At 68.0% G+C, this 372,952-nt stretch carries 357 protein-coding genes (1 of these 357 only partly in view); 169 read left to right on the top strand and 188 right to left on the bottom strand.

Going from position 1 to position 372,952, the window contains the following annotated elements:
* Positions 1 to 664, top strand: partial view of a serine/threonine-protein kinase gene (locus ACIG5A_RS32170; RefSeq protein WP_397247977.1) — the 3' end only. 848 nt of this gene lie to the left of the window's left edge; only the last 664 of its 1,512 coding nucleotides appear in the window; the start codon falls outside the window, past its left edge; the stop codon is at positions 662 to 664.
* 19 nt (positions 665 to 683) lie between these two features.
* Here the strand turns inward: ACIG5A_RS32170 and ACIG5A_RS32175 are convergent, their stop codons facing one another.
* The 3 genes from ACIG5A_RS32175 to ACIG5A_RS32185 are packed head-to-tail and all read right to left on the bottom strand — an operon-like array spanning position 684 to position 2,614.
* Positions 684 to 1,094, bottom strand: a complete 411-nt coding sequence (locus tag ACIG5A_RS32175) for a VOC family protein (protein WP_397246964.1) — start codon at positions 1,092 to 1,094, stop codon at positions 684 to 686.
* Between the two features lie 10 nt (positions 1,095 to 1,104).
* Positions 1,105 to 1,941 (bottom strand): helix-turn-helix domain-containing protein, encoded by an 837-nt coding sequence (locus ACIG5A_RS32180; RefSeq protein WP_397246966.1) that lies wholly within the window; start codon positions 1,939 to 1,941, stop codon positions 1,105 to 1,107.
* 40 nt (positions 1,942 to 1,981) lie between these two features.
* Positions 1,982 to 2,614, bottom strand: a complete 633-nt coding sequence (locus tag ACIG5A_RS32185) for an NAD(P)-dependent oxidoreductase (protein ID WP_397246968.1) — start codon at positions 2,612 to 2,614, stop codon at positions 1,982 to 1,984.
* 81 nt (positions 2,615 to 2,695) lie between these two features.
* On the opposite strand from ACIG5A_RS32185, the gene ACIG5A_RS32190 reads away from it, so the two are divergent.
* The 3 genes from ACIG5A_RS32190 (at position 2,696) to ychF (ending at position 5,553) form a co-directional block, all read left to right on the top strand.
* Positions 2,696 to 3,268: a TetR/AcrR family transcriptional regulator gene (locus ACIG5A_RS32190; protein WP_397246970.1), complete on the top strand. Its 573-nt coding sequence runs from the start codon at positions 2,696 to 2,698 to the stop codon at positions 3,266 to 3,268.
* A 97-nt stretch (positions 3,269 to 3,365) separates the two neighbouring features.
* Entirely contained in the window at positions 3,366 to 4,289 is a 924-nt protein-coding gene (locus ACIG5A_RS32195) for a zinc-binding alcohol dehydrogenase family protein (protein ID WP_397246973.1), read from the top strand.
* A gap of 184 nt (positions 4,290 to 4,473) precedes the next feature.
* Complete coding sequence (ychF, locus tag ACIG5A_RS32200) at positions 4,474 to 5,553, top strand: redox-regulated ATPase YchF (protein ID WP_397246975.1); 1,080 nt, start codon at positions 4,474 to 4,476, stop codon at positions 5,551 to 5,553.
* Here ychF and ACIG5A_RS32205 read toward each other — a convergent pair.
* Complete coding sequence (locus ACIG5A_RS32205; RefSeq protein ID WP_397246977.1) at positions 5,543 to 6,703, bottom strand: FAD-dependent monooxygenase; 1,161 nt, start codon at positions 6,701 to 6,703, stop codon at positions 5,543 to 5,545. The two genes, ychF and ACIG5A_RS32205, sit on opposite strands and share 11 nt — an antisense overlap.
* A gap of 192 nt (positions 6,704 to 6,895) precedes the next feature.
* Between ACIG5A_RS32205 and ACIG5A_RS32210 the strand changes: the two genes are divergently transcribed.
* On the top strand, positions 6,896 to 7,354 hold the full coding sequence (locus ACIG5A_RS32210) for a GNAT family N-acetyltransferase (RefSeq protein WP_397246980.1): 459 nt from the start codon (positions 6,896 to 6,898) through the stop codon (positions 7,352 to 7,354).
* Between the two features lie 2 nt (positions 7,355 to 7,356).
* On the opposite strand, the gene ACIG5A_RS32215 is transcribed toward ACIG5A_RS32210, so the two are convergent.
* The 3 genes from ACIG5A_RS32215 to acpM are packed head-to-tail and all read right to left on the bottom strand — an operon-like array spanning position 7,357 to position 8,531.
* A complete protein-coding gene (locus ACIG5A_RS32215) occupies positions 7,357 to 7,737 on the bottom strand; it encodes a nuclear transport factor 2 family protein (RefSeq protein ID WP_397246983.1) in 381 nt (126 codons plus the stop codon).
* 54 nt (positions 7,738 to 7,791) lie between these two features.
* Positions 7,792 to 8,229, bottom strand: a complete 438-nt coding sequence (locus ACIG5A_RS32220) for an SRPBCC domain-containing protein (protein WP_397246985.1) — start codon at positions 8,227 to 8,229, stop codon at positions 7,792 to 7,794.
* Positions 8,226 to 8,531 (bottom strand): meromycolate extension acyl carrier protein AcpM, encoded by a 306-nt coding sequence (gene acpM / locus ACIG5A_RS32225; protein ID WP_397246987.1) that lies wholly within the window; start codon positions 8,529 to 8,531, stop codon positions 8,226 to 8,228. Before acpM ends, ACIG5A_RS32220 begins: the two co-directional genes overlap by 4 nt.
* A 112-nt stretch (positions 8,532 to 8,643) precedes the next feature.
* Between acpM and ACIG5A_RS32230 the strand changes: the two genes are divergently transcribed.
* A complete protein-coding gene (locus tag ACIG5A_RS32230; protein WP_397246989.1) occupies positions 8,644 to 9,537 on the top strand; it encodes a MerR family transcriptional regulator in 894 nt (297 codons plus the stop codon).
* 61 nt (positions 9,538 to 9,598) lie between these two features.
* Entirely contained in the window at positions 9,599 to 9,877 is a 279-nt protein-coding gene (locus tag ACIG5A_RS32235) for a hypothetical protein (protein WP_397246991.1), read from the top strand.
* Between the two features lie 43 nt (positions 9,878 to 9,920).
* On the opposite strand, the gene ACIG5A_RS32240 is transcribed toward ACIG5A_RS32235, so the two are convergent.
* The 4 genes from ACIG5A_RS32240 to ACIG5A_RS32255 all read right to left on the bottom strand — a co-directional run bounded on the left by ACIG5A_RS32240 (position 9,921) and on the right by ACIG5A_RS32255 (position 12,676).
* Entirely contained in the window at positions 9,921 to 10,337 is a 417-nt protein-coding gene (locus ACIG5A_RS32240; RefSeq protein WP_397246993.1) for a PIN domain nuclease, read from the bottom strand.
* A gap of 92 nt (positions 10,338 to 10,429) precedes the next feature.
* Positions 10,430 to 11,056 (bottom strand): hypothetical protein, encoded by a 627-nt coding sequence (locus tag ACIG5A_RS32245; protein ID WP_397246995.1) that lies wholly within the window; start codon positions 11,054 to 11,056, stop codon positions 10,430 to 10,432.
* Positions 11,057 to 11,227: 171 nt separating this feature from the next.
* The gene (locus ACIG5A_RS32250) at positions 11,228 to 11,539 is read right to left on the bottom strand and encodes a hypothetical protein (protein WP_397246998.1); all 312 of its coding nucleotides are present in this window, start codon (positions 11,537 to 11,539) and stop codon (positions 11,228 to 11,230) included.
* A gap of 285 nt (positions 11,540 to 11,824) precedes the next feature.
* Positions 11,825 to 12,676, bottom strand: a complete 852-nt coding sequence (locus ACIG5A_RS32255; RefSeq protein WP_397247000.1) for a helix-turn-helix transcriptional regulator — start codon at positions 12,674 to 12,676, stop codon at positions 11,825 to 11,827.
* Positions 12,677 to 12,777: 101 nt separating this feature from the next.
* Here ACIG5A_RS32255 and ACIG5A_RS32260 point away from each other — a divergent pair, with 101 nt between their 5' ends.
* Complete coding sequence (locus ACIG5A_RS32260; RefSeq protein WP_397247002.1) at positions 12,778 to 13,497, top strand: SDR family oxidoreductase; 720 nt, start codon at positions 12,778 to 12,780, stop codon at positions 13,495 to 13,497.
* The gene (locus ACIG5A_RS32265; RefSeq protein ID WP_397247004.1) at positions 13,491 to 13,931 is read left to right on the top strand and encodes a hypothetical protein; all 441 of its coding nucleotides are present in this window, start codon (positions 13,491 to 13,493) and stop codon (positions 13,929 to 13,931) included. The genes ACIG5A_RS32260 and ACIG5A_RS32265 overlap by 7 nt, the downstream gene beginning before the upstream one ends.
* Here ACIG5A_RS32265 and ACIG5A_RS32270 read toward each other — a convergent pair.
* The 3 genes from ACIG5A_RS32270 to ACIG5A_RS32280 form a co-directional block, all read right to left on the bottom strand.
* A complete protein-coding gene (locus ACIG5A_RS32270; protein ID WP_397247979.1) occupies positions 13,896 to 15,305 on the bottom strand; it encodes a threonine/serine exporter ThrE family protein in 1,410 nt (469 codons plus the stop codon). The two genes, ACIG5A_RS32265 and ACIG5A_RS32270, sit on opposite strands and share 36 nt — an antisense overlap.
* A 148-nt stretch (positions 15,306 to 15,453) precedes the next feature.
* Complete coding sequence (locus ACIG5A_RS32275) at positions 15,454 to 16,365, bottom strand: serine hydrolase (RefSeq protein WP_397247007.1); 912 nt, start codon at positions 16,363 to 16,365, stop codon at positions 15,454 to 15,456.
* Between the two features lies 1 nt (position 16,366).
* Entirely contained in the window at positions 16,367 to 17,248 is an 882-nt protein-coding gene (locus tag ACIG5A_RS32280) for a LysR family transcriptional regulator (RefSeq protein WP_397247009.1), read from the bottom strand.
* A 116-nt stretch (positions 17,249 to 17,364) separates the two neighbouring features.
* Here ACIG5A_RS32280 and bla point away from each other — a divergent pair, with 116 nt between their 5' ends.
* Entirely contained in the window at positions 17,365 to 18,276 is a 912-nt protein-coding gene (gene bla, locus ACIG5A_RS32285) for a class A beta-lactamase (RefSeq protein WP_397247012.1), read from the top strand.
* Between the two features lie 6 nt (positions 18,277 to 18,282).
* On the opposite strand, the gene ACIG5A_RS32290 is transcribed toward bla, so the two are convergent.
* Positions 18,283 to 19,104, bottom strand: a complete 822-nt coding sequence (locus ACIG5A_RS32290; RefSeq protein ID WP_397247014.1) for an AraC family transcriptional regulator — start codon at positions 19,102 to 19,104, stop codon at positions 18,283 to 18,285.
* Between the two features lie 495 nt (positions 19,105 to 19,599).
* On the opposite strand from ACIG5A_RS32290, the gene ACIG5A_RS32295 reads away from it, so the two are divergent.
* Positions 19,600 to 19,788: a hypothetical protein gene (locus ACIG5A_RS32295; protein WP_397247017.1), complete on the top strand. Its 189-nt coding sequence runs from the start codon at positions 19,600 to 19,602 to the stop codon at positions 19,786 to 19,788.
* A gap of 474 nt (positions 19,789 to 20,262) precedes the next feature.
* Entirely contained in the window at positions 20,263 to 22,128 is a 1,866-nt protein-coding gene (locus ACIG5A_RS32300; protein ID WP_397247019.1) for a serine/threonine-protein kinase, read from the top strand.
* 6 nt (positions 22,129 to 22,134) lie between these two features.
* Here ACIG5A_RS32300 and ACIG5A_RS32305 read toward each other — a convergent pair whose 3' ends face one another.
* Together ACIG5A_RS32305 and ACIG5A_RS32310 are read right to left on the bottom strand one after the other, a co-directional pair.
* Positions 22,135 to 22,743, bottom strand: coding sequence for a hypothetical protein (locus tag ACIG5A_RS32305; protein ID WP_397247021.1), 609 nt, complete (start codon positions 22,741 to 22,743; stop codon positions 22,135 to 22,137).
* Position 22,744: 1 nt separating this feature from the next.
* On the bottom strand, positions 22,745 to 23,626 hold the full coding sequence (locus ACIG5A_RS32310; protein ID WP_397247023.1) for an NAD(P)H-binding protein: 882 nt from the start codon (positions 23,624 to 23,626) through the stop codon (positions 22,745 to 22,747).
* 132 nt (positions 23,627 to 23,758) lie between these two features.
* Between ACIG5A_RS32310 and ACIG5A_RS32315 the strand changes: the two genes are divergently transcribed.
* Positions 23,759 to 24,814, top strand: a complete 1,056-nt coding sequence (locus ACIG5A_RS32315; protein ID WP_397247025.1) for an Lrp/AsnC family transcriptional regulator — start codon at positions 23,759 to 23,761, stop codon at positions 24,812 to 24,814.
* On the opposite strand, the gene ACIG5A_RS32320 is transcribed toward ACIG5A_RS32315, so the two are convergent.
* Entirely contained in the window at positions 24,744 to 25,235 is a 492-nt protein-coding gene (locus ACIG5A_RS32320; protein ID WP_397247028.1) for a MarR family winged helix-turn-helix transcriptional regulator, read from the bottom strand. The two genes, ACIG5A_RS32315 and ACIG5A_RS32320, sit on opposite strands and share 71 nt — an antisense overlap.
* A gap of 75 nt (positions 25,236 to 25,310) precedes the next feature.
* Between ACIG5A_RS32320 and ACIG5A_RS32325 the strand changes: the two genes are divergently transcribed.
* Positions 25,311 to 26,768 carry an MFS transporter gene (locus tag ACIG5A_RS32325; RefSeq protein WP_397247030.1) on the top strand — a complete coding sequence of 486 codons (1,458 nt, stop codon included), beginning with the start codon at positions 25,311 to 25,313 and terminating at the stop codon, positions 26,766 to 26,768.
* Between the two features lie 94 nt (positions 26,769 to 26,862).
* On the opposite strand, the gene ACIG5A_RS32330 is transcribed toward ACIG5A_RS32325, so the two are convergent.
* Both ACIG5A_RS32330 and ACIG5A_RS32335 read right to left on the bottom strand, forming a co-directional pair.
* Positions 26,863 to 27,783, bottom strand: coding sequence for an alpha/beta fold hydrolase (locus ACIG5A_RS32330; RefSeq protein WP_397247033.1), 921 nt, complete (start codon positions 27,781 to 27,783; stop codon positions 26,863 to 26,865).
* A 170-nt stretch (positions 27,784 to 27,953) separates the two neighbouring features.
* Positions 27,954 to 28,970, bottom strand: a complete 1,017-nt coding sequence (locus tag ACIG5A_RS32335) for a helix-turn-helix transcriptional regulator (RefSeq protein WP_397247035.1) — start codon at positions 28,968 to 28,970, stop codon at positions 27,954 to 27,956.
* A gap of 92 nt (positions 28,971 to 29,062) precedes the next feature.
* Between ACIG5A_RS32335 and ACIG5A_RS32340 the strand changes: the two genes are divergently transcribed.
* The 4 genes from ACIG5A_RS32340 to ACIG5A_RS32355 all read left to right on the top strand — a co-directional run bounded on the left by ACIG5A_RS32340 (position 29,063) and on the right by ACIG5A_RS32355 (position 32,877).
* Positions 29,063 to 29,710, top strand: coding sequence for a TIGR03086 family metal-binding protein (locus ACIG5A_RS32340; RefSeq protein WP_397247038.1), 648 nt, complete (start codon positions 29,063 to 29,065; stop codon positions 29,708 to 29,710).
* Positions 29,711 to 29,831: 121 nt separating this feature from the next.
* A complete protein-coding gene (locus ACIG5A_RS32345; RefSeq protein ID WP_397247040.1) occupies positions 29,832 to 30,461 on the top strand; it encodes a CHAP domain-containing protein in 630 nt (209 codons plus the stop codon).
* Positions 30,462 to 30,702: 241 nt separating this feature from the next.
* Positions 30,703 to 31,857, top strand: a complete 1,155-nt coding sequence (locus tag ACIG5A_RS32350; RefSeq protein WP_397247043.1) for a hypothetical protein — start codon at positions 30,703 to 30,705, stop codon at positions 31,855 to 31,857.
* 258 nt (positions 31,858 to 32,115) lie between these two features.
* Positions 32,116 to 32,877, top strand: a complete 762-nt coding sequence (locus ACIG5A_RS32355; protein WP_397247981.1) for a DUF1906 domain-containing protein — start codon at positions 32,116 to 32,118, stop codon at positions 32,875 to 32,877.
* Positions 32,878 to 32,881: 4 nt separating this feature from the next.
* On the opposite strand, the gene ACIG5A_RS32360 is transcribed toward ACIG5A_RS32355, so the two are convergent.
* Together ACIG5A_RS32360 and ACIG5A_RS32365 are read right to left on the bottom strand one after the other, a co-directional pair.
* The gene (locus ACIG5A_RS32360; RefSeq protein ID WP_397247045.1) at positions 32,882 to 33,241 is read right to left on the bottom strand and encodes a hypothetical protein; all 360 of its coding nucleotides are present in this window, start codon (positions 33,239 to 33,241) and stop codon (positions 32,882 to 32,884) included.
* 139 nt (positions 33,242 to 33,380) lie between these two features.
* A complete protein-coding gene (locus tag ACIG5A_RS32365) occupies positions 33,381 to 34,127 on the bottom strand; it encodes a hypothetical protein (RefSeq protein WP_397247983.1) in 747 nt (248 codons plus the stop codon).
* Positions 34,128 to 34,535: 408 nt separating this feature from the next.
* Between ACIG5A_RS32365 and ACIG5A_RS32370 the strand changes: the two genes are divergently transcribed.
* A complete protein-coding gene (locus ACIG5A_RS32370) occupies positions 34,536 to 35,780 on the top strand; it encodes a mannosyltransferase (protein WP_397247047.1) in 1,245 nt (414 codons plus the stop codon).
* A gap of 16 nt (positions 35,781 to 35,796) precedes the next feature.
* Here ACIG5A_RS32370 and ACIG5A_RS32375 read toward each other — a convergent pair whose 3' ends face one another.
* Entirely contained in the window at positions 35,797 to 36,087 is a 291-nt protein-coding gene (locus ACIG5A_RS32375) for a 4a-hydroxytetrahydrobiopterin dehydratase (protein WP_397247049.1), read from the bottom strand.
* Between the two features lie 22 nt (positions 36,088 to 36,109).
* On the bottom strand, positions 36,110 to 36,286 hold the full coding sequence (locus ACIG5A_RS32380; RefSeq protein ID WP_397247051.1) for a hypothetical protein: 177 nt from the start codon (positions 36,284 to 36,286) through the stop codon (positions 36,110 to 36,112).
* A 144-nt stretch (positions 36,287 to 36,430) separates the two neighbouring features.
* On the opposite strand from ACIG5A_RS32380, the gene typA reads away from it, so the two are divergent.
* From typA to ACIG5A_RS32410, 6 genes are all read left to right on the top strand, one after another.
* On the top strand, positions 36,431 to 38,329 hold the full coding sequence (gene typA, locus ACIG5A_RS32385; RefSeq protein ID WP_397247053.1) for a translational GTPase TypA: 1,899 nt from the start codon (positions 36,431 to 36,433) through the stop codon (positions 38,327 to 38,329).
* 151 nt (positions 38,330 to 38,480) lie between these two features.
* Complete coding sequence (locus tag ACIG5A_RS32390; RefSeq protein ID WP_397247055.1) at positions 38,481 to 40,214, top strand: ABC transporter family substrate-binding protein; 1,734 nt, start codon at positions 38,481 to 38,483, stop codon at positions 40,212 to 40,214.
* On the top strand, positions 40,211 to 41,107 hold the full coding sequence (gene mshB / locus ACIG5A_RS32395; RefSeq protein WP_397247057.1) for an N-acetyl-1-D-myo-inositol-2-amino-2-deoxy-alpha-D-glucopyranoside deacetylase: 897 nt from the start codon (positions 40,211 to 40,213) through the stop codon (positions 41,105 to 41,107). Before ACIG5A_RS32390 ends, mshB begins: the two co-directional genes overlap by 4 nt.
* Before the next feature lie 101 nt (positions 41,108 to 41,208).
* Positions 41,209 to 42,678 carry an amino acid permease gene (locus ACIG5A_RS32400; protein WP_397247059.1) on the top strand — a complete coding sequence of 490 codons (1,470 nt, stop codon included), beginning with the start codon at positions 41,209 to 41,211 and terminating at the stop codon, positions 42,676 to 42,678.
* A 44-nt stretch (positions 42,679 to 42,722) separates the two neighbouring features.
* Positions 42,723 to 42,881 carry a hypothetical protein gene (locus tag ACIG5A_RS32405; RefSeq protein WP_397247061.1) on the top strand — a complete coding sequence of 53 codons (159 nt, stop codon included), beginning with the start codon at positions 42,723 to 42,725 and terminating at the stop codon, positions 42,879 to 42,881.
* The gene (locus tag ACIG5A_RS32410; protein ID WP_397247064.1) at positions 42,878 to 43,318 is read left to right on the top strand and encodes a hypothetical protein; all 441 of its coding nucleotides are present in this window, start codon (positions 42,878 to 42,880) and stop codon (positions 43,316 to 43,318) included. The genes ACIG5A_RS32405 and ACIG5A_RS32410 overlap by 4 nt, the downstream gene beginning before the upstream one ends.
* Here the strand turns inward: ACIG5A_RS32410 and ACIG5A_RS32415 are convergent.
* From ACIG5A_RS32415 to ACIG5A_RS32430, 4 genes are all read right to left on the bottom strand, one after another.
* A complete protein-coding gene (locus ACIG5A_RS32415) occupies positions 43,315 to 44,457 on the bottom strand; it encodes a hypothetical protein (protein ID WP_397247066.1) in 1,143 nt (380 codons plus the stop codon). The genes ACIG5A_RS32410 and ACIG5A_RS32415 overlap by 4 nt on opposite strands.
* A gap of 100 nt (positions 44,458 to 44,557) precedes the next feature.
* Positions 44,558 to 46,330, bottom strand: a complete 1,773-nt coding sequence (locus ACIG5A_RS32420; RefSeq protein WP_397247069.1) for an APC family permease — start codon at positions 46,328 to 46,330, stop codon at positions 44,558 to 44,560.
* A 424-nt stretch (positions 46,331 to 46,754) separates the two neighbouring features.
* Positions 46,755 to 48,338: a PH domain-containing protein gene (locus ACIG5A_RS32425; protein WP_397247071.1), complete on the bottom strand. Its 1,584-nt coding sequence runs from the start codon at positions 48,336 to 48,338 to the stop codon at positions 46,755 to 46,757.
* The gene (locus ACIG5A_RS32430) at positions 48,335 to 48,832 is read right to left on the bottom strand and encodes a PH domain-containing protein (protein ID WP_397247073.1); all 498 of its coding nucleotides are present in this window, start codon (positions 48,830 to 48,832) and stop codon (positions 48,335 to 48,337) included. Before ACIG5A_RS32430 ends, ACIG5A_RS32425 begins: the two co-directional genes overlap by 4 nt.
* A 228-nt stretch (positions 48,833 to 49,060) precedes the next feature.
* Here ACIG5A_RS32430 and ACIG5A_RS32435 point away from each other — a divergent pair, with 228 nt between their 5' ends.
* From ACIG5A_RS32435 to ACIG5A_RS32450, 4 genes are all read left to right on the top strand, one after another.
* Positions 49,061 to 51,649, top strand: a complete 2,589-nt coding sequence (locus ACIG5A_RS32435) for a bifunctional FO biosynthesis protein CofGH (protein WP_397247075.1) — start codon at positions 49,061 to 49,063, stop codon at positions 51,647 to 51,649.
* Positions 51,650 to 51,879: 230 nt separating this feature from the next.
* Positions 51,880 to 52,203 (top strand): ferredoxin, encoded by a 324-nt coding sequence (fdxA, locus tag ACIG5A_RS32440; RefSeq protein ID WP_040738574.1) that lies wholly within the window; start codon positions 51,880 to 51,882, stop codon positions 52,201 to 52,203.
* Positions 52,204 to 52,209: 6 nt separating this feature from the next.
* Entirely contained in the window at positions 52,210 to 53,319 is a 1,110-nt protein-coding gene (gene dapC / locus ACIG5A_RS32445; protein WP_397247078.1) for a succinyldiaminopimelate transaminase, read from the top strand.
* 117 nt (positions 53,320 to 53,436) lie between these two features.
* Entirely contained in the window at positions 53,437 to 55,503 is a 2,067-nt protein-coding gene (locus ACIG5A_RS32450) for a protein kinase (protein ID WP_397247081.1), read from the top strand.
* A gap of 77 nt (positions 55,504 to 55,580) precedes the next feature.
* On the opposite strand, the gene ACIG5A_RS32455 is transcribed toward ACIG5A_RS32450, so the two are convergent.
* Together ACIG5A_RS32455 and ACIG5A_RS32460 are read right to left on the bottom strand one after the other, a co-directional pair.
* Complete coding sequence (locus ACIG5A_RS32455) at positions 55,581 to 55,808, bottom strand: hypothetical protein (RefSeq protein WP_397247083.1); 228 nt, start codon at positions 55,806 to 55,808, stop codon at positions 55,581 to 55,583.
* A gap of 9 nt (positions 55,809 to 55,817) precedes the next feature.
* A complete protein-coding gene (locus ACIG5A_RS32460) occupies positions 55,818 to 57,155 on the bottom strand; it encodes a S8 family peptidase (RefSeq protein ID WP_397247085.1) in 1,338 nt (445 codons plus the stop codon).
* Positions 57,156 to 57,358: 203 nt separating this feature from the next.
* Between ACIG5A_RS32460 and pruA the strand changes: the two genes are divergently transcribed.
* The gene (pruA, locus tag ACIG5A_RS32465; RefSeq protein WP_397247088.1) at positions 57,359 to 59,002 is read left to right on the top strand and encodes an L-glutamate gamma-semialdehyde dehydrogenase; all 1,644 of its coding nucleotides are present in this window, start codon (positions 57,359 to 57,361) and stop codon (positions 59,000 to 59,002) included.
* Positions 59,003 to 59,046: 44 nt separating this feature from the next.
* Positions 59,047 to 59,955, top strand: a complete 909-nt coding sequence (locus ACIG5A_RS32470; protein ID WP_397247985.1) for a proline dehydrogenase family protein — start codon at positions 59,047 to 59,049, stop codon at positions 59,953 to 59,955.
* Between the two features lie 3 nt (positions 59,956 to 59,958).
* Here ACIG5A_RS32470 and ACIG5A_RS32475 read toward each other — a convergent pair whose 3' ends face one another.
* Complete coding sequence (locus ACIG5A_RS32475; protein WP_397247090.1) at positions 59,959 to 60,831, bottom strand: oxygenase MpaB family protein; 873 nt, start codon at positions 60,829 to 60,831, stop codon at positions 59,959 to 59,961.
* 172 nt (positions 60,832 to 61,003) lie between these two features.
* On the opposite strand from ACIG5A_RS32475, the gene ACIG5A_RS32480 reads away from it, so the two are divergent.
* On the top strand, positions 61,004 to 61,636 hold the full coding sequence (locus ACIG5A_RS32480) for a TetR/AcrR family transcriptional regulator (RefSeq protein WP_397247093.1): 633 nt from the start codon (positions 61,004 to 61,006) through the stop codon (positions 61,634 to 61,636).
* Positions 61,637 to 61,647: 11 nt separating this feature from the next.
* Here the strand turns inward: ACIG5A_RS32480 and ACIG5A_RS32485 are convergent, their stop codons facing one another.
* Both ACIG5A_RS32485 and ACIG5A_RS32490 read right to left on the bottom strand, forming a co-directional pair.
* Positions 61,648 to 62,376: a hypothetical protein gene (locus ACIG5A_RS32485; protein ID WP_397247095.1), complete on the bottom strand. Its 729-nt coding sequence runs from the start codon at positions 62,374 to 62,376 to the stop codon at positions 61,648 to 61,650.
* A 306-nt stretch (positions 62,377 to 62,682) separates the two neighbouring features.
* Entirely contained in the window at positions 62,683 to 63,537 is an 855-nt protein-coding gene (locus tag ACIG5A_RS32490; protein ID WP_397247097.1) for an oxygenase MpaB family protein, read from the bottom strand.
* A 149-nt stretch (positions 63,538 to 63,686) separates the two neighbouring features.
* Here ACIG5A_RS32490 and ACIG5A_RS32495 point away from each other — a divergent pair, with 149 nt between their 5' ends.
* Both ACIG5A_RS32495 and ACIG5A_RS32500 read left to right on the top strand, forming a co-directional pair.
* Complete coding sequence (locus ACIG5A_RS32495; protein WP_397247099.1) at positions 63,687 to 65,114, top strand: acyl-CoA synthetase; 1,428 nt, start codon at positions 63,687 to 63,689, stop codon at positions 65,112 to 65,114.
* 138 nt (positions 65,115 to 65,252) lie between these two features.
* A complete protein-coding gene (locus ACIG5A_RS32500; RefSeq protein WP_397247101.1) occupies positions 65,253 to 65,636 on the top strand; it encodes a PPOX class F420-dependent oxidoreductase in 384 nt (127 codons plus the stop codon).
* A gap of 128 nt (positions 65,637 to 65,764) precedes the next feature.
* Here ACIG5A_RS32500 and dapD read toward each other — a convergent pair whose 3' ends face one another.
* On the bottom strand, positions 65,765 to 66,712 hold the full coding sequence (gene dapD, locus ACIG5A_RS32505) for a 2,3,4,5-tetrahydropyridine-2,6-dicarboxylate N-succinyltransferase (RefSeq protein ID WP_397247103.1): 948 nt from the start codon (positions 66,710 to 66,712) through the stop codon (positions 65,765 to 65,767).
* Positions 66,713 to 66,796: 84 nt separating this feature from the next.
* Between dapD and dapE the strand changes: the two genes are divergently transcribed.
* The 10 genes from dapE to ACIG5A_RS32555 all read left to right on the top strand — a co-directional run bounded on the left by dapE (position 66,797) and on the right by ACIG5A_RS32555 (position 77,614).
* On the top strand, positions 66,797 to 67,900 hold the full coding sequence (dapE, locus tag ACIG5A_RS32510; RefSeq protein ID WP_397247105.1) for a succinyl-diaminopimelate desuccinylase: 1,104 nt from the start codon (positions 66,797 to 66,799) through the stop codon (positions 67,898 to 67,900).
* Positions 67,901 to 67,921: 21 nt separating this feature from the next.
* The gene (locus tag ACIG5A_RS32515; RefSeq protein WP_397247107.1) at positions 67,922 to 68,731 is read left to right on the top strand and encodes a TIGR00730 family Rossman fold protein; all 810 of its coding nucleotides are present in this window, start codon (positions 67,922 to 67,924) and stop codon (positions 68,729 to 68,731) included.
* A complete protein-coding gene (locus ACIG5A_RS32520; protein ID WP_397247110.1) occupies positions 68,725 to 69,297 on the top strand; it encodes a TIGR00730 family Rossman fold protein in 573 nt (190 codons plus the stop codon). Before ACIG5A_RS32515 ends, ACIG5A_RS32520 begins: the two co-directional genes overlap by 7 nt.
* A gap of 38 nt (positions 69,298 to 69,335) precedes the next feature.
* Entirely contained in the window at positions 69,336 to 71,105 is a 1,770-nt protein-coding gene (locus ACIG5A_RS32525; protein ID WP_397247112.1) for a long-chain-acyl-CoA synthetase, read from the top strand.
* Positions 71,106 to 71,170: 65 nt separating this feature from the next.
* Positions 71,171 to 72,055 (top strand): dihydropteroate synthase, encoded by an 885-nt coding sequence (folP, locus tag ACIG5A_RS32530; protein WP_397247114.1) that lies wholly within the window; start codon positions 71,171 to 71,173, stop codon positions 72,053 to 72,055.
* Positions 72,052 to 72,963: a glucosyl-3-phosphoglycerate synthase gene (locus ACIG5A_RS32535; protein ID WP_397247116.1), complete on the top strand. Its 912-nt coding sequence runs from the start codon at positions 72,052 to 72,054 to the stop codon at positions 72,961 to 72,963. The genes folP and ACIG5A_RS32535 overlap by 4 nt, the downstream gene beginning before the upstream one ends.
* 190 nt (positions 72,964 to 73,153) lie before the next feature.
* Positions 73,154 to 73,687 (top strand): (2Fe-2S)-binding protein, encoded by a 534-nt coding sequence (locus ACIG5A_RS32540; RefSeq protein ID WP_397247118.1) that lies wholly within the window; start codon positions 73,154 to 73,156, stop codon positions 73,685 to 73,687.
* The gene (locus ACIG5A_RS32545; RefSeq protein WP_397247121.1) at positions 73,684 to 74,676 is read left to right on the top strand and encodes an FAD binding domain-containing protein; all 993 of its coding nucleotides are present in this window, start codon (positions 73,684 to 73,686) and stop codon (positions 74,674 to 74,676) included. Before ACIG5A_RS32540 ends, ACIG5A_RS32545 begins: the two co-directional genes overlap by 4 nt.
* Positions 74,673 to 76,907, top strand: coding sequence for a xanthine dehydrogenase family protein molybdopterin-binding subunit (locus ACIG5A_RS32550; protein WP_397247123.1), 2,235 nt, complete (start codon positions 74,673 to 74,675; stop codon positions 76,905 to 76,907). The genes ACIG5A_RS32545 and ACIG5A_RS32550 overlap by 4 nt, the downstream gene beginning before the upstream one ends.
* A gap of 134 nt (positions 76,908 to 77,041) precedes the next feature.
* Positions 77,042 to 77,614: a Uma2 family endonuclease gene (locus tag ACIG5A_RS32555; protein ID WP_397247127.1), complete on the top strand. Its 573-nt coding sequence runs from the start codon at positions 77,042 to 77,044 to the stop codon at positions 77,612 to 77,614.
* 9 nt (positions 77,615 to 77,623) lie between these two features.
* On the opposite strand, the gene ACIG5A_RS32560 is transcribed toward ACIG5A_RS32555, so the two are convergent.
* From ACIG5A_RS32560 to sigE, 10 genes are all read right to left on the bottom strand, one after another.
* A complete protein-coding gene (locus ACIG5A_RS32560; protein ID WP_397247130.1) occupies positions 77,624 to 79,042 on the bottom strand; it encodes an amidohydrolase family protein in 1,419 nt (472 codons plus the stop codon).
* A 21-nt stretch (positions 79,043 to 79,063) separates the two neighbouring features.
* Entirely contained in the window at positions 79,064 to 79,270 is a 207-nt protein-coding gene (locus ACIG5A_RS32565) for a hypothetical protein (protein ID WP_397247132.1), read from the bottom strand.
* A gap of 227 nt (positions 79,271 to 79,497) precedes the next feature.
* Complete coding sequence (locus ACIG5A_RS32570; RefSeq protein WP_397247135.1) at positions 79,498 to 80,574, bottom strand: XdhC family protein; 1,077 nt, start codon at positions 80,572 to 80,574, stop codon at positions 79,498 to 79,500.
* Positions 80,575 to 80,621: 47 nt separating this feature from the next.
* Complete coding sequence (locus ACIG5A_RS32575) at positions 80,622 to 81,335, bottom strand: hypothetical protein (protein WP_397247137.1); 714 nt, start codon at positions 81,333 to 81,335, stop codon at positions 80,622 to 80,624.
* On the bottom strand, positions 81,332 to 81,925 hold the full coding sequence (locus ACIG5A_RS32580; RefSeq protein ID WP_397247140.1) for a hypothetical protein: 594 nt from the start codon (positions 81,923 to 81,925) through the stop codon (positions 81,332 to 81,334). The genes ACIG5A_RS32575 and ACIG5A_RS32580 overlap by 4 nt, the downstream gene beginning before the upstream one ends.
* A gap of 162 nt (positions 81,926 to 82,087) precedes the next feature.
* Positions 82,088 to 82,948: a hypothetical protein gene (locus tag ACIG5A_RS32585; RefSeq protein ID WP_397247142.1), complete on the bottom strand. Its 861-nt coding sequence runs from the start codon at positions 82,946 to 82,948 to the stop codon at positions 82,088 to 82,090.
* 52 nt (positions 82,949 to 83,000) lie between these two features.
* Positions 83,001 to 83,417, bottom strand: coding sequence for a Sec-independent protein translocase protein TatB (gene tatB, locus ACIG5A_RS32590; RefSeq protein WP_397247144.1), 417 nt, complete (start codon positions 83,415 to 83,417; stop codon positions 83,001 to 83,003).
* Positions 83,418 to 83,527: 110 nt separating this feature from the next.
* On the bottom strand, positions 83,528 to 85,087 hold the full coding sequence (locus ACIG5A_RS32595; protein WP_397247146.1) for a trypsin-like peptidase domain-containing protein: 1,560 nt from the start codon (positions 85,085 to 85,087) through the stop codon (positions 83,528 to 83,530).
* Positions 85,088 to 85,097: 10 nt separating this feature from the next.
* Complete coding sequence (locus ACIG5A_RS32600; protein WP_397247148.1) at positions 85,098 to 85,484, bottom strand: hypothetical protein; 387 nt, start codon at positions 85,482 to 85,484, stop codon at positions 85,098 to 85,100.
* A 62-nt stretch (positions 85,485 to 85,546) separates the two neighbouring features.
* A complete protein-coding gene (gene sigE / locus ACIG5A_RS32605) occupies positions 85,547 to 86,218 on the bottom strand; it encodes an RNA polymerase sigma factor SigE (RefSeq protein WP_397247151.1) in 672 nt (223 codons plus the stop codon).
* 318 nt (positions 86,219 to 86,536) lie between these two features.
* Here sigE and ACIG5A_RS32610 point away from each other — a divergent pair, with 318 nt between their 5' ends.
* Positions 86,537 to 87,169 (top strand): O-methyltransferase, encoded by a 633-nt coding sequence (locus ACIG5A_RS32610; RefSeq protein ID WP_397247154.1) that lies wholly within the window; start codon positions 86,537 to 86,539, stop codon positions 87,167 to 87,169.
* Here ACIG5A_RS32610 and ACIG5A_RS32615 read toward each other — a convergent pair.
* From ACIG5A_RS32615 to ACIG5A_RS32635, 5 genes are all read right to left on the bottom strand, one after another.
* Positions 87,166 to 88,335, bottom strand: a complete 1,170-nt coding sequence (locus ACIG5A_RS32615; protein WP_397247156.1) for an MAB_1171c family putative transporter — start codon at positions 88,333 to 88,335, stop codon at positions 87,166 to 87,168. The two genes, ACIG5A_RS32610 and ACIG5A_RS32615, sit on opposite strands and share 4 nt — an antisense overlap.
* A gap of 12 nt (positions 88,336 to 88,347) precedes the next feature.
* Entirely contained in the window at positions 88,348 to 88,662 is a 315-nt protein-coding gene (locus tag ACIG5A_RS32620) for a hypothetical protein (RefSeq protein ID WP_397247158.1), read from the bottom strand.
* Between the two features lie 281 nt (positions 88,663 to 88,943).
* On the bottom strand, positions 88,944 to 89,339 hold the full coding sequence (locus tag ACIG5A_RS32625) for a DUF4189 domain-containing protein (RefSeq protein WP_397247160.1): 396 nt from the start codon (positions 89,337 to 89,339) through the stop codon (positions 88,944 to 88,946).
* 116 nt (positions 89,340 to 89,455) lie between these two features.
* Entirely contained in the window at positions 89,456 to 89,842 is a 387-nt protein-coding gene (locus ACIG5A_RS32630) for a hypothetical protein (RefSeq protein WP_397247162.1), read from the bottom strand.
* Positions 89,832 to 90,503: a hypothetical protein gene (locus ACIG5A_RS32635; protein ID WP_397247164.1), complete on the bottom strand. Its 672-nt coding sequence runs from the start codon at positions 90,501 to 90,503 to the stop codon at positions 89,832 to 89,834. The genes ACIG5A_RS32630 and ACIG5A_RS32635 overlap by 11 nt, the downstream gene beginning before the upstream one ends.
* 343 nt (positions 90,504 to 90,846) lie before the next feature.
* On the opposite strand from ACIG5A_RS32635, the gene ACIG5A_RS32640 reads away from it, so the two are divergent.
* A complete protein-coding gene (locus tag ACIG5A_RS32640; RefSeq protein ID WP_397247166.1) occupies positions 90,847 to 91,092 on the top strand; it encodes a hypothetical protein in 246 nt (81 codons plus the stop codon).
* Here ACIG5A_RS32640 and ACIG5A_RS32645 read toward each other — a convergent pair whose 3' ends face one another.
* Positions 91,093 to 91,302 (bottom strand): hypothetical protein, encoded by a 210-nt coding sequence (locus ACIG5A_RS32645; protein WP_397247168.1) that lies wholly within the window; start codon positions 91,300 to 91,302, stop codon positions 91,093 to 91,095.
* A 117-nt stretch (positions 91,303 to 91,419) separates the two neighbouring features.
* Between ACIG5A_RS32645 and ACIG5A_RS32650 the strand changes: the two genes are divergently transcribed.
* Together ACIG5A_RS32650 and ACIG5A_RS32655 are read left to right on the top strand one after the other, a co-directional pair.
* Positions 91,420 to 91,653, top strand: coding sequence for a hypothetical protein (locus tag ACIG5A_RS32650; protein ID WP_397247170.1), 234 nt, complete (start codon positions 91,420 to 91,422; stop codon positions 91,651 to 91,653).
* Positions 91,654 to 91,665: 12 nt separating this feature from the next.
* Positions 91,666 to 91,818, top strand: a complete 153-nt coding sequence (locus ACIG5A_RS32655; RefSeq protein ID WP_397247172.1) for a hypothetical protein — start codon at positions 91,666 to 91,668, stop codon at positions 91,816 to 91,818.
* A 126-nt stretch (positions 91,819 to 91,944) separates the two neighbouring features.
* On the opposite strand, the gene ACIG5A_RS32660 is transcribed toward ACIG5A_RS32655, so the two are convergent.
* From ACIG5A_RS32660 to ACIG5A_RS32705, 10 genes are all read right to left on the bottom strand, one after another.
* The gene (locus tag ACIG5A_RS32660) at positions 91,945 to 92,622 is read right to left on the bottom strand and encodes a hypothetical protein (protein ID WP_397247174.1); all 678 of its coding nucleotides are present in this window, start codon (positions 92,620 to 92,622) and stop codon (positions 91,945 to 91,947) included.
* Positions 92,623 to 92,625: 3 nt separating this feature from the next.
* Positions 92,626 to 93,387 carry a WXG100 family type VII secretion target gene (locus tag ACIG5A_RS32665; protein WP_397247176.1) on the bottom strand — a complete coding sequence of 254 codons (762 nt, stop codon included), beginning with the start codon at positions 93,385 to 93,387 and terminating at the stop codon, positions 92,626 to 92,628.
* Between the two features lie 2 nt (positions 93,388 to 93,389).
* Positions 93,390 to 93,707 carry a type VII secretion target gene (locus ACIG5A_RS32670; RefSeq protein WP_397247178.1) on the bottom strand — a complete coding sequence of 106 codons (318 nt, stop codon included), beginning with the start codon at positions 93,705 to 93,707 and terminating at the stop codon, positions 93,390 to 93,392.
* Positions 93,704 to 94,018, bottom strand: a complete 315-nt coding sequence (locus ACIG5A_RS32675) for a hypothetical protein (RefSeq protein WP_397247180.1) — start codon at positions 94,016 to 94,018, stop codon at positions 93,704 to 93,706. Before ACIG5A_RS32675 ends, ACIG5A_RS32670 begins: the two co-directional genes overlap by 4 nt.
* Positions 94,019 to 94,050: 32 nt before the next feature.
* Positions 94,051 to 94,437, bottom strand: coding sequence for a hypothetical protein (locus ACIG5A_RS32680; RefSeq protein WP_397247182.1), 387 nt, complete (start codon positions 94,435 to 94,437; stop codon positions 94,051 to 94,053).
* Between the two features lie 79 nt (positions 94,438 to 94,516).
* Positions 94,517 to 95,308: an ESX secretion-associated protein EspG gene (locus ACIG5A_RS32685; protein WP_397247184.1), complete on the bottom strand. Its 792-nt coding sequence runs from the start codon at positions 95,306 to 95,308 to the stop codon at positions 94,517 to 94,519.
* Positions 95,308 to 96,567 carry a hypothetical protein gene (locus tag ACIG5A_RS32690; RefSeq protein WP_397247186.1) on the bottom strand — a complete coding sequence of 420 codons (1,260 nt, stop codon included), beginning with the start codon at positions 96,565 to 96,567 and terminating at the stop codon, positions 95,308 to 95,310. Before ACIG5A_RS32690 ends, ACIG5A_RS32685 begins: the two co-directional genes overlap by 1 nt.
* Positions 96,564 to 96,914: a hypothetical protein gene (locus tag ACIG5A_RS32695; RefSeq protein ID WP_397247188.1), complete on the bottom strand. Its 351-nt coding sequence runs from the start codon at positions 96,912 to 96,914 to the stop codon at positions 96,564 to 96,566. Before ACIG5A_RS32695 ends, ACIG5A_RS32690 begins: the two co-directional genes overlap by 4 nt.
* A 104-nt stretch (positions 96,915 to 97,018) precedes the next feature.
* Positions 97,019 to 97,609, bottom strand: coding sequence for a DUF3558 domain-containing protein (locus tag ACIG5A_RS32700; RefSeq protein ID WP_397247190.1), 591 nt, complete (start codon positions 97,607 to 97,609; stop codon positions 97,019 to 97,021).
* A 214-nt stretch (positions 97,610 to 97,823) separates the two neighbouring features.
* The gene (locus tag ACIG5A_RS32705; RefSeq protein WP_397247192.1) at positions 97,824 to 98,207 is read right to left on the bottom strand and encodes a hypothetical protein; all 384 of its coding nucleotides are present in this window, start codon (positions 98,205 to 98,207) and stop codon (positions 97,824 to 97,826) included.
* Between the two features lie 170 nt (positions 98,208 to 98,377).
* Between ACIG5A_RS32705 and ACIG5A_RS32710 the strand changes: the two genes are divergently transcribed.
* Positions 98,378 to 99,748, top strand: coding sequence for a serine/threonine-protein kinase (locus tag ACIG5A_RS32710; protein ID WP_397247194.1), 1,371 nt, complete (start codon positions 98,378 to 98,380; stop codon positions 99,746 to 99,748).
* A 7-nt stretch (positions 99,749 to 99,755) separates the two neighbouring features.
* On the opposite strand, the gene glgC is transcribed toward ACIG5A_RS32710, so the two are convergent.
* Complete coding sequence (gene glgC, locus ACIG5A_RS32715; protein WP_397247196.1) at positions 99,756 to 100,970, bottom strand: glucose-1-phosphate adenylyltransferase; 1,215 nt, start codon at positions 100,968 to 100,970, stop codon at positions 99,756 to 99,758.
* A 137-nt stretch (positions 100,971 to 101,107) separates the two neighbouring features.
* On the opposite strand from glgC, the gene glgA reads away from it, so the two are divergent.
* Together glgA and ACIG5A_RS32725 are read left to right on the top strand one after the other, a co-directional pair.
* Positions 101,108 to 102,265: a glycogen synthase gene (glgA, locus tag ACIG5A_RS32720; protein ID WP_397247987.1), complete on the top strand. Its 1,158-nt coding sequence runs from the start codon at positions 101,108 to 101,110 to the stop codon at positions 102,263 to 102,265.
* Positions 102,266 to 102,338: 73 nt separating this feature from the next.
* Positions 102,339 to 103,115, top strand: coding sequence for a DUF2071 domain-containing protein (locus tag ACIG5A_RS32725; RefSeq protein WP_397247198.1), 777 nt, complete (start codon positions 102,339 to 102,341; stop codon positions 103,113 to 103,115).
* Between the two features lie 7 nt (positions 103,116 to 103,122).
* Here ACIG5A_RS32725 and ACIG5A_RS32730 read toward each other — a convergent pair whose 3' ends face one another.
* The 5 genes from ACIG5A_RS32730 to ACIG5A_RS32750 form a co-directional block, all read right to left on the bottom strand.
* Positions 103,123 to 103,977: a putative RNA methyltransferase gene (locus ACIG5A_RS32730; RefSeq protein ID WP_397247200.1), complete on the bottom strand. Its 855-nt coding sequence runs from the start codon at positions 103,975 to 103,977 to the stop codon at positions 103,123 to 103,125.
* Positions 103,964 to 104,131: a DUF3117 domain-containing protein gene (locus ACIG5A_RS32735; RefSeq protein WP_011211259.1), complete on the bottom strand. Its 168-nt coding sequence runs from the start codon at positions 104,129 to 104,131 to the stop codon at positions 103,964 to 103,966. Before ACIG5A_RS32735 ends, ACIG5A_RS32730 begins: the two co-directional genes overlap by 14 nt.
* 102 nt (positions 104,132 to 104,233) lie before the next feature.
* Positions 104,234 to 104,875 carry a DNA-3-methyladenine glycosylase I gene (locus ACIG5A_RS32740; protein ID WP_397247202.1) on the bottom strand — a complete coding sequence of 214 codons (642 nt, stop codon included), beginning with the start codon at positions 104,873 to 104,875 and terminating at the stop codon, positions 104,234 to 104,236.
* The gene (locus ACIG5A_RS32745; protein ID WP_397247204.1) at positions 104,872 to 105,192 is read right to left on the bottom strand and encodes a DivIVA domain-containing protein; all 321 of its coding nucleotides are present in this window, start codon (positions 105,190 to 105,192) and stop codon (positions 104,872 to 104,874) included. Before ACIG5A_RS32745 ends, ACIG5A_RS32740 begins: the two co-directional genes overlap by 4 nt.
* Positions 105,193 to 105,246: 54 nt before the next feature.
* Positions 105,247 to 106,656, bottom strand: coding sequence for a PLP-dependent aminotransferase family protein (locus ACIG5A_RS32750; protein ID WP_397247206.1), 1,410 nt, complete (start codon positions 106,654 to 106,656; stop codon positions 105,247 to 105,249).
* 91 nt (positions 106,657 to 106,747) lie between these two features.
* Between ACIG5A_RS32750 and ACIG5A_RS32755 the strand changes: the two genes are divergently transcribed.
* Positions 106,748 to 107,248 carry a hypothetical protein gene (locus ACIG5A_RS32755; protein ID WP_397247208.1) on the top strand — a complete coding sequence of 167 codons (501 nt, stop codon included), beginning with the start codon at positions 106,748 to 106,750 and terminating at the stop codon, positions 107,246 to 107,248.
* Positions 107,249 to 107,300: 52 nt separating this feature from the next.
* On the opposite strand, the gene ACIG5A_RS32760 is transcribed toward ACIG5A_RS32755, so the two are convergent.
* The 5 genes from ACIG5A_RS32760 to ACIG5A_RS32780 all read right to left on the bottom strand — a co-directional run bounded on the left by ACIG5A_RS32760 (position 107,301) and on the right by ACIG5A_RS32780 (position 112,878).
* Complete coding sequence (locus ACIG5A_RS32760; RefSeq protein ID WP_397247210.1) at positions 107,301 to 108,437, bottom strand: Mrp/NBP35 family ATP-binding protein; 1,137 nt, start codon at positions 108,435 to 108,437, stop codon at positions 107,301 to 107,303.
* 19 nt (positions 108,438 to 108,456) lie between these two features.
* Positions 108,457 to 109,320, bottom strand: coding sequence for a lytic transglycosylase domain-containing protein (locus tag ACIG5A_RS32765; RefSeq protein ID WP_397247212.1), 864 nt, complete (start codon positions 109,318 to 109,320; stop codon positions 108,457 to 108,459).
* Between the two features lie 166 nt (positions 109,321 to 109,486).
* Positions 109,487 to 110,890, bottom strand: a complete 1,404-nt coding sequence (locus tag ACIG5A_RS32770; RefSeq protein WP_397247214.1) for a lytic murein transglycosylase — start codon at positions 110,888 to 110,890, stop codon at positions 109,487 to 109,489.
* A 118-nt stretch (positions 110,891 to 111,008) separates the two neighbouring features.
* Positions 111,009 to 111,599, bottom strand: coding sequence for a DUF1003 domain-containing protein (locus ACIG5A_RS32775; protein WP_397247216.1), 591 nt, complete (start codon positions 111,597 to 111,599; stop codon positions 111,009 to 111,011).
* Complete coding sequence (locus ACIG5A_RS32780; protein ID WP_397247218.1) at positions 111,592 to 112,878, bottom strand: magnesium transporter MgtE N-terminal domain-containing protein; 1,287 nt, start codon at positions 112,876 to 112,878, stop codon at positions 111,592 to 111,594. The genes ACIG5A_RS32775 and ACIG5A_RS32780 overlap by 8 nt, the downstream gene beginning before the upstream one ends.
* A 48-nt stretch (positions 112,879 to 112,926) precedes the next feature.
* Here ACIG5A_RS32780 and ACIG5A_RS32785 point away from each other — a divergent pair, with 48 nt between their 5' ends.
* From ACIG5A_RS32785 to ACIG5A_RS32795, 3 genes are read left to right on the top strand one after another with little or no spacing between them, the layout of a single operon-like run.
* On the top strand, positions 112,927 to 113,883 hold the full coding sequence (locus ACIG5A_RS32785) for an HpcH/HpaI aldolase/citrate lyase family protein (protein ID WP_397247220.1): 957 nt from the start codon (positions 112,927 to 112,929) through the stop codon (positions 113,881 to 113,883).
* A 12-nt stretch (positions 113,884 to 113,895) separates the two neighbouring features.
* Positions 113,896 to 114,387 carry a general stress protein gene (locus ACIG5A_RS32790; RefSeq protein WP_397247222.1) on the top strand — a complete coding sequence of 164 codons (492 nt, stop codon included), beginning with the start codon at positions 113,896 to 113,898 and terminating at the stop codon, positions 114,385 to 114,387.
* Positions 114,388 to 114,391: 4 nt separating this feature from the next.
* Complete coding sequence (locus tag ACIG5A_RS32795) at positions 114,392 to 114,973, top strand: suppressor of fused domain protein (protein WP_397247224.1); 582 nt, start codon at positions 114,392 to 114,394, stop codon at positions 114,971 to 114,973.
* Here ACIG5A_RS32795 and ACIG5A_RS32800 read toward each other — a convergent pair.
* Positions 114,970 to 116,046: a magnesium and cobalt transport protein CorA gene (locus ACIG5A_RS32800; RefSeq protein ID WP_397247226.1), complete on the bottom strand. Its 1,077-nt coding sequence runs from the start codon at positions 116,044 to 116,046 to the stop codon at positions 114,970 to 114,972. The two genes, ACIG5A_RS32795 and ACIG5A_RS32800, sit on opposite strands and share 4 nt — an antisense overlap.
* Positions 116,047 to 116,107: 61 nt before the next feature.
* Between ACIG5A_RS32800 and ACIG5A_RS32805 the strand changes: the two genes are divergently transcribed.
* The 4 genes from ACIG5A_RS32805 (at position 116,108) to ACIG5A_RS32820 (ending at position 120,609) form a co-directional block, all read left to right on the top strand.
* Positions 116,108 to 116,962 (top strand): PHP domain-containing protein, encoded by an 855-nt coding sequence (locus ACIG5A_RS32805; RefSeq protein WP_397247228.1) that lies wholly within the window; start codon positions 116,108 to 116,110, stop codon positions 116,960 to 116,962.
* Positions 116,959 to 117,225: a hypothetical protein gene (locus ACIG5A_RS32810; protein ID WP_397247230.1), complete on the top strand. Its 267-nt coding sequence runs from the start codon at positions 116,959 to 116,961 to the stop codon at positions 117,223 to 117,225. The genes ACIG5A_RS32805 and ACIG5A_RS32810 overlap by 4 nt, the downstream gene beginning before the upstream one ends.
* 149 nt (positions 117,226 to 117,374) lie before the next feature.
* Positions 117,375 to 118,988 (top strand): FAD-binding protein, encoded by a 1,614-nt coding sequence (locus ACIG5A_RS32815; RefSeq protein WP_397247232.1) that lies wholly within the window; start codon positions 117,375 to 117,377, stop codon positions 118,986 to 118,988.
* 424 nt (positions 118,989 to 119,412) lie between these two features.
* Entirely contained in the window at positions 119,413 to 120,609 is a 1,197-nt protein-coding gene (locus ACIG5A_RS32820) for an NADP-dependent malic enzyme (RefSeq protein ID WP_397247234.1), read from the top strand.
* Positions 120,610 to 120,754: 145 nt separating this feature from the next.
* Here ACIG5A_RS32820 and ACIG5A_RS32825 read toward each other — a convergent pair whose 3' ends face one another.
* The 6 genes from ACIG5A_RS32825 to ACIG5A_RS32850 all read right to left on the bottom strand — a co-directional run bounded on the left by ACIG5A_RS32825 (position 120,755) and on the right by ACIG5A_RS32850 (position 126,260).
* Entirely contained in the window at positions 120,755 to 121,171 is a 417-nt protein-coding gene (locus ACIG5A_RS32825; RefSeq protein ID WP_397247236.1) for a CBS domain-containing protein, read from the bottom strand.
* Between the two features lie 206 nt (positions 121,172 to 121,377).
* Positions 121,378 to 122,712, bottom strand: a complete 1,335-nt coding sequence (locus ACIG5A_RS32830; protein ID WP_397247238.1) for an MFS transporter — start codon at positions 122,710 to 122,712, stop codon at positions 121,378 to 121,380.
* A 111-nt stretch (positions 122,713 to 122,823) separates the two neighbouring features.
* A complete protein-coding gene (locus ACIG5A_RS32835) occupies positions 122,824 to 123,498 on the bottom strand; it encodes an ABC transporter permease (RefSeq protein WP_397247240.1) in 675 nt (224 codons plus the stop codon).
* Positions 123,495 to 124,184, bottom strand: coding sequence for an ABC transporter permease (locus ACIG5A_RS32840; protein WP_397247242.1), 690 nt, complete (start codon positions 124,182 to 124,184; stop codon positions 123,495 to 123,497). Before ACIG5A_RS32840 ends, ACIG5A_RS32835 begins: the two co-directional genes overlap by 4 nt.
* Complete coding sequence (locus ACIG5A_RS32845; protein ID WP_397247244.1) at positions 124,184 to 125,365, bottom strand: ABC transporter ATP-binding protein; 1,182 nt, start codon at positions 125,363 to 125,365, stop codon at positions 124,184 to 124,186. Before ACIG5A_RS32845 ends, ACIG5A_RS32840 begins: the two co-directional genes overlap by 1 nt.
* A gap of 10 nt (positions 125,366 to 125,375) precedes the next feature.
* Positions 125,376 to 126,260 (bottom strand): ABC transporter substrate-binding protein, encoded by an 885-nt coding sequence (locus ACIG5A_RS32850; protein WP_397247989.1) that lies wholly within the window; start codon positions 126,258 to 126,260, stop codon positions 125,376 to 125,378.
* 263 nt (positions 126,261 to 126,523) lie between these two features.
* Here ACIG5A_RS32850 and ACIG5A_RS32855 point away from each other — a divergent pair, with 263 nt between their 5' ends.
* The 3 genes from ACIG5A_RS32855 (at position 126,524) to ACIG5A_RS32865 (ending at position 129,830) form a co-directional block, all read left to right on the top strand.
* Positions 126,524 to 127,417, top strand: coding sequence for an ABC transporter substrate-binding protein (locus ACIG5A_RS32855; protein ID WP_397247246.1), 894 nt, complete (start codon positions 126,524 to 126,526; stop codon positions 127,415 to 127,417).
* Positions 127,418 to 127,609: 192 nt separating this feature from the next.
* The gene (locus ACIG5A_RS32860; RefSeq protein WP_397247248.1) at positions 127,610 to 128,320 is read left to right on the top strand and encodes a PadR family transcriptional regulator; all 711 of its coding nucleotides are present in this window, start codon (positions 127,610 to 127,612) and stop codon (positions 128,318 to 128,320) included.
* A gap of 31 nt (positions 128,321 to 128,351) precedes the next feature.
* The gene (locus ACIG5A_RS32865; protein WP_397247250.1) at positions 128,352 to 129,830 is read left to right on the top strand and encodes a DHA2 family efflux MFS transporter permease subunit; all 1,479 of its coding nucleotides are present in this window, start codon (positions 128,352 to 128,354) and stop codon (positions 129,828 to 129,830) included.
* Positions 129,831 to 129,880: 50 nt separating this feature from the next.
* Here ACIG5A_RS32865 and ACIG5A_RS32870 read toward each other — a convergent pair whose 3' ends face one another.
* The 7 genes from ACIG5A_RS32870 to ACIG5A_RS32900 form a co-directional block, all read right to left on the bottom strand.
* Entirely contained in the window at positions 129,881 to 130,507 is a 627-nt protein-coding gene (locus tag ACIG5A_RS32870; protein WP_397247252.1) for a Uma2 family endonuclease, read from the bottom strand.
* Positions 130,508 to 130,611: 104 nt separating this feature from the next.
* On the bottom strand, positions 130,612 to 132,306 hold the full coding sequence (locus tag ACIG5A_RS32875) for a molybdopterin-dependent oxidoreductase (protein WP_397247254.1): 1,695 nt from the start codon (positions 132,304 to 132,306) through the stop codon (positions 130,612 to 130,614).
* A 498-nt stretch (positions 132,307 to 132,804) separates the two neighbouring features.
* A complete protein-coding gene (locus ACIG5A_RS32880) occupies positions 132,805 to 133,461 on the bottom strand; it encodes a hypothetical protein (RefSeq protein ID WP_397247256.1) in 657 nt (218 codons plus the stop codon).
* 310 nt (positions 133,462 to 133,771) lie between these two features.
* Positions 133,772 to 135,562, bottom strand: a complete 1,791-nt coding sequence (locus ACIG5A_RS32885) for an AMP-dependent synthetase/ligase (protein WP_397247258.1) — start codon at positions 135,560 to 135,562, stop codon at positions 133,772 to 133,774.
* Positions 135,563 to 135,663: 101 nt separating this feature from the next.
* Positions 135,664 to 136,605, bottom strand: coding sequence for an alpha/beta hydrolase (locus ACIG5A_RS32890; protein WP_397247260.1), 942 nt, complete (start codon positions 136,603 to 136,605; stop codon positions 135,664 to 135,666).
* Between the two features lie 24 nt (positions 136,606 to 136,629).
* Complete coding sequence (locus tag ACIG5A_RS32895) at positions 136,630 to 137,514, bottom strand: SDR family NAD(P)-dependent oxidoreductase (protein WP_397247262.1); 885 nt, start codon at positions 137,512 to 137,514, stop codon at positions 136,630 to 136,632.
* Positions 137,511 to 139,046 (bottom strand): flavin-containing monooxygenase, encoded by a 1,536-nt coding sequence (locus ACIG5A_RS32900; protein ID WP_397247264.1) that lies wholly within the window; start codon positions 139,044 to 139,046, stop codon positions 137,511 to 137,513. Before ACIG5A_RS32900 ends, ACIG5A_RS32895 begins: the two co-directional genes overlap by 4 nt.
* Positions 139,047 to 139,115: 69 nt before the next feature.
* On the opposite strand from ACIG5A_RS32900, the gene ACIG5A_RS32905 reads away from it, so the two are divergent.
* The 3 genes from ACIG5A_RS32905 to ACIG5A_RS32915 all read left to right on the top strand — a co-directional run bounded on the left by ACIG5A_RS32905 (position 139,116) and on the right by ACIG5A_RS32915 (position 140,833).
* Positions 139,116 to 139,751, top strand: coding sequence for a TetR/AcrR family transcriptional regulator (locus ACIG5A_RS32905; protein ID WP_397247266.1), 636 nt, complete (start codon positions 139,116 to 139,118; stop codon positions 139,749 to 139,751).
* 117 nt (positions 139,752 to 139,868) lie between these two features.
* Positions 139,869 to 140,255, top strand: a complete 387-nt coding sequence (locus ACIG5A_RS32910; protein ID WP_397247268.1) for a VOC family protein — start codon at positions 139,869 to 139,871, stop codon at positions 140,253 to 140,255.
* A 17-nt stretch (positions 140,256 to 140,272) separates the two neighbouring features.
* Complete coding sequence (locus ACIG5A_RS32915) at positions 140,273 to 140,833, top strand: PadR family transcriptional regulator (protein WP_397247270.1); 561 nt, start codon at positions 140,273 to 140,275, stop codon at positions 140,831 to 140,833.
* A 20-nt stretch (positions 140,834 to 140,853) separates the two neighbouring features.
* On the opposite strand, the gene ACIG5A_RS32920 is transcribed toward ACIG5A_RS32915, so the two are convergent.
* The 8 genes from ACIG5A_RS32920 to ACIG5A_RS32955 form a co-directional block, all read right to left on the bottom strand.
* Positions 140,854 to 141,396 carry a TerD family protein gene (locus ACIG5A_RS32920; RefSeq protein ID WP_397247273.1) on the bottom strand — a complete coding sequence of 181 codons (543 nt, stop codon included), beginning with the start codon at positions 141,394 to 141,396 and terminating at the stop codon, positions 140,854 to 140,856.
* Between the two features lie 132 nt (positions 141,397 to 141,528).
* Positions 141,529 to 141,972 carry an Ig-like domain repeat protein gene (locus ACIG5A_RS32925; RefSeq protein ID WP_397247275.1) on the bottom strand — a complete coding sequence of 148 codons (444 nt, stop codon included), beginning with the start codon at positions 141,970 to 141,972 and terminating at the stop codon, positions 141,529 to 141,531.
* A 221-nt stretch (positions 141,973 to 142,193) separates the two neighbouring features.
* On the bottom strand, positions 142,194 to 145,958 hold the full coding sequence (locus ACIG5A_RS32930) for a multifunctional oxoglutarate decarboxylase/oxoglutarate dehydrogenase thiamine pyrophosphate-binding subunit/dihydrolipoyllysine-residue succinyltransferase subunit (protein WP_397247277.1): 3,765 nt from the start codon (positions 145,956 to 145,958) through the stop codon (positions 142,194 to 142,196).
* A gap of 105 nt (positions 145,959 to 146,063) precedes the next feature.
* Complete coding sequence (locus tag ACIG5A_RS32935) at positions 146,064 to 149,831, bottom strand: ABC transporter ATP-binding protein (RefSeq protein WP_397247279.1); 3,768 nt, start codon at positions 149,829 to 149,831, stop codon at positions 146,064 to 146,066.
* Positions 149,832 to 150,035: 204 nt separating this feature from the next.
* Positions 150,036 to 150,818 (bottom strand): ABC transporter permease, encoded by a 783-nt coding sequence (locus ACIG5A_RS32940; protein WP_397247281.1) that lies wholly within the window; start codon positions 150,816 to 150,818, stop codon positions 150,036 to 150,038.
* Positions 150,815 to 151,822 carry an ATP-binding cassette domain-containing protein gene (locus ACIG5A_RS32945; RefSeq protein WP_397247283.1) on the bottom strand — a complete coding sequence of 336 codons (1,008 nt, stop codon included), beginning with the start codon at positions 151,820 to 151,822 and terminating at the stop codon, positions 150,815 to 150,817. The genes ACIG5A_RS32940 and ACIG5A_RS32945 overlap by 4 nt, the downstream gene beginning before the upstream one ends.
* Positions 151,819 to 152,535, bottom strand: coding sequence for a hypothetical protein (locus ACIG5A_RS32950; RefSeq protein ID WP_397247285.1), 717 nt, complete (start codon positions 152,533 to 152,535; stop codon positions 151,819 to 151,821). Before ACIG5A_RS32950 ends, ACIG5A_RS32945 begins: the two co-directional genes overlap by 4 nt.
* Before the next feature lie 106 nt (positions 152,536 to 152,641).
* Positions 152,642 to 153,661 (bottom strand): glutathione S-transferase family protein, encoded by a 1,020-nt coding sequence (locus ACIG5A_RS32955; protein WP_397247287.1) that lies wholly within the window; start codon positions 153,659 to 153,661, stop codon positions 152,642 to 152,644.
* A gap of 90 nt (positions 153,662 to 153,751) precedes the next feature.
* Between ACIG5A_RS32955 and ACIG5A_RS32960 the strand changes: the two genes are divergently transcribed.
* Together ACIG5A_RS32960 and ACIG5A_RS32965 are read left to right on the top strand one after the other, a co-directional pair.
* Entirely contained in the window at positions 153,752 to 154,582 is an 831-nt protein-coding gene (locus ACIG5A_RS32960) for an enoyl-CoA hydratase/isomerase family protein (RefSeq protein ID WP_397247289.1), read from the top strand.
* 121 nt (positions 154,583 to 154,703) lie between these two features.
* Positions 154,704 to 155,924, top strand: a complete 1,221-nt coding sequence (locus tag ACIG5A_RS32965; protein WP_397247291.1) for a class I adenylate-forming enzyme family protein — start codon at positions 154,704 to 154,706, stop codon at positions 155,922 to 155,924.
* 16 nt (positions 155,925 to 155,940) lie between these two features.
* On the opposite strand, the gene ACIG5A_RS32970 is transcribed toward ACIG5A_RS32965, so the two are convergent.
* Positions 155,941 to 156,687, bottom strand: coding sequence for a tyrosine-protein phosphatase (locus ACIG5A_RS32970; protein ID WP_397247293.1), 747 nt, complete (start codon positions 156,685 to 156,687; stop codon positions 155,941 to 155,943).
* A gap of 389 nt (positions 156,688 to 157,076) precedes the next feature.
* On the opposite strand from ACIG5A_RS32970, the gene ACIG5A_RS32975 reads away from it, so the two are divergent.
* Together ACIG5A_RS32975 and ACIG5A_RS32980 are read left to right on the top strand one after the other, a co-directional pair.
* Complete coding sequence (locus ACIG5A_RS32975) at positions 157,077 to 157,556, top strand: TetR family transcriptional regulator (protein ID WP_397247295.1); 480 nt, start codon at positions 157,077 to 157,079, stop codon at positions 157,554 to 157,556.
* Positions 157,557 to 157,725: 169 nt separating this feature from the next.
* On the top strand, positions 157,726 to 158,904 hold the full coding sequence (locus ACIG5A_RS32980; RefSeq protein ID WP_397247297.1) for an amino acid deaminase/aldolase: 1,179 nt from the start codon (positions 157,726 to 157,728) through the stop codon (positions 158,902 to 158,904).
* 1 nt (position 158,905) lies between these two features.
* Here ACIG5A_RS32980 and ACIG5A_RS32985 read toward each other — a convergent pair whose 3' ends face one another.
* Positions 158,906 to 162,247, bottom strand: a complete 3,342-nt coding sequence (locus ACIG5A_RS32985) for an AAA domain-containing protein (protein WP_397247299.1) — start codon at positions 162,245 to 162,247, stop codon at positions 158,906 to 158,908.
* Positions 162,248 to 162,406: 159 nt separating this feature from the next.
* Entirely contained in the window at positions 162,407 to 164,191 is a 1,785-nt protein-coding gene (locus ACIG5A_RS32990; RefSeq protein WP_397247301.1) for a DEAD/DEAH box helicase, read from the bottom strand.
* A 62-nt stretch (positions 164,192 to 164,253) separates the two neighbouring features.
* Between ACIG5A_RS32990 and ACIG5A_RS32995 the strand changes: the two genes are divergently transcribed.
* On the top strand, positions 164,254 to 165,102 hold the full coding sequence (locus ACIG5A_RS32995; protein ID WP_397247303.1) for a carbon-nitrogen hydrolase family protein: 849 nt from the start codon (positions 164,254 to 164,256) through the stop codon (positions 165,100 to 165,102).
* Between the two features lie 173 nt (positions 165,103 to 165,275).
* The gene (locus ACIG5A_RS33000) at positions 165,276 to 165,899 is read left to right on the top strand and encodes a phosphoribosyltransferase (RefSeq protein ID WP_397247305.1); all 624 of its coding nucleotides are present in this window, start codon (positions 165,276 to 165,278) and stop codon (positions 165,897 to 165,899) included.
* A 3-nt stretch (positions 165,900 to 165,902) separates the two neighbouring features.
* Here ACIG5A_RS33000 and ACIG5A_RS33005 read toward each other — a convergent pair whose 3' ends face one another.
* The 5 genes from ACIG5A_RS33005 to ACIG5A_RS33025 form a co-directional block, all read right to left on the bottom strand.
* On the bottom strand, positions 165,903 to 166,427 hold the full coding sequence (locus ACIG5A_RS33005) for a gamma carbonic anhydrase family protein (protein ID WP_397247307.1): 525 nt from the start codon (positions 166,425 to 166,427) through the stop codon (positions 165,903 to 165,905).
* Between the two features lie 62 nt (positions 166,428 to 166,489).
* Positions 166,490 to 167,332, bottom strand: a complete 843-nt coding sequence (locus tag ACIG5A_RS33010; RefSeq protein WP_397247309.1) for an ESX secretion-associated protein EspG — start codon at positions 167,330 to 167,332, stop codon at positions 166,490 to 166,492.
* The gene (locus ACIG5A_RS33015) at positions 167,329 to 168,627 is read right to left on the bottom strand and encodes a hypothetical protein (protein ID WP_397247311.1); all 1,299 of its coding nucleotides are present in this window, start codon (positions 168,625 to 168,627) and stop codon (positions 167,329 to 167,331) included. Before ACIG5A_RS33015 ends, ACIG5A_RS33010 begins: the two co-directional genes overlap by 4 nt.
* On the bottom strand, positions 168,620 to 169,021 hold the full coding sequence (locus tag ACIG5A_RS33020) for a hypothetical protein (RefSeq protein WP_397247313.1): 402 nt from the start codon (positions 169,019 to 169,021) through the stop codon (positions 168,620 to 168,622). The genes ACIG5A_RS33015 and ACIG5A_RS33020 overlap by 8 nt, the downstream gene beginning before the upstream one ends.
* 35 nt (positions 169,022 to 169,056) lie before the next feature.
* The gene (locus ACIG5A_RS33025; RefSeq protein ID WP_397247315.1) at positions 169,057 to 169,779 is read right to left on the bottom strand and encodes an alpha/beta hydrolase; all 723 of its coding nucleotides are present in this window, start codon (positions 169,777 to 169,779) and stop codon (positions 169,057 to 169,059) included.
* 124 nt (positions 169,780 to 169,903) lie between these two features.
* On the opposite strand from ACIG5A_RS33025, the gene ACIG5A_RS33030 reads away from it, so the two are divergent.
* Positions 169,904 to 170,824: an SMP-30/gluconolactonase/LRE family protein gene (locus ACIG5A_RS33030; protein ID WP_397247317.1), complete on the top strand. Its 921-nt coding sequence runs from the start codon at positions 169,904 to 169,906 to the stop codon at positions 170,822 to 170,824.
* On the opposite strand, the gene ACIG5A_RS33035 is transcribed toward ACIG5A_RS33030, so the two are convergent.
* Positions 170,813 to 172,351: an MFS transporter gene (locus ACIG5A_RS33035; RefSeq protein WP_397247319.1), complete on the bottom strand. Its 1,539-nt coding sequence runs from the start codon at positions 172,349 to 172,351 to the stop codon at positions 170,813 to 170,815. The genes ACIG5A_RS33030 and ACIG5A_RS33035 overlap by 12 nt on opposite strands.
* Before the next feature lie 5 nt (positions 172,352 to 172,356).
* On the bottom strand, positions 172,357 to 173,142 hold the full coding sequence (locus ACIG5A_RS33040; protein WP_397247321.1) for an MBL fold metallo-hydrolase: 786 nt from the start codon (positions 173,140 to 173,142) through the stop codon (positions 172,357 to 172,359).
* An 88-nt stretch (positions 173,143 to 173,230) separates the two neighbouring features.
* Between ACIG5A_RS33040 and ACIG5A_RS33045 the strand changes: the two genes are divergently transcribed.
* A complete protein-coding gene (locus ACIG5A_RS33045; RefSeq protein ID WP_397247323.1) occupies positions 173,231 to 173,827 on the top strand; it encodes a CGNR zinc finger domain-containing protein in 597 nt (198 codons plus the stop codon).
* 85 nt (positions 173,828 to 173,912) lie between these two features.
* On the opposite strand, the gene ACIG5A_RS33050 is transcribed toward ACIG5A_RS33045, so the two are convergent.
* Positions 173,913 to 174,872 (bottom strand): helix-turn-helix transcriptional regulator, encoded by a 960-nt coding sequence (locus ACIG5A_RS33050; protein ID WP_397247325.1) that lies wholly within the window; start codon positions 174,870 to 174,872, stop codon positions 173,913 to 173,915.
* 63 nt (positions 174,873 to 174,935) lie between these two features.
* On the opposite strand from ACIG5A_RS33050, the gene ACIG5A_RS33055 reads away from it, so the two are divergent.
* Positions 174,936 to 176,081: an epoxide hydrolase family protein gene (locus ACIG5A_RS33055; RefSeq protein ID WP_397247327.1), complete on the top strand. Its 1,146-nt coding sequence runs from the start codon at positions 174,936 to 174,938 to the stop codon at positions 176,079 to 176,081.
* 132 nt (positions 176,082 to 176,213) lie between these two features.
* Here the strand turns inward: ACIG5A_RS33055 and ACIG5A_RS33060 are convergent, their stop codons facing one another.
* The gene (locus ACIG5A_RS33060; RefSeq protein ID WP_397247329.1) at positions 176,214 to 177,050 is read right to left on the bottom strand and encodes a hypothetical protein; all 837 of its coding nucleotides are present in this window, start codon (positions 177,048 to 177,050) and stop codon (positions 176,214 to 176,216) included.
* 279 nt (positions 177,051 to 177,329) lie between these two features.
* Between ACIG5A_RS33060 and ACIG5A_RS33065 the strand changes: the two genes are divergently transcribed.
* A complete protein-coding gene (locus ACIG5A_RS33065) occupies positions 177,330 to 178,502 on the top strand; it encodes an acyl-CoA dehydrogenase family protein (protein ID WP_397247331.1) in 1,173 nt (390 codons plus the stop codon).
* Between the two features lie 9 nt (positions 178,503 to 178,511).
* Complete coding sequence (locus ACIG5A_RS33070) at positions 178,512 to 179,696, top strand: acyl-CoA dehydrogenase family protein (protein ID WP_397247333.1); 1,185 nt, start codon at positions 178,512 to 178,514, stop codon at positions 179,694 to 179,696.
* A 51-nt stretch (positions 179,697 to 179,747) separates the two neighbouring features.
* On the opposite strand, the gene ACIG5A_RS33075 is transcribed toward ACIG5A_RS33070, so the two are convergent.
* Positions 179,748 to 180,155, bottom strand: a complete 408-nt coding sequence (locus ACIG5A_RS33075) for a hypothetical protein (protein ID WP_397247335.1) — start codon at positions 180,153 to 180,155, stop codon at positions 179,748 to 179,750.
* A gap of 277 nt (positions 180,156 to 180,432) precedes the next feature.
* Between ACIG5A_RS33075 and ACIG5A_RS33080 the strand changes: the two genes are divergently transcribed.
* Both ACIG5A_RS33080 and ACIG5A_RS33085 read left to right on the top strand, forming a co-directional pair.
* The gene (locus tag ACIG5A_RS33080; protein WP_397247337.1) at positions 180,433 to 180,726 is read left to right on the top strand and encodes a hypothetical protein; all 294 of its coding nucleotides are present in this window, start codon (positions 180,433 to 180,435) and stop codon (positions 180,724 to 180,726) included.
* Positions 180,727 to 180,802: 76 nt separating this feature from the next.
* On the top strand, positions 180,803 to 181,633 hold the full coding sequence (locus tag ACIG5A_RS33085) for a GNAT family N-acetyltransferase (protein ID WP_397247339.1): 831 nt from the start codon (positions 180,803 to 180,805) through the stop codon (positions 181,631 to 181,633).
* Between the two features lie 26 nt (positions 181,634 to 181,659).
* Here ACIG5A_RS33085 and ACIG5A_RS33090 read toward each other — a convergent pair whose 3' ends face one another.
* Positions 181,660 to 183,564 carry a serine/threonine protein kinase gene (locus ACIG5A_RS33090; RefSeq protein ID WP_397247341.1) on the bottom strand — a complete coding sequence of 635 codons (1,905 nt, stop codon included), beginning with the start codon at positions 183,562 to 183,564 and terminating at the stop codon, positions 181,660 to 181,662.
* Between the two features lie 130 nt (positions 183,565 to 183,694).
* Positions 183,695 to 185,218 carry a protein kinase gene (locus ACIG5A_RS33095; RefSeq protein WP_397247343.1) on the bottom strand — a complete coding sequence of 508 codons (1,524 nt, stop codon included), beginning with the start codon at positions 185,216 to 185,218 and terminating at the stop codon, positions 183,695 to 183,697.
* A 126-nt stretch (positions 185,219 to 185,344) separates the two neighbouring features.
* Here ACIG5A_RS33095 and ACIG5A_RS33100 point away from each other — a divergent pair, with 126 nt between their 5' ends.
* The 6 genes from ACIG5A_RS33100 (at position 185,345) to ACIG5A_RS33125 (ending at position 192,434) form a co-directional block, all read left to right on the top strand.
* A complete protein-coding gene (locus ACIG5A_RS33100) occupies positions 185,345 to 186,115 on the top strand; it encodes a deoxyribonuclease IV (RefSeq protein WP_397247345.1) in 771 nt (256 codons plus the stop codon).
* 401 nt (positions 186,116 to 186,516) lie between these two features.
* On the top strand, positions 186,517 to 187,446 hold the full coding sequence (locus ACIG5A_RS33105) for a TauD/TfdA dioxygenase family protein (protein ID WP_397247347.1): 930 nt from the start codon (positions 186,517 to 186,519) through the stop codon (positions 187,444 to 187,446).
* A 72-nt stretch (positions 187,447 to 187,518) separates the two neighbouring features.
* Positions 187,519 to 188,730 carry a CaiB/BaiF CoA transferase family protein gene (locus tag ACIG5A_RS33110; protein WP_397247349.1) on the top strand — a complete coding sequence of 404 codons (1,212 nt, stop codon included), beginning with the start codon at positions 187,519 to 187,521 and terminating at the stop codon, positions 188,728 to 188,730.
* A 160-nt stretch (positions 188,731 to 188,890) separates the two neighbouring features.
* On the top strand, positions 188,891 to 189,817 hold the full coding sequence (locus tag ACIG5A_RS33115; RefSeq protein WP_397247351.1) for a hydroxymethylglutaryl-CoA lyase: 927 nt from the start codon (positions 188,891 to 188,893) through the stop codon (positions 189,815 to 189,817).
* Positions 189,818 to 189,908: 91 nt separating this feature from the next.
* Positions 189,909 to 191,261, top strand: a complete 1,353-nt coding sequence (locus tag ACIG5A_RS33120) for a cytochrome P450 (RefSeq protein WP_397247353.1) — start codon at positions 189,909 to 189,911, stop codon at positions 191,259 to 191,261.
* A gap of 12 nt (positions 191,262 to 191,273) precedes the next feature.
* A complete protein-coding gene (locus ACIG5A_RS33125; RefSeq protein WP_397247355.1) occupies positions 191,274 to 192,434 on the top strand; it encodes a serine hydrolase domain-containing protein in 1,161 nt (386 codons plus the stop codon).
* 9 nt (positions 192,435 to 192,443) lie between these two features.
* Here the strand turns inward: ACIG5A_RS33125 and ACIG5A_RS33130 are convergent, their stop codons facing one another.
* From ACIG5A_RS33130 to ACIG5A_RS33160, 7 genes are all read right to left on the bottom strand, one after another.
* Positions 192,444 to 192,929, bottom strand: a complete 486-nt coding sequence (locus ACIG5A_RS33130; protein ID WP_397247357.1) for a glutathione peroxidase — start codon at positions 192,927 to 192,929, stop codon at positions 192,444 to 192,446.
* 14 nt (positions 192,930 to 192,943) lie between these two features.
* The gene (locus tag ACIG5A_RS33135) at positions 192,944 to 194,539 is read right to left on the bottom strand and encodes a succinic semialdehyde dehydrogenase (RefSeq protein WP_397247359.1); all 1,596 of its coding nucleotides are present in this window, start codon (positions 194,537 to 194,539) and stop codon (positions 192,944 to 192,946) included.
* Between the two features lie 79 nt (positions 194,540 to 194,618).
* Positions 194,619 to 195,863, bottom strand: coding sequence for a hypothetical protein (locus ACIG5A_RS33140; protein ID WP_397247361.1), 1,245 nt, complete (start codon positions 195,861 to 195,863; stop codon positions 194,619 to 194,621).
* A 5-nt stretch (positions 195,864 to 195,868) separates the two neighbouring features.
* Entirely contained in the window at positions 195,869 to 196,420 is a 552-nt protein-coding gene (locus ACIG5A_RS33145) for a nuclear transport factor 2 family protein (protein ID WP_397247363.1), read from the bottom strand.
* A complete protein-coding gene (locus ACIG5A_RS33150) occupies positions 196,420 to 196,632 on the bottom strand; it encodes a ferredoxin (protein ID WP_397247365.1) in 213 nt (70 codons plus the stop codon). The genes ACIG5A_RS33145 and ACIG5A_RS33150 overlap by 1 nt, the downstream gene beginning before the upstream one ends.
* The gene (locus ACIG5A_RS33155) at positions 196,629 to 197,417 is read right to left on the bottom strand and encodes an SDR family oxidoreductase (RefSeq protein WP_397247367.1); all 789 of its coding nucleotides are present in this window, start codon (positions 197,415 to 197,417) and stop codon (positions 196,629 to 196,631) included. Before ACIG5A_RS33155 ends, ACIG5A_RS33150 begins: the two co-directional genes overlap by 4 nt.
* Positions 197,418 to 198,623 (bottom strand): cytochrome P450, encoded by a 1,206-nt coding sequence (locus tag ACIG5A_RS33160; protein ID WP_397247369.1) that lies wholly within the window; start codon positions 198,621 to 198,623, stop codon positions 197,418 to 197,420.
* 242 nt (positions 198,624 to 198,865) lie between these two features.
* Between ACIG5A_RS33160 and ACIG5A_RS33165 the strand changes: the two genes are divergently transcribed.
* The 7 genes from ACIG5A_RS33165 to ACIG5A_RS33195 all read left to right on the top strand — a co-directional run bounded on the left by ACIG5A_RS33165 (position 198,866) and on the right by ACIG5A_RS33195 (position 205,002).
* Positions 198,866 to 200,338 carry an aldehyde dehydrogenase gene (locus ACIG5A_RS33165; protein WP_397247371.1) on the top strand — a complete coding sequence of 491 codons (1,473 nt, stop codon included), beginning with the start codon at positions 198,866 to 198,868 and terminating at the stop codon, positions 200,336 to 200,338.
* A 13-nt stretch (positions 200,339 to 200,351) separates the two neighbouring features.
* On the top strand, positions 200,352 to 201,104 hold the full coding sequence (locus ACIG5A_RS33170; protein ID WP_397247373.1) for an SDR family oxidoreductase: 753 nt from the start codon (positions 200,352 to 200,354) through the stop codon (positions 201,102 to 201,104).
* A complete protein-coding gene (locus tag ACIG5A_RS33175) occupies positions 201,101 to 201,973 on the top strand; it encodes an NAD(P)-dependent oxidoreductase (RefSeq protein WP_397247375.1) in 873 nt (290 codons plus the stop codon). Before ACIG5A_RS33170 ends, ACIG5A_RS33175 begins: the two co-directional genes overlap by 4 nt.
* Positions 201,970 to 202,410, top strand: coding sequence for a carboxymuconolactone decarboxylase family protein (locus ACIG5A_RS33180; RefSeq protein WP_397247377.1), 441 nt, complete (start codon positions 201,970 to 201,972; stop codon positions 202,408 to 202,410). Before ACIG5A_RS33175 ends, ACIG5A_RS33180 begins: the two co-directional genes overlap by 4 nt.
* A gap of 12 nt (positions 202,411 to 202,422) precedes the next feature.
* Positions 202,423 to 203,892, top strand: a complete 1,470-nt coding sequence (locus ACIG5A_RS33185) for an FAD-dependent oxidoreductase (RefSeq protein ID WP_397247379.1) — start codon at positions 202,423 to 202,425, stop codon at positions 203,890 to 203,892.
* A gap of 14 nt (positions 203,893 to 203,906) precedes the next feature.
* Positions 203,907 to 204,485 carry a TetR/AcrR family transcriptional regulator gene (locus ACIG5A_RS33190; protein ID WP_397247381.1) on the top strand — a complete coding sequence of 193 codons (579 nt, stop codon included), beginning with the start codon at positions 203,907 to 203,909 and terminating at the stop codon, positions 204,483 to 204,485.
* A gap of 271 nt (positions 204,486 to 204,756) precedes the next feature.
* On the top strand, positions 204,757 to 205,002 hold the full coding sequence (locus ACIG5A_RS33195; RefSeq protein ID WP_397247383.1) for a hypothetical protein: 246 nt from the start codon (positions 204,757 to 204,759) through the stop codon (positions 205,000 to 205,002).
* A 93-nt stretch (positions 205,003 to 205,095) separates the two neighbouring features.
* Here ACIG5A_RS33195 and fmdA read toward each other — a convergent pair whose 3' ends face one another.
* The 3 genes from fmdA to ACIG5A_RS33210 form a co-directional block, all read right to left on the bottom strand.
* On the bottom strand, positions 205,096 to 206,349 hold the full coding sequence (gene fmdA, locus ACIG5A_RS33200; protein ID WP_397247385.1) for a formamidase: 1,254 nt from the start codon (positions 206,347 to 206,349) through the stop codon (positions 205,096 to 205,098).
* A gap of 19 nt (positions 206,350 to 206,368) precedes the next feature.
* Positions 206,369 to 206,647 (bottom strand): FmdB family zinc ribbon protein, encoded by a 279-nt coding sequence (locus ACIG5A_RS33205; RefSeq protein WP_397247387.1) that lies wholly within the window; start codon positions 206,645 to 206,647, stop codon positions 206,369 to 206,371.
* A 113-nt stretch (positions 206,648 to 206,760) separates the two neighbouring features.
* On the bottom strand, positions 206,761 to 207,864 hold the full coding sequence (locus ACIG5A_RS33210; protein WP_397247389.1) for a substrate-binding domain-containing protein: 1,104 nt from the start codon (positions 207,862 to 207,864) through the stop codon (positions 206,761 to 206,763).
* A 50-nt stretch (positions 207,865 to 207,914) separates the two neighbouring features.
* On the opposite strand from ACIG5A_RS33210, the gene ACIG5A_RS33215 reads away from it, so the two are divergent.
* From ACIG5A_RS33215 to ACIG5A_RS33235, 5 genes are all read left to right on the top strand, one after another.
* Entirely contained in the window at positions 207,915 to 208,355 is a 441-nt protein-coding gene (locus ACIG5A_RS33215) for a MarR family winged helix-turn-helix transcriptional regulator (protein WP_397247391.1), read from the top strand.
* Positions 208,356 to 208,410: 55 nt separating this feature from the next.
* On the top strand, positions 208,411 to 210,273 hold the full coding sequence (locus ACIG5A_RS33220; RefSeq protein ID WP_397247393.1) for a WD40 repeat domain-containing serine/threonine protein kinase: 1,863 nt from the start codon (positions 208,411 to 208,413) through the stop codon (positions 210,271 to 210,273).
* A gap of 12 nt (positions 210,274 to 210,285) precedes the next feature.
* Entirely contained in the window at positions 210,286 to 212,250 is a 1,965-nt protein-coding gene (locus ACIG5A_RS33225) for a protein kinase (RefSeq protein WP_397247395.1), read from the top strand.
* A gap of 90 nt (positions 212,251 to 212,340) precedes the next feature.
* Positions 212,341 to 213,117 (top strand): ABC transporter ATP-binding protein, encoded by a 777-nt coding sequence (locus tag ACIG5A_RS33230; RefSeq protein WP_397247397.1) that lies wholly within the window; start codon positions 212,341 to 212,343, stop codon positions 213,115 to 213,117.
* On the top strand, positions 213,117 to 215,672 hold the full coding sequence (locus ACIG5A_RS33235; RefSeq protein WP_397247399.1) for an ABC transporter permease: 2,556 nt from the start codon (positions 213,117 to 213,119) through the stop codon (positions 215,670 to 215,672). The genes ACIG5A_RS33230 and ACIG5A_RS33235 overlap by 1 nt, the downstream gene beginning before the upstream one ends.
* Before the next feature lie 47 nt (positions 215,673 to 215,719).
* Here ACIG5A_RS33235 and ACIG5A_RS33240 read toward each other — a convergent pair whose 3' ends face one another.
* Positions 215,720 to 216,007 (bottom strand): hypothetical protein, encoded by a 288-nt coding sequence (locus ACIG5A_RS33240; RefSeq protein ID WP_397247401.1) that lies wholly within the window; start codon positions 216,005 to 216,007, stop codon positions 215,720 to 215,722.
* 506 nt (positions 216,008 to 216,513) lie between these two features.
* Between ACIG5A_RS33240 and ACIG5A_RS33245 the strand changes: the two genes are divergently transcribed.
* The 3 genes from ACIG5A_RS33245 (at position 216,514) to ACIG5A_RS33255 (ending at position 219,062) form a co-directional block, all read left to right on the top strand.
* A complete protein-coding gene (locus ACIG5A_RS33245; RefSeq protein WP_397247403.1) occupies positions 216,514 to 217,299 on the top strand; it encodes a phosphatase PAP2 family protein in 786 nt (261 codons plus the stop codon).
* Positions 217,300 to 217,394: 95 nt separating this feature from the next.
* Complete coding sequence (locus ACIG5A_RS33250; protein ID WP_397247405.1) at positions 217,395 to 217,601, top strand: hypothetical protein; 207 nt, start codon at positions 217,395 to 217,397, stop codon at positions 217,599 to 217,601.
* A gap of 9 nt (positions 217,602 to 217,610) precedes the next feature.
* Positions 217,611 to 219,062 (top strand): flotillin family protein, encoded by a 1,452-nt coding sequence (locus ACIG5A_RS33255; protein ID WP_397247407.1) that lies wholly within the window; start codon positions 217,611 to 217,613, stop codon positions 219,060 to 219,062.
* Here the strand turns inward: ACIG5A_RS33255 and ACIG5A_RS33260 are convergent, their stop codons facing one another.
* The 4 genes from ACIG5A_RS33260 to ACIG5A_RS33275 form a co-directional block, all read right to left on the bottom strand.
* Positions 219,063 to 220,229: a VWA domain-containing protein gene (locus ACIG5A_RS33260; RefSeq protein ID WP_397247991.1), complete on the bottom strand. Its 1,167-nt coding sequence runs from the start codon at positions 220,227 to 220,229 to the stop codon at positions 219,063 to 219,065.
* 73 nt (positions 220,230 to 220,302) lie between these two features.
* Complete coding sequence (locus ACIG5A_RS33265; protein ID WP_397247409.1) at positions 220,303 to 222,561, bottom strand: DUF5682 family protein; 2,259 nt, start codon at positions 222,559 to 222,561, stop codon at positions 220,303 to 220,305.
* Between the two features lie 46 nt (positions 222,562 to 222,607).
* Entirely contained in the window at positions 222,608 to 223,708 is a 1,101-nt protein-coding gene (locus tag ACIG5A_RS33270; protein ID WP_397247993.1) for an AAA family ATPase, read from the bottom strand.
* 2 nt (positions 223,709 to 223,710) lie between these two features.
* On the bottom strand, positions 223,711 to 226,665 hold the full coding sequence (locus ACIG5A_RS33275) for an SWIM zinc finger family protein (RefSeq protein ID WP_397247411.1): 2,955 nt from the start codon (positions 226,663 to 226,665) through the stop codon (positions 223,711 to 223,713).
* Between the two features lie 431 nt (positions 226,666 to 227,096).
* Here ACIG5A_RS33275 and ACIG5A_RS33280 point away from each other — a divergent pair, with 431 nt between their 5' ends.
* The 4 genes from ACIG5A_RS33280 to ACIG5A_RS33295 all read left to right on the top strand — a co-directional run bounded on the left by ACIG5A_RS33280 (position 227,097) and on the right by ACIG5A_RS33295 (position 231,144).
* Entirely contained in the window at positions 227,097 to 229,535 is a 2,439-nt protein-coding gene (locus ACIG5A_RS33280) for an AAA family ATPase (RefSeq protein ID WP_397247413.1), read from the top strand.
* 31 nt (positions 229,536 to 229,566) lie between these two features.
* Complete coding sequence (locus ACIG5A_RS33285; protein WP_397247415.1) at positions 229,567 to 230,130, top strand: hypothetical protein; 564 nt, start codon at positions 229,567 to 229,569, stop codon at positions 230,128 to 230,130.
* Between the two features lie 319 nt (positions 230,131 to 230,449).
* The gene (locus ACIG5A_RS33290; RefSeq protein WP_397247417.1) at positions 230,450 to 230,839 is read left to right on the top strand and encodes a YchJ family protein; all 390 of its coding nucleotides are present in this window, start codon (positions 230,450 to 230,452) and stop codon (positions 230,837 to 230,839) included.
* Between the two features lie 17 nt (positions 230,840 to 230,856).
* Positions 230,857 to 231,144 (top strand): SelT/SelW/SelH family protein, encoded by a 288-nt coding sequence (locus ACIG5A_RS33295; RefSeq protein ID WP_397247419.1) that lies wholly within the window; start codon positions 230,857 to 230,859, stop codon positions 231,142 to 231,144.
* Between the two features lie 38 nt (positions 231,145 to 231,182).
* Here ACIG5A_RS33295 and ACIG5A_RS33300 read toward each other — a convergent pair whose 3' ends face one another.
* A complete protein-coding gene (locus ACIG5A_RS33300; protein WP_397247421.1) occupies positions 231,183 to 231,407 on the bottom strand; it encodes a zinc ribbon domain-containing protein in 225 nt (74 codons plus the stop codon).
* A 151-nt stretch (positions 231,408 to 231,558) separates the two neighbouring features.
* On the opposite strand from ACIG5A_RS33300, the gene ACIG5A_RS33305 reads away from it, so the two are divergent.
* Together ACIG5A_RS33305 and ACIG5A_RS33310 are read left to right on the top strand one after the other, a co-directional pair.
* Entirely contained in the window at positions 231,559 to 233,130 is a 1,572-nt protein-coding gene (locus tag ACIG5A_RS33305; RefSeq protein WP_397247423.1) for a carboxylesterase/lipase family protein, read from the top strand.
* A gap of 149 nt (positions 233,131 to 233,279) precedes the next feature.
* Complete coding sequence (locus ACIG5A_RS33310) at positions 233,280 to 233,612, top strand: hypothetical protein (protein ID WP_397247425.1); 333 nt, start codon at positions 233,280 to 233,282, stop codon at positions 233,610 to 233,612.
* 42 nt (positions 233,613 to 233,654) lie between these two features.
* Here ACIG5A_RS33310 and ACIG5A_RS33315 read toward each other — a convergent pair whose 3' ends face one another.
* The 3 genes from ACIG5A_RS33315 to rfbD all read right to left on the bottom strand — a co-directional run bounded on the left by ACIG5A_RS33315 (position 233,655) and on the right by rfbD (position 236,624).
* On the bottom strand, positions 233,655 to 234,734 hold the full coding sequence (locus ACIG5A_RS33315; protein ID WP_397247427.1) for a sugar phosphate nucleotidyltransferase: 1,080 nt from the start codon (positions 234,732 to 234,734) through the stop codon (positions 233,655 to 233,657).
* Positions 234,735 to 234,843: 109 nt separating this feature from the next.
* Positions 234,844 to 235,734, bottom strand: a complete 891-nt coding sequence (locus ACIG5A_RS33320) for a glycosyltransferase family 2 protein (protein ID WP_397247429.1) — start codon at positions 235,732 to 235,734, stop codon at positions 234,844 to 234,846.
* Between the two features lie 11 nt (positions 235,735 to 235,745).
* Positions 235,746 to 236,624 (bottom strand): dTDP-4-dehydrorhamnose reductase, encoded by an 879-nt coding sequence (rfbD, locus tag ACIG5A_RS33325; RefSeq protein ID WP_397247431.1) that lies wholly within the window; start codon positions 236,622 to 236,624, stop codon positions 235,746 to 235,748.
* Between the two features lie 194 nt (positions 236,625 to 236,818).
* Between rfbD and ACIG5A_RS33330 the strand changes: the two genes are divergently transcribed.
* From ACIG5A_RS33330 to ACIG5A_RS33340, 3 genes are all read left to right on the top strand, one after another.
* Positions 236,819 to 238,291, top strand: coding sequence for an LCP family protein (locus tag ACIG5A_RS33330; protein ID WP_397247433.1), 1,473 nt, complete (start codon positions 236,819 to 236,821; stop codon positions 238,289 to 238,291).
* A gap of 3 nt (positions 238,292 to 238,294) precedes the next feature.
* Positions 238,295 to 239,014, top strand: a complete 720-nt coding sequence (locus ACIG5A_RS33335) for a TIGR03089 family protein (RefSeq protein ID WP_397247435.1) — start codon at positions 238,295 to 238,297, stop codon at positions 239,012 to 239,014.
* Between the two features lie 245 nt (positions 239,015 to 239,259).
* Positions 239,260 to 240,564 carry a cytochrome P450 gene (locus ACIG5A_RS33340; protein ID WP_397247437.1) on the top strand — a complete coding sequence of 435 codons (1,305 nt, stop codon included), beginning with the start codon at positions 239,260 to 239,262 and terminating at the stop codon, positions 240,562 to 240,564.
* 67 nt (positions 240,565 to 240,631) lie between these two features.
* On the opposite strand, the gene ACIG5A_RS33345 is transcribed toward ACIG5A_RS33340, so the two are convergent.
* A complete protein-coding gene (locus ACIG5A_RS33345) occupies positions 240,632 to 241,324 on the bottom strand; it encodes a response regulator (protein WP_397247439.1) in 693 nt (230 codons plus the stop codon).
* A complete protein-coding gene (locus ACIG5A_RS33350; RefSeq protein WP_397247441.1) occupies positions 241,321 to 242,868 on the bottom strand; it encodes an ATP-binding protein in 1,548 nt (515 codons plus the stop codon). Before ACIG5A_RS33350 ends, ACIG5A_RS33345 begins: the two co-directional genes overlap by 4 nt.
* A 123-nt stretch (positions 242,869 to 242,991) precedes the next feature.
* Between ACIG5A_RS33350 and ACIG5A_RS33355 the strand changes: the two genes are divergently transcribed.
* Positions 242,992 to 244,347: a cation:dicarboxylate symporter family transporter gene (locus tag ACIG5A_RS33355; protein ID WP_397247443.1), complete on the top strand. Its 1,356-nt coding sequence runs from the start codon at positions 242,992 to 242,994 to the stop codon at positions 244,345 to 244,347.
* A gap of 216 nt (positions 244,348 to 244,563) precedes the next feature.
* On the opposite strand, the gene ACIG5A_RS33360 is transcribed toward ACIG5A_RS33355, so the two are convergent.
* Positions 244,564 to 244,779, bottom strand: a complete 216-nt coding sequence (locus ACIG5A_RS33360) for a DUF4287 domain-containing protein (protein ID WP_397247445.1) — start codon at positions 244,777 to 244,779, stop codon at positions 244,564 to 244,566.
* A gap of 164 nt (positions 244,780 to 244,943) precedes the next feature.
* Here ACIG5A_RS33360 and ACIG5A_RS33365 point away from each other — a divergent pair, with 164 nt between their 5' ends.
* The gene (locus ACIG5A_RS33365; RefSeq protein WP_397247447.1) at positions 244,944 to 246,413 is read left to right on the top strand and encodes a phytoene desaturase family protein; all 1,470 of its coding nucleotides are present in this window, start codon (positions 244,944 to 244,946) and stop codon (positions 246,411 to 246,413) included.
* Positions 246,414 to 246,598: 185 nt separating this feature from the next.
* Here ACIG5A_RS33365 and ACIG5A_RS33370 read toward each other — a convergent pair whose 3' ends face one another.
* From ACIG5A_RS33370 to ACIG5A_RS33400, 7 genes are all read right to left on the bottom strand, one after another.
* Positions 246,599 to 247,519 (bottom strand): cation diffusion facilitator family transporter, encoded by a 921-nt coding sequence (locus ACIG5A_RS33370; RefSeq protein ID WP_397247449.1) that lies wholly within the window; start codon positions 247,517 to 247,519, stop codon positions 246,599 to 246,601.
* A gap of 105 nt (positions 247,520 to 247,624) precedes the next feature.
* Positions 247,625 to 248,845 carry a mannose-6-phosphate isomerase, class I gene (gene manA, locus ACIG5A_RS33375; RefSeq protein WP_397247451.1) on the bottom strand — a complete coding sequence of 407 codons (1,221 nt, stop codon included), beginning with the start codon at positions 248,843 to 248,845 and terminating at the stop codon, positions 247,625 to 247,627.
* The gene (locus tag ACIG5A_RS33380; RefSeq protein WP_397247453.1) at positions 248,845 to 250,041 is read right to left on the bottom strand and encodes a tobH protein; all 1,197 of its coding nucleotides are present in this window, start codon (positions 250,039 to 250,041) and stop codon (positions 248,845 to 248,847) included. Before ACIG5A_RS33380 ends, manA begins: the two co-directional genes overlap by 1 nt.
* A gap of 112 nt (positions 250,042 to 250,153) precedes the next feature.
* Positions 250,154 to 251,530 carry a phosphomannomutase/phosphoglucomutase gene (locus ACIG5A_RS33385; protein WP_397247455.1) on the bottom strand — a complete coding sequence of 459 codons (1,377 nt, stop codon included), beginning with the start codon at positions 251,528 to 251,530 and terminating at the stop codon, positions 250,154 to 250,156.
* A gap of 254 nt (positions 251,531 to 251,784) precedes the next feature.
* Entirely contained in the window at positions 251,785 to 252,168 is a 384-nt protein-coding gene (locus tag ACIG5A_RS33390; RefSeq protein ID WP_397247995.1) for a DUF3499 domain-containing protein, read from the bottom strand.
* A gap of 67 nt (positions 252,169 to 252,235) precedes the next feature.
* Positions 252,236 to 252,718 carry a metallopeptidase family protein gene (locus ACIG5A_RS33395; protein ID WP_397247457.1) on the bottom strand — a complete coding sequence of 161 codons (483 nt, stop codon included), beginning with the start codon at positions 252,716 to 252,718 and terminating at the stop codon, positions 252,236 to 252,238.
* 132 nt (positions 252,719 to 252,850) lie between these two features.
* Complete coding sequence (locus ACIG5A_RS33400; protein WP_029901515.1) at positions 252,851 to 253,084, bottom strand: WhiB family transcriptional regulator; 234 nt, start codon at positions 253,082 to 253,084, stop codon at positions 252,851 to 252,853.
* 489 nt (positions 253,085 to 253,573) lie between these two features.
* Here ACIG5A_RS33400 and cofD point away from each other — a divergent pair, with 489 nt between their 5' ends.
* From cofD to hpf, 15 genes are all read left to right on the top strand, one after another.
* Complete coding sequence (gene cofD, locus ACIG5A_RS33405; protein WP_397247459.1) at positions 253,574 to 254,572, top strand: 2-phospho-L-lactate transferase; 999 nt, start codon at positions 253,574 to 253,576, stop codon at positions 254,570 to 254,572.
* On the top strand, positions 254,569 to 255,918 hold the full coding sequence (locus tag ACIG5A_RS33410; protein WP_397247461.1) for a coenzyme F420-0:L-glutamate ligase: 1,350 nt from the start codon (positions 254,569 to 254,571) through the stop codon (positions 255,916 to 255,918). The genes cofD and ACIG5A_RS33410 overlap by 4 nt, the downstream gene beginning before the upstream one ends.
* 67 nt (positions 255,919 to 255,985) lie before the next feature.
* Positions 255,986 to 256,504 carry an NUDIX hydrolase gene (locus ACIG5A_RS33415; RefSeq protein ID WP_397247463.1) on the top strand — a complete coding sequence of 173 codons (519 nt, stop codon included), beginning with the start codon at positions 255,986 to 255,988 and terminating at the stop codon, positions 256,502 to 256,504.
* A gap of 170 nt (positions 256,505 to 256,674) precedes the next feature.
* A complete protein-coding gene (locus tag ACIG5A_RS33420) occupies positions 256,675 to 257,916 on the top strand; it encodes an alkane 1-monooxygenase (protein ID WP_397247465.1) in 1,242 nt (413 codons plus the stop codon).
* The gene (locus tag ACIG5A_RS33425; RefSeq protein ID WP_397247467.1) at positions 257,913 to 258,086 is read left to right on the top strand and encodes a rubredoxin; all 174 of its coding nucleotides are present in this window, start codon (positions 257,913 to 257,915) and stop codon (positions 258,084 to 258,086) included. The genes ACIG5A_RS33420 and ACIG5A_RS33425 overlap by 4 nt, the downstream gene beginning before the upstream one ends.
* A complete protein-coding gene (locus ACIG5A_RS33430; protein ID WP_397247469.1) occupies positions 258,083 to 258,274 on the top strand; it encodes a rubredoxin in 192 nt (63 codons plus the stop codon). The genes ACIG5A_RS33425 and ACIG5A_RS33430 overlap by 4 nt, the downstream gene beginning before the upstream one ends.
* 75 nt (positions 258,275 to 258,349) lie before the next feature.
* Positions 258,350 to 258,970 (top strand): TetR/AcrR family transcriptional regulator, encoded by a 621-nt coding sequence (locus ACIG5A_RS33435; protein WP_397247471.1) that lies wholly within the window; start codon positions 258,350 to 258,352, stop codon positions 258,968 to 258,970.
* A gap of 193 nt (positions 258,971 to 259,163) precedes the next feature.
* Complete coding sequence (locus ACIG5A_RS33440; protein WP_397247473.1) at positions 259,164 to 260,321, top strand: alkane 1-monooxygenase; 1,158 nt, start codon at positions 259,164 to 259,166, stop codon at positions 260,319 to 260,321.
* 158 nt (positions 260,322 to 260,479) lie between these two features.
* Positions 260,480 to 261,964, top strand: coding sequence for an adenosylhomocysteinase (gene ahcY, locus ACIG5A_RS33445; RefSeq protein WP_397247475.1), 1,485 nt, complete (start codon positions 260,480 to 260,482; stop codon positions 261,962 to 261,964).
* Between the two features lie 71 nt (positions 261,965 to 262,035).
* On the top strand, positions 262,036 to 262,683 hold the full coding sequence (locus tag ACIG5A_RS33450) for a dTMP kinase (RefSeq protein WP_397247477.1): 648 nt from the start codon (positions 262,036 to 262,038) through the stop codon (positions 262,681 to 262,683).
* A gap of 78 nt (positions 262,684 to 262,761) precedes the next feature.
* Positions 262,762 to 263,439 (top strand): MtrAB system response regulator MtrA, encoded by a 678-nt coding sequence (gene mtrA / locus ACIG5A_RS33455; protein WP_062984230.1) that lies wholly within the window; start codon positions 262,762 to 262,764, stop codon positions 263,437 to 263,439.
* Positions 263,440 to 263,554: 115 nt separating this feature from the next.
* The gene (gene mtrB, locus ACIG5A_RS33460) at positions 263,555 to 265,327 is read left to right on the top strand and encodes an MtrAB system histidine kinase MtrB (RefSeq protein WP_397247997.1); all 1,773 of its coding nucleotides are present in this window, start codon (positions 263,555 to 263,557) and stop codon (positions 265,325 to 265,327) included.
* Positions 265,324 to 267,147, top strand: coding sequence for an MtrAB system accessory lipoprotein LpqB (gene lpqB / locus ACIG5A_RS33465; protein WP_397247479.1), 1,824 nt, complete (start codon positions 265,324 to 265,326; stop codon positions 267,145 to 267,147). Before mtrB ends, lpqB begins: the two co-directional genes overlap by 4 nt.
* Positions 267,148 to 267,278: 131 nt before the next feature.
* Positions 267,279 to 267,923: a ComF family protein gene (locus tag ACIG5A_RS33470; protein ID WP_397247481.1), complete on the top strand. Its 645-nt coding sequence runs from the start codon at positions 267,279 to 267,281 to the stop codon at positions 267,921 to 267,923.
* Positions 267,924 to 268,193: 270 nt separating this feature from the next.
* Positions 268,194 to 268,865: a ribosome hibernation-promoting factor, HPF/YfiA family gene (hpf, locus tag ACIG5A_RS33475; RefSeq protein ID WP_397247483.1), complete on the top strand. Its 672-nt coding sequence runs from the start codon at positions 268,194 to 268,196 to the stop codon at positions 268,863 to 268,865.
* Between the two features lie 69 nt (positions 268,866 to 268,934).
* Here the strand turns inward: hpf and ACIG5A_RS33480 are convergent, their stop codons facing one another.
* Genes ACIG5A_RS33480 through ACIG5A_RS33490 form a run of 3 tightly spaced genes read right to left on the bottom strand, consistent with a single transcriptional unit; the run spans position 268,935 to position 270,730 of the window.
* The gene (locus tag ACIG5A_RS33480; RefSeq protein WP_397247485.1) at positions 268,935 to 269,468 is read right to left on the bottom strand and encodes a hypothetical protein; all 534 of its coding nucleotides are present in this window, start codon (positions 269,466 to 269,468) and stop codon (positions 268,935 to 268,937) included.
* A 43-nt stretch (positions 269,469 to 269,511) separates the two neighbouring features.
* On the bottom strand, positions 269,512 to 269,940 hold the full coding sequence (locus tag ACIG5A_RS33485; protein ID WP_397247487.1) for a hypothetical protein: 429 nt from the start codon (positions 269,938 to 269,940) through the stop codon (positions 269,512 to 269,514).
* A 49-nt stretch (positions 269,941 to 269,989) separates the two neighbouring features.
* A complete protein-coding gene (locus tag ACIG5A_RS33490) occupies positions 269,990 to 270,730 on the bottom strand; it encodes a helix-turn-helix domain-containing protein (protein ID WP_397247489.1) in 741 nt (246 codons plus the stop codon).
* Positions 270,731 to 271,025: 295 nt separating this feature from the next.
* Between ACIG5A_RS33490 and ACIG5A_RS33495 the strand changes: the two genes are divergently transcribed.
* Positions 271,026 to 272,318, top strand: coding sequence for an acetyl-CoA C-acyltransferase (locus ACIG5A_RS33495; RefSeq protein ID WP_397247491.1), 1,293 nt, complete (start codon positions 271,026 to 271,028; stop codon positions 272,316 to 272,318).
* Positions 272,319 to 272,505: 187 nt separating this feature from the next.
* Here the strand turns inward: ACIG5A_RS33495 and bluB are convergent, their stop codons facing one another.
* The 6 genes from bluB to ACIG5A_RS33525 all read right to left on the bottom strand — a co-directional run bounded on the left by bluB (position 272,506) and on the right by ACIG5A_RS33525 (position 279,414).
* Positions 272,506 to 273,129: a 5,6-dimethylbenzimidazole synthase gene (gene bluB / locus ACIG5A_RS33500; RefSeq protein ID WP_397247493.1), complete on the bottom strand. Its 624-nt coding sequence runs from the start codon at positions 273,127 to 273,129 to the stop codon at positions 272,506 to 272,508.
* Positions 273,130 to 273,267: 138 nt separating this feature from the next.
* Positions 273,268 to 274,542: a fatty acid desaturase family protein gene (locus ACIG5A_RS33505; RefSeq protein WP_397247495.1), complete on the bottom strand. Its 1,275-nt coding sequence runs from the start codon at positions 274,540 to 274,542 to the stop codon at positions 273,268 to 273,270.
* Positions 274,543 to 274,637: 95 nt separating this feature from the next.
* Complete coding sequence (locus ACIG5A_RS33510) at positions 274,638 to 276,050, bottom strand: fatty acid desaturase family protein (protein WP_397247497.1); 1,413 nt, start codon at positions 276,048 to 276,050, stop codon at positions 274,638 to 274,640.
* 81 nt (positions 276,051 to 276,131) lie between these two features.
* The gene (locus ACIG5A_RS33515; protein ID WP_397247499.1) at positions 276,132 to 277,316 is read right to left on the bottom strand and encodes a ferredoxin reductase; all 1,185 of its coding nucleotides are present in this window, start codon (positions 277,314 to 277,316) and stop codon (positions 276,132 to 276,134) included.
* 120 nt (positions 277,317 to 277,436) lie between these two features.
* Positions 277,437 to 277,988 (bottom strand): DUF6912 family protein, encoded by a 552-nt coding sequence (locus ACIG5A_RS33520; protein ID WP_397247999.1) that lies wholly within the window; start codon positions 277,986 to 277,988, stop codon positions 277,437 to 277,439.
* 10 nt (positions 277,989 to 277,998) lie between these two features.
* The gene (locus ACIG5A_RS33525) at positions 277,999 to 279,414 is read right to left on the bottom strand and encodes a wax ester/triacylglycerol synthase family O-acyltransferase (protein WP_397247501.1); all 1,416 of its coding nucleotides are present in this window, start codon (positions 279,412 to 279,414) and stop codon (positions 277,999 to 278,001) included.
* 398 nt (positions 279,415 to 279,812) lie between these two features.
* On the opposite strand from ACIG5A_RS33525, the gene secA reads away from it, so the two are divergent.
* Positions 279,813 to 282,659 (top strand): preprotein translocase subunit SecA, encoded by a 2,847-nt coding sequence (gene secA, locus ACIG5A_RS33530; RefSeq protein ID WP_397247503.1) that lies wholly within the window; start codon positions 279,813 to 279,815, stop codon positions 282,657 to 282,659.
* Between the two features lie 188 nt (positions 282,660 to 282,847).
* Here the strand turns inward: secA and ACIG5A_RS33535 are convergent, their stop codons facing one another.
* The 4 genes from ACIG5A_RS33535 to ACIG5A_RS33550 are packed head-to-tail and all read right to left on the bottom strand — an operon-like array spanning position 282,848 to position 285,859.
* A complete protein-coding gene (locus ACIG5A_RS33535) occupies positions 282,848 to 283,627 on the bottom strand; it encodes an ESX secretion-associated protein EspG (protein ID WP_397247505.1) in 780 nt (259 codons plus the stop codon).
* A 4-nt stretch (positions 283,628 to 283,631) separates the two neighbouring features.
* Complete coding sequence (locus ACIG5A_RS33540; protein WP_397247507.1) at positions 283,632 to 284,942, bottom strand: hypothetical protein; 1,311 nt, start codon at positions 284,940 to 284,942, stop codon at positions 283,632 to 283,634.
* Complete coding sequence (locus ACIG5A_RS33545; RefSeq protein WP_397247509.1) at positions 284,939 to 285,319, bottom strand: hypothetical protein; 381 nt, start codon at positions 285,317 to 285,319, stop codon at positions 284,939 to 284,941. Before ACIG5A_RS33545 ends, ACIG5A_RS33540 begins: the two co-directional genes overlap by 4 nt.
* Positions 285,320 to 285,328: 9 nt before the next feature.
* Positions 285,329 to 285,859: a DUF3558 domain-containing protein gene (locus tag ACIG5A_RS33550; protein WP_397247511.1), complete on the bottom strand. Its 531-nt coding sequence runs from the start codon at positions 285,857 to 285,859 to the stop codon at positions 285,329 to 285,331.
* A 1,025-nt stretch (positions 285,860 to 286,884) separates the two neighbouring features.
* On the opposite strand from ACIG5A_RS33550, the gene ACIG5A_RS33555 reads away from it, so the two are divergent.
* From ACIG5A_RS33555 to ACIG5A_RS33565, 3 genes are read left to right on the top strand one after another with little or no spacing between them, the layout of a single operon-like run.
* Positions 286,885 to 287,199, top strand: a complete 315-nt coding sequence (locus ACIG5A_RS33555; protein ID WP_397247513.1) for a hypothetical protein — start codon at positions 286,885 to 286,887, stop codon at positions 287,197 to 287,199.
* Positions 287,199 to 288,056 carry a hypothetical protein gene (locus tag ACIG5A_RS33560; protein ID WP_397247515.1) on the top strand — a complete coding sequence of 286 codons (858 nt, stop codon included), beginning with the start codon at positions 287,199 to 287,201 and terminating at the stop codon, positions 288,054 to 288,056. Before ACIG5A_RS33555 ends, ACIG5A_RS33560 begins: the two co-directional genes overlap by 1 nt.
* Before the next feature lie 5 nt (positions 288,057 to 288,061).
* Entirely contained in the window at positions 288,062 to 288,592 is a 531-nt protein-coding gene (locus ACIG5A_RS33565) for a hypothetical protein (protein ID WP_397247517.1), read from the top strand.
* A gap of 184 nt (positions 288,593 to 288,776) precedes the next feature.
* Here ACIG5A_RS33565 and ACIG5A_RS33570 read toward each other — a convergent pair whose 3' ends face one another.
* On the bottom strand, positions 288,777 to 290,372 hold the full coding sequence (locus tag ACIG5A_RS33570; protein WP_397247519.1) for a serine/threonine protein kinase: 1,596 nt from the start codon (positions 290,370 to 290,372) through the stop codon (positions 288,777 to 288,779).
* A gap of 194 nt (positions 290,373 to 290,566) precedes the next feature.
* On the opposite strand from ACIG5A_RS33570, the gene ACIG5A_RS33575 reads away from it, so the two are divergent.
* Complete coding sequence (locus ACIG5A_RS33575) at positions 290,567 to 290,944, top strand: nuclear transport factor 2 family protein (protein WP_397247521.1); 378 nt, start codon at positions 290,567 to 290,569, stop codon at positions 290,942 to 290,944.
* Between the two features lie 496 nt (positions 290,945 to 291,440).
* Positions 291,441 to 291,770, top strand: a complete 330-nt coding sequence (locus tag ACIG5A_RS33580; RefSeq protein WP_397247523.1) for a transglycosylase family protein — start codon at positions 291,441 to 291,443, stop codon at positions 291,768 to 291,770.
* Between the two features lie 57 nt (positions 291,771 to 291,827).
* On the opposite strand, the gene rsgA is transcribed toward ACIG5A_RS33580, so the two are convergent.
* From rsgA to ACIG5A_RS33595, 3 genes are all read right to left on the bottom strand, one after another.
* Positions 291,828 to 292,829 (bottom strand): ribosome small subunit-dependent GTPase A, encoded by a 1,002-nt coding sequence (rsgA, locus tag ACIG5A_RS33585; protein ID WP_397248001.1) that lies wholly within the window; start codon positions 292,827 to 292,829, stop codon positions 291,828 to 291,830.
* Positions 292,826 to 294,106 (bottom strand): 3-phosphoshikimate 1-carboxyvinyltransferase, encoded by a 1,281-nt coding sequence (aroA, locus tag ACIG5A_RS33590; RefSeq protein WP_397247525.1) that lies wholly within the window; start codon positions 294,104 to 294,106, stop codon positions 292,826 to 292,828. Before aroA ends, rsgA begins: the two co-directional genes overlap by 4 nt.
* Before the next feature lie 150 nt (positions 294,107 to 294,256).
* Positions 294,257 to 295,765 carry an aldehyde dehydrogenase family protein gene (locus ACIG5A_RS33595; RefSeq protein WP_397247527.1) on the bottom strand — a complete coding sequence of 503 codons (1,509 nt, stop codon included), beginning with the start codon at positions 295,763 to 295,765 and terminating at the stop codon, positions 294,257 to 294,259.
* Positions 295,766 to 296,006: 241 nt separating this feature from the next.
* Between ACIG5A_RS33595 and ACIG5A_RS33600 the strand changes: the two genes are divergently transcribed.
* Positions 296,007 to 296,801, top strand: a complete 795-nt coding sequence (locus ACIG5A_RS33600) for an SOS response-associated peptidase (RefSeq protein ID WP_397247529.1) — start codon at positions 296,007 to 296,009, stop codon at positions 296,799 to 296,801.
* Between the two features lie 27 nt (positions 296,802 to 296,828).
* On the opposite strand, the gene ACIG5A_RS33605 is transcribed toward ACIG5A_RS33600, so the two are convergent.
* Together ACIG5A_RS33605 and ybaK are read right to left on the bottom strand one after the other, a co-directional pair.
* The gene (locus ACIG5A_RS33605; protein ID WP_397247531.1) at positions 296,829 to 297,146 is read right to left on the bottom strand and encodes a hypothetical protein; all 318 of its coding nucleotides are present in this window, start codon (positions 297,144 to 297,146) and stop codon (positions 296,829 to 296,831) included.
* A gap of 143 nt (positions 297,147 to 297,289) precedes the next feature.
* Positions 297,290 to 297,784, bottom strand: a complete 495-nt coding sequence (ybaK, locus tag ACIG5A_RS33610) for a Cys-tRNA(Pro) deacylase (protein WP_397247533.1) — start codon at positions 297,782 to 297,784, stop codon at positions 297,290 to 297,292.
* Between the two features lie 444 nt (positions 297,785 to 298,228).
* On the opposite strand from ybaK, the gene ACIG5A_RS33615 reads away from it, so the two are divergent.
* Both ACIG5A_RS33615 and rsrA read left to right on the top strand, forming a co-directional pair.
* Positions 298,229 to 298,867, top strand: coding sequence for a sigma-70 family RNA polymerase sigma factor (locus ACIG5A_RS33615; protein ID WP_397247535.1), 639 nt, complete (start codon positions 298,229 to 298,231; stop codon positions 298,865 to 298,867).
* Positions 298,864 to 299,145 carry a mycothiol system anti-sigma-R factor gene (rsrA, locus tag ACIG5A_RS33620; protein WP_397247537.1) on the top strand — a complete coding sequence of 94 codons (282 nt, stop codon included), beginning with the start codon at positions 298,864 to 298,866 and terminating at the stop codon, positions 299,143 to 299,145. Before ACIG5A_RS33615 ends, rsrA begins: the two co-directional genes overlap by 4 nt.
* A gap of 71 nt (positions 299,146 to 299,216) precedes the next feature.
* On the opposite strand, the gene ACIG5A_RS33625 is transcribed toward rsrA, so the two are convergent.
* Positions 299,217 to 299,291, bottom strand: a complete 75-nt coding sequence (locus ACIG5A_RS33625) for a 50S ribosomal protein bL37 (protein WP_022597109.1) — start codon at positions 299,289 to 299,291, stop codon at positions 299,217 to 299,219.
* Between the two features lie 113 nt (positions 299,292 to 299,404).
* Here ACIG5A_RS33625 and ACIG5A_RS33630 point away from each other — a divergent pair, with 113 nt between their 5' ends.
* Positions 299,405 to 299,620: a biotin/lipoyl-binding carrier protein gene (locus ACIG5A_RS33630; RefSeq protein WP_397247539.1), complete on the top strand. Its 216-nt coding sequence runs from the start codon at positions 299,405 to 299,407 to the stop codon at positions 299,618 to 299,620.
* A 26-nt stretch (positions 299,621 to 299,646) separates the two neighbouring features.
* A complete protein-coding gene (locus ACIG5A_RS33635) occupies positions 299,647 to 301,161 on the top strand; it encodes a sensor histidine kinase (RefSeq protein ID WP_397247541.1) in 1,515 nt (504 codons plus the stop codon).
* 148 nt (positions 301,162 to 301,309) lie between these two features.
* Here the strand turns inward: ACIG5A_RS33635 and ACIG5A_RS33640 are convergent, their stop codons facing one another.
* Together ACIG5A_RS33640 and ACIG5A_RS33645 are read right to left on the bottom strand one after the other, a co-directional pair.
* Positions 301,310 to 301,564, bottom strand: coding sequence for a WhiB family transcriptional regulator (locus tag ACIG5A_RS33640; RefSeq protein WP_011211115.1), 255 nt, complete (start codon positions 301,562 to 301,564; stop codon positions 301,310 to 301,312).
* A gap of 251 nt (positions 301,565 to 301,815) precedes the next feature.
* On the bottom strand, positions 301,816 to 302,760 hold the full coding sequence (locus tag ACIG5A_RS33645) for a diacylglycerol/lipid kinase family protein (RefSeq protein ID WP_397247543.1): 945 nt from the start codon (positions 302,758 to 302,760) through the stop codon (positions 301,816 to 301,818).
* A 40-nt stretch (positions 302,761 to 302,800) separates the two neighbouring features.
* Here ACIG5A_RS33645 and ACIG5A_RS33650 point away from each other — a divergent pair, with 40 nt between their 5' ends.
* Entirely contained in the window at positions 302,801 to 303,247 is a 447-nt protein-coding gene (locus tag ACIG5A_RS33650) for a hypothetical protein (RefSeq protein ID WP_397247545.1), read from the top strand.
* Here the strand turns inward: ACIG5A_RS33650 and ACIG5A_RS33655 are convergent.
* The 5 genes from ACIG5A_RS33655 to ACIG5A_RS33675 form a co-directional block, all read right to left on the bottom strand.
* Positions 303,244 to 303,939 carry an endonuclease V gene (locus tag ACIG5A_RS33655; RefSeq protein WP_397247547.1) on the bottom strand — a complete coding sequence of 232 codons (696 nt, stop codon included), beginning with the start codon at positions 303,937 to 303,939 and terminating at the stop codon, positions 303,244 to 303,246. The two genes, ACIG5A_RS33650 and ACIG5A_RS33655, sit on opposite strands and share 4 nt — an antisense overlap.
* Before the next feature lie 47 nt (positions 303,940 to 303,986).
* Positions 303,987 to 304,478, bottom strand: coding sequence for a GNAT family N-acetyltransferase (locus tag ACIG5A_RS33660; protein WP_397247549.1), 492 nt, complete (start codon positions 304,476 to 304,478; stop codon positions 303,987 to 303,989).
* A complete protein-coding gene (locus tag ACIG5A_RS33665; RefSeq protein ID WP_397247551.1) occupies positions 304,475 to 305,152 on the bottom strand; it encodes an acid phosphatase in 678 nt (225 codons plus the stop codon). Before ACIG5A_RS33665 ends, ACIG5A_RS33660 begins: the two co-directional genes overlap by 4 nt.
* 238 nt (positions 305,153 to 305,390) lie before the next feature.
* Complete coding sequence (locus tag ACIG5A_RS33670; protein ID WP_397247553.1) at positions 305,391 to 306,623, bottom strand: hypothetical protein; 1,233 nt, start codon at positions 306,621 to 306,623, stop codon at positions 305,391 to 305,393.
* Positions 306,624 to 306,651: 28 nt separating this feature from the next.
* A complete protein-coding gene (locus ACIG5A_RS33675; protein ID WP_397247555.1) occupies positions 306,652 to 308,376 on the bottom strand; it encodes a DEAD/DEAH box helicase in 1,725 nt (574 codons plus the stop codon).
* Between the two features lie 379 nt (positions 308,377 to 308,755).
* Between ACIG5A_RS33675 and ACIG5A_RS33680 the strand changes: the two genes are divergently transcribed.
* Genes ACIG5A_RS33680 through ACIG5A_RS33690 form a run of 3 tightly spaced genes read left to right on the top strand, consistent with a single transcriptional unit; the run spans position 308,756 to position 311,485 of the window.
* Positions 308,756 to 309,613 carry a hypothetical protein gene (locus ACIG5A_RS33680; RefSeq protein WP_397247557.1) on the top strand — a complete coding sequence of 286 codons (858 nt, stop codon included), beginning with the start codon at positions 308,756 to 308,758 and terminating at the stop codon, positions 309,611 to 309,613.
* A gap of 55 nt (positions 309,614 to 309,668) precedes the next feature.
* A complete protein-coding gene (locus ACIG5A_RS33685) occupies positions 309,669 to 310,751 on the top strand; it encodes an alpha/beta hydrolase (RefSeq protein ID WP_397247559.1) in 1,083 nt (360 codons plus the stop codon).
* A gap of 56 nt (positions 310,752 to 310,807) precedes the next feature.
* Complete coding sequence (locus ACIG5A_RS33690; protein WP_397247561.1) at positions 310,808 to 311,485, top strand: ferritin-like fold-containing protein; 678 nt, start codon at positions 310,808 to 310,810, stop codon at positions 311,483 to 311,485.
* A 10-nt stretch (positions 311,486 to 311,495) separates the two neighbouring features.
* Here ACIG5A_RS33690 and ACIG5A_RS33695 read toward each other — a convergent pair whose 3' ends face one another.
* Entirely contained in the window at positions 311,496 to 312,335 is an 840-nt protein-coding gene (locus tag ACIG5A_RS33695; RefSeq protein WP_397247563.1) for a helix-turn-helix transcriptional regulator, read from the bottom strand.
* Positions 312,336 to 312,437: 102 nt separating this feature from the next.
* On the opposite strand from ACIG5A_RS33695, the gene ACIG5A_RS33700 reads away from it, so the two are divergent.
* Entirely contained in the window at positions 312,438 to 312,980 is a 543-nt protein-coding gene (locus ACIG5A_RS33700) for a YceI family protein (protein WP_397247565.1), read from the top strand.
* A 125-nt stretch (positions 312,981 to 313,105) separates the two neighbouring features.
* On the top strand, positions 313,106 to 313,333 hold the full coding sequence (locus ACIG5A_RS33705) for a DUF3107 domain-containing protein (protein WP_397247567.1): 228 nt from the start codon (positions 313,106 to 313,108) through the stop codon (positions 313,331 to 313,333).
* Positions 313,334 to 313,431: 98 nt separating this feature from the next.
* Here the strand turns inward: ACIG5A_RS33705 and ACIG5A_RS33710 are convergent, their stop codons facing one another.
* A complete protein-coding gene (locus tag ACIG5A_RS33710; RefSeq protein WP_397247569.1) occupies positions 313,432 to 314,100 on the bottom strand; it encodes a TetR/AcrR family transcriptional regulator in 669 nt (222 codons plus the stop codon).
* 528 nt (positions 314,101 to 314,628) lie between these two features.
* Here ACIG5A_RS33710 and ACIG5A_RS33715 point away from each other — a divergent pair.
* From ACIG5A_RS33715 to ACIG5A_RS33725, 3 genes are all read left to right on the top strand, one after another.
* Complete coding sequence (locus tag ACIG5A_RS33715; RefSeq protein WP_397248003.1) at positions 314,629 to 315,618, top strand: DUF3152 domain-containing protein; 990 nt, start codon at positions 314,629 to 314,631, stop codon at positions 315,616 to 315,618.
* A gap of 124 nt (positions 315,619 to 315,742) precedes the next feature.
* Entirely contained in the window at positions 315,743 to 316,927 is a 1,185-nt protein-coding gene (gene moeZ / locus ACIG5A_RS33720) for an adenylyltransferase/sulfurtransferase MoeZ (protein WP_397247571.1), read from the top strand.
* A gap of 84 nt (positions 316,928 to 317,011) precedes the next feature.
* Positions 317,012 to 317,863, top strand: a complete 852-nt coding sequence (locus tag ACIG5A_RS33725) for a TIGR02569 family protein (RefSeq protein WP_397247573.1) — start codon at positions 317,012 to 317,014, stop codon at positions 317,861 to 317,863.
* Between the two features lie 57 nt (positions 317,864 to 317,920).
* On the opposite strand, the gene ACIG5A_RS33730 is transcribed toward ACIG5A_RS33725, so the two are convergent.
* Both ACIG5A_RS33730 and ACIG5A_RS33735 read right to left on the bottom strand, forming a co-directional pair.
* Positions 317,921 to 319,420: an MFS transporter gene (locus ACIG5A_RS33730; protein ID WP_397247575.1), complete on the bottom strand. Its 1,500-nt coding sequence runs from the start codon at positions 319,418 to 319,420 to the stop codon at positions 317,921 to 317,923.
* A 184-nt stretch (positions 319,421 to 319,604) separates the two neighbouring features.
* Positions 319,605 to 320,279 carry a FadR/GntR family transcriptional regulator gene (locus ACIG5A_RS33735; RefSeq protein ID WP_397247577.1) on the bottom strand — a complete coding sequence of 225 codons (675 nt, stop codon included), beginning with the start codon at positions 320,277 to 320,279 and terminating at the stop codon, positions 319,605 to 319,607.
* Between the two features lie 65 nt (positions 320,280 to 320,344).
* Here ACIG5A_RS33735 and ACIG5A_RS33740 point away from each other — a divergent pair, with 65 nt between their 5' ends.
* From ACIG5A_RS33740 to ACIG5A_RS33770, 7 genes are all read left to right on the top strand, one after another.
* Complete coding sequence (locus tag ACIG5A_RS33740; RefSeq protein WP_397247579.1) at positions 320,345 to 321,613, top strand: MFS transporter; 1,269 nt, start codon at positions 320,345 to 320,347, stop codon at positions 321,611 to 321,613.
* A 361-nt stretch (positions 321,614 to 321,974) separates the two neighbouring features.
* Entirely contained in the window at positions 321,975 to 323,453 is a 1,479-nt protein-coding gene (locus ACIG5A_RS33745) for a nitrate/nitrite transporter (RefSeq protein ID WP_397247581.1), read from the top strand.
* Positions 323,454 to 323,482: 29 nt separating this feature from the next.
* Positions 323,483 to 326,035 (top strand): nitrite reductase large subunit NirB, encoded by a 2,553-nt coding sequence (nirB, locus tag ACIG5A_RS33750; RefSeq protein ID WP_397247583.1) that lies wholly within the window; start codon positions 323,483 to 323,485, stop codon positions 326,033 to 326,035.
* Between the two features lie 64 nt (positions 326,036 to 326,099).
* A complete protein-coding gene (gene nirD, locus ACIG5A_RS33755; RefSeq protein WP_397247585.1) occupies positions 326,100 to 326,510 on the top strand; it encodes a nitrite reductase small subunit NirD in 411 nt (136 codons plus the stop codon).
* The gene (locus ACIG5A_RS33760; protein ID WP_397247587.1) at positions 326,507 to 327,739 is read left to right on the top strand and encodes a uroporphyrinogen-III synthase; all 1,233 of its coding nucleotides are present in this window, start codon (positions 326,507 to 326,509) and stop codon (positions 327,737 to 327,739) included. Before nirD ends, ACIG5A_RS33760 begins: the two co-directional genes overlap by 4 nt.
* Positions 327,736 to 328,500, top strand: a complete 765-nt coding sequence (locus ACIG5A_RS33765; protein ID WP_397247589.1) for a sirohydrochlorin chelatase — start codon at positions 327,736 to 327,738, stop codon at positions 328,498 to 328,500. The genes ACIG5A_RS33760 and ACIG5A_RS33765 overlap by 4 nt, the downstream gene beginning before the upstream one ends.
* Before the next feature lie 233 nt (positions 328,501 to 328,733).
* Complete coding sequence (locus ACIG5A_RS33770) at positions 328,734 to 329,429, top strand: SDR family oxidoreductase (RefSeq protein WP_397247591.1); 696 nt, start codon at positions 328,734 to 328,736, stop codon at positions 329,427 to 329,429.
* Between the two features lie 131 nt (positions 329,430 to 329,560).
* Here ACIG5A_RS33770 and ACIG5A_RS33775 read toward each other — a convergent pair whose 3' ends face one another.
* Positions 329,561 to 330,511 (bottom strand): GlxA family transcriptional regulator, encoded by a 951-nt coding sequence (locus ACIG5A_RS33775; RefSeq protein ID WP_397247593.1) that lies wholly within the window; start codon positions 330,509 to 330,511, stop codon positions 329,561 to 329,563.
* Positions 330,512 to 330,650: 139 nt separating this feature from the next.
* Between ACIG5A_RS33775 and ACIG5A_RS33780 the strand changes: the two genes are divergently transcribed.
* The 8 genes from ACIG5A_RS33780 to ACIG5A_RS33815 all read left to right on the top strand — a co-directional run bounded on the left by ACIG5A_RS33780 (position 330,651) and on the right by ACIG5A_RS33815 (position 338,941).
* A complete protein-coding gene (locus ACIG5A_RS33780) occupies positions 330,651 to 331,556 on the top strand; it encodes an NAD-dependent epimerase (protein ID WP_397247595.1) in 906 nt (301 codons plus the stop codon).
* A gap of 104 nt (positions 331,557 to 331,660) precedes the next feature.
* Positions 331,661 to 335,740: an amino acid adenylation domain-containing protein gene (locus ACIG5A_RS33785; RefSeq protein ID WP_397247597.1), complete on the top strand. Its 4,080-nt coding sequence runs from the start codon at positions 331,661 to 331,663 to the stop codon at positions 335,738 to 335,740.
* A 16-nt stretch (positions 335,741 to 335,756) separates the two neighbouring features.
* Positions 335,757 to 336,464, top strand: coding sequence for a DUF6875 domain-containing protein (locus tag ACIG5A_RS33790; RefSeq protein WP_397247599.1), 708 nt, complete (start codon positions 335,757 to 335,759; stop codon positions 336,462 to 336,464).
* 40 nt (positions 336,465 to 336,504) lie between these two features.
* Positions 336,505 to 337,485: an alpha/beta hydrolase gene (locus tag ACIG5A_RS33795; protein ID WP_397247601.1), complete on the top strand. Its 981-nt coding sequence runs from the start codon at positions 336,505 to 336,507 to the stop codon at positions 337,483 to 337,485.
* A gap of 35 nt (positions 337,486 to 337,520) precedes the next feature.
* Positions 337,521 to 337,856 carry a TfoX/Sxy family protein gene (locus ACIG5A_RS33800; RefSeq protein ID WP_397247603.1) on the top strand — a complete coding sequence of 112 codons (336 nt, stop codon included), beginning with the start codon at positions 337,521 to 337,523 and terminating at the stop codon, positions 337,854 to 337,856.
* Positions 337,857 to 337,925: 69 nt separating this feature from the next.
* Positions 337,926 to 338,153, top strand: a complete 228-nt coding sequence (locus ACIG5A_RS33805) for a hypothetical protein (RefSeq protein ID WP_397247605.1) — start codon at positions 337,926 to 337,928, stop codon at positions 338,151 to 338,153.
* Positions 338,150 to 338,467: a hypothetical protein gene (locus ACIG5A_RS33810; protein WP_397247607.1), complete on the top strand. Its 318-nt coding sequence runs from the start codon at positions 338,150 to 338,152 to the stop codon at positions 338,465 to 338,467. Before ACIG5A_RS33805 ends, ACIG5A_RS33810 begins: the two co-directional genes overlap by 4 nt.
* Positions 338,468 to 338,506: 39 nt before the next feature.
* Positions 338,507 to 338,941, top strand: a complete 435-nt coding sequence (locus ACIG5A_RS33815; protein WP_397247609.1) for a YdeI/OmpD-associated family protein — start codon at positions 338,507 to 338,509, stop codon at positions 338,939 to 338,941.
* A 103-nt stretch (positions 338,942 to 339,044) separates the two neighbouring features.
* Here the strand turns inward: ACIG5A_RS33815 and mtnC are convergent, their stop codons facing one another.
* The 11 genes from mtnC to ACIG5A_RS33870 form a co-directional block, all read right to left on the bottom strand.
* Positions 339,045 to 339,731: an acireductone synthase gene (mtnC, locus tag ACIG5A_RS33820; RefSeq protein ID WP_397247611.1), complete on the bottom strand. Its 687-nt coding sequence runs from the start codon at positions 339,729 to 339,731 to the stop codon at positions 339,045 to 339,047.
* Entirely contained in the window at positions 339,728 to 340,303 is a 576-nt protein-coding gene (locus ACIG5A_RS33825; RefSeq protein WP_397247613.1) for a 1,2-dihydroxy-3-keto-5-methylthiopentene dioxygenase, read from the bottom strand. The genes mtnC and ACIG5A_RS33825 overlap by 4 nt, the downstream gene beginning before the upstream one ends.
* Positions 340,300 to 341,949, bottom strand: coding sequence for an S-methyl-5-thioribose-1-phosphate isomerase (mtnA, locus tag ACIG5A_RS33830; RefSeq protein WP_397247615.1), 1,650 nt, complete (start codon positions 341,947 to 341,949; stop codon positions 340,300 to 340,302). The genes ACIG5A_RS33825 and mtnA overlap by 4 nt, the downstream gene beginning before the upstream one ends.
* 76 nt (positions 341,950 to 342,025) lie before the next feature.
* Entirely contained in the window at positions 342,026 to 342,376 is a 351-nt protein-coding gene (locus ACIG5A_RS33835) for a DUF1330 domain-containing protein (protein ID WP_397247617.1), read from the bottom strand.
* Positions 342,377 to 342,528: 152 nt separating this feature from the next.
* Positions 342,529 to 344,841, bottom strand: coding sequence for an arylsulfatase (locus ACIG5A_RS33840; RefSeq protein WP_397247619.1), 2,313 nt, complete (start codon positions 344,839 to 344,841; stop codon positions 342,529 to 342,531).
* 150 nt (positions 344,842 to 344,991) lie between these two features.
* Positions 344,992 to 345,174 carry a hypothetical protein gene (locus tag ACIG5A_RS33845; RefSeq protein ID WP_397247621.1) on the bottom strand — a complete coding sequence of 61 codons (183 nt, stop codon included), beginning with the start codon at positions 345,172 to 345,174 and terminating at the stop codon, positions 344,992 to 344,994.
* A gap of 130 nt (positions 345,175 to 345,304) precedes the next feature.
* Positions 345,305 to 346,063 (bottom strand): methyltransferase domain-containing protein, encoded by a 759-nt coding sequence (locus tag ACIG5A_RS33850; protein WP_397247623.1) that lies wholly within the window; start codon positions 346,061 to 346,063, stop codon positions 345,305 to 345,307.
* Between the two features lie 55 nt (positions 346,064 to 346,118).
* Positions 346,119 to 347,876, bottom strand: coding sequence for an NTP transferase domain-containing protein (locus ACIG5A_RS33855; protein ID WP_397247625.1), 1,758 nt, complete (start codon positions 347,874 to 347,876; stop codon positions 346,119 to 346,121).
* A 49-nt stretch (positions 347,877 to 347,925) separates the two neighbouring features.
* Positions 347,926 to 348,678: a VOC family protein gene (locus tag ACIG5A_RS33860; RefSeq protein WP_397247627.1), complete on the bottom strand. Its 753-nt coding sequence runs from the start codon at positions 348,676 to 348,678 to the stop codon at positions 347,926 to 347,928.
* 34 nt (positions 348,679 to 348,712) lie between these two features.
* Entirely contained in the window at positions 348,713 to 349,027 is a 315-nt protein-coding gene (locus ACIG5A_RS33865) for an MGMT family protein (RefSeq protein ID WP_397248005.1), read from the bottom strand.
* A 98-nt stretch (positions 349,028 to 349,125) separates the two neighbouring features.
* Positions 349,126 to 349,902 carry an alpha/beta fold hydrolase gene (locus tag ACIG5A_RS33870; protein ID WP_397247629.1) on the bottom strand — a complete coding sequence of 259 codons (777 nt, stop codon included), beginning with the start codon at positions 349,900 to 349,902 and terminating at the stop codon, positions 349,126 to 349,128.
* Between the two features lie 173 nt (positions 349,903 to 350,075).
* Here ACIG5A_RS33870 and ACIG5A_RS33875 point away from each other — a divergent pair, with 173 nt between their 5' ends.
* Entirely contained in the window at positions 350,076 to 353,945 is a 3,870-nt protein-coding gene (locus ACIG5A_RS33875; RefSeq protein ID WP_397248007.1) for a PD-(D/E)XK nuclease family protein, read from the top strand.
* Between the two features lie 85 nt (positions 353,946 to 354,030).
* A complete protein-coding gene (locus tag ACIG5A_RS33880) occupies positions 354,031 to 358,221 on the top strand; it encodes an ATP-dependent helicase (protein WP_397247631.1) in 4,191 nt (1,396 codons plus the stop codon).
* Positions 358,222 to 358,307: 86 nt separating this feature from the next.
* Here ACIG5A_RS33880 and ACIG5A_RS33885 read toward each other — a convergent pair whose 3' ends face one another.
* On the bottom strand, positions 358,308 to 358,697 hold the full coding sequence (locus tag ACIG5A_RS33885; protein WP_397247633.1) for a hypothetical protein: 390 nt from the start codon (positions 358,695 to 358,697) through the stop codon (positions 358,308 to 358,310).
* A 189-nt stretch (positions 358,698 to 358,886) separates the two neighbouring features.
* On the opposite strand from ACIG5A_RS33885, the gene ACIG5A_RS33890 reads away from it, so the two are divergent.
* Together ACIG5A_RS33890 and nudC are read left to right on the top strand one after the other, a co-directional pair.
* The gene (locus tag ACIG5A_RS33890; RefSeq protein WP_397248009.1) at positions 358,887 to 359,942 is read left to right on the top strand and encodes a potassium channel family protein; all 1,056 of its coding nucleotides are present in this window, start codon (positions 358,887 to 358,889) and stop codon (positions 359,940 to 359,942) included.
* A gap of 44 nt (positions 359,943 to 359,986) precedes the next feature.
* Positions 359,987 to 360,886 carry an NAD(+) diphosphatase gene (gene nudC / locus ACIG5A_RS33895; RefSeq protein ID WP_397247635.1) on the top strand — a complete coding sequence of 300 codons (900 nt, stop codon included), beginning with the start codon at positions 359,987 to 359,989 and terminating at the stop codon, positions 360,884 to 360,886.
* Between the two features lie 6 nt (positions 360,887 to 360,892).
* Here the strand turns inward: nudC and ACIG5A_RS33900 are convergent, their stop codons facing one another.
* On the bottom strand, positions 360,893 to 361,123 hold the full coding sequence (locus tag ACIG5A_RS33900; RefSeq protein WP_397248011.1) for a mycoredoxin: 231 nt from the start codon (positions 361,121 to 361,123) through the stop codon (positions 360,893 to 360,895).
* Between the two features lie 110 nt (positions 361,124 to 361,233).
* Between ACIG5A_RS33900 and ACIG5A_RS33905 the strand changes: the two genes are divergently transcribed.
* Complete coding sequence (locus ACIG5A_RS33905) at positions 361,234 to 361,656, top strand: SRPBCC family protein (protein WP_397247637.1); 423 nt, start codon at positions 361,234 to 361,236, stop codon at positions 361,654 to 361,656.
* Complete coding sequence (locus tag ACIG5A_RS33910; RefSeq protein WP_397247639.1) at positions 361,653 to 362,099, top strand: MarR family winged helix-turn-helix transcriptional regulator; 447 nt, start codon at positions 361,653 to 361,655, stop codon at positions 362,097 to 362,099. Before ACIG5A_RS33905 ends, ACIG5A_RS33910 begins: the two co-directional genes overlap by 4 nt.
* Here the strand turns inward: ACIG5A_RS33910 and ACIG5A_RS33915 are convergent, their stop codons facing one another.
* Positions 362,100 to 363,317: a low temperature requirement protein A gene (locus tag ACIG5A_RS33915; RefSeq protein WP_397247641.1), complete on the bottom strand. Its 1,218-nt coding sequence runs from the start codon at positions 363,315 to 363,317 to the stop codon at positions 362,100 to 362,102. It abuts the gene before it with no gap.
* Between the two features lie 257 nt (positions 363,318 to 363,574).
* Here ACIG5A_RS33915 and ACIG5A_RS33920 point away from each other — a divergent pair, with 257 nt between their 5' ends.
* The gene (locus ACIG5A_RS33920) at positions 363,575 to 364,918 is read left to right on the top strand and encodes an ABC1 kinase family protein (RefSeq protein ID WP_397247643.1); all 1,344 of its coding nucleotides are present in this window, start codon (positions 363,575 to 363,577) and stop codon (positions 364,916 to 364,918) included.
* 26 nt (positions 364,919 to 364,944) lie between these two features.
* Here the strand turns inward: ACIG5A_RS33920 and ACIG5A_RS33925 are convergent, their stop codons facing one another.
* The 3 genes from ACIG5A_RS33925 to ACIG5A_RS33935 all read right to left on the bottom strand — a co-directional run bounded on the left by ACIG5A_RS33925 (position 364,945) and on the right by ACIG5A_RS33935 (position 368,732).
* Positions 364,945 to 366,162, bottom strand: coding sequence for an Ig-like domain-containing protein (locus tag ACIG5A_RS33925; RefSeq protein WP_397247645.1), 1,218 nt, complete (start codon positions 366,160 to 366,162; stop codon positions 364,945 to 364,947).
* A 97-nt stretch (positions 366,163 to 366,259) separates the two neighbouring features.
* Positions 366,260 to 367,597: a uracil-xanthine permease family protein gene (locus tag ACIG5A_RS33930; RefSeq protein ID WP_397247647.1), complete on the bottom strand. Its 1,338-nt coding sequence runs from the start codon at positions 367,595 to 367,597 to the stop codon at positions 366,260 to 366,262.
* Positions 367,598 to 367,631: 34 nt separating this feature from the next.
* Positions 367,632 to 368,732, bottom strand: coding sequence for an aryl-sulfate sulfotransferase (locus tag ACIG5A_RS33935; RefSeq protein ID WP_397247649.1), 1,101 nt, complete (start codon positions 368,730 to 368,732; stop codon positions 367,632 to 367,634).
* 119 nt (positions 368,733 to 368,851) lie between these two features.
* Between ACIG5A_RS33935 and ACIG5A_RS33940 the strand changes: the two genes are divergently transcribed.
* Complete coding sequence (locus ACIG5A_RS33940; RefSeq protein WP_397247651.1) at positions 368,852 to 369,460, top strand: helix-turn-helix domain-containing protein; 609 nt, start codon at positions 368,852 to 368,854, stop codon at positions 369,458 to 369,460.
* 215 nt (positions 369,461 to 369,675) lie between these two features.
* Here the strand turns inward: ACIG5A_RS33940 and ACIG5A_RS33945 are convergent, their stop codons facing one another.
* Together ACIG5A_RS33945 and ACIG5A_RS33950 are read right to left on the bottom strand one after the other, a co-directional pair.
* Positions 369,676 to 369,954, bottom strand: coding sequence for a WhiB family transcriptional regulator (locus ACIG5A_RS33945; RefSeq protein ID WP_397248013.1), 279 nt, complete (start codon positions 369,952 to 369,954; stop codon positions 369,676 to 369,678).
* A gap of 688 nt (positions 369,955 to 370,642) precedes the next feature.
* Entirely contained in the window at positions 370,643 to 372,799 is a 2,157-nt protein-coding gene (locus ACIG5A_RS33950) for an ATP-dependent DNA helicase UvrD2 (protein ID WP_397247653.1), read from the bottom strand.
* Positions 372,800 to 372,952: the final 153 nt, after the last annotated feature.

The following is a 372,952-nucleotide window of genomic DNA, read 5'->3' on the forward strand; positions in this document are numbered from 1 at the left end:
CGAGCCGATAGCGCGCACGGCGGTACCGCAACCCGCGATCCGTCCCGTCACGGTAGATCCGCTGGCGCCCAATCGCTCTCGCACGATGCGACGCGTCGTGATCGCGGGCGCGGCGCTGCTCGCGGTGGCGCTCGCGGTGGTGACCGGTGTGCTCATCGCCAGCTCCGATTCGGAACCGGATCGGGTGCAGACCTCGGCGGGTGATCTGGCCGCGATCTCGAAGGCGTTCCCGAAGATGGTGCCCTACAACACCGATGTCAAAAGGGGATACAACGAGTCGTATTGCAACAACGCCGCCAGGGGCGACAATCGGGTCGACGGCGGGCCCGACTTCTTCGGCCTTGCGCTCGGCGAGTGGACAACGGCCTGGGAGTGCGGCGGTGGCGGCGACCACCAGGATCCCACCTTCATCCTCTTCGCCTACAAGTCGTCGACCGACGTCGAAGCGGTGGTCGCACGACTGAATCCGGCATCGAAGTTCACCGCAAGCAACGGCGGACGGTCCTACACCAACTACCGGGTCAAGGGATTCTGGCGTGAGTCGATCGTGACGGTCTTTCTCGGCACCGGGAGCCGGGCGCCCTTCCTCATGTACTCACATCCGCGCTACAGCGATGAGCAGCAGGATCTGATCGGCTGGTGGCAGCAAGCGCCACTCGGATGAGCGCCCGGCCCGGTCGAGGTCAGGCGCCCCAGTAGGTGCCGAAGCTCCAGAGATTGCCCTCGGGATCGCGGACGCTGAATCCGCGCGAGCCGTAGTCCTCGTCGCGCAGGCCGCGCACCACCTCGGCGCCGGCCTTGGTCGCGCGCTCGAACAGCTCGTCGGGCGCGTCGCAGACCAGGTAGACCGAGTCGTTGCCCGGGGTGCGCTGTGAGAACGCGCTGTCGTCCTTGCACGAGGTGCCGTACATGATGCCGCCGCCGAGCGGCCAGCGCAGCTCGGCGTGCTCGACCACCGTCGGGTCGTCCTCGCGGGTGTACATCGCGGACTGCTCGAAACCGAATGCGGTGACGAGGAAATCGGTCATGCCCTTGGCGTCGCGGAAGCTGAGGATCGGCCAGACCGCGGCGGCGGTATTCGTTGGGTTCGTCATGCGTCCAGCGTCACCCGCTGAGGCCACCGCGGTCTTGGACGGATGGAACCTCCTGTGCCAGCCAGGTGGTCGGGCTGCAGCCGGCCAGCTCGGCGAAGTCGCGATTCAGATGGGCTTGGTCGTAGTAGCCGCAGGCCGCGGCGACCTGGGCGATGGTGACGAACGACGGGGTGTTCCCGAGCATCCGGTTGGCCTTCTCGAAGCGGGCGATCCTGGCGGCCAGCTTCGGGCTCAGGCCGAATTCCGCGCTGAATCGCCTGCCGAGATGCTGTCTGCTCCAGCCGATTTCGTCGGCGAGCGCGGTGATGGTCGCCGTGCCGTCGGTCTCGGCCAGAGCGCGCCAGGCCCAGGTCAGTTCGGGGGTGACGATGCGGTCGTGGCAGGCGAGCCCGGTGAGGATCCGGTCGCATGCGGCGAACCGGTCCGGCCATGCGGTCAAGTGCTGCAACTCTTCCCACAGTTGCCGCCCCGTCGGGCCCGCGACCTCGTCGCATTCCACGGTGGTGTTCCACAGCGCGCCCGCCGGTATGCCGAACAGGGTGCGGCAGCCGAGCGGCGTCAGTGAGATCGACACGCCCTGCTGGAACCCGTCGTGCGCGATGGTCGCGGGCGTCGCTTGCAAACCGCCGAGCACGAAGCCGTATTCGCGCGGACTCTGACGCGGATCCGTCTGTGCGACGACGTCGACGGTGTGGCCGATCGCCACGATCAATGTCATATGCCGCGACGGCAGCCCCCGGTGCAGACCGGCCTCGTGCCCGGTCATCCGGTAACCCAGGTAGTGGTCGATGAATCCCGCGAGCCCTGGCGACGGCCGCGCCATCACCACCTCGGTGGTCGGCTCCATGGGGCCAACGCTACGCCGCCCGCAGGTCCGCGCAACCGGGTCAGTTGGCGACGTTGACGTGGTGGTGAATCGTGCGCGGGTCGGTCGTCAGGTCGAGCAGGCAGGTGGCAAGGTCGTCCCTGGTGATCTGGATACCGAAGGTCACGTTGCGTTCGACCGCGGTGCGGTATTTGCCCGTGGCCTTCTTGTCGGTGAGCTGCGGCGCGCGCACGATCGTCCAGTCCAGTGCGCTGTCGCGCACCGCCTGTTCGGCCGCGGCCATGTCATCGAGGCTGTGCCGCAGCAGCGGTCGCAGGATCAGCGGTTTCACCACGAATCGGGTGAGCGGGTCGTCGCCGGGGCCCGCGATCCTGGCGCTGTTGCTGATCATGAGCAGTCGCGTGACGCCTACCACCTCCATCGCCTTGCTGATCGACAGTGCCGCGTCGGTGCAGACCGATGTCGGTCCCTTGTCACGCGACCCGATCGTGTCGATCACCGCGTCGGCGTCGCGGATCGCCTCGGTGATCTCGGCGGGGTGCATCGGATCGGCGGAGACCACGCGCAGTCGCGGATGGTGCGGCATGTCCGCATGGTCCCTGAGTACCGCGGTGACCTGGTGTTGTGCCGCGAGCGCCTGCTGGAGCAGGCGTCCGCCGGTGCGGCCGGTCGCGCCGAAGATGGTGAGTCGCATAGCGGGCCCTATCTGGTTAGTGAGTGTTTACTAACCTAGGATGGGTGAGCACTTACTAACTTGTCAACCGGGAGGGTCTAATTGGGCACGCGCGATCGAATACTGGACGCCGCCGCCGAGATCATGCGCAACCGCGGCGTCGTCCATGCCACCACCAAAGAGATCGCAAGGGCCGCGGGCTTTTCCGAGGCCGCGCTGTACAAGCACTTCAGCGACAAGGAAGACCTCATCCTGAATGTGTTGCGGCACAGGATGCCCGGCCCCGCGGGTGCGTGGCCGGAACCGGGCGCGGCGACCGTGCCCGCGAATCTCACCGCGATCGCGCGCTCGGCGCTGGAGTTCTACCGGCAGTCGCTGCCGCTGCTCGGTGGCCTGCTCGCGCAGCCGCAACGCCTTGCGGCACACCGTGATTCGATGAGCAAGCATGGCGCGGGGCCGGGGCGGGCGATCGCCGGTATCGCCGGATATCTGCGCGCCGAACAGGAACTCGGCCGCGTCGCGGCCGACGCCGATGTGGACGCCGTCGCCGCACTGCTCGACGGCGCCTGCTTCCATCAGGCCTTCCTGCGGTTCTACGAGGCGGGGCCGGATGCTGAGCCCGCGCCCGAGGAACTCGCGGGCGCCTTGGCGGGGGCGCTCGCACGGGGTCTCTAAACCTGCTGGTGAGCAATCCCACTCGGACGCACAGGGGGTTCTGGGAAGCAGTGAGGTAACGCTACGGTTACGCCTTCTAAAGATATGTGGAGGTGTGATGCGGCGGGTTCAATACGAACGCAGCGGCGGTCCCGAGGTTTTGGAGCTCGTGTCGGCCGAGGTTCCGACGCCAGGGCCCGGCGAACTTCTGGTCAAGGTCGACGCGATCGGGGTGACCCTGCCGGTCGTGCGGAAGGTGCGCGAGCAGCGGGAACCGATCGCGCTCGGCGGCGAGGTCGCCGGTGAGGTCGTCGCGGTCGGTGAGGGCGTCGACGGATACGCGGAGGGCTACCGGGTCACCGGTCTGGTGTTCGGGCACGGTTACGCGGAGTACGCGCTGCTGTCCGCGGCGATGGCCTCGCCGATTCCCGACGGCGCCTCCGCGGTGGACGCGGTCGCGCTGGTGCGCAGCGGACTGGTCGCGCTCGGCGCGCTGGACGCGGCGAAGCCGCAGGAGGGCGAGACGGCGTTGATCACCGCCGCGGCCAGCGGTGTCGGGCATCTCGCCGTCCAGCTGGCGCGGGTGCGCGGCGCAGACCGGGTGATCGGCGCGGTCTCGCATTTGGACAAGGCCGAATTCGTCGCCGGGCTCGGCGCGGACGAGGTGCACGCCTACCGGCAGGAATCCTGGGGCGCGCCCGCCGATTACGCACTGGACGCGGTCGGTGGCGAACTGCTCGGGCCCGCGCTCGCCGCGGTCGCACCGGGCGGCAGGCTGGTCGCCTACAGCTCCGGCGGCGGCACCATCGAGGCATACGACCTGCTGGTCGGTGCGAAGTCGGTGATCGGGTTCCAGATGGCGCGCATCTTCAAGGGGCAGCCGGATCTGTACGAGCAGTGGCGCCAGGAACTGTGGCAGTACTTCGCCTCCGGTCAGCTGCGGCCCGCGGTGCACGCCGAGTTCGCGCTCGACGACGCGGCGCAGGCGCATCAGGTGGTCGAGTCACGCGCCAACCTCGGCAAGGTCGTGCTGATTCCCTGACCGCGCAGCCGCACAGTGTGTGCCGCGAGGCGCGCACATGCTGTGCGGCCGGTCCGGGTGACTGCGCCGGTCGGGTGGCCCTGCTCACCGCGTAGACTCCTCTACTCGTGAGCGAGCGAGCGAGCGAACCAATCAACACAGCGTCTGAGACGTACGCGGATGCCGAGCGAAGCGAGGCAGCCGCGTGAGTCTCACCCTCGGAATCGTCGGCCTGCCCAACGTCGGAAAGTCGACGCTGTTCAACGCACTGACCAAGAACGACGTGCTTGCCGCGAACTACCCGTTCGCGACCATCGAGCCGAACGTCGGCGTGGTCCCGCTGCCCGACCCGCGGCTGAATCAGCTGGCCGAGATCTTCGGTTCCGAGCGGATCGTGCCCGCCGTGGTGTCCTTCGTCGATATCGCGGGCATCGTGAAGGGCGCCTCCGAGGGCGCCGGGCTCGGCAACAAGTTCCTCGCGAACATTCGTGAGGCCGACGCCATCTGCCAGGTGGTCCGGGTGTTCGCCGACGACGACGTCATCCACGTCGACGGCAAGGTCGACCCGACCGCCGATATCGAGGTGATCGAGACCGAGCTGATCCTCGCCGACCTGCAGACCCTGGAAAAGGCGGTCCCGCGGTTCGAGAAGGAAGCCAAGATCAAGAAGGACCGCAAGCCGATCGCCGACGCCGCCAAGGCCGCGCAGGAGATCCTGAACGCGGGCACCACCCTGTTCGCGGCGGGCGCCAAGGTGGATACCGAACTGCTGAAAGAGCTTTCGCTGCTCACCACCAAGCCGTTCCTCTACGTCTTCAACGCCGACGAGTCGGTGCTCACCGACGAGGCGAAGGTCGCCGAGCTGAAAGCCGCTGTGGCGCCTGCCGATGCGGTCTTCCTCGACGCCAAGGTGGAGGCCGAACTGCTCGAGCTGGACGACGAGTCCGCACTCGAACTCCTCGAATCCATCGGCCAGACCGAGCCCGGCCTGCACGCACTCGCTCGCGCCGGCTTCCACACCCTCGGCCTGCAGACCTACCTCACCGCGGGCCCGAAAGAGGCCCGCGCCTGGACAATCCACCAGGGCGACACCGCCCCCAAGGCCGCGGGCGTCATCCACACCGACTTCGAACGCGGCTTCATCAAAGCCGAAATCGTCGCCTTCACCGACCTCGTCGACGCCGGCTCCATGTCCGCCGCCAAGGCCGCGGGCAAGGTCCGCATGGAAGGCAAGGATTACGTCATGGCGGACGGCGACGTAGTCGAGTTCCGCTTCAACGTGTAGTGATCGGCCGCTGGGAAGAGTAGATCTTCAGGTTTGGTTCCTTGGGGTTGTCGTTGTTGAACTGGGCGAGGTTGGCGGCGTTGGTGTCCGAGAGTTCCTGAGTCGGGGGTGCGAACAGGAAGCCGATCTGGGTTCGACCGAACTGCTGGTTGTCGGCCACGTAGTCGGCGAGGATCCGCTGAAAGTTGGCGAAAGCATCTGAATGGGTTGCCGCGGTAGCCAATTCGCCGGCGAGCACATAGGCGCCGATCAAGGCTTGTGAGGTGCCGCGACCAGAGGTCGGGGCGGCGCAGTAGGCGGCGTCACCGACCAGCGCGACTCGCCCGGTCGACCAGGACGCCAACTGGATCTGGGTCATCGCGTCGAAGTACAGGGCATCGGTCGTGCCGAGGCGTTCGAGGAGATTCGCTGCCTCCCACCCGACATCGCCCACATGGTCGGCGATGAATCGCTTCTGCTGCTGGATGCTCAGGTGCCGTGGAAGCTGTTCGGCGGCTTTGAAGATCAGGCCCGAGCGCAGCGCATTCTGGTCGTGGACGGTGAAAACGCTGACTCCTGCGCCGATGCCATCGGTACAGGCCATGCCCTCGTGCGAGAGCCCGAGATAGTTGTCGAGCCCGAAGAATGCCAGATAGCAACCCAGATACCGGGCGAACCTCGCCTCGGGGCCGAAGGACAGCGCACGTACCTCGGAGTGCACCCCGTCCGCACCTATCACCAGATCGAACCGCTCGGTCTCGGCGTGTTCGAAGCCGACCTCGACATGGTCGGGGTGCTGAGTGATCGTGGTGATCGAGTCGCCGAACCGGTATCGGACTCCGGCCTGTTCGCCGTGGTCGTGCTCGATCTGGATCAGTTCGTCGATAAGGATCTCGAGTGAGGACGGATCCTCATCGTTGGCCGTCAGGACCTGCCCGTACCGGTCGACCATGCTCATGCGTCGCCTATCGGTGTGGCGGGCCCGGACCGCGTCGAGGGCGCCCATGCGCTCGAGCACCGTCAACGCACCGCCCTGCACGTCGACCGGCTGACCTCCGGTGCGCAGGGAAGGCGATTTCTCCACCACCACTGTGTCGAATCCGTACCGTGCGAGCCAATACGCGGTCATCGATCCCGCGACACCGCCACCGGATACCAAGATCTTGCTCATGACACGCCGCCCTTCGTTGATTCGGTCAACTCGACATCAGGACCACGTGGACCACGTTAGGAGCAGCCTAGGTCAGTTTTGGTCCTAGGGTGCTCGGTGGATGTGCGGCCGTCCTGAGTCGCCTATCACCGCGCGAAGCGGGGGAGTCCGGGTGGGGCTCGTTTGTTGTGGCGTTCGTGATGGGATCGGTCTATGGAGCAGATCAACTTTCGGATTGCGACGATCGATGACCTTGCGGCGGTTGTGGGGATGCTCGCCGATGATGCGCTGGGCAGCGTTCGGGAGTCTCCGGATGATCTGGGGCCCTACCGGGCCGCTTTCGCCGAGATCGAGGGCGATCCGCGGCAGGAGTTGCTGGTCGCTGACTACGAAGGTGCTGTGGTGGGGACGGCGCAGTTGAGTTATCTGCCCGGACTGGCTCATCGAGGGGCGGAGCGGGCGCAGATCGAGTCGGTGCGGGTCGGGCGGGCGGTGCGTGGCACCGGGCTCGGGACTCGGCTGATCGAGGAGTGTGTGCGGCGGGCGCGTGAACGTGGTTGCGGGCTGGTGCAATTGACCTCGGACAAGAGCCGGGTGGACGCGCATCGCTTCTACGACAGGCTCGGATTCGAGGCCACGCATGTGGGTTACAAGCTGAAGCTGACGCCGTAGGGCTACTGGATGACTTCGGACGTCCAGTACTCGCGCAAGCCTGCGATCAGCTGGCCCTCGAATCGCAGGATCGCGACTTCGCGCATCCGCTTCCGGACGCCGTGGACGACGTCCACGAATCGCGCTTCCCATTCGGCGATCGCGACTTCGCCGTCGACATAGAGGCTCAGCAGGTCGCACTCGATATCGCGTTGCCCCTCGACAACTTTGGACTGCCAGTAGGCGCGGATGCCGTCCCTGTCCCGGATCGGGGCGGCGAGCACGCGCTCGTGGTAGGTGGCCGACTCCGTGAAGACGGTGACGATCAGCTCCGGGTCCTGAGTGGTCCACGCCCGAATGTAGGTTTCGACAGTCTCTCGGACGTGTTGCCTGGTCAGCGCCATCGCGCCTCCGTTCGGGTCGAGGGGCATCGCGTGTCGAGTGGAGCGTAGATCAGATCAGTGGTGGATCACCGCGCCGAGCCGGGGCAGGACGCGACGTTTCCAGCTGCGTTCGGTGGCGTTGCGGACCATCTTCTGGCGGCGGTCTTCGATGTCGAAACCGGTTTGTGTCAAGAGGAGCCGGGTGCCGCGGCCCTGGGGGCGCAGGGTCCAGTCGACGATCCATCGATGTTCGGCCGGTGAATAGGTCCAGCTGTAGGTCAGCTGTTCACACGGGTGGGCCGCCAGCACTTCACAGGCGATCCCATCGGTCGGTGCGGCCTGGGCGGTGAATTGGAAGCGGGTGCCCACCGAGGCGGCGAAGCCGGTCGGTCGAAGGAGCCAGCGCTCCAGCAGGTCCGGGTCCGTCAGTGCGTGCCAGACGGTGGCCGGTGGTTGTGGGAAGAAGCTGCCCAGTTCGACCGCGGCGGGATTCAGCTGGGGATCGGCGATCAATTCTCTTGGCCTTCCTTGAACTTCGCCTCCATTTCCGCGGCGAACGTGGGCGTTTCGGATTCCATCTTCTGGACGTAGGCGACCGCGTCGCCGACGGTGCGCAGGCTTGCCAGATCCTCGTCGGGGACCTTCACGCTGTATTTGTCTTCGAGCTGTACGGCGATTTCGACCAGTGAGAGTGAGTCGATGTCGAGATCGTCGACGAAGGACTTCTCGAAGGTCACCTCCGCGATGTCGATGCCGGTCACCTCCTCGATGATCTCCGCGATGCCTGCGACGATTTCTTCCTGCGTGGTAGTCACGAATCACCTTTCCTCGGTACCTCGTTCGATGTCGAGCGGGGCGTGTCAGTACGCTAAAAGCTCCACCGGGGTGGAGGTTCAAGGGTTTGTGACAGACGACACACGCGCGTCGATGAGCATCGGAGAGCTCGCGCGCAGCACCGGACTCGCGGTGCGAACGATCCGGTTCTATTGCGACGAGGGCATTCTGGAGTCGCACCGCAGCGCGGGCGGGCATCGGATGTTCGATGCCGAAAGCGCCACCGAGCGACTGCTGCTGGTCCGGCGATTGCGCGCGCTCGGTCTCGGTCTCGGATCGATCACCGACGTGCTGCACGGACAGTGCACGATCGCCGAGGCCATCGCCATTGAAAGTGCCCGCCTGGATCGCGAATTCAGGTCACTGTCCTGGCGGCGGGCGTCGCTCCGTGCGGTCGGGAGAGCCGAACCGGCGGAGCGGGCCGGGCGGCTCGCGCTGCTGGCCGCGGCACAGGACGGCGGTGCGGTGCACGAGTGCCTCGAACGGTTCTGGCGGCGCGTCCTCGCACCGATAGCCCGCCGCGACGTCGACGGCTGGCTGTCCTGGAATATCCCGGAGCCGCCCGCCGATCCGTCCGTTGATGAGGTCGTCGCCTATGCCGGACTGGCCGCTCTCGTCGCCGACTCCGACATGAACAGCGCTGTGCGACGGCAATTCTGGCGGTCTCGGCCGGAGCTGATCCGTGACGGCCAAGGGCTGTACGCCGACGTGGGCGACGTGATGGCGGATGTGGTGCCACTCGTCGCGAAAGGTGTAAAGCCGCACGGCGGTAGCGAACTCGCTCGATTCGTCGAGGCACACGCCCGCGCGCGAGGAGAACGCGATTCCCCGCGATTCCGCGAGCAGTTGCTGACCGACGCCACCGACGCCGACCCCCGAATACACCGCTACTGGGCGCTGACCGAGCAGCTCTTCGAAGACCGTGTAACCGTAGGCCGAGCGCACAACTGGATATACGACGCCCTGGCCGGTTCCACCGCCACTTGATGCCGAGACCTATGCCGAATCGATCCTTTACCGGTGTTCCCGGTTCGGGTTCACTCGGTAGATGGGGTGGATCTACATCGCTGTCGTCGCAGCATCCGCGATTATCGCGGCTGTCACCGAAAACCGATGGGCAGGACTAGTTTTCATCATTACCGGCGTGGTCGTACCCGTGATCGGCGGTGCCTGGTTCCTGTGGATCTCGCGGACAGGATCCACCGGGCGGTCATGGACGCTCCGATTCCCTTGGCCCGACCATAGCCACAAGCCCGACCACACCGGATACGGCACCATCGGCCACGGCCACAACAGCGGCGATGGCGGTTCCGGAACCAGCAGCTGACAAGGGCGTGCTGGTGAGCCGCACACCCGGTGCCCGAGGTGGATTAGGAGCGGAGTCTTTCAACTGGTTGACCGGTGACTTCCGCGATGAGCTCGAAGTCTTTGTCGGCGTGCAACACTGCGAGTTTTGCCTGCTCTGCGGTCGCTGCGATGAGCAGGTCGGGAATTGATGGTGCGCGGTGATGGCCGTGGTCCGCGAGCAGGCGTAGGACTTGGACCACTCGATCCTCGGACGCCGGTGTCAGGTATTCCACCGGCATGCGCGCCAGTGGCGGGAGGTCGAGGAGTTCGGCGAGGTCTGCTGTGGACCTGGCGGAGTAGCCGACTTCCAGCAAAGTGACCGTGGCGATGCGAACGAGGCCGCGCTCGATCCGCTCGGCCCATTCGTTCGCGTCAGGGGATCGGCCGAGCCGGACCAGGGCTGATTTGTCGATCAACCACGGGCGACCGCTCACGACCATGCTTGCCCCATGACGTCGGGGTTGTTCAGATCCTGTGCGAGTTCCCCGAGGCGGCTGAGATCGCGGGTCGTGACGGCGATGGCGGCGTTGGGCTACTTTGCCGCTGGCGTAGCCGCCGGTGCGGTGGACGTGGTTTCCGATGCCGCCGAGGTGGTGGCTGCCGGGGACGTCGTTGTTGTCGGCGCTGGGCTCGAGGTGGCTGCCGTGGTGGTCGGGGCGGCCGAGGTGGTGGCGGTGGGCTGGATCGGGGGCGGGCACTTGCCGTCGCGTTCGCCGATGATGTTGATCTCGGCGTTCGATCGGGGGTCGCCCGCGTAGTTGATCTGGTCCGTGCATTTGAGTGGGCCGCAGTTTTCGGTGGTGCAGTTGTCGAGTGGGCCAGTCTGGCCGCACCGGCCGGGGCCGCAGTTGTCGGTACCGCCGAGGTTGCCGCAGTTCTCGGTGCTGCAGTTATCTGTTCCGCCCTGCCTGCCCGGTTGCTGGGCGGCGGGACGTCCTGGATCGCCGGTCCATGTCTGTTCGCCCGGATTTCCCTGTGCCGCAGGAGAACTCGTAGGCGTCGCGGTCTTCGTCGCGGAGGCCGACGTCTTGGACACCGTGCTCGATGCCGAAGCGCCGGACCCCGCGTCCTTCGTCGAACATGCCCCCAGCATCAGCACCGCCGCCAGCACCGCCAGCAGCACCCCGAGCACCGTGCGCATCCGGCGCCCCGTCCACATCCTCCGCACCTTCTCCTCCTCCCGGCTGCCACAGCGCAGCTCCCAGAACCTATCCGGAGGTCAGGAGGAATCGTCGACGAGACATTCCACGGCTGGACGCGCCCGCGCCCGCTGTGCTATCGGCGGAATCGACTGAGCCCCACCGGAATTCCACGGGGCTCGGTCGACGCCCTACCGTGGTTGCTCCCACCACCGTGGACCACGGAGATGCTCCATCGCGTAGCGTCCCGCCCCGCCGTCCAGATAGGTATCGATTTCGGTGATATCGGTATCCATGGCGACGAATTCGATGAGCGCCGTCAGCACGTCGTAATTTTGGTCGACCTTGTAGTTCCGCGCGGTTTCGCCGCGCATCCCCGCCAGGATGTAATGACCGGCCCGTACCGGATCGAGGTCGCGCAATTCCGGGTGCCGGGCCTTCATACCGCTGAGGTAGTCGATGACGTCCTCGATCGGCTCGTGACCGGTGAACTTCTTCTCCATGACGCCCAAGAGGAACCCGCGAAACACGCCTTGAAGGGCGTCCGGCCCGGCGATGCTTCTGTCCGTCCGGATATCGCGGGCGGTTCTTCCCCGAAGAATATGGCGAACCATGCTCGGTAAGCCGCATTCATTCTGTTCTCGAGCTGTGGGTCGAGTCGCGGTGGATCGGTTGCCCATTCCGTGCTGGCCTGCAACTTCTGCAAGGGTAGAAACGATGATCTGTTCGAGTAATCCATTGCCCCGCCCAATGATTGGAGTCCGAACTCACCTGGAAGGTGGTGACTCCTATGGTAGGTCGGAAGTGAATTGTTCGAGGCCGGTGACGCGGAGGAGGTCGACGGCTGACGCGGTGGGGGTGCCCGGTGCGGCCGAGTGGACGACGACGGTCTGGTCGGCTTCGGGGACGAGCAGGGCGTCGCAGTCGAAGGTGAGGGTGCCCAAGGCGGGGTGGGCGATGGTCTTGGTCAGGCTGCGGACGCGGCCCGAGTGGCCGGTTCGCCACAGGTCGTCGAAACGGGAGCTGTTGGCGCGTAGTTCGGCGATCAGGCGAGTGAGCTCGGGGTCGTCCGGGTATCTGGACTTGGTCGAGCGCAGGCTGCCGACGCAGGCGGCGGCGTTGGCATCGTCTTCGTCCGCCGTCATGATCACGCGGTGCTGGCCGGTGCCGAGGAATCGCTGCCAGTGGATATTCCGCTGTGCGACCGGATATTCGGAGAAGTCGCCGAGCAGTGCCGCGGCGAGCGGATTCCAGGCCAGCACATCGGATTTGGCGGACAGCACCATGACCGGCAGGTCCGCCATGCGGTCGAGTAGGCGAATCACGCTGGGGCGGATCAGCATCTGGATGCGTCCGGCCTGCGGCGGTTCGGATCCGGCGAGCCGGAAGATCAGATCGCGGTCGGTGTCGGTCAGGCGCAGCGCCCTGGTCAGCGCGTTGAGTACCTGTACGGAGGGTTTGGGGCCGCGGCCCTGTTCCAGCCGGACGATGTAATCGACACTGAGCCCGGCCAATTGGGCGACCTCCTCGCGCCGCAGGCCGGGCACCTGCCTGCGGGATCCGGCGGGTAGACCGACCGCGCCGGGGCTGATGCGTGAGCGCGCGGTGCGCAGCACCGTGGCCAATTCGCTTCTGTCCACTTTTCCATCGTGCCGGATCACCGGCGCCGGGGGCTGGTACCGGCAGTCCCATGCCTCGAAGGCCCTGGAGCGGACGCGGAACGGGGATGAGACTGACGACCATGACGGAAGCGACGATTGCCCTGGTAACCGGGGCGAACAAGGGCCTCGGGCGCGAAACCGCGCGGCGCCTGGCCGGATTGGGCTGGGAGGTGTTCCTCGCGGCCCGCGACGCTGAGCGCGGCGCCGGTGCGGTGGCCGAGCTGGCCGAGGAAGGTGTGCACACGCGGTTCATCGCACTCGATGTGACCTCCGACGAATCCGTGGCCGCGGCGGCCGATGCGGTGAAGTCTCAGTTCGGCCGCCTCGACGTGCTGGTCAACAATGCCGGGATCGGCGGTCCACGCACCGATCCGGCCGATACCCGCCCCGATGATCTTCGAGAAGTATTCGAAACCAACGTCTTCGGCCAGGTGCGGGTGACCCATGCGTTTCTGCCGCTGCTGCGCGCGTCGGACCATCCGCGCATCGTCATGGTCTCCAGCGGCATCGGCTCGATCGCCGTCATCACCGATCCGAAGGTGAGGGATATCGTGCCGGTCGCGCTCGGCTACCCGACCACGAAGGCCGCGCTGAACATGCTGACGACGATGTACGCGGCCGCGCTGCCCGACATCAGGATCAATGCGGTGGATCCCGGCTACACGGCCACGGATATCAACGGACGCAGTGGTTTCCAGACCATCACCGAGGGCACCGATGCGATCGTGCGGATGGCCACCATCGCCCCGGACGGCCCCACCGGCGGATTCTTCGACAGGAATGGAACGATCTCATGGTGAACGGCGAGGCGGAGCAGCGGAATTCGAGCACCCTGCTGTCGATCGGACTGCATCCCAGCGCTCTCGACTACAGCAAGCATCCCGGCCTCGACGAGGCCACGCTCACCATCCGCATCGATGCGGCGGAGGCGACGCTGCGTGCGGCGGGATTCGACTTCGTATCCTGCCGAGTACCCGCCGATCCCGATGCGGCCGAGCGGAAGCTGCGCGAATCCATGGGCGGTGCGACGTTCCAGGTCGCGATGATCGGCGCGGCCGTGCGCATGGTCCCCGAGCACACCCTGCTGTTCGAACGCCTCGTGAACGTGCTCACCGAGCTCGCCCCCGGAATCCGCCTGTGCTTCAACACCTCTCCGGAATCGACGATCGACGCCATGCGCCGCTGGGTCCAGCCCGCGCTACAGGGTCCTGCGGCGGATGGTGGGGCGGCGTAGCGTCCCGAGGCTGCGGAGGATCCGCGGACGGCGGACGGTCCGGTCGAACCATTCACCGAGGGTGACGCCCGCCGCGAGCGCACAGCCGACACCGAAGGCGGCGAGCAGTTGGTTGGCGCCGATCAGGAGTTCGTCGTTGAGCAGTGCGTAGAGCCCCCGGTACACCTTGAGACCGGGTAACAGCGGCGTGATTCCGGCGACCGCGACGACGAGCGGCGGCGTGAGCGCACGGCGGGCGAGCAGACCACCGGCCAGGCCGACCAGGGTGGCCGCGACACCGGAGGACACCACCGGCCCGAATCCGGCCTCCTGCACCAGCAGATAGCAGATGATGCCGGTGGCGCCGCCGAACGCGGCCGCGGCAAGCGCCCGCCGCTCGGCGTAGCAGGCCAGTGCGAAGGTGAGTGCGGTAACGGCGCCCGCCACGACTTGGACCGGCAGATCGATGGCGCCGCGCCCCGAGGTCATTTCGATGGGCGGCACGGTGGCGCCTGCGATTTCGCCGACCCGCAGCGCCAGCGCGATCCCGGCGATGATGCCGCCGGTCATCATCATCACCTCGAGCATGCGCGCCGACGCGGTGATCGGCGCGCCGGTTATCGCGTCCTGCACCGCGCCGACCAGCTGTAATCCACTGAGCAGCACGGTGATTCCCGCGGCGATGATGAGCGTGGGATCGAGCCGGACGCCGAGCTGGTCGGCGAAGGTCGACAGCAGGATCGCCGGTGTCGCGGCGATCGCGCCGCCGACCATGTGCTGGAAGAAGAACGGCAGCCCGTACCGGTTCAGCACGCGATTGGTGCGGTCGATGGCGGCGGTGGCGACGAAGCTGATCGCCCCGATGATCACGCCGCCGCCGAGCAGCGCGGCGACGGCGGCGGCCATCAGTGACCACGCCACGGTCGCGGTCCACCGCGGGTAGGGATGCTCCCTGGTGACGATGGCGTCCAGCGTGGCGCGCGCCTCCTCCGGCGGCACCAGCTCTCTGCGGATGCGCCGGGTGAGGCGGTCGACCGCGGCGAGGCGGGTGAAGTCGAGCGATCGATGGTGGACCACCCGCATGGTGCTGGCGGGCGGCAGCATCTCGCCGCGGTCGGCCCAGATACGGATGGCGTCGTAGGTGACGTCGATATGGCAGCGCGACAGCCCGTAGGTCTCCGCGATGAACCGCACCTGGGTGGTGGTATCGATCACGCTGATCCCGGACGCCAGCACCACTTCGCCGACCCGCACGGCCAGTTCGAGCACCTCGGCGACCCTGGCATCGTCGGCGAGATCGATCGGGCGCACGGGCGCGGGCGCGGTGGTGATGGTGTCGGCGGTGGCCTGCCGGTGACCGGCGAGCAGGGCGACGACCGGACTCAGCAGCGGGATGTGCAGCGCGCGTTTGCGGCGCGGTCCGCGACGCACGTCACTCGCCGGATCCTCGACCAGCCCTCCCGAAAATTCGCCACTCACCATGTGAGTCGAACCTAGTCACTCTCTGCCGCCGCGCGCATCCCGACTGGTCGCGACGCGCAAATCAGTAGGGGGTCGCCCGCAGTTCGTTGTGGAGGATGCGGGCCGCCTTCGCCATGATCGCCTCCGCGCCGGGCTGGACGGCGGCGGCGACGCTCGATTCGGTGAGCGCGGCGACGGCGAGCGCCTGTCCGTCGGCGTGCTCGACCACGCCGACCTCGTGGCGCAGGTTGAGCAGCGTGCCGGTCTTCGACGACCAGCGCGACGCGTCGGAGGCGAAATCGGGGGTGAGGCGCTGGCGGATCACGTTGTCCGCCATCAGTTCCCGTACCCTGGCCGCGGCCGTCGGCTCGATCGTGGTCGGCCGCCACAGGCCGTGCAGCAGATCGATGAGCGCGCGGGCCGAGCCGGTGTTGGCGCGGCTGATGTCGAGCTGGGGCACCGGATGCCCGTTGCCCGCAGTCCCCGCCTCGATCGCGAGTGTGTGCGCCAGATGCGCCTGTGCCCGGTCGAACCGTTCGACCGGCGTCTCGGTGAGGTCGCGCATGAGATGGCGCACCGCGATGTCGTGGTAGCCGAGTCGGCGCAGTTCAGCGGTCACCGCATGGGGCGGGGTGCGGGAGAACAGCGCGTCCGCGGCGATGCTGTCGCTTACCGCGATGCTCAGGTAGAGCAGGTCGTCGAGCGCGACGGTGGCGGGATACCGGAACTTGCTGAGGCCGTTGGGTCCCGGCGTGGTGGTGATGCGGCCGGGTCGCAATGTGATCGGTGTCGCCGGGTCGAGCTCGCCGCGGGCGATCCGCTCCAGCGTCGCCACCGCGAGCGGAACCTTGACCAGTGAGGAGATCGGCCACTCGACATCGGCGTCGATGCCGAGTTCGTCGCCGGTGTCGAGGTCGCGGACCAGGAACGAGCCGCGTAATCCCGCGGCGCGCAGTTCGTCGCGCGCGGCGTTCAATGCCGTCGTCATCCCCATGTCAGCTGCCTTCCGGTGTGCCGAGGCAGCGCGCGATCGCCGCCGATGACAGTGTCCGCACGCGTTCGGCGTCCTCGCGGTGCGCGGCTGCGATGTCGTAGCCGCGGGCGAGCTCCAGCTCGCCGATCGGCCGCCAGTGCATGCCGAGCTCATCGGCCTGCTTCGGCGAACAGAGCAGCAGATCACCAGATTCGAGCACCTCTGCGGCGGCGGTGACCAGGGAAGCGCCGACGAAGACCTGCACCGGTTGCAGGCCGAGTGCGTCGCGCAGTCGCGTGATCCGATCCCGGATGTGCGGCACGTCGTCTTCGGGCTGGAGCGCGATGCGGCGCCTGCGGGTATCGCGCTCGGCGCGGCCCGCACGCAATGTCTCCAGATAGAGCGGTGTGCCGTACGGTCCGCCGGTATCGGCGATGCCCAGTGGAACACGCCAGCTGCCCTGGTCGGGCGGTACCGAGACCAGGGCGGCGTGCACCTCCTGGGTGCGCACCAGTTCCGCGCGCTCGCCAGGTGTGGCCATGCGCAGTTCGAGAGGCACGCCGCGCTGACGGCTGTCCGCGACGAGCCGTGCGCGCAGCAGCGTGCCGCCGGTATCCGGAATCGCGAGGCGGAAGGGGCGCATTTTGGCGTGTGCGGCCGTGCGCTCCATCGTCTCGGCCAGCTCGACCAGACGCCGGGCCGATGGCAGCATCTCGCGCCCGAATGGCGTCAAAGTGGCGCTGCGCGAAGTTCTTTCGAGCAGTCGCGTACCGAATCGCTGCTCCAGCGCCGCGATGCGGCGGCTGGCGACGGACTGGGGGATGCGCGCCACGGCGGCGCCCGCGGTGAAACTGCCGTGGCCACTGACCGCGACGAACGCTTTACATGCGGCAACTAGATCCACAGCGGCGCAGCCTATGCCAATTCGGCATTGATCACCACCTATCTGTCTTGGACGGCATCCATGGACCGATGCGAGGCTCGGTCCCGACGACGGAGCTAACCCACGAGAGGTACGACATGACTCGTTCTGCCGGAATCGACCGGGGGCGTCGCGCGCTGCTGAGCCTCGCCCTGCTTGCCCCGCTGGCGGCCTGTGCGAAGCCTGCCGCGCCGGTGCTCGCGCCGACGCAGCCCGTCCCGACGCCGGAGGCTGCGGCTCGCTTCGCCGAGCTCGAACGCCGATTCGATGCCCGCCTAGGGGTGTTCGCGGTCGCGACCGGATCGGGTGCGATGCTCGCGTATCGCGCGGATGAGCGCTTCGCCTTCTGTTCCACCTTCAAGGCGCTCGCCGCGGCTGCGGTGCTGGCTCGAAACCCGATATCGCACTTGGAAACTCGTGTGTGGTTCACCGATGCGGACATCACCACCTTCGCGCCGGTCACCAAGGAGCGGGTCGGCACGGGGATGACGCTCGGCGAACTGTGCGCGGCCGCGGTCAGTTACAGCGACAGTACGGCGGGCAATCTGCTGCTCGACGATGTCGGCGGGACTGCCGGATTCAACGAATTCCTGCGCGGCCTCGGCGATCAGGTCGGCAGGCTGGACCACTACGAGCCCGAACTCAACACCATGGCCCCCGGCGACGACGCCGACACCACCAGCCCACGGGCGATCGCCACCGACTATCGAGCGCTGGTTCTCGGCACCGCGCTGGCCGAGGACAAGCGGGCGCTGCTGGCCGATCTGCTCGTGCGCAGCGTCACCGGCGCCAAGCGCATCAAGGCCGGTGTGCCGGCGGGGTGGACAGTGGCGGGCAAGACCGGCACCGGAAGCTACGGGCGCGCCAACGACGTCGCGATCGTCACGCCGCCGTCGGGGGCGCCGCTTGTCCTGGCGATCATGTCGGATCGGGCGGGCGGATACGACGCGCAACCCAGCGAGGAGCTGATCGCGGAAGCGGCGAAATACCTTGTCGCCACCCTGCATTGAGCCCGGTCAGCCCGCGGCGCGATAGATGCCGGGGGTGATGCCGTAGCAGCGCCGGAACCAGCGGGTGAGGTGGGCCTGATCGGCGAAGCCCGTTGCGGCGGCGGCCTCGCTGACCGCATGCCCCGCCGCGATCAGCCCGCGTGCGGCCCGCAGGCGCAGCAGCCGCTGGTAATCGCTTGGCGCCAGGCCGAATTCGGCACGGAAGGCGCGGTACAGCGCGAAGCGGCTGCATTCGGTGAGCCGCGACAGGTCGTCCATCGACAGCGGCTCGAGATAGCGGTCGTCGAGTCCGGCGCGCACGCGCTGTGCGACATCGGTTCCCGCGCCGCTCGGCGCGGTGCGGGTCAGCGGCGGCCGGGCGCCGCGGTGCACCATCGCCGAAACCGTCGCGGCCAGCGCCTCGTCCACCGCGAGCGGCGCGGCGGGCCCGGTGAGGGCCGCGTACAACCGGCGCAGCGCCGAGGAGAGCAGCGAATCGGGCAGCACCGGTTCGGTGAACAGCGGCGGTCCGGCCGGCCTGCCCGCCTGATCCGACAGCAGTTCGGTCACCAGCCCGGTGCCGATGTGCACGATCGAATAGGTGAATCCGAGCTCGTCGCAGCTGTGACCGTCGTGCGGCTCGTCGGGATTGAACGCCATCACCATGCCCGCCGCGCTGAGCCGTGACGCGCCCCGGCAGTCGAATTCCTGTGCCCCGAATTCGGTGAACCCGAACGAATACGTCTCATGGCTGTGCGGATGGTAGATGTGCCCCTCGAAGTGGGCTCGCATCACCTCCACCGGATGATCCGGCAGCCTGCGATAGGTCACCCACTCGCGTTGCTTCACCTGTCCATTGTCCGCGCACCGGCGTTCGATGCCCGCGGGCGGGCCGTGCCGAGGTTCTGGCTCGGGTGCCTGCCGCACCGGAGTTGCCCGGTGTGCGCTGGTCCGGGCTCGACGTCGGTGTCTGGCTCGATCGGACCTATCTCGGCGTGCTGCCTACCGCCCTTGCCTACGTCCACCGTTGCCGCGCCGTCGGCCGGGTCGGGCCAGCCGCCGCGGCCTCGGTGATAATTCTGGTACCCGCATTCGAATCGGCTGTGCCTGGGGCCTGCTCGGCGAATCCATCGTCCCTATTCAGGCCGTCGGCGCGGCATCGGCGGTCGCGGGCGCCCGGCCCAGCGGCCGCCGTAATCGCGTTGCTCCCAGCCATTCTGGGCGGGCTGAGCGGCCGACGCGGGGCCGAGCAACGGTTTTCCCTCGTCCCGCCGTTAGCGAACCGCAACCTTCTTCTGGGACACGGACGTAGCAAACCAATCGGTCAGTGGCAAAATAGCTTCCATGACCTCATCGCGAATGCCGATCGCCGCCACCTCGGGCAGAGACGTTGCCGCGCTTGTCGACCTGAGCACGGCACACCACAACACCACGTTCAGCCTGTCGTTCAAGCTTTCCGAGGTGTGTGGCCGCCTCGGGGTCGACGAAGCCGAATTCCGCGCGCGGACTGCCGAACTCACCGCAAACCGGTAAAACCGGTCAGCGTCGCCGTGCCGCGAGGCGCGGTGAAAAGTCCGATCAGACCGGCGATATCACGGTGAGCGCCGTCACCGTCACGGTGGCGCTTCCGGCTTGTCCCCGCGCCATTTTCCGCCCGCGACCTGGCGATCGCTCGACGGTAGCGGGTGGTTCCGGCTTCGCTTCGCGGGCGATTTCGGTGGCGATTTCGGGCGACGCTGGCGGCGAGTCCATCGCGGGTTGTCCGTGGAGTACGAGCGCGCCACCGGGTTGACGAGCAACGTCTGCCGCTGGCGCGGGTTCATCTGGCCCGGCCGCGCAGCAGCGGTGGGCGTGTGCGTCGCAAGGCCGTGGTGCACTCCAGGCCGATCGCGCCCGACGAGTGGGTGTGGATCGGCGACAAAGGGTGTGGAGCTTGTCCGAATCACGGGCGAGCGCGCGCCGGTCCGGGATCTCGCGCCGGTGCGGCGGAGATCATAAAGTGGCGGGGTGAATTCCGGGCGGACAACGGTCGACGGGCGTTTCGAGTTGATCGAACCACTCGGCAGCGGCGGTATGGGGACGGTGTGGCGGGCCTACGACACCGCGCTGCAGCGTGAGGTGGCGCTGAAGGAGGTGCGGGCGGCCGAGCAGGACGGCGGCAGCTCGCCCGAGATACAGCGGGAACGGGTGCTGCGCGAGGCCAGGGCGCTGGCGAGGATCGGGCACCCGAATGTGGTGGCGATCCACCACATCGTGGATACCTCCGATGAGACGCACCCGTGGATCGTGATGGAGTTGGTGCGCGGCCGGACCCTCTCCGACTACCTGGCCGCGGGGCCGATCGCCCCGGCGCAGGCGGCGCGGCTCGGGCTCGGCATCCTCGCCGCGCTGCGCGCCGCGCACGCGGTCGGGATTTTGCACCGCGACGTCAAACCCGCGAATGTGCTGCTGCGCGAGGACGGTTCGCCGGTGCTGACCGACTTCGGCATCGCGGCGATCAGCGGAGCGAACAGCCTCACCTCGACCGGCAGCGTGGTCGGTTCGCTGGAATACGTTGCGCCGGAACGCCTCACCGGGCAGGAGGGACATTCGGCATCGGATCTGTGGTCGCTCGGCCTCGTGCTGTTCGTCGCGGTGGAGGGCTACCAGCCGATGCGCCGCGACACCTCCGTCGCCACCCTGGCCGCCGTCCTGCGCGGCGAAGTCCCGCCGCCACGCCACGCGGGCCCGCTGACACCCACCTTGCAGGCCTTGCTCATTCCCGACCCCAACCGTCGCCCCACCGCCGACCACCTGCAATGGATGCTCACCCAGGCCGCCAATGCGCCGGGTCAATTCGGCGCACCTGCCCCATCGGGTGGAAGCGGCCTCGATATCTCCGGTGGAGGTGGCGCCCCCAGCTTCGATGGGACCACCGCGGCGGGTGGAGTCGCGGCGGGCACACCCGAAGGGGGGAGCGCATTCGGCGCGAATGCCGGGCCCGGTGTGCGCGGCGGCGTCGCGTTCGTGGCACCTTCGATCTCGAGTGGCAGTGGGCCGGATGCACACGGTGGGGGTGGTGCATTCAGCGGAAATGTCGGACCGGGTGCGCATAGTGGAGTTGGTGCGCCCGACCTATCCGGCGGGAGTTTCGCGCCCGGTGGGTTCGGTGGCCCCGGCGGCCTCGGTGACATGGATCGGCCGGGGGCAACAGGTGTGGCCGCGGGTGGTTCAGGCAAGCGGAGGGTGCGCAGGCGGTCGCGCGGGATGGTCGTCGAGATTGCGGCGATCGCAGTCGTCATCGCGGTGGTGGTCGGTGTGGTGGTGTGGCGGTCGAGCGGGAATCAGGCGACCGATCCCGGTGCGGCGGGCCGACCCTCTGGCGCGCAGACCGTTCCGGGAACGGCGGGCAGGCCGCCCGGCACCCCCGCTCCCGCCGCACCGACGGGGGATCTGCTGACACCGGACGGTTTCCGGAAGGCGATCGCGGCACTGGAAAAGGTCTCGGGCGGACAGGAATTCACCGAAGCGACGTTCTATTCGACCTATGTCAACGCCGGAGCTCCGGTTAAAGGGCAGCCGAAGATCTACGACGAGTTCGTCTTCCGCAACGGCGTCGGCAGCCGCAAGGGGCCGGGCGGTCAGGTCACCGGTGCCAAGACGGTGCAGCTGAGCTCGATCAACTGGGACATCCTGCCCGACCTGTTCCGCAAGGCGGATGAGCTGCTCAATATTCCGAAACCGACTCTGCGCTATGTGATCGTCAATCCGGCGTGGCCCTTCAACAGTGACAAGCCGACCCTGCTGGTGTACCTGACCGATGAGTACGGCGGTGCCTATTTGGCCGCCGACACCGACGGTTCCGTGGTGCGGACGTATCCGCGGGAACGCTGACCGCGGTTACTCGATCGGCTCCAGCGCCGCGCCCGCGAAGATGACGAAATCCTGGCCGTCGACGAACAAGTCGGCGGTCTCCTCGCCGATATAGAGATCGATGTGGTGCGGGCCGCCGAGGCCGGGGAGGAATTCGTCACCGATGGTCCACTCGGCGGCCTTGAATCTGTCGCAGGCCTCGGGATTCTGGATGTCGACGATGCCGCAGTCGGCGAGCCGCAGCCTGGTGCCGCGGCCGAGCCCGTCGGCGGCGGCGCTGCGGTAGGGCTGCAGCACCTCGCCCGCGGCGTCGCGCGGCTCGGAGTCGAGCCAGAAGCCGATGTCGTAGGACCAGTTCAGGTATCGGCCCGTGTACTCGCCCTCGGTGATCCGGCCGGTGCCCTCGTCGCGCACCGCATCGACGAAATCATCGGGCAGCACCCCGATTTCGGCGTTGGCGTCGGTGCAGTCGAAATCGGCGCAGCCGCGCACGATTTCCCCCGGCCCGCGGTAGAACGACTGAACCGCCGTGTAATACACGGTGACCGTCCAGTCGTTCCACTCGTTCTCGCCCGCCCCTGGCTCACACGCCACCGCTAGAAACGACGCGGCAAGCAACCCCACACCGAACCTCACGTCATGATCGTACGGTGCCCGCCACCGCGGTGTCGGCACGGAAATCCGACGCGTGCGCGGCCGCCCATTCGGCGAACGTACGTGGCGCCCTACCGGTTACGCGCTCGATTGTCGGGTGGACGACCGAGGTGAACGCCTCGAGCGCGTCCGCGCGCAGCGCCATGATGGCGTCGGCGAGTTCGGCGGGCACGCCGTGCTCGAGTAGCGCATGACGAGCTTGGGCCGGTGTCACTTCGACATAGCGCAGCGGGCGATCGAGTACCTCGGCGAGGATCGCGGTCTGCTCGCCCGGCGTGAGCGGCTGCGGCCCGCTGAGCGTGTAGATCTGCCCCTCGTGTCCCTCGGTGGTGAGCGCGGCGGCCGCGACGGCGGCGATATCGCGCGGGTCGACCACGGCGATGCGGCCCTGGCCGAATGCCGCGTACACGGTGCCCTGCTCGCGGATGGTGCCAGCCCAGTGCAGCGCGTTGGACATGAATCCCAAGGGGCGCACCATCGTCCACGGCACGCCCGCCGCGCGCACCGCCGCTTCACCCGCGCGATGCCAGGCGGGAATGGGGTCGGTGGCGGTGGCGTCACCGGCACGTCCCGAGGACAGCTTGACCACTCGCGCGACGCCCGCATCGGCGGCGGCCTGCGCGAAGGCCGTGTCGTACTCCGGAATTCCCGGGCCGCTCGTCAGCAGGAAGACGCGATCGACGCCGCGCATCGCGTCGGCCGTGCTCGCCGGATCGGTGCGATCCACCCCGACGACATCGACGCCGTGCGGCAGTTGTGCCCTTGCGGGCTCGCGGGTGACGGCCCTGACCCGCTCGCCGGCGACGAGTAGTTGATCGATGAGCAGGCGGCCGACGGTTCCGGTGGCTCCGGTCACGAGAATCATTGCGGTGCTTTCTGTTCGGTATTCGAGGTGAGCCGGTCGGCCCGGACTCAGCTTGTGTCGCCCCTGACGGATGTTCCAGCTACTGGATGGAAATGGTGGATATTTTCCACAGCACGCGGCAATGTGAAGAAAATGACCATGCTCGACGAGGTGGACCGCGGCCTGATCCACGCGCTGCATATCGACGGCCGCGCGCCGTTCGGCCGGATCGCCGCCGTGCTCGGTGTGTCCACCCAAACCGTCGCGCGCCGCTATCGCCGTTTACGCGCGGCGGCGGGGCTGCGGGTGGTCGGCCTCGCCGATGCGTCGCGCGCCGATCGGGCGCAGTGGCTGGTCCGGCTGACCACGACGACCGCTGCCGCACGGAATCTGGCGCAGGCGCTGGCCCGCCGATCCGATACGTCCTGGGTGAAACTCACCTCCGGCGGCACCGAAATCGTGTTCATCGTCGACGTGCCCTTGGGCGCCGACCCGTCCAAATCGCTACTGCTGCACGATATTCCGCGTACCGCCGGGGTAACCGGAGTCTCGGCCCACCTGGTACTGCACCGCTATCGCGGCGGGCCGATGGCGTGGCACGGGCACATCGACGCACTCGACGAGGCGCAGTACCGGGAATTGACCCGGACTCGGTCCGACGCGATCGGGCGCCCGGCAACATCAGCGGGTGATCTCCTTGCCGGGCAACGGCCAGGAGCAACCGCGCGTGCCGACGCCGAGGCGGCGGGGGCGCTGCTGGCGGCGCTCGGCCGGGATGGTCGCGCGACCCTCGCCGACCTCGCCGCGGCGACCGGCTGGTCCCAGGCGACCGTCGCGCGCCGGTTGGCGCAACTGCGCGCGAGCGGCGAACTCTTCTTCGACGTCGAATTCGACGACGCACTGTTCGGCGTGGAAATCCGTGCGCTGCTGTGGATGTCGGTGGCTCCGGCGCGGCTGGACGCCGTCGCTACCGCGCTTGCCGGTCATCGCGAGCTGGCCTTCGTCGTCGCGACCACCGGATCCACCAACCTGGTCGCCCAGGCGATGTGCCCGAATCCGGCCGCGCTGCACCGCTATCTCACCGACCGCCTCGGCGCGCTGACCGGCATTGCCGCGCTGACGACGACGCCGGTGCTCGTCACGGTGAAGGCGGCGGCTCCGGCGGCCGTGGCCACGGGTTCTGTTCCTTCTGCTCGATCGACTCGTTGAAGCGGGCGACGAGCCTGCTCAGCTGTGCGACATCGTCGGGTGACCATTCGGCCACCACGGCGCCGATCCCCTCGTGGCTCTGGGTGCGGTCCGCGGCGACCAGTTCGAGGCCCTTGGCGCTGGCGCGGATCTTGCGTGCCACGCCGCCGTCCGGATCCGCGACGCGTTCCACCAGGCCTTGCTTCAGCATGGCCCCGACTTGGCGGTTGATCGTCGAGATGTCGAGCTGGAACGCCTCGGACAGTTCGCGCAGGCTCAGCGGCGCGTCGATCTCCAGCCGGGTGAGCAGCAGGTAGGCGGACCGGTCGAGCTGAAAGCCGGGGCGGCGTAGCACCGACGCGGGGAAGTGCCGGGAGAGCAGGGTCAACTCGAAGACGAGGCGGGAGAACGCCGCGCTGTCTGGGGGACCGGGTGCTGGCATGGGGGACACTATGTCGCCTTAATCACGGTCATAGCAAATTGTGTACGATACACATGCTGTGTAGCGTGCACATTTGTGACTGTTGCTGCCGACGTGTCTTCTACCGTCTCTGGTACCGACGACCGGCGCAAGACCGCGCCGGCCCTGCTCATCGCGACCCTCGGCATGGTCGGTGTCGTCGTCTCGCTCATGCAGACCCTGGTCATCCCGATCATTCCGACCCTGCCCCACCTGCTGAACACCTCGGCGTCCAACGCCTCGTGGGTGGTCACCGCGACCCTGCTCGCCGGCGCCGTCGCGACGCCGATCAGCGGCCGCCTCGGCGACATGCTCGGCAAGCGCCGGGTGCTGTTCGCCAACCTGCTGCTGCTCGTCGCGGGCTCGGTCGTCGCCGCGAGCTTCTCCTCGCTGGTGCCCGAGATCATCGGCCGCTCGCTGCAGGGCGCCGCCGTCGGCGCGATCCCGCTGGGCATCAGCATCATGCGCGACGAACTGCCCGCCGAGAAGGTGGGCGGGGCGATGGCGATCATGAGCGCGACCCTCGGTGTCGGTGGCGCGCTCGGCCTGCCGCTCGCCGCGGTGATCGCACAGAACGCGGACTGGCACATGCTGTTCTGGACCGCCGCGGGCATGGGCATCGTCTGTGCCGTACTGGTTTTCGTGTTCGTGCCGGAATCGCCGGTGCGCACCCCCGCGAAGTTCGATTTCGGTGGCGCCGTCGGCCTTTCGATCGCGCTGCTCGCCCTGCTCATCCCGATCACCAAGGGCGCGGACTGGGGTTGGGCCAGCGCGAGCACCCTCGGCCTGTTCGGCCTTTCCGTCGTGGTGTTCCTGATCTGGGGCTTCTTCGAGCTGCGCCAGCGTTCGCCGCTGGTCGACCTGCGGGTCTCGGCGCGGCCGCGGGTGCTGTTCACCAACTTCGCCTCGATCGCGGTCGGCTTCGCGCTCTACGGCATGTCGCTGACCTTCCCGCAGCTGCTGATGGCGCCGGAGAAGACCGGATACGGTTTCGGCCTGTCCATGGTCAACGCCGGATTGGCGCTGGCGCCAACCGGTTTCGTGATGATCCTGCTCTCGCCGGTGTCGGCGAAGCTGTCCGCCGCGCGCGGTCCGAAGCTCACCCTCGCGCTCGGTTCCGCGGTCATCGCCGCCGGTTACCTGTGCGCCGTGGTGCTGATGAACAGCGTCTGGGAGATCATGGTCGCGTCGATGATCATCGCGGGCGGCATCGGCCTGGCGTACGCGGCGATGCCCGCGCTGATCATGGGTGCGGTGCCGGTCACCGAGACCGCGGCGGCCAACGGACTGAACTCGCTGATGCGCTCCATCGGCACCTCGACCTCGTCCGCCGTGATGGCCGTGGTTCTGGCGCATATGACCATGCAGCTCGGCCCGTATGTGTTCCCGTCGCGGGACGGCTTCCACACCACCTTCCTCATCGCGACGGCCGCCGCCGTGGTGGCGATCCTGCTGACCGTGTGCATTCCGAAGCACAAGTCGGCCGACGCCGCCGAAACCGGCGGTCACGACTGAACTTCGGGCACTGCCTGATCATCGAGCAACGGCGCTCGAACGGCCTCGGGGCCGACTCTCAACGGCGAGGGTCGGCCCCGATTTCGTTGTGCCTCTAGGAGACTCCGGCGGCAAAGGCGGTGAATCGCTCGGTGATCCTGTCCGGGAATTCGCCGTTGATCGCGTGCGAGGCGTCCGGCCACAGCTCGACCTGAGCGCCGGGAATAGTGCGCGCGGCCGCCGCGGCGCGCTCGGCATTGTGGATGATGCTGCGCCCGGCCACGATCGCGAGCACCGGTACCTTGATGGCCGCGAGCTCGGCCGCGCTCGGCCGGGTCGGCGTCGGCTGTGCCGAGTGGAAGTCCCGCATGGCGGAGGCGATCAGCCGCGCCTCGGGTACCGAATCGTCGGCCTTGGCGCCACCGGAGATCCAGCTGAGCAGCCAGTGCCGTATCGACATCGGGAGACCGGGGATCACACTGCCGAGCGAGATCGCGATCATCTTCCAGGTAATCGGTGCAAGGGTGTTCGCGGGATCCAGCAGCGTCACCGATGCGGCGCGGTCGGGTCGGTGGATGGCCACCTGCGTGGCCAGCCAGCCGCCGATGCTCACGCCGAGCAGATGCGCGCGCTCGAGCCCGAGTCCGTCGAGCGCCTCGGCCACCCACTGTGCCTGATCGCTCGGTGTGACAAGCGGTTTGCGCTGCGTGCTCGCGCCGGGCTCGCCGATGCTGTCGATAGACCACACCCGGTGCCCGGCGATCAGCCCGGGGAGATTCGACGCCCACATCGGCGTCGAAGCCTGCCTGCCGGAGAGCAGTACCACGGGGATCGCGTCCTTGTCGCCGAAGCGATATCCGCGCACCGGCCCGAATGATGTTTGTACGGCGACTGTTTCGGACCGTGGCGGCAGTTGCGCCATCCCGTCGCGGTAGGCGGCGGCGAACTGTTCGAAGCCCGCCCGGTTGGCGAAATACCCCACCTTCTCGGCGGGCTTGCCGATATTCGGTTCGAGGAAGAACTCGTCGTCGGTCATGAGTGCAGGGTATGCGCGAGTCGCCACACCGTGCCGCCCCATGGTTCCGGGGGATTGTGCGACCGCGCCGCCCACCTCTATGCGTGGAGCGCGCGTGTCCAGTGGACAGTGCGTGCGCGGCAATGGAATCGACGCGTGTGGCGACCTGAATCGGCGCGGGGACCCGCGCCCTACTCCGGGGCGTCCGCGACCGCGGCGGTGTAGCGGCGGGCCAGGGTGCGGAGGTGGGCGACGAGTTCCGGCGGTTCGTCGACGCGGAAGTCCATCATCAGCATGCTCAGGTAGATGGCGATGGTTTCCAGTGCGTCCGCGCCGGTCAGCAGGATGCAGGAGTGCGCGTCCACCGCCTCGACCACGCCGACGGCGGGGTTGATGCGGGCGATCACCGTTTCGGCGGGGGCGTGCACGGTGACGCGTGCCCGCACCTTCCATCCCGTGGTGGCGATGTGCCGCATGACGAAGGCGACCAGGTCGTCGTCGGGCAGTGCGCGGGCGGCGAAGCGGCGATCGCCGAGCTCGGCCCGGCGCACCCTGGCGACGGGAATCGCCCGCCACGCATGGGTTTCCAGGTCGTAGGCGACCAGATACCAGCGGCGCTGCCAGTTGATCAGCCGGTACGGCTCGAACGGCGCTGTGCCGGTGAAGGTCTCGTCGGTATCGGTATCGGTATCGGTATCGGTATCGGTGGCGAGCGCGAGTTCGACGGTCGCGCCGTCGCGGATACCGCCGGCCAGCGTGGTCAGCACCGCGGCGGGAACCGGCGCGTCGGGCTCGCGTGACCCGGTGGTGGCCGGGCCGATGGCGGTCGCGTTGCGCAGCGCGGTCACCTTGCGCTGCAACCGTTTCGGCAGGATCTGATCCAGTTTCGCCAGCGCCCGGGTGACGTTCTCGCCGATATCGGCGATGCCGGTGGCGCCGTCCTCGGCCAGCCCCACCGCGACGGCGACGGCCACCGCTTCGTCGTCGTCCAGCAGCAGCGGCGGCATGGTGCTGCCGCGCCCGAGCCGGTAGCCGCCGATCGCACCGCGCTCGGCCTGCACCGGATAACCGAGTTCGCGCAGCCGCTGGATGTCGTTGCGCAACGTGCGATCGGTGATGCCGAGGCGCTGCGCGAGCTCGCGTCCGGTGTGCGCGCGGTCCTGCAGCAGCGCGAGCAAGCGCAGCACCCGCAGTGTGGTCGGCGTCACATTTTCCTCCGAAATTATTAGGAACGAAACCAGCCTAATGCCCGCATAGGCTCATGTCAGAAGCAAGAAAGACCGAAACGAAAGGCTCCATCATGAACGTCACCGCCGCCGCAACCGCGACACTCGCCCCCGTCTGGCGCGATGTGCTCGCCGCCTCCTACCGCGCGCTGGCGGACGTCTCCGCCGAACTCACCACCGAGCAGCTCGAACTGCCCACCCCGTGCTCGGAATGGACTGTGGCGCAGGTGCTTCAGCACGCCGCAGGCGATCAGCTCGCCTTCGCGAAGTTCCTCGGCATCGGCGTCGGCCCCGCGTACAACCCTTTCGAGCCGTCCGGCGCCATCGACGGCACCCCGAAGGTGCTGGTGGACAACGCGATCGAGCAGACCGCCGCCGCTTGGGCCACCGTCGCCGACGGCACCGAAACCGTCCCGGTCCCGCTGCCGCACGGCACCCTTCCGACTCCGGTCGCCGCCGTGATGTGCGCGCTGGACGCGGCGGTACACGCCTGGGATATCGCCGTCGCCACCGGCCGGCCCTCCCCGCTGACCGACGAACTGTCCGCACACCTGCTCACCGCCGCCCGCACCGCGGCACCCGCCCCCGGTACCGGCGTCGAGGCGGAGATCGTCGAGCCGCTGCGCCAGTGGGGCGCCTACGCCCCGATCGTCGCCGCCGAATCCGGCGATACCGCCACCGCCGACCTGCTCCGCTACCTCGGCCGCACCCCGCGCGCCTGACCGCGACGGCTCGTTCACCACGTTCCGGTGAGCGAGCCGTTGTGCGTCGCGGGGGAACCGGCGGGTGTTCCCGTTCGTCTACATTGATCAAGGGATGGGGAGCCGGTAGATCGGGGAGGGTATGTCGCAGCGACAGACGACGTCGGATCGGAGGAACGAGCGCCCGAGGCGCCGGTGGCGCTGGATCGCCGCGGTGCTCGTGGTCGCCGCGCTGGCGGCCGGCGGATTCGCCGGGGTCCGATGGTGGCAGGACAGTCGGCATCCACCCGCGATCGCGGGGGAGCGCAAGACGGAGTTTCCCGCCATCGACCGTTCGGGGCTCGACCAGGCGCAGGCGCGGATCGTCGCGGTGGCGAAGCAGGAATTCGAGCGGCCCGGCGCGGGCACGAAATACTCCGAGGGCATCGACGAACAGTGGTGCGCCGACTTTGTCAGCTGGGTGCTGCGGGAGGCGGGCGTACCGCTGGCCAACCCGAATTCGGGGTCGTGGCGAATTCCGGGCGTCTACACGCTGACCGAGTACTACCAGAGCAAGGATCGGTTCAGCCCGCGCGATTCCGGTTACCGGCCGCGCACCGGCGATGTGCTGCTCTACGACCAGGCAAGCCCGTTCCATCAGCACACGAATATCGTGCTCACCTCGGCGAACGGCGTGGTGACCACGATCGGCGGCAACGAATTCGGCGCCGTCGCAATACATCGCTGGGCGCTGGCCGATGTGCCGGGCATCGTGGGATTCGGGCGACTCTGAAATCCGTTGCGCCCCAGCCGCCGCGCGCCCGGAGTGTGCGCTGTGGGCGAGTCACGGCCGGACCTCTACCATGGAATACGGCGGTGCCCGGCAGTGCCGTCGCTGGTCCCTGTCCTGCCTCCCCCTCATCGGCAGGACGGGGATCCCGGGTTCGCCGCCCGCCAAGTGAGCCACCGTTCCGCAACGTCGGTCGCGTACCGTGTCGGTGTCCGTTCACAAGGTGAGGGTTTCGGAACATCTCATGCAACCGACCGACGAAACGACCAATGCTCCGGCGTGGATCGACTATGCCGATTTCGGGGAGCGCTTCGTCACCCACGCCGTGACGAAGGAGCGCATCGAGGCCGCCGTCGCCGGTATGGCGGGCCGCGGCCTGACCATCGGGCCGTTCAAGATCGGGCCCGCGGGCCTGGCCGGCTTCGTCGCCGAGGGCAAGATCGGCGACCCCCATGTGATCCGCAGCGGCCCGCACGTGACCTTCGAGGTCACCGTCCCGGTCTCGCTGTCGGTGAAGGTGACCCTCGGCGGCAGGAAACTGCGGCTGGAGGCGCGCGTCGAGATCGATATGACCATGCACGCGCGCACCGCCGACCCGCTGCTCATCGTCATCGACATCCCGCCGATCACCGCCCGCGACGTCAGCTTCGTATTGCGCGCCCAGGCGATCGACTCGGCCTGGGAGTGGATCCTCGATCCGATCGCGGGGCTGGTCCAGCGTGAGGTCGCCAGCCGGGTCAACGGCATGCTCGCCGATCCGCAGGTGCGGCGCAGCCGGGTCTTCGATGTCGAGGCCATGGTGGCGGGCGTGAAGTCGGAGCACCGCACCAAAGCGAAGTTCGATTGGATCGGCTACGACGAATTCGGCCGCCGCTTCTTCGAGCGCGTCGTGACCAGGGACCGTGTCTTCCATGTGGTGGAGCGGATGGCGGGCCGCCCGATCGAGGTCGGGCCGCTGCGCACCGGTCCGCGCAAGTCGGCGACGGTGACCGTGCGCGGCGCCGTACGGGTGCCGCAGCTCGCCGACCGGCTCACCGCTGAGCTGCCGCCCGCGGATTCGGACGAGCTACGCGCGTTCGATCTGACACTGCCGGTGAGCCTCGACATCACCGTCGACGTGCTGAAGGCGAACCGGTACAAGGCCGATGTCGAGGTGCCGCTCGTGCTCACCGCGCGGGCCGCCGATCCGCTGCTGCTGGTGATCGATGTGCCACCGCCCGCGCCGGACGACATCAGGATGGAATTCAAGGCGCACGGCATGCGCGCGGCCACCCTCGGCGCGCTGGCAGGCATCAAGAAACAGGTGGTCGCGCAGGTCGCCGGTGTCATCCGCAAGGAGCTCGCCGACAGCTCGGGCCGCACCATCGACGTAGCGGCCCGGATCGACGGATCGGCCTGATCCGACGGCACCGCTCGATCTACCACGCTGTCATATCCGACGGCTCGCGATCGAGCATCGACGGCTGCTGATACCTCCTGTTGCCACTGTGGCGAGCGTGTCTCATGGGTCTAGCGGTTCCTATGTGAATGTGGTGAAATGAGTACACGTTCGAGGCTCCCGGCGCGCAAGTAAAGGTTTGGGGAAGGTGCGCCGGGCACGCTGTCCAAGGTCGGGCTTGCGCGAAGGAGTCTTGTCATGCGTTCTTTCTCTGCCCGAATGGGCGCTGTCGGCTCTGCCGTCCGCAGCCTGCGCACGGCCGGAGCGAAGGCGGAGGTACGCCTATCCCGCCGGGATCTGTTCGGCTATGCCGCCGCCGCTGCGGCCGTCGGGATGACCGCCGCCGCACCCGCCGCGCGCGCCACCGGAACCTTCGGCACGCTCGTCGATTACGCGGGCGGCGTCCCGTCGGCGGGCTCGATCCGCGATGCCGGTCATATCGGCGTGATCCGCTACGTCTCGGACCGGCGCCCCGGCGCGGAATGGATGACGGGCAAACCGCTGCTCGCGCGCGAGGTCGACCAGTTGCACGCCGCGGGCCTGCACATCGTGTCCAACTACCAGTTCGGCAAGGGCCAGACCGCGGACTGGCGCGGCGGGCTGGAGGCGGGCAGGCGGCACGCCGAACGCGGCCTCGCCCTGCACCGCGCCGCGGGCGGGCCGGACGGTGTGCCGATCTACGCCTCCATCGACGACAACCCGAACGCCGCCGACTTCGCCTCGATGATCGCGCCCTATCTGCTCGGCTGGCACGACGTGATGGGTAAAGAGAATGTCGGCATCTACGCGAACTCGCCGACCATCGACTGGGCCATCGCCGCCGGCCTGGGTTCCTGGTATTGGCAACACAATTGGGGCACGCCCAAGGGCTTCGTGCACTCCGCGGCGCACCTGCACCAGTTCGAGATCGACAAGAGCGAGCTGGACGGTATCAGCGTCGACCTCAACAGCGTCCTGCGGCCCGATTTCGGGCAGTGGTGAGTCGCTAGGTCTGGCTGTGGCTGACCGGCGCGATGCGCAGGTCGGGCTCGTCGTCGGGCACCACCCGCAGCGTCGGGCGCGAGTCCGGCGCCTCGTGGTCACCGAGCCAGGACAGCAGCGACCAGCGTGACAGCCCGGAGAAGGCCGAGCCGAGGCTGGCGAAGGAGAACGACGAGATCGCCGAGCCGAACGAACCGACCGAGCCGACCGACAGCACCGAACCGACGCTGCCGATGGACAGGATCGAATACGCCGACCCGATCGACAGGATCGAGCCCTCCGACCGGAAGGAGAGGATCGAGCGGTGCGAGCGCCTACTCCGAATGGAATGCCCGGGCCGCGCCGAACTTTCGATAGTCGCCATGATTAGTGGTCTACCACAGTCGCGACGAAGTATGCGTGCGCACAGCTGTAGGTCTACGGTTCCGTGACAACGGATTTCATGCCGGAAACGCCGAAGGGCGGCAACCCCCGTGTGGAGTTGCCGCCCTTCGCGTGAATTACTAACCCACGGTGAAGAATCCGAGCGTCGGCAGGAACGAGCAGGTCCGCGGTTCCGCGTCGGCGGCCTTGGTGGTCAGCGAACCGGCGACCAGCGCGACGATCCGGCCAGGGCCGGTGTCGACAATGGCCGACAGGGTGGCCGGGCCATCCGGGTTGATCTTGGCCGCGTCGGTCAGCGGCACGATGCCGGTGGCCCTGGTGTCCAGGTTCAGCCACTGCACGGTCATCGGCGGGTTCTGCACCTCGGTGGGCGATTTGGTGCCGAGCGCGGTGAAGACGAAGCCGGCCTGGCCCGCCTTCGGTCCGGGCGGCGGCAGCTGCGCCGGGCCGGGCACGGCGAGCGCGGTGCCGACGGAATCGGCGGTCGGGCCGATGCAGCCCTTGCCGATGGTCGGGTAGAGGAACTGCGCGATGACCGGGCCGTCCTTGGGCGGCAGCTCCGGGCCGCCACCGCCGCTGCCGTCGAGGAAGGTGATGATCTTTTCCAGCGTGGCCTTGATCTGCGGCGGCAGGTTCAGCGTGGCGAGCAGTACGCGCGCCTGGTCGAGGATGGCCGACTGCGGGCCCGCGATCTGATCGGCGGGGCCGGCGATCGAGCCGACGATGGCAGGGGCGAGGGCGGCGATGGCATCGATCGGGACGCCTTCGGGCACCATCGGGACGGTATTGGGGACCGCCGCGGGCGCGGGAGCTGCGGGGGCCGCGAATGCTGTCGTGGGCGCGACGAGCGTGGCGCTCGCCGTCATGGCGAGCACGGACAATGCGATCCGCGATCCTCGGGTGCGAAGCACTGGTCTAGCCGTCCTTACCTTCGGGTACATCTGGGCCAACGGGTGAAAACCCATCGTTTCGGGGTCACTCTAAGGACATCTCTGCCCTGTTGTACAGCTCACCCTCTCGGGTACTGCGTCCGTGGACGATCAGTGTTATCAGAAGGTAGCGCCACGCGGTGTTACAGAAGTGAAAGGTGATGCAAATGTTATCAGTGATTCGCGGGAATGGCGGTAGCTTTCCGCGCTGCGGTTAATCTAGTCAAAGCATTCACCGCCGCGTCGCCGAACCCCGTACTCCACGGGTACCGAGGCCGACGACCCGACTGGAAAGCGCGCGACTTGAACCATCAGAGCACTCGCACGGACGCAGGTCCGGCGGCGGTGCACCTCCGATGGGCGGTGCTGGCGCTCGTGCTGTCGGTGGTGGCCCGGCTGCTGTGGATGCTGTGCTCCAAGAACGGCATGAACCTGGTCGATCTGCATGTCTACGTGGACGGTTCGGCCTCGCTGCTCACCGATCGGCTCTACGACTTCACCTATGCGGAGAAGACCCCCGACTTCCCGCTGCCGTTCACCTATCCGCCGTTCGCGGCGCTGGTCTTCTTCCCGCTGCACTATCTGCCGTTCACGGTGATCGCGATCGGCTGGCTGCTCGCCATCGTCGCGGCGCTCTACGGCATCGTGCGGATCGCGTTCGAGCTCATCCTCGGCGAAGACCTCGCGGGCACGCCGGGCTGGCATGTCGCCTCGGTCGCCTGGACGGCGCTCGGTCTGTGGCTGGAGCCGGTGCGGACCACCATCGATTACGGCCAGGTCAACGTCTTCCTGGTGTTCGGTGCGATGCTCGCGGTGCGCAGCGCGCGGTGGTGGGTGTCCGGTTCGCTGGTCGGCATCATCGCGGGCATCAAACTGACCCCGGCGATCAGCGGCCTGTACTTCGTTGCGCGGCGGCGCTGGCTGACGGTGGTGTGGTCGGCGGTGATGTTCGGCGCGACGGTCGGCGTCAGCTTCCTGCTGCGGCCCGCCGAGGCCCGCCGCTACTTCGGCACGCTGATCGGCGACGCCGATCGAATCGGGCCGGTCGGTTCGGTGTGGAATCAGTCACTGCGTGGCACGCTCAGCCGGATACTCGGCAGCGACGTGCAATCCGGCCCGATCTGGATGGTCGCGGTGCTGATCGCCGCGGTGCTCGTGCTGCTGGCCTGGCGCACGCTCGGTCCCGCCGACCGGATGGGCACGCTGCTCATGGTTCAGCTGTTCGGGCTGCTGGTTTCGCCGATTTCCTGGTCGCACCATTGGGTTTGGCTGCTACCCATGGTGTTGTGGCTGCTTTACGGGCCGATGCGTGACGCGCGCGGCGCCAAGATCATCGCGGGGTACTGGCTGGTGACCACGCTGATCGGCGTGCCGTGGGTGCTGTCGTTCTTCCAGCCGGACATCTGGACCATTCCGCGTCCCGCGGTGCTGGCCTGGCTCGGCGCGGTCGACGTGATCGGCGTGCTCATGCTGCTCGGCTGGCTGATCTGGCAGGGCCGAGCAGTGTTGCGCGCGGACCTGATCGGTCTGCGCGCTCGACTGCGTCTGTTGTTCGGACGGGTGGAAACCGAGGCGAGTTCGCTCAGCTAGTACTGCGCGAGCTCAGCTAGTACTGCGCCAGCTTGTCGATCTGCCGCGCGATGCCGACATCCAGTGCGGTCAGCCCGCCGGAGTCATGCGTGGACAGCGTGAAAGTGATTTTGCGCCAACGGATATCGATATCCGGATGATGATTCGCGGCCTCGGCCGCCTCGGCGACCGCGCGGACCAATTCGATGCCGTCGAGAAAGGTCGGCGCTTGGACGGTGCGGGAGATGGTGTCGCCGGAGCGGGTCCAGGTGGGCAGTTCGGTCAACGCTTCGGCGAGTTCGGATTCGGACAGCAACGGGGCGTTCATACCCCGGTTGTACTCCTGGTGCTCAGGCCGCGCGTGCTTTCTTCAGACCCTTCTTCAGGTCCTTGCCGCAGACGCCCGCGGCTTCCAGGCGTTTCATCCGCATGATCACCACAGGGCACTTCAGGCAGCGCGTCTTCTTGCGACAGCACTTCTTCTTCGGTTTCAGGCTCGAAACCTTTTTCGCCTTGACTTTGCCCATGGTTGGTAAGCATATCCTTACTAGAGCGCTGTCATTACAGGTGGCTGGGTACCGGTAGGGTATAGACGGCCGCAGAGCCCGGTGTGGCTGATTGTCCACCTGTTTGCAGGGCCGCGGTACTTACAAGCACAGGAGGATTGAAGCGTGTCTTCTGCACGCAGTTTTCGTAATGTCGCCATTGTCGCCCATGTCGACCACGGCAAGACGACGCTGGTCGACGCGATGCTGCGCCAGTCCGGCGCGTTTGCCGAGCGCGCCGAACTCGTCGACCGGGTCATGGACTCGGGCGATCTCGAGCGCGAAAAAGGCATCACGATTCTCGCCAAGAACACCGCCGTGCACCGCCATCACGCCGATGGTTCGGTCACTGTGATCAACGTCATCGACACGCCTGGTCACGCCGATTTCGGTGGTGAGGTCGAGCGCGGCCTGTCCATGGTCGACGGTGTCGTGCTGCTGGTCGACGCGTCCGAGGGACCGCTGCCGCAGACCCGCTTCGTGCTGCGCAAGGCGCTTGCCGCCTCGCTGCCGGTGATCCTGGTGGTCAACAAGACCGACCGTCCCGACGCGCGCATCGAAGAGGTCGTCGAGGAGAGCCACGACCTGCTGCTCGACCTGGCCTCCGACCTGGACGACGCCGCCGCCGAGGCCGCCGAGCTAGCGCTGGACCTGCCGGTCCTCTATGCCTCCGGCCGTGAGGGCAAGGCCTCCAAGGAACGCCCGGAGAACGGTCACGCGCCGGATGCCGAGAACCTGGATGCCCTGTTCGACGTGCTGATGGAGAACATCCCGGCGCCCAAGGGTGATCCGACCGCGCCGCTGCAGGCGCACGTCACCAACCTCGACGCCTCGGCCTTCCTCGGCCGCCTCGCGCTGGTCCGCATCCACAACGGTGAACTGCGCAAGGGCCAGAACGTCGCGTGGATGCACGCCGACGGCGTCAAGCAGGTCAAGATCACCGAACTGCTGCAGACCATCGGCGTCGAGCGCCAGCCCGGCGAGGTCGCCGTGGCCGGTGACATCGTCGCGATCGCGGGCATCCCGGAGATCATGATCGGCGATACGCTCGCCGATCCGGACAACCCGGTCGCGCTGCCGCGCATCACCGTCGACGAGCCCGCGATCTCGGTCACCATCGGCACCAACACCTCGCCGCTGGTCGGCCGGGTGCAGGGCCACAAGCTGACCGCGCGCATGGTGAAGTCGCGCCTGGATCAGGAACTGGTCGGCAACGTGTCGCTGCGCGTGCTCGACATCGGCCGTCCCGACGCCTGGGAGGTGCAGGGCCGCGGTGAGCTGGCGCTGGCCATCCTGGTCGAGCAGATGCGCCGCGAGGGCTTCGAGCTGACCGTCGGCAAGCCGCAGGTGGTCACCAAGAACGTCGACGGCAAGGTGCACGAGCCCTTCGAAGAGCTCACCATCGACTGCCCGGACGAGTACCTCGGCGCGATCACGCAGCTGCTCGCCGCGCGCAAGGGCAAGATGGTCCAGATGAACAACCACGCCGCCGGCTGGGTGCGGATGGAGTTCATCGTTCCCTCGCGCGGCCTGATCGGCTTCCGCACCGACTTCCTCACCGAAACCCGCGGCACCGGCATCGCCAACGCCGTCTCGCACGGCTACGCGCCGTGGGCGGGCGAGATCCGTGCCCGCCACACCGGTTCGCTGGTCTCCGACCGCGCGGGCTCGGTGACGCCGTTCGCGATGATCCAGCTGGCCGACCGCGGCCAGTTCTTCGTCGAGCCGGGCGCGGACACCTACGAGGGCATGGTCGTCGGCATCAACCCGCGCGCCGAGGATCTCGACATCAACGTCACCCGCGAGAAGAAGCTGACCAACATGCGCAGCTCGACCGCCGACGTGATGGAGACGCTGGCCAAGCCGCTGCAGCTCGATCTCGAAGCGGCGATGGAGTTCTGCGCCGGTGACGAGTGCGTCGAGGTGACGCCGGAGGTGGTCCGGGTGCGCAAGGTGATCCTCGGCGCGACCGAGCGCGGCCGCGAGCTGTCTCGGCGCAAGGCGCGCGACCGGGCTGCGCTGTAGTCCGAATGCGGCTGCACGGCGCACGCTGTGTTGGATGGCGCATGAGCGGGCCCTGCGTGGTGACGCAAGCTGCCTCCTCCGGGCTTGACCGCTCATGCGCGGTAGGCTTCGCAGCGTGGTGAGCTCGGGGAACCGCGCGAGGTGGCGCGCGATGCTTGTTGTCGTGGCGGCATCGATGTCGGTGCTCGCCGGCTGCACCGCGAATCCGCCGCCGCCGATCGAGAGCACGGACAGCCCGAAGACGACACCGGCCAAGCCGGGAAAGAACACCGTCGTGGTGGCCATCGACGACATCGGGATCGGATTCAATCCGCATCTGCGTTCCGATCAGTCGGCGGCCACCGCCGCGGTGGCGTCGATGGTGCTGCCGAGCCCGTTCCGGCCGGTGCCGAGTCCGACGGTGCCCGGCGCCACCGACTGGGTACCGGATACGGCGCTGATGGTTTCGGCCGATGTCACCGCGCAGGAGCCGTTCACCATCACCTACACGCTGCGCAATCAGGCCAACTGGTCCGACGGCGCGCCGATCGCCGCGGAGGACTTCCGGTTCCTGTGGCAGCAGATGACCACCCAGCCGGGTGTGGTGGATCCCGCTGGGTACCGCCACATTTCGGATGTCGGATCCTCCGGCGGCGGTAAGACGGTCACGGTCACCATGACCGAGCCGTATCCGGCGTGGCGCGAGCTGTTCACGAATCTGCTGCCCTCACACCTGGTGAAGGATTCGCCCGGCGGTTTCGCGCGCGGGCTGATCGAGAAGATCCCGGTGTCCGGCGGCAACTTCGACATCAAATCGGTCGACCGCGGCCGCGACGAGATCCTGCTGGAACGCAACGACCGCTACTGGGGCACCCCGGCCGCACCGGATCAGATCCTGTTGCGCCGCGGCGGAACTCCGGCGCAGCTCGCCGACTCGCTGCGCACCGGTGACACCCAGATGGCGCTGGTACACGGCGGCGTCGCGACCCAGGCGCAGCTGGCGGCGATACCGTCGGTGCGGACAGCGATCATGCCGCAGTCACGCGAGCTGCAATTCGTATTGAACGGGCGCACAGGCGATCTCAGCGATGCGAGGGTGCGCCGCGCGGTGCTCGCGCTGCTCGATCCCGCACTGCTCGCCACCGTCGGCGCGCAGACCGGCGGCTGGGTCGAGCCGGTGCGCGCGCAGGTGCTCGCGCCCTCGGATCCCGGTTACGCACCGACGGCACCGCCGCGTCCGCCCGCCGAGGAGGCGTTCGCACTGCTCGGTGAGGCCGGGTTCGGTCGCGCACCGGAGCCGCCGCCGGTCACCTCGCCGACCTCGCCCGCGCCGCGGCCGCGACCGGTCGCGAAAAACGGTAAGTCCCTTGTCATCCGGATCGGCGCGGTGATCGGTGACAACACCTCGCTCGCCGTCGCCAATACCGCGGCGGACCAATTGCGCAGTGCCGGAATAGATGCCAGCGTGCGCAGCGTCGCCGCGGACGAGCTGTACGGCAAGGAACTCGCCGACGCCGGTATCGATGCGATCGTCGGCTGGGAGGTCGCCGGCTCGGACCCGGCCACCGAGCTGGCCTCTCGCTACGGCTGCCCGCCGGTGGAGACCCCGGTGCGCGACGGGACGACGCAACCGGCCGTGGAGGCGGCAAAACGTGCGCCCAGCAACATCTCTGGCGTGTGCGATCCGACGTTGCAGCCCGCGATCGATGAGGCGCTGCGCGGCATCGAGGTCGGGCGCACGCTCGCCGAGGCGGAGCCGAAGCTGTGGGCACTGGCGACGGTGCTGCCGATCGTGCAGGACAACGTCGTCGCGGCGTCGGGGCCGCGGGTGGACGGCGCCGCGCTGCGGGGAGCCATCCAGGTCGGCATCTTCGGTGACGCGGCCATGTGGCGCAGGATCCCGTGACGGCCGCCTCGGATACGCACGGCATCGTGCTGGTGCACGCCCACCCGGACGACGAATCCATCACCACCGGCGGCACCATCGCGCACTATCGCCGGCTCGGCGTGCCGGTCACCGTGGTCACCTGCACACTCGGTGAAGAGGGCGAGGTGATCGGCGACGAGTGGTCCCGGCTGACCGCCGCGCACGCCGATCAGCTCGGCGGCTACCGCGTGCTGGAGTTGACCAGGGCGCTCGCCGCTTTGGATGCCGCGCCACCGCGCTTCCTCGGCGGCGCGGGCCGCTGGCGCGATTCCGGTATGGCGGGCACACCGTCCGCCGCGAACCCGCGCGCCTTCGTCAACTCCGGTGATACCGCGGTGGACGCACTCGTCGAGGTGCTGTTAGAGCTGCGGCCCCGGGTGGTGATCGGCTACGACCCGCGCGGCGGCTACGGCCATCCCGACCACATCCGTGCGCACGAGGTGGCGACGGCCGCGGTCGAGGCGGCGGCCGAAAGAGGTTGGGACATACCGAAGTTCTATTGGACGGTGACCGACGCCGACATGCTGCGCCTGCACACCGCCGCGCTGGCGCGGCGCACGGTGGACAGCCTGCCCGGTGCACTGCCGCGCGGCTGGCGGCTGCCCGCCGAGGGCGAGCTGGCCAGTGTGCCGAGCCACACGGTGACCACCACCATCGACGTGTCCGACGGGCTGGCCGCCAAGCGGGCGGCGCTGCGGGCACACGCCACACAGGTGACGGTGGCGCCGTCGGGGCGGGAATTCGCGCTGTCCAACAACGTGGCGCAGCCGGTGCTGCCGGAGGAGCACTACGTGCTGGTGCGCGGCGTGCGCGGACCGTCGGGCCCCGATGGCCGCGAGCACGATCTGCTCGCCGGTCTCGCCGGTTCCTGAGCGGCGCATTAGCATTGCCTGAGGGTTGCTGTCGTGTCGATTTTTCGCGACCTGTACCGTGCATTCATCCCAGGACATCGATGTGAAGGGCGTAGCGGTTCATGACGGCGGTCGGCGACAGGTCTCACCTCAGTATTGAGGACCACGGATATCACAAGAGCCTGAAGCCACGTCAATTACAGATGATCGCGATCGGCGGCGCCATCGGCACCGGCCTCTTCCTCGGCGCGGGCGGCCGACTCCATAGCGCAGGACCTGGCCTTTTTCTGGTCTACGCGGTCTGCGGCATCTTCGTCTTCCTGATCCTGCGCGCGCTCGGCGAGCTGGTGCTGCACCGGCCTTCTTCGGGCTCGTTCGTCTCCTACGCCCGTGAGTTCTTCGGTGAGAAGGCCGCTTTCGTCGCTGGCTGGATGTACTTCCTCAACTGGTCGATGACCGGCATCGCCGACACCACGGCTATCGCCCAGTATTTCCACTACTGGGCCGGTTTCTCGCATATCCCGCAGTGGCTGCTCGCGCTGATCGCGCTCATCATCGTGCTCAGCGTGAACCTGGTATCGGTGAAGTGGTTCGGCGAGATGGAATTCTGGGCCGCGCTGGTGAAGGTGACCGCGCTGTGCGCCTTCCTGGTCATCGGCACCGTCTTCCTGCTCGGCCGGTTCACCGTGCAGGGCGCGCAGACCGGGCCCAGCGTCATCACCGATAACGGCGGGCTGTTCCCGACCGGGATCCTGCCGCTGGTTGTCGTCACCTCCGGTGTCGTGTTCGCCTACGCGGCCGTCGAACTGGTCGGCACCGCGGCGGGCGAGACGGAGAATCCGGCCAAGATCATGCCGCGCGCCATCAACTCGGTGATCGCCCGCATCGCGCTGTTCTATGTCGGCTCGCTGGTGCTGCTCGGCCTGCTGCTGCCCTACACCAGCTACAAGTCCGGTGAGAGCCCGTTCGTCACCTTCTTCGGCGCGCTCGGCGTGCCGGGCATCGGCAGCGTCATGAACATCGTCGTGCTCACCGCGGCCTTCTCCAGCCTCAACGCGGGCCTGTACTCGACCGGTCGCATCCTGCGCTCGATGTCGATGAACGGCAGCGCGCCCAAGTTCACCGGTGTCATGGGCAAGAACGGCGTGCCCTACGGCGGCATCCTGCTCACCAGCCTGATCGCGCTCTTCGGTATCGGGCTCAACGGCGTGGTGCCGGAGCGTGCCTTCGAGATCGTGCTGAACATGGCCTCGCTCGGCATCGTCGCCTCATGGGCCACCATCGTGCTGTGCCAGCTGCAGCTGTGGCGCTGGTGGAAGCAGGGCAAGCTGAAGCGCCCCGATTTCCGGATGTTCGGTGCGCCCTACACCGGGCTGCTGACGCTGGTGTTCCTATTCTTCGTGGTCGTCCTCACCGGGTTCGACTATCCGGTCGGCACCTGGACGGTGGCCTCGCTGGTCATCATCATCCCGATGCTGATCGTCGGCTGGTTCGCCGCGCGCAAGCGGGTGTTCGCGATCGCCGAGCAGCGCCTCGGCTACACCGGTGAGTTCCCGGTGGTCGCCAACCTCCCGGTCGACGGGGAGAAGTGATCATGCGCGCCCCGCTGGCCGAATCGGCGGAATAGACTCGATCCGTGTACAACTGGTCGGTCCAAGACGCCATCGTGGCCTTCGTCGAGAGCATGAAGCCCAACTGGCCCGCGCAGCACGACCTGTACATGTCGGTGCTGTACGCGTTCGTCGACATGCAGAGCCACCTGCTGACCCTCCTCGGCTACCCGCCGGTGCCGTGACGGCCGTCGACGATCCGACGGGCAACGCGCCCGCGGCCCTGGCCCGCGACCAATTCCGCGCCGGCGCGTTCGCGGCCCTCGGCCCGATCATCATGGTGCTGCTGGTGGTCGACGCGGTGATCACCCTCGCGCTCGAGGTGCTGTTCCTGCCGCTCTACCTCGGCACGCTGGCCTTCCCGGTCAGCGCGCTGCTCGCGGGCGTGATCAACGTGCTGCTGCTCCTCGGCATGCGCTCGCTGACCGACCGGTTGCCGGTGCTGTTCCTGCCCTTGGGCGTATGGGCTTTCGGCTTCCTGTTCTGCCTCACCACCGGCCCCGGCGGCGACGTCATGCTCGGCAGCGATTGGCGCACACTGCTTCTGCTCGTCTGTGGCCTCCTCGCACCCCTGGCGTTCGTCTACGCGCGGATCAACGCGGCGCCGCGGCGCGGTCGCTAACCGATGGCGAAGGCGTGGACGTTGTTCGCCCATAACGTGATTTCCCGGCTGGTGTGGAAATACAGGTAGAACGGGCCCTGATGGGTCTTGCTCGTCAGCTCGACCGTGTTGCCGGCACGGGTCCGGTCCCGGTCGATGAGATTGGGATCGGGTTCGGGTGACCAGTTCTGGTCGCGGTACTGCCAGCGGGTGGTGCGCTCGACCTGCTGGGTGGTGCCGCCGCCGCGCCATGTGTCGAGGGTGATGGTCAATTCGTCACGCTGCCAACGGATTCGGGTGGGGATGGCGCAGTCGTCGACCTTCGGCGCCGTGGTGCGGTAGGTGCCCGCGGCGAGGTCGAGGAGGGCGGCGGTGGTTCGGACGCACGGGTTGCTGTCGGCGCCGCCGCTGGGGTCGGCGAACACCACGGCCTGGGTGCCGTCCGGGTTGAACATCGCCCGCTGGGTGAAGCCGTTCACCCCGGCCAGGCGGCCATAGTTCCGTGTGCTGCCGTCCTGCTCGATCGTGAACAGGTCGTTGGTCACCGTGCGAGCGGGATAGTCGGCGAAGGTGCGGCTCAACAGGAGCCGGTCACCGCGGCTGGCGAGCAGCCAGACGGTGGTGCGGCCGATACCGCCGGGTGGCCTGCCCGGTCGCATCCCCGGCGGGAGTGTCCGCCACTCCTCGGGACGGCGTTCGGGCGAGAAAAGATCTACTCGGGTAATGGTTTCGGCGTCGGCGCCGTGCCACACCAGCCTGGCGCCCGTGCTCGGCAGGATGGTGCCGCAAGCGCCGCAGGCAATCCTGATCGTCTCGTCGGGCCGGTCCAGCCGCACCGCCGCCAGGGTGGTCGTGCCGTCCGGTTGTGCTTCGCGCCAGTAGACGAATTCGTGATCGGTGGTGAAGCCGAGATCGGAGGCGGCGGTGAATGTGCCCGGCACGGTAACCAGAAGGTGTGCGCCTTCTCGTACCTTCAGTTCGTCGTCGGTGATGTAGGCGTAGAGGTCGGGACGGCGCAGTGGCGGCAGCGGTTCGGGAGCGACCGTGCTCGGTGCCGGGCTCGGCAGTGGGAGCGTCTGCGGCTCCGGCTTACTCGCGCAACCGAGTACGCCGCACAGCGCGGCTGCCATTGCGATCGCGGCGGCGAACCGTCGTTTCATCACTGCCCCCCGAGTAGATACCGATCGGTGTTCAACATCTCGGTATCGCCGAAGTCGTTGCGCGCGAAACGTATTCGGTTCGTTGAGCGAACCGTACCGGTCAGTCCAGCCGAATCGGGAGGGTGGCGACGATGGCGTCGGTGCGTGCGCGCAGCGCCGCCGTGAGCACCGGGCCGCGTGGGTTGTGCAGCGGTCGTTGCCACCAGTGGGCGGCCTCGACATGGGCCAGCAGCACGGTGACGTGGCGGTCCTTGACGGTCTGGGCGCGGACATAGCCGACCAGGGTGGCGACCAGGCTGCGGTGCGGGCACGGCAGTACCTTCAGCCGGACGCCCGGATCCCATTCCTTCCATTGGTCGCTCAGGCGTTTGACCGCGTCCGGATCTATTTCCGCGGCGACGGCGACGATTTCGCCGCGCATCCGCAGCGCCGCCTGCAGGGCACGCGCGGTGACCTCGCTCATCGCGACCACCGGAACCACCACCAGCGCTTGGGTATCCGACAATTGGCGTGGCCGCGGCGGGATCTCGCCGAGACGCAGTTGCTCGGCCACGCCGCGGTAGTACCTCTCGGTGCGCGCGAAATCGACGACCAGTGCCGGGACGATGATCAGCAGTAGCCAGGCGCCCTCGGTGAACTTCTCCGCGAGCAGCACCACACCGGCGACGCAGGTGAGCACCGCGCCGAAACCGTTGAGCGCGGCGCGCGGGAACCATCCGGTGCCGCGTTCGCGATACCAGTGCAGCACAAGGCCGGTTTGGCTGATGGTGAAGCCGATGAAGACGCCGATCGCGAAAACCGGCAGCAGCCGGTGGGTTTCGGCGCCGACGACGGTCAGTACCAGTCCGGCGAGCCCCGCCAGCGCGCCGACGCCGTAGCGGAACACCGGCCGCTCCGAGCGCAGTGCGAACAGTGACGGCACCCTGCGGTCCTTGGCCAGCAGCGAAAGCAATACGGGCAGGCCGCCGAAACTGGTGTTGGCGGCGAGCACGAGCACCAGGGTCACCGCGAGATTGGTGAGATAGAACAGCCACCCGGTGCCGAAGGCCGCGGCCGACAGCTGGGCCAGGATGGTCACATCACCGCGCGGCACCACGTGATGTTCGCGGATCAACCAGGCCAGGCCGAGCAGCATGGCGCCGAGTAGCGCGCCGAGTGCCACCTCGGTGTGCTGTGCGCGGCGCACCGCGGGGGTGCGAAACGCGGGCACCGCGTTGGCGATCGCCTCGACACCGGTCAGCGAGGAGCAACCCGCCGCGAAGGCCTTGAGCAGCAGCACGATTCCGATCGCCTCGATCGGATCGAGCGGCCCGAGGTCGGTGCCGATCTCGGCCAGCGGCGTCGGCCGCAGCAATCCGGTGACGATCACCGCGACGATGACGACGATGAACAGCATCGTCGGCCCCATCAGCACTTTCGCCGATTCCGCCACCCCGATCAGATTGATCACGGTCAGCACCGCAAGCCCGGTCAGCGTGACCGCCAGCAAATGATCAGCCAGCGCCGGAAACGCGCTCGCCACACTGGCCGCCCCGGCCGCGAGGCTCACCGCAACGGTCAGCACATAGTCGACCACCAGACTGGCCGCCGCCACCAGGCTCGCCCACCGCCCGAGATGCCTCTTCGCCACCGCATACGCCCCACCCCCATCCGGATGCACCGCGATCACCTGACGATACGAGAGCACCAGTACCAGCAACAGCGTGGCGATCGCGACCGCGACCGGCAGCGTCCACGAAACCGCCGCGGCACCACCCGCGACGAGCACCAGCACGATCGCCTCGGGTCCATACGCCACGCTCGACAGCGCATCCAGCGACAACGCCGCCAACCCGCCAACGGCGGTCAGCCGGTACTTATCCCCCCGCTGCATCCGCCGCACCCGGCGATCGGCAACCGCCGGTAATCCATCGGGGCCCGAAGCCGCTGTCTCGACCACTCGCCCATTCAACGCCCTTGCTCATTAGCAACCTTTGAGCGACACCCGACGATCCGGTGTCTCCGGTGACCCGTCGCGGTAGTGCGCGCTCAGCCCGGCTGCTCTCCGAACGCGTTCTGCAGTGTTTGCCGCCCTCGAGATCACCTGAGAGTCGAGATCACCTGAGAGTCGGAGCGCCGTGGCCCATGTCGCACAGCACCGTTCTATCCGGTTGTCGGCGCACGCCGAGGCAATGATCGCGCGACGTGCTGCGGGAAATGCCTACTGAGACAACGGATGATCCGGATCGCCGCGAGCGCACCGGCCCACGGCATCCCGACCGTCACGCGGGACGCCGACTACGATCCGAGGCCCGGTGTCAGCGGGCGCCGAGGCGGCCGGGGGTGACGGTCTCTATGAGTGCCCAAGCTTGATCGATCGGGATGTCGATGACGAGGTAACGGCGTTTGCCCGCGGCGGTGGCGGCGACCACGGTGGCGATGCCCGCGCGGCGCTGGAAGAAGGTTTGGCGGACGGTCCAGCCGATGATGCCGGGGGATTCGAGGCAGTCGCGGTCGCGGTCGAGGGAGCCGGATCGGGTGACCAGCCAGGTGGGGTCGGTGGCCGTGGCGGGGAGTACGGCGTGGCCGAGGCCGCGGTAGCGGTCCTCCGCGAGGGCGATGGCGAGGGGGACGAGCAGGGCGGGCAGCAGCAACCACCACGGTGAGAAGTTCACGCCCGCAAGGAGACCGGCGATCAGCAGGATAGCCAGCGCGAATACCGGAACCAGGGTGCGGATGTACCTGCGTCGCCGGGCGACCGGTCCGTGCTGGATGAGCGGAACCACGCCTGGCGCTGCTTGTGCTGTGCCGCTGTGCTTTGCGATGTCGACGCCGGGATTTCGGACCGCGTCGGGGTGCTGGGTTCCGTTGGGCGCCAACAGGTGTGCCAGCGTGTGATCGACGGCGGCGCGCGGCGCCTGGGGCAGGATCTTCACGCGCGGCTTCTCGCCGGTCATGATCGCTTCGAGTTCGGCGGCGCCCGCCAGGCGCAGCAGCAGCGGTTCGTTCACGGTCGCGCCGCGGAAACGCTTGAGGTCCATGGTGATCTGGCGTTTGGTGAACAGGCCGTGGCGCAGGTGCAGTGTTGTGCCGTCGTCGATGACGCGCAGGCCGTAATACGTCGCGAGATAGCGCAGGCACGAGGCCAGGCTGACGATCAGCACCAGCGCGACGAGCAGCGCGCCGATCACGCCGGCGATGAACAGCGCGCTGCCGTTCTCGACGCTGTGCACCGCGTCGGACCGGAAGATCACCTCGCCGAGCCCGAATTGGAAGGCGAGGCCGACGATCGGCGCGAAGATCGCGAAACCGGTCAGCGACAGCGGCGCGTAGCGCACCCACTCCTGTCGCCAATGCCCGATTTCCCGCCCACGCGCCGCGGACGCGTCGGGTGTGGCATTGGAAATCGCCTGTCCGGCAACGCCTTCGGTGACAGCGGTATGTGCGAGCAGCTCCCCGCGTAACTGCGGCACCAGCCGGGCGTCGAGCGCGTCCAGCTTGAACTTGTCGCCCTTGTCCGCCTGCTGCCCGGTACCGATGGCGAGCACGGCGAGCCCGAGCACCCGGTGTAGCAGATCCGCTTCGATATCCACCGAGCGGATCCGCGAGCGCGGCACCGCGAGCCGCTTGCGCTGGATCAGCCCGGTGCGCAGTTCGACATGCGTGGGCCCGACCCGATAGGTGGTGGTGAACCACCTGCTCAGCGCGAACCCCACGATCAGCACCAGCGGGATGAGGCTCCACATCGGATTCTCCGCGCGGGCGCCGACGATGACCGATCCGATCAGCACCGGGATATAGCGCACCACCTCGGTGACCGGATGTACCAACAGCATTCGCGGGTCGAGGCGCAGCCACGGCTGGCCGGTCTCCGGTACGGCGGCGGGATCGGTCTCGGTCATGTCGCGTCACCGCGGTGCCTGGCGGCGATCTCGGTCAGCCGGGTGACGGTCTGCTCGGCGACCGGTAGGTCCAGCGCCGAGATCTGCACCGCGCCCGCCGACGACGCGGTCGTCACGGTCACCGTCGCCAGCCCGAGCAGCCGCTCCAGCGGCCCGCGTTCGGTGTCGACGGTCTGCACCCGCGAGATCGGCGCCACCCTGCTCTCCTGGGTGATCCAGCCGACGCGGGTGTACACCGCCTCGTCGGTGATCTCCCAGCGGTGCACCGCGAAGCGCCACCACGGCACCACCGCGATATTGAGCACGGCGAGCACCAGGGTGACCACGACCACCGCGAGCTGCGCGCCGCGATGGCCGGAGTCGACCACCACCCAGACGATTTCGGCGACGAACGGGACAACCCAGGACAGCGCCGCCTGCAGGGTCCACAACAGTTTCGCCTTGGGGCTTGGACGCCAGGCCGGATCGGCCATGATCGTGCGCGGCTGCGACATGCTGCCATGGTTCCACGAACTCGCGTGATCGGGTGGTGTGCCGTGCGCGGCGACCGATCCGGATCGGAATAGAGTGGCGCGGCCCGCGGTTGTCCCCACTCACAACCACTGGAGGGAGACAGTTCGGGATGGGTAGCGCATGATCGAAGGTGTGAGCGAGCCCAGCGAGGGAATCAAAGACACAGCACTTCCAGTCCCGGCGAAGCCCAACGGCAGCGAGGCGCGGCTGTGACTGAGCTAGCGACCCCCAGTGTTCCGTCGGCACCGCCTTCACCGTCGGCCATGCGCCGGGCGCTGCGGCGTGCTCGCGACGGCGTGACACTGAACGTGGACGAGGCCACGGTGCTGCTGCACGCACGCGGCGACGATCTCGCGGATCTGTGCCACAGCGCCGCCAGGGTGCGCGATGCCGGACTGGAGTCGGCCGGTCGTCCGAAGACGATCACCTATTCGCGCAATGTTTTCATTCCGCTGACCCGGCTGTGCCGGGACAAGTGCCACTACTGCACCTTCGTCACGGTGCCGGGCAAGCTGCGCGCCGAGGGCAAGGGCATGTTCCTGGAGCCCGACGAGGTACTCGACATCGCCCGCCGCGGCGCCGCACTCGGCTGTAAGGAAGCGCTGTTCACCCTCGGTGACCGGCCGGAGGACCGCTGGCCGGAGGCCGCGCAGTGGCTCGACGAACGCGGCTACGACTCCACCATCGACTACCTGCGCGCGGTATCGATCATGGTGCTGGAGGAGACCGGCCTGCTGCCGCACCTGAACCCCGGCGTGATGAGCTGGGAGGAGATCTCCCGCCTCAAGCCGGTGTCGCAGTCCATGGGCATGATGCTGGAGACCACCGCGACCAGGTTGTTCACCGAAAAAGGCAACTGCCACTACGGAAGTCCGGACAAGGACCCCGCCGTGCGGCTGCGCGCCATCACCGACGCGGGCAGGCTTTCGGTGCCCTACACCACCGGCATCCTGGTCGGCATCGGCGAGACGATGGCCGAGCGCGCCGACTCGATCATGGCGATTCGCAAGGTGCACAAGGCATTCGGGCATATCCAGGAAGTGATCATCCAGAACTTCCGTGCCAAGGACGACACCGCCATGCGCGATGTGCCGGACGCGGGCATCGACGAATTCCTGGCCACCGTCGCGGTCACCCGGCTGCTGCTCGGTCCCGACGTGCCGGTGCAGGCGCCGCCGAACCTGGTGTCGCACCAGGACTGCGTCGCGTTGATCGAGGCGGGTATCGATGACTGGGGCGGCGTCTCGCCGGTCACCGTCGATCATGTGAATCCCGAGCGTCCGTGGCCGAACCTGGACACGCTGCGCGAGATCACCGAGGCGGCGGGCTATCAGCTGGTCGAGCGCACTTCCGCGCACCCGAAGTACGTGCGTGCGGGCAATCCGTGGATGGATCCGCGGATCGGCGCGCACGTCGCCGCGCTGTCCGATCCGGCGACCGGCCTGGCGAATCCGGACGCGATCCCGGTCGGGCTGCCGTGGCAGGAACCGGACGTGTCCTGGGAATCCGCCGGGCGCGTCGACCTCAATACCGCGATCGATACCGAGGGCCGTAATACCGAGAGCCGCAGCGATTCGGCGCTCGGTGAGGATGTCGTCGGCGCGTTCGGCGATTGGGACACCATCCGCGAACAGGCGCGCGACCTGGCGACCGCCGCGCCCGAGCGCCTCGACGCCGACGTGCTCGCGGCGCTGCGCGCGGCCGAACGCGATCCGGCCGGGCTGACCGACGCCGAATATTTGGCGCTGGCCACCGCGGACGGCGCGGATCTGGAAGCGGTTGCCGCGCTGGCCGATCAGCTGCGCCGCGACACCGCCGGCGACGACGTCACCTATGTGGTGAACCGGAATATCAACTTCACCAACATCTGCTACACCGGCTGCCGCTTCTGCGCGTTCGCCCAGCGCAAGGGCGATGCGGACGCGTTCACGCTGAGCATGGACGAGGTCGCCGACCGGGCATGGGAGGCGCATGTCGACGGCGCCACCGAGGTATGCATGCAGGGCGGTATCGATCCCGATCTGCCGGTGACCGGCTACGCGGATCTGGTGCGCGCGGTGAAGCAGCGGGTGCCGTCGATGCATGTGCACGCGTTCAGCCCGATGGAGATCGTCAACGGCGCGTCGCGCGGCGGCGAGAGCATCCGCGAGTGGCTGACGGCGCTGAAGGAGGCCGGCCTCGACACCATCCCCGGCACGGCGGCGGAGATCCTCGACGACGAGGTGCGCTGGGTACTCACCAAGGGCAAGCTGCCGAGCTCGGCGTGGATCGAGGTGATCACCACCGCGCATCAGGTCGGCCTGCGATCCAGCTCGACCATGATGTACGGCCACGTGGACAGCCCGAAGCACTGGGTCGGCCACCTGCGGGTGCTGCGCGGAATCCAGGACGAGACAGGCGGTTTCACCGAATTCGTACTGCTGCCGTTCGTGCATCAGAGCGCGCCGCTGTACCTGGCGGGCGCGGCTCGCCCCGGTCCGACCATCCGGGACAACCGCGCCGCGCACGCGCTGGCCCGCATCATGCTGCACGGCCGTATCGACAACATCCAGACCAGCTGGGTGAAGCTGGGCACCACCGGCACCAGGCTGATGCTCAACGGCGGCGCCAACGATCTCGGCGGCACCCTGATGGAGGAGACCATCTCCCGGATGGCGGGCTCGCAGCACGGCTCCGCCAAGACCGTCGCGGAGCTGCGGGATATCGCCGAGGGCATCGGCCGTCCCGCGCGCGAACGCACCACCACCTACGGCGTACCGGCGCACAAGGTTTCGGCGCTGCCGTTGATAGGGGGATAGTCAACGCGGCTTTCCACGCCCGGTCCGCGGCCACTGCCGGCCGCGGACCGGGTCATGCGGGTAATTATCGGCAAGTCACCGAGGATGAGACGTCACCGTCGCGATATGTTTCGGTCATCTGCCACACCGATCGAGTTAGGGCAGGCTGACCGGTAGTAACGTGTGGGGTGCCGGGATACTGTTGCGCGGGCGGAGTAATCCTGAGGTGAGGACAGACTAGGAGAACGGCTGTGCCGTACATCATCGCTGAACCGTGCGTTGACGTGAAGGATAAGGCGTGCATCGAGGAATGCCCCGTGGATTGCATCTACGAGGGTGGCCGCATGCTGTACATCCATCCCGACGAGTGCGTGGACTGTGGTGCGTGTGAGCCGGTCTGTCCGGTGGAGGCGATCTTCTACGAAGACGACACCCCGGATCAGTGGAGCGGTTACGTGAACGCCAACGTCGACTTCTTCAACGAACTCGGTTCCCCGGGTGGCGCGACCAAGGTCGGCCAGGTCGATTACGACCCGCCGTTCATCAAGGAACTGCCGCCCATGGCGAGCGAGTGATCTGACGTGTCATCGCGTGGCCGGGTCAGCTCGCTGCTGCCCGATTTCCCCTGGGACACCATCGCTTCGGCGAAGGCCGAGGCCGCAGCGCATCCGGACGGGATAGTCGACCTCTCGGTCGGCACCCCGGTCGATCCGGTGGACCCGCTGATCCGCACCGCGCTGAACTCGGTCGCGTCGGTGCCCGGCTACCCGGCCACGCACGGCACCCCCGAACTGCGCGCGGCGGTGATCGACGCGCTCGCCCGCAGGTACCGGATCACCGGAATCGCCCCGGCCGCCGTGCTGCCGGTGATCGGTACCAAGGAGTTGATCGCGGGCCTGCCCCGGCTGCTCGGCCTGGGCGCGGACGACCTGGTCGTCATCCCCGAGGTGGCGTACCCGACCTACGAGGTCGGCGCATTGCTCGCGGGCACGAAACTGCTGCGCGCGGACGGGCTCACCCAGCTCGGGCCGCAGTCGCCCGCGCTGATCTTCGTGAACTCGCCGTCGAACCCGACCGGCAAGGTGCTCGGCGTCGAGCATCTGCGCAAGGTGGTGGCGTTCGCGCGGGAACGCGACGCGATCGTGGCATCCGACGAGTGCTACCTGGGGCTGGCCTGGGAAGGTCGGGCGATCTCGATCCTGGATCCCGAGGTGTGCGACGGGGATCACACCAATCTGCTTGCCGTGCACTCGCTGTCCAAGACTTCGAACCTGGCGAGTTACCGCGCCGGGTTCGTCACCGGTGATCCCGGGCTGGTCGCCGAGCTGCTCGAGGTGCGCAAGCATTCCGGCATGATCATGCCGTTCCCGATCCAGGCCGCGATGACCGCCGCGCTCGGCGACGACGCGCACGAGGCGGCACAGCGTGAGCGCTACCGCGCCCGCCGGGAAGTGCTGCGAAAGGCGTTGGTGGGGGCCGGATTCCGGATCGATCACTCCGATGCCGGGCTGTACCTGTGGTCGACCCGCGGCGAACCGTGCCGCACCACCCTGGACTGGCTCGCCGAGCGCGGCATCCTGGCCGCCCCCGGTGACTTCTATGGGCCCGCCGGAGCGGAGCACGTGCGCATCGCGCTCACCGCCACCGACGAGCGTATCGCCGCCGCGGCGGAGCGCCTGAAAGCCCACTGAAGGCGCGACCTGCCGTCGTGCCCGCGGTACCGAGCGACCGATAGACTCGGCTCGGCCGTTCGTCGACCCGACCGATGCCCGCGGCCCCTGCGGTGACGATCGGCGAAAGGTTCAGTGATGGAGGCGGCGCTCGGCGCCGGTGCGATGTTCGCCGGATACCGGATCGAGCGCGTGCTCGGTCAGGGTGGCATGGGGACGGTCTATCTCGCGGCGCATCCGCGGCTGCCGCGCTCGATCGCCCTGAAACTGCTCGGCCGCGAGCTCTACGCCGATGACGAACTGCGGCTGCGATTCGAGCGTGAGGCCGATGTGGCCGCGCGGCTGGACCACCCGAATATCGTCGCGGTGTACGACCGCGGCGTCGAAGATCACCAGTTGTGGATCTCGATGCAGTACGTCGACGGCTCCGACGCGGCCGAATTCCGCGGTGCGTCGATGGATCCGGCGCGTGCGGTGCGCATCGTCGGGCAGACCGCCGACGCGCTGGACTACGCCCACGAACGCGGCGTGCTGCACCGGGATGTGAAGCCCGCCAACATCTTGCTGACACCGGTGCGCGGCGGTGACCGAGTGCTGCTGTCCGACTTCGGCATTGCCCGATTGCGCGACGAGACACACGGCCTCACCAAGACCGGCACCTTTGTCGCGACGCTGGCTTACGCCTCGCCCGAACAACTCTCGGGACACCCGCTCGATCACCGCGCCGACCAGTACGCACTCGGCGCCACCCTGTTCGCGCTACTGACCGGCCAAACCCCCTTCGCGGCAACCAATCCCGGCACGATCGTCACCGCGCACCTCCAGCGTCCGGTCCCGTCCGCGAGCGCGGCCGCACCGGGCCTGCCTGCCGCGATCGATGCGGTGATCGCCAAGGCGATGGCCAAGCGCCCCGACGCCCGCTTCACCAGCTGCGCCGAATTCGCCGACGCCGCCGCGGAAGCGCTGGCCGACCGCAGGACCGCGCCGACACAGCAGGCCGCGCGACCGATGATCGCCGAACACGAGATGCCGCTGAACGCCGACTCGCAGCAGCACGCCACGCGGGGCAGACACCGTGCGCCGAGCGGCCCTGTGCCAGAGAGCAATCCAGCTGCGTCGCCGGGCCAGCAGTTCGCCTCGACCGGCGGGCCGGTGGATCAGTTCCATTCGCCAGGGTCAGGTCGGCCGCACATTCCAGTCGGGCCGTCGGGGCAGCCATTCAGTCCGGCCGGTGTGCACGGACAGCACTTCACGACGGCAGGTTCGCAAGGACAACGGTTCAGTCCAGCCGGGGCCGCTCCGGGTCAGCAGGTTGGTGATGTGGGTGCGCCAGGACAGCAGTTCGTTCCGCAAGGGTCGACGGGGCAGCAGATCGGTGTTGTAGGCGCACCGGGGCAGCAGTTCGTTCCGCAAGGACCGGCGGCGGGTCAGCAGGTTGGTCCGGTGGGCGCGCTGGGCCAGCAGTTTGTTCTGCCGGGGTCGGCATCGGGTCGGCAGCACACGGCAACCGCGGTGCCCGATCGGCAGTATGCCGCGGTCGGGTCCGTATCAGGGCAACAGTTCGCGCCCGGGGCGGCGGGAACGCCTCCGGCGGCGGCGCCGCATTCCGGTCGCCAGCGCTCGCCACGTGAGCGAAAGATCCGGCGGCGCAGGGCCATCGCCGCCGCGATCGCCGTATTCGGCTTCGTCGTGGTCATCGTCGCGGCCAGGGAAGGTGGCACACCGCTCGCTCCGGCCGCCGATCCGGGGCAGCCGTCCCCGCCCGCCCCGGCGGCACCATGGGGTGCGAGTCAATCCATCGCCGACGCCTTCCCGGAGCTGATTCCGGGAAGTCCCGAAGAGACCGGGTGGCGCGGTGCGAGCTGTGGTGAGGTCGCGCCGATCACCGGGCCGACCGATCCACCGCCGACACACCAGCTGGCGTGTACTGACCGCGACGGCGTCCAGGTCAGGTATTCGGAGTTCGCCGCGGCGGGCGATATCGACGGGTATCTCGCGGTCGAGGTGGACGAGCTCGCGGATTCCGGGAGCAGGGCCGTCGAGGGCGGCAGACTACTGGTCTACCAAGCGCCCGACCATGCCACATTCCCGCTACTGACCCGGGTCCGTAACTCGACACGTGGACGGATCTTGATCGAGGTGAGCTGGCCCAGCCACACCTTCGAAGACATCTACCAACAGTGGTGGCACCCCGCCCCCTTCTAACCACTGGCGTGGGTGTCGAGTGTGCAATAACGGCGGCGTCGTTCGAGTAGCACCGGCGCGGTTGCACGCTCGCGGATCTACGGCGTCGGTTCGATGGGTGGGTCGGCGAAGATTTCGACCTGATGGTTCCCGTTGGTCAGGCGGGTCGCCGCCGATTCGGTGACCCGGAGGGCGAACAGTCCCTCGACGGGGTCGACGGCGATCAGGCCGAAGGCGATATCGACGTCACGCTCGGCGAGCCCCAGCGTCCGCAGGGCGACGGCGAGCGTCGCGTTCCGCGGCAGCCGGATGGTGAGCAACGGCATGTCTCCACGCTACGCGCGGTTCGCCGCCCCGCGCAGCCCGTCGAGCAGTGCCGCGGTGTCGATGGTGCCATATCCGTAGTCGTAGTCGAATCCCGCGTCGCCGCGGTCGGTCGCGGTGCGCCGCAACAGGTCTCGCAGCCGGGCCGGTGGCAGTGCGGTCGCCGGCCACTCGGTGCGGACCGCCGCGATCACCCCCGCCGCGACCGGGCAGGCGGCCGAGGTGCCGGTATCCGGTTCGGTGGCGCCGAAGGCCGTCGACCCGAGGAAATGGGTGTAGGCGCAGACATCGGGCTTCTGCGCGGACAGCCGCCCCGGCCCCTGCGAGGAGTAGCCGACCCGCGCACCCGCGGTGTCGACGCCGCCGATGCTCAGCACGCTCGGATGGGAGTTCGCGCCGGTGATGGGACGATCCGGGAATGCGCAGCGCCCGTCCGGGCAGTCGCGCCCGCAATTGCCCGCCGCGAAAACGATGTCGGCGCCCGCGGCTTCGAGCGAACCGACGATGACGTTGAACGGGTGCGACGGATTGTCGGAGTAGTTGCCCGGCTGCCCGACCGGCAGATCCCACTGCGGCGAGAACGAACCCCAGCTGTTGCTGATCACCAGCGCCCGCGACTCGGCGGGCTGATCGGTCAGCACCGTGCGCAGATGGGCGTAGCCGGCGAGCGCGTCGGAGAGCAGCCCCTCCATCACCGTGCCGCCGCGCCGGGTGCTGCGCAGCACCGGAAGATCGAGCAGGGTGGCCTGCGGTGCGGCGATCAGCGTGTCGAACGCGCACATGGTGCCGTGGTCGACGGGAAAGCGGCCGGGTGTTCCGGTGACGCCCGAGGGGTTCCAGCTGCGGTTCCGATCGATGGTCACCGGCGCGCCGCGAACCTGTTCGACGTGCGCGGCATTGATACCGGTGTCGACGATGGCCACCGCGACCGACTTGCCGGTGAGCCCGGCCGCCGCCAGATCCGTGGCGCGCAGCCGCGTTCCCACGTCGTGCCAGTTGCCGACGGCCGCGGTGTCGCCGCAGGTGAGGATGGTTTCGATGATCGGGTCCGCGAAAATGCCGAGTACGGCGGGTGCCGTGGACAGTCGGGGGAGGGCCCGCGCCAGGTGCGCATCGGGAATCTCTCCTCGGATCACCACCGAGGCGTGCGCGGGCGAGGTGGAGTAGCTCATCAGCTCCGGTTCGCCCGGTCTCGGCGCCGGTTTCGGCAGGACAACGGGGGCGTAGGACAGGTCGAGCTCTACATGGGGCAGGTCGTCGACGAGATCTGCCGGTGCGACCGTTGCCGCCGGATCGGCCACTGCGGCAATCAAATCGACAGTCGGGCGAAGCTCAATCAGCACGCGCATGATGGACATATTGCCGGTATCGCGGCCGACGTTCCGGTCGGACGCGCGAAATTCACGGCCGACGCGCAGAACAGGGATGGCGTGTCGGTAGTGGAGGCGACGCCGTGCCCGGTTCGACATAGCGGGCCGATCGCCGGTCCGACACGATGATCAGTGGTGCGCCGGGGTGCGCCCCTGCGGCGCGAACAGCGATAACCTGGGGTATGGACGCTGTCACGGTAGTCCCCATTCCCGCCAATGAGACCGTGCACTCGTACGCACCGGGCAGCAGGGAACGCGAACTGCTCGTCGCGAAGCTCGCCGAAATTTCCGGGCAGTCCGTCGAAGTGCCGCTGGTGGTCGGCGGTAAGCATCGGCCGGGGATCGGCACACGGCACGAGATCGTCGCGCCGCACCGCTATCGGCAGGTGCTCGGAACCTACACCGACACCACGCATTCGGAGGCGCGGAGCGCCATCGATGCCGCGATCGCCGCGGCGCCGGGCTGGCGCGCCATGCCGTTCGACGAGCGGGCCGCGGTCCTGCTGCGCGCGGCCGATCTGCTCGCCGGGCCGTGGCGGGAAACCATCGCCGCCGCAACGATGCTGGGGCAATCCAAGACGGCCTATCAAGCCGAGATCGACGCGCCGTGCGAGCTGGTCGACTTCTGGCGTTTCAATGTGACCTTCGCGCGCGAGATCATGGCCCAGCAGCCGATGTCGAGCGCCGGGGTGTGGAACCGGCTCGAATACCGGCCGCTGGAGGGGTTCGTCTACGCGATCACGCCGTTCAACTTCACCGCGATCGCCGGGAATCTGCCGACGGCGCCCGCGCTGATGGGCAATACCGTGGTCTGGAAACCGTCACCGACACAGACCTTGTCGGCGTTCTACACGATGAAACTGCTGGAGGCGGCGGGCCTGCCGCCCGGGGTGATCAATATGGTGACCGGCGACGGTATCGCGCTGTCGGAGGTGGCGCTCACCGATCCGCGGCTGGCCGGTATCCATTTCACCGGCTCCACCAGCACATTCCAGTATCTGTGGCAGCAGGTCGGCGCGAATATCGGCCGCTACCACGGCTATCCGCGACTGGTGGGGGAGACCGGCGGCAAGGATTTCATCGTCGCGCACCCCTCGGCCGATCCGGATGCGTTGCGCACCGCGCTGATTCGCGGCGCCTACGAATATCAGGGCCAGAAGTGCTCGGCCGCCTCCCGCGCCTATATCCCGCGCTCGGTGTGGCGCGCCATGGGCGACGAGTTCCTCGACCTGACCGCCGGGCTCGCCTACGGCGACGTGGCCGATCTGACGAATTTCGGTGGCGCGCTGATCGATCGGCGCGCCTACGACAAGAACGTCGCCGCCATCGAACGGGCCAGGTCCGCCGGGCTCACCATCCCGGTCGGCGGCACCTACGACGACAGCGAGGGTTGGTTCGTCCGGCCGACCGTGCTGCTCGCGGACGATCCGCACGACGAATCGTTCGCCACCGAGTATTTCGGGCCGATCCTTTCGGTGCACGTCTACGACGACGCGGAACCGGGCGCTTTCGCCGCCGTTCTCGCCGAGGTGGAATCGGCCGCGCCGTACGCGCTGACCGGCGCGGTATTCGCCCAGGACCGCAACGCGGTCGAACAGGCAGGCGCCGCACTGCGATTCGCGGCGGGCAACTTCTACATCAACGACAAGCCGACCGGCGCGGTGGTCGGCCAGCAGCCGTTCGGCGGCGCCCGCGCCTCCGGTACCGACGACAAGGCGGGCTCACCGCTCAACCTGCTGCGCTGGGTGGCGCCGCGCACGATCAAGGAAACCTTCGTTCCGCCAACGGATCACCGCTATCCGCACATGGCGGGAGGGGCGGGGTGAACCCGCTGCGACCGGTCATTCTCGCCGCGGCCGCATCGCCGCGGATGAAACAGGCGCTCACCCGCGTACCCGTCACCGCCGAGATCGTGCGCCGCTTCGTCGCGGGGGAAACCAGGGACGAGCTCGTGCCCGTCGTGCGCGGCCTGCTCGCGAGCGGCCGGATGATCAGCGTCGACTTCCTCGGCGAGAACACCACCGACAGCGCACAGGCCGATGCCACGGTGGCGGAATACCTTTCGCTGATCAACGACCTGTCCGCGCTGGCATCGGAGTTTCCCGAACCGGTAGCGGCTGCGGTGGTCGAGGTGTCGGTGAAGCTGTCCGCGCTCGGGCAGGCCTTGCCGGGGTACGGCCCGGCCGTCGCCACCGAGCATCTGCGCACGCTGTGCACCAAGGCCGCCGAGTCCGGGGTGTGGGTCACCGTCGATATGGAGGACCACACCACCACCGACGCCACCTTGGCGGCGGTGCGCGAGCTGCGCGCCGAATTCCCTTGGCTCGGTGCGGTCGTGCAGTCCTATCTGCATCGCACCGAGGCCGACTGCCGCGCACTGTCCGGTGCGGGATCGCGAATCCGGTTGTGCAAGGGCGCCTATCGAGAACCACATACCGTCGCCTATCAGCGGGCGAGCGAGGTGACCGACTCCTATCTGCGCTGCCTGGAGCTGCTGATGCGCGGCGACGGCTATCCGATGGTGGCCTCGCACGATCCGGTGGCGATCCTGGCCGGTGAGCGTCTCGCCATCGAAACCGGCCGCGGCGCCGACCGTTTCGAACATCAGATGCTCTACGGGATTCGGCCCGCCGAACAGCTGCGGCTGGCCGAATCCGGGTACGCGATGCGCGTCTACATCCCCTACGGCACCCAGTGGTACGGCTACCTGACCCGCCGCCTCGCCGAGCGCCCGGCGAACCTCGGCTTCTTCCTCCGTGCCCTGGTCAGCAAATCCTGACGGTCAGACCAGTGGCTTACCGCGCTTGATCCGCAGGCGCATGTCGAACAGATAGGCATTGAGCGGAAACAACCTGGCCTGCTTGGGGAGTCGGCTGTGCACCGCCGCGATCGCGCGCAGCATCCGGTCGAACCGGCGCTGATCGTCAGCGGTCCAGGTCATGCGCATCTCGTCGCGCATGTGCTGCGGCAGCAGGCCGGTGACCACGAACCGCTGGAATCGGGCGAAGGTGAATCGCACCGGGCGCGGCATCATTTCGAGATCGATGATGCCGTCGAAGTATTCGCGCAGCGCGGGTTCGATCCGGTGTTGCGCCAGCGTCTGCTCCCACCACGGCAACAACTCGGCACGATTGGCAGGCCACATCTCCGCGCGCATCTGCAGTGTGGTGCCGAGCCTGGCGCAGTACTGGTAGAACGCCTCGGCGGTGGCGTCGTCCATCGGCCCGTGCATCCGGGTGTACAGATCCTCCATGCCCCAGTAGATGGTGGCCGCCACCCACAGTTGCAGTTTCGGATCGAAGGCGTTGTATTTCACCGGGCTCGCCGCGGTCGAGCGCACCGGGCGATGCGCGCGGTTGACCGCGTCGCGGTAGACGGCGCGCTCCTCGTCGGAGCCCATCATCGCGACCGCGATGTAGGTGAGCGTGGTGCGCAGGCGTTTGACCGGATGCAGCGTGATCTTGCCGCTGTCCACGGTGCTCTCCAGCACGCCGCGGCCGACCGGGCGCAGGCTGAGCTGCATGATCACGTTCGCGGTGCCGCCGAGGAAGGCCGCGACGCCGTCCATGTACTCCTGGATGGACTCCGGCGTGAAGGGTAAGACCTGAGTGCTCGGGTCCGGCTCGTGCTCGGCGATGCGCAGCGGGGCGGTCATCGTTGACCTCGTCTTTCTGTGGCCGCCAGCTCAGTGATTGAGCGAGCGGATGAGAAGATTTCTCACCAACTCTCTCATCGCCTCGAGGTCGTGTCAATCACTCTCGCCACGCGCTGATGTTATGCGAAGCTGGAAGCGTCATCGTTTCAATCGCGCGGATAGGGTGGGTGTTATGGCGAGGCTGACCCGACTGCTGCAATTGGTGCGCAACACCGAACCGGAGGACCGCAACCAGGCGCCGGTGCTCGACGCCGCGCTGCTCGCGTTCCTCGACTTCGGCATCAAGCGCACCAGCATGGTCGAGGTGGCCCGGCGCTGCGGGCTCTCGCTCGCCACGCTGTATCGCCGCTTCGCGAGCAAGACCGACCTGATCCAGGCGGTCGGGCTGTGGCAGGCGCGCCAGTTCATCGCGAACGTCGACGGTGCGCTGCAGAAACAGATCGATCAGGACGCCAGCGCCGAGGATCAAATCGTCGAGCTGTTCGTCGCCTTCCTGAACGGACTGCGCGGCAACAAACTGCTCGACCGGCTGCTGCAGACCGAACCCGAGATCGTGCTGCCCTATCTCACCGTGCGCGGCGCGCCGGTGATCGAGCTCGGCCGCGACTACCTGGCCGAGTTCATCGCGCGGCTGCAGCGGGAAGGCAAACTGCCCGATTACGATCCGGAGCCGCTGGCCGAGATGATCGCGCGCACCGCGCTGTCGCTGGCGCTCACACCGCAGACAGTGATCCCGCTCGGTGACGACGATGCCGCGCGGCGCTTCGCCCGCGACCACGTGGTGGTGTCGTTCCGGGTTCGCTGATCCGCGCGGCGCTAGTGCGTGCCGAGTAGCTGGTGCGCCATCGCGGGGATGGCGTCGAGCACGTCGGCGGTCTGCTCGGCGGCCGTGCCCCTGGTGTGCGCGGTGACCGCGAAGCCGGGGCCGTAGGAGGCCGAGGCCACCTCCGGCTCGCCGATGTCGGACCAGCCCCACTTGGTGCCGAGGACGGCGGGCAATCGCGCTGTGCCCCAATCCTGTTCGGTGCCGTCCGCGGCGGTCGAGCCCGCCGACGCCATCCATTCGAACAGCGGTGAGCTCGGATCGGTGCGCAGCTTGTTCTCCAGGAAACCTGCCATGTCCGCGGTGCTGGTGGACGCCGAACCCCAATCCGGCCCCGCATGCGTCTCGGTGAGCCGGTATTCGGCGGCGATCTCGTCGATCGCGCGCGGATAGCGCGCCGCCATCAGCGCCGCGGCGGCGTCGTCGGAGTAGCGGATCATCCGCTCGGCCAGTTCGCGATCGGTGCTCGAACTCGCCGCGTCGCCGTGCCGCAGTGCGTAATCGGCCAGGTACAGCTTGGTGAGCGACAGGCCGCTGCGCGGTTCGTGCTCGTTGTCGGTGCCCCAGTGGACGCCGAGGGTCGACCGCAGCGAGATCGCCGTGCGCTCCGGTACCGGCGCGGGCTCGGCAGACTCCGCGCCCGCGGCAGCCGCGAAGATCGTCAAACACGCGCCGACGGTGGCCACTGCCAGCCCCGCCGCCCGGTAGTTGGTCGCAGGCACTGCGCGAGCTGCCGCGGTGTTCGCCCCCTGCCGCGTTGCTCGGTCGCCCGCCGTACTCGACGCTAGGTGTGCTGCTCGATAGCCCATCGTTTCCTCCTGGCTTCGGCCTCCGGTGACCCGGCATCGGCACTGGAGTCGAGATAACCTCGAGGCGACGGGGATCGCTGGGTACGACACGCGGTTGCGGCTGGGTTGCTGTGCTGTCGACGCTCGTGGTTCCGGCGGGCGCTCGGGACAGCCGCACGCGAGGGCGGCGGTTGCGCGCACTTCGGCGGACGCCGGATCCGGTGCCGGGCGTTCGCGTCGCTACACCAGGCGCAGGCCGAGGCGGCGGCGCAGGCGCAGGTCGAGCAGGTAGGCGTTGAACGGGAACATTCTGGCCTGCTTGGGGATTCGTTCGTTCACCGCGCCGAGTGCGCGCAGGATGCGGTCGAGTTTGCGGTCGTCGGCCGGATCCCAGGTCATGCCCATTTCCTCGCGCAGGTGCGGTGGCAGCAGTCCGGTGACGAAGAAGCGGTGCACCGCGCCGAAGGCGAGCTGGGCCGGGCGGGGCAGCATCTTGAGGTCGATGAGGTCGTTGAAGTAGTCGCGGACCGGCGGGTCGATGATGGTCGCGGCCAGGTTCTCGTCCCAATATTTCGCGAAGGCGGCGCGATCCGCCGGCCACTGTTCGGGGCGCATCTGCAGCGTGGTGCCGAGGCGGGAGCCGCTTCGGTAGAAGTAGTCGGCGGTGACCTCGTCCATCGGGCCGTGCATCCGCTCGTACATATCCTGCGCGCCCCAGTACAGGCAGGCGGCCACCCAGAGCTGCAATTTCGGGTCGAAGGCGTTGTATTTCACCGGGCTCGCGGCATTCGACCGCACCGCCTGGTGCGAGGTGTTGACCGCGTCGCGATAGGCGGCGCGTTCGTCCGCGGTGCCGAGCATGGCGACCGAGAGGTAGGTGAGGGTGGTGCGCAGCCGCTTGATCGGGTGCAGCATCACCTTGCCGCTGTCGACGGTGCTCTCCACCACGCCGTAGCCGACCGGCGGCGTGCTCAGCTGCATGATGACATTGGCCGTGCCGCCGAGGAATCCGGCGATACCGTCGATGAACTGCGCGATATCGAACTGCTCCGGCACCTCGGGCTCGGGTACCGGCAGGCGGAGCGGGCTGGTCATCGTCGACCCCATTTCTCGTCGCTGAGAAAGATATGCACCAACTTTCTCACCGCCTCGGTGGGAGTGTCAACCATCACATTCCGGCCGGAATCGGGTCCGCACGCTGGGCGGAGTGGGCGTGTGGGCGGCGTCGAAGTAGCGTGGGCCGGGTGTCCTTCGGTCCGTCATTGCTGCTTCGTTCCCTGAACCCCGCCGCCGTCGCCGCGGGGGCCGATATCCCGAATGCGGTCACCATCGATGGGGTGACGCTGTCGCGCAGTGACCTGCTCGGCGCGGCGACCTCGGTGGCCGAACGCGTCGCCCGCGCCGATCGGGTCGCGATACTCGCCGAGCCGACGGTGACCACGGTGCTCGCGGTCGTCGGCTGCCTGATCGCCGGTGTCACGGCCGTTCCGGTGCCGCCGGATTCGGGAACCGCCGAAATGGCGCACATACTCGGCGATTCCGGTGCGCAGGCCTGGCTGGGGAAGGCGCCCGAAGGCTCCGAGCTGCCGGTGGTTCCGGTGCGCGTGCACGCCCGCTCCTGGCACACCTATCCCGAACCCGACCCGGCCACAACGGCATTCGTGCTCTACACCTCGGGAACTACCGGCCTGCCCAAGGGGGTGGTGCTGAGCCGTGCCGCGGTCGCCGCCGGGTTGGACGCGGTGGCCGACGCCTGGGCTTGGACGCCCAACGACGTACTGGTGCACGGGCTTCCGCTGTTCCACGTGCACGGCCTCGTCCTCGGCGTGCTCGGCGCCCTGCGGGTGGGCAGCCCGCTGATCCACACCGGCAAGCCGACGCCGCAGGCCTACGCCGCGGCCGAGGGCAGCCTCTACTTCGGTGTGCCGACCGTGTGGTCGCGCATCGTCGAAGAACCAGATCTGGCAAAGCAATTGGCCGATGCCAGGCTGCTGATCTCCGGCAGTGCGCCGCTGCCGGTGCCGGTCTTCGAGCGCCTGCGCGAGCTCACCGGCCACGCGCCGATCGAGCGCTACGGGATGAGCGAAACCATGATCACGCTGTCCACCCGGGTCGACGGCGAGCGCCGCCCCGGCTGGGTCGGCACCCCGGTGCTCGGCGTGCGGACCAGGTTGCGCGACGAAGCGGGCGCCGAGGTACCGCACGACGGTGAAAGTGTCGGCGCACTTCAGGTTTGCGGCCCGATGCTGTTCGACGGCTATCTCGACCGCCCCGATGCCACCGCCGCCGAGTGGACCGAGGACGGCTGGTTCAAGACCGGTGACGTCGCCGTCATCGACGCGAGCGGCTTCCACCGCATCGTCGGCCGGGAATCGGTGGACCTCATCAAGTCCGGCGGTTACCGGATCGGCGCGGGGGAGGTCGAGACGGTACTGCTCGGACACCCGATGGTCGCCGAGGTCGCGGTGGTCGGCCTGCCCGACGCGGATCTCGGCCAGCGCATCGTCGCCTTCGTCGTGCCGCGCGGCGCCTATCCCGATTCGATCGAGAAAGACCTGATCGATCATGTGGCCGAACAACTTTCGGTACACAAGCGCCCACGCGAGATCCGCGTTGTCGACGTGCTCCCGCGCAACGCCATGGGCAAGGTGCAGAAAAAACTGCTGAGCTGACGGTATTGACCTCGACCCGGCTTCGGGTCTTAGCGTGATCACGTGCGCCGAACGCGCACCGCGGGGCAGGGGGATCGCTCGATCAGCCCAGAGCGAAACTTGCTGCGCGCGAACGTATTACCAAGATTAGGGTGAGGCATGTCCGTCACTTTGACACCAGCACAGATCGCTTACCTCGACGGCCAGTCGCTCGGTAGGCTCGCGACCGTCCGCCCCGACGGGTCGCCGCAGAACAGCCCGGTGGCCGTCACGTTCAACAAGGAACTCGGCACGATCGATATCGGCGGCTATCGAATGGGCGCCACCCGGAAATTCCACAACGTGCAGACCAACGACCGCGTCGCGCTGGTCGTCGACGACCTCGTCTCGCTCGACCCGTACACCCCGCGCTGCCTCGAAATCCGCGGCACCGCCGAAGCGCTCACCGACGCCGAGCCACCGCGCCCCGGCATGACCCGCGACGTCATCCGTATCCACCCCACTCGCATCATCGCCTTCGGCCTGGACGATGCGACCAGCTGATGTCACGTCACCAATAACGGGTGTGCACACCCCCAATGACAGCTGCACACCCGTTATAGAGGGTGTGTAGCTGGCACAAAGGGTGTGCGGAACTGGCGATTCGGCCGGTGCGCTCGGCGGCGCGAACCTCAGTCGTTGGCGTGCAGCGCCGCGTTCAGCTCGATGCCGGTGCCCTTGCGCGGCACCACCTCGACCGCACCGGTCTGCGAGTTGCGGCGGAACAGCAGGTTGTTCTGTCCGCTCAGTGCCGCCGCCTTCACCACGGTGCCGTCCGGGCCGGTCACCTTGGTGCCCGCGGTCAGGTACAGGCCCGCCTCCAGCACGCAGTCGTCGCCGAGCGGGATACCGAGGCCGGAGTTGGCGCCGAGCAGCGACCGCTCGCCGATCGAGATGATCGTGGTGCCGCCGCCGGAGAGCGTGCCCATGGTCGATGCGCCGCCGCCGATATCGGAGCCGTCGCCGACCAGCACGCCCGCCGAGATCCGGCCCTCGACCATCGACGCGCCGAGGGTGCCCGCGTTGAAGTTCACGAAGCCCTCGTGCATGACGGTGGTGCCGGAGGCCAGGTGCGCGCCGAGGCGGACCCGGTCCGCGTCACCGATGCGCACGCCGGAGGGCACCACGTAGTCGACCATGCGCGGGAACTTGTCGATGCTGTAGACCGTGACCGGTCCGCGGGCGCGCAGCTTGGCGCGGGTCGCCTCGAAACCGTCGACCGCGGCGGGGCCGTGGTTGGTCCACACCACATTGGTGAGCAGGCCGAACTGACCGTCCAGGCTCACCTCGTGCGGCTTGACCAGCCGGTGCGAGAGCAGGTGCAGGCGCAGGTAGACGTCGTGCGCGTCGACCGGCGCCGCGGACAGGTCGGCGATCGTGGTCCGCACCGCGATCACGTCGACGCCGCGCGCCTCGTCGAAGCCGAGCAGAGCGGCGTAATCCGCGGGCGCCTCGTCCAGCCGCTTGGTGCCGGTCTCGCCGAATGCGCCCAGCTCCGGGTTCGGGTACCAGGTGTCGAGGACGGTGCCGTCCGCGGTCACGTTGGCGATACCGATTGCTGCTGCTCCCTGAATGCTCACGTCAACAGAGGTTACCGACCGCTGCCGCCGCGTGGTGAACCCACGTCGCGCGAGGTGACGGCGCGGCGGTCGTAGGCTGAGGTGGTGACGACCATCGACTTGCGTGCCGACCCCGTTGCTCTCACCGCCGCCCTCGTCGACATCGAGAGTGTGTCGCGCGACGAGGAGCGGATCGCCACCCTCGTCGAGCGGGCGCTGCGTGAGCAGACCGTCGGATTCGAGATCCTGCGGCACGGCAATGTGGTGCTGGCCAGAACCCATCACGGGCTGCCGACCCGGGTGATCATGGCCGGGCATCTGGACACCGTGCCGATCGCCGACAACGTGCCGAGCCGCTTCGTTGTCGACGACGCGGGCCTGAAGATGCTCTACGGCTGTGGCTCGGTCGACATGAAATCCGGTGACGCGGTGTTCCTGCACCTGGCCGCGACCGTCGCCGAACCGGTGCACGACCTCACACTGATCTTCTACGACTGCGAGGAAATCGCCTCGGAATTCAACGGACTCGGCCATATCGAGCGCGAGCTGCCGGAGTGGCTCGCCGGAGATCTGGCGATCCTCGGCGAACCGTCCGGCGGCTGGATCGAGGCGGGTTGCCAAGGCACGCTGCGTGTTCGGCTTTCCACCGCGGGCCTGCGCGCGCATTCGGCGCGAGCCTGGCTCGGCGACAACGCGATTCACCGCCTCGCGCCGATTCTGCAGCGCCTGGCCGAGTACAAGGCGCGCGAGGTCGACATCGACGGCTGCGTCTACCGCGAGGGGTTGTCCGCGGTCCGCGTCTCCGGCGGCGTTGCGGGCAACGTGGTGCCCGATGCCGCCGAGGTCGACGTGAACTTCCGCTTCGCCCCCGACCGCACCGTCGACCAGGCCGTCGACCACGTGCGCGCGGTATTCGACGGCCTCGACCTGACCTTCGAGGTGACCGACTCGGCGCCCGGCGCGCTGCCCGGCCTGACCGCGCCCGCCGCGAAGGACCTGATCGCCTCCGTGCACAGCCACGGCGCGGGCGGCGTCCGCGCCAAGTACGGCTGGACCGATGTGTCCCGCTTCGCCGCGCGCGGTATCCCCGCGGTCAATTTCGGGCCCGGCGACCCCAACCTCGCGCACAAGCGCGACGAGCATGTGCCGACCGCACAGATCACCGCCGTCACCGCCATGCTGCGCAGCTACCTCACCGGCGCGGTGTGACAGCCCGGTAGCGTGGGGCCCATGTCGACCGACGCCGCCGAAAACGAGGTCACCAGCGTTCCGAAATCGGACCCCAAGTTCCGCGGACCGATCATGTTCCGCCGCGACCGCAAGGAGGGTCTCGGCACCTCGGATCAGAACCTGCTCGACAAGCACGGTCCGAGCGATTGGGTGCATACCGATCCGTGGCGGGTGCTGCGGATCCAGGCCGAATTCATCGAGGGCTTCGGCGCGCTGGCCGAGTTACCGCGCGCCGTCGCGGTCTTCGGATCCGCGCGCACTCCTGCCGATCACCCGGAGTACCAGGCGGGCATGGCCATCGGCGCCGCGCTGGCCCGCGCGGGTTTCGCGGTGATCACCGGCGGCGGGCCCGGCGCGATGGAGGCGGTCAACCGCGGCGCGTGCGATGCGGGCGGCTACTCGGTCGGCCTCGGTATCGAGCTGCCGTTCGAGCAGAGCCTCAACGAGTGGGTCGATCTCGGGATCAACTTCCGCTACTTCTTCGCGCGCAAGACCATGTTCGTGAAGTACTCGCAGGCATTCATCTGCCTGCCCGGCGGTTTCGGCACCCTCGACGAGCTGTTCGAGGCGCTCACGCTGGTGCAGACCCGCAAGATCACCCGGTTCCCGATCATCCTGTTCGGTTCGAAATACTGGGCGGGGCTTGTGGATTGGCTGCGCGATTCGCTCGGCGGCTCGGGCAAGATCGCGCCGGGCGATCTGGGCTTGCTGCATGTCACCGACAGTGTCGACGAGGTGATCCAGATCGTCTTGGGCGCCGCCGAATCCGGTGGGGCCGAGGATGCGCTGGGTACGGAGGATCAGTGGTGAGTGAGTCCGTGTATTCCGTTTGCGTGTACTGCTCGGCCAGCACGGCCGACCCCGCCTACATTTCGCTCGCCGCGCGCATCGGCACCGAGATCGCCAGGCGCGGTTGGCAACTCGTCTCGGGTGGCGGGCACGTCTCGATGATGGGCGCGGTGGCGACGGCGGCACGCGCCGGTGGCGCGCACACCGTCGGCGTCATCCCGAAGCACCTGGTGCACAAGGAAGTCGCCGACGTCGACGCCGACGAGCTGCTGGTCACCGACACCATGCGCCAGCGCAAGCAGCTCATGGAGGACCGGGCCGACGCGTTCCTCACGCTGCCCGGCGGCATCGGCACTTTGGAAGAATTCTTCGAAAGCTGGACCGGTGGCTATCTGGGACAGCATGATAAGCCCGTGGTGGTGCTGGACCCGGACGGCTTCTACCGCGGCCTGTTCCAGTGGCTGGACGAGCTCCACGACCGAAAGTTCGTGCCTCAGTCGGCGATGGACCGGATCACCGTGGTCTCCGATCTGGCCTCGGCCTTCACCGCGCTGAGGCCCGACGCGGCTTCGGAATCCTCCGCCTAGAAGGGGATCCGCGCCGCAGGTATGAGGAGATTGACGACGTGACCACGGACGTCCGCTCGACGGTGAGCTTGCTCGATCTGGCAAAACGCCTGCCCGCCATGGCATTGGAAGTGCCGGGCATGATGCGCAGCGCGCCGGGCATGCTGGTGCGGCCCGACGACAAATCGTCGGTCGGGCTGTTCTTCCAGCGCAATGCCCACCGTCATCCGGACCGTCCGTTCCTGCGCTTCGAGGGCCGCGCCTACACCTACGGCGAGGCCAACGCCGAGGTGAACCGCTACGCGAGTGTGCTTGCCGCGCACGGTGTCCGGCGCGGCGACGTGGTCGGTGTGCTGATGACCAACCGGCCGGAGACGCTGTTCGTCGCGCTGGCCACCGTGAAACTCGGCGGCACCGTCGGCCTGCTCAACCACAACCAGCGCGACCAGGTGCTCGCGCACAGCTTCGGCCTGCTGAACAGCGTCGTCAACGTGGTCGGCGAGGAATGCGCGGACGCGGTGGCCACGCTGGCCCAACCGCCGTCGAACATCCTCTACACCGGGGAGCTGCTGCGCGCCGCGCTCGGCGCCGATCCGGCGGACCCGCCGATCTGCGCCGAGATCACCGCCGAGGAGCGCGCGTTCCTGATCTTCACCTCCGGTACCACCGGCCTGCCCAAGGCCAGCGTGATGACCCATCTGCGCTGGACCAAGAGCATGGCGGGGCTCGGCGGTCTCGGAATTCGCCTGCGCGGCAACGACACCATGTACAGCTGCCTGCCGCTCTATCACAACAACGCGCTGACCGTCGCGCTGTCGTCGGTGATCTCCGCGGGTGCCACCTTCGCGCTCGGCCGCCAGTTCTCCGCGTCCCGGTTCTGGGACGAGGTGATCCGCGAACAGGCCACCGCGTTCATCTATATCGGCGAGCTGTGCCGATATCTGCTCAACCAGCCCGCCAAGCCGGCCGATCGGCAGCATCGGATCCGCCTCGCCGTCGGCAACGGCCTGCGCCCCGAGATCTGGGACGAGTTCAAGAACCGCTTCGGCATTCGCCGGATCGTCGAGTTCTACGGCGCGAGTGAGGGCAACGTCGCCTTCATCAACGCGTTCAGCGTCGACCGCACCGCGGGCTTCGGGGTGCTGCCGTACGCGATCGTCGAATACGACGACGCGACAGGCAAGGCCAAGCGGGCCGCCGATGGCACACTGCGCCGCGTCCGCGTCGGCGAGATCGGGCTGCTGCTGTCCAAGGTGACGGGTCGTTCGCCGTTCGACGGCTACACCGACAAGGCCGCCACCGAGGCGAAGCTCGTCCGCGACGGCTTCACCAAGGGCGATGTCTGGTTCGATACCGGCGATCTGGTCCGCCACCAGGGCTGGAACCACATCGCGTTCGTCGACCGGCTCGGCGACACCTTCCGCTGGAAGGGGGAGAACGTGGCGACCACCGAGGTCGAGGGCGCGCTGTGCGAGGCCGACGAGATCGATCAGGCCGTCGTGTTCGGCGTCGACATTCCCGGCGCCGACGGCAAGGCGGGCATGGCGGCGGTGACGCTGCACCCCGGCGCCGATTTCGACGGCCAGAAGGTGGCCAAGCTCGTCTACGAACAGCTGCCAGGCTATGCCGTGCCGCTGTTCCTCCGTGTGGTGCGGGAACTGGAGCAGACCTCCACGTTCAAGAGCCGCAAGGTCGACCTGCGCAAGCAGGGCTACGCGCCGGACGGCAACAGCATCCTCTACGTCCTCGCCGGCCGCACCGATGGCTACATCCCCGCATACGACGGATATGCCGCCGAAGTCGCCACAGGCCGGGCCCCGCGCAACTGAGGGCGGGCGTCCGCGCAGCACCCGTCGAGCGACCTGCTGGCACACGTGCCAGTACAGTCGAAGGCATGTTTGGGTCCACCGCAGTGCCGCTTCCCACGTTGTGCGGCAAGCCGGTGGCGACGGATCGGGCGCTGGTGATGGCGATCGTCAACCGCACGCCCGATTCCTTCTACGACCGGGGCGCCACCTTCACCGACGCGGCCGCCATGGAGGCGGTCGCCCGTGCCGTGGACGAGGGCGCCGACCTGGTCGATATCGGCGGGGTCAAGGCGGGACCCGGCGATCTGGTCGACGCGCAGGAGGAGGTCCGCCGGACCGTCCCGTTCGTCGCCGCTATCCGCGCGAAGTACCCGGACCTGCTGATCAGCATCGACACCTGGCGCGCCGATGTGGCCGATGCCGCGGTCGACGCCGGCGCCGATTTGATCAATGACACCTGGGCGGGCGCCGATCCGGATCTGGTCCGTGTCGCCGCCGAGCGCTGCGTCGGGATCGTCTGCAGCCACACCGGTGGCGCGGTGCCGCGCACCCGTCCGCACCGGGTGCGCTACCCGGATGTGGTAGCCGAGGTGACCGCGACGGTGGTCGCGGCGGCCGAGAAAGCCGCGGCGGCCGGGGTGCGGGAGGATTCGATTCTGATCGATCCGACCCATGATTTCGGCAAGAACACTTACCACGGGCTGGAGTTGTTGCGCGGAATCGACGTTCTTGTAAATACCGGATGGCCAGTGCTGATGGCGCTCAGCAACAAGGATTTCATCGGGGAGACTCTAGGTGTCGGTCTTTCCGAGCGGTTGGAGGGCACATTGGCAGCAACAGCATGGTCGGCGGCCGCTGGCGCCCGCATGTTCCGCGTTCACGAGGTCGCCGAGACCCGGCGCATCGTGGACATGATCGCCGCGATCCAGGGCATCCGGCCCCCCGCACGCACCCTGCGAGGTCTGGTATGAAAATCGTCAAGACGTGGGACACCCCTGACTGGACGGTCGACGAGCTCGTCGCCGCCAAGGGCGGGCGCACCGTATCCGTGGTACTGCCGGCGCTCAACGAAGAGGACACCGTCGCCGAGGTGGTGGCCAGCATCCGGCCGCTGCTCGGCACGCTGGTCGACGAGCTGATCGTGCTCGACTCCGGCTCGACCGATGCCACCGCCGAGCGCGCCGCCGCGGCGGGCGCCGAGGTGATCACCCGGGAACAGGCCGTGCCCGAGCTCGATCCGGTGCCTGGTAAGGGCGAGGTGCTGTGGCGCTCGCTGGCCGTGACCACCGGCGATCTGATCGCTTTCGTCGACTCCGATCTCATCGACCCGGATCCGGCCTTCGTGCCGAAGCTGCTCGGGCCGCTGCTGACCGTCGGCGATATGCAGCTGGTCAAGGCGTACTACCGCCGCCCGCTGCGCCAGGCGGGCGCGGTGGACGCGCACGGCGGCGGCCGGGTCACCGAGCTGGTCGCGCGCCCGCTGCTCGCCGCGCTGCGTCCCGAGCTCAGCCGGGTGCTGCAGCCGCTCGGCGGCGAATACGCGGGCACGCGGGAACTGCTCACCTCGGTTCCCTTCGCGCCCGGTTACGGCGTGGAGATCGGGCTGTTGCTCGATACCTACGACCGGCTCGGCCTGCCCGCCATCGGCCAGGTCAACCTGGGCGTACGCACGCACCGCAATCGCCCGCTCGCCGATCTCGGCGTGATGAGCCGCCAGATTCTCGGCACCGTGCTCGGCCGCAGCGGCGTGCAGGATTCGGGGGCGGCGCTCACCCAATTCCCGCTGATCGGCGATGCCTTCACCGCGCACAGCACCGAGGTGTCGCTGGCCGATCGGCCGCCGATGAACACCCTGCGGCCGTCCTGGGCCGCCGCCTGACCTCACGCTGACTTTTCCGTACCGCGAACCCGGATGTCACTGGCATCCGGGTTCGCGGTGTTTGCTGGGATTCGAAAGTTGTGCGGCGAGTTTGCTGTTCGGACGCTAGGATGCTGGCAGGTCTCATTTTCGCTTTTCTGTCCGTAGCGATGCCGCAGCCGCGCACGTTCGAGAGCAGGAGATATCGCGCATGACGATTGGTGAGCTACCCAAGCGGGGCACCAAGCAGCCCGAGTTTGCTGGACCGAACTACACGCTGGCAACGTTGCGGGTCAACGGCCAGGTCTTCCCGGTGGCGCTCGAGCCGAGGGTCAGCCTGCTCGACGCCTTGCGCGAATACCTTCGCCTCACCGGCACCAAGAAGGGCTGCGACCAGGGCGCCTGCGGCGCGTGCACGGTCTGGGTCGACGGCAAACGCGAATTGTCCTGCCTGACATTGGCGTTGAGCGCGGAAGGCCGCGAGATCACCACCATCGAGGGGGTGGCCGATGGCGACGAACTGCATCCGGTGCAGCGGGCGTTCATCAGCCAGGACGGCTTCCAGTGCGGCTATTGCACACCGGGACAGATCATGTCGGCGATCAAATGTATCGAGGAAGGCCACGCGGAAAGCACCGAGGAGATCGCGGAGTGGATGAGCGGCAATATCTGCCGCTGCGCCGCCTACCAGAACATTCGCGCCGCGATCGTCAGCGCGCGCGACGAGATGGGCGGTGCCCGGTGAAGCCCATCGCCTTTGCCCGCGCCGCGACGGTGGACGAGGCGCTCGCCGCCGTCACCGCCCGGCCCAACACCGTATTCCTGGCCGGCGGAACCACTTTGGTGGACATGCTGCGGATCGGCGCGATGGCGCCGGACAACGTCGTCGACATCAACAACTTGCCGCTCACCGATCTCGAGCACACCGCCGACGGCGGCCTGCGCATCGGCGCGCTGGTGCGGATGAGCGAGGTCGCCGCCGATCCCGGTGTGATCCAACGGTTTCCGTTCCTCTCGATCGCGCTGTGGAAAGGGGCGTCCGCGCAGATCCGGAATATGGCCTCGATGGGCGGCAATCTGATGCAGAAGGTGCGCTGCCCCGGCTTCCGCGACGTGGCTTTCGCCTGCAACAAGCGCGAGCCGGGCAGCGGCTGCGGCGTCATGGACGGATTGCACCGCGGCAACGCGATATTGGGCACCAGCGAGCAGTGCTTCGCCATGCACCCCTCCGATGTTGCCATCCCGTTGACCGCGTTGGACGCCGTGGTCACCGTGCAGGGCCCCGGCGGCACCCGGTCCATCCCGTTCGACGACTTCTTCCTGTTGCCCGGCGCCACGCCGCATCGTGAACATCCGATCACCGCGGACGAACTGATCGTGCGCATCGACGTGCCCGCCCTGCCCTACGCCACGCACTCGCACTATCTGAAGGCGCGCGACCGGGAATCCTATGAATTCGCGGGCGCTTCGGCGGCGGTGGCGATGGAGCTGGAGGGCGGATCGGTCAAGAACGTGCGCATCGGGCTCGGTGGCGTCGCCACCAAACCGTGGCGGGCGCGCACGGCCGAATCGGTGCTCGCAGGCAAGTCGGCGACCAAGGAGAACTTCGCCGAGGCAGCGGCGGCCGAACTGGCCGCGGCCGATGACAGCCACCCGATGAACCGCTTCAAAATCGCACTGGCGCAACGAACTATGGTGCGCACCTTGCAGATCGTGGCGGAGGGACAACGATGAGCGCGCCTGCCAAGCTGGTCGGTCAGGGGCTCGACCGGGTCGACGGACATGCGAAGGTGACCGGCGCGGCCAGGTTCACCGCCGAGATCCCGATGCCGAATGCCGCCTACGGCGTCCTTGTCGGCGCCGAAATCGGCAGCGGCACACTGACATCCATCGAGACCGCGGCGGCGCTGCGTGCCGGTGCCGTGGCGGTGTACACGCATGAGAACCTGCCGAAGGTGGCGGCGCAGCCGCCGCTCGTACCGTCCGGATTCGGGCAGGCGGCGCCGGGGCAGACCTTCTTTCCCATGCAGGACACCACGATTCACTACTTCGGTCAGCCGATCGCGGTGGTCATCGCCGATACCTTCGAGGTCGCGCAGCACGCCGCCAGCCTGATCGAGGCCACCTATCAGGCGCAGCCCGCGCTGGTCCGGCTCGACGACGGCCGCGACCAGGCCTTCGTGCCCGACGCGATCTTCGCCGGTTTCGTACCCGCCACCCAGTCGCGCGGCGACTTCGCCACCGCGGCCGCGCAGGCCGCGCACACGGTGGACGCCACCTTCCACTTCGCGGCCAACCACCACAATCCGATCGAATGCTCGGTGACCGCGGCGATGTGGGACGGTGATTCGGTCACCGTCTACGACGCCACCCAGGGCATTGTCGCCAGCCAGCTCACCATCGCCGCGCACCTCGGCATCTCGCCGAGCAAGGTGCGCGTCATCGCCGATTACGTCGGCGGCGGCTTCGGGGCCAAGGCGATGATCTGGCCGCACGTGACGCTGGCGCCCATGCTGGCACGGGAATTGGGCAGGCCGCTGCGGGTGATCCTCAACCGCGAGCAGATGTTCTACGGCACCGGGCTGCGCGAGGAACAGGAACAGCGCGTCACCCTCGTCTGTGACGCCGACGGCCGGTTCACCGGGCTGCGCCACCACAAGCTGTCCATGACATCGCATTTCGACAACTGGGCCGAGCCGTCGCTCGAGGTCGCGAGCAAAGCCTACGGAATCCCGCACTGGGAGGGGCAGTACCGCCTGATCAAGGGCAACACCATGACGCCGACCTTCATGCGCGGGCCGGGCGAGGCATCGGGCATGGTCGCGCTGGAATGCGCGATCGACGAGCTGGCGGGCGAGCTCGGCGCCGACCCGGTGGAACTGCGGCTGCGCAATCACGCCGCGGTCGATCCGGAGAGCGGAAACCCTTGGAGCTCAGACGGTTACGCCGATTGCCTCCAGCTGGCGGCCGAGCGATTCGGCTGGGCCGATCGGCAGCCGATCGGTAAGCACGTCGACGGGAACTGGTTGATCGGCTGGGGCGTCGGCACCGCGGGTTATCCGCACTATGACCCCGGTCAGCCGCAGCGCGCGCACGCCAGGTTGCGGGCGGACGGTTCGCTCGTCGTGCAGGCGGGCACCCAGGAGTTCGGCACCGGCGTCGCCACCGCGATGTCCCAGGTCGCCTGTGACGCAATGGGTATGCCGTTCGACCGGATCCGCTTCGAGATCGGCAGCACCGACTATCCGAATATCGCCGCCACCGTCGGGTCGATGGGTGCGGGCATGGTCAGCGCCGCGGTACACAATGCCTGCGCCGACCTACTGGCCCAACTGGTTTCGATCGCGGTCGACGATGCGAATTCGCCGCTACACGGCCGCAAGCCCGCGGAGATCGAGGGCGTCGCGGGGCAGCTGCGGCTCGTCGCCGACCCGTCAAAGGTCGACAGCTACTCGGATGTCCTCACCCGCAACCACCTTACGGACATCGAGACCATCGGCAGCTGGACGCCGAGCGCCGAAGCCGGCTTCGCCAAGATGAGTTTCGGCGCCCAGTTCGCCGAGGTCGCGGTGGATCCGGAACTCGGCCTGGTCCGCGTGCGCCGTATGGTCGGCGCCTACGCCCCCGGCCGCGTGCTCAACACCAAACTCGCCCGCAGCCAGGTACTCGGCGGCATGAATTGGGGCCTGTCCCAAGCACTCATGGAGGGCACCCTCCCCGACACACGCGACGGCCGCTGGGCCAACCCCTCCCTGCTGGAATACCTGCTCCCGGTCAACGCCGACGCCCCTGAGGTCGACATCTCCTTCGTCGAAGTACCGGATTCGGTCGTCAACCCCCTCGGCGTCAAAGGCATCGGCGAACTGGGCATGATCGGCGCCGCCGCCGCCATCATCAACGCCGTCCACCACGCCACCGGCCGCCACCTCCGCGACATCCCCCTCCGCATCGAACACCTGATCTGAGCACCGCAAACGGGACATTCGGTACGGAAATCGAGAATCGCTCCAGCGCGCAAGCGTGGCGTCATACGCTTTCGCTCTCGGGCGTTTGGCTTGTGGGAGACTGAAGACAGTCTCGATACAAGCGGGGAGGAGGAATGGTGACTGTCGTGCACTGGCCGGATCATCTGCTGACGTTGGAAGACTGGAACGCGCTGCCCGGAGACAACAGCCGTAGCTACGAGCTTGTCGAGGGGGTGCTCGTCGTGTCGCCGAGGCCGGTGGCCAAACACCAACGTGCGTGTTGGCGGCTCGCCGCGCAGTTGGAACCGCAACTGCCGCTCAACTATGCAGCGCTGACCGAATCCGAGGTCGTGATCGAACCCACCTCGCCGTCCACCGTCCGTGTGCCCGACGTGATCGTGATACCCACCGCTGGGGTCGATGACAACGTGCCTCGTTCGGCGGCAGCGGATGTGCTACTGGCTGTCGAGATTCTGTCGGTTGGTACCAAGCGCACCGATCAAGTCACCAAATTCGCCGAGTACGCCGACGTCGGAATCGAGCACTACTGGCTGGTCGACCTCGACGACCCAGTGAGCATGGCGGCCTATCGGCTCATCGAGGGAGAGTACGAGCTGGTCGGCGAGGGCTCCGGGCAGATGGTACTCGACGTGGCCGACACGTCCATCACGGTGGATCTGATGCGATTGCTCTCGCGCAGAGGGTAGTGCGCTCGGCTACTCGTGCTGCCATTCATCGGCGGCGATCGGACGATACTCCTGGCGCGGATACGCGGTGCCGCGTTTGACCGTCATCGTGATCGATCGCAGGTTGGTGACGGTCTCCAGTGGGTTCTGGGTCAGCAGGAGGAAATTGGCGAGTGTGCCGGGGCGGATGTCACCCATGTCGGCCACCGCGCCGAGAGTTCCGGCATTGATCAGGGTTGCGGAACGGAGCACTTCGGCGGGGGACAGACCGGCTTTCTGTTGCAGCATCTCGAGTTCCCGGTACAGACCGGGGTAGTTGTCCTCGCGGTCGGTGGTGAAATCCGTTCCGGCCGCGATATCGATGCCCGCTCGGTGTGCCGCGGCGGTGAGTCGGCCCGCGAGGTCGAGTGGTATCGAATGCGGTGGCCGTCCCTGGCCCGGATTGGCCGTCATCCATCGCTCGATATTGTCGTAGACCCACAATGTCGGCTCGAATACCGTGCCGTGCTGCCGCATTCGTTCGAAGAGCCGACCGAAGACGGGGCCGTCGACCTCCAGCTGTGCGTCGGGAACGGCGTTGTCGCGGTAGGCCGTTGGCAGCGGTGTGGATTCGGTCAGTGGAGACTCGTAAGCGAGTAATCCTGCGTGCGACACGGTATCCACGCCCGCATCCACCACCTCCGACGGCGTGGTGGGAAAGAGCATGGCGTGGCTCCAGACCCGCATGCCCTGGCGGTGCGCCTCCGCCGTAATGCGTTGCGCCAGTTGTCCGGAAAGCTCGGCATACAGCTTGATCCCGGTCGCGCCGGTGCCGCGCGCATCGCTGACCGCCTTGGGAATATCGGTACCGTCGGTCACCGCCCGCATCCACGGCGCCCGACCGGGAACTTCACCCTTCGTCGACGATTTCGTGCGCGGATCATCGAAGAAGCGCGGCCCGGCCATCACCGCGGCATAGAACAGATCCGGCGCCGGAATCTCCTTGGCCCGAGCAGCTTCGGCGAGTTCGGCCAATGCCCGCGTATCGCCCGCCATATCCCGCACCGCCGTGATCCCGCTGTAGAGATCCCGCCGCATGAGTGCCTGCGCGTACCGCTGATTCGGATCCGTGGCCAGATGCACATGCGCATCGATCAGGCCGGGCAGCGCGTACGCGCCTTTCGCATCAACAACTTTGGTACCGGAAGCGGGGATACCCGCATCGCGCAGCGGCAGAACCGACCGAATCCGCTCGCCGTCGACAACGATCGCCATACCACCGCGCACCGTGCCGCCGGTCGGATCGATGACCGAAACATTCGAATAGACCGTGATCCCTGCCGACCGAGTCGTGTTCTCCCCGGCCGGGCTTCCACACCCTGTCGTCAGGCCGAGCACGCCGAGCGCGGCCGCGAGCAGCATCGAGATGGCTCGAACCGCGCGACACCATCCACCACCGACTGTCATCATCGCTCTCCTCGGGGCTGTGCGTCATGCCCACGCGTAGGTAACTGGAACGAACCCGATGCCGTATCGAGGTGCGCTGCGGGCAATGCGCGACGAGAGGTCGACCTCGCGAAACACCTCCCGGCCGCGGTGGCCTGGCCGGGTGTCACCGGTCATGCGCGCGATACCCGCTGCGGCGATGAAGGTTTCGTGCCCGCCCGGCGGTGTCGAATCGGCATCGCGATCATGCACTTCCGAGCATGATCCGCGCGACGCTCTCGCGCATCCGCCGCAGGCACGATGGCGGATCAACCTTCAGCAGTACACGTGGCTGAGTCACTGGCACCGATGCGACGAGTGATGGCCGAAACGGATGGGATCCATCGAGCGCAGCCGAATGGTGGCTGTCTACGGCGTGTCGAACCGCCATTCGACTGCGCTCGGCGAAGGGGGCGGCCCTGACGGCGCTCGAGGTGGCGTCAGTGGTGGATGGGGCCGGTGGTGGTGTCGAGGGGGAGGGCTGAGGCGTTGGTGCGGGTTGCGAGGATTTGGGCGGCGATGGAGATGGCTGTCTCGTCGGGGGTGCGGGCGTTGAGGTCAAGGCCCAGTGGGCTTTTCAGGCGGGCCAGTTCGGCGTCGGTGAGGCCGGTGGCGCGCAGGCGGTGGGTGCGTTCGGTGTGGGTGCGGCGGGAACCGAGGGCGCCGACGAAGGTGAGGTCGGGGATGCGCAGGGCGGTGGCGAGCATGGGGACGTCGAATTTGGTGTCGTGGGTGAGGACGCAGACCACCGTGCGGTCGTCGATGCGGCCCGCGAGATGTTCCCCGATGAGGTAGCGGTGTGGCCAGTCGACGACGACCTCGTGCGCGGACGGGAAACGGGCTGGGGTCGCGAAGGTTTCGCGGGCGTCGACCACGGTGACCCGATAGCCGAGCTGGCGGCCGGTACGGCTGAGCGCGCGGACGAAATCATTGGCGCCCGCCAGGATCATGCGCGCGGGGGCGGCCCACACCTGGACGAAGGTGCGTGGGCGAACCGACTCATCGGTATCGCATTCCTCGGCGCCGACCACGCCGCTGCGCCCGGCCGCGAGCAATGCGCGCGCGTCCCGGTCGATGCCGTGCCATGATTCGGAGTGCCCGGGGTACAGCAGTTTCCAGTCCGCCGCACCCTGCATGGTCGCGGCCAGTGCCACCGGCCTGCCCGCATCGATCGCTTCGCGCAGCGCGACCATCAGCGGCAACCGCGTGACATCCACCCGTTCTACGAAGACCTCGATCTCACCACCACAGGTGAGCCCCACCGCGATTCCGTCACCGTCGGCATAGCCGTACCGATCGGTCACCGGCTGTCCGGTGGCGAGCACCTGCCGCGCCGACTCGACCACGGCGGCTTCCACGCATCCCCCCGACACCGACCCGAACACCTCTCCGCGCCCGGTGACCACCATCGCCGCGCCGAGCTCACGAGGCCCCGCGCCGGTCGTATCCACGATGCGCGCCAACGCCACCGGTCCGTTCGGCACCTGTGTGATCAAGTGGCCCAGCATCGCGCGCACCCCTCAGCCTAACTGTCCGAGACGAGCAAATCTGGTATTGCCGCAGGTCAGGAGGCGAGCCGCGTCATGCCCTCGGCAGTCTGCGCCCGATCGACGGGCCGGGTCAGATACCCGGCTTCGATCAGCGAGCGCTCGGCGGCGGACCTCGGCGCGCAGTCACCGGCCACACAGCCACGATGCCGCCGCAGCTGGTCCTGCGCCTCCTCAACCGTCAGCGCCGCATAGTTGGTCAGCGCCACGTCGTCGTGCGTCACCCGATCGGTGCGGGCCGCGTTACCGATTTGGTCCGCGCTGCCGTTGTCGGTCGCGTATTCGGTGTGCGTCGCACTCACGGTTTGTGCAGCGTTATCAGCGAGCATCGCGTCATCGGCGCGCGCCGCACTTCCGGTTTGCTCTGCATCACCGGTACGCGCCGCAGCGTCGGCTCGCGTCGGGTGATCGCTGTGCGTGGCGCTACAGGTCTGCGTCGCGCCACCGGTCTTCGTCGCGTCGTCGATGTGTGCTGCCTTGTCGGCGTACGCGGCGTGACCGGTCTGCTCCGCATTACCGGTCTGCTCGGCGTCGGTGGTCTGCTCGATGTGGTTCGCACCGTCGGTCTGCTCCGCCGAACTCCCCGCGGAAGTCTCATCGGCCAGGCGCGCCTGGATATCGGCAACCCGTAAGAGCTCCTTGGGTTTGCGGGGCTTCGATGCCGAGCCGATGACGATCGCGAGCACGCCCGAGACCGCGATGACGGCACAGATGATCAACACCAGCGTCATTGCACCGCCCGTTCGCGCAGGTGCAGATCGTCGGGGACCTCGCCGGTGCGGTAGTAGGCGGCGAAGATGTCGGCGGCTTCTTCCGCGGTGAACACCTCATCGGGGTGGACGACCAGTTCGCGCAGGCCGCGCTGGATCGAGATGAGCAGTTCGGCGGCGGCGTCGTAGCTGTTGTCCCGATCGGTGACGGACTTGCGGCCGACAACGGCCTGCCGCGTGTGTCCGTCGACGGTCTCGCGCAGCTCGATGACGAGTGCGTCGGCCGAGCCCATGCAGTGCAGGTAGTCGCTGCCGCGTTCGGCGCTGACCGAGGCCGGGATATCGCGTGCGTGCATCGGCGCGGGCAGGCGCGTCATGCAGACCGAGTAGCGGTCGTGGCCGTCGAGCCTGCGCAGCGGGCGCAGGAAGTTGTGCACGGCTTCGGCCGGGCCGATGAAGACCTTGAGCCGATCGCTGTAGGTCACGCGGTGGGTGCTGATCACTGGCGGCGCCTCGATCTCTTCGGCGACATCCCGTTCGAGGTCGGTCGGCCCGAGGCGAGCCGGTAGTACACGGAACACTTTGTCATCGGTCGTCTGGCATGCGATCAAGACTCCACCTACCTACTTGCAGCAAACATTTAGCTATTTGAGCATCGGCGTAGGAACCGCGATGGTGCAAGACTTGATCACGGGTTGTTATTCGACCGTTATGGTAGTTTCCATCTGGAAGTAACTGGTAACCAGCACGTCACGCGGAGGAAACTTGACGGCTCAACGCCGCGTCCTCGGCACGGCCGATCGCGACTCGGTCAAATCGTGGCGATAGACGGGCGTTAAGAGGTCGGTATCTACGGGTTCGCCAGAGGTGCGGTCGTAGCGGACGGCGATGAGTACGGAGAACAGGTGGTTGCTCGCCCGTTCGTGCAGCGTGGCCAGCCGGGTGGCGAGCAACCGGACCGCGCCGAGCGAGCCGGGCGGATGCAGCCCGTCGATGATCAGCACCGTGCCGCGACCGTCTGGGCGCGGCAGCCTGGCGAGGTAGGCGATGTCGTGTGGATCCGGCCCGCCCGGTCGATACACCCGGCGCGCTGCCCGGTCCTCGATGCCGCGCCGTGCGTCGCCTGCGCGCGCCACCGCACGCCGCAGCCGAGGATCGGCCACGATCAGCTGGCGCAGGCTGGGGGACAGCTCGGGCCCGCCGACCACGATCAGTCCGTCCCGGTTGAGATCGAGCGGTCTGCCGGGCAGGAAATGTTCGACGGTGACCGTGAACCCGAGTTCGCGCAGCAGCTCCACCAGTCGCGGCGCCGCGGTCGGATCCGGCGCGCCGATCATCCGGCCCGCACGCACCTCGGGCGTGATGATGGTGAGCGCGCCGTGTCCGAAGAACAGACCTTCCGGTGCGGGCCCCTGCGTGCTGACCTGATGGATTCTGGCGCGGGAAAGTCCCGCTGCCGCACCGATTCTGGCGAAGGTCCAGCCTTCGGCATGTAGTTCCCGGATGACCGCACGGCGAATCCGGGTGAGTTCGTTGATGGTCTGCTGGGCCGCCGCCACCCCATCGGTGGCCGCCTTCAGTCGCTCGACCTTGTCCTCGATCGCGAAAACCCGCGCCACGTCATCGGCCGACATGTGCGAAGTCTAGACAGCTCGACAGGACTAGGCGTCTAGCCCGCTTGACGGATCAGGTCGCGTCGGGGTCGATCGGCGGGCGTTCGTTGCGCTCCAACGGTTTCTGCGGAGTGGGCATCGGGTAGTCGGACATGCCGCCGCCGGTGCCGAAAAGCTCCTGCTTATCGGGCACGGCCTTCTCCAGATCGCGCAGCAGCGAATCGTCGCCGTTGAGAAGATGTTTGGTCACCATCGAGCGCGGATTCATATTCCGCAGCTCGTTCAAATCGGCCAGCGGCTTACGCAACTCCTCGAACTCGGGCCCGAGCTCCTGCTTCAATTGCGAGGTGGCACCGCTCGCGTAGTCGCGCACCTGACGCAGGCTGCGCGTAGTCCAGCGAACGGCGCCGGGCAGTCGCTCCGGGCCGAGGATGACGAGGGCGGCGACGAGCAAGATGACCATCTCGCTCCAGCCGATGCTGCTGAACACGAGTCCAGGCTACCCGGGCGTGCGCCGCTGGACCGACTGGGCGGCGCTCCCGGGGCCCTTCGTGGTTACGCTCCGCTGCCGCCTCCGGGCCCGACGCTCGCGCCGCGTGTTCAGTCGGATTCGAGCGTCACCGGCACGTCAACCTGCCTGCCATCGCGAATCAACTGCACGTTCACCGTCTGGCCGATCCGGTTGGACTGCACCGCGACCGTCAGCTCGTCCGCGCTCGTCACTTCGCGATCGCCGACCTTCACGATCACATCGCCCTCGACGATGCCCGCGCGCGCCGCCGGGCTGCCCGCCTGCACATCGGCGACCGCGGCGCCGGTCATCGCGGCGTTCTCCACCGCCTTCGTGCGCGCGCTGACACCGATCACCGGGTGATGGATCTGGCCGTCCTTGATGAGCGTCTGGGTGACCTCACGGACCACGTCGATGGGGACGGCGAAGCCGATGCCGATGGAACCGCCGGACTCGGTGCGGATCGCCGTGTTGATCCCGATGAGCTTGCCGTCCATATCGATCAGCGCGCCACCGGAGTTGCCGGAGTTGATGGCGGCGTCGGTCTGCACGGCGTCGATCACGGCCTTGGTGTCGCTGCCCTCGCCCGACAGCGCGACCGGGCGATGCAGGGTGCTGACGATGCCCGCGGTGACCGTCTTGCTCAGGCCGAGCGGCGAACCGATGGCCAGCACCTCGTCACCGACCTGGACATCACCCGACTTGCCGAGGGTGACCACCGTCAGGTTGTTCACGTCGACCTTGATGACCGCCAGGTCGGTTTTCGGGTCGCGCCCGACGAGTTTGGCGGGCACCTTAGTGCCGTCGGAGAAGGTCACCCCGATGGCGGCGCGGTTGGTCTTGTCGTTGGCGGCCAGCGAGATCACGTGATTGTTGGTGACGATGTAGCCCTGGCCGTCGATCACCACGCCGGAGCCGATCACGCCGTTGTCGCCGATGGTGACCCGGATCGACACCACACCGGGCAGTACCGCGTTGGCCACCTTCGCGATCTGGTTGTGCGGCCGGTCGGGATCGCCCGACTGCTGCAGCGACACTTTGCGCGAGGTCAGATTGGCCGAGGCTTCGGCGGTCAGCCTGCCGACGAGGCCGCCGAGCACGCCGATGCCCAACGCGACAATGGCAAGCAGGGTAAGGGCTTTCGGTGCGACCCTGGAACCGAACAGCACCTCGCGTGCGGTGAGCTTACGCGCCTGCGGCAGCGGCTGCGGGCGCGGCGTCGGCACCGCGGGCGCCCCGAGGCGCGCGCCTGCGGCCGGATCGCGCCACGGGTCGGCGGGTGCGGCGACGGCCGTGCCGTGCTCGGCGGCATCGGGATCGCGCTGGAGGAGTTCGGTGGAATCGGCGGGCCGGGCGAACGCCTCGGCGAGCACCGCGTCCGGCGGGCTGTTGTGCAGCTCCAGGCCGCTCTTGGCGACCGCGTCGGTGGTCCGGGAGGCTTGCTCGGCGAAGGAGCCGCTCTGACCGGACGGGCGGCGGAACGCGCGCGCCGTGTGCTTATCGATATGCGGCCGATAAACCGGCCGTGGCCCCAATACGGGCGCGTCCGGCGGCCTCAGGTTCCCCCTGCTGGCCGCCGAATCGGTGGTATCACCGGCGGCCCGCCGCGATTCAGACGCAGGTCCGGAATTCGTCGATTCGGTGGTCACTCGCCAAACTCTACTTGCGCCACCACGAAGTCCACCGGGTCGCGGTGAACGAATCGGTCCTGAACCCGAAAACCGCCTCGTCGCGCTGGTTCTCGAGCGCGGGCCTGCGCGCGGACGCGCTCGCACCGCCGGGCAGTTCGGCCAGTGGAATACGGGTCAGACTGTCGTGCAGCGACGTCGGAATCGACACCTGATCGGCCTGCCGCAGCGCGATCCGCGCCTGCTGCTGCGCGTCGACCTCCGCCGCGCACTCCGGGCAGACGGAAACATGTTGGGCGGCACGCAGATAGGCGTTCATCCGCAATTCGCCGTCGACATAGGCCGCGATCGCCTCGCTGGCCAAATGTTCGGTGGGACGGAATCGCGGACGACCGGACGTGCTGGAGTCGCCACTCATTCGGTGCTCACCCTTCCAACCGACATCATCCGTACCTCGGGTGATGTCAGGTTCCCCGACGATCACCCTATGTTCGCGTCAGCGGCCAACCGCTGCTCAGCTCCATTATGCGCAAGGTAGTCGCGCAGTGCCTGGCGGCCGCGATGGATCCGGCTACGAACCGTACCCAGCTTCACCCCGAGGGTAGCGCCGATCTCCTCGTAAGACAGACCTTCGATGTCACAGAGCACGACGGCGGCACGGAACTCCGGCGCCAGCGAGTCCAATGCGGACTGCAGGTCCGGATCGAGCCTGGCGTCGTGGTACGCCTGCTCCGGGCCCGGCCCCTCGGAGGGCACCCGGTCATAGTCCTCGGGCAGCGCCTCCATCCTGATCCGGTTGCGCCGGCGAACCATGTCCAGGAACAGGTTCGTCGTAATGCGGTGCAACCAGCCCTCGAAGGTGCCCGGCTGATAGTTGGACAGCGAGCGGAACACCCGGATGAACGTCTCCTGGGTCAGATCCTCCGCGTCCTGGGCGTCGCCGGACAGACGGTAGGCGAGCCGGTACACCCGGTCGGCGTGTTCGCGGACCAGTTCGTCCCAGGTCGGCATGACGGAGCGGTCACCCGTGGCATCGAAAGCCGCGGTGCCGGTCAACTCGTCGTCGGCCGGGACGATTTCCGGTGCGAGACCGACCTCGGCGGGCAGGCTCGACTCTGGCAGGTTGGCGTACTCACGCGCCGCATCGACCATGTGGATGGGGCTACCTCCTACTCGGGACCGTCGTTGCGTGGACTTCGGCGCTGATCCGAAAACGTCGGATCGTCGCGTACGGGTACAACCGACGAGATGTATGTCGTTGTTCCCGCGTCCCGCCCGGGGCGGTCAGCTGGTCTTGCGTGGCTATCACTCTTTCCTGTCCCGATATGCCGGGGGTATGGAGATCCTGAGGGACACCTGAGAATCTGAACCGGTTGTTCCCCCGCTGAATAAGTCGCGAGAGCGCCCAGGTTTGTTAGTGGCCGCAGCTTGTACACGGAAAACGCGGGTCGTCGGGCTAGCCTTTTACCCGTGGCATCGAATCTGGAGCGGAACCTCGCCTACGTGGAGGAGTCCGTCGTGGAAGACGAGATCCTCGTGAGCGCGCGCGAGCGGGCCACCGAACTCGGCGCCGCGCCGATCCCGCCATCGGTCGGCGCGCTGCTCAGCATGTATGCCCAGCTGCTCGGCGCGCGCGCCGTCGTCGAGGTCGGCACCGGTGCGGGCGTGAGCGGGCTCTGGCTGCTCGACGGTATGGCCGGGGACGGCACGCTGACCAGCATCGATTCCGAGCCGGAACATCAGCGCGCCGCCAAGGAGGCGTTCCGTGCCGCCGACATACCGCCCGCGCGGACCCGGTTGATCAACGGCCGCGCGCTCGACGTGCTGCCGCGCCTGGCCGACGGCGCCTACGACCTCGTCTTCATCGACGCCGCGCCGCTCGAACATCTGCAGTACGTCCATCAGGCGGTGCGGCTGCTCCGCGACGGCGGCGCCATCCTGCTGCACAACGCCCTGCTCGGCGGGCGCGTACCCGATGCGACACAACGCGATCCGGCCACCATGGCCGTGCGCGCCGCCACCAGGGCCATCGCCGAGGATCCGGGCCTGACCAGTGTGCTGATTCCGGTGGGCGACGGATTGCTCTGCGCCGCCCGGGGTTAGACCGCCGACTCCGGCTTCGCGCCCGGCGCTGCGAGCAAGGCGTTGGCGACGGACCATTGCTGGGCGATCGCGGCGAGCTCATCGGCCTCGTCACGCAGGTTGCTGGTCGCCGGCAACGTGATGGTGCCGGTGCCCGCGGGCTGGTCCCCGCCGGCCCTGGCGGCGCAGGCATCCGCCAGACGCACTGCGACATGCAGTGCGTCGCGATCCGGTCCCGCAGGCGCGGCGCGAGCGATGGCGATGGTGATGGCTCCGTGTGACGTGCGCCCGTACCTGGCCAGAATCAGCGCGCAGTCGCGAATCTCGATCACGGTGCGATGCAACAGATACCGGCTGCCGCCCGGCGATCCCACGGTGTGGTGCACCACCTCGGGGCAGGCGTTGGTCAGCTCGGTCCACAACGGCAGCAACTGCTTTCGACGCCGTGACCAGGTGTCGAGTCCGATCCGGCTCGGCAACGCCGCCAGCACTGGCACCGCCCCGACGCCGACGAACGAGAGCAACTGGATCGTGAAGCCTGTGCTGTCGACGCTGCTGGTCAGCGAATTCGGATGATCCGTCGCACGCAGCAGCGAACCGGCGAACATGATGCCGATTCCGATCGCGGCGGTCCCGATCAGCACGGCGACCATCAGGTGCAGCACACGCTCGCGCCGGTCGGTCAGTCGGCGCCCTTCCCGCAGGCAGACGCTCAGGCCTGCGATGGCCATCCAGTAGTTCATCGGCACAATGCAGGCCCAGTAGCCGAACTGCGCCCAGCCCGTCTGGTCATCGATCGCACGAGGATCGCCGGGATCCGTTGCCGCTGCGCCGATCATCGCGCCGACGGTGCTCGCACTCGCCAAGCCGTACGTCAGCGTCACGGAAAGCCCACGGTAGGTCGCCGTCTGCCACATTCGCAACGCGGCCGCCGCACCGAAGTTGGCGGCCGCCGCGGCGCCGAATTGACACAGCAGTCCTTCCGGGATGCCCCAGCCGGTACTCGCGGCGAGAGCGGCCTGCATCACTGGTATTCGAATGGTCGCAGCAGCCGCCACTGTTCCGAGGCCGATATTGAACCGCCGGTCGAAGGCGGTCGCATGGAATCCATTGAGCCGCACTGCGAGTACCAGCCATGCACCGAGGATGAGGCCGATGGTCGGGGCGCTCGGTGCGGAGGCGAACATCGCCGATCGCGATCAGTCGCGAAACAAAGCGCGGCCGAAGACGGAAACCGAATGGGCCGGATCTGTTGTGGACATGATCAGGGAGGCGAACAGTTCGGCGTGGTGCTCCTGGACATCGTCATAAATGCCCCGCGCCAGCACGCGCAGCACACTGTCGGTATCGAATTCGGGAAAGAGCGCTTGAATGGTTCGCCGCTGCGCATCGGACGAATCACCGTGGCCGAGTAGCAGATGCGCGATTTCGTGCAGCACGATGTGGTCGGCGTGGTAGCCCGTGCTCGCCGCCTCGTATGCGACGACGACGCTGTCGGCGCGCTCGACGACCAACCCGCACGGGAATCCGCTGCCCGTCAGATCGGGTTGCGGGACAAGAACGATCGGCTTGCCCACCACCGCTGACACATTTTCGATGAACGTCGTGAGGTGCCATGGGCGGGGCACCTCGAGCTCGTTTGCCAGGTGACGTATCCGTTCGAGCGCGGGATCGGGCCTGGCGCGTCTGCGCATCCCCCTATTCTCCGGTCGGATTCTCCGGGTTGTCCAGCTCGGTCCACCCGCCGACTGTCGAGAGTCGGTGGGTGGCAAGGGGACTGGGCCGTTCCCCGGGGTCAGTAGGGGCGGGTGGTGCACGCCCACGTGAGGATCGACCCGCCGCCCGCCCTGGCCAGGGCGTTGCGCTCCGCCGCGGCGCGGGTGCTGCCGTGCCCGCCGTAGTACTTTCTGCCGCCGTCCGCGACCGCGCCGCAGCTGTTCGAGAAGCTGACCAGAACCGTGCAGTCGGAGTGTCCGCATCTGCTCCTTGCCCAGGATTCCGCGAGCGAGGACGTCGCGTAGTCGACGGCCCAGCCCCATGCGCCCCGTGACGACACCGCGATGGCGCCGTAGTTGGTGCTGCTGGCCTGCGCGACCGATCCCGTTGCCAAGGGCGCGGCCAGGATCGCGGCGCCGAGTACGAGTCGCGTGATTCGCCGATAGGGATGTGCGGTGGTGGATTTGCCGGTCATGTGTCCCCCTGGAGCGTGATGAGTCCGCGCCCGGGAGATGGATCGACCTGGGTTGCGGACGAGCTGACAGCAGCTCCCCACCCAGTGTAGTTAAATAGCGCTTAAAAAACTATAAACTAGCTCTCCAGAATCCGGTCCAACAGCTCGGTCGGATCGGCCGTCGGCTCCATGTCGCCGCGCAATGCGAGCAGGCGGGTGCCCGCATCCCTGGCCTCGGCGAGGAACCGCAGCTTCCGGTGCAGCACCACAACTTCCGAGTCGGGCGCGAGGAGATAGGCGGCAGGAGCGCCGAAATGCGCGGCCAATGCGGTCAGCAGGGCGGCGTCCCCCGGATCACCTCGGCGCAGGCCGTCGATCACGGTGCGCGACACGCTCGCTCCGGTCGCGGCGCTCACCGCCTTGGCCACCTCGTCGCTGGTCTGCTCCGGTTCGCCCTTGGCGTGAAATACCCGGAACAGCAGGTTGACTCGTGCGGACAGCGGGGTGGGCGGATCAGTGGTCACGACTGTTCACCATTCGTAACTTGTTGTCGAGGCGGGCCTGGAATGCGCGGGTGAGTTCGGCGGTGAGGCCGGATTCCCGCCCGATCAACCAGCGGCGATACAACTTCTCCTCTGATTCTGCTGGCCCGTTCGCTGGGCTGTCCAGCAGGTCGCCGAAGGCGAACATCAGCAAGGGATGCAACTGCCCGGGCTGGTCGTGCACGCGATTGCGTTCGAGCAGATCGGTGACGAACATGCCGACGAGAGCGCTGATTTGCTCGTTGAGCGACCCGCTGATCGCGCGGAGTGCGCCCAAATCGGTGCCGGGTCCGTCGACGAAGTCGCCGAGTCTGCGCTGTGTGGTGAGCAATTCGAGGACGAGTTCCAGCGGGAGTGATACCTCGGCCGCTCCTGGATCCAGCGGCGGACGATCGGATTGGGGCAGGCGCGGCTCGCCCCGGTCCCAGAAGACCCGGGCTGCGCTGCCCGGAACCCATTGCAGCGCTTGGTCGAACTTGGCCAGCGTGCTCGGGCGCGGTTCCTCGAGCTCACCTGCTTCGGCCCGGATCACCGTCGGGCCGGTGGGACCGCCGGCGGCCTTCACGCCGTCCAGCGTGAGGTTCAGTTGCCTGCGCCGCTCGCGTGCCGTGGCGCCGAAATGGTCCGGATGTCCGACCCTCATCTCTGGAGTGTAACAACACTCAACTGGCCATCAATCGGTGTCGGCGCCGGAACCTCTCGCGGGGTTCTTGCTTAAATTTTATTGTTAGTTAACAGTTAATATTGCCTCTGGAGTAGTGGGTTCGTATCCTGAGGAAGTGCTGGAGACGGACTCCGGAGGGGAGGGTCCGTCTCCAGTGGCTGCGTATTCACTTGTGCTGCAACGGGATAGGGGCGCCATCGCACATCGCTGGTTTCGTGGGCCGGTGGCGGGTATCCAGGAAGGAGCCGGCGTCCGCGTCGCCGGGTGGTTGCCATCGTGTGTTCCGCCGGGCAGGTGCGGCGGCACACGAAGGAGGCTCCCGATGTGGGAACGCGGATTAGAGATCGCGCACACCGCGCACTTCACCCATGAGGTCCACAAGCACGGGGTATTCGGCTGGCTGCCGATCGCGGTCGTCGCATTCCTCGGGGTGCTGCTGGTCGGTGTCGTGGTGCTGGTGTTCGTCAGCACAGCCGATTTCGGCGACGACCCGACCCGGACCCCGCAGATCTCCCACGGCCCCTGCGCCCCGTTCTGTACGGCGACGGTCAACCCGCCGCCCCCGTGATCACGGCGTCGGCTGTGGACAGAACGGCTGGCAACTCCCCGGACTGCTCGGCACCGTAGATCTGTCGCCATCCCCGAAATCGGCCGTGCTGACCAGCACCATCACCAGCACGGCCAGCATCAGCACCAGCCCGGCCACGATCGCCACCCGCCCCCAATTGAGCTGCCGCGAGAAAATGATCTCGCTGTCATCATCGTTGTTCCAAACCATCGCCGCACCCTCTCCCGGACACGCGACTCCCCCACGGCGCCGCACCCCCTGAATACCCCATCCGAGCTGGAATAGCGGCTATTTGGAAAGTGGGGTGGGCAGGGCGGCTTCGGGCCCGTGCTCGCTGGCACCGACCCAGCCGACTTCGACGCCGTGGGGTTCACTGTCACCCCGCTGTCTCAGCTCATCGTGCCCGGTCTGGTCGTGGTCGCGAATGCTGCCGCGGGGCCGATCGACCTCGATATCGCCCATGTCGCATGGGAATCCCAGGTCACCGGATATCCGGTACTCACCGACGATCCCGGCCCGTATGCGAATCTGAACATGCCGATCGACCTCGAAATCCTCTGAGCCGAGGTGGTGTTGAAGGACAACGTGAGCGACTACGTCTATCGCGCGGTCCGGCGAATGCTGCTCGCCGAAGAGTTGACCGCTGTTACCACGACCGCCGACGATATCGCCTTCGCCGAGGCAGCCTCGGCATCCGGATTGGAGGCGTGGGCTGCTGATGAGTGAGCCCGCCATGGCCAAGGGGCGAAAGGCAAGATCATCAGGAACTGATGGCGGCAAAGTACGAGAAGCCAGTTACCTCAGTTCCTGATGATCTTGTGAGGTGCTAGGCGGTGGCTGGCTCGGATACGCTCATTTCCTCGGCATTATCGTGGCGATGTTGTCGGCTATCGCGCGGGCGATCGATTCGGCGGCTAATTTAGCTTCCGATACCTGTTGAGCGGAAGGGCTATCGATGGCGATGTCATCTGTTCCTGAGAAATTTGTCGCCGACGCGGTCACTTCGACTATCAAGTTGCTGATCCGAAATGAAGTTTCTGCTTGTACCTCACGGCCTACCTTCTGCTGTTCACTAGTGAACGCCTCATCACCTGCGTTTATGTAGATTTTTTCCCCGCGGCGTTTATCGCGCTGTTTACCGAAGAATTCCTTCGTCGATTCGATTGGATCTTCGGATGAGGTATCTATGGTGAGCCAGATCGAGATAAAACGAAACTGCGGCCTATCTCCTGTCTCGCGCCTCTCTGGTAGAGTTTTGGCGGTGTAGTGCACGCTGCATGGAAATGAGCTTGATTGCAAGACCGGCGGTAGAGGTGAGCGGTCGACAATCTTGAATCGCAGATTCTCGTCGTACAGTGACCCGCCGAATTGCTTCACTGGCGTTGTGGTCGATTTTTCCAACGCCCAGCAATCCGATGGTAGAGATGCGAACTTCGCCTGCTCCGAGGTATTCCTCAGATCTGAGCAGGCCGTGGCTAGTATTAATGTAGCGGCCAATATGCTCAGCGTGACTGCGGCTGTCGATTTCATGTGCTATCCCACCGGCGGCCCGGTTGGCTTGCGCGGCTTCCAGCTGCCGTTGTCCAGAGCAACCGGGGCGATTTCGGGAGGAACGGCGATCTGCGCAGCAAGTGTCCTGATTTCCTCCAATCCTGTCAACAGATTGTCTCGGTACGTGATTACGTCCTTAATGACCGCGGTGGTTTCCGTGATGAAGTCCTTTAATGCTTTGACGATGGCCTTAGTTTGCCCCGCCAAATCGAAATCAAAAGTCAGAGCGCCTTCAACCACCGCTAATGTGTCCCCTGCATATTGGAGAATAATCGTGGCATAATTAGCGATGTGGCCGATTGCTGTTGAATAGTTATTTACAATCTTGGATCGGAAGGCGTCGATCTTGCCGGTAATGTCCGCTAGAATCTTGCGAGTGTCCTCAGTGGTCTTAACTATCCGTTCGACATAACTCACAGCGGCTTCGCGTGCCGGGCCATTCCATCTGCCGGTCAGATTTTCCTTTGCGGTCTGCAAGCCGACACTGTGGTCGCTGCCATCGATCGAGGAGGTTAGCTCCTGGACCGCAGTTCGCCATGCGCTGGTAATCGGCGGCACGTTGTTCGGATTGCCCAGCATGCCGTGAATGATGTCGACGTTCTCGCGGACGCCGGGGACGTTGACCCGCTCGGCCCAGGTGACCAGCGTGCTGGCCGGACCCCACGGAAAAATGAGCTCCTCCGGGAGGTTGTTGGGGTTCTTGTCGGCAGGGATCGGATAACCTTTGATGGTTTTGCTACCCATGTTCAGTACCCCAGCATCTCGTCGATATATCCGAACTCTCGATAGTACTGCGCATCTACATTTTCATAGTTGGTGGCACACGTGCTTATGCCTTCGCCGGCCGACTGGATAGATTTCTTACCCTTGTCGAGCTTGTCGTGCACATTGGTTGCTACATCATTGAATATGCTTGCAACGTCTTTTCCGAAGATGCCGAGGGTGAGAGGTGGCATTCGGTGATCGCCAACATAATTGGCTGCCAAGTTATAGTGGCCAGCCGTGTTTATTATTTCGTTGGCTTGCGTTCGCAAGGCTTGAGGGACCACATGGAAGTCGGTCATCGGTTTCCTTCAGCTGTTCCAGTCGGTCGCGTGGTTCCGAACTCGCCGTTAAGCGTGGTGAGCAGAGCTTCGAGCACGTGGTTTTCGCTTGCTTGGGAAACCTCGTCGGGGTCAAGATTGATGGATTGCAGAACCCCTCGACTATCGATGACAACCCACCCGAAATCGGTTCCATCGAAATTATCGACAATCGGAACAGTGTATTGTTCGGCGGGAGGTAGTGGTTCGCGGTTTCGGATCGCCATCACTGCGCGATTCCAGTCACGATTTATCTCTTGCACAAGCGCGTAGATGCGGTCAAAATCTGTCACAAAGCTCTTCCTTTAATGGGTTGCTGATTTGATCAACGAGCCGGTTGGTTGCCGTCTGGGTTCAGATCTGTGAGCAGATCGTATGCGTCAGGAAACTCCTGACGGAGCTGTTCGATTCCGATCGTGGAAGCGTTGTTTCGAGCCTTGTTTACTGCCTCCACGATCGCCCGGCACGTAGTATCTAAATCCTCGGTTAAGGCCCAGGCTGGGCGTGTGAAATCGCCTAGGCCTTGCGGTAGATTGATATCCAGCACCTGTCTTCCATCGCCAGAAACAACAGCGACCGCTAACCCATCGCTTGACCGCGCACGAACTGGCTGCTCGGCTGCGGACGAAATCACATTATGCACGCGTGCGCTGAAGGCCTCGATCTGCTCCTCGGTCTCGGCCACAAGTCGCTGGTAATCTTCGAGTCTCATCTGTGCCCCTCATTGATAGGTAATCAGTTGCTGTCATTGTCGGGCGTATACCAATTTAGCCAGAAGAGGTAGTGGTGAATCATGCGTCGTAGGGATGCAGGACATTATCGTCCGTCTCCTCCCGTAACTGCTGGACGGCTTTATTGATCCATGTGGTGAATTCCGCCGCTAGGTCTTGGGGGACGGTTGGGCGCACCGTGATGTGCTCGGCGGTGCGCTGTTCGGTGTAGCGGCCGTCGTCGGTAATGTCGTACCAGCGCAATGTGTTTCGAGGGCTTGGTCGATCGTGGATCGGGCCGATCAGGAGACCGGCGTTGCCGCCGCCGTCAACAGGACGATCGAGCAACCCCTTGTACTGCACAAGTGAATCGTTATGGCGCGATGCCCCGAAGTGTGGATCGCGTGGTCGTGCCAGGTCCTGAGCATGGAAGACGGCGGCTCCGGCGCTTCCCGGGTTGCATCCAGGAAGGAAGTTCACGATTCGTGCAGGGAGTGCCTCGGTTGAGCAGGTTCGTAGACGAACCTGTCCATGTTCGCCGTTGGCAGCTGACTGGAACAGCACCACTGCGTGATACAGGTTGCGGGCGCCGAGGAGGCGATACTCGCGTCTGCTGCCGTCGTTTGCGCGGTGTTTCGTTGTGCCGCCAAGGATCTCGATTCGCACGTCCGACGTGGTGAGGGTGTGCAGGGCGAGTTGGATTTCTTCCATCTCGTCGCTGTCGTAGCTTTCGCGGACTTCGGTGCGGTGGGTGTCGAAGTCCTCACGGAATGTGAAGCGACTGCGGTGATGCAAGGGGCGGGGGAAACGGTCATTCGCAGCGCTGAACCACAGTGCGGCGAAATCGTCTGGTTCCCAAGTCCATTCGCCCATCACCTGGCTCCGCTGCGACCGCGGTCGGGTGTCGATTCGCGATTTTGTGAGGGTGGTTCTTGAGCCCGGGGCACCGAAGCGGCTCTAGCGCCTCCTCCGATCACGCCATCGGGGATTACTCGCGGCGCCTCGCCCAGCAGTTCGTCGGTGTTCTCGTGGTTGATGAGGTAGTCGGGCGTTTTGTGTTCGGCATCCCCTTCTTGCTTGCCGCGACCTGCGCCTGGCGCCATCATCCCCGGGAGTCCGGACGCACCGCGGCCCGCGGCAGCAGCCGCGGCTGCTGCCGGAGACGTCGTCGTGCCTGGCGCCATCGGGGCCCCAGGGATGCTTCGACCTGGTGACCCTGGACGTGTGCCAGGACTGCCGGGACCACCGGGACTGCCTGGGCGGGAGGTTCGGGTGGGCGCGTTGCCAGGCGTACCTGGTGTGGTGGTGCTGGCTGGAGTCGTCGGGTTACCGGGGGTGTTCTTGTTCGCGTCTTGCTGTGTTCCCGCTTGGTTCTGGCTGGTTGACGTTGTATTGGACGGATTGGTCTGGTTGGAGCTCTTGTCCGGCGAGGACTGGTCGCCTTGTTTTTCCTGATTGGCGGGATTGCTCGGGTTCTGGCTGCCAGGCTGATCGGTAGTGGACGGCCCGGAGTTGTTGGGGCGACCATTGGTGCTCGGGCCGCCACTGTTGTCTCCGCTGGTGTCGCCGTTGCTGGGAGTCGGGATATCAAGCGGGCGGGTTGGATCGAGCGGCCTGGGTAGGACCGGGATAGAGCCGTCAGTGAGAGCGAACGGCTTGACGTAGCGGTCGCGCATCTTGTCGCGAGCGTCGTCCTCGGCGTCGTTGCGACGACCCTCCAGGACCGACTTGTTCCAGGGATATCCGTCGAGGTCGTACCACGGGGGATCGCCGATCAGATCGGGGATGGCGCTTTTGGTGTCGGTAGCGGAGGTTGCTGCCGCGGTGATCTGTGCGCTTACCGTGTTGAATGTCGAAGTCAGTTGATCGGCGTCGGTGGTGTAGCGCCGGATCGCGTCGATCGACGCCCGCGCTGCTTGGCCTTCCCATGCCGAGGCAATAGACGTCTGCATGCGCTGCCGGAACGCCTCCAGCCCCTGGGCCCACTTCGTCCCGGCCTGCGAGTACTTGGTTGCCGCGCCGTTGGCGGGTTCGGTGGCCACCTTGTCGAAGGTTTCCTTGATTCCCTTGTGCGTCCAGCAAATTGGGTATTCGGTGGTCGGCGGGATCTTCGGTGCTTCGTTTCCGCTCATTTGCCTTGCCCCTGCTGGAGCGAGGTCAGCTGGGCACGGAAACGCGCCGCCCAATCTGCGTCTGTCGCGATGTAGCGGTCGCGCATGACCTCGTGGAGTACGCGGATATCCTCCACGATCTTGTAGTGCTCCTCGAGGACCGTGTGGTAGTCGTCGCTTCCGCCCATGGCCTTCTCGCGAAAGCGTTTCGCCATGGTCGGTGCGGAGGTCAACTGTGATCCGGTGTGATCGCCGATGCCCCACGTTGCGATCTCAGAGATTTCGCGCATGTCTTGCTGGATGTCTTGGATCACCAGCTTGAATTTCTCGCATTCATAGTCGATCTTAGCGAATTCCTCGGGATCCATCCGTAAATCCAGTCGGCCTGCGCGAGCCTCTGTAATCATGTTTGTCAACGGACTTGGCGAATTCGGTTCGGTTGCCATAGGTTTCGTCCCTCCCTAAGAAGCTGTCACGCGCTAGCTGGCACGCTGGGTACGACTTTCTCGGCGAGTGTCCGCGCCAGTTGGCACGATTCGACCTTCCCGGTTTCGCTGCGTGACGGTGGATTGTCGAGATTGAACTCCAAGCTTCCGCCTTTCATCTCGACATTCACAATGCATGCGGCCTTGTCGTCCAGTTGATGGGCCGCGATTGCCGGGCGACCAGCGATGGTGAATTGCTCTGCACCAGCGAAGTTGCGATCGCGGACTGCTTGGACTGTCAGATTGGTGGTCTTAATCGCCACGGCGTAGCCGTTCGGGCGAACCCACCCGCAGCCCCGCCATTTCACCCCACCGGGTGCATCCAAGTCCTTGCGTCCGGAGGCCTTCAGTTTCTCGGACGCCAGCACGTCCGCCGGTATGTCGGTGCAGGGGTCGAATCCTGTCGGCACGTCTTTTGCCAGCCCGGACCCGGATGCGTTCGTGGTGGGTGCGCCTGAAGCTCCTGTCGTGCTCGCGGCTGGCTTATCCCCACCATTGCTCGACGAGTCGCAACCAGCCAGAACAGGCCCGGCGACTATAGCCGCCGTCATCAGCACCACTCCCGCGGACGCGCGCATGCCCACCCCTCTTGTCGATCATCGCTCGGCAATTTCCAGCCGAGCCTAACAACCTCCGCCGTTGCCAGTGGTTGCTCGTCGCGGCTCCAGCCATCAGTCCCACTGCCGTGGTAGCCGGGCATCAGCCGCCTCTCATACGTTGCCTTCAATATTCAGACGCACTGGACCCGGGACCGGTTCCATCGAACTGAAAACAGGCTGACCGGGATAGCCGTCAATCCCGGAAGACCGAGGTCAGCCAGTAGCCGATGGCTCCCGGGAGGGTGGCGGCCGAGCCAACGATGAGGAAGAGCAGGCCGACGCCGAAGTGTGGGGTACCGGGGTAACGGCCTGCGGCGTTCTTGGCCTCGATGACGGACCAGCCGAGGGTGAGGAAGACGAGGGCGGCGATGACCTCGGCGAAGGCGAGAACGACCACTCCCGTCAGGATGGGTGGGGTTCGGAGTTTGCGAGGCAGTAGGCCCCAAGCGGCGATGGCGAGCAAGACCGCGCCTGGGATGAGCCAGAGGGCTGGAAGGTCTACGTCCTTCAGCTTCACCAGGAAGTATTCGTCGGAATACTGGCCGAGCTTGAACAGTGGCGTGAACAACGCGATCAAGAGTGCGCCGACGCCGAGGCCGAATGCGCCGCGTGCGGTGGTGAGCGAATCCTGAAGTGTTGTCTCAAGCCGCTGGTCTCTGCCATTCCAGCTGCATAAGCGGACACGTTGCACGCCTAGCGGTGTGCAGTAGGGTTGTCTCCGGCTAAGAGGGGCGGAGGTAGTCGAGGGTGGGTCACACGCTGGCGCATGGTCAGGTTTTTGCCGGTTACCGCATCGAGCGACTGCTCGGGGTCGGCGGAATGGGGGAGGTGTACCTCGCTCGCGACCGCGACCTGCCTAGGTGGGTGGCGTTGAAGCTGCTCAGTCGGGCCGTCACCAACGACGTCGATATCCGCGCCCGGTTCCTGCGGGAGGCCGATACAGCCGCGCGGCTGTCTCATCCGAATATCGTCATCGTCTATGCCCGGGGTCAGGAGGGCGATCAGCTGTGGATGGCGATGCAGTACGTCGATGGCACCGACGTTGCCGCAGTGCTGCGCAACGGCCCCATTGGTCCTGAGCCGACGATCCAGATCATCACCGAGACCGCGAAAGCGCTTGATCACGCCCATCGTTCAGGAGTGCTGCATCGAGATGTGAAGCCTGCCAACATCTTGCTTTCGAACGACCAGCATGAGGGAATCTTCCTGGCAGACTTCGGAATCGCAAAGGCGCTGGACCAGTCGAACAGCCTCACTCGCACGGGCGAGTTCTACGCTAGTTTGCAGTATGCGGCGCCTGAACAACTCGACATGCAGGTCGACGTCGATCATCGGGCCGACGTCTATGCACTCGGTTGCACGCTGTATCACATGCTGACCGGCGTACTGCCTTATCCGGGGGCGAACAGCAGTCAGCTGATTCACGGCCATCTCAATGCGCCGGTGCCGCTGCCGAGCCAGCAGAATCCAGCACTGCCAAAGGGTTTCGACAACGTCATCGCTACCGCTCTGGCGAAGGACCGCAACTTTCGGTTCAATAGTTGCGGCGAACTCGCTGCCGCCGCGCAGCAGGCGCTGGCAGGGGAAAGCGTTCCGGCACCGCGAACGCCGCCCGTGCCCCAGGCCGGGAAACGCCGATGGAAGTCGATCGCGATCATTGCGGCGGTTGGTGTTCTCACTACTGCGGGCACGGCAGCCGCGTTCATTGTGCGAGAACGTGATCGGACTGCCGACCAGCACTCGCTCGAAGAAGCTCGCGAGACAGCCCGACAGGCTGCGTGCGCATACTTCCGTACCGCGTTCACCTACAGTCCCGAGGGGTTAGAGCGCTACGAACGTGATGTTCTCGATGGGGCAACAGGCGAGTGGAAGTCAGAATTCGAAGGGCAGTTCCCGAAGCTTCGAGATGCGATTGTGTCGGCTCAAGTTCGGAGACGCGTACTGGATGCCCAGTGCACCGTCAAGTCCGCCGATAAGAACGGCGCTGACATCTTCGTGCTGGCCACGACGGCTGATAGCACTAGAGACAATCCAGAGGACCTGAAAAAAACGATCCCAACGACCATGGCGATGGAATACGTCGACGGCCGATGGTTGTGCAGCGACCTGGTCAAATAGACCGCGTCTAAACCCACACACCCTTGCCGACGGTGACGACTCCTCCGTTGCTGATCGCGAACCGTTCCCGGTCCCGGTCGAGGTCGACGCCGATGATCTCGCCTTCGCCGACGACGACGTTCTTGTCGAGGATCGCTCGGCGTACGACGGCTCCGCGTCCGATGCGGACGCCTGGCATGAGGACGCTGCCTTCCACCGTTGCTCCGTCGTCGATCATGACGTTGGAGCTCAGGACGGAGTTGCGGACGGTGGCGGCGGAGAGGATCGAACCCGCGCCGACGATGGACTCCTGGGCTAACCCGCCCTGGGCGAACTTGGCAGGCGGGAGGTTCTCCGCCGCTCCGCGGATGGGCCAGTGTTTGTTGTAGAGGTTGAAGACCGGGTGGACGGAGACGAGGTCCATGTGGGCGTCGTAGAAGGCGTCGATGGTGCCGACGTCGCGCCAGTAGCCGCGGTCGCGGTCGGTGGCGCCGGGGACGTCGTTGTCGGCGAAGTCGTAGACGGCGGCCTCGCCCGCGGCGACCAGGGACGGGATGATGTCGCCGCCCATGTCGTGGTCGGAGTCGGAGTTGTCGGAGTCGGCGCGGATGGAGTCGACGAGGACCTTGGTGGTGAAGACGTAGTTGCCCATGGAGGCGAAGGTGACGTTGGGGTCGTCGGGGGTGCCGGGCGGGTGCGCGGGCTTCTCCAGGAACTGGGTGATGCGGCCGGTGTCGTCGGTGTCGATGCAGCCGAACGCGCTGGCCTCGCTGCGCGGCACCCGGATGCCCGCGACGGTGACGCCCGCGCCGGAATCGATGTGGTGCTGCACCATCTGCTCGGGATCCATCCGGTATACGTGGTCGGCGCCGAACACCACGATGTAGTCGGGATCCTCGTCGTAGATGAGGTTCAGCGACTGCATGATGGCGTCGGCGCTGCCGGTGTACCAGCGCGGGCCGAGGCGCTGCTGCGCGGGCACCGGGGTGATGTACTCGCCCGCGAAACCGGACAGCCGCCAGGTCTGCGAGATATGCCGGTCCAGCGAATGCGACTTGTACTGCGTGAGCACGCACAGTCGCAGATAGCCCGCGTTGACCAGGTTGCTCAGTACGAAGTCGATGAGACGGTAGGCGCCGCCGAAGGGGACCGCTGGCTTGGCGCGGTCCGCGGTGAGTGGAAAGAGTCGCTTGCCCTCGCCACCGGCGAGCACGATCCCGAGTACGTGCGGCTGGCTCCTCACAGTTGCCAAACTACCGTGAACTCGGGTCGCGAGTGGCCTGTGGGAACGGGACCGTTTACTTTGAACCGGTGAGTTTCGGCACGGACGGCGGGGAGTCGGCAACGGGATCCGGTGACCTGGACCGGCTCCGGGTTGCCATGCTGACGCGCGAATATCCGCCCGAGGTGTACGGCGGCGCCGGTGTGCACGTCACTCAGTTGACGTCGCGGCTGCGCCGATTGTGCGATGTGACGGTGCACTGCATGGGCGTGCCGCGCACGGATGCCGTAGTGCACCAGCCTGATCCGTCGCTGTACGCCGCCAACGCCGCGCTGCAGATGATGTCGGCACAGCTACGCATGGCCGATGCCGCGGGTCAGGTGGACGTGGTGCACTCGCACACCTGGTACACCGGACTGGCCGGGCATCTGGCCGCAACGCTGTATGGGATTCCCCACATTCTCACCGCGCACTCGCTGGAGCCGCGCAGGCCGTGGAAGGCCGAGCAGCTAGGCGGTGGCTATCGGCTCTCGTCGTGGTCGGAGCGCAACGCGGTGGAGCACGCCGACGCGATCATCGCGGTGAGCGAGGGCATGCGCCGCGACGTGCTCGACGCCTATCCGTCGATCGATGCCGATCGGGTGCACGTGATCCACAACGGGATCGACGGAGCCATGTGGCATCCGGGACCAGCACTCGCCCATTCGCGGCCGATCCTGGCCGAGCTGGGGGTGCGCACGGATCGTCCGATCGTCGCCTTCGTCGGGCGGATCACCCGGCAGAAGGGCGTCGCGCATCTGCTGGCCGCCGCCCGCGAGTTCGACCCGGAGATCCAGCTGGTGCTGTGCGCGGGCGCGCCCGACACCGAGGAGTTGGCGCTCGAGGTGGCCGCCGCGGTCGAGGAACTGCATCGTGGTCGCGGCAATGTGTTCTGGGTGCGGGAGATGCTGCCCACCGAGCAGATCAGGCAGATCCTTTCGGCCGCAACGGTTTTCGTCTGTCCCTCGGTATACGAGCCGCTGGGCATCGTGAATCTGGAGGCGATGGCGTGCGCGACCGCGGTGGTCGCCTCCGATGTCGGCGGCATCCCCGAGGTGGTCGTCGACGGCGGCACCGGGCGGCTGGTGCACTACGACCCGGCCGCAACCGAGGAGTTCGAGCACGGGCTGGCCGAGGCGATCAACGAGGTCGCCTGCGACCCGGTGCTCGCCGCCGAATTCGGCGCCGCGGGGCGGGCGAGGGCGATTGCGGACTTCGACTGGTCCTCCATCGCGGCGCGCACCGTGCGGCTCTATGATCAAGTGCGCAAACTCTGAGCTGAAGAATCTCTGCCCGGAAGAGCCGACGCCGCGTCGGCGGCTCGACTCTGGAAGAGAGGAACTCGCAACGATGCCCCAACTGATCAGCGTCATCGAACGACAATTCTCCAACGTCATCGAACGACAACTGTCCAGCGTCATCGAGCGCCGGCTTCTGGTGAACTACCGTGTCGACCCGGAGTTCGCGGCTCGTCTCTTACCCTTTCCGCTCCGCCCGCAACTGGTCCGCGATTGGGCGGTCGCCGGTATCTGCCTGCTGCGCCTCGGGCAGCTGCGCCCGGTCGGCATGCCCGCCGCGCTCGGGGTGCGCAGCGAGAACGCCGCGAGCCGCGTCGCCGTCGAATGGGACGGACCGCGCGGCGTCGAAACCGGCGTCTACCTCGCCCGCCGCGATACCGGATCCCCGTTGAACGCACTGCTCGGCGGGCGCTTCTTTCCCGGCGTGCACAACCTCGCGCACTTCGACGTCGACGAGAGCGAAACGAATCTGCACGTGGCGTACGCCAGCCGGGACGGTACGACCAGGGCCGGGGTCGACGCGCATGTGCTGGAGGAGTTCGAGGGCAGCGTACTGTTTCCCGATTTCGCGGCGGCCTCCGATTTCTTCCGGCACGGTTCCACCGGATTCTCCGAAAGCCGCGATGGACACCACCTGAACGGGCTCGAGCTCTACATCCACAAATGGCAGGTGAGCCCGGTCCATGTGGACAGCATCTACTCGACGTTCTTCGGCGACCAGACCCGCTTTCCGCCCGGGACCGCGACCCTGGACTGCGCACTGCTGATGCGCGATCTCACCGCGACCTGGAGCCCGGCGGGGTTTCTGCACGAAACGGCGGTGTGCTGACCTGGTGTCAGCGCTTCGGCCGATAGACGGTCACCCGCACGGCGGCCGTGACATCGACCAGGTCCGGCAGGGCCGCGAGCCGCGGATCCGCCGAGGGGGTCGCGTGATGGGCGGAGGGACCCATCGCCACCACGTTCGCGATATCGGCGCGCGGCAGCCGCATGGGGTATTCGACGACCGTGCGACCGACGGCGTCGAAGTGGCCGGACATCGATGCGGACAGGCGCCGGTCCTTGTCCGGGTCGACCGTCACCATGCCGAGCGGCTCGATGAGCTCGCTCAGGTGACGTTCGGTGGGGGTGGCGACGACGAAGCGGCCGTCGGCGGTCAGCGCCCGGCTGACCTCGGCCGGGTTGCGTGGCGCGAAGACCGAGAGGATCGCGCTCAGCGCGCCGTCCCGGATCGGCAACCCGCGCCAGGCGTCGGCGAGGATCGATGCCGCGCGTGGGTGGGCCCGTGCGCACCGGCGGGCCGCGGGTTTGGCGACGTCCAGCGCGATGCCGACGGCCGAGGGCGCCGCGTCGAGCACGCCGGACAGGTAGTAGCCGGTACCCGCGCCGACCTCCAAGACGGCGCCGGGGGCGTCGCCCGATGCGACGGCCTCGGCGACCGCTTCGGCGATCGGTGCGAAGTGGCCTGCGCCTTGGAATGCGGCGCGGGCGTCCAGCATGGCCGCGGTGTCACCGGTCATCTTGGTCGACGCGCCGGTGAGCAGGCTGACGTAGCCCTGCTTGGCAATGTCGAAGCTGTGCCCCTGCTCGCAGCGCAGGGCACCGGTGGTCGCCTCGAGACCGAGGCCGCATTCGGGGCAGGCCAGTAGACCGGCCGTGGCAGCCAGCGCTGAGGTGTTAGCTGGTGACACTCTTCAGTTCGTCACCGAGCGCCGCAGCCTCGTCCGGCGTGAGCTCGACGACCAAACGCCCGCCACCCTCGAGTGGAACCCGCATGACGATTCCACGCCCTTCCTTGGTTGCCTCGAGGGGACCGTCCCCGGTGCGGGGCTTCATGGCCGCCATCCTCTGCTCCCTCCAGATCTGCGCGGTAAGCTGCGCACTTTCTTGGAACTCCAGTTGTCACCAACAGGCGAGCTCGCCGGCATTTGACGAGCTACACCGGTCCTATTCTTCCCTATCGCCGGAGTGGACGGATACCTGAGTTCGAAATGTGACCGCTGGGTCGGTGTCGGACACCTCACGTTCGACCCAGCAATCGGCCAGGTGATCGTCCACCATTCCGGTCGCTTGCATGAGTGCGTAGGCCGTGGTCGGTCCGACGAATCGGAAGCCCCGGCGCTTCAATTCTTTTGCCAGAGCGACGGATTCGGGTGTGGTCGCGGGCACATCGGCGGCCGTGCGTGGCCTCGGCCGCGGTGGCGGCGCGAAGGACCAGATCAGCTCGTCGAGTCCGGTATCGAGCTCGCGCGCGACCCGCGCGTTGGTGATCGCCGCCTCGATTTTGGACCGGTTGCGCACGATGCCTGGGTCGGCGAGCAGCCGTGCCACATCGGCCTCGCCGAACTCGGCCACCGCGTCGATGGCGAACCCCGCGAACGCGGTGCGGAACGCCGGGCGTTTGCGGAGGATGACGATCCAGGACAGGCCCGACTGGAATGCCTCGAGGCACATCCGCTCGAACATGGCGTCGTCGCCGTGCAGGGTCTTGCCCCACTCGTCATCGTGGTAATCGCGGTACAGCTTCGACTGCAGCGGCCACGGGCAGCGGATGCGGCCGTCATCCGGCACGGCCTGCTCGACGCTCACTTCTTGTCCGGCGTGACGGGCTCGACCCAGTCGCCCGCGCGCGCTTCGGCCAGCGCGAGCTGTAGCTCGTCGATCCTGGCGGCCAGCTTGGCAAGCGCCCAGTCCACCTCGGATGCCTTGTAGCCGCGCACCACCTGCTGGAAGCGCAGCGCGCGCACGTCGGCGCCGGTGATCCCCTCGGCGGGCAGCACGGTGGCCGTCGTGCCCTCCGGCAGTGGGCCGAGCTCCTCCGAGCGCCCGAAAACCGCGCTGGCGAGCAGGAACAGCACCGCGGCGACCAAGCCGATGATCAACACGTACAACAGCAGCGTGAGCATGTGTTCGAGCTTATTGGCTCGCACCGACAGCGAGCACACGACGGCTCGCGGAAATCAGCCCGCGAATTCCGTGGCGAACAGTTCGGCCAGCTGCCCGGCCGCCTGATCGATGCCGTTGGTGCCGATATTGCCGTAGCCGAGCACCACCGAGTGGGTGCGGTGTGGGGTGTGCTGATACCGGGTGACCGAGTCGAAGGCGACGCCGACGGCCTCGGCGCGATCGCGGAAGAGGTCCGCGTCGCAGGTGTCCGGCAGCGTCGCCATGGTTTGCAGACCGGCGGGGATGCCCGGCAGCAGCAGCGGCAGGCGGTGCCGGGCGATGGCGGTTTCCAGTGCCGCCCTGGTGTTCTTGTACCGGGCGCGGCTCTGCCTGATGTGCCGGTCGTAGCCGCCGTTGCCGATCAGTTCGGCGAGCGCGAGCTGTTCCAGCGTCGCGCTGCCGTGGTCGGTGAGGAATTTGTGCACCACCAGTTGCTCGATGAGCGGCGCGGGCCCGACGAGCCAGCCGAGGCGCAGGCCGGGGCCGAGTGTCTTGCTCGTCGAGCCGAGGTAGACGACCGAGCCGGGCGCGCGGCCCTGCAGTGAGCCGATGGCCCTGCGGTCGAAGCGGAATTCGCCGTCGTAGTCGTCCTCGACGATCACCGCGCCGGTGCGCGCGGCCCAGGCCACCAGCGCCTCCCTGCGCTGCGGCGCCAGCACGGCGCCGGTGGGGAATTGGTGTGCCGGCGTGATCAGTACCGCGTCGATTCCACGCTCGGGCAGCGCGTCGACGATCAGGCCGTCGGCGTCGACCGGAATCGGGCGCGGCCGCAGCCCGGCCCTGACGATGATCGGCGCACGGTGCGGCAAGCCCGGATCCTCCAGCGCCACGGTGCTCGCGCCCGCGCGGCGCATCCCATGGCAGAGCAGATCGAGGCCCTGGGTGACGCCGCCGCAGACCAGGACGGTCTCCGGCGTGGCGGCAACGCCGCGCACCCGGGTGAGGTAGGCCGCAAGCACCGTACGCAGGTGTGGATGTCCCGCGGTGTCGGGATAACCGAAGTCGTCGTTGGCCGCGGCGGTGAGCGCGGCGAGCCAGGCCCGCCGCCACGCCCGCCGCGGGAAGTGGGCGAGATCGGGGGTGCCGGGTCGCAGATCCCAGCGCGGTGGCCTGCGCTCGGCCGGTGGATCGGCGGGCGGTGCCGCGCTCGGTTCGACGAGCGAGACGGTGGTGCCGGAACCGGTGCGGGTGTGCAGATATCCCTCGGCCGCGAGCTGGGTGTACGCGTCGACGACGAGGCGGCGCGAGACGCCGAGATCGGCGGCGAGCACCCGGCTGGCAGGCAGTCGCTGCCCGGCCGCGAGCCGTCCGGTGCGCACGCCGTCGCGTAGCGCGGTCTCCAGCTGGACGCGCAGCGCGATGCCGTTGCCCGGCTGCAGGGTGAGCAGGAGGTCCGGCCCGGAATTGGTACCCGAATCTGGCACGCCAGTGGAGCTTACCGGGCTCCGTTTACGGAATTACCGTGGGCCGCAGTCACGTTCGGCGCATGCGGCGCCGTGAGCACGAGGAGCGACCATGACACCGATGCCTACCGATACCGCGCGAGAGCTCCGGTTCGCTTCGGCGGCAACAGTTTTCGCCAGGCTGGCGGTGGCCGCGGGCTTCCTGTCCGCGGTCGCGGACCGTTTCGGCTGGTGGGGCGGCACCGCGAACGTGTCCTGGGGCAACTTCGACAATTTCCTGGTCTACCTGAACAAGCTGGCGCCGTACCTGTCCGGCCCGTTCGTCGATGTCGTCGGCTGGGTGTCCACCGCGGCGGAAATCGTGCTCGGCCTGACCCTGCTGTTCGGGATCGCGCTGCGCTGGTCGGCCTGGGCGAGCACCGGTCTGCTGCTGAGCTTCGCCCTGTCGATGTTCTTCTTCTCCGGACCCGAAGCACCGTTGAGCGCTTCGGTTTTCAGCGCGGCGGCGGCCTCGGCGCTGCTCGCGCTCGCACCGGCGGGCGCCTATGTTTTCAGCCTGGACAGGGTGCGCGCGACGATGTCCGCGCACGCCGTCGTCCCGGCCGGGGCATAGCGCCGCGAAGACGGAACAGGGCCGGTGCTCAGCGCACCGGTCCTGTGCCCGTCTATAGGTGGCGTGTCGTGTCGATTCCGAGGGACATGCCCGCCAGGCCGCGGCGGCGGACGGCGAGCTTGTCGGCGACCTCCAGCAGTGCCTTGGCGGCCGGGTTCTCCGGATCGCGCAGCACGATCGGTGTGCCTTCGTCGCCCGCTTCGCGCAGGCTCTGCTCGATCGGCACCTGGCCGAGCAGCGGGACGTTCGCGCCGACGGCGCGGGTCAGCCGCTCGGCGACGGCTTGGCCGCCGCCGGAGCCGTAGAGGTCCATCCTGGTGCCGTCGGGCAGGTCGAGCCAGGACATGTTCTCCACCACGCCCGCGATCCGCTGCCTGGTCTGCAACGCGATCGCGCCCGCACGCTCGGCCACCTCGGCGGCGGCGGGCTGCGGGGTGGTGACGACCAGGATCTCCGCGTTCGGGATCAGCTGGGCGATGGAGATGGCGACGTCGCCGGTGCCGGGCGGCAGGTCGAGCAGCAGCACGTCCAGGTCGCCCCAGAACACGTCGGCGAGGAACTGCTGCAGCGCGCGGTGCAGCATCGGCCCGCGCCACACCACCGGGGTATTGCCCTGGGTGAACTGCGCGATGGAGATCAGCTTCACGCCGTGCGCCTGCGGCGGCATGATCATCCGCTCGACCTGGGTCGGTCGCGCGTCGGTGCCGAGCATGCGCGGGATCGAGTGGCCGTAGATATCGGCGTCGAGCACGCCGACCGACAGCCCGCGCGCGGCCATGGCGGCGGCGAGATTGACGGTGACGCTGGACTTTCCGACGCCGCCCTTACCGGAGGCGACCGCGTAGACACGGGTCAGCGAGCCGGGCTGGGCGAACGGGATGACCGGTTCGGCCGAGTCTCCGCGCAGCTGCTTGCGCAGGTTGGTGCGCTGCTCGTCGTTCATCACGTCGAGGTCGACGGTGACCGCGCCGACACCGGCGACGTCCGCGACGGCCTTGGTGACCCGCTGGGTGATCTCGGTGCGCAGCGGGCACCCGGCCGTCGTCAGATAGACCTCGATGTGGACATTGCTGTCCGCGCCGATGGTGATGCTCTTGACCATGCCGAGCTCGGTGATCGGTTTACGGATCTCCGGGTCGTCGACCTTCGCGAGAGCTCCCCGCACATCCGATTCCGTAACCACTGACATGGCAGGAATTTTAGGCGCGTCAAATCCTGGGCAGGTCCCCGGGCTTCGGTGCGACGCCGTTGGCGTACGAGGTCGCCCACGCCATCACGTTCGCGACGTAGGCCATGGAGTTGTTGTAGCGCAGGATCGCGCGCGACTGCTGGGCCAGGTCGCGCATGTTCAAACCGCCGTCACACAGGTACTTTCCGGCGGTCAGCGCCGCGTCGAAGAGGTTCTGCGGATCGGCGATGCCGTCGCCGTTGCCGTCGGCGGCGTAATGCTTCCAGGTCTCCGGCAGGAACTGCATCGGGCCGACCGCGCGGTCGTAGGCGCCGAGGCCGTCCAGCGCGCCGCCGTCGCTGTCGCGGATCACGTTGTTGCCCGCGAGGCTGCCGTCGAGCACCGGTCCGTAGACGGGGGAGATCGGATCGCCCGCGACATCGGCCTTGCCGCCGAACGCGTGCGTGGATTCGACCCTGCCGATACCGGCGAGCAGGTACCACGGCATTCCGCAGACCGGGTTCTCGGCGGCGAGGGTGCGCTCGGCGACCTGGTAGGCCTCCATCGCGATGCCCGGTACGCCGAGTGGTCCGGCGGGCAGGCCCGCGGGTTGTCTGCCGTCTTGCGGCGCAATGGTTTTGACGATCGGGGGAGCCGGCGGCGGCGCCTGCCGTGCCATCGCGTGCGCGAGGTATTCGGCGGGTTCCGCGACGGCCGGGGGTCTCGGTACCGAGTCGTCCTGGTCTTCGGCGACGTGCTGCTGGACCGATGCTGCGGTCTGATTGGCACCGTCGACGGTGGAGGCGGCGGTGACTGCCACCAACCCCGCGGGAACCAATCCGGTCAATGCGATAACGGAGCTGCGCCTGACGGTCGCAGGCGACTGTTTTCGGTGACGCCCCACTGTGTGGTGACCCTCCAATGACTCATCGAGCGAGTCTTCGTGATGGACGAAGGAGAGGTTACCGCATTCGAGACCTTTTTGTTACTGCTTCGTGATCTGATTTCGCGTTTGGGTCGCAGGCGGGCATCGGGTTTCGGAGTTCGGGGTGCTCAGGCAGCCCGACGGCTCACGGCAGCGGGATAACGATTCCTGGCGCCAGCGTGATCCCGGCGGGCGGCGGCGGTGCCTGCTCCGGTGCGGGGGCGGGTGCGGGCTCCGGCGCGGCCTCGGGTGTCTTGGCGACCTCGGGTGCCGGAGTCGCGTTGGCCTGCACCGCATCACCGGGCGATTGCGGTGCGTTCGCGGCGCCGGGTGGCTGAGCCTGCGGCTGGTTGCACGAGGCGGGTCGCGGCAGCGGTTGCGGATGTGCCGGATCGTTCGCTTCGCCCGTCTCGGCGCCGAAGACCTGTCCTGGCGTCAGCGGTTGGCCGGGTTGACCTGGCAGCCCCGGCTGACCGGGCACGGGTGCGGGCACCTGCGCGGGCTGCACATCGCACGGGTTCGCCGGCGGTGGCGGCGGCGGGCAGAAGATGCCGCACGGGATCGGCGGCAGGCCGGGGATCGTGATCATCACCTGGGTCGGTGACGGCGCGGGCGGCGCCACCGTCGGCGACTGCTCGGCGGGCGTCGGTGTGACCGTGGTGCTGACCACCGTCATATCCGGCAGATTCGCCGGTGCGCTGCCCGGCGGGATCAGATCGGGGGAGATGGTCACCTGGGTCGGCGAACCGCCGGTCCGGTAGGCGGCCGACCAGCTCAGCACGTTGGCCGCGTAGGACATCGAGTTGTTGTAGCGCAGCACCGAGCGCAGTTCCTGTGCCGGATCGCGCAGATCGAGCCCGCCCGAGCAGAGGTACTTGCCCGCGGCGAGCGCGGCGTCGAAGACATTGTTCGGATCGGCGACGCCGTCACCGTTGCCGTCGGCGGCGTACAGGCTCCAGGTGCCGGGCAGGAACTGCATCGGCCCGATGGCGCGCACGTAGCCGCCGTCGGCGGTCTTGATGATCTCGTTGCCCGGGAGCGTGCCGTCGAGCGCCGGGCCGAAGATGGGCGTGACGGTGGTGCCCGCGACGTCGGTGCGCCCGCCGCCCGCGTGGCCGGATTCGATGCGCCCGATACCGGCCAGCAGGCTCCAGGACAGCCCGCAGCCCGGCATCGAGGATTCCATCGCCAGCTCCGCGTTGCGGTAGGCGGCGAGCACGACCTCCGGGATGCCGAGCGCGCCGCCGACCATGGGCAGCGAGATGTTCTGCAGTGGGACCGTTCCGGCGAACGGCGCGGGGCCGTCCGCGGGCGGGGTCATCGCGGTGAGTTTGCGGGGCGGCTCGGCGCTGACCGGGAGCAGGCCGACCGTCCGAGACAATTCCGTCGCGGCGCCCGCCTCGGTTTTCCCCGGCCCGCTCGCGGCGGCGAGCAACGCCTCGGGCGCCTTGGCGGGCGCTCCGGCGGGAGAGGTGTGGGCGGCAGATCCCGTGGCGACAAGACCGGCGACGACGAGGGCCGACACGGTTATCGGAGCAGATATTCGCATTCGGCCACACCAATCCTCTACGTCGTGAGAGCGTGTCCGGGACATCCCCTACCCGGTCTCGCTCGGGACAACGTCCTCCAGGTTACCCACGAGTCAGGTAGATGTTGTGCATTTCCGGTCAATCATCAGCTACGGGTGGCCATTCATGGGCCGGAACCTGCTTGCGACCGGAGTTTTTCTTGCGGTGCGATTTGCCCGGTTTGTCGGTGTGCGCCAACTGATTCGGCGCGGCCGCCGCCTCGATCCGGTCGAGCACCTCACGCATTTCGTCCAACTCGCGGCGCAGGTAGTCGCGCGTGGCGACCTCGCCGACGGCGAGTCGCAATGCCGCGAGTTCGCGGGCGAGAAACTCGGTATCCGCTTTGGTCTGGGCGGCGCGGGTGCGATCCTCCTCCAGTGACACGCGGTCGCGGTTGTCCTGCCGGTTCTGCGCGAGCAGGATCAGCGGCGCCGCGTAGGCGGCCTGGGTGGAGAAGGCCAGGTTGAGCAGGATGAACGGATACGGGTCCCAGCGCAGGGCGACCACGAAGATGTTCAGCAGGATCCAGACCACCACGATGACGGTCTGGATCGCCAGATACCGCCCGGTGCCGAGGAATCGCGCGATCCGCTCGCTGGTGCGCGCCAATGCCTCGGCGTCCCAGTCGAATCGGAACCGGCTCTCGACCGGCGTCTCCAAACGCTGTCGCGCCACACTCTTCTCACTCATGGCCACGCACCCCCTGGTGTAGCTCGTCCTGCTCGCGCCAATCCTCGGGCAGCAGATGGTCGAGGACATCGTCCACGCTGACGGCGCCGAGTAGGTGGTTCTCGTGGTCGACCACCGGCCCGCAGACCAGGTTGTAGGTGGCGAAGTAGCGGGTCACCGCGGCCAGCGGGACATCGGGCAGCAACGGTTTCAGGTCGCTGTCGACGATGCCGCCGACCAGGTGTGCCGGAGGTTCGCGCAGCAATTGCTGAATGTGTACCGAGCCGAGGTATCTGCCGGTGGGTGTCGCTGTCGGCGGGCGGACGACGAACACCATGGAGGCGAGCGCGGGCGTCAGGTCCGGGTTGCGCACCCGTGCCAGCGCCTCGGCGACGGTGGCCGATGGCGCGAGGATGACCGGTTTCGGCGTCATCAGACCGCCCGCCGTATCCGGTGAATGTTCGAGCAGCCTGCGCACCGGCTCGGACTCCTCCGGGTCCATCAGCGCGAGCAGCGAATCGGCCTCGCCCTTGGGCAGCTCGCCGAGTAGGTCGGCGGCGTCGTCGGGATCCATCGCCTCCAGCAGGTCGGCGGCGCGATGCTTCTCGAGGTGGCCGAGCAGGTCGACCTGGTCGTCGTCGGGTAGCTCCTGCACCACGTCGGCGAGGCGTTCGTCGTCGAGCGCGAGCGCCACCTCGATGCGCCGCTTCTCCGGCAGTTCGCGCAGCAGGTGCGCGACGTCGGCCGCGCGCAGCCCCTCGAACTGCTCCAGCAACTGGGTGACGTCCTGGCCCGGCCTACCGATCTCGTACGGGGTAAGACCGGAGACCTGAGGCCAGTCGACGACGTGCACGGTGCGCTTGCGGCCGATGCGCCGGTGCCCGCGCACGGCGACCCGGGAGACCCGCCAATCCCGCGACCGATCCTGTTCGATGCCGAGGTCGACCACGAAGACATCGACGCCCGCCACCTCGGGCAGGTCGGGATCGTCCACGCGCACCGACGAATCCACGATCTGCGCCATGGCGAGCAGCTCACCGGGCCGCTGGTTGAAGCGGCGCAGGCTCACCGTGCCGGTGTTGAGCGTCACCATTCCGGGCTCGATCGCGGTCACCCGCAGCATCGGCACGAATATGCGCCGCCTGGTGGGCAATTCGACGACGAGGCCGTGGATGCGTGGTTGCTGGCGGTCGTAGCGGATGGCCACGACCACGTCGCGGATGCGGCCGATAGACTCGCCGTCCGGTCCCAGCACCACCAGGCCGGCCAGCCTGGCGACGTACACCCTGGTTGCTGCCATGTGTAGAAGGCTAAAGGTTTGCAGCCGCAACGAAGGACAGGAGCGATCATGTTGCCCCGCCGTTCAGTGCTCGCCGTACCGGGCAGCAGCCAGAAGATGATCGACAAGGCGAAGGGTTTGCCGGTCGATGAGGTCTTCCTCGATCTGGAGGATGCGGTCGCCCCGGTGGCCAAGGCCGCCGCTCGCGCGAATATCGTTGCGGCGCTGAATGATCCGGATTGGAAGGCGCCGCTGAAGGTGGTCCGCGTCAACGACTGGACCACCGAGTGGACCTATGCGGATGTGATCGCCGTCGTAGAGGGTGCGGGCGCTTCACTCGACGCGATCCTGCTGCCGAAGATCACCGACGCGGGCCAGGTGCGCGCGCTGGACCTGCTGCTGACCCAGCTGGAGAAGGCGAGCGGGCTCGAGATCGGGCGCATCGGCATCGAGCCGCAGATCGAGAACGCGCTCGGGCTGCGCAACATCGATGAGATCGCCACCGCGAGCCCGCGGGTGCAGGCGCTGGTCTTCGGCCCGGCCGACTTCATGGCCAGCATCAACATGCGCACCCTGGTGGTCGGCGAGCAACCGGAGGGCTACGACACCGGCGACGCCTACCACCACATCCTGATGACCATCCTGCTCGCCGCCCGCGCGCACGGCTTGCAGGCGATCGACGGTCCCTACCTGCAGATCCGCGATGTGGACGGCTTCCGGCGCGCGGCCGCGCGCACGGCGGCGCTCGGCTTCGACGGCAAGTGGGTACTGCACCCGGGGCAGATCGACGCGGCCAACGAGATCTTCAGCCCGCGCCAGTCCGATTACGACCGCGCGGAGCTGATCCTGGACGCATACGCCTTCCATACGTCGGAATCGGGCGGCGCGCGCGGCGCGGTCATGCTCGGTGATGAAATGATCGATGAGGCAAGCGCAAAAATGGCGCAGGTCGTCGCGGAGAAGGGCCGGGCCGCCGGAATGACGCGTACCACGCGTTTCACGCCACCACACGACCGGTCGGAATAGCAGAATAGAGATATGACGAATCCCTTGGGGAACTCGAATCGCGCGCGTCAGGGTCTACCGACGCCGCCGTCGGGCTGGCCGGTCGGCTCCTACCCGACCTACGCCGAGGCGCAGCGGGCGGTGGACTACCTGGCCGACGGGCAGTTCCCGGTGCAGGACGTGACCATCGTCGGCGTGGACCTGATGCAGGTCGAGCGCGTGCTCTATCGCCTGACCTGGGGCAAGGTCATCGGCGGCGGTGTGGTGTCCGGTGCTTGGCTCGGCCTGTTCCTCGGCCTGCTGCTGAGCCTGTTCACCACCGGTGGCGCGCTCGGCCCGCTGCTCGTCGGCCTGGTCGGCGGCATCATCTTCGGCGTCATCTCCACCTCGATCCCGTACGCGGCGACCAAGGGGCAGCGCGACTTCGCCTCGAGCATGCAGCTGGTCGCGGGCCGTTACGACGTGCTGTGCGACCCGAAGTCGGCCGAGCAGGCGCGTGACCTGCTGGCGCGGTTGGCGATCTGATCGAATGGAAGTGCTGGAGCAGGTACGCACCGAGGTGCTCGGCCATTTCGGTGTCGACGCCGGCGGCGTCGATTCGGCCTCGGTGACGTTCCTCGGGCTGGAACCCATCGAGATTCTGCGGATCGCCGGCGGCGACACCGTGCACTACGCCACGCTCGGCGGTTCGCGGCATCCGATGGGCGATCCCGCTGCGCTGCTTGCGGATCCGGTGCGTGGGCCGCGCGCCGAGCTGGTGCTGACGCTGCGGTCCGGCGTCGGCGCGGCCTCAGGGCTGGCCAAGTCGCTCGGCATCCTGGTCGCCACGCCGTCGGTGGAAGGTGTTGTGCTGCAGGCGGATGCGCTGCTCGACCTGGGGGAGCCGATCTGGCGCGGTGCACCGTTCACGGCGGTTCTCCTCGGCGACAGCGAGATTCCCGACGTGGTGCTGCCGGAACCCGCCGACCCGGTGCGCTACCTCGAGGTCGTTCCGGTCACCGCGACCGAGGCCGCGTGGGTGCGCGTGCGCGGTGCGCAGGCGCTGCGGGACGCGTGGGCCGAGGCGGGCATCGATGTGCACGATCCGGCGCGTGGGGCTGCCTCGCTCTAGAGCCAGTGATTGCGACGGAAGTTGAGGTACAGGCCGACGCAGATGCAGGCGATGAGCACAAGCACCGCCGGATAACCCCAGACCTGCTTCAGCTCCGGCATGTGTTCGAAGTTCATCCCGTAGATACCCGCGATCGCGGTGGGCGCGGCGGCGATCGCGACCCACGCGGAGATCTTGCGCATATCGGTGTTCTGCTGCACACCGACCTTGGCCAGCGCCGCGGTGATCAGCGCGCTCAAGGTGTCGTCGAAGTCGGTGATCCGCTCGGCGACCCCGGTGTGATGGTCGGCGACGTCGCGTAGATAGCGCCGAATCTCCTTGGGCAGCGGCAACTCCGATTTCTGAGCGAGCGCCTGCAGTGGCACCGCGAGCGGATTCACCGCGCGCCGCAGCTCGACGACCTCACGTTTGAGCTGATAGATCGACTCGATGGCGATCTGACTGCGCGGCGTGAAGACCTCCTCTTCCATCGCGTCGATATCGAGCTCCACCGACTGCGCAACCTCGACGTAGGAGTCGACCACATGGTCCGCGATCGCGTGCAGCACCGCGGTGGGGCCGAACATCAACCGGGCCGGTTCGGCCTCCAATTCCTTTCGCAGCGAGGCCAGTTCGGAATGTTCGCCGTGCCGGACGGTGACCACGAACTCGGGGGCGGTGAAGACCATGATCTCGCCGGTTTCGACGATCTCGCTGACACTGTGCAATTCGTGTTCGAGGTAGGCGACGGTCCGCATCACCAATACCAGTGTGTCGTCGTAGCGTTCGAGTTTGGGGCGCTGATGGGCCTTGACCGCGTCCTCGACCGCGAGCGCGTGCAGCCCGAACGTGTCCGCGATATCGGTCATCTGGCCCTCGTCCGGGTCGTGCAAACCGACCCAGACGAAACCCGCGCCCCGATTGCGCACCTCAGCCAACGCGTCCTTGTGCGTGAATCTGCCAGGCAGGCGCCGACCGTCGACGTAGACACCGCAATCGACGATGGCGCGCGCGGTCGGGATCGGGATGCGCGGCAGCCGGTGGGCGGCGCGCCCTGAACTGCGGAACGATGGCAGCGGCGGAATGGATGGCACTTGCCGATGTTACGGCCGGTGCGTTCGCGGAGCCGAGTTTGCGCACTGTAGAACTGGAGACGTGCGCATCGACCTGCATACCCACTCCACCGCGTCCGACGGCACCGACACTCCCGCCGAACTGGTGCGAAACGCGGCTGCGGCAGGCCTCGACATCGTCGCGATCACCGATCACGACACCACCTCCGGGTGGGCGGAGGCGGTGGACGCGCTACCCGATGGGCTGACCCTGGTGCGCGGGATGGAGATGTCGTGCATCGGGCTCGGGGAGGACGGCTGGCCGGTGCCGGTGCATCTGCTCGCCTACCTCTTCGATCCGACCGACCGCAGCTTCGCCGACGAGCGTGAGCGGCTGCGCGCCGAGCGGACCGAGCGGTTGCGCGCGATGGCCGAGCGGATGCGCGCCGACGGGCTGCCGATCGATCCCGACGCGGTGCTCGCCTCGGCCGGTCCGTCCGCCGGTCGTCCGCACCTGGCCAGGGCATTGGTCGAGGCCGGTGTGGTGCCGTCGGTGGATGCGGCGTTCGCCGAACTGCTCGCACCGCACGGCCCTTATTACGCGGAGAAGGCCGATACCCCGCTGCGTCGCGCGGTCGAGATGATCGCGACCGCGGGCGGGGTGAGCGTGCTCGCGCACACCAGGGCGCGCAAGCGCGGGCGTTTGCTCGCGCTGTCGGACATCAGGGAGCTTGCCACGCTCGGGCTCGGTGGCCTGGAGATCGACCACCCCGACCACAGCGCCGAGGATCGTGCCGTCCTGACCGGGCTCGCCGCCGAGCTCGGCCTGCTCACCACCGGTTCGTCGGACTACCACGGCGCGAACAAGACCATCCGGCTCGGTGAATTCACCACCGATCCGGCGCAATACGAGGTACTTGTCGGCAAAGCCACCGGAGTGCCGGTGATCGCCTCGTGAAATTGCTGCGCGGGCTGGCGGGCATGGTCGCCGCCGGCCTGGTCGTGCTCACCCTCGTCGTCATCGGCACCACGATCATCGCTGGACGGCGCGGGTTTCCCGGCCCCGGCGCCGTATCGGTGACCTGGCATGTCGCGGCATCGACGATCGCCGTTGCGGCGCAGATTTATTCGGATAGACATCGTGGTTTCGCGGCCTTTTCTGGATCACTGGTCGTTTTCCTGGCTGCTGGTTTATTGCTCTGGACGCAGTGGTGGAGTTGATATTCCGGTAATGGTTGCGGCCGCGTGAATTGTGGTCGAACATTTCCTTTTGTGAGTCCGCGCAGCGAGCGACCTGAACGGCAACGCGCCGACGTAAGCGAGCGAGTCTTATCTACAACGCGACAGTGCCGATCCGCAGCGGGGCGACCGTGAGCCGACTGGAAACGGATGTGCTCGTTCTCGGCGGTGGGCCCGCCGGAACGTGGGCGGCTTTCGCGGCCGCGGCCACCGGCGCCCGCGTGGTCCTGGTCGACAAGAGCCTCTGCGGCAGCAGCGGGCCGACGGCATTCGGCACCACCTCGCTGTGGAACATCCCGCCCGGCCCGGCGCGCGAGGAGGCGGTGCGCAACGGCTTCGCGCACGGCGGCGGCCTCGGCGATCCCGACCTGATGCACCGGGTGCTCGAGGAGACCCATCAGCGGGTTGAGCAGCTCGTGCGCTGGGGATATCGGTTCCCGGGCGACACGCCCGGGGGTCGCGGCTCGTTGCGTGTCTATTTGGACGGGCCGAGTTACCTACGCCGGATGCGGCGCAGCGCACTCGATGCCGGGGTGCGCATCCTCGACCACCATCCGGCCCTGCAGTTGCTGGTCGATCGCGACGGCGTGGTCGCCGGGGCCACCGGCGTCCAGGAGCGCAACGGGTTCCGGGCATGGACGGTGCACGCCGGCGCGGTGGTGGTGGCCACCGGCGGCTGTGCCTTCCTGTCCGGCGGCGCGGGCACCGATGTCGACACCGGGGACGGCCTGCTGTTCGCGGCCGAGGCCGGTGCGCAGTTGTCGGGCATGGAGTTCTCCAGCGCGTACGGCCTGACGCCCGTCGCGCAGGCGCCGCGGGCGGCGTGCGCGCCCGATCTCGCACTGCATTTCGCGACCCTCTACGACGAGTCGGGCACGGTCATCTCCGGTCGCCGGTCGGCGGCGTTCGCCGCGATCGCCGACGGACGTCAGGTGTACGCGGCGCTCGATGACATGCCGGACGCGATGCGCGGCCTGCTGTCCACGATGGGCGTGGTCGACCGCACGCGGCGGGTACCGCTGCGCGCGGTGCTCGAAGGGACGGTGCGCGGCACGGGCGGTCTGCGGCTCACGGCGGCCGACTGTGCGACGACGGTGGCCGGGCTCTACGGCGCGGGTGATGTCGCGAGCCGGGAGGCGATCACCGGCGCGGTCAGTGGTTTCGGCGGGCAGGGCGGTGCGTGGGCGATCGCCTCGGGCGTGTGGGCAGGCTCCGGCGCCGCGGGCTTCGCGCGCGCCAGGGGCAGGCTGGGCCGGTCCGACGCGGTGCCCGGCGCCGGGCTCAACGCCGTGGCACGCATCGATCCGCGCGCGGTGGTCGGGCTGGTGCAGGAGCACACGCTGCCGCTGCGGCGCAGCTACTGGCGCAGTGCGGGGAGTCTGCGCGACAGCATCGGCGAACTCGACGCCATGTGGCCCGGCGCCGAATTCGACCTCGGCGGAACGGGTGCCGATCGGCTCAGGGCCAGGCAGGCGGCTGCGCTGCTCGCCGTCGCCAGGTGGACCAAGTACAGCGCGCTGGCGCGCACCGAGACGCGCGGCATGCATCGGCGCACCGATCACCCTGGCGCGGCGGACGACTGGCGGGTGCGGCTGATGTCAGGCGGGCTCGACAGCGTGTGGGTGCGCCAGGACGCGCGCACGGTGCCGGTACACGCCGAGCTCACCGCGGTGGAACCCGCCGTGGTCGAGACCGTGACCGCGATGCGTCCCGAGCTCACCGCGGCGGACCCGTTGCCGTTGTGACAGTTGACCGGAGCCACCGACCATGACGCGAGTTTCCGCTTACCTGCGGGTAATTCCGGTCGCCTACCGTGGAAGACACACCCGGCGCGCGCGACCCGACGCACCGGTTTGGCAAGTCGTCCGATCGACTGGCAGAATGTTGCGGATTCCCGTCCCAAGCCACCGCCGGGTATGGGGGCCACGGCGATCTCCGCCTCGCGACGCACCGTCGCGACCCGAGGATCATGCCGCATGTTCTGTCCGGACCCACCCGTCCGGCTCTCGCTTCGCAACTCAGTGCTGCGCCACGCGTCGAATTCCGGTGCAAATCCGTGAACTCGAAACGTCCCGGTCAGCGCACTCGATGAGCATATGAATCACCTAATACCTATTACCCGGTGGTAACCGTCCCCCGGTTTAGTCCGACCCGAGCAGGAGTGAAATCGTGTCACCTGTGACTGACGCACCGAATGCCACTGCCAGCCTTTCCGAAATCACCCACGACGAGATTTTCGCGGGACATCTAGGCGGCAAGCTCTCGGTCGAGCTCTCAGCGCCGCTGGAGACCCAGCGCGACCTCTCGATCGCCTACACCCCCGGCGTCGCTCAGGTGTCCCGCGCGATCGCGACCGACGAGGCGCTGTGCAAGCGCTACACGTGGACCGATCGGCTCGTCGTCGTGGTCAGCGACGGCACCGCGGTGCTCGGCCTCGGCGATATCGGCCCGCGTGCCTCGCTGCCCGTGATGGAGGGCAAGGCCGCGCTGTTCAAGAAGTTCGCCGGGCTGAACTCGATCCCGATCGTGTTGGATACCAAGGACGTCGACGAGATCGTCGAGACGATCGTCCGGCTGCGCCCGAGCTTCGGCGCGGTGAACCTGGAGGACATCTCGGCGCCGCGCTGCTTCGAGGTGGAGAAGCGCCTCATCGAGGCGCTCGACTGCCCCGTGATGCACGACGATCAGCACGGCACCGCCATCGTGGTGCTCGCCGCGCTCAACGGCGCCGCCAAGGTGCAGGGCCGTGGCATCGACGGGCTGAAGGTCGTGGTGTCCGGTGCGGGCGCGGCCGGTGTCGCGTGCACCAACATCCTGCTCGCCGCGGGCGTGCGTGATGTGACCGTGCTCGACTCGAAGGGCATCGTCAGCCGCGAGCGCAGCGACCTCAACGCGGTGAAGTCCGAACTGGCACAGCGCACCAACCCGCGCGGGCTCAACGGCGGCGCCGCGGAGGCGCTGGCCGGCGCCGATGTGTTCCTCGGCCTGTCCGCGGGCCTGATCGCCGAGGAGGTCATCGCGTCGATGGCGCCCGAGGCGATCGTGTTCGCCATGTCCAACCCGGATCCGGAGATCCACCCGGACGTGGCGCGCAAGTACGCCGCGATCGTGGCCACCGGCCGCAGCGACTTCCCGAACCAGATCAACAACGTGCTCGCCTTCCCCGGCGTCTTCAAGGGCGCGCTCGACGCGGGCGCCCGCCGCATCACCGAGGGCATGAAGATCGCCGCCGCGGACGCCATCCTCAGCGTGGTCGCCGACGAGCTCGGCCCGGAGAAGATCGTCCCGAGCCCGCTCGACCCGCGGGTGGCTCCGGCCGTCGCCGAGGCCGTCGCGGCCGCCGCGCGCGCCGAGGGCGTCGCGTAATCCACTAGCGCACAACAACAGCCGTGCCACCCGAATCCGGGTGGCACGGCTGTTTGTTTCCATCGGTAGGCGTCTGAGCCGAGCGGATCACTTCGGCCGCTGAGGCGGAGTGCATCTGCCGGCGCGCCTGGACGCAGACGATTGATCAGTGGGGGATCGACACCGCGGAGACGAAGTGGGCTATTTCGGCGTCGGTGAGGTTCTTGGCGATATCGGATTCGCAGATCATGCCGACCAGGCGCTTGTTCGCGTCGACGACGGGGAGTCGTTTGATCTGGTCGCGTTCCATGAGGTCGAGTACTTCGCGGACGTCGGCGTCGGCGGATACCCACCGCGGAGTGCCCTGGGCGAGGTCGCCGCACCTAATCTTGCTCGGATCATGGCCTGCGGCAACACATTTCACCACGATATCGCGGTCGGTCAGCATGCCGATCAGCCGATCGTCGTTGCCGATCGGCAAGGCGCCGACATCGAGCCTGCGCATCAGCTGCGCGGCGCGGTCGAGCGTCTCGTCGGCGGGGATCCACGTCGCGTCCTTGTGCATGATGTCGCGAGCCTTCATGGAGCGAGTGTTCACAGCGCAACCTCCTGGTCTCCGGGTGGACTAACCCGCAGGATTCGAGGTTTTCGCAGGTCTCGACGCGTGCGCCACGACTCCTACGGCCTCGTCACATCGTGGTCCACATCGGCGGCGCGGTCAATGCCGAGGGCACGAGGGCCCGCCATTCGTGATGGCGGGCCCTCGTCCGTTGTTCCGGCATCGGGTGCCTACCCGGCCATGGCCCGGTCCTTGGTCTCCACCAGTGCCCAGGTGCAGCCGAGGCTGAGCACGCCGATGCCCGCGAGCATGAGGCCGATGGCGTAGCTGCCGAAGGACGACGCGAGCGGGGTGGCGATCAGCGGCGGGATGGCGCCGCCGAGCACGCCCGCCAGGTTGTAGGCGAGTCCTGCGCCGGTGTAGCGGTAGCGGGTCTTGAACATCTCCGGCAGCAGCGCGCCGCACGGGCCGTAGGCGATGCCGTAGATCGACATGGTGACCAGGATGGCGATCACGAAGGCGACCTGCGACTTGGTGTCCAGGATCGGGAACAGTGCCAGTGCCCAGATCACGGCGAGGATGCACGAGGCCAGGATGACCCGCCGCCTGCCGAACCGGTCGGAGTACATGGCCGACAGGATGATCACCGCACCGAACACCACCGCGGCGCCGACGCCGACGGTCAGCACGAACGGCCTGCTGAATCCCAGTGTCTTGGTGCCGTAGCTGGTGAGATACGCGGTGCCCATATAGAAGAAGGCGAACAGCGTGGCCAGCGAACCGGCGCCGAGCAGGATCTCCTTGGTCTGGAAGCGCCATGCGTCGAGGAACGGCAGGGTGTTGGGCTTCTGCTGCTGATCTTCGCGTGCCCGCTGCGCCTGGTTGGCGCGGAAGACCGGCGTCTCCTCGATGGCGAGGCGCATGTACAGGCCGATGGCGACGAGCACGAAGGAGAAGACGAACGGAATGCGCCAGCCCCAGTTGAGGAAGGTGTCGTTCTTGTCGCCGAGTACCGCGCCGGTGATGAGGAAGGTGCCCGACGACAGCGCGTAGGCGAACGGCGGACCCAGTTGCGGGAACATCGCGTAGAACCCGCGCCTGCCCGTCGGCGCGTACTCGGCGGTCAGCAGTGTCGCGCCCGCCCATTCACCGCCGACCGCGAACCCTTGGCCGAATCGCAAGGCCACCAAGATGATCGGGGCGACGACGCCGAGGGTGGCCGCGCCGGGTAGCAGGCCGATCGCCACGGTGCTGATGCCCATCAGCAGCAGCGTCGAGATGAGCGTCTTCTTGCGACCGATCCGATCGCCGTAGTGGCCGAACAGCATTGCGCCGAACGGGCGGGCGATGAAGGCGACGGCGAACGTCGCGAACGAGGCGACCGTGCCGGCTGTCGATCCGAGTGCGGGGAAGAAGACCTTCGGGAAGACCAGGGCGGCCGCGGTGCCGTAGATGAAGTAGTCGTACCACTCGATCGTGGTACCGATACAACTCGCCACGGCGACTCTGCGCACACTCGTGCTCGGCACGAGCACCGTTGTCTCAGCAGGAGACACACTCATCATTTGTTCCTCTTTTCAAGCCCGCGCGCGGCCCGGATGGACCGCACTGGGTGAAAGAAAAATAGTGATGTGGCTCACTGTTGTGCTACCCCCGAAAAGGGGTAAAAGACAAGCTCATCGGTTGCGGCGCAACCGTCCCGTCCCCGGCGTACTCGCCCAGGTGGCGAAGGCGAGCAGACCGTCGAGAAACATGGCGAGTACGGCGACGAGTAGCGCGCCGACCATGACCCGGTCATAGCGGTAGAGGCTCAGCCCGTCGAAGATATAGCGGCCGAGGCCACCGAGGTTGACGTAGGCGGCGATGGTCGCGGTGGCGACCACCTGAAGCGTGGCGCCGCGCAGCCCGGTGAGCAGGATCGGCATCGCGTTGGGCACCTCGACGCGGAACAGGATCTGGCGCTCGGTCATCCCCATGGCGCGCGAGGCATCCACGACATCGGCAGGCACATTGGCGATTCCGGCGTAGGCGCCGGCCAGCAGCGGCGGGATGCCGACCGTGACGAGCGCGAGCAGCGGCGGGATCAAGCCGAGGCCGAGCAGCAGCACCATGAAGGTGAGCAGGCCGAGGGTGGGCAGCGCGCGCATCGCGTTGGCGAAGCCGACGAGCAGCGCGGCGCCGCGCCGGGTATGGCCGATGACCAGGCCGAGCGGCACCGCGACCACCGCGGAGGCGGCGACCGCCAGGAAGCTGTACCAGAGGTGCTGGGCGATACGGGTTTCGATGCCGGCGGGGCCGTTCCAGTTGGTGCCGTCGGTCAGGTAGTGCCAGGCGTCGATGAATACATTCACGCGCCAACCCCTTTCGCCTGCGCCGCCCTGGTGTCGGCGCGCAGCCACGGTGTCGCGGCGCGGCCCAGGACGAACACCAGCCGGTCGAAAAGCAGTGCGAGCGCGAGCGTCACGATGATCCCCGCGACGATCTCGTCCGGATAGTCGCGCTGATAGCCCTGGGTGAACAGCTTGCCGAGCCCGCCGACGCCGATCAGCGCGCCGACGGAGACCATGGCGATATTGGTGACGACAACGACCCGCAGGCTGGACACGAAAACCGGTACGGCCAAGGGCATGTCGACGGTCAGCGTGCGGCGCAGCGGCCCGTAGCCGACCGCGTCGGCGGCGTCGACGATCATCGGCGACACCGAATCCAGCGCCGCGGGCACCGCGATCACCAGCAGCGCCGTCGAATAGATGGTGAGCGCGATGATCACGTTCAGCGGATCGATGGCGGTGAGCCCGGCCAGCGGCGGGATGATCACGAACAGCGCCAGCGAGGGAATGGTGTAGGACAGGCTGGCGACGGTCACCGTGATCCGCCGCAGCCACGGCACCCGACGGATCAACGCGCCCACCGGAATCGCGATCACCAGGCCGAGAATCAGCGGCACCAGCGCCAGATACAGGTGCGTCTTCGTGTAGCCGAAGATCTCGCCGGAGTTGTCGACCAGATACTCGACCGCGCCGCGCAGCAGCCGCATCAGACCCCGTCCTTCGCCGGACTGTCCTTCGTCAGTGTCAGCCCGTGCTCGTAGGCCTCCCTGTTGCGTGCCGCGTCCTCGGTGGCGCGCTGCGCGGCCAGCTGCTGGAGCACCTCGGTGGCGAGCACGCCGCCGCGCACGGCGCCCGAATCATCCACGGCGACACCGATACCCGACGGTGAGGAGATCGCCGCGTCCAGTGCCTGGCGCAGGTCGCCGGTGGGCGTGAACAGCGATCCGCCCGCGGACATGCTCTCGGCGAGCGCCCGCCCCGCGCGCAGTGATTCCACGCCGGTCACATCGACCCAGCCGCTCGGCTTGCCCGCGGCGTCGACCACGAGCACCCAGTCGCCGCGTTCGAGGCGAAGTGCCTTCACCTCGTCCGCGGTGGCGGTGCGGATCTCGTGCAGCGTGACGTCATCGGCGGTGCGGAAGGACAGTCCGCGATAGCCGCGGTCGCGCCCGACGAAGTCGGCGACGAAATCCGTTGCCGGCTGGGCGAGTACGTGCGCGGGTGCGTCGTATTGCTGGAGTACGCCGCCGCGCCCGAACACCGCGACCCGGTCACCGAGGGTGATCGCCTCATCGATGTCGTGCGTGACGAAGACGATGGTCTTGCGCAATTCGGCCTGCAGCCTTTGCATTTCGGCCTGCAGTTCGGCGCGGACCACCGGATCGACGGCGCTGAACGGCTCGTCCATCAGCAGCACCGGCGGGTCGGCGGCCAGCGCCCTGGCCACCCCGACCCGCTGCTGCTGCCCGCCGGACAGCTGTGCCGGATACCGCTGCGCCATCGACCGATCCAGCCCGACCCGGTCCAGTACCTCCAGCGCGGCGGCCCTGGCGGCGCGGCGCGAATCACCGCGCAGCACCGGCACGGTCGCGACATTGTCGACGACCGTGCGGTGGGGTAGCAGCCCGCCGCTCTGGATCACATACCCGATGCCGAGCCGCAACTTCACCGGATCGACGGTCGAGATGTCCTGTCCGGCAATGGTGATGCTGCCCGCGCTCGGCTGGATCATCCGGTTGATCATCCGCATCGATGTGGTCTTACCGCAGCCGGACGGGCCGACGAATACGGTGAACGAACCGGATTCGATGCGCAGATCCAGGTCGGTGACGGCGTGTGTGCCGTCCGGATAGGTCTTGCTGATACCGCGGAATTCGATATCCGACACGCCTGGCTCCTTACCCGACGGGCTTGTTCAGCCCCTGCGCGGCCACCCATGCCGCCGCGGCGGCCTTGGGCTCGGTCTTGCTGCTGCCCGATACGGCCTCGTTCAGCTTGATCAGCTCGTCGGTGGTCAGTTTGGCCGACACCGCGTTCAGCACGGCGAGCGACTTGTCCGTCTTCTTCGCGGCGTTGAACAGCGGGACCACGTTCTGCGCGGGGAAGTTGTGCTTCGGATCCGCGAGCACCACAAGGTCGTTCTGCTTGATCGCGGGGGAGGTGGTGAAGATGTTGGCCGCGGTCACCTGGCCGTCGACCAGCGCGCGCACGGTCGCGGGGCCGCCGCCGTCGGCGATCGGCACGAAGTTGTTCGCGGCGATATCGAGGCTGTAGTTCTTCTTCAGCCCGGGCAGCCCGCCGGCGCGCTCCTGGAATTCCGCGGGCGCACCGAATTTCACCTCGGCCGAGTGCGCGGCCAGATCGGCGATGGTCTTCAGGTTCCAGCGCTCCGCGGTCGCCTTGGTGACAACGACGGCGTCGGAATCCTCACCGGGCGCCGGTGTCCCGATGGCGAGATCGGCGCCGAGCGCGGACTTCAGCGCGGCGTTGACGTCCGCGGCGCTGGTCGCGGTGGCGCCCTTGTCCAGGTACTGCAGCAGGTTGCCGTTGTACTCGGGGATCACCGAGATCGCGCACTGGCGCACGGCGGGCACATAGGCCTCCCTGCTGCCGATGTTGAGCTTGGTGTCCACCTTGAAGTTGTTGGCGCGCAACGCTTCGGCGTATACATTGGCGACCGTCTCGGATTCCGGGAAGTTCGCCGAGCCGACGGTGAGCCCGTCGCCGTCGCAGTTGCCCTTGCTCGCCAGCGGATCGGAGTTACCACACGCGGACAGGATCATCGCCGCCGCCAGCGCGGCGGCGGCGACTAGGAAGCGAGTGGCGCGCAGCGTCAGCCGCAGCGCCGGGTTCTCGAGCAGGGCGCTGCGCCCGTGCCTCGCGGCATCGGGGGTGAACGTGGTCTTCACAGGGGTCCTTCCGGCAGGGCGGGCGGTGCGAGGTACGAAGGGCGGCACGGCCACCGGTACATTCTGGATGTCCATACTGCCTGCTGCAGGGTGATCCTTGCTGGCTGTCGTCCTCTTCGGAGAGTTGGTGTCGCCGGATGGTGTTGACCGCGTCGGGGCGGGTGCTGGCTCGGCTACTGGTCGCCGCGGTCGCCGCACTGGCCGTGGCCTGCGGAAATGATGAGTCCGGCGCGATGATCGCGGTCGGCGCCGGTGATTCCGCCGAGTCGAGAGTACTGGCCGAGATCTACGCGGGCGCGCTGGCGCGCACCGGCGCGCGGGTCTCCGTCGAGGAGCGCCTCGGCCAGCGTGACGCGCAACTGGCCGCACTGGACTCGGGCCGCGTCGCCCTGCTCGGCGAGCACAGCGGTGCGCTGCTCGCCTTCCTCGACTCCAGTTCCCAGGCGCGGGTCCCGGAGAAGGTGACGGCCGCGCTGAATCGCGCGCTCCCCGAAGGGCTCGCGGTCGCCGATCCGGCGGACGGCACCGATATGCGCCCCCGCGTCCTGCTCACCGCCGAGTCGGCCACCCGCGACGGCGTGCGCGCCCTCGGCGATCTCGCACCGCGCTGCGGCACGCTGACCGCGGGCACGGCCCCCGTACCCGGCCTGCTCGAGTTGCCCGCCGCGCTGAACCAGGTGCCGAGCTGTCCGTTCGCCGGGACGGCGTCGCTCTCCGGGCCCGAGCTGGTGCGCAGGGCGCTGCTGAACGGTGACGCGCAGGTCGGCGTGCTGTCCGGGCCGCCGACCGTCGACCCGGCGGTGCTCGACGGGCTGGTCGTGCTCGCCGACCCCGACTACGTGCTGCGCGCGCAGAACGTGCTGCCGGTGTATCGCAAGGGCGCGCTGGACGAGCGGCGCGTCAAGAAGCTGAATTACGTTGCGGGCGAACTGACCACCGATGAGCTGGTGGCGATGGTGCGCCGGGTGCTCGAACAGCAGGCGGCGCCCGCCGAGCTCGCCCGCGCCTGGCTGGACGCGCACGGGCTCTGACCCGCTCTTCCGGGCGGCACAGGATGACTCCTGTGCCGCCCATCACTTTTTCGGGGGAGAGATCCGTCTTGTCGGTGGAATGCTCCGCGTCGTATATTCCACGCGGAGTATTTGGTGTGGAGCATGTCGGAGGTCGTGGCTAGCGTGCTGGTCCATGGGTTCGACGGCTCGGTAGGACAGGGAGGTACAGAAGTGGAGCAGCAAGCGCACGCCTCGGTGACACCGCTGGCGATCGCTGTGCTCGCGCTGCTCGAAGAGCGGCCGATGCATCCGTACGAGATGTATCAAATGCTGATCGGCCGCCGGGAGGACATGCTGGTGAAAGTGCGTCCCGGCTCGCTGTACCACACGGTGGCGCGACTCGCCGAGCGCGAACTGGTCAGCGCCGAAGGTGTTGACCGCGAAGGCAATCGGCCCGAGCGCACCACCTACCGCATCACCGAGGCGGGCCGCACGGCGCTGAAGACCAGGATCGCGGAGATTCTGCGGGTCCCCGCGGCCGAGTACCCGGTGTTCCCGGTGGCGCTGGCCGAGGCACACAATTTGCATATGCCGGACGTAGTCGCGCTACTGCGCGAGCGGGTCGAGCACCTGGACAACGATCTCGCCGACGTCGAGATGATGAACGTCTGGGCGGACAACAGCGCGGTGCCGCGCCGCTACTGGATCGTGCTGCCCTATCTGCGGGCCATGCTGGCCGCCGAGATCGCGTGGATCAAACAGTTGATCGCCGACCTCGACAGCGGCGCGCTGGAGTGGGAGCAGTTCGACGCGATCAGCGGTCATCGGACCTCCGAGCACGAGCACACGTGGCCGGATCCCGATCACACCCAGCCGCCGCCCGTGCCACGCCGCACGACACGCAATCACCGTGACGCGGCCGAAACACCCCAACTTCCCTAATCCGGACCATCCGAGACAGGAATCCGAATCCATGGCTACTCAACGCAATCCGTGGCTGGCGCTATCCGCGCTGGTCGTCGGCTTCTTCATGATCCTGCTGGATATGACCGTCGTCGCGGTCGCGAACCCGGACATCATGCGGGACCTGGACGCCGACATCAACAAGGTGATCTGGGTGACCAGCGCCTACCTGCTCGCCTACGCGGTGCCACTGCTGATCACCGGGCGGCTCGGTGACCGCTTCGGCCCCAAGAACCTCTATCTGATCGGCTTGGCCGTGTTCACCGCCGCGTCGCTGTGGTGTGGCCTGTCCGGCTCGATCACCATGCTGATCGCGGCGCGTGCCGTGCAGGGTCTCGGCGCCGCGTTGATGACGCCGCAGACGATGGCGGTGATCACCAGGACCTTCCCGCCGGACCGGCGCGGTGCGGCGATGGGCCTGTGGGGCGGTGTGGCCGGTCTCGCCACGCTGGTCGGCCCGATCCTCGGCGGCGTACTCGTCGACTGGAAGGGCTGGCAGTGGATCTTTTTCATCAACATCCCGATCGGCGTCATCGCCTTCGCGCTGGCCGTCTGGCTGGTGCCCGCGCTGGAGACGCATCCGCACAAGTTCGATATTCCGGGCGTCGTGCTCAGCGGCGTCGGCATGTTCCTGCTGGTGTTCGGCATCCAGGAGGGCAATACCCGCGATTGGGACGGGCTGATCTGGGCACTGATCATCGCCGGCCTGGTGGTGCTCGCCGCGTTCGTGGTCAATCAGTCCCGCAACACCGGTGAGCCGCTGGTGCCGCTGTCACTGTTCAAGGACCGCAACTTCGCGCTGTCCAGCGTCGCGATCGCCGCGATGGGCGCCGCGGTCACCTCGATGATGGTGCCGTCGTACTTCTATCTGCAAGGGGTGCGCGAACTCTCGCCGACCAAGTCGGCACTGGTCTTCGCGCCGATGGCGATCGTCACCGGCATCTGCGCGCCGTTCATCGGCAAGTTCGCCGACCGGCTGCACCCGAGGATCGTGCCGACCGTCGGCTTCGCGCTGTTCGCGGTGTCGACCTTCTGGTTCGCCGTGCTGATGACGCCGGATTCGTCGATCATCTGGTTCCTGCTCTCGGCCGGACTCGGCGGTTTCGCCAACGCCTGCATCTGGGCGCCGCTCGCCTCGACCGCGACGCACAACCTGCCGATCCAGCAGGCGGGCGCGGGCGCCGGTGTCTACAACACCACCCGCCAGGTGGGTTCGGTGCTCGGCAGCGCGGCGATCAGCGCGCTGATCTCGGCTCGCATCTCCGCCAACGGCCTCGGCGGTGGCGGCAAGGTGTCCGAAGGCGCCGGGGGCGTGATTCCCGAGTTCATCAAGGCACCGTTCAGCACCGCGCTCGGCCAGTCGCTGTTCCTTCCGGCGGGCATCCTGGTGATCGGTGTCATCGCCTCGGCCCTGTTCGTTCGTCACGGACAGTCGATGGCGGGGGCGAAGGACAAGAGCGAACCCCAGGTAGCTCAACTCACGCACTGAGCCATACGCCCCGGCGACCCGCACGCATTTCCGTGCAGGCGCCGGGAGCGTCAGCGCACCAGTCCGGACAATCGATTCCAGTCGAGCTTGATAGGGATCGGCATATCGATGGTTGTTTCATCACCCGTCGGTTCGATCCGATCATGCAGGCGGTAGTAGTCGAGGGTGTGATCGAGCACGTAGATCTCGATGGACGCGACCTGATTGTCAGCTATCCAGACGATCCAGTACCAGGGAATCCCAGCCAGAGCGTATTCGGCTTTTTTCTCGGCGACATCGATCTTCTCGGTTCCTGGGGAAACGACCTCGATAGCCAGCTTCACCATCGCCGCGGGCAGTGGGCGCAAATCCTCTGGGGCGCAGTCGTATAGTGCGGCATCGGGTCGCCGGATAGTTGCGGTGGGCAACTCCCAGAGGACGACGTCGAAATCGGTGTCGACGTCCAAACAGGTATTTCGATCGCGACTCATGTGTGACTCCGCAGCTGACTCCACCATATCGGCGAGCCTGCGCGCGGCCTTCTGGTGTGGGCGTCGCGGTGACTCGGCTCGGACAGCCTCGCCGTTGACGACCTCGACCAGACGACAGAAATCCTCCGGAAGTTCTTTCCAGATCGCCACCGTGATCGGTTCGGGTTGCAGGTTCTCCTCACGCGCCCAATCGAATACGGCGGACATGCTGCGCTCCTCGGGGACGGGCAACCAATACGGCATTGATCCTATCCTGGGCGCGGCCGTTGATCGCTGGTCGCACCCTCGATCCGATGTGGCCGCGGTGCAGGTCAGGCGACCTGGACGGGGATTTGGGCGTAGCCGGTGGCGCCGTCGGGGATGACGTCCACGCGTTCGGCGGTTTGGGTTTCGCCGGTGCCGTCGGTGGCGCGGGCGCGGATGGTGTGGGCACCGGGGGTGGCGTCCCAGTCGAAAATCCATTGGCGCCAGGTATCCGCGGATTGATCGGCGGCAAGGCGGGCGGGTTGCCAAGGGCCGTTGTCGATTTGGACCTCGACGCCGCGGATGCCGCGATGCTGGGCCCAGGCGACGCCTGCGATGGGGATGCGGCCTGCGGAGACACGGCTGCGGGCGCGGGGGGTGTCGATGCGGGTCGCGGTCTTGATCGGGCCGTAGGCGGACCAGCCGCGGCGGGTCCAGTATGCGGTGGCGCGGTCGAAGCGGGTGATCTCGAGTTCGGTCACCCACTTGGTGGCGGAGACGTAGCCGTAGAGGCCTGGCACCACGAGGCGGGCCGGGTAGCCGTGCTGCACCGGGAGCGGTTCGCCGTTCATGCCGACGGCGAGCAGTGCGTCGCGCCCGTCGGTGAGCACCGACAGGGGGCTGCCCGCGGTCCAGCCGTCGGCGCTGTGCGAGAGCACCATATCGGCGTCCGGATGCGGGCCCGCCTCGGCGATCAGCTCATCGAGGCGATACCCGAGCCACTTCGCGTTGCCGACCAGATCGCCGCCGATCGGATTGGATACGCACGCCAGCGTGACCAGCTTCTCCACCGCCTGCCGGTTCGCCAAATCCGCCCAGGTGAGCCGGATTTCGCGATCCACCATGCCATGAATCCGCAGCGACCAGTCGTCCACCGACACCTGCGGCACGATCAGCGCGGTATCGATCCGATAGAAGTCCGCGTTCGACGTCAGATACGGCGTCAACCCCGGCACCCGCAAATCCGCCTCCGGCGCGATCGACACCGGCGCCCCACCGGGCCGCGGCAAGTCCACCGCCGCCCGCTCCCCGGACACATCCCGCCGCGCCGCTCCGAGTAGCCGTCCACCGACTCCCGCGGCCACCGCCAATGCCGCGGTAATTCCGATGCCGCGCAACACCTGCCGCCGCTCGAATGCTCCAGTGCGCGGGATCGAGCCGGACGGCGTTTGCGCAGGTGTTGTCACCGGCGATCCGGGCGTTGCGGTGTCGCCCGTCGCCGTCGCGTCCGTGCCGCGGTGCGCGTCCATGGTTTCAGTGAGTTGTGTTGTCGCGCTGGTGCTTTGTGGTGCCGACGGGTCGGTGCCCGGCGTTTCGGTTGTTCGCGCTGCCGAGGTTTCGGCGGTGTCGATGTGGGTGGTGAGCCAGCGGAGGGCGTAGATGCCGGCGATGACGCCGATGATGACGGGGAGGGCGGCGGTCAGGCCGGAGCGGCTGAGCGCGAAGGCGGCGGTGATCAGGCCGAAGGCGGCGAGGATGGTGGAGCCCGCGGCACGGCTGGTGCGTTCGACGGCGCCGGCCAGGCAGGCGACCAGGAAGGCGACGATCGCCATGCCGATATAGAGCACCGTCTTGTCGTTGGTGCCGAAGCTGGTGATGGCCCATTCGCGCACACCGTCGGGCGTGTGGTCGACGACGACCTTGCCGAGCACATTCAATGGTTCGCTGTCGGGACCGAAGAGCGCCGCCAGTAGCTCGGCGACACCGAGCGTCAACCCCGCGGCGACGACCCCAGCCCCCACCCGCAGTCGCAGATCGGCCATGAACCTGAGCGTACTGCCGCACCGCCGTCTGGAGTATGACCATTCCATGACGCGCCCCACCCCCGCCGAGAGCAGTCGAATGGTCCTTGTTTACGGCATGTCAGAGGGCCATTCGACTGCGCTCGGCAGACTTCTCGATCTCGAGAACGGCACCGCAGCCAGATGACCCGGCTTGGAAGTCCAGAACATGCACCTGGGTCGAGTTCCAAGCCGGGTACGGCACCCAGCGTGCCCAGCACTGCCCAGATGAACCCCTTGCCGCCGAGCCCTTTCAGGCCGGTAACCACCGAGGCAGTCAAGCCCCGTTCACGGCCGACCGTCGAGCGCAGTCAAATGGCCCCTGTCTACGGCGTGTCGCACGGCAATTTGACTGCGCTCGCCACCTTCCTCGGCGTGTCGCGCTGCGACACAATGGCATTCAAGGGGCTGCCGAGCTTGTTGCTGGACTGGTGGTGCGGCTGTGAGGTGGCCGGATTCGGCAGTGGGGTGGCGCGGGCGTCAGGTGGTGAACTCGTCGGCGAGGGTGTTCCAGAAGAGGAGTTCGTAGCTTTGGAAGAGGCGGGCGTAGAGGTGGGCCGCAGCGGGGTCTAGGCGGCCGGAGTCGAGACCGGCCTGGATGGCGGCTAGTGCTTGTTGTTCGATCTCGGGGACGTCGGCGGCGAAGAAGTCGAAGAAGGCGCAGGCGTCGTCGTCGAACCCGTAGTGGTCGCGCATGCCTGCCGCGATGGCCTTGCAGTAGGAGCCGAATGCGGTGAAGTTGGCGTAGATACCGGCGGCCGCTGCTGCGGATTCCCCGTTGAGCGCCAGCCATGCGACGTAGGCCGGGTATGCCTGGCAGCCTGGGCGCGGTAGTTCCGTGCCTGGGTCCGGTCCGGCCGCGGCGACGAGTGCGTCGAGCAGACCGAGCGCCTGCCGCTCGCCGGGGGCGAGCCCGCCGAAGAACTCGCGGGCGTGCGGTTCGTCTGCGCGCGCGGCCATTTCGTGGAAGCTGCGCCAATCGCTGCGGGTGATCCGCTGCTCCTCCGCGGCGATCGCCGCGAAGACGCCCCGCTGTGCCTTCCCCGCCGAAACCAGCGGAACAAGTCGATTGTCGTCGTCACGCGGTGCGAGTTCCGCCTGAATCCGATCGAGCAATTCCCGTGCACCAGTGCCCATCTGAACCTCCGGAGGTCACCTCCCATTCAACGCTGCCCAGCGCGCGACCGCACCCACTTCCCACAGCGGCCGAAGGTCGCTTCGCGCAGGGCAAGGGCGACTCGGAGGCGACTGCGCCCACTGTCAGCCGTGGCCGAAGGTCGCTTCGCGCTGGGCCGGAGCGCTGGCGAAGTCTGAGGGGCGCACTCAACTTCCCGCAGCGGCTGAAGGTTGAGCCGCACGCCCTTCGATTGCGGGGCGCCGAAGGGGTGCGGGGACGCGAAAGGCGCTGCCTGCGAACGGGTTCGCGGGCAGCGCCTTTCGGATGGTGTCAGCTGTAGATCTTGTCGACCTCGTCGGCGTACTTCTTCATGACGACGGCGCGCTTGAGCGACATCTTCGGGGTGAGCTCGCCGGTTTCCTGGGTCCAGTCGACGGGCAGGATGCGGATCTTCTTGATCGCCTCCGCGTGCGAGACCTTCTTGTTGGATTCGGCGACGGCGGCATTGATCTCCGCGACCAGCGCCGGGTTCTCGATCAGCTGCTCGATCGGGGTGTCCGCGGCGACGTTGTTGCGTTCCTTCCAGCTCGGCAGCGCCTCGGGATCGAGGGTGATCAGCGCGGCGATGAACGGCTGCCCGTCGCCGACGATCATGGCCTGGCTGATCAGCGGGGTGGCGCGCAGGTCGTCCTCGAGCATGCCGGGGGAGACGTTCTTGCCGCCCGCGGTGACGATGATTTCCTTCTTGCGGCCGGTGATGCTGATGAAGCCCTCGTCGTCGATCGCGCCGAGGTCGCCGGTCTTGAACCAGCCGTCGGCGAACGCGTCGGCGGTGGCCTCCGGGTTGCCCCAGTAGCCGCTGAAGACGACCGGGCCGCGCAGCAGCAGTTCGCCGTCCTCGGCGACCTTGGCGGCGTGGCCGGGCAGCGGCTGGCCGACGGTGCCGACCTTGATGTGCGACGGCGTGTTCACCGAGACCGCCGCGGTGCTCTCGGTCAGGCCGTAGCCCTCGTAGATGGTGACGCCGGCGCCGCGGAAGAAGTGGCCGAGCGTCGCGCCGAGCGGTCCACCGCCGGAGACCGCGGACAGGCAGCGCCCGCCGAGCGCCTCGCGCAGCTTGCCGTAGACCAGCTTGTCGAACAGCGCGTGCTTGAGCTTGAGCACGATGCCCGGCCCGCCCGACTGCAGCGCCTGGCTGTAGGCCACGGCGGTGTCGGCGGCCGCGTCGAAGATCTTGCCCTTGCCGCCGTCGTGTGCCTTCTGCTTGGCGGCGTTGAACACCTTCTCGAAGACGCGCGGTACCGAGAGGATGAAGTCCGGCCGGTACTTGCCGAACTGCTCGACCAGCGTCGACCAGTCGGCGGTGTGCGCGACGGTGACGCCCGCGTCGAACGCGGCCAGCGCGACGGCGCGGGCGAAGACGTGGGCCAGCGGCAGGAACAGCAGCGAGGTGTTGCCCGGCTTGAGGAACTGCGGCATCGCGGCGCGGCAGGCGGCGGACTCCGCGTACATCTGCGAGTGCGCGAGCATGACGCCCTTGGGGCGGCCGGTGGTACCGGAGGTGTAGATCAGGGTGGCGGGGGACGCGGCCTTGACCTGCTTGCGGCGCTCGGTCACCACCTCGTCGGCCAGTTCGGCGCCGCGCTCGGTCAGCTCGGTGACGGCGCCCTTCTCCAGCAGCAGCGTCTCGCGCAGCTCGGGCAGGTCGCCCTCGATCTCGGCGATGGTGGCGCGCTGCTTGGCGTTCTCGACGACGAGCAGCTTGGTGGCGGAGTCCTGCAGGATCCACTTGGCCTGCTCGGCGGAGGAGCTGTCGTAGATGGCGACGGTGCAGCCGCCCGCGGCCCAGATGGCGAAGTCGAGCACGACCCACTCGTACTGGGTGGGGGCGAGGATGGCGACGCGGTCACCGAGCTCGATCCCGGAGGCGATCAGGCCCTTGGCCACGCCGGTGACGGCCGCGGCGAATTCGGCGGCGGTGACGTCGGCCCACCCGCCCTTACCGTCCGGCCTGTTGAAAACCACCAGGCCGGGCGTCTGCTCGGCGTGCCGGAAGGCGCCGTCGGACATGTTGGCGTCTTCGGGAATGGTGTAGGAAGCCGGAACTTCGAACTCTCGCATCGGTGCGGTGCCCTTCCAGGTGGGTTTACTGACCAGTAATCTACGACACCTATCGCCGGGCGGTCGGGCCGGACCATAGGTTCCACCCCGCCGACGCGCTTTCAGTGGGCGGGGTCGCCATCCTCGCGAGTGCTGACCGGCTCGACGGCTTCGCGCAGGAAATCGGCGAGCTCGACCACCGCGGCCGCCGCTTCGGTGACCAGGGCGGCCTGCAGTTGCGCCACATGCCAGAGTCCGTGGCTCTCGGTGAACCGCACATCGACGCCCGACTCCCGCAGCCCGGCCACCAACGCGACGCACTGCTCGTAGAGCATCTCGCTCACATCGACCTGGACGTAGGTCGGCGGCAGTCCGTCCAAGCCGCCGAACAGTGGCGCGTAACCCGGGGTGCGATCGTCGCCGTCGCCCAGATACGCCGCGGCACAGGCGTGCATCAGCGGATTGCTGAGCACCAGATCCCTCGGGCGGTCCGGGATCGCCTTCGGGTTCACCGCCGGTGCGATCAAACCCAGTGCGGCGGGCCGGATTCCGTGCCGGTCCCGCAGCCGCTGGGCCAGCGCGAGCGAGAGTCCGCCGCCCGCCGAATCGCCCGCGATGGCGATCCGGTTCGGCGGATGGCCGAGGGCGACCAGCTCGAGGAACGCCGCCTCCGCATCGTCCACCGCAGCGGGACAGGGATGTTCCGGCGCCAGCCGGTACTCCGGCAGGTACACCGGGTAGCCGGTCGCGCGGGCCAGGTGCGCGGCCAGCGAGCGATGCGAGGTGATCGAACCGAACGTGTATCCGCCACCGTGCAGGTAGAGCACAACGCCGGTATCGCCCGGGCGCTCGGCGCCGTTGGCGCCCACCGTGATTCGCGCGGCGGGTCGGCCGCCGAGCCGCAGCCGCTCCAGGTGTGTCCCGGTCGGCAGCGCCTGGCCGAGGGCGACGACGTCGACCAGTTTCCGCAAAATCGGCCGGGGCAGCCGGTGGTGCAGCGTGATCCGGAAGACCGGGTTGAGCACGGTGCGGGCGATCGGTAGTGGAATCGCGATGTCGCGCATGGGTTTTCTTTCGGTCAGTGCCGATCAGGGCAGTATGCGGCGGTTCACCACGGTGGCGATGCGCTGATAGCCGGACGCGGTGACGCGCACGAACATGTCGAGCAGCTTGGCCTCCCAGCCGATCAGCACCCGGCCGTGCCCCTTGCGCACGCCCTCGGTGATGGTCTGCGCGGCCATTTCCGGGGTGTGGATGGCGAGTTTCGCGTCGAACATCGCCGCGGCCTTCTTGCCGTCGATGCCCTCGGCGTAGGTGGAGTTGCGCGCCACAGCGGTCTTGATGCCGCCGGGGTGCACGCAGGTGACCTTGACCGGTTCCCTGGCGACGAGCATTTCCTGGCGCAGCGACTCGGTGAAACCGCGCACCGCGAATTTGGCCGAGTTGTATGCGCTTTGGCCCGGCACCGCGATCAGCCCGAACAGGCTGGAGACATTGACGACGTGCCCGTCGCGGGATTCGATCAGGTAGGGCAGAAATGCCTTGGTGCCGTTGACGACGCCCCAGAAGTCGACGTCCATGATCCGTTCGATGTCCTTGAACTCGGACTTGATCACATCGCCGTGGTAGGCGATACCGGCGTTGTTGTAGATCTGGTGCACGACACCGAAGTGCTTCTTGACCGCGTCCGCGTACAGCAGCACCGCCTCGCGCTCGGCCACGTTCAGCCGATCGGATTTCACCTGCGCGCCGAGCTTTTCGCAGCGGCGCACGGTCTCCGCCAGCCCTTCGGCGTCGATATCGGAGAGCGCGAGCTTGGCGCCGCGCTCGGCCAGGTTCTCGGCAAGCGCACGGCCGATGCCGGACCCTGCTCCGGTGATCACACAGACTTTGCCTGCGAAGTAAGCATCATTGCGCCCACTCGTCACCCGACCACCGCCCCCCACGGAATCGCTTCGCGATCCTGTGTTCATACCGCCACCACTTTCAAATCGTTCCGCGAAACGCCGGAGGTCGTTTCGTATGCGCTTACATCGAATGTCTTGGTCAGCCTACGGAATTCGAAGGTGAAATCCGGCCAGAGCGTGGTGTTGTTGCCGTGCTTGTCCAGATACCAGCTGGCACAGCCGCCGGTGAGCCACACCGACTTGGCCAGTTTCGCTTGCAGGCCTTTGTTGTAGGCGTCCTGGGCGTCCCGGCGCACCTCGACGGTGCGCAGGCCCATCCGGTCGACGGTGGACAGCGCGTCGGCGATGTAGTTGATCTGCGATTCGATCATGTACACCATCGAGGTGTGGCCGAGGCCGACGTTCGGGCCGAGCAGGAAGAACATATTCGGGAAATTGGCGACGGCCGCACCCTTGTACCCCTGCTGGCCCACCTCGTCGAACACCTCGGCCAGCGTGCGGCCGTCCCGGCCGACGATGGTGTCGTAGGTCGGCGAATCGGTGACGTGGAAGCCGGTCGCCACGATGAGCGCGTCGATTTCGCGTTCGGTGCCGTCCTCGGTGACGATCGAGTTGGACCTGATCTCGGCGATGCCGTCGGTGATCACGTCGACGTTGTCGCGGCTCAGCGCCGGGTAGTACTCGTTGGAGATCAGCATGCGCTTGCAGCCGATGCGGAAGTTCGGCGTCACCTTGGCGCGCAGCTTCGGGTCGCGGATTTCGGTGCGTAGCTTGGCCTTCGCGAGCAGTTCGAAGGCCTGCATCAGCGGCGGGAACTTGGCGAGTCCGACGACCTGGGTCTCGCGCGCCGCGTAGATGGCCGCGCGCGAAAGGCGTTGTACGCCGGGCAGATACTTGAAGGCCAGCCGCTCGGGCAGCAGGTAGGGGCGGTCCATCCGCGGCAGCAGCCACGGCGCGGTGCGCTGGTAGACGTCGAGCGTGGCGACCTGGGGTGCGATGGACGGCACGATCTGGATCGACGAGGCGCCGGTGCCGATGATGGCGACCCGCTTACCGGTCAGGTCGGCGTCGTGGTTCCAGCGCGCGGAGTGGAAGGTCTCGCCCTCGAAGGTGTTGATGCCCTTGATATCCGGCAGCGCGGGCTCGCACAGCGCGCCGACCGCGGAGACCACCGTGTCGGCGGTGAAGCTGCCCTTGCTCGTCTCGATCTCCCACCGGGCGGTGTCGCCGTTCCAGTGCGCGGCGGTGACAGCGCAGTCGAAGATGTGTTTGTCCAGCACGTTGTACCGCTTGGCGACGCCCTGGATGTAGGACTGGATCTCGCCCTGCTTGGAGAACGACCGCGACCAGTTCGGGTTGAGTGCGAAGGAGTACGAGTACAGCTGCGACGGCACGTCGCAGGCGGCGCCGGGGTAGGTGTTGTCGCGCCAGGTGCCACCGACATCGCTGCCGCGTTCCAGCACGAGGTAATCGGTGCGGCCCTGTGTGCTCAACCGGATCGCCAGCCCGAGACCCGCGAACCCGCTGCCGATGATGATCGTCTTGGCATGGCGGACGGGCCGGTTGCCGACAGCTTTGTCTGTAACCTTGCGACTCATGTAGCCGAGGGTAGGTGCTTATTGAGCGGGAGTCAACAGTATTGACTCGTGTTCAGTAAGCTGGAACGCGTGAGTAACAGCAGCAACGGTGACACCGTCAAACGCACGCGGCTCAGCCCCGACGAGCGCCGCATGCAGCTGATCACCCTCGGCACCAAGATGCTCAGCGAGCGCGCGCTCGAGGACATCTCCGTCAGCGAGATCGCCGAACAGGCGGGTATCTCGCGCGGCCTGGTGTTCCACTACTTCCCGACGGTGCAGGACTTCCACCTGGCGATCCTGCGCAATGCCAACTCCACGATGCTGGAGCGCACCGCGCCCGACCGTGAACTCGGCCTGCTCGCGATGCTGCGCGATTCGATCGAGCGCTACGTCGACTACGCGGGCGAGAACCACACCTCCTACCGTGCGCTGCTGCGCGGCCCGGCCAGCACTGCGCCCGAGGTGGTCGATCTCGTCGATCAGACCCGCGACGCCTTCGTCGCGGTCATCCTCGCCGAGGTGCCGATCCCCATCGAAGATGCCGACCGCCCCCGCCTGACCCTGGCCATGCGCGGCTGGATCGCGTTCGTCGAGGAAACCACCCTCACCTGGCTGCGCCGCGCCCCTGTCACCCGTGACCAGCTCGTCGACCTGCTGGTCGAATCCCTACTGGCCCTGGCAGTTTCGCTGAACCCGGCGCTCGCCGCCGCCTTCCGCGACTGAGCTGTTCCCGCGTCGGCCGGAGTCCGGCGTGGACCGCCGTCGGCCACACTAGCCAAATTTGGCTAGTGAAGCTACGCTGGTCGAGCTAGTCCAATTTGGTTAGTTAAGGAGATGGCCATGCCCTCGTTGACGCCCTACGTGATGGTGGAAAGCGCCAGCGCGTTCACCGACTTCATCGAGCACACCTTCGATGCCGAGATATCCAATGTTGTTCCCCTGCAATCAGATCCGGAGCGGGTGATCCATGCCCAGGCGCGGATCGGGGATACCACGCTGTACTTCGCCGACTCCGGTCCGACCGGCGGCCAGTGCCGGCCGACACCCGCCGAACCGGCCCATATCCACCTGTGGACGGTCGTGCCGGATCCGGAGGCGGTCTACGCGCGGGCCATCGCCCGCGGCGCGGCGTCCGCGATGGAGGTGACGATCCAGCAGGATGGCCGCCGGATGGGCGGCTTCGTCGACCGGTTCGGCACACTGTGGTGGGTCACCGAGGCCGCCTGAGAATCGATAGGAGACACATGTCGACGGTGCGACTGCTCGCGCTCGGTGCGGTGCGGCGGCGCGGCCTGGCGCACGGCTATCAGGTTCGTGCCGACCTGGAGTCCTGGGGCGCCCACGAATGGTCGAGTGCCACATCGGGTTCGGTGTATCACGCGCTCAAAGCCATGACGCGGGAAGGCCTGCTGGTCGTGCACGAAACCAGCCCGAGCGAGGCGGGCGGTCCACCGCGCATGGAATACGAACTGACCGGGGAGGGTGAACAGGCGTACTTCACCCTCCTCCGGTCGGCACTGACCAACCGCGACCCCAAGCTCGACCTACTCGCCGCCGCAGTCGGTCTCATCGACGATCTGCCGCGAGCCGAGGCCATCGACCTGCTCCGGCAACGCGCCCGAATCATGGACGAATGGCGGGCGAGTATCACCGCTCATCTGCCCCCGGATACCGACCTGGGCACCTGGGGCCCGGTCGGTGAGGTCATCGGCCTGTGGCAGCACACCGCGAACAGCCGCGCCGAATGGACCCACCGCCTACTGAAGCGCTTGCAGGACGGTGACTTTCGCATGGCCGACGATTGACGAAGCGTCGGCCGGGTTGGTCACGGCAGCAGGTGGGTGAGGTGGGGGACCGCCTCCACCGGATGACCTGCCTGAATGGATTCGTTGACCGGTTGATACCACCAGCCCTGCTCGGTCTTGACCAGCTTGCCGAGTACGAAACCGGTGAAACCCGCTGCGGCCGAGAGATTGAAGCGGGCGAACTCGACGTTGGCGACGCCATCCACCAAGCGGCAGAACGCATTGTGGATCTCCCCGAAGGGCTGACCCGAGTACGAGGTGACGATGAAGAAGATGCTGGTGATCTGCGGAATCAGGCGGGTCAGATCGACGGTGATCTCCTCGTCGTCCCCGTCGCCCTCACCGTTGGTGCTGTCGCCGAGTAGTCGGACCGCCCCGTCCTGGGACATCATCTGGTCGAAATACACCACGTCGACGATGGCCTCGCCGGCGAAGAGCAGGGCCGCGGCATTGAGATCGATATCCGGCTTGGTCCCGAAGAACAGATGCCCGTCCGGCGCCGGGTCCCACCCCAAACCCATTGTCACAAAGGCGAGCCCGGCTACATTCTGATTCTCCAGCACTACGAACACGGTCCTTCGACTCGGTGCGACCACGGCACAACCGTCATCGCACCGCCTTACCCTTTCCGGTCCACCTTATGCGCTGAACCCCGCCATGGCCGTAGCCGGTGGCGGGGCAGCGCACCAGGCCGGTTACAGGCACAGGCCGCCGAGGTTCACCGCGACGACCTCGATACTGCTTGTGCTGGTGCGGTATTCGGTGTCGTCGTCGTAGTAGACGGCGTTGATGACGTGGTGGCCCGCGGTATCCGGGATCCAGAGCATCTGCGCGGAGCCGTTGGACACCGGCGCGGTGCCGACCACCGACCCGCGCTCGTTATCGGCCAGCCTGCTCACGAACAGCACCGAGCCGCGCGAGACCGGCGTGCCGTCAGGCTGTTTCACCGTCGCCCGCGCGGTGGAGCCGCAGCCGACGGCCGCGGTGTTGGTGGCGCTCAGCGCCGAATCGGTCATCGTCATCGTCAGGCTCGGCGCCGCCGTCGCGGCCGCCTGTGGCGCCCCGACGAGCGATACCGCCAAACACACCCCACCGAGCACCGCACCGGCCGCGCCGCGCGAAACCCTGAATCCGAGCATTCGTACCCACCTTTCGCTGTGCCGTCCCGGCCCGATCGCGACCGGGTTCTCGATCGGGCGGCACGCTACCCGAGTGGCGGCCGAACTCGGCGCAGGCGGTGCGGTGCGTATCGCGGACACTTCGATCGCCTCGATGCGCCGCACCGAGCGAAAAAACAACGCCGGGTGCGAATCACGCTCCGGAGAGCGTGATTCGCACCCGGCGTGCGGGGCAGCGACTATCAGGCCGTCGGTTCGAAGGCCTCGTCGATGATCTCCTGCTGCTCCACCGCGTGCACCTTGCTCGAACCCGAGGACGGGGCCGACATGGCGCGGCGCGAGATGCGGCGCAGCTTGGTGAAGCGCTCCGGCAGCAGCTCGGGCAGGTTCAGGCCGAAGAACGGCCAGGCGCCCTGGTTGGCCGGTTCCTCCTGGACCCAGGCGATATCGGTCGCGTTCGGGTAGCCCGCCAGCGTCTCGTTCAGTCGGAACTTCGGCAGCGGGTACAGCTGCTCGATGCGCACGATGGCGACATCTTCGCGCTTCTGCTTGTTCTTCTCCGCGGCCAGTTCGTAGTAGAGCTTGCCGCTGGTCATCAGGATCCGCTTCACCTTGCTGCGGTCGCCGATGCCCTGTTCGTAGGCGGGCTCGTCGAAGACCGAACGGAACTTCGACTCGGTGAAGTCCTTGACCTCCGAGACCACGGCCTTGTTGCGCAGCATCGACTTCGGGGTGAAGACGATCAGCGGGCGGCGGATGCCGTCCAGCGCGTGGCGGCGCAGCAGGTGGAAGTAGTTCGCCGGGGTGGACGGCACGGCGACCGTCATCGAACCCTCGGCGCACAGCTGCAGGAACCGCTCGATGCGCCCGGACGTGTGGTCGGGACCCTGGCCCTCGTGACCGTGCGGCAGCAGCAGCACGACGTCGGAGAGCTGACCCCACTTGGCCTCACCCGAGGAGATGAACTCGTCGATGATGGACTGCGCGCCGTTGACGAAGTCACCGAACTGCGCCTCCCACAGCACGAGTGCGTCCGGGTTGCCCAGCGAGTAGCCGTATTCGAAGCCGACGGCGGCATATTCGCTCAGCGCCGAATCGTGCACCGCGAACCAACCGGGGTTGGTGCTGCCGATGTTGTGCAGCGGGGTGTACTCCTCGGCCGTCTTGCGGTCGATGATCACCGAGTGGCGCTGGGTGAACGTGCCGCGGCGCGAGTCCTGACCGGTCAGGCGCACCGCGCGGCCCTCGTCGATCAGCGAGCCGAAGGCCATCAGTTCGGCGAAGGCCCAGTCGACCTTGCCCTCGTAGGCCATCTCGCGGCGCTTCTCCAGCACCGGCTTGACGCGCGGGTGCACGCTGAAGCCGTCCGGCACGTTGAGGAACGCGTCACCGATGCGCTGCAGCACGGACTTGTCGACGGCCGTCACGACGGTGGTCGGCACCTGCTGGTCGTCCTCGACCGATTCGCTCGGCTCCGGGGTGTACTTCTCCAGCTCGCGGACCTCGTTGAAGACCCGCTCCAGCTGCCCCTGGTAGTCGCGCAGCGCGTCCTCGGCCTCTTTCAGCGAGATGTCGCCACGGCCGATCAGGCTCTCGGTGTACGCCTTGCGCACCGAGCGCTTGGTGTCGATGACGTCGTACATGTACGGCTGGGTCATCGACGGGTCGTCGCCCTCGTTGTGGCCGCGGCGGCGGTAGCAGATCATGTCGATGACGACGTCCTTGCGGAACTTCTGCTTGAAGTCGACCGCCAGGCGCGCCACCCAGTCACAGGCCTCCGGATCGTCACCGTTCACGTGGAAGATCGGCGCGCCGATGAACTTCGCGATATCGGTGGAGTATTCGGTGGAGCGGCTGTTCTCCGGCGCCGTGGTGAAGCCGATCTGGTTGTTCACCACGATGTGGATGGTGCCGCCGACGCGGTAGCCGCGCAGACCCGACAGGTTCAGCGTCTCCGCCACCACACCCTGGCCCGCGAACGCGGCATCGCCGTGCAGCATCAGCGGGACGACGGAGTAGCCCTCGGGGCCGTCGCCCTTGTCCAGCAGATCCTGCTTCGCGCGGACCAGGCCCTCGAGCACCGGGTCGACCGCTTCCAGGTGCGACGGGTTGGCGGTCAGCGAGACCTCGATCTCGTTGTCGCCGAACATCTGCAGGTAGGTGCCGTGCGCGCCGAGGTGGTACTTCACGTCGCCGGAGCCGTGCGCACCGGCCGGGTTCATGTTGCCCTCGAACTCGGTGAAGATCTTCGAGTACGGCTTGCCGACGATGTTGGCCAGCACGTTCAGGCGGCCGCGGTGCGGCATGCCGATGACGACCTCGTCGAGCGAGTGCTCGGCGCACTGGTCGATGACCGCGTCCATCATCGGGATGACGGCCTCGGCGCCCTCCAGCGAGAAGCGCTTCTGCCCGACGTACTTGGTCTGCAGGAAGGTCTCGAAGGCCTCCGCCGCGTTCAGCCGGTTCAGCACGTACTTCTGCTGTGCGATGGTCGGCTTGACGTGCTTCTGCTCGACCCGCTCCTGGATCCACAGCTGCTGCTCGGTGTCGAGGATGTGGGTGTACTCCACACCGACGTGGCGGCAGTAGGCGTCGCGCAGCACCGAGAGCACGTCGCGCAGCTTCATCTGCTCCTGGCCGTGGAAGCCCGCGACGTTGAACGTGCGGTCCAGGTCCCACAGGGTCAGGCCGTGCTGGGTGACATCGAGGTCGGGATGGCTGCGGAACTTGTCCTTCACCAGCCGCAGCGGATCGGTGTCCGCCATCAGGTGGCCGCGGTTGCGGTAGGCCGCGATCATCTCCAGCACGCGGGCGCTCTTGTCGACGCCGCGCTCGCGCACATCCTTGCGCCAGCGGACCGGCTCGTACGGCACGCCGAGGCCGTGGAAGATCTCGTCGTAGAAGTCGTCGGAGATCAGCAGGTTGTGGATGGTGCGCAGGAAGTCGCCGGACTCCGCGCCCTGGATGATGCGGTGATCGTAGGTCGAGGTCAGCGTCATCAGCTTGCCGACGCCGAGGTCGGCGATCCGCTCGTCGCTCATGCCCTGGAACTCGGCCGGGTATTCCATCGCGCCCGCGCCGATGATCGCGCCCTGGCCCGGCATGAGGCGCGGCACCGAGTGCACGGTGCCGATGGTGCCCGGGTTGGTCAGCGAGATGGTGACGCCGGTGAAGTCATCGATGCCCAGCTTGCCGTCGCGTGCGCGCCGGACGATGTCCTCGTATGCGGTGTGGAACTGGCCGAAGGTCATCGCCTCGCAGCCCTTGATGGCCGCGACCACCAGCGAGCGGTTGCCGTCCTTGCCCGCGAGGTCGATGGCGAGGCCGAGGTTGGTGTGCGCGGGGGTGACCGCGTTCGGCTTGCCGTCGATCTCGGCGAAGTGCCGGTTCATGTTCGGGAAGGCCTTGACGGCCTGCACGATCGCATAGCCGAGCAGGTGGGTGAAGGAGATCTTGCCACCGCGGGTACGGGCCAGGTGGTTGTTGATGACCAGCCGGTTGTCGATCATCAGCTTCGCCGGGATGGCGCGCACGCTGGTCGCGGTCGGGATGGTCAGCGACGCCTGCATGTTCTTGACCACAGCGGCGGCGGGGCCGCGCAGCACCTTCGACTCTTCGGCGGGTGCGGCGGGCTTCGGCGCGCCGGAGGTCGGTGCGGCGTTGGAGGCAGGCGCAGGCGTGGTCTGCGGTGCGCGGGTGGTCGCCGCGGGGGCGGCGGCCGGCTTCGTGGGAGCTGGGGCGGGAGCCGGAGCCGGAGCTACTACCGGAGCGGGAGCCGCGGGCGCTGCAGCCGGAGCCGGGGTGGCTGCCTGCGCGGGTGCGGCGGGAGCGACCTGGCTGTTACCAGAATCACTCGTCGCATCGGGGGTGTAGTCGGCCAGGAACTCGTGCCAGCTTTCGTCGACAGAGGATGGATCCTGTTTGAACTTCTGATACATCTCATCGACTAGCCACTGGTTCTGTCCGAACTGGGAAGTTGAGCTGCTCACAGCAGGTGTTCGCCTCATTTCGTTCTTCGCGCTGCGACGTTTGTGACGTGCCCGGCACGGGGATCAGCGGATACGCGCCAATGCGCCCTATCTGAGGATAGGCCCAGCAGCAAATCGGCGGATCTACCGACCACCGGACCGACCCGACTCCATTGATGACGACCCGTCCGTTACCGAGAATATTCCTTCTTGTGCCCCCGCCGCCGCCCATAGGTGGCTATACGGTCCATCCGTTTCCAGGAGCTCGGCGTGCGTGCCGATTTCCGCGATCCGACCGTGATCGACGACGGCGATCCGATCGGCCCGCGCCGCCGTCGCGAGCCGATGCGCGACGACGACCGTGGTCCGCCCGCGTGTCAGCGATCGGCTGGCTACCGACACCGCGGCCTCGGTATCCGGGTCGAGTGTGGCGGTCGCCTCATCGAGCAGCAGCAGATCCGGCCGCACCAGTTCGGCGCGGGCCAGTGCGATCAGCTGACGCTGCCCGGCGGACAGGCCACGCCCGCGCTCGCCGACCGGCTGACGCACACCGTGCGGGAGCGCGGCGATCATGTCGGCCGCGCCGACCGCGCGGGCGGCCTCGGCGATCTCGTCCTCGGTCGCCTCCGGCCTGCCGAAGGCGATATTGCTCGCCACGTCGCCGGTGAACAGGTGCGCTTCCTGCGGGACGATGCCGAGGCGGGCGCGGTACTCGGCGAGCCGGTAATCGCGGATGTCGACATCGTCGACGCGAATGGATCCGGTTGTCACACAGTGCTCATCTGATCGGGCGCCGTGATCGTTGCAGTCGGAGTTCGCTCGGTGGTCCGCTGTCGGCAAGTCGTACAGACGTGCCAGCAACTTGACCACCGTCGACTTGCCCGCGCCGGTGGCGCCGACCAGCGCGAGCGTCGAGCCGGCCGGGATGTGCAGCGAGACACCGTCGAGCGCCGCGGTGGTGGTGCCCGGATAGTGGAAACGCACGTCGTCGAAGGTGACCGCGCCGCGCAGCCGTCCGGTGATCGGGGCCGCGTCCACCGGATCCTGGGCGATCGAGGACGGGGTGCGCAGCAGCTCGCCGATCCGGCGCAGCCCGACCCTGGCCTGCTGGTAGCCGTCGAACACCTGCGACAGCTGCAGGATCGGGCCGAACAGCAGCTGCAGATACAGCACGAAGGCGACGAGGGTGCCGGGGCTGGTGCTGCCGTGTGCGACCTCGCGCGCGCCGACGAACACCACGGCGGCCAGCGCCAGATCCGCCCAGGTGACGACGAACGCGAAGTACAGCGCGATGGCCCGCTGCGCGCCCATCCTGCTGTGCCGGTACCGGTCGGAATACTCGGCGAAGCGCCGCGCCGCGACCGGTTCGTGCCGGTTGGCCTGGACGGCGCGCAGGCCGGCGATGTTCTCCTGGAAGTCGGCGTTCACCGTCGAAACATGCTCGCGCGAGACCGAATACGCGGTCGCCGACACCCGGCGGAACAGCGCGGTCGCCAGCAGCAGCGGCGGCAGCGCGAGCAGCACCACCGCGGCCAGCGACGCATCGATGACCAGCAGCGCCACCGCGATGCCGACCAGCGTGAGCATGCCGATCAGCGTGCTGGCGACGCCGGTCTGCAGGAACGTCGACAGCGCGTCCACGTCGGTGGTCATCCGAGTCATGATGCGGCCGGACAGTTCTCGCTCGTAGTAGTCGAGGCCGAGCCGCTGCAGATGCGCGTAGCTGCGGATACGCAGCCCATAGAGCACGCGCTCGCCGGTGCGCGCGGTGAGCACGATGGTCGCCGCGCCGATCGCCCAGCCGGACAGCGTCAACAGCGCGCCGATCACCGCGGCGCGGGCGAGCGCGCCCGAATCCCGGCCGGTGACACCGTGATCGATGGCATAGCGGACCAGCGGTGGGAAGGCGACGCCGACGATCGCGTCCAGCGCGAGCAGGGTGATCACGGCGAGCACCAGCCAGCGCACCGGGCGGAGCAGCCTGGTCAGCCGGAAGGCGGGATCCGGCGCGCGCAGCCGCTGTTCGTCGAGGCCGGGCCGTTCGGTCGCCGGTGGCAGTCGCTCGACATCGCGGAGCAGTTCCGGTGTTTCGCTGAGATCCATCGCGGCGCGCGAGGCGCCGCCGATGCCCGAGTCAACCGCGCGCGTCGGCGCCGAATGATCTTCCGGCAGCACCGAATTCGGTGCGGGGAGCCGGATCACCCGATCGGCGTGCGCGAGGGTGGATTCGCGGTGGGCCAGGATCAGCGTGGTGCGGCGGTGTTCGGTCTGGTCGGGCAGCGCGTCGAAGATGGCCGCCTCGGTCACCGCGTCGACCGCCGAGGTGGCGTCGTCGAGCACCAGGATGCGCGGGCGTGCGAGCAGTGCCCTGGCCAGCGCGACGCGCTGCCGTTGCCCGCCGGACAGCGTCAGCCCGCGCTCGCCGACCACCGTGTCGTAACCGTCCGGGAGTTCGCCGATGAATTCGTCGGCGGCCGCCGCCTTCGCCGCCTGCCTGATCTCCGCGTCGGTGGCCTCGGGCCGACTGAGCGCGATATTCGCGGCGATGGTGTCGGAGAACAGGAATGGGTCATCGAAGACCACTCCGATCGCCGCGCGCAGCTCCGACGCGCGGACATCGGCGATATCCACCGCGTGGCCGAGGCGTTGCGGCCCTTCGAAATCCGGTGGATCGATGGTGAATCCGGTTGTGGCTAGGGCGGGTTCGGCGCCGAACAGGCGGATGCTGCCGGAGTCGGGGGCGTAGAAGCGCGGGAGCAGCAGGGAGAGGGTGGATTTCCCGGAACCGGCCGGGCCGATGATCGCGACCGTCTCGCCGGGACGGATGGTGAGGTCGAATTCGCGGAGCACCGGGCGATCCGGATCGAATCCGAAAGTGAGCGCGTCGAATTCGATGCCGAGGGGGCCGTCGGGAAGTTCGGCGGGTTCGGGTGGGTCGGTGACCACCGGTGCGGCGTCGACCACCTGGTAGACGCGTTCGGCGGCGGCACGGGTCAGCTGCGCCATGAGCACGATCGAGGCCATCTGGCGCGCGGTGTTGGTCATAGTGGCCACGTAGGCGGCGAAGGCAACGAAGGCGCCGATGCCGAGCGCGCCGTGCAGCGCGAGCAGTCCGCCGAGCGCGATCACCGCGACCAGCCCGGCCTGCGGGACCGCCGACACCGTCGGTCCGAACCGCGCGTCGATACCGGCCGCGCGCATGCGCTCGGCGTAGAGCTTTCGGCTGTGCCGCTCCAGCACGGAAACCATCCGCGCTTCCTGTCCGAAGCCCTTGACCACCCGCACCCCGGTGACCGTCTCCTCGACGTGCTGGGCCAGATCCGCGGCCCGCTGCTGGGCCGACCAGGTGGCGGCGTACACCTGCGGCCGCATCCGGTACACGATGGCGGCCATCGCGGGCACCACGAGCAGCGCGACCACCGCCAGCGGCGGCGAGAGCCACACCATGACCGCCGCCGCGAGCAGGAACTGCAGCAACGCCATCCCCGACAGCGGCACCATCGCCAGCAGCCCTTGGACGAGTTGCAGGTCGGTGATCGATCGCGACACCACCTGACCCGTGCGGATCCCGTCCTGCCCGGCCCCGTCCAGCCGCTGCATCGATTCGAGCAGCCGTACCCGCAATTCGTGCTGGACGTGCAGCGCGAGCTTGCCCGCGAGCATCCGCCGCCCGAACGAGACGAGGAATCGGCCGACGGCCAACGCCGCGAGCAATCCCGCGACGAGGCCGATCACTCCGGTGTCACCGATGCCGGCGGCATCCACCGCGTACTTGGTGAGCAACGGTGCGGCGATGTCGACCACCGCGCCGGCGAGCACCGCGACGCCGATCCCGGCTAATGTCCGGCTATGCGATCGGCATTCGGCCCACAGCCGCCGTATCCACCCCGGTTCTCCACTGCCCCCACTCATATTCATCCACGGTAACGACGCTTACCGACACCCGCTTGTTCCCCCGCCTCTCCCCGGCACCAGTGGCCAATCCCACACTTTCGCCAGGGCCGCACCCAGCCGAGCGCAGTCGAATGGTCCTCCGTTACGGCGTGTCGAAGGGCCATTCGACTGCGCTCGACGGGAGCCGAGGCACGCCGATGCAGCCGGTTGCTCGGCGGGCGGTCAGAGGTCGCGGCGGCGGACGGAGAGCCAGGCGGCGCCGCCGAGGGCGACGGTCCAGAGGACCAGGATCACCAGGGCGGCGGGAGTTGGGGCGAGGAAGCGGTTTTCGGAGAAGGAGCCGACGGCGACGGTGCCGATGGTGGCGGAGCCGGGGAGGATGGTGGCGATGCCGGGGGAGCCCGCGCCGTAGGTGGCGGCCCAGAGCAGCGGTTCGACGATGACGAGCCAGCCGAGGAGGGCAGCGACGGCGAGGGTCGATGAGCGCAGCAGCAGGCCGAGCGCGGTGCCGATGACGGCCCAGCAGATCGCCGTGAGCAGTCCGCCGCCGAGCACCGCGAGTAAGCGCAGACTGAAGTCGAATTTGCCGCGCCCGAAGGCGAGCAGGCACACCATCGCGGCCACCTCGACGACGAGCGCGGTGCCGAGGGCGAAGCAGGCGGTGACCGAAAGTTTCGCGGCGACAAGGCGATCCCGGTTCGGCGTGAACAGCGCGGTGATCGGCATCGTCTGATACCGGTACTCCGCGCCCGCCGTGGCCGCGGCGAAGACGCCGACCCCGACGAGCACCGCGATCACGCTCAGATACAGCCCGATCGTCGCGGTTCCGGTGGCGGGCTGGCCCTTCGGGTCCTGCTCGCCGGCGAGTATCGCGGTGACGGCGCTCGCGACCAGCGCGACGGCGACGAGTACCGCGCCGACGATCCGGCCGGACACCAGCGTGGTGACCTTGCGGACCTCGGAGTCGACCGCGGGGACGAGGTCCGGCGGCAGGGTGAGGATCATCGTGGGATTCCGTAGGGCGTCGGTGTCGGATGGTGGGGTGCCGGATGGTTGGCCGCGCTACCGGCGGACGCGGGTGCGGCCGGTTTGTTGAGCAGTGACGCGAGCACCCGGTCCGGATGGATCGCGTCGGTGACGATGCTGTCCACCCGCACGCCCGCCGCCACGGCGGCATCCCTGATCTGCGCCTCGCTGGCATCGGCCACCGCGAGCCTGCCGTCGGGGCGGATCACCGCGTCGGTGAGCCCGCGCGCGGCGAGCATGGTGGCCAGCGCGATCGGCGTCGCGGCGGCCACCACGAGACGGTCCGGGTGACTGCGCCGCAGCCGCGACGGACTGCCCTGATAGACAACCGAACCCGCGTTCAGCACGATCAGCTGATCGGCGCCGGGCAGCACGGCGGACAGGGTCTGGCTCGACAGCAGCACCGTGCCGCCGCGCCGGGTGTGCCTGCGCAGGAAGTCCTGGAGCCAGCCGCGCTCGGCGGGTTCGAGTCCGGCCATCGGATCGTCGAGGACGAGCAGTGGCGGATCGCCGAGCAGCGCGGTCGCCAGCGCGAGCCGGGTCTGCGGGCCGATCGGCAGCGCATCGGTCTTGACCCCCGCCTGCTCGCCGAGGCCGACCATGTCGAGCACCTGCTCCACGCGTAGGTCGCCGATCCCGGCCGCCGCCGCGTACACCCGCAGATGGTCGCGGACGGTGCGGCGGGGGAGCAGTCCGCGCGGCATCAGCATGCCGCCGACCAGATGCGTCGGTCCCGCCGCCGGTTCGCTGCCGAGCCGTCGCTTGCCCGTGCCGGGACCTTCGACCTCCACGGTGCCCGAGGTCGGCGCGAGCAATCCGAGCACTATGCGCAGGATCGTCGTCTTACCCGCGCCCGCCGGTCCCACCAGCGCGGCGGTGGCGCCCGCGGTGACGGAGAAGCTCACCTCCGTCACCGCGGGCACCGTGCGGAACTGCTTGGAGAGCTTTTCGACGGTGAAAGCCTTCGACCGCACCGAGCTCATCGCGTGCTCGGCGGTTTCACCTGATCCAGCGAGGGCAGCGGGTCGGCATCGATCACCAGCCGTTCGGGCCAGGTGGCCGGTGCGGGCCCGAATGCCTTGCGCGCGTTGTTGACCGTGCCCTTGCCGAGCGTGCGGTTGCCGACGCCGCCGATCACCGCGCCGATACCCGCCGGGATCACCTTGCCCGCGGCCAGCGCCATGCGCTTGGTGAGGAAGCGGATGATGAACCGCTTCATCAGCGAGTCGTTCATGCCGGACAGGCCGGGGATCCGGGTCGCGAGCAGCGTGCCCCAGTTCTTGGCGGAGTGCCCGACGGTCTTCTCGACGATCTCCATGCCGGAGTCGCCGAGTACGACGGCGAGCACGAGCGCGCGGCGAGTTTCCTTGTCCTGCGGGGAAACTCCGTGCACCGAGGCCACCGCGAGGGTGAACACGGCCGAGGCCTCCAGGAAGAACACGGTTTCCGCGCCGACCGCGGCGAGCGAGGCGACGGTGCCGACGCCGGGCACCGCGGCGGCGGCGCCGACCGCGCCGCCGCTGCCGGTCACCGCGAGCAGGAACTGGCGCTCCAGCCTGGCGACGATCTGCGCCGGGCTCTCGTCGGGATGTGCGCGCCGGACCCGGTCGACGTACTTGGCGACCGCGGGCGCCTGTAGCTGTGCCCCGTTCTCGAGCAACGTGACAACGGTCTTCTCGAACGCGCCATGCCTCATCGGCAACACCCCTTTTGTTTGCGCCAACGCTCAGAAACTCTATGGCATCGACTTACCACCGGCCTACCTCGGCAAACGAACCGTGCAGTCGATCGGTTCCGCCCGGCTACTCCGGTCCGTGCATCGCGGGCACCCGCTCGGCCAGCGGTGGCGGCGGTGGCGGGGTGCCGTCGCCGAAAGGCCTGCCGCCGAGCGCTTCCCGTCCGTGCGGGGTGAGCCAGTTGGCCAGATCGGGCCCCTTCGGCACGATCCGGGTCGGGTTGATGTCGGTGTGCACCACGTAGTAGTGCGTCTTGATCTGGCCGAAGTCGACGGTGTCGCCGAAACCGGGGGTCTGGTAGAGGTCGCGCGCGTAGGCCCACAGCACCGGCAGCTCGGTCAGCTTGTCCCGGTTGCATTTGAAGTGACCGTGGTACACCGGGTCGAACCGGACGAGGGTGGTGAACAGCCGTATGTCGGCCTCGGTGATGGTGTCGCCGACCAGATAGCGTTGTCCGGCAAGGCGATCCGACAGCCAGTCCAACCGTGTGAACAGCCGGTCGTACGCGGTCTCGTAGGCCGCCTGGCTGCCCGCGAACCCGCAGCGGTACACGCCGTTGTTGACGTCGCGGAACACCGCGAGGCTGACCTCGTCGATCTCGGCGCGCAGCGGTTCGGGGTACAGCGACGGTGCACCCGGGCGGTGGTATTCGGTCCACTCGGTGGAGAAGTCGAGGGTGATCTGCGCGTAGTCGTTGGTCACCACCTGCCCGGTCGCCACGTCGACCACGGCGGGCACGGTGATACCGCGCGGATAGTCGGGGAAGCGCGCCAGATACGCGTCACGCAGCCGATGGATGCCGAGCACCGGATCGACCTCGCCGGGATCGAGATCGAAAGTCCAGCTGAGCTTGTCGTGCGTCGGGCCGCACAGCCCGAGCGAGAGTACGTCCTCCAGGCCGAGCAGGCGCCGCACGATCAGCGTGCGGTTGGCCCACGGGCAGGCACGGGCGGCCACCAGCCGGTAGCGGCCCGGCGCCACCGGATATCCGTCGCGGCCGTCGGCCGTGATGCGAGTGGTGATGTAGTTGGTGTCGCGCTTGAATTCACCCGGCTCGACATAGGAACCGCTGGCCGTTGTGGTCACCGACACAGTGTCGCATTCCGACGCAGCGGACGGAGTCCGCTTCGCGCCGGGCCGGAGCGAAGCCGGAGGCAGCCGCTCTAGGCTTCCAGAATGAGTGAAACGAAGGCGACTCGGCTGGAGCGGGAAATTACGGGCAGTGCCGTTTCGAGCGACCTGCAAGCAGTCGCCAGCGGCGGCGCGGAGGTGGCCACGCTGACGCTGGCGCATCCGCCGCTGAACCTCTTCGACCAGGCCATGCTCGACGCGCTGATCGCCGATATCGCGGAGCTGTCCGCGCGGCCGCCGCGTGCGCTGCTGCTGCGGGCCGAGGGCAAGGTGGTCTCCGGCGGTGTCGACGTGCACGTATTCGACGGGCTGTCCATCGAGCAGGGCGCCGAGCTGTGGCGCACCCTGTTCGCGCAGATCATCCACCCGCTCGAGGCGCTGCCGTGCCCGGTGATCTTCGCCGCGCACGGGCTGACACTGACCGCGGCCTTCGAGATCGCGCTGGCCTGCGACCTGATCCTCGCCGCGCCGAAGGCGAAGTTCGGCCTGGTGGAAACCGTTGTCGGCCTGACCCCTTCGATGGGCGGCCCGCAGCGCCTTGCCGAGCGCGCAGGCTCGGGACGTGCCCGCGAATTCGTGATGACCGGCGATCTCTACGACGCGGCGACCATGGCCGAATGGGGCGTGGTGAACGGCGTGCACGACGATGTCGACGCCGCGGCAAGGGAATTGACGCACCGGCTGGCACACGGCCCGACCCGCGCGCACGCGGCGACCAAGCGGATTATCGAGGCGTGGCGCTCCGGCGGTGTCGCGCACGCGGATTCGGTGACGCCCGAGGTGTCCGGCGCGCTGTTCGCCACCGAGGATCTGCACGGCGCGGTGCGCAGCTTCCTCGAGGTCGGTCCGGGCAAGGCCAGCTACACCGGACGGTGACAGGCCGGACACGTTCGTCGCCTCTTCCCGCGAAATTGTGACATCGGTCATATAGTCGCAGGTGCCCGCGCAGCCGCGGTCTTCGCTGCGCTGGACGGTTCGAGGCCCGCGCGGAGGACGGATGTCGCAGTTACTCGTCGAATACCCGATACATCGTCCGCAGGCCGGGGATCACCCGCTGGCCCGCGGCGCCGACGGGGTGCTGCGCTACGGCAACCTGACTCCGGCGCTGACCGAACTGCTCGATCTGCAGGTGCACGCCTTCGCGAGCCGGGAAGCGGTGGTCGAGATCGGCGGCCCCCGGCTCACCTATCGGGAGCTGTGGCACTCGGCGTCCCGTGTCGCGGGCGGGCTGCAGGAGCACGGCATCGGCTACGGCGACAGGGTGGCCATCCACATGCCCTCCGGTGCGCGGTGGGTGCAGGCGTTCCTCGGCGCGCTGCTGAGCGGCGCGGTGCCGGTGCTCGTCGACGCCGGGCTGCCCGACGCGGTGGCCGAGCGGGTGATCGCCGACAGCAGGACGGATTTCGTGCTCGGCGGTACCGGGCTGCCCGACGGCGCGGCATTCATCGATGACGGCGCCGCGCTGAGCGATCTGGCGCTGCTCTGCTACACCGGCGGCAACGAGACGCCCAAGGGCGTCGAGCTGACCAACGAGAACCTGCTGTCCGCGATCCGCTCCGTGGTCGGCGCGCTCGACCTGCCGACCGACGGTCTGCGCAACCTGGTGCTGCTCCCGCTCGCACACGCCAGCGGCTGTGTCGATCAGATGCTGCCGACCTTCGCGGTCGGCGGCACCGTCGTGCTCGCGCCCGACCCGTGCACGTTCGCGGAAACCATTGTCGCCGAGCGCATCGATATGGTGTCGGCGACACCGCGCATCTTCGCCGGGTTGCTGCCGAAGCTGGCCGCGCTGCGCGGTGACGGACTGTCCACCGAGGGCATCGCCCGGATCAGCAACGCGGGCCACCGCTCCGAGCGTGCCGCCGCGTCGACCGATCCGGCGGCCCAATCCGCCACGCTGCGTGAGCTTTTCCCCACCGCGCGGCAGTGGTCGGTGTGGGGCGCCACCGAGACCAGCGGTATCGGGCTCGCGGTCGGCGAGAACGCCATGCCGTCGGCGCTCGGATTCCCTTTCGGTGGTACCGAATTGGCGCTGTGCGGGCCGCAGGCGGGTGCGGGACGCGGCGAATTGCTCTGTCGCGGACCGAATGTCACCCGGCGCTACTGGAACGATCCGACGGCCACCGAGGCGCGCTTCACCGGCACCTGGTTCCACACCGGCGATCAGGTAACCATCGACGACGACGGCCTGGTTCGCCGGGAATCGGTTGAGCCCTAAGGGTTTTCGAGCCCGGCTATTCGAGCATCCGCTCGCGCAGCCGCGCGCGCAGGTCGGGGGTGACGCCGATCGCGGTCAGGTAGGTGTCGAAATCGCCGTGCCGCTCGCGGACCGAGACTTCGGCGATCCGCAGGTATTCCTCCCTGACACCGAGGATGTCCTCCGAGAGCTCGTCGCCGCCGATGAGTTTGTTCGACATCATGGCGCGCAGCGCGGGGACGGCGGCGTTGCTGAGCAGGAAGTCGGCCAGTACGTCGGATTCGCTGACGCCCGCCGCGCGCAGCACGGCGGCAACGCCCCAGCCGGTGCGGTCCTTGCCCGCGGCGCAGTGCACGAGCACCGCGCCGTCGCCGCGCAGGATCGATGCGACGATGGCGGCGATGGCCTCGCCCGCTTCCGGCAGGACCGGGAACATGCGGTAGACCTCGAGCATGTGCGCGAACGCGGCGCCGGTCTGCGCGTCGTGCGGCGGCGCCTCGGCCATGCGCGAGTCGAACGGGGTGATGTGCAGGCGCACGCCGTCGGGCAGGTTGTCGTGGCCGATGTGCTCGATCTCGCGGGTACCGCGCAGGTCGTGCACGTCGGAGACGGCGAGTTCGCGAAGGATGGCGTGGCCCTGGCCGGTGAGTCCGCTCAGCTGGGCCGAGCGCAGCAGCACGCCGGGGCGCACCTTCGCGCCGTCGACGGTGCGCAGGCCCGCGGTGTCGCGGAAGTTGAACGTGCCGGAGAGGAAGAACTGATCGGCGGGTGGCGAGAGAGTCACCGATCCAGGCTATCGGCCGTGACCTGACACAGCCAGACGACCGATTCGCCCTGTTCGGCTGTGTGTTCGGCCACAGAATTCCGGCAGGGGTCAGCCCGACCCGTAGAGTGGTCGATGGTGTGTGTCTCGGCCGGGCAGTGCCGAGTCCGCCGCCCAGGGAGCGGATTCCGACGCCACCGAGTGGTCGCGGAGCCATTCCGTTTGGGTAACAAAACATTCTTTCAGTCTGGAAATACCCACTGAACCTGTTCTTAAACCCCGAAAACCCTCTACCATCGATGAATGTTGGACCGGGCAGCCAGGGGTTTCAGTCCTACGGGCTGGGCAGCCGAGTTCAATGGTCGCGCCGACGAGGGTGCGGGAATTTTCTTTCGCCGAGGGAGTCGTCGTTGAACGCGAGTGGAGACATAGCAGAGGCACGGCTGCGGCCGACCATCTGCGATGCGATCGAGAAGGCGGCCGCCTCGCTCGATTTCACCGGAGTGCGGGCGCTGCGGGTACTGCTGCACGCCGGCGTGAGTGCGTACTGGCCGCTGGTCAAGGCCACCCCGAACAAGCAGATCCGCGCCTACGAGGCCACGGTGCACGCGCTGCGTGAGCGCTGGGAGGTGCAGACCGAATGTGTCGCCGACCCGACCGCGACCGCGGTGTTCCAGCAGATGGACTCCGAGGTGTCGTCCTTCCTGCAGCTATGCGCCGACAAATCGGGCGCGCAGTGGCTGGAGCCGGTGGACGCCATCGCGACATACACCGTCTCGGTACTGCAGGGCACCGTCCTACGCTGGCTAGCGGACTGCAATGACGAGACCATGCTCGTTGTGCTCGACGATCTGGTGAGCAGCCTGGCCACGCGCGCCGCCGAGGTCTGATCGCGCATTCGTTTCGGTTGCCCGGCGGGGTAATTGATACGAATGGAAATACAAAACGATGTGCACCGCAATAGTGGTTGCCGCGATGCCCGCATTCGCCGGGAAACGGGTCGAACACCCGCGCCCGCGGTACTGGACGTGTGACCAGTTTGGTGGTTGAGTTGTTCTGGTGACAGCACACTCGCCGATCGCAGGCCTGCACGCGGCAACGGCCGAGCTCGATCCGCCGCTGGCCGCACTCGACCTGACCGCGCTGCGCGCGAACGCCGCCGACCTGGTGCGCCGGGCGGGCGGTGTCCCGGTGCGGGTGGCGAGCAAATCCGTGCGCTGCCGCGCGGTACTCGAGCAGGTGCTCGGCGCCGAGTTGACCGCGGCGGGCGGCTTCGCGGGCATCATGTCCTATTCGCTGACCGAGGCCATCTGGCTGGTGCGCCTCGGCGCGCGCGATGTGCTGCTCGGCTATCCGTCCGTCGACCGTGCCGCGCTGGCCGAACTGGCCGCCGACGAGACGCTGCTGCGCTCGATCACCCTGATGGTCGACGATGTCGCGCAGCTCGGGCTGATCCGTGCCGCGGTCGGCACCGACCTGGTGCATCCGCGGGTGTGCCTCGATGTGGACGCGTCGCTGCGAATCGGCCCGCTGCACTTGGGCGTTCGCCGTTCGCCGGTGCGTTCCCCCGACCAGGCGGCCGCGCTGGCGCGCGTCGCGAAGCAGCAAGGCTTCGACGTGGTCGGCGTGATGACCTACGAGGCGCAGATCGCCGGGCTGCCCGACAGTAATGTGGCCGTGCGGCTGGTCAAGCGCGCCTCGGCCGCCGAGATCACCAAGCGCCGCGGGGCCGTGCTGGACGCGGTGCGTTCGGTGACCGGCAAGCTGGAGATCGTCAACAGCGGCGGCTCCGGGTCGATCGAGGTGAGCGTGGCCGATGCCGATGTCACCGAGGTGACGGCGGGCTCCGGACTGTACGTGCCGACGTTGTTCGACCACTACCGTTCGTTCACTCCGCGCCCCGCGATGTTCTTCGCCACCTCGGTGCTGCGCAAGCCGACGCCGTCGATCGCGACCGTCTTCGCGGGCGGCTACATCGCCTCCGGTCCGACCGGTGCGTCGCGTGTGCCGAAACCCGTGTGGCCCAGCGGATTGGGCCTGCTCGGCACCGAGGGCGCCGGCGAGGTGCAGACCCCGCTGTCCGGCGCCGCGCAGGTGCGCATCGGTGATCGCGTCTGGTTCCGGCACGCGAAGGCCGGCGAGCTGTGCGAGCGGTTCAACCACGTGCACCTGGTCGATGCCGACGGCACCCGCACCACCGTCCCCACCTACCGCGGCGAGGGCAAGGCTTTCGGGTAGATCAGCGCTGTCCGCTCAGGTTCAAAAAGCCCGCGAGGTCGGGTAGTTCGTCGGTGCTCGGTGGCAGGTACTCGGTGAGCAGTGGCGAGCGGATGATGATCGCCTTCCACATGGCGCGGCACAGCGCGGCCTGAATCAGGGTGCGCGAGAACAGGAACGGCATGCCGAAGGGGGCATCGGCCGGGCTGGACGTGGTCATCGACAGCAGGACGACCGCGGCCTCCCTGCCGCGGAACCGGTCGGCGGTGCCGACGAGGACGTCCTCGATCCTGGCGCGCGCCAGCAGGGTCCGTATCCGGCCGACCTGGGCGCTGTAGGGGGCGACGACGAAGATGTCGTGCGGATGCAGCCGCCGGGTCATCGCGCCGATGGTCCAGGACAGCCCGAGCAGCGCGCGCACCCGGCGGACCACCTCGCGCGCCTCGGCCTCGGATTCGGTGGCATTGCCGTGATGATCGACGAGCACGGTGTCCACGCCGGGCTCGATCCCGTCGAGTTGCCGTGCGAGCGTGACGGTTTCGTTGGACCGCAGCCGATTGTCGTAGTAGAGCCGCGAGACCGGTTCGCAGACGCGCGGATGCATGCGCCAGGTGCGGTCGAGGAAGTAGCCGCGCTCGGCGGGCAGCGTGTCGCGGCCCTGCGCCAGCCAGTTCAGCACCGACATCCCGACCGGCTCCGGATGTGCCGCGCGCGCGACCGGCGGCGCGAGATCGCCGAGCAGCAACAGGTTTCGCGCGCTCACCGCGACCGCGATGGCGTCGGCGAGCGGGAATCGGCCCGCGTCGGCGATGACGAGTAGATCGAGCCGGTCCGGCGGGATGAGCTCCTCGTTCGCGAAATCCGCCGACATACCGCCGATGACGCAGCCGTTGACGGCGTTGTCGAGGAACCGCGGGTAGCGGGAGCCGTCGATCACGGCCCACTCCGGGGCCACCGATGCCACGTCCTTCTTCGCCACCAGCTCGGGCAGCACCCCGATCCGCACCACCGTGTCCAGTAGCTGCTCCACGGTCGAATGCGCCGGTGCGACAACGCCGATCCGCCACCGGTGCCTGGTGACCAGCCGCTCGAGCACCCTGGCGATGGTCGAGGTCTTGCCGGTGCCGAACGGGCCCTGCACCGCGAGGTAGGAGTTCTCCAGATCGCGCATGGCCGCGGTGATGGCGGCCGCGTGATCGCCGTGCACCGCGGGCAGCGAGAGCGCGCGGCGCAACCGGGGCGGGCGAAGGGCGAGGATGTCGAAGATGGCGCCGTCCGGGATCTCGGGCAGCGTCATCAGCAGCTGCTGCGCGGTGAATTCGACGGCGGTCTCGATGCTTTCGTCCCAGGCGGGTAGGCCGGGCGCGATGGCCGTCGGCAGATCGTCGTAGGGTGCGCAGCCGTCGGGGAGTAGCTCCTCGAGCCGGACGGTGTCGTCGAAATTCGCGTCCACCGCGCAGCCGAGCACGGTGGCGGTGGCGGTGGCCCGCCTGCCGACCGCGGTGACCATGCCCGCGGCCACGGGCCGGTCGTAGAAGGTGAAAACGGTGGCGCCCGGCGCGAGTCCGGCGTCGGGGCGGGCGCCGCCGGTGCGGATCCGGCCGGTCAGCGTGAGATAGCGGCGCATGGTGCCCACCGGCGAGTGATGCCATTTGGTGTCGACGGTGCCCCAGTCGGCGACGAGAACGCCTGGTGCGTCGGCCCATTCGTCGACCGGATGGCTGAGCCGGTCGGTATGCGCCCACCACAGCGGCTGACTCTCGCGGCGGTGATAGCCGAGCGCGGCCGCCATCATGGCGGCGGGATGGTGCGATTCCGGTTGGCCCGCGGCATATTCGGCGAGCGCGGCCTCCAGCGACGACGGCCGCGACGGCACCGGCAGCTCCGGCTCGTCGGGGCCGGGCACCAGGCACCACGAGCTCGCGGGCTCCAGCAGCAGCGAATCCGCGTCGACATGCTGTTCGGCCGCGCGCGCGAGCAGCCAGTCGCGCAGCCTGAGCACGGTCACGCAGTCGTGTTCGGCGGCGGAATCCCCGGCGCCGGGTAGCAACTCGCGTAGCCTGCTCAGCTCGTAGGACCGCTCGCCGATCAGCAGCGCGTTGCGCACGATCGGGTACAGGTCGACCAGGACGCCGCCGCACAGTAATTCGTCGATCAGTTCCTCGCCGACGCCGTGCTCGCCGACCCGCCGCAGCAGCGTCGCGCGCGCCTGCGCGGTGTAGTGGTAGACGTGCATATCCGGGAACAGCCGATGCCGCTGCACCACGAAGTCGAGCACTTCCTCCACCGCGCGCCGCTTCCCCGCCGCGGTATCGCCCGCCGGTTCGCGCACCGCGAGCAGCACCGTGCCAGGTCCGCCGACCTCGATCGACAGCTGTCCCGGTGCGTCATCGATGGCGATCGACAGATCACCCGGTGAGGCGGGCGGCAGCGCGCCGAGCGCGATCGCGTCGACGAGGGTGTGCGCCGGTGTCACGGAACCCTCGCTCCTGAGCTGGATCTCGGCCTGGCGGCGCAGCCCGAAGAAGGCCCTCGGCGGAACACCGGGCACGGTGTCCGTGGTGGCGGCCAGCCGGTCGATGGTGTGCACGCCCGCCTCGCGCAGCCTGGCGCGCGCCGAATTCGGCATACCGGCGACCAGGAGCAGATCGCGCGCCTCGGTGAGCGCGGCCGCGCAGGCGCCACACTGCCCGCAGGCGAGATAGCGCGGGTCGCCCCACTGCACGGGCAGCAGTTCGCCGAGTTTGTCCTCCAGGATGCGTTCCAGCCGCTGCCTGCGCGCCAGGTACACCGGCTCCAGGTCGGCGAGTGCGAGATCGGCGCCCGTCGCGCCGTGGTGTAGCCGGACCAGCGGCGCGGTCAGCGCGCCGCTGGCATCGAGGGCGTCCGCGCACGCGGCGAGTTCGAGTGCGGCACCGAGCCGCTCGCCGCCGTTCGGTGCGGTGCCGTGCACGGTGTAGCGCACCCGATGACCCGCGCGCACCAGGAAGTCGCAGGAGCAGGCGAATTGGCCGTCGAAGAAGGTGGCCCCGTGGATGACGTGCACGCCGGCGCGCAGCGCCGCGATCGTCTCGGTGTGTGCGGCGCGTAGCGCATCGATGTGTGCCCGCGGATCCGCCGAATCCGGGGCGTGGTGCTGGATCTCCACCATCGCGCCGCCGAACCGGTCGCGGAAATCCGCGAGCCGGTGCTCGCGGTGATCGTCGAATCCGATGCGCGGCACCGGATCGACGGTGGGGACCGCTAGGTCTTCGGCGGGCCCCATGGTGCCCAGTGCGGTGTCGAGGGCGCGCAGCATCGCGAACTCACAGCGCGCCGCGCGCACGAGATCCACGGCGGAACAGACGACACGATCACCGAACACGAACAAACGCGCCCCTCCTGTGTCCTTGCGGGACGCCCGCAGCCGGTGGGCTCACGCCTCCGGTGTCGTTGCGGGACACCCGCTGCCGTTGCGCGCTGGAGTTCGCGCCGACGGCAACACCTTAGCTAGCGCGTTGCGGCGGGGCTTACCCTGCCCGGCTCAAGAGCGTGGTTTGCGCCGTTCGGGCCGCTTGCCGCCGCTGAACTCGCGGCGCGGACCGCGGGTCATCGCCCGCTGTCCCGGCGGGCCCTGATCCGGGGTGAGCTGGATCAGCACACCGCTGATCCTGGTGCGCCGCAACGCTTCCAGCGTTTCCGCTGGGAGGTTGGCCGGCAGCTCGACGAGGCTGTGATCCGGGCGGATGCTGATATGCCCGAAGTCGCTGCGGCGCAGGCCGCCCTCGTTGGCGATGGCGCCGACGATCGCGCCCGGGACCACCCGGTGCCGCTTACCGACGCTGATCCGGTAGGTCGCCAATTCGGCGCCGGTGGACCGATGGTGCGAGCCGCCCTCGTCCTCGAACCGGCGGGCCGGACGCTCGCGCGGCATCCGCTCGCGGTGCGGGCGCTCGACCGGTTCCGGCTCGGGCTCCAGGAAGAAGCTCTTGCCGTCGTAGGCGCCGACCGCGAGCGCGGCCGCGATATCGACGAGCGGAATGTTGTGCTCGCGCTCGTAGTCCTCGATCAGCTTGCGGAACAGCGGCAGGTTCGCCGAGCTCAGGTTCTCGGTGATGGCGTCGCCGAATTTGGCGACGCGCTGCGCGTTCACATCGTCGACGCTCGGCAGCTGCATTTCGGCGAGCGGATGCCGGGTGGCCCGCTCGATCGACTTGAGCAGGTGCCGTTCGCGCGGCGCGACGAACAGCAGCGCCTCACCGCTGCGCCCGGCGCGCCCGGTGCGGCCGATGCGGTGCACGTACGACTCGGTGTCGTGCGGGATGTCGTAGTTGACCACGTGCGAGATCCGGTCCACGTCGAGGCCGCGGGCGGCGACGTCGGTGGCGACCAGGATGTCGAGCGCGCCCGACTTCAGCTGCCCGATGGTGCGCTCACGCTGGTTCTGCGCGATATCGCCGTTGATGGCGGCCGCGGAGAAGCCCCTGGCGCGCAGCTTTTCGGCCAGTTCCTCGGTGGCCTGCTTGGTGCGCACGAAGATGATCATCGCCTCGAACGCCTCGACCTCGAGGATCCTGGTCAGCGCGTCCAGCTTGCGCTGATGCGAGACCTGCACCCAGCGCTGGTTGATGTTGGTGTTGGTCGAGGTCTTCGTCTTGACCGTGATCTCGACCGGATCGTGCAGGTACTGCTTGGAGATCTTGCGGATGGCCGAGGGCATCGTCGCGGAGAACAGCGCGACCTGCTTGTCCGACGGCGTGTCCTTGAGGATGCGCTCCACGTCCTCCTGGAAGCCCATCTTCAGCATCTCGTCGGCCTCGTCGAGCACCAGGTACTGCAGCTGCGACAGGTCGAGCGTGCCCTTCTCCAGGTGATCGATCACGCGGCCGGGCGTGCCGACGACGACGTGCGCGCCGCGGCGTAGGCCCGACAGCTGCACGCCGTAGCTCTGGCCGCCGTAGATCGGCAGCACATGCAGCCCTGGCATGTGGGTGGCGTAGCGGCCGAACGCCTCGGCGACCTGGATCGCCAGTTCGCGGGTCGGTGCGAGCACCAGTGCCTTCGGAAGTTTGCCGGCGGTATCCAGACCCATCAGGACCGGGATCGCGAACGCCGCGGTCTTACCGGTACCGGTCTGCGCGAGCCCGACCACGTCGGAGCCCGCGAGCAGCGGCGGAATCGTCGCGGCCTGAATCGGCGACGGCGACTCATAGCCGACATCGGCGATGGCCGCGAGGATGCGGTCATCGATCCCGAGATCGGCGAAGGTCGGGCCGTCGTTGTCCCTGTCGTTGTCGCCAGGAACGCTGTCGACCTCATTGGTGCTCATTGACCAGGAGTTTACTGCCTGGTGCTGGTCCTCCCGGCCACCGGCCCAATACGGTGAGATGTATGCAACTGAATACTCCGTCGACGCATGAAGACCCGGCGGCGTCTCGCCTGGACATTGCGGTCGTCCAGTTCGCTCCGTCGATCGACCCCGTGGCCAACCTCGCGGCACTGCGCGAGCACTTCGCCGAAGCCGCGAACAGCGGCGCGAAAGTGATCGTCGCGCCCGAATACTCGATGTTTGCCGTGACCGAATTGGATGAGCGCGTCGTGGCCGTCGCCGAGCCGCTGACCGGGCCGTTCGCCACCGGATTGGCGCAATTCGCCAAGGAACTCGGCGTACATCTGGTAGCGGGCATCGTCGAACAGGTGGCGCCGGACGCGCGCCAGATCTACAACACGCTGGTGGCCTTCGGACCCGACGGCGAACTCGTCGCGCGGTACCGGAAAGTGCACCTCTACGACGCGTTCGGACAGCTCGAATCCGACTGGGTGCGCGCGGGCGAGATCGAGACGCCCGCCACATTCACGGTGGGTGGTGTGACATTCGGCATGCAGACCTGTTTCGATCTCCGATTCCCGGAGGGCGCCCGGCGCGTCGCGGTCGAGGGCGCGCAGGTGCTGCTGCTGCCCGCGCAGTGGATTCCCGGGCCGAACAAGGTCGATCAGTGGACGACGCTGCTGCGCGCCCGCGCGATCGAGAACACCATCTACGTCGCCGCCGCGGATCAGGGCGCGCCGCGCGGCGCCGGGTCCTCGATGATCATCGACCCGACCGGTGCGGTGCTCGCCGAACTCGGTGCGGAAACAGGGGTGCTGCGCGCCGAGATCGACCTGGCGCGGGTGGCTCAGGTGCGCGTCACCAACCCGAGCCTCGCATTGCGCCGATTCGCGATCACCGAGCGCATCTGACGCGGCATCGCGAAAGCGATTCGGTGAGGCCTGTTGGTCGGGTGACGGGTGGACCCAGCATCGCGAAGCGATTCGGTGGGGGGTGGTGGTCGGGTGGCGGAGGGACCCAGCATCGCGAAGCGATTCGGTGAGGGGTGGTGGTCGGGTGGCGGGTGGGCGTAGCGTTCGAATCGATGATCTATACCGATCGCGCATCGGCCGGTCGCGCGCTGGGTGCGCACCTGGAGCACCTGCGGGCGTCGGTACCGCTGGTGCTCGGTCTGCCGCGCGGCGGTGTTCCGGTGGCCGCCGCGGTCCGCGACGTCATCGGTGGTGATCTCGACATCCTGCTCGTGCGCAAACTCGGGGTGCCGTGGCAGCCCGAGCTCGCCATGGGCGCGATCGGTGAAGGCGGTGTGCGCGTGCTGAATTCGGATGTGCTCGCACACACCGGGATCATGCCGGAGCAGTTCGCCGAGATCGAGGATGCCGAGCGGGCCGAGCTGGAGCGGCGGCGCGAGGTGCTGCGCGGTGACAGCAAACCGCTGTCGCTCAGCGGGCGCACCGCGGTGATCGTCGACGACGGCATGGCGACCGGGGCGACCGTGGTGGTCGCCTGCCGGATCGCGCGGCTGCAGCAGCCCGCGCATGTGGTGGTCGCGGTGCCGGTCTCGTCCATCGAGGCGCTGCGCCGGGTGGCCGGTGAGGCCGACGAGGTGGTCTGCCCGATGGTGCCGCGCGCGCTCGGCGGGGTCGGCACCGCGTATCAGGATTTCCATCAGCTCGACGACGAGGAAGTCACCGCGCTGCTGGACTAGCCGCTAGACCTCGGTGATGCCCTTGCGATGGCGTTGCGCCAGTTCGGCATAGAAGCCCGGGTTCATGTGCACCCACATCTGCGCGGCCGTGCCCTCGATGGGCTTCTTGACCACGGCGGGGGAGCCCGCGGCGAGCACACCGTCGGGAATCACGGTGCCCGGCTGCACCAGCGAGTGCGCGGCGATCATGGTGCCCGCGCCGATCTTCGCGCCGTCGAGCACCGTGCTGCCGTTGCCGACAATGGATTCCGCACCGACCGAGGCGCCGTGGAACACCACGCTGTGCGCGATGGTCGCGCCGGGGCCGATCTCGATCGGGCCGTCCGGCGGCACGTGCAGCACCGCGTTGTCCTGCACATTGGCGTTCTGGCGGACGATGATCGGGGCCAGGTCGGCGCGCAGCACCGCGCCGTACCAGACCGACGCGCCCGCCTCGACCCGCACGTCGCCGATGAGGGTGGCGGTCGGCGCGATGAACGCGGTCGGATCGATCTGCGGGCGCTTGCCTTCGAATTCGTAGAGTGGCACGTCGCCACGATAATCCTCGGTGACGGCAAACCTTGGGCCGCACGGCGGTTCGCGCGGCGGCGTCAGCGCCCGGCGTAGGTGACGGCCTGTTCGGCCGCGGTGATCATCGGGGTCAGCTGCGCGGTGAACGACTGCGCGGTGACCGCGGCGATATCCACGTCGACCCCGGTGCGCACCGTGTACCGCCCGTCGCCGAGCACATCGATCCAGCAGAGCAGGCCGAACGGGCGCAGTTCGCCGCCGCGCAGCACCGAGACAACCAGCTGGCCGATCCCATCGCGAGGTTGCTTGAGCAGCCTGCGGATTCGCGCGGAGACCGTGGGCCCCGACACCGGAACGGTGACCAGATCGCGGCTGTCCTCGGCGACCCTGGCCAGCGGTGCGGTCATCCGGGGCAGCGAACCCGCGGTGTTCTCCGGCAGCATCGAAACCAGCCGGGCCGGTAGGAATTTCGGGCTGCCGACGAACAGCCGGATATCGCCGCCGCGGTCGGTGGTCGTGCCGGGGCGCTGGGCCGCGACGACGGCGACGTTCCCGGAGACGACGCCGAGTATGCGGACCGGACGGACATCGTCGTCGGGCGGCGGTGCGTGCGTGCGGGCGGGCGGTGCGATGAGTGGGTTCGGCGCGGTCTCGGTCGCACCGGTTGTCGGCGCAGTGGATGGGTCGAGTCCCCGGTGCCCGAAAACCTCTATGCGCAGTGTGGGTTTCGCGAGGACGCGCAACGCCGATTCGAGATCGGGGTCGAGTGTCTCGTCGCACCAGCGGTGCAGTGCAGGGAGTTGGGCGGCGCGCTCGGCGGTGTCGCGCGCGGACAGGCGAACGGCAAGGGGATACGGGATCCGGTCGCCGTCCGTGCGCGCCCAGATCAGTGCGAACTGGTCCGGGGTGAAGAGCCAGTTCACTCCAGCTCGACCCAGGCGCCGAGCACCGGCGGTGTCGTCGGATCCATGGTGCCGACGAGATCGTTGTCGGCGGCGGGCTCGAGGAAGGTCAGATCATCGTCGATGAAGTGCAGATCGTCGTCCTCGTCCAACGGGTGTGCCTGCGGCGGGCGCGAGCTCATCGCCTGCGCGGCGACACTGGTGCCGGAGCGCGGTGCCTCGGCGGCGGCGATCGCGCCGCCCATCATGCCGCCGACCGCGCCCGCGCCCATCCCGGCGACGGCGCTGTTGCCCGAATCCTCGCGGCGCTCATCGCGTTTGCGTTTGTCGTCGGACGTGGCCGGTGCACCGGAGCCGGGCGCGGTGGTGAGCGGCGGAGTGGCGGCGGCGGTGACCACCGGCACGGACGCCGGGGTGGCCGGTGCGGCGGGTGCGCTCGGTGCCACCGTCGTCGCGGGCGAAACCTGTTGCGGTGCGGGCGATGTCACCGCGGCGGGGGCGGCAGCGGCGGGTGCCACCCGGTCCGGTGCGGGCGCGGGATCGCCGCCGCTCGCCGCGGCTACCGGGTCGGTGACCGCGGAAACCGTGGTGACCGGCGGTGTTTGCGGCTGATAGGTCGCGGGCCGCCCGCCGAGCACGAAGTCCGGTGCGGGCGTACCCGGCTCGGCCGGTGGCATCGAAACAGGTTGGGCGGCAGGGGCTCCGGGGGCCGTCCGGCTGTCCGGCGCCGCGCCGGCGACGGCGGCGACGTCATCCGGAAAGGCGGGGACGCCGGATCCGGTCGGGATGAACGCGGCCGTGTAGATGGTGTCCATCGCGCGCACCGCGTCCTGACGCGCGCTCTCCAGCGCCTTCTGCGTATCGGTATTCGCCGTCGCCTGTGCCGGGTCGAGCAGGGCGGCATCCAGATCGGGACTCGCGGTCGACGGTGCGGGCACAGCGCCGCGCAGTGCCTCGGCCGCATCGCCCGCCTGGCCGAGCCGCTGCGCCACCACCGCCATCACGTCGGCGATCCGCTGGCCGCTGCGCTCGAAATCGCGGACAACGGCCGCGGCGGATTCGGCGGCGGCACCGCGCCATCCATCGGCGACGGTGGCGCGGATCTCGGTGTGCGCCAGCTCCACCGCCTCGGCGAGCGCGTTCGATGAGCCGTGCCAGATCTGCTGGCCCGCGGTGAGTTCCGCCGGATTCAGCTGCTGCACGCCCTGGTGGATCTCGGCGTGCGACATATTGTCGAAAACCTCGACGTTCGGCGCGTATTCGGCGTCGACGAGCTGGGTCGTTCCGCGTTCGGTGGTGCGGCGCATCTTACGCACGGGCCGCTCCCGTCGCGTCGATCCGGCCTGTCACATCGATCCGGCTCAGCGCCGCGGCCAGCTCACTGTCGTGACCGGCATAGGCGGCGCCCGCCGCGCGGAAGGTCTGGGCCAGTGCCCGCGCCGCGTCCGCGTACTCCTGCAACCGGGTAACGGCATCGCCTGCCTTGGCCTCGAAGCCGGTGCGTAGCGCGGCACCGGAGGGGAAGCCGCCGAACCCGGGTAGCGTCGCCGCCGCGCGCACCGCCCTGATCTGTGCCTCGACCTGATCGGCCAGCAGTTCGTAGCGTGCGGCACAGCGCTCGGGCGCGCCATCGGCGACCAGCAGGCCATCGATCCACAGCTCGCCGTCCTCGACCGCCTTACCGAGCGCGGCCACCTCGTTCTTCGACACTTCGCCGGCCCCCTTTTGCCAGAATCGTGCTCATATCACCGGTGCCGCACCAACCCAACGACCACACCCTGCATCCAGTCCGCGATGTCAGCGGCGACTCGCGCGTGCACCGGTTCGTGCAGCAGATCGTGTCCGGCCTCGGCGTACTCCCGCAAACTTACCCATTCGTGGCGCTGAGTCCATACCCTGACCGCATCGATCGGCGCCCGCCGGTCCTCGAGGCCGTGCACGGCCAGGATCGGCAGCGTAGTCGGCAGCGGGGTGCCCGGCGCGTCCGCGACGCCGCCACCGGTCGCGCGCTGCGGCAGGCCGGACAGCACGAGCCCGATCAGCTCCTGCGCCGGAATGCTCGGCGTCACCGGGAAGTTCGCCTCGACCGCCGACAGATCCGTCGCGCCGCCGGTATTCGGTATCGCGGCGCCGAGCATGCCGAGCGCGGTGACCGCGCCGAGCGAATGCCCCATCAGGAACAGCGGGGCGCCGGGCCGTTCGGCGCGCACCAGCTCGACCAGCCGCGTCGCGTCGTCCACTAGCTCGGCCAGCGTGCCCGGATTGAGCTCGTCGCCCTCGCTCAGTCCGTGCCCCGCAGTGTCAAGGGCCCATACCTCGATCCGCGCGGCGACCATGGTCCGCGCGAACCGGTGATAGTGGCTGCTGTGCTGGCCGATGCCGGGCAGCAGGACCGCTACCGCCACGTTGTTGTCGACGGGCCACCGTCGATAGTGCATCCGGCCGCGTGCGCCGGCGAAGAAAGGCATCCTCAGATACTGCCAAATATTTTGCGTCTCAGGTGACTTCACGAAAACCTGCCGGGTGGACGCGCCGCCGCCGACGGCTACACTCCCTGGTCACCGGTGTTTTCGCGAGAGTAGAGGTCTTGAGTTGACAGAGTTCCGCCGCCCTGGTCTGCGTCTCGGCGCACTCGCCCCACTGCTCGCACTGGCCTGTATGGCCGCACCGGCCGCCACCGCGGCGCCCGCCGCCACGGTGGCCGGGTGTGCGCCCGCCTCGGTCGAGACCGCGCTGCCCGCCGGTGTCCCGATGCTGGACTGGTCGGAGAACCTGGCCTACGACAGGCTGGGCAACCTGTGGGTATCTCGGATCTACCGCAATGTGGTCGAGCGCTACAGCCCCTCGGGCGCGCTGACCGCGAGCGTGCTCGTCGAGTATCCGGGCGCGGTGCGCCAGGGGCCGGACGGGCTGATCTACGTGGTCACCGGTGATTCACCGTCCAGCCTGCTGCAGCCCGGCGGTGTCGTCCGGTTCGATCCGGCGGCCGCCGACCCGAAACCGCAGCGCTTCGCCACCGGTTTCGCGCTGCCCAACGGAGCGGCCTTCGATGCGGCGGGCAATCTCTATCTGACCTCGGGGTCGGGGGTCATCCGGGTGCGCCGCGACGGCAGCATCGATTCCGACTGGACCGCGCAGGCCACCGAGCTCGCCGCGAACGGCATTGTCGTCCAGGGTGATTCGATCTACCTGACGGCCAACGGCGCCTCGCTGGGCCGGGTGCTGCGTATTCCGGTCGACAACCCCGCCGTCCGCTCCGTCATCGCCACGCTGCCCTCGCCGTTGCCCGGCCTCAGCGACTTCGCCGACGATCTCGCGCTCGACGCCGACGGGATCCTGTACGTCACCACCATCTCCGGTCAGGTGATCCGGGTGGACCCGAACTCCGGTGTCGCGTGCACGGTTCTCACCGGGGAACCCAAGACCTCCGTCACCCCCGTCCCGGGCCGCGCCGGGGAATTCCTCGCCGGTACCGAGGGCGGCAGCATCCTGCGCGTACGCCTATCCCGCTGACCGGCGCGCGCCGACGATGACCGCGGGCACGACGGCAAGCGCGACAATGCCGCCACCGAGCGCCAAGAGGGGATAACCGGCCGCGGCCACGACCAGCCCGGACAGCGTGCCACCGGCGGCCCCAGCGACGGCGATCGAAACGTCGACCAGCCCCTGGGTTTTGGCGCGGGTGGCCAGCGGCGCGGCGTCGGTGATGATCGCGGTGCCGGTGACGAGGCCGAAGTTCCAGCCGATGCCGAGCAGCGTGAGCGCCACCGTCAGCAGGGCGACGGAATCGCCGGGGGCGCGGGCGGCGACGATGCCCGCCGCGAGCAGGGTCAACCCGGAGGCGGCGGCGATCGGGTAGCGGCCGTACCGGTCGACGAGCCAGCCGGTCACCGGTGCGGGCAGGTACATCGCGCCGATATGGATGGCGATGACCATGCCCGCTGCTGCGGCGCTGTGCCCGTGGTCGTGCATCTGGACGGGCGTCATCGTCATGATCGCGACCATCACCAACTGGGTGACGACCATGATCAGCGCGCCGACAAGCACACCGGCGCTGGGCTTTTCGACCGTGCGGTGTCGCGGGTGGCCCATATCACGGTGGCGCTCGGATACCGTGGCCGCGGATGTTGTGGCGCTGAGTAGTGCCGTGCTGGACCCGGTGTCGGATGGTTCGGTGCTGGATTCTGTTGCGTGGGATGGTGCGGCGCCGGATGCCGCGGCGCTGGATTCCTTTGCGCCGGAAGGCGTGGCACTTGTCGCTGCGGCGCTGAGTGATACCACGCCGGATTCGGTGGTGCTGGATGGCGCCGTGCTGAATCCCACGGCGCTGAATTCGTCGGCGCTGGACGGTGCTGCGCCGGATTCGTTGGCGCCGTACGTCGGGGCGTTGGGTTCGGTGGCGATGGTTCTGGCCAGTAGCAGCGGATCGGGCCGTAGCCAGAGGGCGAGTACCAGCGCGGCCAGTGCGTAGGCGGTGCCCGCGAGGAGGAAGGGTCCGGCCAGGTGGGGGATGCCCAGCGCGTGGGCGAGGTCGCTGGTCGGGGCGGTGAGGTTGGGGCCGATCACGCCACCGAGGGTGGTGGCGACCAGGACGGTGGACACCGCGCGGGCGCGGTGTGCGGGGTCGGCGAGATCGGCTCCGGCATAACGGGCTTGGAGGTTCGTCGAGGTGCCCGCGCCGTAGACGAATATCGCGAGGAACAGCAGGGTGGGATTGCCCGCGACGGCGGCGGCGATGACACCGGCACTGCCGAGCGCGCCGATCAGGTAGCCGGTGACCAAGCCGGGCCTGCGGCCATGCGCTTGGGATATCCGTCCGACGGCGACGGCTGCCAGTGCGGAACCGGCGGTGCCCAGCGCGCTCGGCAGACCGGCGAGGCTGGTCGAGCCGAGCATGTCCTGTGCGAGCAGCGCGCCGACGGTCACTCCGGCCGCCAATCCGGCACCGCTCAGCGCTTGAGCAGTGACCAGTACCGTCAGCGTGCGGCGTTGTGCTCGGGCGTAAGGGGATTCGTCGATCCTGGGTGCGGAGATCGTCATCCGGGTCAGCCCAGTTCGCCCAGATCGAGACAGTCGATCAGCCCGGCGTCGGTGAACGCGGCGACCAATTCCGCACGGCCCTCGGTGAAGTGGGCCCATCCGTCGTAGTGGACGGGAACGACGCGGCGGGCCTTCAGTATTCGCGCGGCCTCGACCGCCATGGCGCTGTCGAGCACGATCGGCGCTCCGTCGAAGAGGACGGGGAAACGAGGAGCACCCGCGAAGAGGACGGCGGTGTCGATCGGGCCGAACCGCTCGGCGATGTCACGAACCGCGTCGAGTGAGGCATTGTCGCCGCTGACGTACACCGTGGGCAGATCCGTTGCGGTCAGCGCGAATCCGACGACCTGGCCGGTGATCGGTTCGACCTGCGCGCGTTCGCCGGGCCCGTGGATAGCGGGCACGCCGGTGACCGTGAGCATGCCGCCGCCGGGGCGTGCCAGCTCGATCGACTCCCAATCGGCGAGTCCCAGAGCGTCTTTGCCGAGGCGCCGACCGCCGCCCGGTGTGGTCAGGGTGAGCGGCACGCGGGCGAGCAATGCGCGGCCGGAGTCATCGAGATTGTCCGGATGCTCGTCGTGCGAGAGCAGGACGACGTCGATGCGGCCGAGGTCGTCGGGTGCCGCCGCGGCGGGTGCGGTCTTCGTCAGCAGACCGCCTGGCTGCCGGTAGTCGCGCGGCGCGTCGAAGGTCGGGTCGGTGAGGAACCGCAACCCGCCGTATTCGAAGAGGGCGGTCGGGCCGCCGAAGAGGCGGACGGGGATCTGGCGATTGATGCCTGCGGAAGTCACGGGCCAACTCCTCACGGATAAAACTAATGCTATCCGTGAGGACAGTAGGCGGTTCTCACGGATAAACGCAAGCAGTAACATGAGAAGCATGAGCGAGACGCCGATCGCCGACCCGCCGTTGCCGCCCGCACCGGGTGCCGGCCGATACCTCGCCCTCGACTTCGCCAACAGCGCCATCGCCCTGCCCGGCGGCCAGTTCGCCGACGCGCTCGGCACCACGGCGTCGACGAATCGCTGGCTCACCGAACGCGGCCTCGCGCCCGCGGGTGTCGAAGTCCAGGAGATGTGCGCGACCCAGCTGCGCGCCCTGCGCGAACACATCAGGGCTCTGTTCGCCGCCCGCGTAGCCGGGCTACCCGTCCTGCCCACAGCACTGTCCGCCGTCAACGACGCCATGAGCAGAACCCCCACAGCCGCACTCCTGCAATGGGATTCGGAGAACGGCCCCTACCGCGCCGCCCTGTGTCCCCCCAACGAGGTGCTCGACCGCGCCCTCGCCACCCTCGCCGACAACACCGCCGACCTGCTCACCAGCGCCGACGCCGATTCCCTCACCACATGCGCCTCCCCACCCTGTAACCGCTACCTCCTCCGCCACGGCCGCCGCCACTGGTGCTCCACCCGCTGCGGCGACCGAGCCCGCGCCGCCCGCGCCTACGCCCGGCGCACCCAACAGGCGGACTGAGTGCCCGTTGGTGTGCCGCCATTGGTGCTGCGCTCGCGCCGCCGGACGCGCATCGAGCGGCGGGACCTTCGCATGTTCTTGCCGGTTATGTGATGGCGCGGGTGATGCGGGATCGGATGGTGCTGAGGTGGGCTGTCAGTTCCGGTGGGCTGTCGACGTGGAAGTCGGTGCCTAAGGCGATCAGGCGGTGGGCCAGCCATTCTGGGGAGTCGTCGCGGGAAGCGGTTAGGCGGCAGGTGTTTTCGCCGACGGGGGTGATTTCGCCGGGAGCGTCGCCGAGGCGGCCCGCCACCTTGGCGGCGGGGGCGTCGATGGTGACCGAGACACGCAGTGCCGGTGTGCCCCAGTCGGTTCGGCGGCCGGAGAGGTACGCCGCCGGATCGGCGGCGGGGAGTGGGCGCGGGGTGAATCTGGCGGCGGTGGGGGTGGGAGTGGTGATGCGGTCGACGCGGTAGGCGCGCCAGTCGGCGCGGTCCAGGTCGTAGGCGACGAGGTACCAGCGGCGCCAGGAGGAGGCGAGGCCCGCCGGTTCGGCATGGCGGCGGGATTCGGTGTCCGCGCCGTCCCGGTAGGTGAAACGTACACGCTCCCTGTTGGTTACGGCCGCCGCGAGCGTGGTCAGCAGCTCGGGGTCGACGGTGGCCGTGTCGCCCGTTGCCGGCGCGAGCGCGGTGCCGAGTACGCGGACGCGGCGGCGCAGCTTGGCGGGCAGCACCTGTTCGAGTTTGGTGAGCGCGCGCACCGAGGCCTCCTCGATACCCGCGATGGCCGAACCCGCCGCGGCGCGCAGCCCCACCGCGATGGCGACGGCCTCCTCGTCGTCGACGAGCAGCGGCGGCATCGCGGCACCGGCGACCAGCCGGTAGCCGCCCGTCGCGCCCATCGATGCCTCGACCGGATAGCCGAGTTCGCGCAGCCGGTCGATATCGCGGCGCACCGTGCGATCGGTGACGCCGAGGCGTTCGGCCAGTTCGCTGCCCGGCCATTCGCGCGGTGTCTGCAGCAGCGACAGCAGGCGCAGCAGGCGGGCGGGTGTGTCGTTCATGCAGAACAGAATTCCAGAAATCTAGGACATGAATAGTCCTAGATAACTTCTACCGTGGTGTTCATGAGCAACGACCGCACCGCCATCCGTGAATTCCGCATCGAGATCCCGCAGGCCGATATCGACGATCTGCACGACCGGCTGAGCCGCATCCGCTGGTCCGCGCAGCTGCCGGGCCATGGCTGGGATCGCGGTGTCCCGGTCGGCTACCTGAAGGAGCTGGCCGAGTACTGGCGCACGGAATTCGATTGGCGCGCACAGGAGGCGGCGCTGAACGAGTTCCCGCAGTTCGTCACCGAAATCGACGGCCTCGACGTGCATTTCGTGCACGTACGCTCACCGGAGCCGGATGCGTTGCCGCTGATCCTGACCCACGGCTGGCCGAATTCGTTCGTCGAATTCGGCAAAACCATCGGCATGCTCGCGGATCCGCGGGCACACGGCCTCGATGCCGCCCAGGCCTTCCACGTGGTGGTGCCGTCGGTACCGGGTTTCGCGTTCTCCGAGGGCCCGAAGGAGCTCGGCATGAAGCCGCGCAAGGTCGCCGCGATGTGGGCCGAGCTGATGGATCGGCTCGGCTACCGGCGATTCGGCGCGCAGGGCGGCGATCTCGGCGCCTACGTCACCACCGAGCTGGCGATCCTCGCGCCGGATCGGGTGGTCGGCGTGCACATCGACGGTGGCATCGGCATGCCGACGGCGGCCGACGTGCCGACGATGACGCCGGACGAGCGCGCCGAATGGGATCTGATGCAGCAGTGGATGACCGGCATCGATCACCACGCGCTGCTGCGCGCCGGCGCGCAGACCTTCGCGCACGCCTGGACCGATTCACCGGTCGGCCTGCTGGCCTGGCTGATGCACAAGTTCACCGAGTTCACCCCGCTGGCCGACCTCGCCGAGGACGTGATGGACCGCGATCACCTGCTGACCAACATCAGCCTGTACTGGTTCACCAACACCGCGGCGAGTTCGTCATGGCCGATGTACAACGGACTGGGCGAGGACGGATTCGCTTGGCCCACTGGACAAAAGGCGGTGCCGACCGGCGTCTACTCGGGCGGCTCCGCGCTGATGCTGCGACTGGCCGAGCGGGACAACACCATCGCGCATTGGCCGGAGGGCAATACGGGCAACCATTTCATCGCGATGGAACTGCCCGAGGCGCATGTCGCCGATATCCGCGCCTTCTTCGCCAAGGTCAGCTGAAACCACATCCGCCGAAACAAGGTCGGCCGGAAAGGAGTTGGGCGGCACCCTCATCATGGTGCCGCCCAACGAATTCGGTCCGGCGCGGCCGATCGCCGCGCTCGAACCCACTGACTTGTGTTGCCGGAGTTGCTAGTTGTGCACCGAGTTGGCTGCGGGCGGCTTCGGGGCGGTCGGAGCCGCCGGTGCGGGAGCCGGGGCAGGTGCGGGTGTGGGTGCGGCGGGCGCGTTCGCCGGCACCGGCGCGGCGGGCGCGCCGGGCGCTACCTCACCCGAACCGGGCGACGGCGCCGCGGCGGGCGGCGGAACCGCGGGCGCGGCCGGAGCGACCGGGGGCGGCGGCGGTGCGTCCGGCACCATGAAGGTGCCGACGGTCGGCGTCATCACGCAGTGCGCGAACGGATAGTCGATGATGCCCCACATCGACGCGAGCACCATGCCAGGACCGCTGTTCACCGTCTTGGACAGCGACGGCATGCCGTACTCGGTCAGGTCGTCGAGCGTATCGACGCCGCTGGCGCCGTTGTTCAGGTTCACCCACGCGACCACGAGGCCGGAGGCGAGCGGCGCGCCCGAGTGCGCGGGCGTCGCGCTGAAGCGCAGCGTGCCCGGCGTCGGCGGGGCGCCCTCGTCCTTGGCCGGGCCGAGGGTGGTCGCCGCGGCGATGATCGTGGTGATCGGGCCGTTGCTGCCGCAGCCGAAGGTCGGCGCGGCGTAGGCGAACGGGGTCCACAGGGAGCCGATGTTCAGCAGTCCGGCGACATCGACGAGCTTGGTGTACTGGTTCAGCGCGGTGACGCCCGGCAGCGCGGCCGGATCCTTCTCCGCGATCTCGCCCAGTTTCGTCAGTCCGACATCCAGCGGTTTCGGCGCGGGCTCCGCCGTCGCCGTCGCGGTAAAGGTCAGAACCGCACCGATGCCGAGAGAAGTCGCCGCCGCGGCAATGCGTGCGAGGGTTCTGCCGTTCACTCGTACTCCTTGATACCGAACCTCGGGTTTCCCCGACTCCACCGCACGAAAACGTACCAGCTGATCGCGATCGGCGCTGCGGCAGTGTGCGGAGTTCCCAGACGAACTGGTCACATTTAGGGGTCGAGGTGGATGACTCATGCGTGTCCTGCGTCGAGCGTCCAGCCGGGTCGGCCATGTTGGGAGCCGGTGCGCAGATCTCACGGCTGCCTATAGGGATCCGCGGCTACTTACGGGTAGGTTTGACCGCGGACATACGAGACACAATGGGAGATGCGTATGAAAATATCCCTGTCCCCCGACGAAGTGGCCTTCCGCGACGAACTGCGAAGGTTCTATCGCAGTGAGATCCCGGCCGACATTCGCGAGCGCGCCAAGTACGGCCGCGAGCTGTCCCGCGATGACATCGTCACCACCCACAAGATCCTCAACGACCACGGGCTGGCCGTGCCCAACTGGCCGGTGGAGTGGGGTGGCAAGGACTGGACGCCGATGCAGCGCCACCTCTGGCAGGACGAGATGCAGCTGGCCTCGGTGCCCGAGCCGCTGACGTTCAACGCCCAGATGGTCGGCCCGGTGATCGCCCACTTCGGCTCCCAGGAGATCAAACAGCGCTTCCTGCCCGCGACCGCGGCCCTCGATATCTGGTGGTGCCAGGGCTTTTCCGAGCCCGACGCCGGATCCGATCTGGCCTCGCTGCGCACCACCGCGGTGCGCGACGGCGATTCCTACATCGTCAACGGCCAGAAGATCTGGACCACCATGGCGCAGTGGGCGGACTGGATCTTCTGTCTCGTCCGCACCGATCCGAGCGCACCGAAGAAGCAGGCGGGCATCTCGTTCCTGCTCTTCGACGTGAAGTCGCCCGGCGTCACCATCCGCCCGATCAAACTGGTCGACGGCAGCTACGAGGTGAACGAGGTCTTCTTCGAAAACGTCCGCGTTCCCGCCGATCAGCTGGTCGGCGAGGAGAACATGGGCTGGACCTACGCCAAATTCCTGCTCGGCAACGAGCGCACCGGCATCACCGGGGTCGGCCGCACCAAGGTCAAGATCGGCGTCGCCAAGGAGTACGCGGCCAAGACCAAGACCGGTTCCGGCACGCTGCTCGCCGATCCGGTGTTCGCGGCGCGGGTCGCCGAACTGGAGAACGAACTGCTCGCACTCGAGCTGACCCAGCTGCGCGTGGTCTCGAATTCCGAAGAGGGCAAGCCGAATCCGGCGTCCTCGGTGCTCAAGCTGCGCGGTTCCGAGCTACAGCAGGCCGCGACCGAGCTGCTGCTCGACATCGCGGGCCAGGACGCGCTCCCGGTCGACGCCGACGACATCGCCTCGCCCGCGTGGGCGCAGCGCAGCGGCCCCGGCTACCTGAACTACCGCAAGACAACCATCTACGGAGGTTCGAGCGAGGTGCAGCGCACCATCATCGCCTCCACGATCCTCGGATTGTGAGGCGCGACCATGGATTTCGAACTCACCGATGAACAGGTCATGCTGCGTGACACGGTCCGCGACCTGCTCGCCCGCAATTACGACCCCGAGACCCGCCTCAAGGTGACCGATACCGATCTCGGCTGGAGCCGCGAGGTCTGGCGCCAGCTCGCCGAACTCGGTGTGCTCGGCCTGAGTTTCGCCGAGGAGGACGGCGGCGTCGGCGCCGGACCGGTGGAGACGATGGTGGTGCTGGAGGAGGTCGGGCGCAGGCTGGCGCCGGAGCCGATCCTCGATGCCGTGCTGCTGCCCGGCGAATTGATCGCCAGGGCGGGCAGCGCCGAACAGCGGCAGCGGATCCTGTCCGAGGTCGCCGCGGGCGGCAAGCTGCTCGCCTTCGCGCATGCCGAGCCCGGTATCCGCTGGCCGTCCACCGAATTGGCGACCCAGGCCGTTGCTGTGTCCGATTCGGCGGCCGCGGGGCAAGCCGCCTCCTCCGGGCCTGACGCGGCCACCGGGGGCGACTCGTACACGCTCACCGGCGTGAAAAACCCGGTGCCGCATGGTGATTGCGCCGACGAGCTCGTCGTCAGCGCGCTACTGCCGAGCGGCGCGATCGGGCTGTTCCTGGTGGCTCCCGACGCGAACGGCGTGACGCGCAAGCCTTATCGCACGCTCGACGGGCAGCGCGGCGCACAGCTCGAATTCGCCTCGGCCCCCGCGGAATTGCTCGGTGACGGCGCCGCCGCGGCCGAGACGGTGGCGGCCGCCATCGGCTACGCGCAGGCGAGCCTGTGCGCGGAATCCATCGGCGCGATGGAAGAGGCGCTGCGCCTGACGGCCGAATACCTGAAGACCCGTAAGCAGTTCGGCGTCACGCTGTCGAAGTTCCAGACGCTGACCCAGCGGGCCGCGAACATGTACACCTCGCTCGAATTGGCGCGCAGCATGAGCCTGTACGCCACCGCGGCAATGGCCGACGGCGCGAACGATCCCGTGATCGCCTCGCGGGCCAGGCTGCAGGTCGGCCGCGCGGCGCGCCATGTCGGGCAGGAGGCGATCCAGATGCACGGCGGCATCGGCGTCACCGCGGAATATCCGGTCGGTCACTACGTGGCCAGGCTGACCGCGATCGAGCGGACGCTCGGTGGCGGGCTCGAACATCTGCGGCTGCTCAGCGATCGGGTCGGGGAGTACGAGCTGCCCGAGTTGTGACGGTGCGGGCGATCCGGCGGTGCGAACCATGATGGCGCGCACCGCCGGTCATCACTCGTCCTCGCCGTACAGCGTCGCGGGTGTGGTCGGCGGTCGCGTGGTCGGTGCGGTTTCGTCCGTCGTCGGGGTCGGGCGCCTGCGCGTCGTCGGCTCATCGGTATCCGACCGTGGCGTCGATCCCGGCGACGTCGAGGGCGGGACGGTGAAACCCGGTGGCCTGCGCGGTGGTCCCTGGGCGACCTGCCAGCTCGGCGACGGCGGGATGATCACCTTCGGCGCCGTCGAGCTCGTGTCCTTGGCATTGGCGGCGGGTGCGACGTACGGGCCGGATTTCAGTGGCGGCGGCGAGACATAGGTGTCGTGCTGACCGACACCACAGGCGCCGATGAGGACGAGTCCCGCGGAGATCGCGCCTACGGCGATCGCCGGACCGACTAGCTTGGCCCTGCTGCTCTCCATCGGTAACTCCTCGCGTATTCGAGTCGGCCTCACCTTAATCGAGGCGGGTCGGTGCGGCCAGATGAGCGGCCTATGGCATCCGGGATTTGAAACGCAAATCATTCAGATATCGGATTGGTCTCTTCGGCGTGTCATGGGTACGTGTCGTAGCGCAACCATCCACCGCCGTCGTAGCGTGTGTGATCAAAGTTACGCGTGAGACGCCAGTTGCAAGATGAGGACGCGTTGCTCGGTTTGCGCCGCGGCGATTGTCTGAAACGGCGTCATCGAGGAGTAGATGATGGGAGCTTACTCGACAACTCCGCTGGATGCGTCGACCGAAACCGCCGATTCGGCGGCATCGGCCACCTCGCAGGACAGGGTGTCGAACCGGCCGAAGCGCTCGCTGTCCACGATCGTGTCGAGGACGCTGGCCTGGCTGATCTTCATCGGTGGTATCACGGGCGCCATACTCGGCATCGCGGGGCTGCATGTCGAAATCACCGTCGCCGGGCTGATTCTCGCGTGCACAGCGGGGCTGGTGCTACTGAAGTTGCGTGCGGACAGGGGCGACACGAGCGAAAGCACCTGAGCCACACGCCGGAGCAGGCCCGCGCCGCGCGAAAAATACGGGCATACAACATTTTCGGCGCATACCGTGGATTGATATGAGGATCGAGATCACCACGGACGCCACCGAGTTCCGGTCGCGCGCCGAAGCATTCCTGCTTCGTGATCCATTGCGGCACACCGTGATCGCCACGGTGATCGCCAATCGGATCGCCGGCCTCGATGTCACCGAGGTACCCGAGTTCGTTTCGGTGCACCAGCGCGACGACGCCGTGGTCGGCGCCGCCATGCGGGCGGCCGACCGCGGCGTGTACCTCGGCGAACTGCCCGTCGAGAGCGTGCCCGCCGTCGCGGGGACCCTCGCCGACGCCGAGCCCTACACCGGCAGTGTCGAAGGGGCATACGAAGCCGCGACGACCTTCGCCGAACGCTGGTGCGCGCTGGTCGGCGGGCGGTACCGGCAGACCTACGCCACCCGGTTGTATCGACTCGGCGTACTGCGCATCCCCGACGTCGCCGGATCGCCCCGCGTGGCCACCGAATCCGATGTCGGGCTGTGCGTCGACTGGCTGGACGCGATGAGCGAGGAGTCGGGTATCTCGGGATTGCGCGTCGGCGAGCGCGGCATCCGGGCCAGGGTCGCGTCGGGGCGCTGGTGGCTCTGGGAGCATCGCGGCTGCCCGACGAGCCTTGTCGCACACCAGCTTCCGATGCACGGCTGGTCGCGGATCGGGCCGGTGTACACACCGCCGGATGAGCGCGGCCACGGCTATGCCAGCGCGCTGTCCGCCCATGTCGCGCACCGGCTGCGCGCCGACGGCCTCGACGTCTGCCTGTTCGCCGACACCGCGAACCGGACCTCCAACAAGATCTACCAGGCGATCGGCTTCCATCCGACCCACGAGTTCGTGCACCACGAGTTCAGCTGATCCGCAGGGTGTCTCGGTTCCGCGGCTCAGTTCAGCGGCGCCGAACGCCACCAGCGCAGCGCGTCGTCGACGCTGCCGGACAGGCCGTCGGTGTACATCAGGAACTGGGCGCGGTTGCTGTCGCCGGTGAACACCGTGACGATCTTGGGCCCGTGATCGTTGAACTTGTAGTTGGTGTAGGCCTTTCCACCGTTGGTGTCGCTCGACTTGGTCGCCGAGGACGGCAGCTTCTTCACCACCGCGTCCACATCGGCGGCGGACTTGTAGACGAAGATCCGGTACGACGGGTCCTCGTTGTTGCCGCCGCCATAGCAGCTCCACAGGAAGGCCCAGTTGAGGAAGTCCGGGTCGCCGTCGAACTTCGTCGGCTGGAAGCTGGCGTCGGTGTGCCAGCAGGTCGCGCTGTCGTAGCCGACCTCACCCTCGGTGCTGGTCGGCACCATGCGCGGGAACTGCGCGCCGATCGACTCCAGCGTCGGCTTGCCGGTATTGGTCGGTCCGGTGGTCTTGACGGTGGATTTCGGCGTCGTCGTGGTGCCGCCGCCCCCGTTGTCGCTGTTGGCGGCGACGGCGATGATCACGATCACCGCGACGAGCGCCGCGACGACGGCGACGCAGATGCCGACGATCAAGCCGGTGTTGGACTTTCGGCCCGGCGGCCGCTGCGGTTGCTGCACCGGCCGGTTGAGCGGCGGGCTCGGCGGGCCGGGCGGTGGCGAGGCGAAACCGGCGGGCCTGGTGTACGGATTCGTCGGCTGTGGATTGCGCGGTTGCGACACTACGGTGGCGGGCGGCGGCGTCAGCACTCCCGACCCGGCGAGCGGGTTGGCTCCGCTGGCCTGTGGGTGCGGTCCGCTGGCCTGTGGATGGGGCACGCCGGCCTGCTGGTGCGCTCCGCTCGCTTGTCCGCTGGGTTGCGGAGTGGCCGTCGGATACGGCGCGTGGGGTGTCGGGTACGGCGAATTCGTCACCGGGACAGGGGGATTGGTGCTCGGGCGGGGCCCGGTCACCGGGATCGGCGGACTCGTCAGCGGACGCGGGCCACCGACCAGCGGCATCGACGGCGTACTCGGGGTGGTCAGCGCGTTGCGCGCGGCCGTCGCGAAATCCGAACAGGTGGCGAACCTGTCCTCGGGGCGCTTGGCCATCGCCTTGGCCAGCACGCCGTCCAACGCGTACGGCAGGCCGGGGCGGTGACTGCTCAGCGCGGGCGGTGCGGACTGCAGATGGCCCTGGATCACGGCGGCCGGGTTGGTCGCGGTGAACGGGCCGGTGCCGGTGAACAACCAGAACAGCGAGCAGGCCAGCGAGTACTGGTCCGAGCGGTGATCGAGCGCGGCGCCGGTCAGCTGCTCCGGCGAGGCGTAGGCCAGTGTGGCGGTGAAGGTGCCGGTCTGGGTGAGATGGCCGGTGTCGTCGCGCAGCCGTGCGATACCGAAATCGGTGAGGTAGACGCGTTCCCCGCGCCCGCTGCCGGACCGGGCGAGCAGGATGTTCGCCGGCTTCACGTCCCGGTGCAGCACGCCGATGCCGTGCGCGTAGTCGAGTGCGTCGGCGGTCTCCTTGACGATCTGCACGGCGCGTTCGGGCGGCAGCGATTTCGGCTCCACCGACGCGGCGTCCACACCGTCGATGTACTGCATCGAAATCCACAGCTGCTCGTCGTCGAGCCCGCGGTCGTACACCGTGACGATGTTCGGGTGATCGAGCTGCGCGACCAGGTCCGCCTCCCGCTCGAACCGCGCCCGCACCTCCTTGTCGAAGAACATCTCCCGGTTCAGCAGCTTCAGCGCCGTCATGCGCGGTAGCCGCGGATGTTTCGCCAGGTAGACCGATCCCATGCCACCGCGGCCCAATTGCCGCTCGATGACATAGCCGGCGAAGACGTCACCGCTGGCCAGCATTGTCTGCTCCAATTCCCCGCCGCGCATCGGGACCCACCGATGAGCTGGCGTACAGCATAAGAACCCGTGGTCAGATCAGGCCGACCCCGAAAAACATCGAAACCATAGCAAGATGCCGCGACCGCGAACGCCGTCGGCGACAGTTCGAGAACCGCCGCTACGGCGGCGGCCGCGGATCCGGCGGCGGATGCCCGCGCCGCGCATTGAACCCGGACCGCACCGGAAAATCAGGCAGCGCAATGATTTTCGGCCGCCCCGTCCGCCGCGCCCCCGAAACCGGCACAGGCTGCCCCGTCGCCTCCTCCTGCGCCCCCGATTGCTGCGGCCCAGTGTGCGCGGTCGAGTCCTGCGGTGCCGGGTGCTGTTGCGGTGCTGAGTGCTGCTCCGCAGGGTGTTGCGGCATCGAGTGTTGTGGCGGCGCCGGATGCTGTTGTGGCGTCGAGTTGTGCTGAGGTGCCGAGTTTTGTTGCGGCGTCGAGTTCTGTGGTGTCGAGCGTTGCTGCGCTGTCGAGGGTTGCGGTGCCATGTGCTGTTGCGGCACTGGGCGTTGCTGCGGCGAGTGGTGTTGCGGCGCTGAGCGTTGCCGCGCCGCGGGGTGTTGCGATGCCGGGTGCTGTTGCGACGCAGAGTGCTGCGGTGGCGTCGGGTGTTGCTGTGGTCCCGGGTGCTGTTGTGACGTCGAGTGGTGCTGGGGTGCCGAGTCTTGGTGCGCCGAGTGCGGCGGTGCCGAGTTCTGCTGTTGCGGTGTCGGGTGTTGCTGTGCGCTCGAGTGCTGTTGGGGTGTGGTGTGTTGCCGCGGTGCCGGGTGTGCCGATTGCGCTGGTGTGCCGTTCGGCTGGTAGCGGTGCATGTCGTCGAGTGCGTGGCGGAAGGTGGCGGCGAACTCGGTGCAGCTGCCGAAACGGTCGCCCGCGCGCTTGGCCATCGCCCTGGCGAGTACCCGGTCGAGGCTGGGGGGCAAGGCGGGGCGGGTTCGGCGCAGGCTGGGGACCGGGGAGTACAGGTGTTGGTTGACTACGGCGAGTGGGGTGGCACCGGTGAAGGGCACGCTGCCGGTCAGCATCCAGAACAGGGTGCAGGCCAGCGAGTATTGATCGGCCCGATCGTCGAGCGGCAGTCCGGTGAGAAGTTCGGGTGGTGCGTAGGCCAGCGTCGCGGTGATGGTGCGCGCCGAGGCCAGCGTGGTGTCGCTGCCGCGCAGTGCCGCGATGCCGAAGTCGGTGAGCAGCACCCGTTCCGGCTGACCGATGGGCGCCTTGGCGAGCAGGATGTTGGCGGGCTTCACATCGCGGTGCAGCACCCGGTGCGCGTGCGCGAAATCCAGCGCCGCCGCGGTATCGGCGATGATCTGTGCCGCCCGGCCCGGTGCGAGCACGTTCACATCGGCACAGGAGACATCCGCGCCCGGCACATACTGCATGGAGATCCACAGCTGCTGATCCTCGGCGCCACGATCGAAGACCGTCACGATATTCGGGTGGTCCAATCCGGCGGCCAGATCGGCCTCGCGCTCGAACCGGCGCCGGATCTCGACGTCGGTGTACAACTCGCGCTTGAGCAGTTTCAGCGCGGTCATCCGCGGCAGCCGCGGATGTTTGGCCTGATAGACGGTGCCCATGCCACCCTGGCCGAGCACGCGTTTGATGAGGTAGCCGGCAAAGACGTCACCGGGCTGCAACACGATTGTTCACCCCCCTCGTCGGGTCGAGCGCGTGGTTTCTACCGATGTATCTCGGCCACCCGCCCTGATGCAACATTCTATTGTCGCCGCCCCGATGTGTCGGTGTCACTCATTACGCTGTCCCCTATGCGCATTGGTGCCCACGTTCGACTTGACGGTGATCCGATCGGCTTCGGGGAGAAACTCGGCGCCGATGTCATCCAGATGTTCGTTGTCGACCCGCAGAGCTGGGACAAGCCGCAGCCGCACCCGCGAACCGAGGAGATCGTGGCCAGCCCGATCGATGTGGTGGTGCACTCCTCGTATCAGATCAATGTGGCCAGCCTGAACAACCGGCTGCGGATGCCCTCGCGCAACGCGGTGGCCCAGCAGGCGAAGGCCGCCGCCGATCTCGGCGCGTTCGGCCTGGTCGTGCACGGTGGGCACGTCCGCTCCGACGCCGAAATCGACACCGGCATCGATAACTGGCGCAAGCTGTTCGAACGCCAGCAGGACAAGGGCGGTTTCGCGGTGCCGATCCTGATCGAGAACACCGCGGGCGGAAATCACGCCATGGCACGGCATTTCGATGCCATCGGCAGGCTGTGGGACGCGGTCGGTGAATTCGGCGCCGGTTTCTGCCTCGACACCTGCCACGCTTGGGCGGGCGGCGAAGAACTGATCGGCGTTGTCGACCGGATCAAGGCGATCACCGGCCGAATCGACCTGGTGCACCTCAACTCCTCCCGCGACGAGTTCAACTCCGGCGCCGACCGCCACGCCAACTTCGCCGACGGCACCATCGACCCGCAATTGCTCGCCGAGGTCTGCAAGACGGCGGGCGCACCGGTGATCCTGGAAACGCCCGCCGAGGGTGTGGCCGACGATCTGGCGTATCTGCGGGAACACGTGGGCTGAGGTTTTATCCTTCCGCCCCCTGAAGGTTTGGGCCTGACACGCGGTGATGTTGCCGGTCGAGTGATCATCAGGAACTGAGGGATGTATCGGCCGAGAGGGTACTAACCTCAGTTCCTGATGATCGGTTGTCCAGGATGATTTCGGCGATCGAGCCGACTCAACGGTGGGGTTGGGGTTCAGGGCGATGGACAGGCCGGTTGCGGTGAGATCAAAATTCCGCGAGCGCAGTCGAATGGCCGTACGACACGCCGTATCCAGCGGCCATTCGACTGCGCTCGATGCTGGCGAGTATGAGGCGGTGCGGTGTTTGGGATCAGGGGGATGGAAAGGCTGGTTGCGGTGGGGGTTTCGGTGGTGTTGTCGAGGGCGACGTAAGTGGGCTCGACGGCGAAGGTGGATTCATGACGGTTGGACACGCTCCCTCTACCGCAACGGTGACCAAGCTCGGGGCGCGGATCGGTGCTCAGATCGGCAATGTTCGGCTCGGTGGGGAGCTGGACAAGGTGACGGTCGAGGTGATTCGGCGGGCGTTGCTCGAGCACAAGGTGATCTTTTTCCGGGAGCAGGACCACCTGACCGAGGACGGGCAGTACGAGTTCGCCGAGCTGCTCGGTACCCCGACTACGCCGCATCCGACCGTGACCACGCATGGTGTGAAGAGTCTGGCGATCGATTCCGAGTACGGACGGGCCAACAGCTGGCATACCGATGTGACGTTCGTTGATCGGATTCCGAAGGCATCGATTCTGCGGGCGGTCACCTTGCCGCCCTATGGCGGGTCGACCACATGGGCCTCGACCGTTGCCGCGTACGAATCGCTACCGGAACCGCTCAAGCGGCTGGCCGAGAATCTGCGGGCGGTGCACACCAACATCTACGACTACGCCGCCGTGCATCGGGACAAGACTACGGCCAACTCGGCGGCCTACCGTGCCGAGTTCGAGTCGGACTACTACGAGACCGAGCATCCGGTGGTGCGGGTGCATCCGGAGACCGGTGAGCGTGCACTGCTGGTCGGGCATTTCGTGAAGCATTTCGTCGGGCTGTCCACCGGTGAGTCGCAGGCGCTGTTCCGCCTGTTCCAGGATCGGGTGACGCGGCTGGAGAACACCGCGCGCTGGAATTGGGCGCCGGGCGATGTCGCCATCTGGGACAACCGGGCCACCCAGCACTACGCGATCGACGATTACGACGACCAGCCCCGCAGGCTGACCCGCATCACGCTGGCCGGTGATGTGCCGGTCGGTGTCGACGGCAGCGCGAGCGTCAGCATCGCCGGTAACGCCGAGCACTACTCGATTATCGAAGAACCCCAGCTCCTGGCGTCCTGACCGGTCGCACGGCCCCGTCAAGGGCGGGGCCGTGTGGCGTAGGGGGCCCGCGCATGGTAGAGACTGTTGCGCATGAGTATTCGGCCGTTGGACGGGGTGCGCGTCCTCGAGCTCGGCAATTACATCGCGGCGCCGACCGCGGGACGCATCCTCGGCGATTTCGGCGCCGAGGTGATCAAGGTGGAACGCCCGAAAGCCGGTGACGAGCTGCGCAATTGGCGGCTCTACGGCGGCGACACCTCGATGCTGTACCGGACCATCAACCGGAACAAGAAGTCGATCACGCTCGATCTGCGCAGCGAGGCGGGCCGCAAGGTCGTGCTCGATCTGATCCGTCACTGCGATGTGCTGCTGGAGAATTTCCGCCCGGGCATGCTGGAGAAATGGGGTCTCGGGCCGGACGTGCTCGACCAGGTGAATCCGAATCTGGTGATCACCCGCATCTCCGCCTACGGTCAGACTGGGCCGCTGTCGGCCCGCCCCGGCTTCGCCGCGGTGGCCGAGGCGGTCGGCGGCCTACGTGAGCTGGTCGGTGATCCGGATCGGCCACCGGTGCGCACCGGCGTGTCCATCGGCGATTCCATCGCGGGCATCTACGCCGCGTTCGGCACGGTGATGGCGCTGTTCCAGCGCGAAAAGCGGGATGCGGCGATTCCGCTGGGGGAGCGCGTCATCGACGTCGCACTCAACGAGTCCATCCTCTCGGTGATGGAATCCCTTGTCCCGGACTATCTTGCCTACGGCATCAGCCGCGAGCGCGTCGGCGGCCGGGTGGAGGGTATCGCGCCGAGTAACGCCTACCCGTGCAGCGACGGCGTCAGCATCATCATCGGCGGCAACGGCGATGCCATCTTCCAGCGCTACATGCAGGTGATCGAACGCCCCGACCTGGCAGCCGATCCGGAGCTACAGGACAACGCGGGCCGCTGGCGCAACAGGGATCGCCTCGACGCCGCCATCGCGGAGTGGACCGTTCAGCACACTCGTGACGACGCGCTGAAGCTGCTGGAGGCGGCCGCTATTCCGTGCGGTCCGATCTACACGGCCGCGGATATCGTCGCCGACGAACAGTATCTGGCGCGCAACATGATCCAGCAGTTCCCGGTGGATATCGGTGAGCCGCAACCGAAGACGGTCGGCTTCCCCGGCATCGTCCCGGTGATCGGTGGCGAGTCGCTGCCCATTCGCAATGTCGGCCCCGACCTCGGCGAGCACACCCACGAGGTGCTTTCGCAGCTGTTGGGTATGAGCGACACCGAGATCGACGCACTGGAGGACTCGTGAGCAGGCGCAGACAAGACCGCAGGCGGCCGACGGGCCGTGATCCGCGCGAGCTCCGCGGCCCCGCGCACATCCGCCCGACTGTGCATCCCAATCCGGCCGGTGTCCACGAAAAGCCGTGGGGCGGTGTGATGTGCGTACCGCGCCAGGACCGTGAGGAGCGATGACGGCCCAGCACGAGTCGCTGCTGCGCGATGTCACCCTGCGTGACGGGTTGCAGCTCACCGGGAAAGTACTTCCGGTGGAGCGGAAAGTGGAGATCGTGCGCGGCCTGCTCGCGCTCGGCGTGCCCGCGCTCGAGATCGGGTCCATGGCGCGGCCCGATCTGGTGCCGCCGATGGCGAACACCATGGAGTTGATCGCCGCGCTGACTCCGCAAGAGCTGCAACGCTGTTGGGTGTGGGTGGCCACGCCGCGCCACGTCGAGAAGGCGGCCGCCGCAGGCGTGCGCAACTTCCAGTACTGCTTCTCGGCCTCCGACGCGCACAACAGGGCCAATATCGGCCGGACCACCGAGGACAGCGTCGCGGCGATGCCGGACGCGGTGCGGCTGGCCCGCGCGGCCGGTGGCGAGATCCAGCTGTGCCTGGCCACCAGCTTCACCTGCCCCTTCGACGGCCCGGTCGATCCGGAGCGAGTCCTGGCCATCGCCAACGATTCCCGCACCGAGGGTGCCGCCGATATCGTCATCGCCGATACGCTCGGCCAGGCGCATCCGGCACAGGTGAGCGCGCTTATCGCGGCGGTGCGCGACCGAACGCCGCGGCGGCGCATCGTCTTCCATGGTCACGACACCTGGGGTATGGGTGTGGCCAACACCCTTGCCGCACTGGCGGCGGGCGCCACCATGGTCGATGGTGCGCTCGGCGGCCTCGGCGGCTGCCCGTTCGCCCCGGGCGCCAGCGGCAACACCTCGTCGGAGGACATCCTGTTCGCCACCAGGCCGCACTGGTTCACACCGGCGAAGCTGGCCACCCTGGTCGGTCTCACCGAACGGCTCCTGGCCGATCTCGGTGAGCCGAACCGCTCGCGCGCCGCGGAGGGCGCCCGTTCCAAAGCGGCTGCCTTCGAATGGGTTATCCCCGGCTGAGTCCGAAAGGCCTTGTCCTGGAACAGTGGCCATAGTAGCGTCTGGACAGGTGTCCATCGTATGGATGGACACCCGATCCAGGAGGACGGTCATGACCCTGGTGCGGCCACGGCGGGTTTCCGGCGGCGACGGCGAGTACGGCCATCTCGACGAATTCCGCAGCGATCCCCTCGCTTTGATGCGCAGGGTGCGCGCCGAATGCGGTGACGTCGGCGCGTTCGAACTGGCGGGCAGGCAGGTCATCCTGCTGTCCGGCGCGCAGGCCAACGAATTCTTCTTCCGTTCCGGCGACGAGGATCTGGATCAGGCCGCCGCCTATCCGTTCATGAAGCCGATCTTCGGTGCGGGTGTCGTGTTCGACGTACCGCCCGAGCGGCGCAAGGAGATGCTGCACAACCAGGCGCTGCGGGCCGAGCAGATGCGCGGCCACGCCGCGACCATCGGCCGCGAGGTGGCGCGGATGCTCGCGCGCTGGGACGACGAGGGCGAGATCGATCTGCTCGACTTCTTCGCTGAGCTGACCATCTACACCTCCTCGGCCTGCCTGATCGGCGTGAAGTTCCGCGACGAACTCGACGAGCGCTTCGCCCGGCTCTACCACGATCTGGAACGCGGCACCGACGCCATGGCCTACGTCGACCCGTACGCGCCGATCGAGAGCTTCCGCCGTCGCGATGCCGCGCGCGCCGAACTGGTCGAGCTGGTGCAGGGCATCATGGACCGGCGTGCCGTGAACCCTCCTGGGGCGAAGGACGATCGGGACATGCTCGACGTGCTGATCTCGATCACCGACGAGCACGGCGCGGCGCGGTTCAGCGCCAGCGAGATCACCGGCATGTTCATCTCGATGATGTTCGCCGGGCACCACACCACCTCGGGCACCGCGGCATGGACGGTCATCGAATTACTGCGCCACCCGGACCGGCTGCGCACTGTGGTGGATGAGTTGGACGAGCTCTACCAACACGGCTCGGACATCAGTTTCGGTGCGCTGCGCCGGATTCCGAACCTGGAGGCGGTGGTCAAGGAGACGCTGCGGCTGCATCCGCCGCTGATCATCCTGATGCGGGTGGCGCGCGGCGAATTCGAGGTGTGCGGGCACGGCATCGAATCCGGCGATCTGGTCGCGGCGACGCCCGCGATCTCCAACCGGATCGCCGAGGATTTCCCGAATCCGGACGCCTTCGATCCCGGCCGCTATCTCGATCCGAGTCAGCAGGATCTGCTCAACCGCTGGACCTGGATTCCGTTCGGCGCGGGCAGGCATCGGTGCGTCGGCGCGGCGTTCGCGCTCATGCAGCTGAAGGCGATCTTCTCGATACTGTTGCGCGACTGGGAATTCGAGATGGCCCAGCCGTCGGACAGCTACCGCAACGACCACAGCAAGATGGTGGTGCAGCTGCGGCAGCCGTGCACGATTCGTTACCGGCGCAGGAAGTATTGAAATCCGCTGCGCGTGAACGATCTTTCGGGCGCCGCAGATATCTACGGTGTGCGACGCCCCCTCATGCTCCTCGTGATGGCCGTCGCGGTCACCGTGCTGCCTTCGGCGGCACACTCGACCGCGGAATCGGCTTCCCTTGTCCCGCAACTACAAACCGACCTCGACAGTTTGGTGCAGAGTATGGCTGTGCCAGGCGCACAGCTGATCCGCACCGAAGGCGATCAGGTGCTCCAGCTCAACAGCGGGGTCGGCGATCTGACCACCCGCTCACCCTTCCCCGATCTCGCGCAGGTGCGGATCGCCAGCAATACCAAGTCGTTCGTCGCGACGGTGCTGCTCCAACTGGTCGCCGAAGGGCGGCTGGAGCTGGACGCTCCTGTCGAGCTGTACCTGCCCGGCGTCGTGCGCGGGCCCGGCGGTGACGGAAACCTGATCACCGTGCGAAATCTGTTGCAGCACACCAGCGGCATTCCGGACTACCTGGACCAGCTGCCCGCCGCCTCGGTGGCCGACCTGCAGCGCAGCCGGCCCGCCGCGGAGCTGATCCGGCTCGGTCTCGACCAGAACGCCCGGTTCGCGCCCGGTTCGGAGTCCAGGTACTCCAACACCAACTATCTGATCGCGGGCAAACTGATCGAGCAGCTGACGGGCCGCCCCGCCGGTCTGGAGATCACCACCCGCATCCTCATCCCGCTCGGCCTGCGCGACACCTATTGGCCCGCATACCCGTTGGAGAATGTGATCCGCGGGCCCCATCCACGTGGCTACCACTCGTTCGACGGCCCGCTCGTCGACATCACCGATATCGATCCCGGCTGGGGTCTTTCCGACGGCGCCATGGTGGCCTCCGGCGCCGATCTCAACCGGTTCTTCATGGCGCTGCTGTCCGGTCAGCTGGTGCCGCCGGCGCAACTGGCCGAGATGGAACGTACCGTCCCGGCCGGCGCGCCACGGGTGACCGAGGATGCCGGACTCGGGCTGTTCCGCCGGATCACCTCGTGCGGCATCGAGACCTGGGGCCACGGCGGCGCCATGAACGGCTACTACGTCGTCAATGCGGCGACGGCCGAGCGCGCCGTGACCGTCAGCGTGAATCAGCTACCCGGATTCCTCACCCTGATCGCGCACCAGGATGCCGTGCACGAGCTGCTCGACGAGGCGATCTGCGGTTAGTGCCAGGTGCTAGAGCGCGGCCTCGATGGCGGCGATGACCGAGGGATCGTCGGGGGTGGTCCGCGGCCGGAAGCGGCCCGCCACCTTCCCCTCGCGATCGATGAGGAACTTCTCGAAGTTCCACTGGATATCACCGGCCGCGCCCTCGGCGTCGGCGGTCTCGACCAGTACGCGGTAGAGCGCGTGCCGGTCGTCGCCGTTCACGTCGGTCTTCTCCAGCAGCGGGAAATCCACGCCGTAGGTGGTGGAGCAGAACTCCTGGATCTCCTCCGCCGAACCGGGTTCCTGGCCCATGAACTGGTTGCACGGCACCCCGACCACGCTGAATCCGCGCGGGCCGTAGGACTTCTGCAACTCGACCAGCGTCGAATACTGCGGTGTCAGGCCACACTTGGAGGCCACGTTCACCACAAGCACCGCCTTGTCACCGGCCAGCTCGTCCAGGGTGGTCGGCTCACCGGCCAGGGTGCGTAGCGGAATCTCTCGAAGGCTCATTCTTGCCACCGTACTCAACGCAGCCTGGTGCGGCGCATCAGCCGCAGCGTCGTCATGGTCATCTTCAGCTGCTTCTCGTAGGGCATCGCCGAGCGGGCCGCGAGCACCTGACGCTTCTGCACGCCGACATTCACGGCGTCGGTGTACTTCAGCAGCCCGGCATCGCCGTGCCTGGTGCCGACGCCGGACTGCTTCACCCCGCCGGACGGTGTCGCCTTGGTCGCGTAGGTGGCGACGAAGCCGTCGTTGATGTTGATATTGCCCGCCTCGAGCTGTGCGGCGATCCGGTTGGCGCGGGCCAGGTCCCGGCTCCAGACGCTGGCGTTGAGTCCGTAGTCGGTGGCGTTGGCCAGCCGGATGGCCGCCTGCTCGTCGGTGAATCGGTACACGCCGACCACCGGGCCGAAGGTTTCCATGGTCGCGTGGGTCATCTCGGGCGTGACGCCGGTGAGCACCGTCGGCTCGTAGAACGCCGGGCCGAGATCGGGCCGGGCGGCGCCGCCGGTGAGCACCGTCGCGCCCTTGGCGCGGGCGTCGTCGACGTGTGCCGCCACTCGCTCCATATGCTGGACCGAGACCAGCGAGCCGAATTCCGGTGTGTAGTCGTAGGCCGCGCCCGCCTTGGCGCCCAAATCCTGTGCGGCCGTGACGAGTCGATCGACGAACTCGTCGTACAGCTTGTCGTGCACATAGATTCGCTCGATGTGCATACAGGCCTGGCCGGAGTTGGCGAACACCGCGAACGCCGCGCCGGGGATCACGTCGTCGAGATTCGCGTCGTCGAGCACGATCATCGGGTTCTTGCCGCCGAGTTCGAGGCTGCACCCGATCAGGTTCCGGCCCGCCTGCTCGCCGACCAGCCGTCCGGTGGCGGTGGACCCGGTGAACATCACGAAGTCGGCGTTATCGATCAGCGTCGGCCCGACATCGGGTCCCTCGCCGCATACCACCTGGAACAGCCCCCGCGGCAGGCCCGCTCGGTACAGCAGCTCGATGCCGAACAGCGCGCAGAGTGCGGTCTTGTTGTCCGGTTTGAGTACGACGCCGTTGCCCGCGATCAGCGCGGGCACCGCGTCCGAGAGCGCGATGGCGAACGGGAAGTTCCACGGCGCGATGACCGCGACGACGCCCTTGGGCCGGTGCTCCTCGGTCGAGGTGGTGATCAGCGGCATCGGGCCGCCGCGGCGGGTCGGTCGCAGCACCCGCTTGGCGGTCTTGAGGTAGTGGCTGATGACCATCGGCACGTCGCAGGATTCCTCCAGCGCCATCCTGCGGGTCTTGCCGCAGCCGATCTGGATCAGGTCGGCGATGGTCTCGGATTCGCGCAGCAGCAGCTCGTGCGCCCGCTCGAACACCGCGAGCCTGCGCCGCACCGGCCAGCGCGCCCAATCCCGCTGCGCGGCACGTGCGGTCGCGTAGGCGGCGGTGATATCCGCGGGGCGCGACTGCGGCAGCTCGCCGACCGTCGCGCCGGTGTAGACCTCGATCATCGAGTACGGCGCCGCCGTGCCGTCGGCGGCGACCATCCCGGTCAGCCGGTCGATCAGTGCGCCGGTGATCCGGGCGGGCAGTGCGGTGGCCGGACCCTGTTCGGTTTCGGTCGAGCTCATGGATGCGCCTCCATCGGGTGCTTGCCGATCAAATTAGAACACGTTCCTGGTTGGTGGTCACCGGGTTCGCCGGTTCCGGTTACCGCACGGTGAGCGGTAACGGGATGCCGCGATCGGTGAACGTGAAGGCGGCGCCGGTGCTGAAGCGGGTGATCGCGACCTCCGCCGCTTCGCGGAAGGGCGTGGGGGCGAGCGCGAGCTCGATGGTCAGGCTGTGGTCACCCGAGGTAGTGGAGCGAGCGAAGAACCGCGGGTTGACTCCGCGTGCCATCGCCTCGACCGGTTCGAGGTGCTCGGCGTCGATCACCGACGGCCAGGCGCCGTCGGTGATCGACGGGCTGTGCCGCGGCAGGTGCAGCAGGACCGAGTCCGTGCGAGCGGATACCTCGATATCGGTGTAGTGCAGCGGATTCCATGCCGGATGTAGCCGCAGTACCCGCGCGAGCGCGGCGGGATCGTCGCCGAGGCCGAGCGCGTTGCGCAGGCGTTCGGCGGTGAGCCCGGCGATGCCGGTGAACTGCTTGCGGCAGATGTCGACGGCGGCACCGGGATCCAGCTCGCGCACCGCGACGAGGAAGCCGAGCGTGAGCAAATGGTGTTGCAGGCATACCTCGTCCGCGAGCCGGACCAGCGCGGAGTGCGAGAAGTCCGCGAAGCGCAGGTCACTCAGCAGGGGTCCGGCGTAGTCCGGCAGCCCGGGACCGTCATGGTCGACGGCGGGCAGTTCGAGGCGGGCGGCCGCCGAATTCGCCACCAGCCCGGCGTTTTCCGGTGCGGCGGGCGGGGTGTGCGCCGCGTCGATCGTGACGGTCCACGCGCACACCGGATGACGGTCGGCGGGTACCCGGGGCGGGCGATGGATGGGCCGGACCCGCGCGTGCGGGTTGGTGGCCAGCGCGGTCGCGTCGAAGGTCGGATCCTCGATGTCGTGGCACATCGAGACCACGAACTCGGTGCCCATCGGCTCCACATCGCACAGCGCACCGCAGTGGTCGAGCCAGAACTCGCCGCTGTCGTGATCGTCGACGCGGAACCGGAAGTCCATGAACTGCGGCGGCGCGCCGATATCCAGTTGCAGCCCTTTGAAAATCGTCGCGACGCCGTCGCCCTCGATGCCGAGCGCGGTGCGCATGCGGCGGGTGTAGACGGGGCTGGCCAGCCGCCACTCCTCGATCGCGATGGCCGTCATGCCCGCGCGCCCGAAGGCGGCCAGCGAATGCGCCATCCCGGATCTGTCGATCAGGTGGCCGCACAGCAGCAGTTCGGGCAGCAGAGTCGCCAGTGTGTGCCTGGACAGCTCCGCGAACGCACTCGAGCGCGACATCTCGTTCACCACAGGGGAATCGGTGACTCGCCGATCGAATACCAGCCGGGCAGTGGATCACCGGACACCGAGCGCTGGATGCGCCGCTGCATGCCGGGCGTCAGCGCGTTGTCGGTGATCATCTCGACGAACAGCGCGGACACATTGCCGAAGTCGAAGAAGTCGCGCTGCCATGACCATTGGAAGCCGCCGCCGTACCGGAACCAGCTGCCGCCGATGCCCGCCGGGCTGTACGGCCGTCCGTCGGGGCGCATCGCATCGCTCACCTGTTTCCAGAGGCCGATGACGGTGCCGCTGCGGTCGTCGATGACGAACTCCTGATACGGATACGCCCAGCCCTCCAGGCCCTGCATCTCCTGCCCGAGCGCGATATCGCGGATCTCGGCCCGTCCGACCGCCATGAATTCCATGGCTGGCCCGTAATTCCAGCCGTAGGTCGCGTCCTCGGTGTACATCTCGGCGAGTGGGCGCCAGTCGCGCTTCTCCTCGCACCGCTGGTTCTCCAGCACCCAGCGCCGGACCATCTCGTCCAGTTCGCCGCGCTCGAAACTCGGCATCAGCGTGCTCCTTCCGGCTCGTCGGTGACGATCGTCAACGCCTGGGTCGGGCAGTAGCGCACGGCGCGTTCGATATCGGCGCGCTGCTCGGCATCCGGTGTGGCGGACAGGATTTCGACCTGGCCGCGCATCGGGACCGAAAACACCTGTGGCGCTTCGTCCTGGCAGACGGCGTGGCCCTGGCACAGGTCGAGATCCGCGACGATCCTCATGATTCGGGCACCTCCCGCAGTGGCGCCTCCGGCTGCACCTCGACGAGCACCAGGTGCGCGCCGCGCGGCGCGGACACCACCGCGACCACCGCCGCGGCGAGGTCGGCGGCCCGCAGCATGTAGGGATGCCTGGCGAATCCCCAGGTCTTCCAGTCGTCGAGCAGCGGGCCGACCGCCTCGGGCGTCGCGTTCATCCCCATCCCGGTCAGCGTCGGTCCCGGCCGGACCACCGAGGCACGTACTCCGGTGCCCTCGAGCTCCATGCGCAGCTGCGCGCCCATGGCCTCCACTCCGGCCTTCGCGGCGCTGTACGCACCGGTGCGCGGCCGCGGTTCGGGGGCGCAATCCGAGCCGATGAGCACGAAATCGCCACGCCGCCTGGCGATCATGCCGGGTAGTACCCGGTGCGCGAGGCGCTGCGGCCCGCTCAGATGCACCGAGAGCTGTTGCAGGAAAACCTCGGGATCCATCGCGTGCACCTGCGCGAATTCGATATCGCCCGCTCCGGAGACGACGATCTCGGTCGGTCCGAGTTCCGCTTCGGCGGCGCCGGCGAATTCGTCGACCGAGGCGGCATCGGTGACATCGAGCCGGTGCGCGAACGCGGCGCCGCCCTCGGCCCTGATCTTGTTCGCCAGCTCGGCGCACAGCTCGACGCGCCTGGCGCCCAGCGCCACCGGATGTCCGAGCTCGGCGAGCGCGAGCGCGGTCGCGGCGCCGATGCCGGAGGACGCGCCCGCCACGATCGCTGGCCTGCGCACCGGATTCGGTTCGTAGCGTGGCATTTACCGCACCTCGACGACTAGGGGGAGCGCGGCGAACCCGCGCACATTGGTCGAATGCACCCGCACGATGCCGCTGTCCACGACGTCGTAGGCGCGTACGCGCGTGGCGAACGCGCGCAGCGCGATGTTCGCCTCCAGCCGGGCGAGGTGCGCGCCGAGGCAGAAGTGCACTCCGGCACCGAAACTCGCCAGCCCGCCCGTGTCGGCGCGGTCGATGCGGTAGGTGTCGCCGTCGGCGAAGGCCAGCGAATCCCGGTTGGCCGAGCCGATCAGCAACAGCACCTTGGCACCTGCGGGGACGGTGCGGCCGTGGTACTCCAGGTCGACGGCCGCGGTGCGCGCGATGATCTGGCTCGACGTGTCGTAGCGCAGCGTTTCCTCGACCCAGTCCGGCACCAGATCGGTCGCCGCGGCCACCTTCGCGTACTCGCCGGGATTGCGTGCGCCCCAATACAGTGCGTTGCCGAGCAGCTTCGTCGTCGTCTCGTTCCCGGCCACCACCATCAGGAACAGGAACCCGATGATCTCCTCGTCCGACAGTGTGTCGCCGTCGATTTCGGCGTCGAGCAGCGCCGAGGTCAGGTCGGCGGTCGGGGATCCGCGGCGCGCGGCGACCATGTCGGAGTAGTAGGTGATCAGCCGGATCGAGGCCTGCGCCGCGGCCATCGGGATATCGAGCACGCCGTCCTCCCGATGCACGACCAGATCGGCGAGCCTGCGGATCTCCGCGCGGTCGGCCTCCGGCACGCCCATCAGCTCGGAGATGACGTCCATCGGCAGCTTGCCCGCGACCTCGTCGATCCAGTCGAAGGTGCCGCGCGCCAGGGCGGGCTCCAGGTAAGACAGCGTGAGTTCGGTGATGCGATCGGCCATTTCGGCCACTCGGCGCGGGGTGAACCCCTTGTAGACCAGCTTGCGCATGCGCAGATGCCTTGGATCGTCCATCGCGAGGAACGACATCACCCGATGGGCGTGCGGGCCCCAGGCGGCGGGATCCAGTGATACGCCGTTGGCGCTCGACAGCCGTGCGCTGTCGCGGAATCCGGCGACCACGTCGGCGTGCCTGGACAGCGCCCAGAAATCCAGTTCGGCGTTGTGGTAAAGCGGCGCCTCGGCGCGCAGCCGCTCGTAGGTGGGGTATGGATCGTCGTGGAATCCGTAGTCGTACGGATCGAAGGTCAGTGGCTCCAGCGAGGCTGCCTTCATCGCGCTCCTCCGTGTATCGATAACGAGTTCTCGCGGCTCGGCCCGGTCGCTCCGCAGGGGAGAGACACGTAGCTGGACATGTGTCTGGACGGTACCAGCGACCAGGTTTCGCGACAATCGGTTCCACTATTTTGCGGGAGATCCACCGTGGATCCGACCGCAATAGTGAAACATGTTCTTGTGCGGCGAAGTATTGCGAGACTATATTCCGTACACCTGTCCAGACAGCATCGGAGTCACGCATGAGCCTGCTGCCCGCCGACGGTTCGCGTCTGTTGATCGACGGCAAGCTCGTCGCGGGCGGTGACGGTGTGTTCGCGACGGTGAACCCGGCGACCGAGCAGGTCATCGGCTACGCGGCCGATGCGTGCGGCGCCGATATGGACGCGGCGATCACCGCCGCCCGCACCGCATTCGACGACACCGAGTGGGCGAGTGATCCGGCACTGCGCGCCCGCTGCCTGCTTCAGCTGCGCGACGCCTTGCAGGCGAATATCGAAGAGCTGCGCGCGATCACGGTCGCCGAGGCGGGCGCGCCGACCATGCTCACGTCCGGGCCGCAGCTGGCCGGACCGATCGCCGACCTCGGCTACTGCGCCGAGCTCGCCGAAAACTATTCGTGGCAGACCGATCTCGGTGTCGCCGCGCCGATGGGCATCTCGACGCACCGAATGCTGCGCAAGGAGCCCGTCGGCGTGGTCGGCGCCATCACGCCGTGGAACTTCCCGCATCAGATCAACTTCGCCAAGCTCGGCCCCGCGCTCGCCGCCGGAAATACCGTGGTGCTCAAGCCCGCTCCGGATACGCCGTGGTGCGCGGCGGCCGTCGGCGCGATCATCGCCGAGCAGACCGATATCCCCGCGGGCGTGGTGAACATCGTGACCTCGGCCGATCATGGTCTCGGCGCGCGGCTCACCGCGGATCCGCGGGTCGATCTGATCAGCTTCACCGGCTCGACGCAGACCGGGCGCTCGGTGATGGCCGCCGCGGCACCGACGCTGAAGAAGACCTTCCTCGAGCTCGGCGGCAAGTCGGCGTTCATCGTGCTCGACGACGCGAATATCGCGGGAGCCTGTGCGGTCGCGGCATTTTCGGTGTGCGTGCACGCGGGGCAGGGCTGCGCGATCACCACGAGGCTGCTGGTACCGCGCGCCGCCTACGACGAGGCCGTCCAAGCCACGGCCGCCACGCTGGCCGGGATCGCCCCAGGTGACCCCGCGGATCCCAAAACTGTCTGCGGACCGCTGATTTCGCGCCGCCAGCGGGATCGGGTGCTGCGCTATATCGACAGCGCGCTGGCCGACGGCGGCCGGATCGTCACCGGCGGCGGCATACCGGCGGGCCGTGAGCGCGGCTGGTTCGTCGAGCCGACACTCATTGCCGGCGTGCCGCATTCGGCGCGGGTCGCGCGCGAGGAGATCTTCGGCCCGGTGCTGGTGATCATTCCGTACGACGGTGACGACGACGCGATCCGGCTCGCCAACGATTCACCGTACGGGCTGTCCGGATCGGTGTGGGGCGCGGATCCCGAGCGCCTGCGCCACGTCACCGCGGGCGTGCGCACCGGGACGCTGAGCGTGAACGGCGGCGTCTGGTACTCCGCCGACGTCCCGTTCGGCGGCTACAAGCAGTCCGGCATCGGCCGGGAAATGGGCGTCGCCGGATTCGAGGAGTACCTCGAGACCAAGGTGATCGCCACCGCGCACGGACACTAGAGGAGCCGCATTCATGGCCCGTTTCATCGGACGCACGGTCATTGTCACCGGCGCCGCCCAGGGTATCGGCGAGGCGTACGCCAGGGCGCTGGCCGCCGAGGGGGCGAATGTCGTTGTCGCCGACCGCAATATCGAACGCGGCACGGCGGTGGCCGACGCGATCGTCGCCGACGGGCAGAACGCGGTCTTCGGTGCGGTCGATGTGGCCGATCCGGATTCCGCCGCGGCGCTCGCCGCCTTCGCCGTCGAAGAGTTCGGCGGTATCGATCACCTGGTGAACAACGCCGCCATCTACGGCGAGATGAAGATCAACCTGCTGCTCACCGTGCCATGGGATTACTACAAGCGGTTCATGAGCGTGAACATGGACGGCGCGCTGAATATGACCCGCGCGGTCTTTCCGCACATGCCGAAAACCGGTGGCGCGTCGATCGTCAACCAATCCTCCACCGCGGCATGGACATACGCCAGCTTCTACGGCCTGGCCAAGGTCGGTATCAACGGCCTGACCCAGCAGCTCGCCTTCGAACTCGGCGGATCCAACATCAGGATCAACGCCATCGCACCCGGCCCCATCGACACCGAGGCGACCAAGACCGTCACGCCGAGCGTCATCGTCGACGACATGGTGGCGCGGCTGCCGCTCAAACGGCTCGGCACACCGGCCGATCTCGTCGGTGCCTGCCTGTACCTGCTGTCCGACGAGGCGAGCTGGGTCACCGGGCAGATCTTCAATGTCGATGGCGGACAGGTCTTCCGGTCATGAGCGAGCTCCGGGTCGGGTTCATCGGTGTGGGAAATATGGGCGCGCCGATGGCGCAGCGGCTGCTGAGCTGGCCGGGCGGGCTCACCGTCTGCGATACCCGCGCCGAGGCGGTCCGGCCGTTCGTCGAAGCCGGTGCGGTCGCGGTCGATTCGGCCGCCGAGGTCGCCGAGCGGGCCGAGGTGATCTCGGTGACGGTGGTGAACGACGAGCAGGTGCGCGCGGTGGTCGCGGAACTACTGCACACGGCGAAGCCGGGAACCGTTGTCGCCGTGCACTCCACGATCGGTGATCGGACCGCGGCGGAGCTCGCGGCCGCATGCGCCGAGCACGGCGTCGAGCTCGTCGACGCCCCGATCAGCGGCGGCGCGGTCGGCGCGCGACGCGGTGCGCTCGCGGTCATGGTCGGCGGCAGCGCGGCGGCCTTCGAGCGGGTGCGCGGGCCGTTCGAATGCTTCGCCGATCTCGTGGTGCACGCGGGCCCGGTCGGCGCGGGTACCCGAATGAAGCTGGCGCGCAACCTCGTGCACTTCGTCGCGTTCACCGCGGTCACCGAGGCGCAGCGGCTGGCCGAGGCGGCGGGGCTGGATATTACGGTGCTGGGCAAGGTGGTCCGGCATTCCGATGCCGTCACCGGCGGGCCCGGCGCGATCATGCTGCGCGATCGCACGGCGCCGATCGCGGAGGGCGATTTCTGGCTGCCCATCCTGCGCCACGTGCGCGACCTCGGCGAGAAGGACCTCGCACTCGCGCTCGACCTCGGCGCACGGCTCGGCGTCGACCTGCCGCTGGCGGAATCGGCGCTGCGGCGGTTGGGCGCGGGACTCGGCGTCGGTACGGGTGAACTCGGCTCTGAAGGGGAAAATATATGAGCTACAACGGATCCGACTCTGTGCGGCAGCGTGGCCTTGCCAAGATGGCCGAGGTATACGGCACCGAATTCAAGGACTACCCCGGCGCGCACTTCGCCGTGACCGCCGACCATCTGTTCGCCGATATCTGGTCGCGACCCGGGCTCACCGTGCGTGACCGGCGGCTGCTGCTGCTCGGCGCGCTGACCGCGCAGGGCGCGATCGATACCGCGGGCATCCAGATCGGCGCCGCGCTGCGCAACGGTGAGCTGACCGAGGAGCAGCTGCACGACATCGCGTTGTTCCTGTGCCATTACGTCGGCTGGCCGAACGGCACCAAGCTCGACCTGCTCGTCGGCACCATCGTCGGTCAGCAGAAGAAGGCCGCCAAGGCAGCGCAGTCCGAAACCGGTGAGCAGTCCGAAACCAGTGCGCGATCCGAATCCAGCGAGCAGTAGGGAACCCGAAACATGTCCGATACCAGCACCGTTCGCCCGCTGCGCGCGAGCGCCGTCACCGAATGGGATGAGCGGGCCGACGTCGTCGTCGCCGGATACGGCATCGCCGGGGTGTGTGCCGCGATCGAGGCGGCCCGCGCGGGTGCGCAGGTGCTGATCCTGGAGCGCACCGGCGGCTGGGGTGGTGCGGCCGCCATGGCGGGCGGCTTCATCTATCTCGGCGGCGGAACGCCGTTGCAGCGCACCCTCGGTTTCGAGGACACCCCGGAGAACATGGAGAAGTTCCTGCTCGCCGCGCTCGGTCCCGGAGTGGACAAGGCGAAGATCGCGGACTACTGCCGCGGCAGCGTCGAGCACTACCACTGGCTCGTCGCCAACGGCGTGCCGTTCCGCGAGGCGTTCTGGGGCGAGCCGGGCTGGGAGCCGCCGCACGACGAGGGGCTGATGTACTCCGGCGGTGAGAACGCCGCGCCGTTCAATCAGCTCGCGAAACCCGCACCGCGCGGCCATGTTCCGCGGTACGCCGACAAGCGGATCGGCCGCAAGAGCGGTGGCTACATGCTGATGAAGCCGCTCGCCGAGACCGCGGAGGGGCTCGGTGTCCAGGTGCGGTACGACACCCGCATCCGCCGCCTCGTCGTTGACGACACCGATCGGGTGGTCGGCGCGATCGTCACCCGGTTCGGCAAGGAGATCGCGGTGCGGGCCGAGCGTGGAATCGTCTTGGCCACTGGCTCTTTCGCCTACGAGCAGCGGATGATCGAGGGGTACGCGCCGCGGCTGATCGGGCGGCCCGCCGCGGCGATCGAGGAGCACGACGGCATCGGCATCCGGCTGGCCCAGGCGCTCGGCGCGGATCTGGCGCATATGGACGCCACCGAGGTGGCGTTCTTCGGCGACCCGCAGCTGCTGGTGCGCGGCATCCTGGTGAACGGCCGTGGTCAGCGCTATATCCCCGAGGACACCTACCCGGGCCGGATCGGGCAGGCGACCCTGCTCCAGCAGGACAACCAGGCCTACCTGGTGATCGACGAGCAGTCCTACGAGGAGGCGCTGACCACGGTGACCGCCACCCCGTTCTTCCGGCAGCCGCCGACTTGGGCGGCGGAGACGGTGGCCGAGCTCGAGGCCGAAATGGGCCTGCCTGCACAGGCTTTGCAGGCCACCGTCGACACCTACAACCTGCACGCGCAGGACGGCAAGGATCCGCTGCTCGGCAAGAAGCCGGAGTGGGTGCGCCCCATCGGAACTCCGCTGGCCGCCTTCGACATGCGCGGTTTCACCGCGGGTTTCACCCTCGGCGGGCTGCGCACCGATCTCGACTCCAGGGTCGTGCACGTCTCCGGTGCGCCGATCGCCGGGCTGTTCGCGGCGGGCCGGTGCACCTCGGGGCTGTGTGCGGGCGGCTACGTGAGCGGTGCGTCCCTCGGTGACGGCAGCTTCTACGGTCGCCGCGCCGGTATCGCGGCGGCCAAGAGCTGATAGCGTCCAGACACATGTCCGAAGGCGATTCCACGATGCTGGAGGCGACGCGCAGACGCCTCAGCGAGAAGCAGGCCGACACCGTCGACAAGCTCACCAAGGCGGCGGTCGAGGTGCTCGCGCGCGAGGGTTTCGCCGGGATGACCATCCGGATGGTCGCGGCCGCGGCGGGCGTCGGGACCGCGACGGCCTACACGTACTTCTCGTCGAAGGAACATCTGGTCGCCGAGATCTTCTGGCGCAGGCTGATCACCACACCGTCGCCGGCCAGCGACGATCCGGATCCCACCGTCCGTGTCGTCGCCGAGCTGCGCACCATCGCGATGCTCGTCGCCGATGAGCAGGAGCTGTCCGGCGCGGTGACCAGCGCGCTGCTCGGGCGCGACCCGGATGTCGCGCATCTGCGCGATCGCACCGGCGCCGAGATCCGCAAGCGCATCGTGCGCGCGCTCGGCGCCGCGGCCGATCCGGACGTCGTCGAATCGCTGGAGCTGCTCTATGCGGGGGCGCTGGTGCGCGCGGGCATGGGCTATGCGTCGTACTCGGAGATTGCCGACCGCATCGAGAAGTCCGCCCTGTTGATCTTGAAGTAGTGGTGAGTGACGCTAATCTCACTGGTAGCCAGTGGTTTGCTGACTTCGGGTCAATATTGCCGCCCGGCAAACGCGCGCTGAACGGCGGAGGCGCGAGCGTATCGGCACGATTCGGTTGTCCAGTATTACGCTCCGAATGATCGCAAATTCTCAGCTATCTCACCTGGTTGTGTCGGCTCGGGACGTTACTTTTGTCGTTGCCATTTCGTGATAGTTCTTTGTCCGTCGGCGCCGAGGGGGCGTTGACGGTGCGAGAACAGGAAAACTTTCCATGAAGAAGATCCGTAACTTCGGAATCGTGTGCGTGAGCGCGGCTTCCATCGTCGTCGCAGGCTCGGGCCTGGTCCACGCGGACAACGTCGACGCGGGCCGCGTTGTCGCGGACAGCACCGGCTCGGCCGACAGCACCGCCACCGGTTCGGCGACCGGTTCGGCGAACCTGATCAACGGCCTGGCGAAGCTGCTCAACACCGGCAGCGGCAACCCGGTTTGCCCTGGCGGCAAGAACTGCCCCTAGTGCCGGCAATCAGGCCGAGGTGTTTCGCCCATCGACGGCGGAATACCTCGGCCTGACCGTTTCTATTGTGCGCGGACCACTTTCGGCAATTGGTCAGCGACTGGCGTGCGGTGCGCCGATACCGGGATCGATGGCCACCGGCCCGGCCGCCGACGGCGCGATCGGGAAGTCGAAGATCGCCGTCGGGATGTACACCGTCGCACAGGAATTCGGGATGTCGACGACGCCGGAGAAGCGGCCCTCGATGGGGGCGGCGCCCAGCAACAGGTAGGCCTGCTCGGGGCTGTAGCCGAACTTGGTGAGATAGTCGATGGCGTGCAGGCAGGCGCGCTCGAAGGCCAATTGCGAATCGAGATAGCGCTGTTCGCCGCCGAGCGTCACGGAGGTGCCCGAAAAGGCCAGGTACTCCGTGTAGTTCGGGCCCTCGTTGCCCGGCATGAAGATCGCGTTCTCGGCGACGCCGTAGAGCTCCATGCCGTTCTTGATGAGATCCACCCGCAGATCGATGAATCCGCCCATCTCGATGGCGCCGCAGAAGGTGATCTCGCCGTCGCCCTGGGAGAAGTGCAGATCGCCGACGGACAGATTGGCGCCGTCGACGAAGACCGGGTAGAAGACCCGGCTGCCCCTGGTGAAGTTCTTGATGTCTTGATTGCCGCCGTTCTCCCGCGGCGGCGCGGTCCGCGCGGCATCGGCGGCCACCCGGTCGAATTCGGGCCCGCGCAGCGCGCCGAGGATGGCGTCGCGCGGTTCCGGCGGCAGCGCGAGCGGCGGCACCCGCAGCGGATCGGTATCGATCAGCGCCTGCTCGCGGGCATTCCACTTGGCCAGCAGCGCCGCCGACGGTGCGGTGCCCATCAGCCCCGGGTGGGTCATCCCGGTGAACTTCACGCCGGGGATATGCCGCGAGGTGGTGGTGTGGCCGCTGAAATCCCAGATCGCCTTGTACGCGTCGGGGAAGTGCTCGGTGAGGAAACCGCCGCCGTTGTCGGTGGCGAAGATGCCGGTGTAACCCCAGCCCTGTCCGGCAAGCGGGCCCGAATCCTCCTGCGGGATGGGGCCGATGTCGAGGATGTCGACGACGAGCAGGTCGCCGGGCCGCGCTCCTTCGATGGCGAACGGGCCGGACAGGCAGTGCACCGTGCTGAGCGGCGCGTTCAGCACATCCTCGGCGGAGTCGTCGTTGTGGATCGCGCCGTCGAACCATTCGCGCACGTGCACCCGGAATTCGCTGCCCGGCTTGACGGTGACCGCCGGCGGGATATCGGGATGCCAGCGGTTGTGGCCGATGAACTGCTGCTCGGTGAACTTCTTGCGGGAGTCGAGCGGGTACACCAACTCGGGCATGGGTCTCCTTCTTTCGCGATCAGTAGCGGGGGAGCTTGCGGTGCAAGGGATTACGAGATATTGATGACGTGCTTCGGGCCGGCGGCGCGCCGACCACCCTCGGCTCGTCGGCGGTGCGTTTGGTGGCATCGAGCAGCCGGGTCACGGTCGCGCTTCGATGAACCAGTGCGCCGCCGAAGCACCTTCGGCTCGCGGCGCCGCACTGGGGGCATGTGGTGACGGCCGGTGCCTCGGCCATGCGGAAGGTGCGCTCGAAGCTGCCGCAGTCGCGGCGGCAAGTGAACTGATAGGACGGCATAGCGACCTCGTTTATTTTCAAATGGGGATATTCCGTACGGTGACGATACAAAGGTGTGGATGTCTCCGCGGCGAATCCGCGAGGTGAAGTTCGTATTACGGCGAAACGGCTGGTCAGCCCAGTTCGGTCAGCACGCTGAACTCGAGCGCGTCGGCGTCGGCGAGGTAGACCGGCTGAGTGGTGTGCGTGCCGCGCACCCGCACCTCACCGCGCGGCCCGCCGTAGCTGACCCGCGCCGCGCTGCGCTCGATGGTGCGCAGATCGAGGCTGCGCGCGGTATCGGCGAGCGAGGCGAACAACAGCAGCCCCTCGTAACAGGATTCGCCGATATTGTTCAGCGCGGGCGCGGCCGGTCCGAACTCGCGCAGATACCTCGCGCCGAAGTCCATGCCCGGCGTGGAGACCAGGCTCTCGAAATAGCCGCTCGCGGTGAACAATCCGCGGGTACTGTCGGCGCCGCCCGCGTACAGCACGTCCTCGCCGATCATCATGCTCAGGCGCAGCCTGCCCTCGTCGAGACCGGCGCGGGCGAAGGCGCGGTTGAACGCGGCGCAGTCGGCGCCGACCATGAACAACAGCACACCCTGTGCGGGGGAGTCGGCGATCAGATCCAGCGCGCCGCGGAAGTCGCGCCCGCCGAGCGGCAGGAAGACCTCGCCGACGATGCCGATATCGGTGCCCGCGGCGAATTCGCGGGTCACCCTTGCGGTTTCGCGCGGCCAGACGTAGTCGTTGCCGATGACGCACCAGCGCCGGATGCCGTGCTCGCCGCGCAGCCAGCGCAGCGCGGGGAACAGCTGATGATCGGGGGTCTCACCGACCATGTAGACGCCGTCGGAGTCCTCGCCGCCCTCATAGAACGTGGTGTACACGTATGGCACCCGGCCCGCGGTGCGCGGCGTGATCACCCTGCGCGCGTTGGACAGATGCCAGCCGACGACGCCGTCGACCTGGCCGGTGCTGACCATGCGATCGATCCGCTCGGCCAGCACGGGCAGCGGCGCGCCCGCGTCCACCGGGTGTAAACGCACGGGGCGGTCGAGAATGCCGCCCGCGGCATTGATGTCGTCCACCGCGAGATCGGCGCATGCCTCACAGGACGGCCCGAACATGCCCGCCGGACCGCTCAGCGGCACCACCAGGGCGATATCAACGGTAGGGCGCCGATAGCGGGCGGCCGGATCGGCAGAACCCCAGCGCGGCAATGGAATCACCACCGTAATTTCCATTCGAATCTATCGCGTACGGCGTTGTATATAGTGCTGACGTGGACGATAGCACCGCACCCGCCGCACTGGAGGACCTGGCGCGGCTCGTACGCCGGGCATCGCAGGAGCTGGATCGCGCCATCGCGGCCTGCCTCGGGGAAACCTCGGTCGGGCGTTGGCATGTGCTGTCCGCGGTCGCCGACGGCAACGGCCGTTCCATGTCGCAGCTGGCGGAGGCCACCCTGTGCACCGGCGCCAGCCTGACCCGGCTGATCGACGCGATGATCTCCGACAACCTGGTGCACCGCAAGGTGGATGCCACCGACCGCCGCCGCGTCCTGGTCTTCCCCACCCGCCGCGGCAAACTCACGCACCAGGTGATGACCACCGCCCTCGCCGAAAGCGACCTCCCCGCCCTCCCCACCGACCGCCACCGCCTCACCCGCACCCTGACCACCCTCATCGACCGCCTCCACGAATCCGAACCCGCCCGCACCTGACCCCGCGTCCCGTTAGGGTGCATATGCGCCTGGCGGAAGATGGCGAGGGGGCGAGATGTTGCGCAATGGTCAAGTGTTCGCGGGGTACACCGTGGAGGGGCTGCTCGGGCGCGGTGGCATGGGGTCGGTGTATCTGGCGCGGCATCCGCGGCTGCCTCGGCGTATCGCGCTCAAGCTGCTCAATCAGGAACTGTTCGCCGACAGCGAGATTCGGGCGCGGTTCGAACGGGAGGCGGATCTGGCCGCGCAGCTGGATCACGCCAATATCGTCACGGTGTTCGACCGGGGTATCGAGGACGAACAGCTGTGGATCTCCATGCAGTACATCGACGGCGTCGACGGTGACTCGATCGATGTGCGCGCACTCGAGCCCGCGCAGGCGGTGCGGATCATCGCGGAGACCGCGCGTGCGCTCGACTTCGCGCACCGGCGCGGTGTGCTGCACCGGGATGTGAAGCCCGCCAACATCCTTGTCGAGCGCAGCGATGATCCGGGGCCGGCGCGGGTGCTGCTCACCGACTTCGGCATCGCCAGGCTGCTCAACGACACGGGCAGGCTGACCAGGACGGGGACCTTCGTCGCCACCCTCGCCTATGCCTCGCCGGAGTTGCTGTCCGGCGCGAACATCGGCCATCAGACCGACCAATACTCGCTGGCGTGCAGCCTGTTTCGGCTGCTCACCGGCACCGGTCCGTTCGACGCCACCAACCCGGTCGCTTTGATCCAGGGGCACATGCAATCGCCGCCGCCGCTGCTGAGCGCCATTCGGCCCGGGCTGCCACATGAATTGGACGCGATTCTGGTGCGGGCCATGGCCAAGCGTGTCGAGGATCGGTACGGATCGTGCGGCGAATTCGCCGACGCCGCGGTCGCCGCCTTCGCCGGGCCGGTCTCGGTCCCCGCGCCGCCACCGGCACCGTCGCCGCCGACGGTAGTGCTGCCGACGCCGCCCGGCCCGCAGTTGTGGTTCCCGACACCGGCGCCCGCACGTGCGCTCCCCGCGGTGCCGAACCGGCTTGCCATGACGGGCAAGTCGGGCCTGGGCTTCGGCGTGTGCGTCCGCGCGATCGCCTTCGATCCCGGCGGGCGCGTCCTCACCAGCATCGACTCGGTCGACAAGGTGCGGCGATGGGACCTGACCACCGATGCCACCACCACCAAATCCCTTGCCGGATCCCATGATCCGATCGCGGTGGCGGCATTCTTCCCGGATGGTCGGCAGCTGGTCACCGGTGGCGGCGGCACCGCGCAGGTGTGGGACAGCACGACCGGACGGCCCGCCGACGCCGCCTTCGTCGGGCACAACCGCTGGGTGTGGGCGGTGGCGTGCAGTCGGGACGGCGGTCGGGTCGCCACCGCGAGTGCCGATCAGACCGTGCGGATCTGGGCCGTGGCCACGGGCGCGCAGATCGGTGACGCCGCCGCGCTGCGCACGAGCCAGGCCGCGGGCGCGCTTGCCTTCAGCCCGGATGGCCGCTACCTCGCGTGCGGTTCGAGCGCCGACGAAGTGCGCCTCCTGGACACGCACACCTGCCGAATCGTGTGGAGTTCACGCAGCACCGACGCGGTGCCCGCGAACTCCGCGGTTGTTTCAGTGGCGTTCAGCCCAGACGGGCGGGTGGTGGCCGCGGGCAGCAGTGACGGCTCGCTGCGGTTCTGGGATCTGCCTCGTGGCCGGTTGATCGGATCCGCCGCCGGCGAGCATCACAAGACGATCCACTCCCTCGCATTCCGTGCCGACGGCACACTGCTCGCCACCGGTAGCGCGGACAAAACGGTGCGGTTCTGGGATCCCACCACCGGCAAGGAGATCGGGCAGGCACTGACCGCGCTGTCGCCGATCTGGTCGGTGGCGTTCAGCCCGGACGGCGGATCGCTCGCCGTCGCGGCGGGCAAGTCGGTGCAGGTGTGGAAATAGTCAGGGGGCGAGATGTTGCGCAACGGACAGGTATTCGCGGGGTACACCGTGGAGCGGGCGCTCGGGTACGGCGGGATGGGGTCGGTGTATCTGGCGCGGCATCCGCGGCTGCCCCGGCTCATCGCGTTGAAGCTGCTCAATCAGGAACTGTTCGCGGACACCGAGATTCGGGCGCGGTTCGAGCGGGAGGCCGATGTGGTCGCGCAGTTGGATCACGCGAATATCGTCACGGTGTTCGATCGGGGGATCGAGGACGGGCAGCTGTGGATCTCCATGCAGTATGTCGACGGTGTCGACGGCGAATCGATGGACGTGCGTGGGCTGGATCCACTGCGGGCGGTGCGGATCATCGCCGACACGGCGAACGCGCTGGACTTCGCGCACGGTCGCGGCGTGCTACACCGAGATGTGAAGCCCGCCAACATTCTTGTCGAGCGTGCCGGTGATCAGGGTGCGGGGCGGGTGTTCCTCACCGACTTCGGCATCGCCAGGGTGGTGAACGAGACCGGCAGGCTGACCAGGACGGGGACGTTCATCGCCACCCTCGCCTATGCGTCGCCGGAGCAGTTGTCCGGTGTACCGCTGGATCATCGCAGCGATCAATATTCGTTGGCGTGCAGTCTGTTCCGGCTGCTGACCGGCACGGTGCCCTTCGAGGCGACCAATCCGGTCGCGGTGATCCAGGGCCATCTGCAGCAACCGCCACCGCCCGTCGGCAGTGTGCGGCCCGGCCTGCCCGCCGCCTTGGATGTCGCGCTGGCCAAGGCGCTGGCCAAGCGAGCCGAGGACCGCTACGGATCCTGTGCGGAATTAGCGGAGGCCGCCCTGTGTGCGTTCGCCGGGCCCGCGGGCGCGGCGCCGGTGACGAGGCCGGTGCCCGCGTCGAGGTTGGCGCCGACTCAGGTCCGGGCGACGCCGCCCGCCGGACATCCGGGCCCACCGCCCGCCGGAGTACCGGGCCCTTCGCTCGCCGGAATGTCGCTGGCCGGATTATCGAGTAAGCCACCCGCCGGACATCCCATTCCACCGATCGCCGCTCGACCGCCCGTGCGCACGCGATCCACCGTGCCCACTCACCTTGTCCGAGTGAGCGAAACCGGCTCCTGGGGATTCCGCCGGAGCGTCCGCGCGGTCTGCTTCGATGCCGCGGGCAGCGTCCTGTTCAGCCTCGACATGGCCGACAAACTGCGGCGGTGGGACCTGGCCACCGACCGCACGACAACCACGGTTCTCGATGGCCCGTCGAATCCGATCGCGGCGGCGGCGTTTCTCCCCGGCGGGCGATCGGTGATCACCGGAAGCGACAACGGGACGGTGCTGCTCTGGGATTGCGCGACCGGTCGCGCAATGGATATCGGCTTCGGCCGTCACGGGGACTGCGTGCTGGCGGTGGCCGCCAGTCCCGATGGCGCCCGGGTGGCTACCGCGAGCGCCGATGGGACCGTGCGGAGTTGGGACGCGGCGACGGGCGCCCAGCTCGGCGCCGAGGTCGAGGCGCTGACCACGCGGGCCGTCGATGCGCTGGCCTTCAGCCCGGACGGACGGTTGCTGGCCGGTGGCGTCACGACGAACGAGGTCAGGCTCTGGGATGTCGACACGGGGCGTGGCCTATGGGGTTCGGGGGCCGGGACCTTCGATACGGCGGTCGAATCGGTGGCTTTCGCCCCCGGCGGCCGGGTGCTCGGCGCCGGCAGCAGCGATGGCATGCTGCGGTTCTGGGATCTGCCGAGCGGCCGTCTCATCGGATTCGGGGTGACCGAGAACCGGGAGCCGATCTGCGTCTCGGCCTTCAGCCCGGACAGCAGGTTGTTCGTCACCGGCGCCGCCGATTCGGCCGTGCGGTTCTGGGATCCGGCCACCGGCGCCGGCCTGGGCCGGGCGCTCGCGGTGGGGTCCGAGGTCGGGGCGATCGCCTTCGGTCCGGAGGGTGATCTGCTCGCCGTCGGCACGCACAAGTCGGTGCAGGTCTGGAAATAGCGCGGTCAGTGCCGGAAAACGGAGACGCCATCACCAGTTCGGGGTTCTCCCCGATGGCGCGGACGCACGAACGTGGACACACTGGGTCTCATGACTTCGCAAGCTTTGGGCGCCGACACCGCCGAGAAGGCGGGATCGACCGATGTGGCGGCCCGCGCTATCGAACTGACCAAGGTCTATGGGACCGGAGATACGCAGGTCACGGCCTTGGACAAGGTGTCGGCGGAGTTCGCGAAGGGTGAGTTCACCGCGATCATGGGGCCGTCGGGCTCCGGTAAATCGACGCTCATGCACTGCCTGGCCGGCTTGGACAGCGCCAGCTCGGGCACGGTCCGGATCGGTGATACGGATCTCACCAGCCTGTCCGACAAGCAGATGACGCGGCTGCGGCGCGACCGCATCGGGTTCGTCTTCCAGGCGTTCAACCTGGTGCCGACGCTGACGGCGCTGGAGAACATCACGCTGCCGCTGGATATCGCGGGCCGCAAACCGGATCAGGAGTGGCTCGACACCGTGCTGAAGCGGCTCGGGCTCGAGAACAGGCTCGGCCATCGGCCGAGCGAGCTGTCCGGCGGGCAGCAGCAGCGCGTCGCGTGCGCGCGGGCGCTGGCCGGTAAACCGGACATCATCTTCGGTGACGAGCCGACCGGCAACCTCGATTCGCGCGCCTCCGGCGAGGTGCTCAACATCTTGCGCGCCGCCGTCGACGAATTCGGGCAGACGGTCGTCATCGTCACCCACGAACCGCATGCCGCTGGCTTCGCCGACCGGGTGGTGTTCCTCGCCGACGGGCGCATCGTCGACGAATTGCGCGATCCGACCGCCGATTCGGTGCTCGACCGCATGAAGGCACTGGAGCAGGCCTGATGAAAAACCCGATGCGCAAGGTCGCCTTGCGCAATCTGGCCGCGCACAAGGTGCGACTGGCGCTGACCCTGCTTTCGGTGGTGCTCGGCACCGCGTTCATCGCGGGTTCCTTCGTCTTCACCGATACGCTGCAGCGCACCTTCGACGGCATCTTCGCCAACCAGGCCAGGGGCGTGGATGTGCGCGTCAGCCCGAAGGAGCAGCGGTCCTTCGGTGTGCCACTCGCCGTGGTGGACAAGGTGTCACAGATCGACGGCGTGCGGGCGATCGCGCCGAGCGTGAACGGTCCGCTGATCCTGCTCGACCCGGCCGGGAAGAAGCCGGTGCAGACCGGCGGCGCGCCGAGCTGGGGACAGTCGTATGTGCCGCCCGAGCGCGCGGTCGCCGAACCGGAGAAGTTCATCGCCGGTGTGCCACCCGCCGCCGAGGGCGAGGTCGCGATCAACAGCGGCGGCGCCGAGCGAGCCGGGCTGAAGGTCGGCGATCACACCAAGATCCTGATCCCGTCCCAGAGCGACCAGCAGAAACCGGCCATCGACGTCACGATTACCGGTATCTATGAAGTGTCAACGGACACCGGCGGTTTCGTCGGCATGCTGTTCGACGACGCGCAGGCCCGCAAGCTGTTCACCGATGGCACCCACGTCGCCTACATCGATATCGCCGCCGCCTCAGGGGTTTCCGTCAACGATCTGCGCGACCGGATCGGCGCCGCGGTGCCGGGCTTCAAGGTGCAGAACGGCGAACAGGTGCGCGAGGACCTGAAAACCCAGTTCTCGCAGACACTGAAGTTCATCAACTACTTCCTGCTCGCCTTCGGCGCGATCGCGCTGATCGCGGGCACCTTCATCATCTACAACACCTTCGCGATGATCGTCGCCCAGCGGCTGCGCGAACTGGCGCTGCTCCGTGCCGTCGGCGCCAGCGGCGGACAGGTCGGCGTCTCGGTGGTCTCTGAGGCGCTGGTCATCGGATTGGTCGGCAGCGCACTGGGTTTGGCCGCAGGCGTCGGTTTGGCGTTCGGCCTGTCCGGCTTGCTGAACTACTTCGACCTCGGGTTGCCGACCGGATCGATGGCGGTGCTGCCGCGCACCGTGCTCGTCGCGTTGCTCGTCGGCATGCTGGTCACCGTGGTCAGCGCCTACGCCCCCGCCCGCCGCGCCGCGAAGATCCCACCGGTCGAGGCGATGCGCGAGGAATTCGCCTCCGTCGGTGAGTCGTTGCGCCTGCGTACCGTCGTCGGGCTCGGCCTGGCCGTGCTCGGCATCGTCGTCGTGCTGATCGGCGCGCAGTCCACCGGTGGCCGGGCCGCGGCGACCGTCGGGGTCGGCGCGTTGTCGCTGATTTTCGCGGTGCTGCTCGCCTCGCCCGCGCTGTCGCGTCCGGTGCTCACCGTCCTCGGTGTGCTGGTTCGCCCGTTCGGGCCGATCGGCCGGATGGCGCGCGACAACGCGGTGCGCAACCCGCGGCGTACGGCCGCAACGGCTTTCGCGCTCACCCTCGGCCTGATGCTGGTCTCGGCCATCGGCATGCTCGGCGCGTCGGCGAAGGCGAGTATCGGCGTGCTCGTCGACAAGGGTGTGGAAGCGGATTACGTGCTCTCGGGCCCGCAGCAGACGCAGTTGCTCGGCCTGCCGCTCGGTGTGCCCGCCGCGGTGCTCGACGGCGTGCCGGAAGCCGCCGACGCTGTCGGTGTCCGCGGCTTCGCCGTGCGCGTCGGCAACGATCTGGTGCAGGGTGTTTCGCCGGATCGGCCGATGGACAAGGTGCTGAGCTACGAGATCGTGCGCGGTACCCGCACGATCGGCGACCGGGACGTGCTGGTGTCCGAAGGTGAAGCCACCGACCGGAATTGGCGAGTCGGCCAGCGGATCGAGCTGAATACGCTGGACAAGAACGAGAAGGTGCCTCCCGTCACGATCGTCGGCATCTACAAGAACACGCCGCTGCTCAGCAAGATGGTCATCTCGCCCAAGGTTTTCGCCGAGGTGACTCCGCCCAGGTTCCAGAACAACTTCTACGTGCTCGTCGCGGCGAAGCCGGGCGCCGACTTGGCCGTGATGCGCACCAACCTGGAAAAGGCAACGGACCAGTTCGCCGTGGTGCAGGTGCAGGACCGCGAGCAGTTCAAGGGCGCGCAGGGCCGCCAGATCAACACGCTGCTGGCGATCGTGTACGGCCTGCTCGCGCTGGCGGTGGTGATCGCGATCCTCGGGATCATCAACACCCTGGCGCTGTCGGTGGTCGAACGGCGCAGGGAGATCGGTATGTTGCGCGCCGTCGGCACCATGCGGGCCCAGGTGCGCCGCACCATCTATCTGGAGTCGATGCTGATCTCCATCTTCGGCGCCCTCGTCGGCGTCGCGCTCGGCATCGGCCTCGGCATCGGATTCCTGCGCACGCTGAGCGAATACGGCATCGATCAGATCACCATCCCGTGGGCTCAGCTGGTAATCGTGCTGATCAGCTCCGGTGTGGTCGGCGTGCTCGCCGCGCTGTGGCCCGGTATCCGTGCGGCGCGCACACCGCCGCTCGCGGCGATCGCGGATCTGTAGGGCGCGTGCGGTGCGCGGCGCTGCGCACCGCACGCGCCGCGGGAGCGTCAGCCCGCGGTGAGGTAGTTGTGCACCTCGTGGTAGGTGATCTCCGGTGGGTTGGGGAGACCGACCTTGGCCGATGCCGGGTTGATCTTCTCCTGAGCGAACTGTTCGAAGAGTTCCTGGGACTCCCACACATCGGTGACGCGGACACCGTCATCGGTGGCGGTGACCCAGTGGAACAGGCCGCCCGGCGCGCCGGGCCCCTTGGGTTCGAAGCCCAGAATCTCCAGTACGGCGTCGTACTGTTCGAGTGTCGCTTCGTGGAATTCGAGAATGACGCCGATTGCCATCGTGATCCTTTCTCGCCGAACCGTATCGCCGGCCGCAACTGCCGACGCGGCGACGTTAGGTCCGAAAGGTGTTGTGTCGCGGTCGATCCGGTGAACGTCGGCGGACACGCAGGTCAGTGCCGGCAGATCCGGCGGGTCGACGCGTGTCGGCCCATTCGGCGAGGCGGTACGGAGATTCGGCCGCGAAACGCCGTAACATCGGATTGCTGGCCCATTGCCCGTTCCGACAAGGAGTCCATCATGGATGTGCTGTCGATCGTGCTGAAAGTCACCGGGATGTTCCAGAACATGCTCGGCCTCGTGACCGGCTTGATGTCCTTCGGATCCTGACCCATCGACGATCGGACCCCGGCGGAATCCGCCGGGGTTCTGCTTTGCCGCGCCGCTGTCTGTCCGATCACACGATGCCGTCCCCGCGGGGGAGGTGATGCTACGGTAAACGGAGGTTGTTACTCCACTTAACGACCGATGGCGGCTTGGTTCAACGGAGAAGGAGCCCGCGGGCAATGGTGGCGGTGGGTTTCGTCGACGACGGCGTCGCCGAACGGATGAGGGCGGCGGTGCGCGGCCGCGGTGGTGAGGCGCTCGGGCAGTTCGCGCTCATCACCGTGCTGTACCTGGGGTACCGGGTAGGGCGGATGTTCACCGCCGACGACACGGTCCGCGCCTTCGGGAACGCGCATACCGTGCTGACCTTGGAAGACCGGCTCGGCCTTCCGACCGAGACGCGGGTGCAGGCGCTCTTCGTCGACCACAGCTCGCTCGCGGTCCCGGCGAATTTCTATTACGCCACCGCGCATTTCAGCGTCGCCGTCGGAGTGCTGCTGTGGCTGTGGATGTTCCGCCCTGAGCACTACCGCTGGACGCGCAACCTGATGGTCGCGCTCACCGGAGCTGGGCTCGTCGTGCACGTCGCGCTGCCGCTGGCGCCGCCGCGCATGCTGCCGGAATACGGGTTCGTCGACCTCGCGCTGATGCACGGTCAATCCGTCTACGGCCCGGACGATTCGGGCGGACTGTCCAACCAATTCGCGGCCATGCCCTCGCTGCACGTCGGCTGGGCGGTGCTGCTCGGCTTCGCGATGGTCGCGGCCACCCGCAGCGGATGGCGCTGGCTCGCGCTGGCGCATCCGATCATCACCACCGTCGTGGTGATCGGCACCGGCAACCACTACTGGCTCGACGCCATCGTCGCTACCACGTTGCTGGCGATCGCCGCGATCGTGCATCCGCTGATCGTCCCGGCCTCGGCGACGGCATGGGGCGCGATGGGGCCCGCCTGGATGCGCTGACTCGGTTGTTGCGTTCCCATCAAGACCATTCCCACCGGCATCGCGCGGGTCTACCGTGGACGTTGGTCCAATCACGGTGTCCGGGGGAGGTGTCGGTGGCAGCGGATGTGATCGGCAAATACGGCCGGGTGACCGCGACGATCAAGCCGGGCCATCTCGGCGAGGTGGTGATCGAAGTGCGCGCGGGGACAGAGCGTTTCCTGGCCCGCGCCGCGGACGACGCCATCATTCCCAAGCACGCGCAGATCCTGGTCGTCGGGAGTCTGGGCGGTCGCACAGTCGAAGTTATCTCCGTGAAATGAAGGTGCACCGTGGACACTCTTGTCCTTGTGGTGGTCGGGGTCGTCGTCGCCATCCTGTTGATGACGGTGGCGTTGTTCCGAGCGGCGTGGCGGGTGGCCGAACCCGATGAGGCGCTGATCATCTCGGGCTTCCGCGCGGGTACCGGGCCGTCGGGCGTCGGTGAGAGCATGGGGTTCCGCATCGTCACCGGCCGCGGCACGCTGATCGCGCCCGGACTCACCAAGGTGCGGCGAATGTCGTTGGAGGCGCACGAAAGTCAGATCACCGTGCCGTGCGTGAGTCAGCAGAAGATCAACCTGGAGCTGACCGGCGTGGTGATGTACAAGGTCGGCGACGACTACCGGTCCATCGCGAACGCGGCCCGCCGCTTCCTCGATCGGCCCGCGCAGGACCTGGAAACCAAGGTGCAGAACGTCTTCGTCGGTCACCTGCGCTCCATCGCCGGTTCGATGACCGTCGAGGACATGATCAGCGATCAGGACAAGTTCTCCGAGCAGGTCAGGGACCGGTGCTCGCAGGAGATGGAATCCTTCGGCCTGGTGATCGACAGCTTCCAGATCCAGTCCATCGGCAGCGAGTCGAATTACATTGCCAACCTGGCCGTTCCGCATCAGGCCGAGATCGAGCAGCGGGCCAGGATCGCCCGCGCCAACGCCGAGCGCGAGGCCATCGAACAGGAGCAGGCCGCGCGGGCCAGGATCGCGCTCGCGACCAGGGATACCGATATCAAGAAGGCCGGGTATCAGGCCGAGATCGACAAGGCGATGCAGGAATCCGCGCAGCAGGGTCCGCTCGCGCAGGCGACCTCGCGGCAGGCGGTCGTCGAGGTGGCGACGCGGGTCGCGCAGCTAGAGGGACAGCAGCGCGAACAGCAGTTGCAGGCCGAGATCCGCAAACCCGCCGACGCCGAGGCGTACAAGCAGACGACGCTGGCCACCGCGGCACGGGACGCGCATATCTCCCAGGCCGAGGCGCAGGCCAAGGAGACCAGGCTGCGCGCCGAAGCCGCGGCGGCGCAGACGAAATTGCAGGCCGAGGCCGAGGCGGAGGCGATCCGCGTGCGCGCGGCCGCCCAGGCCGAGGCGACCAGGCTGACCGGTCAGGCCGAGGCCGACGCGATCAAGGCGAAGGGCCTGGCACAGGCCGACGCGGTGCGCGCCCAGATGGCCGCCGAGGCCGCGGGCATCCAGTTACGCGCGGAGGCGATGAGCAAGAACCAGGAGGCCGTCATCGCGCAGCAGGTCGCGGAGAACCTCCCGCAGATCGTCGCCGCGGCGGCCGCACCGTTCGAGCACGTCGGCAATTTCACGGTGCTCAACGGTGCGCAGGGCGTCACCTCGGCGCTCGCCGAAATCATCCAGCAGGCGGGCGCGCTCACCACGTTGGCCCGTGAATCCCTGCTTCCCGCAATGCAGCCCGGCACCGAGGTCTCGCTGAATGGCGAGGCGAAGGATTCGTAGTCAGTTCTGACCTCCCGCGTTGAGGTTGGCCCAGGCTTGGACGTCGCCACGGTCGAGGGCAAGGGCGAGCAGGTCAGGGAACTTGTCGGGGGTGCAGGCGAAGGCCGGGATGCCTAGGGCGGCAAGGGCGGCGGCGTTGTCGTGATCGTAGGCGGGGGCGCCGTCGTCGGAGAGGGCGAGCAGGACGACGACCTGCACGCCCGAATCCTTCATGGCGTTGACCCGGCGCAGCATCTCCTCGCGGATGCCGCCCTCGTAGAGATCGGAGATGAGCACGAACAGGGTGTCGGCGGGGCGGGTGATCAGGGACTGGGAGTAGGCGATGGCGCGGTTGATATCGGTGCCGCCGCCGAGTTGCGTGCCGAACAGGACGTCGACGGGATCGCTGAGCTGGTCGGTGAGATCGACGATTTCGGTATCGAAGACGACCAGTGAGGTCTTCAGCGAACGCATGGAGGCGAGGACCGCGCCGAACACCGACGCGTACACCACGCTCGACGCCATCGAACCGGATTGGTCGATGGCGAGCACCACGTCGCGGTGCACCGCCTGCGCCTTGCGGCCGTAGCCGATCAGCCGTTCGGGCACCACCGTGCGATGTTCGGGCAGGTAGTTCGCGAGATTCTTGCGGATGGTTCGGTCCCAGTCGATATCGCGCAGCCGGGGGCGGGCGATCCGGGCGGCCCGGTTGAGCGCGCCCGAGACGGCGGTGACGGTACGCGCGGCGACGCGGCGCTCGATCTCGCGCACCACCTTCTCCACCACCATGCGCGCGGTCGCCTTGGTGGTCTCCGGCATCACCCGGTTCAGGCTGAGCAGCGTGCCGACCAGATGCACATCGGGTTCCACCGCCTCCAGCAGTTCGGGTTCGAGCAGCAGCTGGGTCAGGTTGAGCCGGTCGACCGCGTCACGCTGCATGACCTCGACCACCGAGGACGGGAAGTAGTTGCGAATATCGCCGAGCCACCGGGCGACTCGCGGCGCCGACTCGCCGAGGCTGCCCGCGCGCTTACCGCCGGAGCGATCGTCGGCGGTGTTGTACAGCGCGGTCAGCGCGCGGTCCATCGCCGCATCGTCGGTGCCCCCGAGCGCGCCGAGTTCCGCCTCGGCCGCGCCGCCCAACACCAGACGCCAACGCCTGGACCGGGTTTCGTCGGTGGCCTGCATCGGTGACTCCTGGTTCATGACCGCACCTCGATGGTGTTCGGCGCCGCGGCGCGCTGAGACATGGTTCGCTCCCTCATGCGGTGACCCCGAGGATCTGTGCGGCCGCCGACATCGCGAGCGTGCCGCGTTCCAGGTCGAGGCCCCGGTGCTCGTCGGCGCCGGAAGGCCCTGCGGCGGAACCGGTATCGCGCACCGCCTGGCCGATGGCGCGGCGCTCACCCTGCTCGTAGGCGCCGAATGTCCTGCGCAGCAAGGGGAGTGTTTCGATGAACCGTTCCTCGTCCAGGCCGCGCAGCCAGTCGTCGATGAGCCGGAGCAGTTCGCGGTCGTGCACGAGCAGCAGGCCGCGCCCGCCCACGAAACCGTCGATCCACGCCGCCTTCGCCTGCGCGGTATTGCCGACCGACAGCGCCGCGGAAAGCCTGCGCGCCGACTCGTTCTCGTCGATCCGCCCGGCATCGCACAGCAGGCGGACCGCGCGGCCGGCCAGCGCGCCGTGCACGTCGTCGCGATCGGCGACGCGCTGCAGCGCGGCGAGCCATTCACCGGTGGCCCAGCCGTCGTCGCGGGTGCGCACGGCGGTGTGCGCCGCATCGACCAGTCCGCGCAGATGCAGCGCCGCATCGGTGTCCAGGCCGGTCACCGCGCCCGGCAGGCCCGCGCAGATCCGGACGAGCAGGCCGTCGGCCACCTGCGCGAGCGCCTTGGTGTCGGTGCCGCGCACGTCGCCGTAGCGCAGCGTTCTGGTGAGGCCGGGCAGCGCGGCGAGCAGATGGGTGACGTCGTGGTCCAGCGCCGCGACCGAGGCCAGCCTGGCGATCAGGCCGTCGGTGGCGCCGCCGAGATCGGCGAGCAGCGCGGTATCGAGCGCGACGGCGAGGTCGCCGACGGTGACACCGTCGCGACCGGCGGTATCGAGGATCTTCGCCTCGGCCGCCGTGCGAATGGTGGTGCCCCAGCGCGACGCCTCGACGATGGCGACCGCGAATTCCGGTTCCCACCGCAGTGTCCAGGTCTCACGGAAGGTGCCTGTGCTGCGCACCTCACTGGATGCCGGTGTGCCCCAGTCGATGTCGAGTACCCGCAGCCGATGTAGCAGCCGCGACCGCTCCATCTCGCGTTCCTTGCGCAGATCGAGATCCAGCGTGCGCGACAGCGCCTCCTGCCTGATCCGCAGCGTCTTGATCCGCGCGCGCAGATCGGCGTCCAGCGGCACGGTCGGGGTGCCGTCGGGTACCGTGCCGAGCGCCTCACCGACGACGAGCTCGGTGGCGATCAGCCGCACCATCACCTCGTCGCCGCCGCACATCACCGCACGCACCGCCTCGGTCACCTCGGACAGCCCGGCCAGCGGACGGACGCGCATGGCGGCGAGTGTTTCGGCGAGCCGGACGGATTCGATGATGTGTGCGCTCGACACCGGCAGATCGTGCTCGCGCAGCACACCGGCCACCTTGGTCAGCCACCGCGCGACCGGCTGCTCGGTCTCGGTGAACAGATGGTGATACCACCCGGGCGAGTCGATGCCCGCGCCGTACCCCGACATCGTGGACAGCCGCGAATGCGTCCACGGAATCCACGTCAGCGCCGCCTTGGTCTTCGGCAACCCCTTGAGCACCTTGGCATCCGCCGTAGCGGGCCCCAGCTTCCCCGCCAGCGCCGGCGCATGCCATGCCCCGCACACCACCGCCAAACGCCGCGAACCCTCCTTCAACGCCTTACGCATGGTCTGCCGCATGTATGCCTCGCGCACCAGGGTGTGTGCGTCAACCCGAAGTTGCTCGGGGACAACGGGATCCGATTCGCCGTCCTGCTCTGCTGATTCGCGCAGCGCACCCATGGCTTCGGTGATCGCATCGAATGCGGCGGTGTCCGCGACGGATTCGACCACCGCGTCCCACCAGCGCTCGGCGTCGTCGTAGCCGCCCGCCGCCGCCAGTTCGGCGAGCGGGTCGGTGCGGTCGCCGGGCTCCTTGTCGACGGCAAGCACCGTCGACGCGGGCAGATCGCAGAAGCGAACGGGCACACCGTGTTCGGCGGCATACCGCATCGCCTGCCATTCCGGGGAGAACACCGCGAACGGCCAGAATGCCGCCTTCGCAGGTGAATCCGGAACGTAGGCCAGCAGCGCGACCGGCGGCATCATGCCCTCGGCGGCGACATAACCCACCAGCGGATCCGCATCCGCCGGTCCCTCGATCAGGATGGTGTCGGGCTGGAACTCCTCCAGCGCCAAGCGAACCGAGCGCGCCGACCCCGGTCCGTGGTGGCGGATGCCGAACACCCGAGTCACCGCCGGGCCGTCGGTAGCGTCGGCCGTTGCCTGCTGCATCTTGCTCACCCCCTGTTTCCGAGCTCCTCGATTCCGATCCGCACGCCTACCCCGTCACCTCGCGGCAGGCGCGGTAGAAGTCGGACCAGTCTTCGCGCTGGCGCACAACGGCTTCCAGGTATTCGGTCCAGACGACGGCGTCGGCGACCGGGTCCTTGACGACCGAGCCGAGTACCGCGCCCGCGATATCGGCGGCGCGCAGGGTGCCGTCGCCGAAGTGGGCGGACAGCGCGATGCCGTTGGTGATCACCGAGATCGCCTCGGCCGTGGACAGGGTGCCCGACGGCGACTTGAGTTTGGTGCGCCCGTCCGCGGTGATGCCGGAGCGCAGTTCCCGGAAGACCCGCACCACCCGGCGCACCTCCTCGGCGGCCGCGGGCACGGCGGGCAATTCCAGCGCGGTGCCGAGCTGGGCGACCCGGCGGGTGACGATCGCGACCTCCTCGTCCTCGCTGGCGGGCAGCGGCAGCACCACGGTGTTGAAGCGGCGGCGCAGCGCGGAGGACAGGTCGTTGACGCCGCGGTCGCGGTCGTTGGCGGTGGCGATCACGTTGAAGCCCTTGGCCGCCTGCACCTCGGTGCCGAGTTCCGGTACCGGCAGCGTCTTTTCGGACAGCACGGTGATCAGCGCGTCCTGCACGTCGGACGGGATGCGGGTGAGTTCCTCGAGCCGGGCGATGGCCCCGGCGCGCATCGCGGTCATCACCGGCGAGGGCACCAGCGCGCCCTCGCTCGGCCCCTCGGCGAGCAGCCGCGCGTAGTTCCAGCCGTAGCGGATGGCCTCCTCCGCGGTGCCGGAGGTGCCCTGGACGAGCAGCGTCGACGTGCCACAGATCGCCGCCGAAAGGTGTTCCGACACCCAGGTCTTCGCGGTGCCGGGCACACCGAGCAGCAGCAGCGCGCGGTCGGTGGCCAGCGTCGCGACGGCGACCTCCATCAACCTGCGCGGCCCGACGTACTTCGGCGTGATCACCGTGCCGTCGTCGAGCGCGCCGCCGAGCAGATAGGTGACAACGGCCCACGGCGACAGCTGCCAGGACGGCGGGCGCGGCCGGTCGTCGGCCGCGGCCAGTGCGCGCAATTCCTCGGCGAAGGCCTGTTCGGCGTGCGGCCGCAGCAGTGCGGTGCCTGCGGTGGTTTCGGTCATGGTCACTGGAGCTCCTCGAGCATCATCGAGCGGTGGTTGAGGTCGTGCACTAGGTGGTCGAATGCCTGTTCCCAGGCGGGTGATTCGCAGCGGCGGGCGACGACGGCGACCGCGTTGACCGCGACGAGCGGCAGGTGGACGGCCGCCATGGCGAGCAGCGACTGATGCGCGTTCGGTCCGGCGCTGTGGGCATCGTGGCGTTTGGCCGCGACGCGCGCGCGTTCGGCAAGCAGCAGGATCAGGTGCCGCGCCACCGGTTCCGGCCACACCGGCCCCATCGCGGGCAGCAGCGCCTCGATCTCGGAGAGCCACGACCCGTTGAGCTCGCACAGGTGCCGCGTGCGGTCCTCGGGCGCGAGCAGGGCGAACAGTTCACGCCGCCGCAGCATGGCCAGATCGGAGGGCACGCCCTTGCCGAACAACGCCGCCGCCCATCGCGAATTCCGCTGGGCCAGTGCGGCATCGATCCATCCGTCGAACAGCGGCTGCCGAAAGCGGTCGGGGACACCGGCATCGACCACCCGCGTCGCCGCGTCCCGTGCGCCGAGCACCTCCAGCGCGGTCTCCCAATGGGCCAGCGGCGTCGCGGCCACGAGCTGGCGCAGCCGCCCCGCCGTCACATCGGGCGCGACGCCCCAGCGGTAGCTGAATTCGACGGTGCGGTCGGTGATGCCGTCCCGGCGCGCCGCGTCGTCGAGCGCATCAGGGATATCGATGACGAAGTTCCAGTGTTGAATTGCGGCGCGCGCGGGGCCCTCCGTGGTTACGCAAGCTGCCTCCTCGGGGCCCGTCGCGCGCGCCGCGCGTTGCCTACTCCGCTCGGCGCGCACCCATGCCCGCGCACGTGCGGTCATCCGCAGGCCGAATTCCGCATCGGGCAGCCGGGTGAGCAGGCTCGCGGCGATGCGCCGGACGTCGGCGCGCCGGTCGTCGAGCGCGGTCTCCAGCAGTGGTTCGTCGGCCGCCGAGATCCCCTCGGTGAGTACGCCGATCAGCTCCGCCTTCAGCGGCCCCGACTCCTGTTTCCATGCGGCGGTGAGTGTCGCGCGCGCCGCGGCGGGATCGCGATGCCGCAGTGTGGCGAGCCAGTCCCGCCGTTCGGGTGGCTGCCCGAGGCGCCAGATCTCCTCGGCGGGCACCGAATCGCCGCGCCGCACCAGGTTCCGCCACTCCGGATGCCTGCTCGCCAGCCAGCGGCCGCGCGCACCCGCCAGGCGCAGGAGTGGTTCGCGCAGTGCGAGATTGCCGCGCGCGAAGTCGAGCAGCTGGCCGCACAGTGCATCCGGCGCGCGGTAATCGTGTGGTGCCGCGGCGGCGAACCATTCGGGCAGGAACGCCGACTTGTCCCGCAGCATGCGCGCGAGCCGGGCGGCGGCCAGGCGCGGCAGCAGCGGGCGCGGATCGTCCTCGGCCGGTTCCGGCGTGCTCGCGGTGCCCGCGACCACGCTGCCACGGCCGAAAGTGTCCTGCAGCGCGGCATATTCGAGGAGCAGCAGCGCCGGGTCGGTACGCAGGTGCGACGCGGCCGCGGCGACCGGGGGCGCGAGCTCGGTCCGATCGGGTGTGCGCCGCGCGGTGCCGAGCAGCGCCGCCGAGGTGAGGTCCTCGGCGCCGGGGCCGGGCGCCGCAGGCGAATTCGGTATCGCGCGTCCGGTGGGATCGGTGTGGTCCAGGTCGATTACCTCGCCCGCGGTGAACACCGAGATCGGGACGAGCCCCTCGCGGGTCCACTCGGCGGCGAGTGTCACGGGGTGGCCGCCGGAGATGCCGAGCAGCCGCCACGGCTGGTCGGTCACCGCGAGGGGGAGCGCTCTGCCGTCGGATTCCACTATGTACCAACCACTTTCGTTCGAGAGCGGTATCACGTCGGTGAGCAGCACCGGCCACGACCGCAGCCAGGGGTCGGCGCCGACCGCCCGCGCGTGCTGCGTCGCGGCGGTATCGATGGTCGCGTCCGCGCCGGGCAGCGTCGTGAACGGTTCGGCCGCACTGTATCTGGTGCCCCAGAGCGCGCGCAGTGGCGCCGCGCCGGGGTAGTAGTGCACATCCGCCTCGGCGAGCAGTCCCGGCGGCGGTATCTCGGCGGGAAAGCTCGGCGAGCCGAAGGAGTGGTCGACGATCAGCGCCCAGCGCCCGGTCTCGCGCCCGTACAACCAGATTCGCCGGGTGTGGAGCCGCTCCTCCTCGCTGATCCGCACCCCGAGCACCATCCAGCGATCGCGTACCGCGGGTTCGGTGCGCACCGTCTCCGCCGGCACCGGATAGCCGATGTGGCCGCGGACGCTGGCGCGCAGCGCGGGCGTCAGCTCGTCGAGGCGGCGATGCGCGGCGACGAGCAGATGCATGCCCGCGAACTCGCGCAACACGATCTCGGGCCAATCCGGACGCGTCACCACCACACTCGGCAGCCTGCGCAGCGCCGAGGCGATCCCTGGCGCCTGCGCGTCGACCATCCGCGCGGCGACCGCCTCGAATGCCGTGTAGGACCGATCGGTCTGCGCGAGCCCGGTGCGCACCTGATCGCCGAGCCAGATATCGAGCTCCTCCAGTCCGGCGGTGACCCTGACCCTGCGCTGCTCGGCCGTCGCTGGGTTGGCGGTGCGCGCGGTGGCGGTGGCGGGCTTGGCCGCGCGCGCTGTCCGCTCCGCGAGCCATTGCGCCGCGAAATCCGCTGTCCCCGTTGCCTCGTCGACGCGGCCCTGCGCGTAGTTCAGCAGCAGCGAGAGCGCGTGCTTGCACGGGAACTTCCGGCTCGGGCACGAGCACTTGTACGCGGGCCCTGCCAGGTCGACGATCGTCTGATAGGGCTTGGCGCCGCTGCCTTGGCACAGACCCCACAGCGCGTTGCCGAGGTATCCCGTCCCCTGCCAGCGGTTCGCGAGTTTGCGTGCCGCGGACAGCGAACTCGCGTCCGGCGCCAGCGCGGTCACCTGGTCGTCGGTCATGGCCGCGGTCATCGAACAACTCCTGCTCGCCGGTGTGTCATCGGTGATCCCCCGTTTTTCGGTTGCCGGATTTGTACCGCACCCCACCGACATGTGCCGTGCTCTGAGCCATTTCGATGGGGAAATCGCCGCGCGGACACCGGGTTCGGCGCCGACCGCATCTTGCGCAACCTGTCCGTTTCTGGCATTCTGTCCTGTTCGGCTGCGACCGAGCCACCCATTCGGGTGAGACACCATCGAGCTGCCCGTCGAGGTTGGCGAGGGGTGGACATCGAGCGCGGCCCCCGGTCGCTCGATGGCCATAAACCAGCCTCGCGGGCAGGTTCGATCGGTGAAGTGGGCGAAACCGACGTCATCGGGTAGCGTTTCTCGCAGCTTTCGACGACGACACCGCGCGCGGGGTTGGAGGATGTGCCGCGGTTCGGTGGTGGAGGGGGTTTCGCATGCAGACGGATGCCCATCCCGATACCGGTCGAGCCGATCCGGTGCCTCGACTGGGCGAGGTGGTTGCCCGCAGACTGGCCGAGGATCCGGCGGTGACCGCGGAGGTGGCCAAGGCGGTGCTTCGCGCCCTGCGCGGCGGCGAATCCGAGGATCAGGCAACCGAATTCGATGACACGGGCATCTTCCTGAAGGCGATCACGGTACGCGGTTTCCGCGGTATCGGCCCCGAGGCCACCCTGCACGTGGCGCCCGGTCCGGGCCTGACCCTGGTGGTCGGCCGCAACGGCAGCGGCAAGTCCAGCTTCGCCGAGGCCGCCGAATTGGCGCTCACCGGCGGGAATCGGCGTTGGGACGGCCGATCGGCGGCATGGCGGGAGGGCTGGCGCAATCTGCACGACGGCGATGCCGCCCGCATCGAACTCGATCTGCTGACCACCGGCAATGCGCCCGAGCTGACCATCGTCAAGCAGTGGCGCCCCGGCGCCGACCTGTCCGCCGCGCACTGGACCGAGCAGCGACCACCCACCGCCGCAACGGCTTTCGCGACGGAGAAGTGGGCGGCGCTGCTCGAGCTGTACCGGCCCTTCCTGTCCTACAGTGAGCTCGGCGCGCTCGTCGACGGCAAGCCGAGCGATCTGTTCGACGCGTTGCATCAACTGCTCGGCCTCGACGAACTCACGTTGGCGCAGGAGCGGATTCGCTCCCGCAGACTGGAACTCGAACGGGCGGTGCGAGATTCGCGCCAGGAGCGGCTGGACCTGGTGAGCGCGCTCGCCCCGGTGGCCGACGACCGCGCGATCAGGATGGCGAGCCTGCTGCGGCCCGCGCAACCCGATCTCACCGCGATCGGCCGTGAGCTGCACGGCAATGCCGAAGATCCCTCCGGCCCAGCGGGATTGCGCGCGATCGTCCGGCTGGTACTGCCCAGCGGCCACCGGGTGGCCGCGGTGGCCGAGCGGCTGGAGGAATGCGGCGCGGTACTCGCCCGCGATTCGACCGCGGATGCCGAAGCCGATTTGCGCGTGTTGGAATTGTTGCGCAAGGCGCGCGAACACGTTGCGGCGAGCGGTGATTGCGAATGTCCGGTCTGCGGTCGCGGCAGGCTCGACGATGTGTGGGCGCGCGCCGCGGATATCTCCATCGCGACGCTCGGCGCCCGCCTCGACGCGCTGACCACGGCGCGCACCGAGCTGGACCAGGCGGTGCACGCCGCGCGCGCCCTGCCCAATCATGTACCGCCCGAACTGGATTTCGATCCGCGCAATCCGCCGACGGTGGATACCGAGGCGGTCCGCGCGGCCTGGGTCGAATGGGCCGCGCTGACCACCGCCGAGTACAGCGCCGAGCTGCCCGATCGGCTGCGCTGGGCGCATCAGCGCCTCGTCGACCAGCTGGAGCAGCTGCAGCAGGGCACCCGCAAAGAGCTGGACCGCCTCGACGAGGTGTGGTCGCCGCTGGTGCCGCGCATCGCGGCCTGGCTCGACGGCGCGAAGCAGGTCGCCGCGCGGGCCGGTGAGCTGCGCACCGTCAAACGTGCCGAGGACTGGCTGAAGTCGGCGACCGCCGGGTTGCGCGGCGAGCGGATGGCGCCGCTGGAGACCACGGCACGCTGGGTCTGGCAGACGCTGCGCCAGCAGAGCAATGTCGAGCTCGGCGCGATTCGGCTGCAGGGCAACGCGGGAACGGCGCGGCGGGTGCTGCTCGACGTCACCGTCGACGATGTGGACGGCGCCGCGCTCGGTGTGATGAGCCAGGGCGAATTGCACGCGCTCGGGCTATCGCTGTTCCTGCCGAGGGCCACCGTGGAGGAGAGCCCGTTCCGGTTCGTCATGATCGACGATCCGGTGCAGGCGATGGATCCGGCGAAGGTGGACGGGCTCGCGCGGGTACTCGCCGCGGTGGCGTGGACCAGGCAGGTGGTGGTGTTCACCCACGATGAGCGCCTCGCCGAGGCGGTGCGCAGGATGCAGCTGGACGCGACGGTGCTCGAGGTGCAGCGGCGGGAGCGCTCGGTGGTCGAGGTGCGGGTGTCGAGCGATCCGATCCGCCGCTACCTCGACGATGCCCGCTCGCTGATTCGTACGCCGCAGCTGCCGCCCGCTATCGCCGACGAACTCGTCGCTTCCTGCTGCCGCTCGGCGATCGAGGCGGCGAGCCTGGCCAGGGCGCGCCGGAATCTGCTGGCTGGCGGGATGGATCATCGCGTGGTCGAGCGGCATATCGAGGGCGCGCACACCACGCGGGCCATGGTCGCGCTCGCGGTGATGGGCGTCTCCGGCAAGGTGGACGACCTGAACAAACACCTGACCGGTCTGGAGGGCCGCTGGGTCGTCGATGTGCTGCGCGATGCCACCGCGGGCGCGCACGTGCCGATCGGGCGCGGTATGCGCGAGCTGATCACCGATACCGAAAGGTTTGTCGCTTGGCTCGCGCGCTGAGTGGGCAACCGGATGCCATGAGGATCGGCTGGTGAGCGAGCGGCGCGGGGCGGGCGACGGCAAACAGGGCAACGGCAAACAGGGCAACGGCAAACAGAGCAACGGCAAACAGAGCAACGGCCGACAGGGGAACGGCAGGTACGGCAACGGTCGGCACGGCAAGCCCAAAGGTGATCGCGGGCAGGGGAGTTCGAAGCGGGAGGGCAGGCGCGGACCCGCTGGACCGGACCGTCCCTCCTTCGTCGAGCGGCTCGACGCCGTCGACCGGCTGCTCGCCGGTTCGGTGACCGACGCGGGCGGCCTGTGGTCGCGGGCGACCGCGTGGATTCTGCGGCTCGCGCTGGAGCAGTCGGTGGACGAGCTGTGGCTACGCATCGCGCCCGATCTGGTGCGCTGCCCGATGCGGGCACAGCTGCTCGCCCTGCGATTCTTCGCGGGTGCCGAGGCCGCGGCACAGGTCGCGACGGTATGGGCGGCGCTCTCCCGCGCCGCCCACCACCATGACTACGAACTCGCGCCCAGCGTCACCGAATTGCGCCGCTGGCGTGAGCAAACGGCCCGCATCGCAACCGAACTCGCGGGCGTGACGATGTGAAATCAGAGCACCCGCAGTAGTCCGATGATGCTGCTCAGCAAGAAGATGCTGTTCGCGGCGATGGAAGACCCCGAGCCCAGGATGTTCAGCATATTGAGCAATGGCATGGTCTGGCTCCTTCAGCGAGGGGGAAGCAAGCCTGTGCACAACGTGATTCGGAGTACTGGGCGGTACGGATCTGTGTTGGATTGCGGCGCTCCCCGGTGCCCTCCGTGGTTACGCGGGCTGCCTCCTCCTGGCCCGTCGCTCGCGCCGCGGACTCGCGGTGTGCTGAGGGGCCGATGTCCCGGGCGCTCCGGACGGCGGCGAGGATTGGGGGATGGGCGAATCGCGACGGTGTCCGTGCGGACAGGGTGAGGTCTTCGACAACTGCTGTGGGCCGGTGCTCGCCGGCGAGCGGCCCGCGCCGACCGCCGAGGCGCTGATGCGCTCGCGCTACACCGCGTTCGCGGTCGGCGACCGCGACTACCTGCTGCGCTCCTGGCATCCGAGCACCAGGCCGCCCGGGCTCGAGCTCGATCCGGATCAGCGCTGGCTGTTCCTGGAGATCCTGCGGACCGAGCGCGGCGGCCTCTTCGACGACACCGGCCTCGTCGAATTCGTCGCGCACTATCGTGCCGACGGCGCCCGCGACTCGCTGCACGAGGTGAGCACCTTCGAGCGCGCGGACGGCGCGTGGGTCTACCGCGACGGGGTGATGCGGCCATGACCGGTAGCGTCTCGGTCATGCCGCGTGTCGCGATTGAATACTGCACTCAGTGCCGCTGGCTGCTGCGGGCGGGCTGGATGGCGCAGGAGCTGCTGAGCACCTTCGGCACCGAGCTCGGCGAGGTCGCGCTGATTCCGGGCGAAGGCGGTGTCTTCCGGATCAGCGTCGACGGCGAGCAGGTGTGGGAACGCAAGGCGGACGGCGGTTTTCCCGAGATCGCGGTGCTCAAGCAGCGGGTGCGCGACCGCGTCGCCCCCGACCGCGACCTCGGCCACGCCGACGTGCAGAAGCACAGCGGCGGGTAGCGCCTCGATGAGGGGTGGTGGTCGGGCGACGGGCGGGCCTAGCAGCAGCCTCCGCCGCCGCAGCACCCGCCACCGGCCGGTCGCGGCGCCGGGCTCGGCATCGACGGCGCATTGCCGCGGCCGACGGTCGCGAACGTGGTCAGCAGCTTGACGGTGTCGTCGTGTCCGCTCGGACACGACGCGGGATCGGACGCCTGCGCCATCGGCCGGTTCACCTCGAAGGTGTCCCCACAACTACGGCAGCGGAAGCTGTAACTCGGCATCCGCTCAGCGTAACGGTGATCACTCGATCTAGTGCGTCGTGCTACCCGCTCTTCCGCAGGGACGTACCCTCGAAGAACAGATCGCACGAGGCAGAGGCGCGAGTCAGCAAATCCTCAGCCATCGAGTGGTCGCGGTAGGAGGTGCGGGAAGTTGAGTACGCAGTTCGAGACGTCGGCCGGGCAGCAGACCGGCGAGGGTCCGGTCGCGAAGACGATGTACGGACAGGTCCGCGGCCTGTGGGACGGTCCGATCGCGGTATGGCGCAGCATTCCGTACGCGGCGGCGCCCGCGGGCCCCGAACGCTTCCGCCCGCCGCGCCCGCGCGCCGAGTGGGACGGCATCCGCGAATGCACCCGCTTCGGCGATATCGCACCGCAGACCATGGGCCCGATGGTGCCCATCGATGCGGGGCTGAACACCGGCGAGGACTGCCTGTGGCTGAACGTCTGGTCGCCGCGCCCGACCGAGGACGGTGAACCGCGTCCGGTCATGGTCTGGATCCACGGCGGCGCCTACTGCCTCGGCACCGCCGCCCAGGGGCTCTACGACGGTCGTAAACTCGCCGAGGCGGGCGATGTGGTGATCGTCGCGATCAACTACCGGCTCGGCGCCTTCGGCTTCCTCGACCTGTCCTCGCTCGGTGACGAATTCGTGCCCAATCTCGGCCTGCACGATCAGATCGCGGCGCTGGAATGGGTGCGCGACAACATCTCCGGCTTCGGCGGCGACCCGGGCAACGTGACCGTTTTCGGCGAGTCGTCCGGTGGTGGTTGTGTCACAACACTTCTCACCTCGCCGCGCGCTGCCGGGCTGTTCCACAAGGCGATCGCGCAGAGCCCGCCCGCGACCACCGTCTTCGGGCCGGAGCGCTCCGCCGGTGTGGCACAGCGGTTCCTGGAGCTGCTCGAGCTGCCGCGTGCGCGGGTCGGCGAACTGCTCACTTGCCCGATCGAACGCATCGTCGACGCGGCGGGCGTGCTGCTCGACGAGATACCGTCCAAGGAACCGGGCAGGCTGGCCGCCGCGCCGGTGGTCGACGGTGAACTCGTGCCGACCTATCCGATCGATCGCTTCCAGCACGGCCGCTCGCACCGGGTGCCGCTGATCATCGGCACCAACAAGGACGAGGCCTCGCTGTTCCGGCTGTTCCGCTCGCCGATCATGCCGGTCACTCCGGATGCCGTGAACGCCATGCTGCGCGACGTGGCGGCCGGTCATCCGGGGATGTCGCACGAGCGGATCGCCGAAATCACCTCCGCCTATCCCGATCTCGACAAAACCCGCGGCGCGCTGGCCATGTCCACCGACGCGGCGTTCCGCATGCCGGCGCACTGGGTCGCCGACGCGCACGCCGGGCATTCACCCACCTGGATGTACCGCTTCGACCATGCGACGCCGATGCTGCGCGCCGCCAGGGTCGGCGCCGGGCATGCCACCGAATTGCCATATGTCTTCGGCAATTTCGGCACCTTCAACCACGACCCGACCTTCTGGCTCGGCGGCCGCAAGGTGGCCATGGAGGTATCGGGGCGGATGATGCGCCGCTGGCTCGCCTTCGCCACCCACGGCGTCCCCGCCGCGCTCGACGGCTCCAAGCACTGGCCGCCCTACCGGCCGGCCAGCCGCACCACCCTGCTCATCGACACGGTCGACCGCGTGGTCGACAATCCGGATCGCGACCTGCACACCGCATGGGGCGAACAGGCCGTCGGCTTCAGCTGAACACGCGAAATGCGCCGACACGCACCGATTCTCGCGCTTCGATGCCCGGCGGGCGGGGGTTCGACCTTAGGATCACGGTGATCAGATGCGGATCGGCGTGGTTCGGTGAGGGCAGGCTTCGCCACGCGCCGTAATCGAAGGGATTGGTAGTGAGTGTGATTCGGATGCGTGCGCTGATGCTCGCCGGGGTCGGAGCGCTCGGCACGATCGGAATGGTTGTCGCGCCGCAGGTGGCGAACGCCGAGTCGGCCGGGGCATACAGCTGTCAGTCGCTGTGGTTCTTCGACAACGGCCAGATCAACGCGCAGGGTTGTTCGGCGTCGGGGAGCGTGCCGAAGGTCGGCACGCTGAACCAGTTCGATCTCAAGGGAACCGCCGGTGTCTCCGCAGGTAAGACGTGGACCTGCGAGATGGGTATGGCGACGCAGGTGATGGCACCGCAGAACGACGTGATCGGCTTCAACTGCCAGCCGGTGCTGTGATCCGGTGGCCGCGCACCCCCTAGGGCGCGCGGCCTTTCGCCGCTACACGTCGGTGGAAAAGCGGATGCCGCCGTCGGGGATTTCCACACCCGGCCAGATACGGGCGCCGCGCAGCAGTTCACAGCGGGCACCGATCTGGGAGCCGTCACCGATGACCGCGTCGCGCACCAGCGCGCGCGGGCCGATACGGGCGCCGAACCCGATGATCGAGCGCTCGACCACCGCACCGGCCTCGATCTGCGCGCCGTCGAAGACGACCGCGCTGTCGAGCCGAGCGCCCGCGCCGACCTCGGCACCGCGGCCGATGACGGTGCCGCCGATGAGCAGCGCGCCCGGCGCGACACCCGCGCCGGGATGCACCAGCGATTCACCACGCTGACCGTTCAGCGCCGGTGACGGCGCGATACCGCGCACCAGATCGGCCGAGCCGCGGACGAAGTCCTCCGGTGTGCCCATATCCCGCCAGTACGCCATATCGACGTGGCCCTGCACCCGCGCGCCCTCGGCGAGCAGCGCGGGGAACACCTCGCGCTCCACCGAGACCGGGCGCCCCGACGGGATCTTCTCGATGTATTCGCGGCGGAACACGTAGCAGCCCGCGTTGATCTGATCGGTCGGCGGATCCTGGGTCTTCTCCAGGAACGCGGTGACCCGGCCGTCCTCGTCGGTGGGTACGCAGCCGAACGCGCGCGGATCGCTGACCCGCACCAGATGCAGCGTCACATCGGCGTTCGTCGTCTCGTGCGTCTCCAGCACCGCGTTGAGGTCGGTGCCGCCGAGCACGTCACCGTTGAACACCATGATGTTGTCGGCACGCAGCTTGGGCAGCACGTTGCGGATGCCGCCGCCGGTGCCGAGCGGCTTGGTCTCGGTGACGTACTCCAGCTCGAGGCCCAGTTCGGAGCCGTCGCCGAAGTGCTCCTCGAAGATCTCCGCCTTGTACGACGTGCCGAGCACCACGTGGGTGATCCCGGCATCGGCGATGCGGGCGAGCAGGTGCGTCAGGAACGGCAGTCCGGCCGTCGGCAGCATGGGCTTGGGCGCCGAGAGCGTGAGTGGCCGCAGCCGTGTGCCCTGACCGCCGACCAGAACCACGGCGTCCGTGTCTGCTTTTCCTGCCATCTGGGTCCCCTGTTCACGGTGGATGGTTGTGCTGACGCCAAGCCACAGGTCACGGGCCCCGGTCGCCCGTCACCTCGGCGCCCGAAGGCGCCGTACCTACATCGTGACGCTAACTCCGCGCTTTCTCACGCAGCGCAGATCGAACCGCAATCCGCTCGCGCACCGCAAGTCCGGCGCGCAACGCCAGCCGCAGCGGTGCCTGCCACCAGTGCGGATGCCTGTCTGCCTGGAAACGGTACGCGCTGGCGTGGTGAGCGGGCAGCATTACCTCCGGATTACGTCCGGCAGCATGTCCCTTTGCATGGGTGACCTCGGATGAGGGCACGAAAACGTTGTGCCAGCCCGCCTTGCCCATGCGGTCGCCGAAGTCGACGTCCTCCATGTACATGAAGTAGCGCGAATCGAAGCCGTCGATCGCGTCGAACGCCGCGCGCCGCACCAGCAGGCACGATCCGGACAGCCAGCCGACGGTCCGCTCGGAGATCTGCTCGTTCTCCTGGCGGTAGCGGCGGGTCCACGGGTTGGCGGGCCAGATCGAACCGAGGATGGCGTGGCCCGCGCCGTCGAGCAGACCGGGCACCGAGCGCGCGGAGGGGTAGACGCTGCCGTCCGGTTCCCGCACCAGCGGGCCGAGCGCGCCCGCACGCGGCCAGCGCTGCGCCGCGGCGAGCAGCTGGTCGATCGAGTCTGTGCCCCAACGGATATCGGGGTTGGCGATGACGATGAATTCGACGCTCGGATCGATCTCGGCGACGGCACGGTTGATCGCGCCGCCGTAGCCGATGTTGCCGCCGGTGCGCAGCAGGCGGACGTGCGAATTGGCCTCGGCGGCCAGCTCGGGGGTGCCGTCGGTCGACCCGTTGTCGGCGAGGATCACCTGCGGCTTCTCGCTGGTGGCGTCGGCGAGGGTCGAGATGAAGTGCTCGAGGTGCTCGCCGGGTGAATAGGTCACCGTGACGACGACAAGGCCACCGGGGGCCGCAGGATGCGATTCACTCACGAATATTCAGCCTAGTCGGAACGCCGCGCCAGCGCGTCCCGCAGTGCGGCTTCCCATGGGCGCAGCGGTGTCAGTCCGGCGGCGGCCCAGGCGTGGTTGGACAGCACCGAATATGCCGGGCGCCGTGCGGGTCTCGGAAAGGCGGATGAGTCACACGGGTGAACGCGGTCCGGGTCGGCGCCGATACCGGCGAAGACCGCGCGGGCCAACTCGAACCAGCTCGCCCGGCCCGCGTTGGTGGCGTGCAGCAGCCGCGGAGCATCCGGTCGGTTGACCAATTCCAGGAGCCCCGCGGCGAGGTCCGCGGCGTAGGTCGGCGAGCCGATCTGGTCGTCGACCACGTCGATCGTGTCGCGCTGGCGCTCCAGCCGCAACATCGTGGCTACGAAATCGCTACCCGCTCCGGCGTAGACCCACGCGGTGCGCACCACGTGCGCGTGCGGCGCCAGCTCGAGTACCGCGCGCTCACCGGCCAGTTTGGACGCGCCGTAGACAGTGGCGGGCCCGGTCGGGTCGCCGGTCTCGTACGGCCGATCGCCGGTGCCGGGGAAGACGTAGTCGGTGGACAGATGGATCAGCCTGGCGCCTGCCGCGGCGCAGGCGGCGGCGAGTACGGCCGGTCCGGTCTCGTTCACGGCGAACGCGGCCCGCGTATCGGTTTCGGCCTGGTCGACGGCGGTGTAGGCGGCGCAGTTGAGCACCACGTCGCCGGGTTCGAGCACCGCGCGCACCGCCGCGGCGTCGGTGATGTCGAGTGCGGTGTGGCCGAAACCACGGGCGTGGGGTGCGCGGCGCAGCAGTTCCTGTCCGACTTGTCCGCTCGCACCCGTCACGACCAGGCGGGCGGTGGATTCGATCGCGCGCGACGGCGCGATGTTCGGGTCGATCACAGCGCAAGTCTGGCACGCGCCACGCCCGCGCGTTGAGGTCCGCTGCGGTAACGGTTGGTTAGCCTATGGGGAACCGGGGGCTGCGTTGCCTGAACTGATCCGCTTACGGGGAAAGCAGTTTCAGTGGCGGTGCCTCTGGTGCGACAACGCCGGGGAGAGGAATCAGCGTGTCGAAAGGATTGAGGAGAGGATCGGTGCCGTCTCGATTACCGAGGGCCGGTAATGCGCCCGAATTCGGTCCGCTGCGCGCGTTCATCGCGGGTGCGGCCGTACTCGTGCTCGTCATCACCGGTCTGGCGTGGCACAGTGTCGACGCTCTCGTGTCCAATATCGAGCGGATCGGCAACCTAGGCCTCGGCGGCGGCCGTGACGGCGCCGTCGACATCCTGCTCGTCGGCGTCGACAGCCGCACCGACGCGCACGGCAATCCGCTCACCGGCGCCGAGCGCGCCATGCTGCACGCCGGCGACGAGGTCGGCACCAATACCGACACCATCGTGCTGATCCGCGTACCGAACGACGGGCGTTCGGCCACCGCCATCTCCATTCCGCGCGACTCCTATGTGGAGATTCCCGGCCTGGGCAAGGGCAAGATCAACTCCGCGTACGGCGCGACCAAAGAGACGCAGCGGATGAAGCTGATCAACCAGGGCGTCTCCGAGGCCGACGCGGACAAGCAGTCCACCCAGGCGGGCCGCCAGGCGCTGATCAAGACGGTGGCGAACCTCACCGGTATCACCGTCGACCACTACGCCGAGGTCAGCCTGCTCGGCTTCGTCCTGCTGACCGACGCCGTCGGCGGCGTCGACGTCTGCCTGAACGCCCCTGTAGACGAATGGATGTCGGGCGCGGAGTTCCCCGCGGGCCGCCAACGCCTCAACGGCCCACAGGCTTTGAGCTTCGTGCGCCAGCGCCACGACCTGCCGCGCGGCGACCTGGACCGGATCGTGCGCCAGCAGGTGTTCATGGCGCAGCTCGTCCACCAGATGCTCAGCGCGAAAACACTCGGTAATCCCACCAAGCTCAAGCAGCTCAGCGATGGGGTGGGCCGCTCGGTGGTACTGGACGACAATTGGGATGTGCTCGCGTTCCTGCAGCAGTTGAAGGATCTGACCGGCGGACAGGTGAACTTCGAGACCGTGCCCGTCGCCGATCTCAACGAGACGATCAGCACCGGCGAATCGGTGGTGCGGGTCGATCCGAAGGCCGTCAAGGCCTATGTCGCCGCCATGGTCGCGAATCGGCCCGCCGATCCCGAGCCGATCGGCATCGATCCGGCCACGGTGACCGTCGACGTGTACAACGCGAGCGCGGTCGGCGGGCTCGCCGGGCAGGTGTCACAGGCGTTGCAGGGCAAGGGTTTCCGATCCGGAAATGTCGGCAATTACACCGGCGGCACCCCGGCGGGCAGCCGGGTGCTCGCGGCGAACACCGCCGATGTGAAGGCGAAGGCGGTGGCCCGCGCTCTCGGCGGACTGACCGTGGTGGCCGATCCCACACTGTCCGCCGATTCGGTGAGCGTGGTGCTGGCGAGCGACTATTCTGGTCCGGGCTCTGCGGCGAGCACGATGTTCAACCCGTCGGAAACATCGTCGCCGACCGCGACGCCCGTGCCGCCAGCCCCTCCGATCAGCGCAGGCCAGAACGGACCGAAATGCGTGAACTGAACGATGCGTGACCACGACAGCACCCTGACCCTCACGGAAGCGGTGCTCGACCCGATCCTCGCTCGCGAGCCGGCGGGCCCGCGCGTCACCTACTACGACGACGCGTCCGGCGCGCGCATCGAGCTATCCGGGCTCACGCTGGCGAACTGGGCGGCCAAGACCGCCAATCTGATTCGCGACGAATTCGGCCTGAGTCCCGGCGCGCGGGTCGCGGTGCTGCTGCCCGCGCACTGGCAGACCGCCGCGGTACTGCTCGGCTGCTGGTGGGCGGGTGTCGAGGTGGTGCTGCACGCGGATCCCGATGCCGAACTCGCGCTCACCACGATGGAGCGGCTCGACGAGACCGACGGCATCGCCGAGGTCGCCGTGCTCTCGCTCGATCCCATGGGCGGTCCGGTGCGTGACCTGCCGGTCGGCCTCACCGATTTCGCCACCTCGGTGCGCGTGCACGGTGATCAGTTCTTCCCGGCGGGCGCCGGTGTCGCACTGGACGGTATGCCGGTCTCCGAGGTGTTGGCCGAGGCGCGGAAATCGGCGGTGCGGCAAGGGTTCTCCGAGGGCGACCGGGTGCTGTCGAGTACGCCGTGGGATACCGCCGCCGAGCTGATCGATGGTTTCGTCGCGGTGCTCGCGGCGGGTGCGTCGCTGGTCCAGGTGGTCAATCCCGACCCGGCACAGCGGGAACGGCGCATCGCTTCCGAGAGGGTTACCGCTCAGCGCTGATTTTCCGCGGATTCTTCCTGCCGCGACATATCGGGGTTACGTTTGACGCGGATCGCAGACGTTTCCGGCTCATACCACGGTATAGGTCCAATTCCGACCATGGGACGTTCCACAATCGCATAGCGTTCCGTACGGTGGGTTGTGTCGCCGCACAACCCGCGGTGCGAGCTCAGGGCCCGGAGGCGGTAGCTTGCGTGGCCACGCAGGGCACCGGGAGCGCCGCAATTCAACACAGAGGTTGAAATATGAAGCCGCAGTATTGGATTCGTTGGTTATCACAACAAGGCGCGCCCCGGCTCGCACTGCGTACGCAGGCCAGGCGCGGTGATCTCTTCTCCCAGTTGATGGGTGGGAACGGTCTCGACGATCCGTATCCCCTCATCGAGCGGATGCGTGGGCGCGGCAAACTCCAGCGCACACCGATCGCCATCGCCACCTTCGACCATGCGCTGGCGCGATCCATCCTGCGCGACAGCCGGTTCGGGGTGCGCGCCACCCAAAGTTTCAATGTTCCCCGGCCGCTGCAGGAACTCGGCAGGCGATTCCCGTTGCCGCCCAATCCGGTCGATCCGCCATCGATGCTCGTGATCGACCCGCCGGAGCACACCAAGATGCGCAAACCGGTCGCCTCGGCCTTCACCCCGCGCGCCGTCGGCAGGCTGCGCGACCGGGTCGAGACGGTCACCGAGCAGCTTCTCGACGGGCTGTCCTCCGACGGATCGGCCGACCTGATCGCGGATTTCGCGGTCAAGGTCCCGATCGCGATCATCTCCGAAATACTCGGCTTCCCCGAGTCGGACCAGGACATGTTCCTGGCCTGGGGCGACAGCATGAGCCCGCTGCTCGATATCGGCATCTCCTGGCGCGCGCACCGCACCGCGCTGCTGTCCATGGAGGTGATGAACGGCTACCTCGACGCGCACATCGCCCGCCTGCGCCGCACGCCGGGCGAGGACATCCTCAGCAGCCTGGTCACCGGCGGCGAACTCGACGATCACGCGCTGAAGGCGACCGCGAGCCTGCTCATGGGCGCGGGCTTCGAGACGACGGTCAACCTCATCGGCAACGGCATCGCCCAGTTGCTCGCGCATCCGGGCCAACTGGAGCGGCTGCGCGCCGAACCCGAGCTGTGGCCCAACGCGATCGAGGAGATCCTGCGCTTCGACCCGCCGGTGCAGACCACCGCGCGCACCGCGCTGACCGACGCCGAGGTCGAAGGCGTCACTGTGCGCAAGGGCACCACCGTGGTGCTCTCGCTGGCCGGCGCCAACCGCGACCCTGAGGTGTTCGCCGATCCGATGCGTTTCGACGTCGCCCGCGCGAACGCCAAGGACCACTTGACCTTCAGCAACGGTATCCACGTCTGCCTCGGCGCCAGCCTGGCCAGGATGGAGGGCGCCTACGCGCTGCGCGGCCTCTTCGAGCGGTTCCCCGAGTTGAAGCTCGACGGTCCGCCGCGCCGCCGCCAGCTGTACACGCTGCACGGCTACGAAAAGATGCCCGTCCGCCTCGGCCCCAAAGTCCCGGTCCCAGAACCCACCACCGTCTGACCTGGCGTCAGTGTGCGGTCAGGTCGGTGAATGCCGGGTGGCGCCAACCTGATTGCACACTCGCCCGTCAACCCTTCCAGACGTAGCGGGTTTTGGGGCGGCCTGCGCGGCCGTAGTCGGAGTGGCGGGTGACGAGGCCGTCCTCGGCCAGCTTTTCCAGGTAGCGCCATGCGGTGATGCGCGAGACGCCGACGGTGGTCGCGGTATCGGCGGCGGTGATGCCGTCGGTGGCGGCGCGGACCGCGCGCGAGATCTGGTCGAGCGTCTGCGGTGCGACGCCCTTCGGGGCGGACGCGCGCTGATCGGGGGTGCGCAGCGCGCCGAGCGCGCGATCGATGTCGTGCTGGGAGATGGCGGCCTCGCCCGCGGGCAGTGCGGCGCGGAATTCGCGATAGCGCTCCAGCTTGTCGCGGAAGGCCGCGAAGGTGAACGGTTTCAGCAGGTATAGGACGACACCGTAGGACACCGCGGTGCGCACCAGGGTCAGGTCGCGGGCCGACGTGATCGCGATGACGTCGGGCCGCGGGGCTAGGCCGGTCAGTGCCGCGGCGACATCGAGGCCGCTGGCGTCGGGCAGGCCGATATCCATCAGCACCAGATCGATCGGGCTGCCCTCGGCGGCCGCCTCCGCGGTCGCCCGCATCGCCTCGCGTCCGGTGTGCGCCACCGCGACGGGCGTGAAGCCGGGGATGCGTTCGACGTAGGCGCGGTGGGCTTCGGCGATGAGTGGTTCGTCCTCGACGATGAGCACCCTGATCATCGCGTGGTCCGCGGGATATGCACGGTCACCGCGCTTTCCGGGGTACGCGAGGTGCCGATGGTGCCGCCGTATCTGGCGACCACCCGATGCACCAGGGCAAGGCCTAACCCATGGTGATCGGCCTTGGTGGAATAACCGCGTTCCGCGGCGCGGGCGAATGTCTCCGGTGACATACCGGGCCCACTGTCGGCGACCCGAACAAAAAGCACAGAAGTATCATGCCGTACGGTCACTTCCACCCAACCGGCGGCACTGTCCGCGGCGGCGTCCAGCGCGTTATCGATCAGATTGCCGACCAGGGTCACCGATTCCTGCGCGGTCAGCGGCGCGGTGGAATCCAGCGCGGTGTCCTCGGTGATGCTGAGTTCGATGCCGCGCTCGGCGGCCTGATTCACCTTGCCGAGCAGCAGTGCGGCCAGCGCCGGATCGCCGACGGCGGCAAGCAGCCGATCGATCAGCGCTTGGGACAGTTCGAGTTCCGCGGTGGCGAACTCCACCGCCTCCCGGTACCGGCCGAGCTCGACCATGGTGATCACCGTGTGCAGCCGGTTCGCCGACTCGTGCGCCTGCGAGCGCAGCGATTCGGCGAAGCTGCGCACCGAGTCGAGTTCGCCCATCACCCCGCGCAATTCGGTGTGGTCGCGGATGGTGAGCACGGTGCCGACCGGGGTGCCCTCCCATTCGACCGGATCCTGGTTGATCAGCAGGATCCGGGAGTCGGTCACGTGCATCTCGTCGCGCACCAGTCCGGTGCCGAGGTGCTGGAACGAGACCGGTAGATCGGATCGATGCACCTCGCCCGCGGGTAGCTCGAGCAGCCTGCGCGCCTCGTCGTTCACCACGTCGGCGCGATCGCCGGTGGTGTCGAACACCATCAGGCCCTCGCGGATCGAATGCAGTACCGCGTCGTGGTGTTCGTACATGGTGCGCAGCTCGGCGGGCGCGAGACCGCGCGTCTGCCTGCGTAGCCTGCGGCTCAGCAGCAGTGAGCCGAGTGTCGCCAGCGCGAGGCCGCCCGCCGTGACGCCGAAGATCAGCGGCAGCTGCGCGCCGACCTGATCGCCGATCTTGTCCCTGGTCACCCCGGCCGACACCAGCGCGACGATGGCGCCGTTCTCGTAGACCGGCGTCACCGCCCTGATGGACGGGCCGAGGGTGCCCGCGAAGGTTTCGGTGAACGTCTCACCGGCCAGCGCGCGATCGATATTGCCGCTGAACGGCTGGCCGATGCGCTCGGGCACGGTGTGGGTGTAGCGGGTGCGGTCCGGCGCCATCACCACGATGAAGTCCATACCGGTCTGGATCCGGATGCGCTCGGTCACCGGCTGCAACAGCGCGGTCGGATCCGGCGTGTGCAGCGCCGCGGCCGTGGACGGCGCGTCGGCTACGCTCACCGCGATCGCCATCACCTGCTGTGTCGTCGCGCGGTCCCGATTGTGCCGCTCCTCGAGAATCGCCAGTGCCGCACCGGCGGCGACGACAAGCACAATGACCGACATATGCAGCACCAACGTCTGTCCGGCAAGTGACAACCGTCTACGCATATTTGCTGCCTCCACTGAACGTAATGCACGAAACCGTGACCGCCGTCACGATCGCGGCAACCATTCTGCATGGTCAGGCGTACACCGTCGGACCTCGGTACCACCTGGAGGACACGACTCGCAATGAGCGACTCAACGCAAACCACGCGGCGCGACCGCACCCACTGGCTGTATCTGGCCGTTATCGTCGCGGTTATCGCCGGCATCCTGGTCGGCTGGTTGGCGCCCAAGTTCGGGCAGTCGGTGGCCCCACTCGGCACCATGTTCGTCAACCTGATCAAGATGATGATCGCACCGGTCATCTTCTGCACCATCGTGCTCGGCATCGGCTCGATCCGTAAGGCCGCCACCGTCGGCAAGGTCGGTGGGCTCGCCATCGGCTACTTCCTGATCATGTCGACCTTCGCGCTCGGCATCGGCCTGCTCGTCGGCAACCTGATCAAGCCGGGCGACGGACTGAACATCGCCAAGACCGCCAAGGCCGGCGCGGAGTACGCGAAGACCGCGCACAACGCCGGTGGCACCTGGGATTTCATCCAGGGCATCATTCCGACCTCGCTGCTGTCCTCGCTGACCGCGGGCAGCGTGCTGCAGGCACTGTTCGTCGCGCTGCTCGTCGGCTTCGCGCTGCAGGCGATGGGCAGTGCGGGTGAGCCGATCCTGCGCGGGGTCGCCTCCATCCAGAAGCTGGTGTTCCGCATCCTGGTGATGATCCTGTGGCTGGCACCGGTCGGCGCGTTCGGCGCCATCGCGAACGTCGTCGGCAAGACCGGTCTGGACGCCGTGGTCAAACTCGGCATGCTGATGATCGCCTTCTATCTGACCTGCCTGATCTTCGTCTTCGGCGTGCTCGGTGTGCTGCTGCGGACGGTGTCGGGTGTGTCGATCTTCAAGCTGGCCCGCTACCTGGCCCGCGAATACCTGCTGATCGTCGCCACCTCGTCCTCGGAGTCGGCGTTGCCGCGGCTCATCGCGAAGATGGAGCACCTCGGCGTGGAGAAGACGACCGTCGGTGTCGTCGTGCCGACCGGCTATTCATTCAACCTGGACGGCACGGCCATCTACCTGACCATGGCGTCGCTGTTCATCGCCGAGGCGATGGGCAAGCCGCTCGCGCTCGGCGAGCAGCTCGGCCTGCTGCTGTTCATGATCGTCGCGTCGAAGGGTGCGGCGGGCGTCACCGGCGCCGGTCTCGCGACGCTGGCGGGTGGTCTGCAGAGTCATCGGCCGGAGCTGCTCGACGGTGTCGGCCTGATCGTCGGCATCGACCGGTTCATGTCCGAGGCGCGCGCGCTCACCAACTTCTCCGGTAACGCCGTCGCCACCGTGCTGGTCGGCACCTGGACCAAGACCGTCGACGCCGACCGGGTGCGCCAGGTGCTCGACCGCAAGATCCCGTTCGACGAGCAGACCATGGTCGACGACCATGCCGCTCCCGAAGGCCCGGAGAAGGACGAGAAGAACCTCGTCTCGGCCTGATCCGATACCTGATCGGTGCGACTGGGACGGCACCGAATAGGAGAGCAGGGTCCGTGCATCATGCGCGGACCCTGCTTTTTGCCCAGCGCGACAACTGATTTCGTGAGGACATGGGTAACTTGTCGGGCACGCCCAGAACTCTGCCGGGTGCCTGACCGCCGGCCGCCGATATCACCAACGCGGCAGTCGGTCTGGCCTGAATACGCGGAGAGGCGGTCAAGCCCACTTCTCGGGATTCAGCAGATGCTGGGTGACGGCAGTGGCATGACCGTGGCCGAAACCGTGCTCGGTCTTCAGCCACGCGACGAGCTCCTTGTGCGACGTCAGCCCGGTCTCCCGCATGGCGGCCTTCCACTCGTCGATCGTCCTGCCGTACTTGGCCTCGATGGACGGAAAGTAGGACGCGGGCCCGTGCGGCTTGGTCGTCGCCATGATTCATCTCCTTGCTCGTCTGCCGTTCAGCTGTAGGGACGACGGGCCATTCGAGAACTCATCGGTACGAGCACGTCTGTGTCGGCGATCACATCACCCCACGCGTCGAATCTCACGAGAACGGATGCGCGGGCGTAGCAATCGGTGCGCGGTAGCGTGGGGTTATGGCTGACGTTGTGGTGGTCGGGTCGGGGCCCAACGGGCTCACGGCGGCGGTGATCTTGGCCAGGGCGGGGCTTTCGGTCGAGGTGTTCGAGGCGGAGCCGACGGCGGGGGGTGGGTCGCGGACGCAGGAGTTGACGTTGCCGGGGTATCGGCATGATCTGTGTGCCGGGGCGCATCCGATGGCGTTGGCGTCACCGGTGTTTCGGGCCTTCGATCTCGCGGCGCACGGGGTGGAGCTGCTGGCGCCGGAGGTTTCGTACGCGCATCCGCTGGACGGGGGGACGGCCGGGCTGGCGTGGCGCGATCTGGATCGGACCGTCGAGGGGCTCGGCCGGGACGGCGCCGCCTGGCGTGGGCTGTTCGGGCCGCTGGTGCGGCGGTGGCGGGAGGTGGTCGATGTCGCCATGTCGGATCTGCGGCGGCTGCCCGCCGATCCGTTCGCCGCGGTGCGGTTCGGCCTGCGGTTGCTGGAACAGGGATCGCCGCTGTGGAACATCAGGTTTCGTGAGGCGGCCGCGCCCGCGATGCTGACCGGTATTGCGACGCACGCGATTACGCCGCCACGCGCGCTGCCCGCGGTCGGTGCGGGACTGCTGCTCGGCACGCTCGCGCACGCGGGCGGCTGGGTGCTGCCGCGCGGTGGCAGCCAAGCCATTCCTGATGCGCTGATCGCCGAGCTCGAACGGCTCGGCGGCCGTGTCCATACCGGTCACCGCGTCGATTCGCTGGACGAATTCGCCGACGCCCGTGCGGTACTGCTCGACCTGGCGCCCGCCGAACTGCTGCGCATCGCGGGCGACCGGCTACCGGACCGATATGCCAAGGGGCTGCGGCGCTTCCGCTACGGCGGCGCGGCGTGCAAGGTCGATTTCGCACTCTCCGGCCCGGTGCCGTGGCAGGCCGAGGGCTGTGCGCGCGCGGGCACGCTGCATCTGATCGGCACCCGCGCCGAGGCCATGGCCGCCGAAAAGGCCATCGCCGCAGGACAACACGTGGAGCGCCCCTACGTGCTCGCCATCCAGCCCGGCGTCGTCGATCCGAGCCGCGCCCCGGCGGGCGGGCACACCTTCTATGCCTACACCCATGTCCCCAACGGCTCGACCCGCGACGTCAGCGAGTCGGTGATCGCCCAAATCGAGCGTTTCGCACCGGGTTTCCGCGACCTCATCGTCGCCGAGCACGTCTACACCGCCGCCGAACTCCCCGCCCACAATGCCAACTACATCGGCGGCGACATCTCCGCGGGCGCGATGACCCTGCGCCAGACCGCTTTCCGCCCCATCGCCCGCTGGAACCCCTACGCCACACCGCTGCCCGGCGTCTACCTGTGCTCCGCGGCCACTCCGCCCGGCCCCGGCGTCCACGGCATGTCCGGCCTGCATTCGGCCCGGCACGTCCTGCGCGACCGCTTCGGCATCACCACCGATCCACTGGACCTACTCGCCTCCCGAGCCGCCCAGGCCAGCTGACCGCAGGCCCCTACGGGAGGTCGACCTGGGCGAGGACGCACAGGTGGTGCCCGCGCCAGGTCCAGCTGGTGCAGCGGCCAGAGAGCCGCGGAGGCACTGAGATCCGTCGAGCGCAGTCATATGGCCCTTGATTACGGCGTGTCGCAGGGCCATTCGACTGCGCTCGGCGAATGAGACGGTGTCCGTTAGACCTTCGCGGTGCGGTAGAGGTCGGGTTCGAGGTAGATGACGCGGGCGGCGGGGACGGCGCCGCGAACCCTGGCCTCCGCCTCGTCGATGGCGGTGGCGATCTCGGCGATCTCCAGGCCGGGGACGATGGCGATCTTTGCCGCGACGAGGATTTCGTCGGGGCCGAGGTACTGGGTCTTGAGGTGGATGACGCGGTCGATGCGGGTGCCGTCGACCAGGTTCTCCCGGATCGCGCGGTCCTCGGCGGGCGTCGCGCCCTCACCGATCAGCAGGCTCTGCATCTCCACGATCAGCACCAGCGCGATCACGCCGAGCAGCAGGCCGATGGCCAGCGTGCCGACGCCGTCCCAGACCGGATTGCCGGTGAGCATGGTCAGGCCGACGCCCGCGAACGCGAACACCAGGCCGATCAGCGCGCCGGTGTCCTCGAGCAACACCACCGGCAGTTCCGGGCTTCGCGAGTTGCGGATGAACCGCCACCAGCTCGAATCGCCCTTCAGCGGCTGCGATTCCTTCATCGCCGTCATGAAGCTGAAGCCCTCGAGCGCGATCGCGATCACCAGGATGACGATCGCGATGATCGGATTGCTCAGCTCCTCGGGATGCTGGATCTTGTGCACGCCCTCGTAGATCGCGTAGATCGAGCCGAGGGTGAACAGCACAAGCGCGACGATGAACGAGTAGAAGTACCGGTTGCGCCCGTACCCGAACGGGTGCAGCTGATCGGCTTCCTGTTCCGCGCGGCGCTGCCCGAGCAGCAGCAGCCCCTGGTTGGCGGTATCGGCCACCGAGTGCACCGCCTCGGCCAGCATCGACGCCGAACCGGTGAGCGCCGCACCGACGAACTTCGCCGCCGCGATCCCCGCATTCGCCGACAATGCGGCGAGAATCGCCTTTTTGCCACCACCAGCCGACATATCCCGGATGTCCTCTCCGTCTTCCGCAACCTCGATCTTGGCTAACTTAGCCTGTCCGCGGGCACGGCCCGACCACCCGAGGCCGATCGGGGTGGATAGGGCAGATCAGCCGGTCCCACCGACGACGGCACAGAACAGCTGCGCGTCCCCGTCCACCGCCTGTGCGCGGATATCGCTGTCGGCGGCCGAAATCCAGGCCGCGCCGCCGCGTTCGATCACCAGCGGCGCGCCGTCCTGCAGCAGCCGCACCGAACCCGCCGTGCACAGCACGATGCCAGGCCCGGCGGCGGTGAGCGGCACCTGGCCCGATCCCGCGATGAGATCGAAGCGCCGCAGCGCGAATTCCGGCGCGGGGGTCCGGTAGCGCACCGATCCGTCCCCGGCGGGTTCGGGCAGCACGATCGGCACGTCCAGCGGCTCGAAATCCAAGACCCGCAACAGTTCCGGCACGTCGACGTGCTTGGGCGTGAGACCGCCGCGCAGCACATTGTCGGAGTTGGCCATGATCTCCACGCCGAGCCCACGCAGATACGCGTGCAGGTTGCCCGCCGCGAGGAACAGTCCCTGTCCCGGCTCCAGCGTCACCCGGTTCAGCAGCAGCGCCGCGAGCACGCCGGCGTCGCCGGGGTAGGCCTCGGCGAGTTCGAGTGCGGTGCGCGCCTCGGGCGTGAACTTCCGCGTGCCCTTACCGGACAGGTAGCGCACGCATCCGTCGAGCACCGCGGGCAGCAGCGACGACAACGCGGCCTGCGGCAGGGTGATCCAGGTGGTGAACAGCGTCCGCAGTCCGGCCGAATCCGGCGAGGAGGCAAGCAGATCCGCGTACGACTCGAGGAGCACCACGTCGAGCGCGCGGAACAGTTCGACGGTGTGCACCGGATCGCGGAATCCGGCGAGTGCCTCGAACCGGTCGAGCGCGACCACCAGTTCCGGCTTGTGGTTCTCGTCGCGATAGTTGCGCATCGGCGAATCCAGCGGCACCCGCGCCCGGTTCTCCCGCTCGTAGCCCGCCTTGGCCTGGGCCAGGCTCGGGTGCGCCTGCAGCGACAGCGGCTCCTCGGCCGCGAGGATCTTCAACAGGAACGGCAGCTTTCCACCGAATTCCGGTGCGGCGGAGCCGAGTTCGCGATCGGGGTCGGCGGAGACGAGCTCGAGCAGCGACCGCTTCGTCCCGTCGACGCGCACGTGCGCCGGATCGGCGGGATGCGCGCCGAACCACAGTTCGGCCTCCGGATGTGCGGAGGGAACCGGCCGCCCGCACAGCTGCGCGAGCGCGGTGCGCGAACCCCAGGCGTAGGAGCGAAGTGCACCAACGAGTTCGTGCACTAGTAGCGACCCCCGTCGTAGTCGCCCTGACCCGCGGTCGCGGCGCCGTGCGCACCGATCAGTCGCAGATAGGCCGCGGCCATCTCCAGCCGCAGCGCGAGCACCGCGAGCTGCTCGACCTCGCTGCCGCGCCCGGTGCCGGGCTCCTCGGGGCGCGGTTGCGTCGGATCGGTGAGCGTGGAGTGCAGCAGGTCGACCTCGGCGCTGATCAGGTCGGCGTCGACCAGTCCGGTGCCGGTGCCGCCGAAGACGGCGAGCCTGCGCCGCGCGGCCACCTGATCCGGATCGACGCTGAGCACGAATACCCGCAGCCGTTCGACCGGCGCCGGTCCGTCGAGTTGTTCGTCGTGGAAGAGCGGATCGAAGCCGGGCGCGGATTCACCGGCGGCCTCGACCATGCGCGGATTGGCGGCGACGGCCTCGGCCAGATCCACCGCGCTCGCCACCCGGCCCGCCGCGGCGAGCAGTACCTCGGCGCCGTGTTCGGCCAGCACCGCGCTGGCGGGGGAGTCACCGGCGAAGACGATCCCGCGCTGCTGCATGCGCGCGGCCAGCGTCTTGGCCGGATTGTGGAACACCTCGTTGTGCGGGCCGTCGCGCAACGCTTCCGCGTCGAGCACGTCGGCCAGCTCGGTCAGGTCGGGCACGGCGGCGCCGGAGCGGGCCGGATCCACCGCGCTCAGTACCGCGATCCCCGCGGCGAGGAAACGTAGCAGGCGGTTGTGGTCGAGCACCTGGACCCGCGGCTGCAACAGCGCGGCGCGGCCAGCGGCCGCCGCGCGTAGCGGACCCTCGTGCGGTGCGGCGACCACCACTTCGGCGCCGCGGCGCAGCGCGCGGTCGACCGCGTCGATCAGCCGGGGATCGCCCGCGTCGTCACCGCAGACCAGCACCACGTCCAGCGGTCCGACCCACGGCGGCAGTGCGGAAACGGGCACGATGGGCATGCCCGCGCGTTCGCCGAGCGCGGCGACGAGCAGGCTCGCGGCGCGCGCGGCGCGGCCCGAGCCGGACACGAACACCACGCTGCGTGGCCGCAGATCGGCCAGTCGCGCCAGGGCGTCCTCACCGACGGCCGCGGCGGTGGCGCGTACCTGAGCGCCACCGGATGCGGCCGAGCGCAGGGCGCCGCCGCTATCGGCTGCCTCGAGCGACGCGGCATCGTCGAGGTCGAGTACCGGTGTTCCAGCGATCATCGGGCGTCCCACCTCCCCTCATCGCGCTGTTGTCTCTCGCGCCCCGCTCCCACCTGGGTCCGGAGGGAGCCCAGGCCGGGCGAATCCACGCTCTGTGATTCCACTATTCCAGTCAGGAGCGCACGATGCTCAGAATCTCGGTTACGAGTGCGTCTACTTCCTCAGGCGATCGGGCCTCTACGTTGAGCCTGAGCAGTGGTTCGGTATTCGACGCGCGCAGGTTGAACCAGGCGTTGTCGGCGAGCTGCACGGTGACACCGTCCAGTCGATCCACCGAGTGCGCCCGGCTCTCGAATGCCTCCAGCACAGTCATCGTCCGCTCCTTTGCGTCCGCCACTGTTGAATTGATCTCTCCGGAGGCCGCATATGTTGCATACGACGACATCAGTTCCGACATCGGCCGGTCTTTCTCGCCGAGCGCGGCGAGCACGTGCAGCGCCGCGAGCATGCCGGAGTCCGCGCCCCAGAAGTCGCGGAAGTAGTAGTGGGCCGAGTGTTCGCCGCCGAATACCGCACCGGTGGCGGCCATCTCCTGCTTGATGAACGAGTGCCCGACGCGGGTGCGCACCGGGGTGCCGCCGAGTTCGGTCACCAGTTCGGGCACCGCTTGCGAGGTGATCAGGTTGTGGATGACCACCGCGCCCGGCTCCTTGGCCAGTTCGCGCTCGGCGACCAGCGCGGTGACCGCCGACGGCGATACCGGATCACCGTTCTCGTCGACCACGAAGCACCGGTCGGCGTCGCCGTCGAAGGCCAGGCCGATATCGGCGCCGGACTTGCGGACCAGCGCCTGCAGGTCGACCAGGTTCTTCGGGTCGAGGGGATTGGCCTCGTGGTTGGGGAACGAGCCGTCGAGTTCGAAGTACAGCGGCACGATCGTCACCTGCGGCAGGGTGCCGAGCACCTCGGGCACCGTGTAGCCGCCCATGCCGTTGCCCGCGTCCACCGCGATGGTGAGCGGGCGGATGTTGTCGAGGTCGACCAGCCCGCGCAGGAACTTCGCGTAGTCGGGCAGCAGGTTGATCTCGGTCGCGGTGCCGCGCGCACCGTCGTGGCCGGGGACGCCGTCGATCATTTCCTGCTTGATGGTGGCCAGCCCGGTGTCCTGGCCGACCGGCAGCGCCTTGGCCCTGCAGAGCTTGATGCCGTTGTACTCGGCCGGGTTGTGGCTGGCCGTGAACATGGCACCGGGGCACCCCAAATCGCCTGAGGCGAAGTACAGCTGGTCGGTCGAGGCGAGCCCGATGTGCACCACGTCCAGCCCCTGCGCGGTCACGCCGTCGGCGAAGGCGGCGGCCAGTGCGGGGGAGGATTCGCGCATGTCGTGTCCGATGACGATGCGGGCCGCGCCCTCGCCGCGCATCAGCCGTGCGAAGGAGGCGCCGACATCGGCGACGAATTCCGCGTCGATCTGTTCACCGACCACACCGCGAACGTCGTAAGCCTTGATCACACCGTTCACGAACTCGGCAGAGCGGGCGACTGTCATGGCCACCACACTAGTGTGCCCCCACATCGCGCTCGGACCAGTCCCCACCCCTGCGCTGATTTCCGCGGTTCGGCCGAATCAGGAGGCAAACCGATGTCTACGGTGAGAGCGCCTCGGCGACAATAGATTTCGTGAGAACATGGGTAACTCGCCGGGTACCGGCCAACTTACCGGGCATCTGACCGCCGGCCGCGATCTAACCGGAGGCGCACTCGAGTCCGGCCTGAAGTGCGGAGAGGCGGGGGAGCATATACCTAGTTCGGCGGATCGGGCAGCACCCGTAGATGCCCGCGGCGGCCGGTGCGGGTCGGCCGCTGCGGCGGCGGGGGAGCGTAATCGGAGTACCCGCGCTGTTCCTGCTCCGGCGGGCGGCGGCGTAGGCCGGCCTCGCGCACCGCTTCGGCCAGTGCGGTCAGATCGTCGTCATCCGGTGTGCTGGAAGAGAATCCGCCCTCGTGGCGGACCATGTCCCAGCCCTTCGGCGCGGTGATCCGGGAGGCATGTGTTTCGCAGAGATCCCAGGAGTGCGGTTCGGCTACCGTGGCCAGCGGACCCACCACCGCCGTCGAATCCGAGTACACATACGTGAGCGTCGCGACGGCCGGATTCTTGCAGCCGGGTCGGCAGCAGCGACGCATGGGGATCACGCCGATGAGAGTAACCCCCCTGGCGCGTTCGCGGGGATAGGACACGCTTATGCGACTGTTATTCGTCCTCTTCGGGATCGATGATCTCCGGGTCGACGCCGAGATAGGTCGCCACCTGCTGGACCAGTACCTCGCGCAGCAGATCGACCAGATCGTCGGGATCGCTGGCGCGCAACTCCAATGGCTTGCGGAACAACACGACTCGCGCGCGGGTTGCGGTGCCGTACCTGTCGACGCCCGCCGGGATGAGCCGGGAGAGCGGTACCGCGCCGTCGGCCACCACCTCATCCGGCCAGGTGACCGAATCCGGGTGCAGCGGACGAATTTTCGGCACATCGTCGACCGCGATATCGAGCTTGGTCAGCCGGTCGTGCCAGCGGGTGTCCAGCGGTGCGAATGCCTCGAGCACCAGCCGGTCGAATTTCTGTCCTCGGGTGCGCCATGCGGGCACGGTCGGCGGCAGCATGGGCCCGCGCACCCCGCGCCCACGCCGGGTCACCGACCTGGCGGTCGGCGGTCGACGATTCCGGAAACGTGCCATACCTGAAATCTAGGCCAGCTCACGCCCGCCCGCTTGTCCGGGTGCTCGGCGTGCCGGTCGGTGCGTCGCGGGATTCGAGGGGCGTACCCCCGGAGTTACCCACGTGGGTAACTCCGGGCCCAACCCCGGTGTCTAACCGATGCCGCGCTTGAGGCGGCGGCGCTCCCGCTCGGAGAGGCCGCCCCAGATGCCGAAGCGCTCATCGTGGGCGAGTGCGTATTCCAGGCACTCGTCACGTACCTCGCAGCCCATGCAGATCCGTTTCGCCTCACGGGTCGAGCCGCCCTTCTCGGGGAAGAACGCCTCCGGATCGGTTTGCGCGCACAGGGCACGTTCCTGCCACTGCTCTTCGATGGACTCGAACATCTCGTCGAAGCCCGTGACGACCAGGCTGAGCCGGGGCGCCGAGACTTCGCCACCCCCTTCTTGCTCCATCCGGCCGACTTCTGCGCAGACGCCACGTGCTGCGCCTGCCGTGGAATCGCTCGGCGAGACCAGCTCATTGGCCATCGCTCCGCCTCCTCACTGTGTGTTAGCGCAGAATGATTCTTTCCGTCGGACCAACGCGCACACCGACGGCACTACCCCGCGACGTTGTCTCGCGGACATCCCCGAGCTCGTCATCCCAGTGGGAACATCTGTTCGAAAATCCGTCCGCGCCTTGAACTCTCGCGCGGACCCGGAATGACATGACTGTGATTAGACACGCCGGACGTGTCGATGGTCAAGCCGCCGACGCTATTCCGTTACTATCCGCCGCCGCCTTCCGAGTCGATCTTGAAGTGCCGCACGGCAAATGACCAGCAAATATAGGAGGAATCGCGCCGTCTCCCGGACCGCATAGGCTGTGCGGATGTGACTGGACAACAAACCGGCCCGGCACCCGCCGACGGGCCGCGGATCGCCGTCCTGGTGGGCGGAGTCGGTGGCGCGCGCTTCCTGCAGGGCGTTCGGGAACTGCTGCCCGACGCCGATATCTCCGCGATCGTCAATGTCGGCGACGACGTGTGGATGCACGGCCTTCGTATCTGCCCCGACCTCGATACCTGCATGTACACCCTGGGTGGTGGCATCGATACCGAACGCGGCTGGGGGCATGCCGACGAAACGTGGCATGCCAAAGAGGAGCTGGCGAAGTACAACGCTCAGCCCGATTGGTTCGGTTTGGGTGACCGCGATATCGCGACCCACTTGATTCGCAGTGAAATGTTGCGTGCCGGGTATCCGCTCTCCGCGGTCACCGAGGCGCTCTGCAACCGGTGGCAGCCGGGCGTGAAATTGATCCCCGCAACCGACGATCGATGCGAAACGCACGTTGTTGTCAGTGACCCTGACAACCCTGGCGAACGTCGCGCGATCCATTTCCAAGAGTGGTGGGTTCGTTACCGCGCGGCCATCGAGACCCACGGATTCGCCACAATTGGCGCGGATCAGGCCAAGCCGGCCCCAAATGTGACAGAGATCATAGCCGGTGCTGACGCGGTGTTGCTCGCCCCGTCCAATCCGGTGGTCAGCATCGGCGCGATCCTCGCCGTTCCCGGCCTGCGCGGGGCGCTACGCACCACCGATGCCAAGGTCATCGGCCTTTCGCCGGTGATCGACGGCAAGCCGCTGCGCGGTATGGCCGACGAATGTCTTTCGGTGATCGGCGTGGAAACCACCGCCGAGGCGGTCGGCAGGCATTACGGCGCGCGCTCGGACACTGGCATCCTCGACGGCTGGCTGGTACACAGCACCGACACCGCCGACGTGCCCGGCGTCGAAGTGCGCAGCGTGCCGCTGCTGATGACCGATCCGGCAACCACCGCCGAGATGGCGCGGGCGGCACTGGAATTGGCAGGGGTGAAACCGTGACCGAGGTGCTGTCCGATCACGCCGCCGGCGAGCTGCGCATCCTGCCCGTCGCCGGGCTGCCGGAGTTCCGGCCCGGCGACGATCTCGCCGCCCACCTCGCCGAGCGTGCCCCGTGGCTGGCCGACGGCGACATCCTCGTGGTCACCAGCAAGATCGTCGCGAAGGCCGAGGGCCGCATCGTCGCCGCACCGCTGGATCCGGAGGAGCGCGACACCGCCCGTCGTGCGCTCGTCGATCAGGAAGCCGTGCGCGTGCTCGCGCGCAAGGGCCGCACGCTGATCACCGAGAACCGGCTCGGCATCGTCCAGGCCGCCTCCGGCGTGGACGGTTCCAATGTCGAACAGGGCGAATTGGTACTGCTGCCGGTCGATCCCGATGCCAGCGCCAAAGCGCTGCGCGCCGCGCTGGCCGAGCGGCTCGGCGTGAACGTCGCGGTGGTCATCACCGACACCATGGGCCGGGCCTGGCGCAGCGGTCAGATCGACGCCGCGATCGGCGCGTCCGGGCTGCGGGTACTGCACAACTATGACGGCGCGGTGGACGGGCAGGGCAACGAACTGCACGTCACCCTGGTCGCCATCGCCGATGAACTGGCCGCGGCGGCGGATCTGGTGAAGGGCAAGCTCGGCGGTGTCCCGGTCGCGGTGGTGCGCGGGCTGCCCGTCACCGACGACGGCTCCACCGCCAAGGATCTGCTGCGCGGCGGCACTGACGACCTGTTCTGGCTCGGCACCGCCGAGGCCATCGAGAAGGGGCGTCGCGAGGCGATCCTGCTACGCCGTTCGGTGCGCCAGTTCGCCGATACCCCGGTCGATCCCGAGCGGGTGCGCGCGGCGGTCGCGGTGGCGCTCACCGCCCCCGCGCCGCATCACACCCGCCCGGTGCGCTTCGTGTGGGTGCGCAAGCCGGGTCTGCGTGCCCAGCTGCTCGAGGCGATGGCCGAGAAGTGGCGCACCGATCTCACCGCCGACGGCCGCGGCCCCGAGAGCGTCGAACGCCGGATCGCCCGTGGCCGCATCCTTTTCGACGCGCCCGAGGTGATCATCCCGTTCTGTGTGCCCGACGGCGCGCACGACTATCCGGACGAGCGGCGTCGCGCCGCCGAGCGCACCATGTTCACCGTCGCGGCCGGCGCCGCGGTGCAGGGCCTGCTCGTCGCGCTGGCCACCGAGGGCCTCGGCAGCTGCTGGATCGGGTCGACGATCTTCGCCCCGGAGATCACCCGCGAGGTGCTCGGGCTGGCGGCCGACTGGAATCCGCTGGGTGCCATCGCCATCGGTCATCCGCCGGAGGAGCTGGCCCCGCGCCCCACGCCGATGCCCGGCTTCGGGCTGGTCGAGCTGTGAGCGAGCGAACCAAAGACATAGCGCCGGATGCCGGCACGGCGGAGCCGAGCGCTAGCGAGGTGGAGTCGTGACGGCTGAGTCGCTGCACGCCTCGGCGACGGGACTGCTCGAAGCATGGCGTCCGCCGGTCGGTTCCGACAGCTCCCTGCGCGAGGCGATGCTCGCGTTCCTCGGCTCGGCGCCGCGCGGCTGCCTGCGCGAGCACGCGCCCGGTCACATCACCGCCTCGGCGGTGGTCTTCTCGCACGACCAGCGCGAGGTGCTGCTGACCCTGCATCCGCGCGTCGGGCTGTGGATCCAGCTCGGCGGGCACTGCGAGGAGGGCGACGAGACGGTGCCGGACGCGGCGCTGCGCGAGGCGGTCGAGGAGTCGGGCATCGCCGATCTGCGGCTCGAGCCCGAGCTGTACGGCGTGCAGGCGCATCCGATCACCTGCTCGCTCGGCGTGCCGACTCGGCACCTCGATCTGCTGTTCCGCATCACCGCGCCGAAAGACGCTGTCCCCGTGCGTAGTTCGGAGTCGACCGATCTGCGCTGGTGGCCGGTCGACGCACTTCCCGAGAACGCCGAGGTGTTGCTGTACTGACGATCTGGTCGACAAGGGCGAGCGGGTCGGCCGCTCGCCCTTCTTCGGCCCTGTTGAGATTTACAAATCGACAGATTTGTCTAGACAACAGACAAGCTGATCTCTAATGTCAACTTCAGCTGTACTGCGCGTCGCACGTTGGCGCGCCGCCTGATGAAGTGGAGACAACGATGTCGACGAATACCGACATGTCGGGTGTGCACGTCGAGGTGCCGGGCTGGCGGGATCGCAAGCGATACCTGTGGCTGTGGGGATTGTTCGCGCCGACCGGCCTGTTCACCATCGGCCTGCCCGCGATCTGGATGCTCAACGAACTCGGCTGGCATCGCCTGGCCCAGGTGCCGTTCTGGCTCGGCCCGATCCTGGTCTATGTGCTGATTCCGCTGGCGGACATCTTCTTCGGGCCGGACGGCGACAACCCGCCCGACGAAGCGATGGAGTACCTGGAGAACGACAAGTACTACCGCTATCTGACCTACCTCTATCTGCCGTTCCAGTACGCGTCGCTGATCATGGCCTGCTATCTGATCAGCGCGGCGGATCTGCGCTGGCTCGGTATCGATGGCGGGCTGCAGGTGGTCGACAAGATCGGTGTCGCGATCACCGTCGGCATGATCGGCGGCATCGGCATCAACACCGCGCACGAACTCGGCCACAAGAAGGTGCATCTGGAACGCTGGCTGTCGAGAATCGCGCTGGCGCAGTCGTGCTACGGCCACTTCTACATCGAGCACAACCGCGGCCACCACGTGCGGGTCGCCACTCCGGAGGATCCGGCGAGTTCCCGTGTGGGGGAGACCTTCTGGGCCTTCTGGCCGCGCACGGTCGTCGGCAGTCTGCGCTCCGCGTGGCGATTGGAGGCCGCCAGGCTGGAACGGCTCGGCAAGAAGCCGTTCAGCACGAAGAACGAGGTGCTCAGTGCCTGGCTGATGTCGGTGGCGCTGTACGCGGTGCTGATCGCGGTATTCGGGATCGGCGTGCTGCCGTATCTGATTCTCCAGGCGGTGGTCGGCTTCAGCCTGCTGGAGGCGGTCAACTATCTGGAGCACTACGGCCTGGTCCGCCAGCGCACCGCGTCCGGGCGCTATGAACGGCCCGCGCCGGTGCACAGCTGGAACAGCGACCACATCGTCACCAACATCTTCCTGTACCACCTGCAGCGGCACAGCGATCACCACGCGTACCCGACCCGCCGCTACCAGACCCTGCGCAGCTGGGACGGCGCGCCGAACCTGCCGAGCGGCTACGCGAGCATGATTCTGCTCGCCTACTTCCCGCCGCTGTGGCGTCGCGTGATGGACAAGCGCGTGCTCGCCCACTACGGCGGCGATATCACCAGGGCCAATATCGATCCGGCCAAGCGGGACAAGGTGATTGCCAGGTATGGGAGCTCGGGGGCGGCGCGGCTATGAGAAGGTTTCGTTGCCCCGTCTGTGATTACGTTTACGACGAGGCGAAAGGCGCTCCGCACGAAGGCTTTCCGGCCGGCACCGAATGGGATCGCATTCCCGACGATTGGTGTTGCCCCGACTGTGGCGTGCGGGAGAAGATCGACTTCGAGGCGATGGGAGTGCAGTCATGACCGACTACAAGCTGTACCAGTGTATTCAGTGCGGATTCGAATACGACGAGGAGAAGGGCTGGCCGGAGGACGGCATCGCGCCCGGCACCCGCTGGGACGACATCCCGGACAACTGGACCTGCCCGGACTGCGGCGCGGCGAAGGCCGACTTCTACATGGTCGAGATCGACCGCAGCCCGAGCAACTGATCCGGCGGCGGGCATGGCGTGAAACGCGGCCGTGGGATTTTGACTGTGGCATCGGCCCGTGACAGGGTCGCGGGTATGCCGCGCACCGGAACCCGCATCCCTTACCAGGAGGCGGCGCGGGATCTGCTGCGTTCGTCGGTCCTCGACGCGATGCGCGAGCTGCTGACCGAGCGGGACTGGTCCAAGATCACCCTCGGTGACGTGGCGGGCCGGGCCGGGGTCAGCAGGCAGACGCTGTACAACGAATTCGGTTCGCGCGCCGGCCTGGCGCAGTCCTACGCGCTGCGCCTGGCCGACGATCTGGTCGACCACGTCGACGCTGCCATCGCGAGCAATGTCGGTGACCCGAGAGCTGCCTTCCGCGAAGGGCTTTCGGGTTTCTTCTTGGAAGCCGCCGCCGATCCGCTCGTCCAGTCGCTGCTGGCGGGTGAGGTGAAATTGGATCTGCTGCGGCTCATCACCCTCGATGCCGGCCCGTTGCTCGACCACGCCACCGAGCGCCTATCCGTGGCGTTCCAGCACAGCTGGGTGGCCGCGACCGCGGCGGAATCGGATGTCATCGCGCACGCGCTGGTGCGCATCGCGCTGAGCTACATCCCGACACCGCCCGCCTCCGGCCGCAATGCGCCCGCCGAATTGAGCCAGTTGCTGAGTCCGTATGTCGAGGCAATCCTCGCGGCGCGCGAACCCAATTGAGCCGTGTCGCACCGCCGGTCGCGCGTTTGCGGCGAGTGTGCGGTGACGGGCGTCACATGTGAACGTGCTTAAAAACCAACTGCCTGGCATGTAACTACGGACACGTTTAAGCGCGCAGGCGGGGTGTAACAGACGTACAGTCTGGAAGTATTCTCATCAGTCGGAGTTAGGGTACTTATTTAGGCGGGCAAACGTGCAAACGGTTGGCAAACCGGCGGGGTCGCCCGACCCCAAACGCCACCTGTGGGTTCTCGGCCTCATCGCTCCGGCGTCTGCACTATTGCCCTCGCAACTGGTGTTGCACACCGGCGCTCCGGTCCTCTGGTGGATCGGGCCGATCATCGTGCTGATCGCGATCCCGGTGCTGGACTGGGTCGTCGGCGAGGACGGGAGCAATCCACGCGACGAGGACTACGAGTTGCTGTCGAACGACCGGTACTACCGGTGGTGCACCTATTTGTTCCTGCCGGTGCAGTTGATCGGGCTGATCATCGCCAGCGCCATGTGGGCGGGCGACGAGCTCGGCATCGTCGACAAGTTAGGTCTGGCGGCCACTCTCGGCTTCGTCAGCGGCATCGGCATCAACGCCGCGCACGAACTCGGCCACCGGGTCGAGCATTTGGAGCGCTGGCTGGCGAAAATCGCACTCGCACAATCCGGATACGGGCACTTCTTCGTCGAGCACAATCGCGGGCACCACGTCAGGGTGGCGACGCCGGACGATCCGGCCAGCGCCAGGCTCGGTGAATCGCTGTGGGAGTTCTTGCCGCGCAGCGTGATCGGCGGATTCCGCTCGGCCATACCGCTCGAGCGGGCCAGGCTCGCCCGCAAGGGGTCCGGCTGGTGGAGCGTGCACAACCACATCCTGCAGGCGTGGTCGATGAGCCTGGTGCTGTTCGGCACCCTGCTCGCGGTGTTCGGCTGGCGTGCGCTGCCGTGGCTGCTGCTGCAGGCCGTGATCGGCATCGCGCTGCTGGAGACGGTGAACTACGTCGAGCACTACGGACTGCTGCGTGGCCGAAAAGCCAACGGGCACTGGGAGCGTTGCTCGCCGAAGGACAGCTGGAACAGCGACCGCCTCGTCACCAACATCTTCCTGTTCCACCTGCAGCGGCACAGCGACCACCACGCCAACCCAGGGCGGCGGTACCAGACGCTGCGCAGCTCCATGCAGGCGCCGCAGCTGCCCGCGGGATACGCGAGCATGATCGTGCTCGCCGCCGTCCCGCCGCTGTGGCGCGCCGTGATGGATCAGCGGGTGCTCGCGCACTATGACGGCGATATCACCCTGGCGAATATCCAACCGCGCAAGCGGCGTCGTATCCTTGCTGCGTATCGGGCAACCGCGTAAACGGTTGCCGCGATCACACGACTAGCGCAGCCGGACGGGTCCGTCGGTAAGCCTGCGCAGGTCGAAGCGCTGCCGTGTGGCCGCTTCGGCCCCCGGGGTAATTGAGCGGCTCGCCTTGCCTCGGTACCGAGTCATTCAGGAGAGGCTGATAGAGGCAGATGACGACCTCAGAACTTCCCGCACGTACCGACCTGACCGCCGATGTGCGCAATGGCATCGATTTCAAGGTGGCGGACCTGTCGCTGGCCGAGTTCGGCCGCAAGGAAATTCGTCTGGCTGAGCATGAGATGCCCGGCCTGATGGCGTTGCGCCGTGAGTATGCGGAGGTGCTGCCGTTGCAGGGCGCCCGGATCTCGGGTTCGTTGCACATGACGGTGCAGACCGCGGTGTTGATCGAAACCCTGGTCGCGTTGGGTGCCGAGGTCCGCTGGGCTTCCTGCAACATTTTCTCGACCCAGGACCACGCTGCCGCCGCGGTTGTGGTTGGTCCGCACGGCACTATCGAGGAGCCCAAGGGCACCCCGGTGTTCGCCTGGAAGGGCGAAACCCTGGAGGAGTACTGGTGGGCGGCGGAGCAGATGCTGACCTGGGCGGGTGAGCCGGCGAACATGATCCTCGACGATGGTGGCGACGCGACCATGCTCGTGCTGCGGGGCGCCCAGTTCGAGAAGGCTGGTGTGGTGCCGCCCGAGGATGAGAACCACTCCGCCGAGTACAAGGTGTTCTTGAACCTGCTGCGCGAGCGGTTCGAAACCGACAAGGGTAAGTGGTCGGCGATCGCGGAGTCGGTGAAGGGTGTCACCGAGGAAACCACGACCGGTGTGCTGCGGCTGTATCAGTTCGCCGCTGCCGGGGAGTTGGTGTTCCCGGCGATCAATGTCAACGATTCGGTGACGAAGTCGAAGTTCGACAACAAGTACGGCACCCGGCACTCGTTGATCGATGGCATCAACCGTGGCACCGATGTGTTGATCGGTGGCAAGAAGGTGTTGATCTGTGGGTATGGCGATGTGGGTAAGGGGTGTGCGGAATCGCTTGCCGGGCAGGGTGCTCGGGTGCAGGTGACCGAGATCGATCCGATCAACGCGTTGCAGGCGTTGATGGATGGCTATGACGTGGTCACGGTGGAGAAGGCCATCGGTAATGCCGATATCGTGATCACCTCGACGGGGAACAAGGACATCATCACCCTCGAGCATATGAAGGCGATGAAGGATCAGGCGATCCTGGGCAATATCGGTCATTTCGACAACGAGATCGATATGGCCGCCCTGGAGCGTTCCGGTGCCAGCAGGTTGAACATCAAGCCGCAGGTGGATTTGTGGACCTTCGGTGAGTCGGGTAAGTCGATCATCGTGTTGTCCGAGGGCCGGTTGCTGAACCTGGGTAACGCGACCGGGCATCCCTCGTTCGTGATGTCGAACAGCTTCTCCAACCAGGTCATCGCCCAAATCGAACTGTGGACCAAGCCGCAGGAGTACGACAACGAGGTCTACCGCCTGCCCAAGCACCTGGACGAGAAGGTGGCCAAGATCCACGTCGAGGCACTGGGTGGCGAGCTGACCAAGCTCACCAAGGATCAGGCCGAGTACATCGGTGTCGATGTCGAAGGCCCGTTCAAACCGGAGCACTACCGCTACTGAGTCCCTTTCGCCCCACCGGTCCGCACTGGGCCGGTGGGGCTTGTCGGGGTGGACCTGTAATCTGCCTGTCCATGGGCTCGTTGATTGCGGTGGAAGGCCTCGACGGCGCGGGTAAGCGCACGTTGATCGATGCCGCGCTCGGCGACCTACGCGGGCGCGGCCTTCGGGTCGAGACGCTCGCCTTCCCGCGCTACGGCCGCTCGGTGCACGCCGACCTCGCGGCCGAGGCATTGCGCGGCGCGCACGGTGATCTCGCGGAGTCGGTCAACGCCATGGCGCTGATGTTCGCGCTCGATCGCGCCGAATCCCGCGACGAACTATCGAAGCTGTTGGCGGACAACGACATAGTGATTCTCGACCGCTATGTGGCCTCCAACGCCGCGTACAGCGCCGCCCGGCTGCATCAGTCCGCCGACGGCGAAATCGCGCGCTGGGTGGGCGAATTGGAGTTCGGGCGGTTCGAGCTGCCGATCCCGGACCTGCAGGTGTATCTGGCGGTGCCGGTCGAGTTGGCCGCCGAACGCGCGCGGGTGCGCGGCGAGCTCGACAGTAGCCGTGCGCTGGATGCCTACGAACGCGACGGCGGGCTACAACAGCGCACCGGGGCGGTCTATCGTGAACTGGCCGAGCTGAACTGGTATGGAACGTGGTCCATGCATACGAGCGGTGACGATCCGGCAACGTTTGCTGCGCGGCTCACCGAATTCGCTGCCCGATAGGGTTGGATGTGCGCCGATGGGTCACGAGTGTAGGCGTGGCGGCCCGATCCAAGCCGGAGAGATGACAACATAGTACTTATGAAGCCGAAGATTCTGGTCGTCGACGACGATATGGCGCTCGCTGAGATGCTCACGATCGTCTTGCGCGGGGAAGGGTTCGACCCGCATGTGGTCGGCGACGGCACGCAGGCGCTGGCGGCGGTTCGGGAGATCCGCCCCGATCTGGTGTTGCTGGACCTCATGCTGCCCGGCATGAACGGCATCGACGTATGCCGCGTGTTGCGGGCCGATTCCGGAGTTCCGATCGTGATGCTCACGGCGAAGACCGATACGGTCGACGTGGTGCTCGGTCTGGAGTCCGGTGCCGACGATTACATCGTCAAACCGTTCAAACCGAAGGAGCTCGTCGCCCGGGTGCGTGCCCGCCTGCGCCGTACCGAGGAGGAGCCCGCGGAGCTGCTGTCCATCGCCGATATCGTCATCGATGTGCCCGCGCACAAGGTGACTCGCGGTGGTGCGCAGATCTCGTTGACTCCGTTGGAGTTCGACCTCCTGGTGGCGCTTGCCCGCAAGCCGCGCCAGGTGTTCACCCGCGAGGTGCTGCTCGAACAGGTCTGGGGTTACCGGCACGCCGCCGATACCCGCCTGGTCAACGTGCACGTGCAGCGGTTGCGCGCGAAAGTCGAGAAGGATCCCGAAAATCCGGAGATCGTCTTGACCGTGCGTGGGGTCGGATACAAGGCCGGGCCGCCGTGATCGGACGTGGTGAGCGAGCCACCGATACAGTGAGCGCCGGCGAGGCGCGGCTGTGATCGGTGGTTTGGTCGCACGGATCGAACGATCGCTGGCGCCCGTGGTGGCCTGGTTCCAGATGGTCGGCACCGCATTGGGCCACCTGTGGCGACGTTCGCTGCAACTGCGCGTCATCGTGTCGACGGTGACGCTGTCGCTGATCGTCATCACCATTCTCGGCGTCGTGCTGACCGGCCAGATCACCGATCGGCTGTTGGACGCGAAGGTCAGCGCGGCGGTCGAGGAGATGGATCGTGCCCGCAACACGGTGCAGAGCCAGCTGGCCGGCGTGCACGATGTCGGCACCCAGCAGTCGCGGCTCAACGATGCCCGCAGCGCACTGTCCACCCGCGGGAGCACCAGTCAGTCCGGTGGTGTCGCAGGCAGTTTCGAACCGGCGCTGAGCATCGTCGGCGGTGTGCCGCCGCAGCCGGTCTCGTCGGGGCCCATCCAGGAGGTCCCGGACGAGCTGCGCCGGTTCGTGCAGCGCAACCAGGTCAGCTACCAGTTCGCCGTGGTGTCCGATCCCGACGGGTATCACGGTCGCGCGCTGATCATCGGCAGCCCGAGCGCCGAAATCCCCACGCTGGAAATCTATTTGATCTTCCCGCTGGCCAATGAGGAGCGCAGCCTCTCGCTGATGCGCGGCACCATGCTCATCGGTGGCGTCGTGCTGCTCGTCCTGCTCGCGGCGATTACCGCGCTGGTCACCAGGCAGGTGGTGCTGCCGATCCGGTCCGCGGCCAGGATCGCGGGCCGTTTCGCCGACGGCAGGCTCAAGGAACGCATGCTGGTGCGCGGCGAGGACGATATGGCGCGGCTCGCGCAGGCGTTCAACGAGATGGCCGAGAGCCTGTCCAACCAGATCACCCAGCTGGAGGAGTTCGGAAACCTGCAGCGCCGCTTCACTTCCGACGTCAGCCACGAGCTGCGCACCCCGCTGACCACCGTGCGGATGGCGGCCGATCTGATCCACGGCAGCAGCGACGATCTCGATCCCGCGCTGGCGCGCAGCGCCGAACTGCTCGTCAACGAGCTGGACCGGTTCGAGGGCCTGCTCAACGATCTGCTCGAGATCAGCCGTCACGACGCGGGTGTGGCCGAGTTGCAGGTCGAATCGCTCGACGTGCGCATGTGCGCGCGTGCCGCGATCTCGACGGTGCGGCATCTGGCCAAGGAGGCCGGTATCGAGGTCGTCACCGATCTGCCGGAAGAGCCGCTTGTCGCCGAGGTCGATCCGCGCCGGGTGGAGCGGGTGCTGCGCAATCTGCTCGCCAACGCGATCGATCACAGCGAGGGCAAGCCGGTGCTGATCAGGATGCGCGGCGATATCGAGGCCAACGCGGTCGCGGTGGTGGTGCGCGATCAGGGCGTCGGTCTGCGCCCCGGCGAGGAGAAGCTGGTCTTCAATCGGTTCTGGCGCTCGGACCCGTCGCGGATGCGGCGTTCCGGCGGAACGGGTCTTGGCCTGTCGATCAGCGTCGAGGACGCGAACCTGCACGAGGGCAAGCTGGAGGCGTGGGGTGAGGCCGGGGTCGGCGCGAGCTTCCGGCTCACGCTGCCGCTGGTGCGCGGGCGCAAGCTCGGCGCGAGCCCGCTGTCGCTGGAACCGCCGCTGCGCAAGACGGCACTGCGGCCGGTCGAGGTCGACGCGGCGCCGGTCGAGACGGACAAGCCCGGCGACGCACCCGACGAACTCGACGCCACGGTGGCGATGTCGAACGGCGTCGCGGAGGCGGACAACCCCGCGGTCGGCACGCCGCCCGATATCGCCTTCAACGGGTCGCGCCCCGCGCCGCCGAAGCCGGGTGACACCAGCACACGCGGCGAAACCCGGGACGTACAGTCATGAGAATGCGCGCCTGGACTCCACGGCTGCACCGAGTGTCCGCACTCGGTGCAGCCGCCGTGGCGGTGCTGCTTGTGCTCACCGGCTGCGCCAGCCTGCCGGAGTCCTCGGCGCCGCAGGCATTGGGCACCATCAACAGGGAGCCGACCACCGACGGACCGCCGCCGCCCATCTCCGGGCGCGACCCGGACCGGCTGCTGCTCGACTTCCTCCAGGCCACCGCCGATCCGGCCAACCGCCACCTGGCCGCGCGGCAATATCTGACGCAGGCCGCCTCGACGCACTGGGACGATTCGGCGGGCACCACCATCGTGGAGAAGCCGGATACCCTCCGCGAGTCCAGGTCCGGTGACAAGGCCACCTATGTGGTCCGCGCGCGCAAGGTCGGTGAGCTCTCCTCCGACGGCGCCTACCGGGCCAGCGACGGCACGCTGGAAAACAAGATCGAGATGAGCAAGGTCGACGGCGAGTGGCGCATCGACGAGCTGCCCGACGGCGTCGTCATGGACAACACCTCGTTCGGCAAGTCGTATCGGCGCTACGTGCTGTACTTCATCGACCCGACCGGCACCACCGTCGTGCCCGATCTGCGCTGGATCGCCGCGGCCAAGGTGCAGCTGACCCAGCGGCTGCTGAGCCTGCTCACCGAGGGTTCGCAGCCCGCGCTGGCCAAGGTGGTGCGCAACCAGCTGGCCGCACCGCTGTCGCTGCGCGGTCCGATCACCAAATTCAACGGCGATCCGGAGGAGGTCGGCGTCGGGCTCGGCGGGGTACGCATCGACTTCGCCGGCGCGGGCGCGCTCGGCCCGCGCGATCGCGAACTGCTCGCCGCGCAGGTGGTGCTCACCCTCGCGGGCGCCGACATCCTCGGCCCGTATCAGCTGCTCGCCGACGGCAAGCCGCTCGACGAGCGGTTCGCCACCAACGGCTGGTCGGTCGCCGACGTCGAACAGCTCAGCCCCGCGGTGTACGCGCAGAACCGGGTCGGGCTGCATGCCCTACGCGGCGGCGCACTGGTGCAGGCGGCCGACAACGGCGTCGTCAACGCGCCCGGCTACTTCGGCCAGGTGAACAACCTGCAGTCGGTGGCGCTGTCCCCGGACGGTCAGCTGGTCGCCGGTGTCGCCGCCACCGGACGGTCGGCGCCGGAGCCCGCGCAGACCCTGATGATCGGCAGTTACGGCGGTACCGCCTTCCCGGTCGCCGAGGGCGGCAGCATCAGCAGGCCGTCCTGGGCCTCCGACGGCAGCGCGGCCTGGGCAGTGATCGACGGTGACCGGGTGATCCGCGCCGTGAACGACCGGGCCACCGGCACGGTCTCGCGCCAGGACGTCGACATCTCGGCCATCACCGCCGCGAATTCCGGTTCCACGCTGCGGGCGCCGATCACCGAACTGCGCATCGCCCGCACCGGCGTGCGCGCGGCGCTGATCGCCGACGGCAAGGTCTACCTCGCGGTGATCGAACGGCGACCGGACGGCTCCTTCGCGCTCGCCGCCCCGCTGCCGCTCGCGGTCGGGCTCAGCACCCGCGCGGTCTCGCTGAGCTGGCTCACCGGCGACACCATCATCATCGCCCGCGAGGGCAACGTCGACCCGGTGGTGACCGTCTCCATCGACGGCTCCCAGCTCACCCCGCAGACCACCCAGAACCTGACCCCGCCGGTGCGCGTGGTCAGCGCCTCGGCCGATACGCAGTACGTCGCCGACTCACGCGCGGTGCTGCAACTCCAGTACGCCGAACCCGCCACCGCGACCGACCGCTTCTGGCGTGAGGTGCCCGGCCTCACGGGCGACAACGTGGTCCCGGTCCTGCCCGGCTAGCGCCTGTCACGCCGGGCCCGTTCGCCGAGCGCAGTCGAATGGCCCTGCGACACGCCGTGCTCTAGGGCCATTCGACTGCGCTGGACGCCAGCGCTGCGCTGTATGTCGGTGGGGCGGCGGAGGATCGGCGCATGCGGACCCTGTTGGATCTGGTGCTTCCTGCCGCCTGTGCGGGCTGTGGCGCGGCTGGGGTCGGTTGGTGCGAGGGTTGCGCCTCGGCGCTCGCCCGGCCGCCGGTGCGGGTGCGTCCGCGGGCGGATCCCGGCGTGCCGTGCTGGGCGCTCGGGCCGTATGCCGGGCCGGGGCGGCGGGCCGTGCTCGCCGCGAAGGAGCGCGGTCGCCGCGACCTTGCCGCGCCGCTCGGGCTGGCGCTGGCGGGCGGGCTGACGCGGCTGCGCGCGAAAGATCGGCCGCTGGTGCTGATTCCGGCGCCGAGCAGGCGGGCGTCGGCGCGTCGGCGGGGTGGCGATCCGGTGCTGTGCGCGACCCGCGCGGCCTCGGGATGGCTGAGTGATAGCCAGATGGTACCGATGTTGCGGATGTGGTGGGGTGTACAAGATTCGGTGGGCTTGACAGGTCGTGAGCGGTATCACAACCTACACGGCAGGATCATTACTTTGCCTGCTTGCGACACTGGTGTCGCACTGCCGCCGAATGCCGAGGTCGTGCTGGTCGACGACGTGCTGACGACCGGTGCTACGGCCTGCGAATCGATTCGCGCGCTGGCCGGAATCGGTGTGCGGACACGCGCGGTCCTGGTGACCTGTGCTGCTTGAATCCGGGAAATTTGCGTGAACACTGGCGGACCTCAGGTTTGCGTACTAGCGTCGCGATCACACACCCGAACGGGAAGTTTGGAGGTGGCGCCTCGGACAACTTGTGCCGAGTGATTCGTCTATCGGCACGGCAAATCCCGCCGCACGTCAATCGGTCTGTGCGGCCATATCCGGGAGGTACGCGTGACGACTTCTTCACGACCTTCAGTGAAAGATGCCCCCTCAGTGCGTGAGGTACGGCCTGCGGTGCTGGATGACGGCGCCTTGGACATGACAGAGCAACCCGCAGCGGACCGATCGAGGGCACCCCGTGCGGACGTCGTGGTGAAAGGCCGCAACGTCGAGGTGCCCGACCACTTCCGAATCTATGTCGCGGAGAAACTCTCCCGTCTCGAACGTTTCGATCCGTCGATCTTCCTCTTCGATGTCGAGCTGTTCCACGAACGCAACCGTCGTCAGCGCAAGAGCTGCCAGCGCGTCGAGATCACCGCGCGCGGCAAGGGTCCCGTCGTCCGGGCCGAGGCCTGCGCGGACAGCTTCTACGCGGCGCTCGAGTCGGTGACCGCGAAACTGGAAAGCAGGCTCCGTCGCACCAAGGATCGGCGCCGGGTGCACTACGGCGAGAAGACGCCCGTCTCCGTCGCCGAGGCCACCGCCGACCTCATCGATGATTCATTGTTCACGTTGTCCAACGGCTCGTCCGCGCATGACCACCCCGAAGGTCGACCCTCCGAATCGGCGGAGGCCAAGGATTACGCGGGCCCTGGCCATATCGTCCGAACCAAGGTCCACACAGCGACCCCGATGTCTGTCGACGACGCCCTCTACCAGATGGAACTCGTCGGCCATGACTTCTTCCTCTTCCAAGACCGGGAGACCGACCGACCGTCGGTTGTTTACCGTCGTCACGCCTTCGACTACGGCCTGATCAGGCTCGCGTAGTCTATTCCGCCTCTCCGGGTATTCAGCGCACCAGTTGGGTGCCCGGAGACTTGCATTGCCTTGGCAGACTTACTGCCGTCCGTCGCGGAAAAACGTCCTGTGCAGCAGGGAATTCCGGCGGGGTGGGCGCATCGCCTGGAGCATGACCAGGTCGGCGAAGGTTTCCGCGTCGCGTTCGCGCGCGGTGCCGTAGTCGGTGCGGCCGAGGACGTGGGCGATCGATTCCAGCGAGATCGACGGGAGCAGTTCGGCGACCGCGGCGAGCGTGTGCTCGGTCATCGTCGGTTCGGCCTCCGGCGGGGTCGCCGATTCGGTGCCGTGGCCGAGCAGCATGTGGCCCAGTTCGTGCACCACGATGTGCTCGGCATGCCACTGGGTGGTGTCCGCGCCGTAGACGATGACATCGGCGTCCCGCTTGGCGATCCACAGGCCGCTGCCCGTTCCGCATCCGGTGCCGGTGAGTACGGCGGTATCGATCGGATGCAGCGAGATCGGCCTGCGCCGGTGCGCCGCCACCTGTGCGACATAGTCGGCCAGATCCCATGGCTGCGGTATCGGCACAGCAGTGGACAGCGTCCGGAACCGTTCCTCGATACCGATCATCTATCGCGTTCTCCCTAGAGCAGCCGTGCTTTGGGAGTCGATGCTACCTATCCCGCGGCGGGGAATCCGTTCCCGCGATGATCCGGGTCAGCGTCGAGCGGTCCATATCCGAGCCGCGCAGCGCGATGCTCGAGACGTTCGCGTCCCGCATCGTGGCGAGCAGTTCGAGCTCCCTGTCGATCGCCGCGGCCGCCGGTCCGGCGGTGGTGAGATAGTCGGCGGCCACCCCGAAGGACTGGGCGATGGCCGAGACTATTTCGAGATCGACGGTGGCCCAAGCGGTTTCGTCGTCCATGTCGCCGCGGCGCAGTGCGTCGAGGTAACTCGGCGCCACGGTGCGGCGCAACTGCGCGCCGACCTGTTCGGCCACGGCCTCGGTGCTGCGCTCGGGGGCCGAGCGCGGATGCACCACCGCGAACAGGCGGTTGATCTTGTGGCTCAGCGAAAGGCCTGCGCCGGGTGCGTCGGTCATCGAGATCATCCTCTGCATCGAATTGCGGCGTATGCGGGTCCGTGCGTGGTCACGCTCCGCTACCGCCTCCGGGCCCGTCGCTCACGCCGCGCGGCTTGCCGTTGCGTACCGGCGCCGCGCCCGTGTTGACCGCATGCCAGCGGGTCCGGAATCGGGTCTCCGTCGCGGTGTCCACATCCTCGGCGCGCCCGGCCAGCCAGCGGCGGTAGCGGCGCTCCTCCAATTCGTCGGGATCGCTCGACGCGGCGGGCACCTCGAGCAGATGGGCGAAGGCCATCTCGACCAGCGGGTGCAGCTGCCTGCCCGGGCCGCCGTTGCGTTCGAGCATGGCGGTGGCGTAGCGGGCGGAGAGTCGGGAGACCACCTGGTTCAGGTCCGAAATCGCCGCTGTCACTTGGGGTTCGGTCGTCTTCAGTCGCTCGGCGGCATCGTTGAGCCTGCCCGCGGCGGCGAGCAAGCCGGTCAGGTCGGAGAGCTCGAATCGGATGGAATCCGGTCCGGACACCACGGATTCACCCGGCTGCTCGGTGGCCGCGACCGTATCGGTGGTCGGGGTGCCGCCCGCGTAGGTCCGCGCCGCGCTGCCGGGCAACCAGCGCAGCGGCGCGTCGAGTTTGTTCAGTGTGTTCGTGCTGATCGCGGCGTCGCCGTCTTCGATCTTCCGGATCGTGGGCGCGGAGGGACCACCCAGGTCGCCGATCTGCATCTGGGTGAGGCCGAGTTCATCTCGACGTTCCTTGATGATTCGCCCGAAGCGCTTCTGCCGCCCCGGCTCCGAAGTGCGCTGCATAGTGGGCCTCATGGTAGATCGAGCGGCGGCTTGAAGACAACTTCATAGAAAGTGTTTGAAAAATCGATGGAAATATTGCTACTGTTCGATCGCGCCGAAGCGATGCCACACCCGCCGGTTGGGAGTTCCGGAACGAGCAGGGGCGTCGCCGGAACGGGCGCCCCGGTCTGTTGCGCAATGGCGCGCGGCAGACCGGCTCAGCGGCGGTGGCGGGGATCGTCGCTGCACCTTTCGGGTGGACCTTTAACTTACTGGGGAGTAAGTTTGGGGGGAAGGTCACTCGAAAGGAATCCGCATGGCTACCAAGGCTGCTCGCCGTGCTGTCATCGTCTCCGGTGCACGCACGCCCTTCCTCCGGGCATTCACCGACTACACCCGGATGGACTCGATCGCGCTGGCCGACGCCGCGGTGCGCGGGCTGCTGGAGCGGACCGGATTGCCCGGCGCCCAGGTGGAGGCGATCGTCTGGGGCGGGGTGATCCTGCCCAGCGTCGCGCCCAATATCGCCAGGGAGATCGCGCTGGATCTGCGGCTCGACGCCGGATGTGAGGGCTACACCGTGACGCGTGCGTGCGCGTCCGGGTTGCAGGCGGTGACCTCGGCCGCGGCCGCGATCGAACGCGGCGAATACGACATCATGATCGCCGGCGGCAGCGATTCCACCAGCAATGCCGAGGTGAAGCTGCCGCAGAAGGTGGTGCACGCGGCGGCGCCGCTGGCGCTCGGCAAACCGAAGCCGAAGGACTACCTGTCCGCGGTCGCGCAGCTCGCGCCGTTCACCGACATCCTGCCGAGCAGGCCCAAGATCGCCGAACGCACCACCGGTGAGGTGATGGGGGAGTCGGCCGAGAAGATGGCCCGCATCCACGGCATCAGCCGCGCCGATCAGGACGAGTTCGCCGCACGCTCGCATCACCGCGCCGCCGCCGCGATCGACTCGGGACGCTTCGACGACGAGGTGCTGCGGGTACGCACCCCCGAGGGCAAGGACATCAGCCGCGACGGGCTGGTGCGCGGCGATACCAGCGTCGCGAAACTGGCCAAGCTGAAGCCCGTGTTCGCCGCGGACGGCAGTGTCACCGCGGGCAATGCCAGTCCGCTGACCGACGGCGCGTCCGCGGTGCTGCTGATGAGCGAGGAGAAGGCGCTCGCGCTCGGCTACCGCCCGCTCGCCGCGTTCCGCTCCTGGAGCTACGTCAGCGTCGACCCGCGGGACCAGGTGCTCATCGGGCCTGCCATCTCCATGCCGCGCGCACTGGACAAGGCCGGAATGTCCTTGCGCGACATCGACTTCGTCGATATCCACGAGGCGTTCGCCGCCCAAACCCTCTCGGTCGTGTCCGCGCTCGCCAGCGACGAATGGGCCAAGACCCGCCTCGACCGCGACACCGCCGTAGGCGAGATCGACATCGACGCCCTCAACGTCCACGGCGGCTCCGTCTCGCTCGGCCACCCCTTCGGTGCCACCGGCGCCCGCATGGTCACCACCATGGCCAACGAACTCGCCCGCACCGGCAAATCCACCGCCCTCCTAGGCATCTGCGCCGCCGGCGGCATCGGCGCCTCCGCGGTACTGGAACGCGTCTGACCGGCAACCGCCCATCACCGCACACGGTGTGCGAGTCGGATCAGGTCGCCGTCGGTGCGGCTGTGGGTAGTACAACGAGGCGCTGGGGGCCGACGGTGGTGGTCGAGATCCGTCGAGCGTAGTCATATGGCCCTCAATTACGGCGTGTCGCAGGGCCATTTGACTGCGCTCGGCGGAAAGAACCCGGTTACGGGGTTCGGTAGGTCTCGTGGTGGATGGCTTCGGTGAGGGGGCGGCGGGGGCGCCAGCCGAGGCGTTCGAGGTCGGGGATCTGCTGGAATTCGTGGACTGGGCCTACGCACAGCCAGGCTATGGGGGTGATGCCCTCGGGGAGGGCTATCAGGTCGGTGAGGAAGGGGGCGTCGTAGAAGGAGACCCAGCCGACGCCCACGTGTTCGGCGGTGGCGGCGAGCCAGAGATTCTGGATGGCGAGAACCGTTGAGTAGACGCCGGTTTCGGGGACGGTGGCGCGGCCGAGGATATGCGGGCCGCCACGGGTGTTGTCGTGGGTGACGACGATGCCGGTGCCGCTCTCGGTGATGCCTTCGATCTTGATCGGTTCGAAGGTTTCGGCGCGCTCCTGGGGGAGTACGTTGCGAAACTCGACGCGCTTGTCCGCGACGTGGTCGGCGAACTTGCGCAGGGTCGCGGGATCGCGCACCACCACGAAGTCCCACGGCTGCGAGTTGCCGACGCTCGGCGCGCGATGTGCGGCGTCGAGGATGCGCCACAGGGTCGCGTCGTCGACGACGTCGCCGGTGAACTCCGCGCGCACATCGCGCCGCAACCGGATCGCCTCATAAACACTCAACTGGTCAGCACACACGGCACCCAGTCAACCAGCAGCGATCCGCGCACCTTCCCGCACACCCGTTGATTTCCCGCACACGAAATCGCATGCGATCAGGTACGCGGGAGATCGAAACAGATGCGGCTGCCTCCGACTCGCTCAGGCGACGTATTCGGGGAGGCGCTCGGCTGGTGCGGACCGGCGGCCGAGGCGTTTGCGGCCCGCGGCGATCGCGGTGCGGAGGCCGCGGCGCTTGCCGGTGATCGGGTCGAAGGTGGGGGCGGTGTTGCCGGCGAACTTGCGCTCCGAGGCGGTTTCGGGGGCGTCGTCGGTGGTGGCGCGCAGGTACTTGTTGGGCAGCGACAGCTTGAGGATGGTGCGCCACGACTTGAAGTACTGCACGGGTAGTGAGCCGGTGGTGTAGGGCAGGTCGTACTTCTCGGCCAGCTCGCGCACCCGCACGGCGATATCGGCGTACCGGTTGCTCGGCAGGTCGGGGAACAGGTGATGCTCGATCTGGTGGCTGAGGTTGCCGGTCATGAAATGCATGAGCGGTCCGCCGGAAATGTTGGCGCTGCCCAGCATTTGGCGCAGGTACCACTGCCCCTTGGTCTCGCCGTCGATATCGGCCTTGGTGAACTTCTCCGCGCCGTCGGGGAAGTGCCCGCAGAAGATCACCGCGTTGGTCCAGACGTTGCGGATCATATTCGCGGCGAGGTTCGCGGTGAGCGTGGAAACGAATGCGGGCCCGGTCAGCAGCGGGAACATCAGGTAGTCCTTGAAGACCTGCTTGCCGATCTTGTGGACCACCTCGCCGCGCTTGCGGTCGAATTCGGCGCGCTCGGGAGTGCCGGGCTTGAACCGGCCCGCGGCCAGCTTGCCGAGCTCCAGATGCTGGATGGCGACACCGTATTCGAAGAACAGCTGCAGCAGCAGGTTGTAGACCGGGTTGCCGATATTGAACGGCTTCCAGCGCTGGTCCCTGGTGACGCGCAGCAGCCCGTAGCCGATGTCGTCGTCCATGCCGAGCACGTTGGTGTACTTGTGGTGCAGGTAGTTGTGCGTCTGCTTCCAGTGCTTGGCGGGGCCGGTGTTATCCCATTCCCACGAGCTGGAGTGGATCTCCGGATCGTTCATCCAGTCCCACTGCCCGTGCATGACGTTGTGCCCGATCTCCATGTTCTCGATGATCTTGGCGGTGCTGAGCAGTGCGACGCCCGCGAGCCAGGCGGGCGGCAGGAAACTGGCGAAAAGCACGGCGCGCCCGCTGATTTCGAGCGCACGCTGCAGGCGGATGACGTTACGGATGTAGCGCGCGTCGTCCGCGCCGCGGGCAGATTCGATCTCCCGCCTTATCGCGTCGAATTCCGCGCCGAGAGCCTCGACATCGGCTTCGGTGAGGTGCGCGTACTCCTTGACATCCGAGATCGCCATGTTGGTTACAGTACCGTAGGTTACGAGACCGTAGGTTGTGCTAGCGGGCCCGGGAAGTGTGGCAAATCCCCCATTGAGGACGGCCGGGCGAGATGCTATACGGTGCGCGGTTTGCGCAGCTTGCGCAATGCCTTCCGCCGCACGGCTTTCCGGCGCATGGTCGCCTGCTCGAGCCTGGCCTTCTCCTGCAGTGCCACCTTGGCCTCGCGCAGCGCTTCCTTCTCCTGCCGCGCCTTCTCCTTGAGCACCACCTTGGCCTCGTTCAGCGCGGACCGCAGGCCGTACCTGCGCCCGGTGGCCGGGTCGACCGGCAGGATGTGCGTCTCCGCCCATGCCTCCGACAGCTGGTTGGTCGTCGGCAGCGTCGGCAGGGTGATGCCGGCGAACTTGCGCTCCGAGGAGGTCTCCGGTGCGTCGTCGGAGGTGCGGCGCAGGAACCGGTCCGGCAGCGCCAGCTTGTGGATGGTGCGGAAGGCGAGCAGGTACTGCTTGCCGAGCGAGCCGGTGGTGTAGGGCAGGTCGTACTTGTCGCACAGTTCGCGCACCCGCGCGGCGATCTCCGGGTACCGGTTGCTCGGCAGGTCGGGGAACAGGTGGTGCTCGATCTGGTAGCAGAGGTTGCCGCTCATGAATGCCATCGCGGGCCCGGCTTTGAAGTTGGCGCTGCCGAGCATCTGGCGCAGGTACCACTCGCCGCTGGTCTCACCCTCGAGCTGCTCGATGGTGAACTTCTCCGCGCCGTCGGGGAAGTGGCCGCAGAAGATCACCGCGTAGGCCCACAGATTGCGCACCAGGTTGGCGGTGGCGTTGGCCTTCAGCGTCGACTTCCACGCGGGCCCGGTGAGCGCCGGGTAGAACACGAAGTCCTTGCCGACCTGGCGCGCGATCTTGCGGGCGAACTCCTTGTTCGGCTCCGACATCAGCTGGGCGCGCGGCGTACCGGACAGTTCCTTCTCGATGCTCCAGTCGTGCAGCGCGATGCCCCACTCGAAGGTGGCGGCCAGGATCAGGTTGGCCACCGGCTGGACGAGGTGCAGCGGGCGCCACGGCTCGTCGCGGGTCATCCGCAGGATGCCGAAGCCGAGGTCCTCGTCCTTGCCGAGCACATTGGTGTAGGTGTGGTGGGAGTAGTTGTGCGCGCGCCGCCACTGCGACGACGGACCGGTCTGATCCCACTCCCAGGTGCTGGAGTGGATCTCCGGATCGTTCATCCAGTCCCACTGCCCGTGGCTGATGTTGTGCCCGAGCTCCATATTCTCGATGATCTTGGCGACCGACAGCAGCGCCGTACCGGTGAGCCAGGCCCACCGGTTGCGGCTGCCGAACAGCACCGCGCGCCCGGCCACTTCCAGCCCGCGCTGCGCGGCGATGGTGCGCCGAATGTATTTCGCGTCACGTTCCCCGCGTGACAGCTCCACTGAGCGGCGGATGGAATCGAGCTCCTGCCCCAGTGTTTCGATGTCGGCCGCCGTGAGATGGGCGAACGCCTGAATATCGGTGATGGCCACCGGGGTCCTTTCACTACGCGATTTGTTTCGAGCGTACCTGTGACGCAGGCCCCACGGTCCGCGCGAGGCGCCAGGATCTCGCTAAACGTCCAGCGTGCAGTCGCCGGCGGCGGCGGAAATGCAGGTCTGCACTTTGTCACCCTCGCGACGTTCCTCACCATTGCGCAGATCTCGCGCGTGGCCGGAACTCAGTGTGACGACACAGGTTTGGCAGATGCCCATGCGGCAGCCGAACGGCATCTGCACGCCGACGGATTCGCCCGCCTCGAGCAGGCTGGTCGCGCCGTCCACCTCGGTGCTGCGGTCCGACTTGCCGAAGGTGACGGTGCCGCCCTCGCCGATGGCCGAGCGCTCGATCTCGAAGCGCTCCACGTGCAGCCGGTCGGCGATACCCGCGTCGCGCCAGTGGTGCTCGATCTCGTCGAGCATGGCGGCGGGCCCGCACGCCCAGGTCTGGCGTTCGCGCCAGTCCGGGAACCGCTCGTCCAGATCGGCGAGCGCGAACTTGCCGTTCTCACCGGTCAGGTGCAGGTGCGAGCTGAAGCTCGGATGCCGGTCGTGCAATGCGCGCAGCTCGGCGCCGAACATGACGTCCTCGGCGGTGCGCGCGGAATGCAGATGCTGCACGTCGGTGACCACGTCGCGCCGGTCGATCGCCCGCAGCATCGCCATCACCGGGGTGATACCGCTACCCGCGGTGAGGAACAACACCTTCTCCGGCGGCGGATAGGGCAGCACGAATCCGCCCTGCGGTGCCTGCAACCGGATGATGGTGCCCGGCTTGACGCCGCTGACCAGGTGGCTGGACAGGAACCCCTCCGGCATCGCCTTGACCGCGATGGAGATGACCCGCTTGCTGTGCCTCCCCCCACCCTGCTCCCACCCGCGTCCCCCGGGATCGGTCCAATCCGGCGGGCAGGTCAGCGAATACGAGCGCCAGTGCCAGCGCCCGTCGACCAGGATGCCGATGCCGATGTACTGGCCCGGTTCGTATTTGAAGTCGAAGCCCCAGCCCGGCTTGATGACCAGGGTGGCCGAATCCGCGGTCTCCTTGCGCACCTCGACGATCCGGCCGCGCAGCTCGCGTGCCGACCACAGCGGGTTGGCCAGGTGCAGATAGTCGTCGGGCAGCAGCGGTGTGGTGACCCGCGCGACGGCGCCGCGCAGCACATTCAGCCTGCCGCCCCGTTCGGCGACGCTCGCGGCCGGAGCCTCCAGCCAGTCTCGGACACCCCGCACGGAAAACCCCCCACGTTTCGAGCCCATCGCTGCCGTTCGTCTCCCTGTCGTCGGATACGCCGCCGGGTTCTCGCTCCCGGCAGCGCCACGCCCGCAAGGTTACGGCATCGTAGGTTTCAGTGGTGCCGCAGCTCGGCGCGGGGGTGGTTACAGCAGTTCGAGCAGGAAGGGCAGTTCCTGCGCGGCGTACCAGGCCAGCTGGTGATCTTCGGCGTCGCCGAGTACGAATTCGGCGTCGGTGTCGCCGAGATCGGCGGCGTCGATGACGTCGACCGCCTTGGCCACCTCGGGTTCGGCCTCGGCCAGGTCGACGTGCGCGGAGGCGATCTTCGCGTACGGGATCGGCCCGGCCAGCTTGACCACCGCGTCGTCGAGGTCGGGGCGCAGTTTGGCGCCGGTGACGTCGGCGGCGATCACCGCGCGCCGGTAGACCGGGCGATGCCCGCCTACCGGTTCCGCGTCTGCCTCGTTGCCGCCGTCGGATTCGCTGATGTCGTCACGCTCGGCGGCGAGTAGTCGCAGCGAGGCGCGGGCCGCCTCGCCCATCGCGACCTCGGCCAGCTCCTCGTCGTCGCCCGAGGCGTACGCCTCGCGCAGCGCGGGGGTGACCGCGAACGCGGTGCCGCCGACCGGGAACAGCTCCCGATTCGCGACCAGCTCGCGCAGCATCGCCACCGTGGCGGGGATATAGACCCGCATGGTGTTCTGATCAGATACCGGCACCGAGCATCTCCTCCATGGATTCGTGCACCGACGCGGCAAGTACGCCGATATCGGCCATCGCGTCGCGATCGGCGTTGAGCCCGTAGAAAACGCGTCCGTCATAGGACGTGATCCCGATGCTCGAGGCCTGATTGCGCAGCAGCGGCGACACCGGATACATCTCCAGCATCCGCGCGCCGCCGATGTACATCGGCGTCTGCGGACCCGGTGCGTTGGTGATCACCAAGTTGAACGTGTGCTCTGCGAACGTACTCGCCGCCCGCACACTCATCGCATGCAGGCTGGCCGGTGCGAACCCGGCCAGGTGCACCAGGGTGCGTGCGCGCACGCCGCGCCGGTGCTTGCTGTTGGCCTCGGTGGCATGGGAGATGTGCGAGAGCCGCATCACCGGATTCGGTTCGCCCACCGGCAGATCGATGAGGAACGAGGACACCTCGCTGGCCGGCTCCAGCCGATCGCCGAGCGCGTCTTCGACGTACACCGACATCGGCACCACCGCACGCAGCGTGGTCGGATCGGTCAGCGCCTCGCCGCGCGAGAGCAGCCAGTTGCGCAGCGCACCGGTGACCACCGCGAGGATGACGTCGTTGATCGAGCAGTCGAAGCGCTTGCGGATCTTGCGGTAGTCCTCCAGATCGGTGCGCACCACATCGAAGCGCCGGTTGCGTGAGGTCCGCGCGTTGAGCGGGCTGTCCGGCGCGCCGATGGTCGCGGCGCGCACCGCGGCGATCACCGAATCGACGGCCTTGCCGGTCGCGCCGAGCACGCCGAACGCGCCGGAGCCCGCGTCGCGGAACACCTCGAGCGCCTCGCGCGGCTGCGCGGCCAGGTGGGTGAGCGCGCCGACAAGCAGCTCGGTATCCCTCGGTTCGCGCGGCGCCCGCCAGGCATCGTCGGCGATGCCGCGCGGCGAGGTGCTCGCATCGAGGATGACGTGGCCGATCTCCAGCGCGGTGTCACCGTCGACCAGTGCCGAATGGGTCTTGGTGAAGACGGCGCAGCGGCCATCGGACAGCCCCTCGATCAGGTACATCTCCCACAGCGGCCGCGTCTGGTCCAGCGGGCGCGAGGCCAGCCGCGCGACAAGTTCGTGCAGCTGTCCGTCGGTGCCGGGACTGGGCAGCGCGGAACGCCGGATGTGATAGGTGATGTCGAAGCAGCTGTCCTCCACCCACACCGGGCGGCCGAGCGCGAACGGGATCTCGCGCACCTTGCGGCGATAGCGGGGGACCAGCGACAGCCTGGCCTCGACCAGATCGACGAGCCGGTCGTAGTCGAGTACTTGCCCCCCGGCGCCGATATCGGCATTGCGGACGATCGCGAGGGAGCCGATATGGATCGGATTGCTGCTCGACTCGAGCCGATAGAACGACGCGTCCTGCGGCGTCAGTCTCGTGATCACGCTGCCCCTTATTCGACCCGCTGATCGGAGTACACGAGCCGCACTGCCCCTGCCTTCATGACACATCGCCGCGAATCGGCCCAGCTAGGACGGGCCATACACCCCGCGCGACGGACGACTTACATCGTACGACACCGGCATTGAAACAGGTTCGGCACCAATTCGATTCGCTCGAAGGTCGCCGCGCGCGACATCGGGAGTGGGCCGCGCCACACCGTAGCGGCCGCACTAGCGGTACGGTGAGATCCGGGTGGGCTTTCATGGTTGGGCCTGGGGTGACGCGGTACGGCGCTGCTCGTCGGCACCTACCATGGGGGCCGCATTACCATGAAGCATGCTGCGGTTTTCCGCGCCACCGACGACATGAAGACACACCGACCAGAGGACTGACGAGACCCGTGCCTGCGCTGACTTTGACGAGGTTGCTACGGATTGGTGAGGGTCGCATGGTCAAGCGGCTCGCCAATCTCGCCGATGAGGTCCTCGCACTCGGGCCGGAGTTCGAAGAGCTCACCGACGCCGAACTGCGCGCCAAGACCGACGAGTTCAAGCAGCGCTACGCCGACGCGGTCGAGGACGGCGACGACCGTCCGCTGGACGCCCTGCTGCTCGAGGCCTTCGCGGTCGCGCGCGAGGCGTCGTGGCGCGTGCTCAACCAGAAGCACTACAAGGTGCAGATCATGGGCGGCGCGGCGCTGCACACCGGCAATATCGCCGAGATGAAGACCGGTGAGGGCAAGACCCTCACCTGTGTGCTGCCCGCCTACCTGAACGCGCTGTCCGGCAACGGCGTGCACGTCGTCACCGTCAACGACTACCTGGCCAAGCGCGACGCGGAGTGGATGGGCCGCGTGCACCGCTTCCTCGGGCTCGAGGTCGGCGTGATCCTGTCCGGCATGACGCCCGCCGAGCGGCGCGCCGCCTACAACGCCGACATCACCTACGGCACCAACAACGAATTCGGCTTCGACTACCTGCGCGACAACATGACCCACTCGCTGGAGGATCTGGTCCAGCGCGGGCACAACTTCGCCGTGGTCGACGAGGTCGACTCCATCCTCATCGACGAGGCGCGCACCCCGCTGATCATCTCGGGCCCGGCCGACGCCTCCTCGAAGTGGTACGCCGAATTCGCCCGTATCGCACCGCTGTTGAAGAAGGACCTGCACTACGAGGTCGACATCAAGAAGCGCACCATCGGCGTGCACGAGGCGGGCGTCGAATTCGTCGAGGATCAGCTCGGCATCGACAACCTGTACGAGGCCGCGAACTCGCCGCTGGTCAGCTACCTGAACAACGCCATCAAGGCCAAGGAGCTCTACACCCGCGACAAGGATTACATCGTCCGCGACGGCGAGGTGATCATCGTCGACGAGTTCACCGGCCGCATCCTGATCGGGCGCCGCTACAACGAGGGCATGCACCAGGCCATCGAGGCCAAGGAGAAGGTGGAGATCCAGGCGGAGAACCAGACCCTGGCCACCATCACCCTGCAGAACTACTTCCGGCTCTACGACAAGCTGTCCGGCATGACCGGTACCGCCGAGACCGAAGCGGCCGAGCTGCACCAGATCTACAGCCTCGGCGTGGTGCCGATCCCGACCAACAAGAAGATGGTCCGCGCGGATCAGGCCGACCTCATCTACAAGACCGAGGAGGCCAAGTTCGCCGCGGTGGTCGACGACGTCACCGAGCGGCACGAAAAGGGCCAGCCGGTGCTGATCGGTACCACCAGCGTCGAGCGCTCGGAGTACCTGTCCAAGCAGTTCACCAAGCGCGGCATCCCGCACAACGTGCTGAACGCGAAGTTCCACGAGAAGGAAGCCGAGATCATCGCCGAGGCCGGTCGGCCGGGCGCGGTCACCGTGGCGACCAATATGGCCGGTCGTGGTACCGACATCGTGCTCGGCGGCAACTCGGACATCATCGCCGATATCGCGCTGCGCAAGCAGGGCCTGGACCCGGTGGCGACGCCGGACGAGTACGAGCGGGCCTGGCTGCCGACACTGGACAAGGTGAAGGCGCAGACCGAGGAGGACGCCGACGCGGTGCGCGAGGCGGGCGGGCTGTACGTGCTCGGCACCGAGCGGCACGAGTCCCGGCGCATCGACAACCAGCTGCGCGGTCGTTCCGGCCGTCAGGGCGATCCGGGTGAGTCCCGGTTCTACCTGTCGCTGGGTGACGAGCTCATGCGGCGCTTCAACGGCGCGGCGCTCGAGGCGATCATGACCAGGCTCAACCTCCCCGATGATGTGCCGATCGAGGCGAAGATGGTCTCCAAGGCCATCAAGAGCGCGCAGACCCAGGTCGAGCAGCAGAACTTCGAGATCCGCAAGAACGTGCTCAAGTACGACGAGGTGATGAACCAGCAGCGCACCGTCATCTACGGCGAGCGCAACCAGATCCTGCGTGGCGAGGATATGGAGGGCCAGGTTCAGAACATGATCACCGACGTGATCACGGCCTACGCCGAGGGCGCCACCGCCGAGGGCTACGTCGAGGACTGGGATCTGGACAAGCTGTGGACCGCGCTGAAGACGCTGTACCCGGTGAGCCTGGACTACAAGCAGTTGAGCGGCGAGACCGAGGCCGGCGAGGCAGGCGACCTGTCGCGTGAGGAGCTCACCGAGGCACTGCTCGACGACGCGCACGACGCGTACGAGAAGCGTGAGCAGGAGATCGACGGCCTGGCCGGCGAGGGCTCGATGCGCAATCTCGAACGGCAGGTGCTGCTTTCGGTGCTCGACCGCAAGTGGCGCGAGCACCTCTACGAGATGGACTATCTCAAGGAGGGCATCGGCCTGCGCGCCATGGCGCAGCGCGACCCGCTCGTCGAATACCAGCGCGAGGGCTTCGACATGTTCGTCGCGATGCTCGACGGGTTGAAGGAGGAGTCGGTCGGCTTCCTGTTCAACCTGCAGGTCGAGGTGCAGCAGCCGCAGCCCGAAGGTGTTTCGGTCGATCCCGGCCTGCGTTCCCCGGTCGGCGCGGGCGCACCGCGTCCGCTGCCTACCGAGGAGGCGAGGACCAATGGCACCAGCGCCCCGGCGGCATTGCGCGCCAAGGGCATCGATGACTCCGGTCCGCGCGGCCTGAGCTACTCGGGCCCCGACGAGGACGGCCACGCCGCCAGGCACACCGATGCCGAGGAGTACGGCGACGGCAGCACCCGCCGCGAACGCCGCGAGGCGGCCCGCGCCGAGTCCAAGTCCAAGCGCCCGCCGAAGCCGCGCCGCAGGCACTGAGCCGAATCCGGCACTGAGCCGAATAGCGAAGGCGTCCATGGGATTCCCGTGGGCGCCTTTGTCTTGTCGCCGACCGCTCTGGTGACGGAGGGAACTATCCGGAATCGGAGTGATGGGCAGGCGTAGTGGGCGTGCTCGACAGTGCGTCGGACAGTCTGATGCCCCCTTCGCGAACCTGTAGGTAATCCTTACAAGTTCGACCCTCTGGGCGCTCGCCGTCGCAAGTATTCGTCGTGGTCGCGGTCCTCGCGGTTGAAGCGCTGGGTGAGGGCGAGTAGGCGGTCTAGTTCGGCGGCCATGACGGCGGCATCCATCGGTTTAGCGATGATGGGGTCGCCGGTTTGGACGTAGTAGCGGCCGTCTTCGTAATCCATCCACCAGAATCCGCGGCCGAAGGCGGGGCGGGCGTCGACGGCCGGGCCCGCGTAGACGGTGATCTCGCCGAGGCCGAGGCGGTCGCGCTGGAAGATGCGGTTCAGCTGTTGGGTGAGGCTTAGTTCGTAGGCTGGGCGTACGTGCCGGGCGCGGTCGGTGGCGACCTCTTCGCGGCGCACCTCGATCGGTGGGTGCGTGCCCGCCTGGGTCGGCGGAAGTATCCGCATCGCTGACTTCGCGACTTCGCTTGCGGTGCAACGACGTAGGATCACGTCACCGGCGTCGTCCTGGGTGAGGGTCGCGCCTTCCTCGCCGTGGACCGCCCCGTGGAAGCGGTAGGTCCGCGCGAGTTCCGGTCCGCTGAAACCCTTCGACTCGACTCTGGCCTCTGGATCGAGCAGTACCTCGAGTGCACGGGTCAGGTCCGTCGAGTACTTGCCGAACAGCGACTCGACGGCTGCCTCGCGCTGTCGCTTCAGATCGTCGAAATCCGTTGCCTCGGGCTGGAATTGGAGTGGATACGGCAGGCGGTCGCGATCATATGCCGCCCAGAGGATTTCGAACTCCTGGCCGGTGAAACTCAGCTCGGTCACCGGATCAGTCTCCGCCGATGACCGGTGGCACCGCCTTCGGGCGTACATCCAAACCGGTGAGCTCGTTGCCGTTTTCCTGGGAGATGAGGTAGTCGGGAACGGATTTCGTGCGCTCGTCGTCCTTACCCCTGCCCGCCGCGGCCGGTGCCATACCCGGCGTGCCTGGCACACCGGGCCGACCGGCCGGACCGCCCGCGCGGGCGGCCGCCGGTGCGACGCCGGGTTGCTGAGGCGCGCCCGGCACGCTGCGGCCCGGCGCTCCGGGCGCACCCAGCGTGCCGGGAATGCCTGGGGTGCTTGGACGTCCGGGGCTGCCAGGACGAGCGGGACTGCCAGGACGGTTCGGGCTACCCGGCGTCGTCGGCCGGGATGGTGACGATGGCGTCGCGGTGGAGTTCGGAGTGGCGGTGTTGGTGCTGCTCGGTGTGGTCGGGTTCGTCGTGGTACCGGGCTGCTGGCTCGCCTTACTCTGATCCGCCGATTGCGGTGTCGTCGAGGCGGGTTGGGTTCCCGGCTGCTGAGCCGGGTTGTCGCCTGGCTTATCGGAATCCTTGGGCTGTTCGCCCGGGGTACCGGGTTGGTTCGGGACCGAGGGTGCTTGTGGGGCACCGGAATTCGGACTTCCCAGCGAGGTGCCGGGAGCCGGTGGCGCATCGTCGACGATGGGCGGTGCGGCGGGCAGCACGGGTACCCCGTTGTCGGTCTGGTTCGCCACCTGGGCGTAGACCGTGCGCAGGATCCGCCGCGCTTCCTCTTTGGCCTCGTCCTCGGTGTAGTCGCCGTCCTTCATCAGCCCGTCCGGCGGCAGTGTCTTGTCTTTGAGCGTCGGCCGCTGGGTAACCTGCGGCATCAACGCCTGAGTCTGCTCCAGCCCGGTATGCATCTCCGACAGCTTGAGCCCGACCATCCCCGCCGCCCCCGCGAGCGCCTGCGACCGCTCGGCATACCGGCCCACCGCGTTGATCGCGGCCGGACCCGACTGCCCGGTCCAGCCGGGATTCGTCCCGTCACCGGTCACCGTCCGCGCGAACTCCTTGTTGAACGTCTCGATGGCACCGGTCAGATTCATCCCGATATTCGTCCACGCCTCCGCCGCCGCCCGAACCATATCCGGCCGCATCGCATCCACCGCCGCCCGCATCTGCGGCAAATCCATCAGCTCATACCCATCCGGCCCCGGAATCCGCGGCGGTTCGAACTCGCCCCGGAACACACTCTCCGCCCGCCGAGAGAAGTCATAGATGGTGTCCCGCTCGCGATTCCACTGCTCCTGCGCCGCGATAATCCGGCTTCGGTAGTCGTCGTAGGAGCTCATCGCGGGGTGCCTGCGCTTGTGATCTGCTCGGCGGTCTGCTGCCCTGTCTCACTGAAGTTCGCAATCGCTTTGGCGACAACCTGTTTCGCGAGTTTGACGGTGTCGATGTGCTGTTGGATGACGGTGTCCAGCGATTGATCTGTTCCCGTCGCCTTCAATCTGAACTTGCTTTGAAGAGCGCTACTGGAAGGGAACGTACCGAAACCGGTGATTTCCGTGATCAAGTCCATCCCATCCAGGATGCTCTGTAGTCGTGCAATATAGCTGTCACAGACCTGATCCAGCCCCTTGCCAACATCAAGACTCAGTGACAGTTCACCTGCGTTCGCCCTATCTAGCAGGCCGCGCCACTCGGCTGGATCTACACCGATCTGCATGGCCCCTCCTTAGTTTCCCGGCAGATGCTTGGTGAGGTCGTCGGTGTGACGACGCGCCTCGACACATGGCTCGCCTTGCTTCCCCTCCGAATAGCGTGTCTGAACTCTGAATATCACCGATCCTTGCGGAACCTCGACTGCGATACTGCACTTGAACCGCTTGCTGTCGCCGACGTCGAGATACTCGACGGCTCGGTGCGAACCGATTGTGCGTGGTGTGAACGCCTCTTTATCTGGCCGCTCTTGCACCTCTCGCAACGTGGGGGTGCCCGAAAGGATCGCCAAGTTGTACCAACCTGCGGTTGCTCGCCAGCTGCATACCTTCCAGCCTGGAAACTCGACACCGGCAACATCTTTCACTTCGGTCGCCGGATCGAGTCCGGTCGCCGATATCGCAGAGTCGGGCAGATCGCATGGGTTCCACACTGCGGCACTGGGATTGGCAGATGTTATCGCGGCCGCCGATGTCGTGCTCGCCGCAGTGGTCGTGTCCGTCGCCGGACTTCCAACCGTCGAGCTACCACACCCGGCCAGCACCATCGCAGCCCCGAACGCAAGGCCGAGGCCACGCAGTGAGTTCCCCCTGCCAGTCATCATTCCCCTTGCTGCCGGTGTCGTGCATGCATGCCTCGCCGAGCTGGATGCGGAAGGACCCGTTACGTGCGCAAACCTTACCGGCGAGGGGACCTCCCATGCAACGACGCCCGAAAATCGAGTGCGGCCCGCGGGGCTTGGGCTGCGACGACGGCGCGAGTGAGTATCCTTACTATGCTCGAATACGAAGACGGGTGACATTCGGTAGTGGTTGCATTCGATGTCTGCTGGTCGTAGGGTCGTCGCAAATGGATCGGGGGCAGGTGGGATCCGGGGCCCCGAAGAGCGACAATGAAGGGGGTTGGCCCGGATTCGTTCAGCACTGTCGTATTTAGGTTTGAGTTCGCGCTGGCAGCGCTTGGTCGAACCAGAATTACTGGCAAAGGAAGTGAATGACCAGTGACTGCTCCCTTGACTGGAGTGGGTCTGTTCACAATGAGACTCGATGAAGGGCGTCTTCCTATTGAGGTAGACGTCAGTCGTAGCTTGCATAGCCTATTGGAGCCTCGGGATCTTTCTGCTGCGGCTATGACCGGCTATTACATAGCATTGTGGCAGCGAGATACAGCGATCATTGCTCGGGGAGATTTCGGTGCATTAAGTGCGAGACCTTCGCGACGCTCCGAAATAATAACGCTCCTCGATGTAAATTCCATTGACGAATTCGAATCGATAGAACGAGCGCTATGGGGGGAAGATGAATTCATTGGCCATGGTCCAGTGGTTGACTCTGGATCGCACTCCGTTGTTGTGAGAGCCTCTCTGTCTAGTATCAGCAGTATCGAGGTCGATGCCCGTTGGGCAGCGCAGAAGCCGCCTTCCTATATTGGGCACGATATTATCGATTGTGTCGATCAGATTCGTCGACAGCGCCCACAATTCCATGAGAATGGAGATTGGGCACAACGAACGGATGATGAGCTCGAGTATGAACTTGTAGAATATAAGAGTTACTTGAAGGGGAAGTGACAGTGGCCCAGTTCTCAGTGGATCTGAATAAGCTGGTCGGTGCTTCGAGAGCCTGGGATCAAACGGCTGATTCGCTCGAAGGGGCCAGCGTGCAGGCTCAGGCAATCACATACTCTCACAAAGAGGTGCAGTGGGGGCCGTTTTTGGAGGCTTGGAATGCGCAGATCAAGGCTGCGCAGTACATCCATGACAGATTAGCGGAAGGGCAGAAAGAAACCCGAGCGATCGGAGAAGTGCTCGAGCATATCGCTAAAGTTTATCGGGAACAGGACGACAATTTCGCTAATGTGCTGATAAAGCTCGACGGGGAGCTCTGATGGTCGATAAAACACTTGATGAGTTGAACTCTGTTCTTCAGCAGTTTGCCGATAAGATCGAGGATGTTAAGAATCAGCCGGACAAAATAGACGACGCCTTCAATAAGGCGGCAATAGCTACGGCTGCCGCAGAAGGAGGCGCCGCGACAACCCCGATATTGCTGGGTCCGGTGGGTCTAGTTGTTGGAGGCATTTATGGCGCGATTACTCACGATGATTTCACCGGCTACTTGAGCTCTCATAAGGAAGAGATCAAAGGGAAGATCAAAGACCTCCTTGAGAAATTGCGCGAAGCCATTGAGGGGTTGAAGGCGCCTGTTGCTTTTCTGCAAACAAGTGAGGATTGGCTCAAGCTCAAATCCAAGATTGGACAGGCGCAAAACAATGAAGTGGTCAGCGGTAATCTGACGGGCTATTGGTCGGGTGCTGCAGCGGACAAATATCTTGCAACGCGTCTGCTCCAGGATACGGCGCTGGATTCCGCCAAAGCGATCTGCGATAAATTGCATACCGACCTCACAGCCGTAGCCAATGCGGCTTGGCAGTTCTACTCGGATATCGTAGAAGAATTGACTAAATTTCTTTCCGGTTTCGCCGGGGCGCTACTCAAGATCGCGACAGGTGTCGCGGCGCCGGTGGGCATATCGGATGCGATCGATCTCTTGACGAAAATCATCTCAACGGCAGTAACTTACCTCAAGAAGCTGGGAGGTGCTCTCTTGATTCAGGGCAACAGCATCATTGAGGTGGCTGAAGCGACCGATAATCAGAAGGCATTCAAGAACAATCAATGGCCGCACAGCACTGCCAGCGACTTCGATGCCAATGCGCCGACTCCGGATTGGCAAGCCCGATGAGTCTCGTGAAGTTCGCTTCGCTCGCTATGCTTGCCGTCTCTCTCTCGGGTTGCAGCCTGTTCTCGCATGGGGAGACCGGTAAGTCGGCGGTTCCGGAGAGCCAGCGGACGCTCCACGAGCTCTGTGACTTCCCGAAGCAGTTCTACATCACACGGTTCAATGCGACGGAGTTGAAAGTCAGTCCGGCTCAGGGGAAGTCGCTCACCGAGAAGATTGGCAACTTCAACGAGTGCAGCTATCGAAACGGTGACTCGAAGTATCTGGGGTATGTCTACATCAGTTATCGCATCGCGGGTGAGACGCCCACTGTTTCGAAGTACCCGCCATCCCGCATATTGACGGTAGACGGCGTGCCTGTTACGCAAGTTATCGAGCCGCTACCGCCGACATGGGAGCCTAGCGCGCCCCCGCCTATTCAGCTGAGTGCCGCCGATGACGGTGTGGACGGCCAACTCCGGTTCTACAGCAGCGACGACGAAACGATACAAGCTGGTGCGAAGGTGCTCGTGAACATGATTCGAACTCTGAAGAATTGAGTTGGCACGCTAGATGTCGATTCCGGTGTGACTCTGGTTCTGGCCCACTATTCGTGTTCGGCCTGTCGGATCGTCAGTCGCTCAACAGGATTCGAGGTCGCGTCCGCGCCGCTGGCTGAGGGGGGTGGCGAACGCGCGAATGTGTTCGGCCAGGCTCGTCAATGCAGGGCTGGACGTCTGGCGCTTAGTTGAGAGGTGCGGTTTCTCGCATCCAGGACTTGAGCTGGTCTGGGAAGTCGAGCCCGCGTGTGTAGATGAGGAAGTTGGCGCGCTTGGCCGCGTTGGGGAAGGCTGTGACCATTACCGGGCGGCCGCTCGCTAGGGGGAGGTTGTAATTCGTGTAGTAGGTAGAGCCGTTGGAGCCGTCGGATTTATCCGGTTTCGTAAGCCGTGTCAACACCGATTGGACCTCTGAACTGGTGGCGTAGCGCAGGATGAGATAGTCCGGTTTGCCGACGGTGGTAGTGCAACCCCACGCGCTTTGGTATCTGGCGAAGGTCGGGGATCCAGGTTGGTCGGTGAAATAGCTGTTCAAGGTGCAGTGTGCATTCTGGAAACCCGTGCCGCTCTGGGCGTCGCCCGGGGGTAAGAATTTCGGAAAGGCCAGCTTGGTGGGGTCGGAGGTGGTCGAACCGGTTGGGGCGAGAGATCGAATCACTGTGACGGTGCCGAGTACCAAGCCGGCAACCGCCAGCAGAATGCCGCCGACCAGCCAGCGTTTCCTGCGCTTGTCGGGTGCGAGAGGTAGTTGCGGCGATTGCCGGTCGAGTGCGTCGATGGGGGGCTGGGGCTCTGGGGTGAAGGTAAGGCCTCGAACCGGTTGTGCTGCTTGTGGATACGGGCTGGCCGCGCCGGAGTGATCGGGCTTGCCTTCGTTCGGTGCGGGGATTCTTCGCATGGTTGGCGCGAGCCGCGCCTCCAGGGACGCTCCCGGATATGGCTGAGGTGCTGTACTCAGAGCCTGGCGAGCGGCTTCGGCGAACTGTAGGCAGGAGCGGAATCGTTCCTCTGGCCGTTTGGCCAGCGCCACCGTGAACACCGCGTCCAATGTTGTGGGTAGCTCCGCGCGTCTGCTGTTCACCGGAGGCGGTTCCAGTTGTAGGTGACCACGGATCACTTCGCCGGGGTGCGGGGCATCGAAGGGACCGGAACCGGTGAGCAGCCAGTACAAGGTGCAGGCCAGCGAATACTGGTCGGAGTGGGGTCCAATCGGTGCGCCCGTCATTTGTTCGGGTGACGCGTAAGCCAGTGTCGCGGTGAATGTTCCGGTGCGGGTCAGGCGTGTCGAATCCTCTCGCAGGCGCGCGATTCCGAAGTCGGTCAGGAACACCCGCTGAGGATGGTCGCCAGACGTCTGCTCGAGCAGGATGTTCGCTGGCTTGACATCACGATGCAGCACACCGTGGCTGTGCGCGAAATCCAGTGCCGCAGCGACACCTTCGATGATTTGGTGCCCTCGTTGCGGGGTGAGGGTCGGTGGGTCGATCTGTGCGGCGTCGTGCCCCTCGACGTACTGCATGGCGATCCACGGTTGCCCGGACTCGCTGCCACGGTCGTATACGGTGACGATGTTCGCGTGGTTCAGTCCGGCGGCGAGATCTGCTTCCCGCTCGAATCGAGCTCGGATCTCCTTGTCGGAGAACAACTCCGGATTCAACAACTTCAGTGCCATCCGCAGTGGTAGTCGTGGATGTCCGGCGAGATACACCGACCCCATTCCACCCTGTCCGAGCAGCCGCTCGACGGTGAACCCGGCGAAGACCTCACCAGAACTCAACACAGCGTCCCCCTAAACGGTGTCCTTGCTAGGAACCCACCATACCGAGGTGGTACGCGTAGCCAATTCCGACACCTCGATCGCGGGCCGTGAGATGCTGCTCAGGTTGCGGGTCCGACGTCATGCAACGGACTGCGTGTTGGCCGGATTCGGCAGTACTGCGGTGGCGCGGCGTGGATTCGAGGTAGCGTCCGGGCATGGACCAGAGTGCTGTCGGGGCATGGGTCGAGGGGTATGAGCGGGCTTGGCGGGCTGAGGGGACCGACGGGCTCGGGGTGTTGTTCGCCGAGGGGGTGGGGTATCAGGTGTCGCCGTGGGCGGAGCCCGCGATCGGGTTGGCGGCGCTGGCGGAGTTGTGGGAGGGCGAGCGGGATGGGCCGGATGAGCCGTTCTCGATGGAGTCCGAGGTTGTCGCGGTGGACGGGCTGACCGCGGTGGTGCGGGTCGAGGTCGTCTATGAGAAGGACGAGACGGCGCTGTGGCGGGATCTGTGGGTGCTGCGGTTCGACGATGCCGGGCGGTGTGTGTGGTTCGAGGAGTGGCCGTTCGCGCCGGGGCAGCGCGACGGGCACTAGCGCCGCCGTGCCCCGATAACCTCCGAGGTGATCGAGATCCGTCGAGCGCAGTCAGATGGTCGTTCCGCACGGCGTGTCGCACCGCCACTCGACTGCGCTCGACGGGGTCGGAGCTCGTGACGCGGCACGCTATCGGGGGTGCTGGCTTGTGTCTGATTTGTCCGCTTCTGGTGTGACTCAGCTCTATTTTCGGGAGTGACTCGGCGCACATCAAGAAGAGATAACGCCCGAGTGGAATATCTTCATTTCTGTCTGTCATCTGCGTAAACATCGGGCCATCAACTCTGAGTCGAGACTATCCCTGACGTTACCTTGACGTGATTACTGGCGAATTCTCCGTTACCGTCGTCGTCGGCCCGGAGCAACCCGCGATGGGCCAGAGCTCGGGCCGCTGAACACCGGAAACCCTGCCCCATGGCCCGAGAATCCCCGACAAACCTGGGGGCAGGAACGCGGTGGGCAATTACCGAGTTGGTGGGCGCGGGCAGGAATTCATATGTCGCAGAACCGTAAGTTCAGCACGCGTTTCCTCGGCTTCACCGCCGCCGTCGGTGCATTCGCCGCGATCCCCTTCGGACTTTCCGCCACCGCGCACGCCGCGGGCAACTGGGACGCCGTCGCCCAGTGCGAGAGCGGTGGCAACTGGAACATCAACACCGGCAACGGCTTCTACGGCGGCCTGCAGTTCACCCAGAGCACCTGGGAGGCCAACGGCGGCTCCGGCTCGGCGCACAACGCCAGCCGCGAGGAGCAGATCCGCGTCGCCGAGAACGTCCTGGCGACCCAGGGCCCCGGCGCCTGGCCCGTCTGCGGCGCCTACCTCTGATCCACCTCGAAGCGCCCATCGCCGACCACGGCGGTGGGCGCTTCGGCGTATCCGCGGCTACCAGTTCTCGTTGGTGTTCAGTGCGGTGAGCAGCAGGCGGATGGCGGCGACGCGGCGTTCCTTGCCCGGTAGCTGATCCAGGGCGCATTCCGGGTCGGTCGGCGGGCCGAGGTGGGTGCAGCCGCGCGGGCAGTCCTCGATGGCGGCGGCCAGGTCGCTGAATGCGGCGATGACGTCGTCGGGGGTGATGTGGGCCAGGCCGAAGGAACGCACGCCAGGGGTGTCGATGACCCAGCCGCCGGTGGGCAGGGGGAGTGCGACCGATTGGGTCGAGGTGTGCTTACCCTTGCCGACGCCGGAGACCTCGCCGACCGCGCGATCGGCATCGGGCACGAGCCGGTTCACCAGGGTGGACTTGCCGACGCCGGAGTGGCCGATGAAGGCGGTGAGCCGGTCGGTCAGCAGTTCGAGGACCGGTTCGATCGGATCGGCGATACCGCCGTAGACGATGGTGAGATCGAGATCGTCGAAGGCAGAAGCGAATTCGGACTCGGCGGCCAGATCGTGTTTGGTCAGGCACAGAATCGGTTGCAGCCCACCGGCATACGCGGCGACCATGGCGCGCTCGACGAAACCGGTGCGCGGCGGCGGATCGGCAAGGGCGACAACGATGAACAGCCGCTCGGCGTTGCCGACCACGATCCGCTCGAACGGATCGGTGTCATCGGCGGTGCGCCGCAACACCGTCGACCGTTCGGCGACCCGCACGATCCTGGCGAGTGTGTCGGGCTTACCGGATAGGTCGCCGACCACGTCGACCTGATCGCCGACCACGATGGGGGTGCGGCCGAGTTCCCGCGCCCGCATGGCGACGATCAGCTTGTCCGGATCGCCGCCGAGCACGCAGCCCCAGCGGCCACGGTCCACCGAGACCACCATGGCCGATTCCGCATCACTGTGCTGCGGACGGGTTTTCGTGCGCGGGCGGGAGCTCTTACCCGGACGAACCCGCACATCGGATTCGTCGTAGCTGCTCGCCGAGCGGCCGCCGCGGCTCAGTGCGCCGCTCCGGTGCCGGCGATCATGCCCTGCCACAGCACGACGAAGTCGGGCAGCGTTTTGGCCGTTGTCCCGATGTCCTCGATCTCGATGCCGGGCACCCGCAGCCCGAGAATCGCACCGGCCGTTGCCATCCGGTGATCGGCGTAGGAGTGCCACCGGCCGCCGTGCAGCGGGGCGGGCACGATCTCCAGGCCGTCCTCGGTCTCGGTGACCTTGCCGCCGAGCCGGTTGATCTCGGTGGAAAGCGCTGCGAGCCGGTCGGTTTCGTGGCCGCGCAGGTGCGCGATCCCGCGCAGCCAGGACGGGGAATCGGCCAGCGCGGCCAATGCGGCAACGGTGGGGGTGAGCTCGCCGACGTCGTGCAGATCGATATCGATACCGGCGAGCCGTTCCGGGCCGCGCACGGTCAGCACGCCGTCGAAGATTCGGGCCTCCGCGCCCATCCGCACCAGGATCTCCCGGATGACGTCGCCCGGCTGGGTGGTCAGGCGCGGCCAATGCGGGATGCTGACCTCGCCGCCGGTGATCGCGGCGGCGGCCAGGAACGGTGTCGCGTTGGACAGGTCGGGCTCGACCTCCCAGTTCACCGCGCGGATCGGACCGGGGCGCACCGTCCAAGTCTGCGCCTTGCGGCTGTCCGCGGGCGCGTCCACCTTCACATCGGCGCGGCGCAGCATTTCCACGGTCATCTCGATATGCGGCATTGATGGCAGTGCCTTGCCGTCGTGACGCAGTTCCAGCCCCTCGTCGAAGCGGGCGGCCGACAGCAGCAGTCCGGAGACGAACTGCGAGGAGCCCGAGGCGTCGATGGTGATGTGCCCGCCGCGCAGCGAGCCGGTGCCGCGCACGGTGAACGGCAGTGAATTGCCGTCGATCTCGGCGCCGAGCCCGCGCAGTGCGTCGAGGATGGTGCCGAGCGGGCGAACCCTGGCCTGCTCGTCGCCGTCGAACGCCACCTCGCCGGTGGCCAGCGTCGCCGCGGGCGGCAGGAAGCGCATGATCGTGCCCGCGAGCCCGCAGTCGACGCTGCCGCCGCGCAGTGGCGCGGGTGTGACGGTCAGGCTGTCGCCGTCACCCTCGATGCTCGTGCCCATGGCCCGCAGCGCCGCAATCATCAGGTTCGTATCGCGACTGCGCAGCGCACCGGTGAGGGTGGAGGGCCCGTCGGCCAGCGCGGCCAAGATCAATGCGCGGTTGGTGATGGACTTGGACCCCGGCAGGGTCACGGTAGCGCGGACGGGGACATCGACATGGGGCGCTGGCCAGAAAGTCACGCGTCCATCTTCGCGTATAGCCCCATAAGACACACGAGCGGTCGCCGAACTGCGACCGAATTCGGGCGCGGTCACGGGGAGGTGGCGGTGTTTCTGGTAACTCGCCCAGGCTCGTACCGGACCGACCGGTCCGGTACGAGTGGCGACGACCTACTTGTTCCGTCCGTGCAGCACCGGAACGAGCTTGCGCAGCAGCTTCATCGTGGAATCGGTGCGGGTGTAGCTGAGCAGCGCCATACCAGGAATCGCGAAGCGCTGCACCGCGATCGAATGCGGGCGGACGAATTCGCGCAGGCCGGGCTCGCCGTGGATGCGGCCGATGCCGGAATCGCCGACGCCGCCGAACGGCAGGCCGGGGATCGCGGCGAAGGCCAGCACCGAGTTGACCGAGGTGGCGCCGACCCGCAGCCTGCGCGCGATGTCGAGGCCGTTCTTCTTCGAGTACACCGCCGAGGACAGGCCGTACTTGTTCGCGTTGGCCAGCTCGACCGCCTCGTCGGTGCTGTTCACGGTGCGGATGGTGACGGTCGGGCCGAAGGTCTCCTCCTGCACGGCCTCGGAGTTCTCGTCCACGTCGACGAGTACGACGGGATCGATGAACGCGCCCTTCACCGACTCGACGCCGCCGAGCACCGCGGTGCCGCCGTTCTTCAGCGCGTCCTCGATGTGCCGCTTGACGATGTCGATCTGGCTCGGCATGGTCATCGGCCCGTAGCTGGCATCGCTGCCCGAGCCCGGCTTGATCTCGGTGAGGATGCGCTTGACCTCGGCGACGAACGCCGCGCTCACCGACTTGTCCACGTACACCCGCTCGACGCCCGCGCAGGTCTGGCCGCTGTTGGCGGTCGCGCCCCAGGCGACCGCGTCGGCGGCGGCCTTCACGTCACCATCGGCGGCGACGATCACCGCGTCCTTGCCGCCGCATTCCAGCAGCACCGGGGTCAGGTTCTCGGCCGCGGCGGCCATGATCTTCTTACCGGTCGCGGTGGAGCCGGTGAACGCGATCTTGTCCACGCCCGACTGCACCAGCGCGGCACCGGTCGCGCCGTAGCCGTTGATCGAGACGAATACGCCTTCGGGCAGTTCGGGATTCGCCTTCTGGAACGCCTCGGCCAGGAAGTTGCCGATGCCGGTGGAGAATTCGCTCGGCTTGAACACCACGGTGTTGCCCGCGGCGAGCGCGTAGGCGATGGAGCCGTTGGGGGTGTAGACGGGGTAGTTCCACGGGCCGATGATCCCGACGACGCCGAGCGGGCGCTGCTCGATGCGCGCGGCGAAGTTCGCCATGAACATGCCGGGTGCGACCTTCTTGGGGGCCAGCAGCTTCTTGGCGTTCTTGGCCGCCCAGGAGATGTGCTCGATGGCGAGCATCAGCTCGAGGAAGGCGTCGTCGAGCGGCTTGCCGTTCTCCCGGTGGATCAGCGCGCAGAAGTCCTCGGATTCGGCGACCAGCCTGCTCTTCCAGCGCAGCAGGTGTTCGCGGCGCCGGTCGTAATCGAGCGCGCCCCAGGTGGCTGCGGCGGTGCGGGCCTTGGCGACGGCCGCGCGCACCGCGTCCACATCGGCGATGGGGTAGGTCGCGATGACCTCGCCCGTCGCCGGGTCGACCGATTTCAGCGTGGTGCTCTGGTCGGTAGGTGTGGTTTGGGTGGATGTCACGGTGGATCTCTCCTCTTGCCAATTCGCTGTGCTCAATTGCGGCGCTCACGGGCCCTGCGTGGTTACGCTGCGCTGCCGCCTCCGGGCCTGTCGTTCGTGCCGCGTGGCCGGTGGGTGCGCACGCAGAAAGCGGGACGGGAACCGCCCAACATGAGAGAATGCTAGGTCAAAACTCTCATCTGGTCACCCACTATCGGTAATTGTCCTCGGTTTTGTCGGTGTCCGATGGAAGTATCGAGATATGTGCGGACGATATGCGACTACCACCGACCCGGGCAGGCTCGCCGTCGAACTGGACGCGATCGATGAGACCGGCAGTGAAAATGACACGCGCACTGCCGGTTTCGCCAACTATAACGTCGCACCGACGAACCGGGTGCTGACCGTCGTCGAGCGGCACGAGCACGGCAGCCCCGACGACGATCCGCGCCTGCGGCTGCGCCGGATGCGCTGGGGCCTGATCCCGGTATGGACGAAAGCCGCCGAACCGGGCGTACCGGTGAAGGGCAAACCGCTGTTCAACGCCCGCGCCGACAAGGCGGCCACCACCGCGTCGTTCCGCGACGCGGTCAAGTACAAGCGCTGCCTGGTGCCGATGGACGGCTGGTACGAGTGGCTGGTCGAGCCGGATGTCGTCGACGCCAAGGGCAAGGTGATCAAGCAGCCGTATTACATGGCCGACGCCGACGGGTCCCGGTTGTATATGGCCGGACTCTGGTCGGTCTGGCGCGACCGCTCGCAAGAGGAGAGTCGGCCGCTCCTGTCGTGCACCATCCTGACCACCGATTCGGTCGGCGACCTGACCCGCATCCACGACCGGATGCCGCTGCCGATGCCGCGCGAGCACTGGGCCGCCTGGCTCGATCCGGACCATCCGGCGCCCGCCGAACTGTTGGAGACGCCGACCGCGGCCTCGGTCGCGAACATCGTGGCGCGCCCGGTGCCCGCGCTGGTCAACAGCGTCAAGAACAACGGGCCCGAACTGCTCGCGCGGGTGGACGACACGGAACAGGCCGGGCAGATCAGCTTGTTGTGATCGCACCCGGCCCGCCGACAAGAGAACTCAGAGCTGGCACTTCACACTGGGGCTGGCAATGTTCAACGCGCACTTGGTGATACCGGCAACCAGGTCGATCACCTTGGTGACAACGCCGCCGCCGAGCTTCTCGGCCTTGTCGCCCCTCTCATCGGGCTTCGGCTTGCCGTTCGGTGGCTGACTCGGTGTGTCGTCGAGGCCCTTCCCGTCGAATGGGAAGTCGTTGATCTGGGTGGCCGACGGGATATCGGGGTTGGCGGCGGCCATCGGTGCCTGCAGTGCCACCGGTCCGAAGGCTAGGACCAGCGTCCCCATCAGGGCGACGACACGTTGACGCGCGGACATTTCGCATCACATCCTCTGGTCAGACGAAAATCTGGCCCCACCAGTAACGCACAGAACAGCGGAAATCCGGTGCAAGAAACCGGCGCTGTCGGACGAAGTCCGTCGATAGACCGCGCACGGCCGGAGCGAATGCGGAGGTATGCCTAGCCCGACACCACAGGGGCGGTAATCGCCGAGGTCAGCCGAACAAGATCATCCGGCGCCAGCTCGATCTCGAGCCCGCGCCGCCCCGCGCTGCACAGCACGCGATCCCAGCCGAGCGCCGAGGCGTCGACCACGGTCGGCAGCGGTTTGCGCTGGCCGAGCGGGGAGATGCCGCCGAGGACGTAGCCGGTGGTGCGCTCGGCCTTCGTCTTGTCCGCCATGCTCGCCTTCGCGGCGCCCAGCGCGGCGGCAGCGGCCTTGAGCGACAACGAATTCGGCACCGGCAGCACCGCCACCGCGAGCGCGCCCGAGCCGAGCTCGATCACCAGCGTCTTGAACACCTGCGCCGCGACGATGCCGAGCTCGCCCGCGAGCGCGTCGACCGCCTCGGTGCCGTAGGAATCGCTGCGCGGATCGTGCTTATAGGAGTGCACGCGATGGGCGACGCCCGCCTTCGTCAACGCGCTGATCGCCGGTGTGGAGGCTCCTGCCATGCGGTCACCCTAATGTCGCGACCCGCCCGCCGCGCAACGGGTTTTCGATGCTGGAGCGTCGCTGTTCCTGCACGCTTCGCTGCCGCCTTCGGGCCTGACGCTCGCGCCGTGCCTGATCTGCGGCGCTCCCTGGCCCTGCGTGGTCACGCTTCGCTACCGCCTTCGGGCCTGACGCTCGCGCTGTGCCTGATCTGCGGCGCTCCCTGGCCCTGCGTGGTCACGCTTCGCTGCCGCCTTCGGGCCTGACGCTCGCGCCGGGCGGGAACACACCGCCGATCACCGATGTTGTTTGCGGAGACAAGTGCGCACCCCGTGATCGACGTGAAGGAGAGGTCGGTGCCCGTTCTGCTCGAGGAGCGTCCCGTATCGCTGAGGGATGCGCGATTGCCCTTCGAATTCGCCTTGCCGGTAGATTTGGCAGGTACGGCGATCGAAGGGACAGGTGTGACGAGCGACGAAGAGGTGGTGACCGATGAGGTCGGCACCGCGGTCGACGATACCGAGCTGGCGCAGCGGTTCGAGCGGGACGCGCTCCCGATGCTCGACCAGCTGTACGGTGCCGCGCTGCGGATGACCAGGAATCCGGCCGATGCCGAGGACCTGGTCCAGGAGACCTACGTCAAGGCGTTCCAGGGGTTCAAGTCCTTCAAGGAGGGCACCAACCTGCGCGCCTGGCTCTATCGGATCCTGACCAACACCTACATCAACTCCTACCGCAAGAAGCAGCGTCAGCCCGCGCAGTACCCGACCGACGAGATCACCGACTGGCAGCTCGCCGCCACCGCGGAGCACACCTCGACGGGTCTGCGGTCGGCCGAGGTCGAGGCGCTGGACGCGCTGCCGGACGACGACATCAAGGCGGCGCTGCAGGAACTTCCCGAGGAATTCCGCATGGCCGTGTACTACGCCGATGTCGAGGGCTTTCCGTACAAGGAAATCGCCGACATCATGGGCACTCCCATCGGTACGGTGATGTCCCGGCTGCATCGCGGCCGCAAGCAACTGAAGGGGCTGCTCGCCGACGTGGCGCGCGAGCGTGGGTTCAACCGTAACGGGGCGGAACGCCAGGAGGTTAAGCAGTGACCGAGCGTGACCCCGATATGGAGTTGGACTGCACCGCAGTCCTTGCCGACGTGTGGCTGTTGCTCGACAACGAGTGCGACGAGGCCACCCGAGCCCGGTTGCAGGAGCATATGGACCACTGCTCGCCCTGCATCGAGGCGTACGGCATCGAGGAGAAGATCAAGGGCCTGCTCAGCCGCAAGTGCGGCGGTGACCGGGCACCGGAGTCGCTGCGTGACCGGCTGACGCTGGAGATCCGCAAGTCGGTGACGGTGACGCGCATCGAGACCACCGACTAACAAGCAGCACAACGAAAAACACCGAGCGGCTGGTACTTCGGCCGCTCGGTGTTTGTCGTTTGTGGCTACGGTCAGGCGTTGGGACGCTTGCCGTGGTTTGCCGCGTTGCCCTTGCGGCTGCGCTTCTTACGACCACGCTTACCCATGAGTAGGCTCCCTTCTGATTGAAGGCCATTGTTTCATGTGTGGTTGGCTGTAGCTGCAGCGGATACAGGCGCGGCCGCGCGGCCGCCGGAACAGACCTAGTGAACGGGGTGTCATGGCTGAGGAAGTGCGCGCGGAGATGGTGTCCACGGTGCTGACCGTGGAGGTCGCGGTCGGCGAGAAGGTGGACGTCGATCAGACTCTGGTGCTCCTCGAATCGATGAAGATGGAGATCCCGGTGATCAGCGAGGTCAGCGGCGAGGTCACCTCGATCGCCGTCGCGCCCGGCCAGGTACTACAGCAGGGCGATCTCATCGCCGTCATCTCCTGAGCGAAAACTGAAGCGGTAGAACGAACGTGGCGACTCTCAGCGAGCTACTTGCCGAACACACCGACCTACCCGGCGTCGCCGTGGACCATCTGCAGCGAGTGGTCGGTGACTGGCAACTGCTCGCGGATCTGTCCTTCGCGGATCTGACGCTGTGGGTCGGCGCCGGTCCCGTCGCGGATGGTGCGGATATCGTCTGCGTCGCGCAGTGCCGCCCGACCACCGCGGCGACCGTGCACCTGGAGGACCGGGTCGGCACCACGGCCATGCAGGCCGATCACCCCCAGGTGTTCGACGCGCTGCTGACCGGCAAGATCGTGCGCTCGGACAGCGATGTCGAGGCCTCTGGCGTCTACCATCCGCATCCGGTGCACGCGATCCGCGAGGCCATCCCGGTGCGCTGCGGCGACGACGTGATCGCGGTGCTCAGCCGCGATACCGACGTGCAGCGCTCCCGGGTGCGCAGCAGCCTGGAGATCGCCTACGTGGCCTGCGCCGACGATCTGTGCCAGATGATCGCCGACGGCACCTTCCCGACCACCGAGGACCGTGCCGCGACGCACTCCAGCCCGCGCGCTGGCGACGGTTTCATCCGCCTGGACACCGAGGGCAACGTCGTCTACGCCAGCCCGAACGCGCTGTCCGCCTATCACCGGATGGGCCTGCAGAGCGATCTGGCCGGCCAGGACCTGGCCGTCACCACCCGCTCGCTGATCACCGACCCGTTCGACGCGCAGGAGGTCGTCGGCGATATCCAGGCCGCGCTGGCCGGGCGCACCGGCCGCAGGATGGAGGTCGAGGCGCGCGGCGCGACCGTGCTGCTGCGCACCCTGGTGCTGCGCCCGCACGGCGAACTCGCGGGTGCGGCGGTGCTCGTGCGCGATGTCACCGAGGTGAAGCGGCGCGACCGTGCCCTGCTGTCCAAGGACGCGACCATTCGCGAGATCCACCACCGGGTGAAGAACAACCTGCAGACCGTCGCCGCGCTGCTGCGCCTGCAGGCGCGCCGCACCGAGAACGAGGAGGCGCAGGTCGCGCTCACCGAGTCGGTGCGAAGGGTCACCTCGATCGCGTCGGTGCACGAGATGCTGTCGATGTCGGTGGACGAAGAGGTCGATCTGGACGAGGTCGTCGACCGGCTGCTGCCGATCATGGCCGACGTCGCCACCGTGCACACCGCGCGGATCAAGGTGCGCAGAGCGGGCTCGCTCGGCGTCTTCTCCGCCGAACGCGCGACCCCGCTGGTGATGGTGCTGACCGAATTGGTGCAGAACGCTATCGAGCACGCCTTCGATTCCGGCGAACAGGGCACCGTGACGATCCGCTCGGAGCGTTCGGCGCGCTGGCTCGATGTGATCATCAGCGACGACGGACGCGGTCTCCCACCGGGTTTCAGCCTCGAATCCTCGGATCGATTGGGGCTGCAGATCGTTCGCACACTGGTGACCGCCGAACTCGGCGGTTCCATCGGTCTGCATCCCGGCGCCGATATCGGTACGGACGCGGTGCTGCGTGTCCCATTGGGGCGTCGCTCGGGCCGTTAGCGACCCTGTCGCATTCGTCGCATTCAATGCCGGAAGCCATTCCGCGGCGACACGATTCAACACACAATAAAGCCCGGCACCTACAGGTGCCGGGCCGAAATGCGTTTACCGGGCCGGGCTGAATGGTCCGGTAAATGCCGATCGTCGGTTAGACGACGGTGCGGGTGCGGGTGCGGGCGTTGCGACGCTTGAGCGCCCGTCGCTCGTCCTCGCTCATACCACCCCACACGCCGGCATCCTGTCCGGACTTCAGGGCCCAGGACAGGCAGTCGGCGGTAACGGGGCAGCGAGCGCAGACCAGCTTGGCATCGGCAATCTGCGCGAGCGCAGGACCACTGTTACCCACCGGGAAGAACAGCTCGGGGTCCTCGTCGCGACAGATGGCCTTGTGGCGCCAGTCCATTCCTCTGCTCCTTTGCTGGGCGCCACAAAGGGCGCCTACGGTTTGTGGATCGTTCACTTGTGCGACTCGAATGTTTCCGCACGGTTGCTTGTGAATGCTTTCACGAACACCGTAGATGTCAATAGGTTTGCGGTGCACCGTGGGGAAGCTCACGCTCACTGGGTCCCGGCATGGGAACCTGCCCGGTCCTTTGTACTCGCTCTACCCGGCTTTCGCAGCACAACCCGGAGTTTTTTCGCGGCGTTTCGCGCTCAAGCGGGCTGCGGAGCCACCACATCGAGTACGCCGGGCACGCTGGTGAAATCCACCACGTTGCGCTTCCCGATAAAGTCCCCGTCGATTTGCAGGCCGATCGGTTCCTTGGTCTCGATCCGCACCGACGGCACATCGTCCTCACGAAACAAATTGCGGGACTTGGGATCTCCGTTGGCCGCCAGCAGTTGCCTGGCGAGCAGCAGCGTCGGCAGCACCGACATGGAGCGCACGGCGAACACGCCGAGGCCGCCTTCGAACCTGGTGCCGGGGTTGGTGTGCACCGGTGTCGCGTTCAGGTAGGTCCACGGGGTGGTGTTCGTTACGAAGGCGTAATGCGCGTCGGTCACCGGCTCGTGTCCGGGTATCTCGATCCGGACGCTCGGCGCGTTGCGTTTGGCGCGGAAGAATTGGCGAACGGTTGTGCGAACGTAGCGGCCCGGCGTCGCGGTGTACCCGTCGGCGCGGCTGGCGTCGATCGCCTCGCACACATCCGCGTCGAGCCCGACGCCCGCGCTGAAGGTGAACCACCGGTCGTCGGCGAGGCCGAGGCCGATGCGGCGGTCCCGATCGAGGGTGAGCAGATCGATGAGCTGGTTGGTTGCCGTGACCGGGTCGGGGGAGATGCCGAGCGCGCGGGCGAACACATTCGCCGAGCCGCCGGGGATCACGCCGAGCCGGGGCAGCCAGGCCTGGCCGTCGTTCAACTCGGGCAGCGGCAGGAAGCCGTTGATGGTCTCGTTGACCGTCCCATCGCCTCCGTGCACGACGATCAGGTCCATCTCGTTGGTCGATGCCCACTGGGCCAATTCCGCGGCGTGGCCGCGATGCTGGGTATGCGCGACGGTCAACTGAGTGCGGCTCTCCAGTGCGTGCGCGAGCAGATCCCGGGTCGCCGGTGTCGTCGAGGTGGCATTGGGATTCACGATCAGCAGCGTCCGCACGCTTGGCAGCCTAATCTGCCCGGCGTCGTAGGCTTGGCGCGTGGATGCGAGCGACCGGGGTGAGGTTTCCGAAGGCGTGCCCGTGACGGTGCGTGCCGCGGGCGGGTTGGTGGCGCTGGAGGGCGCCGCCGCGGTGATCGCGGCGATCTATTTCGCCGTGCGCCAGCTGCTCGGACACGAGGAGAGCGCGGTGAGCGGCTACGGCAACGCGGTGTACTTCGGGATACTCGGCGGCGCCGTGCTCGCCGCGGGTATCGCGCTGTTCCTCGGCCGCCGGTGGGGGCGGGCCATCGCGGTGATCGCGCAGCTGCTGCTGCTCCCGGTGACGTGGTCGCTGCTGACCGATTCGAAGCAGCCGGTCTACGGCGGGCTGCTCGGCGTCGTTGTCGTCGGCGCGCTCGTGCTGCTGTTCGTGCCCGCCTCGACGCGCTGGCTCGCGCAGGGCTACGGCGGCGCCGAGCCGGAGGAGCCATCGGCCAGTAGCTAGGCAGTCGCTGATCGGCCGGCGAGATGTTCGCGCAGCGCCGCGCGGCAGCGCTGATCGGCCAGCCGGGTGGTCTCGGGCTGACGGTAATTCGGGGTCAGCGTGAGCACCTGCGCGCAGGCGGTGTCGAGATCGATGCGATGGCCGACCGAGACGAAGACGGGCTTCACCCCGGTGCGGGTGCGCAGTACCCGGCCGACGACCCTGCCGTCGATGGTGACGTCCGCGGTGGCGCCGCGTTCGGCGGCGGGCTCGGTGTGCTCACCCCAGACGTTCTTGGCGACGCCGATCGTCGGCAGCCCGGTCAGCACGCCGAGATGGCAGGCGAGGCCGAACAGCCTGGGATGGGCAAGGCCGTGGCCGTCGCAGATCAGCAGATCCGGTGTGGTGGAAAGCTTTTCGAGCGCGTCGACGGTGGTCGGTAGTTCGCGGAAGGCGAGCAGTCCGGGGATGTAGGGGAAGTCGACGGTGCCGTAGGCGACCGAGGAATCGACGAGTTCGGCTGTGGCGGTGTCCAAGACGACGACCGCGGTGGCCACTTCACCGGTCTCGGCGTAGGCGGAATCGAGCCCGGCGACGGTGCGGAACTCCGGCGGGCCCGGATTGATCGGATCGACCAGCGGGCGGAGTCGGTCCTGTACGGCGATGGCCTCATCCGCGTCGGCGGGCCAGCGGGCCGGTCTCGAAACTTTCATCGCTGGAACACATTACGTGCGATGCGGCGAGAACGGCCCGGTGGTCGCTACTGCGCTTCTTTGGCGAGTGCGGCCAGCGGTTCGCCGCTGAGGCGGTAGCCGCGCCACTTCTCCTGGCTGACGGCGTCGAGCGATTCGTAGAAGTCGATCGACGGCGTATTCCAGGTGAGTACCGACCAGTCGAGGCGGGCGTAGCCGTTGTCGACCGCCTCCCGCGCGAGGGCCGCGAGCAGCGTCTTGCCGTAGCCCTTGCCGCGCGCGGACGGCTTGACGTACAGGTCCTCCAGGAAGATGCCGTGCACGCCCTCCCAGGTGGAGAAGTTCAGGAACCAGATGGCGCAGCCGACCAGCTCGCCGTCCTGCTCGACCACGTGCGCGAAGACCTTCGGGGTCGGACCGAACAGCGCGGTGTGCAGCTGCTCGGCGGTGAGTGTGCATTCGTGGCGCGCCTTTTCGTACTCCGCGAGGTCGTAGACGAGGTCGACCAGTGCGGGAACGTCGGCGGCGGTGGCGCGGCGGATGGTGCCGGTCTCGGTCACAGTGATACTCCATCGATGTTCGGTACGAGGTTGTGCGCCAGGACGGTCCGCACGTCATGTTCGTAGCCGAGCACGGTGATCGCGCCGGTCGACATGGCGAAGCGGCGCCCTTCCCGGACATCGAGCTCGGCCCACCTGGCGATCAACGCCCGGGAGAAGTGGCCGTGCCCGACCAGGACAGTATCGCGGCCCGGCAGCGCGGGGACGACCGAGGCCAGCACCCGGTCCGCCCTGGCCTGTACCTCGGCGGCGGATTCGCCACCGGGGACCTCGCCGGTCCAGATGGTCCAGTCCGGCGCGGTCTCGCGGATCTGTGTGGTGGTCAAGCCCTCGTAGTCGCCGTAATCCCATTCGGCCAGATCGTCGTCCACGACGGTGTCGGATAGTCCGGCGAGCGCGGCGGTACGGATGGCGCGCTCACGCGGGCTGGTCAGCACCAGCGGATCGCGCAACTTCAGCGCGGCGAGCAATTTTCCTGCGCCCCTTGCCTGTTCCTCGCCCAGTTCGGTGAGTGGCAGATCGGTGCGTCCGGTATGCCGCCGCGCGGTCGACCAGGCGGTTTCGCCGTGCCGCAGCAGGACTAGGCGTACCTCCGCCTTCGCTCCGGCCGTGCGCAGGCTGTCGACGGCTTCGCCGGCTGTGCCTGATAGGCGTGCATCGTCGAGTTCGGACATGTCATCCATCATGGGCCACCCACCCCACGCGGCACCGGACCGGGGTGAGCTCCCCCGCCTCCCCGCGACCTCGAGCCAGACTCGAGTGCGAATCCGGTTGCGTCGGCGTCCGGCGGTTGGGTGCCGGATGGGTTAGCCGGTCCCCGGCGAGTTACCGATGTACTCGCGAAATCAGTTGTCTGGTTGTGATGAACCGTGAGCGGTTGCCTCTTGTGGCGAGTTCCCGCCCGCCGGTAATTCATCCGAGGGCGTACAGGATGCCCGCGCGGCGCTCGAGGATGGTGGGGCCGAGGACGGCCAGTGAGATCGGGCTGCCGTCGAAGTCGGGGCGCTGCACCGGGATGCGGGTTTGTTCGACCCCGGTACCCGGGTCGAGGGCGGCGAGGCCGTCGCGCACCGGCACCAGTACGCGGCCCGCCATGAGGGCGGGGGTGCCGAGTGCGCCGGGCGCGGTCCAGAGTGGCTCCAATGTGGTTGCGCTCAAGGCGATCACGCTGTTGCCGGTGAACAGGAAGTAGGCGTTGCCGAGCCGGATCGCGGTGGCGCCGTCGGTCAGCGGTGCCGGAAGATCGTGTACGACAACGGGATTGCCGGATGCGTCGGAGATGGATAGGCGCGGCGGGGTCGGTGCGCCGCCGGGTGCGGCGGGCGCGCCGGGCAGGTACACCGCGATCCTGTTGTCGGACACCGCGATCACCCTGGTTTCGGGTGAATCCGCGCCGGGGCCGGTGAGCACGTGGGAGCTGAATTCCTCGGGCACCGTATTGTCCTTCGGCGCCGGATTGAGCACGCTCAGCCGATCGGACGGGTCCTCGGGGCAGCGCTCGAGCACCGCGAGCCTGGTCGAGCTGGAACTCGCCGAGAGCAGCTTGCAGTCATGGCGCGGTTGGGTTTTCGTGTTCACCGGCGCGTCGACATAGCCGTACTCCAGCGTGCGCACCAGATCCGAGCGCCACATCTCCAGCCGCTTCGGGCCGAGCGCGAGCACATAGGTGCCATCAACAGACAGCCGGACGGTCATATCCATATAGCTGCTGCGCGCGGTGCGCCGCGCACCGTCCTCGGCGAGCAAGGTGGCCTGGCTGCAGCCGCGCTGATCCCGGTACACCGCGATCACCGTGCCGAACTGCGATTCCACCCCGCACAGCGGCATATCCCGCTTGTACAGCCACAGCTGCTCACCGGTGCGCGGATCGCGGCCGACCACCGAACCGTCGTCACCGGTGACCGCGACGCCGCCGGCCACCAGCGCGCGTGCGGCCGCGGCGTCGGGCGCCTGCCACAGCGGGCGCAGCGCGCCGGGCAGCTGATCCGTCGAGGTCGGCACCGGCGCGGGATGACTCGCGGTCACCGACTCGGTGCCGCTCGCATCGCCGCGCGCCCACACCACGATCGCCGCGACCACCACGAGCACGGCGATCACTACCGCGGAGATGATGTCGGCGCGCGTTCGCCGCTCGGGTGCGAGCACGATTGCGAGAGTAGCGGATCCGGCGAACTCAGACCGACGCGGTGGTTGCGGTGATCACCTCGGTCGTCGCGTCGTCGCCGGTCACCGCGTTCTCCCCGGCCGGCTTGCGCCTGCGCCGCCGACGGCGGGTCGATCCCTCCGCCGGCTCGGTCTCGCCCTCGGCGTTGTCCGCCGAGCCGTTGGCCGTGGTCGCGACGCCGTTCTCGGCCGCATCGTGCCCGGCCTCGGCCGTGCCGTTCTCGGCGGCGTCGCCCGCGGGCTTGCGCCGCCTGCTGCGCCTGCGCCTGGCCGGCTTGTCACCGGTCTCGTCGGCTGCGGCATCGACAATGTCGGCGGTGTCGTCGTCGACCACGTCGGTGCCGTTGGACTCGGTGCCGTTCGATTCACCGTCGATCGGCTGACCGGCCCTGGTCCGCCTGCGGTTGCGCTTGCGCGGTGTGCGCGCGGGCCGCTCCTCGACCACCGCGTCCGGATCGCGCTCCGGCTTCGGCTTGCGCACGACGCCGGTCGCGCCCTCGGGGATGCCGAGATCCGAAAACAGGTGCGGCGACCGCGAATACGTCTCGACCGGCTCGGGGATGCCGAGACCGAGCGCCTTGTCGATGGCGGCCCAGCGGTTCAGTTCGTCCCAGTCGATCAGCGTCACCGCGACGCCGGTGCGCCCGGCCCGGCCGGTGCGGCCGATGCGGTGCACGTAGGTCTTCTCGTCCTCCGGGCACTGGTAGTTGACGACGTGGGTGACGTCGTCGATATCGATGCCGCGCGCCGCGACGTCGGTGGCGACGAGCACGTCGATGGTGCCCTTGCGGAACTTCGCCAGCGCCTTCTCCCGGGCGATCTGGCCCAGGTCGCCGTGCACGGCGCCGACCGCGAACCCGCGCTCGGCCAGTTCGTCGGCCACCTTCTGCGCGGTGCGCTTGGTCCTGGTGAAGATCATGGTGGCGCCGCGGTTCTCGGCCTGCAGGATCTTGGCGATCAGCTCGCTCTTGTCCAGCGCGTGTGCGCGGTAGACGAACTGGGCCGTGCGGTCGTGCACCGCGGAATCGTGCGGCTCCTCGGCGCGGATATGCGTCGGGCGGGTCAGGAAGGTGCGGGCCAGCGTGATGATCGGGCCGGGCATGGTCGCCGAGAACAGCATCGTCTGGCGCTTGTCGGGCACCATGCCGAGCACGCGCTCGATATCGGGCAGGAAGCCGAGGTCAAGCATTTCGTCGGCCTCGTCCAGGACGAGCACGCCGATCTTGCCGAGGATCAGGTGGTTCTGGTTGGCCAGATCGAGCAGGCGGCCCGGCGTGCCGACCACGACGTCGACGCCCTTGCGCAGCGCCTCGATCTGCGCCTCGTAGGGGCGGCCGCCGTAGATGGAGGCGACTTTGAGCGCGCCCTGGTGGTTCTTCAGGTACTTGCCCGCGTTCTCCAGGTCCTGGGTGACCTGGATGCACAGCTCACGGGTCGGCACGATCACCAGCGCGCGCGGGGTGCCGTCGAGTGGAGTGGTGCCGGATTCGGCGGTGGCGATCCGGTGCAGCAGCGGCACGCCGAAACCGAAGGTCTTCCCCATACCGGTGCGCGCCTGGCCGATGAGATCTTCGCCGGCCAGTGCCAGCGGCAGGGTGAGTTCCTGAATTGCGAAAGTACGTTCGATGCCCATCTCGCCGAGCGCGCGCACGATTTCGTCGCGAACGCCTAATTCGGCGAATGTCGGGGCGGTATGCGTTTCGTCCAGTTCGGCCGTCAGCAGTGTGTCCGCCAAGCCTGGTTCCTGTTCGACAGTGATCTTGCTCAGGTTCGTGCCTTCCTCGTCATCGCGTCACGCGCGCACGAGGCGTGGGGCGGACCGGTCGGCCCGCGACGACCACGTATCCGCCTGTGATGCTCACCGCCAGGCCACAGCCGGTCCCGGGTGCCGTCGATACGGCAGCTATCTCGGGATACCTCGGCGCGGCGCATGGGTGACGCGGATCTGGTGCGCGCACATTTTCCATGGCAGCGGAAACCTTCGAAGGTGCGTAAATTTCCGTTGTCGGGAGTGATTGTAGCGTGATATTGTGCACGGCTCGAATTGCCGCCCGGGTGAATTCGCCGCAAAAGACCGGTTTCCCCCAGTCGCGGGTCGACGTACGCTGCGGCACATGGCAATTCATCCGGCGCGTCGAATCTGGACGACCCTCGAACCCCTGCACGATGTGGTCTATTTCGGGGAGGGGGTGAAGGAGCGCGGGGTCGCGCTCGGCCTGCGGGGCTACTGGCAGACATACTTCGCATTTCGGGCAGCGCCGATGGGCGCGGTGAGCGCGGGCACGGTGCTTGCCACCTTCGCCGGATTCCACCCCGACATGATCGCCAAGGCGCTGCCCGACGCCTGGGTACGTACCGATCCGGACAAGTGTCTCGAAGCGCGCGTCGAGCTGTCCGCCGCCCTGCTGCGCGCCGCGGGCGCGAAGGAGGCGCAGTGCGCCAGGGCGGTCGCTCTGCTGCTTCCGGCGTACCGCGCGGCCGATGCGACCGGCAGGCCGTTATTCGCGGCGAACAACGCGCTGCCGCTGCCCGAGGATCCGGTGGCGCGGCTGTGGCAGCTCGCGACCTCGCTGCGTGAGCATCGCGGCGACGGACATGTGGCCGCGCTGGTGACGCACGGGCTGACCGGGCGGCTGGCGATGGTGATGCAGGTGGCGGCGGGCAAGATGCCCGCCTCGGTGATGCGTACCGCGCGCGGGCTGTCCGAGCGGGAGTGGGCGGACGCGCTCGACGAGCTGCGCGCGCGAGGCCTGGTCAAGGGGGAGCCGGTCAGCCCGGTGCTGACCGGCAGCGGCGGCGAGCTGCTCGAGCGGGTCGAGGCGAGCACCGACGATGCCGCGTGGCACGGCGCGCTGTCGGCGCTGTCCTCCGATGCCGTCGCCGAATTGCTGACTTCGCTTGCGCCGCTGGTGAAGACCGTCTTCGACACGGTGATGCCGCCGATCACGCCGATCGGCATGGGCCGGGAATGAGTCATGGCCGGACTTGCCTGTTACCGGCGGTACCGGATGTGAGAGATTCATCGGTGTGACGATCGCCGAAACCGTGACCACCGCCGCGCGCAACGCCTGGGCCCTGACCTTCGGCCCGGGCGTCGAGGCGCCTGAGCCGACCCCGTCGACGGTGCTGTGGGACGAACCGCATCGGCTGCTGCGCCGATTCGAACCCGCCCCGGCGGACAGCGACACCGCGGTGCCTTTTCCCGGGTCGCTGGGCTCCGGCCCGCCGGTGCTGCTCGTCCCGCCGCTCGCCGCCCCCGCGACCTGCTTCGACCTGCGGCCCGACCAGAGCGTGGCCAGGTTCCTGCTCGACACCGGCCGCAGCCCCTACCTCGTCGACTACGGCGAGATCACCTTCGCCGACCGGCGGATGGGATTCGAGGACTGGATCGACGACATCCTGCCCGAGGCGATCCTGCGCACCTCCGCCGATCGCGGCGGCCGCGCGGTCGATCTGGTCGGCTGGTCGATCGGCGGCACCCTGGCGCTGCTCACCGCCGCCGCGCACGCGCACCTGCCGATCCGCTCCGTCACCGCCGTCGGCGCGCCGCTGGACTACGACGAGATGACCGGTATCAAGCAGCTGCGCGCGGTCGCCAAAGTGACCGGCGGACTTGGTATGTCGACCGCCGTGCGCGCCGCGGGCGGTGTGCCCGCCTCGCTCACCCGGTTCGGCTACAAGCTGACCGCATGGGACCGCGAGCTGACCAGGCCGTGGTTCGTCGCCAGCAATATCACCAGCACCGAGGCGCTGGCCAAGATGGAGACCATCGACCGTTTCATGGCCGAGATGCCCGGCTACCCCGGCCGCTTCTACAACCAGCTGTGGGGACGTTTCATGCGGCACAACGACATCGGCCGCGGCGGGCTGCGACTCGGTGCGCGGCGCATCGAGCTCGCACACGTGAGCGCGCCGGTGCTGCTCGTCGGCGGACCCGACGACATGATCACCGCGGCGGCCGCGGTCGCGGCGGGCACCCGCACGCTCACCGGTGCGGAATTGGTCCGCTACGAGACCGCGCCCGGCAGTCACCTGGGGATTCTGGCCGGTCCGGGCGCTCGCGACAGCACATGGACCTACCTCGACAAGTTCCTCGGCGAACTCGCCTGATGTTGTCCGGGGATGGCCGAGTCGCGCGGCCCGAACCGCGACTAGGCTATGCAGCCATGGGAGCACAGTCATCTGCCGCGCTAGGTGTTTCGTCCACCGACTCACCCGTCGGGGTGACCGATCTGTTCGCGGTGCTCGCCTACGGTGAGATCTCCGCGTTCTACCGGCTGGCCGAGGAGGCCAAGCTGTCGCCGACGCTGCGCGGCAAGGTCGCGGTCGCGAAAATGGCGGCCGCCGAGATGGAACACTTCAGGACGCTCGAGGCCGCGCTGGCCGAGCGCGGCGTCGACATCTTCGACGCGATGGCGCCGTTCGTGCGGGCGCTCGACGCCTACCACGCCTCCACCGACCCCTCGACCTGGCTCGAGTCGATGGTGAAGTTCTATGTCGGTGACGGCATCGCCGCCGACTTCTATACCGAGATCGCGGGCGCGCTGCCGCCCGAGGTCGCCGACGTGGTCCGCGATGTGCTCGCCGAGACCAGCCACTCCGAATTCGTGGTCGACGAGGTGCGCCGCGCGGTCGAGGCGAGCCGCTCCGAACGTGACCGGCTGACCCTGTGGGGCAGGCGGCTGCTCGGCGAGGCGATCACCCAGGCGCAGTACGTGATGGCGCAGCGCGACGAGCTCACCGAGCTGGTGCTCTCGGCGACCGGTGACCTCAACGGCATCGCCGAGCTGTTCGAGCGCATGCAGGCCAGCCACGCGGAACGCATGGCGGTACTGGGTATTTGAGTGCTGGCATTCAGTCGTTGACGGCGCGGTCCGTGACAAGCCGCAGTTCGGGTGTGCGGGCCTGCGCCTGATCGGTGAGCCAGACGACGATGCTGTGATCGCCGCTGGAATCCAGGGTTTCGAACGGCACCTCGACCGTGCCGCCTGCGGGATGGTCGATGCGCAGTGTGCCGTTGGGGTGCGCGCCGGCGCGCTGCCTGGCCCACCGTTCGGCGAATTCCGGGTGGGCGCGCAGGGTTTCGACGAACTCGACGATCCGATCGTCGCCCGGCCAGCGCATGGTGGACCGGCGCAGCGCCGCGACGAAGATATCGGCCGCCTCGGACCAGTTGCGCCAGACGCGATGCGCCGAGGGGTGGGCGAAGGTGAACCAGGCCAGGTTGGCGTGCGTCGAATTGTCGAGCAGGCCGAGCGGAGTCGCGAATTCCTCCCACGCGGCGTTCCAGCCCAGGATGTCCAGCTGCCTGCCGATCACGAAGGCCGGTGTCGGCGCCAGCGCGCGCAGCACGGCGCTCACCCGCTCCGGAATCTCCCGCTCGGCGCCCTCGCTGCCGGGGCACTGCCCGCTGTCGTTGCAGTTGTTGAGCGCGAGCCAGCCGAAGTGGTGGCGCTCCGGGCCCTCGAGCCGCAGCGCCTCGGCGAGCGCGTTGATCACCGAGGGCGACGGATTCCGGTCCCGGCCCTGCTCCAAGCGAGCCAGGTAGTCGGCGCTGAGACCGGCGAGCACGGCGACCTCTTCCCGGCGCAGGCCGGGCGTGCGGCGGCGGCCGCCCTCGGGCAGGCCGACATCGGCGGGGCGCAGTTCCGCGCGCCGCGTCACCAGGAATTCCGCGAATGCCGATCGAGCCATAGGACCCATCATGCCGGACTTCGGTCCGCTTATCCTGGCACTGGCGGGTCCAGGATAACGGCGGTCTGGTTAGGCGCTTTCCGGCCACGCATCGTTGTCGGCATGACGACATCGGAATCCACCACCGCCGCAACCGCTCTCAAGCCGGGCCCGTGGGCACTCGATACGGCCCACTCCTCGGTCGGCTTCACCATCCGCCACCTCGGCATCGCCAAGGTGCGCGCGGGCTTCACCAAGTTCGACACCGAATTCGTGGTCGACGAGGCCGGATTCGCCACCCTCGGCGCCACCATCCACCTCGACTCGTTCGACTCCGGCAACGCCGACCGCGACGCGCACGTGCGCAACGCCGACTTCCTCGACGTCGCCAACCGCCCGACCCTCACCTTCCGCGCCACCGGGCCGGTGCTGATCGCCGAGGAGTTCACGGTCGAGGGCGAGGCCACCCTCGGCGGCATCACGAAGCCGGTCACCCTCGAGGTCGAATGGGGCGGCGTGCAGGAGTTCGGCGACAGCCGCCACGCCGGCTTCTCGGCCACCGGCACCATCAAGCGCACCGACTTCGGCGTCGGCGGCCCGGTACCGGGCATGCTGAGCGACGCGGTCAAGGTCGAACTCGAGATCCAGCTGATCGAACCGAAGTAGCCGTCCCGTCGCCTCGCGAGTGGGGGTGGCGTTCGCTGAGAGCGCAGACACCAACTGCTGTTCGGTTGTCGTACTCGATTAGCCTTGGTTTCGACAGCACAGGACTCTAGGTTCGGAGGTTGGCCGTGGAGGTCAAGATCGGTATTTCGGATAGCCCGCGCGAGCTCGTGATCAACAGCCCGCAGACTCCCGACGAGGTCGAGGCGCTGGTGTCCGGTGCGCTGAGCGGCGAGGGCGGTGTGGTCGTGCTCGTCGACGAGAAGGGGCGCAAGTACCTGATCCAGGCATCCAAGGTCGCCTACGTCGAGATCGGCGCGGTCAGCGCGGGCCGCGTCGGCTTCGCCGCCGTGTAATACTTCTGGACCTGATTATCTGGACCAACGAAAACAGGCCCCACCTTCTGACATCAGAAGGTGGGGCCTGTTTTCGTTGGTCTTCAGTCGACGGGTCTTCAGTCGATCGGGTGCAGCGGCACGTGGGATAGGCCGCCCCAGGCGAGCTGCACGGTCGTGTCGACCGCCTCCTCCTTGGGGATCGGCCGATCGGCCTCCAGCCAGTAGCGCGCGGTGAACTGGCTCGCGCCGACCAGGCCGACCGCGAGGATGCGCGCGCGGTACGGGTCGAGGCCCGAGTCGTGGGCCACCAGATCGAAGACGGCGTCGACACAGGCCTCGGTCGCCTGCTCCACCCGGCGCTGCACCTGCGGCTCGCTGGTCAGGTCCGATTCGAAAACCAATCGGAAGCCCTGCATTTCGTTGTCGACGAAGTCGAAGTACGCCTGCACGGCGGCACGCACGCGCTGGCGGTTGTCGGTGGTCGAGCGCAGCGCCTGGCGCACGCTCTGGACCAGCATGTCGACGTAGTTCTGCAGCACCGCCAGGTACAGTTCCAGCTTGCTGGTGAAGTGTTGATACAGCACCGGCTTGCTCACCCCGGCGCACTGCGAGATCTCGTCCATGCCCGCGGCGTGATAGCCGCGCTGGACGAAGACCTCACTGGCGGCCTGGAGTAGTTGCTGGCGACGTTCGTCGCGTGGAAGCCGGGTACCGCGTTTGGCCGGTGCCGCGGTCGCGGACGACGATGCTCTGCGGGACGTCGTCCGGTCCACGAGGTCAGTCATTTCGGCTCTCCCAGTCGATTCCCCGGCAAAGAGGGGGTGTGCACCGGGTATCCCATGAACGATACCTGGTCGTCGCTCCTGCGCGCCGACCGCGCGGGGAACATGGTGGTGGCCCGCTATACGGACGGGCCCTGGCAGGCGAATGTAGTACCCCGCCGTGACATATGTCGCAGCGGCCCCCGTCAATGGTGTGCCCGACGTCGGGGTCTTGCGCGCTGTGAGAGCCTGAATGGCGTGACGGACCGATCGGAAAGACCGTCGGGCGGCGGCCAGGAGGCACGTCGTCCCGCTGGCTCCGCCGCGCCCGGTTCCGTAGTGTCGGAGTCCGTGGCAAGGTCCGGCCGAGAAGCACGATCGGGCGCAGCGGCCCGCACCGGCGCTGCGGCACGGCCCGACGTTGCTGGACGACCCGACACCGCTGGACGGCCCAGTGCCGGAAATCCCGAGGGCGGCCCGCCGCCGAGAACCGGGCCGCCGCCCAGAAGCAGACCGGAGCGGTCGACCAAGCGTGACCGCAACGGCGTCGAGATCTACGACCCACTCGGTCTGTACGAGACTCGCGATCGCTCCCATCAACCGCTGCGAGCCCGCTGGGATCCGACCGCTCCCGACGAGAGCAGATCGCGCGCACGGCCCGAGCGCGACACCAAGAAGCAGAGCGCGCTCGGCAGATTCGTCCGCACCTACGGCTGGCGCGCGTACGCGCTGCCCGTGCTGTTCGTGGTCACCGTGCTCGTGGTGGTCGACGCGGTGCGCGGTACCGACGCACCGGCCGCGACCGGCGGCATTCCCGGTTTCGGCAAACTCAGCCCGCGTGCCGCGACCGCGGGCATCATCGGCGGCGCGCCGCCCGGCGACGGCCACTTCCCGACCGATCTCCCGACCGGCGCGCTGCCCGAGGGCGGCCCGTTCGTCGAGGCGGGCACCGGCGTCTGGCATGTGGTGCCAGGGACGACGGCGCAGGTCGGTACCGGCTCCGACATCGTCTTCCGCTACACCGTGGAGATCGAGGACGGCATCGACACCTCCGCCTTCGGCGGTGACGCCGCGGTGGCCAAGATGATCGACTCGACGCTGGCCGATCCGCGCAGCTGGACCCACGATCGCAAATTCGCCTTCCGCCGGGTCGATCAGGGCGACACCGATTTCCGGATCTCGCTCGCCTCGCGCGAATCCACCCGCAAGGCCTGCGGGTTCGACATCCCCATCGACTCGTCCTGCTACAACGCCGATATGGGCAGGGTGGTGGTCTCGGAGGTGCGCTGGGTGCGCGGCGCGGTCGCCTTCGAGGGCGATATCGGCTCCTACCGGCAGTATCAGATCAATCACGAGGTCGGCCACGCCATCGGCTATCACCAGCATCAGCCGTGCGATACCGACGGCGGCCTCGCGCCGGTGATGATGCAGCAGACCTTCGGCACCAAGAACAACGACATCGCCACACTGGATCCCGGCGGTATCGTCCCGATGGACGGTAAACGCTGCCGCTTCAACGCCTGGCCCTACCCGCGCGGATGAGCACGGGGGCGGCTGCGGCCGCGGCCGGGCGGTACGCGACGATAGGCGGGGAAGAACGGCCCGGTCGCCGGTGTTGTAGCTAGGCGTTACTGCGATCGGCAATTCGATTCGAGGAGTCCTGGACGTGTCATCACCAAAGTCCCTGCCGCCATTGGTCGAACCGGCCGCGGAACTGACCAGGGACGAGGTCGCCCGCTACAGCCGCCACCTGATCATCCCGGATCTCGGTGTGGACGGGCAGAAGCGGCTGAAGAATGCCAAGGTGCTGGTGATCGGCGCAGGCGGGCTCGGCTCGCCCGCACTGCTCTACCTGGCCGCGGCGGGCGTCGGGACGCTCGGCATCGTCGAATTCGACGAGGTGGACGCCTCCAACCTGCAGCGGCAGATCATCCACGGTGAGTCCGATATCGGCCGCCCGAAGGCCGACAGCGCGCGCGACTCCATCCTGGAGATCAACTCCGGCATCGACGTGCGGCTGCACAAGATCCGCTTGGAGCCGGAGAACGCGATCGAGCTGTTCCGCGAATACGACCTGATCGTCGACGGCACCGACAACTTCGCGACCAGGTACCTGGTCAACGACGCCGCCGTGCTGGCGGGCAAGCCCTACGTCTGGGGCTCGATCTACCGCTTCGAGGGCCAGGTCTCGGTGTTCTGGGAGGACGCACCGGACGGGCGCGGTATCAACTACCGCGACCTGTACCCGGAGGCGCCGCCGCCGGGTATGGTCCCGTCCTGCGCCGAGGGCGGCGTGCTCGGTGTGCTGTGCGCGTCCATCGGTTCGGTCATGGTCACCGAGGCGATCAAGCTGATCACCGGTATCGGTGAGCCGCTGCTCGGCCGTCTGATGGTGTACGACGCACTGGACATGAACTACCGGACCATCAAGCTGCGCCGCGATCCGGAGCGTCAGCCGATCACCGAACTGATCGACTACGAGGCGTTCTGCGGTGTGGTGTCCGAGGAGGGCGCCGCCGCCGCGGCCGATTCCACGATCACCGCACGTGAGCTGAAGGAACTGCTCGACGCGGGCAAGGACATCGAGATCATCGATGTGCGCGAGCCGGTCGAGTGGGAGATCGTGCATATCGAGGGCGCGAAGCTGATCCCGAAGGATCGCATCCTGTCCGGTGAAGCGCTGTCCGAGCTGCCGCAGAACCGTCCGATCGTGCTGCACTGCAAGACCGGTGTGCGTTCGGCCGAGGCACTCGCCGCGCTCAAGCGCGCCGGATTCGCCGACGCCACCCACGTACAGGGCGGAATCATCGCCTGGGCCAACCAGATCGATCCGTCGCTGCCGGTCTACTGATCGCAGGTTGCGCGGCATATCGGCCGCGCAACCCACCCGGCGCGCCGGAGGTGCGCCCATTAAACACAGCGGTACCGTACGGCCGTGACTTCTGTGGAACCTCCCGAGCACGTGCGAGCCACGTTCGGTCTACGCGAGGTGACCCCGGTTTCGCTCGGAGACTGGGACGGTGCCTGGCGTCTCGGTGACGTGGTGCTCAGCCCGGTCGCCGACCATGCCAGGGCGGCGTGGTCGGCGAAGGTGCGCGAGACGCTGAAGGTGGACGGCCTACGCCTGGCCAGGCCGGTGCGCGCGACCGACGGGCGCTACGTCGTATCCGGTTGGCGCGCCGACACTTTTCTGGAGGGCTCGCCCGAGCCCAGGCACGACGAGGTGGTTTCGGTCTCGCTGCGGCTACATCAGGCCACCGCGAAGCTGGAGCGGCCGCGGTTCCTCGTCCAGCCGCCCGTGGCGCCGTGGGTGGATGTGGACGTCTTCGTCGCCGCCGACCGCGCCGCGTGGGAAGCGGTGCCGCTACGTAGTTTACGAGCAGGCGGTCCGCTGCCGACCACGTCGCCCGATGGTCAGCGCAGCATGGAGCTGATCGGTCAGCTGGCCACGCTGCGCAAACCGGTGCAGACGCCTGCGCAGCTCGTGCACGGCGATTTGTTCGGAACCGTGCTGTTCGCGGGGGTTTTCACGCCGGGACTCACCGATATCACGCCCTACTGGCGGCCCGCGCCGTGGGCCGCCGGAGTCATCGTCGTCGACGCGCTCGCCTGGGGCGGCGCGGACGACGGGCTGCTCGACAGGTGGCGCGAGCTACCCGAGTGGCCGCAGATGTTGTTGCGCGCGGTCATGTTCCGGCTCGCGGTGCACGCGCTACATCCGAGATCGACGCCCGAGGCATTTCCCGGGCTGGCCCGCACCGCCGACATGGTGCGCTTGATGCTGTAGGCGCACAAGGCAATGCGGTGGCCACCCGTGGCAGCCACCGCACCGAGGAACTCCTTGTCACACGTTCGCGTATGCCAGCGAAGGCACCCGCCCGATCGCGAACGACGACCGCAGATAGAACCACCAGGTGACCCCGGCCATCACCAGAAACGCACCGGCATAGCTCCAGAACGCGGGCGCCATGCTGTGGAAGTTGATATTGGACAACCGAAGTGCCTGCTGCAGCAGGTAGCCGCCGGAGGCGCCGATCGCACCGATGACGCCGATCGCCGCGCCCGCCTGCCGCCGCGCCGACGCGGTGGCCTCGGTGAGCTCCATGCCGTGCTCGGAGGCGTACTTCCTGGCCTCGGCGCTGAAGATCGACGGGATCATCCGGTAGGTGGAGCCGTTGCCGATCCCGGTGAGCACGAACAGCATCAGGAACGCCGCCAGGTACAGCGGGAAGCTCTTCAGCGACAGCGCCGCCATGATCAGCGCGCAGGCGATCGCCATGCCGCCGAAGACGTACACGGTGATCTTGGCGCCGCCGACCCGGTCCGACACCCAGCCGCCGAACGGGCGGCTGAACGAACCGACCAGCGCGCCGAGGAAGGCGAGGTTGCCGAGCGTGGTGATCCAGCCGATCTTCGCCAGGTCGGGGAAGTTGGCCTTGATCAGCGTCGGGAAGGCGAAGGAGAACCCGATGAACGAGCCGAAGGTGCCGATATAGAGGAACGACATCACCCAGGTGTGCCGGTTGGTCAGCGCCAGTTTGTAGGACCTGCCATCGGATTTCGCGCTGCTGATGCTGTCCATGAACCGCAGCGCGCCGAAGGTGGCGATGAGGATGAACGGCACCCACACCAGCACCGACAGCGTGATGCCGAACCGGTAGCCCGCCGGATCCTTCGCCGTCAGATGCGTGCCGAGCGTGATCAGCAGCGGCAGGATGAGCTGGGTCTGGGCCACGCCGAGATTGCCGCCCGCCGCGTTGATGCCGAGTGCCGCACCCTTCTTCCCCTCGGGGAAGAAGAACGAGATGTTGGCCATCGAGGAGGAGAAGTTGCCGCCGCCGACACCGGCGAGCGCCGCGAGCACCATGAACACCCACATCGGCGTGCCGGGCTGATTGACGAAGTAGGCCAGGCCGAGGGTCGGGACGAGCAGCATCGCCGCGCTGAACGCGGTGAAGGCGCGGCCGCCGAACTTGGGGATGGCGAAGGTGTACGGAATGCGCAGTGCCGCACCGACAATCGTGGGGGTCGAGGTCAGCAGCAGTGCGTTGCTCACCGCGGCCGGATTGCCCTTGCCGAGCCCGGCCAGGAAGTCGAAGCCTGCCGCGCCCATGCTGGTCACGACGGTGCCCCAGATGACCCAGACGCTGAATCCGAGATTCTCGGCGAATACCGAGAACATCAGATTCTTACGCGCGGTGCGATTTCCGCCGGATTCCCAGAATTTCAGGTTGTCCGGATCCCAGTGTTCCAGCCAGCGGCCGCGCCGCCGATGCTCGAAAGCCGGTGTCCCGGTGGATGTTGTCTCCGACTGCTGGCCGGTGGCAGCGGGTGCTGCGGTCATCGGCGTACCTCTCGATCGGCTCGGCCCGCTCGGTGTCGCGGCATCGTCGCGGCGACCTCGAGTGGAGTTGCCTGGCTACGGTCGAGACAAAAGGTAGGTGGCGGATGTTGCGCCGGAACGTCACTGGGTGACGTTCCGGGCAAATCCGCCTCACCGGGCGATCGAGTCGTTGGTGACCTGTTGGTTACCTGGCGTCGGGGTATTCGGCGATGAGCGCGTCGAGGAAGCAGCGCGCCGCCAGCGCGGCGCGTTCGGCGTCGCCCGCGATGATCGCCTGCACCATCTCGATGTGCTCGGCGTCGTAGGAGTCGTCGGATTTCGCGGTCCGCGAATGGATGACCTGTTCGATGATCGGTAACAGCGAATCGTAGAACTCGAGGTACACCGCGTTGTGGCTGGCGACCACGATCGCGCGGTGCAGTTCGACGTCGATCTCGATGGCCGCGCGGTTGGGCTTGTCCCAATCCTGCTTGGCGCGCTCCTCGAGCAGTCGCTTCAGGTTCGCGATATCGACGTCGTCGCGGCGGCGCGCGGCCAATCCGGCCGCCGTGGTGTCGAGCGCCTGGCGGAGTTCGAGGATGTCGCGCTCCTCGGCGTCGGCGAAGTACTTGCCGAGGGTGCCGCCGAGATCGGAGATGGCGATCACATAGGTGCCGGAACCTTGGCGGCGTTCCAGCATGCCGGCATGGACTAGGGCCTGCACCGCCTCTCGGACAGTGTTTCGACCCGTTCCGGTGAGCTCGGTGAGCTCCGGTTCGGTGGGGATACGGGACCCGATTGGCCAACGGCCGGAACGAATCTCGGCTCGTAGTTGTTCGGTTACCTGGGCGATGAGGCTGGTGCGCCGGACTGGTTGCACCGACATAGAGTACCGCCCGTCACAAATCATTGTGTCAGATCGTCTGGTCATCCTATGATTTCTCGGTGACTGCAACCCTCCCGGAAACCACGACTCGCCCGGAATTCCAGCCGGTCGAGGTCCGTCGGCGCGCCCTGACGGAAGGCCGCCTGCTGGTACTGGCCGCGATCGTCATGTCCGCGCTCACGCTCCGGGTCGCGGTCACCGCGTTCAGTCCGCTTGCCGAGCGCATCGGACAGGACATTGGCTATTCCACGGCGATCGTCGGCGTGTTCGGCATGATCCCCACCGCGATGTTCGCGCTGTCCGGGTTGCTGACTCCGCTGCTGGTGCGCCGCCTCGGGCTGGAGCGCACCGCGCTCACCGCCATGCTGATGGCGGGCTCCGGCATGCTGATCCGCGTCCTCATGGGCGACACCGCGACGCTGCTGCTGTTCTCCGCGCTCGCGCTCGCGGGCATGGGCATCGGCAACGTGGTGATCCCGCCGCTGGTCAAGCGCTACTTCGGTGATCGCCTCGCGGTGGTCAGCTCCCTCTACATCGTCATGGTGCAGCTCGGCACGGTCATCCCCGCGCTCGTCGCGGTGCCGATCGCCGATTCGCACGGCTGGCGGATCTCGCTCGGTCTGTGGGCCGTGCTCGGTTTCGCGGCCGCGGTGCCGTGGATCGGGGTGCTGCGCGACCGGCGCGGGCACGATGTCGAGGACAAGACCGGGATGCCCGCCGCGAAGCCGACCGGTAGGCCGTGGCGCTCGCCGCTGGCCTGGGGCATGGCGGGCATGTTCGGCATGACCTCGCTGATCACCTACGCGATCTTCGCGTGGCTGCCCAAGATCCTGAGCGAGGCGGGCGCCAGCGCGCAGTTCGGCGGCAGCATGGTCGGCATCTTCGCGTTGATCGGCCTAGTCGCCGCGTTCAGCGCGCCGACGATCGTGACCAGGTTCCGCAACCCGTTCCTCGTCGTCGTCGGCTGTGCGGTGTTCTTCTTCATCGGCTTCGCCGGCCTGCTCATCGCCCCGATGAGCGCGCCGCTGCTGTGGGTGCTCGTCCTCGGCCTCGGCCCGAGCACCTTCCCGATGGCGCTGACGCTGATCAACCTGCGCACCAGGACCTCCGCGGGTTCGGCGGCGCTGTCCGGATTCACCCAGGGCGTCGGCTACGCGGTCGCCTGTGTCGGCCCGGTGCTGTTCGGTCTCCTGCACACCGCGACCGACGGCTGGCTCGCCCCGTTCGCGATGCTCGGCGTCGCGGTGCTCGTGCTGCTCGCGGGCGCCTGGCAGGCGTGCAAGCCGCGGCTGCTGGAAGACACCTGGAGCTCGAAACAGAACAACTGAGCTGGCGAGTACATGGGTAACTCGTCGGGTACGCCCAGAGCTGAACCGTCAGCTCACCGCCGGCCGCCTGCGAAACGGTCGCGGCACCCGAGTCTGGCCTGAAGTCGCGGGGAGGCGGGGGAGCGTTGCGGGCCGGTGAGGTGCGGACCACTCTGGGGGCGTCCGCATCTCACCGGCCCGCACCTCGTGGTCGGCTGTTCGTGACCCGCGGAAACCGCCGCGTCACACGGCGGAAACAAACGGCCGAGCTCACCCCGCATTTCGGAGAACCGTGAGCAACCGTTGATTTGCCGGTCATTCCGCGCAGCATTGCGGCAATACCCGTTTCCTACCGTTGGGCCAACCGGATCTTGGGAGGCCCTTGGTGAGCACGCTGACGCGGAACAGAGATATCGAACAGTGGGATGCCGAGGATGTCGTCGCCTGGGAAGCGGGCGGTAAGGACGTCGCCAAGCGCAACCTGATCTGGTCGGTGATCGCCGAGCACGTCGGTTTCTCGGTGTGGTCGATCTGGTCGGTGATGGTGCTGTTCATGCCGACCGAGAAGTACGGCATCGACGCGGCGGGCAAGTTCTTCCTCGTCGCGGTGCCGACCCTGGTCGGCGCGGCGCTGCGCATTCCGTACACCGTCGCCACCGCGAAATTCGGCGGCCGCAACTGGACCGTGTTCAGCGCGCTGCTGCTGCTGATTCCGACGCTGCTCACGCTCTACTTCGTCAACCAGCCGGGCACTTCGTACACCACCTTCCTCGTCGTCGCCGCGTTCGCCGGTTTCGGCGGTGGCAATTTCGCCTCCTCGATGACCAACATCAACGCCTTCTACCCGCAGCGGCTCAAGGGCTGGGCACTCGGCCTGAACGCGGGCGGTGGCAATATCGGTGTCCCGGCCGTCCAGCTGGTCGGGCTCGCGGTACTGGCCACCCTCGGCAACCGCTATGCCACCGTGGTCTGCGCGGTCTACCTGGTGCTCGTCGCGCTCGCCGGACTCGGCGCCGCGCTGTTCATGGACAACCTGCGCAACCAGCGGGCCGATCTGTCCTCGATGGTCACCGCGCTGAAGGTGCCGCAGTCCTGGGCGATCGCCTTCCTCTACATCGGCACCTTCGGTTCGTTCATCGGCTACAGCTTCGCGTTCGGCCAGGTACTGCAGCTGAGTTTCAAGGCGGGCGGTGACACGGCGGTCCAGGCGACGCTGCACGCCGCGCAGATCGCCTTCCTCGGCCCCCTGCTCGGTTCGCTGGCCCGGCCCTACGGCGGCAAGCTGGCCGACCGGCTCGGCGGCAGCCGGATCACCGCGCTCACCTTCGGCGCGATGACGGTCGCGGCGATCGTGGTTGCCGTGGCCAGCACCCTCGGCGACCGCTCCGGCGGTCCGACCGGTGCGGTGCTCGTCGCGCTGGTGATCGGCTTCATCGGACTGTTCATCCTGTCCGGCCTCGGCAACGGCGCGGTCACCAAGATCATCCCGTCGGTCTTCGACGCCAAGTCCAAGAGCCTGCCGCTCGGTCATGCCGAACGCGCCTCGTGGTCGCAGAACACCTCGGGTGCGCTGATCGGCTTCGTCGGCGCGGTCGGCGCGCTCGGCGGCGTCGCCATCAACCTGGTGCTCCGTTCCTCTTATGCCGCAACCAAATCCGCGACGACCGCGTTCTGGGTCTTCATGGCCTTCTACGTGGTGTGTGTCGCCGTGACGTGGGCCGTGTTCCTGCGTCGCCCGAGGCCCATGAACACAGCTGCCGCGGGTGACGATGTCGTCGACGCGGCCGAGGCACTCGTGCGCGCGGCCGAATCCACCGCTACCGCAAGCACTGTCGCGCCGTCCGTGTCGGCCCGCGCCTGACACCCGATCGATCCACCGGAGGACATGTCATGAACTCGCCAGTCGAACCCGCTCAGCGCAAGACCGCGGTTGTCCTCGGCCACGGAATGGTCGGGCACCGGTTCGTCGAGGCGCTGCGGTCCCGGGACGAGGTCGGCCAGTGGCAGGTCGTCGTCCTGAGCGAAGAGCAGCTGCCCGCCTACGATCGCGTCGGCCTGTCCGCCTACGTCGGTGAATGGGACGCGAGCGCACTCGCGTTGCCCGGCAACGAATACGCCGGCGACGACCTGGTCGAGCTGCGGCTCGGGCAGCGCGGCGAATCGATCGACCGGGCCGCGCGCAAGGTCACCACCAGCGCGGGCGACACCATCGCCTACGACGCGCTCGTGCTCGCCACCGGGTCGTACGCCTTCGTGCCGCCGGTGCCGGGGCACGACCTGCCGGAGTGCTTCGTCTACCGGACCATCGAGGATCTGGACGGCATCCGTGCCACGGCCGAGGCGGCCGGGCCCGGTGCGGTCGGCGTCGTGGTCGGCGGCGGCCTGCTCGGTCTGGAGGCCGCGAATGCGTTGCGGCTGTTGGGACTCACCCCGCACGTGGTCGAGTACAACGACCGGCTGATGCCCGCGCAGGTGGACGAGGGCGGTGGCGCCATCCTGGAGCGCCTGGTCACCGACCTCGGCCTGAATGTGCATACCGGAGTGGGGACTTCGTCGATCGAGTCGGCGGACGCGGTGTCCGGCGGCGCGGGACGGCTGCGGGTCACCCTCTCCGACGAGACGGTGATCGAGGCCGCGCTGGTGGTCTTCTCCGCCGGTGTGCGCCCCCGTGACCAGATTGCCCGCGACGCGGGCATCGAGGTCGGTCCGCGCGGCGGCATCATCACCGATCTCGGCCTGCAGACCTCGGATCCGAACATCTGGGCCATCGGCGAATGCGCGGCGGTCGAGGGCACCTGCTACGGCCTGGTGGCCCCCGGATACACCACCGCCGAGATCGTCGCGGACCGATTGCTCGGCGGCGCGGGCGAATTCCCGGGCGCGGACATGTCGACCAAGCTCAAGCTGCTCGGCGTCGACGTGGCCAGCTTCGGTGACGCGCACGCCACCACCGAGGGTGCGCTGTCGGTGGTGCTGCACGACGCGGCCAAGGGCACCTACGCCAAACTCGTTGTCTCCGACGACGCCAAGACGCTGCTCGGCGGCATCCTGGTCGGCGACGCCACCGCCTACTCGGCGCTGCGTCCGCTGGTCGGCCGTCCGCTGCCCGCCGAGCCCGCGGCGCTGATCTCGCCCGCCGGTGCGGAACTCGGCGCCGACGCGCTGCCCGACGACGCCCAGATCTGCTCCTGCAACAACGTGTCCAAGGGCGCGATCTGCGGCGCCATCGACGAGGGCGCCTGCGACATCGCCTCGCTCAAGAAGTGCACCACCGCCGGAACCTCCTGCGGCGGTTGCGTTCCCATGCTCAAGAAGCTGCTCGAGCAGTCCGGCGTCGAGATGTCCAAGGCGCTGTGCGAGCACTTCGGCCAGTCCCGCGCCGAACTGTTCCAGATCGTCCAGGTCACCGGCATCCGCACCTTCTCCGGCCTGATCGCCAAGTACGGCAAGGGAACCGGCTGCGATATCTGCAAGCCGACCGTCGCCTCCATCCTCGCCTCCACCTCCAGCGAGCACATCCTGGACGGCGAACAGGCCGCGCTGCAGGACACCAACGACCACTTCCTGGCCAATATGCAGAAGAACGGCACCTATTCGGTGGTGCCGCGGATGCCAGGCGGTGAGGTCACTGCGGATCAGCTGATCACCATCGGCCAGATCGCCAAGGACTTCGGGCTCTACGTCAAGGTCACCGGCGGCCAGCGCATCGATCTGTTCGGCGCGCGGGTCGAACAGCTGCCCCAGATCTGGCAGCGCCTCGTCGATGTCGGCATGGAATCCGGTCACGCGTACGGCAAGTCGCTGCGCACGGTGAAGAGCTGCGTCGGCTCCACCTGGTGCCGCTACGGTCAGCAGGATTCGGTCGGGATGGCGGTGCTGCTCGAAAAGCGCTACCGCGGACTGCGTTCGCCGCACAAGCTCAAGCTGGCCGTCTCCGGTTGCGCCCGCGAATGCGCGGAGGCGCGCGGCAAGGACGTCGGCGTCATCGCCACCGAACACGGCTGGAACCTCTACGTCGGCGGCAACGGCGGCCTCACGCCCAAGCACGCGGTGCTGCTCGCCGGTGACCTCGACGACGAGACGCTGATCCGCTACATCGACCGGTACCTGATGTTCTACGTCCGCACCGCCGACCGGCTGCAGCGCACCGCGCCGTGGCAGGAGGCGCTCGAGGGTGGCCTGGACTACCTCAAGCAGGTCATCTGCGAGGACAGCCTCGGCATCGCCGGCGACCTGGAGGCGGCCATGGCCCAGCATGTCGCCGGTTACCAGGACGAATGGGCGGCGGTGCTCGAGGACGAGGAGAAGCTCTCGCGCTTCGTCTCCTTCGTCAACGCCCCGGAAGAGGCAGATCCGACCATCTCCTTCGACGACAGCGGGGAGCGCAAGGTGCCCGTGCTCCTGGGGATGCCCGACGTTCCACTGTCTACGCAGGGGAAATAACCGCTTAACCGCACAGAAACAGGACGCCGGTACCAATGGGTAAGGCGTTTGGAGGTAAACCCCGATGACCGTGATCGATACCACCGGCATTGCCGCAGCTACCACCACCGGGTGGACGCAAGCGTGCCGGCTCGACTACCTGATCCCCGGCCGCGGTGTGGCGGTGTTGCTCAAAGGTGGCCATCAGGCCGCACTATTCCTGCTGCCCGACGGCATGCTGTACGCCGTCGGCAATATCGACCCGATCGGGCGGGCCGCGGTGATGTCGCGGGGCCTCGTCGGCGATCGCGGCGGGGTGCCCGTGGTGGCCTCACCGCTGCTCAAGCAGGCGTTCTCGCTGCTGGACGGGCGCTGCCTCGACGACGAGTCGGCGGCGCTGCCGGTCTACGCGGTGCGGGTGGCCGACGGCATCGTCGCGGTATCCAACGAGCCGGTCACCGCCGGATTCGACAACTCGGACGGCGGATCGGCATGACAGAGCTCGACACCGGCGCCTGTCTGGCCGGTTTCACCGTCGGGATCACCGCGGCACGGCGCGCCGACGAATTCGCCACCCTGCTCGTGCGCCGCGGCGCGAATATCGTCTCCGCGCCCGCCATCCGGATCATCCCGCTGGCCGACGACACCGAATTGGCGCGGGTGACCAGGCAGCTGGTCGCCGCGCCGCCGCAGATCACCGTGGCGACCACCGGTATCGGCTTCCGCGGCTGGATGGAGGCGGCCGAGGGCTGGGGGCTGGCCGAGGACCTGCACGACACGCTCGCAGGCACCAGGTTGCTCGCCAGGGGGCCGAAGGCCAAGGGCGCCATCCGCGCCGCCGAACTGCGCGAGGAATGGTCGCCCGCCTCCGAATCCTCCGCCGAAGTACTCGACCATCTGCTGGCCGAGGGCGTGGAGGGGGTGCGGATCGCGGTCCAATTGCACGGCGCCACCACCGAATGGGAGCCGGTGCCGGACTTCTGCGAGGTATTGCGCTGTGCCGGAGCCGATGTCGTTCCGGTGCCGGTATATCGCTGGACCCCGCCCGACGATCAGGGGCCGATGGATCAGCTGATCGAGGCCATCGTCACGAGCAGCATCGACTGCGTCACCTTCACCAGCGCGCCCGCGGTGGCATCGATGTTGATGCGCGCCAAGGAAACCGGCGTGCTCGACAGCCTGCTGCACGCGCTGCGCGGCCGGGTGCTCGCCGCCTGTGTCGGGCCGATCACCGCGGCGCCGCTGGAGGAACTCGGCGTCGCCACCACGATGCCGCACCGGGCCAGGCTCGGTGCGCTCGCTCGCCACGTCGCGGAGGAATTGCCCAGGCGCGCCAACCGGATTCAGGCCGCAGGGCACACCATCAGCGTGCGCGGCGGCTGCGTGGTCGTCGACGGGACGGTGCGTCAGCTCGCGCCCGCGCCGATGGCGCTGATGCGTGCACTGGCCAGGCAGCCGGGACGCGTTGTCTCGCGCGAACATCTGCTCGCGACGTTGCCCGGCGGTGGCGACGATACGCATGCGGTGGAGACCGCGATCGCTAGGCTCCGCGCCGGACTCGGCACGCCCAAAGCCATTCAGACGGTGGTCAAGCGTGGCTACCGGCTCGCGCTCGACGCCGCCGAATGCGACGACGAGCGCACGGTGGCGCACCCGGGCTCGGTCGCCGGTATCGGCAGCCCGGTCCGTGCGCCGAAGTACGTGCAGACGGCGGGCGGCTGGTGACGGCGCCCGCCCTGGTGCTGGTGGCGCACGGCACCAGGAGTACTCGGGGAGTGCAGATGATCGCGGCGCTCGCCGAGGCGGTAGCGAAGGAGCTCGGTGCCGGGGTTTCGGGGCCCGGTACCGAGTTCCGCTCGGACGCGGGCGACGTGCCCTGGGTGCGAACCGCTTTCGTCGATGTGCTCGGCCCTTCGCCCGCCGAAGTGTTGCGCGACCTCACCGCCACGCACGGGGAATCCGTTCCCGCCGTTGTGGTTCCGGCCTTCCTGGCCTCGGGTTATCACGTCTACCAGGATGTGCCGCGCGAAGTCGCCGAGAGCGCGCACCCGTCCGTCGCGGTCACCCCCGCGATGGGACCGGACCCCGCACTGGCCCGCATCATGGGCCTGCGCCTGCGCGCGGCGGGCTGGCGCCCCGGCGACGCCGTCGTCTTCGCCGCCGCCGGTTCCTCGGATTCCCGTGCCCGCCAGGACGTTCGCCGCGCCGCCGCCATGCTCACCGAACACCTCGGCGCGCCGGTCCGCATCGGCTACGTCGCCACCGGCGCCCCGCGGGTCCCGGAAGTCGTTGCCGCCCTCCGCGACTCGGGCGCCGAACGCGTCTTCGTCGCGTCGTATCTGCTGGCACAGGGCCTGTTCCAGCAGCGCCTGCACGAAGCGGGCGCCGACGGCGTAGCCGAACCCATCGGCGTCCACCCCGCCGTGGTCCGCCTCATCGCCGACCGCTACCGCACCGCGGCACGCGCCCTCACCCACGCCCGCTGACACGGCTTGTCTCGGATCGCTACAACGCGGTAGCACTTCCGAGGCGCTGTCGGCGCCGCGCAGCGTGCTGCTGATCCGTGCGATCGGTTGTGCTCACCGACGGAGTCATCGGCGATCGGGTATGCGCGGACATCGAAAGGAATGCGGCCGCGGAAGAGTTCGCGTGCAGCGCGGCGGCGGGGGAATTGCACTACTGTCGAGGGGTTGGCAGGGTGAGTGCGCTAGGGAGACAAATGGATAAGGTCACGCTGATCACCGGTGGTTCGAGCGGAATCGGCGCGGCGACCACCCGGCGACTGCTCGCGGCGGGCCATCGGGTGGTGATCATCGGCCGGGATCGGGACCGGCTGGATCGGCTGGCGACCGAACTCGACGCGGGCGACGCGGTACTCCCGATCACCGGTGACGCCACCGATTTCGACGAGATGGCCACCGCCGTGGCACGAACCACCGAAACCTTCGGCCGTCTCGATCACGTCGTGGCAAGCGCGGGCTTCTCCAGCCACGACACCATCGCCGACGCCGACCCGGAGCGCCTGCGCGACATGGTGCTCACCAACGTCCTCGGCCCGGCCCTGCTGATCAAGGCCGCGCTGCCTGCTTTGCGCGCCACCCGCGGCCGCATCGTCCTGCTGGGAAGCGTTGCGGGCTTCCGCAATTCACCGGGCAACATGTACTCCGTCACCAAATGGGCCGTCACCGCCCTTGCCGAGAACACCCGCCAGCTCGTCACCGGCGACGGCATCGGCGTCACCCTCGTCGCCCCCGGCCCGGTCGACACCCCCTTCTTCGACGGCCGAGCCCAAGGCGCCCCCACCATCGCCCTGGAACCCGACAACATCGCCGACGCCATCACCTGGGCCATCGCCCAGCCCGAAGGAGTCGACGTGAACACCATGGTCATCCGCCCGGTCGGCCTACCCGGCTGAGCGCTCGACCATCAGGCCCGATCATCCGCCGAGCGCAGTCGAATGGCCCTGCGACACGCCGTAATCGAGGGCCATATGACTGCGCTCGACGCATCTCGATTACCTCGGGAGCCGTCTGGCCGTGATAGTGGCTACTTCGGGGTGCGGGTGAAGGTGGCCCGGTAGGTGGATGGGGGGATGCCTACGTGGCGGAGCATGTGCTGGCGGAGGGATTCGGCGGAGCCGATGCCGCTGTGGCGGGCTACCTGGTCCATGGGGAGGGTGGTGGATTCGAGGAGTTCTCTGGCGCGGTGGATGCGTTGGTGGAGTAGCCATTTCTGGGGGCTGAGGCCGGTTTCCTCGTGGAAGCGGCGGGTCAGGGTGCGGACGCTGGTGCGGGCGTGGGTGGCCAGATCGTCAAGGGAGAGTGGGGATTCCAGGCGTTCCATGGCCCAGTTGCGGGTGGCGGCGAGGGAGAGGCCGTTCTCCGGGGGCAGTGGGGAATCGATGAATTGGGCTTGGCCGCCTGGGCGTACCGGGGCGACGACCGCGGCGCGGGCGGCCGCGTTGGCGACGGCGGCGCCGTAGTCGGCGCGGATCAGGTGCAGGCACAGGTCGATTCCGGCCGCGGCGCCTGCCGCGGTGGTGATCGGGCCGTCCTCGATGAACAGGGCGTCGGTGCGGACCGTCACATCGGGGAAGGTCGTGCCGAGTTCGTCGGCGAGGCCCCAGTGGGTGGTGGCGGTGCGGCCGGACAACAGGCCCGCCTGCGCGAGGACGAAGGCGCCACTGCAGATCGAGGTGACGAGCTTGCCCCTGGCCGATGCGCGGCGCAGTGCGGCGAGGGTGGCTTCGCCGGCGGTGCCGCGGCTGCCGGTACTCGGCACGATGACGATATCGGCCTCGTCGATCGCGTCGAGCCCGCGCGCGACCACCACGTCGAAACCGCCCATGCCCCCTGGCACGATGCCGGGTTCGGCGGTGCACACGATGATCCGGTAGCCGGGTTCGCTCGCGACCCGCGCCGCACCGAGCAGTGTTTCGGGCATGGCCAGGTCGAAGGCCTTCACGGGTGGTACCGCGACAACGGCGACAGTTTTCATGGCCGGATCCTTGGGATAGCTGGCTGATCGGCCACTAGTCTAACGCGCCGCCGCGGCGCAATCTTGATGGCAGTCGATCGGCAATCGGTGCGTGGGCATCTCGGATCGACTGAATCATGTTGTCGCAGAAGGGAATATCGTGAAGAAACAGCTCATCGTCGGACGTGGCGCCACCGCGTCGGCAACCGCCTTGCTGCTGGCCGAATCCGGTGACCGTGTGCGGATCGTCTCCCGCGGCGGCGGCGGTCCGCAGCATCCGAATATCGAGCCGGTCGCCGCCGATGCGCTCGACACCGCGGCGCTCACCGAACTGGCGCGCGGCGCGGCGACCGTGTTCAACATGGCGATGCCCGCGTATCACACCTGGCCGCAGACGGTTCCGCCGCTGTTCCGTGCCATCCGGTCGGCCGCGGAGCAGGTCGGCGCCGACTATGTGATGCTCGGCAACCTGTATGGATACGGCCCGGTGGACGGTGTCGTCACCGAGGATGCCCCCTTGGCGGCGACGGGCCCGAAAAGTGCGGTGCGCGCCCAGATGTGGGAGGAGGCCAAAGTCGCGCACGATGCGGGCAGGCTGCGGGTCACCGAGGTGCGGGCGGGTCAGTTCCTCGGTGCGGGCGCGGTGTCGCCGTTCTCGATCATCGTGCAGCCCAGGGTGATCGCCGGTCAGCTCGCTGTGGTGCCGCAGGAGCTCGACCTGCCGCATCCGTTCACCGCGATCGCCGATGCCGCGGCCGCCGCGGTGGCGGTGGCCCGCGACGACCGGTCCTGGGGCCGCGCCTGGCATGCGCCGATCACGACCACCACCGTGCGCGACGTCGCCACCCGACTGGCGGTGCTGAGCGATGCGCCCGCGCCGCGACTCGAGGTGATGACCGATCGCGAACTTGCCGTGCTGGGGCACACCGACCCGTTCTGGGGTGAGCTGTTCGAGACCTACTACCTCTCGCACCGGCCCTACGTGGCAGATGATTCCGCGCTCCGGAACACATTCGGCGTCGCGGCAACCGAGGTGGACGACGTGCTGAAGGGAGTCATCGGGTAGGGCCGAAGCCGACAACGCCTCACGGTTGCGCGGGAATAGCGGCTGATTCGGTCGGCGATGCCGTAAGTTTGCCCGAGGACGTTTCGGCTGGCCAGGGAGGTGGGTTGACGGGAGCGGAGGACGGCGTCGGGCAGGCGATCGACGACGAGGCCGCGCAATCCGCCGACTCCGCTCGGCGGGAGCTGTCCTACCCGCTGTCGACCGCTCAGCTGCGCTGGTGGGTGGCGCAGCAGTTGTATCCCACCGTGCCGATCACGGTCGCGCTGTACCTGGAATTGCGCGGGCCCGTCGATGTCGAGCTGATGCGGCGGTGTGTGGAGCAGGCGGCGCGCGAACTGGAGTCGCCGCACCTGTGCTTCCGCATGGTCGACGGCCAGCCGCGGCAGTACGTGGATGTCGCCGCGAAGTTGCCGATCCGGCTCGCCGATCTGTCGAGCCATGCCGATCCGGTGGCGGCCGCGCTGACGGATATGGCGCGCGACCACGGCTCGCCGCTGGATCCGCTGGCGGGTGAGCTCACGGCCGGGATCGTGTACCGGATCGCGGCACAGCACCACCTGCTGTACATGCGCAGCCATCACATCGTGCTCGACGGGGTCGGCGCCGCGTCTGTGCTGCGCCGGACCGGCGAGTTGTATCGCGATGCGGTCGACGGTGCGCACGCGGTGGCGGGCGGTGCACCGATGTCGGTCGGCGCGCTGCTGGATGACGAACGGGCATACCAGGATTCGGCACGCGCCGCCGCCGACCGCGGGTACTGGCTGGATCAGCTTGCCGGACTGGGTGATCCGGTGAGCCTGGCCGGACATCCCGTTGCGCCCGAGCCGCGACCGCATACGGTAGCAGGGCTGCTCGACGCCGCGACGGCGGCACACCTCGCCGCGGCCCGCCTGCGCCACGGCGCGACGTTCCCCGAACTCGTGGTTGCCGCGTTCGCCTGTTTCCTCGCCAGGATGACCGGCACCGAGGACGCCGTGCTCTCGCTTCCGGTCACCGCGCGCCCGACCGCCGCACTGCGCCGGTCGGCGGGATCGATGTCGAATGTGGTGCCGTTGCGGCTGATCGGCGTCGGCGCCGGCACGGTGGGTGCGGTGATCGAGCAGGTGCGGCTGCGGGTGATCGGCGCGCTGCGCCATCAGCGCTACCGCTACGAGGACATGCAGCGCGATCGCGGGCAGCAGCAGGTCGCGCGGGGCGGATTCGGCCCGGTGGTGAACGTGCTCGGATTCGTCGAGCCGTTCCGCCTGGGGCCGCTGAGCGGTCATGTGCGGCTGCTCTCGCTCGGGCCGGTGGAAGACCTGCTGGTCAACGGCTATCAGCTCGGGCCGGACGAGCGCACGGTGAGCATCGATTTCCAGGCGAACCCGGCGCGCTACCGCTACGACACCGTGGTCTGGCAGCACCGGTTGTTTCTCGAGTATTTCGGTCGCTTCCTTGCCGCCGAAGCATCCTGTCCGATACGGGATTTGGACGCACCAGCGCCGAAACAGGCCGCGCCGCAGCCGATCGGGCGAACCAGGCTGCTCCCTGAACTGCTGTGCTCGGGCATGGTGGCCGACGCGGTCGCCGTACAGGACGGTTCGCGCACGATGACCTATCGGAAGCTGGACGAGACATCGTCACGCCTGGCGCGCAGGCTGATCGCGGCGGGCGCGCGTCCGGGAGAGTTCGTCCTGGTCGCGGTGCCGCGTTCGCTCGAATCGGTACTCGCGCTGTGGGCGGTGGCGAAATCCGGAGCGTGCTTCGTTCCCATCGATCCGGCCGATCCGGCGCGGCGAATTGCCAGAGTGATCGCGGATTCCGCGGCGCGGCTCGGACTGACGATCCGTTCGATACGGGCGAACCTGCCGACCGGCGCGGCGAACTCCGTGGCGCCCGCCTGGGTTCCGGAGCGCTCAGGGGAAGCGCGTGAATCCGCGCGTGCTGCGGGTGGATCTGCCAGGGAGGCAGCGGGTTTCGCCGATACGCCGAGCCGGGTCGAATGGCTCGCACTGGACGATCCCGAGATCGCCACCGGTTTCGCCGAGGCACCGGTGACCGACGCGGACCGTAACCGCCCGCTGCGCGCCGCGCATCCGGCGTATCTGATCTACACCTCGGGCACTACAGGTATGCCCAAGGGTGTCGCGGTCACGCACCGCGGCCTCGGTTCGCTGACCGGCTACATCGTCGATCACTATGGCGTCGACCGTGATTCGGTGGTGCTGCACGCACATTCGCCCGCCTTCGACGCGCATCTGCTCGAACTGCTCGCCACCTTCGCGGCGGGCGCGCGACTGGTGGTCGAACCACCCGCGATCGTCGCCGGCGCCGAACTCGCGCGGCTGATCAGCGACAACGCCGTCACCCACTTCCTCACCACCCCTGCGGTCCTGGCCACCCTCGCCCCGGCAGAGGTGCCGACCCTGCGGCTCGTCGTGATCGGCGGCGAAGCACCGCCTGTCGAGCTGGTGCGGCGGTGGGCGCCGCGGGTGCGCCTGTGCAACGGATACGGTCCGACCGAAACCACCGTCATGGCAACGCAAACCGCCGCCATGACGCCCGACGACCCGGCCACGATCGGTCCCGCGCTACCGAGGGTGCGCGTGGTGCTGCTCGATTCCCGATTGGCGCCCGCGCCGCACGGCGCCCGCGGCGAACTGTATCTGGGCGGGCCGTGCGTGGCCGCCGGATATCACCGTGCCCCCGCCGCTACCGCGACGCGCTTCATCGCCGACCCGGCGGGCACCGGCGAACGCCTGTACCGCACCGGCGATCTCGTCTGTGCGCGCGCCGACGGCGCCTTCGAATTCCTCGGTCGCGCGGATACTCAGATCGCACTGCGCGGCAGGCGGATCGAGCCGAGCGAGATCGAGTCGATGCTGACCGCCGATCCGGATATCGCGCAGGCGGTCGTCACGGTGGCCGATCCCGGCGCACCGCAGGCGAGGCTGATCGGTTATGTCGTTGCCGCACAGGGTGTTCCACTGGATACCTCGGCGCTGCTCCGCCGTCTGCGCGACGCGCTGCCCGCCGCGCTGGTACCGGCCGCGCTCATCCAGCTGGACCGGTTGCCGGTGTCGGCCAACGGAAAACTCGATCGCACCGCGCTACCGGCGCCCGGCGTCGCCGCGCACCCGTACCGCGCGCCCGAGACTCCGGCGCAGCGGCTGGTCGCCGAGCAGTTCGGCAAGACGACCGATCAGCCGACCGTCGGCCTGGACGACGACTTCTTCGAACTCGGCGGGAATTCGCTGCTGGGTGTGGCGGTTTCGGCGGAGCTGGCCGCGGCGACCGGTGTCCCGGTGACCGTGCGCTGGCTCTACACCGCGCCGACGGTGGCCGCGCTCGCCCAGCGCATCGCCGGCTACGACGCGACCGCCGACACCGCCGCCGAATCCGACGACGCACTCGGCGTGCTGCTCATGCTGCGCCGCAACGGATCCCGCCCGCCGCTGTTCTGCGTGCACTCCGCGGTGCCGCTGGCCTGGTGCTACGCGGGACTGTCCCGATACATCACCGACCGCCCGGTGTACGGCCTGCAGGCGCCGACGCTGACCGGCCCCGCGCACGGCGCCACCACCATCGACGCGCTCGCCGACAGCTACGTCGCCGAGATGTTGCGCGTACAACCGGACGGGCCCTATCACCTGCTCGGCTGGTCGCTCGGCGGGCAGATCGCACATGCCGTCGCGGTGCGGCTGCGCGCTCGTGGCCACGCCGTCGCGGTGCTCGCCATGCTGGACAGCGTGGTGATCCCGGATGGCGCCGATCCGCCGCCGGTGCCGCGCATGCGTGATCTGCTCACCCATCTGCTCGGCGACGAACCCGAGGACGCCGATGCACTCGACGACCTCACCGCCACCGAGGCCGCCGCCGAATTGGCAAGGGCCGGTGCGAGTCTCGGCACCGGGCTGACCGCGGGACAACTGGAGCGGCTGCATCGCGGCTACGTCGACGGGGTGAGCCTGTCGCACGGCTACCGGCCCGGCGTGTTCGACGGTGACCTGCTGTACTTTTCGGCGACCCGCGGCATGACCGAACTGCTCGACGCGCGGATCTGGCGGCCCTACGTCACCGGTGCGCTGATCGAACACCCGGTCGCCGCGACGCATGCTCAGCTCACCAACTCCGACGTGGTCGCCGTCATCGGCCCGATCCTCGCGGATCACCTGACGCGCCTTGCCGATTCGGCTGCGCGGTGACGATGCGGAGCGGGCGATGACGCCGCGCACCCGGCTCGGCGCACGCACCGGACTCGCCTGGCGCAATATCTATGACGACCCGGTGGACTGGGCGGGCAGCCACCGTGACGCGCAGGTGCTCGTCCGCTGGGTCGCCGAACGCCTGATCCACCCGGACCCCGGTCTCGGCCGCGACGGACCGGTCTGCCCGTTCGTGCGGCAGGCCACCAAGCGCCGCGCCCTGTGGGCCGCGATGGTGCCCGGCGGCGACGACCTCACCACCGCCGCCATGACCGCCGCCGTTGACGACGCCATCGACCTGCACCGGGCGCTGCGCGACGCCGAGCCCGAGAACCGGCTGCTCGCCACGCTCACCCTGTTCCCCGGGCTCACCCGGCACCAACTCGTCGACACGGTGCACCTGGCGCGCAAGACCGGCGTGGTCGAACAGGGACTGATGCTCGGCCAGTTCTATCCGGGCTGCGCGGTATCGGGCCTGTGGAACAGGGACTTCCATCCACTGGACGCGCCGGTGCCGATGCTGGTGATCCGCCGGATGATGAACACCGACTTCCCCTTCCTCGCCGCGCGGACCGAATGGCTGTACTCCTATCTCTCGCATGTCGCTCCCGATCTGCCGCGCAACCTGCGCCACGCGATAGCTGACAGGTTGCGAGTAGACGAGATCGCGGCCGGTGGCATCACCGAGCTGCGCGTTCACTCGCCTGGCGAACACGCCCGCTGAATGCTGGGGCCGCGGCACCTGCCGTGATAGAACACCACGCATGCACCGGCTGGCGCGTGGCCTGGTTTCCCTGCTGGCGCTCTGCGCCGCCACCATCCCGGCCGTGACGGCCGCCGCCGATCCCGGTGGTTCCCGCATACTCGAGGTCCGGCCGCTCGGTGGGCGGCAGCTCGAGGTCGTTGTGCATTCCGCGGCGATGAATCGCCCGATCACGCTGTGGATGTCGCATCCCGGCGGCGGCACGCCCGCGCTGTATCTGCTCAACGCGGTCGACGGCGGCGAGGACGGCGGGCCGTGGATGCGCCGCACCGATGTCGCGGAATTCTTCGCCGACAAGCCGATCAACGTGATCGTGCCGATGGGCGGGCGGGCCAGCTACTACACCGACTGGCTGCGCGACGATCCGGTGCTCGGCCGCAATCAATGGACCACCTTCCTGACCCGCGAACTGCCGCCGCTGCTGAACGCCCGCTTCCAGATGACCGGGCGCAATGCCGTTGCGGGACTGTCCATGTCGGCGACCTCCGCGCTGAACCTGGCGATCGGCGCGCCCGGCCTGTATCAGGCGGTCGGCGCCTACAGCGGTTGCGCGCGCACCAGCGATCCGCTCGCGCAGGCCTTCGTGCACTCCCAGCTCGGGGTATTCGGCGCCAACGCCGCGAATATGTGGGGCGGGCTGGAGAATCCGCTGTGGGCCGAGAATGATCCGACTCTGCACGCGGACCGGTTACGCGGTGTGGCGCTGTACATTTCGGCGGGCAACGGCGCCCCCGGCCCGCACGAAATGCTGGGCGACCGCGGTATCGACGGCAATCCGGCCAGCCTGATCGACCGCGTGGTGGTCGGCGGTGTGATGGAGACCGTCGTCGACGGCTGCACCCGCCCGTTGGTCGACCGCCTCACCGCGCTCGGCATCCCCGCCGCCGTCAACTTCCGCCCCGCGGGCACCCACGCCTGGTCCTACTGGCAGGACGACATCCACCAATCCTGGCCGGTATTCGCCGGGGCGCTCGGCGTCTGACGGAACTTGTCGGTGCCGCGGCGCAGAATGCTGATGTGGCATACGACACAGAACTGGCCGACCGGATCCGGGAGCTGATCGACCCGGAACCGGACGTGACCGAGAAGAAGATGTTCGGCGGCCTGGCCTTCCTGATCGGTGGCAATATGGCCGTCGCGGCCAGCGGCAAGGGCGGCCTGCTTGTCCGCATCGATCCCGCCGAGGAAGACGCGCTACTCGAACGCGCGGGCACCGAGGTCATGGTGATGGGCGGCCGCGAGGCGCACGGCTGGCTCCGCGTCACCGCCGAGGTCATCCGAGCCGAGCGGGATCTCGACGAATGGGTCGATCGCGGCGTCACCTACGCCCGCTCCCTCCCGCCGAAGGGATAGCGCGTGGCGGATTCGCCTGCCGCCGTGTCGAGCGCGGCTTCCGGTATTACCAGAGGTAACCTATCGCGTATGACTCAGCAGCTGTCCATGAAGATTTCCGATGACCTCGACGCGAGGCTGCGGGCGGCCGCGGGTGGCAACGTCTCGCAGTGGGTCGCGGAAGCCATTCAGGACCGGCTGGATCGCGAGATGTGGGAGTCCTCGAAAAAGGTCGACGACCTGCTCGGCATCACCGAGGAATGGATGGCCGAGCAGGTGGCGCTGCGTGACACCGCGCGCACCGGCGAGTCGCGATGAGGCAAGGCGAGATCCGCCGTCTCGTCGCCGCGAAATCGGTTGCGCCGATCTATGTTCTGGTGCTTTCCGGCCCGCGCTACCTCGCCGCGGGCAAGGGGCGAGTGGTCGTCTGCCAGGTGGTGCCCGGAGTAGTGCCCGACGACTTCACGTCGGTGCACCGCGTGTCCTATCGGGACGCGGACGGCACCGACACCATCGGCCTGGCCATCCCTGACCTGATCGATTGGTATCCGGTCGCGGCTCTCGGCGAACCGGTCGGCGCGGCCACCGACACCGCCGCCGTGGTGCGCCTGGCCGAGGCACTCTTCCGCTGACGAGGCAGTATCGGCGCCCGCCGGCGCTATTGTTCGCTCATGGAGCGATTCGAAGGGACGATCGAAGAAGCGCCTGGTGGTGGGGCCTATGTGGCGGTGCCCGCGGTGGTGGTCGCGGGGCTCGGTGGGGGTGGGCGGATTCCCGTGCAGGCGACCTTTGACGGGGTTGCGTATGCGGGGTCGATCGCGTCGATGGGGGCCGGGCCTTGTTTGGGGATGTTGAAGGCTATTCGGGCGGAGTTGGGGAAGGGGCCCGGGGATTCAGTGGTGGTGACGGTCGAGCGGGATACCGCCGAGCGGGCTGTCGAGGTACCTCAGGATCTGGCCGCCGCGTTGCGGACGGCCGGGGCGCGGGCGGCGTTCGACGCGTTGTCGTTCAGTAAGCGGCGCGAGGCGGTGCAGGGGATCGAGGGCGCCAAGCGGCCGGACACACGAGCGCGGAGAATCGACCAGGTGGTCGCCGCGCTGCGCTGAGCAGACACACCGACCCCGACACACCGTACCGTCGCTGGTCGGATGACTGTCAGGAACTGAGGGACGTATCGGCCGAGCGGGCAGTTACCTCAGTTCCTGATGATCAGTTGTCCAGGGTGATCTCGGCGAACGAGTCGACCCAACGGTGGGGTGGGCGTGGGGGATTGGGCTCGCCGGGGCGGGCGAGGCCGATGGCGTGCCAGCCCGCGGTGACGGCGGCGTCGAGTTCGTCCGGGTGGTCGGAGAGGAACAGGATCTTCTCGGGCGGGGTGCCGATGGCGCCCGCGATCTTCTCGTAGGACGAGGCCTCGCGCTTGGGGCCCGCGGTGGAGAGGTCGAAGTACTCGGTGATCAGCGAGGCGAGTTCGCCGCCGCGGGCGAAGGCGAACCAATCCCGTTGATTGCGTACCGATCCCGACGAGTACACGTACAGCGTCAGCCCGGCGTCGTGCCACCCCCGCAGCGCGGGCGGTGCGTCGTCGAAGAATTCGCCGTGCAGCGCACCGCTGCGGAAACCCTCGGCGCAGATGAGACCCTGTGCGGTCTTGAGCGGTTCGGCCTTGACGTCCGAACCGAGCCAGCCGCGCAGGATCTCGGCCACCTCGGTCTCGTCCGCGTCGGGCCGCCCGGCCAGTTCCCTGGTGCCCGCGAGCACCGGAGCGGCCGCGCCGGAACGGTTTTCGGCGAGCCACTGCGGAAGCCGTTCCCGGGTATAGCCGTACAGGTCCTCGCGCACCGAGCTGGTCGGGCTGGTGGTGCCTTCGATATCGACGACGATCGCGGCGATCACGGCGCGGTCAGCAGCTCGTCGAGGGTGGGGAAGCCTTCGCTGATCCGGTCGCCGGTGAAATCGCCGATCCAGCCGTCCTCCTCCTCGAAGAATCGGATGGCGATGAAGGAGGGGCGGGTGCCCATATCGAACCAGTGCAGCGTGCCCGCGGGCACCGAGACCAGGTCGCCCGCCTCGCAGACGGTGGCCAGGACTTCCTTGCCGAGGTGCAGGTAGAAGCAGCCGCGCCCGGCCGCGAAGAAGCGGACCTCGTCCTCGGCGTGCCGGTGCTCGTTGAGGAACTTCTCCCGCGCGCCCTTGGCGATCTGCGGCCACTCCGGGTTGCTGTCGTCGGGATGGATGCGCGCGATGTCGATGTGCTTGTAGCGGCCGGATTCGTTGAGCGCGGCGACATTGCTCTCGTAGTGCGCGAGCAGCTCGTCGGAGCCGACGTTCTCGGCGTCCTCGACCACCGGCCAGTGGTCGAAAGTGATGCCGTACTCGGCCAATTCGGCGGCGATCACGGCATCGTCGGTGGTCCGTACCCGAACGTCGGCGGCGTTGTCCGCGGACATTACCTGCAGCAGTGTCATGTCAGTCCAATCTCGAGTATCTCGTCGCGGTTGCCGAACGCATGGCGCCTGCCGGTCCGCAGCACCAGATCGCACAGGGCTTCCAGGCATTCGGCGCGATCACGCGCCTGGGAAAGATTGTCCCCCCACGTGGTGATGCCGTGCCCCGCGATGCCGAGAACCGGTGGTGCGGAAGGGTTCTCGGTGAGGTACCGCTCGATGTCGGCGCCGATGCGCGCGACGTCGGCCCAGTTGGGGAATACCGGGATGTCGATGGCCGCCGGATCGGCGCTGCCGAGTCCCTTGATGAGTTCGAAGTCGGTGATCCGCAGGGTGGTCACTGTCTCGGCGGCGCCTGCCTGTGTGGATACCGTTGTGGCGCACGGCGGATGCACGTGCACGACCGCGGCGGCGTCGGTGGTCCGGTACACCGCGGTGTGAATGGTGGTCTCGGCCGATGGCTTTCGGCGCTGCCCCGCGGACACCGGTGCGGAATCCGCGACGTGCACGGTCACCATGTCCTGCTCGGTGAGCTCGCCCTTCGACAGCCCGCTCCCGGTGATCACGGCCGAATCCCCGGTCCGCACCGAGATATTGCCCGCCGTGCCCGGCATCCAGCCCTGTCCGTAGAGCTGGCGCGCGGTCCGCGCGATCGCCGTCTCCGGCGCGTCGGCGGCCCGGTGCACCACACCGCGCTCGGTGACCACCGCGGTCACCAGCTCGCCCGGCGTCACGTCGAAGGCCGGGTTGAACACCGCGGTCCCCGCGGGAGCCGTTGCGACGCCGCCGAATCCGGTGACCTCCTCGGCCGCCCGCTGTTCGACGACGATGTCGCGTCCCGAGATCATATTCGGATCGCGGGTCGACTCCGGCGCGACGACGATGAACGGGATCCCGTGGTGGCGCGCGGCAAGCGCCAGCATGTAGGTGCCGATCTTGTTGGCGACATCGCCCCTGGTGGTGATGCGGTCGGCCCCGACGATCACACAGTCCACCTGCCCGGTGGCCATGGCCCACGCCGCGGCGGAGTCGATGGTGAGCCGGTGCGGGATGCCCGCCTCGGCCAGCTCCCACGCGGTCAGCCGCGCGCCCTGCAGCAGCGGGCGGGTCTCGTCGACGAGCACGCCCTCGATCGCACCGCGCTCGTGCAGCACCCGCAGTGCGCCGAGTGCGGTGCCGACCGCGCTGGTCGCCAGCCGTCCGGTGTTGCAGTGGGTGAGCATCCGCAGCGGACGATCCGGGCACAGCGCCTGGACCAGGTCGGCGGCATGCGTCGCGGCCGCCAGATTGACCCGGCCGTCCTCGGCGAGCATGTCCAGCGTCTCGGCGAGCACCGCGTCCGCGCCGCTCGGCACCAACGCGGCGACCCGGCGCACCGCCCAGGCCAGGTTGACCGCGGTCGGCCTGGCATCGGCGATGCGCGCCGCCTCGGCCTCGATCCGTGCCACGTCGATCACACCGTCCACGGTGTGCGCGCGGGCGGCGATGACCACGCCGAACGCGCCCGCGATGCCGATCGCGGGGGCGCCGCGGATGGCCAGTGTCTTGATCGCGTCGATGATCTGGTCGACGGTGCCGAGCCGCAGCTCGCGCACCTCGTGCGGCAGTCCGCGCTGGTCGATGGTGACCAGTACACCGTCGTCCCAGGTCAGGGAGCTGTCGTCCATCAGGCGCATCCTTTGTCGCGAGTCGCATTCTGCCCGGAAAACGGTATCGGACGCGGGTGCGCCGCCGAAATTCGGCTCAGCCTCGGGCGGCGGCCTCCGCGCGCAGCTTGGCGGCCCGTTCGCGCGGGTCGTAGTCCGGCCCGACGCCGTCGATCAGCAGCAGGCTGCCCTCGATGTGATCGCTGCGCAGATGCAGGATCGCCTGATAGGCCGGTGAGTTGTACCAGGCCCGCGCCCGCTCCATGGTCGGGAACTCGATCAGCACCATGCTGCCCGGCCATTCGCCCTCCACCACCTCCACCGGTGGCCCGTGGATGACGAAGCGTCCCGCGAACGGGTCGAGGGTGGCCTGGATGCGCTCCAGATACTCCAGGATGTCGGGGTGCGGGCGCCTGCTGCGCAGATGGGCGAAGCCGTAGGCGGTCACGATGGGCTCCTTCGTTCGACACTGCCGTTTCGTTCGACACTGCCGTTTTGTTCGACACTGCCGCCTGATCGAGGCGACGACTCGAAGGTAGGTCGCGCGCCCGCCGTAGTCGATTACGTCGGAGGTAAGGGTCGGTGGTACGTCCAATGGTGCTATTCCGCAACGAATTCCGCCTCGCGTTCCACCGCCTCGATGGTTCGCTGCGGCACTCGGATCGGACCCGGCGTGTAGGAGACGGCACGAAGTTCTCCGGTATAGCGGAAGGTGCCGCGCCGCTCACGCAGCTCCCACGATACGGGGCCGCGCGCGTCGACGCCCACCGAAATTCCGGTCCACGGCGACATTCCGACGAACTGCACCTGATCGAGCAGCTCACCGGCGGGTGCGCCGTCGATCTCGATCGCGAAATCCGCGCGCAGCCGCGGGCGCACCTTCGCCCGCACGGTGATCCGGCGTGCTTTCGCGTCGAGCGGCGCCGATGTCACCGACTGATAGAGCCCATAGCTGTTGACGCCGAACACAACTCGGCCGTCCTCGAGATAGAGCACATAGCCGCCGAGCGGGTCGCCGTGCGCGACGAGCACACCCTCGTCGCCGGGCCGGTACCCGCCGAGCTCGGCCTCGATGACGAAGTCCCGGTAGGCGATCAGCCGCTGGGAGCGGTAGCGCTCCAGCGTCGGGGTACCGGGCAGCAGCCGGACCGGTGCGGCGAACCGCGCCTCCTCCGGCCTGCGCCGTTGCAGCTCCTGCCGGGTGACGAGCGGGAAAACGGTATTCGCCCATGCCGATTCGTCCCAGGCGGCAGCGAGCTCGGCCACCTTCTCCGGGAACTGGGCGGAAAGGTCGTGCAGCTCGGTCGGATCGGCGCGCACGTCGAACAGCTGCCACAGCGGTGCGTCGATATCGGTGCCGGGTTCGTACAGCGACAACAGCTTCCACCCGTCGCGGTAGAAGCCGCGGTTGCCGATCATTTCCGAGTACTGCTCGGTGTGCTTGGTCTTCGCCTGTGCGTCGCGCAGTGTTTCCACCGCGGAGATGCCGTCGAAGTCCTTGGCGGGCAGGCCGTTACGCACCGTCGGCCGTTGCAGCCCGGCCAGTTCCAGCAGGGTCGGCGCGAGATCGGTGACGTAGGTGTACTCGTGGCGGATGCCGTTGTCACCTTCGGTGCGCGGCAACCCCTTCGGCCAGGACAGCAGGAACGGCACCCGCACGCCACCGGCGAAGGTCTGCCCCTTGTAGAAGCGGAACGGAGTATTGGACGCCTGACCCCAGCCGCGCGGATAGTGCACGCCGAGTTTTGCGGTGCCGATCAACTCCTCGTCGTGCGGTACGTCGCCCACCCAGTCCGGATCGGTGATGTGCGCGAACTCGGCGAAATAGGTGCGGGTGCCCTCCGGACCGCCCTCGGCGGTGCCGCCGTTGTCCGAGGTGAACACCACGATGGTGTTCTCGGCCTCGCCGAGCTGCTCGAGTGTGTCCAGGATGCGGCCGAGGCTCTGGTCGATGCTGTCGACCATGCCCGCGTACACCTCCATGTACCTGGCGAAGCGGCGCTGCTCGTCCGGGCTCAGCGAATCCCATTCCGCGGCTTCGTATCCCGGTTCGGTATTGCGCGGCTTCTGCTGCGTGTCCGGCGGGAACAGGCCGTCGGCCAGCTGCTTGGCGAACCGGCTCTGCCGCAGCTTGTCCCAGCCCTCGGCGTAGCGGCCGCGGTACTTCTCCAGATCCGCGGGCTTGGCCTGCAGCGGACCGTGCATGGCGACATGGGCGAAGTACAGGAAGAACGGTTTGGCGGCGTCGTGGGAGCGTAGATCCTTGAGATAGCCGATCGCCTTGTCGGTCAGATCGTCGGTGAGGTAGTAGCCCTCCGGATACTCCTCGATATCGACCACGGAGGAATCCGACACCAGCTGATTCGGATAGTAGAAGGAGTTCAGGCCCTCCAGCGAACCGTAGTAGCGGTCGAAGCCGCGCTGGGTCGGCCACGAATCCCGGTGCGCCGCAGGGTTCATCGTCGCGTCACGGACCAGATGCCACTTGCCGACGGCGTAGGTCGCGTAGCCGTTGCCGCGCAGGATCTCCGGCAGTGTCAGCACGTCGTCGGCGAGTTCGAGGCGCAGGCCGGGAAATCCCGGATCGGCGTTGGCGACGAACCCGAAACCCGCACGGTGGGCGTTGATTCCGGTGAGCAGCGAGGCGCGCGACGGCGAGCACAGCGGGGTGGTGTGGTAGTTGGTGAGCCGAAGCCCGTTGGCCGCGAGCCGATTCAGCGTCGGCGTCTCGATCTCGGAACCGAACGGGCCGATATCGCTGTATCCCATGTCGTCGATCAGCACCACGATGATGTTGGGCGCGCCGTCCGGTGCGGTGGGGGGATAGGACCACCGCGGCGTCGACTCGGCGGCGGTGCGGCCGATCGAACCGTCGAAGTTCTCGTAGCCGCGCGCATGGGATGGAACAGGCATCGTTGCAGTCAAATCCGGGAACGGCGCGGCCACCAGGTTTTGACGCATGGTGCGCGGAACTGTTATTTGCCGACGCATAAAATGTCGACGCAGAAAAATGGCGGGGCCGCCGGTTACGAATAACCGGCGGCCCTCGCTACGAGATTTCGATCAGTGCTGGCCGGGGCGATTGCCCTGATTCTGGTTGTACCGCTGGCTGTCGCCGCTCTGGCCTGCTCGATTCATACCCTGCTGGTCCTGCCGCTGTGCGTCCTGCCGCTGCTGCTGTTGCTGCTGCTGGCGCGGCATCTGCTTGGGCATTTTCTTAGGCGTTTTCTTCGACTTTTCAGTCATCTCCACACGGTCCTTTCCGGGGGATAGGTAAATCGCCTACCTGACACAATAGCGATCACGCATCACTCGTGGAAGAGAAAAGTGAAAATGGCGTCGACGGCGGCCGGACCGGCGTGTCGGCGGCCGATTGTCAGGGTTTGCGTGCCTCTATGAGGAAGCGGGTGGAGTGGGCGACGAAGGACCCGGCGGTGGTGATGTGGGTGTGCATCCTGCGGAGGGTTTCTTCGTCGCGGTGGATGTCGAAGTCGGGGACCATCCACGGGACCTTGCGCAGGAAGTAGACGACGGCGCTGATGTCGAAGAATTCGACGCGCAGGCGTTCGTAGCGGAGGTCGACTACTTCCAGGCCCGCGGCTGCGGCGGCGGCGCGATCGTCGTCGGGATGGCGTGTGCGACGAACTGCCGGGGGCCGGGGGCCGATGAAGTATTCGACAAGTTCGAAAACGCTTGCGTCGCCGACGTGTTGGGCGAGGTAGCTGCCGGAAGGGCGGAGGACCCTGGCGATTTCGGTCCACCGGACGGTGACCGGATGCCTGCTGACCACCAGGTCGAAAGCGTTGTCGCCGAAGGGAAGTGGCGAGTCATCGGTGTCGGCGACCACGACGACGCCGCGTGGGTGCAGCAACTGGGTCGCCTTGGCGATGTTCGGCGGCCACGATTCGGTGGCGGCCATCAGCGATGGCAGGATCGGCGCGCCCGCGAGTACCTCGCCGCCACCGGTCTGGAGGTCGAGCGCCGACGACACCGCCGCCAGCCGCTCACTCATCAAACGCTGGTACCCCCAGGACGGCCGCTGCTCGGTGGCCCGACCCTCCAGCCAGCCGAAATCCCAGCCGGCGACGGGCACCTCGTTCCCCTCCCGCACGAGCTCCTCGTAAGACCGTCCCATCATCCGATTATTGCCGGTCGCCCGATCCGTGCTCTGAGCGGGCTGATGCACCCGTTCAGAGCGGCAATGGCAGGAATTCGACCGAGCTGCCGTCCGTGGCGTCCGCCGGGACGATCACCAGCCCGTCCCGATCGATGAGGCCGCCGAGATGGGCCGTGCGGATGTGCGGGTCACCGAGCCAGCCGCCGTGCGGTGCGAGCCGGGCGGGGACGATGCGGGGGACCGGGCCCGCGATGGCGGCGGCATTGTGCAGCGGGCCGGTGCGGGAGCGGGCCGGATGGCGTGCGGTGAGACCCTCGATCAGCGCGGGCGTCAACGCCATCAGGGTGGCGACGGCGGCGAACGGATTACCGGGTAGGCCGAGCACGATGGTGCCGTCGGTCAGTTCGGCGACGACGGTGGAGCCGCCGGGGCGTAGGTGCAGGCGGTGCACCAGGATTCGGGCGTCGGCGCGGGCGATGGCCGCGCGCAACTGGTCCGCCGCGCCGCCGCCGGTCGCCCCGACGATCACCAGCAGATCGCAATCCGGTGTCGCGGTGAGCACTTCGTCGAAGCCGTTGGGGGTGTCGCGCAGATGGGTGCGGTCGACCGGGCGAATACCGTGCCAGGACAACAGATCCGGCAGCACCGGCCCGATCGAATCCCTGGTCTGGCCCGCGTGCAGTGGGCCCTTGCTGCGAATCTCGTCGCCGGTCATGATGATCCGCGCACGTACCGGTCCGCGCACCGCCGCCTCGGCGACCTCGACGCTGGCGGCCGCGGAGATCAGTGCCGGGCCGACCGGAGTGCCTTCCGGCGCGACGAGATCGCCGAGATTGCGATCCTCGCCCCTGCGCCGGATGTCCTCCCGTACCGGGGTGTCGGGCAGCCGATGCAGCACATCGCCGTCCACGTGGACGAATTCGTCGCGGACCACGCTTGTCGTCCCGTCGGGCACGTGCGCGCCGGTGGCGATCCGCACCGCCTCGCCGGGCAGCAGTCCGACCGGGCGCTGGCCGCCCGCGAACCCGATATCCCGGCGCAGCCGCCACGGCCCGTCGCCCGCCACCGCATAGCCGTCCATCGCGGACACATCGAACCGCGGCAGCGGTCCCGCGGCATACAGCGGCCCCGCCAGCGCCGCACCGCGCACCGACCGCAGCTCCGCCGAGTAGACGACGAGACCGGAGACCTTGGTGCGCAGAATATTTCGCGCCTCGTCCAGGGAGAGGGCATGGCGCGCTGCCGATTCGGCCGTCGGCGCCGCCACCGCCGCCCGCGCTTTGCGCACCTCGTCGTCGGTATCGCAGTCGGCGATGCCAGGCACCGCGACCAGCGCCGTATCCGCCGGAATCAGCGCCTTCATCGGCTGGTTGGTCAGCGAATCCAAGTGATCCAGTGCGGTTTTCAGCGCCGACCGCCGCCACACGCCGACCAGGTACTGTGGCCGCCCCGATTCGTCGGCCGCGAAGGTGGCGTCGGCCCCGGATTCGACGCTGTGCCGAATCAGTTCGGCCACCGTGTATTCGGTGAGGAACGGCAGATCCGCGGCGAGCACGACCACCAGCGGCGACGCCGAGTCACCGAGTGCGCGTATCCCCGCACCGATCGCGGCCACGGGACCCGATCCGGGCGGTACCTCGCGCACCTGCCTGATCTCGGGCGCGAGCTCGGGCCGCTGCGGGCCGACGACAACGACCGTGTGACAGCTGGACACCGCGGTCAACGCCGCGCCGAGCATGGAGCGGCCACCGATGACGATCGCCGGTTTGTCGACACCGCCCATGCGGCTGGCGCGCCCGCCCGCGAGCACGATCGCGTCGGCGGCGGTCACCGGAAAAGGTCCGGGGCGAGGTACAGCATGGCCGAAATGCTAGTGCGCCTCAGACGGTCGAACAGTCACGCGCCGGGCGGAGCAGGCAGAATTCGTTCGTTTCGGGGTCGGCCAGCGCCAGCCCGGGCGCGCCGCCGATGCCCGCGTTCTGGCCGAAGGGGGTCGCGCCCGCGGCGCGCAACCTGGCCAGTTCCTCGGCCGGATCGTCGGCGGGGAAGGAGGCCAGGTCCAGGTGTAGTCGGTTGCGCCCGCATTTGAGGTCGGGGGTGCGCACGAATTCCAGCCAGGAGCCGAGCCCGGTCGCCGAGCGCAGCCCGGCCACCCGCTCCTCGCCGTACGCCACCGGCCAGCCCGAGGCCGCCGACCAGAATTCGGCCAGCCGCACCGGATCGTTGGTGTCCACCACGATGGCCGCGACGGCGCCGGTGTCCACATACTGCTCGCGCGGTTCGAGCACGCAGAATTCGTTGCCCTCCGGATCGGCGAGCACCACCCACGGCACCGTCCCCTGGCCGATGTCCACCCGGCGCGCGCCGAGCGACAGCGCCCGATCCACTTGCACCCGTTGATGATCGAGGGAACGGCTGGCCAGGTCGAGGTGGATGCGATTCTTGCTGTCCTTGGCGCGCGCCGTGGGCAGGAAGGTCAGCGCGAGGTCGAGTCCGTCCGGATCGGGCGCCGCCACATCGACCTCGTCGGGGCGATCGATGGTGACCGACCAGCCGAGCAACTCCGCCCAGAAATCCGCGACGAAGCGCGGCCGGTCCGCATCGAACACGACACACGCCAGACGGGTGGACATGGAGTCAACGGTAACCGCTGCCCGAGCGGGTCCGTTATGGATTCGCGGGATCCGGAAAGTGGAAACGGACGGCCCGCAGGTTCACTCGGCCGTCCTGAATCGGCACGCCCTCCCCGGCCAGCAAACGCAGTTGCCGGTCGGCCAGATGGGCGGCGGGGCGGCCTGCCGCCCCGAGCACGCGATGCCACGGGAGATCGGCGGAATCGGTCCGCATGATCCAGCCGACCGTGCGCGGTGTGCTCAGCCCGGCGGCCGCGGCGATATCGCCGTAGGTGGCGACCCGGCCGGGCGGGATGGCGGCCACCAGTTCGCGTACTCGCTCGACTTCGGCGTCGGTCGTCGCCATCAGAAGACCCTAGCCATCAGAAAACCCTAGCCATCAGCAAACCCCAGCCATCAGCAAACCCTAGCCATTCGGGAGATATTCGCCACCGAGAGGAACATCGCTCAGAGCATCGACCGAACCAGCGCGGCGGTCTCGGCGGGACGCGCCTGCGCGACCATGTGATCGCAGTCCCATTCGAGCACCGTCAGATGCGTGCCGAGACGTTCGGTGAGCGCGGCGCGGAAATCCGGTGTCACATAGGGGGGATTCACCTTCATCGCCTGCACGAGCACGGTCGGCAGGTCGGCGGGCGGCAGGACGTAATGCCTGGCCAGCTGGCCCCAGTAGGAGTTGATGGCGGGCAGGCTGATCCGCCAGCCGACGCGGCCGTCCGCGGTGGGCATCAGATGTTCGGCGAGTTCGGCCTCGAGCAGGCGCGGCTCCACGTCGTCCCAGCCGGTGGCGAGTTTGTCCTGCCGTGCCTGGTCGACGCTGATGTAGTCCGGCGAGGCGAGCGAGGAGACCGCGATATCCATGAGCAGTTCCGGATCGAGCGCGATGGCCGAGTCGAGCAGCACAAGCCCGCGTACCAGCTCGGGGTGGCGCTGTGCCAGGTGCAGCGCGCAGGCGCCGCCGAAGGAATGCGCGACCACAAGCACCGGTTCGTCGGTCTCGGCGATCAGCAGTTCGACCAGGTCGTCGACGATGGTCTCGAAGTTCCACGGCGGCAACGAGGTCGAATAGCCGTGTCCACGCAGGTCGGGGGCGATGATGCGGAGGTCGGGCAGGTATTCGTCGGCCATCGCCTCCCATCGCTTGCCGTGACCCGTCACACCGTGCAGAGCCAGCACCTTCGGTCCGTCCGCCGGACCGAATCGATAAACATGTAGAGGCGACACCCAGCTATTTTGACGTGTGACGAAATTCCCCGCCGCGCGAGCACGGGCCCGGAGGCGGCAGCGGAGCGTAACCACGGAGGGACCAGGGAGCGCGGCAAATCAGACACAGCTGACCGAGCGGGCCCGGAGTGGCGCGTGGCGTGTCGGACGCGTCTGTTGCAATAGCCGACGTGGTGCGATCGGATAGCGCGGTGCGACTTGTTCGCCGGAATGTGGCGGCGCCCCGGCCGCGGGTCTGGGGTGCCGACGTGCGCGCGCTGTTCGACGCCCAGGCCGAGATCGGGCCGGTGCGGCCCGGCTGGCGGCCGTGGCAGGTGCTCGGCGGGCCGGGCACGGGTAAGTCCGCGCTGCTCGTCGATCTGGCCGCCGCGCGCATCGCCGCCGGGGCCGATCCGGAATCGGTGCTGGTGCTGACCCATTCGAAGCGGGCGGCGAGCGCGGTGCGCGATGCCATCACCGCGCGGCTGACCCCGGCGCCGAGCGCCGAGGAGGACGGGCCCGGAGTCGAGGGGGGTGTCCCCGGCGCCTCCAGGGAACCGCTGGTTCGCACGGTGCACTCGTACGCGTTCGCGGTGCTGCGCAGGCACGCGCTCGCGCACGGCAATCCGCCGCCGCGGTTGCTGACCGGTGCCGAGCAGGATGCGGTGCTGCGCGAAATGCTGCGCGGTGATCTCACCGATATCGCCGAGGGCGCGCACGGATTGTGGCCGGAGCGGTTGCAGCCCGCGCTCGGGCTCGCCGGGTTCGCCGAACAGTTGCGTGACCTGATGCTGCGGTCCACCGAGCGCGGGCTCGGGCCGGAGGATCTGGTGCGGCTCGGCCGCGAACACGATCGGCCGGAATGGGTCGCGGCGGGGCGGTTCGCGACCCGCTACGAGCAGTCGATGCTGTTGCGCTGGTCGGTCGGCGTCGAGGCGCCGGAGGCGACCGCGCCCGCGCTCGACGCGGCCGAATTGGTCGGCGCGGCATTAGACGCGCTGGCAGGCGACGCGAATCTGCTTGCCGCGGAACGATCGAGGATCCGCTACCTGCTCGTCGACGACGCACAGCATCTGGATCCGCAGGCCGCCATGCTGGTCAGGGTGATCGGCAGCACCGCGGCGTCGACGGTCGTCGCGGGTGATCCGGATCAGGGCGTATTCGCCTTCCGCGGTGCCGATGCCCGCTTCGTGGCCGACATCGATGCGCCGGATCGGCGAATCATCCTGCGGGACAACCACAGATCCGGTGGGCAGGTGCGGCTCGCGGTGGCCAGGATCGCGGCGCGGCTGCCAGGCAGTGCGCCGCAACGGTTTCCGCTGTCACACGGTGCGCACGGCACCGTCGACGACGGTGCCGAGGTGCGGGTGCGGGTGCTTGCCACGCCCGCGAAGGAGGCGGCGCTGATCGCCGACCACCTGCGCCGCGCCCACCTGACCGCCGGCGTGCCGTGGTCACGGATGGCGGTGATCGTGCGGTCGGTGCCGCTGTCGCTGGCGCCGCTGCGCCGCGCGCTGCTCGCGGCCGGTGTCCCGGTGCAGCAGCCGGTGCTCGATACGCCGCTGGCCCGCAGGCGCGGCGCCGCGTGGATGCTGCTCGCGCTGCGTGCGCTGCTGGCCGGCGATCCGCGGCGGCAGGGCGCGCGGTTGCCCGACGCGTCGTTCTCGCCGGAGGATGCCCTCGATTTGCTCGGCGGTCCGCTCGGTGGCGCCGATCAGATCACGCTGCGGCGGCTGCGCCGGGGCATTCGGCGCAGTGTGCTCGAGGCCGAGCGGGAAAGGGCGAAGTCCATCGCGGCGGATGAGGTCCGCGCCGACCCCGATGAACTGGGGCCCGAACAAGCCGGACGCGACGATGAGCAGTCGGCGCGCTACTTCACCGATTCCGAGCGGATCGTCGATGAATCCGATTGGTACGGTATCGATTCCGAATGGACGCCGGACGGGGCCGAACAGGCTGCCCGTGCGGAACGGCACGGCGAGGACTTCGGTTGGTCCGACCGGATGCGCGCGGAGTCGGACTCGGCCGATGCGCTGAGTTCCGAGAGTTCGGACGCCGCGGAGGTCATCGACTCGTGGGAGCGCGGCGGCTATCCGGAGCAAGGCGGTGCGGTCGACCGGAACAGCCGAGGCGCCGACGACGACGAACCGGACGAGGCCGAGCTGCACCGTGGCCGCCGTGCGGAGATCGACCAATCCTCCGCCGAGGTGCTGCGCGATCTGCTCATCGGTGTCGGCGACCGGGAAATCCTCGGCAAACTGACCGACGTCGAGGCCGCCCCGCTGCGGCGGGTGCTCGACGCGCTGGACCGGGCCAGGCGGGCGCGCAGGAAAGGCGCGGTGCTCGAGGATGTGCTGTGGTCGCTGTGGACCGGTTCGCGGCTGGAGCGGCGCTGGGTCGCGCAGTCCGAGCGCGGCGGCGCCGCGGGTATGCAGGCCGATCGGGATCTCGACGCCGCCGTCGGGCTGTTCGACGCCGCCGCGGCCTATGTGGATCGGCTGCCGCGTGCCAGTATCGAGGGTTTCGTCGAATACCTTGTGCAGCAGGAGATTCCGCACGACAACACGCCGCTGACCGCGCCGGGCGACGCGGTCGCGCTGCTCAGTGCGCACGCCGCGGCGGGCCGCGAATGGGATGTGGTCGCGGTAGCCGCTGTGCAGGAAGGCATCTGGCCGAACCCGCGCCCGCGCGGGACGCTGCTCAACACCGAGGATCTGGTCGATCTCACCGCGGGCATCGCCGATGCCGGTGCGCGGGTGAGCCGCGCCGCGCCGATCCTGGCCGAGGAACGCAGGCTGCTGCTCGTCGCGTGCAGCAGGGCCAGGCATTCGCTGCTGGTCACCGCCGTGGAATCGGTGGCGGGCGAACGCGATCTGGTGCCATCGCGATTCCTCGCCGAACTGCTCGGCCACGACGACGACAGCGAACCCGGCGCGCTGCCGATCGCCGATCCGGGGCGTGCGCTGGTGATGCATTCGCTGGTGGCCGAATTGCGCGGCGTGGTCTGCGATTCCGAGGCCGATCAGGAACGCAAGCGCCGTGCCGCGCATCAGCTGGCCAGGCTCGCGCACGCCGGTGTCCCCGGCACCCATCCCGACGAGTGGTACGGCACAGCCGATCTCAGCACCCCCGAGTCGCTGTGGGACGACGACGGGACCGCCGTCGCGCTGTCACCGTCCACCGTGGAACTGCTGCGCACCTGCCCGTTGCGCTGGGCGCTGGAACGCAACGGCGGCACCGACGGCGACAATCCGCACGCGGTCAAGGGCAATCTGGTGCACACCCTGGTGCAGGCGCTGGCCGGGAAGGTGCCGGAGGCGCAGGTGCGCGCCGCGCTCGACAAGGCATGGCAGGCAGTCGATCCCGGCACCGGCTGGCATTCCCGCCAGGAGCGCAAGCGCACCGAGGCCATGCTGGAGACGTTCATGGCCTGGGTGCGCAACACGCGCGGCGAGCTCAGCCAGGCGGGAGTCGAGGTGCCGGTGGACTGTGTGCTGCCCGCACGCGCGGAAGACGAACGCGACGTACGCATTCGGGGCCGGGTCGACCGGCTGGAACGTGACGCGCTCGGCCGCTTCGTCATCGTCGACGTGAAGACCGGCAAGACGCCGGTCACCAAGCAGGCGGCCGTCGACCACGCGCAGCTGGCGACCTATCAGGTGGCCGCCGCCATGGGTGCGCTCGACGCCGCCGCGGACAAGTTCCGCGCGGAGGCCGATACGGCGCGTCAGCTGGATCACGCCGCCGAGGCATCGGATACTGGTGAATCCGATACCGGCGCAGCCGGATCTGATGCCGTCGGCACACCGGGCGAGCTCGGTGCACCCGGCGGTGCGCGGCTGGTGTACGTCGCCAAGCCGAGTAGTAAGGAAGGGGCGACCCAGCGGATGCAGCCGCCGCTGGATCCCGAGGCACTCGACCAGTGGCGCGGCACTATCCACGATGCCGCCGCGGCCACCAAGGGCCCGAGCTATCTGGCGATGCGCAACGACGGCTGCAGGCACTGCGCGGTTTCCGGCAGCTGCCCCGTCCAGGACACCGGGAGGCAGGTGACCGACGAGTGAGTGCTGTTCGCCGTCCGGTCCGCCTGGCGCGGGCCGTCATCTCCGTGGTCTCGGGTGCATCGCGGCCGGATCGCCGGTGCGGCACGTGAGTGCGCGGGTAACCCCACATCGGATCGCGGAGGCCCTCGGGCTGCCGCCGCCCACCGACGAGCAGGCCGCGGTGATCGCCGCACCGCCCGGTCCCACCCTGGTGGTGGCGGGCGCGGGCGCGGGCAAGACCGAGACCATGGCGGCGCGGGTGGTCTGGATGGTGGCCAACCGGCTGGTGCTGCCCGATGAGGTACTCGGGCTGACCTTCACCCGAAAAGCCGCGCAGCAGTTGACCTCCCGCATCCGCACCAGGCTCGCCCGGCTGGCCGGTGCGCCGCTGCTGCGCGAACTCGACCCGAGCGGCGGGCTGCGTGCCCAGCTGTCGGGCGCGGAACCCGAGATCAGCACCTACCACTCCTACGCGGGCAGGCTGCTGACCGAACACGGCCTGCTGCTGCCGGTCGAGCCGTCGGCCGCGCTGCTCACCCAGACCCAGCTGTGGCAGCTGGCCCACCAGGTGGTGCGCGCATGGGACGGCGACCTGGACACCGAACGCACCCCGGTTTCGGTGACCGAGGCGGTGCTCGCGCTGTCCGGTCAGCTCGCCGAACACCTCGTCGACGCCGAGCAGCTCGCCGAGGCGCACACCGAACTGGAAAAGCTGGTGCACACACTGCCCGCCGGTCCACGCCAGCGCGGCGGACCAAGCCAGGCGCTGCTCGGCATCCTCCAGGTCCAGCGCGAACGGGTCGCCCTGCTTCCGCTCGTCCATCGCCTCGCCGAGGCGCTGCGCCGCCGCGGCGCACTGGATTTCGGCGCCCAGATGTCCCTGGCCGCCCGCCTCGCCGCCGAACACCCCGAGGTCGCCACCGCCGAACGCGCCCGCTTCCGCCTGGTCCTCCTCGACGAATACCAAGACACCGGCCACGCCCAGCGCGTCTTGCTCTCCGCCCTTTTCGGCGGTGCGCCACCTGCCGAATCCGGCCGGTCGACAGCCGATCGACGCCGTGGCAGCGATCGCCCGCTGGACACCGGCGCCACACAGGCGGTGCGTCCCGGGCGTCAGTCGGATGAACGAGCCTCGGGCGCAGGGCAACCGATGGATTCCGAGCCCGGCTCTGCTGCCGAGAGTGTGGTGGATACCGGCGTTGTGCGTGCTGCGCAGGGTTCGGTCGGAGGGTTGTCGGGCGGGGAGCATCTGGCGGATCCTGCGTCCGGATCCGATGTGGAGAGTGCGGTGGGTACCGGCGGTGTTCGATCGGCGCGCTCGGGGCAGCCGGTCGATTCGGTGCACGCGGGGCGACGGCTGGCGGTTACGGCGGTGGGTGATCCGATGCAGTCGATCTACGGGTGGCGCGGTGCGTCGGCGGCGAATCTGCCGCGGTTCGCCACCGACTTTCCCAGTGCGCCAGGTGTTCCCGCGCCGACGCTACCGCTGCTGACCAGTTGGCGGAATCCGCCGGAGGCGCTGGCGCTGGCCAATCTGGTGGCCGAGCCGTTGCGGCGCAGTGCGATCGATGCCGGGGGAGTAACCGTCGATGCGCTGCGTGCGAAACCCGATGCGGAGGAAGGCGTTGTCGCGCTGGCATTGACCGATACCGTTGCCAGTGAGCGGGATTGGCTGGCCGAGCGGATCGCCGCGGACTGGGCCGCGCGCCGCGAAGCGGGCGAGCCGCCGCCGACTTCCGCCGTGCTGGTGCGCCGCAACGCCGATGCCGCGCCGCTGGCGGAAGCCTTGCGTGCCAGGGGATTACCGGTGGAGATCGTCGGGCTCGGCGGGTTGCTCGGTACGCCGGAGGTCGCCGATATCGTGGCGACACTGCGGTTGATCGCCGAACCGGGTTCCGGCAGTGCCGCCATGCGGGTGCTCACCGGGGCGCGATGGCGGATCGGCGTCGCCGATATCGCCGCGCTCGCCCGGCGCGCCAGGGATCTGTCGATCAGTCGCCTCACCGCGGGGGACACACCCGAGATCACCGACGGCAGCACGCTCGCGGCGGCGCTGCGCGAGGTGGCTCCGGAACCGGCCGAGCAGGCGGGCCTGGCCGATGCGATCGCCGATCCCGGTGCGCCCGACCGCTATTCGGAAACCGGGTTCGCGCGGATCCGTTCGCTCGGCCACGAGCTCGCGGCGCTGCGCGAGCGCAGCGGACAGCCGCTGACCGAACTCGTGGCGGATGTGGAGCGCACCATCGGCGTCGGGGTGGAGACCCAGGCCAGGCGCGCGATGGCAGGCACCGGCGCGGGCCGCGAACATCTGGATGCCTTCGCCGAGGTGGTCGCCGGGTATGCCGCCGATTCCGGCGCATCGCTCGGCGGGTTGCTCGCCTTCCTGGCCGCCGCCGAATCCGTGGAGAACGGGCTGGAACCGGGCGAGGTCGAGGTCGCACGCGACCGTGTGCAGGTGCTGACCGTGCATGCCGCCAAGGGGTTGGAATGGGAGATCGTCGCCGTACCGCATGTGGTGCGCGGCGTCTTCCCCTCCGGCACCGCGTCGGGCACCTGGCTCGGCGCGCTCGCCGAATTGCCGACCACCCTGCGTGGCGACCGCCGGCAGGAGGACGCCGCCGAAGGCGTCCCGGTACTCGACCTGTCCGATCTGTACGACCGCGCCGACCTGGACCGCGCCATCAAGGCGCACAAGGACGCACTGGAGCGCCGCCGCATCGACGAGGAGCGCCGCCTCTTCTATGTCGCCCTCACCAGAACCGAACGCACCCTGCTGGTTTCGGCCCATCACTGGGCCGAGACCGGAACCTCCCCCAAGGGCCCTTCGGATTTCCTGCTCGAACTGAAGCACGCGAGCGAATCCGCCGACGGCCCAGCCCATGGCGTCCTGACGATCTCCCGCTGGGACGACGCCCCCGACCCGGATGCCGTCAACCCCTTCACCGACAACCCCGCCACCGCCGAATGGCCCCGCGACCCCCTCGGCCCCCGCCGCGACCCCATCGAACAGGGCGCCGCCCTGGTCCGCGCCGCCCTGGCCGAACTCCGCTCGCGCCCACCGGAATCCACCGGATCGACCGCCACTGCCGCGCCGACCGCACCGACAACTTCGACTGCGCCGACCGCGACGGCCGAATCGACGGATCCGACCGGGGTCGCCGGACCAACCGCCTCCACCGGAGAGACAGTGGCGGTCGGGCGGGTCGCGTCGACGGAGGCCACACGAGTTGCCGGACAGCCGATCCGTCCCGGTGTGGCGGTGACCGACTCTCGCGACCCAGGCCTCGGGATGTCTACCTCCCAGCTGCCGGGTGGGCGGGTGGGGCGCCCGCAGGCGCCCGGCGAGCGGGTGCCTGATCCTGACGACTCTGCCGCGTGGGACGCTGATATGTACGGTCCAGGTGAGTGGGTGCCCGGTCCTGATGTCCACTGGGCAGCAGATCCTGATGATCCTGGTGTCTGGGCAGTTGATCCGGGAGAGCCGGACGAGTGGGCGGCTGGTCCTGACGATCCGGGTGATTGGGCGGCTGCCCACGATGACACGGGCGCCTGGGCAACCGATCCCGAGGATCCCGATGGCTGGGCCGCGGATGTCGATGCGCTGCTCGCCGAGTTCGAGGCGGTCAATGCGGCGGCGCAGGAAGTTGAGCTGCCGGGCCAGCTTCCGGCGACGGCGCTGGTGGAGCTGCGCGCGGATCCCGCGAAACTGGCCGCGCGCCTGCGGCGTCCGCTGCCGTATCCGCCGAATCCGCTGGCGCGCCGGGGAACCGCGTTTCACGCGTGGGTGCAGCGGTGGTTCAGCACCTCGAGCCTGCTCGGGTTCGATGAACTACCCGGTTCGGCCGAGGGCGGTGCGCCCGAGCTCGGTGCGGACGCGGAACTCGTTGCCATGCAGGACGCGTTCCTGAATTCGCCGTGGGCCAATCGCAGTCCGGTGGATGTGGAGGTGCCGTTCGAAACGTCGATCGCGGGCACCGTGATTCGCGGCCGGATGGATGCGGTGTTCGCGGAGCCGAACGGTGGCTGGGTGGTCGTCGACTGGAAGACCGGTGCGGAACCCACCGTCGCCGACGAGCCCGCCGTCGCCATGCAGCTGGCCATCTATCGGCTCGCCTGGGCCCGCCTGATGTCGGCGCGGACCGGGGCCACCGAGGCGGAGATGCTCGAAAAGATCGGCGCCGCTTTCCATTACGTCCGCTCGGGTCGCACCATCGCCCCGCCCGCACTGCCCGGCCCTACCGAACTCGCCGAACTGATCCTGACCTCGGCCCCCACCGCCGAACAGCGCGGGGGCTAGCGCCGCGCCGTCGAGAGCAGCCAGATGCGCCTGATTACGGTGTGTCGCAGGGCCATTCGACTGCGCTCGGCGAACTGGCTGGAGTTCTAGCGGCGGCTTATCTTCAGCGACTGGGTGATCAGCGGGATCTGGAGCGGCAACCGCACCACGGAGCCGATCTTCACCACCTTCGGCGCCTTCTCGCTCTTCAGCATGTCGACGGTGAACTGCACGTTCGCGGGCCACACCGCGAGGAACAGCAGGGCGGCGAGCCGCCCGCCCAGCCTGCGCGTGCGCGGCACCGCGAGCGCGGCGGCCACGCCGAGTTCGGCGACACCCGAGGCATAGGTGTAATCGCGGGCCTTGCCGGGCAGTGCGCGCGGCACGATCGAATCGTATGGCTTCGGCATCGCGAAGTGCAGGATTCCGGAGCCGAACAACAGGGCCGCCAGCGCCAGCGCCGGGCGCCTGCCGGTGTCACGCACGTTTTCTGCCATACGCCACCTTCGCATTCGCTGGGTATTCGCGTCGAGCCCGCGGCCCCGATCGAGTCCGCCGATATTCACCCGTTGTTCGCGTCGGGCGCGGGCGGCGCCCTGAGCAGCGGGTAGGCTCCGGTGCTGTGCCGCGGGGAGACGTAACGCCGGAGCTAGCCGACATCATGAGCAGCCGAGCGGGTGATCGCGTTGTTCGGTGACAGGGGCAACGGCATCGGCCTGGCGGGGCGCCCGGATTTCGCCCTGGTCGGCGTGCTGCGCATCCCGGAAATCCAGACCAGCCCTTGGCGTTCGCTGACCAGGCGCGTGCTGTTCGCGATCGCCCTGCTGTTCGGCGCCGCGGCGGTGGTGTACTTCGGCCGCGCGGGCTACCGCGACAATTCGGGCGACGAACTGTCCTTCCTTGACGCGCTCTACTACGCGACGGTCTCGCTGTCGACGACCGGTTACGGCGATATCGCCCCGATCACCCCCGAGGCGCGGCTGGCGAACATCGTCATCATCACCCCGCTGCGCGTCCTGTTCCTGATCGTGCTCGTCGGCACCACCCTCGGTGTGCTGACCGAACGCTCCAGGCAGGCTTTCAAGATTCAGCGATGGAGGCACAGCGTGCGCAATCACACCGTGGTCGTCGGATACGGCACGAAGGGGCGTACCGCGATCGACGCCATGCTCGGTGACGGCGTCGCGCCCGCCGACATCGTGGTGGTGGATACCGATCTCGTCGCGCTCGAGGCGGCCGCGAACGCGGGCCTGGTCACCGTGCACGGCTCGGCGACCCAGTCCGATGTGCTGCGGCTGGCCAGCGCGCAGAACGCGTCGTCGGTGGTGGTCGCGGCGAATCGCGACGACACCGCCGTGCTCGTCACGCTGACCGCGCGCGAGCTGAACAAGGCCGCCAAGATCGTGGTGGCGATCCGCGAGGCCGAGAACACCCATCTGCTGCGCCAATCCGGCGCGGATTCGGTGGTGGTGTCCTCCGAGACCGCGGGCAGGCTGCTCGGCATCGCGACAACCACACCGACCGTCGTCGAGATGATCGAGGATCTGCTGACCCCCGAGGAGGGGTTCGCGGTCGCCGAGCGCGAGGTGGAGCCGTCCGAAATCGGCGGCTCGCCAAGGCATCTCAGCGATATCGTGCTCGGTGTGGTGCGCGCGGGCACGCTGGTGCGGGTCGGTGAGCCCGAGGTCGACGCCATCGAGGCGGGCGACAAGCTGCTCTACATCCGCCGCGTCGGGAAGTGACACCGGCCCGACGGTATGCCGGCCGTCGGCGTTAGTCTCGAAGTGTGCCTTTCCAGCTCAATGGTGTTCCGTTGCTGTCGCGTTCCACGATCGATCGGGCCGAGGAGGTCAGGGCCGACGCGCAAGCGCTGAAGGACGGCTGGGCCACCGCCGCGCTCCTGCGGGTGAACCGCCGCGGCCAGGTTCGATTCGAGAACGGTGCGCTCGTCCTCGACAAGGCGATCGATCTATCGCCGGAGCCGAGCCCGGCGGCGGTATTCCTCGGCATCGACGCGGGCGTGCACGTGTGGGCCGTACGCGATAACGAGGTGACCGGCTCGCTCGCCGATCTGCGCGCCATGGCGAGCGGGGTCGACGATCTCACCGCCGGGCTGCTCGCCACCGCGAACGCGCTGCTGAACTGGCACGACAAGGCCGGATTCCACGGCGCCGACGGCACCGTCACCACCGCGGTGAAGGGCGGCTGGTCGCGGGTCACCGAGAACGGATACGAGGAGTTCCCGCGCATCGATCCCGCGGTGATCTGCCTGATCCACGACGGCGGCGACCGGGTACTGCTCGCGCGCCAGCACAGCTGGCCGCACTCGCTGTTCTCGCTGCTCGCCGGATTCGTCGAGGCGGGCGAATCGCTGGAGCGCTGCGTCGAACGCGAGATGCGCGAGGAGGTCGGGCTCGACGTGCGCGAGATCCACTACCTCGGCAGTCAGCCGTGGCCGTTCCCGCGCTCGCTGATGGTCGGCTTCGCCGCCGTCGCGGATCCCGATCAGCCCCTTGTCTTCTCGGATGGCGAGATCGCCGAGGCGTACTGGTTCAGCCGCGCCGAGGTACGCGAGGCGCTCGCGGTGGGCGACTGGTCGGCGCGGAACAACGGCGCACGGCTGCTGCTGCCGGGTTCGATTTCCATCGCGCGCACCATCGTGGAGTCCTGGGCGGCGCTGGACTGATCCCGGTCAGGACAGGGCGGCCAGCGCCTCTTTGACGGCGACCAGCGACGGGTTGGTCGCCGTCGATCCGTCCGCGAACTTCACGGTCGGCACCACATGGTTGCCGCCGTTGACGCTGCCGACGAATTCGGCCGAGGCCGGGTCGTCCTCGATGTCGATCTCCACATAGCTGATGCCCGCCTCGTCCAGCTGCTTCTTGAGCCTGCGGCAGTAGCCGCACCAGGTGGTCGAGTACATGGTCAGGTCAGGGGTTGCGTCAGTCACGGATGATGCAACACCGACAAGCTCGGGAAAAATTTCCCGAGCTCCGACTTGCCATGAATTTAGTAAGCGCGCATACTATTTCCATGACGCAGATCGCCACCGCACAGGCCACCTCGACCGCGGCACCCGCCGCCTTCTTCGCCAAGTGGGCCGATATGGCCACCTGGCCCGAATGGAACAACGACACCGAATGGGTGCGCCTCGACGGCCCGTTCGCGCAGGGCTCGACCGGGACGCTCAAGCCGAAGGGCGGGCCCAAGGTGGGGTTCGTCATCGAGAAGCTCACCGACTCCGAGTTCGTCGACGTTTCCGAGCTCATCGGTGCGCGGCTGACCTTCGCCCACCGCGTCGCCGTCGACGGCGACCGCACCACCGTGACCGTCACCGTCTCGATCGACGGACCACTGCGCTGGCTGTGGACCAAGGTCATGGGCGCCGACCTCGCCGAGTCGGTCCAGCCGGACCTCGACGCGCTGGTCGCCGAGGCCGAAGCGGTGCGGGTATGACCCTGCGGACGCAATTCGCCGAGGCGGACGAGAGTCCGGGCCTGTTGCTCTGGCAGGTGACCAACCGGTGGCAGGCGGCTCAGCGCGCGGCGCTTGCGCCCTTCGACCTCACCCATGTGCAATTCGTGCTGCTCGCCTCGCTCACCTACCTGGCCGCCCGCCGCGACGATCCGGTGATGCAGCGCGATCTGGCCGATCACGCCGCCACCGATCCGATGATGACCTCGCAGGTGTTGCGCACCCTGGAGCAGAAGGGCCTCCTGGAACGCCGCGATCATCCGGACGATCGGCGGGCCAAGGCCATCGTTCCGACGGAATCCGGTGCGGCGCTGGCGAATCGCGCGATCGTCGCGGTGGAGGCCTGTGACCACGACTTCTTCGCCCCGCTCGGCGCGGGCGCCCGCGCGTTCGCGGGATCGCTGAAGCGACTGCGGGATCGGTAACTATCCCGCGGCGGCGATCCGGTTCGCGCGCACGCGCGCGCCGATCTTGACGGTCACGTCGGCTTCCCACAGCAGCGGCCAGGCCACCACCAGTGCCAGGATGCCGATCAGCACCGCCGACGGGAGATGGCTGCCGAAGACGCCGAGTGCGAGCACCGCGAACGTGCACGGCACCGGCCAGCGCAGGAACCACCGCCACCGCTCGCCGGTGAGCAGCCCGCCGATCGCGGCGATCACGAAATACGCTGCGGCGCTGCCGCACAGCAGCCACACCACGCCGCGGGACTGATGCCCGTGCGCGTGCTCGACGGCGAGCCCGAGCCCGGCGGCGAAGGTCGCCACCGCGCCGCCGACCAGGCAGTGCAGGCCCATGGCGATGCGCGGCGCCACCTGATTCGGCGCCAGGTGCGGCACACCGGCGAAGCCGAAGATCAGCGACAGCGCCCACATGCTCACCAGCAGCAGGAACGAGCCGACCACCAGTAGATCCAGCGACAGATCCCAGGCCTGTGGCGCGGCCGCCGCGATCACCACGATGATGCCCTCGCCGAGCATGATGATCATGTACAGCCCGAGCCGCTCGCCGAGATGCGCCGAATCGGTGTGCAGCGCACGTAGTTTCGGTGTCTCGATGCCGTCGAATCGGTGCGAGCTGCGCAGTCGCCGATCGAAGCGCTCCTGGACGGCGGCCAGCATCCGGTTGCCGTCGATACCGATCATGACCAGCAGATCCAGCGCCATGCCGATCGCCCACAGCCAGTATTTCCACGGCGCGGGCACCCAGAGCGACACGATCCACGGCGTCACCCCGGCGGTCAGTTGCGCGATCGGCCAGTCGACCAAGATCCGGCCACGGCCCCACACCTGTTCGGCGAAGATCCGCACCAGCACGTACACCGCCGCGAACGCGGTGGCGTGGCGATCCGGTATTCCGGCCACCGCCGCCGCCATCACCCCGAGTCCGAACATCGCGACGAGCACCAGCGGCACCTTGGCCCGCTCGCCCGCGATATTGCCGTACACCATGATCGATGCCCACGCCATCCAGAAGGCCAGGTAGAGCAGCAGATACATGGCGAAATCGCCGAGCGTCGGCCCGCCGTGCAGCAGGTGGGTCAGCTGGCCGATCCCGGCGACCGCGACCAGGTCGAAGAACAGCTCGATCCAGCTCGCATGCCGTTCCTCGCGCGCCTGCGCGGATTCCGTCTCATGTGACACGGGATGAGTATCGGGCAACCTCGCCGCCCGTGCCGGATCCGGTGCGGTTCGCGCTGCTGTCTCCCCGTCGCGCGCGGGTCGGACGTGCCGGAGCATGCGCGACGGCGAATTGATAGCGATCGGTGGCGGTATGTCGCGGCAATCACAGGGTTCGCCGTCGGTCAACGCCGAGGGGAGTGCCGATTCTTACACTCTGCCAAGGAAACACATCACGATTACGATGGCTATTCGGCGGTTTCTTCGGCCATGATGGGTACGTGTCTGAGATCGTGCGACGTCGCTCCTCCCGCAACGCCAAGTTAGCCAAGATTCCGCTCGGGATCGCCGGGCGTGCCGCGGTGGGCTTCGGCAAGAAGCTGGCGGGCGGGGACAAGACCGAGATCAACGCGCAGCTCAATCAGAAGGCCGCCGAGCAGCTGTTCACCGTCCTCGGTGAGCTCAAGGGCGGTGCGATGAAGTTCGGTCAGGCGCTCAGCGTCATGGAGGCCGCGGTGCCGGAGGAGTTCGGCGAGCACTACCGCGAGGCGCTGACCAAACTGCAGGCCGCCGCGCCGCCGATGCCCGCCGAGACGGTGCACCGGGTGCTCGATCAGCAGCTCGGCACCCAGTGGCGGCAGCGCTTCAGCTCGTTCGACGACACACCCACCGCGTCCGCGAGCATCGGCCAGGTGCACAAGGCGGTGTGGTCGGACGGGCGAACGGTCGCGGTGAAGGTGCAGTATCCGGGCGCCGACGAGGCGCTGCGCGCCGACCTCAAGACACTGTCGCGGATGACCGGCCTGATCGCGTCGGTGATTCCCGGCGCCGATGTGAAGCCGGTGCTCGCCGAGATCACCGAGCGCACCGAGGAAGAGCTCGACTACCGCAACGAGGGCTCGAACCAGCGCGCCTTCGCCAAGGGTTTCGACGGGCATCCGGAATTCGTGGTGCCGAAGGTGGTGGCCAGCGCGCCGAAGGTGATCGTCACCGAATGGCTCGACGGCGTCGCCGTCTCCTCGATCATCAAGGCGGGCAGCGAGGATCCGGAAGGTACTCGCGCACAGCGCAATCGGGTCGCCGGGCAGATGGCGCGGTTCCATTTCTCGTCGCCGGAGACCATCGGCCTGCTGCACGCCGATCCACATCCCGGCAACTTCATGGTGCTGCCCGACGGCAAACTGGCCGTCATCGATTTCGGCGCGTGCGCACCGCTGCCCGATGGATTCCCCGCCGAACTCGGCCGCATACTCGGCCTCGCCGTCGCCGAGCAGTTCGACGAGCTCACCGAGCTGCTGCACGAGAACGGCTGGATCATCCCCGGCCGCAAGGTCACCGATCAGGAGATCGCCGACTACCTACGCCCGTTCACCGATCCCATCCGCACCGAATCGTTCCACTTCACCCGCAAATGGATGCAGCGGGTGGCGGGCAAGGCCTCCGACATCACCAGCCCGGAGATGAAAACCGCGCGCTCCCTTGTGCTTCCGGCCGACTACGTGATGATCTTCCGGGTACTGGCCGGTTCCATCGGCATCGCCGCTCAGCTCGACGCCGAGATCCCGTTCATGCAGCTGGCCAACACCTGGCTGCCGGGTCTGCGCGAAGAGCGTTCCGCCAGCTGACCGTTCAGCGCAGCGCGCTGTCACATTCAGCGCAGAGCGCTGCCCGCCTGCCATTGATCCCATGGCAGGCTCCAGTCGCCGTTCTGCCAGACCTGCAACGGTTCGCCGCCGGTGTTGCGGATCTCCACGACATCGCCAGGAGTCGCGAAATCGAAGAACCAGCGGGCGTTTTCGCTGCTGAGGTTCAGGCAGCCGTGTGAGACGTTCTGGCTGCCCTGCGCCCAGACGGTGGAGTCCAGCGCGTGCAGGTAGATGCCGTCGGTGCTGATCCTGGTCGCCCAGCCGATGGCCTCCTTGTATCCGAGCCGGGAGTTCACCGGCAGGCCGTAGGTGGAGGAGTCCATGATCACCGGGTTGGCCTTGTCCATCACCGTGTAGGTGCCGGGCTGCGTCCAGAAGGTGATGGTCTTGCCCGCGACCACCTCGCTGCCGCCCATCCCCATCGAGGTCGGCATGGTGCGGATCAGCTTGCCGTTCTCGAACACCTCCACCTGTTTGGTGTTGTCGTCGACCATCGAGACGTGCGCAGGGCCGATGGTGAACGAGGTCTTCGCGTCCTCCTGGCCGTAGAGGCCCTGGCCGAATTGCTGACCGTAGATATCCGCCTTGACGGTGACCGTGGTGCCCGGCGCGTAGTACTGCTTCGGCCGCCAGTGCACATTGCGGTCGTCGAGCCAGTACCAGGAGCCCTCGACCGGCGGCGTGGTGGTCACGATCAGCCTGCGCTCCGCGGCGGCCCGGTCCGGGATGTCCTCGTCGAAGTGGGCGACGACGACGGTGCCGACCCCGTAGGCGCCGCCGTCGGCGAGCAGCTGCCCGCCCGTGGTGGTCAGCACCACCTTGGTCTGGTTGTGCGGGGTGATGGTGCGGAAGGTCGAGGTCACCGGGCCGGAAGGGCCGGTGAGCGTGACGCCCTCCGCGGTCACGGTGTAGGTGCGTCCATAGCCGAGCGGTTCGGCCGGTTTCCACGCCGTTTTGTCCGGGGTCAAAATCCCCTCGATGATCCTGCCCTCTTCGTTGCGCAGCGTCACCTTGGTCAGCATGCCGTCGTTCGCGGTCACCTGGACCGTGCCCTTGGGATCGAAGTCGACGGTGGCGTCCTTGGGCGTCACGGTGATCGCCGGTCCCGCGGGCTGCGTATCGCCGGCGCCCGGCCCCGATCCGGACCCGCACGCCGCGAGTAGCAGCGTCACTGCCAGCAGGAAACTCGCTATGACACCGGATCTGTAGCGACCCCACGACATGGATGCGCCTCCCTTTCGCCATGCGCCTGCCCGCTGCGCAATCTCCCGCCGCAATTTTACGTGCCGCGCGCGGGTGCTCCGGGGCGCGCGTGCGCCATCAGGCGGCCGACCGGCGCGTTACTCCTGATGGTCCAGGTCGGCTCGGCGATCCGCCGCGCGTCCGCCCGCGCAGTGCGAGATGGGTGGCGACGCCGACGAGGGCGGTCATCGTCACGCCGCTGCCGAGCAGCAGCCGCAGATCGGCGGGGAAGGCGCGATAGAGGCCGGGCACCAGGATCGGCAGCAGTCCCGCGGTGAGCGCCGCGGCCGCGGTCAGCAGCGTCGTCTCGGCATCGACGTCGATCGCGCGGAACATGCCGAGCGCGGCGACGATGATCATGGCGAACACGATCGTCGCGGTGCCGCCGACGACCGGACCCGGCAGCGAGTTCACCAGCCGCCCGATCGGCGCGACGAACGCGACCACCACGAGCAGCACCCCGGTGAGCGCGGTGACGTAGCGGCTGCGCACCCCGGTGAGCCGGACCAGTCCGATGTTCTCACCGCTGGTGACCATCGACGGACCACCGAACAGGCCCGACAGCAGGGAGGTCACCGCATCGCCGCGGATGGTCCGCCCGACCGTGACCGGTGCGTCGATCTCCTTGCCGACCACCCGCGCGTTCAGCACCGTCTGCCCGGCCGCCTCCGCCATGGAGCCGATGCCGAACACCAGCAGCGGCACCGCCGCGAGCACATCGAAATGCGGTGTGCCGAAAGGGAACAGCTGCGGCCACTGCACCACCTCGGACCCGGTCCGCAGGTGGAACCGGCCGGTGACCGCCGCCGCGATACCGCCGACGATCATGCCTGCCAGCACCGAGAGCCGCCGCCAGCCACGCGGCAGGAACCGGTGTGCGAGCACGGTGGCGACGATGGTCAGCGCGGCCAGGCCGACCGCGCCGACCGAGGGCCTTTCGTCCGGCGCGACCACCAGATTCCCCGCGACCTTGACCAGATTCACCCCGATGACCAGCACCATGCACGCGATGACCACCGCGGGCAGGCGGGTGACCAGCCGCCGCGCCACCGGCACCACCACGATCCCGGCCAGCGCGGTGAGGATGACAGCCCCGCTGGCGGTGGCCGGATTCGACTCCTGCGCGATCTGCAGGAACAGCACAACGGCCGCACCGCCGGGCAGCATGACGAACGGCAGTCCGGCCCCGAGCGAAAACCGCCCGGTGGATTGCAGAATCGTGCCGACGCCACTGAACAGCAGTGCGGCGCACAGCAATGCGCGGGTATCGGCATCGTCGAGCCGCAGGCTGCGCCCGATCAGCAGCACCGCGGTGATCGGCATCGCCACCATCACCGCCAGATGCTGTAATGCGGCGGCGAATCCCCGCCCCAGCGTTGGCCGCTCGTCCACTGGATGCACCGCCGCGTTCACCATGCGCGGACTCCCGTACGTGCGGCTGTCCGATTCGTCATGACGCCAGCCACGGGATATCGGCATAGCGGTAGGCGCGGAAGATCGCGTTGGAGACGCCGGGGAACAGCTCCGCGGTGCCGGGATCGGTGTACGCGGTGAACGACGGGACCACGTACTCCCAGCAGATTCGCTTGTCGGGCGTCACCTCGAAGATGCGGCCGAACGCCGCCTCGGTGATCAGTGTGTTGCCGTTGGGCAGCCGCTGCGCGCCGCCCATGTACGGGGTGAAGAACGCCTCGCGCGGCGAATCCTGATAACTCCAGACGATATCGCCGGTGGCCGAATCGATGTCGAGGATGCGGCTGTAGGTCACCGACTCGCCGGTGCGGAAGGTGCCGTTGTCGAACACCAGGATTCGGCCGTCGCCGACCGGATGCGCGTGATGCTGCTGCGCCACGGTGCCGCGATCGGCCAGCGTGGCGACCCGGCCGGTACGCCGATCGATGGTGATCACCGCGGACACACTGCGCAGGCTCGCCACCACCGTGTGCTCGTCGAGCGGGTGCACGCTGTTGATCAGCGGCCAGTGCTCGCGCCAATAGTGCGGCTGCAGCGCGAATTCGGCCGGGTCGAGATGGTCGGCGGCCCGCCATTCCCAGCGCAGCGCACCGTCCGGACCGACCTCGCGGATGACATCCGCCCACACGATCCCGTCGGCCTCGGTGCCTGGTACGCCGCCCTCGATACGGTCGGCCGCCGCACCGGTCAGCGGCTCGACGGCGGTGTAGATGATCCCGCCGTCGTCGAGGTGATGCGCGTCGTGATGCTGGTAGTCGTCGCGAATCTCGCTGAGCAGCACACCGTTCGGGTCATAGCGGCCCATCGAGCCGCCGCTGTATTTGCGCCACATCGCGAACAGCGGCGCGATGGCGAGCGTCGCGCCGTTGTAGGCCAGTGAGCCGTCGGCGAGCAGCCGCGCATGCCTGCCCGGCCGATACGGCAACCGCCAGCGATGCGCCACCGTTCCCGCGAGATCGACCAGCTCGACAACGCCGCCGCCGGCCAGCGGCGCGTACAGCGTATACCCGGGGGACGCGAGCTCCGGATCGATACCGATCAGCCCGGTACCGCGGCGCACCAGCGTGTTCTGTTCCATCACACCTCCTGAATATTCAGCGCCACTGAATATTCAGTAGAATCTGCAGCGCGAGAAGGCTTCCGATCAGCGTGCGGTAAACCGGTGCGGCCGGGTGCGCGGTCACGACAATCAGCAGGATGGTGCGCGAGGTGAGTGCGAAGGCCGATGCGGCCCGGTGGCAGGGGCTCGGCGAGGTGGTCAACCGGCATCGGCTGGCCGCCGGGCTGACGCTGGCCCAGCTCGCCGAGAAGTCCCGGCTGTCGGCGTCGTTCCTCAGTCAGCTGGAGAACGGCAGGACCAATACGAGTCTGCGCTCGCTACAACAGATTTCCGACGCGCTCGACACCACCGCGACGCAGCTGCTCGCCGCCGCGGACGCGATGCCGGGCACCGAGGTGGTGCGGGCCGCCGAAGGCGTACTCCCGCAGGATGATCCGGGCGCCGACGGCACCGTGCGCGCGCTGGTGCACGGCGCTCGGGAGTTGCGCGCGCTCGAGTTCACCGGCGGCCTGCACCGGGACGAGCGCGAATTCGCCCACGACAACGACGAATTGATCTACGTGGTGCACGGCACGATCACCGTCGCGGCCGACGGCCGCGAGATCGTGCTGGCCACCGGCGATACCTACTACTGCGCGGCGGGCACCGAACATCGCTGGTGGGCACACACCCACGACACCAAAGCGCTGCTGATCGCCGTCGCCGACGGGCTCGCGGTGCGGCGAGCCACTCACAAACGGCGCTGATCCATCCCGGTGCACACCAGGACCCAGTCCCTTGACCAGCGACTGGATCCCGGTCTGCACCGGGGTGAATTGCTTTGCCGCACAACGCAGACGAGCCGCCCGCCCGATCTCGGGGCGAGCGGTTCGTCTGCTTTCTCGTTCCTGGGCCCGGCTCGGGTCCGTAATTACGGCAGGGGCCTCAGTGACCGGAGGGAGGAGAGGCTCGAGTCCCGGTTTCATGCCGGGACCGCGACCTTGCGCGGGCGACCGCGCGGACGCTTGCGGGCGATCACGACACCCTGGTCGAAGATCTCACCGCCCCAGACGCCCCACGGCTCACGCCGATCCATGGCCGCCGTGAGGCAGCCCTTGCGGATCGGGCACGAGGCACACAGCGCCTTGGCCTGCTCCAACTGGACAGGGTTCTCGGCGAACCACAGATCCGGGTCCTCCACACGGCAGGGCACGACAACTTCCCGGGTACGGGTAGGCGTGGCCACGGTCCGGCATGTCACGTCAGTACTGGCGGTCGGCCAGTTCTCTGCGGTGAACACGTCGTTCTCCTTCAGCTTGTTTGCAGCGGTTCGTTTCGTTTTCTGCGAAACCGGTGCCTGGCTGAGGAGCCCGAAAACACTGGCCACGGTTTCGCTTTCGGCGATCCGTGGCCAGGAGGTGGGAGGTGTTCCCTACCTAGCTCGACATCTGTATCGAGCCCTGATCACGGACGCTTGGTGTGCGGTGCGACGGAGGCGTGCCTGCATATCTGCCGGCGCATAGCCGGCTTCAATGGCGAGGGCGCCGGAAGCTGCTTTCGCGGCTACCGGGTGCCAGCCCGCGCTGGGCTTGTCCTGGCGAATGACGCACACCGGGTGCTCGTTCACGAGATGCGAACGCTCACCGAATGCGCTGACGCCGGACAGACCGGTCCCCTGCAAAGCGAGGACCCCCCGGAAGGCAGACACGGGCGTATTCACCGCAACGTTGAGGGCGGTGAAGTTCGTGATGCCATTCATTGGTCTGCCTCCGTTCCTGTACTCGTTGGTCCGATTGATGACTTGCGCGCTGGGATGACCTCCCGGTGCGTGATTCCCACCATATGCAATGTCGAAGAAGTCGACAACCTATTTTCTACCTGCGGTTTTGTGGGCTTGACCGCAGCGCCGATCGCAGTATTGAATCGGCGGCGTTCGCGGCCACCCGTGGTTACCTACCCTGGCGTGAGCTCGTCGCCCGCAGTCGCGACTTGACCAGCGCCAGCACATCCGCGCCGTACTGATCTATCTTCTTCGCCCCGATGCCGGGGATCGCGGCCAGCGCGTCGTCGTCGGCGGGCAGCTGTTCGGCGATGGCCGTGAGCGTGGTGTCGGTGAACACCACGAACTCGCGCACCCGCAGTGCCTGCGCCTTCTCCTCGCGCCACTCCTGCAGTGCGGCAAGCAGTTCGGTGTCCAGCTCGGCCGGGCAGCGCCTGCACCGGCCGAGCATCGTGGCATAGGTGCCGATCAGCGGTTTGGCGCAGACACGGCAGGTCGGGCGGATACCGTTCGACCCGCTCTCGGTGGTCGGCGCCGCGATGCGCGAGGCGGGCGAGTCGTCGGGGACCAGGCCGTTGAGGAACCGCGAACGTCGCCGCGTGCGCCTGCTGCCGTCGCCGCGGGTCAGCGCCCATGACAGCTGCAGATGTTCGCGCGCCCTGGTCACGCCGACATAGAGCAGCCTGCGCTCCTCCTCGAGCGCCGCCTCGTCGGCGACCGAACCGTCGCCGGCCAGTACGTGCGCGATCGGCAGCGTGCCGTCGGTGACGCCGACCAGGAACACCGCATCCCACTCGAGACCCTTGGCCGCGTGCAGCGAGGCGAGCGTCACACCCTGCACCGTCGGTGGGTGCCGCGACTCCGCGCGATGGGCGAGTTCGCGCAGCAGACCGTGCAGCTCGAGGTCGGGCTCGTGGTCGACCAGCTCCTCGGTCAGCTGGACCAGCGCGGTCAGCGAGGCCCAGCGCTCGCGTGCCTGCGCGCCCGCGGGTTCGGCATTGGTCAGGCCGTGCGGCGCGAGGGCGGCCCGCACCAGCGTGACGAGCGCTCGGCCGCCGCGGGATTCGCCGGGCAGGTCGTCGCGGGCCGCGACCTGCCGCAGCGCGATCACCGCCTGCTTCACCTCGGCACGCTGGAAGAAGCCTTCACCGCCGCGCACCTGATACGCGATGCCGTGCTCGGTGAGCGCCTGTTCGTAGGCCTCCGACTGCGCGTTGATCCGATACAGCACGGCGATCTCCGCGGCGGGCGTGCCGTCGGCGATCAGCCGCTTGATGGATCTCGCGATCGCGGCGGCCTCGCCCGGCGCATCCTCGTATTCGGCGAAGGCGGGCTCCGGCCCGTCCGCGCGCTGGCCGATCAGCTGCAGCCTGGTGCCCGCGATGCGGCCGCGCGCGACCCCGATCACCCGGTTCGCCAGCGAAACCACCTGCGGTGTCGAGCGGTAGTCGCGCTCCAGCCTGACCACCGTGGCCTCGGGATACCTGCGGGAGAAGTCGAGCAGGTAGTTCGGGGTGGCGCCGGTGAACGAGTAGATGGTCTGGTTCGCGTCGCCGACCACGGTCAGATCGTCGCGGTCACCGAGCCACGCGTCGAGCACCCGCTGCTGCAACGGGGTGACGTCCTGATACTCGTCGACCACGAAACTGCGGTAGCGGCCGCGGAATTCGTCGGCCACGGCGGGATAGTCCTCCAGCGCGGCCGCGGTGTGCAGCAGCAGATCGTCGAAATCCAGCAGCAGCCCGTCCTGGCTGGTCTTCGACGATTCGTAACCCGCGTACACCTCGGCCACCCTGGCCGGATCGTAGGGCGGCTCCCTGCGGTACTTGGCGACCGCGGCCGGATAGTCCTCCGGTGCGATGAGTGTGGCCTTCGCCCACTCGATCTCGCTGAGCAGATCGCGGATGCTGTCGGTGGCCGAGGACAGGCCCGCCCGGTTGGCGGCCTGGGCCACCAGGGGGAACTTGCCGTCGATGAGCCGCCACGGCACGTCGCCGACGATCTGCGGCCAGAAGTATTTGAGCTGACGCAGCGCGGCCGCGTGGAAGGTGCGCGCCTGCACCTGGGTGGCGTCGCCGCCGAGCCCGAGCGCGCGCAGCCGGTTGCGCAGCTCGCCCGCCGCGCGCGCGGTGAACGTCACCGCGAGCACCTGATCGGCCTTCACATGTCCGGCCGAGACCAGGTGCGCGATGCGATGGGTGATCGTTCTCGTCTTACCGGTGCCCGCCCCGGCGAGCACACAGACCGGCCCGCGCGGCGCGCGCACGGCGGCGGCCTGCTCGGGGTCGAGTTCGGCGAGGTCGAGTGCGGGCACGCGCACCATCATGACAGTGCCCTCCGACAACGGCCGTGCCCCCTGACAGTGACAGCGCCCTCGACGGTGGCAGCGCCCTCGACGGTGGCAGCGCCCTCGACGGTGGCAGCGCCCTCGACGGTGGCAGCGCCCTCGACGGTGGCAGCGCCCTCGACGGTGGCAGCG

It is taken from the genome of Nocardia sp. NPDC052566, from assembly GCF_044547285.1.
In the GTDB taxonomy this organism is placed as follows: domain Bacteria; phylum Actinomycetota; class Actinomycetes; order Mycobacteriales; family Mycobacteriaceae; genus Nocardia.

Bases quoted from the DNA above. Each gene is read 5' to 3' on its own strand.
- ACIG5A_RS33065 (WP_397247331.1), top strand. From the start codon at position 177,330: ATGAAAATATCCCTGTCCCCCGACGAAGTGGCCTTCCGCGACGAACTG.
- ACIG5A_RS32430 (WP_397247073.1), bottom strand. From the start codon at position 48,832: ATGTCGCAGCCGCGCACGATCATGGCCGATCCGGCCTGGCGTCCAAGC.
- mtrA (WP_062984230.1), top strand. From the start codon at position 262,762: ATGAAGCCGAAGATTCTGGTCGTCGACGACGATATGGCGCTCGCTGAG.
- lpqB (WP_397247479.1), top strand. From the start codon at position 265,324: ATGAGAATGCGCGCCTGGACTCCACGGCTGCACCGAGTGTCCGCACTC.
- ACIG5A_RS33240 (WP_397247401.1), bottom strand. From the start codon at position 216,007: ATGGCAATCGGCGTCATTCTCGAATTCCACGAAGCGACACTCGAACAG.
- ACIG5A_RS33155 (WP_397247367.1), bottom strand. From the start codon at position 197,417: ATGCCACGCTACGAACCGAATCCGGTGCGCAGGCCAGCGATCGTGGCG.
- ACIG5A_RS32470 (WP_397247985.1), top strand. From the start codon at position 59,047: ATGAAACAGGCGCTCACCCGCGTACCCGTCACCGCCGAGATCGTGCGC.
- ACIG5A_RS32585 (WP_397247142.1), bottom strand. From the start codon at position 82,948: ATGTCGGCCGATGACGTGGCGCGGGTTTTCGCGATCGAGGACAAGGTC.
- ACIG5A_RS33470 (WP_397247481.1), top strand. From the start codon at position 267,279: ATGCGGACCCTGTTGGATCTGGTGCTTCCTGCCGCCTGTGCGGGCTGT.
- ACIG5A_RS33730 (WP_397247575.1), bottom strand. From the start codon at position 319,420: ATGACCGCAGCACCCGCTGCCACCGGCCAGCAGTCGGAGACAACATCC.
- mtrB (WP_397247997.1), top strand. From the start codon at position 263,555: ATGGTCGGCACCGCATTGGGCCACCTGTGGCGACGTTCGCTGCAACTG.
- ACIG5A_RS33710 (WP_397247569.1), bottom strand. From the start codon at position 314,100: ATGACTGACCTCGTGGACCGGACGACGTCCCGCAGAGCATCGTCGTCC.
- ACIG5A_RS32490 (WP_397247097.1), bottom strand. From the start codon at position 63,537: ATGACCAGCCCGCTCCGCCTGCCGGTACCCGAGCCCGAGGTGCCGGAG.
- ACIG5A_RS33560 (WP_397247515.1), top strand. From the start codon at position 287,199: ATGGTCGATAAAACACTTGATGAGTTGAACTCTGTTCTTCAGCAGTTT.
- ACIG5A_RS33100 (WP_397247345.1), top strand. From the start codon at position 185,345: ATGCGCATTGGTGCCCACGTTCGACTTGACGGTGATCCGATCGGCTTC.
- ACIG5A_RS32260 (WP_397247002.1), top strand. From the start codon at position 12,778: ATGACGGAAGCGACGATTGCCCTGGTAACCGGGGCGAACAAGGGCCTC.
- ACIG5A_RS32830 (WP_397247238.1), bottom strand. From the start codon at position 122,712: ATGATGAGTGTGTCTCCTGCTGAGACAACGGTGCTCGTGCCGAGCACG.
- ACIG5A_RS32250 (WP_397246998.1), bottom strand. From the start codon at position 11,539: ATGGAGAAGAAGTTCACCGGTCACGAGCCGATCGAGGACGTCATCGAC.
- ACIG5A_RS32665 (WP_397247176.1), bottom strand. From the start codon at position 93,387: ATGGGTAGCAAAACCATCAAAGGTTATCCGATCCCTGCCGACAAGAAC.
- ACIG5A_RS33145 (WP_397247363.1), bottom strand. From the start codon at position 196,420: ATGCCGAGTTTCGAGCGCGGCGAACTGGACGAGATGGTCCGGCGCTGG.
- ACIG5A_RS33695 (WP_397247563.1), bottom strand. From the start codon at position 312,335: ATGGCTCGATCGGCATTCGCGGAATTCCTGGTGACGCGGCGCGCGGAA.
- ACIG5A_RS32380 (WP_397247051.1), bottom strand. From the start codon at position 36,286: ATGGGCAAAGTCAAGGCGAAAAAGGTTTCGAGCCTGAAACCGAAGAAG.
- ACIG5A_RS32850 (WP_397247989.1), bottom strand. From the start codon at position 126,260: ATGATCCTGTCCGCGTGTGGTAACTCCGATCCGCTGGCGAGCAAGGGC.
- ACIG5A_RS32475 (WP_397247090.1), bottom strand. From the start codon at position 60,831: ATGACCGCCCCGCTGCGCATCGCCGAGCACGAGCCGGACCCGAGCACT.
- ACIG5A_RS32685 (WP_397247184.1), bottom strand. From the start codon at position 95,308: ATGGGCGAATGGACTTGGGAACCAGACGATTTCGCCGCACTGTGGTTC.
- ACIG5A_RS33425 (WP_397247467.1), top strand. From the start codon at position 257,913: ATGAGAAGGTTTCGTTGCCCCGTCTGTGATTACGTTTACGACGAGGCG.
- ACIG5A_RS32185 (WP_397246968.1), bottom strand. From the start codon at position 2,614: ATGCGACTCACCATCTTCGGCGCGACCGGCCGCACCGGCGGACGCCTG.
- ACIG5A_RS33810 (WP_397247607.1), top strand. From the start codon at position 338,150: ATGAGGCAAGGCGAGATCCGCCGTCTCGTCGCCGCGAAATCGGTTGCG.
- ACIG5A_RS33825 (WP_397247613.1), bottom strand. From the start codon at position 340,303: ATGACACTGCTGCAGGTAATGTCCGCGGACAACGCCGCCGACGTTCGG.
- ACIG5A_RS32880 (WP_397247256.1), bottom strand. From the start codon at position 133,461: ATGGGCACTGGTGCACGGGAATTGCTCGATCGGATTCAGGCGGAACTC.
- ACIG5A_RS33225 (WP_397247395.1), top strand. From the start codon at position 210,286: ATGTTGCGCAACGGACAGGTATTCGCGGGGTACACCGTGGAGCGGGCG.
- ACIG5A_RS33495 (WP_397247491.1), top strand. From the start codon at position 271,026: ATGGCTACCAAGGCTGCTCGCCGTGCTGTCATCGTCTCCGGTGCACGC.
- ACIG5A_RS32690 (WP_397247186.1), bottom strand. From the start codon at position 96,567: ATGAGCGGAAACGAAGCACCGAAGATCCCGCCGACCACCGAATACCCA.
- ACIG5A_RS33160 (WP_397247369.1), bottom strand. From the start codon at position 198,623: ATGAAGGCAGCCTCGCTGGAGCCACTGACCTTCGATCCGTACGACTAC.
- ACIG5A_RS33025 (WP_397247315.1), bottom strand. From the start codon at position 169,779: ATGCCTTTCTTCGCCGGCGCACGCGGCCGGATGCACTATCGACGGTGG.
- ACIG5A_RS32935 (WP_397247279.1), bottom strand. From the start codon at position 149,831: ATGAGTGGGGGCAGTGGAGAACCGGGGTGGATACGGCGGCTGTGGGCC.
- ACIG5A_RS33840 (WP_397247619.1), bottom strand. From the start codon at position 344,841: ATGCCTGTTCCATCCCATGCGCGCGGCTACGAGAACTTCGACGGTTCG.
- ACIG5A_RS33485 (WP_397247487.1), bottom strand. From the start codon at position 269,940: ATGACCGACGCACCCGGCGCAGGCCTTTCGCTGAGCCACAAGATCAAC.
- ACIG5A_RS33105 (WP_397247347.1), top strand. From the start codon at position 186,517: ATGACGGTTGGACACGCTCCCTCTACCGCAACGGTGACCAAGCTCGGG.
- ACIG5A_RS33355 (WP_397247443.1), top strand. From the start codon at position 242,992: ATGAGCGACTCAACGCAAACCACGCGGCGCGACCGCACCCACTGGCTG.
- ACIG5A_RS32670 (WP_397247178.1), bottom strand. From the start codon at position 93,707: ATGACCGACTTCCATGTGGTCCCTCAAGCCTTGCGAACGCAAGCCAAC.
- ACIG5A_RS33055 (WP_397247327.1), top strand. From the start codon at position 174,936: ATGAGCAACGACCGCACCGCCATCCGTGAATTCCGCATCGAGATCCCG.
- ACIG5A_RS33815 (WP_397247609.1), top strand. From the start codon at position 338,507: ATGGAGCGATTCGAAGGGACGATCGAAGAAGCGCCTGGTGGTGGGGCC.
- ACIG5A_RS33930 (WP_397247647.1), bottom strand. From the start codon at position 367,597: ATGGTGAACGCGGCGGTGCATCCAGTGGACGAGCGGCCAACGCTGGGG.
- ACIG5A_RS32940 (WP_397247281.1), bottom strand. From the start codon at position 150,818: ATGATCCTCACCCTGCCGCCGGACCTCGTCCCCGCGGTCGACTCCGAG.
- ACIG5A_RS33290 (WP_397247417.1), top strand. From the start codon at position 230,450: ATGGGCGAATCGCGACGGTGTCCGTGCGGACAGGGTGAGGTCTTCGAC.
- ACIG5A_RS33350 (WP_397247441.1), bottom strand. From the start codon at position 242,868: ATGCGTAGACGGTTGTCACTTGCCGGACAGACGTTGGTGCTGCATATG.
- ACIG5A_RS33630 (WP_397247539.1), top strand. From the start codon at position 299,405: ATGGCTGAGGAAGTGCGCGCGGAGATGGTGTCCACGGTGCTGACCGTG.
- ACIG5A_RS32215 (WP_397246983.1), bottom strand. From the start codon at position 7,737: ATGGCGCTGACCAGGCAACACGTCCGAGAGACTGTCGAAACCTACATT.
- ACIG5A_RS32500 (WP_397247101.1), top strand. From the start codon at position 65,253: ATGTCCGTCACTTTGACACCAGCACAGATCGCTTACCTCGACGGCCAG.
- ACIG5A_RS33655 (WP_397247547.1), bottom strand. From the start codon at position 303,939: ATGAAAGTTTCGAGACCGGCCCGCTGGCCCGCCGACGCGGATGAGGCC.
- ACIG5A_RS32760 (WP_397247210.1), bottom strand. From the start codon at position 108,437: ATGTCAGTGGTTACGGAATCGGATGTGCGGGGAGCTCTCGCGAAGGTC.
- ACIG5A_RS33580 (WP_397247523.1), top strand. From the start codon at position 291,441: ATGTCGCAGAACCGTAAGTTCAGCACGCGTTTCCTCGGCTTCACCGCC.
- ACIG5A_RS32795 (WP_397247224.1), top strand. From the start codon at position 114,392: ATGGAAGTGCTGGAGCAGGTACGCACCGAGGTGCTCGGCCATTTCGGT.
- hpf (WP_397247483.1), top strand. From the start codon at position 268,194: ATGACAGAGCAACCCGCAGCGGACCGATCGAGGGCACCCCGTGCGGAC.
- ACIG5A_RS33640 (WP_011211115.1), bottom strand. From the start codon at position 301,564: ATGGACTGGCGCCACAAGGCCATCTGTCGCGACGAGGACCCCGAGCTG.
- pruA (WP_397247088.1), top strand. From the start codon at position 57,359: ATGGACGCTGTCACGGTAGTCCCCATTCCCGCCAATGAGACCGTGCAC.
- ACIG5A_RS33540 (WP_397247507.1), bottom strand. From the start codon at position 284,942: ATGAGCTCCTACGACGACTACCGAAGCCGGATTATCGCGGCGCAGGAG.
- ACIG5A_RS32450 (WP_397247081.1), top strand. From the start codon at position 53,437: ATGGAGGCGGCGCTCGGCGCCGGTGCGATGTTCGCCGGATACCGGATC.
- ACIG5A_RS33400 (WP_029901515.1), bottom strand. From the start codon at position 253,084: ATGTTCGAGTCCATCGAAGAGCAGTGGCAGGAACGTGCCCTGTGCGCG.
- ACIG5A_RS33680 (WP_397247557.1), top strand. From the start codon at position 308,756: ATGGCAATTCATCCGGCGCGTCGAATCTGGACGACCCTCGAACCCCTG.
- ACIG5A_RS33370 (WP_397247449.1), bottom strand. From the start codon at position 247,519: ATGTCGGCTGGTGGTGGCAAAAAGGCGATTCTCGCCGCATTGTCGGCG.
- ACIG5A_RS32790 (WP_397247222.1), top strand. From the start codon at position 113,896: ATGACGAATCCCTTGGGGAACTCGAATCGCGCGCGTCAGGGTCTACCG.
- ACIG5A_RS33360 (WP_397247445.1), bottom strand. From the start codon at position 244,779: ATGGCGACGACCAAGCCGCACGGGCCCGCGTCCTACTTTCCGTCCATC.
- ACIG5A_RS33885 (WP_397247633.1), bottom strand. From the start codon at position 358,697: ATGGCAGAAAACGTGCGTGACACCGGCAGGCGCCCGGCGCTGGCGCTG.
- ACIG5A_RS32635 (WP_397247164.1), bottom strand. From the start codon at position 90,503: ATGAGGGTCGGACATCCGGACCATTTCGGCGCCACGGCACGCGAGCGG.
- ACIG5A_RS33380 (WP_397247453.1), bottom strand. From the start codon at position 250,041: ATGATCGCTGGAACACCGGTACTCGACCTCGACGATGCCGCGTCGCTC.
- ACIG5A_RS32340 (WP_397247038.1), top strand. From the start codon at position 29,063: ATGAACGTCACCGCCGCCGCAACCGCGACACTCGCCCCCGTCTGGCGC.
- ACIG5A_RS32345 (WP_397247040.1), top strand. From the start codon at position 29,832: ATGTCGCAGCGACAGACGACGTCGGATCGGAGGAACGAGCGCCCGAGG.
- ACIG5A_RS32205 (WP_397246977.1), bottom strand. From the start codon at position 6,703: ATGAGCAAGATCTTGGTATCCGGTGGCGGTGTCGCGGGATCGATGACC.
- ACIG5A_RS33690 (WP_397247561.1), top strand. From the start codon at position 310,808: ATGGGAGCACAGTCATCTGCCGCGCTAGGTGTTTCGTCCACCGACTCA.
- ACIG5A_RS32350 (WP_397247043.1), top strand. From the start codon at position 30,703: ATGCAACCGACCGACGAAACGACCAATGCTCCGGCGTGGATCGACTAT.
- ACIG5A_RS32995 (WP_397247303.1), top strand. From the start codon at position 164,254: ATGCAACTGAATACTCCGTCGACGCATGAAGACCCGGCGGCGTCTCGC.
- ACIG5A_RS33050 (WP_397247325.1), bottom strand. From the start codon at position 174,872: ATGAACGACACACCCGCCCGCCTGCTGCGCCTGCTGTCGCTGCTGCAG.
- ACIG5A_RS32960 (WP_397247289.1), top strand. From the start codon at position 153,752: ATGAGTGAAACGAAGGCGACTCGGCTGGAGCGGGAAATTACGGGCAGT.
- ACIG5A_RS33260 (WP_397247991.1), bottom strand. From the start codon at position 220,229: ATGCAGGCCACCGACGAAACCCGGTCCAGGCGTTGGCGTCTGGTGTTG.
- ACIG5A_RS32660 (WP_397247174.1), bottom strand. From the start codon at position 92,622: ATGAAATCGACAGCCGCAGTCACGCTGAGCATATTGGCCGCTACATTA.
- ACIG5A_RS33845 (WP_397247621.1), bottom strand. From the start codon at position 345,174: ATGACTGAAAAGTCGAAGAAAACGCCTAAGAAAATGCCCAAGCAGATG.
- ACIG5A_RS32540 (WP_397247118.1), top strand. From the start codon at position 73,154: ATGACGATTGGTGAGCTACCCAAGCGGGGCACCAAGCAGCCCGAGTTT.
- ACIG5A_RS33300 (WP_397247421.1), bottom strand. From the start codon at position 231,407: ATGCCGAGTTACAGCTTCCGCTGCCGTAGTTGTGGGGACACCTTCGAG.
- ACIG5A_RS32455 (WP_397247083.1), bottom strand. From the start codon at position 55,808: ATGCCGTTGCTCACCATCCGGCTGCCGCGGAACGCGACGCTCGCCGTC.
- ACIG5A_RS33450 (WP_397247477.1), top strand. From the start codon at position 262,036: ATGGGCTCGTTGATTGCGGTGGAAGGCCTCGACGGCGCGGGTAAGCGC.
- ACIG5A_RS32245 (WP_397246995.1), bottom strand. From the start codon at position 11,056: ATGTGGACGGGGCGCCGGATGCGCACGGTGCTCGGGGTGCTGCTGGCG.
- ACIG5A_RS33130 (WP_397247357.1), bottom strand. From the start codon at position 192,929: ATGAGCCTTCGAGAGATTCCGCTACGCACCCTGGCCGGTGAGCCGACC.
- ACIG5A_RS33335 (WP_397247435.1), top strand. From the start codon at position 238,295: ATGCGTGACCACGACAGCACCCTGACCCTCACGGAAGCGGTGCTCGAC.
- ACIG5A_RS32615 (WP_397247156.1), bottom strand. From the start codon at position 88,335: ATGTTCGCCTCCGCACCGAGCGCCCCGACCATCGGCCTCATCCTCGGT.
- ACIG5A_RS32235 (WP_397246991.1), top strand. From the start codon at position 9,599: ATGGGGTGGATCTACATCGCTGTCGTCGCAGCATCCGCGATTATCGCG.
- ACIG5A_RS33265 (WP_397247409.1), bottom strand. From the start codon at position 222,561: ATGCAGCAGGCAACGGCCGACGCTACCGACGGCCCGGCGGTGACTCGG.
- ACIG5A_RS33045 (WP_397247323.1), top strand. From the start codon at position 173,231: ATGAGCGAGACGCCGATCGCCGACCCGCCGTTGCCGCCCGCACCGGGT.
- ACIG5A_RS32195 (WP_397246973.1), top strand. From the start codon at position 3,366: ATGCGGCGGGTTCAATACGAACGCAGCGGCGGTCCCGAGGTTTTGGAG.
- ACIG5A_RS32230 (WP_397246989.1), top strand. From the start codon at position 8,644: ATGAGCATCGGAGAGCTCGCGCGCAGCACCGGACTCGCGGTGCGAACG.
- ACIG5A_RS32330 (WP_397247033.1), bottom strand. From the start codon at position 27,783: ATGACCGACGACGAGTTCTTCCTCGAACCGAATATCGGCAAGCCCGCC.
- ACIG5A_RS32700 (WP_397247190.1), bottom strand. From the start codon at position 97,609: ATGCGCGCGTCCGCGGGAGTGGTGCTGATGACGGCGGCTATAGTCGCC.
- ACIG5A_RS32295 (WP_397247017.1), top strand. From the start codon at position 19,600: ATGACCTCATCGCGAATGCCGATCGCCGCCACCTCGGGCAGAGACGTT.
- ACIG5A_RS33035 (WP_397247319.1), bottom strand. From the start codon at position 172,351: ATGACGATCTCCGCACCCAGGATCGACGAATCCCCTTACGCCCGAGCA.
- ACIG5A_RS32855 (WP_397247246.1), top strand. From the start codon at position 126,524: ATGGTGTTGACCGCGTCGGGGCGGGTGCTGGCTCGGCTACTGGTCGCC.
- ACIG5A_RS33700 (WP_397247565.1), top strand. From the start codon at position 312,438: ATGACGACATCGGAATCCACCACCGCCGCAACCGCTCTCAAGCCGGGC.
- sigE (WP_397247151.1), bottom strand. From the start codon at position 86,218: ATGGTCGATGCGGCGCGTGAGTACGCCAACCTGCCAGAGTCGAGCCTG.
- mtnA (WP_397247615.1), bottom strand. From the start codon at position 341,949: ATGGACGACAGCTCCCTGACCTGGGACGACGGTGTACTGGTCACCATC.
- ACIG5A_RS32415 (WP_397247066.1), bottom strand. From the start codon at position 44,457: ATGAAACGACGGTTCGCCGCCGCGATCGCAATGGCAGCCGCGCTGTGC.
- ACIG5A_RS33185 (WP_397247379.1), top strand. From the start codon at position 202,423: ATGTCCGATACCAGCACCGTTCGCCCGCTGCGCGCGAGCGCCGTCACC.
- ACIG5A_RS32925 (WP_397247275.1), bottom strand. From the start codon at position 141,972: ATGCTCGGATTCAGGGTTTCGCGCGGCGCGGCCGGTGCGGTGCTCGGT.
- ACIG5A_RS33770 (WP_397247591.1), top strand. From the start codon at position 328,734: ATGGATAAGGTCACGCTGATCACCGGTGGTTCGAGCGGAATCGGCGCG.
- ACIG5A_RS33605 (WP_397247531.1), bottom strand. From the start codon at position 297,146: ATGTCCGCGCGTCAACGTGTCGTCGCCCTGATGGGGACGCTGGTCCTA.
- ACIG5A_RS33165 (WP_397247371.1), top strand. From the start codon at position 198,866: ATGAGCCTGCTGCCCGCCGACGGTTCGCGTCTGTTGATCGACGGCAAG.
- ACIG5A_RS32990 (WP_397247301.1), bottom strand. From the start codon at position 164,191: ATGAGCACCAATGAGGTCGACAGCGTTCCTGGCGACAACGACAGGGAC.
- ACIG5A_RS32425 (WP_397247071.1), bottom strand. From the start codon at position 48,338: ATGACCGAGACCGATCCCGCCGCCGTACCGGAGACCGGCCAGCCGTGG.
- fmdA (WP_397247385.1), bottom strand. From the start codon at position 206,349: ATGCCCGAGTTGGTGTACCCGCTCGACTCCCGCAAGAAGTTCACCGAG.
- ACIG5A_RS33430 (WP_397247469.1), top strand. From the start codon at position 258,083: ATGACCGACTACAAGCTGTACCAGTGTATTCAGTGCGGATTCGAATAC.
- ACIG5A_RS32310 (WP_397247023.1), bottom strand. From the start codon at position 23,626: ATGATTCTCGTGACCGGAGCCACCGGAACCGTCGGCCGCCTGCTCATC.
- ACIG5A_RS32865 (WP_397247250.1), top strand. From the start codon at position 128,352: ATGGCTACTCAACGCAATCCGTGGCTGGCGCTATCCGCGCTGGTCGTC.
- ACIG5A_RS33345 (WP_397247439.1), bottom strand. From the start codon at position 241,324: ATGATCAGGGTGCTCATCGTCGAGGACGAACCACTCATCGCCGAAGCC.
- ACIG5A_RS33935 (WP_397247649.1), bottom strand. From the start codon at position 368,732: ATGGAACAGAACACGCTGGTGCGCCGCGGTACCGGGCTGATCGGTATC.
- ACIG5A_RS33905 (WP_397247637.1), top strand. From the start codon at position 361,234: ATGACGCAGATCGCCACCGCACAGGCCACCTCGACCGCGGCACCCGCC.
- ACIG5A_RS33270 (WP_397247993.1), bottom strand. From the start codon at position 223,708: ATGACCGAAACCACCGCAGGCACCGCACTGCTGCGGCCGCACGCCGAA.
- ACIG5A_RS33085 (WP_397247339.1), top strand. From the start codon at position 180,803: ATGAGGATCGAGATCACCACGGACGCCACCGAGTTCCGGTCGCGCGCC.
- ACIG5A_RS33505 (WP_397247495.1), bottom strand. From the start codon at position 274,542: ATGGCGATCTCGGATGTCAAGGAGTACGCGCACCTCACCGAAGCCGAT.
- ACIG5A_RS33550 (WP_397247511.1), bottom strand. From the start codon at position 285,859: ATGGTGCTGGCCGGGTGTGGTAGCTCGACGGTTGGAAGTCCGGCGACG.
- ACIG5A_RS33175 (WP_397247375.1), top strand. From the start codon at position 201,101: ATGAGCGAGCTCCGGGTCGGGTTCATCGGTGTGGGAAATATGGGCGCG.
- ACIG5A_RS32695 (WP_397247188.1), bottom strand. From the start codon at position 96,914: ATGGATCCCGAGGAATTCGCTAAGATCGACTATGAATGCGAGAAATTC.
- ACIG5A_RS32625 (WP_397247160.1), bottom strand. From the start codon at position 89,339: ATGACCGGCAAATCCACCACCGCACATCCCTATCGGCGAATCACGCGA.
- ACIG5A_RS32900 (WP_397247264.1), bottom strand. From the start codon at position 139,046: ATGAGTCGCAAGGTTACAGACAAAGCTGTCGGCAACCGGCCCGTCCGC.
- ACIG5A_RS33115 (WP_397247351.1), top strand. From the start codon at position 188,891: ATGACGGCCCAGCACGAGTCGCTGCTGCGCGATGTCACCCTGCGTGAC.
- ACIG5A_RS33790 (WP_397247599.1), top strand. From the start codon at position 335,757: ATGACGCCGCGCACCCGGCTCGGCGCACGCACCGGACTCGCCTGGCGC.
- ACIG5A_RS33090 (WP_397247341.1), bottom strand. From the start codon at position 183,564: ATGCGCGGCGGGGAATTGGAGCAGACAATGCTGGCCAGCGGTGACGTC.
- ACIG5A_RS33110 (WP_397247349.1), top strand. From the start codon at position 187,519: ATGAGTATTCGGCCGTTGGACGGGGTGCGCGTCCTCGAGCTCGGCAAT.
- ACIG5A_RS33080 (WP_397247337.1), top strand. From the start codon at position 180,433: ATGATGGGAGCTTACTCGACAACTCCGCTGGATGCGTCGACCGAAACC.
- ACIG5A_RS32875 (WP_397247254.1), bottom strand. From the start codon at position 132,306: ATGGCCGATCTGCGACTGCGGGTGGGGGCTGGGGTCGTCGCCGCGGGG.
- ACIG5A_RS32535 (WP_397247116.1), top strand. From the start codon at position 72,052: ATGAAAATCGTCAAGACGTGGGACACCCCTGACTGGACGGTCGACGAG.
- ACIG5A_RS33245 (WP_397247403.1), top strand. From the start codon at position 216,514: ATGGTGGCGGTGGGTTTCGTCGACGACGGCGTCGCCGAACGGATGAGG.
- ACIG5A_RS33275 (WP_397247411.1), bottom strand. From the start codon at position 226,665: ATGACCGCGGCCATGACCGACGACCAGGTGACCGCGCTGGCGCCGGAC.
- ACIG5A_RS33545 (WP_397247509.1), bottom strand. From the start codon at position 285,319: ATGCAGATCGGTGTAGATCCAGCCGAGTGGCGCGGCCTGCTAGATAGG.
- ACIG5A_RS32680 (WP_397247182.1), bottom strand. From the start codon at position 94,437: ATGAGACTCGAAGATTACCAGCGACTTGTGGCCGAGACCGAGGAGCAG.
- ACIG5A_RS32275 (WP_397247007.1), bottom strand. From the start codon at position 16,365: ATGGGGATGACGACGGCATTGAACGCCGCGCGCGACGAACTGCGCGCC.
- ACIG5A_RS33070 (WP_397247333.1), top strand. From the start codon at position 178,512: ATGGATTTCGAACTCACCGATGAACAGGTCATGCTGCGTGACACGGTC.
- ACIG5A_RS32400 (WP_397247059.1), top strand. From the start codon at position 41,209: ATGACGGCGGTCGGCGACAGGTCTCACCTCAGTATTGAGGACCACGGA.
- ACIG5A_RS33600 (WP_397247529.1), top strand. From the start codon at position 296,007: ATGTGCGGACGATATGCGACTACCACCGACCCGGGCAGGCTCGCCGTC.
- ACIG5A_RS33315 (WP_397247427.1), bottom strand. From the start codon at position 234,734: ATGGCAGGAAAAGCAGACACGGACGCCGTGGTTCTGGTCGGCGGTCAG.
- ACIG5A_RS32890 (WP_397247260.1), bottom strand. From the start codon at position 136,605: ATGCGCGACATCGCGATTCCACTACCGATCGCCCGCACCGTGCTCAAC.
- folP (WP_397247114.1), top strand. From the start codon at position 71,171: ATGTTTGGGTCCACCGCAGTGCCGCTTCCCACGTTGTGCGGCAAGCCG.
- glgA (WP_397247987.1), top strand. From the start codon at position 101,108: ATGCTGACGCGCGAATATCCGCCCGAGGTGTACGGCGGCGCCGGTGTG.
- ACIG5A_RS33760 (WP_397247587.1), top strand. From the start codon at position 326,507: ATGACAGAGCTCGACACCGGCGCCTGTCTGGCCGGTTTCACCGTCGGG.
- ACIG5A_RS32560 (WP_397247130.1), bottom strand. From the start codon at position 79,042: ATGATGACAGTCGGTGGTGGATGGTGTCGCGCGGTTCGAGCCATCTCG.
- ACIG5A_RS32645 (WP_397247168.1), bottom strand. From the start codon at position 91,302: ATGGTTTGGAACAACGATGATGACAGCGAGATCATTTTCTCGCGGCAG.
- ACIG5A_RS33925 (WP_397247645.1), bottom strand. From the start codon at position 366,162: ATGTCGTGGGGTCGCTACAGATCCGGTGTCATAGCGAGTTTCCTGCTG.
- ACIG5A_RS33075 (WP_397247335.1), bottom strand. From the start codon at position 180,155: ATGGAGAGCAGCAGGGCCAAGCTAGTCGGTCCGGCGATCGCCGTAGGC.
- ACIG5A_RS32775 (WP_397247216.1), bottom strand. From the start codon at position 111,599: ATGAGTGAGAAGAGTGTGGCGCGACAGCGTTTGGAGACGCCGGTCGAG.
- ACIG5A_RS32555 (WP_397247127.1), top strand. From the start codon at position 77,042: ATGGTGACTGTCGTGCACTGGCCGGATCATCTGCTGACGTTGGAAGAC.
- ACIG5A_RS32375 (WP_397247049.1), bottom strand. From the start codon at position 36,087: ATGAACGCCCCGTTGCTGTCCGAATCCGAACTCGCCGAAGCGTTGACC.
- ACIG5A_RS33220 (WP_397247393.1), top strand. From the start codon at position 208,411: ATGTTGCGCAATGGTCAAGTGTTCGCGGGGTACACCGTGGAGGGGCTG.
- ACIG5A_RS32840 (WP_397247242.1), bottom strand. From the start codon at position 124,184: ATGCGGCTGCTGCGCGGCGCGGTCGAGTATCTGGTCGACAACTCCGGC.
- ACIG5A_RS33150 (WP_397247365.1), bottom strand. From the start codon at position 196,632: ATGAGGATCGTCGCGGATCTCGACCTGTGCCAGGGCCACGCCGTCTGC.
- ACIG5A_RS33205 (WP_397247387.1), bottom strand. From the start codon at position 206,647: ATGCCGTCCTATCAGTTCACTTGCCGCCGCGACTGCGGCAGCTTCGAG.
- ACIG5A_RS32180 (WP_397246966.1), bottom strand. From the start codon at position 1,941: ATGGAGCCGACCACCGAGGTGGTGATGGCGCGGCCGTCGCCAGGGCTC.
- ACIG5A_RS33180 (WP_397247377.1), top strand. From the start codon at position 201,970: ATGAGCTACAACGGATCCGACTCTGTGCGGCAGCGTGGCCTTGCCAAG.
- ACIG5A_RS32355 (WP_397247981.1), top strand. From the start codon at position 32,116: ATGGGCGCTGTCGGCTCTGCCGTCCGCAGCCTGCGCACGGCCGGAGCG.
- ACIG5A_RS32600 (WP_397247148.1), bottom strand. From the start codon at position 85,484: ATGAGTGGCGACTCCAGCACGTCCGGTCGTCCGCGATTCCGTCCCACC.
- ACIG5A_RS33385 (WP_397247455.1), bottom strand. From the start codon at position 251,530: ATGACAGTCGCCCGCTCTGCCGAGTTCGTGAACGGTGTGATCAAGGCT.
- ACIG5A_RS33775 (WP_397247593.1), bottom strand. From the start codon at position 330,511: ATGAAAACTGTCGCCGTTGTCGCGGTACCACCCGTGAAGGCCTTCGAC.
- ACIG5A_RS33435 (WP_397247471.1), top strand. From the start codon at position 258,350: ATGCCGCGCACCGGAACCCGCATCCCTTACCAGGAGGCGGCGCGGGAT.
- ACIG5A_RS32755 (WP_397247208.1), top strand. From the start codon at position 106,748: ATGACACCGATGCCTACCGATACCGCGCGAGAGCTCCGGTTCGCTTCG.
- ACIG5A_RS32240 (WP_397246993.1), bottom strand. From the start codon at position 10,337: ATGGTCGTGAGCGGTCGCCCGTGGTTGATCGACAAATCAGCCCTGGTC.
- ACIG5A_RS33520 (WP_397247999.1), bottom strand. From the start codon at position 277,988: ATGCGGGTCTATATCCCCGCCACGGTGGCGATGCTGCGCGAGCTGGTC.
- ACIG5A_RS32480 (WP_397247093.1), top strand. From the start codon at position 61,004: ATGGCGAGGCTGACCCGACTGCTGCAATTGGTGCGCAACACCGAACCG.
- ACIG5A_RS33395 (WP_397247457.1), bottom strand. From the start codon at position 252,718: ATGGCACGTTTCCGGAATCGTCGACCGCCGACCGCCAGGTCGGTGACC.
- ACIG5A_RS33480 (WP_397247485.1), bottom strand. From the start codon at position 269,468: ATGATCGGTATCGAGGAACGGTTCCGGACGCTGTCCACTGCTGTGCCG.
- ACIG5A_RS32265 (WP_397247004.1), top strand. From the start codon at position 13,491: ATGGTGAACGGCGAGGCGGAGCAGCGGAATTCGAGCACCCTGCTGTCG.
- ACIG5A_RS33805 (WP_397247605.1), top strand. From the start codon at position 337,926: ATGACTCAGCAGCTGTCCATGAAGATTTCCGATGACCTCGACGCGAGG.
- ACIG5A_RS33900 (WP_397248011.1), bottom strand. From the start codon at position 361,123: ATGTACTCGACCACCTGGTGCGGCTACTGCCGCAGGCTCAAGAAGCAG.
- ACIG5A_RS32950 (WP_397247285.1), bottom strand. From the start codon at position 152,535: ATGAGGCATGGCGCGTTCGAGAAGACCGTTGTCACGTTGCTCGAGAAC.
- ACIG5A_RS32885 (WP_397247258.1), bottom strand. From the start codon at position 135,562: ATGCGAGAGTTCGAAGTTCCGGCTTCCTACACCATTCCCGAAGACGCC.
- ACIG5A_RS33515 (WP_397247499.1), bottom strand. From the start codon at position 277,316: ATGGGCTCGAAACGTGGGGGGTTTTCCGTGCGGGGTGTCCGAGACTGG.
- ACIG5A_RS33665 (WP_397247551.1), bottom strand. From the start codon at position 305,152: ATGTCCGAACTCGACGATGCACGCCTATCAGGCACAGCCGGCGAAGCC.
- ACIG5A_RS32780 (WP_397247218.1), bottom strand. From the start codon at position 112,878: ATGGCAGCAACCAGGGTGTACGTCGCCAGGCTGGCCGGCCTGGTGGTG.
- ACIG5A_RS32320 (WP_397247028.1), bottom strand. From the start codon at position 25,235: ATGCCAGCACCCGGTCCCCCAGACAGCGCGGCGTTCTCCCGCCTCGTC.
- ACIG5A_RS32735 (WP_011211259.1), bottom strand. From the start codon at position 104,131: ATGGCGGCCATGAAGCCCCGCACCGGGGACGGTCCCCTCGAGGCAACC.
- ACIG5A_RS33910 (WP_397247639.1), top strand. From the start codon at position 361,653: ATGACCCTGCGGACGCAATTCGCCGAGGCGGACGAGAGTCCGGGCCTG.
- ACIG5A_RS33190 (WP_397247381.1), top strand. From the start codon at position 203,907: ATGTCCGAAGGCGATTCCACGATGCTGGAGGCGACGCGCAGACGCCTC.
- ACIG5A_RS32460 (WP_397247085.1), bottom strand. From the start codon at position 57,155: ATGCGCGTGCTGATTGAGCTTCGCCCGACTGTCGATTTGATTGCCGCA.
- ACIG5A_RS32420 (WP_397247069.1), bottom strand. From the start codon at position 46,330: ATGCAGCGGGGGGATAAGTACCGGCTGACCGCCGTTGGCGGGTTGGCG.
- ACIG5A_RS32910 (WP_397247268.1), top strand. From the start codon at position 139,869: ATGCCCTCGTTGACGCCCTACGTGATGGTGGAAAGCGCCAGCGCGTTC.
- ACIG5A_RS32945 (WP_397247283.1), bottom strand. From the start codon at position 151,822: ATGAGCTCGGTGCGGTCGAAGGCTTTCACCGTCGAAAAGCTCTCCAAG.
- ACIG5A_RS32725 (WP_397247198.1), top strand. From the start codon at position 102,339: ATGCCCCAACTGATCAGCGTCATCGAACGACAATTCTCCAACGTCATC.
- ACIG5A_RS32965 (WP_397247291.1), top strand. From the start codon at position 154,704: ATGTCGCAGTTACTCGTCGAATACCCGATACATCGTCCGCAGGCCGGG.
- ACIG5A_RS33940 (WP_397247651.1), top strand. From the start codon at position 368,852: ATGGTGCGCGAGGTGAGTGCGAAGGCCGATGCGGCCCGGTGGCAGGGG.
- ACIG5A_RS32825 (WP_397247236.1), bottom strand. From the start codon at position 121,171: ATGAAGGCTCGCGACATCATGCACAAGGACGCGACGTGGATCCCCGCC.
- ACIG5A_RS32640 (WP_397247166.1), top strand. From the start codon at position 90,847: ATGTGGGAACGCGGATTAGAGATCGCGCACACCGCGCACTTCACCCAT.
- ACIG5A_RS33000 (WP_397247305.1), top strand. From the start codon at position 165,276: ATGATCTATACCGATCGCGCATCGGCCGGTCGCGCGCTGGGTGCGCAC.
- ACIG5A_RS33795 (WP_397247601.1), top strand. From the start codon at position 336,505: ATGCACCGGCTGGCGCGTGGCCTGGTTTCCCTGCTGGCGCTCTGCGCC.
- ACIG5A_RS32575 (WP_397247137.1), bottom strand. From the start codon at position 81,335: ATGACGCTGGTGTTGATCATCTGTGCCGTCATCGCGGTCTCGGGCGTG.
- ACIG5A_RS33950 (WP_397247653.1), bottom strand. From the start codon at position 372,799: ATGATGGTGCGCGTGCCCGCACTCGACCTCGCCGAACTCGACCCCGAG.
- ACIG5A_RS33365 (WP_397247447.1), top strand. From the start codon at position 244,944: ATGGCTGACGTTGTGGTGGTCGGGTCGGGGCCCAACGGGCTCACGGCG.
- ACIG5A_RS32550 (WP_397247123.1), top strand. From the start codon at position 74,673: ATGAGCGCGCCTGCCAAGCTGGTCGGTCAGGGGCTCGACCGGGTCGAC.
- ACIG5A_RS32210 (WP_397246980.1), top strand. From the start codon at position 6,896: ATGGAGCAGATCAACTTTCGGATTGCGACGATCGATGACCTTGCGGCG.
- ybaK (WP_397247533.1), bottom strand. From the start codon at position 297,784: ATGGCAGGAGCCTCCACACCGGCGATCAGCGCGTTGACGAAGGCGGGC.
- ACIG5A_RS33170 (WP_397247373.1), top strand. From the start codon at position 200,352: ATGGCCCGTTTCATCGGACGCACGGTCATTGTCACCGGCGCCGCCCAG.
- nirB (WP_397247583.1), top strand. From the start codon at position 323,483: ATGAACTCGCCAGTCGAACCCGCTCAGCGCAAGACCGCGGTTGTCCTC.
- ACIG5A_RS33135 (WP_397247359.1), bottom strand. From the start codon at position 194,539: ATGAGCTCGACCGAAACCGAACAGGGTCCGGCCACCGCACTGCCCGCC.
- ACIG5A_RS32515 (WP_397247107.1), top strand. From the start codon at position 67,922: ATGTCGACCGACGCCGCCGAAAACGAGGTCACCAGCGTTCCGAAATCG.
- ACIG5A_RS33195 (WP_397247383.1), top strand. From the start codon at position 204,757: ATGAAGAAGATCCGTAACTTCGGAATCGTGTGCGTGAGCGCGGCTTCC.
- ACIG5A_RS33420 (WP_397247465.1), top strand. From the start codon at position 256,675: ATGTCGACGAATACCGACATGTCGGGTGTGCACGTCGAGGTGCCGGGC.
- ACIG5A_RS33295 (WP_397247419.1), top strand. From the start codon at position 230,857: ATGCCGCGTGTCGCGATTGAATACTGCACTCAGTGCCGCTGGCTGCTG.
- ACIG5A_RS33850 (WP_397247623.1), bottom strand. From the start codon at position 346,063: ATGGGACGGTCTTACGAGGAGCTCGTGCGGGAGGGGAACGAGGTGCCC.
- ACIG5A_RS32175 (WP_397246964.1), bottom strand. From the start codon at position 1,094: ATGACGAACCCAACGAATACCGCCGCCGCGGTCTGGCCGATCCTCAGC.
- ACIG5A_RS33490 (WP_397247489.1), bottom strand. From the start codon at position 270,730: ATGCAGCGCACTTCGGAGCCGGGGCGGCAGAAGCGCTTCGGGCGAATC.
- ACIG5A_RS33575 (WP_397247521.1), top strand. From the start codon at position 290,567: ATGGACCAGAGTGCTGTCGGGGCATGGGTCGAGGGGTATGAGCGGGCT.
- ACIG5A_RS32915 (WP_397247270.1), top strand. From the start codon at position 140,273: ATGTCGACGGTGCGACTGCTCGCGCTCGGTGCGGTGCGGCGGCGCGGC.
- ACIG5A_RS33860 (WP_397247627.1), bottom strand. From the start codon at position 348,678: ATGTCCACCCGTCTGGCGTGTGTCGTGTTCGATGCGGACCGGCCGCGC.
- ACIG5A_RS32870 (WP_397247252.1), bottom strand. From the start codon at position 130,507: ATGTCCGCCGTATTCGATTGGGCGCGTGAGGAGAACCTGCAACCCGAA.
- ACIG5A_RS32895 (WP_397247262.1), bottom strand. From the start codon at position 137,514: ATGAACACAGGATCGCGAAGCGATTCCGTGGGGGGCGGTGGTCGGGTG.
- ACIG5A_RS32365 (WP_397247983.1), bottom strand. From the start codon at position 34,127: ATGACGGCGAGCGCCACGCTCGTCGCGCCCACGACAGCATTCGCGGCC.
- nirD (WP_397247585.1), top strand. From the start codon at position 326,100: ATGACCGTGATCGATACCACCGGCATTGCCGCAGCTACCACCACCGGG.
- ACIG5A_RS33120 (WP_397247353.1), top strand. From the start codon at position 189,909: ATGACCCTGGTGCGGCCACGGCGGGTTTCCGGCGGCGACGGCGAGTAC.
- ahcY (WP_397247475.1), top strand. From the start codon at position 260,480: ATGACGACCTCAGAACTTCCCGCACGTACCGACCTGACCGCCGATGTG.
- ACIG5A_RS32745 (WP_397247204.1), bottom strand. From the start codon at position 105,192: ATGCTCACGCTGCTGTTGTACGTGTTGATCATCGGCTTGGTCGCCGCG.
- ACIG5A_RS32390 (WP_397247055.1), top strand. From the start codon at position 38,481: ATGCTTGTTGTCGTGGCGGCATCGATGTCGGTGCTCGCCGGCTGCACC.
- ACIG5A_RS33280 (WP_397247413.1), top strand. From the start codon at position 227,097: ATGCAGACGGATGCCCATCCCGATACCGGTCGAGCCGATCCGGTGCCT.
- ACIG5A_RS32930 (WP_397247277.1), bottom strand. From the start codon at position 145,958: ATGAGGCGAACACCTGCTGTGAGCAGCTCAACTTCCCAGTTCGGACAG.
- ACIG5A_RS33340 (WP_397247437.1), top strand. From the start codon at position 239,260: ATGAAGCCGCAGTATTGGATTCGTTGGTTATCACAACAAGGCGCGCCC.
- ACIG5A_RS33235 (WP_397247399.1), top strand. From the start codon at position 213,117: ATGAAAAACCCGATGCGCAAGGTCGCCTTGCGCAATCTGGCCGCGCAC.
- bla (WP_397247012.1), top strand. From the start codon at position 17,365: ATGACTCGTTCTGCCGGAATCGACCGGGGGCGTCGCGCGCTGCTGAGC.
- ACIG5A_RS32770 (WP_397247214.1), bottom strand. From the start codon at position 110,890: ATGCGAATATCTGCTCCGATAACCGTGTCGGCCCTCGTCGTCGCCGGT.
- ACIG5A_RS33390 (WP_397247995.1), bottom strand. From the start codon at position 252,168: ATGCGTCGCTGCTGCCGACCCGGCTGCAAGAATCCGGCCGTCGCGACG.
- ACIG5A_RS32360 (WP_397247045.1), bottom strand. From the start codon at position 33,241: ATGGCGACTATCGAAAGTTCGGCGCGGCCCGGGCATTCCATTCGGAGT.
- ACIG5A_RS33230 (WP_397247397.1), top strand. From the start codon at position 212,341: ATGACTTCGCAAGCTTTGGGCGCCGACACCGCCGAGAAGGCGGGATCG.
- ACIG5A_RS33140 (WP_397247361.1), bottom strand. From the start codon at position 195,863: ATGTCGCGCTCGAGTGCGTTCGCGGAGCTGTCCAGGCACACACTGGCG.
- ACIG5A_RS32785 (WP_397247220.1), top strand. From the start codon at position 112,927: ATGTTGCCCCGCCGTTCAGTGCTCGCCGTACCGGGCAGCAGCCAGAAG.
- ACIG5A_RS32315 (WP_397247025.1), top strand. From the start codon at position 23,759: ATGACCATGCTCGACGAGGTGGACCGCGGCCTGATCCACGCGCTGCAT.